Source organism: Nocardia sp. NPDC059180, from assembly GCF_042754945.1.
Classification (GTDB): domain Bacteria; phylum Actinomycetota; class Actinomycetes; order Mycobacteriales; family Mycobacteriaceae; genus Nocardia.
On sequence record NZ_JBHZBU010000003.1, the window covers coordinates 306,849 to 768,221 of the forward strand.

General features: G+C 67.4%; 421 protein-coding genes, 6 tRNA genes, 1 other RNA gene and 2 riboswitches (2 of these 430 running past the window's edge). Of the genes, 277 read left to right on the top strand and 151 right to left on the bottom strand.

Annotated features, from left to right (window positions below):
- Both ilvN and ilvC read left to right on the top strand, forming a co-directional pair.
- Window positions 1–183, top strand: the 3' portion of a protein-coding gene (gene ilvN, locus ACFXNW_RS11810) for an acetolactate synthase small subunit (protein WP_163825533.1). It extends 321 nt beyond the left edge of the window; 183 of the gene's 504 nt are visible here — the last part of the coding sequence; its start codon lies off the left edge, out of view; it ends in the stop codon at window positions 181–183.
- Window positions 184–261: 78 nt separating this feature from the next.
- Window positions 262–1,263 (top strand): ketol-acid reductoisomerase, encoded by a 1,002-nt coding sequence (ilvC, locus tag ACFXNW_RS11815; RefSeq protein WP_379418111.1) that lies wholly within the window; start codon window positions 262–264, stop codon window positions 1,261–1,263.
- 64 nt (window positions 1,264–1,327) lie between these two features.
- Here ilvC and ACFXNW_RS11820 read toward each other — a convergent pair whose 3' ends face one another.
- Window positions 1,328–1,750, bottom strand: a complete 423-nt coding sequence (locus tag ACFXNW_RS11820) for a PPOX class F420-dependent oxidoreductase (RefSeq protein WP_379417634.1) — start codon at window positions 1,748–1,750, stop codon at window positions 1,328–1,330.
- A gap of 48 nt (window positions 1,751–1,798) precedes the next feature.
- Window positions 1,799–2,161 (bottom strand): hypothetical protein, encoded by a 363-nt coding sequence (locus ACFXNW_RS11825; RefSeq protein WP_379417635.1) that lies wholly within the window; start codon window positions 2,159–2,161, stop codon window positions 1,799–1,801.
- Between the two features lie 276 nt (window positions 2,162–2,437).
- Between ACFXNW_RS11825 and ACFXNW_RS11830 the strand changes: the two genes are divergently transcribed.
- Complete coding sequence (locus tag ACFXNW_RS11830) at window positions 2,438–3,793, top strand: DUF2252 domain-containing protein (RefSeq protein ID WP_379417636.1); 1,356 nt, start codon at window positions 2,438–2,440, stop codon at window positions 3,791–3,793.
- Here ACFXNW_RS11830 and ACFXNW_RS11835 read toward each other — a convergent pair.
- Together ACFXNW_RS11835 and ACFXNW_RS11840 are read right to left on the bottom strand one after the other, a co-directional pair.
- The gene (locus ACFXNW_RS11835) at window positions 3,723–4,403 is read right to left on the bottom strand and encodes a hypothetical protein (protein ID WP_379417637.1); all 681 of its coding nucleotides are present in this window, start codon (window positions 4,401–4,403) and stop codon (window positions 3,723–3,725) included. The two genes, ACFXNW_RS11830 and ACFXNW_RS11835, sit on opposite strands and share 71 nt — an antisense overlap.
- Before the next feature lie 74 nt (window positions 4,404–4,477).
- Window positions 4,478–4,909: a VOC family protein gene (locus ACFXNW_RS11840; protein WP_379417638.1), complete on the bottom strand. Its 432-nt coding sequence runs from the start codon at window positions 4,907–4,909 to the stop codon at window positions 4,478–4,480.
- A gap of 158 nt (window positions 4,910–5,067) precedes the next feature.
- On the opposite strand from ACFXNW_RS11840, the gene ACFXNW_RS11845 reads away from it, so the two are divergent.
- From ACFXNW_RS11845 to ACFXNW_RS11855, 3 genes are all read left to right on the top strand, one after another.
- Window positions 5,068–6,042, top strand: a complete 975-nt coding sequence (locus tag ACFXNW_RS11845; RefSeq protein WP_379417639.1) for a GlxA family transcriptional regulator — start codon at window positions 5,068–5,070, stop codon at window positions 6,040–6,042.
- A 29-nt stretch (window positions 6,043–6,071) separates the two neighbouring features.
- On the top strand, window positions 6,072–6,950 hold the full coding sequence (locus ACFXNW_RS11850) for an AAA family ATPase (protein ID WP_379417640.1): 879 nt from the start codon (window positions 6,072–6,074) through the stop codon (window positions 6,948–6,950).
- A 247-nt stretch (window positions 6,951–7,197) separates the two neighbouring features.
- Complete coding sequence (locus ACFXNW_RS11855) at window positions 7,198–8,628, top strand: VWA domain-containing protein (RefSeq protein ID WP_379417641.1); 1,431 nt, start codon at window positions 7,198–7,200, stop codon at window positions 8,626–8,628.
- A gap of 48 nt (window positions 8,629–8,676) precedes the next feature.
- Here the strand turns inward: ACFXNW_RS11855 and ACFXNW_RS11860 are convergent, their stop codons facing one another.
- Entirely contained in the window at window positions 8,677–9,999 is a 1,323-nt protein-coding gene (locus ACFXNW_RS11860) for a DNA cytosine methyltransferase (RefSeq protein WP_379417642.1), read from the bottom strand.
- Window positions 10,000–10,160: 161 nt separating this feature from the next.
- Between ACFXNW_RS11860 and ACFXNW_RS11865 the strand changes: the two genes are divergently transcribed.
- Window positions 10,161–10,619 carry a very short patch repair endonuclease gene (locus ACFXNW_RS11865; RefSeq protein WP_379418112.1) on the top strand — a complete coding sequence of 153 codons (459 nt, stop codon included), beginning with the start codon at window positions 10,161–10,163 and terminating at the stop codon, window positions 10,617–10,619.
- A gap of 132 nt (window positions 10,620–10,751) precedes the next feature.
- On the opposite strand, the gene ACFXNW_RS11870 is transcribed toward ACFXNW_RS11865, so the two are convergent.
- Entirely contained in the window at window positions 10,752–11,711 is a 960-nt protein-coding gene (locus tag ACFXNW_RS11870; RefSeq protein ID WP_379417643.1) for a NaeI family type II restriction endonuclease, read from the bottom strand.
- A gap of 180 nt (window positions 11,712–11,891) precedes the next feature.
- Between ACFXNW_RS11870 and ACFXNW_RS11875 the strand changes: the two genes are divergently transcribed.
- Window positions 11,892–13,145: a restriction endonuclease gene (locus ACFXNW_RS11875; protein WP_379417644.1), complete on the top strand. Its 1,254-nt coding sequence runs from the start codon at window positions 11,892–11,894 to the stop codon at window positions 13,143–13,145.
- A gap of 266 nt (window positions 13,146–13,411) precedes the next feature.
- On the opposite strand, the gene ACFXNW_RS11880 is transcribed toward ACFXNW_RS11875, so the two are convergent.
- The gene (locus ACFXNW_RS11880; protein WP_379417645.1) at window positions 13,412–15,304 is read right to left on the bottom strand and encodes a DUF222 domain-containing protein; all 1,893 of its coding nucleotides are present in this window, start codon (window positions 15,302–15,304) and stop codon (window positions 13,412–13,414) included.
- Between the two features lie 1,243 nt (window positions 15,305–16,547).
- On the opposite strand from ACFXNW_RS11880, the gene ACFXNW_RS11885 reads away from it, so the two are divergent.
- A complete protein-coding gene (locus ACFXNW_RS11885) occupies window positions 16,548–16,751 on the top strand; it encodes a cold-shock protein (RefSeq protein ID WP_030521844.1) in 204 nt (67 codons plus the stop codon).
- 67 nt (window positions 16,752–16,818) lie between these two features.
- Here ACFXNW_RS11885 and ACFXNW_RS11890 read toward each other — a convergent pair whose 3' ends face one another.
- From ACFXNW_RS11890 to ACFXNW_RS11910, 5 genes are all read right to left on the bottom strand, one after another.
- On the bottom strand, window positions 16,819–17,370 hold the full coding sequence (locus ACFXNW_RS11890; RefSeq protein WP_379417646.1) for a nuclear transport factor 2 family protein: 552 nt from the start codon (window positions 17,368–17,370) through the stop codon (window positions 16,819–16,821).
- Window positions 17,371–17,397: 27 nt separating this feature from the next.
- On the bottom strand, window positions 17,398–17,610 hold the full coding sequence (locus ACFXNW_RS11895; protein WP_379417647.1) for a hypothetical protein: 213 nt from the start codon (window positions 17,608–17,610) through the stop codon (window positions 17,398–17,400).
- Window positions 17,589–18,437 carry an alcohol dehydrogenase catalytic domain-containing protein gene (locus tag ACFXNW_RS11900; protein WP_379417648.1) on the bottom strand — a complete coding sequence of 283 codons (849 nt, stop codon included), beginning with the start codon at window positions 18,435–18,437 and terminating at the stop codon, window positions 17,589–17,591. Before ACFXNW_RS11900 ends, ACFXNW_RS11895 begins: the two co-directional genes overlap by 22 nt.
- Window positions 18,438–18,439: 2 nt before the next feature.
- Window positions 18,440–19,621 carry an LLM class flavin-dependent oxidoreductase gene (locus ACFXNW_RS11905; RefSeq protein WP_379417649.1) on the bottom strand — a complete coding sequence of 394 codons (1,182 nt, stop codon included), beginning with the start codon at window positions 19,619–19,621 and terminating at the stop codon, window positions 18,440–18,442.
- 147 nt (window positions 19,622–19,768) lie between these two features.
- Complete coding sequence (locus ACFXNW_RS11910) at window positions 19,769–20,407, bottom strand: TetR/AcrR family transcriptional regulator (protein WP_379417650.1); 639 nt, start codon at window positions 20,405–20,407, stop codon at window positions 19,769–19,771.
- A gap of 79 nt (window positions 20,408–20,486) precedes the next feature.
- Here ACFXNW_RS11910 and ACFXNW_RS11915 point away from each other — a divergent pair, with 79 nt between their 5' ends.
- Window positions 20,487–20,984 (top strand): winged helix-turn-helix transcriptional regulator, encoded by a 498-nt coding sequence (locus ACFXNW_RS11915; RefSeq protein ID WP_379417651.1) that lies wholly within the window; start codon window positions 20,487–20,489, stop codon window positions 20,982–20,984.
- Between the two features lie 191 nt (window positions 20,985–21,175).
- Here the strand turns inward: ACFXNW_RS11915 and ACFXNW_RS11920 are convergent, their stop codons facing one another.
- Together ACFXNW_RS11920 and ACFXNW_RS11925 are read right to left on the bottom strand one after the other, a co-directional pair.
- Entirely contained in the window at window positions 21,176–21,469 is a 294-nt protein-coding gene (locus tag ACFXNW_RS11920; protein ID WP_379417652.1) for a DNA polymerase beta superfamily protein, read from the bottom strand.
- 216 nt (window positions 21,470–21,685) lie between these two features.
- Complete coding sequence (locus ACFXNW_RS11925) at window positions 21,686–22,933, bottom strand: APC family permease (RefSeq protein WP_379418113.1); 1,248 nt, start codon at window positions 22,931–22,933, stop codon at window positions 21,686–21,688.
- Window positions 22,934–23,966: 1,033 nt separating this feature from the next.
- On the opposite strand from ACFXNW_RS11925, the gene serA reads away from it, so the two are divergent.
- Window positions 23,967–25,565: a phosphoglycerate dehydrogenase gene (serA, locus tag ACFXNW_RS11930; RefSeq protein ID WP_379417653.1), complete on the top strand. Its 1,599-nt coding sequence runs from the start codon at window positions 23,967–23,969 to the stop codon at window positions 25,563–25,565.
- Between the two features lie 212 nt (window positions 25,566–25,777).
- The gene (locus ACFXNW_RS11935; RefSeq protein WP_379417654.1) at window positions 25,778–26,785 is read left to right on the top strand and encodes a 3-isopropylmalate dehydrogenase; all 1,008 of its coding nucleotides are present in this window, start codon (window positions 25,778–25,780) and stop codon (window positions 26,783–26,785) included.
- A 58-nt stretch (window positions 26,786–26,843) separates the two neighbouring features.
- Here ACFXNW_RS11935 and ACFXNW_RS11940 read toward each other — a convergent pair whose 3' ends face one another.
- Window positions 26,844–28,040, bottom strand: coding sequence for an MFS transporter (locus ACFXNW_RS11940; protein ID WP_379417655.1), 1,197 nt, complete (start codon window positions 28,038–28,040; stop codon window positions 26,844–26,846).
- Window positions 28,041–28,323: 283 nt separating this feature from the next.
- Between ACFXNW_RS11940 and ACFXNW_RS11945 the strand changes: the two genes are divergently transcribed.
- From ACFXNW_RS11945 to ACFXNW_RS11960, 4 genes are all read left to right on the top strand, one after another.
- Complete coding sequence (locus tag ACFXNW_RS11945) at window positions 28,324–29,097, top strand: fumarylacetoacetate hydrolase family protein (RefSeq protein ID WP_379417656.1); 774 nt, start codon at window positions 28,324–28,326, stop codon at window positions 29,095–29,097.
- 13 nt (window positions 29,098–29,110) lie between these two features.
- Window positions 29,111–30,583, top strand: coding sequence for a glutamate--tRNA ligase (gene gltX, locus ACFXNW_RS11950; protein WP_379417657.1), 1,473 nt, complete (start codon window positions 29,111–29,113; stop codon window positions 30,581–30,583).
- Window positions 30,584–30,743: 160 nt separating this feature from the next.
- Window positions 30,744–30,815: transfer RNA gene (locus ACFXNW_RS11955), tRNA-Gln, on the top strand.
- 201 nt (window positions 30,816–31,016) lie between these two features.
- A tRNA-Glu gene (locus ACFXNW_RS11960) sits at window positions 31,017–31,089 on the top strand.
- Between the two features lie 365 nt (window positions 31,090–31,454).
- Here ACFXNW_RS11960 and ACFXNW_RS11965 read toward each other — a convergent pair.
- The 3 genes from ACFXNW_RS11965 to ACFXNW_RS11975 form a co-directional block, all read right to left on the bottom strand.
- Window positions 31,455–31,637, bottom strand: a complete 183-nt coding sequence (locus ACFXNW_RS11965; RefSeq protein WP_379417658.1) for a DUF5302 domain-containing protein — start codon at window positions 31,635–31,637, stop codon at window positions 31,455–31,457.
- Window positions 31,638–31,790: 153 nt separating this feature from the next.
- The gene (locus ACFXNW_RS11970; RefSeq protein ID WP_379417659.1) at window positions 31,791–32,312 is read right to left on the bottom strand and encodes a pyridoxamine 5'-phosphate oxidase family protein; all 522 of its coding nucleotides are present in this window, start codon (window positions 32,310–32,312) and stop codon (window positions 31,791–31,793) included.
- Between the two features lie 72 nt (window positions 32,313–32,384).
- Window positions 32,385–33,086 (bottom strand): IclR family transcriptional regulator, encoded by a 702-nt coding sequence (locus tag ACFXNW_RS11975; protein WP_379417660.1) that lies wholly within the window; start codon window positions 33,084–33,086, stop codon window positions 32,385–32,387.
- 166 nt (window positions 33,087–33,252) lie between these two features.
- On the opposite strand from ACFXNW_RS11975, the gene leuC reads away from it, so the two are divergent.
- The 3 genes from leuC (at window position 33,253) to ACFXNW_RS11990 (ending at window position 36,167) form a co-directional block, all read left to right on the top strand.
- On the top strand, window positions 33,253–34,668 hold the full coding sequence (gene leuC, locus ACFXNW_RS11980) for a 3-isopropylmalate dehydratase large subunit (protein ID WP_379417661.1): 1,416 nt from the start codon (window positions 33,253–33,255) through the stop codon (window positions 34,666–34,668).
- Between the two features lie 50 nt (window positions 34,669–34,718).
- Window positions 34,719–35,327, top strand: coding sequence for a 3-isopropylmalate dehydratase small subunit (gene leuD / locus ACFXNW_RS11985; protein ID WP_379417662.1), 609 nt, complete (start codon window positions 34,719–34,721; stop codon window positions 35,325–35,327).
- A 156-nt stretch (window positions 35,328–35,483) separates the two neighbouring features.
- Window positions 35,484–36,167: an HU family DNA-binding protein gene (locus ACFXNW_RS11990; RefSeq protein ID WP_379417663.1), complete on the top strand. Its 684-nt coding sequence runs from the start codon at window positions 35,484–35,486 to the stop codon at window positions 36,165–36,167.
- Between the two features lie 147 nt (window positions 36,168–36,314).
- On the opposite strand, the gene ACFXNW_RS11995 is transcribed toward ACFXNW_RS11990, so the two are convergent.
- The 3 genes from ACFXNW_RS11995 to cofC all read right to left on the bottom strand — a co-directional run bounded on the left by ACFXNW_RS11995 (window position 36,315) and on the right by cofC (window position 40,240).
- Complete coding sequence (locus ACFXNW_RS11995; protein WP_379418114.1) at window positions 36,315–37,238, bottom strand: NUDIX domain-containing protein; 924 nt, start codon at window positions 37,236–37,238, stop codon at window positions 36,315–36,317.
- A gap of 50 nt (window positions 37,239–37,288) precedes the next feature.
- Window positions 37,289–39,469: an RNA degradosome polyphosphate kinase gene (locus tag ACFXNW_RS12000; RefSeq protein WP_379417664.1), complete on the bottom strand. Its 2,181-nt coding sequence runs from the start codon at window positions 39,467–39,469 to the stop codon at window positions 37,289–37,291.
- A gap of 72 nt (window positions 39,470–39,541) precedes the next feature.
- A complete protein-coding gene (gene cofC, locus ACFXNW_RS12005; RefSeq protein ID WP_379417665.1) occupies window positions 39,542–40,240 on the bottom strand; it encodes a 2-phospho-L-lactate guanylyltransferase in 699 nt (232 codons plus the stop codon).
- Between the two features lie 31 nt (window positions 40,241–40,271).
- On the opposite strand from cofC, the gene ACFXNW_RS12010 reads away from it, so the two are divergent.
- A complete protein-coding gene (locus ACFXNW_RS12010) occupies window positions 40,272–41,267 on the top strand; it encodes an NAD(P)H-dependent glycerol-3-phosphate dehydrogenase (RefSeq protein ID WP_379417666.1) in 996 nt (331 codons plus the stop codon).
- A gap of 43 nt (window positions 41,268–41,310) precedes the next feature.
- Entirely contained in the window at window positions 41,311–42,408 is a 1,098-nt protein-coding gene (locus ACFXNW_RS12015) for a D-alanine--D-alanine ligase family protein (RefSeq protein ID WP_379417667.1), read from the top strand.
- A gap of 58 nt (window positions 42,409–42,466) precedes the next feature.
- On the opposite strand, the gene ACFXNW_RS12020 is transcribed toward ACFXNW_RS12015, so the two are convergent.
- Window positions 42,467–43,222, bottom strand: a complete 756-nt coding sequence (locus ACFXNW_RS12020; RefSeq protein WP_379417668.1) for a DUF3515 family protein — start codon at window positions 43,220–43,222, stop codon at window positions 42,467–42,469.
- Window positions 43,223–43,414: 192 nt separating this feature from the next.
- Between ACFXNW_RS12020 and ACFXNW_RS12025 the strand changes: the two genes are divergently transcribed.
- The 4 genes from ACFXNW_RS12025 (at window position 43,415) to ACFXNW_RS12040 (ending at window position 46,323) form a co-directional block, all read left to right on the top strand.
- A complete protein-coding gene (locus tag ACFXNW_RS12025; protein WP_379418115.1) occupies window positions 43,415–44,422 on the top strand; it encodes a thiamine-phosphate kinase in 1,008 nt (335 codons plus the stop codon).
- An 11-nt stretch (window positions 44,423–44,433) separates the two neighbouring features.
- Window positions 44,434–45,117 (top strand): uracil-DNA glycosylase, encoded by a 684-nt coding sequence (locus tag ACFXNW_RS12030; protein ID WP_379417669.1) that lies wholly within the window; start codon window positions 44,434–44,436, stop codon window positions 45,115–45,117.
- Between the two features lie 37 nt (window positions 45,118–45,154).
- Window positions 45,155–45,394, top strand: coding sequence for a hypothetical protein (locus ACFXNW_RS12035; protein WP_163827579.1), 240 nt, complete (start codon window positions 45,155–45,157; stop codon window positions 45,392–45,394).
- Between the two features lie 65 nt (window positions 45,395–45,459).
- Window positions 45,460–46,323 (top strand): alpha/beta fold hydrolase, encoded by an 864-nt coding sequence (locus ACFXNW_RS12040; protein ID WP_379417670.1) that lies wholly within the window; start codon window positions 45,460–45,462, stop codon window positions 46,321–46,323.
- Between the two features lie 5 nt (window positions 46,324–46,328).
- Here ACFXNW_RS12040 and ACFXNW_RS12045 read toward each other — a convergent pair whose 3' ends face one another.
- Window positions 46,329–46,796 carry a MarR family winged helix-turn-helix transcriptional regulator gene (locus tag ACFXNW_RS12045; protein ID WP_379417671.1) on the bottom strand — a complete coding sequence of 156 codons (468 nt, stop codon included), beginning with the start codon at window positions 46,794–46,796 and terminating at the stop codon, window positions 46,329–46,331.
- Window positions 46,797–46,857: 61 nt separating this feature from the next.
- Between ACFXNW_RS12045 and ACFXNW_RS12050 the strand changes: the two genes are divergently transcribed.
- Window positions 46,858–47,370 carry an SgcJ/EcaC family oxidoreductase gene (locus ACFXNW_RS12050; RefSeq protein WP_379417672.1) on the top strand — a complete coding sequence of 171 codons (513 nt, stop codon included), beginning with the start codon at window positions 46,858–46,860 and terminating at the stop codon, window positions 47,368–47,370.
- Here ACFXNW_RS12050 and ACFXNW_RS12055 read toward each other — a convergent pair.
- The 3 genes from ACFXNW_RS12055 to rpmB form a co-directional block, all read right to left on the bottom strand.
- Window positions 47,352–48,140, bottom strand: coding sequence for an enoyl-CoA hydratase/isomerase family protein (locus ACFXNW_RS12055; protein ID WP_379417673.1), 789 nt, complete (start codon window positions 48,138–48,140; stop codon window positions 47,352–47,354). The genes ACFXNW_RS12050 and ACFXNW_RS12055 overlap by 19 nt on opposite strands.
- Window positions 48,110–48,655 (bottom strand): GNAT family N-acetyltransferase, encoded by a 546-nt coding sequence (locus ACFXNW_RS12060; protein ID WP_379417674.1) that lies wholly within the window; start codon window positions 48,653–48,655, stop codon window positions 48,110–48,112. Before ACFXNW_RS12060 ends, ACFXNW_RS12055 begins: the two co-directional genes overlap by 31 nt.
- Before the next feature lie 110 nt (window positions 48,656–48,765).
- Window positions 48,766–48,957: a 50S ribosomal protein L28 gene (gene rpmB, locus ACFXNW_RS12065; protein WP_011210730.1), complete on the bottom strand. Its 192-nt coding sequence runs from the start codon at window positions 48,955–48,957 to the stop codon at window positions 48,766–48,768.
- A 373-nt stretch (window positions 48,958–49,330) separates the two neighbouring features.
- Between rpmB and ACFXNW_RS12070 the strand changes: the two genes are divergently transcribed.
- Together ACFXNW_RS12070 and recG are read left to right on the top strand one after the other, a co-directional pair.
- Entirely contained in the window at window positions 49,331–51,058 is a 1,728-nt protein-coding gene (locus ACFXNW_RS12070) for a DAK2 domain-containing protein (RefSeq protein WP_379418116.1), read from the top strand.
- A gap of 46 nt (window positions 51,059–51,104) precedes the next feature.
- A complete protein-coding gene (recG, locus tag ACFXNW_RS12075) occupies window positions 51,105–53,387 on the top strand; it encodes an ATP-dependent DNA helicase RecG (protein ID WP_379417675.1) in 2,283 nt (760 codons plus the stop codon).
- Window position 53,388: 1 nt separating this feature from the next.
- On the opposite strand, the gene ACFXNW_RS12080 is transcribed toward recG, so the two are convergent.
- Window positions 53,389–54,810 carry a short-chain fatty acyl-CoA regulator family protein gene (locus tag ACFXNW_RS12080; RefSeq protein WP_379417676.1) on the bottom strand — a complete coding sequence of 474 codons (1,422 nt, stop codon included), beginning with the start codon at window positions 54,808–54,810 and terminating at the stop codon, window positions 53,389–53,391.
- A 151-nt stretch (window positions 54,811–54,961) separates the two neighbouring features.
- Here ACFXNW_RS12080 and ACFXNW_RS12085 point away from each other — a divergent pair, with 151 nt between their 5' ends.
- Genes ACFXNW_RS12085 through ACFXNW_RS12095 form a run of 3 tightly spaced genes read left to right on the top strand, consistent with a single transcriptional unit; the run spans window position 54,962 to window position 58,520 of the window.
- Entirely contained in the window at window positions 54,962–56,485 is a 1,524-nt protein-coding gene (locus tag ACFXNW_RS12085; protein ID WP_379417677.1) for an MmgE/PrpD family protein, read from the top strand.
- Window positions 56,485–57,393: a methylisocitrate lyase gene (gene prpB / locus ACFXNW_RS12090; protein ID WP_379417678.1), complete on the top strand. Its 909-nt coding sequence runs from the start codon at window positions 56,485–56,487 to the stop codon at window positions 57,391–57,393. Before ACFXNW_RS12085 ends, prpB begins: the two co-directional genes overlap by 1 nt.
- A gap of 5 nt (window positions 57,394–57,398) precedes the next feature.
- Window positions 57,399–58,520 (top strand): bifunctional 2-methylcitrate synthase/citrate synthase, encoded by a 1,122-nt coding sequence (locus ACFXNW_RS12095; RefSeq protein WP_379418117.1) that lies wholly within the window; start codon window positions 57,399–57,401, stop codon window positions 58,518–58,520.
- Window positions 58,521–58,971: 451 nt separating this feature from the next.
- On the opposite strand, the gene metE is transcribed toward ACFXNW_RS12095, so the two are convergent.
- Window positions 58,972–61,239: a 5-methyltetrahydropteroyltriglutamate--homocysteine S-methyltransferase gene (metE, locus tag ACFXNW_RS12100; protein WP_379417679.1), complete on the bottom strand. Its 2,268-nt coding sequence runs from the start codon at window positions 61,237–61,239 to the stop codon at window positions 58,972–58,974.
- Window positions 61,240–61,408: 169 nt separating this feature from the next.
- A riboswitch (cobalamin riboswitch) is annotated at window positions 61,409–61,549 on the bottom strand.
- Between the two features lie 427 nt (window positions 61,550–61,976).
- On the opposite strand from metE, the gene ACFXNW_RS12105 reads away from it, so the two are divergent.
- From ACFXNW_RS12105 to coaD, 3 genes are read left to right on the top strand one after another with little or no spacing between them, the layout of a single operon-like run.
- Window positions 61,977–65,375 (top strand): pyruvate carboxylase, encoded by a 3,399-nt coding sequence (locus ACFXNW_RS12105; protein ID WP_379417680.1) that lies wholly within the window; start codon window positions 61,977–61,979, stop codon window positions 65,373–65,375.
- On the top strand, window positions 65,372–65,965 hold the full coding sequence (gene rsmD / locus ACFXNW_RS12110; RefSeq protein WP_379417681.1) for a 16S rRNA (guanine(966)-N(2))-methyltransferase RsmD: 594 nt from the start codon (window positions 65,372–65,374) through the stop codon (window positions 65,963–65,965). The genes ACFXNW_RS12105 and rsmD overlap by 4 nt, the downstream gene beginning before the upstream one ends.
- A gap of 3 nt (window positions 65,966–65,968) precedes the next feature.
- Window positions 65,969–66,460: a pantetheine-phosphate adenylyltransferase gene (gene coaD / locus ACFXNW_RS12115; RefSeq protein ID WP_379417682.1), complete on the top strand. Its 492-nt coding sequence runs from the start codon at window positions 65,969–65,971 to the stop codon at window positions 66,458–66,460.
- Window positions 66,461–66,649: 189 nt separating this feature from the next.
- Here the strand turns inward: coaD and ACFXNW_RS12120 are convergent, their stop codons facing one another.
- Window positions 66,650–67,162 (bottom strand): GtrA family protein, encoded by a 513-nt coding sequence (locus tag ACFXNW_RS12120; protein WP_379417683.1) that lies wholly within the window; start codon window positions 67,160–67,162, stop codon window positions 66,650–66,652.
- Between the two features lie 392 nt (window positions 67,163–67,554).
- Between ACFXNW_RS12120 and ACFXNW_RS12125 the strand changes: the two genes are divergently transcribed.
- The 9 genes from ACFXNW_RS12125 to ACFXNW_RS12165 all read left to right on the top strand — a co-directional run bounded on the left by ACFXNW_RS12125 (window position 67,555) and on the right by ACFXNW_RS12165 (window position 75,416).
- The gene (locus ACFXNW_RS12125) at window positions 67,555–68,301 is read left to right on the top strand and encodes a DivIVA domain-containing protein (RefSeq protein WP_379418118.1); all 747 of its coding nucleotides are present in this window, start codon (window positions 67,555–67,557) and stop codon (window positions 68,299–68,301) included.
- A 148-nt stretch (window positions 68,302–68,449) separates the two neighbouring features.
- The gene (locus tag ACFXNW_RS12130) at window positions 68,450–69,133 is read left to right on the top strand and encodes a YceD family protein (RefSeq protein ID WP_379417684.1); all 684 of its coding nucleotides are present in this window, start codon (window positions 68,450–68,452) and stop codon (window positions 69,131–69,133) included.
- A gap of 2 nt (window positions 69,134–69,135) precedes the next feature.
- Entirely contained in the window at window positions 69,136–69,318 is a 183-nt protein-coding gene (gene rpmF / locus ACFXNW_RS12135) for a 50S ribosomal protein L32 (protein ID WP_109529679.1), read from the top strand.
- Window positions 69,308–70,054, top strand: a complete 747-nt coding sequence (gene rnc / locus ACFXNW_RS12140) for a ribonuclease III (protein WP_379418119.1) — start codon at window positions 69,308–69,310, stop codon at window positions 70,052–70,054. Before rpmF ends, rnc begins: the two co-directional genes overlap by 11 nt.
- 1 nt (window position 70,055) lies before the next feature.
- A complete protein-coding gene (mutM, locus tag ACFXNW_RS12145; RefSeq protein WP_379417685.1) occupies window positions 70,056–70,922 on the top strand; it encodes a bifunctional DNA-formamidopyrimidine glycosylase/DNA-(apurinic or apyrimidinic site) lyase in 867 nt (288 codons plus the stop codon).
- A 57-nt stretch (window positions 70,923–70,979) separates the two neighbouring features.
- Window positions 70,980–71,561 carry a dihydrofolate reductase family protein gene (locus tag ACFXNW_RS12150; protein WP_379417686.1) on the top strand — a complete coding sequence of 194 codons (582 nt, stop codon included), beginning with the start codon at window positions 70,980–70,982 and terminating at the stop codon, window positions 71,559–71,561.
- Window positions 71,562–71,566: 5 nt separating this feature from the next.
- Window positions 71,567–72,631: a PHP domain-containing protein gene (locus ACFXNW_RS12155; protein WP_379417687.1), complete on the top strand. Its 1,065-nt coding sequence runs from the start codon at window positions 71,567–71,569 to the stop codon at window positions 72,629–72,631.
- 112 nt (window positions 72,632–72,743) lie between these two features.
- Window positions 72,744–74,264: a substrate-binding domain-containing protein gene (locus ACFXNW_RS12160; RefSeq protein WP_379417688.1), complete on the top strand. Its 1,521-nt coding sequence runs from the start codon at window positions 72,744–72,746 to the stop codon at window positions 74,262–74,264.
- 48 nt (window positions 74,265–74,312) lie between these two features.
- Window positions 74,313–75,416 (top strand): winged helix DNA-binding domain-containing protein, encoded by a 1,104-nt coding sequence (locus ACFXNW_RS12165; RefSeq protein WP_379417689.1) that lies wholly within the window; start codon window positions 74,313–74,315, stop codon window positions 75,414–75,416.
- A gap of 90 nt (window positions 75,417–75,506) precedes the next feature.
- Here ACFXNW_RS12165 and ACFXNW_RS12170 read toward each other — a convergent pair whose 3' ends face one another.
- From ACFXNW_RS12170 to kdpF, 4 genes are all read right to left on the bottom strand, one after another.
- A complete protein-coding gene (locus tag ACFXNW_RS12170) occupies window positions 75,507–76,376 on the bottom strand; it encodes a potassium-transporting ATPase subunit C (RefSeq protein ID WP_379418120.1) in 870 nt (289 codons plus the stop codon).
- 16 nt (window positions 76,377–76,392) lie between these two features.
- Window positions 76,393–78,453 carry a potassium-transporting ATPase subunit KdpB gene (gene kdpB, locus ACFXNW_RS12175; protein WP_379418121.1) on the bottom strand — a complete coding sequence of 687 codons (2,061 nt, stop codon included), beginning with the start codon at window positions 78,451–78,453 and terminating at the stop codon, window positions 76,393–76,395.
- An 86-nt stretch (window positions 78,454–78,539) separates the two neighbouring features.
- Window positions 78,540–80,210, bottom strand: coding sequence for a potassium-transporting ATPase subunit KdpA (gene kdpA, locus ACFXNW_RS12180; RefSeq protein WP_379417690.1), 1,671 nt, complete (start codon window positions 80,208–80,210; stop codon window positions 78,540–78,542).
- Complete coding sequence (kdpF, locus tag ACFXNW_RS12185; RefSeq protein WP_379418122.1) at window positions 80,210–80,296, bottom strand: K(+)-transporting ATPase subunit F; 87 nt, start codon at window positions 80,294–80,296, stop codon at window positions 80,210–80,212. The genes kdpA and kdpF overlap by 1 nt, the downstream gene beginning before the upstream one ends.
- 373 nt (window positions 80,297–80,669) lie before the next feature.
- On the opposite strand from kdpF, the gene ACFXNW_RS12190 reads away from it, so the two are divergent.
- From ACFXNW_RS12190 to ACFXNW_RS12240, 11 genes are all read left to right on the top strand, one after another.
- Window positions 80,670–80,825: a hypothetical protein gene (locus ACFXNW_RS12190; RefSeq protein ID WP_379417691.1), complete on the top strand. Its 156-nt coding sequence runs from the start codon at window positions 80,670–80,672 to the stop codon at window positions 80,823–80,825.
- Window positions 80,822–83,335, top strand: coding sequence for an ATP-binding protein (locus ACFXNW_RS12195; protein ID WP_379417692.1), 2,514 nt, complete (start codon window positions 80,822–80,824; stop codon window positions 83,333–83,335). Before ACFXNW_RS12190 ends, ACFXNW_RS12195 begins: the two co-directional genes overlap by 4 nt.
- Window positions 83,335–84,042 carry a response regulator gene (locus ACFXNW_RS12200; protein ID WP_379417693.1) on the top strand — a complete coding sequence of 236 codons (708 nt, stop codon included), beginning with the start codon at window positions 83,335–83,337 and terminating at the stop codon, window positions 84,040–84,042. The genes ACFXNW_RS12195 and ACFXNW_RS12200 overlap by 1 nt, the downstream gene beginning before the upstream one ends.
- Before the next feature lie 64 nt (window positions 84,043–84,106).
- Complete coding sequence (locus ACFXNW_RS12205; RefSeq protein WP_379417694.1) at window positions 84,107–84,607, top strand: OsmC family protein; 501 nt, start codon at window positions 84,107–84,109, stop codon at window positions 84,605–84,607.
- The gene (locus ACFXNW_RS12210; protein WP_379417695.1) at window positions 84,607–84,897 is read left to right on the top strand and encodes an acylphosphatase; all 291 of its coding nucleotides are present in this window, start codon (window positions 84,607–84,609) and stop codon (window positions 84,895–84,897) included. Before ACFXNW_RS12205 ends, ACFXNW_RS12210 begins: the two co-directional genes overlap by 1 nt.
- Before the next feature lie 32 nt (window positions 84,898–84,929).
- Entirely contained in the window at window positions 84,930–85,670 is a 741-nt protein-coding gene (locus ACFXNW_RS12215; RefSeq protein WP_379417696.1) for a hypothetical protein, read from the top strand.
- Window positions 85,670–86,836: a glutathionylspermidine synthase family protein gene (locus ACFXNW_RS12220; protein ID WP_379417697.1), complete on the top strand. Its 1,167-nt coding sequence runs from the start codon at window positions 85,670–85,672 to the stop codon at window positions 86,834–86,836. Before ACFXNW_RS12215 ends, ACFXNW_RS12220 begins: the two co-directional genes overlap by 1 nt.
- A 51-nt stretch (window positions 86,837–86,887) precedes the next feature.
- Window positions 86,888–87,337 carry a DUF350 domain-containing protein gene (locus ACFXNW_RS12225; RefSeq protein WP_379417698.1) on the top strand — a complete coding sequence of 150 codons (450 nt, stop codon included), beginning with the start codon at window positions 86,888–86,890 and terminating at the stop codon, window positions 87,335–87,337.
- A 144-nt stretch (window positions 87,338–87,481) separates the two neighbouring features.
- Window positions 87,482–87,910 (top strand): DUF1707 domain-containing protein, encoded by a 429-nt coding sequence (locus ACFXNW_RS12230; RefSeq protein ID WP_379417699.1) that lies wholly within the window; start codon window positions 87,482–87,484, stop codon window positions 87,908–87,910.
- A gap of 275 nt (window positions 87,911–88,185) precedes the next feature.
- Entirely contained in the window at window positions 88,186–91,890 is a 3,705-nt protein-coding gene (gene smc / locus ACFXNW_RS12235; RefSeq protein ID WP_379417700.1) for a chromosome segregation protein SMC, read from the top strand.
- Window positions 91,891–91,958: 68 nt separating this feature from the next.
- Entirely contained in the window at window positions 91,959–92,201 is a 243-nt protein-coding gene (locus ACFXNW_RS12240; RefSeq protein WP_379417701.1) for an antitoxin, read from the top strand.
- Between the two features lie 72 nt (window positions 92,202–92,273).
- On the opposite strand, the gene ACFXNW_RS12245 is transcribed toward ACFXNW_RS12240, so the two are convergent.
- Window positions 92,274–92,663: a DUF2237 family protein gene (locus ACFXNW_RS12245; protein WP_379417702.1), complete on the bottom strand. Its 390-nt coding sequence runs from the start codon at window positions 92,661–92,663 to the stop codon at window positions 92,274–92,276.
- Between the two features lie 121 nt (window positions 92,664–92,784).
- Here ACFXNW_RS12245 and ftsY point away from each other — a divergent pair, with 121 nt between their 5' ends.
- From ftsY to ffh, 6 genes are all read left to right on the top strand, one after another.
- Entirely contained in the window at window positions 92,785–94,356 is a 1,572-nt protein-coding gene (ftsY, locus tag ACFXNW_RS12250) for a signal recognition particle-docking protein FtsY (protein WP_379417703.1), read from the top strand.
- Between the two features lie 368 nt (window positions 94,357–94,724).
- The gene (locus tag ACFXNW_RS12255) at window positions 94,725–96,023 is read left to right on the top strand and encodes an ammonium transporter (protein WP_379418123.1); all 1,299 of its coding nucleotides are present in this window, start codon (window positions 94,725–94,727) and stop codon (window positions 96,021–96,023) included.
- 4 nt (window positions 96,024–96,027) lie between these two features.
- Entirely contained in the window at window positions 96,028–96,366 is a 339-nt protein-coding gene (locus ACFXNW_RS12260) for a P-II family nitrogen regulator (RefSeq protein ID WP_014352094.1), read from the top strand.
- Window positions 96,367–96,435: 69 nt separating this feature from the next.
- Complete coding sequence (locus ACFXNW_RS12265) at window positions 96,436–98,925, top strand: [protein-PII] uridylyltransferase (protein WP_379417704.1); 2,490 nt, start codon at window positions 96,436–96,438, stop codon at window positions 98,923–98,925.
- Window positions 98,926–99,085: 160 nt separating this feature from the next.
- On the top strand, window positions 99,086–99,400 hold the full coding sequence (locus ACFXNW_RS12270; protein ID WP_379417705.1) for a hypothetical protein: 315 nt from the start codon (window positions 99,086–99,088) through the stop codon (window positions 99,398–99,400).
- 95 nt (window positions 99,401–99,495) lie between these two features.
- Window positions 99,496–101,052 (top strand): signal recognition particle protein, encoded by a 1,557-nt coding sequence (ffh, locus tag ACFXNW_RS12275; RefSeq protein ID WP_379417706.1) that lies wholly within the window; start codon window positions 99,496–99,498, stop codon window positions 101,050–101,052.
- Between the two features lie 72 nt (window positions 101,053–101,124).
- On the opposite strand, the gene ACFXNW_RS12280 is transcribed toward ffh, so the two are convergent.
- Both ACFXNW_RS12280 and ACFXNW_RS12285 read right to left on the bottom strand, forming a co-directional pair.
- On the bottom strand, window positions 101,125–101,988 hold the full coding sequence (locus tag ACFXNW_RS12280; RefSeq protein ID WP_379417707.1) for an SDR family oxidoreductase: 864 nt from the start codon (window positions 101,986–101,988) through the stop codon (window positions 101,125–101,127).
- Between the two features lie 32 nt (window positions 101,989–102,020).
- Window positions 102,021–102,638: a TetR/AcrR family transcriptional regulator gene (locus ACFXNW_RS12285; RefSeq protein ID WP_379417708.1), complete on the bottom strand. Its 618-nt coding sequence runs from the start codon at window positions 102,636–102,638 to the stop codon at window positions 102,021–102,023.
- Between the two features lie 303 nt (window positions 102,639–102,941).
- Between ACFXNW_RS12285 and rpsP the strand changes: the two genes are divergently transcribed.
- The 6 genes from rpsP to ACFXNW_RS12315 all read left to right on the top strand — a co-directional run bounded on the left by rpsP (window position 102,942) and on the right by ACFXNW_RS12315 (window position 106,501).
- Window positions 102,942–103,379: a 30S ribosomal protein S16 gene (gene rpsP / locus ACFXNW_RS12290; protein WP_379417709.1), complete on the top strand. Its 438-nt coding sequence runs from the start codon at window positions 102,942–102,944 to the stop codon at window positions 103,377–103,379.
- On the top strand, window positions 103,379–103,621 hold the full coding sequence (locus ACFXNW_RS12295) for an RNA-binding protein (protein WP_379417710.1): 243 nt from the start codon (window positions 103,379–103,381) through the stop codon (window positions 103,619–103,621). Before rpsP ends, ACFXNW_RS12295 begins: the two co-directional genes overlap by 1 nt.
- Complete coding sequence (gene rimM / locus ACFXNW_RS12300) at window positions 103,621–104,145, top strand: ribosome maturation factor RimM (protein WP_379417711.1); 525 nt, start codon at window positions 103,621–103,623, stop codon at window positions 104,143–104,145. Before ACFXNW_RS12295 ends, rimM begins: the two co-directional genes overlap by 1 nt.
- A gap of 13 nt (window positions 104,146–104,158) precedes the next feature.
- Window positions 104,159–104,845 (top strand): tRNA (guanosine(37)-N1)-methyltransferase TrmD, encoded by a 687-nt coding sequence (trmD, locus tag ACFXNW_RS12305; protein WP_379417712.1) that lies wholly within the window; start codon window positions 104,159–104,161, stop codon window positions 104,843–104,845.
- Window positions 104,846–105,201: 356 nt separating this feature from the next.
- Complete coding sequence (locus ACFXNW_RS12310) at window positions 105,202–105,618, top strand: nuclear transport factor 2 family protein (RefSeq protein WP_379417713.1); 417 nt, start codon at window positions 105,202–105,204, stop codon at window positions 105,616–105,618.
- A 79-nt stretch (window positions 105,619–105,697) separates the two neighbouring features.
- Window positions 105,698–106,501, top strand: coding sequence for an SGNH/GDSL hydrolase family protein (locus ACFXNW_RS12315; protein ID WP_379417714.1), 804 nt, complete (start codon window positions 105,698–105,700; stop codon window positions 106,499–106,501).
- Window positions 106,502–106,676: 175 nt separating this feature from the next.
- Here ACFXNW_RS12315 and ACFXNW_RS12320 read toward each other — a convergent pair whose 3' ends face one another.
- Window positions 106,677–108,299, bottom strand: a complete 1,623-nt coding sequence (locus ACFXNW_RS12320) for an AMP-binding protein (protein ID WP_379417715.1) — start codon at window positions 108,297–108,299, stop codon at window positions 106,677–106,679.
- The gene (locus ACFXNW_RS12325) at window positions 108,299–109,918 is read right to left on the bottom strand and encodes an AMP-binding protein (RefSeq protein ID WP_379417716.1); all 1,620 of its coding nucleotides are present in this window, start codon (window positions 109,916–109,918) and stop codon (window positions 108,299–108,301) included. Before ACFXNW_RS12325 ends, ACFXNW_RS12320 begins: the two co-directional genes overlap by 1 nt.
- 98 nt (window positions 109,919–110,016) lie before the next feature.
- On the opposite strand from ACFXNW_RS12325, the gene ACFXNW_RS12330 reads away from it, so the two are divergent.
- The 11 genes from ACFXNW_RS12330 (at window position 110,017) to dprA (ending at window position 120,596) form a co-directional block, all read left to right on the top strand.
- Complete coding sequence (locus ACFXNW_RS12330) at window positions 110,017–110,871, top strand: response regulator transcription factor (RefSeq protein WP_379417717.1); 855 nt, start codon at window positions 110,017–110,019, stop codon at window positions 110,869–110,871.
- Window positions 110,872–110,950: 79 nt separating this feature from the next.
- Window positions 110,951–111,322 (top strand): VOC family protein, encoded by a 372-nt coding sequence (locus ACFXNW_RS12335; RefSeq protein ID WP_379417718.1) that lies wholly within the window; start codon window positions 110,951–110,953, stop codon window positions 111,320–111,322.
- Window positions 111,323–111,485: 163 nt separating this feature from the next.
- Window positions 111,486–113,888 (top strand): Tex family protein, encoded by a 2,403-nt coding sequence (locus tag ACFXNW_RS12340; protein WP_379418124.1) that lies wholly within the window; start codon window positions 111,486–111,488, stop codon window positions 113,886–113,888.
- 27 nt (window positions 113,889–113,915) lie between these two features.
- The gene (locus ACFXNW_RS12345) at window positions 113,916–114,785 is read left to right on the top strand and encodes a hypothetical protein (RefSeq protein ID WP_379417719.1); all 870 of its coding nucleotides are present in this window, start codon (window positions 113,916–113,918) and stop codon (window positions 114,783–114,785) included.
- Window positions 114,786–114,970: 185 nt separating this feature from the next.
- Entirely contained in the window at window positions 114,971–115,312 is a 342-nt protein-coding gene (gene rplS / locus ACFXNW_RS12350) for a 50S ribosomal protein L19 (protein ID WP_011210681.1), read from the top strand.
- 114 nt (window positions 115,313–115,426) lie between these two features.
- Window positions 115,427–116,224 carry a signal peptidase I gene (gene lepB / locus ACFXNW_RS12355; RefSeq protein WP_379417720.1) on the top strand — a complete coding sequence of 266 codons (798 nt, stop codon included), beginning with the start codon at window positions 115,427–115,429 and terminating at the stop codon, window positions 116,222–116,224.
- A 76-nt stretch (window positions 116,225–116,300) separates the two neighbouring features.
- The gene (locus tag ACFXNW_RS12360; protein WP_379417721.1) at window positions 116,301–117,098 is read left to right on the top strand and encodes a ribonuclease HII; all 798 of its coding nucleotides are present in this window, start codon (window positions 116,301–116,303) and stop codon (window positions 117,096–117,098) included.
- A 43-nt stretch (window positions 117,099–117,141) separates the two neighbouring features.
- Window positions 117,142–117,447 carry a DUF2469 domain-containing protein gene (locus tag ACFXNW_RS12365; protein ID WP_011210678.1) on the top strand — a complete coding sequence of 102 codons (306 nt, stop codon included), beginning with the start codon at window positions 117,142–117,144 and terminating at the stop codon, window positions 117,445–117,447.
- Window positions 117,448–117,547: 100 nt separating this feature from the next.
- Entirely contained in the window at window positions 117,548–117,904 is a 357-nt protein-coding gene (locus tag ACFXNW_RS12370) for a YraN family protein (RefSeq protein WP_379417722.1), read from the top strand.
- Window positions 117,904–119,412: a YifB family Mg chelatase-like AAA ATPase gene (locus tag ACFXNW_RS12375; protein ID WP_379417723.1), complete on the top strand. Its 1,509-nt coding sequence runs from the start codon at window positions 117,904–117,906 to the stop codon at window positions 119,410–119,412. The genes ACFXNW_RS12370 and ACFXNW_RS12375 overlap by 1 nt, the downstream gene beginning before the upstream one ends.
- Complete coding sequence (dprA, locus tag ACFXNW_RS12380; RefSeq protein ID WP_379417724.1) at window positions 119,409–120,596, top strand: DNA-processing protein DprA; 1,188 nt, start codon at window positions 119,409–119,411, stop codon at window positions 120,594–120,596. The genes ACFXNW_RS12375 and dprA overlap by 4 nt, the downstream gene beginning before the upstream one ends.
- Window positions 120,597–120,740: 144 nt before the next feature.
- On the opposite strand, the gene ACFXNW_RS12385 is transcribed toward dprA, so the two are convergent.
- Window positions 120,741–120,893 (bottom strand): hypothetical protein, encoded by a 153-nt coding sequence (locus ACFXNW_RS12385; RefSeq protein WP_379417725.1) that lies wholly within the window; start codon window positions 120,891–120,893, stop codon window positions 120,741–120,743.
- The gene (locus ACFXNW_RS12390) at window positions 120,890–121,156 is read right to left on the bottom strand and encodes a hypothetical protein (RefSeq protein WP_379417726.1); all 267 of its coding nucleotides are present in this window, start codon (window positions 121,154–121,156) and stop codon (window positions 120,890–120,892) included. The genes ACFXNW_RS12385 and ACFXNW_RS12390 overlap by 4 nt, the downstream gene beginning before the upstream one ends.
- A gap of 129 nt (window positions 121,157–121,285) precedes the next feature.
- Here ACFXNW_RS12390 and ACFXNW_RS12395 point away from each other — a divergent pair, with 129 nt between their 5' ends.
- Genes ACFXNW_RS12395 through ACFXNW_RS12405 form a run of 3 tightly spaced genes read left to right on the top strand, consistent with a single transcriptional unit; the run spans window position 121,286 to window position 122,939 of the window.
- Window positions 121,286–122,272 (top strand): tyrosine recombinase XerC, encoded by a 987-nt coding sequence (locus tag ACFXNW_RS12395; protein ID WP_379417727.1) that lies wholly within the window; start codon window positions 121,286–121,288, stop codon window positions 122,270–122,272.
- Window positions 122,269–122,634 (top strand): YidH family protein, encoded by a 366-nt coding sequence (locus ACFXNW_RS12400; protein WP_379417728.1) that lies wholly within the window; start codon window positions 122,269–122,271, stop codon window positions 122,632–122,634. Before ACFXNW_RS12395 ends, ACFXNW_RS12400 begins: the two co-directional genes overlap by 4 nt.
- On the top strand, window positions 122,631–122,939 hold the full coding sequence (locus ACFXNW_RS12405) for a DUF202 domain-containing protein (protein WP_379417729.1): 309 nt from the start codon (window positions 122,631–122,633) through the stop codon (window positions 122,937–122,939). The genes ACFXNW_RS12400 and ACFXNW_RS12405 overlap by 4 nt, the downstream gene beginning before the upstream one ends.
- Window positions 122,940–123,185: 246 nt before the next feature.
- On the opposite strand, the gene ACFXNW_RS12410 is transcribed toward ACFXNW_RS12405, so the two are convergent.
- Genes ACFXNW_RS12410 through ACFXNW_RS12420 form a run of 3 tightly spaced genes read right to left on the bottom strand, consistent with a single transcriptional unit; the run spans window position 123,186 to window position 124,554 of the window.
- Window positions 123,186–123,704 carry a DUF1990 family protein gene (locus tag ACFXNW_RS12410; RefSeq protein WP_379417730.1) on the bottom strand — a complete coding sequence of 173 codons (519 nt, stop codon included), beginning with the start codon at window positions 123,702–123,704 and terminating at the stop codon, window positions 123,186–123,188.
- A gap of 7 nt (window positions 123,705–123,711) precedes the next feature.
- Complete coding sequence (locus ACFXNW_RS12415; protein ID WP_379417731.1) at window positions 123,712–124,269, bottom strand: M23 family metallopeptidase; 558 nt, start codon at window positions 124,267–124,269, stop codon at window positions 123,712–123,714.
- 6 nt (window positions 124,270–124,275) lie between these two features.
- Window positions 124,276–124,554, bottom strand: coding sequence for a hypothetical protein (locus ACFXNW_RS12420; RefSeq protein ID WP_379417732.1), 279 nt, complete (start codon window positions 124,552–124,554; stop codon window positions 124,276–124,278).
- Between the two features lie 568 nt (window positions 124,555–125,122).
- Between ACFXNW_RS12420 and rpsB the strand changes: the two genes are divergently transcribed.
- From rpsB to ACFXNW_RS12445, 5 genes are all read left to right on the top strand, one after another.
- On the top strand, window positions 125,123–125,968 hold the full coding sequence (rpsB, locus tag ACFXNW_RS12425) for a 30S ribosomal protein S2 (protein WP_379417733.1): 846 nt from the start codon (window positions 125,123–125,125) through the stop codon (window positions 125,966–125,968).
- A 96-nt stretch (window positions 125,969–126,064) separates the two neighbouring features.
- Window positions 126,065–126,889: a translation elongation factor Ts gene (gene tsf / locus ACFXNW_RS12430; protein WP_379417734.1), complete on the top strand. Its 825-nt coding sequence runs from the start codon at window positions 126,065–126,067 to the stop codon at window positions 126,887–126,889.
- A gap of 193 nt (window positions 126,890–127,082) precedes the next feature.
- On the top strand, window positions 127,083–127,811 hold the full coding sequence (pyrH, locus tag ACFXNW_RS12435; protein ID WP_379417735.1) for a UMP kinase: 729 nt from the start codon (window positions 127,083–127,085) through the stop codon (window positions 127,809–127,811).
- Between the two features lie 51 nt (window positions 127,812–127,862).
- Window positions 127,863–128,420 (top strand): ribosome recycling factor, encoded by a 558-nt coding sequence (gene frr / locus ACFXNW_RS12440; RefSeq protein WP_379417736.1) that lies wholly within the window; start codon window positions 127,863–127,865, stop codon window positions 128,418–128,420.
- Between the two features lie 50 nt (window positions 128,421–128,470).
- Window positions 128,471–129,448, top strand: a complete 978-nt coding sequence (locus ACFXNW_RS12445; protein WP_379417737.1) for a phosphatidate cytidylyltransferase — start codon at window positions 128,471–128,473, stop codon at window positions 129,446–129,448.
- Between the two features lie 21 nt (window positions 129,449–129,469).
- Here the strand turns inward: ACFXNW_RS12445 and ACFXNW_RS12450 are convergent, their stop codons facing one another.
- Window positions 129,470–129,811: a lipopolysaccharide assembly LapA domain-containing protein gene (locus ACFXNW_RS12450; RefSeq protein ID WP_379417738.1), complete on the bottom strand. Its 342-nt coding sequence runs from the start codon at window positions 129,809–129,811 to the stop codon at window positions 129,470–129,472.
- Window positions 129,812–129,932: 121 nt separating this feature from the next.
- Here ACFXNW_RS12450 and rlmN point away from each other — a divergent pair, with 121 nt between their 5' ends.
- Entirely contained in the window at window positions 129,933–131,042 is a 1,110-nt protein-coding gene (gene rlmN / locus ACFXNW_RS12455) for a 23S rRNA (adenine(2503)-C(2))-methyltransferase RlmN (RefSeq protein WP_379417739.1), read from the top strand.
- A 51-nt stretch (window positions 131,043–131,093) separates the two neighbouring features.
- Here rlmN and ACFXNW_RS12460 read toward each other — a convergent pair whose 3' ends face one another.
- On the bottom strand, window positions 131,094–131,378 hold the full coding sequence (locus ACFXNW_RS12460; RefSeq protein ID WP_379417740.1) for a DUF2631 domain-containing protein: 285 nt from the start codon (window positions 131,376–131,378) through the stop codon (window positions 131,094–131,096).
- Between the two features lie 97 nt (window positions 131,379–131,475).
- Here ACFXNW_RS12460 and dxr point away from each other — a divergent pair, with 97 nt between their 5' ends.
- The 5 genes from dxr to ACFXNW_RS12485 all read left to right on the top strand — a co-directional run bounded on the left by dxr (window position 131,476) and on the right by ACFXNW_RS12485 (window position 138,012).
- Entirely contained in the window at window positions 131,476–132,615 is a 1,140-nt protein-coding gene (gene dxr, locus ACFXNW_RS12465; protein WP_379417741.1) for a 1-deoxy-D-xylulose-5-phosphate reductoisomerase, read from the top strand.
- Window positions 132,616–132,741: 126 nt separating this feature from the next.
- Entirely contained in the window at window positions 132,742–133,944 is a 1,203-nt protein-coding gene (locus tag ACFXNW_RS12470; RefSeq protein ID WP_379417742.1) for a M50 family metallopeptidase, read from the top strand.
- A 125-nt stretch (window positions 133,945–134,069) separates the two neighbouring features.
- Window positions 134,070–135,227 carry a flavodoxin-dependent (E)-4-hydroxy-3-methylbut-2-enyl-diphosphate synthase gene (gene ispG / locus ACFXNW_RS12475; protein ID WP_379417743.1) on the top strand — a complete coding sequence of 386 codons (1,158 nt, stop codon included), beginning with the start codon at window positions 134,070–134,072 and terminating at the stop codon, window positions 135,225–135,227.
- A 70-nt stretch (window positions 135,228–135,297) separates the two neighbouring features.
- Window positions 135,298–136,161, top strand: coding sequence for a GNAT family N-acetyltransferase (locus ACFXNW_RS12480; protein WP_379417744.1), 864 nt, complete (start codon window positions 135,298–135,300; stop codon window positions 136,159–136,161).
- A 63-nt stretch (window positions 136,162–136,224) separates the two neighbouring features.
- Window positions 136,225–138,012 carry a penicillin-binding transpeptidase domain-containing protein gene (locus ACFXNW_RS12485; RefSeq protein WP_379417745.1) on the top strand — a complete coding sequence of 596 codons (1,788 nt, stop codon included), beginning with the start codon at window positions 136,225–136,227 and terminating at the stop codon, window positions 138,010–138,012.
- On the opposite strand, the gene ACFXNW_RS12490 is transcribed toward ACFXNW_RS12485, so the two are convergent.
- Both ACFXNW_RS12490 and ACFXNW_RS12495 read right to left on the bottom strand, forming a co-directional pair.
- Window positions 137,972–138,277 (bottom strand): hypothetical protein, encoded by a 306-nt coding sequence (locus ACFXNW_RS12490; protein WP_379417746.1) that lies wholly within the window; start codon window positions 138,275–138,277, stop codon window positions 137,972–137,974. The genes ACFXNW_RS12485 and ACFXNW_RS12490 overlap by 41 nt on opposite strands.
- Window positions 138,278–138,510: 233 nt before the next feature.
- Window positions 138,511–139,008 carry a peroxynitrite isomerase gene (locus ACFXNW_RS12495; RefSeq protein ID WP_379417747.1) on the bottom strand — a complete coding sequence of 166 codons (498 nt, stop codon included), beginning with the start codon at window positions 139,006–139,008 and terminating at the stop codon, window positions 138,511–138,513.
- Window positions 139,009–139,122: 114 nt separating this feature from the next.
- Here ACFXNW_RS12495 and ACFXNW_RS12500 point away from each other — a divergent pair, with 114 nt between their 5' ends.
- On the top strand, window positions 139,123–140,460 hold the full coding sequence (locus ACFXNW_RS12500; protein ID WP_379417748.1) for a TIGR03118 family protein: 1,338 nt from the start codon (window positions 139,123–139,125) through the stop codon (window positions 140,458–140,460).
- A 23-nt stretch (window positions 140,461–140,483) separates the two neighbouring features.
- Here the strand turns inward: ACFXNW_RS12500 and ACFXNW_RS12505 are convergent, their stop codons facing one another.
- Window positions 140,484–140,837 (bottom strand): winged helix-turn-helix transcriptional regulator, encoded by a 354-nt coding sequence (locus ACFXNW_RS12505; protein ID WP_379417749.1) that lies wholly within the window; start codon window positions 140,835–140,837, stop codon window positions 140,484–140,486.
- 66 nt (window positions 140,838–140,903) lie between these two features.
- On the opposite strand from ACFXNW_RS12505, the gene ACFXNW_RS12510 reads away from it, so the two are divergent.
- Window positions 140,904–141,695 carry an SDR family oxidoreductase gene (locus ACFXNW_RS12510; RefSeq protein ID WP_379417750.1) on the top strand — a complete coding sequence of 264 codons (792 nt, stop codon included), beginning with the start codon at window positions 140,904–140,906 and terminating at the stop codon, window positions 141,693–141,695.
- Between the two features lie 191 nt (window positions 141,696–141,886).
- On the top strand, window positions 141,887–142,312 hold the full coding sequence (locus ACFXNW_RS12515) for a DUF4254 domain-containing protein (protein ID WP_379417751.1): 426 nt from the start codon (window positions 141,887–141,889) through the stop codon (window positions 142,310–142,312).
- A gap of 16 nt (window positions 142,313–142,328) precedes the next feature.
- Here the strand turns inward: ACFXNW_RS12515 and ACFXNW_RS12520 are convergent, their stop codons facing one another.
- A complete protein-coding gene (locus ACFXNW_RS12520) occupies window positions 142,329–142,826 on the bottom strand; it encodes a hypothetical protein (RefSeq protein WP_379417752.1) in 498 nt (165 codons plus the stop codon).
- Window positions 142,827–143,119: 293 nt separating this feature from the next.
- On the opposite strand from ACFXNW_RS12520, the gene ACFXNW_RS12525 reads away from it, so the two are divergent.
- Together ACFXNW_RS12525 and ACFXNW_RS12530 are read left to right on the top strand one after the other, a co-directional pair.
- On the top strand, window positions 143,120–143,935 hold the full coding sequence (locus ACFXNW_RS12525; RefSeq protein WP_379417753.1) for an ABC transporter permease: 816 nt from the start codon (window positions 143,120–143,122) through the stop codon (window positions 143,933–143,935).
- A complete protein-coding gene (locus ACFXNW_RS12530; protein WP_379417754.1) occupies window positions 143,932–144,765 on the top strand; it encodes an ABC transporter permease in 834 nt (277 codons plus the stop codon). The genes ACFXNW_RS12525 and ACFXNW_RS12530 overlap by 4 nt, the downstream gene beginning before the upstream one ends.
- On the opposite strand, the gene ACFXNW_RS12535 is transcribed toward ACFXNW_RS12530, so the two are convergent.
- The 3 genes from ACFXNW_RS12535 to ACFXNW_RS12545 all read right to left on the bottom strand — a co-directional run bounded on the left by ACFXNW_RS12535 (window position 144,762) and on the right by ACFXNW_RS12545 (window position 147,583).
- The gene (locus tag ACFXNW_RS12535) at window positions 144,762–145,622 is read right to left on the bottom strand and encodes a helix-turn-helix transcriptional regulator (protein ID WP_379417755.1); all 861 of its coding nucleotides are present in this window, start codon (window positions 145,620–145,622) and stop codon (window positions 144,762–144,764) included. The two genes, ACFXNW_RS12530 and ACFXNW_RS12535, sit on opposite strands and share 4 nt — an antisense overlap.
- Before the next feature lie 142 nt (window positions 145,623–145,764).
- Complete coding sequence (locus ACFXNW_RS12540; RefSeq protein WP_379417756.1) at window positions 145,765–146,439, bottom strand: FMN reductase; 675 nt, start codon at window positions 146,437–146,439, stop codon at window positions 145,765–145,767.
- A 4-nt stretch (window positions 146,440–146,443) separates the two neighbouring features.
- On the bottom strand, window positions 146,444–147,583 hold the full coding sequence (locus ACFXNW_RS12545; protein WP_379417757.1) for an LLM class flavin-dependent oxidoreductase: 1,140 nt from the start codon (window positions 147,581–147,583) through the stop codon (window positions 146,444–146,446).
- Window positions 147,584–147,782: 199 nt separating this feature from the next.
- Between ACFXNW_RS12545 and ACFXNW_RS12550 the strand changes: the two genes are divergently transcribed.
- The 5 genes from ACFXNW_RS12550 to ACFXNW_RS12570 all read left to right on the top strand — a co-directional run bounded on the left by ACFXNW_RS12550 (window position 147,783) and on the right by ACFXNW_RS12570 (window position 171,897).
- Window positions 147,783–148,403, top strand: a complete 621-nt coding sequence (locus ACFXNW_RS12550) for a TIGR03085 family metal-binding protein (RefSeq protein WP_379417758.1) — start codon at window positions 147,783–147,785, stop codon at window positions 148,401–148,403.
- A gap of 347 nt (window positions 148,404–148,750) precedes the next feature.
- On the top strand, window positions 148,751–167,356 hold the full coding sequence (locus ACFXNW_RS12555) for a non-ribosomal peptide synthase/polyketide synthase (RefSeq protein WP_379417759.1): 18,606 nt from the start codon (window positions 148,751–148,753) through the stop codon (window positions 167,354–167,356).
- 562 nt (window positions 167,357–167,918) lie between these two features.
- On the top strand, window positions 167,919–169,670 hold the full coding sequence (locus ACFXNW_RS12560) for an acyl-CoA dehydrogenase (protein WP_379417760.1): 1,752 nt from the start codon (window positions 167,919–167,921) through the stop codon (window positions 169,668–169,670).
- Between the two features lie 271 nt (window positions 169,671–169,941).
- On the top strand, window positions 169,942–171,189 hold the full coding sequence (locus ACFXNW_RS12565) for a cytochrome P450 (RefSeq protein ID WP_379417761.1): 1,248 nt from the start codon (window positions 169,942–169,944) through the stop codon (window positions 171,187–171,189).
- A gap of 348 nt (window positions 171,190–171,537) precedes the next feature.
- Window positions 171,538–171,897 carry a DUF4254 domain-containing protein gene (locus ACFXNW_RS12570; protein WP_379418125.1) on the top strand — a complete coding sequence of 120 codons (360 nt, stop codon included), beginning with the start codon at window positions 171,538–171,540 and terminating at the stop codon, window positions 171,895–171,897.
- A gap of 94 nt (window positions 171,898–171,991) precedes the next feature.
- Here ACFXNW_RS12570 and ACFXNW_RS12575 read toward each other — a convergent pair whose 3' ends face one another.
- Genes ACFXNW_RS12575 through ACFXNW_RS12600 form a run of 6 tightly spaced genes read right to left on the bottom strand, consistent with a single transcriptional unit; the run spans window position 171,992 to window position 177,804 of the window.
- Window positions 171,992–172,789 (bottom strand): ABC transporter permease, encoded by a 798-nt coding sequence (locus ACFXNW_RS12575; protein ID WP_379417762.1) that lies wholly within the window; start codon window positions 172,787–172,789, stop codon window positions 171,992–171,994.
- A gap of 3 nt (window positions 172,790–172,792) precedes the next feature.
- Window positions 172,793–173,653 (bottom strand): 2-aminoethylphosphonate ABC transporter permease subunit, encoded by an 861-nt coding sequence (locus ACFXNW_RS12580; RefSeq protein ID WP_379417763.1) that lies wholly within the window; start codon window positions 173,651–173,653, stop codon window positions 172,793–172,795.
- On the bottom strand, window positions 173,650–174,831 hold the full coding sequence (locus ACFXNW_RS12585) for an ABC transporter ATP-binding protein (RefSeq protein WP_379417764.1): 1,182 nt from the start codon (window positions 174,829–174,831) through the stop codon (window positions 173,650–173,652). Before ACFXNW_RS12585 ends, ACFXNW_RS12580 begins: the two co-directional genes overlap by 4 nt.
- Window positions 174,832–174,855: 24 nt before the next feature.
- A complete protein-coding gene (locus ACFXNW_RS12590; RefSeq protein WP_379417765.1) occupies window positions 174,856–175,929 on the bottom strand; it encodes a 2-aminoethylphosphonate ABC transporter substrate-binding protein in 1,074 nt (357 codons plus the stop codon).
- A 58-nt stretch (window positions 175,930–175,987) separates the two neighbouring features.
- Window positions 175,988–176,668, bottom strand: coding sequence for a phosphonatase-like hydrolase (locus tag ACFXNW_RS12595; RefSeq protein ID WP_379417766.1), 681 nt, complete (start codon window positions 176,666–176,668; stop codon window positions 175,988–175,990).
- Window positions 176,669–176,676: 8 nt separating this feature from the next.
- Window positions 176,677–177,804, bottom strand: a complete 1,128-nt coding sequence (locus tag ACFXNW_RS12600; RefSeq protein WP_379417767.1) for a TIGR03364 family FAD-dependent oxidoreductase — start codon at window positions 177,802–177,804, stop codon at window positions 176,677–176,679.
- A gap of 156 nt (window positions 177,805–177,960) precedes the next feature.
- On the opposite strand from ACFXNW_RS12600, the gene ACFXNW_RS12605 reads away from it, so the two are divergent.
- The 7 genes from ACFXNW_RS12605 to ACFXNW_RS12635 all read left to right on the top strand — a co-directional run bounded on the left by ACFXNW_RS12605 (window position 177,961) and on the right by ACFXNW_RS12635 (window position 184,441).
- A complete protein-coding gene (locus ACFXNW_RS12605) occupies window positions 177,961–178,662 on the top strand; it encodes a GntR family transcriptional regulator (RefSeq protein ID WP_379418126.1) in 702 nt (233 codons plus the stop codon).
- A 93-nt stretch (window positions 178,663–178,755) separates the two neighbouring features.
- Window positions 178,756–179,361 (top strand): TetR/AcrR family transcriptional regulator, encoded by a 606-nt coding sequence (locus ACFXNW_RS12610; protein WP_379417768.1) that lies wholly within the window; start codon window positions 178,756–178,758, stop codon window positions 179,359–179,361.
- A gap of 81 nt (window positions 179,362–179,442) precedes the next feature.
- Window positions 179,443–180,336 carry an alpha/beta hydrolase gene (locus ACFXNW_RS12615; RefSeq protein ID WP_379417769.1) on the top strand — a complete coding sequence of 298 codons (894 nt, stop codon included), beginning with the start codon at window positions 179,443–179,445 and terminating at the stop codon, window positions 180,334–180,336.
- Between the two features lie 64 nt (window positions 180,337–180,400).
- A complete protein-coding gene (locus tag ACFXNW_RS12620) occupies window positions 180,401–180,889 on the top strand; it encodes a hypothetical protein (RefSeq protein WP_379417770.1) in 489 nt (162 codons plus the stop codon).
- A gap of 96 nt (window positions 180,890–180,985) precedes the next feature.
- Window positions 180,986–181,849 (top strand): type I methionyl aminopeptidase, encoded by an 864-nt coding sequence (gene map / locus ACFXNW_RS12625; RefSeq protein WP_379417771.1) that lies wholly within the window; start codon window positions 180,986–180,988, stop codon window positions 181,847–181,849.
- Window positions 181,850–181,991: 142 nt separating this feature from the next.
- Window positions 181,992–183,707 (top strand): cobyric acid synthase, encoded by a 1,716-nt coding sequence (locus tag ACFXNW_RS12630; RefSeq protein WP_379417772.1) that lies wholly within the window; start codon window positions 181,992–181,994, stop codon window positions 183,705–183,707.
- A gap of 170 nt (window positions 183,708–183,877) precedes the next feature.
- Window positions 183,878–184,441: an alpha/beta hydrolase gene (locus ACFXNW_RS12635; RefSeq protein WP_379417773.1), complete on the top strand. Its 564-nt coding sequence runs from the start codon at window positions 183,878–183,880 to the stop codon at window positions 184,439–184,441.
- On the opposite strand, the gene ACFXNW_RS12640 is transcribed toward ACFXNW_RS12635, so the two are convergent.
- Window positions 184,421–185,479 (bottom strand): alpha/beta hydrolase, encoded by a 1,059-nt coding sequence (locus tag ACFXNW_RS12640; protein ID WP_379417774.1) that lies wholly within the window; start codon window positions 185,477–185,479, stop codon window positions 184,421–184,423. The two genes, ACFXNW_RS12635 and ACFXNW_RS12640, sit on opposite strands and share 21 nt — an antisense overlap.
- 285 nt (window positions 185,480–185,764) lie before the next feature.
- Between ACFXNW_RS12640 and mqo the strand changes: the two genes are divergently transcribed.
- From mqo to ACFXNW_RS12670, 6 genes are all read left to right on the top strand, one after another.
- On the top strand, window positions 185,765–187,288 hold the full coding sequence (mqo, locus tag ACFXNW_RS12645) for a malate dehydrogenase (quinone) (RefSeq protein ID WP_379417775.1): 1,524 nt from the start codon (window positions 185,765–185,767) through the stop codon (window positions 187,286–187,288).
- Window positions 187,289–187,306: 18 nt separating this feature from the next.
- Window positions 187,307–187,756, top strand: coding sequence for a GNAT family N-acetyltransferase (locus ACFXNW_RS12650; RefSeq protein ID WP_379417776.1), 450 nt, complete (start codon window positions 187,307–187,309; stop codon window positions 187,754–187,756).
- Window positions 187,757–187,910: 154 nt separating this feature from the next.
- Window positions 187,911–189,842 carry a magnesium chelatase subunit D family protein gene (locus ACFXNW_RS12655; protein WP_379418127.1) on the top strand — a complete coding sequence of 644 codons (1,932 nt, stop codon included), beginning with the start codon at window positions 187,911–187,913 and terminating at the stop codon, window positions 189,840–189,842.
- A 256-nt stretch (window positions 189,843–190,098) separates the two neighbouring features.
- Window positions 190,099–190,713 (top strand): cob(I)yrinic acid a,c-diamide adenosyltransferase, encoded by a 615-nt coding sequence (gene cobO / locus ACFXNW_RS12660; RefSeq protein WP_379417777.1) that lies wholly within the window; start codon window positions 190,099–190,101, stop codon window positions 190,711–190,713.
- Between the two features lie 49 nt (window positions 190,714–190,762).
- Window positions 190,763–192,376, top strand: a complete 1,614-nt coding sequence (locus tag ACFXNW_RS12665; protein WP_379418128.1) for a cobyrinate a,c-diamide synthase — start codon at window positions 190,763–190,765, stop codon at window positions 192,374–192,376.
- Window positions 192,363–192,812, top strand: coding sequence for a cobalamin biosynthesis protein (locus tag ACFXNW_RS12670; protein ID WP_379417778.1), 450 nt, complete (start codon window positions 192,363–192,365; stop codon window positions 192,810–192,812). Before ACFXNW_RS12665 ends, ACFXNW_RS12670 begins: the two co-directional genes overlap by 14 nt.
- A gap of 40 nt (window positions 192,813–192,852) precedes the next feature.
- Here the strand turns inward: ACFXNW_RS12670 and ACFXNW_RS12675 are convergent, their stop codons facing one another.
- Both ACFXNW_RS12675 and ACFXNW_RS12680 read right to left on the bottom strand, forming a co-directional pair.
- Window positions 192,853–194,232, bottom strand: coding sequence for a DoxX family protein (locus ACFXNW_RS12675; RefSeq protein WP_379417779.1), 1,380 nt, complete (start codon window positions 194,230–194,232; stop codon window positions 192,853–192,855).
- A gap of 130 nt (window positions 194,233–194,362) precedes the next feature.
- Complete coding sequence (locus tag ACFXNW_RS12680; protein WP_379417780.1) at window positions 194,363–195,727, bottom strand: DoxX family protein; 1,365 nt, start codon at window positions 195,725–195,727, stop codon at window positions 194,363–194,365.
- 322 nt (window positions 195,728–196,049) lie between these two features.
- Here ACFXNW_RS12680 and ACFXNW_RS12685 point away from each other — a divergent pair, with 322 nt between their 5' ends.
- Entirely contained in the window at window positions 196,050–197,180 is a 1,131-nt protein-coding gene (locus ACFXNW_RS12685; protein ID WP_379418129.1) for a phosphotransferase family protein, read from the top strand.
- Window positions 197,171–198,319, top strand: coding sequence for a hypothetical protein (locus ACFXNW_RS12690; RefSeq protein WP_379417781.1), 1,149 nt, complete (start codon window positions 197,171–197,173; stop codon window positions 198,317–198,319). Before ACFXNW_RS12685 ends, ACFXNW_RS12690 begins: the two co-directional genes overlap by 10 nt.
- A 52-nt stretch (window positions 198,320–198,371) precedes the next feature.
- Here the strand turns inward: ACFXNW_RS12690 and ACFXNW_RS12695 are convergent, their stop codons facing one another.
- Entirely contained in the window at window positions 198,372–198,932 is a 561-nt protein-coding gene (locus ACFXNW_RS12695) for a nitroreductase/quinone reductase family protein (protein ID WP_379417782.1), read from the bottom strand.
- 239 nt (window positions 198,933–199,171) lie between these two features.
- On the opposite strand from ACFXNW_RS12695, the gene ACFXNW_RS12700 reads away from it, so the two are divergent.
- The 3 genes from ACFXNW_RS12700 (at window position 199,172) to ACFXNW_RS12710 (ending at window position 202,983) form a co-directional block, all read left to right on the top strand.
- Entirely contained in the window at window positions 199,172–199,963 is a 792-nt protein-coding gene (locus tag ACFXNW_RS12700) for a hypothetical protein (protein ID WP_379417783.1), read from the top strand.
- 155 nt (window positions 199,964–200,118) lie between these two features.
- Window positions 200,119–201,381 carry a uroporphyrinogen-III C-methyltransferase gene (gene cobA, locus ACFXNW_RS12705; RefSeq protein ID WP_379417784.1) on the top strand — a complete coding sequence of 421 codons (1,263 nt, stop codon included), beginning with the start codon at window positions 200,119–200,121 and terminating at the stop codon, window positions 201,379–201,381.
- Window positions 201,382–201,522: 141 nt separating this feature from the next.
- On the top strand, window positions 201,523–202,983 hold the full coding sequence (locus ACFXNW_RS12710; RefSeq protein WP_379418130.1) for an MFS transporter: 1,461 nt from the start codon (window positions 201,523–201,525) through the stop codon (window positions 202,981–202,983).
- Between the two features lie 7 nt (window positions 202,984–202,990).
- Here the strand turns inward: ACFXNW_RS12710 and ACFXNW_RS12715 are convergent, their stop codons facing one another.
- Window positions 202,991–203,407 carry a PPOX class F420-dependent oxidoreductase gene (locus ACFXNW_RS12715; RefSeq protein ID WP_379417785.1) on the bottom strand — a complete coding sequence of 139 codons (417 nt, stop codon included), beginning with the start codon at window positions 203,405–203,407 and terminating at the stop codon, window positions 202,991–202,993.
- A gap of 62 nt (window positions 203,408–203,469) precedes the next feature.
- Entirely contained in the window at window positions 203,470–204,723 is a 1,254-nt protein-coding gene (locus tag ACFXNW_RS12720) for a GAF domain-containing protein (RefSeq protein WP_379417786.1), read from the bottom strand.
- 145 nt (window positions 204,724–204,868) lie between these two features.
- Between ACFXNW_RS12720 and ACFXNW_RS12725 the strand changes: the two genes are divergently transcribed.
- Window positions 204,869–205,672 (top strand): alpha/beta fold hydrolase, encoded by an 804-nt coding sequence (locus ACFXNW_RS12725; RefSeq protein WP_379417787.1) that lies wholly within the window; start codon window positions 204,869–204,871, stop codon window positions 205,670–205,672.
- Between the two features lie 43 nt (window positions 205,673–205,715).
- Here ACFXNW_RS12725 and yaaA read toward each other — a convergent pair whose 3' ends face one another.
- The 5 genes from yaaA to ehuB form a co-directional block, all read right to left on the bottom strand.
- A complete protein-coding gene (yaaA, locus tag ACFXNW_RS12730) occupies window positions 205,716–206,462 on the bottom strand; it encodes a peroxide stress protein YaaA (RefSeq protein ID WP_379417788.1) in 747 nt (248 codons plus the stop codon).
- Between the two features lie 125 nt (window positions 206,463–206,587).
- Window positions 206,588–207,343, bottom strand: a complete 756-nt coding sequence (gene ehuA / locus ACFXNW_RS12735; RefSeq protein WP_379418131.1) for an ectoine/hydroxyectoine ABC transporter ATP-binding protein EhuA — start codon at window positions 207,341–207,343, stop codon at window positions 206,588–206,590.
- Between the two features lie 28 nt (window positions 207,344–207,371).
- Entirely contained in the window at window positions 207,372–208,019 is a 648-nt protein-coding gene (gene ehuD, locus ACFXNW_RS12740; RefSeq protein WP_379417789.1) for an ectoine/hydroxyectoine ABC transporter permease subunit EhuD, read from the bottom strand.
- The gene (ehuC, locus tag ACFXNW_RS12745) at window positions 208,016–208,738 is read right to left on the bottom strand and encodes an ectoine/hydroxyectoine ABC transporter permease subunit EhuC (RefSeq protein WP_379417790.1); all 723 of its coding nucleotides are present in this window, start codon (window positions 208,736–208,738) and stop codon (window positions 208,016–208,018) included. Before ehuC ends, ehuD begins: the two co-directional genes overlap by 4 nt.
- Before the next feature lie 16 nt (window positions 208,739–208,754).
- Entirely contained in the window at window positions 208,755–209,642 is an 888-nt protein-coding gene (ehuB, locus tag ACFXNW_RS12750; protein WP_379417791.1) for an ectoine/hydroxyectoine ABC transporter substrate-binding protein EhuB, read from the bottom strand.
- Between the two features lie 337 nt (window positions 209,643–209,979).
- Here ehuB and ACFXNW_RS12755 point away from each other — a divergent pair, with 337 nt between their 5' ends.
- The 6 genes from ACFXNW_RS12755 (at window position 209,980) to ACFXNW_RS12780 (ending at window position 217,090) form a co-directional block, all read left to right on the top strand.
- Window positions 209,980–211,737 carry a proline--tRNA ligase gene (locus tag ACFXNW_RS12755; protein WP_379417792.1) on the top strand — a complete coding sequence of 586 codons (1,758 nt, stop codon included), beginning with the start codon at window positions 209,980–209,982 and terminating at the stop codon, window positions 211,735–211,737.
- A 99-nt stretch (window positions 211,738–211,836) separates the two neighbouring features.
- Entirely contained in the window at window positions 211,837–212,130 is a 294-nt protein-coding gene (locus ACFXNW_RS12760) for a hypothetical protein (protein WP_379417793.1), read from the top strand.
- 82 nt (window positions 212,131–212,212) lie between these two features.
- Entirely contained in the window at window positions 212,213–212,626 is a 414-nt protein-coding gene (locus ACFXNW_RS12765) for a DUF6188 family protein (protein ID WP_379417794.1), read from the top strand.
- Window positions 212,627–212,789: 163 nt separating this feature from the next.
- Window positions 212,790–214,268, top strand: coding sequence for an FAD-dependent oxidoreductase (locus ACFXNW_RS12770; protein WP_379417795.1), 1,479 nt, complete (start codon window positions 212,790–212,792; stop codon window positions 214,266–214,268).
- 56 nt (window positions 214,269–214,324) lie between these two features.
- Complete coding sequence (locus tag ACFXNW_RS12775) at window positions 214,325–216,076, top strand: acyl-CoA dehydrogenase family protein (RefSeq protein WP_379417796.1); 1,752 nt, start codon at window positions 214,325–214,327, stop codon at window positions 216,074–216,076.
- A 201-nt stretch (window positions 216,077–216,277) separates the two neighbouring features.
- Window positions 216,278–217,090, top strand: coding sequence for an SDR family oxidoreductase (locus ACFXNW_RS12780; RefSeq protein WP_379417797.1), 813 nt, complete (start codon window positions 216,278–216,280; stop codon window positions 217,088–217,090).
- Between the two features lie 103 nt (window positions 217,091–217,193).
- Here ACFXNW_RS12780 and ACFXNW_RS12785 read toward each other — a convergent pair whose 3' ends face one another.
- Together ACFXNW_RS12785 and ACFXNW_RS12790 are read right to left on the bottom strand one after the other, a co-directional pair.
- Window positions 217,194–217,628 (bottom strand): ferritin-like domain-containing protein, encoded by a 435-nt coding sequence (locus ACFXNW_RS12785; RefSeq protein WP_379417798.1) that lies wholly within the window; start codon window positions 217,626–217,628, stop codon window positions 217,194–217,196.
- A gap of 34 nt (window positions 217,629–217,662) precedes the next feature.
- Window positions 217,663–218,139: a hypothetical protein gene (locus tag ACFXNW_RS12790; protein ID WP_379418132.1), complete on the bottom strand. Its 477-nt coding sequence runs from the start codon at window positions 218,137–218,139 to the stop codon at window positions 217,663–217,665.
- 303 nt (window positions 218,140–218,442) lie between these two features.
- On the opposite strand from ACFXNW_RS12790, the gene rimP reads away from it, so the two are divergent.
- The 11 genes from rimP (at window position 218,443) to truB (ending at window position 229,906) form a co-directional block, all read left to right on the top strand.
- Window positions 218,443–219,123: a ribosome maturation factor RimP gene (rimP, locus tag ACFXNW_RS12795; RefSeq protein ID WP_379417799.1), complete on the top strand. Its 681-nt coding sequence runs from the start codon at window positions 218,443–218,445 to the stop codon at window positions 219,121–219,123.
- Window positions 219,120–220,148, top strand: a complete 1,029-nt coding sequence (gene nusA, locus ACFXNW_RS12800; protein WP_379417800.1) for a transcription termination factor NusA — start codon at window positions 219,120–219,122, stop codon at window positions 220,146–220,148. Before rimP ends, nusA begins: the two co-directional genes overlap by 4 nt.
- Window positions 220,149–220,351: 203 nt before the next feature.
- Complete coding sequence (locus ACFXNW_RS12805) at window positions 220,352–220,621, top strand: YlxR family protein (protein ID WP_379418133.1); 270 nt, start codon at window positions 220,352–220,354, stop codon at window positions 220,619–220,621.
- A gap of 108 nt (window positions 220,622–220,729) precedes the next feature.
- Window positions 220,730–223,684 carry a translation initiation factor IF-2 gene (gene infB, locus ACFXNW_RS12810; RefSeq protein ID WP_379417801.1) on the top strand — a complete coding sequence of 985 codons (2,955 nt, stop codon included), beginning with the start codon at window positions 220,730–220,732 and terminating at the stop codon, window positions 223,682–223,684.
- Between the two features lie 77 nt (window positions 223,685–223,761).
- On the top strand, window positions 223,762–224,052 hold the full coding sequence (locus tag ACFXNW_RS12815) for a DUF503 domain-containing protein (protein ID WP_163822941.1): 291 nt from the start codon (window positions 223,762–223,764) through the stop codon (window positions 224,050–224,052).
- 28 nt (window positions 224,053–224,080) lie between these two features.
- Window positions 224,081–224,521 carry a 30S ribosome-binding factor RbfA gene (gene rbfA, locus ACFXNW_RS12820; protein WP_379417802.1) on the top strand — a complete coding sequence of 147 codons (441 nt, stop codon included), beginning with the start codon at window positions 224,081–224,083 and terminating at the stop codon, window positions 224,519–224,521.
- Window positions 224,522–224,634: 113 nt separating this feature from the next.
- Complete coding sequence (locus ACFXNW_RS12825; RefSeq protein ID WP_379417803.1) at window positions 224,635–225,645, top strand: bifunctional oligoribonuclease/PAP phosphatase NrnA; 1,011 nt, start codon at window positions 224,635–224,637, stop codon at window positions 225,643–225,645.
- Window positions 225,646–225,710: 65 nt separating this feature from the next.
- A complete protein-coding gene (locus ACFXNW_RS12830) occupies window positions 225,711–227,033 on the top strand; it encodes an MATE family efflux transporter (RefSeq protein ID WP_379418134.1) in 1,323 nt (440 codons plus the stop codon).
- Between the two features lie 240 nt (window positions 227,034–227,273).
- Window positions 227,274–228,230: a metallophosphoesterase family protein gene (locus ACFXNW_RS12835; protein WP_379417804.1), complete on the top strand. Its 957-nt coding sequence runs from the start codon at window positions 227,274–227,276 to the stop codon at window positions 228,228–228,230.
- Window positions 228,231–228,326: 96 nt separating this feature from the next.
- Complete coding sequence (gene npt / locus ACFXNW_RS12840; protein ID WP_379417805.1) at window positions 228,327–228,992, top strand: 4'-phosphopantetheinyl transferase Npt; 666 nt, start codon at window positions 228,327–228,329, stop codon at window positions 228,990–228,992.
- A complete protein-coding gene (gene truB, locus ACFXNW_RS12845) occupies window positions 228,992–229,906 on the top strand; it encodes a tRNA pseudouridine(55) synthase TruB (RefSeq protein ID WP_379417806.1) in 915 nt (304 codons plus the stop codon). The genes npt and truB overlap by 1 nt, the downstream gene beginning before the upstream one ends.
- Before the next feature lie 6 nt (window positions 229,907–229,912).
- Here truB and ACFXNW_RS12850 read toward each other — a convergent pair whose 3' ends face one another.
- A complete protein-coding gene (locus ACFXNW_RS12850; protein ID WP_379417807.1) occupies window positions 229,913–230,515 on the bottom strand; it encodes a TetR/AcrR family transcriptional regulator in 603 nt (200 codons plus the stop codon).
- Between the two features lie 139 nt (window positions 230,516–230,654).
- Between ACFXNW_RS12850 and ACFXNW_RS12855 the strand changes: the two genes are divergently transcribed.
- The gene (locus tag ACFXNW_RS12855; protein WP_379417808.1) at window positions 230,655–231,056 is read left to right on the top strand and encodes a DUF4345 domain-containing protein; all 402 of its coding nucleotides are present in this window, start codon (window positions 230,655–230,657) and stop codon (window positions 231,054–231,056) included.
- An 81-nt stretch (window positions 231,057–231,137) separates the two neighbouring features.
- A complete protein-coding gene (locus tag ACFXNW_RS12860) occupies window positions 231,138–232,010 on the top strand; it encodes a hypothetical protein (protein ID WP_379417809.1) in 873 nt (290 codons plus the stop codon).
- On the opposite strand, the gene ACFXNW_RS12865 is transcribed toward ACFXNW_RS12860, so the two are convergent.
- Together ACFXNW_RS12865 and ACFXNW_RS12870 are read right to left on the bottom strand one after the other, a co-directional pair.
- Entirely contained in the window at window positions 232,007–232,354 is a 348-nt protein-coding gene (locus tag ACFXNW_RS12865) for a DUF397 domain-containing protein (RefSeq protein ID WP_379417810.1), read from the bottom strand. The two genes, ACFXNW_RS12860 and ACFXNW_RS12865, sit on opposite strands and share 4 nt — an antisense overlap.
- Window positions 232,344–233,237, bottom strand: a complete 894-nt coding sequence (locus tag ACFXNW_RS12870) for a helix-turn-helix domain-containing protein (protein ID WP_379417811.1) — start codon at window positions 233,235–233,237, stop codon at window positions 232,344–232,346. The genes ACFXNW_RS12865 and ACFXNW_RS12870 overlap by 11 nt, the downstream gene beginning before the upstream one ends.
- A gap of 221 nt (window positions 233,238–233,458) precedes the next feature.
- Between ACFXNW_RS12870 and ACFXNW_RS12875 the strand changes: the two genes are divergently transcribed.
- From ACFXNW_RS12875 to ACFXNW_RS12890, 4 genes are all read left to right on the top strand, one after another.
- On the top strand, window positions 233,459–233,962 hold the full coding sequence (locus tag ACFXNW_RS12875; RefSeq protein WP_379417812.1) for a DNA-directed RNA polymerase subunit beta: 504 nt from the start codon (window positions 233,459–233,461) through the stop codon (window positions 233,960–233,962).
- Window positions 233,959–234,174, top strand: coding sequence for a hypothetical protein (locus tag ACFXNW_RS12880; RefSeq protein ID WP_379417813.1), 216 nt, complete (start codon window positions 233,959–233,961; stop codon window positions 234,172–234,174). Before ACFXNW_RS12875 ends, ACFXNW_RS12880 begins: the two co-directional genes overlap by 4 nt.
- A 134-nt stretch (window positions 234,175–234,308) precedes the next feature.
- Window positions 234,309–234,638: a type VII secretion target gene (locus ACFXNW_RS12885; RefSeq protein WP_379417814.1), complete on the top strand. Its 330-nt coding sequence runs from the start codon at window positions 234,309–234,311 to the stop codon at window positions 234,636–234,638.
- A gap of 172 nt (window positions 234,639–234,810) precedes the next feature.
- The gene (locus ACFXNW_RS12890; protein WP_379417815.1) at window positions 234,811–239,688 is read left to right on the top strand and encodes a DUF6531 domain-containing protein; all 4,878 of its coding nucleotides are present in this window, start codon (window positions 234,811–234,813) and stop codon (window positions 239,686–239,688) included.
- A gap of 920 nt (window positions 239,689–240,608) precedes the next feature.
- On the opposite strand, the gene ACFXNW_RS12895 is transcribed toward ACFXNW_RS12890, so the two are convergent.
- From ACFXNW_RS12895 to ACFXNW_RS12905, 3 genes are read right to left on the bottom strand one after another with little or no spacing between them, the layout of a single operon-like run.
- Window positions 240,609–241,274 (bottom strand): GntR family transcriptional regulator, encoded by a 666-nt coding sequence (locus ACFXNW_RS12895; RefSeq protein WP_379417816.1) that lies wholly within the window; start codon window positions 241,272–241,274, stop codon window positions 240,609–240,611.
- Between the two features lie 50 nt (window positions 241,275–241,324).
- A complete protein-coding gene (locus ACFXNW_RS12900; RefSeq protein WP_379417817.1) occupies window positions 241,325–242,068 on the bottom strand; it encodes a maleate cis-trans isomerase in 744 nt (247 codons plus the stop codon).
- A 31-nt stretch (window positions 242,069–242,099) separates the two neighbouring features.
- Complete coding sequence (locus ACFXNW_RS12905) at window positions 242,100–242,840, bottom strand: Asp/Glu/hydantoin racemase (protein ID WP_379417818.1); 741 nt, start codon at window positions 242,838–242,840, stop codon at window positions 242,100–242,102.
- Window positions 242,841–242,926: 86 nt separating this feature from the next.
- Between ACFXNW_RS12905 and ACFXNW_RS12910 the strand changes: the two genes are divergently transcribed.
- The gene (locus ACFXNW_RS12910; protein ID WP_379417819.1) at window positions 242,927–243,892 is read left to right on the top strand and encodes a D-2-hydroxyacid dehydrogenase; all 966 of its coding nucleotides are present in this window, start codon (window positions 242,927–242,929) and stop codon (window positions 243,890–243,892) included.
- Window positions 243,893–243,921: 29 nt separating this feature from the next.
- Window positions 243,922–245,307, top strand: a complete 1,386-nt coding sequence (locus ACFXNW_RS12915) for an amidase (protein ID WP_379418135.1) — start codon at window positions 243,922–243,924, stop codon at window positions 245,305–245,307.
- 229 nt (window positions 245,308–245,536) lie between these two features.
- On the opposite strand, the gene ACFXNW_RS12920 is transcribed toward ACFXNW_RS12915, so the two are convergent.
- A complete protein-coding gene (locus ACFXNW_RS12920) occupies window positions 245,537–246,037 on the bottom strand; it encodes a DUF3830 family protein (protein ID WP_379417820.1) in 501 nt (166 codons plus the stop codon).
- Window positions 246,038–246,055: 18 nt separating this feature from the next.
- Window positions 246,056–247,315, bottom strand: coding sequence for an aspartate aminotransferase family protein (locus ACFXNW_RS12925; RefSeq protein WP_379417821.1), 1,260 nt, complete (start codon window positions 247,313–247,315; stop codon window positions 246,056–246,058).
- 161 nt (window positions 247,316–247,476) lie between these two features.
- Between ACFXNW_RS12925 and ACFXNW_RS12930 the strand changes: the two genes are divergently transcribed.
- Entirely contained in the window at window positions 247,477–248,949 is a 1,473-nt protein-coding gene (locus tag ACFXNW_RS12930) for an NAD-dependent succinate-semialdehyde dehydrogenase (RefSeq protein WP_379417822.1), read from the top strand.
- The gene (locus tag ACFXNW_RS12935; protein WP_379417823.1) at window positions 248,946–250,007 is read left to right on the top strand and encodes a tartrate dehydrogenase; all 1,062 of its coding nucleotides are present in this window, start codon (window positions 248,946–248,948) and stop codon (window positions 250,005–250,007) included. The genes ACFXNW_RS12930 and ACFXNW_RS12935 overlap by 4 nt, the downstream gene beginning before the upstream one ends.
- 52 nt (window positions 250,008–250,059) lie before the next feature.
- Here the strand turns inward: ACFXNW_RS12935 and ACFXNW_RS12940 are convergent, their stop codons facing one another.
- The gene (locus tag ACFXNW_RS12940; protein WP_379417824.1) at window positions 250,060–250,839 is read right to left on the bottom strand and encodes a metal-dependent transcriptional regulator; all 780 of its coding nucleotides are present in this window, start codon (window positions 250,837–250,839) and stop codon (window positions 250,060–250,062) included.
- A gap of 135 nt (window positions 250,840–250,974) precedes the next feature.
- Here ACFXNW_RS12940 and ACFXNW_RS12945 point away from each other — a divergent pair, with 135 nt between their 5' ends.
- The 4 genes from ACFXNW_RS12945 (at window position 250,975) to ACFXNW_RS12960 (ending at window position 256,393) form a co-directional block, all read left to right on the top strand.
- Complete coding sequence (locus tag ACFXNW_RS12945; RefSeq protein WP_379417825.1) at window positions 250,975–251,943, top strand: bifunctional riboflavin kinase/FAD synthetase; 969 nt, start codon at window positions 250,975–250,977, stop codon at window positions 251,941–251,943.
- A 136-nt stretch (window positions 251,944–252,079) separates the two neighbouring features.
- Window positions 252,080–252,349, top strand: coding sequence for a 30S ribosomal protein S15 (gene rpsO, locus ACFXNW_RS12950; protein WP_379417826.1), 270 nt, complete (start codon window positions 252,080–252,082; stop codon window positions 252,347–252,349).
- Between the two features lie 379 nt (window positions 252,350–252,728).
- Entirely contained in the window at window positions 252,729–254,999 is a 2,271-nt protein-coding gene (locus tag ACFXNW_RS12955; RefSeq protein ID WP_379417827.1) for a polyribonucleotide nucleotidyltransferase, read from the top strand.
- 80 nt (window positions 255,000–255,079) lie between these two features.
- Window positions 255,080–256,393, top strand: coding sequence for a M16 family metallopeptidase (locus tag ACFXNW_RS12960; RefSeq protein ID WP_379417828.1), 1,314 nt, complete (start codon window positions 255,080–255,082; stop codon window positions 256,391–256,393).
- A gap of 180 nt (window positions 256,394–256,573) precedes the next feature.
- On the opposite strand, the gene ACFXNW_RS12965 is transcribed toward ACFXNW_RS12960, so the two are convergent.
- Window positions 256,574–257,182: a helix-turn-helix domain-containing protein gene (locus tag ACFXNW_RS12965; RefSeq protein WP_379417829.1), complete on the bottom strand. Its 609-nt coding sequence runs from the start codon at window positions 257,180–257,182 to the stop codon at window positions 256,574–256,576.
- Between the two features lie 112 nt (window positions 257,183–257,294).
- On the opposite strand from ACFXNW_RS12965, the gene ACFXNW_RS12970 reads away from it, so the two are divergent.
- Window positions 257,295–258,113 (top strand): MBL fold metallo-hydrolase, encoded by an 819-nt coding sequence (locus tag ACFXNW_RS12970; protein ID WP_379417830.1) that lies wholly within the window; start codon window positions 257,295–257,297, stop codon window positions 258,111–258,113.
- Window positions 258,114–258,189: 76 nt separating this feature from the next.
- On the opposite strand, the gene ACFXNW_RS12975 is transcribed toward ACFXNW_RS12970, so the two are convergent.
- Complete coding sequence (locus tag ACFXNW_RS12975) at window positions 258,190–258,522, bottom strand: ArsR/SmtB family transcription factor (RefSeq protein WP_379417831.1); 333 nt, start codon at window positions 258,520–258,522, stop codon at window positions 258,190–258,192.
- 95 nt (window positions 258,523–258,617) lie between these two features.
- Here ACFXNW_RS12975 and ACFXNW_RS12980 point away from each other — a divergent pair, with 95 nt between their 5' ends.
- Entirely contained in the window at window positions 258,618–259,829 is a 1,212-nt protein-coding gene (locus ACFXNW_RS12980; RefSeq protein WP_379417832.1) for an MFS transporter, read from the top strand.
- Between the two features lie 151 nt (window positions 259,830–259,980).
- Here the strand turns inward: ACFXNW_RS12980 and ACFXNW_RS12985 are convergent, their stop codons facing one another.
- Together ACFXNW_RS12985 and ACFXNW_RS12990 are read right to left on the bottom strand one after the other, a co-directional pair.
- Complete coding sequence (locus tag ACFXNW_RS12985) at window positions 259,981–260,376, bottom strand: hypothetical protein (RefSeq protein WP_379417833.1); 396 nt, start codon at window positions 260,374–260,376, stop codon at window positions 259,981–259,983.
- A gap of 105 nt (window positions 260,377–260,481) precedes the next feature.
- The gene (locus ACFXNW_RS12990) at window positions 260,482–260,877 is read right to left on the bottom strand and encodes a VOC family protein (protein WP_379418136.1); all 396 of its coding nucleotides are present in this window, start codon (window positions 260,875–260,877) and stop codon (window positions 260,482–260,484) included.
- Window positions 260,878–261,120: 243 nt separating this feature from the next.
- Between ACFXNW_RS12990 and dapB the strand changes: the two genes are divergently transcribed.
- The 7 genes from dapB to ACFXNW_RS13025 all read left to right on the top strand — a co-directional run bounded on the left by dapB (window position 261,121) and on the right by ACFXNW_RS13025 (window position 267,208).
- Window positions 261,121–261,873, top strand: a complete 753-nt coding sequence (gene dapB, locus ACFXNW_RS12995) for a 4-hydroxy-tetrahydrodipicolinate reductase (protein ID WP_379417834.1) — start codon at window positions 261,121–261,123, stop codon at window positions 261,871–261,873.
- 65 nt (window positions 261,874–261,938) lie between these two features.
- Window positions 261,939–262,382, top strand: coding sequence for a hypothetical protein (locus ACFXNW_RS13000; RefSeq protein ID WP_379418137.1), 444 nt, complete (start codon window positions 261,939–261,941; stop codon window positions 262,380–262,382).
- 27 nt (window positions 262,383–262,409) lie between these two features.
- On the top strand, window positions 262,410–262,862 hold the full coding sequence (locus tag ACFXNW_RS13005; protein WP_379417835.1) for a flavodoxin family protein: 453 nt from the start codon (window positions 262,410–262,412) through the stop codon (window positions 262,860–262,862).
- A 98-nt stretch (window positions 262,863–262,960) separates the two neighbouring features.
- Window positions 262,961–263,662, top strand: a complete 702-nt coding sequence (locus ACFXNW_RS13010; RefSeq protein WP_379417836.1) for a response regulator — start codon at window positions 262,961–262,963, stop codon at window positions 263,660–263,662.
- On the top strand, window positions 263,626–264,948 hold the full coding sequence (locus tag ACFXNW_RS13015; RefSeq protein WP_379417837.1) for an ATP-binding protein: 1,323 nt from the start codon (window positions 263,626–263,628) through the stop codon (window positions 264,946–264,948). The genes ACFXNW_RS13010 and ACFXNW_RS13015 overlap by 37 nt, the downstream gene beginning before the upstream one ends.
- Entirely contained in the window at window positions 264,941–265,960 is a 1,020-nt protein-coding gene (locus ACFXNW_RS13020) for a hypothetical protein (protein ID WP_379417838.1), read from the top strand. Before ACFXNW_RS13015 ends, ACFXNW_RS13020 begins: the two co-directional genes overlap by 8 nt.
- 36 nt (window positions 265,961–265,996) lie before the next feature.
- Entirely contained in the window at window positions 265,997–267,208 is a 1,212-nt protein-coding gene (locus ACFXNW_RS13025) for a winged helix-turn-helix domain-containing protein (protein WP_379417839.1), read from the top strand.
- Between the two features lie 160 nt (window positions 267,209–267,368).
- Here ACFXNW_RS13025 and ACFXNW_RS13030 read toward each other — a convergent pair whose 3' ends face one another.
- Window positions 267,369–267,875 (bottom strand): hypothetical protein, encoded by a 507-nt coding sequence (locus tag ACFXNW_RS13030; RefSeq protein WP_379417840.1) that lies wholly within the window; start codon window positions 267,873–267,875, stop codon window positions 267,369–267,371.
- Between the two features lie 208 nt (window positions 267,876–268,083).
- On the opposite strand from ACFXNW_RS13030, the gene dapA reads away from it, so the two are divergent.
- From dapA to ACFXNW_RS13045, 3 genes are all read left to right on the top strand, one after another.
- Window positions 268,084–269,007 carry a 4-hydroxy-tetrahydrodipicolinate synthase gene (dapA, locus tag ACFXNW_RS13035; RefSeq protein ID WP_379417841.1) on the top strand — a complete coding sequence of 308 codons (924 nt, stop codon included), beginning with the start codon at window positions 268,084–268,086 and terminating at the stop codon, window positions 269,005–269,007.
- Window positions 269,004–271,037 (top strand): ribonuclease J, encoded by a 2,034-nt coding sequence (locus tag ACFXNW_RS13040; protein ID WP_379417842.1) that lies wholly within the window; start codon window positions 269,004–269,006, stop codon window positions 271,035–271,037. The genes dapA and ACFXNW_RS13040 overlap by 4 nt, the downstream gene beginning before the upstream one ends.
- A gap of 226 nt (window positions 271,038–271,263) precedes the next feature.
- Window positions 271,264–273,888: a DNA translocase FtsK gene (locus ACFXNW_RS13045; RefSeq protein WP_379417843.1), complete on the top strand. Its 2,625-nt coding sequence runs from the start codon at window positions 271,264–271,266 to the stop codon at window positions 273,886–273,888.
- A 185-nt stretch (window positions 273,889–274,073) separates the two neighbouring features.
- On the opposite strand, the gene ACFXNW_RS13050 is transcribed toward ACFXNW_RS13045, so the two are convergent.
- The 4 genes from ACFXNW_RS13050 to ACFXNW_RS13065 all read right to left on the bottom strand — a co-directional run bounded on the left by ACFXNW_RS13050 (window position 274,074) and on the right by ACFXNW_RS13065 (window position 274,454).
- Window positions 274,074–274,146, bottom strand: a tRNA-Arg gene (locus ACFXNW_RS13050).
- 20 nt (window positions 274,147–274,166) lie between these two features.
- Window positions 274,167–274,243: transfer RNA gene (locus tag ACFXNW_RS13055), tRNA-Leu, on the bottom strand.
- Between the two features lie 28 nt (window positions 274,244–274,271).
- Window positions 274,272–274,344: transfer RNA gene (locus ACFXNW_RS13060), tRNA-Arg, on the bottom strand.
- Window positions 274,345–274,368: 24 nt separating this feature from the next.
- Window positions 274,369–274,454, bottom strand: a tRNA-Tyr gene (locus ACFXNW_RS13065).
- A 683-nt stretch (window positions 274,455–275,137) separates the two neighbouring features.
- Here ACFXNW_RS13065 and ACFXNW_RS13070 point away from each other — a divergent pair.
- Window positions 275,138–276,115: a TerC family protein gene (locus ACFXNW_RS13070; RefSeq protein ID WP_379417844.1), complete on the top strand. Its 978-nt coding sequence runs from the start codon at window positions 275,138–275,140 to the stop codon at window positions 276,113–276,115.
- A gap of 48 nt (window positions 276,116–276,163) precedes the next feature.
- Here ACFXNW_RS13070 and ACFXNW_RS13075 read toward each other — a convergent pair whose 3' ends face one another.
- Window positions 276,164–276,451 (bottom strand): YciI family protein, encoded by a 288-nt coding sequence (locus ACFXNW_RS13075; protein WP_379417845.1) that lies wholly within the window; start codon window positions 276,449–276,451, stop codon window positions 276,164–276,166.
- A gap of 37 nt (window positions 276,452–276,488) precedes the next feature.
- Window positions 276,489–276,971, bottom strand: a complete 483-nt coding sequence (locus tag ACFXNW_RS13080) for an amino-acid N-acetyltransferase (RefSeq protein WP_379418138.1) — start codon at window positions 276,969–276,971, stop codon at window positions 276,489–276,491.
- 242 nt (window positions 276,972–277,213) lie between these two features.
- On the opposite strand from ACFXNW_RS13080, the gene pgsA reads away from it, so the two are divergent.
- The 5 genes from pgsA to ACFXNW_RS13105 all read left to right on the top strand — a co-directional run bounded on the left by pgsA (window position 277,214) and on the right by ACFXNW_RS13105 (window position 280,997).
- Window positions 277,214–277,870, top strand: a complete 657-nt coding sequence (gene pgsA, locus ACFXNW_RS13085; RefSeq protein WP_379417846.1) for a CDP-diacylglycerol--glycerol-3-phosphate 3-phosphatidyltransferase — start codon at window positions 277,214–277,216, stop codon at window positions 277,868–277,870.
- Window positions 277,867–278,370: a CinA family protein gene (locus ACFXNW_RS13090; protein WP_379417847.1), complete on the top strand. Its 504-nt coding sequence runs from the start codon at window positions 277,867–277,869 to the stop codon at window positions 278,368–278,370. The genes pgsA and ACFXNW_RS13090 overlap by 4 nt, the downstream gene beginning before the upstream one ends.
- A gap of 113 nt (window positions 278,371–278,483) precedes the next feature.
- A complete protein-coding gene (locus ACFXNW_RS13095; protein ID WP_379417848.1) occupies window positions 278,484–278,942 on the top strand; it encodes a helix-turn-helix domain-containing protein in 459 nt (152 codons plus the stop codon).
- Between the two features lie 217 nt (window positions 278,943–279,159).
- Complete coding sequence (gene pspA, locus ACFXNW_RS13100) at window positions 279,160–279,993, top strand: phage shock protein PspA (RefSeq protein ID WP_379417849.1); 834 nt, start codon at window positions 279,160–279,162, stop codon at window positions 279,991–279,993.
- A gap of 128 nt (window positions 279,994–280,121) precedes the next feature.
- Window positions 280,122–280,997 (top strand): hypothetical protein, encoded by an 876-nt coding sequence (locus tag ACFXNW_RS13105; protein ID WP_379417850.1) that lies wholly within the window; start codon window positions 280,122–280,124, stop codon window positions 280,995–280,997.
- 225 nt (window positions 280,998–281,222) lie between these two features.
- Here the strand turns inward: ACFXNW_RS13105 and ACFXNW_RS13110 are convergent, their stop codons facing one another.
- On the bottom strand, window positions 281,223–282,368 hold the full coding sequence (locus ACFXNW_RS13110) for an acyl-CoA dehydrogenase family protein (protein ID WP_379417851.1): 1,146 nt from the start codon (window positions 282,366–282,368) through the stop codon (window positions 281,223–281,225).
- A gap of 135 nt (window positions 282,369–282,503) precedes the next feature.
- On the opposite strand from ACFXNW_RS13110, the gene ACFXNW_RS13115 reads away from it, so the two are divergent.
- The 5 genes from ACFXNW_RS13115 to ACFXNW_RS13135 all read left to right on the top strand — a co-directional run bounded on the left by ACFXNW_RS13115 (window position 282,504) and on the right by ACFXNW_RS13135 (window position 285,837).
- Complete coding sequence (locus ACFXNW_RS13115; RefSeq protein WP_379417852.1) at window positions 282,504–283,187, top strand: TetR/AcrR family transcriptional regulator; 684 nt, start codon at window positions 282,504–282,506, stop codon at window positions 283,185–283,187.
- Between the two features lie 154 nt (window positions 283,188–283,341).
- Window positions 283,342–283,515, top strand: a complete 174-nt coding sequence (locus ACFXNW_RS13120; RefSeq protein WP_036538118.1) for a hypothetical protein — start codon at window positions 283,342–283,344, stop codon at window positions 283,513–283,515.
- Window positions 283,516–283,603: 88 nt separating this feature from the next.
- On the top strand, window positions 283,604–284,314 hold the full coding sequence (locus tag ACFXNW_RS13125) for a PIG-L deacetylase family protein (protein ID WP_379417853.1): 711 nt from the start codon (window positions 283,604–283,606) through the stop codon (window positions 284,312–284,314).
- Window positions 284,315–284,369: 55 nt separating this feature from the next.
- Window positions 284,370–285,527: a glycosyltransferase gene (locus ACFXNW_RS13130; RefSeq protein ID WP_379417854.1), complete on the top strand. Its 1,158-nt coding sequence runs from the start codon at window positions 284,370–284,372 to the stop codon at window positions 285,525–285,527.
- Window positions 285,528–285,645: 118 nt separating this feature from the next.
- The gene (locus tag ACFXNW_RS13135) at window positions 285,646–285,837 is read left to right on the top strand and encodes a DUF3046 domain-containing protein (protein ID WP_379417855.1); all 192 of its coding nucleotides are present in this window, start codon (window positions 285,646–285,648) and stop codon (window positions 285,835–285,837) included.
- Window positions 285,838–285,862: 25 nt separating this feature from the next.
- On the opposite strand, the gene ACFXNW_RS13140 is transcribed toward ACFXNW_RS13135, so the two are convergent.
- Window positions 285,863–286,378, bottom strand: coding sequence for a CGNR zinc finger domain-containing protein (locus ACFXNW_RS13140; protein ID WP_379417856.1), 516 nt, complete (start codon window positions 286,376–286,378; stop codon window positions 285,863–285,865).
- Between the two features lie 154 nt (window positions 286,379–286,532).
- Between ACFXNW_RS13140 and ACFXNW_RS13145 the strand changes: the two genes are divergently transcribed.
- The 5 genes from ACFXNW_RS13145 to recX all read left to right on the top strand — a co-directional run bounded on the left by ACFXNW_RS13145 (window position 286,533) and on the right by recX (window position 290,391).
- Window positions 286,533–286,985: a VOC family protein gene (locus tag ACFXNW_RS13145; RefSeq protein ID WP_379417857.1), complete on the top strand. Its 453-nt coding sequence runs from the start codon at window positions 286,533–286,535 to the stop codon at window positions 286,983–286,985.
- 43 nt (window positions 286,986–287,028) lie between these two features.
- A complete protein-coding gene (locus tag ACFXNW_RS13150) occupies window positions 287,029–287,913 on the top strand; it encodes a pyridoxamine 5'-phosphate oxidase family protein (RefSeq protein WP_379417858.1) in 885 nt (294 codons plus the stop codon).
- A gap of 24 nt (window positions 287,914–287,937) precedes the next feature.
- Complete coding sequence (locus ACFXNW_RS13155; protein ID WP_379417859.1) at window positions 287,938–288,387, top strand: nuclear transport factor 2 family protein; 450 nt, start codon at window positions 287,938–287,940, stop codon at window positions 288,385–288,387.
- 131 nt (window positions 288,388–288,518) lie between these two features.
- Complete coding sequence (gene recA / locus ACFXNW_RS13160; protein WP_379417860.1) at window positions 288,519–289,556, top strand: recombinase RecA; 1,038 nt, start codon at window positions 288,519–288,521, stop codon at window positions 289,554–289,556.
- Between the two features lie 193 nt (window positions 289,557–289,749).
- Complete coding sequence (gene recX, locus ACFXNW_RS13165) at window positions 289,750–290,391, top strand: recombination regulator RecX (RefSeq protein WP_379418139.1); 642 nt, start codon at window positions 289,750–289,752, stop codon at window positions 290,389–290,391.
- A 176-nt stretch (window positions 290,392–290,567) separates the two neighbouring features.
- Here recX and ACFXNW_RS13170 read toward each other — a convergent pair whose 3' ends face one another.
- The 4 genes from ACFXNW_RS13170 to ACFXNW_RS13185 form a co-directional block, all read right to left on the bottom strand.
- A complete protein-coding gene (locus ACFXNW_RS13170; protein WP_379417861.1) occupies window positions 290,568–291,152 on the bottom strand; it encodes a TetR/AcrR family transcriptional regulator in 585 nt (194 codons plus the stop codon).
- Window positions 291,149–292,693, bottom strand: a complete 1,545-nt coding sequence (locus ACFXNW_RS13175; RefSeq protein WP_379417862.1) for an MFS transporter — start codon at window positions 292,691–292,693, stop codon at window positions 291,149–291,151. Before ACFXNW_RS13175 ends, ACFXNW_RS13170 begins: the two co-directional genes overlap by 4 nt.
- A gap of 374 nt (window positions 292,694–293,067) precedes the next feature.
- A complete protein-coding gene (locus tag ACFXNW_RS13180; RefSeq protein ID WP_379417863.1) occupies window positions 293,068–293,499 on the bottom strand; it encodes a DUF3040 domain-containing protein in 432 nt (143 codons plus the stop codon).
- A 111-nt stretch (window positions 293,500–293,610) separates the two neighbouring features.
- Window positions 293,611–294,066, bottom strand: a complete 456-nt coding sequence (locus ACFXNW_RS13185; protein WP_379417864.1) for an SAV_6107 family HEPN domain-containing protein — start codon at window positions 294,064–294,066, stop codon at window positions 293,611–293,613.
- 173 nt (window positions 294,067–294,239) lie between these two features.
- Here ACFXNW_RS13185 and ACFXNW_RS13190 point away from each other — a divergent pair, with 173 nt between their 5' ends.
- From ACFXNW_RS13190 to ACFXNW_RS13245, 12 genes are all read left to right on the top strand, one after another.
- Window positions 294,240–294,851, top strand: coding sequence for a GNAT family N-acetyltransferase (locus ACFXNW_RS13190; RefSeq protein ID WP_379417865.1), 612 nt, complete (start codon window positions 294,240–294,242; stop codon window positions 294,849–294,851).
- A 7-nt stretch (window positions 294,852–294,858) separates the two neighbouring features.
- Window positions 294,859–296,421 (top strand): phytoene desaturase family protein, encoded by a 1,563-nt coding sequence (locus tag ACFXNW_RS13195; RefSeq protein WP_379417866.1) that lies wholly within the window; start codon window positions 294,859–294,861, stop codon window positions 296,419–296,421.
- Window positions 296,418–297,296, top strand: a complete 879-nt coding sequence (locus ACFXNW_RS13200; RefSeq protein WP_379417867.1) for a carotenoid biosynthesis protein — start codon at window positions 296,418–296,420, stop codon at window positions 297,294–297,296. The genes ACFXNW_RS13195 and ACFXNW_RS13200 overlap by 4 nt, the downstream gene beginning before the upstream one ends.
- A gap of 176 nt (window positions 297,297–297,472) precedes the next feature.
- Window positions 297,473–298,666 (top strand): TerC family protein, encoded by a 1,194-nt coding sequence (locus tag ACFXNW_RS13205; RefSeq protein ID WP_379417868.1) that lies wholly within the window; start codon window positions 297,473–297,475, stop codon window positions 298,664–298,666.
- Window positions 298,667–298,768: 102 nt separating this feature from the next.
- Window positions 298,769–299,512, top strand: a complete 744-nt coding sequence (locus ACFXNW_RS13210) for an LppM family (lipo)protein (protein ID WP_379418140.1) — start codon at window positions 298,769–298,771, stop codon at window positions 299,510–299,512.
- Between the two features lie 77 nt (window positions 299,513–299,589).
- Window positions 299,590–300,651, top strand: a complete 1,062-nt coding sequence (locus ACFXNW_RS13215) for a glycosyltransferase (protein ID WP_379417869.1) — start codon at window positions 299,590–299,592, stop codon at window positions 300,649–300,651.
- A gap of 344 nt (window positions 300,652–300,995) precedes the next feature.
- A riboswitch (SAM riboswitch) is annotated at window positions 300,996–301,089 on the top strand.
- Between the two features lie 49 nt (window positions 301,090–301,138).
- Window positions 301,139–302,764 (top strand): ABC transporter substrate-binding protein, encoded by a 1,626-nt coding sequence (locus tag ACFXNW_RS13220; protein WP_379417870.1) that lies wholly within the window; start codon window positions 301,139–301,141, stop codon window positions 302,762–302,764.
- 2 nt (window positions 302,765–302,766) lie between these two features.
- On the top strand, window positions 302,767–303,777 hold the full coding sequence (locus ACFXNW_RS13225) for an ABC transporter permease (protein WP_379417871.1): 1,011 nt from the start codon (window positions 302,767–302,769) through the stop codon (window positions 303,775–303,777).
- A complete protein-coding gene (locus ACFXNW_RS13230) occupies window positions 303,752–304,645 on the top strand; it encodes an ABC transporter permease (protein WP_379417872.1) in 894 nt (297 codons plus the stop codon). The genes ACFXNW_RS13225 and ACFXNW_RS13230 overlap by 26 nt, the downstream gene beginning before the upstream one ends.
- An 8-nt stretch (window positions 304,646–304,653) precedes the next feature.
- Entirely contained in the window at window positions 304,654–306,354 is a 1,701-nt protein-coding gene (locus tag ACFXNW_RS13235; protein WP_379418141.1) for a dipeptide ABC transporter ATP-binding protein, read from the top strand.
- 73 nt (window positions 306,355–306,427) lie between these two features.
- Window positions 306,428–307,243: a DUF1684 domain-containing protein gene (locus tag ACFXNW_RS13240; RefSeq protein ID WP_379417873.1), complete on the top strand. Its 816-nt coding sequence runs from the start codon at window positions 306,428–306,430 to the stop codon at window positions 307,241–307,243.
- Window positions 307,240–308,412: an LLM class flavin-dependent oxidoreductase gene (locus ACFXNW_RS13245; protein WP_379417874.1), complete on the top strand. Its 1,173-nt coding sequence runs from the start codon at window positions 307,240–307,242 to the stop codon at window positions 308,410–308,412. Before ACFXNW_RS13240 ends, ACFXNW_RS13245 begins: the two co-directional genes overlap by 4 nt.
- Here ACFXNW_RS13245 and ACFXNW_RS13250 read toward each other — a convergent pair.
- Window positions 308,379–309,380 carry a methylenetetrahydrofolate reductase gene (locus ACFXNW_RS13250; RefSeq protein WP_379417875.1) on the bottom strand — a complete coding sequence of 334 codons (1,002 nt, stop codon included), beginning with the start codon at window positions 309,378–309,380 and terminating at the stop codon, window positions 308,379–308,381. The two genes, ACFXNW_RS13245 and ACFXNW_RS13250, sit on opposite strands and share 34 nt — an antisense overlap.
- A 149-nt stretch (window positions 309,381–309,529) precedes the next feature.
- On the opposite strand from ACFXNW_RS13250, the gene ACFXNW_RS13255 reads away from it, so the two are divergent.
- Genes ACFXNW_RS13255 through ACFXNW_RS13270 form a run of 4 tightly spaced genes read left to right on the top strand, consistent with a single transcriptional unit; the run spans window position 309,530 to window position 315,009 of the window.
- A complete protein-coding gene (locus ACFXNW_RS13255) occupies window positions 309,530–310,666 on the top strand; it encodes a polyprenyl synthetase family protein (RefSeq protein ID WP_379417876.1) in 1,137 nt (378 codons plus the stop codon).
- A 25-nt stretch (window positions 310,667–310,691) separates the two neighbouring features.
- Window positions 310,692–312,278 carry a phytoene desaturase family protein gene (gene crtI / locus ACFXNW_RS13260; protein WP_379417877.1) on the top strand — a complete coding sequence of 529 codons (1,587 nt, stop codon included), beginning with the start codon at window positions 310,692–310,694 and terminating at the stop codon, window positions 312,276–312,278.
- Between the two features lie 60 nt (window positions 312,279–312,338).
- Window positions 312,339–314,012 carry an alpha-(1->6)-mannopyranosyltransferase A gene (locus ACFXNW_RS13265; RefSeq protein ID WP_379417878.1) on the top strand — a complete coding sequence of 558 codons (1,674 nt, stop codon included), beginning with the start codon at window positions 312,339–312,341 and terminating at the stop codon, window positions 314,010–314,012.
- A 43-nt stretch (window positions 314,013–314,055) separates the two neighbouring features.
- The gene (locus tag ACFXNW_RS13270) at window positions 314,056–315,009 is read left to right on the top strand and encodes a phytoene/squalene synthase family protein (RefSeq protein WP_379418142.1); all 954 of its coding nucleotides are present in this window, start codon (window positions 314,056–314,058) and stop codon (window positions 315,007–315,009) included.
- 6 nt (window positions 315,010–315,015) lie between these two features.
- Here ACFXNW_RS13270 and ACFXNW_RS13275 read toward each other — a convergent pair whose 3' ends face one another.
- Both ACFXNW_RS13275 and pknB read right to left on the bottom strand, forming a co-directional pair.
- A complete protein-coding gene (locus tag ACFXNW_RS13275; protein ID WP_379417879.1) occupies window positions 315,016–315,216 on the bottom strand; it encodes a cold-shock protein in 201 nt (66 codons plus the stop codon).
- A 132-nt stretch (window positions 315,217–315,348) separates the two neighbouring features.
- Window positions 315,349–317,286 carry a Stk1 family PASTA domain-containing Ser/Thr kinase gene (pknB, locus tag ACFXNW_RS13280; RefSeq protein WP_379418143.1) on the bottom strand — a complete coding sequence of 646 codons (1,938 nt, stop codon included), beginning with the start codon at window positions 317,284–317,286 and terminating at the stop codon, window positions 315,349–315,351.
- Between the two features lie 159 nt (window positions 317,287–317,445).
- Between pknB and ACFXNW_RS13285 the strand changes: the two genes are divergently transcribed.
- Window positions 317,446–317,814: an Rv2175c family DNA-binding protein gene (locus ACFXNW_RS13285; RefSeq protein WP_379417880.1), complete on the top strand. Its 369-nt coding sequence runs from the start codon at window positions 317,446–317,448 to the stop codon at window positions 317,812–317,814.
- Window positions 317,815–317,911: 97 nt separating this feature from the next.
- Here the strand turns inward: ACFXNW_RS13285 and ACFXNW_RS13290 are convergent, their stop codons facing one another.
- Window positions 317,912–319,300 (bottom strand): class II 3-deoxy-7-phosphoheptulonate synthase, encoded by a 1,389-nt coding sequence (locus ACFXNW_RS13290; RefSeq protein WP_379417881.1) that lies wholly within the window; start codon window positions 319,298–319,300, stop codon window positions 317,912–317,914.
- A gap of 169 nt (window positions 319,301–319,469) precedes the next feature.
- On the opposite strand from ACFXNW_RS13290, the gene ACFXNW_RS13295 reads away from it, so the two are divergent.
- Complete coding sequence (locus tag ACFXNW_RS13295; protein ID WP_379417882.1) at window positions 319,470–319,958, top strand: polyadenylate-specific 3'-exoribonuclease AS; 489 nt, start codon at window positions 319,470–319,472, stop codon at window positions 319,956–319,958.
- A 72-nt stretch (window positions 319,959–320,030) separates the two neighbouring features.
- On the opposite strand, the gene ACFXNW_RS13300 is transcribed toward ACFXNW_RS13295, so the two are convergent.
- The 4 genes from ACFXNW_RS13300 to ACFXNW_RS13315 are packed head-to-tail and all read right to left on the bottom strand — an operon-like array spanning window position 320,031 to window position 324,406.
- Entirely contained in the window at window positions 320,031–321,674 is a 1,644-nt protein-coding gene (locus ACFXNW_RS13300; RefSeq protein ID WP_379417883.1) for a cytochrome bc complex cytochrome b subunit, read from the bottom strand.
- A complete protein-coding gene (locus ACFXNW_RS13305; RefSeq protein WP_379417884.1) occupies window positions 321,671–322,879 on the bottom strand; it encodes a ubiquinol-cytochrome c reductase iron-sulfur subunit in 1,209 nt (402 codons plus the stop codon). The genes ACFXNW_RS13300 and ACFXNW_RS13305 overlap by 4 nt, the downstream gene beginning before the upstream one ends.
- Window positions 322,876–323,739, bottom strand: a complete 864-nt coding sequence (locus ACFXNW_RS13310; protein WP_379417885.1) for a c-type cytochrome — start codon at window positions 323,737–323,739, stop codon at window positions 322,876–322,878. Before ACFXNW_RS13310 ends, ACFXNW_RS13305 begins: the two co-directional genes overlap by 4 nt.
- A 58-nt stretch (window positions 323,740–323,797) precedes the next feature.
- Window positions 323,798–324,406, bottom strand: a complete 609-nt coding sequence (locus ACFXNW_RS13315) for a heme-copper oxidase subunit III (RefSeq protein WP_379417886.1) — start codon at window positions 324,404–324,406, stop codon at window positions 323,798–323,800.
- 238 nt (window positions 324,407–324,644) lie between these two features.
- Between ACFXNW_RS13315 and trpD the strand changes: the two genes are divergently transcribed.
- Complete coding sequence (gene trpD / locus ACFXNW_RS13320) at window positions 324,645–325,706, top strand: anthranilate phosphoribosyltransferase (protein WP_379417887.1); 1,062 nt, start codon at window positions 324,645–324,647, stop codon at window positions 325,704–325,706.
- Between the two features lie 73 nt (window positions 325,707–325,779).
- Entirely contained in the window at window positions 325,780–326,079 is a 300-nt protein-coding gene (locus ACFXNW_RS13325; RefSeq protein WP_379417888.1) for a hypothetical protein, read from the top strand.
- Between the two features lie 19 nt (window positions 326,080–326,098).
- On the opposite strand, the gene ACFXNW_RS13330 is transcribed toward ACFXNW_RS13325, so the two are convergent.
- Complete coding sequence (locus ACFXNW_RS13330) at window positions 326,099–326,374, bottom strand: Lrp/AsnC family transcriptional regulator (RefSeq protein WP_163825225.1); 276 nt, start codon at window positions 326,372–326,374, stop codon at window positions 326,099–326,101.
- 40 nt (window positions 326,375–326,414) lie between these two features.
- Window positions 326,415–328,166 carry a DEDD exonuclease domain-containing protein gene (locus ACFXNW_RS13335; RefSeq protein ID WP_379417889.1) on the bottom strand — a complete coding sequence of 584 codons (1,752 nt, stop codon included), beginning with the start codon at window positions 328,164–328,166 and terminating at the stop codon, window positions 326,415–326,417.
- A gap of 594 nt (window positions 328,167–328,760) precedes the next feature.
- On the opposite strand from ACFXNW_RS13335, the gene ACFXNW_RS13340 reads away from it, so the two are divergent.
- From ACFXNW_RS13340 to ACFXNW_RS13400, 13 genes are all read left to right on the top strand, one after another.
- Window positions 328,761–329,348, top strand: a complete 588-nt coding sequence (locus ACFXNW_RS13340) for a C40 family peptidase (RefSeq protein WP_379417890.1) — start codon at window positions 328,761–328,763, stop codon at window positions 329,346–329,348.
- A 159-nt stretch (window positions 329,349–329,507) separates the two neighbouring features.
- Entirely contained in the window at window positions 329,508–330,572 is a 1,065-nt protein-coding gene (locus tag ACFXNW_RS13345) for an NlpC/P60 family protein (RefSeq protein ID WP_379417891.1), read from the top strand.
- Window positions 330,573–330,578: 6 nt separating this feature from the next.
- Window positions 330,579–331,586: a peptidase MA family metallohydrolase gene (locus tag ACFXNW_RS13350; RefSeq protein ID WP_379417892.1), complete on the top strand. Its 1,008-nt coding sequence runs from the start codon at window positions 330,579–330,581 to the stop codon at window positions 331,584–331,586.
- A gap of 255 nt (window positions 331,587–331,841) precedes the next feature.
- Window positions 331,842–332,969: a glycosyltransferase family 4 protein gene (locus ACFXNW_RS13355; RefSeq protein WP_379417893.1), complete on the top strand. Its 1,128-nt coding sequence runs from the start codon at window positions 331,842–331,844 to the stop codon at window positions 332,967–332,969.
- A gap of 61 nt (window positions 332,970–333,030) precedes the next feature.
- A complete protein-coding gene (locus tag ACFXNW_RS13360) occupies window positions 333,031–333,402 on the top strand; it encodes a polyketide cyclase / dehydrase and lipid transport (RefSeq protein WP_379417894.1) in 372 nt (123 codons plus the stop codon).
- Window positions 333,403–333,459: 57 nt separating this feature from the next.
- Entirely contained in the window at window positions 333,460–333,897 is a 438-nt protein-coding gene (locus ACFXNW_RS13365; protein ID WP_379417895.1) for an SRPBCC family protein, read from the top strand.
- Between the two features lie 272 nt (window positions 333,898–334,169).
- Window positions 334,170–335,474, top strand: a complete 1,305-nt coding sequence (locus tag ACFXNW_RS13370) for an ArsA family ATPase (RefSeq protein ID WP_379417896.1) — start codon at window positions 334,170–334,172, stop codon at window positions 335,472–335,474.
- Entirely contained in the window at window positions 335,471–336,301 is an 831-nt protein-coding gene (locus tag ACFXNW_RS13375) for a hypothetical protein (protein ID WP_379417897.1), read from the top strand. Before ACFXNW_RS13370 ends, ACFXNW_RS13375 begins: the two co-directional genes overlap by 4 nt.
- Window positions 336,298–337,308, top strand: a complete 1,011-nt coding sequence (locus tag ACFXNW_RS13380) for an ROK family protein (RefSeq protein WP_379417898.1) — start codon at window positions 336,298–336,300, stop codon at window positions 337,306–337,308. The genes ACFXNW_RS13375 and ACFXNW_RS13380 overlap by 4 nt, the downstream gene beginning before the upstream one ends.
- Window positions 337,309–337,549: 241 nt before the next feature.
- The gene (locus ACFXNW_RS13385) at window positions 337,550–338,275 is read left to right on the top strand and encodes a lysophospholipid acyltransferase family protein (protein ID WP_379417899.1); all 726 of its coding nucleotides are present in this window, start codon (window positions 337,550–337,552) and stop codon (window positions 338,273–338,275) included.
- A gap of 271 nt (window positions 338,276–338,546) precedes the next feature.
- Window positions 338,547–339,314: a sporulation protein gene (locus ACFXNW_RS13390; protein ID WP_379417900.1), complete on the top strand. Its 768-nt coding sequence runs from the start codon at window positions 338,547–338,549 to the stop codon at window positions 339,312–339,314.
- Window positions 339,315–339,400: 86 nt separating this feature from the next.
- Entirely contained in the window at window positions 339,401–340,963 is a 1,563-nt protein-coding gene (locus ACFXNW_RS13395; protein ID WP_379417901.1) for an alkaline phosphatase D family protein, read from the top strand.
- A 53-nt stretch (window positions 340,964–341,016) separates the two neighbouring features.
- A complete protein-coding gene (locus ACFXNW_RS13400; RefSeq protein ID WP_379417902.1) occupies window positions 341,017–342,294 on the top strand; it encodes an FAD-binding oxidoreductase in 1,278 nt (425 codons plus the stop codon).
- A 410-nt stretch (window positions 342,295–342,704) separates the two neighbouring features.
- Here the strand turns inward: ACFXNW_RS13400 and ACFXNW_RS13405 are convergent, their stop codons facing one another.
- Together ACFXNW_RS13405 and ACFXNW_RS13410 are read right to left on the bottom strand one after the other, a co-directional pair.
- A complete protein-coding gene (locus ACFXNW_RS13405) occupies window positions 342,705–343,121 on the bottom strand; it encodes a cytochrome c oxidase subunit 4 (protein WP_379417903.1) in 417 nt (138 codons plus the stop codon).
- Window positions 343,122–343,134: 13 nt separating this feature from the next.
- Window positions 343,135–344,121 carry a cytochrome c oxidase subunit II gene (locus tag ACFXNW_RS13410; protein ID WP_379418144.1) on the bottom strand — a complete coding sequence of 329 codons (987 nt, stop codon included), beginning with the start codon at window positions 344,119–344,121 and terminating at the stop codon, window positions 343,135–343,137.
- Between the two features lie 627 nt (window positions 344,122–344,748).
- On the opposite strand from ACFXNW_RS13410, the gene asnB reads away from it, so the two are divergent.
- The gene (gene asnB / locus ACFXNW_RS13415; RefSeq protein WP_379418145.1) at window positions 344,749–346,692 is read left to right on the top strand and encodes an asparagine synthase (glutamine-hydrolyzing); all 1,944 of its coding nucleotides are present in this window, start codon (window positions 344,749–344,751) and stop codon (window positions 346,690–346,692) included.
- A 186-nt stretch (window positions 346,693–346,878) separates the two neighbouring features.
- Here the strand turns inward: asnB and ACFXNW_RS13420 are convergent, their stop codons facing one another.
- Window positions 346,879–347,850: a carbohydrate kinase family protein gene (locus ACFXNW_RS13420; RefSeq protein WP_379417904.1), complete on the bottom strand. Its 972-nt coding sequence runs from the start codon at window positions 347,848–347,850 to the stop codon at window positions 346,879–346,881.
- A gap of 102 nt (window positions 347,851–347,952) precedes the next feature.
- On the bottom strand, window positions 347,953–348,303 hold the full coding sequence (locus ACFXNW_RS13425; protein ID WP_379417905.1) for a HesB/IscA family protein: 351 nt from the start codon (window positions 348,301–348,303) through the stop codon (window positions 347,953–347,955).
- 194 nt (window positions 348,304–348,497) lie between these two features.
- Between ACFXNW_RS13425 and ACFXNW_RS13430 the strand changes: the two genes are divergently transcribed.
- Window positions 348,498–349,166: a DUF3043 domain-containing protein gene (locus ACFXNW_RS13430; protein ID WP_379417906.1), complete on the top strand. Its 669-nt coding sequence runs from the start codon at window positions 348,498–348,500 to the stop codon at window positions 349,164–349,166.
- Window positions 349,167–349,370: 204 nt separating this feature from the next.
- Here ACFXNW_RS13430 and ACFXNW_RS13435 read toward each other — a convergent pair whose 3' ends face one another.
- On the bottom strand, window positions 349,371–349,532 hold the full coding sequence (locus ACFXNW_RS13435; protein ID WP_379417907.1) for a hypothetical protein: 162 nt from the start codon (window positions 349,530–349,532) through the stop codon (window positions 349,371–349,373).
- Window positions 349,533–349,618: 86 nt separating this feature from the next.
- Here ACFXNW_RS13435 and ACFXNW_RS13440 point away from each other — a divergent pair, with 86 nt between their 5' ends.
- Both ACFXNW_RS13440 and ACFXNW_RS13445 read left to right on the top strand, forming a co-directional pair.
- On the top strand, window positions 349,619–350,578 hold the full coding sequence (locus tag ACFXNW_RS13440) for a helix-turn-helix domain-containing protein (RefSeq protein WP_379417908.1): 960 nt from the start codon (window positions 349,619–349,621) through the stop codon (window positions 350,576–350,578).
- A gap of 81 nt (window positions 350,579–350,659) precedes the next feature.
- The gene (locus ACFXNW_RS13445) at window positions 350,660–351,205 is read left to right on the top strand and encodes a bifunctional adenosylcobinamide kinase/adenosylcobinamide-phosphate guanylyltransferase (protein ID WP_379417909.1); all 546 of its coding nucleotides are present in this window, start codon (window positions 350,660–350,662) and stop codon (window positions 351,203–351,205) included.
- 121 nt (window positions 351,206–351,326) lie between these two features.
- Here ACFXNW_RS13445 and ACFXNW_RS13450 read toward each other — a convergent pair whose 3' ends face one another.
- The gene (locus tag ACFXNW_RS13450; protein ID WP_379417910.1) at window positions 351,327–351,977 is read right to left on the bottom strand and encodes a 2-oxoglutarate/malate transporter; all 651 of its coding nucleotides are present in this window, start codon (window positions 351,975–351,977) and stop codon (window positions 351,327–351,329) included.
- 109 nt (window positions 351,978–352,086) lie between these two features.
- Here ACFXNW_RS13450 and ACFXNW_RS13455 point away from each other — a divergent pair, with 109 nt between their 5' ends.
- From ACFXNW_RS13455 to ACFXNW_RS13470, 4 genes are all read left to right on the top strand, one after another.
- On the top strand, window positions 352,087–352,713 hold the full coding sequence (locus ACFXNW_RS13455; RefSeq protein ID WP_379417911.1) for a TetR/AcrR family transcriptional regulator: 627 nt from the start codon (window positions 352,087–352,089) through the stop codon (window positions 352,711–352,713).
- A 95-nt stretch (window positions 352,714–352,808) separates the two neighbouring features.
- Complete coding sequence (cobT, locus tag ACFXNW_RS13460) at window positions 352,809–353,909, top strand: nicotinate-nucleotide--dimethylbenzimidazole phosphoribosyltransferase (protein ID WP_379418146.1); 1,101 nt, start codon at window positions 352,809–352,811, stop codon at window positions 353,907–353,909.
- Window positions 353,906–354,655 carry an adenosylcobinamide-GDP ribazoletransferase gene (locus tag ACFXNW_RS13465; RefSeq protein WP_379417912.1) on the top strand — a complete coding sequence of 250 codons (750 nt, stop codon included), beginning with the start codon at window positions 353,906–353,908 and terminating at the stop codon, window positions 354,653–354,655. The genes cobT and ACFXNW_RS13465 overlap by 4 nt, the downstream gene beginning before the upstream one ends.
- A gap of 625 nt (window positions 354,656–355,280) precedes the next feature.
- Window positions 355,281–355,997, top strand: coding sequence for an MBL fold metallo-hydrolase (locus tag ACFXNW_RS13470; RefSeq protein ID WP_379417913.1), 717 nt, complete (start codon window positions 355,281–355,283; stop codon window positions 355,995–355,997).
- Window positions 355,998–356,081: 84 nt separating this feature from the next.
- Here the strand turns inward: ACFXNW_RS13470 and ACFXNW_RS13475 are convergent, their stop codons facing one another.
- The 3 genes from ACFXNW_RS13475 to ACFXNW_RS13485 all read right to left on the bottom strand — a co-directional run bounded on the left by ACFXNW_RS13475 (window position 356,082) and on the right by ACFXNW_RS13485 (window position 359,192).
- Complete coding sequence (locus ACFXNW_RS13475; protein ID WP_379417914.1) at window positions 356,082–357,182, bottom strand: branched-chain amino acid aminotransferase; 1,101 nt, start codon at window positions 357,180–357,182, stop codon at window positions 356,082–356,084.
- A 206-nt stretch (window positions 357,183–357,388) separates the two neighbouring features.
- Complete coding sequence (gene gcvT, locus ACFXNW_RS13480) at window positions 357,389–358,489, bottom strand: glycine cleavage system aminomethyltransferase GcvT (protein ID WP_379417915.1); 1,101 nt, start codon at window positions 358,487–358,489, stop codon at window positions 357,389–357,391.
- 94 nt (window positions 358,490–358,583) lie between these two features.
- Entirely contained in the window at window positions 358,584–359,192 is a 609-nt protein-coding gene (locus ACFXNW_RS13485; RefSeq protein ID WP_379417916.1) for a GNAT family N-acetyltransferase, read from the bottom strand.
- Between the two features lie 97 nt (window positions 359,193–359,289).
- On the opposite strand from ACFXNW_RS13485, the gene ACFXNW_RS13490 reads away from it, so the two are divergent.
- Window positions 359,290–360,156: a TetR/AcrR family transcriptional regulator gene (locus ACFXNW_RS13490; protein WP_379417917.1), complete on the top strand. Its 867-nt coding sequence runs from the start codon at window positions 359,290–359,292 to the stop codon at window positions 360,154–360,156.
- A gap of 110 nt (window positions 360,157–360,266) precedes the next feature.
- The gene (locus ACFXNW_RS13495) at window positions 360,267–361,778 is read left to right on the top strand and encodes a leucyl aminopeptidase (RefSeq protein WP_379417918.1); all 1,512 of its coding nucleotides are present in this window, start codon (window positions 360,267–360,269) and stop codon (window positions 361,776–361,778) included.
- A 59-nt stretch (window positions 361,779–361,837) separates the two neighbouring features.
- Here the strand turns inward: ACFXNW_RS13495 and ACFXNW_RS13500 are convergent, their stop codons facing one another.
- Window positions 361,838–362,191, bottom strand: coding sequence for an oxidoreductase (locus tag ACFXNW_RS13500; protein WP_379417919.1), 354 nt, complete (start codon window positions 362,189–362,191; stop codon window positions 361,838–361,840).
- 296 nt (window positions 362,192–362,487) lie between these two features.
- Here ACFXNW_RS13500 and sucB point away from each other — a divergent pair, with 296 nt between their 5' ends.
- From sucB to ACFXNW_RS13530, 6 genes are all read left to right on the top strand, one after another.
- Window positions 362,488–364,260, top strand: a complete 1,773-nt coding sequence (sucB, locus tag ACFXNW_RS13505; protein ID WP_379417920.1) for a 2-oxoglutarate dehydrogenase, E2 component, dihydrolipoamide succinyltransferase — start codon at window positions 362,488–362,490, stop codon at window positions 364,258–364,260.
- Window positions 364,261–364,275: 15 nt separating this feature from the next.
- Entirely contained in the window at window positions 364,276–365,178 is a 903-nt protein-coding gene (locus tag ACFXNW_RS13510; RefSeq protein WP_379417921.1) for a TIGR01777 family oxidoreductase, read from the top strand.
- The gene (locus ACFXNW_RS13515) at window positions 365,175–365,750 is read left to right on the top strand and encodes a GNAT family N-acetyltransferase (protein WP_379417922.1); all 576 of its coding nucleotides are present in this window, start codon (window positions 365,175–365,177) and stop codon (window positions 365,748–365,750) included. Before ACFXNW_RS13510 ends, ACFXNW_RS13515 begins: the two co-directional genes overlap by 4 nt.
- A 16-nt stretch (window positions 365,751–365,766) precedes the next feature.
- Entirely contained in the window at window positions 365,767–366,537 is a 771-nt protein-coding gene (lipB, locus tag ACFXNW_RS13520; protein ID WP_379417923.1) for a lipoyl(octanoyl) transferase LipB, read from the top strand.
- A complete protein-coding gene (gene lipA, locus ACFXNW_RS13525; RefSeq protein WP_379417924.1) occupies window positions 366,534–367,553 on the top strand; it encodes a lipoyl synthase in 1,020 nt (339 codons plus the stop codon). Before lipB ends, lipA begins: the two co-directional genes overlap by 4 nt.
- 522 nt (window positions 367,554–368,075) lie before the next feature.
- Entirely contained in the window at window positions 368,076–368,900 is an 825-nt protein-coding gene (locus tag ACFXNW_RS13530; RefSeq protein ID WP_379417925.1) for an SMP-30/gluconolactonase/LRE family protein, read from the top strand.
- A gap of 63 nt (window positions 368,901–368,963) precedes the next feature.
- On the opposite strand, the gene ACFXNW_RS13535 is transcribed toward ACFXNW_RS13530, so the two are convergent.
- Window positions 368,964–369,440 carry a hypothetical protein gene (locus ACFXNW_RS13535; protein ID WP_379417926.1) on the bottom strand — a complete coding sequence of 159 codons (477 nt, stop codon included), beginning with the start codon at window positions 369,438–369,440 and terminating at the stop codon, window positions 368,964–368,966.
- An 864-nt stretch (window positions 369,441–370,304) separates the two neighbouring features.
- On the opposite strand from ACFXNW_RS13535, the gene ACFXNW_RS13540 reads away from it, so the two are divergent.
- The 11 genes from ACFXNW_RS13540 (at window position 370,305) to ACFXNW_RS13590 (ending at window position 383,864) form a co-directional block, all read left to right on the top strand.
- The gene (locus ACFXNW_RS13540) at window positions 370,305–371,465 is read left to right on the top strand and encodes a hypothetical protein (protein ID WP_379417927.1); all 1,161 of its coding nucleotides are present in this window, start codon (window positions 370,305–370,307) and stop codon (window positions 371,463–371,465) included.
- An 87-nt stretch (window positions 371,466–371,552) separates the two neighbouring features.
- Window positions 371,553–373,583, top strand: a complete 2,031-nt coding sequence (locus tag ACFXNW_RS13545; RefSeq protein ID WP_379417928.1) for an NB-ARC domain-containing protein — start codon at window positions 371,553–371,555, stop codon at window positions 373,581–373,583.
- A gap of 177 nt (window positions 373,584–373,760) precedes the next feature.
- A complete protein-coding gene (locus ACFXNW_RS13550) occupies window positions 373,761–374,639 on the top strand; it encodes an ABC transporter ATP-binding protein (protein WP_379417929.1) in 879 nt (292 codons plus the stop codon).
- The gene (locus tag ACFXNW_RS13555) at window positions 374,636–375,814 is read left to right on the top strand and encodes an ABC transporter permease (RefSeq protein ID WP_379417930.1); all 1,179 of its coding nucleotides are present in this window, start codon (window positions 374,636–374,638) and stop codon (window positions 375,812–375,814) included. The genes ACFXNW_RS13550 and ACFXNW_RS13555 overlap by 4 nt, the downstream gene beginning before the upstream one ends.
- Window positions 375,815–376,041: 227 nt before the next feature.
- Window positions 376,042–376,164 (top strand): hypothetical protein, encoded by a 123-nt coding sequence (locus ACFXNW_RS13560; protein ID WP_256668652.1) that lies wholly within the window; start codon window positions 376,042–376,044, stop codon window positions 376,162–376,164.
- Between the two features lie 270 nt (window positions 376,165–376,434).
- Window positions 376,435–377,463 (top strand): alpha/beta hydrolase, encoded by a 1,029-nt coding sequence (locus ACFXNW_RS13565; RefSeq protein WP_379417931.1) that lies wholly within the window; start codon window positions 376,435–376,437, stop codon window positions 377,461–377,463.
- The gene (locus ACFXNW_RS13570) at window positions 377,463–378,881 is read left to right on the top strand and encodes a wax ester/triacylglycerol synthase family O-acyltransferase (protein WP_379418147.1); all 1,419 of its coding nucleotides are present in this window, start codon (window positions 377,463–377,465) and stop codon (window positions 378,879–378,881) included. The genes ACFXNW_RS13565 and ACFXNW_RS13570 overlap by 1 nt, the downstream gene beginning before the upstream one ends.
- Before the next feature lie 73 nt (window positions 378,882–378,954).
- Complete coding sequence (locus tag ACFXNW_RS13575; protein WP_379417932.1) at window positions 378,955–379,743, top strand: hypothetical protein; 789 nt, start codon at window positions 378,955–378,957, stop codon at window positions 379,741–379,743.
- Window positions 379,740–380,825, top strand: coding sequence for a hypothetical protein (locus ACFXNW_RS13580; RefSeq protein WP_379417933.1), 1,086 nt, complete (start codon window positions 379,740–379,742; stop codon window positions 380,823–380,825). Before ACFXNW_RS13575 ends, ACFXNW_RS13580 begins: the two co-directional genes overlap by 4 nt.
- Window positions 380,822–382,354, top strand: a complete 1,533-nt coding sequence (locus ACFXNW_RS13585) for a hypothetical protein (protein ID WP_379417934.1) — start codon at window positions 380,822–380,824, stop codon at window positions 382,352–382,354. Before ACFXNW_RS13580 ends, ACFXNW_RS13585 begins: the two co-directional genes overlap by 4 nt.
- A gap of 205 nt (window positions 382,355–382,559) precedes the next feature.
- Window positions 382,560–383,864: an AAA domain-containing protein gene (locus ACFXNW_RS13590; RefSeq protein ID WP_379417935.1), complete on the top strand. Its 1,305-nt coding sequence runs from the start codon at window positions 382,560–382,562 to the stop codon at window positions 383,862–383,864.
- 291 nt (window positions 383,865–384,155) lie between these two features.
- Here ACFXNW_RS13590 and ACFXNW_RS13595 read toward each other — a convergent pair whose 3' ends face one another.
- Together ACFXNW_RS13595 and ACFXNW_RS13600 are read right to left on the bottom strand one after the other, a co-directional pair.
- Window positions 384,156–384,362 carry a DUF397 domain-containing protein gene (locus ACFXNW_RS13595; RefSeq protein WP_379417936.1) on the bottom strand — a complete coding sequence of 69 codons (207 nt, stop codon included), beginning with the start codon at window positions 384,360–384,362 and terminating at the stop codon, window positions 384,156–384,158.
- Window positions 384,352–385,236, bottom strand: a complete 885-nt coding sequence (locus ACFXNW_RS13600) for a helix-turn-helix domain-containing protein (RefSeq protein WP_379417937.1) — start codon at window positions 385,234–385,236, stop codon at window positions 384,352–384,354. Before ACFXNW_RS13600 ends, ACFXNW_RS13595 begins: the two co-directional genes overlap by 11 nt.
- 391 nt (window positions 385,237–385,627) lie before the next feature.
- Between ACFXNW_RS13600 and ACFXNW_RS13605 the strand changes: the two genes are divergently transcribed.
- From ACFXNW_RS13605 to ACFXNW_RS13640, 8 genes are all read left to right on the top strand, one after another.
- Entirely contained in the window at window positions 385,628–385,999 is a 372-nt protein-coding gene (locus ACFXNW_RS13605; RefSeq protein WP_379417938.1) for a DNA-directed RNA polymerase subunit beta, read from the top strand.
- A 373-nt stretch (window positions 386,000–386,372) separates the two neighbouring features.
- Window positions 386,373–386,567 carry a hypothetical protein gene (locus ACFXNW_RS13610; protein ID WP_379417939.1) on the top strand — a complete coding sequence of 65 codons (195 nt, stop codon included), beginning with the start codon at window positions 386,373–386,375 and terminating at the stop codon, window positions 386,565–386,567.
- Window positions 386,568–386,978: 411 nt separating this feature from the next.
- Complete coding sequence (locus tag ACFXNW_RS13615) at window positions 386,979–387,374, top strand: hypothetical protein (RefSeq protein ID WP_379417940.1); 396 nt, start codon at window positions 386,979–386,981, stop codon at window positions 387,372–387,374.
- Window positions 387,371–391,018 carry an AAA domain-containing protein gene (locus ACFXNW_RS13620; protein WP_379417941.1) on the top strand — a complete coding sequence of 1,216 codons (3,648 nt, stop codon included), beginning with the start codon at window positions 387,371–387,373 and terminating at the stop codon, window positions 391,016–391,018. The genes ACFXNW_RS13615 and ACFXNW_RS13620 overlap by 4 nt, the downstream gene beginning before the upstream one ends.
- Window positions 391,019–391,645: 627 nt before the next feature.
- Entirely contained in the window at window positions 391,646–392,128 is a 483-nt protein-coding gene (locus ACFXNW_RS13625) for a hypothetical protein (RefSeq protein WP_379417942.1), read from the top strand.
- Entirely contained in the window at window positions 392,125–392,526 is a 402-nt protein-coding gene (locus ACFXNW_RS13630; RefSeq protein WP_379417943.1) for a hypothetical protein, read from the top strand. The genes ACFXNW_RS13625 and ACFXNW_RS13630 overlap by 4 nt, the downstream gene beginning before the upstream one ends.
- A gap of 480 nt (window positions 392,527–393,006) precedes the next feature.
- Complete coding sequence (locus ACFXNW_RS13635; protein ID WP_280234476.1) at window positions 393,007–393,261, top strand: hypothetical protein; 255 nt, start codon at window positions 393,007–393,009, stop codon at window positions 393,259–393,261.
- 112 nt (window positions 393,262–393,373) lie between these two features.
- Window positions 393,374–393,901, top strand: coding sequence for a hypothetical protein (locus tag ACFXNW_RS13640; RefSeq protein ID WP_379417944.1), 528 nt, complete (start codon window positions 393,374–393,376; stop codon window positions 393,899–393,901).
- Window positions 393,902–394,048: 147 nt separating this feature from the next.
- On the opposite strand, the gene ACFXNW_RS13645 is transcribed toward ACFXNW_RS13640, so the two are convergent.
- On the bottom strand, window positions 394,049–394,747 hold the full coding sequence (locus ACFXNW_RS13645) for a histidine phosphatase family protein (protein ID WP_379417945.1): 699 nt from the start codon (window positions 394,745–394,747) through the stop codon (window positions 394,049–394,051).
- 244 nt (window positions 394,748–394,991) lie between these two features.
- Here ACFXNW_RS13645 and ACFXNW_RS13650 point away from each other — a divergent pair, with 244 nt between their 5' ends.
- Window positions 394,992–396,554: a bifunctional metallophosphatase/5'-nucleotidase gene (locus ACFXNW_RS13650; RefSeq protein ID WP_379417946.1), complete on the top strand. Its 1,563-nt coding sequence runs from the start codon at window positions 394,992–394,994 to the stop codon at window positions 396,552–396,554.
- Window positions 396,555–396,769: 215 nt separating this feature from the next.
- Here ACFXNW_RS13650 and ACFXNW_RS13655 read toward each other — a convergent pair whose 3' ends face one another.
- Window positions 396,770–398,725 (bottom strand): UvrD-helicase domain-containing protein, encoded by a 1,956-nt coding sequence (locus ACFXNW_RS13655; RefSeq protein WP_379417947.1) that lies wholly within the window; start codon window positions 398,723–398,725, stop codon window positions 396,770–396,772.
- Window positions 398,726–399,605: 880 nt separating this feature from the next.
- Between ACFXNW_RS13655 and ACFXNW_RS13660 the strand changes: the two genes are divergently transcribed.
- A complete protein-coding gene (locus ACFXNW_RS13660) occupies window positions 399,606–399,929 on the top strand; it encodes an Rv3235 family protein (protein ID WP_379417948.1) in 324 nt (107 codons plus the stop codon).
- A gap of 390 nt (window positions 399,930–400,319) precedes the next feature.
- Window positions 400,320–402,266 carry a UvrD-helicase domain-containing protein gene (locus ACFXNW_RS13665; protein ID WP_379417949.1) on the top strand — a complete coding sequence of 649 codons (1,947 nt, stop codon included), beginning with the start codon at window positions 400,320–400,322 and terminating at the stop codon, window positions 402,264–402,266.
- On the opposite strand, the gene ACFXNW_RS13670 is transcribed toward ACFXNW_RS13665, so the two are convergent.
- On the bottom strand, window positions 402,253–402,780 hold the full coding sequence (locus ACFXNW_RS13670) for an LLM class flavin-dependent oxidoreductase (RefSeq protein ID WP_379417950.1): 528 nt from the start codon (window positions 402,778–402,780) through the stop codon (window positions 402,253–402,255). The two genes, ACFXNW_RS13665 and ACFXNW_RS13670, sit on opposite strands and share 14 nt — an antisense overlap.
- 156 nt (window positions 402,781–402,936) lie before the next feature.
- On the opposite strand from ACFXNW_RS13670, the gene ACFXNW_RS13675 reads away from it, so the two are divergent.
- Both ACFXNW_RS13675 and ACFXNW_RS13680 read left to right on the top strand, forming a co-directional pair.
- Window positions 402,937–405,099 carry an elongation factor G-like protein EF-G2 gene (locus tag ACFXNW_RS13675; protein WP_379417951.1) on the top strand — a complete coding sequence of 721 codons (2,163 nt, stop codon included), beginning with the start codon at window positions 402,937–402,939 and terminating at the stop codon, window positions 405,097–405,099.
- Window positions 405,100–405,159: 60 nt separating this feature from the next.
- On the top strand, window positions 405,160–405,912 hold the full coding sequence (locus tag ACFXNW_RS13680; protein ID WP_379417952.1) for an SDR family NAD(P)-dependent oxidoreductase: 753 nt from the start codon (window positions 405,160–405,162) through the stop codon (window positions 405,910–405,912).
- A gap of 30 nt (window positions 405,913–405,942) precedes the next feature.
- On the opposite strand, the gene ACFXNW_RS13685 is transcribed toward ACFXNW_RS13680, so the two are convergent.
- The 3 genes from ACFXNW_RS13685 to ACFXNW_RS13695 are packed head-to-tail and all read right to left on the bottom strand — an operon-like array spanning window position 405,943 to window position 407,911.
- Complete coding sequence (locus ACFXNW_RS13685) at window positions 405,943–406,635, bottom strand: ABC transporter permease (RefSeq protein WP_379417953.1); 693 nt, start codon at window positions 406,633–406,635, stop codon at window positions 405,943–405,945.
- On the bottom strand, window positions 406,635–407,552 hold the full coding sequence (locus ACFXNW_RS13690; protein ID WP_379417954.1) for an ABC transporter ATP-binding protein: 918 nt from the start codon (window positions 407,550–407,552) through the stop codon (window positions 406,635–406,637). Before ACFXNW_RS13690 ends, ACFXNW_RS13685 begins: the two co-directional genes overlap by 1 nt.
- Window positions 407,549–407,911 carry a GntR family transcriptional regulator gene (locus tag ACFXNW_RS13695; protein ID WP_379418148.1) on the bottom strand — a complete coding sequence of 121 codons (363 nt, stop codon included), beginning with the start codon at window positions 407,909–407,911 and terminating at the stop codon, window positions 407,549–407,551. Before ACFXNW_RS13695 ends, ACFXNW_RS13690 begins: the two co-directional genes overlap by 4 nt.
- A gap of 141 nt (window positions 407,912–408,052) precedes the next feature.
- On the opposite strand from ACFXNW_RS13695, the gene ACFXNW_RS13700 reads away from it, so the two are divergent.
- Window positions 408,053–408,820: a hypothetical protein gene (locus tag ACFXNW_RS13700; RefSeq protein WP_379417955.1), complete on the top strand. Its 768-nt coding sequence runs from the start codon at window positions 408,053–408,055 to the stop codon at window positions 408,818–408,820.
- A gap of 384 nt (window positions 408,821–409,204) precedes the next feature.
- Here the strand turns inward: ACFXNW_RS13700 and ACFXNW_RS13705 are convergent, their stop codons facing one another.
- Window positions 409,205–409,882 (bottom strand): class I SAM-dependent methyltransferase, encoded by a 678-nt coding sequence (locus tag ACFXNW_RS13705; RefSeq protein ID WP_379417956.1) that lies wholly within the window; start codon window positions 409,880–409,882, stop codon window positions 409,205–409,207.
- A gap of 106 nt (window positions 409,883–409,988) precedes the next feature.
- On the opposite strand from ACFXNW_RS13705, the gene ACFXNW_RS13710 reads away from it, so the two are divergent.
- Window positions 409,989–410,561 carry a TetR/AcrR family transcriptional regulator gene (locus ACFXNW_RS13710; protein WP_379417957.1) on the top strand — a complete coding sequence of 191 codons (573 nt, stop codon included), beginning with the start codon at window positions 409,989–409,991 and terminating at the stop codon, window positions 410,559–410,561.
- A 138-nt stretch (window positions 410,562–410,699) separates the two neighbouring features.
- Here ACFXNW_RS13710 and ACFXNW_RS13715 read toward each other — a convergent pair whose 3' ends face one another.
- The gene (locus tag ACFXNW_RS13715) at window positions 410,700–411,143 is read right to left on the bottom strand and encodes a DNA-binding protein (RefSeq protein ID WP_379417958.1); all 444 of its coding nucleotides are present in this window, start codon (window positions 411,141–411,143) and stop codon (window positions 410,700–410,702) included.
- A complete protein-coding gene (locus ACFXNW_RS13720; RefSeq protein WP_379417959.1) occupies window positions 411,125–411,409 on the bottom strand; it encodes a hypothetical protein in 285 nt (94 codons plus the stop codon). Before ACFXNW_RS13720 ends, ACFXNW_RS13715 begins: the two co-directional genes overlap by 19 nt.
- Before the next feature lie 120 nt (window positions 411,410–411,529).
- Between ACFXNW_RS13720 and ACFXNW_RS13725 the strand changes: the two genes are divergently transcribed.
- Complete coding sequence (locus tag ACFXNW_RS13725) at window positions 411,530–411,790, top strand: hypothetical protein (protein WP_379417960.1); 261 nt, start codon at window positions 411,530–411,532, stop codon at window positions 411,788–411,790.
- A gap of 13 nt (window positions 411,791–411,803) precedes the next feature.
- Here ACFXNW_RS13725 and ACFXNW_RS13730 read toward each other — a convergent pair whose 3' ends face one another.
- Both ACFXNW_RS13730 and glnA (ACFXNW_RS13735) read right to left on the bottom strand, forming a co-directional pair.
- Window positions 411,804–412,277 (bottom strand): nitroreductase family deazaflavin-dependent oxidoreductase, encoded by a 474-nt coding sequence (locus ACFXNW_RS13730; RefSeq protein WP_379417961.1) that lies wholly within the window; start codon window positions 412,275–412,277, stop codon window positions 411,804–411,806.
- Window positions 412,278–412,488: 211 nt separating this feature from the next.
- Window positions 412,489–413,925, bottom strand: coding sequence for a type I glutamate--ammonia ligase (gene glnA / locus ACFXNW_RS13735; RefSeq protein WP_379417962.1), 1,437 nt, complete (start codon window positions 413,923–413,925; stop codon window positions 412,489–412,491).
- A 252-nt stretch (window positions 413,926–414,177) separates the two neighbouring features.
- On the opposite strand from glnA (ACFXNW_RS13735), the gene ACFXNW_RS13740 reads away from it, so the two are divergent.
- Window positions 414,178–414,708, top strand: a complete 531-nt coding sequence (locus tag ACFXNW_RS13740; protein ID WP_379417963.1) for an RDD family protein — start codon at window positions 414,178–414,180, stop codon at window positions 414,706–414,708.
- Between the two features lie 47 nt (window positions 414,709–414,755).
- Entirely contained in the window at window positions 414,756–415,124 is a 369-nt protein-coding gene (locus ACFXNW_RS13745) for a YrdB family protein (protein ID WP_379417964.1), read from the top strand.
- A 139-nt stretch (window positions 415,125–415,263) separates the two neighbouring features.
- Here the strand turns inward: ACFXNW_RS13745 and ACFXNW_RS13750 are convergent, their stop codons facing one another.
- Window positions 415,264–415,998, bottom strand: a complete 735-nt coding sequence (locus ACFXNW_RS13750) for a DUF4191 domain-containing protein (RefSeq protein ID WP_379417965.1) — start codon at window positions 415,996–415,998, stop codon at window positions 415,264–415,266.
- A 54-nt stretch (window positions 415,999–416,052) separates the two neighbouring features.
- Window positions 416,053–416,919, bottom strand: coding sequence for a sigma-70 family RNA polymerase sigma factor (locus ACFXNW_RS13755; RefSeq protein WP_379417966.1), 867 nt, complete (start codon window positions 416,917–416,919; stop codon window positions 416,053–416,055).
- 113 nt (window positions 416,920–417,032) lie between these two features.
- Between ACFXNW_RS13755 and ACFXNW_RS13760 the strand changes: the two genes are divergently transcribed.
- The 4 genes from ACFXNW_RS13760 to ACFXNW_RS13775 all read left to right on the top strand — a co-directional run bounded on the left by ACFXNW_RS13760 (window position 417,033) and on the right by ACFXNW_RS13775 (window position 422,750).
- Window positions 417,033–417,374, top strand: coding sequence for a VOC family protein (locus ACFXNW_RS13760; RefSeq protein WP_379417967.1), 342 nt, complete (start codon window positions 417,033–417,035; stop codon window positions 417,372–417,374).
- A 128-nt stretch (window positions 417,375–417,502) separates the two neighbouring features.
- Window positions 417,503–419,170: a CocE/NonD family hydrolase gene (locus ACFXNW_RS13765; RefSeq protein WP_379417968.1), complete on the top strand. Its 1,668-nt coding sequence runs from the start codon at window positions 417,503–417,505 to the stop codon at window positions 419,168–419,170.
- A complete protein-coding gene (locus ACFXNW_RS13770; RefSeq protein ID WP_379417969.1) occupies window positions 419,167–420,801 on the top strand; it encodes a M20 family peptidase in 1,635 nt (544 codons plus the stop codon). The genes ACFXNW_RS13765 and ACFXNW_RS13770 overlap by 4 nt, the downstream gene beginning before the upstream one ends.
- Window positions 420,798–422,750 carry an alpha/beta hydrolase gene (locus tag ACFXNW_RS13775; RefSeq protein ID WP_379417970.1) on the top strand — a complete coding sequence of 651 codons (1,953 nt, stop codon included), beginning with the start codon at window positions 420,798–420,800 and terminating at the stop codon, window positions 422,748–422,750. The genes ACFXNW_RS13770 and ACFXNW_RS13775 overlap by 4 nt, the downstream gene beginning before the upstream one ends.
- Before the next feature lie 64 nt (window positions 422,751–422,814).
- On the opposite strand, the gene ACFXNW_RS13780 is transcribed toward ACFXNW_RS13775, so the two are convergent.
- Both ACFXNW_RS13780 and ACFXNW_RS13785 read right to left on the bottom strand, forming a co-directional pair.
- Window positions 422,815–424,254 carry a metallopeptidase gene (locus tag ACFXNW_RS13780; RefSeq protein WP_379417971.1) on the bottom strand — a complete coding sequence of 480 codons (1,440 nt, stop codon included), beginning with the start codon at window positions 424,252–424,254 and terminating at the stop codon, window positions 422,815–422,817.
- Window positions 424,255–424,406: 152 nt separating this feature from the next.
- Window positions 424,407–425,351, bottom strand: coding sequence for an endonuclease/exonuclease/phosphatase family protein (locus tag ACFXNW_RS13785; RefSeq protein WP_379417972.1), 945 nt, complete (start codon window positions 425,349–425,351; stop codon window positions 424,407–424,409).
- A 65-nt stretch (window positions 425,352–425,416) separates the two neighbouring features.
- Here ACFXNW_RS13785 and ACFXNW_RS13790 point away from each other — a divergent pair, with 65 nt between their 5' ends.
- Entirely contained in the window at window positions 425,417–425,743 is a 327-nt protein-coding gene (locus tag ACFXNW_RS13790) for a hypothetical protein (RefSeq protein ID WP_379417973.1), read from the top strand.
- A 211-nt stretch (window positions 425,744–425,954) separates the two neighbouring features.
- Here the strand turns inward: ACFXNW_RS13790 and ACFXNW_RS13795 are convergent, their stop codons facing one another.
- From ACFXNW_RS13795 to ACFXNW_RS13805, 3 genes are all read right to left on the bottom strand, one after another.
- Window positions 425,955–428,966 (bottom strand): bifunctional [glutamine synthetase] adenylyltransferase/[glutamine synthetase]-adenylyl-L-tyrosine phosphorylase, encoded by a 3,012-nt coding sequence (locus ACFXNW_RS13795; RefSeq protein WP_379417974.1) that lies wholly within the window; start codon window positions 428,964–428,966, stop codon window positions 425,955–425,957.
- A 56-nt stretch (window positions 428,967–429,022) separates the two neighbouring features.
- On the bottom strand, window positions 429,023–430,360 hold the full coding sequence (gene glnA / locus ACFXNW_RS13800; protein ID WP_379417975.1) for a type I glutamate--ammonia ligase: 1,338 nt from the start codon (window positions 430,358–430,360) through the stop codon (window positions 429,023–429,025).
- Between the two features lie 85 nt (window positions 430,361–430,445).
- Window positions 430,446–431,987, bottom strand: coding sequence for an alpha/beta hydrolase (locus tag ACFXNW_RS13805; protein WP_379417976.1), 1,542 nt, complete (start codon window positions 431,985–431,987; stop codon window positions 430,446–430,448).
- Between the two features lie 256 nt (window positions 431,988–432,243).
- Here ACFXNW_RS13805 and panB point away from each other — a divergent pair, with 256 nt between their 5' ends.
- The 4 genes from panB (at window position 432,244) to ACFXNW_RS13825 (ending at window position 435,719) form a co-directional block, all read left to right on the top strand.
- On the top strand, window positions 432,244–433,098 hold the full coding sequence (panB, locus tag ACFXNW_RS13810) for a 3-methyl-2-oxobutanoate hydroxymethyltransferase (protein WP_379418149.1): 855 nt from the start codon (window positions 432,244–432,246) through the stop codon (window positions 433,096–433,098).
- A 315-nt stretch (window positions 433,099–433,413) separates the two neighbouring features.
- Window positions 433,414–433,875, top strand: a complete 462-nt coding sequence (locus ACFXNW_RS13815) for a hypothetical protein (RefSeq protein WP_379417977.1) — start codon at window positions 433,414–433,416, stop codon at window positions 433,873–433,875.
- Window positions 433,875–434,837: a prolyl aminopeptidase gene (gene pip, locus ACFXNW_RS13820; RefSeq protein WP_379417978.1), complete on the top strand. Its 963-nt coding sequence runs from the start codon at window positions 433,875–433,877 to the stop codon at window positions 434,835–434,837. The genes ACFXNW_RS13815 and pip (ACFXNW_RS13820) overlap by 1 nt, the downstream gene beginning before the upstream one ends.
- A gap of 3 nt (window positions 434,838–434,840) precedes the next feature.
- The gene (locus tag ACFXNW_RS13825) at window positions 434,841–435,719 is read left to right on the top strand and encodes a CHAD domain-containing protein (protein ID WP_379417979.1); all 879 of its coding nucleotides are present in this window, start codon (window positions 434,841–434,843) and stop codon (window positions 435,717–435,719) included.
- Window positions 435,720–435,757: 38 nt separating this feature from the next.
- Here the strand turns inward: ACFXNW_RS13825 and ACFXNW_RS13830 are convergent, their stop codons facing one another.
- The 3 genes from ACFXNW_RS13830 to ACFXNW_RS13840 form a co-directional block, all read right to left on the bottom strand.
- On the bottom strand, window positions 435,758–436,108 hold the full coding sequence (locus ACFXNW_RS13830; RefSeq protein ID WP_379417980.1) for a DUF4377 domain-containing protein: 351 nt from the start codon (window positions 436,106–436,108) through the stop codon (window positions 435,758–435,760).
- Window positions 436,109–436,236: 128 nt separating this feature from the next.
- Window positions 436,237–437,691: an RNB domain-containing ribonuclease gene (locus tag ACFXNW_RS13835; RefSeq protein ID WP_379417981.1), complete on the bottom strand. Its 1,455-nt coding sequence runs from the start codon at window positions 437,689–437,691 to the stop codon at window positions 436,237–436,239.
- Window positions 437,692–437,709: 18 nt separating this feature from the next.
- On the bottom strand, window positions 437,710–438,042 hold the full coding sequence (locus ACFXNW_RS13840) for a hypothetical protein (protein ID WP_379417982.1): 333 nt from the start codon (window positions 438,040–438,042) through the stop codon (window positions 437,710–437,712).
- 397 nt (window positions 438,043–438,439) lie between these two features.
- On the opposite strand from ACFXNW_RS13840, the gene ACFXNW_RS13845 reads away from it, so the two are divergent.
- Window positions 438,440–438,877, top strand: a complete 438-nt coding sequence (locus ACFXNW_RS13845) for a hypothetical protein (RefSeq protein WP_379417983.1) — start codon at window positions 438,440–438,442, stop codon at window positions 438,875–438,877.
- Window positions 438,878–438,942: 65 nt separating this feature from the next.
- Here ACFXNW_RS13845 and rnpB read toward each other — a convergent pair.
- An RNA gene (gene rnpB / locus ACFXNW_RS13850) (RNase P RNA component class A) lies at window positions 438,943–439,358 on the bottom strand.
- 36 nt (window positions 439,359–439,394) lie between these two features.
- On the opposite strand from rnpB, the gene ACFXNW_RS13855 reads away from it, so the two are divergent.
- Both ACFXNW_RS13855 and ACFXNW_RS13860 read left to right on the top strand, forming a co-directional pair.
- Entirely contained in the window at window positions 439,395–440,282 is an 888-nt protein-coding gene (locus tag ACFXNW_RS13855; protein WP_379417984.1) for an alpha/beta hydrolase, read from the top strand.
- Between the two features lie 207 nt (window positions 440,283–440,489).
- Window positions 440,490–440,891 (top strand): nuclear transport factor 2 family protein, encoded by a 402-nt coding sequence (locus tag ACFXNW_RS13860; RefSeq protein ID WP_379418150.1) that lies wholly within the window; start codon window positions 440,490–440,492, stop codon window positions 440,889–440,891.
- An 87-nt stretch (window positions 440,892–440,978) separates the two neighbouring features.
- Here ACFXNW_RS13860 and ACFXNW_RS13865 read toward each other — a convergent pair whose 3' ends face one another.
- On the bottom strand, window positions 440,979–441,812 hold the full coding sequence (locus ACFXNW_RS13865; protein ID WP_379417985.1) for a class I SAM-dependent methyltransferase: 834 nt from the start codon (window positions 441,810–441,812) through the stop codon (window positions 440,979–440,981).
- A gap of 136 nt (window positions 441,813–441,948) precedes the next feature.
- Window positions 441,949–442,911 (bottom strand): NAD(P)-dependent oxidoreductase, encoded by a 963-nt coding sequence (locus tag ACFXNW_RS13870; RefSeq protein ID WP_379417986.1) that lies wholly within the window; start codon window positions 442,909–442,911, stop codon window positions 441,949–441,951.
- Between ACFXNW_RS13870 and ACFXNW_RS13875 the strand changes: the two genes are divergently transcribed.
- Window positions 442,874–443,284 (top strand): MerR family transcriptional regulator, encoded by a 411-nt coding sequence (locus ACFXNW_RS13875; protein WP_379417987.1) that lies wholly within the window; start codon window positions 442,874–442,876, stop codon window positions 443,282–443,284. The two genes, ACFXNW_RS13870 and ACFXNW_RS13875, sit on opposite strands and share 38 nt — an antisense overlap.
- Before the next feature lie 11 nt (window positions 443,285–443,295).
- On the opposite strand, the gene ACFXNW_RS13880 is transcribed toward ACFXNW_RS13875, so the two are convergent.
- A complete protein-coding gene (locus ACFXNW_RS13880; protein ID WP_379417988.1) occupies window positions 443,296–443,922 on the bottom strand; it encodes a class I SAM-dependent methyltransferase in 627 nt (208 codons plus the stop codon).
- 38 nt (window positions 443,923–443,960) lie between these two features.
- Window positions 443,961–444,908, bottom strand: coding sequence for an NAD(P)/FAD-dependent oxidoreductase (locus tag ACFXNW_RS13885; RefSeq protein ID WP_379418151.1), 948 nt, complete (start codon window positions 444,906–444,908; stop codon window positions 443,961–443,963).
- Window positions 444,909–445,216: 308 nt separating this feature from the next.
- Here ACFXNW_RS13885 and fabG point away from each other — a divergent pair, with 308 nt between their 5' ends.
- Entirely contained in the window at window positions 445,217–445,969 is a 753-nt protein-coding gene (gene fabG / locus ACFXNW_RS13890) for a 3-oxoacyl-ACP reductase FabG (protein ID WP_379417989.1), read from the top strand.
- 217 nt (window positions 445,970–446,186) lie between these two features.
- Here the strand turns inward: fabG and pip (ACFXNW_RS13895) are convergent, their stop codons facing one another.
- Entirely contained in the window at window positions 446,187–447,164 is a 978-nt protein-coding gene (gene pip, locus ACFXNW_RS13895) for a prolyl aminopeptidase (protein WP_379417990.1), read from the bottom strand.
- 118 nt (window positions 447,165–447,282) lie between these two features.
- Here pip (ACFXNW_RS13895) and ACFXNW_RS13900 point away from each other — a divergent pair, with 118 nt between their 5' ends.
- The 4 genes from ACFXNW_RS13900 (at window position 447,283) to ACFXNW_RS13915 (ending at window position 450,383) form a co-directional block, all read left to right on the top strand.
- Entirely contained in the window at window positions 447,283–447,681 is a 399-nt protein-coding gene (locus ACFXNW_RS13900; protein ID WP_379417991.1) for a molybdopterin-binding protein, read from the top strand.
- Window positions 447,682–447,685: 4 nt separating this feature from the next.
- Window positions 447,686–448,471 (top strand): molybdate ABC transporter substrate-binding protein, encoded by a 786-nt coding sequence (gene modA, locus ACFXNW_RS13905; RefSeq protein WP_379417992.1) that lies wholly within the window; start codon window positions 447,686–447,688, stop codon window positions 448,469–448,471.
- A gap of 97 nt (window positions 448,472–448,568) precedes the next feature.
- Complete coding sequence (modB, locus tag ACFXNW_RS13910) at window positions 448,569–449,327, top strand: molybdate ABC transporter permease subunit (protein WP_379417993.1); 759 nt, start codon at window positions 448,569–448,571, stop codon at window positions 449,325–449,327.
- A gap of 6 nt (window positions 449,328–449,333) precedes the next feature.
- Window positions 449,334–450,383, top strand: a complete 1,050-nt coding sequence (locus ACFXNW_RS13915) for an ABC transporter ATP-binding protein (protein ID WP_379417994.1) — start codon at window positions 449,334–449,336, stop codon at window positions 450,381–450,383.
- Window positions 450,384–450,427: 44 nt separating this feature from the next.
- On the opposite strand, the gene ACFXNW_RS13920 is transcribed toward ACFXNW_RS13915, so the two are convergent.
- Window positions 450,428–452,134: an ABC transporter ATP-binding protein gene (locus ACFXNW_RS13920; RefSeq protein WP_379417995.1), complete on the bottom strand. Its 1,707-nt coding sequence runs from the start codon at window positions 452,132–452,134 to the stop codon at window positions 450,428–450,430.
- A complete protein-coding gene (locus ACFXNW_RS13925; protein WP_379417996.1) occupies window positions 452,131–453,924 on the bottom strand; it encodes an ABC transporter ATP-binding protein in 1,794 nt (597 codons plus the stop codon). Before ACFXNW_RS13925 ends, ACFXNW_RS13920 begins: the two co-directional genes overlap by 4 nt.
- 189 nt (window positions 453,925–454,113) lie before the next feature.
- On the opposite strand from ACFXNW_RS13925, the gene ACFXNW_RS13930 reads away from it, so the two are divergent.
- Window positions 454,114–454,740: a TetR/AcrR family transcriptional regulator gene (locus tag ACFXNW_RS13930; protein WP_379417997.1), complete on the top strand. Its 627-nt coding sequence runs from the start codon at window positions 454,114–454,116 to the stop codon at window positions 454,738–454,740.
- Between the two features lie 4 nt (window positions 454,741–454,744).
- On the opposite strand, the gene ACFXNW_RS13935 is transcribed toward ACFXNW_RS13930, so the two are convergent.
- Entirely contained in the window at window positions 454,745–455,170 is a 426-nt protein-coding gene (locus tag ACFXNW_RS13935; protein WP_379417998.1) for a hypothetical protein, read from the bottom strand.
- 224 nt (window positions 455,171–455,394) lie between these two features.
- On the opposite strand from ACFXNW_RS13935, the gene ACFXNW_RS13940 reads away from it, so the two are divergent.
- Window positions 455,395–456,216: a helix-turn-helix domain-containing protein gene (locus ACFXNW_RS13940; RefSeq protein WP_379417999.1), complete on the top strand. Its 822-nt coding sequence runs from the start codon at window positions 455,395–455,397 to the stop codon at window positions 456,214–456,216.
- Between the two features lie 159 nt (window positions 456,217–456,375).
- Here ACFXNW_RS13940 and ACFXNW_RS13945 read toward each other — a convergent pair whose 3' ends face one another.
- A protein-coding gene (locus ACFXNW_RS13945; RefSeq protein WP_379418000.1) for an amino acid adenylation domain-containing protein crosses the window boundary here: on the bottom strand, window positions 456,376–461,373 show its 3' portion. 2,217 nt of this gene lie beyond the right edge of the window; 4,998 of the gene's 7,215 nt are visible here — the last part of the coding sequence; the start codon falls outside the window, past its right edge; its stop codon occupies window positions 456,376–456,378.

The following is a 461,373-nucleotide window of genomic DNA, read 5'->3' on the forward strand; positions in this document are numbered from 1 at the left end:
ACCCTGTTCCGGGCGAAGGTCATCGACGTGTCCCCGGACGCGCTCACCGTCGAGGCGACCGGGACCCGGTCCAAGCTCGACGCGCTGTTGCGGATGCTGGAACCGTATGGCATCCGTGAGATCGTGCAATCCGGTGTCGTTGCGGTCGGCCGCGGGCCGAAATCGATCACGGCGACCCGCTAACTCTTTATTTCACATACTGTTCTCCGCCGCATGCGGGGACGATCCGTCAGAAGGGAACCCATCAAAGTGGCAGTCGAGATGTTCTACGACGACGATGCCGATCTGTCGATCATCCAGGGCCGCAAGGTCGCGGTGATCGGTTACGGCAGCCAGGGCCACGCGCACTCGCTGAGCCTGCGCGACTCCGGCGTCGAGGTCCGTGTCGGCCTCGCCGAGGGCTCGAAGTCGCGGCCGAAGGCCGAGGAAGCCGGACTGACCGTCGGCACTCCCGCCGAGGTTTCCGCGTGGGCCGACGTCATCATGGTGCTCGCCCCCGACACCGCGCAGGCGTCGATCTTCACCAACGACATCGAGCCGAACCTGAAGGACGGCGACGCGCTGTTCTTCGGCCACGGCCTCAACATCCACTTCGGCCTGATCAAGCCGCCTGCCGAGGTCACCATCGGCATGGTCGCGCCGAAGGGCCCCGGCCACCTGGTGCGTCGCCAGTTCGTCGACGGCAAGGGTGTTCCGGCCCTGATCGCGGTCGACCAGGACCCGAAGGGTGAGGGCCAGGCGCTGGCGCTGTCCTACGCCAAGGGCATCGGCGGCACCCGCGCCGGCGTCATCAAGACCACCTTCAAGGAAGAGACCGAGACCGACCTGTTCGGTGAGCAGGCCGTGCTCTGCGGTGGCACCGAGGAACTGGTCAAGACCGGTTTCGAGGTCATGGTCGAGGCCGGTTACGCGCCGGAGATGGCCTACTTCGAGGTGCTGCACGAGCTGAAGCTGATCGTCGACCTCATGTACGAGGGCGGCATCGCCCGGATGAACTACTCGGTCTCCGACACCGCCGAGTTCGGTGGCTACCTGTCGGGCCCGCGGGTCATCGACGCCGACACCAAGAAGCGGATGCAGGACATCCTCAAGGACATCCAGGACGGCACCTTCGTCAAGCGCCTGGTCGCCAACGTCGAGGGCGGCAACAAGGAGCTCGAGGGTCTGCGCAAGCAGAACGCCGAGCACCCGATCGAGGTCACCGGCGCCAAGCTGCGTGGTCTGATGAGCTGGGTCGATCGCCCGATCACCGAAACCGCATAAGGTCGCTGTGACGTGAAAGGGCCCGTTCGCCAAGGCGAACGGGCCCTTTCGGTTGTGCTGAGGTTCAGGCGACGGAGCGAGCGCGGCCCTTGGGATCGGCCGGATCGATATGCCAGCTGTGCACTCTGCGCGGATGGATCCGGATGATGTCGTGGGAGAACCACTCGGGCACCACTGGCGGCACGTCGACGGTGAGCGTTTCGGCGATGCCCCGGATCTCGATGCCCCGGCCCTTGCCCGGCACGAGCTCCCCGGGCCGGTCCGGTGTCAGATCATCGAACAGCAGACTGACCTTCGGGTTGGCGAGCACATTCCGGAAGCGTTTGGTGCTCGCGTGATTCGGTCCGCCGAGATCGATCGTGTCGTCATCGTTGAGCCGGAAACCGAGCGGGACCGTCATCGGCTGCCCGTCCGGCGTGACGGTGGACAACCGGCACAGCCGGACGGTGTGTAGATAGTCGCGTTCGACGTCGGTGAGAAGTGCCATGACCTCGAACGTAGAACCTCGACCGTTGTTCAGGTCAAGTGTGTGCGATCACCTGCCGAATGAACCACTCGGGAAGAGCTGCTGCAGCAGTCGCCACAGCGGGTCCTGCCCGCGGCCCCAATCACCCTTGCGGTCATGGTCCCACTTGCGGTCGTGATCCCAGTTCTTGTCGTGGTCCCACTTGCGGTCATGATCCCACTTGCGGTCGTGGTCCCATTTACGGTCGTGGTCCCAATCGTTGCGATGGTCCCAGTCCCGCCCCGGCCGATCGACCTGGGTGATGCCGGGGTTGCCCGCCGACGAGTCGGCTGAGGCCGGAACCGCTACCGCCGCCAGCGGAAACACGGTGATCGCGCCGGCGATGGCGACGCGTGCCGCCGTCCGGCGAAGCGGTGTCGATGTGATGTTCAACTTCGTATCCTTTCCAGCTCGCTGCGCACCGTCGGCCGCGGTCCCCGGCCGTCATCGAAGCGTCTGGGCGGGGAAGTCGGTCGAGCAGCGTATACGTCCACTCTTGCGCACTTCGGGGCAAAGGTCACGGGTGCGGGCACGTTTGCGTCAGAGGATCATTCGAACGTATGAGGTATACCGGCATACCGGCATACCGGGCGGCTCGGGGGCAATGGGGGACACCCCGGAGATTCGTGGATGGTTGTGCGTCCGCGGTGGCGGGACAACACTGTGTGGATGACGAACACCGACGTCGTGGCCGCCCCGTCGGGGACCGATGGTCGTGCGATCCGCCGCGAGGTGCCGCGGTCCGCGCTGGGGGAGTTGAAGCTCGCGCCGGACCGGGATCCGATCGCCATCCTGGAACGGCAGGCGGCCACCCGGGTTCCGGAGTTGGTGCCGATCCGCTACGGGCGAATGGTGTCGGGCCAGTTCCCTTTCCTGCGCGGCGCGCCGGCCGTCATGGCAGCCGACCTGGCCGAGACCCCCGACACCGGTCTGACGGTGCAGCTGTGCGGTGACGCGCACCTGTCCAACTTCGGGATTTTCGCCTCGCCGGAACGGTCGCTGGTGTTCGATCTGAACGATTTCGACGAGACTTTGCCCGGCCCGTTCGAATGGGATGTCAAGCGGCTGGCGGCGAGCATCGCTGTGGCCGCGCGCAGTAACGGTTTCACCGACGACGAGTCGAGCGAGGCCGTGCACACCGCCGCATCGTCTTATCGGGAATGCATGCGGCGCCTGGCCGACCTCGATTCCCTCGACGTCTGGTACGAGCAGGTGAACACCGATTCCCTCGCCGGGCTGGTGATCACACCCAAGCGCCGCAGGAATGTCGAGAAGACGCTCGACGCCGCCCGCAAACGCACCAGCCTGCAGGCGTTGCGCAAGCTCACCGAGACCGGCGCGGATGGTGTCCCGCGGATCCGGCATCAGCCACCACTGCTGGTGCCGATCGAACCGGATGACGCCGCCGCCGTCGAAGAGGTCTTCGGGGCATATCGCAAGACGCTGCCGGAGGAACGCCGAATCCTGGTCGACCGCTACCGGATGGTGGATTTCGCGCTCAAGGTGGTCGGTGTCGGCAGCGTCGGTACCCGGTGTTTCGTCGCGCTGCTCATCGACCGCGACAGCGGAGGACCACTGTTCCTCCAAGTCAAAGAGGCCGAGGAATCGGTGCTCGCGCCGCATTTGCGCGCGAGTGTGTTCCGCCATCACGGCCACCGAGTAGTGCACGGTCAGCGCCTGATGCAGACCTCCAGCGATATCTTCCTCGGCTGGGTCACCGGTCCCGGCGGCCGCCACTTCTACCTGCGGCAGCTGCGAGATATGAAGGGCTCGGCCGATATCGACAATATGACGCGCTCCGGCCTGCGCGACTACTCAGCCCTGTGCGGCCATACGCTCGCCCGCGCCCATGCTCGCTCGGGCGACCGCATCGCCATCGCCGACTATCTCGGTTCCGGCGACGCGTTCGACCGAGCCATGTCCGCGTTCGCCCTCGCCTACGCCGATCAGACCGTCATCGATCATCGAGCGCTGGTCGAGGCCATCGAATCCGGACGCGTCGAAGCTGCGGAGAACCCGTACTGAACCGCGGGGTGGCCGGGCCGCGCAGACATTGCGTGGCGGCGCGGGTCGCGGTCTGGTGTGCGGTGAGGCCGGCCATCTCGAACTGATCCATGGCGGCGTCGAGGTCGAACAACTCGTTGTCGCCGAAGACATTCGCCACGATCTCGTGGGTGACGGCACCGATCTCGGCAGCACAGATCAGCGTGACCGCGTCGGCGCGCTGCTCGTCGTTGGGGCGGCCGGTGGCCAGGCAGGTGAGCATTTCGGCGACCGCGTCCGTCGTCCACACACCGGGCAGCGCAGCTGCCGACTGCGCCACCGGCGGTGAGCCTGCCGCCCGGTACCACCGTCCCGCATCCCACCAGTAGCAGAAGGTGGTGAGTCCGGTATCGGCGTGCGGGTTGAGCATCGGATCGACGGCCCAGTCCGGTGGTTCGGGGTGCACGGGCGGCGGTCCGTCGGTCACGCCGAGCGGCGATGGTGCGATCCACACCCCGCCCGAGAGCACCGCGCGGCCGCCGGGCAGTGCGTACAGCGTCGATCCACTCTTCCCGGAGCTCTCGAACCAGGCCAGTGACGGCAACATCCGCGGGCCCCACTGCGATCCGGACGCGGCGAATGCGGCGGACATGGCCGCCCATCGGGCCCATAGCTGCGGAAATGGTGGTAGTTCGGTGTCGGTACAGAGCTGTGTCCGGACGGCCATCAGATCGCCGCGGTGAGCTCGAGATGGATACCGTCGGGGTCGTTGAAGCCGAGGATCGCGATACCGAACTGATCCATTTCGACGATGTCGCCGTGTTCGACGCCTGCTTCGTCGAAGCGGGCGATGGCCTTCATCAGGTCCTCGCGTGAGTCGACGGTGAAGCTGAGGTGGTCGAGTCCGACGCGTTCGGAATCGAAGTGGTCGTTCGGGTCGGCGACCGGGCGCAGTCCGAGCAGCATGCCGCCGGGCGTCTGGAAGACGACTCCGCCGTAGAGCTGGAACCGATCGGCGCGAACCAGTGGATCGGCCGGGTTGCCCGGGGATTCGGCGGCGACCTCGAAGCCGAGCACGTCCTCGTAGAACTCACGCGAGCGATGAAGATCGGTGACCGTCAAACGAATGTGATGGACGATGCTGGTGGCGAGCGACATGCGAGACTCCGATGGGTGGGTCGGTCGGCGGACGACGGCTCGGGGCTGCCGAGGCGGGCGGGCCGAACAACTGTGCGAGCCGCCACAAGAAGTGAGAATATGTTGCGGGACGACCATTACCGAGTGTCGGAAACGACATCTTCAGTACCATTCCCGACATGGATGTCGGAGTGTTCGTGATGGATGGTGTTGCGGACTTCGGTTTCGCGGCATTACTGGAGACGTTCAATACCGCCAACGCCGCTCGCGAACAGCTCGAGACTCCGCCCGAGCCGTGGCGGGTGCGGACCTTGTCGTTCGGTGACAGCGTGACCTCAGGCCACGGGCACACCATCCCGACGACGCCCCTGGTCGATGTCGGGGCCCAACCCGACATGATGATCGTGCCGGCCGTGCAGGTCCTCGACCCCGAACCGCTGGTCGAGCTGGTGACCTCGTCGCGCAGCAGGCCCGTGCTCGACCGGATCCGGCAGGTCTACGACAGCGGCACTCACGTCGCAGGCGCCTGCTCCGGGACGTTTTTCCTGGCCGAGGCGGGTGTGCTCGACGGATCGGCTGCGACCACCAGCTGGTGGCTCGGGCCTACCTTCCGCCGCCGCTACCCGCTGGTCGCGCTGGACGAGAGCCGGATCCTGTGCCGCGGTGCGCGCGTCAGCACCGCGGGAGCCGCACTGTCGCATATGGATCTGGCGTTGGCACTTGTGCATTCGGCGAGCCCGGCGCTGGCCGAACTCACCAGCCGGTATCTCGTCGCCGGTAACAGGCGACAGCAGCGCGATGTCGTGGTCCCCGAGGTCATCGCCCGCGGCAATTCGGTGACCGCCGCATTCGAACGCTGGGTGCGCGACCATCTGGACGAACAGTTCCTGATCTCCGCCGCCGCCCACGCGCTCGGCGTCACCGAACGCAGCCTGCAACGTGCCACCCACGCGGAGCTGGGCATGTCGCCGCGCGACTTCGTCAACGACATCCGCTTGGAACGAGCCGCGCATCTGCTGCGGACGACCGATCTGACGTTGGACGCGGTCGCGGCGCGGGTGGGATATCTGAACGCGGGGACGCTACGTGGGCTGGTGAAACGGCGCCGAGGCATGAGCATCGCCGAGATGCGCGCGTCGCCGCTCGCATGGTGATCTGACGCCGCGACCTACACTGTCTACCGATGAGTAACTTCTTTGCCTCGGTGGATGAGGTGACCCGGCGGTTGACCGATGCCGGCTACCTGCCGTCCACCGATATCGCCACCGCCGTTTTCCTCGCAGGACATCTGGGCAAACCGCTGCTCATCGAGGGGCCTGCCGGTGTCGGCAAGACCGAACTGGCCAAGGCCATCGCCGCTACCGGTGCCGCCGAGCTGATCCGATTGCAGTGCTATGAGGGCATCGACGAGGCCCGCGCGCTGTACGAGTGGAACCACGCCAAGCAGCTGCTGCGCATCACCGCCACCGAGGGCGAGGGGTGGGACAGCACCCGCGAACACGTCTTCACCGAAGAGTTCCTGCTCTCACGGCCCCTGCTGGCCGCCATCCGTAATCCCGATCCCACCGTGCTGCTCATCGATGAACTCGACAAGGCGGATGTAGAACTCGAGGGGTTGCTCCTCGAAGTCCTCGGCGACTACCAGGTCAGCATTCCCGAACTCGGCACCATCACCGCCGTCCGCAAGCCGTTCGTCATCCTGACCTCCAATGCCAACCGAGAACTCTCGGAGGCGTTGAAGCGGCGCTGCCTGTATCTGCATATCGACTATCCGACGGCCGAGTTGGAACGCGCCATCGTGCGGTTGCGGGTGCCGGAATTGGACGCAGCCTTGGCTGAACCCGTCGTGCGCACTGTCGGCGCGCTCCGCCAACTGCAGCTGCGCAAGGCGCCGTCGGTCGCCGAAACCGTCGACTGGGCGCGGACTCTCGTCGCGTTGGGGGCTCGGCAGCTCACCGGCGGGGTGGTGCGATCGACGCTGGGTGTGCTGTTGAAGCATCAGTCGGATCATCGCGTCGCCGTGGAGAAGCTCGAGCTCGGTGGGACGGAGTCGGCGAGATGACCCGCGAGCGCCTGGGTGGGCAGCGCTGGGCGCGCTCGCCACGTTCGAACAGTGACATCCGCTGCTCATCATCGGCAAACGCGTCACTGCCAGGTGGTTCGGTTGCCTCTGGATGGTCCCAGGAGCGCGCGGGGATTTCGGTTCGGTGCGATCACTGGGCTTCGCCTGTTGGCGCGGCGGTGGTTTCCGCCGTCGCGCTCGGCAGAGGAACGCGGAGGCGGGCAGTGCGGCGTGGGAGCGGTGGCTGATGACAATCTCGTCGCTACCCGGTGGGCGGGTGATCAGCTCGCGTACCGAATCCATGACCGACCGCCTGGTCGACTTCGTCACTCTGCTCCGTGAACACGGCATCAACGCGGGCCCCAGCGAAACCATCGACGCCGCCGCAGCCATCGTCGCCCTCGGCACCGACAACCCCGACCGCCTCCGCTCCGGCCTGGCCGCAACTTTGCTGCGCCGCAACGGTCAACGCTCGGTGTTCGACCAGCTCTTCGACCTCTACTTCCTCGGCCGCGGCGGGTTCGGCGAAGTGCGCGAACCGAATACCGACGCCATCGACTCGCTGCGCGACGACCTCGTCACCACCCTCGCCGCCGACAACCCGGACGCGACAACCGAACTCGCGCGACGCGCCCTCACCGAACTGGGCGGCTACGGAAGCGGGGGACAGGGCGCGGGCGCGTCCGGAGTCGTCACCACCGCTTCCGGCGCGGGCTGGTCCTCGTATCTGACGCTGAAGGCTTTACAACCCGACGACCTCGCCGAACGCATCGTCTCCCGAATGGGTGCCCCCACCGGCGAATTCGATACCGCCGTGCACACCATCGAAGCCGACCGCCGCCTGCGCGCGTTCCGCACCGCCCTGCAAACCGAGGCCCGCATCCGCTCCGCCGAACTGCGCGGCACCGACTACATCGCCCGCCGCGGCGTCGAATCCAGCACCGACCGTATAGATTTCCTCGGCGCCCGCGAACAAGACCTCGCCGAAATGCGCCGCCTCGTCCACCCCCTTGCCCGCAAACTCGCCACCCGCCTGGCCGCCCGCCGCCGCACATCCGTCCGCGGCCAGATCGACCTGCGCCGCACCCTGCGCACCTCCATGTCCACCGGCGGCGTCCCCATCACCCCGGTCCTGCGCGCCCGCAAACACGGCCGCCCCGACCTGGTCGTCATCGCCGACCTCTCCGGCTCCGTCACAGGCTTCGCCGAATTCACCCTCCACCTCGTCCAAGCCCTCCAAGACCAATTCAGCCGCGTCCGCAGCTTCGGCTTCATCGACACCTGCGCCGAAATCACCCCCTGGTTCACCCCCGGAGCACCACCCACCCCAGAACTGACCGCCCGCATCATCCGAGAATCCGGCGTCACCCGCTTCGGCAGCAGCGACTACGGCGAAGCGTTCGCGGGTTTCGTAACCAACCACCTGGACGCCCTCGGCCCCCGCACCTCCCTCCTCATCCTCGGCGACGCCCGAACCAACCGCACCGACCCCAACCTCGACGCTCTACACCTCATGCTCGACAAGGCGAAACATGCCTACTGGCTCAATCCCGAACCCGCCCGCTCCTGGTCCACGGGCGACTCCGCGGCGCAGGTGTATGCCGAGCACATCACGATGCACGAGTGCAGGAACGTGGTGCAGTTGGCGGAAGTCGTCACGCGCCTGCTGCCTTCGTAACCGTCAGGGGGAGCGTGCGGCTGGCTCCCCGCTGCGATGCATGGACACTCAACTAACGCGCGAAAGGTTCTTTCGGTAGTACTCGTGGCGGGCATGGTCGTCTTGGCCGGTGAACGCACGAAACGCACCGAGTTTATAGCTGAGCCCCGAACTGTGTTCTTCCTTGATGATCTCGAAGTCACGGCTCAGCAAGCTGATTCTGCGATCGATCTCAGGGTCATCCAGTTCCAATCCGGACTTCTTCGCGATCTGGCTGGATGACATGAAAGAGCCGCTTTCCCGAAGCGCGATATAGATCGGGTCGGTGGCACTCTCGATGTCCCGTTCGCGTCGGGGTGCCTCATGGCGGAGTGCGGCCGCGATAGCACAGCCGATGGCTTTGGCAACAGGGGGCGGGAAAGCATTTCCGATCTGCCGGTACTGTGCTGTCTTTCCGCCGGTGAATCGCCAGGCGAACTCGTGATCTAAACGTTCGGTGCCGCTATCCACATCGGTGTCCCTTACATACTCCCAGCCCTGCAACCGGGCGACCATCTCGACGGTCAGTTTTGGTCCGTAAACAGTCATCGGCCGCTTGTCATACGGGGGAGCTGTGTCATGTACACCGTATGCGTCGACGCCGAGTTCAGCCCATGCACGCTTTGCCCGTGTCGGCCCGAGGTCGGCGCCCCCATGTTTCTTCGAGCCGCCGACTATGGTTGGGGCGATCTTGTCTGCGCGCTTCGCCCAAGCCGCTGCCCCGTCCCACCCGTGCTCCTCCATCAGATCGAGTAGCGTTTCGCCGACCGTCCTTACTTCGTTGGTCGGCTCCGGCCAGTGAAAATAGCTGAAATCTTCTGTCCGCATGGCAACAAGCACAAACCTCGGGCGTAATTGTGGCACCCCGAAATCTGATGCCTGGATTAGGCGCCATTCAGCCGAGTAGCCGAACTCCCGAAGCCGATCGAGCACGTGCTGGCGGTATCCTGCGAATCGGGGCATGCTCAGTCCGCGGACATTCTCCAGCAGCAGCGCCCGGGGTTTTATAACAGCCACCTGCTCGACTGCCCAAGCGAACAGGTCTCTCTCGTCATTGGCGCCGAGCTGTTTCCCTGCAATGGAGAAAGGGGGGCAGGGGACACCGCCTGCAAAGAGGTCGATCGGACGGCCACCGAGACCTTCGGTGTCGGGCGCGAAGGCTGCTGGATTGAACACGCTGAGATCAGCAACGTCTCCCACCTCGACCTTCCATCCCGGCCTGTTGAGACGAATCGTTGCGGCCGCGGTGGAGTCGAGCTCGACAGCTAGTTTGTGCTCGAAGCCAGCGCGCTCCAGGCCGAGCGCCTGCCCACCCGCGCCGGCGCAGATCTCGATTATGCTGAGTTCCGTCATTCGTTGGCCTTTCGAGGAGTTGGCTGGTGGGAGTGGGCGATATCCGGCGCAGTATCGTCCTCTAGGTTCGATACCTGCAACAACCCTGTACGGGAGCGGTGGTGACGGGATCGGGAGCCGCTCGCAAGAGCGCGCATGGGCGCGGCACCTACCCTGCGCCGCTGAGCGATGGTCGTTCGCGGAATATGCGTGCAAACCGCCGAACGGATACGAAGCCGGAAGTAGCCCTCCGCCAGGCTCTCCACCGGATGGGATACCGCTATCGCAAGGACCTCCGTTTCGAGGCATGCGGCGTCAAGGTCCGGCCAGACGTCGTCTTTACTGCGCGGAAGGTCGCAGTGTTCGTCGATGGCTGCTTCTGGCATGTATGTCCCGAACATGGTCGGCAGCCGACCCGGAACGAGTGGTACTGGACCCCAAAACTTAGGCGAAACGTCGAGCGTGACCGAGCTGCCGACGCTGCTCTGGCGGAGGCAGGCTGGCGAGTTGTCCGGGTCTGGGAGCATGTGGAGCCCTCCGCGGCGGTCGCTGCAGTGGTCGCAGTTCTGGAGGGTGCATCCGAACATGTGAGCGATAATATTGCATCGCGGAGGCGGCGGCGCGACCGACGCTCCGAATGATCAAGGCCCGTGTGAAGCGGTCGCTACCAGCTGCCGGGGGGCCCTTCGAGCACGGTGTTCAAGATCGGGGATTGGCGAAGTGGCGACTGGGTCGCGGTGTGTGGCTCATGCAGTCCTGGTCGAGAAATGTCGCTACATTCTGATCGTAGGTGCTGGCTGGTGGGGGTCATCGGGCTTCGCGATCGCGTAGTAGCGGCCCTCAATCAACGCGGCCGGGCGCTCCTGTGTCGGGGCTGCAACCTCTGCGAGCCGAACCGCGATATATGTCCCTTTCTCGATCCTGGGGAGACCCAACTGGCTGGCAATCTTTGGGCCCTCGTTCTGATGCCCTAACAACACAATGCCGTCGCCCCTTAGGTGGTTCCGGGCATCGCGGCACCGTTTCATTCCATCGTGTTGCCTGGCGACCGTGACGGCAGTATTCCGGTCGATTATGGTGCCCTGCACCCTGCGCATCAGCTCGTTGATCCGCTGCTGCCCGGATTTCTTGGCCATTATCGCATCGACGTTGAAGCTATTTTGCCCGTGTAGAGCTAATAGCAGATTGCGTGGCAACTCTGCCTTCTGGCAGAGCCATTTTATATTCTCTCGGCCATCACGGCTGATGGTGGCTTTCCCGTCTTGATTCCGCCCACTGTTCAGGATCGTTGGATTGATTCGGACCAGTCCGACGTCAAATGTTCCCTTGTGGTCGTCTGCCGCCATTACCAGACATATATGACCGATTGCCTCTCGTGGAATGGTCCACTGCCCCTTGAGTGAGAACTTGGAGTCGACGGCATAACCGTCGATCTTGTAATCCATCTCCTTGCTTGCGCCGCGTTCAAGCTCGAATTCAGCTCTCACGACAATTTCAACTTTGGTTCCCAGATATGTCTTTTCCGTCTTCTCGAGAGTGTTGATGTCGTAGCGGCCCGTCCGCTGCCCATCCAAGACTTCGTCGATGGATTGCCGAAGCGCGATTCCGAACCGGGCTTCCATTGCCCTTTGGGCTTTGAACCAGTCCCACACGTACTGCAAGCCGACATCGGCTTCGCTGGGTTGCTCAATGGGGCGCGGATCCGGCGGAAACAGCTGAAGGCTCTCGGTCACGTGATCGACCGTACCGGCTCGACAGAGTGACGCCCGGATACTGGGCGACAGGACTGGCTGTGACGCACCAAGTTTGGTTGGTTGACTTGCCGATCCCGGTACGTGTGCCTGGATCGAGACAGCAACCGGCTATCGAGGGCGCTTGCATCCGACGAAATATGGGTTGTCAGATTACGATCGATGTTCATGGTGGGTATTGATGCGGACGTGGCTTTCCGTGATCTACACGGGGTCGATCTGCAGGTAGAGCGGCGCTACATGGGCGGCACACAGGGGACGAGTGGAGACGATGCGCTGGCACGGTTGTTGCCTGTCGGCAACCAGGGTGGCTTTCGTTGCAAGGGATCGGTCAAGCAGAAGGCAGTTCAGTTGGCGGTGCTCTATACCAGCGGGGCGGAGCCCAACTGGCCGGATCACCTTGATCCGGAGACCGGGATCTTCACCTACTTCGGTGACAATCGAAAGCCTGGATCCGCTCTGCATGACACGGCCCGTGGCGGAAATCTGTTGCTGCGTGATGTGTTCGAGGCAGCCCACGGCACGCCACAAGACCGGCTGACGGTGCCGCCATTCCTTTACTTTGAGAAGGCAGCGCCGGGCCGCTCGGTTCGGTTCCGTGGGCTGCTGGTGCCTGGAGCCGCAACGGTAACCTCGGATGGCGACCTTTCGGCTGTTTGGCGCAACACATCAGGGTTGAGGTTCCAGAACTATAGGGCAATCTTCACGGTGCTCGACGTCGGAATCGTGCCCCGCGAGTGGCTGACCGGAGTGCTCGCAGGTGCTCCCACCACATGTGACGGATGCCCGGAGCCATGGCGTGAATGGGTTGAGGGTCGGGTATATCGACCGTTGGTCGCGCCTCCGACTCTGACTATTCGTTCGAAGTCAGATCAACTTCCTCAGGACATTGTCGGCAAGGAGATCTTACGGACGATTCGACAGCACTTCGCCTATCGGGAAACGGCTTTCGAGGAATGTGCCGTTGCGATCTGGCGGTTCATTGCGCCGGCTACGGGTGAGTGTACGGTGACACCGCCATCTCGCGACGGTGGTCGTGACGCGATCGGCCAATATCTTCTCGGGCCGACCGCAGACCGGGTTTCGGTCGTATTTGGACTCGAGGCGAAGTGCTATCAAGAGGAAAATGGCGTAGGCGTCAAGGAGATGAGCCGTTTGATATCGCGGATACGTCACCGCCAATTCGGGGTCTTCGTCACGCTGTCGTACTTCGGCGCTCAGGTCTACAAGGAAGTGCGTGACGATGGCCATCCGATTGCGATGATCTGTGGGAGAGATGTAGTTGACGCCTTGCGCCAGAACGGCCACGGCGATGTGCATCAGGTAAAGGCCTGGCTGGAGAACCAGTTCCCGACTACGGTGAAGCCCCCTGTGGATGTGGCAGTCACCTTCCACCAGCATGTCGGGGATGGATAGCGGTATCGTCAAGATCGCCGTGTGTGATCGGTTCCACAGGCCAGCTGTCTCCGCCCAATGCTGCCCATGTTACGGCCCCGGTTCGATGTAGTGGTCAGGTCTGCTGCCATCCGGCCTTTCTTTTGGAGTCCCGTCAATAGTGCAGCTACCGCAGCAGGAACTCGCATCGTTGGCCAATTCTCCGCTGAGCCACAGCTATCCGTGTCAGGGAGCGCAGCGTTGCTCGCCGCGTTCGTTCCGAAGCCGCGAAAATTTCGTTGCTAGAGTCATATTGGCCTAGCGGGGTATTCGCAATGAGCCGAGTACGTGTGCCGTTGAAGCGCTTCGTAGTGTCCAGACCGCGACACACCGGCCGGCATGCCCGCTACCGAAAGTTCATGCTGCGGTAAACCATGCCTTGCTTCGCGTCGCCATCCTCGGTGTTGTTCGCGGGCGTGTTCGTTGCGCAGGTGGATGCGCGAGAGTGCTTGGGCGAGTAGTTCGTTGGCGTGATGCCGATGATTGATGCGCGGTTTCTGCTGCGGGTCGATATGAGGTGGGGCAATCCACGCCGTGCGCCCGGCATACGGGGAGCGGGGGCCTTCGATACGGGTTTTCCAGCCGCCGGGCCCGTCGTGGATCAGCGCGTGGCACGCATCGCAGGCCAGGGTGAGATTCTCGATGTCGGTGCTGCCGTTCTTGCGGTAGTCGAGGACGTGGTGGACCGCGCACAGGCTCGCCGGAGCATTGCAGCCCGGCCGCGAGCAGCCCTTCAGCGCGGCGATCAACGCCAACCGCTGATCCCGCGAGGCGAGGCGTTTGGTTCGGCCGAGGTGTAGTGGGAGTCCAGCATGGTCGAAGACCGCCAGCCATGGTTGTGACCGTTCAGCCATGGCCAGGGCGTCGCGGAGTGGGACGGTGCCGCCGGTGGCGGTTGTCGCTACTCCGGCACCGTGTTCGACGTCGTCGATGCTCATGGTGAGGATCGTCGCTACTGGTACTCCGCGGTGGGTGCCGAGTTGGTCGGCGATGACACCGGATTCAAGTAGGGCCTTGAGCGCGTCGTGGTTGCGTTGTGCGGGTGAGCGGTGGTCGCGGGCGGCGGCCTCGGCTATCACCGCCGGGTCTATCGCGGCCGGACCGGCCGCGGGGTGCTCGGGCCAGGTCGCCGCAGCGGTATCGGGCCCTCGATGAGCTCCGACCGCCGGGCTGTCGGCGCCGCTACCCGAGTCGGCGGCGTTGAACGCTGGAAAGCGGAGCCCGGTCGCGGGGCCCGTGGAGTTGATCGCCGTGCTCGACCCGATCGCCGCGGCGGGCGTTGAGTTTCCGGCGAACGGACTGGCGGGCCCAGCCGCCGCGCGACAGTTTGATAGATCGGTCGGAGTGCCTGTGGCGAGGCCGGTCGCCGGGTTCGCGGTGTCTGACGCCAGACCGGTAGCACTGATGGTGGGGCTGGCTGGGTCGTCAGGGTTGCACATGCCGGGGCGGGCGTATTTGGCCAGCAGCGGATCCAAGAGTGCGCGCAGCACCGGGTCGATGTCTCCGCGGATGGGGCTCATGCCGTCGGGGCGTTGGCGGCCGATGGTGATGCCGCGCATGCGGGCGCGGTCGTGGTCGGTGGTGAGGTGGCCGTCGGGGTCGAGGTAGGCCAGGATTTTGTCGCCGACCTTGCCGATATCGTCCGGTGAACCGGAGCGGGCGAACTCGGTCAGGACATCCTCGGCCGCCGCGCGGTCATCGGCCGAAGCGCCGCGGGGGACGCGGTTCATCACGGTGGCGATACCGCGGGCATGGTCGGCGGAGATGTCCCCGGCCGTCAATGCTTGTGCGGTGTGGGGCAGTAGCGGGTCGACGGGTTCTCCGGCCATGTCGTGGAACGTTGCGACGGTGTGGGCTTGATGCACCCGCGCGCCTGCGTCCGCGCCGGCGAGGTTGAGGGTTTCCATCAGGAACCGCTTCAATGATTTCGATCCGTGCCGGGCGGGCAGGGATCGTTCACCGGCTTCGACGAGCAGGCGGTGGCGCACCATGGTCAGCATTCGGGTGCAGCGTTCCACGTCTCGCATCAGGTCGATGACGCCGTCGTCGGTCAGCGGGGTCAACGGTTCGTCGAGCAGGTCGGCGATGGCGGCATGCAGCCGGGCCGCTGCGCCTTCTCCGATTCCCCCACTCGAACCCATGTTCGAATTCTATCCCAAGCTACGCCCCAGCAACAGCGAAAACCCCATCTGATCTCCACATCTTCACACTGGACAAACGCCCGAAAATCCGTGCGGTACAACTCGGTTCGAATACCCAGCGTGCGATTGTCGGCCGCGACCGCCGGTGCGTTGCAGGCTCATGTCAGGTGGTGAGAGTGTCGAGTGAGACGCCTTCGGCGCACGGCTGTGCCTGATGGGGCGAAGCTTGGGTGGTGCCGATGTAGCGACGCGGGGGCGGACTGGGCCAGTCGGTTCGCCTCCTGCGCCGGGAGGCGTGGCGGCGAGCCTGATGCTCGTTGTCCTCGCGGCGTTCCTGCCGGGCCCGTCATCCACTCACGCTGCCTTTCGTGCCGTTGCGCCGCGATGCCCGGCGAGCGGCGGTGACGCATACCGGGCTGGGGGCCTTCACAAGATCAGTGCCCGTGCGTTCGGCAACCAGGCACGCGTGGACGAATCGTCGGATGGGCGAGCCGATCGGCGCGTACTGGGGAATCCACGCGGCGGGTGCTGTCGGGGCCGACTGAGTCCGCAAATCATTCGGGCTCGCGTGACGTAGCGCTGGGTCGGTCCGGCGAACGATGTGCGGAGTCGGGCTGGACAAACGAGCGCGTGAGCCGGGTGGAGGTCGAGCCCGGCGCGCCAGGCGGTGGGCCATCGAGGTGGTTGGCGCGCGGTAATCGGCGCGCCTCCGAGATCTCCCGCGAGCGGGGTCGGTGGCGGTGCAGCGGGTGTTGTTGCCGATGCACGTTCTCGAGGGCATCGTGTTCGGCGGTGGTTCTGCCGTCGCGACGAGTCTGTTTCCGCGTTGTGCGCCCATTGTCGTCGCCGGTGCGGCGGCCGAGGTGCCATCGGGGTGAAATCCTGGTGGCGTACCTCGGCAAATCAGCCCCGGGCTCGACTCTGATCGACGTGCTGTGCGTAAGCTCTGGTCCGCAGCGACCGAAAGTTGGCGCAACCACCCTGCCGCAGCCGACCGCTTGCTGGGGACGCCGGTCAGCCGGCTCTGTAACGCGTGGGCACACCGTGACGGATGCCGCCCCGCTGTGACACCCCCGTAACCTGGGCAATTGTCCACACTCCATAGTGGAATGCCCTGAGGGATAGTTACCTCACAGTCACATGGGTTGGATGTGGAGGAATAGCCGAAACCATGGCATCGTTGTAGGCGAGACCGGGCTTGACATTTGCTCGGCTCATCTACAGGAAGTATGAAGTACAGAACATGGCTCAAGGCAGCGTGAAGTGGTTCAACAGCGAAAAGGGCTTCGGCTTTATCGCGCAAGACGGAGGCGGCCCTGACGTCTTCGTGCATTACTCGGCAGTTTCCGGGTCGGGTTTCCGGACCCTCGAAGAGGGCCAGCGTGTGGAGTTCGAGATCGGGCAGGGCCAGAAGGGTCCGCAGGCTCAGGACGTCCGCGCTATCTGAACGGCGTGACTTTCGCAAGCCCCGCACCGTACGGTGCGGGGCTTGCCCCTTTTCTGGACGTCGCGGCTCAGCTCGCGGCGCGCATGAGTTCGACGTACTGCCGCGGCAGCTCATCGGCCCGCAACTTGGTGACCTCGGCAGGGCCGGACTGATAGGAATCCTCGCCGACGATCCGGCCGTCCTCGTCGACCGGCCAGAGGATGAGCTGGCGGTTGACGACGAGGTAGTCGGCTGATTCGTCGTCCACCGGGATGCCGAGGCGAGCGGCATACGATCCGGGGTAGATCTGCTTCAAGAAACCCTCGGTCACCAGACAGTGGTCATCGACGACGAGCCGATCGATATCGAACTCGAGCACATTGGAGCGCGTCGCCAGGAAATCGGTGTAGTACTGGCGGACGCCGTCGGTGCCCTTCGGTCCGCGGTCGCTGCCGCTGTTCCAGAAGTGATAGTCGGGCTCGTCGGACAGTGTCGCCATCAACGCGTCCAGGTCGGGCGCGGCTTCGGCCCGCATATGTTCGATGACGGCGCCGAGCACGATGCGGTGCCGCCGGTCGGTGGTGTCGGCGAGGCGTTGTTCCAGCGGCTCCCAGGTGCGGCTGGGATCGATGACGGGCATCGTGGCCTTCCTTTCCGGGGCAATGATTCACGCGTTCGGCAGGACGAGGATCTTGATGTGCTCGCCGGGATCGCGCAGCGCCTGGAACGCGTCTGCGACACCGTCGAGGCCGACGCGGCCGGTGATGATCGCTTCGGCATCGATCTCGCCGTCGGCCAGCCGCCGCAACACTGTGTCGTAGGCGCGGTCGTAGCTGCCATGGCCGAAGTTGATCGCGATCATCCGAAACTGGCCGACCACAGGGACAATGGTTTCCTCCGCGAAGCCTGCCGCGAGGACCTGGATTCTGGATCCGAACGGCATGGTGTGCAGTAGCGAGTCGAGAATGCCTGCACGGCCGCTGCATTCGTAGGCGATGAGGATCCCCTCGCCGGGTGCGGCCATCTCGTTCCATACGGCGGGTCCTGCTCGTTGGGGTCGACGACGACGTCGGCGCCCAAGGCGCGGGCGAGCGCACGGCGGGCCGGTGACGGCTCGGAGGCGATGACCGTCCGGGCGCCGTGTGCCTTCGCCGCCAGGATCGCGCCGAGACCGATCGGGCCGCAGCCGATGACAAGGGCCGAGTCGGCGTCGGTGAGGCCAGACTGCTGCACATGCATCTCACCGACGTGCAGCGGCTCGGCCAGGGTGGCGTGTTCCAGTGACAGCCCATCCGGAACGTGGCGCACCCAGAAGGCGTCGACGACGATGAATTCGCCGAAGCCGCCATGATATTCGTTGGAGTATCCGATGATCGTCGGAACGCCGGTGCCGGTATCGGTGCTGACACCGATCCCCGCCACACGGTCACCGATGGCGAAATCTGTGACATCCGCACCGGTGTCGACCACCGTGCCCGCATACTCGTGGCCGAGCACCACCGGCCGCTGATGATCGAACACGGCAAGTGGGTAGCCGGCCTTCTCGGCGACGGCGACGAATCGGCACGGATCCTTGGACATGCTCAGGTCGCTACCGCAGATTCCGCACGCGGCCACCGCGATACGCAGCTGACCCGGACCGAGCGCGGGGGGATCGGCGACCTCGGTCACCCGGAACTCGCCGTCGGCGAACTGTGCTGCACGCATGGTCACGCCCCCTTCTGCTGCTCGCCGTAATAATCGGTATGTGCCTTGGTGATGGCGCTGACCAGTCCACCGATTAGATAGTCGCGGTTGTCCTCGGCGAACTGCAGACTCGCCTCTCTGCCGATATTGCGCCGCTTGAAGTACGGGACTACCTCGGCGGCGAACAGTTCGTAGCTGCGCAGAGTGTCTTCCCAATTCGCCATATCGACGTGCAGCAGCAACAGGGTGCCGAAGCCGCCGGTCTTCTCGATCAGCCGCTCGATCTGCGCAATCGCCTCATCGGGGGTGCCGATGATGGCTTGGCCGAACTCGCCGAGAGTGTCGTTGCGCCACTGATCGATGATGCCGCGCGGTGAATCCGCCCATGCGGGACGGACGCCGGTCTGCCGGTTGACGTAAGCGGCCATGGCGCCGATCCGGCGGCTCACCGCACGTTCGGCGTCCGCGCGCGACTCCGCCAGGAACATGGGATTGACCAGCCGCCAGGTGGAGCGGTCGGCGACGTGTCCATGGTCGGCGCACACCTTCTCGTAGACACCCCAGTTACGGTCGAGTGCGTCGAATCCGGTAGGTGACCCGGCCGCCAGCGACAGCAGCGAGAGTCCGTGAGTCCCGGCCAGTACCGAACCGTTGGGTGAGATGGTGGACGCTGCCGCCACTTCGATACCCGCAGGGTCATAGGTCGGCAGTTGGGCGCGGGCGTCACGCAGGGTGAACCAGTCGGTCTTCATGTTCACGACCTCGCCGCGCAGCAGCGCCAGGATCGCCTCCAGCGCCTCGCCCTGCCGTTGCCGCTGATCGGACGGGTCGATGCCCATCATGTGCGCGTCGAGCGGGATCTTGCCGGGACCGGTCCCGACGATCAGCCTGCCGCGGGTCTGCAGATCGAGCTGGGTGATCCGGTCGGCGGTGATCAGCGGGTGGTGATACGGCAGCGACATGACTCCGGTACCGAACCGGATGCGCTGGGTGCGCTCGGCTGCCGCGGCGATGAACATGTCCGGTGCGGGCACGATCTCGGCGCCGGTGGAGTGGTGCTCACCCATCCAGGCTTCGTCGAATCCCAGGTGGTCGAGGTGCTCCATGAGGTCTATATCGCGGCGTAGCTGTAGTGCCGGATCGGCGTCGAGCGGGTGATACGGGGCGAGGAATGCGCCGAATCGCAGTGATCGGGAGGTCCACACGGGCGTCGTCTCCTGACGTGATCGGGACGAGAGAAGTGAGTGGCGTCACAGCCGCTCACCGCTGTTGTCTACCAGAGGGTTGGATCAAGTGATCCAGAAATCTCCCGCTGAGTGGAACAACTTCACACCCGCGGCCCCGACGGGCTATCAGGAGCCGAGGAGCCGTTCGACACCGCCCACCACGAACGTCACGACATCCTCGTAGAAGGTGACGAGTTCGTCGGGCGAGAGCATGCTGCCCTCGCGGCTCCACTCGTCGGCCTGGCTCAATGCCTGCACGAACCCCATGACCGACACTGCCCAGCGTGCCGCCAGTCGCTGCGGGTCGGCCGCAGGGAACGCACGCCGGACTTGTTCGAAGAGGATCTCCGGTAGATGTTGATCGGTGGCCGCCAGTGCGGGATGTCCCTGCGGCGCGATCTGGGCGATGATCTTGACCCAACGCATCCCGCGAGTCCGATGACGTTGCAACAGTTCGAGATACGGCGTGGACACCGCTCGTACGAGGGATTCGGCATCCGGCGAGTCGGGTGAATCGGCCAGCCGGTCGGCGTTGGCCCGTATACGGTCGCGGACCGATGCGCCGAGTTCGACCAGGACCGCGGCGAGCAGGTCGTCTTTGGTGCCGAAGTGATAGTTGACCGAGGCGGCGCCCAGCCCGGCGGCCGCATTGACCGCGCGCACCGATACCGCGTCGACGCCGTGGGCGGCGAAGAGCCGCTCGGCGGTCTCGAGCAGGCGCAACCGGGTGGCGTCGCCTTGACGGTTGCGGGCGGGGGAGGTCATGGGGTCAGCATGGCACGGAACTCCAACCTAGACTGGTTGTATATTGCAAGCGGTAGTTTTCGGATCGGAGGAGGACGGCATGCGTGAGGACGGACGCTCGGGCTGCCCGATAAACGCGACCATCGAGGTGATCGGCGACCGCTGGACGTTGCTGGTGCTGCGTGACGTGATGTTCGGCAACCGTCGCTACTTTCGTGAGCTACTGGCCGGGTCCGAGGAGGGTATCGCGTCCAATATTCTGTCCGACCGGCTGAAGCGGCTGGTGGCGGCCGGATTGCTCAGCCGCGAAGACGCCGGGCCTGGCCGCAAGGCCGAGTACCGGCTGACCGAAGCCGCCATCGAGCTGGTGCCGATCATGGCGCATCTCGGGTCCTGGGGGCTGCGTCATCGCGAGACCACCCATCGTCTGCGGGTTCGGGCGCAGCTGCTGGAGGAAGGGGGCCCGCAGCTGTGGGAAGAGTTCATGGACGAGCTGCGGGAGCTGCATCTCGGGACGCCGCGGCCCGATCCGGCGGCACCGCGGGCCAGTGAACGGTTGGCTGCTGCTTACGCCGCCGCGGCAGGGACGAACGGCTGAGCTGTCGACCCGGCGACGGCGCCGATGACCGCGTGTGCGGCACCGGCGCGGCAGCGGATTTCGCCTCGCCGCCGCATCCGCCGGGCCCGCTAGATCGGCGGCCGGGCGTCTTCGGGAACGCGCCGTCAGCGCGATCGAACTCGGCCGATATGAAGGCAGCGATCGGCTCCGGTGCTGTGCTGCTACCCATTTCACGTGTCCGCGATTTCAGCTCGGTGAGGTCCGCGATCGCCGCGATAGACGATCGGCGACTGCAGCCACTCGATCAGCACGGCGTTGCCCTTCACCAACAGCCGCAACGCTTTACCGAGGTCCCAGCCGTTGACATCCAGCAGCCCGACCAAGGGTGTCTCGATCACATCCCGCGTGCGCCACGGCGACAGGTACGTGTCGAGACTCGCGACGTAGAGGAACCGGCAGTCGTAATCGGAGTCCGGCGAAGGGAATCCCCATGCTCGGCTTCCGCTTTCGATCGCGAGCCGCACCCGGGAATCATGCTCGCGCTCGATTCGATCCAGCGTCGAGTCGATGGACGCGACGACTGCCGGGTCCATCGATGCGGGAACAGTGCGCAGAGACATGGGGGATGTTAGGCATCCAACAGGCGCGGCGGCCAGGCATTTTCGCGTCTGAACCCGGCGTCCGGCCTGCGGTCGGTCGGCCCCAACGACGGTCCAGGTGGATGTCGCGGTAGCAGGCAATCAGGATCGTGCGCCGCTGCGGCCCGATAGGGGTCTGCGCCGAAGCAAGTACACGATCGCCCCGACAGCCGTCACGGCCGCGCCCGCGAGGGCGGCTTCCGCAGGCAAGGTGCATGCCAGGACCAGGCAGCCGATCAGGCCGAGGGCAGGGATGACGCGCAGTGGGCGTCCTTCGTCCGCACGCAGGGTCAAGGCAGCGGCGTTGGCGATGGCGTAGTAGAGCAACACGCCGAAGGCGGAGAAGCCGATGGCGGCGCGGAGGTCGGCGGTGGCCGCGGCGACGGCAACGACTGCGCCCACGGCGATTTCGGCATGGTGGGGCACGGCGGTGCGCGGGTGTACAGCGGCGAGAGTGCTCGGAAGGTGGTGGTCGCGGGCCATGGCGAGGGTGGTGCGGGAAACGCCGAGGATCAGGGCGAGTAGGGAGCCCAGCGCGGCGACGGCGGCGCCCGCGCGGACGATGGGCGACAGCCAGTCGATGCCCGCTGCCTGGACGGCGGCCGACAAAGGCGCGGTGGATTCGGCCAGGCGCTGCGGGCCGAGCACCAGCAGGACGGCGACCGCCACCGCGGCGTATACGACGAGGGTGATAGCGAGCGCGAGCGGGATGGCGCGGGGAATGGTGCGGGCGGGGTCGCGCACCTCCTCGCCGAGGGTGGCGATGCGGGCGTAGCCGGCGAAGGCGAAGAACAGCAGCCCCGCAGCCTGGAGGATGCCGACGACGGTGATGTCGGCATCGAGTTCGAGTCGTTGCGGATTCGCCTCGGCGGACGTGGCAGCAGCGATGACCACCGCAGCCAGCACCGCGAGGACACTCGCGACGATCACTCTGGTCAGCAGCGCGGACTTCTGGACGCCGAGGTAGTTCACCGTCGTCAACGCCACCACCGCGGCGACCGCCACCGCGTGCGCATGGCCGGGCCACACATACACGCCCACCGTCAGCGCCATCGCCGCGCAGGACGCTGTTTTGCCGACCACGAAACTCCAGCCGGCCAGATAACCCCAGAACGCGCCGAGCCGTTCGCGGCCGTAGATATAGGTACCACCGGATTCGGGATAGCGGGCGGCCAGCCGCGCCGAAGAAGTGGCGTTGCAATAGGCGACAACCGCCGCGGCGGCGAGGCTGAGCAGCAATCCGCTACCTGCGGCTTTCGCCGCCGGTGCCAACGCGGCGAAGATGCCTGCGCCGATCATCGCGCCGAGACCGATCATGACCGCATCGCCGACACCCAATCGTCTGCGCAGTCGCTGTCGGTGCGGCTGGTTCGGGGACGCGGAGGTGGGCACAGCGGCTCCTGGCAGAGGTCCGAATTCGTCGCTCACCCTAGCGGCGGCTGTGCTTCAGCGCCGTGCGAGCTGAGGCGCCCCGGGCCTTCGTTCGCCCGTTGCCTCCGAGGGGTCGTGGAGTGCGCGGCCACCGATGACGCTCAATTGCGCCGTTGGCGACCGCGCTGCTGGTGTCGGCGTCGGCTGCGGTGATGAACCGGCGGTCGACCCGGGTCCGCTCGATCGTTCGGCCGCAATGACCGCCCCGGCCCCGGCGGGGGCAGCAGCAGCGGGCCGTGTCCGGTGGGTGGGTGCGGCCCGCATCCAAATTCGAGGAATATTAATGCGGCTAATTGTTTTTGCGGTCGAGATGCCGGGTATCCGCATTCGACCGGCTGATCTCCGCGTATTGCCCGCGAAATAATGACCAGCGCTCTAAGTAAATTCTCAGGTTAACCCTCTGTGCGCCCCGTGGTTGCGCCGTAACCGGCCCGTGACCTGGCGAAATGACTGTTTCCGCTGATAGGAGCCCTGCATGGCAGCTACTTGGCTCACATGAACACGACATTTGTGGCCTGTGTCACTAATTGGTGATTTCTCGTAACCGATGCAGATCGCGCCTCGATGAGTCATGTGTCAGCCAGTTCCACTGGATTTGATTTCGACGAGAGGTATTTCATGATCCCCGTTATCATCGACACCGGTAGCGCCGCCGCGAACGGTCTTTTCGACACCCTGGGTGCGGCCCTGCACGGCCTGGTGAACACCCTGTGGACGGGCTCGTTCGGCGGCTGATCAGACGCTGCGGTCGCGGATGCGACCAGACTCCTGCCCCGGTCTTCCTCGTAGAGACCGGGGCAGGTCCGTCTCCGGACGAAACAGCGCCCAGACCCGGCCACCCACCCGACTGAGGACGGCCGCCTACCAGGCGGTAGGGGGCGCGCAAATCCGGCCAACTAAGCTTGGCCCCGGTAACTGCCGACCCCCTTTTCTTCCCCAGGAGTAACCCACAGTGAGCCAAGCAGGCCGTCCTGTAGTTCTGATCGCCGACAAGCTCGCCCAGTCGACCGTCGACGCACTCGGTGACGGTGTCGAGGTCCGCTGGGTCGACGGTCCCGACCGTCCGGCGCTGCTGGCCGCGGTTCCCGAGGCCGACGCGCTGCTGGTTCGTTCGGCAACCACGGTCGACGCCGAGGTGCTGGAAGCCGGTAAGAACCTGAAGATCGTCGCCCGCGCCGGCGTCGGCCTCGACAATGTCGATGTGCCCGCCGCCACCGAGCGCGGCGTCATGGTCGTCAACGCGCCGACCTCCAACATCCACACCGCCGCAGAGCACGCCGTCACCCTGATGCTTTCCGCGGCCCGTCAGGTGCCCGCCGCCGACGCCACCCTGCGTGAGCGCACCTGGCAGCGCAGCAAGTTCAACGGTGTCGAGATCTTCGGCAAGACCGTCGGCGTCGTCGGCCTCGGCCGCATCGGCCAGCTGTTCGCCGCGCGCCTGGCTGCCTTCGAGACCCACGTCATCGCCTACGACCCCTACGTGTCGCCGGCCCGCGCCGCCCAGCTCGGCATCGAACTGGTGACGCTGGAGGAGCTGCTCGGCCGCGCCGACCTCATCTCGGTGCACCTGCCCAAGACTCCGGAGACCAAGGGTCTGCTGAGCAAGGAGAAGCTCGCGCTGACCAAGCCGGGCGTCATCATCGTCAACGCCGCCCGCGGTGGCCTGATCGACGAGCAGGCGCTGGCCGACGCCATCAAGTCCGGCCATGTGCGCGCCGCCGGTCTCGACGTCTACGAGACCGAGCCCTGCACCGACAGCCCGCTGTTCGAGCTGCCGCAGGTCGTGGTGACCCCGCACCTGGGCGCCTCCACCTCCGAGGCCCAGGATCGCGCGGGCACCGATGTCGCCAAGTCGGTGCTGCTGGCCCTGGCCGGTGAGTTCGTGCCGGGTGCGGTGAACGTCACCGGTGGCGTAGTCGGCGACGAGGTCTCGCCGTGGCTGGACATCGTCCGCAAGCAGGGTTCGCTGCTCGGTGCCCTCGCCGACGAGCTGCCGGTGAGCCTGGAGATCCAGGTGCGCGGCGAGCTGGCCGCCAGCGAGGTCGGTGTGCTGGAACTGTCCGCGCTGCGCGGCATCTTCTCGGCGCACGTCGAGGACCAGGTCACCTTCGTCAACGCCCCGGCACTGGCCAAGGAGCGTGGCATCACCGCCGAGGTCACCAAGGCCTCGGAGAGCCCGAGCCACCGCAGCGTCGTCGACCTGCGCGCCGTGTTCGGCGACGGTCGCACCCTGAACGTGGCGGGCACGCTGACCGAGCCCGCCCAGGTGGAGAAGATCGTCAATATCAACGGCCGCAACTACGACATGCGCGCCGAGGGCCTGAACCTGGCCGTGCTCAACTACGAGGACAAGCCGGGCGCACTGGGCAAGATCGGCATGAAGCTCGGTGAGGCCGAGGTCGACATCCTGGCGGCGCAGCTGACCCAGGATGTGGACAAGGAAGGCGCGACCGTCATGCTGCGTGTAGGCAAGGAGGTCTCCGCCGAGGTGCAGACCGCGATCCGCGAATCCGTCGGCGCCACCAAGGTCGTTCAGGTCGACCTGTTCTGAGCCATCGGGTTCGCATCACCCGAACTCGCCGACCGAGCCCCGCTCCGTATGGAGCGGGGCTCGGTTGCTCTCGTCGGTGCCTGCCCCGTGCTACCCATGGCGCCGCTATCCCACTGTTCGGGAGAGTTCGCCCTGGTCGCGGCCGGGTTCGGAGCACCGGCTATCGTTGCGATGTTCACGGGCGCCATCATCGGAAACGGAGCATTGCTTTCATGAAACTCGCTGTCATCCCGGGCGACGGTATCGGTCCCGAAGTCATCGCCGAGGCCCTCAAGGTGCTCGATGTGGTGTCGCCCGGTGTCGAGAAGACCGAATACGACCTGGGTGCCAAGCGGTACCACCGCACCGGCGAGATCCTGCCCGAGTCGGTACTGCCCGAGCTGAAGCAGCACGATGCGATTCTGCTCGGCGCGATCGGTGATCCGTCGGTGCCCAGCGGTGTGCTCGAGCGCGGCCTGCTGCTGCACACCCGGTTCGCACTGGACCATCACGTGAACCTGCGGCCGTCCAAGCTGTTCCCCGGCGTCACCAGCCCGCTCGCGGGTAATCCCGACATCGACTTCGTCGTCGTGCGTGAGGGCACCGAAGGTCCCTACACCGGCACCGGCGGCGCCATCCGCGTCGAAACCCCGCACGAGGTCGCCACCGAGGTCAGCACCAACACCCGCTTCGGCATCGAGCGGGTCGTGCGCTACGCCTTCGCCAAGGCGCGGCAGCGTCGCAAGCACTTGACGCTGGTGCACAAGACGAACGTGCTGAGTTTCGCCGGATCGCTGTGGCAGCGCACCGTCGACGAGGTCGGCGCCGAATTCGGTGACGTCGAGGTCGCCTACCAGCACATCGACGCCGCGACCATCCACATGGTCAACGATCCGGGCCGCTTCGACGTCATCGTCACCGACAACCTGTTCGGCGACATCATCACCGACCTCGCGGCCGCGGTCAGCGGTGGCATCGGTCTGGCGGCCAGCGGCAATATCGACGCCTCCGGCACCAACCCGAGCATGTTCGAGCCGGTCCACGGCAGCGCCCCGGATATCGCGGGCCAGTCCAAGGCCGACCCGACCGCCGCGATCCTGTCGTTGTCGCTGCTGCTGAACCACCTCGGCAACACCGAAGCGGCTGCCCGGGTCGAGGCCGCGGTGGCCAAGGACCTGGCCTCGCGTACCGGAACGGCCTCGACCGTCGAGGTCGGCGACCGGATCGCCGCCTCGGTCTGAGTCATACGGATGTGGAAGGCCCCGCGCTCTTTTGAGCGCGGGGCCCTTTCGTATCGGCTCAGCGCGAAGACTCGTCCTTGGGCACCAAGGGAATTGCGATGACTGCGAGCGCCGCGGCGGCCAGGTAGGTTGCGGGGAATCCGGAGTAGGTGATCAGAGCGCCGAACATCGGGGGGATCACCGCCAGGACCATGTTCTGCCCGGTGTTCTGGATGCCCAACCCGCGCCCGCTCCAGTACGGCCCCGCGATCTCGGCGACGGCGGTGAACGCCAGGCCGTTATCGGACACCGTGACGACCGAGGCGATCACCAGCAAGGGGATGGCCAGCCACCACCACTGCGCGCACGCCGCCAACCCGAGCGCCGCCATAGTCGCCACCGCGGCGATCGCAACCGACCGCAGCGGGCCCAGACGACTACCCACCCGGTCCGACCATGCCCCTGCACCGATCCGGCCGGCCGCGCCCAGCAGTTGGGTCGCGGTGACCAGCGCGCCGGCCACCGGCAGTGACCAGCCGATATCGCGATGCAGCCACAGCAGTGCGAATGTCCATACCGTGGCCTGTGGGAACACCAGCAGCACCGAGACCGCGTGGATACGCAGCAGTGTCGTGCTACCGCGATAGGGATTCGCCCGGTCGGCGGCCGAGCCCGCCGGGCGGGGTGGATCGACGATCCCCGCCAGGCAGCCCACCACGGCGACCGCTGCCATGATCGCGGGCACCAGAATCGCCACCGCAACACCCTGTGCGCCGGCCACCAGGGGAATTGCCACCGCGCCGACGCCGACGCCGAGCGGCTGCGCGGTCTGCCGGATGCCCATGGCCAGCCCGCGGCGATGCGGCGGGAACCATCCGACGATCACTCGCCCGCTGGCACCATTGGTGCTTGCCGCGCCGACGCCGCCGAGGAACAGCAGTACACCCAATGCCGGATAGCTCGAGGTCGTGGCCGCGGCAGCGCCTGCGACGAACATCAGCAGCGGCCCGGCGACCAATACTTTGCGCTCGCCGATCCGGTCGACCACATAGCCCCAGGCGATCAGCGTGCAGACCAGCCCCACGGTGGGCATCGCCACCAGCAGCCCGGCCGTGGCCAACGGCATGCCTTGCGCGGTCAGTTCGGGAAGCAGAAACGGGACGCCGTGGACGAACACCGCGCTGGAGGCTTGGGCGAAGACGCCGAGACCGAGCATCGACCACCGTCGAAACGCGTCGACCTGCGGTGTGGTCGCTGCGGGAGCGTTCACGGCCATCGGTTGCCCACCTCTCTAATCTCAATATGTGGAACACTGGTCTCACAAAGTGAACAGCTGCGGGTTACCGTACACCCGGTGACCGGGACGGCCGAAGCGACGGCGATGTCTGACGGCTCACATTTCGTGGTGCCAACGACGGTGCTCCTGGATGTGGATGCCGACCCCCGATGCTCGGATTGGGTTGTGCTCGAGGGCTAAGTGACACACCCGGTGCCGACCGGCCATGTGCAGGGCATGCTCCGCGTTCGGGCAGGTGGAAGCGGGTGGATAGACTCCGACTATGCGTCTAGGTCGAGTTGCCAGTCCGGATGGAGTCGCTTTCGTCAGCATCGAGGGTGACGGTGGCGACAGCGTCGCCAAAGAGATCGCCGAACACCCCTTCGGTACCCCGACGTTCACCGGGCGTAGCTGGCCGCTGGCCGATGTGCGCCTGCTCGCGCCGATCCTGGCCAGCAAGGTGATCTGCATCGGTAAGAACTACGCCGCGCACGCCGCCGAAATGGGTGGCCCCGCGCCCGCCGACCCGGTCATCTTCATGAAGCCGAGCACTTCGATCGTCGGGCCGAATGCGTCGATCATCCTGCCGCCCAGCTCCTCTCAGGTCGACTACGAGGGCGAACTCGCCATCGTCATCGGCCGCCCGTGCAAAGACGTGCCCGCCGCCCGCGCCAACGATGTGATCCTCGGCTACACCGTCGCCAACGACGTGACCGCGCGCGACCAGCAGCGCCACGACGGTCAATGGACTCGCGCCAAAGGCTACGACAGCTTCTGCCCGCTGGGCCCGTGGATCGAAACCCAGCTCGACCCCTCGGATCTGGAGATCGTCACCGAACTCGACGGTGAGGTGCGCCAGCGCAGCCGCACTTCGCTTCTGCTGCACGATATTCCGAAGCTCATCGAATGGGTCACCACCGTGATGACGCTGCTGCCAGGCGATGTCATCCTCACCGGAACCCCCGAGGGTGTCGGCCCGATGACCGCGGGGCAGAACGTCTCCGTCACTGTGTCGGGTATCGGCACGTTGACCAATCCTGTTGCCGCCAAACGCTGATCGAAAGAGAGCCATGACTGAAGTACGGGTCCGTTTCTGCCCGTCACCCACCGGGACGCCACATGTCGGCCTGATCCGGACGGCGCTGTTCAACTGGGCGTACGCCCGCCATCACGGTGGCAGCTTCGTCTTCCGTATCGAAGACACCGACGCGGCACGCGATTCCGAAGAGTCCTACCGTGCGATCATCGACGCCCTGCGCTGGCTCGGACTGACCTGGGACGAAGGCCCCGAGGTCGGTGGGCCGTACGAGCCCTACCGTCAGTCCCAGCGACGCGATCTGCACTTGGACGTGGTGCGGCGGCTGGTGGAGGCGGGGGAGGCCTACGAGTCCTTCTCCACGCCCGAGGAAGTCGAGGAACGCCATCGCGCCGCCGGCCGCGACCCCAAGCTCGGCTACGACAACTTCGACCGTGATCTGAGCCCCGAGCAGATCGAGGCCTACCGCGCCGAGGGCCGCCCCCCGGTCGTACGGCTGCGTATGCCCGGCACCGACCTCACCTGGAACGACCTGGTGCGCGGGGAAACCACCTTCAAAGCGGGCACCGTCCCGGACTTCGCGCTGACCCGTGGCTCCGGTGCCCCGCTCTACACCTTGGTCAACCCGGTCGACGACGCGATGATGCGGATCACCCATGTACTGCGCGGCGAGGACCTGCTTTCCTCGACGCCACGGCAGCTCGCGCTCTATGCGGCGCTGCAGCGCATCGGTGTCGCGGAATTCACTCCTGAGTTCGGTCACCTGCCATTCGTGATGGGACCGGGAAACAAGAAGCTGTCCAAACGCGATCCCGAGTCGGACCTGTTCGCCCACCGGGACCGCGGTTTCATCCCCGAGGGTTTGCTGAATTACCTGGCATTACTCGGTTGGAGCATCGCCGACGATCACGACGTGTTCTCCATGTCGGAGATGGTCGCGGCCTTCGATATTTCGACAGTGAATTCGAATCCGGCCCGTTTCGACCAGAAGAAGGCCGACGCGCTCAACGCCGAGCACATCCGTTTGCTGGAAGTGGGCGATTTCACGCACCGTTTGCGTGAGTACCTCACCGAACACGGGCATATCGGCGCCGAAATCGACGAGAAGATGTTTGCCGCGGCCGCCGAACTCGTGCAGACCAGGATTGTCGTGCTGGCCGATGCCTGGGATCTGCTGCGTTTCCTGTTCGCTGCCGACGAACAGTTCTCTATCGACCCGGCTGCGGCCGCGAAGAATCTCGGTGCGGACGCGGCGCCGGTATTGGACGCCACCATTGCCACGCTGGACTCGCTGACGGCCTGGACCACCTCCGCTATCGAGGAGGCCCTGAAAACCGCGCTGATCGACGATATGGGCCTCAAGCCGCGCAAGGCTTTCGCGCCGGTGCGGGTCGCGGTGACCGGCTCGCACATCAGCCCGCCGCTCTACGAATCGCTCGAACTGCTCGGCCGCGACCGCACCATGGCCCGGCTGCGCGCCGCGCGGGCGCAGACCCCCGCCGACTGACCCGAGGAGTGGGCGGCTGCCGTGAAACGGCCGCCCACTGCCCGAAAATAGGGCTTTGACCAGGCGATTTGTAGTTTACCGTCAGTGGTTTGGTACTCTTCTTCTCGGCCGGAGCACGGCCTCGGAGTCACCCAGACACGAGGTCGAATGTGCTGGTCATTGGGGTATGGTGTAATTGGCAACACAGCTGATTCTGGTTCAGCCATTCTAGGTTCGAGTCCTGGTACCCCAGCGGAGAAAGCTCCGGCTTCGACTCATGCCCGAAGGGGCCTGAGGAGAATCCTTCTCGTGACGGCGAGCGGGATCGCCGGACTCTCATCCAGGCGATTTGGTCGCCGAGCTTCGGCCGGTTAAGCTTGCCGAGCCTGATCGAGAGATCAGAACGATCGAAAGATCACCGGATACACCTCAGCCAGAGGTTGATCCAAGTCCTGGCCCCGTCGTCTAGCGGCCTAGGACGCCGCCCTCTCAAGGCGGTAGCGCGGGTTCGAATCCCGTCGGGGCTACGCAGATGGAAGGCTCATGCTCACGAAGAGCGTGGGCCTTTTCTGCTTCGCATTGTCTTTTGGGGGTGCACCCCCAAACCCCGCCCGGAGGGCTTCGCCCCCGGACCCCCGCCCGGGTGGCTTCGCGCCGGGATCCGGCGGTGTGGGTTGGCAGGGGATGTCGCTCAGCGGGTGCACCGCCGTTCGTGTCGCCACGTATTCAGGTGCTCGTATGCGCGTTCTGTCGCGCCTCAAACGGCAAGGTTCTCGTATGGCTTGTTCGATCGAGCCGGATGCTCACCGAGCCCACAGCTGTGAAACGCTCTCGGGCTCGGCGGTTGCCGGCCTGGGCTGATTGCTCAGGGCCCAGGCCGACTGATGTGCTTCTACCCGCTCTTGCGGCGGAACTCTCGCTTGTGGCTGGCGTTGGCGTGGGGGCCGGTTGCCTTGGAGTGGCCGTCCATGTGGTCGGCCGAGCGGGCGTGGTGCTCGTTCTTGCGTTCCAGTGCCTCCCGGAACTTGCGCTTCACTTCATCGGCGCTGTTGTGGGAACCACCCGATTCCGACATGGTCTGCTCCTTGTGGTCGGGCCGAGGCCGCACCCGGCGAGCGGGGGCGGGCGCCGGCCGAAACGTGTCGAACACCTCGACGCTAGCCCGCCGGGCGGGTCCTGTCAGGTGGAATTCGGGTTGCCGCGACCGTGTCGGGCAGTGGACGAGCAATCAGTCGTCGAGGGCGTGGGCGGTGGTGCCGCCCAGTGGCATCGCGGGCATGCCCAGCTTGCGGTGATCCCAGCTGCGGATGCGGTCGGCCACCACACGCACCGCCACCCGCTTGTGCAGCATGGTCTCCACGAACGGGCGCATCTCGTCGCTGTAGGGGCCCGTATAGCGCTCCCAGACACTCACACCGACCGCGAAGAGCTTCTCCGGGTCATCGATGATCTCCGCGTGGCCTTCGATCGACACACCGCGCAGCGTGTCGTAGGTCTGGCCGGACTCCAGCATGCACGTCACCCGTGGATCGCGGCGCATGTTCACCGCCTTCTGTGACTTGGCCTTGGTCTCGAACCACAGCTCGGGCAGGCCGCCGTCGGGGCCGTCGATCAGCGCGTACCACATGGCGGTCAGATGCGGTGCGCCGCTCGCACCGAGGGTGGCCAGCGTGGCGACGCGGCTGCGCACCAAGAAATCGGTGATCTCGGTGTCGGACATGACGATCTGCGACCGTTGGTTAACTCCCATGGGCCAACTGTAGTGAGGGCGGGTGCCCTCGGGTAGGGCGCACGGTGCCGGGCGGCCGGTGCGCAGCGGTGCCTAGAGCCGTTTGTGCAGTGCGTCGGCCGCGGCCACCAGATCGGCTGCCCAGCGCGCACCCGGCCTACGGCCCATACGATCGATGGGCCCGGACACCGACACCGCCGCGACCACCGAACCGCCCGGATCCCGGACCGGCGCCGAAACACTTGCCACTCCGCTGGCCCGTTCGGCCGCGCTCTGCGCCCAGCCGCGCTTGCGGACCTCGGCGAGCGCGCGTTCGCCGTACACGGCATCGGCCAGAATCATTCGCTGCAATTCCGGATCTGCCCAGGCGACCAAGACCTTGGCGGCCGAACCTGCGGTGAGTGGCAGCCGTGCGCCGATCGGGACGGTGTCGCGCAGGCCCGCGGGCGGCTCGAGCGCGAGGACGCAGACCCGCGCGTGGCCGTCGCGGCAGTACAACTGAACACTCTCGCCGGTGATTTCCCGCAGCCGGGGCAGAATGGCCGAGGCGGCGTCGTGTAGCGGATCGCTGGCACCAGCGGCCAGCTCGGACAGTGCTGGACCGGCACGCCAGGAACCGTTGTTATCCCTGCTCAACAGCCGGTGCACCTCCAGGCCGACGGCCAACCGGTGCGCGGTGGCGCGGGGCAGGCCGGTGCGCTCGCACAGTTCGTTGAGGCCGCACGGTTGCTCGGCGACCGCATACAACACGGCCACCGCTTTGTCCAGGACGCCGATACCGCTATGCTGTCTCATAGAACGATATTAGCGTCTCGCATGCTGAGATTCCTAGCCTCGGGTTCCAGGTACCCGGATTTCGGGGCCGCGGGATCGCTGAATGCGAAGTTCCCCTCATGTCGCGCATCCGCCGTCGACAGCCCAGAGCGGCGCACCGGATGCCAGCCCGAAAGGTGATCGATACATGGCTCGCACGCTGGCCGAGAAGGTATGGGAACAGCACGTCGTTGCCCGTGGCGAAGGTGAAGGCGCCGCGCGTGAACCCGACCTGATCTACATCGACCTGCATCTGGTGCACGAAGTGACCAGTCCGCAGGCATTCGACGGACTGCGCGCGGCCGGACGGCCGGTGCGCCGCACCGACCTCACCATCGCCACCGAAGACCACAACGTCCCCACTATCGATATCGATAAGCCGATCGCTGATCCTGTGTCGCGGACCCAGGTGGAAACGCTGCGGCGTAATTGCGAGGAATTCGGGGTACGCCTGCACCCGATGGGCGATCTCGATCAGGGCATCGTGCACGTGGTCGGCCCGCAGCTGGGTCTGACCCAGCCGGGAATGACGGTGGTGTGCGGCGACAGCCATACCTCCACCCACGGTGCGTTCGGCGCGCTGGCCATGGGAATCGGCACCAGTGAGGTCGAGCATGTGCTGGCCACCCAGACGTTGTCGCTGCGTCCGTTCAAGACGATGGCCATCACCGTCGACGGCACGCTGGCTCCCGGCGTCACGAGCAAGGACCTGATCCTGGCCGTGATCGCCCAGATCGGCACCGGCGGCGGCCAGGGCTATGTGCTGGAGTATCGCGGCGAGGCCATCAGGAAGCTGTCGATGGAAGCGCGGATGACCATCTGCAACATGTCGATCGAAGCGGGCGCACGGGCGGGCATGATCGCGCCGGACGAAACGACCTATGAATTCCTCAAAGGTCGCCCGCACGCGCCGCAGGGGGTCGACTGGGACGCCGCAGTGGCCGCCTGGGAGGCGCTGAAGACCGACGAGGGCGCGGTTTTCGACGCCGAGGTGCACATCGACGCCGATCAGCTGACCCCGTTCGTCACCTGGGGCACCAACCCCGGTCAGGGCGCGCCGCTGGGTGATCGGGTCCCCGATCCCGCCCAGATCGCCGACGAAACGGCCCGCGAGTCCGCGGAGAAAGCTCTGCGATACATGGATTTGGCGCCGGGTACCCCGCTGCGTGAAGTCGCGGTCGACACCGTATTCGTCGGATCGTGCACGAACGGCAGGATCGAGGATTTGCGTGCGGTCGCCGATGTTTTGAAGGGCCGCCGAGTTGCCGACGGCGTCCGAATGATGGTTGTACCGGGTTCTATGCGAGTGCGAGCACAGGCGGAAAAAGAAGGACTCGGCGAGATTTTCACCGCCGCGGGCGCGGAATGGCGTCAGGCCGGGTGTTCGATGTGCCTGGGAATGAATCCCGATCAGCTGTCGCCCGGCCAGCGTTGCGCGTCCACCTCGAATCGCAACTTCGAAGGCAGGCAGGGCAAGGGCGGACGGACCCACCTGGTGTCGCCGCTGGTAGCGGCCGCGACCGCAGTGCGCGGAACGCTGTCCTCGCCTGCGGATCTGGACTGACCCGCGAGTAAGTCGCCCCGTCGAAGCCGAATCAGACTCAGGAGAATCAGATGCAAGCCTTCACCGTGCACAAGGGGATCGGGGTTCCGCTGCGCCGATCCAATGTCGATACCGATCAGATCATCCCGGCGGTCTATCTGAAGCGCGTCAGCCGAACCGGATTCGAGGACGGGCTCTTCGCGGCCTGGCGAACGGATCCGGACTTCATTCTGAACACTGAACCCTTCAATCAGGGCAGTGTGCTGGTGGCCGGTCCGGATTTCGGTACCGGATCCTCCCGTGAGCACGCGGTATGGGCACTGTCGGACTACGGCTTTCGAGTGGTCATCTCGTCGCGTTTCGCCGACATCTTCCGTGGCAATGCGGGGAAGGGCGGTCTGTTGGCCGCTCAGATGTCACAGAACGATGTCGAAATGCTCTGGAAGTTGATCGAGGAACAGCCCGGGCTGGAATTAGTGGTGGATCTCGAGACGCGCACCGTGACGGCAGGAACCATCGTGTTGCCGTTCGATATTGATGACTACACCAGGTGGCGTCTGCTGGAAGGTTTGGACGACATCGGGCTGACGCTGCGGCGCAGCGAGCAGATCGACGAGTTCGAAAAGGTAAGGCCAAGTTGGAAACCCACAACCCTTCCGGCGCATATTTCGCAGACGTAATCACCTGCGGCGGTTAGCTGGGCGCCGACCGGGGCGGTAGCTGTACGTGTGCTAAACCACATGAATTTTGGCGTGGCACATAGACTCTTGCCCAAAGTGGGTTTACCGTGGTACCTAGTCGGTCCGACGACGGGCCATTAGTCTGCGGAGGATTCAATGAACAAGGCGGAACTGATCGACGTTCTGACCGAAAAGTTGGGTACTGACAGGCGCACGGCCACCGCGGCAGTCGAGCATGTGGTCGACACCATCGTGCGCGCGGTGCACAAAGGTCAAAGCGTCACCATCACCGGATTCGGAGTATTCGAACAGCGCAAGCGCGCGGCTCGCGTCGCGCGGAACCCGCGCACCGGCGAAACCGTCAAGGTGAAGCCCACTTCGGTGCCTGCGTTCCGTCCCGGCGCCCAGTTCAAGGCCGTCATCGCCGGTAAGCAAAAGCTCGCCGCCACCGGCCCTGCGGTCAAACGCGGCGTGAATGCGCCGGTCGCGGCCAAGAAAGCGGCTGCGAAGAAGACGGCGGCAAAACGTACCGCCGCCAAGAAGGCGACCGCCACCAAGGCGCCCGCCAAGACCACTGCACGTAAGGCAGCGACAAAGGCGCCGGCGAAGACCACCGCGCGCAAGACGACCGCCACCAAGACGGCCGCGAAGAAGGCGCCCGCCAAGAAGGTAACGGCGGCAGCCAAGAAGACCGTCGCGAAGAAGACAACGGTCGCCAAGAAGACCGCCACCAAGGCGGCAGCCAAGAAGGCCCCCGCCAAGAAGACAACGGCGGCAGCCAAGAAGACCACCGCCAAGAAGACCGCGGCGAAGAAGGCTCCGGCCCGTCGCTCGCGCTGATCCGGCGTCAGGCGCGTAACCCAGCCCGTCGCGCGCGGACGCCCGGCACGCAGGGTGGACACACCTCCACCCGCGATACCGAACGGGAAACGGCCCCGGGAGATCCCCGGGGCCGTTCGTCGTCTCCACGGCGGTGTCGCCGGGGCCTCACTCGGTGACGGTCGGCCCCACATCGATCGACAGCGAGCGATCCAGATGGTCGGCCGCCACCAGTCGGCCCGCGACCAACGACAGCACCCACACACTTCCCTTGCGATTACGGGCCGGTGGCAGCGTGATGCCGTCGCGCTCGGCCCACCATCGCATCAGATCTGGGATCACCTCGCCCTGGCTGCACAGCACCCGCACGGCGGTATCGGAGACCAAGGACCGTGCCCGCTCGCGTGCCTGCTCCGGGGCAGCGGCATAGCCGGATTCCGACAGCAGCGGCTCGATTCCGATCTCCACGCCCAATTCCTCGGCCAGCGGCGCCACCGTCTGCACACAGCGCAGCGGATCGGCGGAATAGATCTCACCGGCGCCGAAAGCACGCAGATTCGGCACCAGAGCCGCCGATTGCCTGCGTCCGGCACGCTCGAGCGGCCGCTGATCGTCCGGGCCGCTGTAACGGTCGCGGCGCCCGGCTTTCGCGTGCCGGACCAGCAGCAGGGTGCTCGTTTCCGCGGGCAAGCGGGTGAATGCGCGTACGACCTGCCGGTCCATCGGATACGACAGTTCATCCATCACTTGATCCAGCCGCAGCCAGATCAGCTCGTCGACCTCGGTATTGGCGGCGAACGCGCCGTCGATCACCTCGGCGGCCCAGTAATAGACGCGCTTGAGCTTGCGATGCCCTGGCACCGGGTAGGTGACGTGGCCGAGATAGCGCCCGAGCCGACAGTGCAGGCCCGTCTCCTCGGCGACCTCACGGACCGCGGCGAGCACCGGCGTCTCGCCGGGGTCGAGTTTGCCTTTGGGCAGCGACCAATCCTCGTATTTGGGGCGGTGGATCACCGCGATCTCGATGGCGCCGGAACCATCCGCCGCGTACCGCCACACCACCGCACCGGCGGCGTGGATATTGGCCTGCATCCGGGAATCCCGGAACACTCCACCATTGGTGGCGAAACCGGTCGTGGCGCTCACTGCTGATCCGGCCGCCGCAATCGCATCAGGTACGCCTGATGGTCGCGGACCTGCGCGCCGTCCTCGGTGCCGGTGCGCTCGGGCCAGGCCTGCCAACTGCTGTCCGGCTGCAGCACCCAGCACCGCGTCATCGGGTCGAGCGCGGAATCGAAGACCGAACCGAGCTGGTCGCGCAGCTTCGGATCCTTCACCTGGGCCATGACTTCCACCCGGCGGTCCAGATTGCGATGCATCATGTCGGCGCTGCCGATCCAGTACTCGTCCTGCGCTTGGAAATGCATAATCCGCGAATGTTCGAGGAATCGGCCGAGAATGGAACGCACCTCGATGTTGTCGCTCATCCCCGGCACTCCTGGCCGCAATCCGCAGATGCCACGCACCACGACCTGAACCGGGACTCCCGCCTGGGAGGCCCGATACAGCGCGTCGATGACCTGTTCGTCGACGATCGCATTGGCCTTCAGCCGGATTCGTCCCGGCTGACCGTTGCGGGCCAGTTCGATCTCACGCTGGATTCGCTCGATGATTCCGGCGCGCACACCGGTGGGCGCAACGAGGATATTGCGGTAATCGGACTTACGGGAATAACCGGTCAGCGAGTTGAACAGATCGGTCAGGTCGGCGCCGATTTCCGGTGCGGCAGTGAGTAATCCGACGTCTTCGTATAGCCGCGCCGTCTTCGGGTTGTAGTTGCCGGTGCCGATATGGCAATAGCGACGGATGGTGGCGCCTTCACGCCGGACCACCAGGCAGGTCTTGCAATGGGTTTTGAGTCCGATCAAGCCGTACACCACATGCACGCCCGCCTGCTCCAGTGTTCTGGCCCATTTGATGTTGGCCTGCTCGTCGAAGCGCGCTTTGATCTCCACCAGTGCGACGACCTGCTTGCCCGCCTCGGCGGCGTCGATGAGCGCATTGACGATCGGCGAATCACCGGAGGTGCGATACAGGGTCTGTTTGATCGCCAGCACCTGTGGGTCGGCGGCGGCCTGTTCGATGAACCGCTGCACGCTGGTGGAGAACGAATCGTAGGGATGGTGCACCAGCACATCGCCTTCGCGTAGTGCGGCGAAGACGTTGCGCGGGGTCTCCCGCTCGCCGAACGCGGGCGGGGTGGCAGGCACGTAGGGCGCGTCCTTGAGCAGCGGACGGTCCACGCCGTAGACCTGCCACAGGCAGGACAGGTCGAGCAGGCCCGGTACCTGGATGACGTCACCCGGATCGACTTCCAGCTCGCGCAGCAGCAGTTCGAGCATGTGCTCGGTCATATCGTCGGAGACCTCGAGCCGCACCGGTGAGCCGAACCGGCGCCGGGCGAGTTCACGTTCGAGCGCCTGCAGCAGATCCTCGTCGCGATCCTCGTCGACCTCGAAGTCGGCGTTGCGGGTGATCCGGAACGAATGGTGTTCGACCACCGACATCCCGGGGAACAGCTGATCGAGGTGTGCGGCGATGAGCGCCTCCATCGGCAGGAACGCCGCGACCGCGCCGGAACCCGAATCGGTGCGCCGCACCCGGACGAACCTGTCGACGTTGTCGGGGACCTTGACGCGAGCGAAGTGCTCGCCGCCGGTGGTCGCGTCCTGCACCGTCACCGCGAGGTTGAGGCTGAGGCCGCTGATGTAGGGGAACGGATGCGCCGGATCCACCGCGAGCGGGGTGAGGACGGGGAACACCTGGTCCTGGAAGTGCGCGGAGAGCCGCCTGCGTTCGGGCTCGTCGAGGTCGGACCAGTCGATGATCGCGATGCCTTCGGCGGTGAGCGCGGGAAGGACGTCGCCGAGGAAGACCCTGGCGTGGCGGTCGGCGATCTCCTGGGCCCGCGCGGCGATCAGCTCGAGCTGTTCACTGGGGGAGCGGCCGTCGGCCGAGCGCACCGAAAGACCGGTCTCGGCACGGCGTTTGAGGCCCGCGACGCGGACCATATAGAACTCGTCGAGATTGGAGGCGAAGATAGCCAGGAATTTGGCACGCTCCAGCAACGGCAGCGACGCGTCTTCGGCGAGGGCCAGCACCCTGGCGTTGAAGTCGAGCCAACTCAATTCGCGATTGAGGTAGCGATCGGCTGGCAAACGCTGTGTTGTCGAGCCTGGCTGCAAAGGCGCCGCCGCAGGCGGTGGGGTGGGAAGCACCTGCTGCTGCTTGACGGTTTCCGTATCGCTCACGCCAACGATCATCCCTTACAAACCGGGCGGTGTGCAGCCTGACACCGGGATTGCCACGCGAATCACCCTGGGCGTGGCGACCGGCTAGCACACGTGCGGGACCGGCTCGTGAACACGGCCATGCCAGCCGATGTCGCGCAGGACCGCGCGGGTCGCGGCACCGGCGCCGAGGGCGATCGCGCGATCGAGATCGGCGGCGGTGTCGACGTCCAGGCGCAGGCCCGGCCAGTCACCGTCGAGGTCCACCGCCCCCGCGGCGATATGCCTGCGGGCCGAATCGGGACCGAACCGCGGATCCAATGCAGGGGACGCGGCGCGGGCCAGCAGCGCGGCCGTACCGCGGCCCGCGTGATCGACCACGACCGAACTGGCGTCGGCGGGCGCGGTGGCGAGCATGTCGGCGAGCTCGTCCGGGCGCAGGGCGGGCAGATCCGCCTGCAGGGCCAGCACATCGGCCGGCCCGTGCCGGTGACGCAGCTCGTCGGCGGCGGCGCGCAATGCGGTGTTGAGGCCGTCGGGATCACCGGCTTCACCCGGAGCAGGCATCGGTTCCGGATGCACCGCGGCGCCCAGACGAACCGCGACATCGGCGACCGCGGGATCCGGAGTGACCACGGTGACCGAAGCGACCTGCGGTACCGCCGACGCCGCACGCACGGTATCGGTGAGCATGGCGAGCACAAGGCGCGCGCGCTCACGCGGCGGCAGGCGATCGGCCAGGCGGGACTTGGCTCGGTCGAGACTCTTCACCGCGATCACGGCGTGCACGGTGTGCGAACGCATGGCACCGATCTTTCCATGGCATATTGGGCTGATGGCGAGGGTGGCAGTGCTGGGCGCGGGATCGTGGGGAACCGCGTTCGCGAAGGTGTTGGCGGATGCGGGATCGGATGTCACCATCTGGGCGCGGCGGCCCGAGGTGGCCGCGGCGCTGAATACTCAGCATCGCAACCCCGACTACCTGCCCGGTGTGCAGTTGCCGCCGGTGTCGGGCACACACGATTTCCGGCTCGCGCTCGACGGTGCCGAACTGATCGTGCTCGCCGTGCCTTCGCAGTCGCTGCGCGCGAATCTCGAGGTGTTCAAGCCGGCGATCGGGCCGGACGCCACGCTGTTGAGCCTGGCCAAGGGCATCGAGACCGGGACGCTGCTGCGGATGAGTCAGGTGATCTCCGAGGTCACCGGCGCGGAGCCGAGCCGGGTCGCGGTGCTGTCGGGGCCGAACCTGGCCAAGGAGATCGCGGCAGGTCAGCCCGCGGCGACCGTCGTGGCCTGCACCGACGCCGACCGGGCCGTCGCGGTCCAGCAGGCCTGCGCCACCGGATACTTCCGGCCCTACACCAATACCGACGTCATCGGCTGTGAGGTCGGCGGTGCCTGCAAGAACGTCATCGCCCTCGCCTGCGGTATCGCCGCCGGGATGGGTTTGGGCGATAACTCCATCGCCAGCCTGATCACCCGCGGGCTTGCCGAGATCATCCGGCTCGGTGTCGCGCTCGGCGCGGAACCCGCCACACTGGCCGGTCTGGCCGGTGTCGGCGATCTGGTGGCAACCTGCGCCTCGCCGCTGTCGCGCAACCGGTCCTTCGGTGCGGTGCTCGGCACCGGCGGATCAATGCAGGCCGCCCAGGACGCGACTCATGGCCAGGTCGCGGAGGGTGTGAAGTCGTGCACATCGGTGCGGGCGCTGGCCGCCGCGCACGATGTGGAGATGCCGCTGACCAACGCCGTGCACCAGGTCTGTCACGAGGGAATGCCAGTGCCGGAGGCAGTGGGCAAATTGCTCGGCCGGCGGATCAAACCGGAGTAGTCCGACGCGTGTATCCGGCCCGGTAACGGGTACGGTTCCGTGCATGACGAACCGGATCAGGGTGGCTGTGGTGTTCGGCGGGCGCAGCAACGAGCACGCCGTCTCGTGTGTGTCGGCCGGCGCCGTAATGCGCAACCTCGATCCGCAGCGTTACGAAGCCGTCCCGATCGGCATCACCCCTGCGGGCACCTGGATGCTCAGCGGTGCTGATGTCTCCGCGCTCGCGTTCCAGGATCACAGCCTGCCCGAGGTGGACGGCACCGGCACCGAGCTGCTGCTGGCCACCGACCCGAGCCGATCCGGCAATCTCATTCCGGTCGAGGATCCAGGCACCGCGCTCGGTGCGGTGGATGTGGTGTTCCCGGTGCTGCACGGTCCCTTCGGTGAGGACGGCACAGTGCAGGGCATGCTGGAGCTCGCGGGTATCCCGTACGTCGGGCCCGGTGTACTGGCCAGTGCGGCCGGTATGGACAAGGAATTCACCAAGAAACTGCTGGCGGCCGAAGGTCTGCCGATCGGAACCCAAGTGGTGCTGCGGCCGCGTGATGTCACCGTGAGCGAGGCCGACCGGGGACGGCTCGGGCTGCCGGTGTTCGTCAAACCCGCGCGCGGCGGATCGTCCATCGGCATCACCAAGGTCACCGACTGGGCCGATCTGGACGCGGCCATCGCGGCCGCACGCGCCCATGACCCGAAGGTGATCGTGGAAGCAGGCATCGTCGGGCGCGAAGTCGAATGCGGTGTGCTGGAATTCCCCGACGGCCGCGTGGAAGCCAGCGTGGTCGCCGAGATCCGGATGCCCGAGGTCGACACCGCGGCACCCGAGTTCTACGACTTCGAGACCAAATACCTCGACGACGTCTGCGAATTCGATGTCCCCGCCAAACTGGACGACGCCGTCAGCGACGAGATCCGGGCGCTGGCCGTGCGGGCGTTCCGCGCGCTGGACTGCCAGGGACTGGCCCGCGTCGACTTCTTCGTCACCGCCGATGGCCCGGTGATCAATGAGATCAACACCATGCCCGGATTCACCGCCATCTCGATGTACCCGCGCATGTGGGAAGCGACCGGAATCGACTACCAGGCGCTGGTATCCACCCTGATCGAGACGGCCGTGGCGCGCGGCACCGGGCTGCGCTGAATCTGCGTACCGCACGACTCGTGCTGATGGCGATGAGCAGTTCTGCGCGGGGACCGAGCTAATTCGGCAGCGGACCCGGATCCATGGGCTGCTCGGGCAGATTCGCGGTGATCGCGTCGGAGACCGCCTGAAGCGGGGTGGGGCCGTCCGAGCTGCCCGGAATGGTCAGCGCGATGTAGGTGGCGCGGTCGACGACGAACCAGGTGCTGGCATCGGCGGCGGGATCGGCGATCTCGAACCACGCCACCTTGTTCACCATCTGAATGGGGGAGGCGCGGTTGAACTCCAGCGGGCGGTCGAGTCCGCAGCGCAGCACGATCGGCTCGCCACCGTCGGGAAGCTGCCAGGCGCGGGTGGCCTTGGGTGCGGGTTCGACCAGCGTCGACTTGGTGAATTCACCGAGTTCGGCGGGTAGTGCGGGCAACAGCGTCGTGCAGGCCTCGCTGTCGATGGCGGGTGCGGGGACCGAGCCGAGGGCAAGCGGCTCGCGGTCTACGGGCATGCGGCTGGCCAGGATCGCGGCGACCAGGACCGCGATGACCAGGGCCACCGGGAGGGCTACCGCGGTGGCGATCAATGCGGGTGGGTAGCCGGCACGCTCTTGTTGGGCGTCGGGCTCGGCGTCGTCGCTGTCGGACTCGGCAGCGTCGGCATCTGTGTGCGGTGCGCCCGAGGGCTCGGCCTCGGCGGACCCTGCGCCCGAGTCGCCGTCCGCGCTCGACTTTCCGGCGTTCGCCGTCAGCTCGCCGTCGTCCGCCGAAGCATCCGATCCGTCGGTGCCCTCGGGGGAACTGTGGTCCGGCGTGCTCGCCATGCGCAGCGATCCTTCCTTGGTCTCATGTGCGGTCGTCGGGGCCGGGTCGTCGCTTGCCGTGCGGCATACCCAGGGTCGCCGCGGCGCCGGGCGGTCACCCGATTGCCCGTGCACAGGGTACCGTCGGGGCGAATCCGGCTCCGCAGCGCGCCCGCGCCGGGCCGCACGGGTCGTGATCTCGGGAAAGGGTCGATCATCAGCAGCAGCACGCCGCCGCGGACAGTGGGCGAGCTCGGCGAGTTCGCGCTGATCGAGCGCATCAACGCCGGGCGCACCCAGGCGCCCGGGGTGCTGCTCGGTCCCGGCGACGATGCCGCGGTGCTGGCTGCGCCACGCGGCCGATTCGTGGTGACCACCGACATGCTGGTGCAGGACCGCCATTTTCGCCTGGACTGGTCGAGCCCCTATGACATCGGCCGCAAGGCCATCGCCCAGAACGCCGCCGATGTGGTCGCCATGGGCGCCGTGCCGACCGGGTTCGTCGTCGCGCTCGGCTGTCCGGCCGATACTCCGGTGCAGGTGATCGACGGACTGGCCGACGGGCTGTGGGCCGAGGCGGCGGTCAGTGGTGGATCGATCGCGGGCGGAGATCTGGTGCGCGATGCGCATCTGGTCGTCTCGGTCACCGCATTCGGCGACCCGATCGGCCCGGAACCGATACTGCGCAGCGGTGCCCGGCCCGGCGACATGATCGCGGTGGCCGGTCGGCTCGGCTGGTCGGCTGCGGGACTGGCCGCGTTGAGTGCGGGTGTGGGGGAGCGGGGCGAGTTCGCCGAAGTAGCTGCCGCGCACCGGGTTCCACGACCGCCGTACCGGACCGTGCTCGATGTGGTGACCGCGGGCATGGTCCCGAACGCGCTCACCGACGTCTCCGACGGTCTGCTCGCCGATCTCGGCCACCTGGCCACCGCCTCAGCAGTCGCGATCGACCTCGACTCGGCCACGCTTGCCGACGCCGGCCTCGTCGCACTCGCTACCGCACTGGATGCCGATGCGGCCCAATGGGTTCTGACCGGCGGCGAGGATCATGCCTTCGCGGCGGCCTGGCCGGCCGACACCGAACTGCCGTCCGGTTGGACCAGGATAGGTATGGTCAGCGCTGGTCAGGGCGTCACCGTGGACGGTGTTCGCCCGGCGGGTCGCGGGGGTTGGGAATCGTTCGCCGGGGCGGACTCGGCGCAGCGGCCCGGATCACGATAGGTTGTCCGGTCATGGGCGCGAAACCACTGTCGGAAGTCGTGGATCCGGGTTGGGCGAAAGCACTGGAGCCGGTGTCGGATCAGATCACCGCCATGGGCGAATTCCTGCGCACGGAGAACACGGCCGGACGCGGCTATCTGCCCGCGGGGGAGAACGTACTGCGCGCCTTTCAACGTCCGTTCGACGCGGTGCGCGTGCTCATCGTCGGCCAGGACCCCTATCCCACACCCGGGCATCCGATGGGATTGAGTTTCTCGGTCGCTCCCGATGTAGCACCGGTGCCGCGCAGCCTGGCGAACATCTTCGCCGAATACAGCAAGGACCTCGGTCATCCCACACCGTCCTGCGGTGACCTGAGCCCCTGGTCCGATCAGGGTGTATTGCTGCTGAACCGTGTGCTGACGGTTTCGCCCGGGCAGCCCGCTTCGCACCGAGGTAAGGGGTGGGAAGTGGTCACCGAGCAGGCGATCCGCGCGCTCGTCGCGCGGGACGAGCCACTGGTGGCGATCCTGTGGGGCCGCGATGCCCAAACCCTGAAGCCGGCACTGGCCGAAGCCGAGGTGCCCTATATCGAATCCGTGCACCCCTCGCCGCTCTCGGCGTCGCGCGGATTCTTCGGTTCCCGCCCGTTCTCGCGGGTGAACGAGCTGCTCGACGAGCTGGGAGCCGAACCGGTGGATTGGCGTCTGCCCTGATCGGGCGCCGATAAGAAACAAGTGAGGAGCTAGAGACATGCAGACCAGAACCGTCCGCGGCGTAGTGCGCGGCACCACCGCCACGCTGGCCGTGTGCGCCGCGATCGCCGGCGGCGCGGCGAGCGCGGGTGCGGCGCCGTTGGCGCTCGAACCGGCCACCGAGACCAGCTCCACGCAGGTCTCCGAGCAGTACACCTCGTCGGGATCGTCCACGATTTCGGCGACGGTGCACGCGAAGTTCGCCTGCGTGCTCTTCACCGGAACATTGGGCTGCTGAAACCTGTTCCAGAAACTCTGGGGGCTCGTTCCGGCGCCGCCGGATGACTGTGCGATCCTCAGATCGTGAGTAGTGCGAACAATCTCGTCGATCCCGTCCGGCTGCGCGTGCGCGGTTCGGGCGGGATCGAGCTCGTTGCCGACCAGTACGGGCCCGCTGACGGCCCGCTGGTGGTCTTCCTGCACGGCGGCGGGCAGACCCGTCATTCGTGGAAGCAGACCGGCGCCAAGCTGGCTGCCACCGGGATGCGGGTCGTCACTCTCGATGCGCGCGGGCACGGCGACAGTCAGTGGTCGGCCGAGCGTGACTACCGGCGCGAATCCATGGTGGAGGACCTGATCGAGGTGCTCGGGCAGCTCGGCGGCCCGGCCGTGGTGGTCGGGGCGAGCATGGGCGGAATCACCGGCCTGCTCGCCACCGCGGTGCCCGGTGGTGAACAGATCAGCGCGCTGGTGCTGGTCGACATCGTCACCAGGCCCGAACCCGAGGGCGTGGCCCGGGTACTGGATTTCCTCGGTAAGCACCGCGACGGCTTCGACAGCCTCGATGCGGTGGCCGACGCGGTCGCGGACTATATGCCGCACCGCCCCCGCCCGGACAACACCGACGGCCTGCGCCGCAATCTGCGCGAGCGTGACGGCCGCTGGTACTGGCATTGGGATCCCGATATGCTCGCCGATCGCGCCGAGGATCCGTCCGAGATCACCGGCCGGATGGAAGAGGTCGCCCGCACGCTCACCATTCCGGTGCTGCTGGTGCGCGGTCTGCAGTCGGATGTGGTCAGCGCCGAGGGAGCTGCGGCCTTCCAGGAACTCGTACCGCACGCGTCGATGGTCGAGATCGGTGGCGCGGCACACACCGCCGCGGGCGACGACAACGACGCCTTCACCGACGCGGTGGCCGAGTTCATCCTCGGACTCGGGGACTGAGCGGTTCAGTCGCCGGAACTGCGCTCGGCCAACAGCCGGGTCTGTTCCTGGTGGACGTCGAAGGCCGTCTGCAGGAAGTCGAGAATCAGCGCGAGGGAAGCCTCGTCGTAGCGGGTCAGCGCCTGCCCGCCCGCTTCCGCGACCGGTAGGAAAAGCTCTGCGTCCACCGCGCGGGCTGCGTCTGTGGCGGTGACGAGCACACGTCTGCGGTTGTCCGGATCCTGTGCACGGGTGGCGAATCCCGCGCGGACCAGTCGATCGATGACTGTTGTCGTCGCGGCCGGGCTCAGTCGTAGCGCCGCGCTCAATTCCCCCGCGGCACTCGGGCCACGGCCGAGCAGGATGTCCAGGCAGCGCATATCGGTGCGATTGAGGCCGAGGTGTGCGGCTGCCGTCTCGTCGAAGGTATCGAAGCTCTGTTGAAGCAAGCGCAGTTGCTGACCGATCGCGCCGATCTGTTCTTCTTTCGACATTCGAATCTTTCTGTTATCGTATGTTTCGATCGTAGAAACGATAGCAGATGGGATACCCGCAATGAACGAGACACTCACCCATGCCGCCGACGACACCGCCATCTCGGCCCTGTTCGGCGAGTTCAAGCAGGCCTGGACCGACAATGACGCCGCCGCGTTCGGCGCACTTTTCACTGAGGATTCCGACTACGTCTCCTACGACGGCACCCGGGCGAGCGGACGGGCCCAGCACCAGGACAACCACGACAAACTCTTCCGCGGTGTGCTGGCCGGCTCCGCGTTGGTGGGTGAGGTCGAGTCGATCCGCTACCTCACCCCGGATGTGGCGATCCTGTACGGCACGGGATCGGTGCTGATGCCGTGGCGTTCGCAGCTGCCCAAGCGCAGATTGTCGCGCCAGACGGTGGTGCTGGTGCGCACATCGGAGGGCTGGCGGATCAGCGCGATCCACAACGGGCGTGTGCGTCCGGTGACCGTCCCGGAGCCGGACGCGTTCCCGTCGAGGATGGCGCAGTTGATGGGCCGGTGGGCTCGGCGACTCGGATTCGGTCGCGCTCAGGCGAGCCCGCGATAGTCGGGTGCGCGTTTGCCGACGAAGGCATCGACGCCCTCGCGTCCTGCCGGGGTACCCGCGGCCGCGGCGATGGCGTCGCGCTCGTCATCGAGCTGATCGCTCAGCGTCGCGGTGGTCGAGCGGTTCAGCAGGGTCTTGATGCTCGCGTAGGTGCTGCGCGGGCCGTTCGCCAGGGAAGTGGCCAGGGTCAGTGCTTCGTCGCGCACGGCCTCGTCGGCGACGAGCCTGCTGAGGATGCCGAGCCGGACGGCCTCCTCGGCACTCAGGATCGCGTCGGTGAGCAGGATTTCCCTGGCCCGGCTACTGCCGACGATGCGCGGCAGCGTCCACGACATCCCGCCGTCCGGGCTGAGGCCGACGCCGGGATAGGCGGGCCGCAGTTTCGTGGACGGCCCACCGAGGGCGATATCGGTGGCGCACACCAGGCTCATGCCCGCGCCGGCCGCCCAGCCCTGTACACCTGCCACCACCGGGACGGTGACCGCGTCGAGCGCGCGGACGAAGGCGTGCAGTTGGTCGGCGAGGTCGTAGAGGTGAGCGGAGCGATCCTCGGCGGCGGCGAAACCACGGACATTGCCGCCGGCGCAGAAGTTGGTGCCGGTGCCCGTCAACAGGACGGCCCCCACCTGGGGATCGAGGTCGCGCAAGGCCGCGGTGCCCGCGGCGACGCCGATGAAGTCCAACGAGGTGCCGTTGGCGGCGGTGGCGATGGTGATCTGCAGGACGCCGTCGACGGTGGTTACATACTCGGCTTGTTCGGTGGTGGCCATGGCCACGACCCTATCGCGCCCTCCGGACGCACCATTCTGACCTCGGTGACGTTGGCGAAGTACTCGGCGCGGCTGGCGCCGTCGGGGGTGAATCCGTATTTGCGGTAGAAGGCGATCGCGCGCGGATTCTGTTCGAAGACCCAGAGCGAGCAGGGAGTTTCGGGGTTCAAGGTGGTCTGCACCAGATCGTCGGCGACGCCGGATCCATACCATTCGGCGCGGACATAGAGGGCGTTGAGCTCGAGGTCGGTCACTGCCGGGTGGTACAGGGCGGGCCCGAGGGTGATGAAGCCGATCACGGTGTCGTCCGCTGCGGCCACGGTGGTGCGGCCGGGGTTATCGCGCAGTCTGCGGGTCCAGATCTCGGTCCGGTGTTCGATATCGAAGGCGTCGAGTACATGGTCGGGGACCAGTCCGCGGTAGGCCTCGCGCCAGCACACGATATGGCATTCGGCGAGACCGCGGGCATGCTCGTCGGCCGCAGGTGCGATGCGGTAGGGGCGCGGGGCGGTCATGCCCTCATTGTGGCGCGCGGACCCGGCCGAGTGCGGACACGACCGCGCCCCGGATCACCGAGAGGTGCCGGGGCGCGGTTGCTGTATTTATCGGTGGTGCGTCGGGCGAATCAGCCGCGAACGACCTTGCCCGCCTTCAGGCAGGAGGTGCACACGTTCATCCGGCGGGTGTTGCCCGGCGCGACCTGCGCACGCACGGTCTGGATGTTCGGGTTCCAACGACGGTTGGTGCGCCGGTGCGAGTGCGAGACCGACTTCCCGAAGCCGGGGCCCTTGGCGCAGACGTCGCAGACGGCAGCCATAGTCGCGAACTCCTTCATGTCATAGGAGGACCGCTGCATCACACACAGCATGTCCGGAAACAATGTCGTAGTGCCTTGCCGACGTGAATCGGCGAGCGCAAGCCGAAGCGGCCGCGCGAGGCAACCCTGCAAGATTAACCGCCCGCCCCGCGATCCGCCAAACCGGCGTCCTGTTCGGGGCCGGAGCGGTTGCTGTGTGTCATGTCGGCGTGCGTCGCCCGCGGCAGCAGCGCTGTCGGAGGATCCGGCTAACCTGGCCAGCAGTGATGTCGGGTGCCGAGGTGGTGAGAGGAGGAGCCGCGTGCCGGAATCGTGGGAGGTGAGCGGCGCATACGCGGTCCCGAGGGCCGGCGCGCTCGACGGCACGGCGCTGATGCGGTGGGGCAGGCTCTGCCTCGACGAGCTGACCAACCGGCGCGAGGAGATCAACGCCCTCAACGTCTTCCCGGTCGCCGACTCCGATACCGGCACCAACCTGCTTGCCACCATGCGTGCCGCGGTGTCGTGTGCCGAGGTAGCGGTGCTGTCCGCGCACGGCGGAGCCTTTCCCGGTGGATCGCCGAGCGGGGACGGTGCGCCCGCGGCCCTGGTCGCGGCCGCGATGGCGCGCGGCGCGACCTCGGGCGCAAGGGGCAACTCCGGGATCATCCTGTCGCAGGTTCTGCGCGGGATTTCCGAGGCGACGCGCGGCGCCCCGCTCAGCGCGCAGACGCTGCGGCTGGCGCTCGACCGGGCAGCGGTACTGGTGCGGGAGGCGTTGAGCGTCCCGGTGGAAGGCACCATTCTCACGGTGCTCGAGTGCGCGGCGGGCGAGGCCGCGACATGCGCCGACTCCGAACTGGCAGAGGTCGCGCTGGCGGCGGCCGACGGTGCGGCCAAGGCACTCGGCGAAACCCCGTCACAATTGACCGTGCTGCGGGCCGCCGGTGTGGTCGATGCGGGCGCGCGGGGGCTGGTGGTGCTGCTGGACTGCCTGGTCGAGGTGGTGATCGGCGAGCGGCCCGCTCGGCCGGTCTACCTGCCCTCAGCTAACGCCTACGACCCGGTGCCGGTCGCTGTTGCCGCGGCTCCGCCCCGGTACGAGGTGATGTACCGGCTCACCGACTCCGACCCGCACCGGATCGCGGCCCTGCGGCACCGGCTGACCGAACTCGGCGATTCGGTGGTCGTCGTCGGTGACGGTGAACGCAGCTGGTCGGCGCATGTCCACTGCGTCGATGCGGGTGCCGCGGTCGAGGCCGGGCTGGCGGCCGGAACACTGAGCGGGGTGCGTGTCGAAGCGTTCGCTGCCGACGCCGCCGCCGAGTCGGATCCGAACCGGCCCGGCCCTCGCGACGGCGATGGGCACTGCGTCGTCGGGGAGACCGCCGCCTCCGGTCGACCGGCCACCCGCGGCCCCGACGCCGCCGGCCAGGCGGGCATGACATCTCTCGACGATTCAGCCGCCGACCGCGGCATCGTGGCCGTCGCCGCGGGTGACGGCTCGATCGCGCTGTTCGAGGCAGCGGGCGCGATCGTCATCCCTGGCGAGCCGTTCGTCACCTCGGCCGCGCTGCTCGCGGCGATCCGGCGAATGCCCCACCGCGAAGTGCTTGTACTGCCCAACGGTGCCCTGGCCGCGCAGGAACTGGTCGCCGTGGGTGTCGCGGCGCGTGAGCGCCACCGCGACGTACTGCTGCTGCCCAGCGGTTCGATGGTGCAGGGTCTGGCCGCTCTCGCGGTGCACGATCGCGGCCGGATCGCGGTAGACGACGCGTTCGCCATGTCCGAGGCCGCCGCCGCCACCCGCTGGGGATCGTTGCGGGCGGCCACCGAGCGCGCGCTGACCATGGTCGGCACCTGCGAACCCGGCGACGGACTCGGGCTGGTCGGGCACGACGTCATCGTCATCGACCGTGACGTGCGCGCCGCCGGGCAGACGTTACTGAACCGGATGCTCGGCCTCGGTGGTGAACTGGTCACATTGCTGGTCGGTGCCGCGGCGCCGGAGGAGCTGGCCGAGGAACTGGCCGCACATATCGCCGAGGGTTTTCCCGGGGTGGAGGTCATCGTGTATTCCGGTGGCCAGCATGCCGATCTGATACAGATCGGAGTCGAATGACGGTGCGCGGCGCGATGGCGCGGACGAAGGCGGCGGGAACGAGGTCATGGCAAAACTGAGCGATCGGCTCGACCATCTACTCGGCGCGAAAGCGGCTGCCTCGCTGGCCGACGCGTTCGATATGCAGACCGTCGAGGATCTGCTGCGGCACTATCCACTGCGCTACGCCACGCAGGGCCAGCCGCTCACCGAGGAAGCGCCAGAGGACGGTTCGCACATCACCGTCATCGGCCGGATCACCAAGGCCGAACTCAAGCCGATGCGTCAGCGTCGCGGGTCGTTGCTCAAGGTGGTGCTCGACACCGGCACGGGCAAGGGCGTCGATGTCACCTTCTTCAATGGCGACAAGGTGAAGTACGTGGTCCGCGAGGGCGCAAGGGCGATGATGTCGGGCACCGTCAATTATTGGCGGCCCGGTCAATGGAATCTGAGCCATCCCGGCTATCTGATCCTGCCCGAGAACCCCGATGACGACGCGACCCCCACGCTCACCACCGTGCGCGGTGGCGGTGACCTGCGCGGAATCGCCCAGAGTGCGAAAGACGCGGGCGGGGTGGATATGTCGTTCTTCGAGCGCGAGTTCATCCCGGTCTACCCCGCGACCGCGAAGGTGCAGAGCTGGGAGATCCTCGCGTGTGTGCGGCAGGTACTCGATCAGCTCGATCCGATCGATGACCCACTGCCGCAACGGATCCGCGACGACCGGGAACTGATGGCCGTCTCGGATGCGCTGCGCCTGATCCATCTGCCCGATCACAAGCTCGATATCGAACAGGCGAAGCAGCGGCTTCGGTTCGACGAGGCGCTGGCGCTGCAGCTGGTGCTGGCCGAACGTCGCCATGAGGTGTCCGGCCGGACCGCGCGGCCGTGCCCACCACGCACCGACGGCATTGCCGCCGCGTTCGACGAGCGGTTGCCGTTCGAGCTCACCGCCGGTCAGCGGCAGGTGATCGGGGAGATCTCCGCGGATCTGTCGCGTGAGCAGCCGATGCACCGCCTGCTCCAGGGTGAGGTCGGCTCCGGTAAGACCATCGTCGCGTTGCACGCGATGCTGCAGGTGGTCGATGCCGGACAACAGTGCGCGCTGCTGGCCCCCACCGAAGTGCTCGCCGCCCAGCACTATCGGTCGCTGCGCGCCATGCTCGGCGAACTCGGCCGGGCCGGCGAACTCGGCGCCGCCGACACCGCCACCCAGGTGAGGTTGGTGACCGGTTCGATGTCGGTCGCTACGAAACGTGCGGCGCTGCTCGCCGCGGTCACCGGCGAAGCGGGCATCGTGATCGGCACCCACGCACTGATCCAGGACGCGGTGGAGTTCTTCGATCTGGGCATGGTCGTGGTCGACGAACAGCACCGCTTCGGCGTGGAGCAGCGAGATGCGCTGCGCGCCAAGGCGAAAGCCGGTTCTACACCGCATCTGCTGGTGATGACCGCGACGCCGATTCCGCGCACCATAGCCATGACCACCCTCGGCGATCTGGAGACCTCGACCCTCACCGAACTTCCGCGCGGTCGTTCACCGATCGCGTCGAAGGTGGTGCCGCGCAGGGTGCATCCGAACTGGGTGGAGCGCGCCTGGGAGCGCATCACCGAGGAGGTGCGCGAGGGCAGGCAGGCCTATGTGGTGTGCTCACGCATCGGCGACGACGAGGACGGTGCGAACGGCGGCAAGTCCCGTGGCGGTAAGTCCAAGGCCGCTGACGGCAAGGAGGGCCCGACCACCCAGGCCGTGCTGGATGTCTTCGATCAGCTGCGCACCGGGCCCCTGTCGGAGCTTCGTGTCGGGTTGCTGCACGGGCGCTTGCCGTCGGATGACAAAGACCAGGTGATGCGTGAATTCAACGATGGCGGTATCGATGTGCTGGTCTGCACGACGGTCGTCGAGGTCGGCGTAGACGTGCCCAATGCCACAGTGATGGTGATCATGGACGCGGACCGGTTCGGCGTCAGCCAATTGCACCAATTGCGCGGCCGCATCGGCCGAGGCAAACATCCCGGGCTGTGCCTGCTGGTCACCGATACAGCCCCCGGTGGCCCCGCGATGACGCGGCTGGAAGCGGTCGCCGCGACCACCGACGGTTTCGAACTGGCGGTGCTCGATCTGCGGCAGCGTCGTGAAGGTGACGTGCTCGGTTCCGCGCAGTCGGGTACCGCACGCTCGCTGCGGCTGCTCTCGCTGCTCGATGACCTCGAAGTCATCACCGCGGCACAGGAGCTCGCACGTGAGCTGGTGGAACAGGATCCGGGTCTGTCCCGGCATCCAGGGCTGGCGGCGATGATGCACGCCGCGGTCGACTCCGAACGCCTGGAGTACCTGGCCAAATCCTGACTCACGCCCGCACGCGCGGGTACGGCAGATCCACCGACACCTCCTCGGTGACGGCCAGCGGACTGCCGATCTGCGGGAACGCACGCTGCGGGCAGGAAGGTCGATCGCAGACCTTGCATCCGGCGCCGATCGGCACCGCGGTCGCCGGATCGTCGAGCTGAATGCCCTTGGAATACACCAGCCGGTCGGCGTATTCGATATCGCAGCCGAGTCCGATGGCGAAGTTCTTGGCCATGGTGCCGAAGCCCTGCGGCGCCATCATGGCGGTGCGCGCGATCCAGAAGTACCGTCGGCCGTCGGGCATTTCGGAGACCTGGGTGAGGACGCGGCCGGGATGGGCGAACGCCTCGTGCACCACCCACAGCGGGCAACTGCCGCCGACGCGGGAGAAGTGAAAGGCGGTGGCGGACTGCCGCTTCGAAATATTGCCCGCCCGATCGGTGCGCACGAAGAAGAACGGCACGCCGCGCTGGCCCTGCCGTTGCAGAGTGCTCAGTCGATGGCAGATGGTTTCGAAACCGACCTCGAAACGCAGACCGAGCAGATCGATGTCGTAGCGCAGTTCCTCGGCCGACCGCAGGAAACGTCCGTACGGCAACACCAGCGCACCGGCGAAATAGTTGGCCAGTCCGATCCGCGCCAGATTGCGGGATTCGCCGACCAGTGACGGTGCTTCGCTCAGGACGGCGTCGAGCTCGTTGCCGTAGAGCAGGAACGCCAGCGTGGTGGCGATCTGGAATGCCCGCTGCCCGGGCCGCAGCCGCCTGGCCAGGGTGAGGGTGCGGCTGTCGGGGTCGTAACGGCGTTTGGGTACCGAGGAGTCGGCGCCGTCGCCACGCACCAGCACCGTCACACCGGCGCGCTCCTCGGCTACCCGCGCCAGCTGCCGGTCCAGCGAACCGATCGACAGACCGCATTCGTCGAACAGCCGTTCCGCGGCCAGATCGAGGCGGCCGATGTGATTGTGATGGTCGTAGAAGAAATCGCGCACGTCCTCATACGGCATTGGTACCCCGGCCGCGCCTACCGGCGCGGCGACCCGCGCCGAGAGTAGATCGAGCTGATCGGTCGCGGTACGCAACCGGCGATGCATCGCCACCACCAGGCGCGCGATCTCCGGTTGCCGCGTCGCCAGCTCCTCGATCTCGGTGAGTGGCGCGCTGTCCCCGCCGGCGGCGTCGACGAGGACTTCGTGCAGATCCGACACCAGTCGGGCATCGGAGTCCGCGGCGAAGAACTGCACGTCCAGGTCGAAGGTCGAGTTCAGTTTGAGCAGGACCGGGATGGTCAGCGGACGCTGGTCGCGCTCGAGCTGATTGAGATAGCTCGGCGACAGGTCCAGCGATTTCGCGAGCGCGGCCTGGGTCATTCGCCGTTCCTCACGCAGCCGTCGCAGCCGGGCCCCGGCGTACATCTTTCGCACGGCGAGCGATCGTACTCCCATATCTTCGCAAACATCGCAAAAATGCCGGTTGTTACCCACAAAAATCCACCTGTGCAAGGTGTTTTGCCGAAGGCTACGTCTGCGTAGCGTGCGAAGTATCGGAAGAGATCGCCCACAGTGCGGAGGACGCATGAAGACCAACATCGTACGCGCTCGCGGATCCGCGGAAGACTTCCCGCGCGCGGAGCATCTGGCCACCAAGATCGCCGAGGTCGCCACCGATCCGGTCGAGGTGACCGATGCGGTGCGGGAGATGATCGTCAACCGGATCATCGACAACGCCGCGGTGGCAGCCGCCTCGCTGGTGCGTCGCCCGGTGTCCTCGGCGCGGGTCCAAGCCTTGGCGGCGGGGTATCAGCCGCGAGCCGGTCGTGCGGGCGCGACGGTGTTCGGTCTGCCCTCCGATCGCGTGGTGTCGCCGGAGTGGGCGGCGTGGGCCAACGGCGTCGCGGTGCGCGAACTGGATTTCCACGACACCTTCCTGGCTGCCGAGTACTCCCATCCGGGCGACAACATCCCGGCGATTTTGGCCGTCGCCCAGCACACCGGCCGCAGTGGCGCGGATCTGATCCGCGGGCTGGCCACCGGCTACGAGATCCAGATGGATCTGGTGCGCGGAATCTGCCTGCACGAGCACAAGATCGACCATGTCGCCCATCTCGGCCCGTCTGTCGCGGCCGGTCTCGGCACCCTGCTCGGACTGGATGCCGAGACGATCTACCAGGCCATCGGCCAGGCGCTGCACACCACCACCGCGACCCGGCAGTCGCGCAAGGGCGAGATCTCGAGCTGGAAGGCCTACGCGCCTGCCTTCGCCGGGAAGATGGGTGTGGAGGCCGTCGATCGCGCGATGCGCGGTGAGGGTGCGCCCTCGCCGATCTGGGAGGGCGCCGACGGCGTCATCGCCTGGCTGCTCGGCGGACCCGATGCCGAATACCAGCTGCCGCTGCCCGGCCCCGGCGAGCCGAAGCTGGCCATCCTCGACAGCTACACCAAGGAGCACTCGGCCGAATATCAGAGTCAGGCGCCGATCGATCTGGCCCGCCGGATGCGCTCGCAGATCGGTGATCTCGATCAGATCGCCTCGATCGTGCTGCACACCAGCCACCACACCCACGTGGTGATCGGCACCGGTTCCGGTGACCCGCAGAAGTTCGATCCGCAGGCCAGCCGGGAAACCCTCGATCACTCCGTGCCCTATATCTTCGCGGTCGCGCTGCAGGACGGCACCTGGCACCACGAGCGCTCCTACGCGCCCGAACGCGCGCAGCGGCCCGACACCGTCGAACTGTGGCACAAGATCTCGACCGTCGAGGATCCGGAATGGACCCGTCGCTACCACTCCACCGACCCGAACGAGAAGGCCTTCGGTGCACGCGCGGTGGTGACCTTGAAGAGCGGTGAGACCATCACCGACGAGCTGGCCGTGGCGGATGCGCATCCGTTGGGCGCGCGGCCGTTCGTCCGCGAGCAGTACATCGAGAAGTTCACCGTGCTGGCCGAGGGCGTACTCGACGCCGCGGAGCAGCGCAGGTTCCTCGAGGTGGCGCAGCGGGCGCCGGAACTGGCCGCCGGTGAGCTGGACCAGCTGACCTTCACCGTGTCCGACCAGGTGCTCGCCGGTGGTCCTGCCATCCCCGAGGGTGTGTTCTGATGAGCGGGCTCATCGCGGCGGCGACCAGCGCGGCCGGCAAGCGGATCGCCTTGCGGGCCGGTCTGTCCTCGAACCGGATTCAGCGGATGCCCGGCGCGTTCAATCCGCTGGTCGCCAAGCTGATTCAAGAGGTCGGCTTCGAAGGCGTCTACGTGTCGGGCGCGGTCGTCTCCGCCGAGCTCGCGCTGCCCGATATCGGGCTGACCACCCTGACGGAGGTGGCCGGGCGGGGACAGCAGATCGCCCGCGTCACCGATCTGCCGGTGCTGATCGACGCCGATACCGGGTTCGGTGAGCCGATGAACGCCGCCCGCACGGTGACCCTGCTCGAGGACGCGGGCCTGGCCGCCTGCCATATCGAGGACCAGGTGAATCCGAAACGGTGCGGCCATCTCGACGGTAAGGCGGTGGTCGAGCGCGACGAGATGGTGCGCAGACTGCGGGCGGCGGTGTCGGCGCGGCGCGATCCGAACTTCGTCATCTGCGCGCGCACCGATGCCCGTGGCATCGAGGGGCTGGACGCGGCCATCGATCGCGCCAAAGCCTACGCCGACGCGGGCGCCGACCTGATCTTCACCGAAGCACTGGCAGACGAAGGTGAGTTCGCGAAGTTCCGTGCGGCGGTGGATGTTCCGTTGCTGGCGAATATGACCGAATTCGGCAAATCCGAACTGATTTCGGCAGGCACGCTCGAAGAGATCGGCTTCAACGCCGTCATCTATCCGGTGACGACGTTGCGGCTGGCAATGTTCGCCGCCGAACGTGGATTGCGTGAGATCGCTGCCACCGGAACGCAGTCGGGGCTGATCGACAGCATGCAGCACCGCTCGCGGCTCTACGAACTGCTGGACTACCAGCGCTACAACGATTTCGATGCCGGAATTTTCAACTTCACCGTGAGTGAGTGATCGATATGACCGAGATCAAGAAGGGGCTGGCGGGTGTGGTTGTGGATACCACCAGCATCTCGAAGGTGGTGCCCGAGACCAATTCGCTGACCTATCGCGGCTATGCCGTTCAGGATCTGTCGCGGCTGTGCTCGTTCGAGGAGGTCGCCTATCTGCTCTGGTACGGCGAGCTTCCGAACGCAGGGCAGCTCGAACTGCTGTGCCAGCGCGAGCGCGCGCAGCGGCGCGCCGATCGGTCGATCCTGTCGCTGGTGCAGAAAATGCCCGACAGCTGCCATCCGATGGATGTGGTGCGTACGGTGGTCAGCTACCTCGGGTCCGAAGATCCGGTCGAGGACCTCGCCGGTGCCGCGGACGAGAAGGTGTTGCTGGTCAAGGCGTTGCGGCTGACCGCTGTGCTACCGACGGTGATCGCGGCCGATATGCGTCGCAGGCGTGGCCTGGAACCGATTGCGCCGCATTCGCATATGGGGTTCGCGGAGAACTTCCTCAACATGTGCTTCGGGAAGGTGCCCGATCAGCGGATCGTCAAAGCCTTCGAGATCTCACTGATCCTCTACGCCGAGCACAGCTTCAATGCCTCGACCTTCGCGGCGAGGGTGGTCACCTCCACCCAGTCCGATATCTACAGCGCCGTGACCGCCGCGATCGGCGCGTTGAAGGGTCCACTGCACGGCGGCGCCAACGAGGCCGTCATGCACGCCATGCTCGAGATCGGTGATCCCGAACTGGCCGCGGAATGGTTGCACACCAAACTTGCGAACAAACAGAAGGTGATGGGCTTCGGCCACCGCGTCTACAAAAACGGCGACTCCCGCGTCCCCACCATGAAGGCCGCGCTCGATGAGGTGGCCGAGGTGACCGGAGATAGCCGATGGCTGCGCATGTACTCCGAACTCGAACGCACCATGGCCGAATCCACCGGCATCAAACCCAACCTGGATTTCCCGGCAGGCCCTGCCTACCACCTGATGGGCTTCGACATCGAGATGTTCACCCCCATCTTCGTCATGAGCCGCATTACCGGATGGACGGCGCACATCATCGAGCAGGCGCAGTCGAACGCTCTCATCCGTCCGCTGTCGGAGTACGTCGGCGTCGAGCAACGCGAACTCGTCGTCGCCTGATTCCGCGCACCCGGACCGGCCGTCACGCTGCCTGTGCAGCGGGACGGCCGGTCCTGCTCATATGGGGGTGATTCTCGACGATTTCGACATTCCGCGGCGTGTCGTGCGGTGTGTTGAAAGTTCTTGGAATAAGGGGGAACCGAATCCTTGCCCGGGTCGTCCAACCTGGCGAAACGATGACTGTGATGTGTGAGGAGGGGTAGGCGCATGGAGCGGAATCAGGGGTGCCGGGCGGTGTGGCGTGGGGTGGTGGCGCCGGAGTCGCGGGATCGGCCGGTGTTGCGGGTGGCGCGGCGATGTCAGGGGTGTGTGGAGAAGCGCGGGAGGAGACGGGAGCCGGGGGCTGCGGGAGAGACGGAGGGTTGAGAGGTGTGCAGTTGATGGGTGGGGAAAGCGGAGCTGGGCCGCACCTGTGAGGTGCGGCCCAGCTTCGTTCATCCGGTCGTGCTGATCAGCGCACGGCGCGGGCCGCGGCGACCATATTGCGTAGCGACGCCTCCACCTCGACTGGGCCGCGGGTCTTCAGGCCACAGTCGGGGTTGACCCACAGGCGCTCGGCGGGAACGGCTTTCAGCGCCGCACGCAGGGCGGTGGTGATCTCCTCGACACCGGGCACCCGGGGCGAGTGGATGTCGTAGACACCCGGCCCGACACCGAGATCGAATCCGGCGGCATTCAGATCATCGAGCACCTCCATATGCGAGCGCGCCGCTTCGATCGAGGTCACGTCGGCATCCAGGCCGGCGATCGCGTCGATCACCTCACCGAACTCCGAGTAGCACAGATGGGTGTGGATCTGGGTGGAGTCGGCGACACCGGAGGTCGCCAATCGGAACGCCTGCACCGACCAGTCCAGATAGGCCTGCTGATCGGAGGCCCGCAGCGGCAGCAGCTCGCGCAGCGCGGGCTCGTCCACCTGCACGATCCTGATGCCCGCGTCCTGCAGATCCACCGTCTCGTCCCGGATGGCAAGCGCCACCTGCCGCGCGGAATCTCCCAGCGGCTGGTCGTCACGGACGAACGACCAGGCCAGAATGGTGACCGGACCGGTAAGCATGCCCTTGACCGGCTTCTCGGTCAGCGACTGGGCGAAGCTGATCCAGTCGACGGTCATCGGCGCCGGACGGCTGACGTCACCGAACAGGATCGGCGGGCGCACGCACCGGGTGCCGTAGGACTGCACCCAGCCCAGATCGGTCGCCGCGAACCCGTCGAGCTGCTCGGCGAAGTACTGCACCATGTCGTTGCGTTCGGGCTCGCCGTGCACCAGCACGTCCAGCTCCAGCTTCTCCTGCAACGCCACGACATCGGCGATCTCATCACGCATCCGGCGCTCGTATTCGCTCTGGTCGATCTCACCCGAGCGCAGTGCCGCGCGCGCCAGCCGGATCGCCGAAGTCTGCGGGTACGAGCCGATAGTGGTGGTCGGCAGCGGGGGCAACTGCAGCCGCTCCTGCTGCAGGGTGCGCCGCTGTTCGGCCGGAGTGCGCCGGATGGCGTCGGGACCGAGTGCGTCGAGGCGGGCGCGGACCTGGGCGTTGCTGATCCGCGGGTCGGCCTTGCGGCTCGCCGATGCCGCACGCGCGGCGGCCAACTCGTCGGCGATCGCCTCCGTGCCTGTGCTCAGACCGGTCGCGAGCAGCCGCACCTCGGCGACCTTCTCGGCGCCGAATGCCAGCCACGAGCGCAGTGCGTCGTCCAGGCGGGTCTCGACCGCCAGCGAGTACGGCACATGCAGCAGCGAGCACGACGTGGACACCGCGAGCGAACCCGCGGACCCGAGCAGGGTGCCGAGAGTGGTCAGGGCGGCGTCCAGATCTGTGCGCCACACATTGCGTCCGTCGACCACACCGGCGACGAGCAGCTTGTTCGCCAGCGCGGGCACCGCCGCCACCTCGGCGACATCGGTACCCGAGGTCAGGTCGACGGCGATGCCTTCGATATCGGTGCCTGCCAATGTCGCCAGCGCACCGGCGGGCGTGCCGAAGTAGGTGGCGACCAGCACGGCCGGACGGCGCTGGGCCGCCGACAACTCGGTGTACACCTGCCGCACCACCGCGAGCTCGTCCTCGGTCAGATCGGTGACCAGGGCAGGCTCATCGATCTGTACCCAGCTCGCGCCTGCGTCGGCGAGCAGCCCCAGCAGTTCCCGGTACAGCGGAATCAGCTCGCCGACGCGGTCGAGTGCGGCCGCACCGCTGGTCTTGGCCAGCTTCAGGAAGGTGATCGGCCCGACGACGACCGGCCGGGCGGGCACCCCGAGTTCGATTGCCTCGCGCAGCTGGTCGAGCAGCGCCTTGGGGTGCAACGAGAACGTCGTCTCGGCACCGATTTCGGGAACGAGGTAGTGGTAGTTGGTGTCGAACCACTTGGTCATTTCCAGCGGTTCGACCGAGTCGTTGCCCCGCGCCGCGGCGAAATAGCGATCCAGCGGGTTCTCGATCCCAGCGACCCGCGGCGGCAGCGCGCCGAGCAGTACCGCGGTGTCGAGCACCTGGTCGTAGTAGGAGAAGGTGCCGACCGGAATCGAATCCAGTCCGGCGGCGAGCAATTCGGCGTACTGGGCGCGGCGCAGCTCGCGGGCGGTGTCATGCAATTGGTCCGCGTCGATGCGACCGGCCCAGTAGGACTCGGTGGCGCGTTTGAGTTCCCGGCGCGGCCCCACCCGGGGAAGTCCGAGAACCGTTGCGGTGAACGGGCTTGGCGAAAGTGCAGTCACGGTGTTCTCCAGTGCTGAAGTTCGACAGCCAATGCCGTTTTCGGGTGCGCGGACACCGATGAGACCCCGATGAACCCGGCCACCCGGCCGGGTCGAATGTCAACACTGGTGGCGGCGCCCGATCCACGAGGCGATGGCCGCCGGATACGGCGTATCCGGCACAACGGGCAGGTCTTCGGACTCGCGGGCACCGGCCGATTCGGCCGACCTACTGGCCGTCGCTTCCCAGGCTGTGTGCCCAGTGCTGATGACGGCGGTCGTTCCTGCTCACCGCTGCGGGACAGTCCCGGATTTCCACCGGGTTCCCTCTCGCCCGCCTGGTGGCGGGCTTCGACGCCGGGGCGGACGTTCGGGGCTCCTTGTCGTCCGGCCGGCGAACCAGCTGCAGTGCCCACGATAGTCCGGGCGGCATTCGAGTGGTGAGCCGACCGCCCGAGACCCTGATTCGCCTCGCCCGGCCGGCCGAATGTCCCGGGGGCTGACCGGCGAAGAGCGCGGGCTGCTGATGGGCGCCTCGGCTGGGCAACTGCGCGGGGGCCGGCGGCACCGTACCCGGGGTGGTGGTAACCCGCCAGTAACTACGGCGGTCAGCTTTGCGCACGGTTCGGCGCGCAGGCCGGTGAGATGTGACGGCCCGATGAACGCAACTTCGCAACCGTGCCATACCTAGTTGTGAAGATTCCTGCGAAGTGGACTTCGGTGTCGAACCACGCGGTGGCGGCGGGTACGTTAAGCCAATGTTCTCGAAAGTCTTGGTTGCCAACCGCGGCGAAATCGCCATCCGCGCCTTCCGCGCGGCCTACGAACTCGGCATCGGGACCGTGGCCGTCTTCCCGCATGAGGATCGCAACTCGGTCCACCGCCTGAAGGCGGACGAGGCCTATCAGATCGGCGAGGAAGGCCACCCCGTCCGGGCGTATCTGTCCATCGAGGCCATCATCGAGGCGGCCAAGACGGCCGGCGCGGACGCCATCTACCCCGGGTACGGCTTTCTGTCGGAGAACCCCGACCTCGCCGCCGCCTGCGCTCGCGAGGGCATCACCTTCATCGGCCCCTCCGCCGAGGTGCTCGAGCTGGCGGGTAACAAGGCGCGCGCCATCGCCGCGGCCAAGGCGGCCGGACTTCCGGTGCTGAACTCCAGCGAACCATCGGCAAACGTCGAGGAGTTGCTGGCGGCAGCCGAATCGATGGACTTCCCGGTCTTCGTCAAGGCCGTCGCCGGTGGCGGTGGTCGCGGTATGCGCCGGGTCGCCGCGCCCGCGCAGCTGCGCGAATCCATCGAGGCCGCCTCCCGCGAAGCCGAGTCGGCCTTCGGCGATCCCACCGTGTTCCTCGAACAGGCGGTGGTGAATCCGCGCCACATCGAGGTGCAGATCCTGGCCGACACCCAGGGCAATGTCATGCACCTGTTCGAGCGCGACTGCTCGGTGCAGCGGCGCCACCAGAAGGTGATCGAGCTCGCGCCCGCCCCGAACCTCGATCCCGAACTGCGGGAACGGATCTGCGCCGACGCGGTGGCCTTCGCCCGTCAGATCGGCTACAGCTGCGCCGGCACCGTGGAGTTCCTGCTCGACGAGCGCGGCAAGCACGTCTTCATCGAGATGAACCCGCGGATCCAGGTCGAGCACACGGTGACCGAGGAGATCACCGATGTCGACCTCGTGCAGTCGCAGCTGCGCATCGCCGCCGGTGAATCCCTCACCGATCTGGGCCTGAGTCAGGACACCGTCGCCATTCGCGGCGCGGCCATGCAGTGCCGGATCACCACCGAGGACCCGGCCAACGGGTTCCGCCCCGACACCGGCCGGATCACCGCCTACCGCACCCCGGGCGGCGCCGGTATCCGTCTCGACGGTGGCGCAAATCTGGGCGCCGAGATCGGCGCCTACTTCGACTCCATGCTGGTCAAGCTCACCTGCCGTGGACGCGACTTCCCGACCGCGGTCGCGCGGGCCCGCCGCGCGCTGGCCGAGTTCCGCATCCGCGGCGTCACGACCAATATCCCGTTCCTGCTCGCGGTGCTCGACGATCCGGACTTCCGGGCGGGCCGAGTTACCACGTCGTTCATCGACGAGCGTCCGCAGCTGCTGGATCTGCGCCGGTCTGCCGACCGTGGCACCAAGATCCTGGAGTACCTGGCCGACGTCACCGTCAACAAGCCGCACGGTGAACGCCCGACCGCGGTCTACCCGCACGACAAGCTGCCCGCCATCGATTTGTCGGTGCCGCCGCCGGACGGCTCGCGGCAGCGGCTGCTGACGCTTGGCCCCGAGGGTTTCGCGCGGGCGCTGCGTGAACAGGACGCGGTCGGGGTTACCGACACCACCTTCCGTGACGCGCATCAGTCCCTGCTGGCCACCCGAGTGCGTACCGGCGGGCTGCTCGCGGTCGCCGGGCATGTCGCCCGGTTGACGCCGGAACTGCTGTCGATCGAGGCATGGGGTGGTGCCACCTACGATGTGGCGCTGCGCTTCCTGCACGAGGATCCGTGGGAGCGGCTGGCGGCGCTGCGCGAGGCCGTCCCCAATATCTGTCTGCAGATGCTGTTGCGCGGGCGCAACACCGTCGGGTACACGCCGTATCCGGAGAAGGTGACCCGGGCCTTCGTCGCCGAAGCCACCACGACCGGTATCGATATCTTCCGCATCTTCGACGCGCTCAACAACGTCGATCAGATGCGTCCCGCCATCGATGCGGTGCGCGAGACCGGAACTGCGGTCGCCGAGGTCGCGATGAGCTACACCGGCGATCTGTCCAACCCGGACGAGAACATCTACACCCTCGACTACTACCTCAAGCTGGCCGAGCAGATCGTGGACGCCGGTGCGCACGTGCTGGCGATCAAGGACATGGCCGGTCTACTGCGCGCACCGGCCGCGGCCACCCTGGTGTCGGCGTTGCGCAGCAACTTCGACCTGCCGGTGCATGTGCACACCCACGACACCCCTGGCGGTCAGCTCGCGACCTACCTGGCGGCCTGGCAGGCAGGCGCGGACGCCGTCGACGGCGCGAGTGCCGCGATGGCGGGCACCACGAGTCAACCCGCGCTGTCGGCGATCGTCGCGGCCGCGGCGAACAGTCCCCGCGACACGGGCCTCGACCTGCGCAACGTCTGCGATCTGGAGCCGTACTGGGAGGCACTGCGCAAGGTGTACGCGCCCTTCGAATCCGGGCTGCCCGCCCCGACCGGACGCGTCTACACCCATGAGATCCCCGGTGGTCAGCTGTCGAACCTGCGTCAGCAGGCCATCGCGCTCGGCCTCGGCGATCGCTTCGAGGAGGTCGAGGCGAAGTACGCGGCTGCCGACCGCCTGCTCGGCCGGTTGGTGAAGGTGACCCCGTCGTCGAAGGTGGTAGGTGATTTGGCGCTGGCTCTCGTCGGCACCGGCGTCGACATTGCCGATTTCGCTTCCGACCCCGGTCGCTACGACATCCCGGATTCGGTGATCGGGTTCCTGCGCGGTGAACTCGGCACCCCTGCCGGTGGCTGGCCCGAACCGTTCCGCACCAAGGCGCTGGCCGGGCGCGGAGCCGCCAAGCCGGAAACCCCGCTCACCGCCGAGGACGAGGCAGGGCTGGCCGGAAGCTCGGCGCAACGCCGGGCGACGTTGAACCGGCTGCTGTTCCCCGCACCCACCGCCGAGTTCTTGGCGCATCGGGAGAAGTACGGCGACACCACCGGCCTGTCGGCCAACCAGTTCTTCTACGGTCTGCGCCGCGGCGAGGAACATCGGGTGCAGCTGGAGAAGGGTGTCACCCTGCTCATCGGCCTGGAAGCGATCTCCGAGCCCGACGAGCGCGGTATGCGCACGGTCATGTGCATCCTCAACGGCCAGTTGCGGCCGGTGTCGGTGCGCGACCGCTCGGTGGCCAGCGAGATCCCGGCCGCCGAGAAGGCCGACAAGAACAACGCGGGCCATATCGCCGCGCCGTTCGCCGGTGTGGTGACCCTCGCGGTCTCCGAGGGCGACACCGTCGCCGCCGGTGACACCATCGGCACCATCGAGGCCATGAAGATGGAGGCCGCCATCACCGCGCCGCGCGCCGGCCTGGTCGGTCGGGTCGCGATCGGCAAGGTGCAGCAGGTAGAGGGTGGTGACCTGCTGATCGAGCTGGCCGTGCGCGAATCCGAATGACGCGCATCGTTGCTGGGACCGCGGGCGGGCGACGCCTGCGTGTCCCGCCCGCGGGCACCCGGCCGACCTCGGACCGGGTGCGCGAGGCGCTGTTCAGCGCGATCGACGCCCGTCTGGAGCTGGATGGCGCCCGGGTGCTCGACCTGTACGCCGGGTCCGGTGCGCTCGGGCTCGAGGCGCTCTCGCGCGGCGCGGTGCGGGCGCTGCTGGTCGAATCCGATCGCAAGGCCGCGGCGGTGGTGCGCGGCAATATCGCCGATCTCGGCCTGCCCGGTGCCGAGCTGCGCGTCGGAGCTGTGTCGACCGTGCTGGCGCAGCCTGCGCCTGCCGAGTTCGACCTGGTGTTCTCCGATCCGCCCTACGACCTCGACACCGCCGTCGTCATCGCCGATCTGACAGCGCTGGCCGGACACGGCTGGCTCGCGCCCGGCGCGCTCGTGGTGGTGGAACGGTCCAGTCGCTCACCCGAGATCGACTGGCCCGCAGGATATCTGGGGGAGAAGTCGCGTCGCTACGGTGAGACCAGGATCGAGCTCGCCGAGTTCGACAGCGCACCGGGCGAACCCGCCGATCGGCCTGCTAGCGTCTGACTCATGGCAGGAGCGCTGTGCCCGGGTTCGTTCGACCCGGTGACCAATGGACATATCGACGTGTTCAACCGAGTGGCGGCCCAGTTCGACGAGGTCGTCGTCACGGTGATGATCAACAAGAACAAGCAGGGCATGTTCAGCGTCGACGAGCGCATCGACATGCTGCGTGAGGCGACCGCGCATCTGCCGAATATCCGGGTCGAATCCTGGTACGGGCTGCTGGTGGATTTCGCGCGCGAACAGGGCATCACCGCGATCGTCAAGGGTCTGCGCGATGCAGGCGACTTCGGCTACGAACTGCAAATGGCGCAGATGAACAAGAAGCTGTCCGGCGTGGACACCTTCTTCGTTGCTACCAATCCCGCCTTCAGCTACCTGTCCAGCTCGCTGGTCAAGGAGGTGGCGACCTTCGGCGGTGACGTCACCGACATGTTGCCGCCGGCCGTGCACAAGCGGCTGCTGGAGCGCATCGCCGAACGGGCAAGCTCTGTTTGATTTGCGGCGCCTTCGGCACCGCGTGTTCGCGGCCCCTGGTGGCTCGCGTTTCCGCTACCGCTGCTTGCCTTCGGCGTGCGCAGCGGCAGCGGAAACGCGAGCCGGGCCACGAACCGGGCTCCTCTGGGTCGCCCGTCTCGCCGTGTGCATGTAGCGCGATTTGTGTTTGTAGCTGCGGCCGACGTCCCTTCAGAAAACAAGGCCGCGCAGCGCGAGGAATCGCAGTCCGCCGACGGCGGCGGTGATGGCCAGGACGGCGGCGGCCTGGAAGGCACTATCGAGGCCGGGAGCCCAGAAGTCGAGTGCGGCCAGTCCTGCGGTGGAGATGCCGAGGCCGGCCAGTGCGAGTCCGCCGCCTTCCCACTGGGCGGTGAACCAGCCGACGCGGTCGGCGGCGTGGAAGGTGAGCTGGCGATGCAGTTCGTTGGCGATCACCGTGCTGACGATGGAACCCGCCACGTTGGCCACCAGCGGCCCGATGCCGAGCATGCCGAAGAAGAGCAGGACGTAGGCCACATTGCTCAATCCACCGACCAGCGCGAACCGAATCAGCTGGGGGAACGCCCGATCACCGCGCAGGTAGCCGAGCGCGAGGCCCAGGCGCGCAGTCGAGACTTCCCGCATATCCGGGTACGGCCCGGCCAGCGGGGTGAGAACGCGCGCGGTGGGCAGTGCCGGTCGCGGTAGTTCCAGGACGGTCATGGTCAATCCGATCGAACGTGAGCCCAACAGGTAAGACAACTGCGAGGGTGTTCGCATTCCCGTCTGCCGGCGTGACTCCAAAGTTTCGAGTGCAGCATGTTCAGTCTGTACTGAACTAGCGAAACATGTCAACGTCGATGTCGAGGTGTCCTGCTCGTCGGCCCTTCTTCAGTGCACGGTCGCAGTAGGTGCCTGCGGTCCGCTTATGAAGATCTTGTGGCTTCCGGATGAATCTAGCACGAAGTGGAGGCACCTACTCCACTTGATTTCTGTGGTCTGCGAGACACTCACACGACACACCGGAACAGGACTCGGCAGCAGCCGTGGCGAAGGGCACACTGGGCGACGACGGAAGTTCACCGTCGATCTGCAGGAGAGTGGGGTAAGTGAGCATGTATCGCGTATTCGAGGCACTCGACGAGCTGGTCGCGATCGTCGAAGAGGCGCGCGGGATCCCCCCGACGCGCAATTGCATCGTGCCGCGCGGTGATGTGCTGGAACTGCTCGACGACGTCAGAGATGCGCTGCCGGGTGAGCTGGACGACGCCCAGGACGTCCTCGATCACCGCGACAAGATCGTCACCGATGCCCGCAATGCCGCCGAAACGGCCGTGACCGGCGCCAACGAGCAGGCCGCCGACACCATCGACTCCGCGCGGGCCGAGGCCGACCGCATCCTCGCCGACGCCAAGGCGCACGCCGACCGCATGGTCGCCGAGGCCACCGCGCACGCCGACCGTCTGGTGGACACCGCCGAGGCGGAGGCCGGGCGCGTGGTCGCCGACGGTAACGCCGAATACGAGGCCGTCACCGGACGGGCACGCGCGGAGTCCGAGCGGATGATCGAGGCCGGAAAAGCCTCCTACGACCGTTCGGTCGCCGACGGCAAGGCCGAGCAGGACCGGCTGGTGGCGCAGACCGAGGTGGTGCGTGCCGCGCACGCCGAATCGGCCCGGCTCATCGACGGTGCGCAGGCCGATTCGGACCGGATGCGCGAGGAGTGCGATCACTATGTCGACTCCAAGCTCGCCGAGTTCGAGGAGACGCTCAACGGCACTCTGCGCATCGTCGGGCGTGGTCGTCAGCAGTTGCGGACCGGCATGGGGATGCCGGACTACGCCTCGGACTACCGGCGCTAGGGGTCATTCCTCTCGATCGGGTGCGCTGAGGCACCGGCGTCGGTCGTGCCCATGCGCGGGCGCGGTCGGCTCGACTTTGGTCCGGCGTACCGCTTCGCGTACTGTGGAGTGGTTGCCCATTCCCCCTGATCATGAAGGTGAGTTCGTGATGTCCGCCGGTTCCGGTTCTGCCTCGCGCTCGCGTACCGGCTCGCACCCGGTGCCCGACACGGGTTTCGTCCTGGACGTCCGCAACCTCGGCCGCGGCGCCGGGTCGATGCGCGAACTGCATCGCACGGTGACCACGACCGACCGGCTCGGACTCGACCTGGTCGCCATCCCCGTCGGGGCCGAAGTCGAGCTCGACCTGCGTCTGCAGTCGGTGTCGGAGGGTGTGCTGATCACCGGCACGGTGTCCGCGCCCCTCACCGGCGAATGCTCGCGCTGCCTCGAATCGTTCGACGACGAGATCGAGCTGTCGCTGACCGAGCTGTTCGCCTACCCCGACAGCGCCACCGAGCAGACCACCTCCGAGGACGAGATGTACCGGATGGTCGACGATCTCATCGACCTCGAACCCGTCATCGTGGACGCGCTGGGCCTGGCGCTTCCGCTGCAGCCGCTGTGCACGCCCGACTGTGCCGGACTGTGCCCGGAATGCGGAGTGCGGATGGCGATTGCGGGTTCTGATCATGGACATGAGATACTTGACCCCCGCTGGGCCGGGCTGGCGAATTTCGCCGCCGATTCGCCCGGCGATGGCAGCCCCGACGAGGGTGCCGCCGCCCCAGACCGTTCCGCCGACCAGGCAGACACTGCCGACCGGGCAGATACACAGACAGAGGAGAAGTAGTCGTGGCCGTTCCCAAGCGCCGGATGTCCCGTTCCAACACCAGGTCGCGGCGCAGCCAGTGGAAGGCCACCGCGCCTACCCTGATCACCTGCCCGAACCGGGCCTGCGGTGAGAAGACCCTCCCGCACATCGCCTGCCCGTCCTGCGGCACCTACAAGGGCCGCCAGGTCACCTCTGCGGTCTGATATCAGATCAACCGTGACCGCCGGTAAGGACGAACTCGGCCCCTCCGGTGACCATGCGGGCCTGCTCGCCGCCCTCGGTGTCGAGTTGGGGCCGGAGCTGCTGACGCTCGCGCTCACCCATCGCTCATACGCGTACGAGAACGGTGGGCTCCCGACCAACGAGCGCCTGGAATTCCTGGGCGACTCGGTGCTCGGGCTGAGCATCACCGAACGGCTCTACCATGAGCACCCGGACAAGTCCGAGGGTGAACTCGCCAAGCTGCGCGCCAGCGTGGTGAACATGCACGCGCTCGCCGAGGTCGCCCGCGGGCTCGGCGAGGGCGGGCTCGGCGCGCACCTGCTGCTCGGCAAGGGTGAGGAACTCACCGGCGGCCGGGACAAGCCGAGCATCCTCGCCGACGGCATGGAATCGCTGCTGGGTGCCGTGCATCTCGAGCACGGCATCGAGGTCGCCCGCGGCGTGGTGCTGCGGTTGTTCGCCGAACTGCTCGAGCGCGGCCCCCGCATGGGTGCCGGGCTCGACTGGAAGACCAGCCTGCAGGAGCTCACCGCCGAACGCGGTCTCGGCGTGCCCAGCTACGAAATCACCTCGACCGGGCCCGACCACGACAAGGAATTCACCGCCACCACGGTGATCGCGGGCCGGGCCTACGGTCAGGGCGTCGGCCGTTCCAAGAAGGAAGCCGAGCAGAAGGCCGCGGGCGCCGCCTATCAGGCGCTGACCGCCGAATCCTGACGTGCCCGAACTTCCCGAAGTCGAGGTTGTCCGGCGCGGTCTCGCCGGTCATGTGGTCGGCCACATCATCGAATCGGTGGCCGTCACCCATCCGCGCTCGGTGCGCCGCCACCTCGAAGGGGCCGCCGACCTGGCCGCCCGGCTGTCCGGGCAGCGGGTGGCCGACGCCGAGCGGCGCGGCAAATACCTGTGGCTGACCTTCGACGACCCTGATCTCGCGTTGGTCGTGCACCTCGGTATGAGCGGGCAGATGCTGGTGCGGCAGGCTGATTCTCCGGTGGAGAAACACGCGCATATCCGTGCCACCCTCGACGACGGCACCGAGCTGCGCTTCGTCGACCAGCGCACCTTCGGCGGCTGGGCACTGGCCGACCTGGTCGAGGTAGACGGCACCCTGGTCCCCGAGCCGGTCGCCCACATCGCCCGCGACCCGCTGGACCCGAAATTCGACGCCGAGGCCGTGGTGGCCGCGATACGCGCCAAACGGACCGAGATCAAACGCGTCCTGCTCGACCAGACCGTCATTTCCGGTGTCGGCAATATCTACGCCGACGAGGCGCTGTGGCGGGCGAAGATCCACGGCTGCCGGACCGCCGCCGGACTCACCAAGCCCGCGCTGCGCACACTGCTCACCGAGGTCGAGGCCGTGATGGGCGACGCGCTTGCGGCCGGCGGAACCTCCTTCGACGCGCTGTACGTCGACGTCAACGGTGAGTCGGGCTATTTCGAGCGTTCTCTCGCCGTCTATGGCCGCGCCGACCGGCCGTGCCCACGCTGCGGTGCGCCCATCGTGCGGGAGAAGTTCATGAACCGCTCCTCGTATTCGTGCCCGCGATGCCAGAAGAACGCTCGCCCCGGCACCCGATAGCGAGCTACCGTTTCTGCAGACGGCCCGACTGTGACACCGGCCGTGCAGGAAGGACACATGCGCAAGCTCACCTACTACGTCGCATCCACCATCGACGGGTTCATCGCCACCGAGGAAGGGTCGGTCGACTTCTTCCCGGTCGGTGGTGATCACGGTCCGGCGATCACGGCGCAGTACCCGGAAACGCTGCCGGCCAAAGTTCGCGAAGCGCTCGGTATCGATAAGCGCAATGCCAACTTCGACACCGTGCTGATGGGTCGCAAAACCCATGACTTCGGGGTGCGCACCGGTACGTCGAGCCCGTACGCGCATCTGCGCCAGTTCGTGGTCTCCTCGACATTGCCGGAGAGCCCGGACCCGGCCGTCGAGCTGATCTCCGCCGACCCGCTGGCCAAGGTCCGTGAGCTCAAACGTGACAAAGGGCTCGGCATCTGGCTGTGTGGTGGCGGCGAGCTGGCCCAGGTGCTGCTGCCGGAGATCGATCAGATCTTCCTCAAGCTCTACCCGATCGTGCTCGGCCGCGGCCGGTCCCTGTTCGGAGACGGCCCGAAGCTGCCCGAACCGACGCGGTTCCGTGTCATCACCAGCCAGGTCTTCGAGGACGGGGTGGCGTTCGTGAAGTACGGCAGGATTCGATAGCCGAGGTGGCCGAGGACGATTCGACCGCGACCCCGGACCCGGCCACTGTGCCGGGGCCGGTGCAGGCACTGCGGGAGATCGGTTTCTGGCTGGAGCGGGAACGCGCGAAAACCCATCGGGTGCAGGCCTATCGCAAGGCCGCCGATATTGTGGTGGGCCTGACCGACGACGAGCGTGCGGCGCGGCGAGCCGCCAACAGCTGGCAGGAATTGCCGGGCATCGGGCCGAAGACCGCGGCCGTTATCGAGCAAGCGTACTCCGGTGTCGTTCCGCCGTATCTGGCCGAACTGCGCGCCGCCGCCGAGTCGATCGGCATCGAAGGCAAGGCGCTGCGTGAGTTGTTGCGCGGGGACTTGCACACTCACTCCAATTGGTCCGACGGCGGCAGCCCGATCGCGGAGATGATGCGCACCGCCGCTGCGCTCGGACACGAATACTGTGCGCTGACCGACCATTCACCGCGGCTGACGGTGGCCAACGGGCTCTCGGCCGAACGGTTGCGCCGCCAGCTCGACGTGGTCGCGGCACTCAATGCCGAACTCGCGCCGTTCCGGATTCTCACCGGCATCGAGGTCGACATCCTCGACGACGGCGGCCTCGATCAGGATCCGGAGCTGCTGGACGAACTGGATATCGTTGTGGCGAGCGTGCATTCGAGGCTGCGCGACGATAGCGAGACGATGACCAAGCGCATGGTCTATGCCGTCGCCAACCCGCTGGTCGACGTGTTGGGTCATTGCACCGGGCGGCTCGTGATGGGCGGACGCGGGACCAGACCGGAATCGGATTTCGATGCCGAGCTGGTGTTCGAGGCGTGCAGGCGTTTCGGTACCGCGGTAGAAATCAACAGCCGGCCCGAACGGCAGGACCCGCCGAGCAGGCTGATGCGGCTGGCCGTCGATATCGGCTGCGAATTCGCCGTCGACACCGACGCCCATGCGCCAGGCCAGCTGGATTGGCAGGGGTACGGATGTGCCAGAGCTGTCGCCAACGAAGTGCCGCCAGAGCGGGTGATCAACACCAAACCGTTGGACGAATTGCTCGCGTGGACGCGGCAATCCGGCGCCTGATCGTGCGGCCGTTTGGTTAACTGTTCGCGAACAATTCGATTGTTGCTGGGGAATTCACCCGGTTGCGGCCGAAAATGGTTGCCACGCATTTCGGTTGGGGAGGGACAGATCAGTGGGCGGCTTTCCGCTAGAGATCGTGCTCGCGCTCATCGGTATCGCGGTGCCGGTCGGGGCCTTCCTGTGGGAGTTCGTCTTCGTCGGGCGTAAACAACTCGGCTACCGCGTGCAGATGGATACGCCCGTCACCGGTGAGATCGAGTCGGTGTTTCCCGGTGTGCTGCCGCAGCTGCGGCCGCAGGCCGACGGTGCGAGCCCGGATCTGAAGGACCTGTCGGTGGTCCTGATGCGGATCGAGAACAGCGGCGCCACCTCCCTCGACACCATCGACTACGGCACCCCCGACAACGGCCGCGCCGGCCTGCACCTGCGATTCCCGCAGCGCCGCGTCATCGGTATGGCCGTCACCGAACTCAGCGATCCCGCCCTCGGTGACCTGCTCGAGCCCGACTCCGGAATCGCGGTGCGCGAATCCACCGACAACGTCGGCATCATCGACCTGCCCAGGGTGCCGCTCAACCGTGCCGACCACTACAAGATCCTTGCCATCCTCCAGCGCTCGACGGGAACGGGGGAGTATCCGCCGCCGCGACTGCAGGGCATGATCAAGGGCGGACGGGTCACCGAAACCCGCAGCCAGACCGGTATCCCGCTGTTCATGATCGCGCTGATCGCGTTCCTGGTGGTGGTGATCGTCGCCCAGTTCATCGTCGCGGCCGTGGAGCGCGGTAAGGCGCCGCTCGGGTGCGCGGACGGGAAGCTGACCGTCGTCGGGTCTACGGCATTCGAGCAGGTCATCCGCGAGGCCGCCGACGTCTACAAGCACAGCTGCCGAGGCGCGAAGTTCGAGTTCGCGTTCGAAGGCAGTGAGCCGGGGATGAACCGGCTGGAATCGGAGGGCAACGAGAATTCCGGGCTGCTGGCGATCGCGGACGGGCCGATGGGTCTGGACTATCCGACCCTGGTGGAGCGGCCACTGGCCCTGTCACTGTTCAGCATGATCGTGCATCCCGGTACCCGAGTGCGGCACCTGACCGTCGAGCAGATCCGGGACCTGTACTCCGGGCGAGTGGAGAACTGGAGTCAGCTGGGTGGTGCCGATCTGCCGGTGCGCCTGATCAACCGTCATCCGGGGTCGGGGACGCGCAGCACCTTCGAATCCAGGCTGCTCGATGCCGAGCAGCCTGCCGCGCGCGACGCCACCTGCCGTGAGATCCGCCGCGAGCCGGGTCCGGGGCGCTGCGATGTGGCGATGACCAAGGACATGCTGGCCGCCGTGGCCGAGACACCCGGTGCGGTGGGGTATGCCGAGCACGCCGACGCCGCGGAGTCCACGCAGGTGGCGACGGTGACCATCAACGGTCAGCAAGCCACCCGGGAAGCGACGGCCAACCGTATCTACCCGTTCTGGGGGATCGAGTACGCCTACAGCTACGGCGATTTCGCGCCCGAATCGCTCGGCGCAAGCTTCCTGCGATTCCTCACCGAAGCCGGCGGCGAGGACGTTATCCGGGCGGCCGGGAACATGCCGTGCCGGGATCTGGCGTATCCGTCGATGTGCCGGCCGTTCCCTTGAGTTCGAGCGGACTGAATCTGTCGGTGGTGTCGGCCATAATCGACGATCATGCGGGAGTTGTCGTTAGGTGAGTTGAATCGGACGCTGCTGGTGCGCCAGCGCCTGACCGAACGCGTCGACGACACCCCACTGGAGTTGATCCGGCATCTGGTGGCGATGCAGGGGCAGGAACCGAACTGGCCGTATGTCGGGCTGTGGGCGCGACTGGCCGGGTTCCGGCACGACGATCTCGCCGCACTCTTGCGGGAGCAGAAGCTGGTGCGTTCCACCATGATCCGCCGCACCATGCATCTGGCCACCGCCGATGACTACCGCTGGCTGCGTCCCACCGTGCAGCCGTGGGTGGAATCGTTGCTGAAGGCGGCCTACTACCGCGACGAGATCGAGGGCGTCGACCTCACCGACCTCGCCGCTCACGGCAGGAGCCTGCTCACCGGCCGCACGATGGCACGCGGTGACCTGGGCAAATTACTCGCCGAACACTTCCCGGACCGGCACACCCGCCGCCTCGCCGATACCGTGGAGGTGCTGGTGCCGCTGGCGCACGACGCCGATACCGGTGCGTGGGGCCGCTGGCGCAACCGCTACGTCACCGTCGGCCTCGCCGAGGAATGGATCGGCGCACCCCTTTCCGACCCAGACCCCGACGCGCTCGTTCTGCGCTACCTCGCCGCCTTCGGCCCCGCCACCGTGGCCGATATCCAAGCCTGGTCGGGCATCACCCGCCTGGCCGCCGTCATCACCCGCCTCCGCCCCGACCTGCGCATCTTCCGCGACGAAGACGGCCGCGAACTCTACGACCTCCCCGACGCACCCCTCGCCCCCGCCGACCTCCCGACCCCCGTCCGTTTCCTCCCCGCCTTCGACAACGCCCTCCTCGGCCACAAGGACCGCCGCCGCATCATCGCCGAACACGACCGCCAACGCACCGCCAAGGAAGCGTCGGCAGGCATCCCGACGTACTTGGTAGACGGATTCGCCCACGGCCGCTGGGCTCTCGACGGGACCACGATTCGCATCCTGCCGTGGTATCCGTTCACCTCGCGGACGGAGCAGGCAGTGCTGGCTGAGGCCGAGATCCTGCTTCCGTTCATCCTGCCGGACGAGCTCGGCGAGATCGTCATCGACAAGTCCGAGCTGAACGGTGCGTGATTTCGAGGAACTCGCGGTCCCGCCGCAAGACCATGTGATCGTCTCGGAGAGGTGGCTCGGTCGCGGAGGGCGGCCGAGCCACCTGCGGGCTCACGTCTGGAACGGGTAGTCGCGGTCCAGGGCGAGGTTGAGTTCGACGACGTTGACGCGGGGTTCGCCGAGGAAGCCGAGGGTTCGGCCGTCGGTGTGGGCGTCGATGAGGGTGCGGACCTGGGCTTCGGTGATGTGGCGGGTTGTGGCGATTCGGGTGATCTGGATGTCCGCATAGGCGGGGGAGATGTGGGGGTCGAGGCCGCTGCCGCCGGCGGTGACGGCGTCTGCCGGGACCTCCGGGTCATCAGGCGCGTTGCCGCGGATAGGGACGATGCGGCCGATGGAGTAGTCGGCTCCGGGTTCGGCGCATTCCACGGTGACGCCCAGGTAGGTGGTCACGAACGGTTCGGCGGGGCACAGTTCGTTGACGCTGACCACGCGAACGGGTGCACTCACCTCGCCGTCGGCATTGCGTGGGCCGATCACCGAGACCACCGCGCCTATCCCGTCTTTCGTGCAGAACGGGCGGGAACCATCGACCCCCTCACGGTCGGCGATCTCCTTGCTGCGGGTGCAGACGGCGCTCAGCAGACTGGTGCGGGACTCGGTGTCCACGATGTCTTCGGGCCCGAGGTTGCTCGCGGAGGTGGACATCGGGTCATAGCCGTCACCGGCAGCCGAGGGACGGCTCTGGAAGTACTGCGGGAGGGCGTTACCGTCGGCGTCGGTGAATGATTGGCCGATCAGGCTGCTGCCGACGACCTTTCCGTCGGCGTGCAGCAGCGAGCCGTCGGACTTGTCGTTCAATCCCGGGAACTGGCCGGCCGCGAAGACGGCGAGGGGGTAGGCGATCCCGGTGATGGCGGTCAGCACGAGCAAGGCTCGTAGCGCCGCCAGGTGCTGGCGGATCCAGGTGGTTTTCCGCATCGAGAACACAGACATATCAGGACATCCCGGGGAAGAGTTGGACCACGAGGTCGATGAGCTTGATGCCGACGAACGGCGTGAGGATGCCGCCGAGGCCGTAGACAAGCAGGTTGCGGCTCAGCAGCGACGAAGCGTTACTGGGGCGGTACTTCACCCCGCGCAACGCCAGCGGAATCAACGCGACGATCACCAGGGCGTTGAAGATCACCGCCGACAGGATCGCCGACTGTGGGCTGGCCAGGCGCATGATGTTCAGTGCCTCGAGGCCGGGGAACAGCGAAACGAACAGCGCGGGGATGATCGCGAAATACTTGGCGATGTCGTTGGAGATCGAGAACGTCGTCAACGCCCCACGGGTGATGAGCAGCTGTTTACCGATCTCGACGATCTCGATCAGCTTGGTCGGATCCGAATCCAGATCGACCATATTGCCGGCTTCCTTGGCCGCCGAGGTGCCGGTGTTCATGGCGACACCCACATCGGCTTGCGCCAGCGCCGGTGCGTCGTTCGTGCCGTCACCGGTCATGGCGACGAGCCTGCCGCCGTCCTGCTCCTTCTTGATCAGCGCGAGCTTGTCCTCGGGGGTGGCTTCGGCGAGGAAATCGTCCACTCCCGCTTCGTCGGCGATCGCCTTGGCGGTCAGCGGGTTGTCGCCGGTGATCATGACGGTGCGGATGCCCATCCGGCGCATCTCGTCGAAACGTTCCCGCATGCCGTGCTTGACGACGTCCTTCAGATGAACCACGCCGAGCAGCCGGGCCCGTCCGTCGACGGTCTCGCCCACTACCAGCGGCGTTCCCCCGGACGCTGAGATGCCGTCCACGATCGCACCGACCTCTGCGAGCACCGAACCACCCTGCGCCCGAACCCATTCGGTGACCGCCGACGCGGCGCCCTTACGCAGGCTGCGACCGTCGGCGAGATCCACACCCGACATGCGAGTCTGTGCGGTGAACTCCACCCAGGTGGCGTCGGTCAGCTCACCGGGGGTGCGCTCCCGCTTGCCGTAGGCCTGTTTCGCATAAACGACGATGGAGCGCCCCTCGGGCGTCTCGTCGGCCAGACTGGACAGCTGCGCCGCATCGGCCAGCGCCTCGGCGGAGATGCCGGGTACCGGAACGAATTCCGAGGCCTGCCGGTTACCGAGGGTGATGGTGCCGGTCTTGTCCAGCAGCAGCGTGTTCACATCACCCGCCGCCTCCACCGCTCGTCCGGACATGGCCAGCACATTGCGTTGCACAAGCCGGTCCATGCCCGCGATGCCGATGGCCGACAGCAGAGCCCCGATGGTGGTCGGGATCAGGCAGACCAGCAGCGACACCAGCACGATCCCGGTGACGCCGTGCGCATCCAGTGCCGAACTGTCCGGCACACCAGGGTTGTTCGATTTGGCGAAGATCGCCATCGGCTGGAGTGTCACCACCGCGAAGACGAAAATGATCGTCAGGGCGGCGAGCAGGATATTGAGCGCGATCTCGTTCGGCGTCTTCTGCCTGCTCGCGCCCTCGACCAGCGCGATCATCTTGTCGATAAAGCTCGCACCCGGTTCCTGGGTGATCTCGACGACGATCCGATCCGAGAGCACGGTGGTGCCGCCGGTGACCGCCGAACGGTCGCCGCCGGATTCCCGGATGACGGGCGCCGATTCGCCGGTGATGGCCGATTCGTCGACCGAGGCGATGCCTTCGACGACGTCGCCGTCGCCGGGAATCACCTCGCCGGCCTCGACCACGACGTAGTCGCCGCGCCGCAATTCCGGTGCTCCGACCCGCTCTTCGGTGACCCGCGCACCGGGGGCCCAATCGGGCAGTCGGCGCGCGACGGTATCGGTCTTGGCCTTGCGCAATGTGTCGGCCTGCGCCTTGCCGCGCCCCTCGGCCACAGCTTCGGCGAGATTGGCGAACAGCACGGTGAGCCACAACCACACCACGATCGCCCAGCCGAAGAAGCTGGGATCGGCCAGCGCGAGCACGGTCGACCAGACCGCGCCTACCTCGACGATCAGCATCACCGGATTGCGCCACAGGGTGCGCGGATCGAGTTTGCGCAGCGCGTCGGGAAGCGAGGACAGCAGCATCGCCGGATCGAGCACTCCGCGGGGCACCGAGCGCGGTGCGGTCGATGAGCCCGAGGAGCGGGGTGTTTCGGTGACAGAGGTCGTCATCAGTGGATTCCTTCGGCGAGCGGCCCGAGCGCGAGCGCGGGCAGGAAGGTGAGCGCGACCAGGATCACCGTCACCCCGACGACCATGCCGACGAACTGCGGCCGGTGCGTCGGCAACGTGCCGATCGACGCGGGGGTGGTGCCCTGGCGGGCCAGTGAACCGGCGAGCGCGAGCACCAGGATGATCGGGAGGAACCGCCCGAACAGCATGGCCAGACCGAGCGCGGTGTTGTACCAGTCGGTATTGCCGGTGAGGCCGGCGAAGGCGGAGCCGTTGTTGTTGGCCGCCGAGGTGAAGGCGTACAGCACTTCCGAGAACCCGTGTGGGCCGGAGTTCAGCATGCTCGCGCGTTGGCCCGGCATCGCCATCGCGATCGCGGTGCCCACCAAGACGATCAGCGGACTGACCAGGAAATATGCTGCCGCGAGCTTGATTTCGCGTGGCGTGATCTTCTTGCCGAGATACTCCGGTGTGCGTCCGACCATCAGACCGGCGACGAAGACGGTTATCACCGCGAGGATGAGCATGCCGTACAGCCCTGCGCCCACACCGCCGGGCGCGACCTCGCCGAGCTGCATATTGAACATCGTCATCAGCCCGCCGAGGCTGGTGTAGGAATCGTGGAACGAGTTCACCGCACCGGTCGAGGTCAACGTGGTCGAGGCGGCGAAGGTGGCCGAATTCGCCACGCCGAAGCGCTGTTCCACACCCTCCATCGACGCGCCGATCGCGGTCGGGACGGTGCCGTGGTGCTGGAGCTGGAACAGGTTGGTGAGCGTTACGCTCGCCAACGCGATCGTGCCCATCACCGCCACGATCGCGTAGCCCTGCTTGCGGCTACCGACCATGCGACCGAAGGTCCGCGGCAGCGAGAAGCTGATCAGCAGGATCAGGAAGATCTCCAGCCAGTTGGTCCAGGTCGCCGGGTTCTCGAACGGGTGCGCGGAGTTGGCGTTGTAGAAGCCGCCGCCATTGGTGCCGAGTTCCTTGATGACTTCCTGGCTCGCCACCGGGCCACCGGGGATGGTCTGCGAGGTGCCGTTGAGGGTCTGCGCCACCTGGTCGTGCAGGTGGAAATTCTGGATCGCGCCACCGGCGATCAGCACGATTGCCGCGACGAAAGCGATGGGAAGCAGGATGCGAATGGTGCCGCGCACCAGATCGACCCAGAAGTTGCCGAGGTCCCCGGTGCGCCTGCGCGCGAACCCGCGCACCAGCGCGACCGCCACCGCCATGCCGACGGCCGCGGAGACGAAGTTCTGCACCGCGAGCCCGGCCATCTGTACGAGATGGCCCTGGGTGGATTCACCGGAATAGTTCTGCCAGTTGGTGTTGGTGACGAAGCTGACCGCCGTATTCCAAGCCAGCGGGGCGGTCATCTCGGTGCCCGGATCGGTCAGATGCCACGGCAGCACACTCTGGATCAGCTGGAAGCCGAACAGGAACAGGATGCCGACCGCGGAGAACGCGAGCACGCTGCGCGCGTACACCGGCCAGGTCTGTTCCACCCCTGGCTGCACGCCGACGAGGCGGTAGAGCACGCGCTCGACCCGGGAGTGCCGGGTGCCGTTGTAGACCCGGTACATGTAGTCGCCCAGCGGGACGTGCACCACGGCCAGTGCGACGATCAGGGAGAGGACGAAGATGATCCCTGCGGTAGTGGTGCTCACTAGAACCTCTCCGGGAACAGCAACGCGGCCACCATGAACCCGGCGATCGCGACAGCGAGCGCCAGGCCGACGATATTGGCGATCACAGCCGCTCCACCCCCCGCTGGATCAGGCCGAGCACCGCGAACAACGCGATCGTCAGCACGACGTACAGCACGACAGACATGACTTTCCAGACCTCCTTCGCGCTTCGGACATGAAGCGCGCCGGAGATCGAGTCAAGCGCCGAAATGACCTCTCTAGACGCCTCCTTACGACTTCTTGGCGCCCCAGGGCACGGCATTTGCGTTTCGTTGACACCTCATCTGTTCACCCGGAAGGAAGCTGTCAAGGAGAACGGAAAGGCCGTAAGGAGTCCGTAAAGACGCGGTCCGCCCCCGAAACCGGCGGTAAAAAGTGGGACACCGGCCGATCGGAAACCCCATGCGACCGGTGCACAGGTGGTGGAAGGAGCTCGTTGTGTCGGCTGTGACCGTTGTGGTCGTTCTCGGCTTTGTCTGTTGCGCGCTGGCCATCCGCGTGATCGGCATGCGACAGGATCGGCAGCGCTCGCGAGTGGTGCGCGTGCACCCCTACCGGGCATCGGCCCCTACTCGCGCGATGATGGACGAGTGAAGCGCGGGCGTCTGCGGATCTACCTCGGTGCCGCACCGGGAGTCGGCAAGACCTACGCCATGCTCGGCGAGGCCCACCGGCGGCTGGAACGCGGCCGGGATGTGGTGGCCGCCGTGGTGGAGACCCATGGTCGCGCCAAGACCGCCGCACTGCTGGACGGCCTCGAGAAGGTTGCGCCGAAGATCATCGAATACCGGGGCACCGCGCGGCCCGAACTCGATGTGGACGCGGTGCTGCGGCGCGGCCCCGCGGTGGTGCTGGTGGACGAACTCGCCCACACCAACACACCCGGTAGCAAGAACGAGAAACGCTGGCAGGACATCGCCGAACTGCTCGACGCGGGCATCGACGTGATCTCCACGGTCAACGTGCAGCATCTGGAAAGCCTCAATGATGTGGTCGAGCAGATCACCGGCATCCAGCAGCGCGAAACCGTCCCTGATGCCGTGGTGCGCAGCGCCGAACAGATCGAGTTGGTCGACATCACTCCGGAAGCGCTGCGGCGCAGGATGTCCCACGGCAACGTCTACGCCGCCGAGAAGGTCGACGCGGCACTGCGCAACTACTTCCGTCCCGGCAACCTCACCGCCCTGCGTGAGCTGGCGTTGCTGTGGCTGGCCGACCAAGTCGACGCCGCGCTCGCCAAGTATCGGGCCGACCACCGGATCACCGAGCTGTGGGAGGCGCGTGAGCGGGTCGTGGTCGCGGTGACCGGCGGACCGGAGTCGGAGACGATCGTGCGCCGCGCGAGCCGCATCGCGACCAAATCCAGCGCCGATCTCGTTGTCGTGCATGTGGTGCGCGGTGATGGCCTCGCCGGTGTCTCCACCGCCCGGCTGGCCCGGCTACGCGAGCTCGCGGCCAGCCTCGACGCCTCACTGCACACCGTGACCGGCGAGGACGTGCCCGCGGCGCTGCTGGAATTCGCCCGCGAGGTGAACGCCACCCAGCTCGTGCTCGGCACCTCGCGGCGCTCGCGGTGGGCGCGGATGTTCGACGAGGGCATCGGATCCTCGGTGGTGCAGGAGTCCGGCAAGATCGACGTCCACATGGTCACCCATGAGGAAGCCAATCGGGGGCTACGCAGGCACTGGCCGGCATTCCGCCGACCGGTGTGGGCGTGGGTGGCGGCGCTGGTGGTGCCGGTGCTGGTGTGCGCGATCGGGGTCTGGTTCCTCGACAGTGCCCTCGAATTGGGCGGGCTCAGCGCGATGTTCTTCGTCGCGGTGGTACTGGTCTCGCTGCTCGGTGGCGTGCTGCCCGCCGCGATATCGGCGCTGCTGTCGGGTGTGCTGCTGAACTGGTTCTTCGCCGAGCCCCGCTACAGCCTCACCGTCGCCGAACCCGACAGTGTGATCACCATTGCCGTGCTGCTCATCGTCGCGGTAGCCATGGCCGCGCTGGTGGACCGGGCGACCGCGCGAACCAGACAGGCGCGCAAGGCGTCCCGGCAGGCGGAGCTGCTGACCGTGTTCGCCGGCGCCGTACTGCACGGTGCGGATCTACCGAAGCTGCTCGAACAGGTCAGGGAGACCTACGGCATGCGGGCAGTGGCGCTGGTGGCGGGGGAGACGGTTCTAGCCGCCGTCGGTGTCGAGCCACCGGTTCGTCCGGCCGAGGCCGACACCACGATCGAAGCCGGCGATACCGTGCACCGGCTGCTGTTGTCGGGGCGCCCGCTGGCCGCCGGTGATCGCCCGGTGCTGACGGCTGTCGCGAACCAGGCCGTCGGGCTGGTGCGGCAGGCGCGATTGGCCGAGGAGGCGGGCGCGGCGGCGGCGCTGCTGGAGGCCGACCGCCTGCGGCGGGCGCTGCTGTCGGCGGTCAGCCATGATCTGCGCACCCCGCTGGCCGGGGCGAAGGCGGCGGTATCGAGCTTGCGCAGCGATGACGTCGAGTTCTCGCCCGAGGACACCGCCGAACTGCTCGAGACGGTCGAGGAATCGGTGGACCAGCTCACCGCGCTGGTGGGCAATCTGCTGGATTCGTCGCGACTGGCCGTCGGTGTGGTGTCACCGCAGCTGCGGCAGGTCTACCTGGACGAGGTGGTGCACCGTGCGCTGGTCGGGGTCGGGATGGGGGCGCGTGGCCTGCGTCGCGCCGCGATGGACCGGGTGGAGGTCACGGTGGATTCGCTGTCGGTCCGCGCGGACGGTGGCCTGCTCGAACGAGTGCTGGCCAACCTCATCGACAATGCGTTGCGCCATTCCACCCCCGCCACCCCGATCCGGATCACCGCCGAACGCGACGGGGACAAGGTCGCCATCGCGGTGGTCGATATCGGACCCGGTATTCCGGCCGGTGCCGAGGAGCAGCTGTTCGAGCCGTTCCAGCGACTCGGGGACCGCGACAACACCACCGGGGTCGGTCTCGGGCTGTCGGTCGTGCGCGGCTTCGTCGAGGCGATGGGCGGGAGCGTGCACGCCGAGCCCACGCCGGGAGGAGGATTGACCATGCTGGTCGAGCTGCCCGCAGGAGATGGTCGCGACCACAGAACCGGGAAGGCGTGATGACCGAGAACAAGCCCGACGCGATCGCAACCAAGGTGCTGGTGATCGACGACGAACCGCAGATCGTGCGCGCGTTGCGCATCAACCTGTCGGTGCGCGGGTACGAGGTGTTCACCGCCGGAAACGGCGCCGCGGCGCTGCGGGTGGCGGCGGACAGGCATCCGGACGTGGTGATCCTGGACCTCGGGCTGCCCGATATCGACGGCATCGATGTGCTGGCCGGGCTGCGTGGCTGGACCTCGGCGCCGGTGATCGTGCTGTCGGCGCGGACCGATTCGGCCGACAAGGTGGAGGCGCTCGACGCGGGCGCCGACGACTACGTCACCAAACCGTTCGGCATGGATGAGCTGCTGGCCCGGCTGCGCGCGGCCGTCAGGCGTGGCGCCACCGACGGCGAATCCGGCGATCCGGTGGTGGTGACCTCGTCGTTCACCGTCGACCTCGCCGCCAAGAAGGTCACCAAGAACGGCGCGAACGTGCATCTGACGCCCACCGAATGGGGCATGCTCGAGATGCTGGTGCGCCACCGCGGCAAGCTCGTCGGACGCCGTGAGCTGCTGCGCGAGGTGTGGGGTCCGTCCTATGCCACCGAGACCCACTATCTGCGCGTCTACCTGGCCCAGCTGCGCCGCAAGCTCGAAGACGACCCGTCGCAGCCCAAGCATCTGCTCACCGAGGCGGGCATGGGTTACCGGTTCCAGGAATGAGCGCACGGGGCGTCGGTGTTGGCAGGCGTGAATCGCCTCCGAGACAGATGGCAGGATCGAGCCCATGGCTGAACAGACCGCCGCACCCGTGACCGACGCCGCCGCACCGGCGAACAGCACCGCATCCGCGAACACCGCCGCACCCGGATCCACGGCCCTGTGGGTCGAGCGCACCGGCACCCGGCGCTACACCGGACGCAGCTCCCGCGGTGCCGAGGTACTGATCGGGTCGGAGAGCGTGCCCGGCGTGTTCACCCCCGGCGAGCTGCTGAAGATCGCGCTCGCCGCCTGCTCCGGGCTCAGCTCGGATTTCCCGCTCTCGCGCCGCCTCGGCGACAACTACGACGCCACCATCCGGGTCTCCGGCGCCGCCGACCGTGAGAACGAGGTGTATCCGCAGCTCGACGAGGTCTTCGAACTCGACCTCAGCGAACTGGACCCGGAGGCCCGGGAGCGACTACTGGTCACGGTGCAGCGCGCCATCGACAAGGTGTGCACCGTCGGCCGCACACTGAAGGCGGGCACCAACGTCACCCTGTCCTTCGATGTCGACACCGCCGACTGATGCCTGCGGGCCCGCAGGAGCCGGTCCGGCTCAGCGCCTGGGTGCACGGGATGGTGCAGGGTGTCGGGTTCCGCTGGTGGACTCGTTCGCGCGCACTGGAACTCGGCCTCACCGGGCATGCGACCAACGCGCGCGACGGGCGGGTACACGTCGTCGCGGAAGGCTCCCGGGTGAATTGTGACCGGCTGCTCGAGTTGCTTCGCTCCGGTGAAACGCCCGGTCGTGTCACCCTGGTGGTGGACAATTGGGAGCCCACGCGCGGTGATCTGAGCGGATTCGAGGAGCGGTAGATTGACCGACCGGGCGAGCGGGGAGGGTAGGCATGAGTGACACTCCGAACGGCGAGAACCGTCCCGAGGACGGGTCGGCAGAACCCGGCGCCGGGAACGGCCCGCCACGGGAGCCCGGTCGATCCGACACCGGTCGGCCCGAACCGGACCGTCCAGAGCCCGGCCCGGCCGAATCGCCCGACCAGCCGCCATCGCTGTCGAAGCCGCCGACCCCGCAGCCTGCGCAAACACCCGCGCCCACACCGCGCCCCGGCAGCATCCAACGCCAGGAACCCGGCAGCACCCAGCCGCGTCCGCCGACGGTGGCCGAATCGCGGGCCAGGGACAAGGCACGCAGGAAGGCCGAAGCCGAGGCGCAGGCCGCTGCCGCCCGAGAGGAGGCCTCCCGGCGTACTCGCAAGCGCGTGATGATCGGCGGCGCGGCCGTCGTCGGTGTGGCGGCGCTGGTCGGTGGCGGCTACCTCGCCTACCGGGCGGTGGCTGCGCCGGATCAGGTCACCGCCTACTGCACCGTCATCGACGAGAACGGCAACGAAACCGTCGTCGAGGACGATCGGTGCAGCCGCGCCAGCTCCGCCGGCCACGCCGGGATCGGTGGCATCTTCATCTACAACGGCATGCAGTACCGGTATTACTACGGCGGTAACAACACCGTCGGCACACCGCCCGTCGGTGGGACGACGGTCAAACCCAAGGGCGCCGAGATCACCACCAAGAGCGGCACGGTCATCCAGCGGGGTGGGCTCGGCAGCAAATCCGGTGGAGGTTCCTGATGCGGCGAGTCCGCGACATACCGCGCGCCGGCTGGCAGGCGATCACCGAGGATCAGGGGCTCGTCTACGGGGCTCCCGGCCGTGACGCCAGCGGTAATCCGCGGCCGTACTGGGACGAATCGGTGCACTACGAATTCGAGATGGACGAGATCCTCGCTCTCGAAGCCGATGTCGAACTTCTGCATTCGATGTGCCTCAATGCCGTGGAACACGTGGTGCTCACCGAGCGTTTCGGTGATTTCGGCCTGCCCGAATGGAGTTGGGGGCCGATCGCCGAATCCTGGCGTCGCGGTGACCCGTACGTGTACGGCCGGTTCGATCTGCGCTACGACGCGCGCCGCCCGGCGAAGTTACTCGAATACAACGCCGACACCCCGACCTCGCTGCTGGAAGCGGCGATCGTGCAATGGCATTGGCTCACCGACCGCTATCCCGGTGGTGACCAATGGAATTCGCTGCACGAAAAGCTGGTCGAACGCTGGTCGCAATTGCGTACATCCCTTCCCGGCGGTCATCTGCACTTCACCTGGTCCGGTGCCGATGCGACCGGCGAGGACAATGTCACCACCGCCTACATGCAGGAAACCGCCGCCGAGGCCGGATTCGACACCATCGCCCTGCCCATCGAGGAAGTCGGCTACGACACCGAACTGGATCGGTTCGTCGATCTGGCCGAGGCGCCGATCGAGGCGATCTTCAAGCTGTACCCGTGGGAATGGGTGCTCGACGACGAATTCGGTAAGCGGGTCGTCGACAGCCTGCCCGAAACCGCGTGGATAGAGCCGCTGTGGAAGACCCTGCTCAGCAACAAAGCAATCCTGGCCGTGCTGTGGGAGATGTATCCGGGGCACCCGAACCTGCTGCCCGCCTATCTCGATCAGCCCAACGAGCTGACCGAATACATTCGCAAACCCAAGCTGGGCCGCGAAGGCGCCAATATGACCATCGTCGGCGCCGGACTCGAAACCGCCACCGGCGGCGTATACGGCGAGGAAGGCTACGTCTACCAGCTGCTCGACCCGCTGCCGATCTTCGATGACATGCGTCCGGTCCTCGGGACCTGGCTCGTCGGCGACGAAGCGGCCGGGCTCGGTATCCGGGAGACCGCGGGTTTGATCACCGACGACGGCGCTGCCTTCGTGCCACATCGGATCATCACCGAATAGATTGCGTGGGCGAGCACCCCGCCGCGCTTCCCGTCCCTCGGAAGGATCACGATGACCGATCTCGCCCTCGATTCGAGCTACTGGAGTTCGCTGGGCGACGGTGTGGGGGCCATCCTCCTCTACGCCATCGTCGGGTTGGTGCTGATGGTGATCGGCTTCTACGGCATCGACCTGACCACACCGGGCAAGTTGCGCACGCTGGTGGTCGAGGGCAGGCCGAACGCCATCGTGGTGACCGCCGCGGGCATGATCAGCATGGCGTTCATCGTGGTGCTCGCGATCTTCGCCGCGGCAGGCAAGCTGGTGGAGGGGTTGATCGCGGCGCTGGTCTTCGGGCTGGTCGGCATCATCGCGCAGATCATCTCGGTGCGCGTGCTGGAGAAGGCGATCGGGATCGATATCGGTGCGGTGCTGCACGCCGACCAGTTCGCAATCGAGGCGCTGATCGTCGCGGCGGCGCACTTCGCGCTGGGCCTGGTCGTCGCCTTCGCCATTCTCTGAGGTCCTCGGCCATTCACTGACGTTCCCGCGTCCTGTTCGCATCGCGGCGACTCTTGACATTCCACAGTGGAAGTCGCATCCTGGATGCGTATTCCACTGTGGAATGTGGCTCGATCGCACGAGCCCCTGTCGTTAGGAACTGCTATGGAGATCTCGCCGGGTACCCGAGCTTCCGATGCCGAACGCGCCCAGACCGTTGAGCTGCTGAACAGGCACCTCGCCGATGGCAGGCTCGACCTCGCCGAATACGACCAGCGGGTCGCGCAGGTCTACGCGACCACCACGCGCGACGATCTCGGCCTCGTGCTGTCGGACCTGCCGAAACTGCCCAAGGTGCCGGGCGAGAAGGCAGTGCGGTCGCGGGCGTCGCGTATCCCCATCTGGCAGCGCATCGAGGCGGCATCCTGGGTGTCGGTCAGCGTGCTGGTGCTCATTATCTGGGGCACCATCTCCCTCGCGGCCGGCGAATTCACCTACCCGTGGCCGATTTGGGTGATCGGCCCGTGGGGCGCGGTGCTGGCGTTCCGGGCACTCACCGGCTTCGAATCCGGGCGGTCCTGTCGACCGGTGTGATCGCACCGATCGCGGGTTCGGTCGCGTTACCCGGATCCCGGACCAGGCGCAATCAGGTTTTGGCCGCGCGGGGCAGTCGCGCGAAAGCTCGCGGTGTGCTGTGCTTGGCGCACACCGCTCGGCGGAGCCGGTGAAATGCCGGACTTTCGGCGGCGGGTCGTTAGCCTGGGGAGGGCCGTGCTCGCAAGGTGGTGGACAGTCAGCCGCTACGATGCCTGGTCGCCGGAGTATGACCGGGCGGTGGTCCCCATGGCAGTACAGAAAGGTCGCCGGATTTGCATCTGAAGAGCTTGACGTTGAAGGGTTTCAAATCCTTCGCGTCCGCGACGACGCTGCGGTTCGAGCCGGGGATCACCTGCGTGGTCGGTCCGAACGGATCCGGGAAATCCAACGTCGTCGACGCGCTCACCTGGGTGATGGGCGAACAGGGCGCCAAGGCGCTGCGCGGCGGAAAGATGCAGGACGTCATCTTCGCGGGCACCGCGGGACGAGCCGCGCTCGGCCGCGCCGAGGTCACGCTCACCATCGACAATTCCGACGGCGCCCTGCCCATCGACTACGCCGAGGTCTCCATCACCCGGCGCATGTTTCGCGACGGCGCGGGCGAGTACGAGATCAACGGGAGCTCCTGCCGGCTGATGGACGTGCAGGAACTGCTCAGCGACTCCGGTATCGGCCGGGAAATGCACGTCATCGTGGGGCAGGGTCAGCTCTCGGCCATCCTGGAGTCCAGGCCAGAGGACCGCCGCGCCTTCATCGAAGAGGCCGCGGGCGTGCTCAAACACCGCAAACGCAAGGAGAAGGCGGTCCGGAAGCTGGAGGCCATGCAGGCCAATCTGGCCCGGCTCACCGACCTCACCACCGAACTGCGCCGCCAGCTCAAACCGCTCGGCAGGCAGGCCGAAGTCGCCCGGCGCGCGCAGACCGTGCAGTCCGATCTGCGCGATGCCCGCCTGCGGCTGGCCGCCGACGATCTGGTGACCCGGCGTCGCGAACTGGAGAGCCAGCAGAGCAAAGAGGCCTACGCCCGCGAACAGCAGATCACGGTGCAGACCGAGCTCGACGCTGCCAACGCCGCACTCGCCCAACAGGAGTTCCAGCTCAGCAAGCTCACCCCGAGCGCCGAAGCCGCGGCTCAGCTGTGGTTCCAGCTCTCGGCACTGGCCGAACGAGTCAACGCGACCATCCGGATCGCCGGCGATCGCGCCCGTCATCTGGACACCAGCGCGCCCGCGGGCACCGGACGCGACCCCGACCAGCTCGAAGCCGAGGCCGACCGGGTGGAGGCCGAGGAGGCCGAACTGCGCGAAGCGGTGGAGATGGCCACCGAAACCCTGGATGCCGCGCGCGACGCGCTGGCCGAACGCGAACACGCCGCGAAGGCGGCCGAGCAGGCGCACCTCGCCGCGGTACGCGCCATCGCCGATCGGCGGGAAGGCCTGGCACGGCTGTCCGGCCAGGTCGATACGTTGCGGACCCGGGCACAATCGGTCGACGCCGAGATCTCCCGGCTGTCGATATCGATCGCCGAGGCCAGGCAGCGCGGCGAGGCCGCGCAGGACGAATTCGACACGGTGCAGACCGAACTCGGTGACCTCGATGCGGGTGAGGCGGGTCTCGACGCCCAGCACGAGCACGCCGTCCAGGCATTGAAACTGGCCGATCAGCGCGTCGACGAACTGCGCGAACAGGATCGCGACGCCGGAAAGCGGGTCGCGTCGCTGACGGCAAGGATCGAAGCGCTCGGTATGAACCTCGCCCGCCGCGATGGTGCGGGCTGGCTCACCGAACATCACGGTCACGACCTGGTCGGTCCGCTGTCGACGCTGATCCGGGTGCATCCGGGATTCGAGGCGGCCGTGGCGGCCGTACTCGGTCCACTCGCCGACGCGGTCGCCGCCGCATCGGGGAGCAGCGCCTACGCCGCGGTGCAGGCGTTGAAGGCTGCCGATGGTGGCCGGGCGGCGCTGGTGTTCGGTGCCGAGGGCGCGCAGTCGGCCGATCGCGCGCCGGCAGGCCCATCGACCACCGACGCACAACCCGGTGACCGCGCGCTCGTCCGAAACGCGGCCTCCGCCGCGGATACCGGCGCATTGCCCGATGACGCGCGCTGGCTGGGAGCGGTGGTCGATTGCGCGGAGGCCGTGCATGGTGCCGTCGCCGCGCTCACCACCGATGTCGTCGTAGTCGACGACCTCGCCGCAGCCGCAGAACTGCTCGCGACCCTCCCGCAGCTGCGCGCGGTGACCAAAGACGGCGATCTGGCGGGCACCGGCTGGCTGCTCGGCGGATCAGACCGCGCGCCGAGCCAACTCGAGATCCAAGCCGATGTCGATGCCGCCGAGGCCGAACTGATCGCCGCGCGTCGTCGCGCCGAGGAACTCGAAGCCGCACTGGCCGGCGCCCTCGCCGAACAGACCGACCGCAAGGACGCCGTCGATCACGCCCTGCTTGCGCTGCACGAATCCGATCAGGCGCTGGTCGCGATCTACGAGCGGCTCGGCAGGCTCGGCCACACCGCGCGTGGCGCGCACGCCGATATCGACCGGCTCACCGCCCAACGTGGCGAAGCCGAAGCCGGACGTGAACAAGCCCTCGCCTCGCTCGCCGAGCTCGAAGACCGGCTCCGTCACGCCGAACTCGAACACTCCGACATCGACGACGACGGTATGGGCGCCGCGGGCACCGAAGCCGCGGGCCGAGCCCGCGAGGAGGCTGCCGCCGCGCTCGCCGAGGCCCGCTCGATGGAGGTCGAGTCGCGCCTGGCTGTGCGCACGGCCGAGGAGCGCGCCGAATCGGTGCGTGGTAAGGCGGATTCGTTGCGTCGTGCCGCCCGCGCCGAACGTGAAACGCGTGCGCGTGCCGAACAGGCCCAGGCCGCGCGCAAGCAGGCGGCCGCGGTCGCTGCCGCCGTCGCCGAGTCCGGTGCGAAGGTGGCAGGAGAACTCGAAGGTGTGGTCGCCGAAGCGGCCGCCCGCCGCGACCAGTTGGTGCGCCGCCGCACCGAATGCGCCGCGCAGGTGGACCAGATCAAAGAGCGGACCCGCGCCCTGACCGCCCAGCTGTCCCAGCTCACCGACGCCGTCCACCGTGATGAGGTGGCAAAGGCGCAGGCGGCGTTGCGGATCGAGCAGCTGGAGGCAACGATCGCCGAACAGTTCGGTATCGCGCTCGGCGACCTCATCGCCGAATATGGTCCGGATACTCCGCTGCCGCCGTCGGCGCTGGAGTGGCACGAATACGAGCAGGCCAAGGAACGCGGTGAGGACGTCACCGCACCGGTGCCCATGCCGTTCGATCGCGCCAGTCAAGAGCGAAGGGCCAAACGGGCGGAGAAGGACCTGGCCACCCTCGGCAAGGTGAATCCGCTTGCGCTGGAAGAGTTCGCCGCGCTCGAGGAACGCTACAACTTCCTCGCCACCCAGCTCGAAGACGTCAAGAACGCGCGCAAAGACCTGCTGGACGTGGTCGCCGAGGTCGACGCCCGTATCCTGCAGGTCTTCACCGAGGCCTACGCCGACGTGGAGCGCGAGTTCGTCGGTGTCTTCTCCAAGCTGTTCCCCGGCGGTGAGGGCAGGCTGCTGCTCACCGATCCCTCCGACATGCTGACCACCGGCATCGAGGTGGAGGCCCGTCCGCCCGGTAAGAAGGTCAAGCGGCTGTCGCTGCTGTCCGGTGGCGAGAAGTCGCTGACAGCGGTGGCGCTGCTGGTATCGATCTTCCGTGCTCGCCCCTCGCCGTTCTACGTCATGGACGAGGTGGAAGCCGCCCTCGACGACACCAACCTGCGCCGCCTGATCGGGCTGTTCGAACAGCTGCGGGAGAAGAGCCAGCTGATCGTCATCACCCACCAGAAGCCGACCATGGAAATCGCCGACGCCCTCTATGGCGTCAGCATGCGCGGCGACGGCATCACCCAGGTGATCTCACAGCGGATGCGCGGGCAGAACTTGGCGCCGGTGGGTGCCGCGTCCGGCTGAGGGGCGAACCGATTCTGCGCCGGAAACAAGATCGGCGCGCCCGTGAATACGCCACTATCGTCGTCGGCATGGTCACCATCGAAGTGCGCGACATTCCCGACGACGATGCCGAGGTACTACGTCAGCGGGCGGCAGCTGCCGGGCTGTCGTTGGAGGAACACGTTCGCGAGCAGTTGATCGCCTCGGCGCGCAGGCAGTACCGGGTCGAAGCGTTGGAAGACATCCGCAAGGCGCTGGCCGCCAGCCCGTTGCCCGGCGAGAATCCGGACAAGGTCGTCGAAGACCTGCGGCGCGAATTCGAGGACTGCTGAGCACTCCGGCTCGAACCATCGGCACACCGGCGACCCGCATCGGGCGGGTTGCCGGAACAGCCGCTCACCCGTTCACAACAGATCGCTGACGTCGTCGGGCACATCGACGGCGTATTTGCGCAAGATGTCCATCGAGATCACTTCCAGAGCGTTCTCATGGGTGGCCGCCAGCACCACCGGCGCGGCGACACCGTCCTCATGCGCGTGTAACCAGCGCACCGCCACCACACACCACCGGTCCCCGGGCTGCAATCCGGGGAAATTGTTCTCCGGGCGCGGGGTGCTCAGGTCGTTGCCGATCGAACCCTGGTGTTCCAGAAACTCGGTCGTGACGACCGTGCACACGGTGTGACTACCCAGGTCCTCTGGGCCGGTGCTGCAGCAGCCGTCCCGATAGAAGCCGGTCAGCGGATCGGTACCGCACTCTTCGAGCGGACCCCCAAGCACGTTTCGATCTGTCACGTCGCCGATCCTATGGGCACGCCGCGAGAAGTTCCGCAGGACAAGAAATCTCACGGGCTGTGTCTGGACGTCTTTCCTGGTCCGGGCGGGTCGATGACCGGCGCGAATCGGTTCTGCAAGGATGGTCGGCGTGAGTTCCGAAGCCTGGATTCTGATCGCGGCGATCGCCGCCGTCCTGCTCGTCGCGCTCGTTGTCGGATTCGTCCGGTATCGCAGCGGGCGGGTTTCGCTGACGGCGCCGACCGAAGACAAGGAGCTGACCGACAAGTCCGGTGGGTACAAGGCCTCCGGCGGATTCAACTTCAGTCAGGGTGGCACGGCCACCGCCACCCCGCCCGAACCGCTGGCGGCCGAACGGACCGACACCGAGGGGCAGCCGCATATCGGCGACGATGCCGCCATTCCGCGGGACGCACCGCGGCGCGGCATCACCAATGTTCCGCTGCCCGAACCGACCGACCTGGCCGAGGCGCCCGGCGGCGCCGCCACCGCTGAGGCGCCCGCCGAGACCACGGCCCCCGAGGCGGCGCCCGAAACGGCACCCACCGAGGCGGCTGCGACCGATACCGAGGCCGTGACCTCGGCGCCCACTGATGAGACCACGGTGCCGGACTCTGTTGCCCCGGACACCGAGACCGCGCCCGCGAAGACCGAGGCCGTCGACACCACGCCGACGGCAGACACAGCCCTTTCGGTCGAAACCGCGCCCGAGGCGCCGCTTGTCCCCGACACTGCCGCCGAGGCCGAGCCCGCCCCCACGCTCGAGGAGATCGAGCCCACCGAGGGCCGCCTGGTGCGGCTGCGTGGGCGCCTGTCGCGCTCGCAGACCGCGGTCGGTAAGAGCCTGCTCGGCCTGCTCGGTGGCGGCGACCTGGACGAGGACTCCTGGGAAGAGGTCGAAGACACGCTCGTCCTCGCCGATCTCGGCACCGCGAGCACTGCGGCCGTCGTGGAACGGCTGCGCGAGGAGATGGCCGCGCGCAGCGTCCGCACCACCGACCAAGCCCGTGCGGTGCTGCGTGACGTCCTGGTCGAGGCGCTGCGCCCCGAACTGGATCGCTCCGTGCGTGCCCTGCCGCACGATGACCACCCGTCGATCCTGTTGGTCGTCGGCGTGAACGGCACCGGCAAGACCACCACCACCGGCAAACTGGCCCGCGTGCTCGTCGCAGACGGTCGCCGGGTGCTGCTCGGCGCCGCCGATACCTTCCGCGCCGCCGCCGCCGATCAGCTGCAGACCTGGGGTGAACGGGTCGGTGCCGATACCGTGCGCGGTAAAGAGGGCGCGGACCCGGCAGCGGTCGCCTTCGACGCCGTCGCCGCGGGTATCGATCGCGGCGTGGACGTCGTGCTCATCGACACCGCGGGTCGCCTGCACACCAAGACCGGCCTGATGGACGAACTCGGCAAGGTCAAGCGGGTCGTGGAGAAGAAGGCCGAGGTCGACGAGGTGCTGCTGGTGCTCGACTCGACCGTCGGTCAGAACGGCCTCATGCAGGCGCGGGTGTTCTCCGAGGTCGTCGACATCACCGGCGTCGTGCTCACCAAGCTCGACGGCACCGCCAAGGGCGGCATCGTCTTCCAGGTGCAGCACGAACTCGGCGTCCCCGTGAAGCTCGTCGGTCTCGGTGAGGGCGCCGACGATCTCGCCCCGTTCGAACCCGGCGCGTTCGTCGACGCACTGCTCGGCTGAGCATCCGGTCCGGATCGAGCATCGCCTGCTCGATCCGGACCGGCTCCGCGATCTCGCGGGCCCCGCCTTGCCGAGCCCGCCATCTCCGCCGATTCCCGCCGAAACCGTCGATCAGCTGCGGGTTCGCTGCCGCGACACGCCGCTCACACGCGGCAGGAAACCTCCTGTGCACAGTTGGAAACGTGGTAGCAACACGGGGGCACCATCCGTTCACGTAGGTGAAACACGGGGGCGCCACGGATGAAACACCGAATGAGCAACCTTCTGTGCAGGTCCATTTCGCCGGAATCGGCGGGGCCCGAGATGAGGAGGACATTAAGGTGGCATTTCCCGTAATCGGCGCGCCGGACGCCGGTGACACCGCATGGATGCTGACCAGTTCAGCGCTCGTGCTGCTGATGACACCCGGACTCGCGTTCTTCTACGGCGGCATGGTCCGCGGCAAGAACGTGCTGAACATGATCATGATGAGCATCAGTGCCATGGGCCTGGTCGCCGTGCTGTGGGTGCTCTACGGCTTCTCGGTCACCTTCGGTGACGACACAGCCAACCTCATCGGTGATCCGGGTCAGTACTTCGGGCTGAAGCAGATCTTCGGTGGCGCGTACCTGGCCGACGCCGATACCGGCGCCGAGGCCGCGATCCCGCTGGCGGGCACCATCCCGCTGACGGTGTTCGTCGCCTTCCAGGCCATGTTCGCGATCATCACCGTCGCCCTCATCTCGGGTGCGGTCGCCGACCGCATGAAGTTCAGCGCCTGGCTGATCTTCGCCGGCATCTGGGCCACCGTCGTCTACTTCCCGGTGGCGCACTGGGTCTTCGCCTTCGACGGCGTCACCGCCGAGGCGGGCGGCTGGATCGCCAACAACCTCAAAGCGATCGACTTCGCCGGTGGTACCGCGGTCCACATCAACGCCGGTGCGGCGGGCCTGGTGCTCGCGATCGTGCTCGGTAAGCGCAAGGGCTGGCCCAAGACGCCGTTCCGTCCGCACAACCTGCCGTTCGTCATGCTCGGTGCCGGTCTGCTGTGGTTCGGCTGGTTCGGCTTCAACGCCGGTTCCGCGGTGGGCTCCAACGGCATCGCCGGTGCCGCCTTCCTGACCACCGTCGTCGCCACCGGTGCGGCGCTGCTGGCCTGGCTCGTGGTGGAAAAGATCCGCGACGGCAAGCCCACCTCGCTGGGCGCCGCCTCGGGCATCGTGGCCGGTCTGGTCGCCATCACCCCGGCGTGTCACTCGGTCAACGTCGTCGGCGCCCTCGCCATCGGTATCACCGCGGGTGCGCTGTGTGCCCTCGCCGTCGGCCTGAAGTTCCGCTTCGGGTTCGACGACTCGCTCGACGTGGTGGGTGTGCACCTGGTCGGTGGTCTACTCGGCACCCTGATGGTCGGCCTGGTCGCGGCGCCGGAAGCGCCCGCGGCGGTGAAGGGCTTGTTCTACGGTGGTGGCATCGAGCAGTTGAAGCTGCAGGCAGTCGGTGCGTTCACGGTGCTGGCCTACTCGCTGGTCGCCACGGCCGTCATCGCCTACCTGATCAAGTTCACGATCGGCCTGCGCGCCGACGAAGAAGGCGAATTCGTCGGCATGGACGAGTCCGAGCACGCGGAAACCGCATACGATTTCGCTGCTGTGGGTGGCACGGCACGTTCGGGCGTCAAGGAGGCATGACGACATGAAACTGATCACCGCAATCGTGAAACCGTTCACGTTGGAGGACGTGAAGACCGGTCTCGAGCAGGCGGGCGTGCTGGGCATGACCGTGAGCGAGGTGCAGGGCTACGGCCGGCAGAAGGGGCACACCGAGGTCTACCGAGGTGCCGAGTACTCGGTGGATTTCGTGCCGAAGGTCCGGGTCGAGGTCGTCGTCGACGACGCCTCCGTAGACAAGGTCGTCGAGGTGATCGTCGAGGCCTCGCGCACCGGCAAGATCGGCGACGGCAAGGTCTGGGTGACCCCGGTCGAGACGATCATCCGGGTGCGCACCGGCGAGCGCGGCACCGACGCGCTGTAGCGGTATTTCGAGTCGAGCGGCGGCCCCGCTCCCGCCGGACCTCCGGCCGGGGCGGGGCCGCACGCGTGAATGGGTGGTGGGCTAGTGGGTAGCAGTCGGCGACAGCACAGCAGTGACGGCCGTGCGGGCGGGGGCGAGGACGCGGTGGTGTCCAACGGCGCGGCCGATCTGGTCAAGGCCAGGCGCCGCCTGCTCGAGGGCGGGCAGCCACGCAATCCGCGCCTGGATGCGGAATCGCTGCGGTCGGCGCTGGTCGATCTGTACGAGCTGTGGCTCACCAGCAAAGGTGCCGAACTCGGCATCACCGCCGACAGCGGGCTCGCCGTCGTCGCGGTCGGCGGTCTCGGCCGCAAGGAGATGCTGCCCTATTCGGATCTGGATCTGGTGCTGTTGCACGACGATGTCGACGCTGCCCGCGTCGCCGAAGTCGCCGATCAGCTCTGGTATCCGCTCTGGGACGCCCACATCAAGCTCGACCACAGTGTGCGCACCGTCCCGCAGGCGTTGCGGGTCGCCAACGATGACATGATCGCCGCCCTCGGCATGCTCGAGGCCAGGCATATCGTCGGCGACGCCGATCTGAGCAGCCTGCTCATCGGCGGCGTGCGCCGGGAATGGCGGACCGGGATCCGATCCCGGTTCGACGAACTGATCGCCCAGGCCAAGGCTCGCTGGGAGCGCAGCGGCGAGATCGCCCACCGCGCCGAACCCGATCTGAAGAACGGCCGCGGCGGCCTGCGTGACATCCAACTACTCGATGCGCTTTCCATCGCCCAGCTGACCGACGCCATGCCCGGCCTCGGCCCGGATGTGCCCGGCGGTGGCGTCCGGCACGCACACCGCCGCCTGCTCGACGTACGCACCGAACTGCACCGGGTCGCCGGTCGCTCGCGTGATCAGCTGAGGGCCCAGGATGCCGACGAGATCGGTGCGGCGCTGCGCATCGGTGACCGCTTCGATCTGGCCCGCACGCTCAGCGATTCGGCACGCACGGTGAGCTACTCGGTCGACGTCGGGCTGCGGACCGCGGCAAACGCTCTGCCTCGTCGCGGCCTGGCCAGGCTGCGACGCATGCCGGTGCGCCGACCACTCGATGAGGGGGTGGTCGAGCACGCCGGTGAGGTGGTGCTGGCGCGGGACGCACGGCCGCAACGCGATCCGGGCCTGATCCTGCGGGTGGCGGCGGCTTCGGCGCAAACCGGCCTGCCGATGTCGGCGAACACGCTCAACCGGTTGTCGGAGGATGCGCCCGAGCTGCGCGAACCCTGGCCGAAGGACGCGCTCAACGATCTGCTGGTGCTGCTCGGAGCAGGCCGCGGCACCATCGACGCGATCGAGGCGCTGGACCGCACCGGGCTGTGGGGCAGGCTGCTGCCGGAATGGGGTGCGGTGCGGGATCTGCCGCCGCGCGATGTGCTGCACACCTGGACCGTCGACCGGCACCTGATGGAAACGGTGGCCTACGCGAGCGCGCTGAGCACCCGGGTGGCGCGGCCGGATCTGCTGGCGCTCGGTGCGCTGCTGCACGACATCGGTAAAGGCCGGGCGGGTGACCACAGTGTGGTCGGCGCCGAACTGGCCACCCATATCGGGCGCAGGCTCGGATTGTGGCCGTCGGATGTGCGGACCCTGAGCGCGATCGTGCGCCATCATCTGCTGCTACCCGATACCGCGACCCGCCGTGACCTGGACGATCCGGCGACGGTGCGGTTCGTGGTCGACGCCCTCGACGGCGATCCACAACTGCTGGAACTGCTGCACACCCTCGCCGAGGCGGACTCCTTGGCCACCGGCCCCGGCGTCTGGGGCGAGTGGAAGGCCTCGCTGATCGGCGAGCTGGTCCGCCGCTGCCGGATGGTCATGGCCGGTGAGGCGCTGCCTCGACCCGAGCCGATCGCGCCCGAGCTGCTCGCCAAGGCCGCTGCGGGCGGGGTGCACGTGACATTGGCGCCGGGCGAGGGCAAACACACCTACACCGTCACCGTCATCGCGCCCGACACGCCCGGCCTGCTCTCCGAGGCCGCCGGTGTGCTGGCCTTGCATTCGTTGCGAGTGCTGTCGGCGGCGCTCGGCGGTGTGGGGGAGTCGGCGATCAACACTTTCGTGGTCTCGCCGAAGTTCGGTGACCCGCCCGATCCCGGGCTGCTGCGTCAAGAACTGATCCGCGCCATCGCAGGCGATCTGGATCTGTCCGGACAGCTGGCCAGACGCGAACGGGAAGCCGTCGGCGCGCAGCTGAGCCCGTACGCGAAGGCACAGCCCCGGCTGATGTGGGCCGAGACGGGGACTGCGGGTCACGTCATCCTGCAGTTGCGTGCCGAGGACCGGATCGGGCTGCTGACCAGGCTCGCCGCAGCGCTGGCCGCCTCCGGTGCGGATGTGCGCTGGGCCAAGGTGGTCACCATGGGTAGCGCGGTCGTCGACGCGTTCTGTCTCGATCTGGGCGCGGATTCCGGACCTGCCCGCCGGGCGGCGATCGAGGAGACGATCATGGCGGTCGTGCCGAAGCCCGCACCCAAGAAATCCGTGGGCGACAACGGTACGCACGAAGGTTCCTGAGCCACTGTAACTTTCACGCTCCGATCGTCGAACTATGCTGTGACCTCGTCGTTATCCGAAAATCGGTCCTTTGCACATGATTTGCTGGAAATCCCTACGACATGGTCATCGGCCCTTAGGATCGGTGAGTCGGGCTGTCGCATACGAGGGGAGCAGGTCGGTGGCAATCGAAGTCGTCGCCTCGTCGATCATGACCAGTGATGTGACCCCGCATGTTGCCCGCTGCGTCGGCGGGGATCTCTGGGTGGTGTCCTGGCTACCCGGCCGTACCCTGAACAGCAAGCAGGCGGTCACCGCGATGACCATCGCGGCGTCGGTCGCCACCTCCGGCCTGCCGGTGGAAGGTGATTGGACCGCGCTCGACGGTCTCGCCCTCGAACTCGGCCTGACCGGACGTGAGGCCGCGTTCATGGTGGCCAGGGAAAACCACGACTATCGGCGCACTCGCATCCCGCGCGGCCGCGCGCCGGAGTAACTTCGCGCACCCAGCACACACCGGCTGCGTGCGCAGTCCGGTGATCCCATTACGCTGGGATGCAGTGACGTCACTCGAGATCAGGAGCGCGATCGGTGTTCGAATCCCTTTCCGACCGGCTTACCGGTGCCCTCAAGGACCTACGCGGTAAGGGACGTCTGTCGCCGGCTGACATCGACGCCACCTGCCGCGAGATCCGCCTCGCGCTGCTGGAAGCCGACGTCGCGCTGCCGGTGGTGCGCGGTTTCATCGCCAAGATCAAGGAGCGCGCCAAGGGCGCCGAGGTCTCCGCGGCGCTGAACCCGGCCCAGCAGGTCGTCAAGATCGTCAACGAGGAACTCGTCGGCATCCTCGGCGGCGAGACCCGCCGCATCACCTTGGCCAAGACCCCGCCGACGGTCGTCATGCTGGCCGGTCTGCAGGGCGCCGGTAAAACCACCTTGGCGGGCAAGCTCGCCAAATGGCTCAAGGGTCAGGGGCATCAGCCGTTGCTGGTGGCCTGTGACCTGCAGCGCCCTGGCGCCGTCACCCAGCTGCAGGTGGTCGGTGAGCGCGCCGGTGTGCCGGTGTTCGCGCCGCATCCCGGCACCTCGGTCGGCGGCGGTCAGAACGCGCTCGGCGTCTCGGCCGCGGATCCGGTTGCGGTCGCCCAGGCCGGTGTGGACGAAGCGAAGCAGAAGCAGTACGACGTGGTGATCGTCGACACCGCCGGTCGCCTCGGCATCGACGCCGAGCTGATGGCCCAGGCCGCCGGTATCCGCGATGCCGTGCAGCCGGACGAGACGCTGTTCGTGCTCGACGCCATGATCGGCCAGGACGCCGTCACCACCGCCGAGGCGTTCCGCGACGGTGTCGGCTTCACCGGCGTGGTGCTCACCAAGCTCGACGGCGACGCCCGCGGTGGTGCCGCGCTCAGCGTCCGCAATGTCACGGGCGCACCGATCATGTTCGCCTCCACCGGTGAGAAGCTCGAAGACTTCGACGTCTTCCACCCGGACCGCATGGCCAGCCGCATCCTCGGCATGGGTGACGTGCTCACCCTGATCGAGCAGGCCGAGCAGGTCTACGACCAGCAGCAGGCCGAGGAAGCCGCACGCAAGATCGGCAGCGGCGAGCTGACCCTCGAGGACTTCCTCGACCAGATGCTCGCCATCCGCAAGATGGGCCCCATCGGCAACCTGCTCGGCATGCTGCCCGGCGCCGGTCAGATGAAGGACGTGCTCGCCCAGGTCGATGACAAGCAGCTCGACCGGGTGCAGGCCATCATCCGCGGCATGACCCCGGCCGAACGCGATAACCCCAAGATCATCAACGCCTCCCGCCGCCTGCGCATCGCCAACGGCTCGGGCGTGCAGGTCTCCGAGGTGAACCAGCTCGTCGACCGCTTCTTCGAGGCCAAAAAGATGATGGCCGCGATGGGTCGCCAGATGGGCATGCCCGGCGCGAACCGGCGCAGCAACAAGAAGGGGAAGAAGGGCAAGAAGGGCGGACGCGGCCCCACCCCGCCGAAGGTGCGCGGCGGTTTCCCGGGCGGCATGCCCGGTATGCCCGCAGGCATGCCCGACCTGTCCGGGATGCCCGCCGGTCTGGATCAGCTCCCGCCGGGGCTCGAGGGCTTCGATCTGTCGAAGCTGAAGTTCCCGAACAAGTAAGCCCGCACAGCACACCGGCTCGGTCGCACGTTTGGCGTGGGACCGAGCCGGTGGCGTTCGGGCTGGTGACTCCTATGCGGACGCCTGCATATCGGCGACTATCGCGGCGACTCGATCACTGGCCTGCGTCGCCAGGTTCGGGTGAGTGGTGACGTAGAGGCGATCGGCCTCGACGGCCGCGAGGATGATCTCGGCGGCTCGAGCGGCAGGCATCATCTCGCTCGCCATCAGAGAGATGACGCCGAGGCCGGGGGCGAGACGTTCCCACTGCTCAGGGGTGAGCGTGCCGAACCACCCTTCGGTGGGCTGTGTGGGCACGCCGTCGCCGAGCAATGATCCGAAGCCGTCGGTGACAACGCGCAGCATCTGAGTGTCGACCGGGCCCGGGCACACCACGGTGGCGCCGATACCGGGTGCCAGGACGGCCAGTTCGCCGTGCAGTGACTCGGTCAACGAGACGACCGCGTGCTTGCTGGCGGTGTACGGCCCGTTGAACAGGCCTGTGGTCACACCGGCCAGCGACGACGTGTTGATGATGTGTCCGCGGCCCGCCGCGATCATGTGCGGAACGAACGCGCGCATCCCGTTGATGACACCCTGGACGTTGACCGCCCAGACCCGTTGCCAGTCATCGGGTTCCACCGCCCAGACCGGCCCGCCTGCGCCCATCCCGGCATTGTTGAACACCAGGTCGACCCGGCCGAAGAGCCGCAGGGTGGTCTCGGCCAGCCGCTGGACCTGTTCGAAATCGGCGACATCGGTCGGTACCGCGGGGGTGTCGTGGCCGATTTCCTCGGCGGCCTTCGCCAGGGCGTCACCGTCGATATCGGCGATCACCACGCGGATTCCACGGGCGTGCAGGGCCTCGGCGACCGCCCGTCCGATGCCATTGGCGGCGCCGGTCAGCACGGCGACCTGTCCGGATTCCAGTTTCATTGTGTTCCTTTCGGTAGGACTTCTCTGATGAATCACTCGGCGGCGGTGGCGCGGTCGAACAACGTGACCAGTTCGGAGGCGAAGAGTTCGACGTCGGCGGCCTGGTCCTCGGCGTATCCGATCGCGATGGTGTCGATGGCCGCACGCAGCGCCACCGCCATCACGTGGGGATCGAAGTCGCGGAAAGCGCCTGCGGCCTGCCCCTCGCGCAGGGCCTGTTCGAGAGCGTCGAGCGGTGACCCGACGGCCGCGTCGTCGACGAACTGGTCCCCGAGCGCCGCCCTGGCATTGCTGTTGAGCTCGATCAACGCCCGCAACACGGCGGTGCGCTCGCGCATGAACTCCATGTTCGCGGTGAGGTAGGCGGCCAGCCAGGCTCGGTGATCGACGGTGGCCGCGATCCGGGGCCCGATGAATTCCACGGCGGCGTCCTTGGCCGCCACCAGCACGTCGCGCATCAACTCGTCTTTGCCGCTGAAGTGGTACGAGATCAGCCGCGTGCTGCTGAGCCCGGCGTGCTCGGCGATCTTCGTGAACGAGGTTTTGGCATAGCCGACCTCGGCCAGAACCTGCATCGTCGCGGCCACGATCTGCCTGCGTCGCTCTGCGGCGGCGGGGGAGAGGGCGGTCGATCCGTCTGTTACTTGCACGAGTAAATTGTTACTCGGCTGAGTAATTCTTGGCAAGCCCGCCGTGTATCGGCAGCGTGGATAGGCTGACGGCCGCGTCATAGACATCCGGAGCGGCCGAGGTGGAGGCGACTGCGGCGATGGAGGCGATTTCAGGCGTGGCCCGAGCGTCTGGCACAATGGTCGATCGTCCGTATGGACAGTGTCAGCCCGTCTCCGGTTACGTACCGCGCGGCGGTCACACACTTCAACCGCAAAACCGGGCTCGCAGACCATGTGGGTCGCCGAATTGCGCCGTGACCAACCTTGAAAGGTAGATCAGCAATGGCTGTTCGCATCAAGCTCACCCGCTTGGGCAAGATCCGTAACCCGCAGTACCGCGTGGTCGTCGCCGACGCGCGCACCCGTCGTGACGGCCGGGCCATCGAGTCCATCGGCAAGTACCACCCGAAGGAAGAGCCCTCGCTGATCGAGATCGATTCCGAGCGCGTGCAGTACTGGCTCGGCGTCGGCGCGCAGCCGACCGAGCCCGTGCAGCGTCTGCTGGAGATCACCGGCGACTGGCAGAAGTTCAAGGGCCTGCCGGGCACCGAAGGCACCCTGAAGGTCAAGGAAGCCAAGACCTCCAAGCTCGACCTGTTCAACGCCGCACTCGCCGCCGCCGACAACGCGCCGGTCGCCGAGGCCGTCACCCCCAAGAAGAAGGCCGCCAAGAAGGACGAGGCCGCCGAGGGCGCCGAGTCGGCTGAGGCTGCCGAGTAATGAGCACTGTCGTCGCCGATGCCGTCGAACATCTGGTTCGCGGCATCGTCGCCAACCCCGATGACGTCCGCGTCGAGCTGATCACCGGCCGCCGCGGACGGACGGTCGAGGTGCACGTCCATCCCGAGGATCTGGGCAAGGTGATCGGCCGCGGTGGACGTACCGCGACCGCACTGCGCACCCTCGTCGCCGGTATCGGCGGCCGGGGCATCCGGGTCGACGTGGTGGACACCGACGCGTAATGGAACTCGTCGTAGGTCGTGTCGCCAAGTCGCACGGCGTGCGCGGTGAACTGGTCGTCGAAGTACGCACCGACGAGCCGGAGGCGCGTTTCGCGCCCGGTTCCACCTTGCGTGGGCGGTTGGCTCGGTCGAAGGAAGTCCGTGACTTCACCGTGGAGTCGGCCCGGGAACACTCGGGCCGGCTCCTCGTGCACTTGACCGGCGTCTCCGACCGCACCGCCGCCGACGAGCTGCGCGGCACGCTGTTCCTGGTGAACAGCGAGGATCTCGGACCGTCGCAGGATCCCGACGAGTACTACGACCACGAGCTCGAGGGTCTGCGCGTCGAACTCGCCGACGGCACCGCGATCGGTACCGTCACCGAGGTTTTGCATTCCGCCGCAGGCGAATTGTTGTCGGTGCGCGCTGCTGACGACGGTCGCGAGATCCTGATCCCGTTCGTCATGGCCATCGTGCCCACGGTGTCGATGACCGACGGGCTGGTCGTTATCGATCCGCCCGAGGGCCTGCTGGATCCCGAATGAGACGGTCGGCGTCATGAAGATCGACGTGGTCACCATCTTTCCCGAGTATCTGGAGCCGCTGCGCACGGCCCTGCTCGGTAAGGCCATCGATAAGGGCCTTATCTCCGTCGACGTCCACGACCTCCGGCGCTGGACCCACGACGTGCACAAATCCGTCGACGATTCCCCCTATGGCGGCGGACCGGGCATGGTGATGAAACCCACCGTCTGGGGTGACGCTCTCGACGAAGTCTGCCCGGATGACGCCGTACTCGTCGTCCCCACTCCCGCCGGGGTTCCGTTCACCCAGGCCACTGCCGAGCGCTGGGCCACCGAGGAACACCTGGTCTTCGCGTGCGGCCGTTACGAAGGCATCGATCAGCGCGTCTTCGACGATGCCGGCCGCCGAGTCCGCGTCGAAGAGGTCAGCATCGGCGATTACGTGCTGATCGGCGGCGAGGCGGCGGTACTGGTCATGACCGAGGCGATGGTGCGCTTGATCCCCGGCGTTCTCGGCAATCAGCAGTCCCATCAAGAGGATTCGTTCTCGGATGGACTACTCGAAGGCCCCAGCTACACCCGTCCGGTGAGCTGGCGCGGCCTCGACGTGCCGCCGATTCTGCTGTCCGGTGATCACGCCAAGGTTGCGGCGTGGCGGCGCGAGCAGTCGTTGATGCGGACCCGTGCGCGGCGCCCGGATCTGCTGCCCGACACCGACTGAATAGTCGCGCACCCGCACTCCGCCCGGTGGTCCGCTGACCTATCACTTTCCAGCGCGAAGTGGCGCGGTCCAGATTTCGACGTCCGCACCCACGTGCCGAGGGCGCGGCCGGTCGCCTTTCCGCCCAGCGAATGTTCTTCCGCTATAAGGAGATTCCGCGGAGCGGCGTGCTGTAGGGGCCAGCCGCTCCAACCTCGAACAGGCGGTCGACGCCGCGTGGCATAGATGCTGTTCGGCCCACGCTACCAGCCGGAGTGAGTAATCAAATATGTGTATGAGCTCCGGTGGACATTATCGGCCGACAGGTCTAGCGTTCACCTTTGCATAGGCAATTAATTGACCATGAGAGGTGGGCGATGCATCCTTTCCGAGCAGCTGTCGAGGCGCGTGATGACGCCGCTATCGAGGCATTGCTGGCCGATGATGTGGTGTTCACCAGTCCGGTGGCGTTCAAGCCCTATCCGGGCAAGGCGATCACCGCCGCGATCCTGCGTGCGGTCATCCGCGTGTTCGAAGACTTCCGTTACGTCCGCGAGATCGGCGACGTGAACGGTCGCGATCATGCCTTAGTGTTCGAGGCCACCGTCGACGGCAAGCGACTGACCGGCTGCGACTTCCTGCACGTCGACGAGAACGGCACGATCGACGACCTCATGGTCATGGTGCGCCCGCTGTCGGCTGCCCAGGCCCTTGCCGCGCGGATGGGTGAGCAGTTCGAGCGCATCACGGCCGAAGCCACCGCGCAGCTCGAGCGAGAGGCGACCGGGGCGTGAGCGACTGCGGCTCGATCGTCATCGGTGCCGGCACCGCCGGACTGGTGGCTGCCGCGATCTCCGATGCGAGGCCCGGCCTGTGAGCGACACGGTCGGCTACTCGCGTTACGTCGCGCTCGGCGACAGCCAGACCGAGGGCGTCGGGGACGGTGACGACCAAGTCGGAGTGCGCGGCCTGGCAGACCGGCTCGCCGAACGGCTCGTGACGATCAACCCCGACCTGCGCTACGCCAACCTCGCTGTCCGGGGCAAGCTCGCAGGTCAGGTGCGCGCCGAACAGCTCGACGCCGCACTGGCCCTGCGGCCCGACCTGGCGACCGTCGTCGCCGGTGTCAACGACGCGCTGCGCCCGGGGTTCGACGCCGACGAAGTGGCCGAGCACTTGGACGCGATGTTCGCAGCACTCACCACGCAGGGCACTGCCGTGGCTACGCTGACCTTCCCCGACGTCGCGCGCATCACCCCACTCGCGCGCCCGATCAGCGGCCGCATCACCGCGCTCAACGATCGCATTCGTGCCAGCGCCGAACGCCACGGCGTTGTCGTCGCCGATACGGCCCGCCACCCCGTCGTCACCGACCCCCGCCTGTGGAGTACGGACCGGCTCCACGCAAGCTCACTCGGGCATCAGCGCATCGCCGATGCCCTCGCCCACGCCCTCGAGCTTCCCGGCGCCGACGACCACTGGACCGCACCCCTGCAACCACCACTGCCCGCCCGAAGCCCACTTACCACCGCGGCAGACGAACTGCGTTGGGTGGCCACTTTTCTCGGGCCGTGGCTACGCCGCCGACTGACCGGACGGTCATCGGGTGACGGCCGCACAGCCAAACGCCCCGAGCTGATGCCGGTCCGCGACCACGCCGACACCAGAGCACGGTGATCCTGCTCGCCGAACGGGGTGCGCCCTACAGCGAGGCAGATCGAGGAGTACCGGCTCGACTGGTCGGGTCGTCGTTACCATGCCCACGCTGTCCACCGGCGGTACTGCCACTCGACGAACCGGTTGAGGTGACGATTCCATTCGCGGTATTGGAGCGGGCCTGACGTCTGAGTTCTCAGTCGCCGAGCCCGAGCAGTGTCCGCGCCATCTCCCGCATTTCCGCCTTGCGTACCTTCCCGGTCACCGTCATCGGGAATTCCTCCACGACATGCACGTACCGCGGCACCTTGAAATGCGCCAGCTTCCCGGCACAGAACACGCGTACTGCGTCGGCGTCCAAGGGCGCGGCGCCTTCGCGCATGCGAACCCATGCCATGAGTTCTTCGCCGTATTTCGGGTCGGGGACGCCGATGACCTGGGCGTCGAGGACGTCGGGGTGGGTGTAGAGGAATTCTTCGATTTCGCGGGGGTAGATGTTCTCGCCGCCGCGGATGACCATGTCTTTGATCCGGCCGGTGATGGCGAGATAGCCGGCTTCGTCCATGACGCCGATGTCGCCGGTGTGCATCCAGCGGGCGGAGTCGATGGCTTCGGCGCTGCGTTCGGCGTCGTTCCAGTAGCCGAGCATCACCGAATAGCCGCGGGTGCACAGTTCGCCGGGTTCACCGCGCCCGACGGTGCGGCCGGTCACGGGATCGACGATCTTGATCTCGAGGTGCGGGCCGACTCGGCCGACGGTGGCGGTGCGGCGATCGATGCTGTCGTCGCGGCGGGTCTGGGTGGAGACGGGTGAGGTTTCGGTCATCCCGTAGCAGATGGACACCTCGCTCATGCCCATCCGATTGATGACACGCTTCATCACCTCTACCGGGCACGGCGAGCCTGCCATGATGCCGGTGCGCAGTGTGGACAGGTCCGCATCGGATTCCTCCAGCTGAGCCAGCATGTCGATGAACATGGTGGGGACGCCGTAGAGCGAAGTGCACCGTTCGGCCGCCACGGCCTCGAGGGTGGCGGCGGGCTGGAACGACGGCGCCGGAATCACGATCGCCGCACCGTGACTCGTGGCTGCCAAGTTGCCCATTACCATGCCGAAGCAGTGATAGAACGGCACGGGAACGCAGATCCGGTCCTGCTCGGTGTAACCGCACAGTTCCCCGACGAAATAGCCGTTGTTGAGAATGTTGTGGTGGCTGAGTGTGGCGCCCTTCGGGAACCCCGTTGTCCCGGAGGTGTACTGGATATTGATCGGATCGTCCATGGACAGCTCGGACGCACGTGCCGCCAGCAGATCCTGATCGGCTGCGGTGCGAGCAAGCTCATCCCACGGTGCGGTACCAAGCACCAGCACTTGTTCCAGGCCCGGGCAATTCGGTCGCACCTGCTCGATCATCGCCACATAGTTCGAGGATTTGAACTCCGGTGCCGAGACCAGCATTCGCACGCCCGCCTGTCCGAGCACATACTCCAATTCGCTGGTGCGGTAGGCAGGATTGATATTGACCAGGATCGCGCCGATCTTCGCGGTCGCGTACTGGACGAGGAACCATTCGGGGCAGTTCGGTGCCCAGATCCCGACCCGATCGCCCGCGACGATGCCACGCGCGGTAAGGCCGGTGGCGAGAGAGTCGACGGCACTACGGAGTTCACGGTAGGTCCAGCGACGCCCGGAGGGGTAGTCCACCAGGGCTTCCCGGTCGCCGAACGCGGCGGCGGTCCGGTCGAGGTTGGCACCGATGGTGTCGCCGAGTAGGGGAGTGTCCGAGATTCCAGAGGTATAGCTCAGCAGTACATTCATCACCGAACCCCCTGCTGCCGCAGCAGGAACCGCTGCACCTTGCCGCTGGGTGTCTTGGGCAGGCTCGGCACGAAATGCACCCGGCGCGGATAGGCGTGCGCGGCGAATTTCCTTTTGACCAGTGTCTGTAGATCGGCTTCCAGTTCCTCGCCGCCGGTGACGCCTTCGCGCACCACGACGAACGCTTCGAGCACCTCACCGCGCAATTCGTCGGGCATGCCGACGACGGCCGCTTCCGCGACATCCTCGTGCAGCACCAGCACACTCTCCACCTCGAACGGGCCGATCCGGTAGCCCGCCATGATGATGACGTCGTCGTCGCGGGCGGAGAAGTGGAAGAACCCGTCGGCGTCCTGGGAACCCGCGTCGCCGGTCAGGTACCAGCGGCCGTCCGGGGTGTAGCGCTGTGCGGTCCGCTCGGGTGCGTCGAGATAGCCGAGGAACCACAGCAGCGGACTGCTCTCGGTGTCGATGGCGATGCGGCCCAGCTCGCCGGTGGGCGCTTCGGTGTCGGCGTCATCGGCGAGCACGGCACAGGACCAGCCGGGCAGCGACCGGCCCATCGAGCCCGCGGGCGCCTCGGTGTTCAGCTCGTCATGCCAGGCATTGCAGATCACCATGCCGTGTTCGGTCTGCCCGTAGTGGTCGCGCACCGCCACGCCGAGGGTATCGGCAGACCAGGCCACGACCTCCGGCGTCAGCGGCTCACCCGCCGACGACGCCCGACGCAACCCCACGTCGGGCATGGCGGAGGTGTCGGCCCGAAGGGCGCGATAGACGGTCGGCGCGGCGGCGAAATTGGTGACGCCGAACTTCTGCATGACCTGCCAGGTCAATGCGGGGGAGAAGCCGGCGTGCAGCAGCAGACTGCGAACACCGCTGGCCAGCGGCCCGAGGATCGCGTAGTAGAGGCCGTACGCCCAGCCGGGGTCGGCGGCATTCCAGAACACATCGTCCGGGCGGACATCCAGCGCGAACTCTTGGTAAGCGTGGAACGAGGCGAGCGCGCGCACCGGAATGGGCACACCCTTGGGGGTTCCGGTCGTTCCGCTGGTGAACAGCTGGACCAGAAGACCGTCGCCGCCGACCGCCACCGGCTCCACCACAGCGTCAGTCGTCAACAGATCTTTCATCCGCAGCACATCGGTCGCCGGACCGTCGCCGGTGACGATGGTGCGCCACGGCGGATCGGCAGGAATATCCTCGCCGGGCGCCAGTTTGCCCGCTTGATCCGGATCGACGACCACGATCGACGCACCGCTGGCCGCCAACCGGAACGCGATCGCCGGCGGCGCGAACGCGGTGAACAGCGGCACATGGACCGCACCGCGTCGCCAGATACCGAGCAGCGCAACCACCAGGTCTTCTGACTTCGCCATCAGTGTGGCGACCCGGTCACCCGGTTCGACGCCGAGCCCCGCCAGTGCCGCTGCGAAGCGCTCGGACTTCGCGCGCAGTTCGCCGTAGGTCAGATCGGTGGACGACAGATCGCTGTCGATGACGGTGAAGGCGATGGCGTCGGCCGGATGCCGGTCACACAGCAGCTCAGCGGCGCTCGCATCGGCGCGGTCGTAGCACTCCAGCAGCTCGCGCACCCGCGCGTTCGGGTCCATGCCCATCTCGCATCTCCTCGGTCGTGATCCAGCTCACCCGGCTGTTGCCATAGGATGTAGCTCACACCTGGTTCGGCACTACCCCCGAAAAGGGGTGACACTCCATGACCAACCCGTCACCGCTGCTCCGTCCGCGCGACGGCGACGCCGTACGCGCCGAGATCCGCCACGTGGCGGGCACGACCGGGGTTCCGTTGCTGTTCGGCGGCGAGGTGCACACCGATACGCTGCTGCTGACCGAGTTCTTCGGCGTGCGGACCAACGGGTTGCGCGGGCTATCGGTATTGCGCACGTCGGGTCTGGGTGGCCAGGTCATGGATTCGGGGCGCCCGGGACTGGTCTCCGACTACCGCAACGCACCGACGATCACCCACCATTACGACGGCCCCGTCGTCGGCGAAGGCATCCGTTCGGTCGTGGCGGTACCGGTCGTGGTAGACGACCATCCACGCGCGGTGCTGTACGCGGCCACCCGCGGCAACGGCGCCGTCGGCGACCGCACCGCGGACGCGCTGCTGCAGGCCGGGCGCAGGCTCGCCACCGAGATCATCGTCCGCGATGAAGTGGACCGGCGCCTACGACTGTTGGAGGTCGCCGCGCCGTCTCCGGCCACCGCCGGTGTGGTGGTCGAGGAACTGCGCGATATTCACGCCGAGCTGCGCGACATCGCCCATTCGGCGGCCGACGCGAAGTTGCGGGACCGGCTGCATGCCGTGGGTGCCCGCTTGACCAGGGCGCTGTCGGGTGCGCCCGCACCCGACGCCCCGCGGTTGTCGCGCCGTGAACTCGACGTGCTGGCCCAGGTCGCGCTCGGCTGTTCCAACCATGAGGTCGCCCAACGTCTCTGCGTCGGATCCGAGACCGTCAAGAGTTATCTGCGCAGCGCCATGAACAAGTTCGACGCCCATTCCCGGCACGAGGCCGTCGTCACCGCTCGCCGTCTCGGTCTGATCCCCTGAGACTCCGTCGATTTCGCGCTCTCGGCTCCGCGTGGCCCGAGGTCTGGCCACGCTTCCTCGCGCCTCTATACTCACCGCCGTGCCGCCGTTGCGAGTAGTCGGACTGTCCCTCGACAGTGCCGACCCCGAAACTCTTGCCCAGTTCTACGTGGATCTGCTCGGCGGAAAGTCGCTGTGGCACAAGGAGAGCAGTGTGGGGGTGCGTATCTCGTCGGGTCTGGCGCTCATCGCCCACCGCGTCGCCGACTATCAACGGCCGATCTGGCCGGGGTCCTCGATCGTGCACCTGGATCTGGCTGCCGACGACGACCGTGATCTCGACGAATGTGTCGACCGCGCCGTCGAATTGGGCGCCACCGTGGCGCCGATGCAGCCGGGCGATCGCTGGCGGGTGCTGCTCGATCCGGCGGGCCACCCGTTCTGCATCACCACGGTGACGCCGCCGGAGTAGCGCCCGGCCGCCGCCTGCGACTTCGCGGGCCGACCCGAGGGCCACGGGCGCCGGTCACCTGTCACCGGGCGACGGTAGTGTGCGGGTCGTGACGACAGCGCCTGAGACCTCGAGTCCCGAGACGACCCGCACCGACCAGACCACGGCCACCGGCACAGCCCCGGTGGTGTCCGGCACCGTCAGCCGTCGCATCGCCGACGAGCTGGCGGTGCGGGAGAATCAGGTCCGTGCCGCCGTCGACATGCTCGACGCCGGCTCGACCGTCCCGTTCATCGCGCGCTACCGCAAAGAGGTCACCGGCGGCCTGGACGACGCCCAGCTCCGCACCCTCGAGGAACGGCTCTACTACCTGCGCGAACTCGACGAGCGCCGGGCCTCGATCGTGGAATCCATTCGCGGCCAGGGCAAACTCGACGACGAACTGCACCGCCAGATCATGCTGGCCGAAACCAAGGCCCGCCTCGAAGACATCTACCTGCCGTACAAGCCCAAGCGGCGCACCAAGGCCCAGATCGCCCGTGAAGCCGGCCATGAGCCCGTTGCCGACGCGCTGATCGGCGACCCGGCTACCGATCCGGCGCAGTACACCGGCGAACAGCTCGACGGCGCCCGTGCCATCCTGGTCGAACGGTTCGCCGAAGATGCCGATCTGGTGGGTGAACTGCGTGAACTCATGTGGCAGCGTGGCCAGGTCAGCTCCACCGTGCGGGCAGGCAAAGAAGAGGCGGGCGCGAAGTTCGCCGACTACTTCGAATTCAGCGAGCCGTTCAGCAAGCTGCCCTCGCATCGCATTCTCGCGCTGCTGCGTGGCGAGAAGGAAGAGGTGCTGACCCTGCACCTGCAGCCCGACACCGAAGAACCGGAGCCGGGTGAGCGCACGATCTACGAAGGCCGCATCGCGGTGCGCTTCGACATCGCCGAGCAGGGCCGTCCGGCCGACAGCTGGCTGCTGGACACCGTGCGCTGGGCCTGGCGCACCAAGCTCCAGGTGAGCCTCGGCATCGACACCAGGATGCGGTTGCGGCAGGCGGCCGAGAAGGACGCCGTCGACGTCTTCGCCGCCAACCTGCGAGACCTGCTTCTGGCCGCACCCGGCGGCACCCGCACCACCATGGGTCTGGACCCGGGCTACCGCACCGGCGTCAAGGTTGCCGTTGTCGACGGCACCGGCAAGGTGGTCGCCACCGAGGTCATCTACCCGCACAAACCGCAGGGCCAGACCGAGAAATCCCTCGCGGTGCTCGCCGCGTTGGTCGCGCGATTCGGTGTGGAACTGATCGCCATCGGCAACGGCACCGCCTCCCGCGAAACCGATGCCCTTGCCGCCGAGCTCATCTCCCGCATTCCGGAGAACAAGCCCACCAAGATCGTGGTCTCCGAGGCGGGCGCCTCGGTGTATTCCGCCTCGGCCTACGCCTCCCAGGAACTGCCCGATATGGACGTCTCGCTGCGCGGCGCGGTGTCCATCGCACGCCGACTGCAGGATCCGCTGGCCGAACTGGTGAAGATCGACCCGAAATCCATCGGCGTCGGCCAGTACCAGCACGACGTCTCCGAGACCCTGCTGGCCCGCTCGCTCGGCGCCGTCGTCGAGGACGCGGTAAACGCGGTCGGCGTCGATGTGAACACCGCGTCGGTGCCGCTGCTGTCGCGGGTATCCGGGATCGCCGGATCGCTGGCCGAAAGCATTGTGTCGCACCGCGATCAGCACGGACCGTTCCAAAGCCGCACCGCGCTGCTGGACGTGGCGCGACTGGGGCCCAAGGCGTTCGAGCAGTGCGCGGGCTTCCTGCGCATCCGCGGCGGCGACGACCCGCTCGATACCTCCGCGGTGCATCCGGAGGCGTACCCGGTGGTGCGGCGCATCTTGGAATCGACCGGACGCGGCGTCGCCGAGATCATCGGCAACACCAGTGCCCTGCGGGCGCTGAGCCCCGCCGAGTTCACCGACGAGCGATTCGGTGTCCCCACCGTCACCGACATCATCAGCGAGTTGGAGAAGCCGGGACGCGACCCCCGCCCCGAGTTCAAGACCGCCGAATTCGCCGCTGGTGTGGAGAAGGTCGCCGACCTCGAACCGGGCATGGTGCTCGAGGGCGTGGTCACCAATGTGGCGGCCTTCGGCGCGTTCGTCGACGTGGGTGTGCATCAGGACGGTCTTGTGCACGTCTCGGCCATGTCGCACAACTTCGTCAAGGACCCCCGCGAGGTCGTGAAATCGGGGGACGTGGTCAAGGTGAAGGTGCTCGAGGTCGACGTGGCACGCCAGCGCATCGGGCTGTCGCTGCGGCTGGACGACGAGCCGGGTGCGGCGAAGCCGGAGCGGGGTCGCGGGCCGGGTGAGCGTGGTCGGGGCGGTGCTGAAGGGCAGGCGAAACAGGGGCGTGGCCAGGGTCAGGGCCGCAACCAGGGCCAGAACCGTCAAAGCCAGGGCCAGGGTCAGAACCGTGGTCAGGGCCAGGGGCAGGGCCGAGGCCAGGGTCAGGGCCGGAATCCGCGCAGGGATGCCGCACCGGCGAACGGGGCGATGGCCGACGCGCTGCGCCGCGCCGGTTTCGGAAAGTAGCGACCGGACTCGGGAGCGGGGGCAGGCATGCGGCGGTGGATCGACGACGATGTGATCGCGCAGGGCAGGCTCCCGCTGCTGTGCTTCCTGCTCGGCTTCATCCTCGGCTTCCTGGTGATCCGGGTCAGCGTCCGGCTGATCCGGGCCAAGGTGCGCTGGTGGCCGGGCAATGTGCGCGCCGGTGACACCCACATCCACCACATGGTGTTCGGAGTGATCCTGGTGCTGCTGTGTGGTATCGGGATGATCAGCACCTTCGACGACGGAAGCGACGCCACCGGGGCATTGCTCGCGGCGGGATTCGGCGTCGGTGCGGCGCTGGTGCTCGACGAGTTCGCGCTGATCTACTACCTGCGCGACGTGTACTGGGAGGAACAGGGCCGCACCTCGGTCGACGCGGTCTTCGTGGCCGTGGCCGTGACCGGACTGCTCCTGCTCGGTCTGCATCCGCTGTGGATGCTCGACATCAACGATTTCCGCCAGGATCCCAGCCTCCCGGCCCGGGTACTGGTCGTCGTGTTCGCGGTGGTGAACCTGATCCTGGCCGCCATCGTGATCGCCAAGGGCAAAATCTGGACCGGGCTGTTCGGGATGTTCTTCCTGCCGCTGCTTGTCGTCGGTGCGCTGCGGTTGAGCAGGCCGGGCGCGCCATGGGCCCGCTGGCGCTACGGCGACAACCGCAGGCTGATGTACCGGTCGATCGTCCGGGAGCGGCGCTACCGTCGCCCGGTGATCCGCGCCAAGATCTTCGTCCAGGACCTGGTGGCGGGCAAACCCGACGTCGCCCACGTGCGCTCGGCCGCCGAAGCCGAACTGCAACGCACAGTGGTCGCCGCGCCACCGGCCCCGCATCGGCACCATCCCCTCTGGTTGCACGACCATGGTGCGTCGAGCTGAGCGGGGGCGGTACCGTTCACGGAAGCCAGGGAACCGGCCGATTTCCGACCCACCGGGCCCGTCTGGCACAATGCACAGGTTGCCCTGGGTGATATCGGCCCCGGCGCACCCCTTATTCGGAGCATGAACCGGTAGAGCACGTGCCGCCAGGTTCCTCTGTTCGCGCGAACTCCAGAAGGATGAAAATGAACACCCTTGACTTCGTCGACGAGAAGTCGCTGCGCAGCGATGTCCCCGACTTCCGGCCCGGTGACACCCTCAATGTGCACGTGAAGGTCATCGAAGGCTCGAAGGAGCGCATCCAGGTCTTCAAGGGCGTCGTCATCCGGCGCCAGGGCGGCGGTATCCGCGAGACCTTCACCGTCCGCAAGGTGTCGTTCGGTGTCGGCGTGGAGCGCACCTTCCCGGTGCACAGCCCCAACATCGACCACATCGATGTCGTGACTCGTGGCGATGTTCGCCGCGCCAAGCTGTACTACCTGCGCGATCTGCGCGGCAAGGCCGCCAAGATCAAGGAAAAGCGCTGAGCTGCTGTTCCGCGCCGCTACCCCGGTTCCTCTCCGAGCAGCGGTAGCGCACAGAAATTCCCGGATAGCCCGGCACCGCACGCTTTCTCGCGGTGCCGGGCTAATCTGTTCGGCGTGGCAGACGAAAGTGGGTCGGTGACCGTTCCCGGTGCAGACGACGGGCAACCGCAGGGACGTCGCGCACGGCGCGGCCGACGCGGGCGCAAGGACAAGAAACAGCGGCCCTTCTGGCAGGAACTGCCGATTCTGCTGGTCATCGCGGCCGTCATCGCCGCACTGATGGTGACCTTTGTCGGACGCCCGTACGTCATTCCGTCGCAGTCGATGGAACCCACCCTGCACGGCTGCGCCGGCTGCACCGGTGACCGCATCTATGTGCAGAAACTCAGCTACTACTGGGGCGACCCGAAACCCGGTGACGTGGTCGTATTCGTCGGCCCGGACTCCTGGAACACCCACTACCGCTCCATCCGCTCGGACAACCCGGTGGTTCGCGGTGTGCAGAACTTCTTCTCTTTCTTCGGACTCGTCCCGCCCGATGAGAACGATCTGGTCAAGCGGGTGATCGCGGTCGGCGGTCAGACGGTCGAATGCTGCGATGAGCAGGGCCGGGTCCTGGTCGACGGCAAACCGCTGGACGAGCCATACGTCGAGGACGACTTCCCGTGGGTCCCCGGTCAGAAGAACGCCTCCTACCCCGTCGGACGGGTGTTCGGGCCGATTACCGTCCCTGAGGGCAACCTGTGGGTGATGGGCGACAACCGCAACGAATCCGCCGATTCACGCGCGCACGTCGGCGATGAACTGCAGGGCACCGTCCCGGTGGACAATGTCAGGGGCAAAGCGGTGTTCAAGATCTGGCCGCCAGGGCGCATCGGCCCCGTGCGTGCGCAAGACCCACAGACCAACTGATGGGCGTTCGCGCGATAATCGGTCTGTGGGGTGCGTTGACCGATTCGAGAACCACACCCGGCCGGCGGTGACGCCGATGCCTCGATCTCAGCGTCGCCTGCCGACCGTGGAGCGGGTGAGCTGGCCGCCGCGTGTGGTCATGCGGAAAGCGGCCGGGCTGCGCACCCTCGAAGCGGCCCTGATCCGCAGCGGCCTCGGTCCCGTCGCCGGTGTCGACGAGGCCGGTCGCGGACCGAGCGCAGGGCCACTGGTGGTCGCGGCGTGCATGCTGGCGCCCAAGGCGCACGACGCCTTGGCCGGGCTCGACGATTCGAAGAAGCTCACCGAGGCGACCCGTGAGGCGCTGTACCCGGTGATCACCAGGCTGGCGCTGGCCTGGCATGTGGTGGTGATCCCGGCCTGGGAGATCGACGCGATCGGTATCCATGTCGCCAACCTCGAAGGCATGCGCCGCGCCGTCGCCGGCCTGGGCCGTACGCCGGGCTATGTGCTCACCGACGGCTTCCGGGTGCCGGGAATCCCCTGTCCCTCGCTTCCGGTCGTTGGCGGTGACGCGACCGCCGCCTGTATCGCGGCGGCCAGCGTGCTTGCCAAGGTCACCCGCGACCGGATGATGGTCGAGCTGGATCATCGGCTGCCCGGGTACGGGTTCGCCGCGCACAAGGGGTACAACACGCCCGAGCACAATGCCGCGTTACAGCAGCTCGGACCGTGTGTCGAACATCGGCGTTCGTGGCGCAATGTGCGCGAGCACGAGCCGCAGGGGGCGGTCGGAAGGCCGGTGCGGCATGAGGTCGTCGCGACCTCCGGCACGGTAATCGTGGATCAGGTCACGTCGAACCGACTGGCTACCGACGCGTTGCATACGCGATGATGTCAGCACACGCAATGCCGCGAGAAGGAGGACGTCCCACCCGATGAGCGCCGAGGACCTCGAGAAGTACGAAACCGAGATGGAACTGTCCCTGTACCGGGAGTACAAGGACATCGTCGGCCAGTTCTCGTACGTGGTGGAGACCGAGCGCCGGTTCTACCTGGCGAATTCCGTGGAACTGCGCCCGCAGAACGCCGACGGTGAGGTGTATTTCGAGGTCAGGATGAGCGATGCCTGGGTCTGGGACATGTACCGGCCCGCCCGCTTCGTCAAGCACGTCCGGGTGATCACCTTCAAGGACGTCAATATCGAGGAGCTGGAGAAGCCGGATCTGCGGTTGCCGGAGTAGCGGCGGGCCGTAGTTATCCACAGGCCGGGTTATCCACAGGGATTCTGTTTTCCCAGGTGAGCCAACTGTGCCGAGCCTGCGTCACCCGCATGCTGACCCGGTGGCACATAACTTGGCGCTCGGCGCACACGGGGAAGACCTGGCGGCACGATTCCTGGAAGCCGCGGGCATGGACATCGTCTGCCGTAACTGGCGCTGCCGGTACGGCGAACTGGACCTGATCGGACGCGACGGCGACATCACCGCATTCGTCGAGGTCAAAACCAGAGCCGGTCTCGGCTTTGGCACGCCGGCCGAGGCGGTGACCTTCACCAAACGGCAGCGGATACGCAGGCTGGCGCTGCTGTGGTTGTCCGAACAGGACGGTCCATGGCAGCGCATCCGGTTCGACGTGGTCTCGGTGCTCGTCGCGCGGGAACGCGAACCCGTGATCGAACACCTGAAAGCGGTGTTCTGATGGCGCTCGGGCGGGCCTGCTCGGTCGCGGTGAGCGGCGTGGACGGCCAACTGGTGGAGATCGAGGCCGATATCGGCCAGGGGTTGCCGTCGGTGCATCTGGTCGGATTGCCCGATACCTCACTGTCGGAATCGCGCGACCGGGTACGCGCGGCGGTGGCAAACTCCGGGGAGAAGTGGCCGGATGGGCGCGTCATCCTCGCGTTGTCGCCGGCGACTCTGCCGAAAGTGGGCAGCGTCTACGATCTGGCCCTCGCGGCGGCAGTCATGGATGCGGCCGACGCCATCCCCTCCACCAAACTGGCGCACACCGTGCTGCTGGGGGAGTTGGCGCTGGACGGGCGAATCCGGCGTGTGCGTGGCATCCTGCCTGCGGTGCTCGCCGCCAGGAAGGCCGGTTGGGCGACCGTGGTCGTGCCGGAGGCCGCTCTGCCCGAAGCGGGACTGGTGGACGGCATCGAGGTCCTCGGTGCGGCGAGTCTGCGCGGTGCGCTGGCCTGGCTCCGCGGGGAAGCCACTCTGACCGAACCGGATCGCGAGCTGCCCGAGCAGCCACGCACCGTCGGCGATCTGAGCGAGGTCGTCGGCCAGCACGAGGCGCGCTGGGCGCTGGAAGTAGCGGCCGCAGGCGGACACCACATCCTGCTGACCGGTCCACCGGGCATCGGAAAAACCATGCTGGCCCAGCGGCTTCCCGGACTACTACCACCGCTGTCGGATGCCGAGGCGCTCGAGGTCACCGCGATCCATTCGGTCGCGGGCACACTGTCCGGCGACCATCCGCTGATCACGATGCCGCCGTTCGTCGCGCCGCACCACTCGACCTCGGCCACCGCGATGGTCGGCGGCGGGTCCGGCTCGGCCAGGCCCGGCGCGGTCAGCCGAGCGCATCGCGGGGTGCTGTTCCTCGATGAATGCGCCGAGATCGGCGCCAAAGTGCTGGAAGCCATGCGGACCCCGCTCGAGGAGGGAGAGGTGCGTATCGCCCGCCGCGATGGTGTCGCCCGGTATCCGGCGCGGTTCCAGCTGATGCTGGCGGCCAATCCCTGCCCGTGTGCGCCCGCCCGCGACGTCGATTGCATCTGTGCGCCGCTGGCCCGTCGCCGATACCTGGGCAAACTGTCGGGGCCGCTGATGGATCGGATCGATATCTGGGTGCAGATGTACGGGATGGCGGGCGGCACCTTCGGCGCCGAGGAATCCGAGAGCAGCGCCACCGTTCGTGAGCGGGTGACCGTCGCGCGCCGTGCCGCCGCGCATCGCTGGCGGGAATTCGGCTGGCTCACCAATGCGGAGGTCCCCGGACATATACTGCGGCAGCGGTTTCGGCTGCCGTCGGAGGTGACGGCCCCGGTGGAGGCCGGGCTGCGCATGGGCAGGCTCTCGGCGCGCGGAGCCGACCGAGCCATCCGGGTGGCGTGGACGATCTGTGATCTGCGTGGTGGGGATGTGCCGAATGCGAAGGACGTCATGCAGGCATTGAACTTCCGGCAGCGAGGCGCGCAATGACCGCCAAGATCTCGGCCCGGGCGGAGGGCGGCGGCGTTGCCGATGACGCCGAGGCGCGGCTACTGGCGTGGGTGTATCTGTCGAGAGTCGTGCTGGGGCCGTGCGCGGCATTGACGGCGTTGATCGATTCGGTGGGAGTGTTGGAAGCGGCACGCGCCGTGCGGGAATGCAGGTTGCCGCAGGTACTGCGAGCGGCCACGGCGACGCGACGCGGCCTCGATCAGGCCGCGGAAGATATCGAGCGCATCCGGCTACTCGGTGGACGCGTCGTCACACCCGACGACCCGGAATGGCCGGCGTGGCGGCTCCTGGGGCTGAGTCAGCTCGAGCCGGGCAGGGACGCCGATGGCGCGGTACCGCTGGTGTTGTGGGTGCGCGGCCCGCTCTCGCTCCTCGGCGCCAGCGAACGGGCGCTCGCCGTGGTCGGAGCGCGATGCAGCAGTGGTTACGGTGACCGCGCCACCGGGGAGATCGCGGGAGATCTCGCCGCCAAGGGCTGGACCATCGTCTCCGGTGCCGCCTTCGGTATCGACGCCATGGCCCACCGGGCGGCGCTGGCAGTCGGCGGGTCCACGATCGCGGTGCTGGCCTGCGGGGTCGATAGGGCGTACCCGGCTCAGCATGACCGCCTGCTGGCACAGATCGCCGAAACCGGGCTGGTGGTCAGCGAATATCCGCCAGGCACTGCCGCACGCAAGCATCATTTCCTGGCGCGCAACCGTCTGGTGGCGTCGCTGGCCGACGGTGTGCTCGTGGTCGAAGCCGGGCTTCGCAGCGGCGCGCGTAACACCGTGAAATGGGCTCGGCGCCTCGGCCGTCCGGCACTCGCCGTGCCCGGGCCCATCACTTCCGCGTCCTCCGTCGGCTGTCATCGCATGATCCGGGAGGGGGAGGCGCTGTTGGTGACCGGCGCCGAAGAGGTCATCGATGAAGCGGGGCCGCTGCGTTTGTCGCTGCCCACCGCCGTGGTGGCCGATCCGGCCGATGGACTCATAGGGGAGCAGCAGCTCGTCTACGCGGCCCTGCTGGTGGCCGGCTCGCGCGTTCCGCACGAGCTTGCGACCAAAGCCTCGCTACCGATTCCTACGGTGCGAGCTGTGCTCGCCGAGCTGGAACTCGCGGGGCTGGTCGGACTCGGGGGAGAGGGGTGGTTTCGGGTCGGATTCGATCCGCCGCCGACCTAGCGTGGTGTGGATTCGCGCTGTGTTCTGCCGACGGGGCGGCACTCCGGCCCTGACGTCGGGATGCTCGTCGCCCGCCGTCCCCGAGGGTCGCGCTGTGGCGGAGCCCGCCCTGAGCCTGGAACGAGAGAGGACGACTGGACGACCTCACGCACCCGTGCACAGCTGACGCGACGCACTCGCGCACAGATGATGGTCCGGCGCGAACCGGGAAAGGCGGGCGGCGGTGTCCCGGACTCTGTTGTCCGCGAACACCGCCGCTGCATGCTCGTCGAGATATCCGGCGAGCGCTTCGCTCACTCGATCCGGATGGAGGATCCGAATGCGTCTATGTCCGAACCGGGGACCACTGTCTCGGTGATCGGACCGGCGCAGCCGGCCTCCAAGTGCACCGTGGCGACCGAGCCGGTGTCATTCATGATCTGAAGCGGTGACGGCTGATCGGCGACGGGAAGACAGCCGCTGGGATTCTCATGGGCTGTGTCGTTGACGATGAGCACTCCCTCGGCACCGGTGGCGGTGCCTGCCGCACTGAGGATCAGTGTTCCTGCGACAGCACACACAGTTGCGATATGACGCACGGGTTGTCCCTTTCTGTGAGCATCGATGAATCGACTGATCGAACCGGGCAATCTTCGCAGTCGGGACATCGGAACCGCGGTAGGTGATGGACTGATCAGGCAAAACGGTTCATGAGCGGGGAAGCGGCGCGCCGACTTGCCAACCCGTGTGTCGCGGGTGACGGTGGAGTGGTGGATGCGCTGCCCGAGGATCTGGACGCTTTGCTGGCCGAATACGGGCGCACCCTGCGGCTCGGGAGTAACCGCTCGCCACATACCGTGCGCGCCTATGTCGGCGACGCGCGATCGTTGCTGACGCATCTGGTCGCGCGATCGTCGGATTCCTCGGTGCGGGAACTGGATCTGGCGCTGTTGCGATCCTGGCTCGCCGAACAGTCCGCTGCGGGCGCCGCGCGGACGACGATGGCGCGCCGGTCGTCCTCGGCTCGGACCTTCACCGCATGGCTCACCAGGAACGGTCATCTGAGCGCTGACCCGGGGCTTCGACTCGGCGCGCCGAAAGCCCACCGGGTGCTGCCGGCGGTGCTCGGGAAGCAGCAGGCCGCCGCGGCGATGGACGCCGCGGAATCCGGTGCAGTGCAGCGTGATCCGATGGCCCTGCGTGATCGGTTGATCGCGGAGCTGCTCTACTCGACCGGCATCCGGGTCAGCGAGTTGTGCGGTCTCGATATCGACGATGTGGACCGAGAACGCCGCTTGGTGCGGGTACTCGGCAAGGGAAACAAGGAGCGCTCGGCGCCCTTCGGTGCCCCGGCCGACGACGCGATCGGCAACTGGCTGCGTTTCGGCCGCCCCGATTTCGCCACCGCGGAATCCGGCCGCGCCTTACTGCTGGGTCGTCGCGGTCGCCGCCTCGACCCGCGCCAAGCCAGAACCGCAGTGCACGAGGTGATCTCGGCCATTCCCGGCGCGCCCGACGTGGGCCCGCACGGCCTGCGGCACACCGCCGCCACTCACTTCCTCGAAGGCGGCGCCGATCTGCGCGTCGTTCAGGAACTACTGGGCCACGCCAGCATGGCCACCACCCAGCTCTACACCCACGTCTCCGTCGAACGACTCAAGAAGGTGCACGACCAGGCGCACCCACGAGCGCTATGACTCTCCCGAATCCGGACGCCGAATCCGAGGACGGCGAAGAGGACGTCGACTACCGCTTCACCCTCGCCAATGAACGCACCTTCCTCGCCTGGATGCGTACCTCGCTGGGACTGCTTGCAGGCGGGGTCGCGGTGCACACCCTTGTCGAACCGTTCCGCCTGGCCGGTTTCCGGCGTGCCATCGTGCTGTGCTGCCTGGCCCTTGCTCTGATCTTGGCGGTCGGTGCCTACGCCCACTGGCGACGAGTCGGTGACGCCATGCGGCAGGGTCGCGCCCTGCCTGGGACCGTCCTGGTCCCGGTTCTGTCGGCAGGCATCACCGCCACTGCGCTGCTCGCGTGCCTGGCGGTGCTGCTGCGATGACGGCCACCGGCCTCGCCGCCGAACGCACCGCGCTGGCCTGGCGCCGCACCGCCCTGGCAGCGACGGTGGTCACGATGTTGTTCCTGAACGTCGCCGTCTCCGACGGCTGGCGGCTCACCGCACTGGCCCCGCTGGCCGCAGCACTCGCCACGGCGGTCCTCGCGTTCGTTGGCACGATGCGCAGTCATGGACTGCGTCATGGCCGGTATCAGCACGGGGCACGCGCAGTCCGGTTCGCGCTGGCGTCGATCGTGATGGCAGCCCTGGTCGCAGTGGTGATCGGGGTGACCCACCCGGTCATGTAATGGTCTGCGCGGATACGTCGACGGCGACGTTGCTCGCGCTGGCCGCCACTGCGGGCCAGGAGATTCGGACTCGGTGCCGGTCGCAAGCATCCCGTCGGGTCCCGGGCACGCGATGACACCGACGCACCGCAGCGATAACGGCCTCGGCCGCCGTAGCGCGGCTTCTCCGTCGGCACCGATGTTCGACCGAGTCGACTCTCCTGGACGGAACGACAGCGGCAGCGCGGTAACGCGGACTGTCGCGCACTAGCCGGAGCGCGGGAGTGTGTCGATGTACTTGCCTGCGATGAAGCGCTGGACGATGCGGGCCGCGGGCCCGCCGAGTCGCGTGTACCAGTTGGCGCTACGCGAGAACGCACTGACGAGGCCGTAGACGCTGTCGTCGGACTCGTCGTATTCGACCGCGAACAGCTCCTCACCGGACTCCGGGTGGCCGGGGAGCGTGCCGTAGGCGAAACCGCGGCGGTTCGGCTCGTCGAGGACGTAGACGACGCGGCACGGTGCGGTGATAGCCAGTGGGCCGACACCGAGACGTACCGTGAGCAGGGTGCCCGGTTCGGCGGTGGGCGTGCTCGCCGAGTCGAAGATGCCGGTGCCGCGTTGCATCCGGTAGGCGTTGATGGCGTCGGCAGCCAGGTCGAACAGGGCCCGGCCGTGGCCGATGCGGCGGCGCAGGGTGAAGTGGTGGTAGTCGGCTGGAAGCGGGCCATTCGTGGCACCGACCTCGGCGTAGGTGAACGGTGGATCCTGCGGCGCGTTCTGCATGGTTCGATCATGGTCGGCGGACGGGTTGTCGGGAAGCACCCGGCGGTTGCACCGGCTTCAATCGCAGCGGGCCGAGCTGCAGCAGCCCGAGTGGATCCAAATATTCGCGGCGCTGGCGTCCGCCCGATTCGCGTCGCAGACCCCAATGCAAACAGGCCGCGGCCGTGCAGCCCTCGTGCCCCGCCTCCAGCACGCCGATTCGGCTGCCACGCGCGACCCGCCGCCCCACCGGTACCTCGGCTGTCACCGGTTCGTAGGTGGTGCGCAAACCGCCCGCATGGTCGATCGACACCACCGGTTTGCCCGCCACTGAACCCGCGAAAACGACGATCCCGTCGCCCGCCGCGAGCACCGCCTGTCCGGCCGAACCCGCCAGATCCACCCCGCGATGCCCGGGCAGCCAGTCCTGCGCCGGCTTGTCGAACCGTCTCTCGACCGCGGGCCGCGGCCGCAACGGCCAGTCGAACCGCGTGTCCGGCGCCGCCGCCGCAACCGGCCCGCCCGCGAGTAGCGCGCAGGCCAGCACACACGACCCGAGCCGCCCGCGAACACCAGCACGTCCCATCGGCAGTCATCGGGACCCGGAAGGAGTGCGCGGCAGCGGCGCTGTCCGCACCAGCCCGCGCAGCAACGGTGCGAGCACGCAGGCCGATCCGGTGCTGCCGATCGCACACTCGCGCGGCTGCCGGTGCGCTCCCGGCGCCCCGGCCACCGCCTCGGCGGTCACGATCGACCTCGACCCGGCCACGCTGGCAGGCACGGCGGCTACATCGCCGTCCGGAACGTTCGCAACCAACAGTCCCACCAACAGCCCCAACGGCAGCAGGCCCGACACCAGCCGTCGCAGCACCCGCGCACCTGCGCGCGGCCGTTGGCCCGGCCATCCGGGGTATCGGCCGCACGCTCCGGCGGGCCGGTGCGCCTGTGTGGAACCGTGCGGATCGGTGCGATCGAGCCCGGTCCGCGAGGCAGTGTCGTCCAGCGAGCGGGTAGGCGGTCGAGCAGGGCGAGAAGACGCGGCGATCGAGCAGTGGCAGGCAGCAGGTGTCATGGCTCAACGATGACCCCGACAGTGTCGGGGAAGTACCCCCGATTCGTCGGGTGTGGACAACCCGAACAGGTGTGGATAAACCGCCTTTCACCTGTGCGATTTCAATGGTGGGAGTCCACGCCGTAGACTGTCCGGGCGGTCTGTGTCTTCCATGGACCGACTCCGCGCGCCACCGTGCTCGTTCGTATGGCGCTGATCGATCCGGCCGCACTTCGCAAGAAGTGTGCCCGGTCGCGCCAGCGCAGCAATGGACGGGGAATCGTCGGCTGGTCCCGATCGCCAGATCGGGTCCGACGGTTCGGGGCGCCAGGGCAGCAGGCCGCCGGCTTGCTGCGTCAACCGGCAACGAAAGAGAGATACGGGAGCTATGGCTGTCGTAACAATGAAGCAGCTGCTCGATAGCGGCGCGCACTTCGGGCACCAGACCCGTCGCTGGAACCCGAAGATGAAGCGGTTCATCTTCACCGACCGCAACGGCATCTACATCATCGACCTGCAGCAGACGCTGACCTACATCGACAAGGCCTACGAGTTCGTCAAGGAGACCGTCGCCCACGGTGGCACCGTTCTCTTCGTCGGCACCAAGAAGCAGGCCCAGGAGTCGATCGCGGCCGAGGCGACTCGCGTCGGGATGCCCTATGTCAACCAGCGCTGGCTGGGTGGCATGCTCACCAACTTCTCCACCGTGCACAAGCGCCTGCAGCGCCTCAAGGAGCTCGAGGCCATGGAGCAGACCGGTGGCTTCGAGGGTCGCACCAAGAAGGAAATCCTCATGCTCACGCGTGAGATGAACAAGCTGGACCGCACCCTCGGTGGTATCCGCGACATGGCCAAGGTGCCCTCGGCCATCTGGGTCGTCGACACCAACAAGGAGCACATCGCCGTCGGCGAGGCGCGCAAGCTGAACATCCCGGTCATCGCGATCCTGGACACCAACTGCGATCCCGACCTGGTCGACTACCCGATCCCGGGTAACGACGACGCGATCCGTTCGGCCGCGCTGCTGACCAAGGTCGTCGCCTCCGCCGTCGCCGAGGGTGTGCAGGCCCGTGCGGGCCGCGCCGCCGGTGACGACAAGCCCGAGGCGGGCGCAGGCGAGCCGCTGGCCGAGTGGGAGCAGGAGCTGCTGTCGCAGGCGGCCCCCGCCGTCGAGGCTCCGGCCGAGGCTCCCGCCGCCGAGGCCGCTCCGACCGAGACCCCGGCCGAGGCCTGAGTTTCGTAATCCGCTGTTCCAGTGGTGGCCACATGGCACTGCCATCGTGGCCACCACTGCCCGGTACCTACCCTTTTCGAAGGAGGCTCGCCCCAGATGGCGAACTACACCGCCGCTGACGTGAAGCGGCTCCGGGAGCTGACCGGCTCCGGGATGATGGACTGCAAGAACGCGCTGGCCGAGACCGACGGTGATTTCGACAAGGCCGTCGAGCTGCTGCGCATCAAGGGCGCCAAGGACGTCGGCAAGCGTGCCGAGCGCACCACCGCCGAAGGTCTCGTCGTCGCCAAGGACGGCGTCATGGTCGAGATCAACTCCGAGACCGACTTCGTCGCCAAGAACGCCGAGTTCCAGACGCTGGCCGACCAGATCGTGACCGCTGCCGCGGCCGCCAAGCCTGCCGACCTGGAGGCGCTGAAGGCCCTGGATCTGGGTGGCAAGACCGTCGACGCCGCGACCCAGGAACTGGCCGCCAAGATCGGCGAGAAGCTGGAGCTGCGTCGCGTCGTCTCCCTCGACGGCCCGGTCGCCACCTACCTGCACAAGCGTGCCTCGGACCTGCCGCCGGCCGTCGGCGTGCTGGTCGAGTACACCGGTTCCGGTGACGCCGCTGCTGAAGCTGCGCGCGCCGCCGCCATGCAGGTCGCTGCCCTCAAGGCCAAGTACGTGACCCGCGACGAGGTTCCCGCCGACATCGTGGACAACGAGCGCCGCATCGCCGAGCAGACCGCTCGCGAGGAAGGCAAGCCCGAGGCCGCGCTGCCGAAGATCACCGAGGGCCGCGTCAACGGCTTCTTCAAGGATGTCGTGCTGCTCGAGCAGTCGTCGGTCACCGATTCGAAGAAGACCGTCAAGGCCCTGCTGGACGAGGCCGGTGTCACCGTGACCCGCTTCGCGCGGTTCGAGGTCGGTGCGGGCTAAGCCCTCGCACAGCTAGCGAGCAGGCCCCTCGTCGCACCGATCATCCGGTCGACGGGGGGCCTTCTGCTGCCGCTCCAACCGAATAAGGCAGGATAGGGACGCTCTGAGTTGCTGAATGCCTGATGTCGCCGCGCTCGACGATCGAGCCGGCGCCAGTCGAGAACACGCCCATCGCCGAAGGAGACCCAGACCGATGACCGACCCGGGGACCGACCGCCCAGGATTTCGCCGGGTACTGCTGAAACTCGGCGGTGAGATGTTCGGCGGCGGCAAAGTGGGGCTCGATCCCGATGTGGTCCAGACGGTCGCCGAGCAGATCGCCGAGATCGTCGAAACCGGCGTGCAGGTGGCCGTCGTGATCGGTGGCGGCAACTTCTTCCGCGGCGCCGAACTCGAGGAACGCGGTATGGAGCGGGCCCGTTCGGACTACATGGGCATGCTCGGCACCGTGATGAACAGCCTTGCGCTGCAGGACTTCCTGCAGAAGCAGGGCATCGACACCCGGGTGCAGACCGCGATCACGATGGGGCAGGTCGCCGAGCCGTATCTGCCGCTGCGGGCCAAGCGTCATCTGGAGAAGGGGCGCGTGGTGATCTTCGGCGCCGGTATGGGCATGCCGTACTTCTCCACCGACACCACCGCGGCGCAGCGGGCCCTGGAGATCGGTGCCGATGTGGTGTTGATGGCCAAGGCCGTCGACGGGGTCTTCACCGCGGACCCGCGGGTCGACCCCGACGCCACGATGTACACCGAGATCACCCATAAAGCGGCGATCGAGCGCGATCTGAAGGTCGCCGATGCCACGGCCTTCAGCCTGTGCATGGACAATCAGATGCCGATGCTGGTGTTCAATTTGTTGACCAAGGGCAATATCGCCCGGGCTGTCGCCGGTGAGAAGATCGGCACATTGGTTCGTTCCTGACCCCGCGAGCCCGCGGATCATGACGATGACGACGCTGTGGAGGAAACGGTCGTGATTGAAGAAGCGCTCTTCGACGCCGAGGAGAAGATGGAGAAGGCCGTCTCGGTGGCGAAGGACGATCTCGGCACCATCCGCACCGGTCGCGCGAATCCGGGCATGTTCTCCCGGGTCGTCGTCGACTACTACGGATCGCCTACCCCCATCACCCAGATGTCGAGTATCACCGTGCCGGAACCGCGAATGGTGGTGATCAAGCCCTATGAGCAGGCGCAGCTGGGTGCGATCGAGACCGCGATCCGCAACTCCGATCTCGGCGTGAACCCGACCAACAACGGTGACATCCTGCGCATCTCGGTTCCGCAGCTCACCGAGGAACGCCGTCGCGAGATGGTCAAGCAGGCCAAGTCCAAGGGTGAGGACGCCAAGGTCGCGATTCGCAACGTGCGCCGCAAGGCCATGGATGAACTCTCGCGCATCCAGAAGGATGGCGAAGCGGGCGAGGACGAGGTCGGCCGGGCCGAGAAGGAGCTCGACAAGACCACCGCCAGGTATGTCGGCCAGGTCGATGAGCTGGTCAAGCACAAGGAAGCCGAACTGCTCGAGGTCTGACCCAGATCTTGCGGGCCCGCCCGGGCGGGGGACGAAACGGAAACGACGAGTTGAGCGACGGGACAATCGTGGCCGAGAACACCGCTGCGGCCGGTGCGGCGGGGCAGCAGGCACCGGACGACGACGGCACCATCGAAGCCGCTGCCGCCGGTACACCGGACGCGCCGGCGAGCGTGAGTGAACCGGCCGAGCAGGCGCCCGCCGCGCCCAAGTCGCGGGCCGGGCGCAACCTACCCGCGGCGTTGATCGTCGGCCTCGGTCTCGGGCTCTCGCTCATCGCGATCCTGCTGTTCGTGCCGAAGGTGTTCATCGGGGTGGCCGGTGCGGCGATCGCGGTGGCGACCTGGGAGGTCGCCAAACGGCTGCGTGAGGCCGATGTGCTCGTGCCGCGGATCCCGTTGATCGTCGGCGGTCAGGCCGTGTTCTGGCTGGGCTGGCCGTTAGGGCCCGAGGGTGTTGCGGGTGCGTTCGCGGCGACGGCGCTGGTCTGCATGGTGTGGCGGCTGTTCGATCACGGCCTGCAGACCGCACCGCGAAACTTCCTGCGCGACACCTCGATCGCGATCTTCACCCTGGCGTGGATTCCGCTGCTGGCCTCGTTCGCTGTGTTGCTGCTGCTCGAACCCGACGGCAACTTGCGGGTCCTGACCTTCATGATCTTGGTCGTCTGCTCCGATGTCGGCGGTTATGTCGCGGGCGTGTTGTTCGGCAGGCATCCGATGGTGCCCTCGATCAGTCCGAAGAAGTCGTGGGAGGGGTTCTGCGGCTCGCTGGTGTTCAGCGTGATCGGTGGTCTGCTCACCGTGACGCTGCTGCTGGATGCCAATTCCATGGTCGGCGTGGTGCTCGGCGTCGGCCTGGTGCTCGTGGCGACCATCGGCGATCTCATCGAATCCCAGATCAAGCGCGAACTCGGCATCAAGGACATGGGCGCGCTGCTGCCAGGGCACGGCGGCATCATGGACCGGCTCGATTCGATGCTGCCCTCGGCGTTCGTCTCGTGGCTGGTGCTCAGCACTCTGCTGTGAGGCCGCAGAGCGCGATCGCCGTTACGGGCGTTTGGCGGCGCGGCGCAACTGCATGATGCGCACGCCGCCGACCAGCGCCATGACCAGCGCTCCGGTGATGACCGACATCAGCACCGACACTCCGAGTGGCAGCCCGAAGCTCCAGAACAGCAGATCGACCTCGACGTGCTCCAGGTTCTGCAGGATGAAGATCAAGAGCACGACACCGAGCAGAGCGGCCACGACCAGGCCGACCCAGGTGTAACCCGTCTTCGACTTCTCCAGCGTGCGGCGGGTGCGTGGTGTGGTGACCGGTTCGGTGCCAGGTTCGGTGCGTGGAATGGGCTCCGGCTCCGGCACCTGGTCAGCGGCGTGGGTGGACATAGATCGATCATTGCCGAAAGCTATCGCGCATGCACGGATTTCCTGCTGGACGGCGGTGTCTGACGGTGTCGAGGGGATGTGATGCGGGCGACGGCCCGGGGGATGGGACACTGGAGAAACTATGACCGTCTCCCTGCCCCTGGTTTTCGATGCCCCGCGCCGTGGCATGCCGCCGCGCCACCTGGCCGATCTGGACGCCGACGGCCGGCGCGCCGCGATGGCCGAACTCGGGCTGCCCGCCTTTCGCGCCGATCAGATCGCGCGCCAGTACTACGGGCGTCTGCAGGCCGATCCGGAGCAGATGACCGACCTGCCCGCGCCGATGCGCGCGAAGGTCGCCGAGGCGTTGTTCCCGCCGCTGCTGTCACCGGTCAAGCATGTCGCCTGCGACAGCGGCGAAACCCGCAAGACGCTGTGGCGCGCAGGCGACGGCACGCTGCTCGAGAGCGTGCTCATGCGCTACCCGGATCGGGCCACCCTGTGCATTTCCAGCCAGGCGGGCTGTGGCATGGCCTGCCCGTTCTGTGCGACCGGGCAGGGCGGGTTGAACCGGAACCTGTCGACGGCCGAGATCGTCGATCAGGTGCGCGCCGCGGCCGCCGCACTGCGCGACGGTGAGGTCGCAGGCGGACCCGGCCGACTGTCGAACATCGTGTTCATGGGTATGGGCGAACCGCTGGCCAACTACAAGCGGGTATTGAACGCGGTCCGGCGCATCACCGCGCCCGCACCGGATGGTTTGGGGATCTCCCAGCGCAATGTCGTCGTCTCCACGGTGGGCCTCGCCCCTGCGATCCGCAAACTGGCCGACGAGGGCCTGTCGGTGACGCTCGCGGTATCGCTGCACACCCCCGATGACGAGCTGCGCGACACCCTGGTCCCGGTGAACAACCGCTGGCCGGTCGCCGAGGTGCTCGACGCCGCACGCTATTACGCCGATAAGACCGGCCGCCGAGTCTCGGTGGAATACGCCCTGATCCGCGATATCAACGATCAGCCGTGGCGGGCGGACATGCTGGGGGAGAAGCTGCACAAGGCGCTGGGTTCGCGCGTGCATGTGAATGTGATTCCGCTGAACCCGACTCCAGGAAGCAAATGGGATGCCAGCCCGAAGCCGGTGGAGCAGGAATTCGTGCGCCGGGTCAACGCCAAGGGCGTGCCGTGCACGGTCCGCGATACCCGCGGCCAGGAGATCGCCGCGGCCTGCGGGCAGTTGGCGGCGGAGAACTGAGCTGATGAAAAGACCGGCCCGCAGGAGTACGGGCCGGTCGTCTCGGTGGTCCTAGCGGGGCTTGCGGGCCAGGATGCTCTGCCGGATCAGGATGCCTGCCAGCAGCGCGGCGAACCCGACGAGGAACATGTAGCCGACATTGCCGGTGCCCGACGAGCTGCCCTGCGGTCCCTCGAACAGCATCGCCAGCAGGGCGAGCACGACGAACCAGCCCGCGATGCGGAAGGTGCGCTTGGACTCGCCGCTCCAACCCCATGCGGCCGACGGGACCTCGGCGGGATCCACAGTGGTGACAGCGCGCTCACTGGTGGTGGTTTCGAGTTCCGTGGCGGCCACGATCGCTCCTCAGCTCGAGAATCGGATACTGCCCGATATCGTGGCATACGACCGGCCGTCGTAGCCAGCAGGGTGCGGTGTCCGTAAGAATGTGCGGGTGTCCGATGTCGTAAGAGTTCTCCTGCTCGGCAGCACCGGTTCCATCGGAACCCAGGCGCTGGAGGTGATCGCCGCCAACCCAGACAAGTTCGAAGTCGTCGGCCTGGCCGCGCGTGGCGGCAATACCGATCTGCTCGCCGCGCAGATGGCGTCGACCGGCACCGGCAATGTCGCGGTCGCCGATCCTGCCGCGGCCCAGCGGCTCGGGGTCGCGCTGGGTGGGCCCGGTGCGGTGACCGAACTGGTGCGCCGCACAGAGGCCGATGTGGTGCTCAACGCGTTGGTCGGCTCGCTCGGCCTCGAACCGACCCTTGCCACCCTGCACTCCGGTGCGCGGTTGGCACTGGCGAACAAGGAATCCCTTGTCGCGGGCGGATCGTTGGTGACGAAGGCCGCCACGCCCGGGCAGATCGTCCCGGTGGACTCCGAGCATTCGGCGCTGGCGCAATGTCTGCGCGGCGGACGCGCCGAGGAAGTGGACCGGCTGATTCTCACCGCCTCCGGCGGCCCGTTCCGCGGCTGGAGCACCGAGATGCTGGAAGCGGTGAACCCCGCCGAGGCGAAAACCCATCCGACCTGGTCCATGGGCCCGATGAACACGCTCAACTCGGCGTCACTGGTGAACAAGGGCCTCGAACTGATCGAAACCCATCTGCTGTTCGGCATTCCGTACGACCGCATCGACGTCACCGTGCATCCGCAGTCGATCGTGCATTCGATGGTCACCTTCACCGACGGTTCGACTTTGGCGCAAGCCAGCCCGCCCGATATGAAACTGCCGATCGCGCTGGCACTCGGCTGGCCCGACCGGGTTCCCGGTGCCGCGGCGGCTTGCGACTTCTCCACCGCCTCGACCTGGGAGTTCGAGCCGGTGAACAACGACGTGTTTCCCGCGGTGGAGCTGGCAAGGCAGGCCGGGACGGCAGGCGGTTGCGTGACCGCGGTCTACAACGCGGCCAACGAGGTGGCGGTGCAGGCGTTCCTGGACGGCATCATCAAGTTCCCGGAGATCGTGCGCACGGTCGGGCTCGCGATCGCGGCCGCCGACGAATGGCGTGCCGAGCCGACGAGTCTGGACGAGGTGCTGGCCGCCGACGCGTGGGCGCGCGAATACGCCAGGAAACTGGTTGTCTCGTAGCCGCGCCGGACGCAACCGGTCGCCGCGCGCGGCTGCCGGTACTGTGAACGGGTGCTCGCGGCCGACCATGGACGCGTGCGTGCCGGGTATTGACGAGCTGCGCAACGCAGGAGGGCTGTAGAGCAAATGGTGTTCGCGTTCGGTTTCGCGCTGTTCGCCCTCGGCATCACAATTTCGATCGCGCTACACGAGTGCGGGCATATGTGGGCCGCACAGGCGACCGGGATGAAAGTGCGGCGGTATTTCATCGGCTTCGGGCCGCGTATCTTCTCCTTCCGGCGCGGCGAGACCGAGTACGGCCTGAAGGCGCTACCGCTGGGCGGTTTCTGCGATATCGCGGGCATGACCGCGCTCGACGAGCTCGAGCCCGAGGAGCTGGACCGGGCCATGTACCGGCAGGCCACCTGGAAGCGTCTTGTCGTCATGTTCGGCGGCATCGCGATGAACTTTCTGCTCGGTTTCCTTCTGGTGGTGGTACTGGCCGTCGGTTGGGGCCTGCCGAGTTTCGACCAGCCACCGGCCACCGCTCTCGGCGAGATGAGCTGTGTCGCCCAGCAGAAGCCGGACGGCACCCTGGCCGACTGCACGGGTACCGGACCCGCGCAACGGGCCGGATTGCAGCGCGGCGACGTGGTGACCGCCGTCAACGGTGTCGAGGTCGAGACCTGGCGGGAATTCCAGGCCGAGACCCAGAACCAGACCGGCCCGTTCACCTACACGGTCGAGCGCGACGGCCAGACGCTGACGATCCCGGTCACGCCCGAAACTGTTACCCGCTACCCGTCCGATGGTGGGCCCGGTCGTGAGGTGAGCGCCGTCGGCGTCGGCTCCGACTACTACGGACCGGTCAAATACAACGTGCTGACCGCCATCCCCGCCGCGGGCGCGTTCACCGGTGACATGTTCGTGCGCACCTTCGAATCGCTGGCCCAGATGCCCGCCAAGGTGGCCGACCTGTGGACCGCGGTGACCGGCGGCGAGCGCGATCCGGAAACTCCGGTGAGCGTCTACGGCGCCTCCAAGATCGGTGGAGAGACCGCCGAACGCGGCCTGTGGGGCCTGTTCATCCTGGTGCTGGCCAGCCTGAACTTCTTCCTCGGTGCGTTCAACCTGCTGCCGTTGCTCCCGCTCGACGGCGGGCATATCGCGGTGGTGCTCTACGAAAAATTCCGCAATACCGTCCGCGGATGGAAGGGGCTGGCGCCCGGCGCGCCGGTCGACTACCTGAAATTGCTGCCGGTGACCTACGTGGCGGTGGTGATCGGCGGCGCGTACATGGTGTTGACGCTGGTCGCCGATATCGTCAACCCGATCGAACTGTTCCCCTGACCAGCGCACCGAATGGTCGGGTGACGGCCGTCGCCCTGTCACGGTGGTCACAGGGGAACCTCGTATCTGCGCGACTAGACTCGCAGGCGAGAAGGCCCGAACCAGACGAAAGCAGGCAGCCGAAGGTGACCACCACAATCGGATTGGGGATGCCGCCCGCGCCCGCGGCCGTGCTGGCTCCCCGCCGCAAGACCCGTCAGCTGATGGTTGGCAACGTCGGTGTGGGTAGCGATCACCCGATCTCGGTGCAGTCGATGACGACCACCAAGACCCATGACATCAACGCGACCTTGCAGCAGATCGCGGAGCTGACCGCGTCGGGTTGTGACATCGTGCGAGTGGCCTGTCCCCGCCAGGAAGACGCCGACGCGCTGCCGGTGATCGCGAAGAAATCGCAGATCCCGGTGATCGCCGACATCCATTTCCAGCCGCGCTACATCTTCGCCGCGATCGACGCCGGATGCGCCGCGGTGCGCGTCAACCCTGGCAACATCAAGGAGTTCGACGGCCGGGTCAAGGAAGTCGCCAAGGCCGCCGGTGCCGCCGGTATCCCGATCCGCATCGGAGTGAACGCGGGCTCGCTCGACAAACGGATGCTGGAGAAGTACGGCAAGGCCACCCCGGAGGCGCTGGTCGAATCGGCGCTGTGGGAGGCGGGCCTGTTCGAGGAACACGGCTTCGGCGATATCAAGATCTCGGTCAAGCACAACGACCCGGTGATCATGGTGGAGGCCTACCGGCAGCTGGCCGCCCAGTGCGACTACCCGCTGCACCTCGGCGTGACCGAGGCGGGCCCGGCGTTCCAAGGCACCATCAAGTCGGCGGTGGCCTTCGGTGCGCTGCTGAGCGAGGGCATCGGCGACACCATTCGGGTATCGCTGTCGGCGCCGCCCGCGGAGGAGATCAAGGTCGGCGGGCAGATCCTGCAGTCGCTGAACCTGCGTCCGCGCAAGCTCGAGATCGTCTCCTGCCCCTCGTGTGGCCGTGCCCAGGTCGACGTCTACACCCTCGCCAACGAGGTGAGCGCCGGGCTGGAGGGCATGGAGGTGCCACTGCGGGTCGCCGTGATGGGTTGTGTGGTCAACGGCCCCGGTGAGGCGCGCGAAGCCGACCTCGGGGTTGCCTCCGGAAACGGGAAGGGGCAGATCTTCGTCAAGGGTGAGGTCATCAAGACCGTGCCGGAGGCGCAGATCGTGGAGACCCTGATCGAAGAGGCCATGCGCATCGCCGAGGAGATGGGCGAGGATGTCGTCGCCGGGGATCCGGTCGTCACCGTCGGTTGAACGCCCCACCGGACCAGGGGTTTCGGGATACCCGGGGCGCGCCGCCCCGGTTCATGGCAGGCTGTGAGACGTGCGGAGTCTGCTGGAGCCGACGCGACGTGCGAAGAACCTCCCCGCGCGTCAGCTCGCCAAGCGGGACCTGGCGCAGGTCCTGCGAGTGCTGGATGCCGATCCGGTGGCCTGCTGTATGGTCGCGGCCCGGTTACAGGAATTCGGCATCGATACCAGCGGCGGGCAAGGTGAGCTGTGGAGCCGTGGTGGGCCGGCCGAGTCGCTGTGCTTCTCCGGGGTGAATCTGGTCCCACTGCTCGGTGATCAGGGCTCGCTGCGCGCCTTCGCCGACCGCGCCATCCGCTGGCCACGCATCTGCTCATCGGTCGTCGGCCGTCAGGAGCTGGCGATGCCGCTGTGGGAGATGCTGGCCGAGCAGTGGGGGCCCCCGCGCGAACTGCGCGCCGACCAACCGTTGCTCGCCCTGGACGAGCCCGCCGCGGCTGCGCCCGATCCGCAGGTGCGCCGGGTGCGGGTCGACGAGATCGACCGCTACCTCCAGGCCGCGATCGCGATGTTCATCGAAGAGGTCGGTGTCGACCCTCGTGCGGGCGACGGTGGTCGCGGCTACCGCAGGCGGGTCACCGGCCTGATCGAATCCGGGCGCGCGTGGGCCAGATTCGAGGACGGCCGCGTGGTGTACAAGGCCGAAGTGGGGTCGCTCTCGCGCCGCACCGGCCAGATCCAGGGCGTATGGGTGCATCCCGACCGGCGCGGCAACGGCGTCGGCACCGCGGGCACCGCAGCGGTGGCCAATGCGGTGGTGGCCTCCGGGCGCACGGCCAGCCTCTACGTCAACGACTACAACGAGATCGCGCGTAAGGCCTATCGCCGCGTCGGTTTCCGGCAGATCGCCACCTTCACTACGGTGCTGCTGGACTGACGGCCGCCGAACTCCGGTGCGCCACAGGTGTTTGCCCGCCGATGGCCGGTTACCATCGGTCCGATGTCGATTCGCCTGTTCCTCGTGCTGTCGGTCGCCGCGCTCGCGGTCGCCGCAACGGGCTGTGCGGCGGGCCCGCAGGGGCCGATCACCGCCGCCGACGCCTTCGTCAGCGCTTTCGCCGGACATGATGTGGAATCCGCGTCCGAGCACACCAGTCAACCCGAACGGGCAAGGCCGGCACTGACTTCGGCATGGACGGGGTTGCAGGCCGAACAGTTGACCGCGCATACCGGCGCCGCCCGCGTCACCGGTGACACCGCGACTGTCGACTACACCTACGAATGGGTGCTGCCGAAGAACCGGGTGTGGACCTATTCAGGAAAACTGCAGATGGCCCGCACCGACGGACGCTGGATGGTGCGCTGGACCTCGTCGAACATCCATCCAGAACTCGGCGACACCCAGGAGATGGCGCTGCGTTCGGAACCGGCACCGCGCGCCAGAGTCAACGAACAGTCCGGCAGCGACGTGCTGATCCCCGGCAAGGTCTCGAGGGTGAGCTTCCGCGCCGCCGACGCATCCGACCCGGGCTCGGTGGCCGGTGCGCTCTCGGCCGCGCTGATCCGGTTCGACAAGGATCTGACCGCATCGGCGATTCTCGACGCGGCCCGCCGTGCGCAGGGCGCCTACACCGTCGCCAAGCTGAGCGAGTTCGAATTCGACCAGGTCAGCATTGATCTCATCGGCCTGCCCGGGGTGACGCTGACCCAGGAGTGGGATCTGGTGCCCACCGAGCGCGGCTTCGCACCCGATCTGATGACGCAGGTCAGGCAGACGGTGATCGACGAGGTCGACGGCAAGGCGGGCTGGAGTGTGGTTCTGGAGAACGCCAACGGCGTCGAGACCGGAGTACTGACCGAGGTGGCCGCGCAGCCCGCGCCGTCGTTCTCGCTCAGCGTCGACCGCAATGTGCAGAACGCCGCCCAGTACGCGGTGTCGCTGCGCAAGGAGCAGACCATGATGGTGGTGATCGAGCCGTCGACCGGCGCGATCGTCGCGGTCGCGCAGAACGAGGCCGCCGATCGCGACGGCCCGGTCGCGACCATCGGCCAGTATCCGCCTGGTTCGATTTTCAAGACCGTCACCGCGGCGGCGGCGATGACCGAGGGCCTCGCTACCCCCGACACCGTGCTGCCGTGCCCGAGCCAGACCGTGATCGGTGAGCGAACCATCCCCAACTACGACCACTTCACCGTGGGCAGCGTGCCGATGGCGACCGCCTATGAACGCTCGTGCAACACCACGTTCGCGAAGCTGGCCAGCGGGCTGTCGGCGGACGCGCTGCACGATATGGCGGCCGCGTTCGGGATCGGGCCGGTCTACACGGTGGCCGGGCTGCCGACGGCGTCGGGTTCGGTGCCATCCGCCGACGATGAGGTCCAGCGTGCCGAGGACGGAATCGGACAGGGCCGCGTCGTGGTCAGCCCGTTCGCGATGGCGCTGGTCGCCGCCACGGTCGCGCACGGCTCCGTGCCGGTGCCCTATCTGATCGCGGGGCGCGAGACCACCGTGGACGGTGACCGGCCCGCCGTCGACCCGGCCGTGATCGACGGCCTGCGGATGATGATGCGCAAGGTGGTCACCGGCGGCACCGCAGGCCGGATCGCCGACCAGGGCGAGGTGCACGGCAAGACCGGTGAGGCCGAGGTCGACGGCGGCTCACACTCATGGTTCATCGGCTATCGCGGTGATCTCGCATTCGCGACGCTGCTGGTGAAGGGCGGAAGCTCCGATCACGCCGTCGCCGTCACCCGGGATATGTTCGCGGCGCTGCCGCCGGGCTACTGAGAGGTCGGTCCGCTGCCGACAACGCCGAACGCAGCTGTACGGCAGCGGTGAGGTAGGTGGCGGAGAAGAGCTGGGCCGCGGGGCCTGCGAAGACTGTCGCGTTCGGATAACTCTCGGGGGATTCACGCACCGGTTCGGTCTCGCGGATGACGGCCGGATGAACGGCGCCACCAGAAGCCGCGGTGTCGGTGCCGATGATTTCGACGACGCCGGCGCCGCTCAAAATCATTCCGGCGGTGATGAGGACAAGGGTAGAACGCTTCATAGCCGGCTCCCTCGAATCAGGGTGTGCGGGAAGAGCTCGTGCTGCAGCCTCGTTGCGGCAAGTGAATTCGCCAGAGAATGACTGGATGTTTGCTGTTGAGGCCAACCTAAGCGCTAACTACGGGCCGAGACAAGAAGAATGTGGCCGACCGTATATCCGACCGGAAATCGTGACCCTAGCCACGACCGATTCGTGACCCTCCCGTTATCCGAGCGAGGAGGGTGCCGAGCAGGTCAGGCGCGCCGCAGCGTTGCTGCCAGATGGTGTTGCAGTGGCTCGCCAACGGCCGCCATCCGCAACGTGTAGTCGATGACGTCGCCGGATTGCCGAATCGAGCGGCCGAGTGCGGTCACCGATTTCGCGGTGCTGCTGAGCCCGATATTCGTCGACTCGAATTCGAAACGAATTTCGCCGTCGGAGACGATGAGCCCGCCCTCGCATATTTCGGTGATCCCCGTCGGATGCGCCAGGATCAGTTCGACACGATCCGGTCGCGGGCACCGCAGATACCCGGTTTCGGCATGTAGCGGGCGGTTGTCGTCGGCGGCGCGGGTGCGTTGCCGGTAGGTGAGGAATGGCCGGCCGATATGGCCGAAATGGATTTCCTCCAGGTAGTCGAACGACGCGATCGTCGGGTACTCGCCGTGTCCGGTACCGCGCCAGGTGCCGAGCAAAGGGGCCAGCGGGGCGATATCGGGATGGGGCGCGACGGGCGGCTGGGGTTCGACCACGGCGGCCAGCTTAAACCCATGGCGGAGGCGATGTTTCCCGGCTCCCTTGTTTCTTACACGCTAAGGTGAGCCACGCCTGATGGGTGAGGGGCTGTGTTGTCGGAAGGGACAAGAATGCTGTACGGACACCGGGCCGATTCCGGTAACTGGCGCTCACGCGCGCGCAAGAATCTGCTGCGCGTTTCGGCACTCGGTGCCGCGCTCGTGGTCGCCGCCGCCTGCTCGGATGCCGATTCCGGGACCGATGACTTCGCGCTGGACGACAACCGTTATGTACTCACCGCCCTTGCCGCGGGCGACGCCGACGCGCATGCCGCGGTCACGGTGTCCGAGCTGGTGAACGCGTGGGGGTTCGCCGACCGGGCGGGCGGCCACTTCCTGGTCGGTGCGGGCGGCAAGGCCTTCGGTTTCCTCGGTGACGTCCGTTCGGCGGCGAAGCCCGAACTGCGCACCCTGTCCCAGGACGGTTTCGCGGCGATGACAGTGCCCGGCGCCGATTCCGATACCTCGGACAAGAGTGCGGGCACCGTGACCGGCGTCGTGGCGAACCCGGCGCCGCCGAATTCGGACCTGTTCGTCGTGCGTGATCAGCCGGTTCCGTTCGAAGGCGTACCCCCACTGCTGCTGACCGGATCGGCCCGCAACATCATCGCCACCGATTCCGGCAGGATCTCCGCGTGGACCGATGTGGCGCCCGACGGTGCCGTCATCCGTCATGACGGTCCGGCGAACCTGGTGTTCGACGGTTCGGCGCAGAAAATGGCGTTCTTCGGTATCGCGCTGGCGCCCTCGGGTGACACACTGCTGGCCGCCGATTTCGGCGCCGAACCGCAGGTGCGCACCTTCGACAAGAACTGGCAGCCGGTGGCGACCTCCGGATTCGCCAACCCGTTCGCCACCGGCGAGGCGGTCGACGCCGATAAGCCGGAACTCGGCCGCAAGGCGGTGCCGGGCGATGCGGCGCCGTTCAACATCAGCACCGTCGGTGACCGGGTCTTCGTCTCCTACGCGGTGACCACGCCCGATTCCGATGACCCCGAAGAGTTCGCGGTCGGTGAACGCCAGGTGGCCGAGGGCGCCGACGCGGACAAGCCTGCCAAGGGCAAGGTCGCCGAGTTCGCCGCCGACGGCACCCTGGTCCGCATCCTCGATGACGGTGGCAGGCTCAACGCGCCGTGGGCGGTGACCGTCACGCCGTCTACCTTCGGTCCGCTCAGTGGCAAGCTGCTGATCGGCAATACCGGTGGCGCGGGCCGCATCCTCGCCTACGACGACACCACCGGTGAGTTCGTCGACTATGTGCGCGACACCGCGGGCGCCCCGCTGTCGGTGCCGGGTCTGCGTGGGCTGGAATTCGGCAACGGTGCTTCCCTCGGTGACTCCGACGCGCTGTATCTGACGGCGGCGCCGACGCCGAAGACGGCGCACTTCTCCAGCATTCGCCTCAAGTGATCCGGTGAACTCGCCGGGCGGCGCTATGGTTCGCCCGGCGAGTCGGTCGCCGTTGGTGTCCAGTGCTGCGACCAGGTCCACAGCGGTTCGAGCGCCTCGCCGAGATCGGTGCCCGCCGGGGTGAGTTCGTAGGTCTTATCGGCGTTCTTGGTGACCAGGCCCGCGGTCTGCAGGTGCTGTAAGCGCGTCGACAACATGCTCGACGAGCAGTTGCCCATGCGTCGGCGCAGCTCCAGGAAGCCGAGCCTGCCCGGTTCCAGTTCCCAGATCACGCGCAGCACCCAGCGCTGTCCGAGTAGATCCATGGCCGCCAGCATCGGCGCGTGGGCCGGATCGTGCTGTCCGCGCGACGGCGTCGCCTCACTTGCGCTTCTCATTTAGAACCACCATAGTGATTCTAAATCAGAAGCATTGTGCCGGGTATGGACGGGAAGGCGTGCCGGATGGGCGAATCCGAGGCGAAGGCGGCATCGGAAGCGAAGGGAGCGCAGCGCACGGTCGTGATCACGGGCGCCTCGCGCGGCATCGGCGCCGAAACGGCGCGGGTGCTCGCGGCAGGCGGCGACCATGTCGTCATCAACTACCGCGAGAAGCGCAAACGCGCCGAGACGCTGGCGACCGAGATCATCGCGACCGGCGGCGCCGCGTCCATCGCGGGCGCCGATATCTGCGACGAAGCCTCGACGCAGACCCTGATCGACGCGGTGATCGAGCGGCACGGGCAGCTGGACGTGCTGGTGCTCAACGCGTCGGGCGGGCTCGAACGCGGCGCCGCACCGGATTACGCGATGACGATCAACCGCGACGCGCAGGTGCGGTTGGTGTGGCTGGCCTTGCCGCATATGCCCGCCGGCTCCCGCATCGTCTTCGTCACCAGCCATCAGGCGCACTTTCACGGACGCAAGCCGGTGCCTGCCGACTACGAGCCCATCGCGGCTAGCAAACGCGCCGGCGAGGACGCCTTGCGCGCGATGATCCCGGAACTGGCCGAGCGCGATATCCGGGTGCTCATCGTGTCCGGCGACATGATCGACGGCACCATCATCGTGCGGCTGCTGGAACGGCGGGACCCGGATGCGGTCTCGGCGCGCCGTGATCACGCCGAGCTGCCGACGATCGGTGAATTCGCCGCCGCGGTGGCGGCTGCCGCTTCGAGTACCGCGGAGTCCGGCACCACCACCTACGTCGGCGGACCGGACTATCTCGCCGGTTCGGCCTCGCGCGTTTCGGCCTGAATCCGCTGCCGAAAACAGGCGATTCGGGCAGCTCGCCGATCGGTGACACCGAGAGTTGCGGAAAACGGTGACGGCTGCCGGGAAGTGGTGGACGCTATCGGGGTGAACGGTGCACCGAGTCCGAGGCGGCGGCGACAGTCGGAGCCTCGGTCCCTAGTGCGCCGGGGACGCGCGAGGGCGAGGTGGTACCGGTGATTCCGAGCAAGGAGCTGGTGCTCGCCGCGTGCCGCGGTCTGCCGCACGCCGATCACCCGATGCTGGACGCCGCCGGTGAGCTGACCCAGCTGCACGAGCTGCGCGAGCGCACCCCGGTCAGCGCCCTGGCGAAGGTGGATCGGCGGCGTGGGCAGCTGGTCCGCGCGATCGACCGCTGGGTGACGCTTGCGACGCCGATACCGCACGGAACGGCGCGGATGCACACCGAAACGGTCGGCAATATCGTCGACCGGATGGCGCAGCTGACCGTGCACGCCTTCGTGGCATCGGCGCATGCGCCGGACACGGTCTACTACGACGCCTGGGTGCGGTTACACGAAGTCGCCGACACCTATCAGGACCTCATCGTGGAATTGCGGGTCGGCAACCGCAGACTGCCCGACGCCGCAGGGGAGTGGTGAGCGGGCGCGGCAGGCCTCAGCGACCGCGACCGAACAGGCGGAACGAGCGTTGTTTGCGGCGCGGCAGGGTCGCGTAGACCATGGTCATCTCCGCGAAGACGCCGGCGTCGCGTTCGCGTTCGTCGCCGAAATCGTCGCGGCCGAGCACATGAGCGACCGATCCGGGCGACATCGACGACAGCACCGAGGCCAATGTGGGGGACAGTTCCGCCGCGGGTGCGTCGAGATCGCCGTGTCCGAGCAGCATATGGCCGACGGCGTGCAACACGATGTGCTCGGTGTTGCGGCCGGACGCCGCCGCGTCGTAGACGATGATGTCGTCGTATTTGCGCGCGATCCACAACCCGTTACCGCCGCAACCGATATCGGCCAGCACCGACCGGTGCACGGGCTGCAGCGACAGCGGCCTGCTCCGGTAGGCGGCCACCTGAGCGAGGTAGGCGTTCAGGTCCCACGGGTGCGGGAGCGGTACCGTCCGCGCCGCCTCACCCAACCGGGCTTCCATGCTGTTCATCGACGGATACGTTACCGATCCGAACTTGTCTCGTCACCTTCGTGAACGGGCTGGCGAAACATCCGGCATATCGAGCGCCTTCGTGGTCGAAACCGCTGGGCAGAGGTCGATTTCGTGCTGACGGCAGTTGGCTCCGGAGCTCGTTGCTCGCCCCGCGATGCCCCGCGGTCGGCCACTTGGTGTGGGCTTTCACACGCACCGCCGAGTAGCGCCCCACGCCGTGACCGCGATGTGGTGGTCTCGCGCCGCCGATCGGAGGACGATGAGCAGGTGTCGAGTTCAGGTCCGAGGTGGTGAGCGCGCCGGTCGGTCGCCGGGTCGCGGTGCACGCGGGCATCGCACGGCAGTGGTGGGTGCTCACTTGCCGGCTGGTCCGGCCGTCCTGGCGTAATGGCGAACTGCTGACCGCCGTGCTGGCCCCGACGGTGTTCACGCTGGGTTTCTACGTTCCGCTGAACATGGTGATGAGCTTCTACGGTCACGGGCTCAGTAGTTACGCGCAGTTCCTGATGCCGATGATCGTGATGCAGTCGGTGGCGTTCTGTGCGGGCTCGGCCGCCCTGCGGGCCGCCACCGACGCCCGCGACGGCTTGGACACGCGGTTCGGTTCGATGCCGATCGCCGCGACCGCGCCGCTGGCCGCACGCATGTCCGCGGCGCTGTTCCGCACCGCGGTGTCGCTGGCCGCGGCGGTGGTGTGCGGCACGGTGATCGGATTCCGGTTCTACGGCAGCTGGTGGCACACCGCGGGGTTTCTCGCGTTGTCGTTGCTGATCGCGGCCGCGTTCGCGCTGGGCGCGGACTGGTTGGGCCGGTTGACGCGCAATCCCGAGGCGACCACCCAGTTCCTGGTGCTGCCGCAACTGATCCTCGGCATGGTGTCGACCGGGTTCGCCCCGGCCGACCAATTCCCGTCCTGGATCCAGGGTTTCGCGACCTATCAGCCGATCTCCCGGTTCATCGACGCCCTGCGCGCGCTCGCAGGCGACTCGACCGGCAACGCGGGTGCGGTGGACTGGCCGATCATGGGTCCGGCGCTCGCCTGGGTATTCGGGCTGATGCTGGTGTTCGGCAGCCTGGCCGTGGCGGAATCGGTGCGCAGGCGATGACCACCGCGACACCCGAACCCGAACGAGTGCATGAGCTGCCCGCGGTCACCGGCACGACCGAGACCCTGCGCCGGGTGGTGCCGCAAACCCTCATCCAAGCCAAACGACTCTTGCTGCGCTGGTGGCGCGACCCGCTGACGCTCATGCAGTCGTTGCTGTTCCCGGCCCTGCTGCTGGTGATGCTGCAGACCGTCCTCGGCAAGCAGATCACCGCGTTCTCCGGTGCCAGCGCGCTCTACGGTTCGGTGCCGATGGTGGCGCTGGTCGGGGTGATGTCGGGTTCGCTGGCCGGTGCGATCACCCTCGGCCGGGAACGCGACGCCGGTCTGCTTGCGCGGTTCTGGGTACTTCCGGTGCATCGCGCCTCCGGGTTGGCGGCGCGGATCGTTGCCGAGGGTGTGCGCATCCTGACCTGCACGGTGGTGCTTTTCGCAGTGGGTGTGGTGCTCGGTTTCCGGTTCGAACAGGGAATCGCTGCGGCGGTGGCGCTGCTGATGGTGCCGTTGTTGTTCGGGCTGGCATTCGCGACCGCGGTGACCACGGTCGCGGTGTTCGGGGCGAGAGCAGCCGTGGTCGAGGCGATTTCATTGGGTTCGTCGATGATGATGTTCTTCAGCACCGGTTTCGTGCCCTTGGCCGCGTATCCGGGGTGGGCGCGCCCGATCGTCGAGCATCAGCCGATGAGCCATGCCATCAACGCCATGCGCGGGCTGTCGCTCGGCGGGCCGGTTCGTGAGCCGCTGCTGGCGACGCTGGCCTGGTCGGTGGGCACGATCGTGGTGTTCGCGATCCCGGCGGCCATCGGCTACCGCCGCGCCAGCAGGCGTTAGCTCAAGTTGCTCGCGGCCTCGGAAATGAGTGCGGCGGAATCGCGCGGGCTCAGCGCCATGGCGCGCAGCTGGTCGAATATGACGCCGAATCGCCGGATCTCGTTATGTCCCTCGATCAGCGCGTCGCCGGAGATGCTCTCCACGTACACCAGTTCCGGGTCGGCGGGATCATGGAAGTCCAGCAGGGTGAACGCGCCTGCCATCCCCGGATGGGCGCCCGCGTCGAACGGCAGGATCTGCAGGATCACATTCTTTTTCAGCACTTCTTCCAGCAGTCGATGCAGCTGTCCGCGCATGATCTCCGGTCCGCCGACGACGCGCCGGATCGCGGCCTCGTCCAGCACCACCCACAGTTCCAGCGGTTCGTCCTTGGTCAGCACCGCCGCGCGGTCCATCCGGGCGCGCGCCCTGCGCTCCATGATCGCGGCGTCGACCTTCGGCATCGACGTATCGATCACCGCCAGCGCGTACTGCTCGGTTTGCAGCAGACCGGGCACATACGAGGTCTGGTAGTGCCGCGCCGACAGCGCCACGGACTCGAAATTGATATACGCCGCATAGACTTCGGTGAGACTGGCCTCGTACGGCCGTGACATTCCCGGCTTCTGCGCGTCGGTCAGCAATTCCAGCGCGTCCTCGCGCCGCTGATCGTCGATGCCGTACAGGTCCAGCATCGTCAGCAGGGTGCGCCGCTGCGGCCGTGCCTGCGCGCGTTCGATCCGGTACAGCGTGGTGACGTTGATACCGGTCTTGGCGCTGACCTCCTCCTTGGTCAGATTCGCCTGCTCGCGCATCTCCGACAGCAGCACCGACAGCCGCCGCAACCCCGCGGTGAGGATCGTGCGCTTGCCCGCCATGGCAACCCCTTCGCTTCGCGTATTGCCTCGAATCTACGACGTCCGAGGCAGTTCTACGAGCGTATGGGTAGATGCGGGCTCTCGGTCGCCGCTACGCGAGGCGTCCACCGACGGTGTGGAACCGACGGTGGACGCCTATGCGTTATGCGCGGGAATGCCCGTTCCCGGTGTGTCCGGTATGGCCTGCCAGTAGCTGGGCGAAGGGTGTCGGTGTCGCGAGCGAGTTGCCGGAGTGACGCTGCCTGCGTGGTTCGTCCGGCACGAAGCCCGCGACCGCGGTCTGTTCGGCGACGATCAACGTCGCGAACTCCGCGGCGGCCCGGTGCACCCGCTCGCCGAGCCCCGGCGAACCGAAATCTTCGGTGGCGGCGAAGATTCCGGTGGGCACGACGACGGCCCGCAGATAAGTGAACAGCGGTCGCATGGCGTGCTCGAGCACGAGCGAATGCCGTGGCGTGCCCGCGGTGGCGGCGATCAGCACCGGCATCCCGTTGAGCGATTCCGGATCGAGGACGTCGATGAACATTTTGAACAGGCCGCTGTAGCTCGCGGCGAATACCGGCGTCACGGCGATGACCCCATCGGCGGCCGACACCTGCTCCCGAACCGCGGCGACCGCCGGTGTCGGCAGTCCGCCGGTGATGACGGTCGTCGCCAATTCGGTGGCCAGATCACGAAGTTCGACCACCTCGAATTCGACGGCTTCGCCGCGCGCGGTCACCGCCGCCGATACGGCATCGGCCAGCTGATCGGCCAGCAGCCTGCTCGACGACGGCTGCGACAGCCCCGCGGTGAGCACCACAACTCGACGTGTCATCGCCTCACTCCTCATTCGCTGCGGCGAGCACACGCTCACGGGCAGGTTCGACCAGGCGGTGCGGCGCCTGCGGCCCGGCCGCGACCAGGCTCGCGTGCGTGGGCGGATCGCTGGGCACATGCGCCGGACGTCGAGTCTCGAACTCCTTGCGCAGCGTCGGAACCACCTCGCGGCCCAGGATCTCGATCTGTTCGAGCACCACCTCGAGCGGAAGCCCGGCATGGTCGAGCAGGAACAGCTGACGCTGGTAATCACCCACATTGTCGGCGAACCCGAGCGTCCGCTCGATCACCTGCTCCGGCGTGCCCACGGTCAACGGGGTCAACTCGGTGAACTCCTCCATCGACGGCCCGTGCCCGTAGACGGGCGCGTTGTCGAAGTAAGGGCGGAAGAACTTCTTGGCCGCGGCCTCGGTCTCGGCCATGAACACCTGCCCGCCGAGCCCGACGATCGCCTGGTCGGCGGCGCCGTGGCCGTAATGCTCGAAGCGCTGCCGGTACAGCGCCACCATCTGGGCGGTGTGCTCCTTGTTCCAGAAGATGTTGTTGTGGAAGAAACCGTCACCGTAGTAGGCGGCCTGCTCGGCGATCTCCGGCGAACGGATCGAACCGTGCCAGACGAACGGAGGGGTCTGATCCAGTGGCGCGGGCGTCGAGGTGAAGCCCTGCAGCGGCGAACGGAACTTGCCCTGCCAATCGACCTTGGGTTCACGCCACAGCCTGCGCAACAGGTGATAGTTCTCCACGGCCAGCGGGATGCCGTCGCGGATGTCCTTGCCGAACCACGGGTACACCGGGCCGGTGTTGCCGCGGCCGAGCATCAGATCCACCCTGCCGTCGGCCAGGTGCTGCAGCATCGCGAAGTCCTCGGCGATCTTCACCGGATCATTGGTGGTGATCAGGGTCGTCGCGGTGGACAGCCGCAGATTCTGGGTGCGGGCGGCCACATAGCCGAGCATCGTCGTCGGCGATGACGGCACGAACGGCGGATTGTGATGCTCACCGGTGGCGAAGACATCCAGCCCGACCTCCTCGGCCCGCAGCGCGATCGCGACCATGGCCTTGATCCGCTCCGCTTCGCTCGGGGCGCGGCCGGTCGTTGGATCGACGGTGACGTCCCCGACGGTGAAGATTCCGAACTGCACGATGCCCTCCTCCTCTCGTCCACCCATATGGTGGACATGGCAACCAAAGGAACGCGGGGGCGTGCGGAGCTATTCCCGCAGGGTGGCGGACCGGGCCGCCGCATCGGCTGTGTGGTGGTGGTTTGCGGGGTCTGCGCCGGTGCGCCGGAGCGGTCGGTGACCGTCAGGGCGGCTGCTCGGCCGGTGTTAGGGTCGATAGATGAGCATGGCTCGACGCGAACGGCTGGCACTGGCCGACGCGATGATCGCAGCGGGGCCCGACGCGTCGACGTTGTGCGGGGAATGGACCGTCCGAGATCTGGCCGCGCATCTGGTGGTTCGGGAGCGGCGCCCCGACGCGGCGCCCGGCATCCTGATCAAACGGTTCGCCGGGTATCTCGATCGGGTGCAGGCCGACGCCGCACAACGCCCGTTTCCGGAACTGATCGACGAAGTGCGCAGCGGACCGCCCTGGTGGTCGCCGCTGCGTCCGGTCGATGCGGTGGTGAATCTGTCCGAGATGTTCATCCACCACGAGGACGTTCGCCGTGCCGCGGAGGAATGGGAGCCCCGTGAGCTGCCCGCGGCCGACCAGGACCAGCTCTGGAAGCTGGTGACCCGCACCGCGCGCATGTCCTACCGCAACTGTCCCGTGGCGGTCGTTCTCGAGGCCCCGGGCGGACGCCGTGTCAGCGCCGGCGCCGATACCGACGAAGTGGTGCTTCGCGGTGAACCCGCCGAACTGCTCCTGCACGCCTTCGGCCGCGACAACGTCCGCATCGAGGCCTCAGGCGAAACCCTGGCCATCGAAGCCGCCCTGACCTGTGATCGAAGTGTGTGAAGCACTGACGATGTGCCAGTAGGCCCCGTAGCACCGCGTGGCTCGAGTAGCCGGTCGGCGCGAACCCCGCGCAGGCCGGTCGCTGTCGGCTCGGGCGGTGAGGTGAGGTGGCGATTGCCTTCCCAGTCGTGGAAAACATGCCATGTCAAGGCGTCGATAAGGTCCGAACAAAACACGCTCGGGTGAGGCCGCGCGGCGCGAAATCGCCGTCGGCTCCGGTACCCGGCGGACCGGATCGACCCTGAGAGTGAACCGCCCCCCGTATGACTGCCACTCGCTCTTCGGGGCGCCGCCGTACCACCAATCGCCGCTCTCGTAGCCTGCTGCTGGTCCATCTGCTGACCGCAATGGTCGACACGGCAGCCGATTCGGTCGCGATTCGTGACAACCCGACCGGCGATGCCGCTGACCAGCGCACCCTGACCTACCGCGAGGTCGACGAGGCGTCCTCGCGGTTGGCTCGATATTTGATCGAACGCGGGCTCGGACCAGGCGACTTCATCGCAGTGGCCATCACTCGCTCGGTGGAGTCCGTGCTCGCGGTGTGGGCGATCGCCAAGACCGGTGCGACCTACGTTCCGGTGGACCCCGGCTACCCGACCGAGCGGATCGCCCACATGCTGGCGGACTCCGGTGCGGCGGTCGGGATCACCGCCGAGGCCCACCGTGGCGAGCTGCCGAGTGCCGGGATCGAATGGATCGCGGTCGACGACATCGCGGTCCGCACGAGCGTCGCGGCGCGCGCCGGGCACCCGGTGTCCTATCAGGATCGGGTACGGCCGCTGACCCACCAGCACGTCGCGTACGTCATCTACACCTCGGGATCCACCGGAAAACCGAAGGGTGTCGCGGTGACCCATGCCGGGCTGGCCACCCTGGCCGCATCGGAGATCTCGCTGCGCGGTGTCGACCGGGACTCGCGGGTGACGCATCTGTGTTCGCCGAGCTTCGACTTCTCGGTGATCGAGATGCTGCTCGCCTTCACCGCCGGTGCCACGCTGGTCGTGGTGCCGCCGATGGTGTTCGGCGGCACCGAACTCGCCGAGCTGCTGCTGCGCGAACGCGTCACGCATCTGTGCATCACCCCGGCCGCGCTGGAATCGGTCGATCCGACCGGCTTGGACGAACTGCGTGCCGTTCTGTGTGGCGGTGACCGGCTCCGTTCCGAACTGGTGGATCGGTGGGCGCGGGGTGGTCGTCGCGTGTTCAACGTGTACGGCCCCACCGAGACCACCATCTTCGCCAGCACCGCCGCGCTGCTGGCCGGGGATTCGGTGCATATCGGCACCACGGTGCCGGGTATGGCCGCGTACGTGCTGGATTCGCGGTTGCGCATGGTGCCCGACGGGACAGTCGGTGAGCTGTATCTGGCGGGGCCGGCGCTCGCGCAGGGGTACCTGCACCGCCGCGGGCTCAGCGCCGAGCGTTTCGTGGCCGATCCGTTCTCGATGGGGGAGGACAGCGGTACCAGGATGTACCGCACCGGAGATATGGTGCGGCGGACCGTGTCCGGGGTTCTGGAATACCACGGTCGTGTCGATTTCCAGGTGAAGATCCGCGGCCTGCGCATCGAACTGCACGAGATCGATGCCGCGCTGACCGCCCACCCGGACATCGATTACGCCGCCACACTGGGTGTGGCACTCCCGACGGGCAGCGCGCTGGCGTCCTATGTGCTGCCGCGCTCGTGCTCGCCGAGCGAACCCGGCGCGGGGCGGGTAGCCGTGGACACCGGCGAACTCGCCGAGTTCCTCGCCGAGACGTTGCCGACGTACATGATCCCCGCGGCGATCACCGTCCTCGACGAACTGCCCCTCACCCCGGTGGGCAAATTGGATCGCGCCGCATTGCCCGCCCCGGTGTTGCGCACCCGGCAGTTCCGTGCGCCCGCGACACCCGCCGAGCAGCAGGTCGCGGCGATTTTCACCGAACTGCTCATGTCAGCCGACACAGGCGATGACGTTCGCGTCGGCGCCGACGACGACTTCTTCGAACTCGGCGGCAATTCGCTGCTCGCGACACAGGCGACCGCGCGCCTGGGCACGGTGTCGGGTACTCGCGTGCCGGTCGCCTGGCTGTTCGAGGCGCCGACGGTGGCGAAGCTGGCCGCACGCGTGCAGGCCTCGGCCGACCGGTCCTACTCCGCACCGCGTCCGGTCGCCCGACCCGACCGCATACCGCTGTCGTATGCGCAGCAGCGGATGTGGTTCCTCAACCGGTTCGACCCGATGGCCGCCACCAACAATATTCCGCTGGCCGTCCGGTTGACCGGGCAGCTGGACGAGCCCGCACTGCGTGCCGCGATCACCGACCTCGTGGCGCGGCACGAGGTGTTGCGGACCAGCTATCCGGAGCACGACGGCATCGGCACCCAGCGTGTGCACAGCCCTGCCGACCCGCTGGCGACGCCAGAGCTGCTCGTTGTCGCGAGCACCGAATCCGAACTGGCCGAGCGGGTCCTGGACACCGTGCTCGCGGGATTCGATGTCACCGCGGCACCGCCGATCCGGCTGCGGTTGCTGCGGGTGGGCGAGAACGAGCATGTGCTGATCAGCGTGATGCACCACATCGCTGGTGACGGCACATCCATGGCACCGCTGGCTCGCGATCTGATGACCGCGTACTCTGCCCGCGCGCTGGGCTCGGCACCGGCCTGGCAGCCACTGCCGGTGCAGTACGCCGACTACACGCTGTGGCAGCGGGAGATGCTCGGCGACGAATCCGATCCGACCGCACTGCTCGCGCGCCAGATCGCGTTCTGGCGCGATCGGCTTGCGGGTCTGCCGCAGCATCTGGATCTGCCCGCCGACCATCCGCGTCCGGCGGTGTTCTCCGGTCGCGGCGCGACCAGCGAATTCGAGATCGACGCGACCGTGCACGCGGCGCTGGAGCGGCTGGCGCAGCGCCACGACGGCACGCTGTTCATGGTGGTGCACACGGCGTTCGCGCTACTGCTCGCCCGGTTGTCGGGTACTCGTGACATCTGCGTCGGGACACCGGTGGCCGGCCGTGCCGACGCGTCGCTGAGCGAGCTGATCGGCATGTTCGTCAACACCGTCGCCCTGCGCACCGAGGTCGACGCCGAATACACCTTCACCCAATTGCTCGAGCACGTCCGCACCCGCGACATCGAAGCCTTCGGCCACGTCGATGTGCCGTTCGAGCGACTGGTGGAACTGCTCGATCCGGTCCGGTCGGGTGCGCATCATCCGCTGTTCCAGGTGATGCTGACGTTCCAGAACTTCGCGTCCGAGGCACTGGAGCTACCCGAGCTGACCGTCTCCACCGTCGATATGGCGGTGCCGCTGGCCAAGGTCGACCTCGAACTGACCATGGTGCCGCGTGCCGACGGCCGCAGCCCCGCGGGGATCTCCGCGGCGTTCACCTACGCCACCGACCTGTTCGAGGCGGCGACGGTGGCGGGGTTCGCCCGGCGGCTCGGCGCGATACTCGCGGCCGTCGCGGAATCTGCGGACCAGGTCGTCGGCGATATCGACCTGCTCGACACCGACGAGCGCGTCGCCATTCTGGCCGACTGGAACGCCACCGACCATCCTCTGGTCACCGAACCTGTTCTCGCCGGCTACCGGCGCGCGGTCGCACGGCACCCCGGCGCGGTCGCCCTCAGGTACGCGGACACCGCCCTCACCTACGCCGAGTTCGATACCAGGGTCAACCGGCTGGCGCGTGTGCTCATCAGCCACGGCGTCGGTGCGGAGACGCTGGTCGGCCTCGCTGTCCGGCGTTCGGTCGACCTCGTGGTCGGCATGTACGCGATCCTCACCGCGGGCGGTGCCTACGTGCCCGTCGATCCCGATCATCCGATCGAGCGGATCGCGCATGTACTCGATACCGCCCGGCCCGTGTGTGTGCTCACCACCGGTGCCGATGCGCCGCGGATGCCGCAGCACGTCGCGGTGCTGCGGATGGACACCATCGGTACTGCGCTGCTGTCCGGTACGCCGATCGGTGCCGATGAGTTGTTGCGCCCGGTGTTGCCGCAGCATCCCGCGTACGTGATCTTCACCTCCGGTTCGACCGGCCGCCCCAAGGGTGTCGCGGTGTCGCACGCGGCGATCGACAACCAGATCCGTTGGATGCTCGCGCAGTATCCGATGCATCTGGGGGATGTGTACCTGCAGAAGACAGCAACCACCTTCGACGTTTCACTGTGGGGCTATCTCATGCCACTGCGGGCGGGCGCCGAACTGGTCGTCGCCGATCACGACGGGCACCGGGATCCGGAGTACCTCGCGCAGCTCATTGCCGCCCACCGTGTCACGGTGACCGATTTCGTCCCCTCGATGCTGACCGTGTTTGCCGCACATGCCCCGGCCACGGCCCTGGAGAGCTTGCGCGACATCTTCGTCATCGGCGAGGCGCTGCCCCCGGAAACCGTGCGCGCGGTCCGGGCCGTCACCGAGGCGCAGGTGCACAATCTGTACGGGCCCACCGAGGCCGCGGTATCGGTCACCTACTGGCCGGCGGGCGACGGCACGCAGGCGAGTGTCCCGATCGGGCTCCCGCAATGGAATACGCGAGTGTATGTGCTGGACTCGCGGCTGCGACCGGTACCGGCGGGTGTGCGCGGCGAACTCTATCTGGCGGGCGACCAGCTGGCACGCGGCTATCTCAGCCAGGCCGCGCAGACCGCCGGACGATTCGTCGCGAACCCCTTCGACACCGGCGCGCGGATGTATCGCACCGGCGATCTGGTGGTCTGGCGCGCGCCGAGCACAGCCGAACCGGCGCGGCTCGAGTACCTGGGGCGCACCGACTTTCAGGTGAAATTCCGTGGCCAGCGGATCGAGCTCGGTGAGATCGAGTCGGCATTGCTCGCGCAGCCGGGGGTGAGCCAGGCGGTGGCCATGGTGCGGCCGTCGGATGTCGGCGACCGGTTGGTGGCCTATGCGGTGCCGCGACCGGGGCACACGATGGAGCAGCGAGATCTGCTCGACGCCGCCGCCGAATTCTTGCCCGCGTACATGGTGCCGTCCGCAGTCGTCGTCCTCGCGGATCTGCCGTTGAACGCCAGCGGCAAATTGGATCGCCAGGCGTTGCCGGAGCCGGTGTTCGAGGTCGGTGAGTTCCGGCCGCCGACCGATCCGAAGGAGCAAGCCGTCGCGGGGGTCTTCGCGGATCTGCTCGGCGTGGAGCGTGTCGGTGCCGACGACGACTTCTTCGCACTGGGCGGAAACTCGTTGCTCGCCACGCGGGTGGTTGCCCGCCTCAACGAAGCCCTCGACACCGAGGTCTCCGTACGTGACCTCTTCGACGCACCCCGGGTGTCCGCGCTCGCCACCCGGATGAGCTCCCGGCACGGCAGCACTCGTGCACCACTGGTCCGTAGGCAACGCCCGGCGCGGGTGCCGCTGTCACTCGCGCAACAGCGAATGTGGGTACTCAACCGGATCGAACCGGAGTCCGGCGCTTACAACATGCCGTTCGCGATCCGGTTGTCCGGTCGGCTGGACCGCACCGCGCTCGGCGCCGCCGTCTGCGATGTTCTCGAGCGCCACGAGGCGCTGCGGACGCGGTTCCCCGCCGACGCCGACGGATTGCCATACCAGCAGATCCTGCCGGTGCGGGAGGTACTTCCCGACGGCCTCGTCGTCGAGGACGACGTCGCCGATGTGACCGGCACAGTCGCAGGCTTGATGGCGACGGGCTTCGACATCACCACTGCCGCGCCGGTGCGCTTGCGGCTGTTCAGTTCCGGCGACGATCACCTGCTCGCCATGGTGGTGCACCACATCGCGGCCGACGGTGCGTCGCTGGCACCGTTGGCTCGCGACCTGATGGCCGCCTATCTCGCGCGCACGAGCGGGTCCGCACCGGACTGGCCGGCGCTACCGGTGCAGTACGCGGACTACGCGATCTGGCAGCGTGCGGCCATCGGCGACTACGAGTCCACGACCTCGATCGCCGCCGAGCAGCTGAAGTATTGGCGTGAGTCACTGGCCGGACTCGCCGGAGTACCGGAACTGCCGGCCGATCGTCCACGGCCGCAGACACCGTCGGCGCGCGGCGGTTCGACGGCGATCACCGTCGAGCCCCGAGTCCACCACCAGCTGATCGGTCTCGCGCGCAAGCACAACGCGACGATGTTCATGGTCCTGCACGCGGCGCTCGCGGTGCTGCTCGCACGGCTGAGCGGTAGCGCCGATACCGTCATCGGCACACCGGTCGCCGGTCGCGGGGAGCGTGTACTCGACGACCTGGTCGGCATGTTCGTCAACACCCTCGCCCTGCGCGTCGAGGTCGCGCCGTCGGCCGGCTTCGCGACCCTGCTCGATCAGGTGCGTGAGACCGATCTGTCGGCGTTCGTCAACGCCGACGTCCCGTTCGAACGGGTCGTCGAGGAGGTCGACGCGGCGCGCAGCGCGACCGGCAACCCCTTGTTCTCGGTGGTCTTGTCGTTCGACAACCTCGAACAGCCCGCACTGGAATTGCCCGGCCTGACCGTCCGCGCGCTCGACACCGGCGAGATCACCGCGAAATTCGATCTCCAGGTGATCGTCGAGCCCACTCATGGCGACGACGGTGCTCCGGCACAGATCGCCGTGGTCTTCGCCTACGCCGCGGATCTTTTCGACGAGCCCACCGTTGCGGCCTTCGCCCGCCGATTCGTGCGTGTGCTGACCGCGGTGGCCGCCGATCCGTCTGCTCCGGTAGGCGATATCGACATCCTGGACAACAACGAAGCCCGCCTCGTCGGTGGCAGGGCCGCGCCGCGTCCGGTGGACGCCGAGCACGCCGACATCGCCCTGCTGCCGGATCTGCTCGCCGACGCCGTCGAGAACAACCCCGACGGGGTCGCGGTGATCCTCGCCGACGGCACGCAGACGCTGGATCAACTGGACTATCTCGACCTCGACGAACGATCCACCCGGCTGGCGCGGGCCCTGCTCGCACGCGGGATCGGACCGGAAGACCTTGTTGCGGTGGGAATCCCCCGATCCGCCGAATCGGTGCTCGCGGTATGGGCGATCGCGAAAACCGGTGCGGCGTTCGTGCCGGTCGACCCGGACTATCCCGCCGACCGGATCGCGCATATGGTCGCGGATTCTCGCGCGGTCCTCGGTCTCACCGTTGCCGCGGTACAAGGCTCGCTGCCAGGGCCGATCGAGTGGCTGGCGCTCGATTCGGCTGACTGCGCCGACGAACTCGCCTCGGTGAAGGCCGATCCGATCACCGACCGTGATCGGGTGCGGCCACTGCGTCCGCAGCACCCGGCTTATGTCATCTATACCTCCGGGTCCACCGGTACCCCGAAGGGTGTCGTGGTCAGCCAGGCAGGCCTGTCCGGGTTCTGCGCCGAACAGCGCGATCGCTACCGGGTGACCAGCAGTTCGCGCACACTGCATTTCGCCTCGCCCTCGTTCGACGCCTCGGTTCTGGAACTGCTGCTCGCGGTCGGCGGCGCGACCACCATGGTGGTCGTCGCACCGACGGTCTACGGCGGCGCAGAGCTGACCGAGCTACTGCGGCGGGAGCGGGTGACCCATGCGTTCATCACGCCTGCGGCGTTGACATCGATGGATCCCGCGGGCCTGGATCGACTGCGCGTGGTGATCTCCGGTGGTGAGGCCTGCCCGCCCGAGCTGGTGCGGCGCTGGGTGCTGCCGATCGCGGGCAGGCGGACCCGGGAGTTCTACAACGGCTACGGGCCCACCGAGACCACCATCATGACCAACATCAGCGAACCACTGGTTCCGGATGCCCCGGTCACGATCGGCGCACCGATCCCCGGCATGTGCTCACTGGTGCTCGACAGCAGATTGCGTCCGGTGCCCGAGGGGGTCACCGGAGAGCATTACCTCGCGGGCGCGCAGCTCGCGCGTGGCTACCACGACCGGCCCGGGCTGACCGCCGCGCGCTTCGTCGCCGACCCGTACGGCCCGCCCGGTGCGCGGCTGTATCGCAGCGGTGACCTCGTGCGCCACCGGGTCACCGACGGTGGGCCGACCGTGGAGTATGTGGGACGCAATGATTTCCAGGTGAAGGTCCGCGGGTTCCGGATCGAACTCGGCGAGATCGACGCCGTACTGGGCGACCGTCCGGAGGTGGACTTCGCCGTCACCGTCGGACGCGCCTCCGGATCCGGGGCGACCATCCTCGTGTCGTACGTGCTTCCCGCCGCAGGCGCCACAGTGGACACGGCCGCGGTCGTCACTGCGCTCGGTCGCGTCCTTCCCGCACATATGGTGCCGACCGCGATCGTCGTTCTCGATGAGATCCCGCTGACCCCGGTGGGCAAACTCGACCGCCGGGCCCTGCCCGAGCCGCAGTTGCACGCCACCGGGTTCCGGGCTCCGTCAGGAAGATTCGAACAGGCCGTCGCGTCGGTGTTCACCGAACTGCTCCATCCCACACGTCCGCTCGGCGCCGACGACGACTTCTTCCAGCTGGGCGGGAACTCGTTGATCGCCACCCAGGCCGCGACCCGGCTCGGTGCGAGGCTCGAGGTACAGGTCCCGGTCCGGCTGCTGTTCGAGGCGCCGACGGTGTCCGCGTTGGCGGCGCGCGCCGAGGAAGACACAGGCACGCAAGGCCGTGCGCCGCTGACAGCCACGTCGCGCCCCGCGCATATCCCGCTCTCGCCCGCGCAGCAGCGCATGTGGTTCCTCAATCAGTTCGACACCACGTCAACGGCCTACAACGTGCCGATCGCGATCCGTCTCACCGGGGAACTGGACGTGCCCGCGCTGCGTTCGGCGATCACCGACGTGGTGGCCAGACATGAGATCCTTCGCACGGTCTACCCGCGGACAGAGCACGGCCCCGGCCAGGTGATCCTCCCGGTGGAGCAGGCGTTGCCCCACCTCGACGAGCGAGTCGTGGCGGGTGCGGACGTCGAATCGACGGTAGCCGAGCTGATCTCGACGACCTTCGACGTCACCCGCGCCGTACCCGTCGCGATGGCGCTGTTGCGGGTGGCCGAGGCGGCTGTGGCCGAGCATGTGCTCGTCATGGTGGTGCACCACATCTGCGCCGACGGCTCGTCGTTCGGGCCACTGACCCGTGACCTGATGACCGCCTATACCGCGCGACTGGCCGCAACCACTCCCGCATGGCCGCCGCTGCCGGTGCAGTATGCCGATTACAGCCTCTGGCAGCGCGAACTGCTCGGCGACGACGCGGATCCGGCGTCGATGGCGGCCACGCAGCTCGACCATTGGCAGCGGAATCTGGCCGGACTGCCCGACCGGATCGATCTGCCGACCGACCGGCCGCGACCTGCCGTGCAGACGTATGCGGGTGGCAAGGTCGAGGTCGCCATCGATGCCGGAACGCACCGGGCTCTGGTCGATCTCGCGCGTGCGCACAACGCGACGCTGTTCATGGTGGTGCAAGCCGCCTTCTCGGTGCTACTGGCCCGGTTGTCGCGGTCTGCGGATGTCGCCATCGGCACCCCGATCGCGGGGCGCGGTGAGGCGGTGCTCGACGATCTCATCGGCATGTTCGTCAACACCCTGGTCTTCCGTACCCGGGTCGACGCAGGCGAACCGTTCGACGAGCTGCTGGTCCGGCAGCGAGAGAACGCGATCGCGGCCTTCGCGAACGCCGATATCCCGTTCGAGCGGCTGGTCGAGGTCTTGAACCCGGCCCGTTCCACCGCGCGTCACCCGCTGTTCCAGGTGGGATTGTCGTTCCAGAATCTGGCCGAAGCGACGCTGGAACTGCCCGGTCTGTCGGTCAGTCCGGTATCGGTCGACGCCGCGGTCTCACAGTTCGACCTGCACCTGATCGTGAGCGACAGCTACACCGGCGAGGGCGCCCCGGCGGGTATCGGAGGCTACCTCACCTACGCCCACGATCTGTTCGACCAGGCGTCCGCGCAGCGTATCGCCGCTCGTTTCACGCGGCTGCTGGCCGCTGTCGCGGTCGATCCAGCCGCGCCGGTCGGGGCGATCGAGATTCTGGGCGACGCCGAGCGCGCCGATATCTTCGACGGCCGCAACCGCACCGACCACGTGGTCGACCCGACGGCGACGCTGGCCTCGCTACTGGATGAAACCATCGCCGCGACACCGCATGCGGTAGCCCTGGTCGCCGATACCGCGGAGGGCACCGTCGAGGTGACCTATGGCGAACTCGATGCCAGGGTCAATCGGCTCGCGCGCTATCTCATCTCCATGGGGGTCGGCCCGGAGAACCGGGTGGCACTGGTCTTCGAGCGGTCGATCGATCTGGTCGTCGCGATGTACGCGGTGACCAAGTCGGGTGCCGCGTATGTGCCGGTGGATCCGAGTCACCCCGTGCGGCGCGTCCAGCACATCCTGGCCACCACCGCGCCGGTCTGTGTGCTCGCGGGCACCGACATCGACACCGATATCGCGCCCGTGGTGCGGCCTGTGGACCTCGATCTCTCCGCGTTCGCGGCGACACCCATCCGCGACGTGGACCGGGTGACGGAACTGCGGCCCGCGCATACCGCGTATGTCATCTTCACCTCGGGGTCCACCGGACAGCCGAAGGGTGTCGCGGTGCCGCACGCCGCGATCGTGAATCAATTGGTCTGGAAGGCCGCCGAATTCGGCCTCGATGCCGCTGACGCGGTACTGCTGAAGACCACCGCGGCTTTCGACCTGTCGGTCTGGGAGTTCTGGACGGCTGCGATCTGCGGTGGCCGGCTGGTGATCGCCGCCCCCGACGGCCACCGTGATCCGGCCTACCTCGCTGAACTGATGACGCGCGAATGGGTCACCACCCTCCATGCGGTGCCGTCCATGCTGGACGCGCTGGTCACCGCCGGGATGCCCGACTCGGTGTGGCGCATCCTCGCGATCGGGGAGGCACTGCCGGCCGGCCTCGCCCAGCGGGTGCGCCGCGCACACCCGCGCACGGAACTGTTCAATCTCTACGGTCCCACCGAGACCGCCGTCTCGGTAACCAGCTATCGGGTCCACACAGTCGACGGCGCCTCGGTGCCGATCGGTGTACCAGCCTGGAACACCCGCGTCTATGTCCTCGACGAGCTGTTGCGTCCCGTCCCCGACGGCGTCGTAGGGGAGTTGTATCTGGCCGGTGCGCAGCTCGCCCGTGGCTACCACGGGCGACCGGAGCTGACCGCGGACCGGTTCGTGGCCGATCCGTTCGGTACCGGCGGCCGCATGTACCGCACCGGCGATCTGGTCTCCTGGAACGGTGCGGGCGAGCTCGGCTATCACGGACGCGACGACTCGCAGGTGAAGGTTCACGGCTTCCGGATCGAACTCGGCGAAATCGAGGCCGCGCTGCTGGCCATGCCTGCGGTCGCGCGGGCCGCGGCGATGGTGCGATCGCACCCCCACCTCGGCGACCGCGTCGTCGCCTACGTCGTCGCGACCGATATCGGTCCGGCTCAGATTGTTTCGGCACTTCGTGAGCAGCTGCCGTCCTATCTGGTGCCCGCTGACATCGTGATACTCGAGGCACTGCCACTGACCGCGAACGGCAAACTCGACCGGTCGGCCTTGCCGGAACCCGACATCGAGACCATGCCCTCGCGTGCGCCCTCGACCCCGTTCGAAGAGATCGTCGCCGGCGTATTCGCGGATGTCCTCGGAGTCGGCCGGGTCGGCGCCGATGACGACTTCTTCGCCCGCGGTGGCAATTCCCTGCTGGCCACCCAGGTCGCCGTGCGGATCGGTACCGCGCTCGGCACCACCGTGCCCGTGCGTGCCCTGTTCGAAGCTCCCACCGTCGCGGGCCTTGCGGCGCTGGCCGCACACGGTGCCGACCACGCCCGTCCGGCACTGGTGGCGCGTCCCCGACCGGATCGCATCCCGCTGTCTTTGCCACAGCAGCGGATGTGGTTCCTCAACCAGTTCGACACCGATTCGGCCGCGTACAACGTCCCGGTCGCGGTGCGGTTGACCGGAGAGCTGGATGTCGCTGCCCTCGGGCAGGCCGTCGCGGACCTGATCACCCGGCACGAAATCCTGCGCACCGTCTATCCGAAGACCAGCAGCGGCCCGGTGCAGGTCGTGCTGCCCGCGAACTCGGTATCGCTCGACCCCGTCGACGTCGCAGGCGATGAGATCGAATCCGCGGTCGCGGCGGTGATCTCGGCCGGCTTCGACGTCACCGCGGAGGTTCCGCTGCGGATCGCGCTGTTCCGTATCGTCGACGCACTGACCGGCACGCCGGAACACGTGCTGGCCATGGTGATTCACCACATCTGCGGCGACGGCTCGTCGGTGGGGCCGATGACCCGAGATCTGATGACCGCGTACATGGCTCGGTCGGCAGGTTCGGCGCCGACCTGGACACCGCTCGCGGTGCAGTACGCCGACTACAGCATCTGGCAGCGCGAGCTGCTCGGCGCCGAGGACGACCCCGCCTCCGCCGCGGCTACCCAGCTCGCGTACTGGACCGCCGAACTCGCTGATCTACCGGACCAGCTGGATCTACCGTCGGACCGGCCGCGTCCGGCCACTCAGTCTTACGCGGGCGGAAAGGTGTCGGTGCGGATCGACGCCGCCACTCATCAGGCGCTGATCCAGCTCGCCCGCAGCGAGGGCGCGACCCTGTTCATGGTGCTGCACACCGCGTTCGCGGTTCTGCTTGCGCGCCTTTCCGGCGGCGACGACATCGCGATCGGGACCCCGACGGCGGGTCGCGGCGACGCGGTAGTGGACGAGCTGATCGGCATGTTCGTCAACACCCTGGTGTTCCGCACCAGGGTCGACCCGGCGTACACCTTCCCTGAACTGCTGGCGCGGCAACGCGAAACCGATATTCAGGCCTTCACCCACGCCGATGTGCCGTTCGAGCGTCTGGTCGAGGTGCTGAACCCGGTGCGCTCCACCGCACGTCATCCGCTGTTCCAGGTGGGTCTGTCGTTCCAGAACTTTGCCTCCGCGGCGCTGGAGCTGCCAGGCCTCACCGTCTCCGGACTGGACGTCGACACCGGAATCTCGCAGTTCGACCTGCATCTGATCGTGGCCGACGGCTACGACGATTCGGGCGCGCCCACCGGTATCGAGGGGGTCCTCACCTACGCGAGCGACCTCTTCGACGATTCGACCGCACACGGCTTCGCCGACCGGCTGATTCGAATCCTGACAATCATCACCTCCGACACCACCACGGCGATCGGTGATCTCGAGATCATGACTCCGGACGAGCGGCAGGTCGTGCTGGTGGAGCGAAACTCCACCGCGGTCCCGGTCGACAGCGTGACGACCCTGAGTTCGCTGTTCGCCGCCACTGCTGCCAGTTCGGTGGATACTGTCGCCGTCGCCGCGGATGTGCCGGACCACGGGCGGGTCGTGCTGACCTACGGTCAACTCGAGGCGAGGGTGAATCGCCTGGCCCGGTACCTGATATCGCGTGGTGTCGGTCCGGAGACGCGGGTGGCGCTGGCGCTGCGGCGTTCGGTGGATCTGGTGGTGGCCATGTACGCGGTGGCCGCCTCGGGTGGTGCCTATGTGCCGGTCGATCCCGATCAGCCCGCCGAACGTATCGGCCACATCCTGGAGACTGCCGCGCCGATCTGTGTGCTCACCACGGGCCCGGCCGAATTCAGCACCGCGGTCGCGCCGGTGGTGTCGCTGGCGGATCTACGGCTCGACCACGTCGATTCCGCGCCCGTCACCGATGCCGACCGGATCGCGCCACTGCGCCCGCAGCACACCGCCTACGTGATCTTCACTTCCGGTTCGACCGGACGGCCCAAGGGCGTTGCGGTGACCCATGCGGCGATCGTCAACCAGTTGCGGTATCAGAACGACCACTTCGGTCTGAGCGCGGCGGACACGATGCTGCTGAAGACGGCGGCCACCTTCGATCTGTCGGTGTGGGAGTTCTGGGGAGCGGCAGCCTGCGGCGGCCGCATGGTGATCGCAGCGCCCGACGGCCATCGCGATCCGTCGTACCTGAGCGGGTTGATCTCCCGTGAGCGCGTGAGCACCCTGCATGTGGTGCCATCCATGCTGGATGTCCTGCTCACGGCCGGGATTCCGGAATCGGTGCGGCGCGTGCTCGCCATCGGTGAGGAACTGCCTGCCACGCTCGCGCGACGATTCCGGCGGGAACATCCGCACGCGGAGCTGTTCAACCTCTATGGTCCGACCGAGGCCGCGGTATCGGTCACCAGCCACCTGGTCACCGACGCCGACGAACTGTCGGTGCCGATCGGTACGCCGCAGTGGAACAGCCGGGTCTATGTGCTGGACCGCCGCCTGCGACCCGTCCCGGCCGGCGTCGTCGGCGAGTTGTATCTGGCCGGTGCGCAATTGGCGCGTGCGTACTACGCCCGCCCGGATCTGACGGCCGAACGGTTCACCGCAGACCCCTTCGCTGCCGGCGATCGGATGTATCGCACCGGCGATCTGGTCGCGTGGAATCGCCGTGGCGAACTCGAATTCCGGGGTCGCAGCGATTTCCAGGTCAAGATCCGCGGCTTCCGCATCGAATTGGGAGAGATCGAGGCAGCGTTGCTCGCGGTGCCCTCGATCGCCCGGACCGCGGTGATCGCGCATACCGACGCGCGCGCCGGTGACCGGCTGGTGGCCTACCTGGTGCCATCCGGCGCGACGGGCATCGATATCGCGCAGGTCGTTTCGTCGCTGGAGGCGGCGCTGCCCTCGTATATGGTGCCCGCGGCGTTCGTGGTGCTGGACGCGCTGCCGCTGAACGTCAACGGCAAACTCGACCGAAGCGCGCTGCCCGAACCGGAGTTCGCGACCCGCGCTCACCGCGCGCCGTCGACCCCGATCGAGGAGATCGTCGCCGGCGCATACGCCGAGGTGCTCGGTCGGGAACGGGTCGGCGCCGAGGACGATTTCTTCGCACTCGGCGGGACGTCGCTGTTGGCGACCCAGGTGGTCGCGCGCGTGGCCGCCGCGCTCGACACGACGGTCGGGGTGCGGGAGCTGTTCGAGGCGCCGACGGTGGCCGAGCTCGCGGTGCGGGTCGAACGGCACGCGGGTTCCGGGAGCCGCCGTCCGCTGGTGGCGGGCCCACGACCGGAGCATATTCCGTTGTCGGCGGCCCAGCGGCGGATGTGGTTCCTCAACCAGTTCGAGCCCGCCTCGGCGGCATACAACATTCCGGTCGCGATCCGGCTGACCGGTCGCCTCGACGTCGATGCCCTCCGCAGCGCCGTGATCGATGTCGTCGACCGGCACGAATCGCTGCGCACGCTCTACCCGCAGACACCGGACGGGCCGATCCAGCGAATACTCGATACGGCCGACGCGGCGGTCGCGCTCGACGTCTCCCCGGTCGACCCCGCAGATGTCCCCGCTGTGGTCCACCGGCTGGTCACCACGGGCTTCGATGTGACCACCGAAGTACCGTTCCGCATCGCGCTGCTGCGCCCGGCGGACCACGAATTCATCCTGGTGTTCGTCGCCCACCATGTCAGCGCCGACGGCTGGTCGATGGCCCCGCTCACCCGGGACCTGATGCTCGCCTATGCCGCCCGCGCGGCGGGTATGGCGCCGGGTTGGTCTGCGCCAACGATTCAGTACGCGGACTACGGCCTCTGGCAGCACGACATGCTGGGCTCCATCGACGATCCGGACAGCGTCATCGCGGGCCAGACGCGCTACTGGCGCAACGCGCTGGCGGAGCTGCCCGAGGAACTGGCCCTGCCCACCGACCGTCCGCGCCCCGCGGTGCAGACCTTCGCCGGTGACCGGATCCGGTTCGAGATCGACGCCGATGTGCATCGCACCCTGCGCAAACTCGCCCGCGACCAGAACGCGACGCTGTTCATGGTGGTGCATGCGGCGCTCGCAGTGCTGCTGGCGCGGATCTCAGGCACCGATGACATCGCCATCGGCGCTCCGGTCGCCGGGCGCGGCGAACGTGAACTCGACGATGTGATCGGCATGTTCGTCAACACCCTCGTCTTGCGCACCAGGGTGCCGGGGAAACTGTCGTTCGAGCAGCTGCTCGCCGAGACCCGCAGTACCGACCTCCAGGCCTTCGCGCATGCCGATCTGCCCTTCGAACATCTGGTGGAGCTGCTCGAACCGGAACGTTCCACCGGGCGTCATCCGCTGTTCCAAGTGGCCTTGACCTTCGACAATCTGCCCGCCAGCAGTCTCGATCTGCCCGGGTTGCAGGTCGAGGCGCTGGATTTCGAGACCGAAACCGCGAAATTCGACCTCTCACTGACAATCCGGGAAGCCGGCACCAGCGTCGACGCCGATCATGGCGAGGTGGGGATGTACGCGGAGTTCGGCTTCGCCTCGGATCTGTTCGATCCCGCTACGGTGCGCGGCTTCGCCGACCGATTCGGCCGAATCCTGGCGGCGGTGGCCTGCGATCCCACACTGCCGGTCGGCGATATCGACCTGCTCACCCCGGAGGAACGCGCCGCGCTGCTGCCCGACCGGGTGCTGCCCCATCCCGTCGCACCCGAGGCAACACTGCCCGAATTGGTCGGCGCGCAGGCCCGGCATCGTCCCGAGGCGATGGCCGTGCGCTTCGATTCGGTGGCACTGAGCTACGGGCAGTTGTACCGGCGTGCCAACCAGGTAGCGCGCGCGCTGGCGGCTGCCGGTGCGGGACCGGAAACCCTGGTGGCGGTGGCAGTCGAGCGCACCGAAGACCTTCCGGTGGCATTGCTCGGTGTGCTCACCGCCGGCGCGGCGTATCTGCCCATCGATCTCGCCTACCCGGTCCAGCGCCTGCGCTACGTGCTCGCCGACGCCGCGCCGGTCTGCGTGTTGACCACCGCCGACCGGCAGTCGGCCGTCCCGGAGATCGATGTGCCGACAGTGCTGCTGGAGCAGGCCGAGGCGTTCGAGGACGGCCCGATGACCGATCGGGACCGGACGGCGCCACTGCGGCCGGACAACCTCGCCTACGTCATCTACACCTCCGGCTCCACGGGAATGCCCAAGGGCGTCGGGGTCACCCATCGCAATGCGATCGAGCTGTTCACCAGCACCCAGCCGTTGTTCGAATTCGACTCCAGCGATGTCTGGACCCTGTTCCATTCGTTCGCCTTCGACTTCTCGGTCTGGGAGCTGTGGTGCGCACTCGTGACCGGTGGCAGCGTCGTCGTCGTCGACTACGCTGCGTCACGATCACCGGAGCTGCTGCGTGAGCTGCTGATTCGCGAGCGGGTCACCGTGCTGAACCAGACACCGTCGGCGTTCTATCAGCTGGTGGCCTTCGATCACACTGCGGCGGCGGACGACGAGTTCGCCTTGCGCTACGTGATCTTCGGCGGCGAGGCGCTGGATCTGCGGCAGCTCGGCCGCTGGTACGAACGTCACCCGGTGGACGCGCCACGCCTGGTCAACATGTACGGCATCACCGAGACCACGGTGCACGTCTCCTTCCTGACACTCGACGAACAGATGGTCGACGACCCCGCCAGCCTCATCGGCCGCGCACTGCCCGGACTGGACACCTATGTCCTCGACCGGCGTCTGCATCCGGCGCCGGTCGGCACACCGGGGGAGATCCACGTCGCGGGCGCGCAACTGTCGCGGGGGTACCGGGGCCGGCCGGGCCTGACCGCCACGCGGTTCGTCGCCGATCCGTTCGGGCCGCCCGGATCCCGGATGTATCGTTCCGGCGACCTTGCGCGCTGGGCCGGCGCCGACGCAGGCCTCGCCTACGCGGGCCGCGGCGACCAGCAGGTGCAGTTGCGGGGCTTCCGGATCGAACTCGGCGAGATCGAATCGGCCATGCTGCGTTGTGCAGGCGTGCGCCAGGCCCTCGCCGTGGTCCACGCCGACGCCACTCTCGGTGATCAGCTGGTCGGCTACGTGCTGCCCGAGGCAGGGGTGGAGCTGGATCCAGGCGAGGTGCGCACGCGAGTGGGGCAATTCCTGACCGGCTACATGGTGCCTGCCACGATCATGGTGCTCGACACATTCCCACTGACCGCGAACGGCAAGCTCGATCGTCGCGCATTGCCCGCTCCGCGGTTCCGGGCCCGTGCCTACCGTGCACCGGCCGCTCCGCTCGCGGAAACCGTGGCCGCGAGCTTCGCGGCCGTGCTCGGCGTCGAACGCTTCGGTATGGACGACAACTTCTTCGAACAGGGTGGAAACTCGCTGATCGCGGCGAAACTGACGGTGCGGCTGTCCGAGGCGCTCGGTACCCGGATTCCGGTGATGCGAGTGTTCACCGCACCGACTCCCGCGGAATTCGTCACCGACCTCGCACGACGAGCCAACGACGGTATCGATACCGAGGCGGCTTTCGACGTACTGCTGCCTTTGCGTCCGGAGGGTTCGGCCGAGCCGCTGTTCTGTATCCACCCGGTATCCGGGATTTCCTGGTCCTATGCGGGCTTGGCGGCCCATCTCGATGCGGACCGGCCCATCTACGGGCTGCAGACACCCGTTCTCGCCGGGGCCGCGGCATTGCCGGAATCGATCGAGGAGTGGGCACAGCATTACCTCGAACGGATCCGTTCGGTCCAGCCCAGCGGGCCGTACCACCTGCTGGCGTGGTCGTTCGGCGGTGTCATAGCCCATGAGATCGCCGTGCGGATGCGGCGCGAGGGCGAGCAGGTGGCCGTTCTGGCGGTGATGGACAGCTATATGTCCGATCCGCCGGGGACGGTGACAAGTGATACCGGTCAGGTGCCGGTCGCCGAACTGATCGGCGGCCTGCTCGGTGATCTGACCGGTGATCTCGGCAATGTCGCCGACTTGGATTGGGCGGCGTTGCCACAGTTGATTGCCGAGCTGCCGGAGCCGTTCGCCTCCTTCGGCGCCGAGCGGGTCGGCCGGATCCTGGATGCCGCCGTGCACTCGGTGCAGTTGCGCAGTGCCTACACTCCGCCGACCTATCACGGCGACGTCATCTATTTCACCGCAGGACTCGACGATCCGACGGGTGCCGTCGGCGCGACGATCTGGGGTGAGGTCGTCGATGGGACGGTCCACAACCACGTGGTGACGACAACGCACTGGCGCATGACCACCGCCGCAGGGCTCTCCCAGATCGCCGCTGTCCTGAAGGAGGTATGGCACGGGGGCCGATAGCCGCCCGGTGTTCATATGTCGGTAGCGCGAAGGTGAACACCGGTGAGATTTTCGAAGCCATTGGTTTGCAGGAACTCTCGGTATCTGTGCGGCTCACCGCAGTGCCGGCTTCGGCTACTGCCGAGTAGCTGAATCGGGCAAGGACGGATCCGTCCAGACCGCCCGCCGTGGGGACGGGTTTGTGGCACAATACGTTTCGTGTCTCAGCCCGGCCATAGCAACTCTGCAGCACCAGTGGTGCCGCAGGTTGCCGTGATCGTTGTGGCGGTCGAGCAGAACACACAAATCACGAAGTCGGAGGTCGAGGCCGTCGAGCCGGACCCTCCGGACGGAGCGAATTCGCGCGGTGTCGGAGTTGGGATCAGTGATGCCCGACAGTCGTCCGGTGCAGCGGCATCTGTGAGATGCCGCGCCGTGACCGCATGCGCCGACACGGCTTGGGGGTGGGCAGCGTAGCCGGCCTTATCGGTGAACTCACCTGAGGCTCGTGGTGCATTGATCTTTCGATGTGAACCCGCGCGATCGTTTCGATTTCTCAATTGTGTTTCGAAAGGGATGGACAATGGCACGCACAGCGCTGGCCGAGCTTATTCGGCATGGCAACCCGGAGATTCATGAGCAGTTGCAGGAGATTCTGAGTAACCCGGACTTCGCCGTCACGGAGCAGCAGAGCCAGGAGCAGCGACGTCTCAACGCGTATGACCAATTGCGGTACCTGGTGGGCAAGCTCGGCAGCTCCAAGACCATCGCGACCGATCTGCCCTCCCTGTTCGCGGTGTTCGACTGGTCCGCAGTGCTGGCCACCGACCTGATCCCGCTGATCTCGGGGCACTACAACCTGGCCTCGGGCAGCCTGGCCACGCTGACCGACTCCGACTCCGCGGCGCCGTATCTCCAGGACCTCGACGATGCTTCCAGTGTCGGCGTCATGCTCCTCACCGAGTACGGGTGTGGCTCCAATATCGGCTTCATGGAGACCACCGCGACCTGGGACGGCGACGGGTTCGTGCTCAACACCCCGCACCCGCGGGCGCGAAAGTTCATGCCCAGTGTCGGGATCCCGGTATCGCGAGTCTGCGTCATCGGCGCGCGCTACATCGACGGTGCGGGTGTCGACCAGGGCGTGCACCTGTTCACGGCTCGGCTGCGTGACGCCAACGGCGACCCGGCCCCCGGCGTGACGATCACCCAGCTCGACCATCAGCCGCTGGTCATCATGGACAACTCGATCATCAGCTTCGACAATCTCCGGGTCGAGCGGAGCGCCTGGCTGAGTAACGACCTGGCCACCATCGATGACAACGGTGTGCTGACCTGGCGTGACGAGAAGAGCCAGAAGCGCGCGTTCCCCTCGGCGATCAGCCAGCTGACCGTCGGCCGGATGGCGCTATCGTCCTGCCTGAACGCCACGGCCCGCTCCGCGCTCTACGTCGCGCTGAGCTACGCCAATAAGCGCGTGGTTCCGATGACGGCTGTCGACCGGCCGCTGATGCTCGACCTTCCGCACGTGCGCGACACCCTGCTCACCGATCTGGCAGGCACTGTCGCACGCACGGTCTACGGCAACGAGATCAAGACCTTCCTCGCGGGCGGCGACCTCACCGATCGCGACACCGTGGTGACGGTCATGCTGGCCAAGTACTTCATCCAGCCGCATGCTTTGCAAACGGTCACCCACTCTCGCATCAAGATGGGTGCGCAGGGCATGTTCAGCGCCAACCGCGTCGCCGACTACCTCGGCGTATGCCATGCCGCCATCACCGGTGAGGGCGACTGCCACGTCCTCGGTTCCGTCGGCGGTCGCGTGCTGGCCAAACAGCTCGGGGCCACGCCGCTGCCCGAACTCCGTCTCCACGATCCCGCCGACCCGCAGGACCGCGCGCGCTTGCTCGATGCTCGGACGCTGACGATCGCGCACGAGGCGCAGCCGCAGCTGAACAATCCCGCACTCGCTGATCGGCTGGCTGTCATTCCGGCCGCGCTCGACGTCGCCGGGGCCTATTGCGCCGCAGAGGCCTTGGGGATGCTCGACAAGCATGCCGAGCACGCCGAGATCGCCGCGGTGCGCGACGTCTTCGCACTGCACTACCTCGACGAACACGCCACGTGGTATCTCACCCATGGCCTGCTCGACATCGCCGCTGTCAAGACGGTGCAGCAGCTGCTCGGCCAGGCCATCGACGACCTCGCAGCTAATCTGCCCGCACTGCTGGACGCCTTCGGTTTCGACGACGAGATTCTCGGCGCACCGGTGTTGTCCGATGATCTGGTCGCCGCGTGGGACTCCCACGTCGAGCAAGTGCGCCGCCGCTGAGTCGGTAAGGCAGCTCCGCGCCCAGCGCGCCCCGTCGGTCGGACGGGGCGCGCTGGGCGCTGTTGTGGCCGAGGGCAGCCGAAGGTGAGATAACACCCTGCCGCAACACCGCCGGTCGGAGTACGGTACACAAGGCCCGGCGATGTGGGTGGTTGAAGCACCAACCTGGCTGACAGAATCTTGTTGGCAGGGAACGGCATAGCAACCTGATGGCCTCGCTCGGTCCTCGCCTCGAAAGCTATGCTGCCGGAACCGATGTCAAGGAGACTACGTGCATTCGCAGCCCACGCAGGGTGCCAGCGCCGACGCATTTTCGCCGATCGAGGGCATAGGTCCTCGAATCCCGATCTACAGCGAGGAATTCGCGGCCGACCCGCACGGGGCGTACCGGCAGATGCGTCGGGACTACGGTCCGCTGGTACCGATCGAGATGTGGCCGGGAGTGCCCGCGACCCTGGTGACCAAATATCGCACCGCTGTGCGCATTCTCAACGACCCCGAGCATTTCCCGGCCGATCCGCGGGCCTGGCAGAAGACCGCACCGGCCGATATACCGATCATGCCGATGGTCGAGTACCGACCCAACGCGCTGCGTACCAGCGGTGCGGAGCACAACCGCTACCGCGGTGCGATGAACGACGCCTTGTCCGGGATCGACCTGAACACGCTGCGAGCGATGGTGGAGAACTCCGCCATCCCGATCACCAACACGTTCTGCGAGGACGGCTCCGCCGACGTATTGAGCCAGTACGTCCTGCCGCTGGTCTTCTCGGTCCTCTGCCAGGTACTCGGGTGCCCGCAGGACATCGGTGAGGAGGTCGCGGCCGCCAGCGCGGCGATGTTCGACGGTGTGGACACCGAAACGGTCAACGCGCAGATGGGCAATGCGTTGCTCGAGCTCACCGCTATGAAGCGCTCCCACCCCGCCGATGACGTCACCACGAGGCTGGTACAGCATTACGCCGGTCTGTCCGACGAGGAGATGGTGCAACAGCTCGTCCTGTTGTTCGCCGCCGGTGTCGAGCCGCCGGTGAACCTCATCGCCAACACTCTGGTGATGATGCTGAGCGATCCCCGCTTCACCAGCGTCGATCACAGTCTGCCCTTGTCGACCAGGACCGCACTCGATGAGATGCTGGCCATCGACCCGCCGATGGCGAACTACTGCATCACCTATCCGCGTCAGCCGATCCTGATCGAAAAGGTCTGGCTGCCCGCGAATCAGCCGGTGATCATCAGCATGGCCGCGTGCAATAACGACCCCGACATCAACACGGGCGAATTCGCGGGTAACGGATGGAATCTGGCCTTCAGCTCCGGCCCGCATGCCTGCCCCGCGCACGCGCGCCCGTTCTCCTATCTGCTCGCCCAGGACGCCATTGATCAGCTGCTGGACGCTCTCCCGGAACTGCGGCTCGCGGTGCCCAAGGAGCAGCTCGTGTGGCGTCCCGGACCGTTCCACCGCGCGTTGACGGCGCTGCCGGTGGTGTTCCCGCCCTCACCTCCGTTGAATCTCTGACGGTGTAGCCCCTTCGGGTGCAGGGCAGGGCAGGGCCGGTCGGATCGGCGACCCTGCCCCGCGCCCGCATGCCATTCCACGTACCGTCCGGTACGCATAAAGTAGTTCGCAACATTGCGTTCTGAGGTCTTGTGTTCTTGCATCGGTAAGTGCAAAATCCACGTAGCCTTGTTGTGAACAAGCGATCCGATCCGGATAACCGAACAGAGAGCCAATCATGTTGGTACAAAGTGTGATGGTGTCGGGTGAGTTCGGGGTGTGGGGATGAGCGCGCCGACGGTGGGGGTTCTGCCGACCGCGCCGCAGTTGCTGTGTGCCTTCCAAGGGCGACGATTCCAAGACCGCGAGATGCTGCGCTCGGCGCATGCGCTGGTCGAGCTGCACGAACGTCGCGGTCAATTGCGTGATACGGCTTTGGTAGCCGAAATCGACTGTCGCAGGGTGGAACTCGTCGACGACATCAATGAGTGGATCACTCAGGAGGTGCCGCAGCATCGCAACGGCGCCGCACTGCACACCGAGAGCCTCGGCGCGGTGATCGACCGAATGGCGCGCAGCTGGGTCAACGCCAACCAGGCCATCGACGTCACCGGCGCCCGCAGCGACAATACGCACAAGCACTGGTACCACTTGGCCGAACTCGTCGACGGATACACCGATTTGATCGCCGATGTGACCGGCGGCCGGCGGCGTCTTCCGGAGCAGTAGCGCCCGCACGGCGGTGCGATTCTGTCGAGCCCTCTCGACATCACGCCTATCGTTCGGCAGGTGCCCGTCATCGGATGGTGACGGGCACCGTCGGTCAGCGGAGCGCGGCGCGGCCCTTGATGCGCCCCAGCAGGATGAGTGCGAGCAGGGTGACCAGGACGAGGACGGTGGTGCCCGCTGCGGCGTCGAAGACCTCGCCGCGGTCGGTGAGGGCGAAGATGCTGACGGGCAGCGTCTTCCACGTCGCCGGATAGACCATGATGGTCGCGCCGAGTTCGCCCATGGACAGTGCGATGGCCAGGCCCGCGGCGGCGCCGAGCGCGGGCAACAGCAGCGGCAGGGTGACCTGGCACAGCACCCGGACCGGGCCCGCGCCCAGCGATTCGGCGGCCTGACGGTAGGCCGGGTCGAGGCGTTCGAGTGCGGCCGACACCGCACTGAACGCATATGCCAGGACCAGCACCGAATGCGCCACGATGACAATCCATGTGGTGCCACCGAGTAGTAGCGGTTGCTCGTTGAACGCGATCAGCACCCCGAGGCCGATTGCCACCGAGGGCACCGCGACCGGCAGATGGAACACCGCATCGGTCAGCTTGCGCCACCATCGCGGCGCCTCCCGGCCCGCCAGTGCCGCCCATGTGCCGAGCACCAGCGACACCGCACCCGCCGACAGCGCGGTCTGCACGCTGACCGACAGACTGGCCAATTGTTCACCCGACAGCGATCTTTCGAGGTTGGCGGTACCGAGATTCGACGGAAAGGGCCCGGTCCAACTGTCGGCCAAAGCCGCCGCCACCACGGTGGCGATGGGAGCCGCGAAGACCACGAGCACCACGACCGCGAAGACCGCGAGCACTACCGCGCGTCCGCGTCCGGTCCACACCAGCATGGGTCAGCGCTCCTTCCTGGCCGAGCCGGTGACCTTGGCGAAGATCAGCCGGTAGCCGAGATACAAGGTCAGCGACAATGCGACCTGGACGGTGGCGAGCACGGCGGCGCCCGGCAGATCGAAGGTGACGATGCCGCGCGTGTAGATCAGCGCGGGCAGCGTGATCACCCCTTTCGCGCCGGTGAACAACACGATGCCGAACTCGTTGAGCGTCAACAGCAGAACCAGGCTGCCCCCCGCCGCGAGCGCGGGCCACGCCTCCGGAAGCACCACCTGACGCAGCACCCGCCACGGGCTCGCGCCCAGGCTCGCGGCGACGTCGAGTTGCTCGCGCGGCAGCTGTGCGAACGCGGCCAGCAGCGGACGCACCACGAACGGTGTGAAGAAGGTGATCTCGGCAAGGATGACGCCGGTCGGCGTGGTGAGGAAGTCGAGTGCGGGCCCGTCGCCTCCGGTGATCCGGCTGATCAGCGCATTGACCGCGCCCGCGGTGCCGTACAGGAAGGTGAAGGCGAGGGTGATCAGGAACGACGGCAACGTCAGGACGGTATCGATGAGGCGCCCCACCACCGTGGCACCGGGGAACGGCACGAAGGCCAGCACGATTGCCAGGAAGGTGCCGAGAATCAGGCATCCGATGGTCGAGCAGGCCGCGATAGATACCGTGCGCCACAAGGCGTCCCGGAAGGCAGCCGAACCGAGGACTTGTGACCAGGTGCCGGTGCCACGCCCATTCGGGGTGGCCGTCGATTCCGTCAGCACGCGGATGATCGGGTAGACCGCGATGACGAGTACGACCAGTACCGGCGGCAGTCCCCAGAGAATCGGTCGCCAGTTGCGTTGTGGTGCGGACTCCGCACTCATGGCCGGATCCCGTTGTCAGGGTCGAGAGAGGGCGGGATGAGGACACCTGCGGGGTCGGGGAGGTGCACCCCGACCACTGCATTGACCGCGGTCTCCGCATGCCCCGCAACGTCGGCGGTGAGCTCGCCGGGCAGCCCGTCGACGGTCAACCGTACCCTGGTGGAGGCGCCGCGCCATACCGCGCTCAGCACCGTCGCGCGCAGAGCACCTCGTTCGCTGGTCGCGCCGATGCGCACGGTGTGCGGCCGGATACACAGCAGCGCATCGGCATCCGGTGCCCATACCGGTCGCCCGACGCCGGGCTCCGGTGCTCGAGCCCGTAGCGTCCTGGTGCCCGCGGTGACCAGCGCACTGCCGCCGGACACCCGGTTGACGGTGCAGGGCACCAGATTCGCGCCACCGAGGAATGCCGCCGTGAAATCCGACGGCGGCCGCTGCCACAGGTTGGCTGCGGTGTCGATATCGACCAGGCGTGCCTCGCGCATCACCGCGATGCGATCGGCCAGCGCGAGCGCCTCGGTCTGGTCGTGGGTGACATACAGCATGGCCGTGTCCGGCAATGCCTGCCGAAGTTGTTGCAGCTCACCGAGCATGGATTGGCGCAGCTGCGCATCGAGCGCGGCGAGTGGTTCGTCCAGCAGCAGGACCGGCGGCCGGATGGCCAGCGCGCGTGCGATGGCCACCCGTTGCTGCTGGCCGCCGGACAGCTCACGCGGCAGCCGCGTGGCGTAGTCACCCATGCCGACCATCTGCAGCGCCTCGCCGACACGGGCATTGATCTCCCTTCGCGGCACCCGATGCGCTTTCAGGCCGAAGGCGACATTGCCGTGCACGGTCATATGCGGGAACAGCGCATAGGACTGGACGACGACGCCGATGCCGCGTTCGGCGGGCGAGAGCCCGGTGACCTCGCGCCCGGCCAACCGCACCGAGCCCGAGGTGGGCCGGACGAAACCGGCCAGGGCTTTGAGCGCGGTGGACTTGCCGGAGCCACTCGGCCCGAGCAGCGCGACGGTCTCGCCCGCCGCGACCCGTAGCGAGAAGTCGGCCAAGGCGACGGTTGCGGTGCGGCCGCGGCCGTAACTGACTCCCACCCGGTCGAACACGATCGCGGGTTCGGTCGCGGCGGAGCGGGTGGCGGTGGTGGCTGTGGTCGTCGGCGCGTCACCGGCGGACATATCGGCTCCTGTTGTCGCGGCGGGTCAGCTGCCGGTGGCCTGCTGGTAGGCGGCGATATCGCCGTCGAGTTCGGTCAGCACCGTGTTCCAGTTGACCGGCAGCACCTCGACGCCTGCCAGTAGGGTGCTCGGCGACGGCTCGGTACCTGTTGGCACCTCGCGCAATTCGGTGCGCGCAGGGACCGCGAACGCCTCCCGCGCCAAGGTCTGCTGCGCGGGCGTCGAGAGCAGAAACTCCATCAGTTGCTTGGCTTCGGCTTGGTGCGGTGCGGTCTTGCTCAGGCCCATGACGTACGGAACCGCGACCGTGGCGCGCTTACCGTCGGCCGATGCCGGGAAGAAGATGGAGAACTTCGAATCCTTCTCCGCGATGGTCGCCAGGTTCATCTGGATATCGCCGTTGGCGATGAGCAGTTCGGCCTTGTCGACCTTGGCTTGCAGCTTGCCGGTCGACGAGGACGGCCCGACATTGTTGGCCTGCAGCTTCGCCAGGTAGTCGAGTGCGCCCTGCTTGCCGAGCAACTGCTGCAGCAGGATCAGTACCGCGGTGCCGTCACCGGCCTGCCCGGGTGTCGAATACTGCAGCTTGCCCTTGAATTCCGGCTTCAGCAGGTCGTCCCAGGTCAGGCCCGCGGTGTCGACCGAGGGGTTGGCGATGAAGCACAGGTAGTTCTCGGCGAGGGTGACGTACTGGCCGTCCGGGTCCTTATCGCCCGCGGGCACCGCACCGGTGTCGATACCGCTGTCGGCGAGCAAGCCGGCGCTCTTCGCCTTCTGGATGAACGGCGGCAGGGTGACCAGCACGTCGGCTTGAGGGTTGTTCTGTTCCATATCGACGCGGTTGACCACCTCGCCGGAGCCTGCCTCGACCAGATTCACCGCGATACCGGTCTGCTCGGTGAACTCGGCGAAACGCTTGTCGTACCAACCGGCCATTCCGTCGGCGGAGTAGACGGTGACCGATCGACCGCCGGTGGCGTCTGCGCCGGTACCGCCACACGCCGCGGTGAACGCGACCGCGGTTGTCGCGGCGACCAGCAGGGCGGTCCTGGACAGGGTGCGTGCCAGGCCGCGGCCCGGTGTCTTCGAAGTACGCACGGTGACTGCAACTTTCGTTCTGGGAGCGAGTGAGGAGTCGAAGGGACGGGGGAGGGAATCAGTTCAGGACGAGGTCGGCGAATTCGCTGACCGACGGCACGATGTGGGTCGCGCCCGCCGCGCGCAATGCGTCCGCGTCATGGGCGCCGGTCAGCGTGCCCGCGACGATCCGGGCACCCGCGGCGAGACCGGTGGCGATATCGCTGGTGGTATCGCCGAGTACCGCGACCCGGTCGACGGCGTCGGCCCCGAGGTGCAGCAGCGCGGTGAGCACCAGGTCGGGGTAGGGGCGGCCGCGACCGGCGTCCGAGGGCGCCAGGGTCAGATCGGCGATATCGGTCCAGCCCAGCGCATTGAGCAGACGGTCCTGGGTGCCGCGGCTGAACCCGGTGGTGAGCGCGACCTTGACCCCGGCCGAGCGCAGCGACCGAATGGCGTCGGCGGCACCGGGAATGGGGGCGATATCGGAGTCGTCGATCAGGGCGTCGTAGGCGGTTTCGAAGGCGCGGTTGGCTTGTTGCGCCTTGTCCTCGTCGCCGAGCAGGGCGCGGAAAACGGCGATCTTCGACTGGCCCATGGTGTCGAGGACGTAGGTACGCGCGTGGTCGCGCTGCGGGCCGTCGGCGGGGATGCCTGCGGCGGTCGCGGCCTCCTCGAAGGCACGCAAAACCAGTCCGCCGTCGGCGACGGTGGTGCCGGCCATATCGAGGACGGCGAGCTGAATGGTGGTGTCGGGCATGGTCGTCCTCACAGGTTCAGCAGGTCGGCGGTTTCTTCGCCGAGCGCGGGTCCGAGGGTCATGCCGCGCCCACCAGGGCCGGTCACCACCCAGATGTGGTCGTCGGCACGGGCGCGGGTGACCAGCGCGTCGGGGTCGATGCTCTGGCTGTACACCCCGGCCCAGCGGCGCACGATCGGCGGCAGCTTGCGGCCGAGCAGTTCCTCGGTGACGGCGGTGAGGTGCTCATACGGTGCCTCGTCGACGTCGAAAGGGAACGGTTCGGTGTACTCGTGGGTGTCGCCGATGGTGAGGCCGCCGTGCAGGCGTTGTACGCACAGCAGCTGCATCTTGTGCTCGGCGGCAGTGGCGGTCTGGGACTGCTCGCGTGCGAGTGCCTCGACCTGTGGGCCGGCGAAGCCGGGGTAGTAGCGGAAGCTGTCGCCGTCGGCGATGGCCGTAGTGAGCGGTTCGCCCAGCGGGGCAGTCTGCATCATCTGCAAACGCACCCGGCGCACCGGCAGCTCGCCGACGAGATCGCGGGTGAGGCCGGTGTGCGCGGCGCCCGCGCACACCAGCACCAGATCGGCCTCGAACCGGCGGCCCTGGTCGTCGCGTACGACCGCGCCGCTGCCGGTGTTCTCGACCGCCCTGGCCTCGGTGCCCGCGTGGAAGGTGTATCGACCCGAACCCGCCATGTAGGCGCGCAGTGCGGGCAGCGCCTGACGGGACTCCACCGCGGCGTCGGTCGAACAATGCAGTCCCGCAAGGAACTTGCCGCGCAGGGCGGGCTCGAGTGCCTGTACCTGCTCCGGCTCGAGTAGTTCGAAGCCACGCTGCTCGGCGGTCGGCCCTGCGGCAGCGGCCTCCGCCACGGCGAGTTCGGCGGGTGTGCGGACCAGCGTCAGCGAACCGGCCGGGCGGAATCCGACGCCGGGGACCCGTCCGCCGATCTCCTCCCACAGTTGCCGCGACCGTAACGTCAGCTCCAACTCCGGCGCCGAGCGCCCGGATACCCAGACCAGGCCGAAATTGCGTACCGTGGCGCCGCGGGCTTCGGGCTCACGCTCCAGCTGCACGACCTCGTGACCGCGTCCGATCGCGGCCAGGGCGTGTGCGGTGCCGAGGATGCCGCCGCCGATGATGACCAATCGCATGAGCCCATGGTGCACATTGGTCTAGACCGATGGGTGTGGACGGAGCGAACGCTGGGTTAACAATTGGTATAGACCAATTGCGGGTACGCTGAGGGCATGGACACGACGGATGTGGTGGGGGCGGATACCCAGTGGCCCATGGCTTTTCCGAAGACAATGCCCACGGTGGTCGGCAAGGCATATCAGGTGCGCACCGAGATCGAGCGGATCCTCGACGATCTCGGCGAAGGTGATCCGGTCCCGTCCGAACGCGAACTCGCGACCCGCTTCGAGGTCGCCCGTGAAACGGTGCGGCAGGCGTTGCGCGACCTGCTGGTGGAGGGACGTATCCGCAGGCAGGGGCGTGGGACGGTGGTGTCGCGGCCGAAGATGGTGCAGCCGCTGGCCTTGCAGTCCTATACCGAGGCCGCGCTGAGCCTCGGCCGGGTGCCCGGTCGCCTGGTGGTCGGCTGGCGTGATGTGCCCGCCGACGCCGACACCGCGCGCGAGCTCGACATCGAAGCGGGCGCGCAGGTCATGCATCTGGAAAGAGTGCTGCTCGCCGACGGCGAACGCATCGGCCTGGAGAGCACCTTTCTCCCGTTGGACCGCTTCGCCGGTTTGCGCGGCAACTATGACCCGACGACCTCGTTGTATGCCGCGATCCGTGCCGCAGGCGTGGAATTCGCCTCGGCGACCGAGCGGATCGAAACCGTCCTCGCGTCTCCGCGTGAGGCCGCCTTGCTGGAATGCAGCACCGCGCTGCCGCTGATCCTGCTGAACCGACGCAGTGTCGATGACGCGAGTACGCCTATCGAGCGGGTGCGGTCGCTGTATCGAGGTGATCGCATCGCGTTCGAGGCGCGGTTGACCAGGTGATCCAGGGGTGGGGGCTCGCGCCGGGTCCGGGCCCGCCGTGCCGACCCGCGTGAGGTTGTTCGCTCGGCGAAACATGCTCGGTACGGTGAGCACATGCCCGAAACGACGTCGCCCCGAGTGGGCCGCCCGCGCGACCGTGACGTGGACGCGGCCTTGCTCGAGGCCACGGCGCGCCTGGTCGTGGAGCGCGGATACGGTGCCCTCACGCTGCAGGCGGTCGCGGATGAGGCGGAAACGAGCAGGCCAACGATTTATCGCCGGTACGCCGACCGCGCCGAACTCGTGATGGCCGTGCTGATCGATCGATTCGGGTTGCAGCCGGGTGGGCAGGACCTTGGCGGGCTCGAAGCCGAGATGCTGGCAATTCAGCAACACCAGCGGGAACTGTTCAACGAACCCGTGATGAGCAAGGCGCTGCCGGGGCTGCTGGCCGATCTGTCGAGCAACCCCGAGGCGGCGCGCCGATTCCAAGATCGTTTCCTGACGCCTCGGCGGGACTCCACCGCCTCCATCATGGATCGTGCGGTCGCTCGCGGGGAAATCGAGCCTGGCACGGATCCGGAATGGATCTGCGATCTGATCACCGGCCCGATGGTGATGCGGGCACTGATGCCATCGCTGGGTCCGATCGATGACGAGCTGGTGCGGCTGACCGTCCGGTCCGCGCTGGACGCGCTCGGATACCGCCGCGGACGCTGAGCTGAAGATGTGGTTGACGCCACATTTCTGACCCTCTACTCTCAATTACGTTACGGAATGTAATTGAATTGGAGGCGCAGTATGCGGGTCGATACGTCATTCCTCAGCAACGGCGTGGCCTTACGCGGCTGGCTGTACCGGCCCGAGACCAGCGCGCCAACCGGTGCGCCGCTGGTGGTCATGACGCACGGGTTCGCCGGGGTCAAGGAATGGGTGGCGCCATTCGCCGAGGTGCTCAGCGCCGCAGGCCTTGCCTGTCTGGTGTACGACCACCCCGGCTTCGGGACCTCCGACGGCGCGCCCCGTTACGAGGTGGACCCGAACGCCCAGATCGCGGGCTACCGCGATGCCATCACCTTCGCGCAGACCTTGGAAGGGATCGACCCGGATCGGATCGGGATCTGGGGTACCAGCTACGCCGGCGCGCATGTGCTGGTCGTCGCCGCCACCGACCGGCGGGTACGCGCCGTCGTTTCCCAGGTGCCGCTGACCGACGGCTGGTCCACCTTCAGTCGACTGGTTCCGCCGACCATGATGTCGACCATGCATGAGGCCATCGCCGCAGATCGGCTCGCCGTCGCGGCAGGCAAACCGCATCAGATGATCAAGGCAGCCTCCGACGACCCCACCGACATGGTCGCCATGCCGGGCCTCGAGGTCTACCAGTGGCTGATGGAGAACGGTCCGCAGGTCGCCACCTGGCGCAACGAGGTCACTCTGTCCAGTGTCGACAAATTCCAGTCCTATGCGCCGGAAGCGTTCGTGCGACGGGTGTCGCCGACCCCCTTGCTGATGATCGTCGCCGATCACGACACGCTCACCCCGACCGACATCGCCCTGACCAGCTATCACGAGGCGCTCGAGCCCAAACAGCTGGAACTCGTTCCCGGCGGACACTTCTCGGTGTACGGCGAACAGTTCGATCGGGCGGTCGGTGCGGCGCGTGCCTTCCTGTGTGCCCACCTGATCGGATGACCATGCCGACATCGGTGATCACCCGCCGTGGCCCGGCGGCCGAGCGTGCGATGGAGGTCGATCGATGACAGTACTGGCGTTGGCGATCGGTTCGGAGGTCCTCACGGCGGGCCGGGTGCGCTCCAGCGGCACCCACGCGATCCGGTACAAACGGCTGCCCGCCACGGCGGTGTGGTGGTCGTGCCGTGATCTGTTGCTCGATGTCGCCGGTGACGACGAGATCACCGCGGTCGGTATCGCCTGCGCCGGGCGGATCGGAGGCCCGGCCGGGACGGTCGTTTGGGCGGGAATCCCCGGGCGCTGCGGCGGATTCGGGATGGTCGCGGCGGTGCGGAAGATGTTTCCCGCCGCCGTGGTGCGGATGGGCACCGATGGGCTGTGTGAGGCGCTCGCGGCACAGCAGTCGCGCACCGGATGCGGCGAGGATCCGGTGCTCGCCGGAGCCGAGCTGCTCGCCCTGATCGCCGAGGAACGCTCGATCCTCAGCTGGCCACCCGAGCAGGATGACGGCCGCCGCGCGCTGCCTCGCGGGTTGTGCGGTCGGTACCGGTGATCGCGCGGGCGCAGAGCCGGCGCGTGGGCGTGACGACGAGCGCGGACACCGGTGGTGGCAGGCCCGCCGACGGGGTGGGCCGCTAGGGTGGACCCCATGTCCGTGCGCACCCGTCAGCCCCTTGTTCCCGGTACGCAATCGCCGATCCGGGAGGTTCCGCGCGCCATCGAGCGCCCGGAATACGCGTGGAAGAAGACCGTCGACGAGGGGCACGAGCCCTGGGTTCAGACGCCGGAGACGATCGAGAAGATGCGCGTCGCGGGGCGGATCGCGGCACAGGCGCTCGCGGAAGCGGGCAAGGCTGTCGCGCCCGGTGTGACCACCGATGAGCTGGACCGGATCGCGCACGAATATCTGTGCGACCACGGCGCCTACCCGTCGACGCTGGGCTACAAGGGGTTCCCGAAGTCGTGCTGCACCTCGCTGAACGAGGTCATCTGCCACGGCATCCCGGATTCGACCGTCATCGAAGACGGTGACATCGTCAATATCGACGTCACCGCCTACATCGACGGCGTCCACGGCGACACCAACAAAACCTACCTCGCCGGTGATGTCGACGAGGAGGTGCGGTTGCTGGTCGAGCGCACCGAAGAAGCCACCATGCGCGCCATCAAGGCGGTGCGGCCCGGACGCGCGCTCAATGTCATCGGGCGCGTCATCGAGTCCTACGCCAACCGGTTCGGCTACGGCGTCGTCCGCGATTTCACCGGTCACGGTGTCGGCCCGACCTTCCACAGCGGCTTGGTGATCCTGCATTACGACCAGCCGTCGGTGGATTCGGTGATCGAGCCGGGCATGACCTTCACCATCGAGCCGATGATCAACCTCGGCGGTATCGATTACGAGATCTGGGACGACGGCTGGACCGTGGTCACCAAGGACCGCAAGTGGACGGCCCAGTTCGAGCACACCCTGGTCGTCACCGACACCGGCGCGGAAATCCTGACGCTGCCGTGAACACGGCGGTCGGCACCCGGCCCGCGGCGCGCGGGTTGCGCTCTGCCGGCCGAGTCACGCGCCTCGCTCGTGAGCAGCATCGACGCGGTCTCCCTGCCATTGCTGCTCAGGGCAGGGTCCGCGGATCTTCTGCGGGCCGGGCATGAACGGCGCGCTGCTGGTCGCAGGCACGACCTCGGATGCGGGCAAGAGCGTCCTGGTGGCCGGGATCTGCCGGATGCTGGCCCGGCGTGGTGTGCGGGTGGCGCCGTTCAAAGCGCAGAACATGTCGAACAACTCGGTCGTCACCCTCGACGGCGGGGAGATCGGGCGTGCACAAGCCTTGCAGGCGCGGGCTTGCGGGCTCGAGCCCAGCGTGCGGTTCAATCCGGTGCTGCTCAAACCGGGCAGCGATCGGCGCTCCCAGCTCGTGGTGCGCGGACGGGCCGTCGATACCGTGGGGGCGGGCGACTATTTCCGGCATCGGCAATGGCTGCGCGGGGTCGTCGCCGACGAACTCGCCGCGCTGCGCACCGATTTCGATGTGGTGATCTGTGAAGGCGCCGGATCACCCGCCGAGATCAATCTGCGCGCCACCGATCTGGCGAATATGGGCCTGGCTCGCGCGGCCGGGCTTCCCGTGCTTGTCGTCGGCGATATCGATCGCGGTGGGGTGCTGGCCCATCTGTTCGGCACCCTGGCCATCCTGGAACCGGAAGACCAGCAACTGATCTCCGGATTCGTGATCAACAAATTCCGCGGTGATGTCGAACTGCTGCGCCCTGGACTCGATCAGCTCGACGCTCTCACCGGCCGCCCGACACTCGGCGTCATCCCCTACAGCGACGAGCTGTGGATCGACGCCGAGGATTCTCTCGGAACCGTCGCCGATGCTCCGGTCGGGCGCCCGCTTCCGCCGGTGGGCACCGAATGGCTGACCGTCGCCGCCATCCGGCTGCCCCGCATCTCCAACTCCACCGACGTGGAGGCGCTGGCCTGCGAACCCGGCGTCTCGGTGCGCTGGGTGACCGAGCCGTCGCGACTGACCGGCGCCGATCTGGTGGTGCTGCCCGGCAGTAAAGCAACCGTCGACGACCTGGGCTGGTTGCGGCGCACCGGATTGGCCGATGCGCTGATCGCCCGCGCGGCGGCGGGCGGGCCGATCCTGGGGATCTGCGGGGGGTATCAGATGCTGGGCGCCCACATTGCCGACGAGGTGGAATCGGCGGCGGGATCCGTCGCCGGTCTCGGCCTGCTCGACCTCGACGTCGAATTCGCCGAACCCAAGGTCTTGCGGCGCGTCGTCGGCGCCGACGGGGCAGGGATCGCGTTGCACGGGTACGAAATCCATCACGGCCGAGTGCGGCGCACCGGCGACCGGCACTGGCTTCGCCTCATGCCCGAGGACCGTCCAAGCCACGCCGCCGCGTCGCCCGAAGGTGTCAACGGCCCGTTGCCCGCTCACCATGGCGTTGCTGCGCCGGAAGGCTCAGCGGCGCCGGAGGCCCGCGCCACTGGCGCAGGATTCGGTTCCGGTACCGGGCCGAGCGCCCGCGACGGTGACCCCGAGCCGGGCGTACCGGAGGGCAGCAGGCGAGGGCCGGTCTGGGGTACCCATGTGCATGGACTGATGGAAGCCGACGAGTTCCGCCGGGCCTGGCTCACCGAGGTAGCTGCGGCGGCGGGGCGCACCGGATTCCGCGCCGCGTCCGGCACCTCGGTCGCAGCCGTTCGCCTCGCCCAACTCGATCTGCTCGCCGACCTCGTCGAGAACCACCTCGACGTGGACGCACTCGAAGCCTTGATCGCCACCGGAGCACCGGCGGGTCTGCCGATGGTCACGGCCGCCAGGATCGACGCGGTCGGCACCACTGGTTGATATACGCAAGTGCGCGGACGCACGGTGGGTGTGTATCGCCGAGCACCGCTGAGGCCGCCCGCCTCCCGACTGCGATCGGCATGCCGCGCTCATGCCCGAAATCAGCCCAGACCAGCGGTTTCGGCTGACAAGTCCCTACTGTTCGCGCCCGCGGTGTAGCGTCCTTCGGCATGAAGTCTCGGCGGATTGCGGTCGGCGACCGGGAATGGACGGTACGGGTCGACGGCCCGGAAACTCAGCACAGCGTATTGCTGCTACCCGATGCGGGGGACCCGCCCGACGTCTTCGATCGGGTGTGCGCGCGGCTGCACAATTCCGATCTGCGCACCATCGCGGTGGAGACGATCGATCGACTCGACACCACCGGCGTCTACGCCATCCTGGACGAGCTCGGGGTGCCCTGGGTGAACGTGGCGGGCCGCGGTGCCGGAGCGAGCGTCGCCTGGCAGGTGTGCGCCACCGGATTCGGGCGCTTCATCAGCTTGGTCGTCGCCGACCGCGGCCATCCCGCAGTACCGGATGCCGAGGGCGCGGTGCTCGACCCGGACTGCCGGGCCGTGGAGCTGCCGACCACGGTGCTGGTCACCAAGGCGCTGCCGCGCTCGGTGGCCGATACCTCCGGCCGCTACGTCTATGGGGAGTTCCGGGTGGTCGGCGTCGATGTCGACAATGTCGCGCTCGAGGCCGACCACGAATTGGCCACCGAGATCGTGCTACGCACCAGCCTCTGGTGAGGCGGCCAGGCTGCGGCGGTAGCTCACCAGCCAGTCCAGCCAGGCATCCAGTTCCGCGAACGCCTCGGCCAGCGGCTGCGGCGAGGACAGGAACACGTCGTGGCGCGCGCCATCGATCGGCACGATCGAGGTGCGATCACCCAGGCAGCCCGCCCAGCGCTGGATCTGCCTGACGTCGAGCACCGCGTCCGCCACGTCGACGGCGGGGCCGTATTTGCGGGCGAACTTCGTCAGCCGCGAACGCAACAGCAGCGACGGCACCCCGATATCGAGACCGGCGTGCAACTGCGCATGCCCGCGCCGGATCGCGCGCAGCCAGCCGAAGCGCACCGGGAAACCCTGCAGCGGTTTCCAGTCCAGGTTGTAATCCCATTCGCCGGACGCGGTGTGATGCAGGCTCGCGCCGTAGGCGTCGGTCTTGGCCAGCGGCAGCTCGTCCCTGGACCGGAAACGGCCGAGCGCGTGGATGAGCGGGGTGCCGACGGTGCGGTAGTAGGACGGGCCCTGCAGATCGAACCAGGGGCTGTTGAGCACCAGTCCGGTGATGCCAGCGGCCGCGGTGCCGCCGGCCCGGTTCAACCGGTCCAGCCACAGCGGCAGCACCAGACCACCCGTGGAATGCGCGACCAGCAGCACGTCGTTGCCGGATTCGGCGCGGACGATGCGCAGCGCCTCGTTCAGCTCGTCGTCGTAGAGCGCCAGATCGCTGACGTAGTGCGGTGTCTGCCCCTCACGCAGCGAACGACCGCATTTACGAAGGTCGAGGGCGTAGAAGCGGTGGCCGCGGGCGGCGAAATGCTCGGCCAGATGCTCCTGGAAGAAGTAGTCGGTGAAACCGTGGACGTAGAGCACCGCGCTCTCGGTGGTCGCCGTGCCGGTGGGGACGTGGCGCACCAGCGTGGCCACCGCCTCGCCTTCGCCGTCGGGATCCGGTCCGAAGTCGAGGGTGCGCTGCTCGTAGTCGGCGCCGAGGATATCGGGCTGCCAGTCGGCGGTCCGGGTCGTGGTGGCGGAGCCGACCGAGGTCTCGTGTGTCACCACCTCAATCTAAGCGACGCCCACCCGGCAGGCGAAGACCCGCCCATCGAGCGGGCGTAGCGACGCGCCGGGAGGAATCTTTGTCACATTCGGCAGGTTCGTTGCTGGTCTGTGCGGTGGCGAGGTGCACAATTGGCGATAGGTGAACGGCGGGTAACCTACATCCCGCCGACGCCCGTGTCGGTGACGATGCGGGATTTGGTTACAACCGCATAGTGCCCGTGCCCAGGCGGAGCCACCGCAGCCGGTGAAACCGCGCACAAGGACAAGGAAGTCGATCTACCCGTGCCGAACGCTGACCTGACTGAAAAGACCGATGTAGTACTCATCGGTGCCGGCATCATGAGCGCCACCCTGGGTGCGCTGCTTCGTCAGCTGCAGCCGGATTGGTCGATCTCGGTGTTCGAGCGCCTCGACGCCGCCGCGGCCGAGAGCAGCGACCCGTGGAACAACGCGGGCACCGGCCACTCGGCGCTGTGTGAGCTCAATTACAGCCCGCAGAAGCCCGACGGCTCGGTCGACGTGAGCAAGGCCGTCGACATCAACGAGCGCTTCCAGGTCTCGCGGCAGTTCTGGGCCTACGCCGTGGAGAACGGTGTGCTCGATGATCCGTCCCGGTTCATCAACCCCATCCCGCACGTCAGCTTCACCCACGGCGCCGACGGCGCGCAGTACCTGCGCAAGCGCTACGAGGCGCTGGCACCGCACCCGCTGTTCGCCGGCATGGAGTTCATCGACAGCCCCGACGAGTTCTCCCGCAGGCTGCCGCTGATGGCGCGCGGGCGCGACTTCTCCGAACCCGTCGCGCTGAACTGGACCGACGCGGGCACCGATATCGACTTCGGCTCGCTGACCAAGCAGCTGCTCGCCTACATCGGCTCGACCGGCGCCGACATCGCCTTCGGCCATGAGGTGCGCGATCTCAGCAAGCAGTCCGACGGCACCTGGCGGGTCAAGGTTCGCAACCTGCGCACCGGCAAGTCCCGCACCCTGATCAGCAAGTTCGTCTTCGTCGGCGCGGGTGGTGGCGCGCTGCCGCTGCTGCAGAAGTCGGGCATCAAGGAGATCAAGGGCTTCGCCGGGTTCCCGGTCAGCGGCCAGTTCCTGCGCTGCACCAACCCGGAGCTCATCGCCAGCCACGACGCCAAGGTCTACGGCAAGGCCGCGGTCGGCGCTCCGCCGATGTCGGTGCCGCATCTGGACACCCGCGTCATCAACGGCAAGCCCGGCCTGCTGTTCGGCCCGTACGCGGGTTGGACCCCGATGTTCCTCAAGGACGGCAAGTACACCGACCTGTTCAAGTCGATCCGGCCCGGCAATATCGCGCCCATGCTCGGCGTCGGCGTCACCGAACTGGGTCTGGTCAAGTATCTGGTGTCCGAGCTCGCCAAGTCGCAGGCGGGCAAGGTGTACACGATGGAGGAGTTCATCCCGCGCGCCGACGGCGGCGACTGGGAGATCATCACCGCCGGTCAGCGCGTGCAGATCATCCGCCGTAAGGGCATCGGTGGTGTGCTCGAGCTCGGCACCGCCGTCATCGCGGCGCAGGACGGCACCATCGCCGGTCTGCTCGGGGCCTCGCCCGGTGCCTCTACCTGCGTCACCGCCATGCTCGATGTCCTGCAGCGCTGCTTCCCGCGCGAGTACGCCGACTGGACCCCGAAGCTGAAGGAAATGGTGCCCTCGCTCGGGGTGAAGCTCTCGGAGAACCAGGCGCTGTTCCAGGAGGTCTGGGACTGGACGTCCAAGGCCCTGCAGCTCGATTCCGTCGCCACGCCGAACACCGTGGGGGTCGCGCCGACGGCGTAGGTGTGATAGCAAGACTCGATGATGTCAACGGTTGCACTCAAACGGTCATGGGCGCAGGATCTCGATACCGCCACCCTGTACCAGCTGTTGAAACTTCGCGTCGAAGTGTTTGTCGTAGAACAGAAATGCGCGTACCCGGAGTTGGACGGACTCGATCTCCTACCGGAGACGCGTCACCTGTGGCTCGACGATGAAGGTGAGGTCATCGCGACCCTGCGGCTGCTCGAAGAGCACCACGAGGGCGTGAAGACCTTCCGCATCGGACGCCTGTGCACCGCGGTTCCGGCCCGCGGGCACGGGTACACCACCCGCCTGCTGCAAGCCGCACTGGCCGAAGCGGGTTCGGTGACCGTGCGCATCAACGCACAGACCTACCTGATCGACCTCTACCGCAAGCACGGGTTCGAGGTCGACGGCGAGGAGTTCGTCGACGACGGGGTCGCGCACGTCCCGATGCGCAAGGGGTAGATATCCCGGCGTCGGACCGGTCGGCCGAGCGGCCTAGAGTCGATGTGTGTCCGTGTCGCATGTCGAAACCGCAGGGTCGTCCTCCGCGCCTGGTACAGGCCGTCCGCACCGCGGAACCGGTGTCGGTGACGAGGCCGGTTTCCCGTTCTCCGCGGTGGTCGGGCAGGAGCGGCTGCAACTGGCGCTGATCCTGTGTGCGGTGCACCCCGGTATCGGCGGTGTGCTGGTGCGCGGTGAAAAAGGCACCGCCAAGTCGACGGTGGTGCGCGCACTGGCGCAGCTGCTGCCGCCGGTAGTGGACGAGACCGGGGCGCGGCCGGCTCGGCTGGTGGAGCTGCCGGTCGGCGCCACCGAAGACCGCGTGGTCGGCTCCTTGGACCTGGAGCGCGTCCTGCGCGACGGCGAGCAGGCGTTCCGGCCCGGTCTGCTGGCGGCCGCCCATCACGGCGTGCTCTACGTCGACGAGGTGAACCTGCTGCACGACCACCTGGTGGACGTGCTGCTCGACGCCGCCGCGATGGGCCGGGTGCACATCGAGCGTGATGGCGTCTCGCATTCGCATCCCGCGCGCTTCGTGCTGGTCGGCACCATGAACCCGGAAGAGGGCGAACTGCGGCCGCAGCTGCTGGACCGCTTCGGCTTGACCGTCGATGTCGCCGCCTCGCGCGAGGTCGACGTGCGCATGGCGGTGGTGCGTCGCCGCCTCGACTACGAGGCCGACCCGGCCGGATTCGCCGCCCGCTACACCGCTGCCGACCGCGAGGTCGCCGAACGCATCCTCACCGCCCGCGACCGGCTGCCCGAAGTCGCGCTCGATGATGTGGAGCTGCGCCGGATCGCGGCGCTGTGCGCCGCTTTCGACGTCGACGGGATGCGCGCGGACCTGGTCGTCGCCCGCACCGCCACCGCGCATGCCGCCTGGCGTGGCAGCGACACCGTCACCGAGGACGACGTGCGGGTCGCCGCCGAACTCGCCCTGCCGCATCGGCGTAGGCGCGATCCTTTCGACGAGCCGGGCATCAGCGAGGACCAGCTCGACGAGGCCATGCGTGACGCCGCCGAAGAAGCCGAGCGGACACCCGAGCCGGAATCCGGTGAGAGCCAAGGGCAGCCCGACGATGCCGGCGGGGAGCAGCCCAGCTATTCCGCCGAACCGCAGGACGGCCCCGACGACGACCCCGACGGTGGACCGGATTCGCCTGGCGGCGGGCAGGATTCACCGGAAGGCCAGGGCAGTGCGGGCCGCACCGGAGCGCCTGCGCCGTCGTCGGTGACGCCGCCGCGCTGGGAAGTCCCCGGTGTCGGCGAAGGTGCGCCCGGCCGTCGCTCCCGGGCGCAGACCCGGCAGGGCCGAATGGTGCGCCCGGATACCGAAACGACGGGCGGACTGCATCTGCTCGGCACCGTGTTCGCCGCCGCGCCGCATCAGCGTGCGCGCGGCCGGGCGAACGGGCCGCTGCGGTTGGAGTCCGACGATCTGCGCGGGGCCTATCGCGAAGGGCGCGAAGGCAATCTGGTGGTGTTCGTAGTCGACGCCTCCGGTTCGATGGCGGCGCGGGATCGCCTATCAGCCGTGACCGGCGCGGTGGTCACGCTGCTGCGCGACGCCTATCAGCGCCGGGACAAGGTCGCGGTGATCACAGTGCGCGGAGCCGAGGCGGAGCTGGTGTTGCCGCCCACCTCATCGGTCGATATCGCCGTGCGACGGCTGTCCGGCATGCGCACCGGCGGAAAGACCCCCCTGGCGGCTGGCCTGTTGAAGACGCGCGAGGTCGTGCAGCGCGAACGCGTCCGTGACCCGCGCCGCCGCCCGATGCTGGTGCTGCTCACCGACGGCCGCGCGACCGGCGGCACCGATCCGGTGATCCGCGCCCGCACCGCCGCCCGGCTGCTGGCCATGGATTCGGTTACCGCGATGGTCGTCGATTGCGAGCGCGGGATGATCCGATTGGGTCTGGCTGCCGAACTGGCCCGCGAATTGCGCGGTGAGTGCGTGCGATTGGGTGAGCTGACCGGTGACGCCGTTGCCGGAGTCGTCCGGGAATCGGCTCGGACAATCGGAGCGGGGTCGATCCGAGCGGCGTGAATCCGTGGCGCCGGACGTCGGTTCGACAGGTGGCCGCCGCACCGGCCAGTGGGACCGATTTCGAGGCTGCACATGCAGCTGACACGATGCCCTCGGCGGGCCGTGCCGACGGGCGGTCCGGTGACCGGGCAATCGGTCGCGTCGCCAGCCGGGATGCAGCTCGGCTGCGGGCCCATCGTCATGTGTCCGACCGATGCAGTGCAGGCGGCCGCGCAGGCAGCGCGCACGTGACAGCAGAACACAGTGAGGAGATTCGATGCCCAAGGGAGTGCCGGAGACCGTTCCGGACGACGGTCTGACGACGCGGCAGCGCCGCAACCAGCCGGTGCTCGCCGTGCACACCGGACCGGGCAAGGGCAAGTCCACCGCCGCGTTCGGGATGGCGTTGCGGGCCTGGAATCAGGGCTTCGACATCGCCGTGTTCCAGTTCGTGAAAAGTGCCAAATGGAAAGTCGGCGAGGAAGCGGCCTTCCGGACCCTCGGCACCCTGCACGACGAGACCGGTGCAGGCGGCGCGGTCGAATGGCACAAGATGGGCGAAGGCTGGTCCTGGACCCGTAAGCACGGCACCGAAGAAGACCACGCTGCCGCAGCGCTGGCCGGATGGCAGGAGATCGCCCGTCGGCTCGCGGCCGAACAGCACCGCTTCTACGTGCTGGACGAGTTCACCTACCCGCTGAAATGGGGCTGGGTGGATGTGGACGAAGTCGTCGACACGCTGCGCAACCGTCCGGGCAACCAGCATGTCGTCATCACCGGCCGCGATGCCCCCGCCGCCCTGATCGACGCCGCCGACCTGGTCACCGAAATGACCAAGATCAAGCACCCGATGGATGCCGGGCGCAAGGGCCAGCGCGGGATCGAATGGTGAGCGCCGCGGCGTGCGCCGGGCCGCGGAGCCTGCGGTGAGCGCACCCGCGGTGGTGATCGCCGCGCCTGCGTCGGGCAGCGGGAAGACGACCGTGGCGACCGGCCTGGTCGGTGCGTTGCGGCGAGCCGGACATCGAGTGGCGCCGTTCAAGGTGGGGCCGGACTACATCGATCCCGGATATCACGGCTTGGCGGCCGGTCGGCCGGGGCGCAATCTGGACCCTGTGCTGGTCGGCATCGACCGAGTGGTGCCGCTCTACCGGCACGGGGCCGCGGGCTGCGATCTGGCGGTGGTCGAGGGCGTGATGGGCTTGTTCGACGGCCGAATCGACGCCGACGATGCCCGTCCGGTTGCGGAGGGCTCGACCGCGCAGGTGGCCGGGCTGCTCGGCGCGCCCGTCGTGCTGGTGGTCGATGCCCGTGGCCACAGCCAGAGCCTGGCGGCCCTGCTGCACGGGTTCGCCACCTATGACAGTTCGATCCGACTGGGCGGGGTGATTCTCAACCGAGTCGGCAGCGAACGCCATGAGCAGGTCCTGCGCGCCGCATGTGACCGTGTCGGCCTACCAGTGCTCGGCTCCCTGCCGCGCATGCCCGAACTCGAGGTCCCGTCCCGGCACCTCGGCCTGATCCCGGCCGTCGAACACGGCACCGCCGCCACCGCCGCCGTCGCGGCAATGACCGACCTCGTCGCCGCCCACGTCGACCTGCGCAGCATCGCTGCACTAGCCGCTTCCTCGATTACCGGCCCGGCCTGGGACCCCGAAACCGCACTTCGCGGCGGGGCAGCCGCTGCCCATGATTCTGCCGGCGTGGGCGAGCTCGAGCGTCGAGCCGAAGGTGCCGGCGTCAGTAGGCGCCGGACGGTGGCCGACTTCAACGGCGAAGAGACCGAAGGAGCCCCGGCTCGTCGGAGGACAGTGCCCGACGCGGACGCGGTCGGCTCAGGTACCGACCGCTGTGGGGCTGCCTTGGCGCCGTCGGCGGCCGACAGTGGCGATTCAGCCCGTTTCGAGCAAGCGCCCCCGGCGCCAGGTGGTACACCAGTGATCGCGATGGCTGGGGGAGCGGCGTTCACATTCGGGTATGCCGAGCACCGGGAACTACTCGTCGCGGCCGGGGCAACGGTTGCGGTGTTCGACCCGCTGCACGACGAATTGCCCACGGGTACCGCAGGGTTGGTGCTACCCGGGGGATTTCCGGAGGAGCACGCCGCCGACCTCGCCGCCAATACGCAGCTGCTGACGGCAGTGGCTGCCCTCGCGCGGCGCGGGATGCCGATCCACGCCGAATGCGCGGGCCTGCTGTATCTGACTCGCTCACTCGACGGGCACACGATGGCCGGAGTCATCGACGCGACAGCCGAATTCGGCCCCCGACTCACTCTCGGCTACCGCGATGCGGTCGCGCTGGTCGATTCACCGCTGTGGCGGGCAGGGGAACGGGTCCGCGGCCACGAATTCCACCGCACCCGGTTGCTGACCACCGGCACCAACCCACCTGCCTGGGGTTGGCACACTGCCGGTGAACGCATCCGCGAGGGTTCCGCCGTGCACCGCGTCCACGCCTCCTACCTGCACACCCACCCGGCCGGAAACCCCGAATCGGTTCACCGCTTCGTCACCGCCGCCGCAGATTTCGCCCGCACCGATGCCGCCGACTGATCCGCTCGGCCACGTCGGCGACGTGCCCGCCCCGGCCCAGCTGGCAGTCGGGCTCGGCCTGCGCCCAGGAACATCGGCCGAGCGGATCGTTGCTGCGGTGCGCGCCGTGGTCGGCGCACACCCGATCGCATGCCTCGCCACCATCGACCGTCGCGCGGCGGAACCAGGCCTTCGGTCCGCCGCCGATGAGCTCGGCGTTCCGGTTTACCCGTTCACCACCACAGAGCTCGCCTCCGTGCATGTGCCGAATCCGTCGGCACATGTCACGACCGCCCTCGGTGTTCCTGGCGTCGCCGAAGCGGCGGCGCTGCTGGCAGGGACTGGGGTGCTGGTGATCCCTCGACAGATTGCCGGGAGCGTGGTGGTCGCCGCAGCTGTTCACCTCCCACGAGCCTCCGGCTACGGTTCGCTCAGGTCTGGTGCCCGCGACGCGTGACCCATGTCCCACGTCCTGTTCATGGCTTGATACGGTCCGCCTACTCGAGGTGCGGCGACTGCTGGGTCCAATGGAATCCACGCTCCACCAGCGCGAACCGCTCCAGCGGAATAGATTCCAGCACCATGTGCACCTTGCGAATACCGAGCGTTCCATCCAGGATCAGCCGGTCAGGCGCGGGCTGCTCGTAGGTGAAACTGCCCAGACGCCACTTGGCGGCGGGGTCGCTGAACAGGGTGATGGTGCGCTGTTCGGGATCCACTGCGGCGGGAACCGGCGTCAGTCTGTCGTCCATGCCTTGCAGATGGATTCCGTCGACGGTATCGAAAACGATGCGGCGCAGTCGGGCCGAGGTCGGGTCGGCGAATGGGTTCGGAGCGGTGAGCAGCGGCGGCAACTCCTGGCCCGCAACCGAGTATTCGGTGACATTCCAGATGCCGTACAGCGGTGACCGCGGCCGGGCGGCGCCGTAGGCGTGCCAGGCGTCCCAACCCTCGAGCGCTGTTGTCACCAGCAGCCACAGACCGAGCAGGACCTGGGCGATCAGCGCGAACCGATTCGGCCGCGCTGTGGTGAAGAGCTCGGTGTCATCGGCGGGCGGCACGGGCCTGCCGGAGAACAGAACCGTTGCCAGGCGGCGGCTTTCGGGTGCCAGCAGCGCGATCGAGAGGACCAGCATCTGCAAACTGAAGAGCTTGACCGGCACATCGAAGGTCATGTTGAGCAGGAAGACCTGCGCCATCGCCACGGTCGAGAGCGCCGCGCCCGCGGTGACGGTGGCCGGCAGGATCAGCAGGAGTCCCGCCCCGATCTCGGCGAAGCCGAGCGCGATCTCGTAGGGCTTGGACGCCGCGGTCTGCGACCACAGCACCCCCATCGGCGTCATATCGCCGAACGGTTCGATCAGCCGGTGCAGCGCGAAAACCATCTGCGACGGCATGACTTTCACCATCCCGTACAGCAGCAGCGAGCCCGCCAGAGCGAACCGCAGCAGCACCCGCAGCCACTGATCGAGCCGACGATAGTCGGGCCGGTGCCGATCCAGCACGCTCCAGATCCCCGCCACCACCGCGGCGACGACCAGCCAGCTGAAAGCCGCCACCCAGAAGGTTGCGGTATCACCGCTACCGGTCGGGACGTAGATGAGCGGTTCCTCGATACCGAATAGGTTCGCGGCGAACCAATCGGTCAGCGGCGCCAACTTCCACCACTGAGCAACGGTTCCCACAGCGGTCTCGGGAATACCGACCGAACGGAGCAATTGGGCCAGTAGCCAGTGCGCCGCGGTGCCCACTCCCAGGTACACGAACACGAATCGGAACAGGACACGCGTAGCCGGATGCCACGGCGCCGGTAGCGCGGCCGGAGACAACACATCCGGTTCCCGCTTCGGCGCCTCCGACTCAACCAGGGTTGCCACTGTTCACCTTTCCCTACTCCACGCACGAACTGACGTTTGCCGGGACAACGCTAGGGCAGATCACAGGTTCGCCGCGTCTGGGAATATCAGTGCCCCCAAAGCTGTGTGCACCGGGTTTGGGGGCACGGCCTCAGCGGAAGTCGGGATAGTCCTGGATCCAACGGAATTCGCCGCTGCGCAACGGGAACGCATCGAGATCCATCTGGTTCAGCACGATGGCGGTCGGTGTCCCGTTCAGCTCGCCGTTCAAGCGCAGCTGCTCGGGCGTCGGGCGCTCGAAGGTGAAAGTGCCGATCGGTGCCGGTGTGGCGTTGGGCGATTGTGGTGGTGCGGTCATGGTGATGGTGTGCGCTTCGGAATCGATGGTGACCGCGGTAGGCATCAACTCACCGTCCATCCGCTGGATGAACATCACGCCCGGGTCGTCGAAAACAGCGCGCTGCCAGCGGTTCGCATCGGTCAGCAAGGGCGGTACGGGGTGCCCGGCCGCGGTGAACTCGGTGACCGACCAGATGCCGTACAGCTCCGACTTCTCCCGGCCACCACCGAAGTCGTTCCACGCCGTCAAGCCTGTGTTCACCGTGCCCACCAGCATCCACACGCCGATCAGCACCTGGACGAGAGCCGCGATCCGATTGGCCTCGGCGCTGTCGAACAGCCGCGGTTGCGTCGCCGGTTCCGACGGACGCTCCAATACCAGAACGTTGGCCAGGCGCTGCGCCTGCGGCGCCAGCAACAGCAACGACAGCAACAGCAGATGGAACGACAGGATCTTGACCGGCACACCGTAGGTCATGTTCAGCACGAACACCTGCGCCATGCTCACCACACTGAGCATCGCGCCGAGAGTGGCGGTGCGCGGCAGGAACAGCAGCAGGCCGGCGAGCATCTCCGCGACACCGAGCAGGATCTGATACACCGGCGACGAACCCACCTGTAGCCACAGCACCGACATGAGGCTGAAGTCGCCGTAGGGTTGCAGCAGCGCGTTCAGCGGGGGCGACGGCATCTGCGTCGGGATGACCTTGGCGATGCCGTAGAACAGCATCTGACCGCCGAGGCACAGCCGGATGAAGGTGAAGAACCATGCGCTCAGCTTCGGGTAGCCGGTGCGGCGCCGGTCGAGCACCGACCAGGTCAGCGTCGCGACCGCCGCGACGACGAGGATGCAGAACATCATCACCCAGATGACGGTCTGATCACCGCTGCCCGAATCCTCGTGCAGCACAGCGTCCACACCGAACACGTGACGTCCGACCCACTCCAGGACCGGCGCCAGCAACTTCATCTGCCAGATGATCGCCAGATCCGGCAGCCATCGGCCGACGATGCCGGTGAAAGCGAACATGATCTGGGCGAACAGCAGGCAGAACAGGCCGAAATAGACGACACAGAACCGGAATGCGACTCGTGTCACCGGATGCCACGGGCGAGGCCTGGACGCCTCGGCGGGAACCTCATCGTCTTGTCGTTCGAGAACGTCGACGCCGACCATGTGGCGACCCCTCACTGTGCCGATCTGATGCTGTGCGCCGAACCTATCGACGGGGCGGTGCAACCTACAACCGGATAAACCCTGAGCGAAACCCCTAATCCGAATCATTCGTAGGATGTATCTGGTGTCATCCTTCTGGCGTAGTTCGCCCAGGCCTGCCGCATGTCACGGACGTATTTCACACTTTCCCGGAAGGCAAACCTGAAACGCGTTACAGTCACGGCATCCGCGGCATGACGCCGGGGACGCGGGCCGTCCGCGGCATTCGACGCCGGACTGCGACGCCCGCGCACCACCGCTGTACGGCATCAGGAGGACGATGATGGCCGACGATCCCACACCCACCGAGCAACGCCGACTGACCACCAGTGACCGCGATCTGGACTCCTTCGCCGCGGATCTGTCGCGCTGGCTTGGCGAACGTGTCGGCGCCGACGAACCACCGACGATCACCGGGCTGTCGCGGCCGCAGGCGGGTGGGATGTCGAGTTCGTCAGTGCTGTTCGACGCCGAATGGAGCGTGGCAGGGCAGCGCGACGGTGGGTCGTTCGTGGCGCGGATGGCGCCGGAGGACGAATCGTTTCCCGTGTTCGAGACCTATGATCTGGCAACGCAATACCAGGTCATGGCCGGTGTGGCGGACGCGACCGAGCTGCCAGTCCCGCCGCTGCGCTGGCTCGAGAACGACCCGGCCGTGCTCGGGACGCCGTTCTTCGTGATGGACCGCATCGATGGCCGGGTGCCCACCGACAACCCGCCCTACGTCTTCGTCGGCTGGCTGTTCGACGCCACCGCCGAGGAGCGGGCGCGGTTGACCGATGCCACGGTCGAGGTCATCGCGAAGGTGCACGCCATCCCTGATCCGGAGCGGCGTTTCCCGATGCTGGCCGGACCCGGCGACTCGCTGCGGCGTCATGTGGATGCCCAGCGCGCGTGGTACCGCTGGGCGCTCGCCGATGACGGCTACCAGATCCCGATCATCGAACGCGGCTTCGACTGGCTCGAGGCGCATTGGCCGGCCGACCCCGGACCCGACGTGCTGACCTGGGGCGACGCCCGACCGGGCAATATCATCTACCGCGGCTTCGAACCGGCGGCGGTGCTGGACTGGGAGATGGCGGCCATCGGCCCGCGCGAACTCGATGTCGCGTGGATCATCTTCCTGCACCGGTTCTTCCAGGACATCGCCACCCGCTTCGACCAGCCCGGCCTGCCGGACTTCTTGCGCCGCGACGACGTGGTGGCGAAATACGAAGCGGCCAGCGGGCATACCGTGCGCGACCTCGACTTCTACCTGGTCTACACCGCGCTGCGGCATGCCATCGTGATGGCGCGGATCAAGCGCCGGATGATCCACTTCGGCGAGGACACCGACACCGCCGACCGCGACGACTATGTGATGCACCGAGCGAGTCTGGAAGCTCTGCTCGACGGAACCTACGAATGGGATTGAGCGACACCATGACCGATGCCTCCGGCCGGGTCCCAGGATCGTCACCGGCACCGCTGGACGAATTCCCGATCCACCAGACGCCGCTGTCGCTGGCCCGGGTGGCCAGCAGCGACCGCAACTTCTACGACCGCAGCTATTTCAACGCCCACAACCGCGACGGCGCCACCATGCTGGTTACCGGCTTCGGCGTCTACCCCAATCTCGGCGTCACCGACGCCTATGTCGCACTGCGCGACGGGGATACGGTGCGTACCGTGCGGTTCTCCGATGCGCTCGGCGACCGCAGCCTGGATATGCGGGTCGGTGGCTACCGGATCGAGGTGCTCGAACCGCTGCAGCGGCTGCGGTTGGTGTGCGAGCACGAGGAGCTCAGCGCCGACCTGACCTGGACCGGCGCGTTCCCCACGGTGCAGGAACAGCCGCACCTGATTCTGAACGGCAATCGCCCGATCATCGAGGCGTCCCGGTTCGCGCAGGTCGGGTCCTGGTCGGGGACACTGCAGCTCGATGGCCGTGAGATCGCCGTCGACCCGGAGGTGTGGACCGGTACCAGGGACAGGTCGTGGGGAATCCGGCCGGTCGGCGAGTCCGAGCCACCCGGACGGGCGGCCGCGGAACCGTCGGGCGGATTCTGGTGGCTGTACATGCCGTTGCGGTTCGACGACTTCGCGATTGTGGTCATCGTGCAGGAGGAACCCGACGGCCGCCGCACGCTCAACGACGCCACCCGCGTCTGGCCCGACGGCCGCACCGAACAGCTCGGCTGGCCGCGCATCGCCATCGACTACCGCTCCGGCACCCGGCTACCCACCGCCGCCCGCATCGAACTCACCACACCCGACGGCAAGCCGATCGAAGTGGAGATCCGCACAGTCACCGATATCCCGCTGCACGTCGGCTGCGGGTACGGCGGGGATCCCGACTGGCAGCACGGCCAGTGGAAAGGCCGCGACTGGACCTCGAGCGACCGCTATGACCTCACCGATCCCGCGGTGGCCGGGCGGATACCGTACGGCGTCATCGACCACGTGGCGCACGCGCGCTGTGGGGACGCCGAGGGATGGGGGTTGTTCGAGCACGCGAGCATCGGACGCCATGATCCCACCGGGTTCGCCGATTTCCTGTCGGTGGCGCCCTGAGCTGTGTGCCGTCGTCGGCGCTGACAGCCTCGGCGGGCACGGCAGCCGGGGACTACCTCGGCGCCAGGTCGATGACGACCGGTATCCCGTGATCGAACCAGTGCTGGTGCAGGCGCTGTATTTTGGCGCGCGTCGGCCTACCCGCCGAGTGGAAGCGGCATTCGGCGAAGTCGAACGGCTTCACCGCTGTGGTGTAGACCTGCCGGGCCCGCGCTACCTGGACCGGGTCGGTGATTTCCTCGGCGACACCGGCCCGGGTTCCACCTGGCACTCGGAGCCGCACCTTCGGGTCGGCGCGGACGTTGTGCAGCCACGCGGCGATCGACTGCTCCTTGGGTAGACCCGTCATGACCGGCCCGAGCATCACCAGGTAGGCCCGGTCTCCATCGAGCACGGCACGAACACAGCGATGGCGTGGCTTGGCGCTCTTGCGACCGGTCGTGGTGAGGATCCCGAAGTTCGCGGGCGGGCGGATCCGGAAGAACGGCTCCTGCAGTGCGCTCAGGGTACGCCCACCCCGCGGTGAATGTATGAACGGATTCCGCGCGCGTTCCGTCGGTGCCGGTAGCGCACCGGCACCGGTGCGGTCGGCGCCTGCTGATTCGTCGCTCATAGTGCTCACCTACCGACGAGGGCGTGGCTATCCCGACGAGCCCAGGATAGCCCCGGCTATCTGCATCCAGACGGCGATCAGCGTCGGTTCGAGTCCCATCGGTGTCGATCCGGCACGTGTCCTCCGGCCCCGCGATAGCGGCGGGACGGACTTTCACCCACTGCACGATGCGCCGCCGGTATGCTGCGGCTGGTATGTCGACCAGCACCACGAAAGTCTCGGGGAGGTGTTGAAATCTGTTGAACCGCAGTCAAATGTCGCAGAGTCACCACTACAGTTGGGAGATCGCGTTCACCGGTCGCGAGACTCGGGGCGAGAACGGGACGGGAGTGCTCGGCAAGCCGGATCCGCTCACCAGTCGAACCTGTTCGACTTATGCCGAAGTCGGCACGGTGGTGTTCGATCTACTATGCGATGACATCGTTGCCGATCACCGGTATGCCGTGCTCGATGCGCGGGTGGCCGGTGAGCCCGACCCGGAGCCGCCCGCCGCCACCACCACGTTCGTGGTGCGTGATCACGCCGGGGTGGAGAAGGTCGCGATGTCGGCCGAGCTGATGTATCCGCCGGTATCCGCCAAGGCTGTCGTGACCCACCGCCGAGATGCCGAGGCGAGTGCGAAATGGGAGGCGGCACGTCGTGTGCGCCGCGAGAAGGCCGAAGCGGCGGCACGCGCGCTGCCGGAATCGGATCGGGCGGTCCCGCTGGATCCGCAGGTCCGCAGGGTGGTGAGCACCCTGCGGGTCGCCGCGGCGTCGTTGCGTGAAGACGTCCCCACGCTCGAGTTCTGCCGCGAGCAGCTGACCGTCGCGCAGAACACGTTGAAGGCGGCGGCGAGGGCTCTGGTCGCGGCGGAAACCGCAGGCAACGTGCGCGAAGCCGAGCACGCTCGGCGGCATACCCGGTGGTGGCGCCGCGGGGTGGACCGGTGGACACACCTCACCGAGTTGGTGACCGAGGCCTATTTGGACGCCGAGGAGGTCGACGACTACGCCGACAGCCTCTCCGCACCGCCGACCTCGGCAAAGTAGTCGCCCAGACGCACTGGTGAGCTGCCGAGGCCGGACGATACCGGCCCCGTGGCCAGGACTGCGTCGAGCCGCGCTGTGCCATGACCTGAATCAAGCGGGTTCGATCGCCGGGTGCCTGCGCCCGGCGATCGACGCGCCCCGTAATCTCGACACTTGTGCCGAACACGTCAGCCGATACCGAGGACCAGCCAGAGGGCGACCCGAACTACCTGGTCGGGCTCGATCTGAACGGGCGAAGGGTCGTCGTCGTCGGCGGCGGTACGGTCGCCCAGCGCAGGCTCGGTCTGCTCATCGCCTCGGGCGCCGATGTGCACGTCATCAGTCGCGAGGCCACCCCGGCCGTCGAGGGCATGGCCACCTCCGGCCAACTGACGCTCACCCTGCGCGCCTACGCCGACGGCGACCTGGACCGTGCCTGGTACGCCATCGCCTGCACCGATGAACCCGATACCAACGCCGCCGTCGTCGCCGAGGCCGCGCGCCGACGCGTCTTCTGCGTGCGCGCCGACAACGCCAGACTCGGCACCGCCGTCACCCCCGCCACCGCTCGCTATGACGGCCTCACCCTCGGTGTGCTCGCCGGCGGCAGGCACAAGCGGTCGGCCGCCGTGCGCAATGCGCTGCTGGAAGCCCTGCAATCGGGTGTGGTGACCGATGATTCGACTCCGGTCGCCCCGGGTGTCGCGCTGGTCGGCGGCGGTCCCGGCGACCCTGATCTGATCACTGTGCGCGGACGCAGGCTGCTCGCACGCGCCGACCTCGTCGTCGCCGATCGGCTCGCGCCGCCGGAACTGCTGGCCGAACTCGGCCCGGAGGTCGAGGTCGTCGACGCCGCGAAGATCCCGTACGGGCGCGCCATGGCGCAGGAGGCGATCAACACCACGCTGGTAGAGGGCGCCAAGGCGGGCAAGTTCGTGGTGCGGCTCAAGGGCGGCGACCCGTACGTGTTCGGTCGCGGGTTCGAAGAAGTCGAGGCGTGCGTGGCGGCGGGTGTGCCGGTCACCGTGGTTCCGGGCATCACCAGCCCGATCGCGGTGCCCTCGGCCGCCGGAATTCCGGTCACCCATCGCGGTGTCACCCACGAGTTCGTCGTGGTCAGCGGGCACGTCGCGCCGGATCATCCGGACTCTCTCGTGGACTGGCCTGCGCTCGCGCGCCTGCGCGGCACCTTGGTGCTCATGATGGCGGTCGAGCGCATCGAGCAGTTCGCCGATGCGCTGCTCGCGGGCGGACGGCCCGCCGATTCCCCGGCCACCGTGATCCAGGAGGGCACGCTGCGTACCCAGCGGGTGCTGCGTGCGGACCTCGCGACGGTGGCCGAGCGGGTGCGGGCCGAAGGTATTCGTCCGCCCGCCATCGTGGTGATCGGTCCTACCGCAGCCTTCTCCGCGGATGCGGACTCCGCTGCGCGCGACTGATCGGATGTCAGTGGTTGCGGCCGCCGGGGCTCGGCGTGCTCCGGGGCGCAGGGGCAGAGGGTTCGGCCCGGACGTACCGAACGGTGTGCTTGTGACGGTCGATTACAGTGACTCCCTGTGCTCGACAAAGCCGCTGCGACGATGCAGTACCCCGTGACGCGGCGGGCCTTCGGGCTCGCGATCCTCGTTCTGAGCGGACTCCAGCTCATGGTGGTGCTCGACGGCACCGTGGTGATCCTGGCGCTGCCGCGGTTGCAGGAAGAGATGGGCCTGTCCAGTTCCGGCAGTGCCTGGATGGTCACCGCCTATGGTCTGCCGTTCGCCGGTCTGATGCTGCTCGGCGGCCGCATCGGTGACTCCTTCGGCCGCAGGCGCATGTTCCTGCTCGGCGTCTCCTTGTTCACGCTGGCGTCGCTGCTGTGCGGGCTGGCCCAGAACGAAGGCATGCTCATCGCGGCCCGCGCCTTCCAGGGCACCGGCGCCGCGCTGGCGGCACCGACCGCGTTCGCGCTGGTCGCCAGCACCTTCGCCCCGGGACCGGTCCGCAATCAGGCGTTCGCGATCTTCGGCTCGATGGCGGCGCTCGGTTCGGTCGGCGGATTGGTGATCGGTGGTGCGCTCACCGAGGTCAGCTGGCGGTGGATCTTCCTGATCAATGTGCCCATCGGCGCGCTGATCATCCTGGGTGCTGTCGTCGCATTGCGCGACACCACCCATCACCGGCTCACCCTGGACGTGCGCGGCGCGATCCTCGGCACGCTGGCCTGCGCGCTGATCGTCTTCGGCGCGACCGAAGGGCCGGAGTTCGGCTGGGACAGCCCGGCCGTCTACGGCTCGCTGATAGGCGGTGTGGTGCTGCTGGTGGTGTTCGTGCTGGCCGAACGCTCGGTGACCAACCCGCTGCTGCCGTGGTCGCTGTTCGACCACCGTGACCGCAACGCCACCTTCCTCATCATCCTGCTCGCCAGCGGCGTGCTCGGCGCGACGACCTACTTCGCCGGGCTGTTCGTGCAGAACGTCGTCGGCTACAGCCCGCTGATCGCGGGTGTGTCCTTCATTCCGTTCACCGTCGGTATCGGGATCGGTGGTGCGCTGTCGTCGAAGCTGGCGATGGTGGTCGCGCCGCGCTGGCTGCTCAGCAGCGCCGCCGTCATCCTGGTGGCTGGACTGGTCTTCGGGTCGACCCTCGACGGCGACGTGCAGTACGTCCCCACGCTGCTCGGCCTGTTCCTGGTGATCGGCTTCGGTATGGGCCTGGCGATCGTGCTGATCCCGTTGTGTGTGCTGGTCGGCGTGCCACAGGACGAGATCGGACCGCTCTCGGCGATCGGCCAGATGTTCCTGAGCCTCGGCACCCCGATCGCGATCGGACTGCTCACCCCGCTGGCGGCCTCGCGCACCTTGTCGGAGGGCGGGCGCACCGGCAAACCCGCGGATATGACCGCCGCCGAGCTGACCGCCCTTGGTAGCGGCTACACGCTGGTGCTGTTCGTCGCAGCGATCGGCGCCCTGCTGGTCGGCATCCTCGCACTGACCCTGCGCTACACCCCGAAGGAAGTCGCGCAGGCTCAGCACGCGCAGGAAGAGGCCCAGCAGGCCTGAGCTCGGCTCAGAACCGGCCGGCGACCTTGTGCGGCGTGACGCGCACGGTGATCCGGTCACCGTCGTGCACCGAGGCCGGGTTGAACTCGCGGTACGGCTTGCCCGTGTACTTCCGCGACAGCTTGTCCGGCAACGCCCGCTCAGGGTCAGGGGTCACAGTGCTCGAGCCGCGGATCTCGGCGTAGATGTAGGGCTTGTCCGGCGGGTTGATCATCACGGTCACCCGAGGGTCGCGCGCGAGATTGCGGCCCTGCACCCGGTCGACGGTGGTGGAGAACAGCAGATCGTCGCCCTCACGCATGATCCAGACAACGGTCAAATGCGGGTGCCCATCCTTGCCCACGGTCGCGACGGTGGCGTAGACCCGCTCTTCGTCGAGATACTTCTTCAGCTCTTCGGACAATGTGGCTGTAGTAGTGGTCACAACATCCACCAACACCCGGCGCCCGCAGCACATTCCGGTCCGAGCCATACGTGCTCCAGCGCTTACGGCGGCGGACGCAGGCGCAGACGGAGCCGCGCGATCCCGGGCGCCTGCGAATCCGGCAGCAACAGCGATTCGGGTCGGGCGGCAGGCGCATGCCGCCCGGCCGAGGTGAATTCCAGGAAATCGGCTGTGGTGTCGGTCAGGCGGTAAGGGTTGGCGGTGAGCCGATAGCCGATTAGAGAACGCAGCCGGGTGAGTTCGGCACGGATGGTGCCGGGTTTACCCGCGCTGCCGTAGATGGCGCGGGCGAGGTCGTTCGCGGTCAGCCCATTCGGGTCGGCCAGCAGCAATACCACGATCTCGCTGTGCCGCAGCCCGAGTCGCCTGCTCACCCCGTCGACACTGATCTGGGCGAAGCGCCGGCCCAGCACGGTCACCCGCGCGAGCGGGTCGCCACCGGGCACGGCGTACACCGCGAACGGTCCCGACGTACCGAGCTGTTCGATCACGACACGGCGTCCGTCCGGCAGGGTCACCGGGCCTTCCACCGGCGTACCCGGCCACAGCCGCGGCAGCCAACCCGGCGGTTCGGCATGCACGACGCGCCCGTCGGGGGTCAACAGGCCGACGTGCGCGCCCGATCGGCGTACCACCCGCTCCAGGTAGCGGGTGCGGATCTGGGCGTCACGCCGCGCAGCGAGTTCGGCCAGCCGGGCCTCGGCCAGCCGTGCCGCCGCCGTGACCAGCGGTAGCGCCAGGGGGCGTGCATCACGGCTGCGGCAGGTGACGTCCACGACGCCAACGATGGTTCCGGTGGCGGGGTCGCGGATCGGTGCCGCCGAACAGGTGTAGGAGGCTGCGATCGACAGATAGTGTTCGGCACCGCGCACCTGGAACGGTTTGCCAAGGGCCAGAGCGGTACCCACGCCGTTGGTGCCCGCCGCGTCCTCATGCCAGTCCGCACCGGCGACCAGTTGAGCACGCTCGGCGGAGCGGCGGGCGGTGCTGTCGCCGAGCACCCACAGTAGATGGCCGTCGGCGTCTCCGGCGAACAGCAGATGGCCTGGCTCGTCGGCGGCGCTGCCGAGCGTCGACAGCAGCACCGGCCATACCGCCGCCAGTCCACCCTGGGCCCGGCGGTGCGCGAGCTCGGCCTCGCCCACCGCGACTTGTGGCAGATGCCGATCCGGATGCAATCCGCGCCGTTGTGCGCGATCCCATGACGCGCGCACGTCCCCGCGCAGCTGTTGTCCCCGCCCGCCGGATCTCCGGTCGGCGCGGGGCGTGCCCCGCATGCCCTCCGTATCGTTCATCGCGGCAACCGAACCTACGAGGCCGCGCCGAGTCGTGCAACACGAAGGTTGCAACCCTTGTGCAACCCCGGGTGGCGGGATTGCCCGCGCCCGTTACGCGGGTGGAAAGTTCCACCAGAGTTGTCCGCGTTGAACTGGAGGTCGCATGCCCTATTTCGAACTGCCCGACGGTGTTCCGATGTTCTATGAGGACCAGGGTTCCGGTCGTGCAGTGGTGCTACTGCACGGATGGACGATGAACAGCACCTTCTGGCAGGCCAATGTGCCCGCGCTCGCCGAGGGGAACCGGGTCATCGCACCGGACTTCCGTGGCCACGGCTCGTCGGGCAAGACCGATGCCGGGCATACTCTCGATCAATACGCGCGCGATGTCCGGAGCCTGCTCGATCATCTCGGCCTGGACGAGGTATGCCTGGTCGGTTGGTCGATGGGCACCGCAGTGATCCTGTCCTACATCGGCCAATTCGGTTGCGCCGGACTGCGTTCAGTGGCCTTCGTCGACCAGTCTCCGCGTTTCCTGGACGGCGAGGACTGGGATTTCCCGCTCATGGGTGGTTACTCTCAGGCTGATCTTTCGGTATTCGTCCAAGCGCTCGAGCATTCCCGGCCATCGGTGATCAAACCGTTCATCGCCGCCTGTTTCGCCGACACGCCGCCGGCCGCGATCGTCGACGCGGCCTACGCCGAGACCACGAAGACACCGACCTCGATCGCCAAGGCCATCTGGTACGACCTCGCCTTCGCCGATTTCCGGGCGATACTGCCGCAAGTGCAGGTGCCTGCCCTGCTGATCTACGGCGCGCGCAGCCAGATATTCCCCGGCCCGATCGACGACTGGCTGGCCGCGCGGTTGCCCGAAGCGAAGACGGTGCGCTTCGACAACAGTGGACATGTGCCGTTCGCCGACGAGACCGAGAAATTCAACGAGGTCATGCGCGAGTTCCTCTGACGTGTCGTCCGGCGGTCCCGTGACCGGCAGGGCCGCCGGAGCGTCACTCCGTGATGATCAGAAGTTCGGTGGGGGAGGCTATTTCGGTGCGTAGGCCGGCCTTGGTCGCGATGCGGGCGACGGCGCGGATGTCGGTGGGTTCGGCGCGGGTGAGGACCAGGGCGCGGGCGAGCAGGCCCTTGTGGTGTTTGTTGAAATGGGAGACGACGGTGCGGGAACCGTCCGAGTGTTCGGTGAGCACATTGGCGGTGATGGCACCGGGTACCCGGCCGAGCTGCTGGTAGGTGCCCGAACGCAGGTCGATCACCAGCTCCTCGCCCGCCTCGGCGCGCAGGGCGGCGGGCAGATGGTCGCGCCACACCGCCGACAGGGTGGGCACGCCGGGCAGTTTGGAGCCGCCGGACAGGCGATAGGCGGGGATCGGGTCGCCGGCGCGTACTGCGCCGAACAGCGCGGAACCGATGCCGAGCCGGGCGTGGGCCTTGGCGCGCTGCACCTTGGTGAAGGATCGAGCGTCGAGGGCGTCGTAGAGGACGCCGGTGTAGCGCTCGAGTGCGGGCCGCGTGGGGGAGGTGCGCACTGCCGCGTTGCGCGCGATCTCGGCGTCGGCTCCCTTACCCAGCCCCAGCGCGATACGTGAGGCGTCCGGATCACCGGCCAACCGTGTCACTTCGCCGAGTAGCTGTTCCCGCACCTCGGTGAGCTGCGGCATCGCCAGCTCGCTGAGCTCCAACGGCGCACCCGATCCGCCGTCGGATTTGGTTTCGGAGGGAGGTAGCAGCACCAGCACGAGCGACAACGGTAATCGCCGCACCGTCGCGGCGCGGCGACCACCCCGGACGTGCCGTGCGGTTCGGTTCGGCGCACGGTGTGGGCACACCTACCGGCGTTGCGGGGATGAGGGGCAGGCCGCCCTCAGCGCACCGCCCGCAGAAAAGCCTTGGTCCGCTCGTTGTGCGGGTCCTCGAACAGTTGCTGCGGCGGCCCCTGCTCCACCACGCGACCACCGTCGAACATCATCACCCGGTCGGAGACATCGCGGGCGAAGCGCATCTCATGAGTGACGATGAGCATGGTGATATCGGTGGTCTCGGCGATATCGCGCAGGACGTCGAGCACATCGCCGACCAGTTCCGGGTCCAGCGCGGAGGTCACCTCGTCGAGCAACATGACCTTCGGGTCCATGGCGAGGCATCGGGCGATCGCGACGCGCTGCTGCTGGCCACCGGAGAGCTGGGAGGGATGCGCGTGCGCCTTGTCGGCGAGCCCGATCATCTCGAGCAGGCCGATCGCGCGTTCACGTGCCTGGTCTTTGGACTGCCCGAGGACGTGCACCGGTGCCTCGGTGATGTTGTCGAGCACATTCATGTTCGGGAACAGGTTGAACTGCTGGAACACCATGCCGATCTTCTTGCGCACCGCACGCAGGTGTTTCTCCTTGGCGGGCACCAGCTTCGCGCCGCGCTTCTCATGGGTCAGCGGCTCGCCGTCGACCCAGATCACCCCGCCGCTGACCCGCTCGAGCGTCATCAGCAGACGCAGGATCGTGGTTTTGCCCGAACCCGACGGGCCGATCAGGGTGACCTTTTCACCACGCCCGACACCGAAGTCCAGGTCGTCGAGCACCACCAGCTTGCCGAAACGCTTGACGACTTTGTCGAAGCGGATCATCGGGTCCTTGTCGAGGCGGACCGTGTCGTCAGTAGTAGGCAAGGCGCTTCTCCAGTCTTCTGATCAGCACAGACGTCGGGTAGCTCGCGATGAGGAAGAAGACGCCCGCCAGGGTCAGCGGTTCCAGGTATTGGAAGTTGCGTGCCCCGAACTGCTGGGCCGCGGTGACGAGTTCGACCACCGAAATGGCGAACAGGAACGGGGTGTCCTTGAACATCGACACCGCGTTCGTGCCGAGCGCGGGCAGGCTTGCGCGGATGGCTTGCGGCAAGATCACCGCGCGCCACGTGCGGTACGGGGGTAGCGACAGTGCCCGCGTGGCCTCCCACTGACCCTTCGGCACCGCCTCGATTCCGGCCCGGTAGACCTCGGCCAGATAACTCGAATAGTGGATGCCGAGGACGGTGATACCGATCTGTAGCGCGGTGAACTGCGGTAGCAGGCTGTAGGCGAACAGTAGTTGCACCACCAGCGGCGTCAGCCGGATGAATTCGGCCACCGCGTGCACCGGCGCCGCCACCCACCGCGGGAACGACTGGCGCACGATAGCGATCCCCAGCCCGATCACCGCCGCGATCGCGAAACCGACGAAGGTTGCCAGCAACGTGATCTTGAACCCGTCCCACAGCACGGGCAGCGACTCCCACGCGCGTTCCCAACTCCATTCGACGGTCATCGCGCCACCGCCTCGACCGGCTCGTCCGGCGCGAGCCGCAGCATTTCCTTCAGCGTCGGCCCTCGACCGAGCTTGCTCTTGGCGCGGGTCTCCACCAGGTTCATCACCACTGTCAGGAGATAGGCGAGAACGAAGTAGATCAGCAGGCCGACACCGAAGGCGAACAAGGTGTCACCGGTCGACTGGCGTAGCTTGTTGATCTCGAACGTCAAGTCCTGCAACGTGATGTAGGAGGCCACCGCCGTTCCCTTGAGTAGGTGGACCAGTAGGTTCGTCAGCGGCGGCACCATCAGCGCCCACGCCTGCGGGAACAGCACCCGATGCAACCGCTGCCACGGGCTGAAGTTCAGCGCGACCGCCGCCTCCCACTGGGTGCGCGGCACCGCGTTCAGCGCGCCGCGCACCACCTCCGCCCCGTACGCGCCGTAATTGAGGCCGAGCGCGAGGATTCCGCAGAACACCGGTTCGAGTTGATAGCCGAACAATGGCAGCACATAGAACAGCCAGAAGATCTGCACCAGCAGCGAGGTGCCGCGGAAGAACTCGATCAGCACCCGCGAGGTGCCGCGCAACGCGAGATTGCGCACCCGGACCACGGTGCCGAGAACCAGCGCGATCAGGAATGCCAGCAGGGCGCCGCCGAGGGTGAGTTGCAGTGTGACGACGATGCCATCCCAGATACCGGGCAGGGCCTCGCGCAAGGAATCCATGTTGGTCATGGCGCGGCCCGGTGGATCAGACTTCGCCCTTGCAGAGCTTTTCGGTGGTCATATTCGGGTCCGGCAGCTCACGTTCGGTGAATCCGAACGGGCCGACGATCGCCAGGTACTTCTCCTTGTCCGAGGTGATCTTCTTCAGCTCGGCGTTATAGGCCGCGAGCAGGTCTTCGTCGTTGGTGCGGAAGACGGTGCCGCCCGCACCGATCTGGGGTTTGCCGTCGATGACCGCCACGAACGACGGCGTCACCTCCACCTCGGCGCCAGGCGAGTGGTTCTTCAGCCAGTTCAGTGAGATCGCGGTCAGCGCGAACACATCGGCACGGCCGGAGGTGACCGCGTCCAGCCCGTCCTGCGGCGTGCCGACCAGGGTGGCGTCGATGCCGAGTGAGGCCGCGTAGTCGGATTCGATGGCACCGGTCATCGCGGTCATGCGGGCGCCGCTGTCCTTGACCGACTGCATATCCGTCAGGTTCATGGGGTTGCCGGACTTCACCATCAATGCGGTGGTGTACATGAATTCGGGTTCGCTGAACGCGGCTTGTTCGCAGCGTTTGGGCAGGATCGACATTCCGGCGCTCACGGCGTCGAAACGCTGGGCCTGCAGGCCGGGGATGAGCGCGCCGAATTCGGTCTGCACGCCGTCGACGGTGTCGATGCCCAGATTCCTGAAGATCTCCCGGTGCAGGGCGACGGTCGCGCCGGTCAGCTGCCCGTCCTGTTCGAAGGAGTACGGCGCCTCGCCGGCGAAGCCGACGGTGACGGTGCCGCTGTCCTGCAGCGATTGCAGGAGGTCTCCGTCAGCGGAGGTATCGGTCTTGGTGCATCCGGCCAGCGTCGCAGCGAACAGCGTCGCTCCCGCGAACGCCGCAGCGTAACGCACCAATCTCCCGTGTGTGTCGACCACTGCCTCACCTTTCGACAGGGGTGGCTGGCCATGATGTCGCGGAGGGAGATCGGGCGACCCCAATTATCGACACCCCCGCAGGTCAGCGGCCCGTTATGTGGTTGTTCGCGCCGGTAATTCGGCACTCCAACAGTATTCAGCGCGTATTCATGGCATGGGCGAAGTTATGTTCTTGTGATCTAAAGTTTGAACGGTCCGAACAGTGGGTAATTCACTTTCCTATTGTTGTGTCGAGATCAACTTCGACTCGTGCCCTGGCCCGCCGCCGACCGGCGCGCGCGGCCGAACCCCTAATCCGGTGTCATCAGTCCCGGACCAGCGACTACCCTGTGCTTCCGTGATCACCCGCCTCTCCCGCCTGTTCCTGCGCACCCTGCGAGACGATCCCGCCGACGCCGAGGTGCCGAGCCACAAGCTATTGGTGCGCGCCGGATACGTGCGCCGCGTCGCCCCTGGCGTCTACTCGTGGCTGCCGCTGGGCCTGCGGGTGCTGCGCAAGGTGGAACAGGTGGTGCGGGAGGAGATGGACGCCATCGGCGGCCAGGAGATCTCGCTGCCCGCGCTGCTGCCCCGCGACCCTTACGAGACCACCAACCGGTGGACCGAATACGGTGATGCGCTGTTCCGTCTCAAGGACCGCAAGGGCGCCGACTACCTGCTCGGCCCCACCCATGAGGAACTTTTCGCGCTCACGGTCAAGGGCGAATACAACTCCTACAAGGACCTGCCGGTCACGCTCTACCAGATCCAGGACAAGTACCGCGACGAGGAGCGGCCCCGGGCAGGCATCCTGCGTGGGCGCGAATTCGTCATGAAGGACTCCTACTCCTTCGACCTGGACGAGGACGGGCTGAAGGCGAGCTACAACGCGCACCGCGAGGCCTACCAGCGCATCTTCCAGCGGCTCGGCGTCAAGTACGTCATCGTCGCCGCCACCTCCGGCGCCATGGGCGGCAGCGCGTCCGAGGAGTTCCTCGCCGAGAGCCCCATCGGTGAGGACACCTACGTGCGCTGCCCCGAATCCGGGTACGCCGCCAATGTGGAGGCCGTGGTCACCCCCGCACCCGAACCGCTGGCGATCGAGGGGCAGCCGGAGGCCGTCGTCCACGACACCCCCGACACCCCCACCATCGCGACCCTGGTCGACTGGGCCAACGGCGCCGGTATCGCCGAGCGCTTCGGACGCCCGGTCACCGCGGCCGACACCTTGAAGAACGTCATGGTCAAGCTGCGCCACCCGGACGGCAAGACCGAGATCGTCGGCGTCGGCATCCCCGGCGACCGTGAGGTCGACGACAAGCGCCTCGGCGCCTCGGTCGAGCCTGCCGAGGTGGAGCTGCTCACCGACGCCGACTTCGCCGCCAACCCCTTCCTCGTCAAGGGCTACATCGGGCCGAAGGGCCTGCAGGCCAATGGCGTCCGCTATCTGGTCGACCCGCGCGTGGTGACCGGAACGTCGTGGATCACCGGCGCCGATGAGCAGGGCAAGCACGTCGTCGGCTTGGTCGCCGGCCGTGACTTCACCCCCGACGGCACCATCGAAGCCGCCGAGGTCCGCGACGGCGACCCCTCGCCCGACGGCCGCGGCACCCTGGTGTCGGCGCGCGGCATCGAGATCGGCCATATCTTCCAGCTCGGCTACAAGTACACCGACGCCTTCGAGGTCGATGTGCTCGGTGAGAACGGCAAGCCGGTCCGCCTGGTCATGGGCTCCTACGGTGTGGGCGTGTCCCGCATGGTCGCCGTGATCGCCGAACAGCAGCACGACGACAAGGGCTTGCGCTGGCCCGACTCCGCCGCGCCGTTCGACATCCACGTCGTCATCGCCAACAAGGATGCCGCCGCCCGCGCCGGCGCCGAAGAAGTCGTCGCAGGCCTCGACGCCAACGGCCTCGACGTGCTCTTCGACGACCGCACGGCATCGCCCGGCGTCAAGTTCAAGGACGCCGAGCTCCTCGGCATGCCCTGGGTGCTGGTCATCGGCCGCGGCTGGGCCGATGGCAAGGTCGAACTGCGCAACCGCTTCACCGGGGAATCCGAGGACATCCCCGCCGAATCCGCCGTCGACGCGGTGATCGCCAAGATCCGCGCCTGACACTCGGTTCTCCCTGCGCCCCGGTTCCGTTCTGGACCGGGGCTCAGGCGTATGCGGGTCGAATTGCCTTCGGCCCTGCCGATACGCGATTCTTCGGGCGTGGAGATTTGGACGGACGGCACCCGGCGCTTCGAGGTGAACTCCTACTACTGCCTGCCCGACAGCGCGTGGACCTGGGAACTGGTCGAGCTCTCCGACTCGTACAACGCCACCCCCCGCCTATCGGTCTCGGTCCCGGACGCCACCCCCGAGGACGGCCAGTTCGTCCCCGAAGACGTCACCCAGGTCGACGTGCTGTGCAGTAACGGCCGGGTGCCTTGGCGAATCCTGCGCCGCTTCATCGGCCTCATCGAGGAATCCGGCGACATCCGCGACGCCGCGGCGGAAAACTGAATGCCGCATCGGGCCAGGTGCTGCACAGCACTCTGGCCGCACGTGCATTGCGTTCGAGGCGGGCAGAAGGATTGGAGGGGCTGTGCCGCATCAGATCATTCGAGCGGGTGATGGCTGGGACGCGCGGTTCGCGGCCGGATTGAGCGTCACCGGGATCCGGCTGGAATTGCATTTTCAGCTGCACATCGGCCCCGGTGGCGTGGAGGTGTACTCGCCGGGCGAGCTCATGACCGATGACGACATCTATCACGTCCATGCTTGGTCCCGGGCGAACCTGGGGCGGGTCGCTGAGCTGCTCGGGCTGGTGGTGCGACAGATTTACGCGGCTGATTCCGGTGAGCTGACGATTCGGTTCACCAATGACTGGGAGCTGCTGATTCCCGTCAGCCACGAAACCCTCGGGTGGTCGGTGTACCTGTACGGCAGCAGGTTGAGATCGCTACCTGGTGGCGGCGTGCGTGCCGACCTCGGCGGCGGCCCGAGCGCGGCTGGGTGAGCCGTCCGGCAAAGGTGCGCCGGTCGGTCGCGGACGAGATCATCGGCGATCGGGTAGGCACGGATCCCACTGAGAGGGATTGTTCGGGCGGGGTGGGGTGGGTCGGCCGCCACCATGGGCGTGGGCTCCGGGATGGGACCACGGGCTGTGGAAAGGATTCGGGATGGGTGACGTGCGGGTCGATGAGGAATTCGATGTGGTCGTCGTCGGGGTGGGGGCGGCGGGTGCTGCCGCGGCGTTGAGTGCGCATGCGACGGGGGCGCGGGTCGTGGTGCTGGAGAAGGCGGATGCGGCGACCGCGGGTGGGAATACCCGGGTATCCGGGGCGGGGTGGTTCATCAACCGTGATCCGGAGCGTGCGGCGCAGTTCCTGCGCTCACTGTGCGGTGCCTACCCCGTCGCCGATGATGTCGTCGAGGCATGGGCTCGCGAAACCGCGCTGAACTCCGACTGGCTGCGCGCACTGGGAGCCGAGGTGGGGGCGAGTGCGCAGTACCACACCGAAGCCGAGTACCTGACGCTCGACGGCGCCGATTGCTACGCGGGCATGGACACCGTCGGCGCGCAGATGGGCAACTTCCTGCTCTACGACTTCCTGCTCGGCGTCCTCGACGACCGTGGCATCGAGGTGCGTTTTTCGACACCGGCCGAGGAACTGATCACCGCGGCCGGGGCGGTGATCGGAGTGCGCACCGCGGACGGGCAGCGGATCCACGCCCGCGGCGGAGTCGTCCTGGCGACAGGAGGGTTCGCCGCGAATGCCCGGATGGTTCGCGACTACCTGCGCCTGACCGACGCACCGATCTGGGGATCACCACACTCCACCGGCGACGGCCACCGCATGGCTCAGCGCATCGGCGCCGACCTGTGGCATATGAACAACATGATGACCATCACCGGCGTCCGCATCGACGACGGTCCCGGCGCGTTCCTCGCTCTGTGTGCGGCCCACCACTACCTCTTCGTCGGCCAGGACGGCCTGCGCTTCGTCGATGAAACCGCGGAGAACCGGCACGGCCACATCTACCGCAACGGCGAGCTCGAACTCTTCCCGCTGCGCCCATTCCACCTGATCTTCGATGAGCGGATGCGCGCCGCGGGCCCGTTGAGCCCCACCCGGGAGGTGCTGCCCGTGGGATGGAAGCTGCTGATGGAGAACTTCACCTGGAGCGCCGACAACAGCGAGGAGATCGCGCGCGGGCTGATCCGGCGCGCGGACACGATCGCCGAGCTCGCCGGACTCATCGGCATCGATCCGGCCACCCTCGAGCGCACGGTCGCGCGGTACAACAAGGCCTGCGAATACGGTCGCGACGACAGCTTCGGGCGAGCTCCGAGCACGATGGCCCCGGTGTCGGAGGCGCCGTTCTACGTGCTCGATGTCGCGCCCTTGCTCGGCTGGAGCAATGGCGGCCCGCGTCGCGATGGCCGGGCGCAGGTCGTGGACGTCGACGGGGCGGTGATCGCGGGCCTGTACGCCGCAGGCGAGGTGAGCTCGACCTACAGCTGGGCCAAGGACGGCGGATTCCATATCGCCGACGCCCTGGCCTTCGGCCGGGTGGCAGGGCGCGAGGCCGCAGGTCGCGCGTCCGGCCACGAGACCGCGGATCGTACCCGGCGCATGGAACCTACGGTTACGTAGGGGGAATCGCAGGTCAGGCCGGTGATTCTGTGCTACCCACTGGTAAGTTGGCGCGCATGACGAGCTCCGATGCGTTGCTGTTCAATCCGGCCTCCTACGACCCGCAGCATTTCGATGCCGAGACGCGGCGGCTGCTGCGGGCGACGATCGAGTGGTTCGAGTCGCGTGGAAAGAAGCAGCTACTCGCCGATGACGACGAGGCGGTGTTCACGGCGGAGTTCCTGGAGTTCGTGAAGCAGGAAAAGCTGTTCGCCACCTTCCTCACGCCGTCCGCCTATGCCGACGGTGACGACAACCGGCGCTGGGACGCAGCCCGCAACGCCGCACTGTCGGAGATCTTCGGTTTCTACGGCCTGGCCTACTGGTACGCCGAACAGGTCACCATCCTCGGGCTCGGGCCGATCTGGCAGAGCGACAACGAGACCGCCAAACAACGTGCGTCGCGTGACCTGGCCGCGGGTGAGGTGATGGCATTCGGGCTGTCCGAGCGTGAGCACGGCGCCGACATCTACAACACCGACCTGGTACTCACCCCGACCGAACCGGGCAGCGCCGACGCCGAGGCCGGAATCCTGTTCCGCGCCAACGGCGAGAAGTACTACATCGGCAACGGAAACGTCGCGAGCATGGTCTCGGTGTTCTCCCGCCGCGCCGACGTCGAGGGCGCCGACGGCTACGTCTGGTTCGCCGCCGACAGCAGGCACGAGAACTACCACCTGCTCGGCAATGTGGTGCATCAGCAGATGTATGTGAGCACCTTCCGCCTGGAGAACTACCCGGTGCGTGCCGAGGACATCCTGCACACCGGCCCGGAAGCCTTCAGCGCCGCGCTCAACACCGTCAATGTCGGCAAGTTCAACCTGTGCCACGGCGGCATCGGCATGGTCGAGCACTCGTTCTATGAGGCCATCACCCACGCCAACAACCGGATCCTCTACGGCAACCCGGTCACCGACTTCCCGCATGTCCGCACCAATTTCGTCGACGCCTACGCCCGCATCGTCGCGATGAAACTGTTCAGCGACCGCGCCGTCGACTACTTCCGCAGCGCGAGCCTCGACGACCGCCGCTACCTGCTGTTCAACCCGATGACCAAGTCGAAGGTGACCTCCGAGGGCGAGGTCGTGATGACGCTGCTGCTGGACGTGCTCGCGGCCAAGGGTTTCGAGAAGAACACCTACTTCGCGCAGGTCGCCCGGCTGATCAACACACTGCCCCGGCTGGAGGGCACGGTGCACGTCAACGTCGGCCAGATCCTGAAGTTCATGCCGAACTACCTGTTCAACCCGAAGGACTACCCCGAGATCGGCACCCGCCTCGATGTCGCCGACGACGAGTTCTTCTGGCAGCAGGGCCCCGCTCGTGGCGCGGGCAAGGTGCAGTTCGCGGACTGGACCCCGGTCTACGACAAGCACACCGACATCGCGAACGTCGCCCGCTTCTACGAGCAGGCCCAGGCCCTGCGCACCCTGCTCACCACCGCGGCGCCCGACGCCGACCAGCAGCGCGACCTGGACTTCATGCTGACCATCGGCCATCTGTTCTCGCTGGTCGTCTACGGGCAGCTGATCCTGGAGCAGGCCGCCATCACCGGCCTGAACCCGGACCTGCTCGCCCAGATCTTCGACTTCCAGATCCGTGACTTCAACAACTACGCCACCACCCTCTACGGCAAGCCCTCCGCCACTGAGGCCCAGCAGCAGTGGGCGCAGGGCGCCCTGCGCACCCCGATCGCCGACCGCGAGCGGTTCGACCGGGTGTGGAGCGAGGTCGTCTCCTACGACGGGGTCTACGCAATGCGCCCCTGATCGCGCGGCCGGCTTCTTGCCATGCATAAGAAGGCAGGGCGCCCGAACCGATAGACAACCGAACAAAGTCCCAGCACGCCCCCGCCGAGTGGTATTCGGCGGGGGCGTGCTGTCAGGACCCGGAAAAATTGCCATATGCGCGCGCGGGTGAACCCTGGCAAGAATGGCGGAGCAGGCACATTCGATCAGGGAGGACATACGGTGACAATCTTGGTGACCGGCGCGACGGGGAACATCGGCCGGAAGGTAGTGGATCACCTACTGGCACGCGGGGCGACGGGAGTGCGAGCCCTGACCAACGATCCGGTCAAGGCGGCGTTGCCCGCGGAAGTCGAAGTGGCCGAAGGGTATGTGCGGCGGGTGCAGACGCTGCCTGCCGCTTTCGACGGTGTGGATCGCATGTATCTCGCGCCGACACCGGACACCGTCGGCGAGGTCCTGGAGCTCGCGCGTGCGGCGGGTGTGCGGCACGTGGTCGACCTGTCCGGCGAACCGGAGAGCTGGTGGGGGAGCGTGACCGGTGCGGTCGAGGCCAGCGGTCTGGAGTGGACCCATCTGTGGCCCGGTGACTTCATGGAGAACACCCAGACCTGGGCCCAGCAGATCCGCGATACCGGCGCCGTCCGGGAACCGTTTCCCGATATCGCGAGTGCGCCGATCGCGATGGACGATATCGCAGCCGTCGCCGCGGTCGCGCTGCTGGACACCGAGGCGCACGCAGGGAAGGCCCACTGGCTCGCCGGCCCCGAAATCCTGACCAGGCGGGAGTTGGTGCGTCAGCTCGGTGCGGCACTCGGCCGTGACATCGAGTTCCTCCGCGTCTCCCGCGACGAGGCGGTGGCCGCGTTGACGCCGAGTATGGGCGAGACCACCGAATGGTATGTCGACAATGTGCTCGGCGGCGGCGAGGAAGACCCGACCGCCCCGACCGAGAGCGTCGAGAAGCTCACCGGCCGCCCTGCCACCACCTTCGCCCAGTGGGCGCGAGAAAACACCGCAGCGTTCGGCATCTAGGCGCCCGCATCGGTGGGTCGAGAATCCCCGACAGGAGCGCCTGATCCCGGTGCGGGCGTGCCTGTTCGCCCCGGCAGTGACAGCGGGCCGGTGTGCGCCGGAACTACGGCTGACCGGGGAACGGCGCGGTCGGCGGCGACACCCCGAGTATCGACTGCCATATCGCCAGGCGCACTGCGCATTCGGTGAGCGCGTCGACACCCATCCGGCGGGCGGACTCGGATTCGCCCTGTTCGACCACCGAGCGCCAGGCGACCGCGGTATCGGATTCGATCGTGGCGGCCAGTTGAGCCGCCGCGACCGGATCGGTCACCGGGAAAGGCATCGTGTAAGCGGCATCCGGCGGCGGCACGGTGATACCCGCCGACTCGACCGCGTCGATGGTTGTCTCGCGGCGCGCGCGGTGGGCAGCGGTGTGCTCGGCCACCAACTGGCCGCGTTCGGGAGAGGCGTAGGCCGCGATCAGGCCGTAGGCATAGACGGCGGCGTGCTCGGCACTGAGTGCGTCCAGCAGCGCGCGACGTTCGGACTCGGTCATGCGGCGTCCTTCGTGGCGCGGTATCTCGGCTCGGTCATGTCAGCAACACCCCGGCATGCACCGCGCAGGCGGCACTGATCGAGGCCAGCAGGCCGGCCCGGTATCCGGACTGGGTGGTCGCGAGATCGGCGGCCGCACGCTGGGAACCGGCGAGTTGGTCGCGCAAGGTGGCGACGTCGACCGGTGCGGCGGGGGCGACGGTCACCTCCGGCTGACGGCGGCTCGGTAAGGTGCCGTCGCCGTAGACGCCGACGAGACGGTCGATCTCGGTGCGCAATGCCTCGGCGTGCGCGGTGCGTTCGGCGGATACCAGTGTGAGCGCGCCGTGGCGCTGCGGATCGAGCGCGATGGCCGCGGTGGCGGCAGCGGCGTCGGTGCGCGCCAGAAGCTCTTGTGCGGTAAGCGGATCGGGCTCTGGCGCCGATTCCTCGGCACACCCGGTGACAGCGGCGAGTGCGGCGACACCGACCACGCCACCACCGGCCAGCCGCAATGCGGTGCGGCGGTTCACCGGACGGAAGCGGGGATCGTGCCGATCGATCGGTATGCCGGAAGTACACCCGGCCTCGGGCCGGATGGGAAGGCGGTTGGGCACCGCACTATCGTGCCAGACGCCCGCCCTGCACCCGCGCAAGGTCGGCGTCGCGCCGCCCTCCCGCACCCCTTCCGCCGCCACGCGGTCCGTCCGCAACGCCACGCGCTGGGGAAACTTGCTTGTTGCCGATCGTCCTTTACACTCTCCGGGCGCGTTACGCTAGACCTTCGGTACAGAAAATTTCCGCTCGCGCCACAACTGAACCAGGAGCCGCCCCACATGCCGATGCCGACCGAGGAAAGGGTGAGCCAGCTCGTTGCTGGACTCGTCGAACGCCGGGGATTCGATCTCGAGGGCGTCGAGATCTCGACGGCCGGACGGCATGCCGATGCCGAGGCTCGGGTTCGGGTGATCGTGGACAGCGACGACCCCGCCGACCTCGATGCCATCGCCGACCTCAGCCACGAGGTCTCGGCCCAGCTCGATGACGCCGGTGATTTCGGCGAGTCGCCCTACCTACTCGAGGTCTCGACCCCGGGTGTCGACCGCCCGCTGAGCACCGAACGGCAGTGGCGGCGAGCCCAGGGCCGCAAGGTGCGAGTAACGCTGCGCCCCGGCGCGGAACCCCCCGATCCCGGCGGAAAGGCGAGCTTCGACGCCCGAGTGGGCAAGCTCGCCGACGACACCGTCGCGCTTGTGCTCGGCGGCAAAGCCAAGCCGCACCGGGTGAGCCTCGCGCTGGCCGATATCGCCACCGCCGTCGTCCAGGTGGAGTTCTCCCCGCCGAGCCCCCGCGAACTCGAACTCGCGGGCGGAGTGGCGCCCGGTAGGCCTGCCCCCGGCAGCGAGCCGGACACAACTGTTCCCGCGGGAGCCGACGCCGCGGACACCCGAGGAACCACCGGGGCAGCGCCCCAGCCTGTTGCAGCGTCCGACTCGACCGAAGGGACCGTGGAATGAACATCGAAATCGAAGCCTTGCGCGCGATCGTCGCCGACAAGGGGATCTCGATCGAGACCGTGATCTCCGCGATCGAGTCCGCGCTGCTGACCGCCTATCGGCATACCGATGGCCATCAACCCAACGCGCGCATCGACATCAACCAGAAGACCGGTGTGGTGCGGGTGATGGCGCGCGAACTCGACGCCGACGGCAATGTCATCTCCGAATGGGACGACACCCCGGAGGGTTTCGGCCGTATAGCGGCCACCACCGCCCGCCAGGTCGTGCTACAGCGGCTGCGCGACGCGGAGAACGAGAAATCCTTCGGCGAATTCTCCACCCATGAGGGCGATATCGTCGGCGGCGTCGTCCAGCGCGACGCCCGCGCCAACGCCCGCGGCACCATCGTGGTGCGCATCGGCAGCGAACTGCACGGCGCCGAGGGCCTGATCCCGCCCGCCGAACAGGTGCCGGGCGAAAGCTACGAGCACGGCGACCGCATCAAGTGCTACGTCGTCGGGGTCTCGCGTGGCCCGCGCGGTCCGCAGATCACGCTGTCGCGGACGCACCCGAATCTGGTGCGGCGCCTGTTCGCGCTCGAAGTACCCGAGATCGCCGACGGGTCGGTGGAGATCGTCGCCGTCGCGCGCGAGGCGGGGCACCGGTCCAAGATCGCGGTGCGGTCCACGGTGTCGGGGGTCAACGCCAAGGGCGCGTGTATCGGCCCGATGGGCCAGCGCGTGCGCAACGTGATGAGCGAACTGGCCGGCGAGAAGATCGACATCATCGATTACGCCGAGGATCCGGCGGCCTTCGTTGGCAATGCACTGTCCCCGTCGAAGGTGGTGTCGGTCACAATTGTCGACCCGGATGCGCGGGCCGCGCGCGTCGTCGTCCCCGATTTCCAGCTCTCGCTGGCCATCGGCAAGGAGGGCCAGAACGCCCGCCTGGCCGCCCGGCTGACGGGCTGGCGCATCGATATCCGCAGCGACGCCGCACCTGACGCCGGTGGCGGGGTGCGTACGGAGGCCCGGCACAGTTGACCGACGCTCGACGATCCCGGCCCGGTTCGGCGGCGCGGGGAACAACCGGCCGGGATGACATGTTGGTAACTTCGGCAGGGGCGGGGTTCGGTGATCGGACCGTGGCAGCGGTAGAGTGGTCCAAGGTTCAGCACGAGCCGTCGGTTTCCCCGCCCGAACGCACCACCGAGCATCCCTCGGCGCCCCAGCGCCCGGCCGCTCCGGTGCGAACGTGTATCGGATGCCGAAAGCGCGAGCTGGCCGCCGAACTGTTGCGGATCGTGGCACGAGAAGAAGACGACGGCGACGTCGTCGCGATCGTCCCTGATGCGCGGCGCAGACTTCCCGGAAGGGGTGCCTGGTTGCACCCCGTTTCCGCCTGTCTGAGCACTGCGGTTCGGCGCCGAGCGATCGGCAGAGCACTACGAGTGTCCGGACATCTGGATATCTCAGCCCTGGAGCATTACCTCGAGAACAGGCACGAGCACTCATGAGCACACCGTGAAGTACCAACGATGACGTCCATCGGAGATAACCCGAGGTCGTGCGGGCCCCGTCCCTGAACAACGGCGGCGCTGCTCGACCTCTCAGTGAGGAGAGCAGTGGCAGGCAAGGCCCGCGTGCACGAGTTGGCCAAGGAACTCGGTGTCACAAGCAAGGAACTACTCGCAAAGCTCAAGGAGCAGGGCGAGTTCGTGAAGTCGGCGTCGTCGACGGTGGAAGCACCCGTCGCGCGCCGTCTGCGTGAATCGGTCGCGTCGAAGTCCGCACCCGCGGACGGCGCCAAGGCCGGAGCGAAGCCCGGTCCCGCGACCACGGCCCGTCCGGCCGCCAAACCCGCCGCGGGTGGCCCCCGTCCGGGTCCGCGTACCCCGGCACCCGCCCCGGCTGCCGCCGCCCCCGCGGCGCCGGCCACTCCGGCCCCGCGGCCCGGCCCGGCCGCGAAGCCGGCCCCGGCGCCCGCTCCCGCTCAGGAAGTGGCGCAGGCGCCGAGCCCCGCTCCGGTCGCCAAGGCTCCGCAGGCCCAGCCCGGTACCCGGCCCACGCCGGGTGCCCCGCGCCCCGGCCAGCAGCGTCCCGGTGCGCCCGCGCAGGGTGGTCCGCGTCCGGCCGGTCCCAAGCCGGGTCCGAAGACCCCGCGTGTCGGTAACAATCCGTTCTCATCCGCGCCCGAACGTGAGCGCGAGCGTCCGGCCCCGCGTCCCGGTGGCCCCGGCCAGACCGGTGGCCGTCCGGCGCCCGGCCAGGGCGGTCCGCGTCCCGGACCGGCACAGGGTGGCCCGCGTCCCGGTGGTCCGGGCCAGGGTGGCCCGCGTCCGGCCGCTGCGCAGGGCGGTGGCCCGCGTCCCGGCGGTCCGCGTCCGAGCCCGGGTTCGATGCCCCCGCGTCCCAGCCCCGGTGCCATGCCTGCGCGTTCGGCGCGTCCCGGCCCCGGTGGTGGCGCCGGTCGTCCCGGTGGCGGCGGCGGTCGCCCGGGTGGTCCCGGCGGTCGTCCCGGTGGTGGCGGCGGCGGTGGCGGCTACCGCGGTGGCGGTGGCGGTGCCCCCGGTGCCGGTGCCGGTGCACCCGCGGCCGGTGGTTTCCGTGGTCGTCCCGGTGGTGGCGGCGGTCGTCCGGGTGGTCCCGGCGGCCGTGGTGGTGCGGCCGGTGCGTTCGGTCGTCCAGGTGGCGCTCCGCGTCGTGGCCGTAAGTCGAAGCGGGCGAAGCGCGCCGAATACGAGAACATGCAGGCGCCCGCCGTCGGCGGCGTGCGGCTGCCCCGCGGCAACGGCGAGATCATCCGGCTCGCCCGCGGCGCCTCGCTGTCGGACTTCGCCGAGAAGATCGACGCGAACCCGGCCTCGCTGGTGCAGGCCCTGTTCAACCTCGGTGAGATGGTCACCGCGACCCAGTCGGTGAACGACGAGACCCTCGAGCTGCTCGGCAGCGAGATGAACTACGTCGTCCACGTGGTCAGCCCCGAGGACGAGGACCGCGAGCTGCTGGAATCGTTCGACCTCACCTACGGCGAGGACGAAGGCGGCGAGGAAGACCTCGAGCAGCGTCCGCCGGTGGTGACCGTCATGGGTCACGTCGACCACGGTAAGACCCGACTGCTGGACACCATCCGTAAGGCCAATGTCCGTGAGGGCGAGGCCGGTGGTATCACCCAGCACATCGGTGCCTACCAGGTGCTGACCAGCCTCAACGACGACGATCGCCTGATCACCTTCATCGACACCCCGGGTCACGAGGCGTTCACCGCCATGCGTGCCCGCGGTGCCAAGGCCACCGATATCGCGATCCTGGTGGTCGCCGCCGACGACGGCGTCATGCCGCAGACGGTGGAGGCGATCAACCATGCGCAGGCGGCCGACGTGCCGATCGTGGTCGCGGTCAACAAGATCGACAAGGAAGGCGCGAACCCGGAGAAGATCCGGCAGCAGCTGACCGAATACAACCTGGTGGCCGAGGAGTACGGCGGCGAAACCATGTTCGTCGACATCTCCGCCAAGCAGGGCACCAATATCGAGGCCCTGCTCGAAGCGGTGCTGCTCACCGCGGACGCGTCGCTGGACCTGCGGGCCAACCCGGATATGGACGCCCAGGGTGTTGCCATCGAAGCGCATCTGGACCGCGGTCGCGGCCCGGTCGCCACGGTGCTGATCCAGCGCGGCACGCTGCGTGTCGGCGATTCGATCGTGGCGGGCGACGCCTACGGTCGCGTGCGCCGCATGGTGGACGAGCACGGCGAGGACGTCGAGGCGGCCCTGCCGTCGCGGCCGGTCCAGGTCGTCGGTTTCACCTCGGTGCCCGGTGCCGGTGACAACCTGCTGGTCGTCGACGAGGACCGCATCGCCCGTCAGATCGCCGACCGGCGCAATGCACGCAAGCGCAACGCGCTGGCCGCACGCAGCCGCAAGCGGATCAGCCTGGAAGATCTGGATGCCGCGCTGAAGGAGACTTCGGAGCTGAACCTGATCCTCAAGGGCGACAACTCCGGTACCGTCGAGGCCCTCGAAGAGGCGCTGCTCGGTATCGAGGTCGACGACGAGGTGCGTCTGCGGGTCATCGACCGCGGTGTCGGTGGCGTCACCGAGACCAACGTCAACCTGGCGTCGGCGTCGAACGCGATCATCATCGGGTTCAACGTCCGGGCCGAGGGCAAGGCCACCGAGCTGGCCAACCGCGAGGGTGTCGACATCCGGTACTACTCGGTGATCTACCAGGCCATCGACGAGATCGAGAAGGCCCTCAAGGGCATGCTCAAGCCGATCTACGAAGAGGTCGAGCTGGGTCGGGCCGAGATCCGGGCGATCTTCCGTTCGTCGAAGGTCGGCAATATCGCCGGTTGCATGGTCACCTCGGGTTCGGTCAAGCGCAACGCCAAGGCGCGGCTGCTGCGCGACAACGTGGTTGTCGCCGAGACCGTCACCATCTCCTCGCTCAAGCGGGAGAAGGACGATGCCACCGAGGTCCGCGAGGGCTTCGAATGCGGTTTGACGCTCACCTACTCCGATATCAAGGAAGGCGACGTCATCGAGGCATACGAGTTGCGCGAGAAGCCGCGCGACTGATCGCGACCGATATCGGGTGACCGGTGGGTACGACACCCACCGGTCACCCGGTCGCGTCGCTCGGAACTGGAGGTTGTGTGTACCTCGGTGCACTCGAGTTCGACATCCTGCTCGGAGACGTGCATTCGCTGAAAGAGAAGCGCTCGGTGATCCGGCCGATCCTGGCCGAGCTGCAGCGCTTCGGAGTGAGTGCCGCCGAGGGCGGGGAACATGACCGCTACCGCCGCACGTTGCTCGGAGTGGCCATGGTCAGTGCCGGAATGGACCACCTCAGCGAGGTCCTCGACAAGTGTGAACGCCACGTCGCGGCACGTCCGGAGTTACAGTTGCTGGCGGTACGCCGCCGGGTCTTCGGACCTGAAGATTGATCTTTGGAATAGTGAGGAAGGAGCGGCCATGGCGGATCAAGCCAGGGCACGCCGACTCGCCAAGCGGATCTCGGCGATCGTCGCTACCGCGATCGAATACGAGGTGAAGGATCCGCGGCTGCGGTTCGTGACCATCACCGACGCGAAGGTGACCGGCGACCTACGGGATGCCACCGTGTACTACACGGTGATGGGCGAAACCATCGACGCGGAACCGGATTACGCGGCAGCGAAGGCGGGTCTGGACAAGGCCAAGGGCGTACTGCGCTCGAAGGTGGGTGAGGGAACCGGCGTCAAGTTCACCCCGACGCTGGCATTCATCCTCGATACCGTGCCGGATGCGGCGAAGCAGATGGAGGATCTGCTGGCCAAGGCCAGGGCCTCCGACGACGAGGTGGCGAAGGTGGCGGCCAATGCCACCCACGCCGGCGACGCCGACCCCTACAAGGCGGAAACCGATGAGGACTAGGCATCGGCGATCGTCATGGATCGATAAGCGTCAGTGCTCCCCGCGCAGGCGGGGATGATCCGGACTCGCGGTAGATGACGACAACTGGACAGACGGCAGGTGCGGCTGAACCGATGAGCGACCAGGATGCCGCCCGACCCGGCGTCGGTGACTTCACCGCGGCCGCGCAGGCCTTGTCGGCCGCCACATCGGTCACCATTCTGTGCCACGTCCAGCCCGATGCCGACACGATCGGCAGCGGGCTGGCCTTGGCTCAGGTGCTGCATCGGCGGGGGATTCCCGTGTGGGTGTCCTTCGCCGAACCCGCGGACCTGCCGGTCTCGATGGGTTCCCTGCCCGGCGCGCAGCATCTGGTGCCGCCCGCCGAGGTGCCTGACGAGGTGGACCTGCTGGTCGCCGTGGACTGCGGTAGCGCGGCACGGCTCGGCGCGCTGGCGGATCGGCTCACCGGCGCTCGTGACACGCTGGTCATCGACCATCATCGGTCCAACACCCGCTTCGGGACACTGAACCTCATCGACCCCTCGGCGGAGTCCACCACCAGCGTGCTCACCCGGCTGCTCGACGCCTGGGGCGAGCCGATCGACCGGCCCGTCGCCCACTGCCTCTACGCAGGCCTGGTGACGGATACGGGTTCGTTCCGCTGGGTGCGTCCCGGCACCCATGAACTGGCCGAACGTCTGCTGGCCACCGGCATCGACGGCGCCGAGATCGCACAGACCCTGCTCGACACCCACCCCTTCGGCTGGCTGCCGATGCTGTCTCGGGTCCTCGGCTCGGCCCGGCTGGAGCCGGACGCGCACGGCGGCGTCGGGCTCGTGTACGCCTTCGTTCGGCGTGCGGATCTGGACGGAGTGACCCAGGAAGAAGCCGAAAGCGTCGTCGATATCGTGCGCACCACGGCCGAAGCCGGTGTGGCCGCCGTGTTCAAGGAATCTCCTGACCCCGGCCGCTGGACGGTCTCGCTGCGCTCCAAGGACAGCGGTCCCGACCGCCACGATGGCCTCGACGTCTCCGCAGTCGCGACCGCACTCGGCGGCGGCGGTCACCGCTACGCAGCGGGTTACACCGCGCACGGCACACCGGAGGAGATCGTCGCCGCACTACTGGCCGGGCTCGGCTGACGATGGTGGACCAGGAGTCCGACCGGCAGACGGTCGCACCGTCTGGTGCCGGCGAGACCTCCGTGATGGACGCGGGCCCGCGACGCATTCTCGCGCTGGCGCTGCCAACACTCGGTGTGCTGGTCGCCGAACCTCTCTACCTGCTGTTCGATCTCGCCGTGGTCGGGCGGCTGGGCGCGCTGGCGCTGGCGGGGCTCGCCGTCGGCGGATTGATTCTGGCGCAGGTGAGTTCGCAACTGACCTTCCTCGCCTATGGCACCACTGCCCGCGCGGCGCGCAGGCACGGTGCCGGTGACGAACGTGGTGCCGTGGCCGAAGGGGTGCAGGCGAGCTGGCTGGCGGCGGGGATCGGGCTGGCCATCGTCGCGGTCGTGCAGATCTTCGCGCGGCCGATCATCGGGGCGGTCTCGGGCGGCGGCGACATCGCCGACGAGGCGCTGGACTGGGTGCGGATCGCGCTGTTCGGTGTGCCGCTGATCCTGCTGTCCATGGCGGGCAACGGCTGGATGCGTGGAGTGCAGCAGACGCGGCGGCCGTTGACGTATGTCGTTGCCGGACTGGCATTGTCAGCGGTGCTTTGTCCGGTCCTTGTGCACGGGTTGCTGGGTGCGCCGCGAATGGAGCTGCCCGGATCGGCGGTGGCCAACGTCATCGGTCAGGCGGTGACGGCCGCGCTGTTCGTCGCGGCGCTGGTGCGAGAACGAGTCGCGCTGGCACCACGGCCGTCGGTCATGCGGGCGCAGCTGGTGCTCGGCCGTGACCTGATCGCGCGCAGCCTCGCCTTTCAGGCATGTTTCGTGTCGGCCGCCGCGGTGGCGTCGCGATTCGGTGCGGCGTCGGTGGCGGCACATCAGCTGGTGCTGCAGTTGTGGAACTTCCTTGCGCTGACCTTGGATTCACTGGCCATTGCGGCCCAGACCCTGGTCGGTGCCGCGCTCGGCGCGGGCAATGCGCCCGGCGCGCGGGCGCTTGCCCGCCGGATCACCGGCTGGTCGGAGGTGTTCGCGCTGATCCTGGCCGCGATCTTCGCCGCCGGTGCCGCGGTGATCCCGCCGCTGTTCACCGATGACCCAGCCGTGTTGGACCGTACCGGGGTGGCCTGGTGGTTCTTCGTGGCGCTGATTCCGGTGGCAGGCATCGTATTCGCGCTCGACGGTGTGCTGCTGGGCGCGGGCGACGCCGCTTACTTGCGTACGACGACACTCGGTGCGGCTCTGGTCGGTTTCCTGCCCGCCATCTGGCTGTCGCTGGTCTTCGATTGGGGGATTGCCGGTATCTGGTCCGGGCTGGTCGCGTTCATGATGCTGCGGCTGGTGGCTGTTGTGTGGCGGGCGACGTCCGGCCGCTGGGCCACGGTCGGCGCCGAGATCCCACGCGGCGGCCAGTGAGGCACGGGTGCGTGCTCCTGAGCGCATCGTTCGGCGCGGTCGATGAGGGCAACCTCGTTTCCGGTCGGGCCACGGTGCCGGCCCCGCTGCGGTGGTTCGGCCCGTCGATGTACCGGAAGCTGTGCGCGCCACTTGTGTCGTAGGGAGGTATCCTGTGAGGGTCCGCCGGCGCGATATTCGTCATCGCCGTCGCGGGTGGTGCCCGAACCGCGCGCATGTCCTTATGCCAAGGTGGGTGTGGTGATACCCAAGTTGATGGCGGTGAGCGACATTCATGTCGGGCACCAGGGCAATCGTCCCGTCGTCGAGCAGATCCAGCCCGATTCGCCGGAGGACTGGCTGATCGTGGCCGGTGATGTCGCGGAGAAGTCCGACGACATCCGGTGGTCGCTGGAACTGCTGCGCAGCCGCTTCAAGACCGTGATCTGGGTGCCGGGCAACCATGAGCTGTGGACAACGGCCAAGGATCCGGTGCAGATGCACGGCGTCGCCCGCTACGAGTACCTGGTCTCGATCTGCCGGGACCTGGATGTGCTCACCCCGGAGGACCCGTTCCCGGTCTGGCGCGGCGCGGGTTCGGAGGCCTACGGCGGTGCGGTGACGCTCGCGCCGATGTTCCTGCTCTACGACTACTCGTTCCTGCCCGAAGGCACCAAGACCAAGGCCGAGGGCCTGGCGCTGGCCAGGGAACGCAATGTCGTGGCCACCGACGAATTCCTGCTCTCGCCCGACCCTTACCTCACCCGCGACGCCTGGTGCCACGCCCGAGTGCAGGTGACCCAACGCAAGCTCGACGCGTTGCCAGAGGGCACGCCGCTGGTGCTGATCAACCATTTCCCGCTGGTCCGCGAACCCACCGACGTCCTGTTCTACCCGGAATTCGCGCTCTGGTGCGGCACCGACCTGACCGCCGACTGGCACATCCGCTACAACGTGATCTGCTCGGTCTACGGCCACCTGCACATCCCGCGTACCACCCATTACGAAGGCGTCCGCTTCGAAGAGGTGTCGCTCGGCTATCCGCGCGAATGGCAGCGTCGTGGTCTGCCAGACAACCTGCTGCGCCAGATCCTGCCCGTCCCCGAGTACCCGCCCGGCACCCTGAACTCCTGGGGCGGCCACTTCAAGGTCACTCCGGAGATGGAGGCGGCCGCCGCCGAGATGCGCAGTAAGGCGCAACGCCGCCGCGGACAGTAGCGATCCCGGCCCGATGTCTGCCGAGTGGTCCTCGCTCTGCTCGGCATCGGGGCTGCGGGCGGTTGCGCGATAGCGCACCCATTAGGCTCGGTCGCGATGATCGAGAACATTCTGCCCGCCGGGGTCGCGTCGGCCGAGCTGTTGGCGTACCCGGAAGGGCTGCGGGCGCATCCGGCCGAGGAACATCTGATCGCGAAGTCGGTGGAGAAGCGGCGACGTGACTTCATCGGCGCGCGCCATTGCGCCCGGCTGGCGATGGCGCAGCTGGGGGAGCCCGAGGTCGCGATCGGCAAGGGGGAGCGGGGCGCGCCGGTGTGGCCGCGTGGGATCGTCGGCAGCCTTACCCATTGCGAGGGCTATCGGGCGGCGGCGCTGGCGCACAAGTTGCGCTTTCGCTCCGTTGGCATCGATGCCGAACCGCACGACACCCTGCCCGAGGGGGTGCTCGATTCGGTGAGCCTGCCTCCGGAACGGGAATGGTTGCGCGCCACCGATTCCGACCTGCATCTGGATCGGCTGCTGTTCTGCGCGAAAGAGGCCACCTACAAGGCGTGGTGGCCGCTCACCGCGCGCTGGCTCGGTTTCGAGGACGCACACATCACCTTCACCATCGATGACGCCTCCGACAAGGCCTCCGGCACCTTCCACAGCGAACTGCTGGTCCCCGGCCAGGTGAATGACGGCGGTGTGCCGCTCACCTCGTTCGACGGCCGCTGGCAGATCGCCGACGGTCTCATCCTCACCGCGATCGTGCACGCCTGATGGCCGCGGACAAGCCGGTATTGGGACCGGATGGGCTCGGCGGCCTGCTGATCGTCGACAAGGACGGCGGACTGACCAGCCACGACGTGGTCGCTCGCTGCCGCAAACTGTTGCGCACCAAGAAGGTCGGCCATGCGGGAACCCTCGACCCGATGGCGACGGGCGTGCTGGTGCTCGGTATCGAACGGGCCACCAAGCTGCTCGGGCTGCTCACTCTGACCACCAAGGCCTACACCGCTACCATCCGGCTCGGGCAGGCGACGACTACCGACGATGCCGAGGGCGAGATCATCTCGACGAACCCGGCGACCGCCGTCGCCGACGCCGATATCGCGGCCGGGATCGCCGGACTGACCGGCGAGATCCAGCAGGTCCCCGCGACGGTCAGCGCCATCAAGGTCGACGGCGAGCGCGCCTACGCCCGCCACCGCGCCGGCGAGGAGGTGCGGTTGGCCGCACGGCCGGTCACCGTGTCCCGCTTCGAGCTGCTCGCCCGCCGCGACGTCGGCGAATTCGTGGATCTGGATGTTGTGGTGGAGTGCTCGTCGGGCACCTACGTGCGCGCGCTGGCCCGCGATCTGGGCGCCGCGCTCGGCGTGGGCGGCCATCTGACCGCACTGCGCCGCACCCGAGTCGGGCCGTTCACCCTCGACCATGCCCGCACCCTCGACCAGCTCGCCGACAACCCGGATCTGAGCCTCGATATCGATGCCGCGGTCCGTACCGCATTCCCGCACCGGGTGATCGACGACGCCCAGTCGGAATCGTTGCGCGACGGGCGCTGGCTCGACCCGATCGGCATGTCCGGGGTGTACGTGGCGCTGACCGAGGACGGCACCGCCATCGCCCTGCTGGAGGAGAAGGGCAAGCGGGCCTCGCCGGTCATGGTGATCCGGCCGCGCGGTCTGGTCTGAGCTCGGTCAGCCGTTCAGCGGGTGATTGGCCAGATCCAGCAGCGGATCGAGGGCTCCCAGCAGTGCTCCGACGCTGACCTGATGCAATTGCTCCCGGGTGAGGCTGCGGTTTTCCAGCCATTCGATCGTCAGCACGCGGACGAAGGTCAGCCACGACATCAGCACCGCCGACGTGGCCGCACGCAGTTGGCCGTGCACGCCGAGGATATCGAGCAATCGTGTCCGTAATTCGCCCAGTTCGCCGGAGATGATCGCCTGGATGGTCGGGTCGGTCGCCAGCACCCGGTTGGCAGCGATCACCGAATGGGCGTTGGTCTCGAAGTAGTCGAAGTGGGCGTCCAGCCCGGCGGCCAGCTGTTCGGCGAGCGGTGTGGTGGTGTCGAACTCGGTGGCCACCAGCAGATCAGCGGAGGCGCGCTCGTAGACAGCCGCGAAGAGGTCGCGCTTGTTGGGAAAGTGCCGATAGAGCAGGGCGCGTGAGACGCCCGCCGCCGTGGCGACGTCCTCCATCAGCACCGCGTCGTACGGTCGTTCGGCGAACAGTTGCGCGCCGGCATCCAGGAGCAGTCGGCGGCGTTCCTCCGGGGCGAGTCGGCGGCGGGTACTCATTCGCTCAGCTTAGTTGACGCGTGTCTACTAACGGTCGTATGGTCTTGGTAGACGCACGTCTACTAATGCGCCGGTGGGGAGCACGCGGCGCGGCAACCGAATTCACGCCGACCGAATTCATGCTGATCGGAGGGTCCTCATGACTCGCGCACTCACCTGGCTGACCTGGACGATGGGCGTCTCCTGCGTCGCGATCGGCTTCTATCACATGGCACTGGGCATCGACTCGGTTCCCGATATGGAGTGGAACGGGGTCACGGCCGACAGTCAGAGCCGCTTCTTCGGCGCGATCTTCGTCGGCTACGGCCTGGCCTGGATCTGGGCGGTGCGGCAGACGCCGATCAATCTATCCGCAGTGCGCTGGCTCGCCGCGATCTTCGCACTCGGAGCCCTCGGCCGGTTGGTGTCGCTGGCCGTGCACGGCTGGCCGCACTGGTTCCAAATCGTGCTGACCGTCATCGAACTGGTGCTACCGCCGGTGTTCTTCGTTCTCGCAGCGGGAGCCGAACGGCGTGTCGACGCGCGGGTCGCGGTGGCATGATTACCTCGGATGAACTGGGGTAACTCTCGGCGATATCCGTGCGATAGGCGGGTAACACTGGTCTACCTCGAGGTGGCGGCCATGCGCATGCGCAAGAGTTTGCACACGGTATTCGGGGTCGTCGCGGCGCTTGCGCTGCTGACGGCCTGCGGCGACGACGGCGGTCCCGGCCCCTCGGGGTCGGGTACGACCTCGGTGATCGGCGCCAAGACGACCTACCCGGCCGTGTCGAGCGGCGTGCACGACGCCACCGGGCGGGGACCGTCCATCGCCTCACCCCCGGCACGGGGACAGCGGCCCGCCGCGCCGGAACCCGCACCAGCGCAACAACCACCGGGCGCACCGCCGGTGGCCCAGCCGCCACCGGCACAGGCCTACGGCACCGCCGTCATCCGCACCCAGACACTGTCCGGAGTAGGTGTCCCCGACGTACCGGTCAACGTGCGGCTGGTCCAGCCCTGCGATCCGGCCACCCACGACATTCCCGTCGGCGAGACCACCGAGGTACTGCGCCGCGACGGCGTCACCGACGCGACCGGCGTGACGAGCTTCCAGGTGCCGGTCGGCTGCTACTTCTTCGGCATGGACCCGCCGCCCGGAACCACACCGGTGCCGGAGGGGATGCACAGCCTGTTCATTACTCGCGCCGGTGAAACCGTGGCCGGGACATTACGTTTCGATGAACCGGGGCTTCCGTCACCCTGCGCTGCGGAGACCATCGAGCACGATCTCGAGGTCGGCCCCGAACTGGCGAACGCGTCGGCGACGGTCACTGAATGCGACGGCCAGTGGGCGATCATCGTGTGGGATACCCCTGGCGACAGCCAGCGCCTAGTCCGTCACGACGGCACGGTCTGGACCACTTATGTGTCGTTCCCGCACGAGACCTGCTGGTCCCAGGCCACGGCCGACGGCGTGCCGGCCCGCTTCCAGCGGTACTTCCCGGACTGCTAGCCCTGCGCGGAGGGGCCGAACCTGCCGTGATCAACGGCGACGAGGAACGCATCCCAGGCAACCGGCGTGAAGAGGAGTGCTGGGCCTGTGGGGTTCTTGGAATCCCGGACGCCCACCAAGGTTTGGTCTAGGTGGGCGACCTCTACGCATTCCTGCCCCCCGCCGCTGTGGCTGCTCTTGAACCATGACTGGTCGACGTGCGCGACCTCCACGCAATCCTGGGATGCACTGCTGTGGCTGCTCTTGAACCAGGCCTGATCGAGGTGCGCGACCTCGACACACTCCTGCCCGCCGCTGCTATGACTGCTCTTGAACCAGTTGGCCGTGGACAGATCAACGCGCACGATCATGCTCCTTCGCTACTTCGCGTAACAGGTCCCGGCTGGGTTGCACGCCGAGCGCGGCTCCCTCGATGACCTGGTATGCCTCACGGTACCTGGTGAGATCTGACGTCCGCTCGAGGAAGACGCCGCCCGTGAAGCTCTCGACGTACACAACGCTGGGTTCGGTGGGCTTGTTCTTCTTATCGAGTCCGAAATCGAGTACGACGAACGGGCCTGCTGACATCCCGACCGGGAGCCCCGCCCAGAAGGGCAGCACACGAATGTCGATATTGGGCTGAGTGCTGAGATCGGCAAGGTGGCGCAACTGTGCCGCAGTGATCTTCCGCGAGCCGATGACGGTACGCAGCACCGACTCATGCAGGACGGCCCGCAGCGTCGCGGGGCGGTTCCGGCGCGTGATAAGCCCCTGGCGGCGAATACGGAGCTGGACACGCTTATCGATCTCATCGGCAGAGTCGTTCGGGAAGTAGATCAGGTCGAGACTTCGCGCGTACGCGGCCGTTTGGAGTAGGCCGGGCACAACCGATGGCTGAAAGATGGTCAGCTCGCGGGCAGAGGACTCTAGGCCCATGTACACGTCGAACGCGGGAGTGATCAACGAGCCGTAGTCATGCCACCACGATGTGGCCGCGGTTTGTTCGGCGAGGGCCAGAAGATCAGCCGTTGCATCCTCGCCCAGCTGGTACTGGTCGCAGAGCGTGCGAACGTCGTGTTTGCGAATCCGCTCTGACTGCCCCTTCTCCAGCCTTTGCAGGCTGCTCTTACTCCACTCCATGAGCCCAGCCGACTCGATCAAGGTCATGCCGATTGCGTCGCGCGCTTCACGCAGATGGCGGCCGAGCTGACGGCGCGGAAGCGTACTTCCGGTGTTCTCGTCTGTCATCGCTTCCCCCTTGGGGTAGATGGACTTCCCACTCTGGGAAATGCTGGGATTTCGAGTGAGTATTTTTCGCTTGGTGTTTCGGGTTCTCCGAGGTCACAAGCAGCGGTGTGCTGGATGTGCGCTGCGCCGGGAAACACCGTCGATCCTCCGCAAACTCCGGCAGGTAGCGCTTCCCGCACTCGGCGGGGCACACCCAACCACACCGACCCGAAAGTCCAGCGATGGAACATATTCCGTTCGGCGACACCCCACACACCCGCTGCCTCTACTACCGCCGAGTATGCGATCTACCCGCGTGGATCGATCCCCCTGAGATCGGGCGCATCGTGATGCGTGCCGAGGTGGTGTGGGCGTTGATGATGCCGTCGGCGCTCGGACTGGCGGTGAACAACGACCTGCGACGGTGTCGCGATCACGACGCCGGGTCGGGCGCTGGGCCGATCATGTCGCATGTGCGGTCGGGTCGATGGACGTTTCTGGTTCGACCGGACCTGCCCGACGAAACCGCGCTGTTCGCAGAGATGTTCCGGCTCGATGTCTCCGTCGTCCGCACCGGAGCGACGATCGCCCTCCCATCTCCCTCGGATCGCGGAGAACGGTTCCGTCGCTGGATCCAACCCCCGCGCTGCCCTTTCCGTCCCTCGGGGCTTTCCGTCGTCGACTCGATTCGTGCCTGCGCCGCCCGTGGTGGGTGGTTGCGCACACCGAGCAGCGGGCAGCGATGATGACGCAGCCTTCTCCACGCCCCGAAGAGCCCGACGTGCACCTCAGCGTCCAGTTCCACGGATTGCGCCTAGATTTCGTCGCCTGTCTAACGGCCGCAGCGCTTTTCGCCCGCGAATGGCGGGCCACTCATCACGCGGATGCCGCCGAGATCGTGCCCGGCGTGACCGCTGGGCTGCCGCGCCTTCCCAATGAGCGGCTGTACCTCGAATGATCTCTACTCGTCGAACTAAAGGCGGCGGTCGTCACGCGGCAGGAGAACCGGGTGGCAAGCAGGGCTGGGTATCATTTGCATGCGCGCGGACGCTCGGCGTCGAGCGTCCGTAATGCTCGATTGGGGGGATTTCTATGACTGATGCTCAGCCGGTGCAGGTGGAGCCGGAGGATTTGCGGACTCACGCGGGGAACGTGGAGGGTTTGCAGGGGCCGATGGGTCAGGCGTTGGAGGCGGCGAAGGCGGTGTCGGCGCCGTCGGATGCGTTCGGGAAACTGTGTGCGTTTCTGCCGCCGTTGTTCGTGGATTCGGTGGAGACCGAGGGGATCACCGCGTTGGAGACGGCGTTGACAGCGTTGTCCGAGGATGCAGGGAAGCTGCGTTCAGCGGCGGATTCGTTCACCCAGGCTGACACCTCGAATGCGGCGGCGGTGCGTGCGGCGGGTAACGGAGTGTCGCAGTGACTGGCCCGCGGGCGGCGATCGCGCCTCGGTTTTCGGCCGAGTCGTGGTGTGGGCAGTCCAGCCTCGTCGGGGGTGATGGTCTCGCGCTCGACCCGATCGTCGGGGTCGGCGTGCCCGGCGGGGCCGCGTCGCCGCCGGCCGTGCCTGGCGCGGCGGGTTGTGGGGTGTCGCAGTGACCGACACGGCGTCGAATCCGTTGATCGCTGCGCGTGAGGATTCGACCGAGTGGTATTCCGGTGTCACGTTGTTCGAGTCGGTCGCCGATGTGGGTGATGCGATCTCGTCGGGGTCGTGGATCGAGGCCGGTGTCGGGATCGCGGCCGCCGGTATGGAAGTCGCGGCGATGGTGGTCGATCCGATCGGCACCTTGGCCGGGTTCGGTGTCAGCTTTCTGATCGAGCACGTGCAGCCACTCTCGGATGCCCTGGATTGGGTGGCCGGGGATCCTGATCAGATCACCGCGTATGCGAAGACGTGGGAAAACGTTGCTACGCAAATCAGTTCGGCGGTCGATACGCACAAGCAGGCCGTTTCTGCTGATATCGCGAACTGGACCGGGGCGTCGGCGTCGGCGTATCGGGCGCGGGCGGCGGAAACTTCGGATGCGTTGGCGGCGGCCTCGGCGGCGGCGACAGCGGCGTCGCAGGCGATCGAGATGGCGGGCGGGATCGTGGCCGCGGTGCGGATGACCGTCCGTGACATTGTCGCCCAAGCCGTGGGACGCCTTGCGGTGTGGGCGGCGGAGGCGGTGTTCTCGTTGGGCACCGCGACCCCGATCATCGCCGCCCAGGCAGCGACGTTCGTGGCGAAGACGATGACCACGATCTCGCGGTTGTTTGCGAAGGTGGCGTCGACGTTTTCGAAGCTGAAACCGCTGCTGGCGAAGTTGAAGGATGCGTGGAAGGCGATCGCCCGCACCCTCGGCAAGGGCGGAAAGTCCACACCATCTTCGACGAAGAAGACCTCCACCGACACCTCGACCGCCTCGACAGATACCCCGAAGAAGACAACCGATCCCGATACCCCGAGCAAGCCGGGCGACAAGTCCCCGGACACCACGACAGCATCGACCGATTCACCGTCGAAGACCGGCGACCCCGACAGCCCACAGCGCACCCCGGACCAGTCCGGGAAGCCGGAGAACCAAGCCAAGGCCGACGAAGGCGCCGGCGACAAAGCGACGGAGGGCGGCCCGAAGAACACCCAGGACGACAAGGACGTCACCGAATGCAACGACCCCGTCGACGTCGCGACCGGTGAATTCCTGCTCCCGGAAACCGACCTGACCCTGCCCGGCGTCTTACCCCTGGTACTACTGCGGCGCCATCGTTCGAGCTACCGATTCGGCCGCTGGTTCGGCCCGTCGTGGTCGGCGACGCTGGACATGCGCGTGGTGATCGAGGACGAGACGGTCACCTTCATCGGCGAACACGGCCTGCTACTGGTCTACCCACACGCCGAGGTCGGCAAGCCCGTCCGCCCCAGCAATGGCGGCCAACGCTGGACCCTGACCCGCACCGACACAGGCGGATACCGCGTCTACGACCCCGACCGCGAACTGACCTGGCATTTCGACCCCGCCCACGAACTCGGCGGCCTGGATGCTCTGCTCGGCAACTACGCGATCTCCGCGATCACCGACCGTCACCACAACCACATCCGCTTCCACTACGACCGCGACGGCGCACCCGTCGAGATCACCCACTCCGGCGGATACCGGATGCGCGTCACCACCGATGATGCTCGGATCACGAGCTTGTCGGTCGTGGGTTCCACGGCTGAAGGCACCGAAGTCTCCACACGAATCCGTGAATTCGGTTACGAGGCGGGCGAGCTGGTTTCGATCACGAACGGTGTCGGCGCGACCACCGGTTATGAGTACGACGACGAGCATCGCCTGACCGCGTGGAGCGATTCCAACGGCAACCGCATGGTCAACACCTACGACCCCGACGGCCGTGTCGTAGCCCAGCACGGCAATTCCGGCATCCTCAACGCCACTTTCGACTACTTCACCACCCCCGACAACAGCACCCACCGCACCATCCACACCGACTCGACCGGCGCGCCCACCACCTTCGTCTTCAACGCCGACCTCCGCTTGATCGAACAGATCGATCCGGCGGGTGCGCGCACCCGCACCGACTACGACGACGACCGCCGCCCCACCCAAGTGATCGCCCCCGACGGCGCGGTCACCACGTACCAGTACACCCCGGCCGGCGACCTCTACCGCATCACGCGCCCCGACGGCCTACCCATCGACATCACCTACCAGGCTCACAACCGGCCGATCACCGTCACCAATGTCGACGGCACGATCACCCGCCAGGAATGGACCATCGACGGCAACCTCACCGCCGTCATCGACCCCGCCGGAAACCGCACTACCTACACCCACCACGATTCCGGCGCGATCGCCACGGTCACCGAAGCCACCGGCGCAGTCACCACCGTCGACACCGATGCTGCCGGGCTCCCGACCCGTGTCACCGACCCTTACGGCGCAGTCACCACGATCGAACGCGACCACTTCGGCCGCCCGAAACGTGTGACCGATCCCCTCGGCTCGACCGTGCAATACATCTGGTCCGGCGAGGGCAAACTCCTTCGCCGTATCGACCCCGACGATATCGGCGAATCCTGGGTCTGGGACGGTGAACTCAACCTCACCGCCCACGTCGACCGCGCGAACGGCATCACCCGCTACGTCTACGGTGCGTTCGACCTGCTGACTGCCCGCACCGAACCCGACGGCGCCATGACCCACTACCGCTGGGACACCCAACGCCGCCTCACTGCCGTCGCCAACCCCATCGGCCACACCTGGCATTACACCTACAACCCCGCCGGCCACCTTGCCTCGGAAACCGACTACACCGGCGCCACCACCCACTACACCCACGACGCTGCAGGCCGTGTTCAGACGGTCACCCCCGCGACCGGGGTAACGCGCCACCACACCCACGACGTCCTCGGCCGCCTAGTCTCCATCACCGCCGACACCGGCGAATGGATCCATTACACCCACGACATCGCCGGCCGAGTCAAGACAGCAGTCTCCGGCACCGGCGAAACCCGAACCCACACCCTCCAATTCACCCACACCCCCACCGGCCAACTCGCCTCCCAACAGGTCGACGACCAACCAGCGATGGTCTTCACCCACGACGAGCACGGCCGCCGCACTTCACGCACCACACCCTCTGGCGGTGTCACCACCTGGTCTCACGACCGGACCGGCCGTGTCACGGAAATGACCACCGACGGCCACACGATCTCCTTCGCCCATGATCCGTTGGGCCGCACCACCGGCTGGCGCATCGGCAACATCTCCATCGACCGTGCCTTCACCCCTGTCGGGCACACCACCCATCAGATCGTCACCTCGCACCTACCCGGCGCACCCGCGAACCCTGCTGGGGGCGAAGCGAACCCGCAGCCCGGAAATGGTGAATACCCAGGCTTCGCCAGCGCGCCAGGCGCGTACCCGGCCTACGGAACACCTGCGGGCGCACCTTCGCCCGCGGCCTACCCTGGGCCGGCGGGCCCGATGGACCACACGCGCGGAGCCGGACCGCTCGACCCGGACAACTACGTCTCGCCCAGCCAGAACGCATCCCCCCACATCCTCCGCCGCGACGACTACACCTGGCGCCCCGACGGCTATCTCACCTCCCACACCGCGACCCACCCCAACGGAACCCCCGACCACCGCCAATTCACCCTCGACCCCATCGGCCGAGTCACCACCATCACCCGCAACGGCACCCTCACCGAGCAATACACCTACGACAAACTCAGCAACATCACCTCAGGCGGCGTAGTCACCCCCGACGCCACCAGCCCCGGAAACGCACCCACACTCCCAACCACTACCCCAGACCAATACAACCCACCAGGCATCCCTCCGAATCCCGCTGCCGCGCGAGGCAACTCGCCTGCCTACACCCGCCGCGAATACCACCACAATCTCCTCATCCGAGACGGCCGCAACCACTACCACTACGACCCCGCCGGCCGCCTCATCCGCAAAACCACCACCCGCCTCTCCCGCAAACCCGACACCTGGCACTACCGCTACAACGCCTTCGACCAACTTTCCGACGTATACACGCCGGATCAACAGTGGTGGCACTACACCTACGATGCATTCGGCCGCCGGATCACCAAACAGCGCCTGACTAACCAACGAGTTATCGCAGAGCAGTTGACCTATCTATGGGACGGCACCCGTCTGGTTGGGCAGATCAATCCCGCAGAAGAGGTGCGCTGGAGTTACCTCCCGGGGTCGTTTTCACCCGTGACACAGACCGTCAGACTGTCGTCGGGTGGACGCAGATTCGATGCGATCGTTACCGATCTCGTCGGCTCTCCCGTTCAGCTCGTCGACCCGACGGCTGGGAGATCCATCGCGGCTGCCTCAATCGCACTATGGGGGCGGGCTGAATGGGGCAACGATAGTGTCATGCCTCTCCGTTTTCCTGGTCAGATATACGACCCGGAATCCGGACTCCACTATAATCTGTATCGTATTTACGATCCGTCCAGCGGCCGCTTCCTTACTGGTGACCCGCTTGGCCTGAGGCCCGCACCCAATCCGAACACTTACGTCCACAACCCAACGACATGGAGCGACCCTCTCGGGCTCACTGCCGGAGACTGTCAATTCAGGGACTTTGCCCACGGCACGTCCCGCCGCTTCGCCGAAGATATCGTAAATAATGGCCTCGATGCAGATGCCGGTCGGGCTGCGACCCATGGGGGCTCTATGAGTCGGCCAGGATCGTTCTTTATGCACGCGGTGGACGGTGGCGGATCTCCGGGATTCCAGGCGGCCTATGAATGGGGCCTTAGAGTTGACCCAAATTCACCGTCGACTGTTATCGTTGGGAGGTTGCCAGAGGAAACGTATCAGCGCCTGGTTGCTGACGGCCTTGTTGAAGTGAGACAGGTTGGCGAAGGCGTTCCAGACGAAACCATCTTCCGCCCCGGAGCATTTGAAACACTGAATCGAGAGATGGAATGGATTCACATGGTGACACCATGAATAGAGGAGAACCAGAGTATTCTTCGTCCGATATTCGGAAGACTGTCTGGGGGGAGTACATCCCCCTCGCGGACGGGAGTTGGTCGACCGTGTGGCAACTGAAGTTCTCCTCGCCGCAACCCGAACAAACAATTGATATTATCGATGACCTCGCGGTCGGATTCAAGGCTGTTCTCGAAACAAGCGATGTACTGGGGAAGTTGCGTACCGTCACCCGAGAGCACGCAATGTCGGCAGTCAACTACCCGTTGACATACAAGTGCTTCCGGATCGTGAATGACACTATTGGAGAGATCCGTACGATCCAGGGCCTTCCGCGAGATTGGTATGCCCCATTTCGATAAGGGCCGAGTTTCGTGTGTCATCATATTCATCGGACGGCGGGGGCGGACACGTCGGGACCACCCCGCTCCTACTTTCCGGAGCTCGCGCTCGCCCAGGGCTGGCAGTGCGCTGGGGCCGCATGTACGAGTTTGATCCAATGACATATTTTGCAGATGGTTCGCCGTACTCCTACCAGCCGGCGTTCGAGGACGGAGCAATCAACATCGGCTGGCTGGACGGGCGAGTCGCGTATCCCCAAGGGGACGTGTCACACGATGTCATCGACAAGCTGATAGAACTTTGCCGCAACTCGGTGAACCGAATGCGGGGGTGGCACGCCTGCAACCTGTGTCCTTCAACTGAATCCATGCCGTCGCCAACCATGATGAATTCGCGGGACGGAGACGTCCCTGTGGGATTCGGCGAGATCCGCGTCGAGGGGAGCGATGGCATCTTGTAGGCGGCACCGGACATGATTGCTCATTACGTCGTCGAGCACGGCTACCGTCCGCCAGCCGAATTTATAGCGGCACTAGAAGTGGGCACAATCGCGGACGAGAGCACACCCTAGCGAATCGGTGATGCTCACCCCGACGCTATTCCGCGTAGCGGTCCCGCAGCCGACGCACCGCGTCGTCCATGTGCTCGGCGAGCATCGCACGCGCGGTGGAAGCAGGCCCCGCGCCGATTGCCTCGCGTAACTCGATATGTTCGCGGGCCTGTTCGCGCAGGTCGGGGTAGGTGGTTTGGAGGGCGCCGAGGCACATGCGTGTCTCGATCAGGAGGGTTCGGGCGGCGCGGACGAGTCGCGGGCTGCCTGCGCTGTCGACGAGAGCTTCGTGGAAGGCTTGGTCGGCGTCGGAGACCGCGGTCGCATCACCCTGTTCGGCGTGCGCGAGCATCGCAGTGACACTCGGTTCCAAGGCCTTGTAGGCGATCTCGCGGCGGCCGTCGAGGATCAGTGTGAGTGCACCGCCCTCGAGCGCGGATCTGGCGCGGTAGATATCGATGAGATCGTCGAGGGTGAGATCGATGACGAAGATCCCGCGGTTGCGGATGCTGGTGAGCAGGCCCTCCGAGACGAGCCGTTGCATCGCCTCGCGGACTGGGCCGCGCGATACGCCGAATCGGGTGGCGAGTTCGGCTTCGCCCAGCTGATCGCCGGGTGCCAGGCCGCCGCGCATGATCGCTTCGCGTAGCCGGTCAGCGATCATCTCGGCTGTCGATTGCCGGTTGACCGGCTCGAAATCAACGACGGGCATGGTGGCGACCTTTCGATACGGGATCTGGCATGACCCGGAGTCCTCGGTGATTACGCAAGTTGCCTCCGCTGATCCAGCCGAGACGTGCCGGTGAACAGTGCGCCGAACTCGGTGCAGTGGCGCGTGGTGGCGCAGAGCCGGAGCCCCTCCCAGACGGTGACCTGGTTAGCGGTGAGCACCGGTTTGCCCAGCGCCTCCTCCAGGCGGGGCAGCACGGCGAGGGTGTGCATGGCGGTGTCGGGGATCAGCAGCGCCTGTGCGTCGGGATGGTCGTTGTTGACGGCCAGCTCGAGCACCTGCTCGGAGGTGAGAGTGCCGACCTCAGCGGCGGTGTCGATGCTCGCACTCGACATCGCGACCACGGTGATGCCTGCGTCGGCGAGGAAGTCCACGAACAGGCGCGCTACCTCGTCGGGGTAGCTGGCCGCGACGGCGACCGTGCGCACCGACAATGCGCGCGCCGCCTCTACGAACGCGATGCTGGTGCTCGACGCAGGCACTCCGGCGACCGCGGACAACTGCCGGACCTGTTCGCGCGCGCCCTCGGGCCCGAACACGAAACTGCCCGAGGTACATGCCCACACCACCGCGGCTGGCCGATGCGAGGCGAGCAGCCTCGCCCCGTGGCGCAGCTTGTCCGGACTGCCCAGATCCAGCAGCTCGGGGACCGCGTGCAAGTCGGTGCCATAGATGTGCGCGACCTCGAGCCGGACCCCGAGCGCGGCGGCGGCCAAGGCGTAGTCGTCCTCGGCCGCATGGTCGGGGTAGATGAAACCTACGGTTGGCACGTCCATCGTCGACCTTTCTCGTGCAGGGGATCCCGGTTCAGAACACATCCAGCAGCCACTTCCCCGGACCCATCATCGGCAGTTTCATCCGGCCGAGACAGGCCCACATGGTGAGTTGATTCGCGGTAAGGACCGGTTTACCGAGTGCCATCTCGAGCGGCTCGATGATGTCGTAGGTGGGCAGGTTGGTGCAGCTGACGAAGATCGCCTCGGCATCGGGGTGGTCGGCGCCGAAGATGCGCTCGGCGATGGTGCGGTAGTTGACCTTCCAGATTCCGCCGCCGAGCCCGAGATGATCCGAGCGCACCACCCCGCAGCCTGCTTCGCCGAGGAACTCGTGCAGTCGGTGGGTCAGGACCTCGTCATACGGAGTGATGACCGAGATCCGGGAGATGCCGAGATGGCCGATGGCCTCCACCAGTGCGCCCGAGGTGGTGACCGCGTCCTGCGCGCCGGCTCGGCAGATGATCTCCCGCAGCGATCTTTCGTGGGCGAGGCCCTTGATGAAGCTCCCCGAAGTGCACAGGTAGGCAACGACTTCGGGTTCTACGTGCAGCACGTCGCGGGTGGCGGCGGTCAGATGCGCCGGGTTGGACACCAATTCGGCCATGGCCAGTGAGACCGGGACCGGTTCGTAGGGGGTGCGGGCCAGATGCAGGCTGACCTCGAGGGGTGCCCAGCGCCAGAGTTCGCGTTCGAGCGCGAGGTCGAACGGCGCGATGATTCCGATGCCCCGTTGCGCGACGGGGCCCTCGATATCAGGGAAACTGAGTTCCACTTCGGCCCCTCTCGCGCTCAGCCGGGAAGACCTCCGAACACGATCGGATTGTTGACAATCATACGATGTGATCTTACTGTGTCAATGTGAAAGAGGGCCCAGTTGTCGCCGTCCTGCACAGTGACAGTGTGCCCGACTCGGAACTGATGGCCCGGGTGAGTGCCCGGGCCACTGTGCGCTACACGGAGGCATCCGGGCTGGCCGAGGCGCTGCATGGGGCGGAAGCCTTGTTCGTCTACGACTTCCTGTCCCAGGCGCTACCGGACGCGTGGCATGCGGCCGACCGGCTGCGCTGGCTGCATATGGGCGCGACCGGTGTCGACCCGGTGATGTTTCCCGAGCTGAGAGCGAGCGAGGTGATGGTCACCAATACCCGTGGCGTTTTCGACGCGGCCATTGCCGAATACGTCCTCGGTCAGATCCTCGCCTTCGCCAAGGACCTGCCGGAATCGGTCCGGCTCCAGCAGCGGCACTCCTGGCAGCACCGCGAGTCCGAGCGCGTCGCCGGATCCACCGTGCTGATCGTCGGTACCGGCGCTATCGGACGGACCATCGCGCGCATGCTGCGCGCGGTCGGCATGCGGGTGCGTGGGGTGGGCAGGCGAGCGCGCGGCGACGATCCGGATTTCGGGACCATCGGCGCCGACCTGCACGCGGAACTGCCGTGGGCCGATTACGTCATCTCGATCGCGCCACTGACGGAGTTCACCCGGAAGATGTTCGACGCCAGAGCCTTCGCCGCGATGAAACCGCACGCGAGGTTTGTCAATGTCGGACGCGGGGAACTCGTGGTTACCGACGATCTGGTGGCCGCCCTCGGCGATGGAACGATCGCCGGTGCTGCTTTGGACGTGGTGGACCCGGAGCCGTTGCCGCCGGGGCACCCGCTGTGGGATATGCCGAACGTGCAGATCACTCCGCACAATTCGGGCGACGTCGTCGGCTGGCGCACCGAGGTCGTCCGGGCGTTCACCGACAACTTCGATCGGTGGATGGACGGCCGTCCGCTGGACAATGTGGTCGATAAGACGCTGGGGTATGTGCCCGGCTGAAGGAGGGCCAAGCAATGAGCTACCCCGATATCAACCGTCCCACCGACCCCGCCGCGATGACGGCGGTCGAGTTGGTCTCCGCTTACACCGCGGGCGCCTTGTCGCCGGTGGAGGCGACCGAGGCGATCCTGGCTGCTATCGCCGAGCGCGACGACAAGCTCAATGCCTACTGCCTGGTCGATCCGGATCGGGCGCTGGTGCAGGCCAAGGAATCGGAGGGCCGTTGGCAGGCGGGGCACGCCCGCGGGCTGCTCGACGGGGTGCCGATCTCGATCAAAGACGTGTTTCTGACCGAGGGCTGGCCGACCCGGCGCGGCTCGACCTCCATCGATCCGGCCGGCCCGTGGCCGGTGGACAGCCCGGTGGCGGCGAGGGTGCGCGAAGACGGGATGGTGCTGCTCGGCAAGACCACCACACCCGAGATCGCGTGGAAGGCGGTGACCGACAGCCCGCTCACAGGCGTCACCCGCAATCCCGTCGATCCCGCGCTCACCGCGGGTGGTTCGTCCGGCGGTAGTGCCGCGGCGGTAGCGGCCGGACTCGGCCCGGTGTCGGTCGGTACCGACGGTGGCGGCAGTGTCCGTATTCCGGCGTCGTTCTGCGGCATCGTCGGATTCAAGCCGACCCACGGGCGCATTCCGCTGTACCCGGCCAGCCCCTTCGGTCCGCTCGCCCATGCCGGTCCGATGGCGCGCACGGTGGAGGACGCCGCGCTGCTGATGGACATCCTGTCGCTGCCCGATCCCCGCGACCCCACCGCGCTCGCACCCACCTTGACCACCTTCCGCAGCCAGATGCAGCGCGACGTGCGTGGCATCACCGTGGCCTGGTCGCCGACGCTCGGGTTCGTCGACGTCGATCCGGAGGTGGCGGCGATCGTCGAGCGGGCGGTCACCCGGCTCGGCGAGGCCGAATTGCGGGTGGTGCCCGCCGATCCCGGCTTCGGTGATCCACGGGAGGCGTTCGAGCTGCTGTGGGCGGTGGGCGCGGCGGCCATGCTCGCGTCGTTCCCGCCCGGTGCCCGCGAACAGGTCGACCCCGGACTACGGCAGGTGTGGGATCGCGGCGAATCCATCGGTGGCGTCGACTATCTCGCCGCGCGTGATGTCGCTGCCGGGATCGGCATCGCCATGGGGCTGTTCCACACCGCATACGACGTGCTGATCACCCCGACCATGCCGATCCCCGCCTTCCCCGCGGGTCACGACGTCCCGCCGGACAGCGGCCTGACCAGCTGGCCGCAGTGGACGCCGTTCACCTACCCCTTCAACCTCAGTCAGCAGCCCGCCATCAGCATCCCGGTGGGGACCACCGCTGCCGGTCTGCCTGTTGGCTTGCAGATCGTGGGGCCGCGGCATTCCGACGATCTCGTGCTGGCCGTCGCTCGGTACGCCGAGTACGTGCTCGCTTCCTGACACCGCGTTCTCCGGGTGGCGACCCGGAAGGTCTACGCCCTACAGCGCGGGTTCTGCCGGCTCGCTGGTGCCGACCGTCGGCGCCGCACTCCATAGCGCGCAATACCTGGCCGGCGCCACCACCGACCGGCGGTAATCGACGGACTCGTCTGGGCCGGCACCTGGTCCGTGTGGCTCGGATTCGCGAGCGACCGTGTCCATGCCGACCGTCACCATCGGCTGCCGACACCTACCTGTCGACCCTACCGAACGCGAGGGATTCACCCTCGACTCCATAGCGCCACAGATCGTTACAGGCGGCCGCCATCTCGGCGAGACCGTCCTCGATGGTCGCGAAGACACTGCCTGGGACCCAGCCGAGGTCGCCGTTGATCAGCAGGTTGTTGCGCCCATAGAAGATGGCCAGATCCGTGGCCCCCTGGCCATGGTGGGCGGCAGAGCCGGGCTCGTAACCGTAGGCGGGATTGCCGATTTCCCACGGCTCGAAATCGAACAGGCAGACGTCGCCGGGAATGGGCGTGACGGTCGGATTCTCCCGATGCGGCGCGGCCGTGAGGCGCGGGACCAGGGTGTAGACCTCGTTGCGGGCGTATTTGGCGTGGTAGGCGTCGCCGATCTGAGGCAGCGCGTCCCAGACCGCGGCGCAGGTGTGTGGCGCCTCGGCGTCGAGTAGCCGGGCTCGGCAGGCCACGCCTGCTTTGGTGAGGGTGATGATGATGTAGCGGTCCATGGGCCTGCTTTCTTGGCGCTATGGCTGGGTGGGGCCGGGGAGTTCGGCGAGGACCTGCGACCAGATCGCCAGTGCGTCGTCGATCTGTGCCGCGCTCACCACCAGCGGCGGGATCATCCGCACCACGTTCATATGCGCGCCGCAGGTGAGTAGCAGCAGTCCTTTCTCGACTGCCAGCCGCTGGGCCAGGGTGGCAGTCTCCCGATCGGGTTCGCCTGCTGCCGTGGTGAATTCCGCGCCGACGAGCAGGCCGAGTCCGCGCACGTCACCGATCGCTTTGCTGTCGCAGTCGCGCAGCCCGGCCAGCAGTTGATCGCCACGTGCGGCCGCGTTCTGTACGAGGCCCTCCGATTCGATGACCTCCAGCGTCGCGATGGCGGCGGCGCAAGCCACGGCATTGCCACCGTAGGTACCGCCCTGCGATCCCGGCCAAGCCTTGGCCATCAAGTCATGCGATGCGGCGATCCCCGAGAGCGGGAATCCGCTCGCCAAGCCCTTGGCGATGGTGATGACATCGGGCCGGACGTCGAAATGCTGGTGGCCGAAGAACTTTCCGGTCCGGCCGAATCCGGTCTGAATCTCGTCGAATACGAGCAAGATGCCGTGCCGATCGGCGCGTTCGCGCAGGCCGCGGAAGAAGGCCCGGCTACCTGGGACGTACCCGCCCTCGCCGAGGACCGGCTCGACAATGAACGCGGCGGTCTCCGCAGGCGAGGTGAGAGTCGCGAGAATGTAGTCGAGTTCGCGCAGCGCGAAGGCCGTGGCCTCCTCTTCGGTCCAGCCGTAGCGGTAGGCCGTCGGGAACGGCGCCACGTGCACGCCCGCCATCAATGGGCTGAAGCCCGCGGAGAAACGCGTGCCCGAGGTCGTCATCGACGCGGCGGCGACGGTGCGGCCATGGAATCCGCCGTGGAAGACGATGACATTCGGCCGCCCGGTCGCCTGCCGGGCCAGCCGCAATGCCGCCTCGACCGCCTCACTGCCGGAGTTGGCGAAGAACAACGAATCCAGCCCGTCCGGCAGGACGGTCCCGAGCCGCTCGGTGAGCTCGAGCAGCGGGCGATGCATGACCGTCGTGTACTGGCCGTGGATGAGCCGGGCGACCTGGGCTTGTGCGGCCGCCACCACGTGCGGGTGACAGTGTCCGGTGCTGGTGACGCCGATACCGGCGGTGAAATCCAGAAAGCGGCGGCCGTCGGTGTCGTAGAGGTAGCAGCCCGCGCCGTGGTCGACGGTCACCGGAGTGGCTTGTTTGAGGATGGGCGATAACTCGGTCATGTGCTCCGCCTCCCGGGCGTGCGGGCGATCCCCGCTACCGATGATCGTCGGGTTGTAGGATTGTCAACAATATGCATAACATGGTGCCGGGGGTCGCAGCAATGCCTCCGGCGGCCTCATCCGCGCCGATTCACACCGCCCGAGCGAGGGAGTTCGCGTCGATGCTCACCGAGAACAGAACCGACCAGGCGCAACGATCCGCCATAGCCGCCGTGCCGACCGGCCTGTTGATCGGCGGACGATGGCGCGACACCGCCGCGGAACTGGCTGTCACCAATCCCGCCACCGACGAGATCCTGTGCACAGTCGCCGACGCGACACCCGCCGACGGTCTCGACGCTCTGTCCGCCGCCGCAGCCGCGCAGCCGGACTGGGCGCGCACCCCGGCTCGCGAGCGCGCCGATCTGCTCATGCGCGCCCACCGCGCCCTGCTCGACGACACCGAGCGCCTCGCCCTCGTCATGACACTGGAAATGGGCAAACCCCTCGCCGAAGCACGCGGCGAAATCGCCTATGCCGCAGAGTTCTTCCGCTGGTTCGCCGAAGAAGCCGTCCGTATCGAAGGCGGCTACCGGGCGGCGCCGCGCGGTGGTTCCCGGTTCCTGGTCACGCGTCAGCCGGTCGGCCCCAGCCTGCTCATCACGCCCTGGAATTTTCCGATGGCCATGGGTACCCGCAAGATCGGGCCCGCGCTGGCTGCCGGCTGCACCTGTGTGATCAAACCTGCCGCGCAGACACCGTTGTCGACGCTGGCCCTCGCCGAGATCCTGCGAACGGCTGGGCTGCCCGACGGCGTGGTCAATGTCGTCACCACCTCCGATTCCGGTGGGGTGATGGAGCCGATGATCCGTGACAGCCGCTCGCGCAAACTGTCGTTCACCGGGTCGACGGCCGTGGGTAAGAAGCTGCTGGAACAGTGCGCGCACACCGTCATGCGCACCTCTATGGAGCTCGGCGGCAATGCCGCGTTCCTGGTGTTCGACGATGCCGATCTCGACGCGGCGGTCGAGGGCGCCATGGCCGCGAAGATGCGCAATATCGGCCAGGCCTGCACGGCCGCGAATCGCTTTTTGGTGCACCGCGCTATCGCCGCCGAGTTCGCCGACCGGCTGGCCGCGCGGATGGCGGCGCTGCCGATTGGGCCCGGCACCGAGCCCGGCGTGGTGGTCGGACCGCTGGTCGACGCCGCCGCGGTCGCGAAGGTGCAGACACTGGTGGACGACGCCGTCACGCGCGGCGCCACCGTCCACACCGGCGGCGCGCCGATCGAAGGCCCCGGCAACTTCTATCCGGCCACCGTGTTGACCGGCGTCGGCGACGACGCCCTCCTGACCCGCACCGAGATCTTCGGCCCGGTCGCGGCGATCTCTGTTTTCGACACCGAAGACGAAGCTCTCGCCCGCGCGAACGACACACCGTACGGGCTGGTCGGCTACGTTTTCACGGAGAACCTGCGGCGTGGGCTCCGGGTGTGCGAGGCTCTGGAAACCGGCATGGTCGGGCTCAATCGTGGAGTGGTGTCGGATCCGGCCGCCCCGTTCGGCGGGGTCAAGGAATCCGGGCTCGGCCGCGAGGGCGGAACCAGCGGAATCGACGAATTCCTGGAGACCAAGTACATCGGAGTCGACCTGTGACACATCGGATCGCGACCATCCCCGGCGACGGTATCGGCGTCGACGTGACAGCCGAAGCGGTCAAGGTCGTCGACGCTGTGCTCCCCGGCGTCGCCTGGACCGAATTCGACTGGTCCTGTGAGCAATACCTGCGCACCGGCGCGATGATGCCCGCCGACGGCATCGAGCAGCTGGCGGGTTTCGACGCGATCCTGCTCGGCGCGGTGGGATTTCCCGGTGTGCCCGACCATATTTCGCTGTGGGGCCTACTGATTCCGGTGCGTCGCGCGTTCGGCCAGTACGTCAACCTGCGACCGGTGCGGCTGCTGCCGGGCACCACCTCAGCCCTGCGTGATCGCAACGCCGACGACCTGGACCTGCTCATCGTCCGGGAGAACTCCGAAGGCGAGTACTCCGAGATCGGCGGCATGCACAACAAGGGTCGTCCCGGCGAATTCGTACTCCAGGAATCGGTATTCACCCGGATCGGCTGCGAACGCATCATCCGTTACGCCTTCGACCAGGCCCGTCAGCGGCGCGGACGGCTGTGCTCGGCGACAAAATCCAACGGGCTCATCCACTCGATGCCGTATTGGGACAGCATCGTCGAACAGGTCGCCGCGGACTATCCGGAGGTGGCGCTGCGCCAGATGCACGTCGATGCCCTGGCGGCGGAGATCGTGCTGCATCCGGACCGGCTCGACGTCATCGTCGGGTCGAACCTGTTCGGCGACATCCTGTCCGATCTGGCCGCGGCGGTCACCGGAGGTCTCGGGCTCGCCCCCTCGGGCAATATCAATCCCGAAGGCACGGCACCGTCGATGTTCGAGGCCGTCCACGGCAGCGCGCCCGATATCGCCGGGCAGGGCATCGCGAACCCGGTCGCGCAGATCCTGGCGGCCGCCATGATGCTCGAGCAGTTGGGAGAAAGTGCGGCAGCGGCAGCAGTGGACCGGGCCGTGTGCGAGGTGCTCGATGGGGGAGCAGCGCTGACACCGGATCTGGGCGGAACCGCCACGACAGCCGATCTCGGCTCCGCCATAGCCGCACGAGCCGAATGGGCCATGGCACCCCGGTAGCCGGTCGGATCACCTCGGCGCTCGGGAGCTTCCGCTTATCCGGCGCCGCAGCTCAGAGCGCGGTCATCCAGATGGCCTCGGCTGCCGGTGTCCCCAGGTCTACCGGCTGATCATCGGCGCCGACCCGGATACCGATCGTGCCGGCGAAATCGCGCCGCTCCACCACCGTGATCGGGGTGTCCAGGGCGATCCCGACCTCGTCGAAGTAGCGCAGCATGGCCGGATCGGAATCGGAGATCCGCGCGACCCGGCCCGCCTCGCCGTCAGCGAAGTCGCTGAGCTGACGGGCCGGGGGAGTGGGGACCGCGCCGTCGACCGACGGAATCGGATCACCGTGCGGGTCGCGATCCGGATGACCGAGTTTCGCGTCGATACGCGCCATCAGCAGATCCGAGACCGCGTGCTCGAGCACCTCGGCCTCGTCGTGCACCTCGTCCCAGCCGTACCCGAGCTCGTTCACCAGGAATGTCTCGATCAACCGGTGCCGGCGCACCATCGCCACCGCGGCCAGCCGACCGTGTTCGGTGAGCGTGATCGCCCCGTAGCGGGCATGTTCGACCAAGCCCTGATCAGCCAGTTTGCGCACCGCCTCGGACACCGTCGACGCCGAGACCCCGATCCGCTCGGCGAGCAGTTTGGTCGACACCTTCTCCTGCGACCACTCCTGGGCGGTCCAGATGACCTTCAGGTAGTCCTGGGCGACAGAAGACAGCACCGGTGCGATCGTGGTCGCACCGGTGCCTTTCGCGTCGGGGTTGCCGGTGAGGGCGTCGGCCAGTTCCCGTCGGGTGGCGATATCTCGTTTACCGGGCACATCTCCGAGCTTAGGCATAGGACGACCGATACACACATCACGCCATGCGGGGGAAACCCGCCATTCGCCGGGCCCTCACCGGGGCGACATCGAGCAGGTGCGATCAGCATGCCGGAATACTGTTCGACACCGGATTTGCGTAGGCTGCGCACTGTGCAGAGATGGCGAAGTCTCGACGAAGTTCCCGCGGACTGGGGCCGGTGCGTGCTCACGATCGGCGTGTTCGACGGAGTCCACCGCGGGCACGCGCAGCTGATCAGTCGTGCCGTCAAGTCCGCTGCCGCACGCGGGGTTCCGGCGGTGCTGATGACCTTCGATCCGCATCCGATGGAAGTGGTCCGTCCCGGCTCGCATCCCGCGCAGCTGACCACGCTGACCCGCCGCGCCGAACTCGCCGAGGAATTGGGCGTCGACGTCTTCTGCGTTATGCCGTTCACCCACGAATTCATGAAGCTGACCCCGGGCCGCTATGTGCACGACCTGCTGGTCGAGCGCCTGCACGTGGCCGAGGTCGTGGTGGGTGACAACTTCACCTTCGGCAAGAAGGCCACCGGCACCGTCGAGACCATGCGCGAACTCGGCCACCGCTTCGGTTTCGAGGTCGACGGGGTGACGCTGCTCGGTGAGCACGCGGTCACCTTCTCCTCCACCTATATCCGTGCCTGCGTCGACGCAGGCGATATGGCCGCCGCCGCCGAGGCGCTCGGGCGCCCGCACCGGGTCGAGGGCGTCGTGGTGCACGGCGACGGCCGCGGCCGCGAACTCGGATTCCCCACCGCCAATGTCGCACCGCCCATGCACGCCGCCATACCCGCCGACGGTGTGTACGCGGGCTGGTTCACCGTGCTCGGCCCCGGACCGACCATCGGCACCGTCACCCCCGGTGAACGTGCCATGGCCGCCATCTCCGTCGGCACCAATCCCACCTTCTCCGGACGCGCCCGCACAGTCGAGGCCTACGTGCTCGACGGTGAAGCCGACCTCTACGGCCAGCATGTGGCCGTCGACTTCGTCGAGCATCTGCGCGGTATGCAGAAGTTCGATTCGATGGACGAGCTGATCGAGGCCATGGGCCGCGACGTCGCCGGGGCACGCAAGGTCCTCGGCGCCGCCGACTCCTGAGCGCCCGACCCCGCGATTCGGTCCGGCGCACCCGGTCCGGTAGGGTGGATCCTCGGGTTTGCTGCGGTCCGCGGCGGCGCCCCACCGGTTCGCCGGATCCTCGAGCGCGGAACTGAGAAACAGGAGTGGATGCCCCATGGCGTTGACCACCGAGCAGAAGAAGACGATTCTCGCCGAGTACGGCCTGCACGAGTCCGACACAGGTTCGCCGGAGGCGCAGATCGCGCTGCTGTCCAAGCGCATCGCCGACATCACCGAGCACCTCAAGAAGCACAAGCACGACCACCACACCCGCCACGGTCTGATGGCGCTGATCGGTCGTCGCAAGCGTCTGTCGAAGTACCTGGCCGACAAGGACATCGCGCGCTACCGCACCTTGATCGAGCGTCTGGGTCTGCGTCGCTGATCTTCGCGTCCTCCGCCCTGCCACCGCGGCGACACGCGGTTTCGGCAAGGCAGTAGACGACCCGGCCAACGGGGAGCTTACAATCTCCCCGTTGGCTTTTTCGTGCCCGGGGGAGAGTAATCACCCCTGCACGACAACACAGCCGTATGCACCCGTCCCCGTGGCGTCGGTCTTCGGTAGTGGCTTTTCGGCCGGTGATCCACCGCCGGAGGGCTTCGATCGATGACCGCCTCCGCGTCGCCGTATCCAAGGGGATACCGGCCGGGTGTGCGCGCCGCAGCCAGGAGGGTTGCCGCGTGCCCTGCCAGGTACGGCTGACACAGCCGGATCGCGCCGATGGGCGCCGGGTCCGGCGAGACGAGAGGTTGAGAGAAGAGAAATGTCCGAAACCACCGAACGCGCGAACACCTCGGCCGTCGAGGTCGAGCCCGGAGTCTTCGAATCCGTCGCGCTGATCGACAACGGGAGCTACGGCACCCGCACCATCCGCTTCGAAACCGGTCGCCTTGCCCGTCAGGCCGCCGGTTCGGTCGTCGCCTACCTCGACGACGAGACCATGCTGCTGTCGGCCACCACTGCCGGTAAGCACCCCAAGGATCAGTTCGACTTCTTCCCGCTGACGGTCGACGTCGAAGAGCGGATGTACGCCGCGGGCCGCATCCCGGGCTCGTTCTTCCGCCGTGAGGGCCGCCCCTCCACCGACGCGATCCTCACCTGCCGTCTGATCGACCGGCCGCTGCGCCCGTCGTTCGTCGACGGCCTGCGCAACGAGATCCAGGTCGTGGTCACGGTGATGAGCCTGGACCCGAAGGATCTCTACGACGTCGTCGCGATCAACGCGGCCTCGGCGTCCACCCAGATCGCCGGCCTGCCGTTCTCCGGCCCGGTCGGTGGCGTGCGGGTGGCCCTGATCGACGGCCAATGGGTCGCCTTCCCGACCGTGGAGCAGCTCGAGGGCGCCGTGTTCGACATGGTCGTCGCGGGCCGCGTGGTCGAGTCCGGTGACGTCGCCATCATGATGGTCGAGGCCGAGGCCACCGACAAGGTCATCGAGCTGGTCGAGGGCGGCGCGCAGGCGCCGACCGAGGCCATCGTCGCCGAGGGCCTCGAGGCCGCCAAGCCGTTCATCGCCCGCCTGTGCCGCGCGCAGGCCGACCTCGCCGAGCTGGCCGCCAAGCCGACCGGCGAGTTCCCGCTGTTCCCGCCGTACGAGGCCGATGTGTTCGAGGCCGTGGAGGGCACCTCCAAGCGTGAGCTGAACGAGGCCCTGAGCATCGCCGACAAGCAGGAGCGCGAGGCGAAGATCGACGAGATCAAGCTCGACGTGCTCTCGCGCCTCGGCGAGGACTTCGTCGGCCGCGAGAAGGAGCTCGGCGCGGCGTTCCGCTCGGTGACCAAGAAGCTGGTGCGGCAGCGCATCCTCACCGACGGTTTCCGCATCGATGGCCGCGGCCTCGCCGATATCCGCGCCCTGTCCGCGGAGGTCGCCGTGGTGCCGCGTGCACACGGTTCGGCGCTGTTCGAGCGCGGTGAGACCCAGATCCTCGGCGTCACCACCCTCGACATGGTCAAGATGGCGCAGCAGGTCGACTCGCTCGGCCCCGAGACCAGCAAGCGCTACATGCACCACTACAACTTCCCGCCGTTCTCCACCGGTGAGACCGGCCGTGTCGGTTCGCCGAAGCGGCGCGAGATCGGCCACGGCGCCCTCGCCGAGCGCGCTCTGATGCCGGTGCTGCCCAGCCAGGAAGAGTTCCCCTACGCCATCCGTCAGGTCTCGGAGGCGCTGAGCTCCAACGGCTCCACCTCGATGGGTTCGGTGTGTGCCTCGACCCTGTCGCTGCTGAACGCCGGTGTGCCGCTCAAGGCGCCGGTCGCCGGTATCGCCATGGGCCTGGTGTCGGACACCGTCACCAACGACAAGGGTGAGGACGAGGTCCGCTACGTCGCGCTGACCGACATCCTCGGTGCCGAAGACGCCTTCGGCGACATGGACTTCAAGGTCGCCGGTACCCGCGAGTTCGTGACCGCTCTGCAGCTGGACACCAAGCTCGACGGCATCCCCTCCAAGGTGCTGGCCGGCGCGCTGAGCCAGGCGCACGACGCCCGCAACACCATCCTGGACGTGATGGCCGAGGCCATCGCCACCCCGGACGAGATGAGCCCGTACGCCCCGCGCGTCACCGCGATCAAGATCCCGGTCGACAAGATCGGCGAGGTGATCGGGCCCAAGGGCAAGGTCATCAACCAGATCACCGAGGAGACCGGCGCCAACATCTCCATCGAGGACGACGGCACCGTGTTCGTCGGCGCGACCGACGGCCCGTCGGCGCAGGCCGCGATCGACCAGATCAACGCCATCGCCAACCCGCAGCTGCCCAAGGTGGGCGAGCGCTTCCTCGGCACGGTCGTCAAGACCACCGCCTTCGGCGCGTTCGTCTCGCTGCTTCCGGGCCGCGACGGTCTGGTGCACATCTCGAAGCTGGGCAACGGCAAGCGCGTGGCCAAGGTCGAAGACGTGGTCAACGTCGGCGACAAGCTGCGCGTCGAGATCGCCGATATCGACAACCGCGGCAAGATCTCGCTGATCCCGGTCGACGAGAACGCCGACGAGCCCGCCGCTGATGCGGACGCGCCCGCGGGCGAGTAGTACTTGACGGTGTGACGAAGCAGAACTCGGCAACCCCCTTGCTCTTCAACGGGCAAGGGGGTTCGTCATGGGATTGGCGGGTGAGCAAAACGGAGACGGCGACCGAGACCGGAGTCCGGCGTACGGTGCTGCCCGGAGGATTGCGGGTAGTGACCGAGCATCTTCCCGGCGTGCGTTCGGCATCGATCGGTGTGTGGGTCGGGGTCGGCTCGCGCGATGAGGGACCGACCGTCGCGGGGGCCGCGCACTTCCTCGAGCACCTGCTGTTCAAGGCCACCCCGACCCGCACCGCGCTCGATATCGCCGAGGCGATGGACGCGGTCGGCGGTGAGCTCAACGCGTTCACGGCCAAGGAGCAGACCTGCTATTACGCCCACGTGCTGGACGAGGATCTGCCGCTCGCGGTAGAGCTGGTCTCGGATGTGGTGCTCAACGGGCTGTGCCGGTCGGTCGATGTGGACGTCGAACGGCAGGTGGTGCTCGAAGAGATCGCCATGCGCGACGACGACCCCGAAGATCTGGTCGGCGATGCGTTCTTGACCGCGCTGTTCGGCGATCACCCGATCGGGCGTCCGGTGATCGGCTCGGTCGAGTCGATCGAGGGCATGCGCGCCGATCAACTGCGCTCCTTCCATCAGCGCCGCTACCGGCCGGACCGGATGGTGGTCGCGGTGGCGGGCAACGTGGAGCACGAGCACACCGTGGAGCTGGTGCATCGCGCGTTCGCCGACCGGCTCGATCCGGCGGTGGCGCCGGTGCCGCGGCGTGAGGGCCGGTTTCGAGTGCGGACCGCACCGCAATTGCAGTGGAGCCACCGCGACAGCGAACAAGCGCATCTGGTGTTCGGTGTGCGCGCCTTCGGCAGGCATGAAGGTGAGCGTCGCTGGCCGCTGTCGGTGCTCAACACCGTTGTCGGCGGTGGGCTGAGTTCGCGGCTGTTCCAACGCATCCGGGAGGAACGCGGTCTGGCGTACTCGGTGTACTCCAGCGTCGACACCTTCGCCGACACCGGCGCGTTCTCGGTGTATCTCGGCTGTCAGCCGGAGAACCTCGCCGAGGTCGCCGCCCTCGCGCGCGGTGTGCTGGAAGAGGTCGCCGAGAACGGGATCACCGACGCCGAATGCGCCCGCGCCAAGGGCTCGTTGCGCGGGGGACTGGTACTCGGGCTCGAGGACTCCGCCTCGCGGATGAACCGCATCGGCCGCAGTGAACTCAGTTACGGCAACCACCGCAGCGTCTCCGAGACCCTCGCTCGCATCGACGCCGTCACCACGGAGGAAGTCAGCGATATCGCGCGCACGCTGCTGGCCCGGCCTTTCGCCGCCTCGGTGGCGGGGCCGTACCGACGTACGCGGGATCTACCTGCGGCGGTGCGCAGGCTCGTCGCGGAGTGATGGGCGCGCCTGCTCGCTGCCTCGGTAGCGGGCCGTCCCGGCGCGCGCGTAACTACCCCGCATGGGTCGAGGAATCGGACCGAAACGCCGCGGAGTTGCTCGCAAGCCGGCTTTCCCGAATAACGCCGTGAGTTCGGCGATGCCCTGGCCGGCTGTGTCAGGCCCGCAAGCTGCCGCCGTTCAGGTTCTGCGCGAGATGACCATGATGTATTCGCAGGGAGCGTTCGTTCTGTTGGCGAAGCCGTGGTCCGCGTCGGCCTGGAAGAACAGGGAGTCGCCTGTGTTCAGGGTCTCGTCGATTCCGCCGATCAGAACGGTGAGGGCGCCTTCGAGCACCACGAGTTGTTTCTCCGTACCAGGCGGATACGCGGGCAGCAGCCCGGTAGAGACCTGCGCGGGGAGGTAGTGGGCGATCATCTCGCCTCCTCCCGCGCCCGGAGCCGCCGAGACCATGTGCCGTTCGAAGCCGGTTTCCGGATCACGGAAAATGGGGCGATCGTTCTTGCGCAGGACAACGGCCACGCCGGACGCGGCAGCAGCTGCCCCACCGATCAGGTCCGAGAGCGACGCGTCGAGCGCGTGGGCGATCCTGGACGCTACGCCGATCGTCGGGCTCTTCTCACCGCGTTCGACCTTGGACAGCATCGCCCGGCTGACCGATGACTGGGTGGACAGCTGTTCCAGCGTCAGGCCCGCCTCCTCGCGGCGTCGCCGCACGTTGGCGCCGAACGCGCCGGCCAGATCGTCACGGTGCTGTGGTTCGACCGCGTTTTCGTCTTGCTCGACCACCGTGCTCCTCGATTGATGGGTACCTCGCTGCCCACAGTGTAGGGTTCTCCGAAAGAAGAAACAGTCTTCTATCGGAGACGCGACGATATGCGCCCGACACGACGGAGGTTCCATGCGTTTGATCTCGAGTGGCCGGCACCATGCCACGTTCGAATTCGGCGATTTGCGGGTGATCTCGTTGCGAGACGGGTACATCGACATGCCGCCGACGCGGCTCCGCGACGAGTGCGGGTGTACGTTCGATGAGCTGCCGGCTGCCGTGCCGCTGGTCGACCACAACTTGCGGCTGTCGGTCAACGCCTTCTTCGTCACCGACGGCACGCGGTCGGTTCTCATCGACACCGGCGCGTCCAACGTCTGGCACGACCCCACCATGGGATTGATCTACGACGCACTCGACGAAGCGGGAATCGACCGCGCGCATGTCACCGACGTGGCCATCACCCACAACCACGAAGACCACGTGAGCGGCCTGATCGCGCCGGACGGTTCAGAGGCGTTCACCGAACTCGAGCGCGTGTGGATCGGAGCGGGCGACGCCTCGGTGTTCGCGGGGCGGCTCGAGCCGATCCGTGACCGGGTCGTACCCCTGTCGGAGAAGGTCGCGATCAATGACTGGGTCACCGCGATCCCGACACCGGGCCACACGCCCGGTCACACCGTCTACGACGTCAGGGGCGGCACCGGCCACCTTCTCGTCTGGGGCGACACCGTTCACGTTCCCACGCTCCAATTCGATCAGCCGAACGTGTCCTGGGAGCTCGACGGCAACCAGTCCCAGGCCCGCGCCGCCCGAGCGGCCCTGCTCGAACAGCTGACACAACCAGACCACTTCGTAGCCGGCGCCCACCTCGACTCACCCGGCATCGCCCGAGTAGCCCCCTCCGGCGATGGGTATGCGCTGGAATACCTCGCACCACCGATCGGCTGATCGAGCCTGCCCGCTCCGGGCCGCGCTCGCGATGGCGGCCGAGGAGGGCAAGCTCGTCTGGCCCGGCTCCGCCGTCTCAGTCGCTCTGAGCCCGGTTGGCGGCCTCGACGACCGAGCCGAGCAGTCCGGGCAGGGCGTCGTCGAGGGCGTTGGCGCGTAGCCGCTGACAGGTCTGGCCTTCGACGACCAGGCGTTCGATGACGCCTGCTTCGCGCAGGATTTTGAAATGGTGGGTGGCGGTCGACTTGTTGATCACGTCGTAGAGCGCACCGCAGCGGACCGCGCTGCCCGCATTGCTGAGTCGGCGCACCATCTCCAGGCGCACGGGATCCTGGAGCGCGCCGAGCACAACGGGGAGCGCGGCCACGGGATGGACCTCGGTGCCGGTAACCGCTGTGGTCTCCATCATGATCTACCTCACTCGGGGGTTTGATGGTCGTCGTACCGTGCGCTAGGGTAACGATTTGGTTCGATCATTATCAAACTTACCTGATCGGGGATTCGATGGCAGCGACAACGGCAGTGCCCGGCCAGGAGCGGGCATCGCAGTCGTGGGCGTACGCGCTGGTGCTGGCCGCCAGCGGCGTCGCGCTCGGAGTGTCGGGGGTGCCCGCGCCGCTGTACGGCATCTACGAGCGGGAATGGCATCTGTCGCCGCTCACCACCACCATTGTGTTCGCCGTCTACGCGGTCGCTGCGTTGGGTGCGGTGCTGGTCTCGGGGCGGATCTCCGATGTCGTCGGGCGCAAGCCGGTGCTGCTCGGTGCGTTCGCCACGATGATCGTCGGGCTGGTGGTGTTCGTGCTGGCCGATACCGTGCCGATGCTGTTGCTGGCGCGGGCCCTGCACGGCTTCGCGGTGGGTGCGACCGTGGTCGCGGGCGCTGCGGCTCTATTGGATCTGCGGCCCCATCGCGGCGCTCGGTCCGGTCAGCTCACCGGTGTCGCCTTCAATGTCGGTATGGCGGTGGCGATTCTGGGTTCGGCGCTGCTCGCGCAATACGCCCCGAATCCGCTGCGTACGCCGTATGTGGTGATCAGCGTGGTCTGCTTGATCATCGGCGTCGGTGTGCTGGCATTGCGGGAACCGCATGCCGCGCGGGTCGCCGGACGGATCCGGATCGCGAAGCCCGCTGTGCCGCAGGAGATTCGCGGCGATTTCTGGTTCTCCGCGATCGGTGTGATGGCGGCGTGGTCGGTTCTCGGAGTGCTGCTGTCGTTGTATCCGTCGCTGGCCGCACAAGAGACCGGCATCCACAATCTGGTGTTCGGCGGCGTTGTTGTCGCCTCGACCGCACTGTCGGCGGCGCTGGCGCAGCTGTTCGCCACCGGGGTCCCTGCGCGGGCAGCGGCGATCATCGGCGATATCGGGATGGCGATCACCTTGCTGCTGACGGTGCCCGCCCTCGGCACCCACAACTGGGTCGTCGTCATCGGTATCGGGCTGGCACTCGGCGCCACCTTCGGCCTCGGTTTCGGTGGGTCGCTGCGGCATCTGTCCAATGTCGTCCCCCAGCACAAGCGTGGCGAGACCATGTCGGCGTATTACCTGCTTGCTTATTCCGCCATGGCGCTGCCCACTGTCGTGGCGGGTTGGGCTGCCACGACCTGGGGTTTGAGCACGGTGTTTCCGTGGTTCGTCGGCGCTGTGGCACTGGCCTGCCTGATCGCGGCCGCTCTCGGCGTCCGCCGCGGGCGGGCCGAAGCGACGGTCTGAGCTGAGGTGAGGGGCTGAGCTGAGGTGACGGCCTGAACCGCCGTGAGCGCCGAGCCGAGGTGACGGCCTGCGGCGGATCGGGCCGAGGCCTCAGTAGCAGCTGCGGACCAAGCCGAACAAGAGCCCGATCCCAGCCGTCGGCCGCAGCAGGTCAGCCTGAGCCGACCGCAGTTTCGTGGACGGTGAGCCACTGAACGCCGGGCCGGCCTTCCTGCGAGACCAGCACCGCGCTCACCCGGCGGCGCGATATCTGCCCGGCGTGGTGGTGTGATTCCAGGAATCGCACCACCACCATTCGGGATTCTGCGGCGAGTTCTTCGAGTTCACTGATATCGATATGCAGCCCGGGTTGCGCGTTTCGCGCACCACGAAGTCCGGTCAGCAATTCGTTTCGCCGCATGATGTCGCCCGCAGTGGTCACCATCGAAAAGGACTCGTGTTGCGCGGCGGCGAATCGGTCGAACACTGCATCGGGCGCCTCGGAACCGAGCCACGTCGCCAAGTCGGCGTGCAATTCTTCGACGGCTGCCTTGATATCGGCGTTCATGCGGTATCCATTCCGTGGCAGGGAGACAGTGTTCGATGATCGAACCACTACCGCGGTGGCGCTGTCCGCGAAGGGGCCGGGTCTGCGTCCCGGCCCCGATCGCTACTACTGGGGCCAGCCGCCGTACGGGACGGTGATCAGCTCCAGGTAATGCCCACTGGGGTCGAGGAAGTAGATGCCTCGGCCACCGTCGTTGTGGTTTATCTCGCCCGCGTCCTGCTGACGCGGGTCGGCCCAGTAGTCCAGCTTGTAGGACCGGATCTTGTCGTAGGCTGTATCGAACTCGGCTTCCGAGACCAGGAACGCATAGTGCTGGGGCTGGATGTCGCCGATGTGTGGTGGGAGGTTGGCGAAATCGAACGTGACGCCGTTACCGGTGCTGGCCGGAATGAACGGACCCCATTCGGTTCCGATGTCCACACCCAGAATGTCCGCCCAGAATTCGGCGGATACCCGATTGTCCTTGCATCCGACAATGGTGTGATTGAACTGTACTGACAGGGGAATTTCTCCTCGAGTAGTGACGGTCCCGACCCCGGGCTCGGTACAAGGCGGCCAACGGGAGCACCGTCACAAGAGATCACATTAACGGCTGTTCCGCGACGCTGCCAACCCCCGATTTCGATTGCGCCACCGCAGCATCGGGCGAATGTGATCAGGCCCGCAGGTGGGCGCGCCGACCGCGCCGCGCCGAAACGTTAGGCTCGGCGGACAACAGCCGGACGAAAAGTAGGGAGACCAATCGTGACCGCACCGATTCGGGTGGGTGTGCTCGGCGCGCAGGGCAAGGTCGGACAGGCGATCTGCGCGGCGGTCGAGGCCGCCGCCGATCTGGAGCTGGTCGCGGCCGTCGACAAGGACGACGCCCTGGAGAAGTTCCTGGAGACCGGAACCCAGGTCGTGGTCGACTTCACCCACCCCGACGTGGTGATGGGCAATCTGAAGTTCCTCGTCGAACATGGCATCCACGCCGTCGTCGGCACCACCGGCTTCGACGCCGCCCGCCTCGACCAGGTGCGCGGTTGGCTTGCGGGCAAGCCGCATGTCGGAGTACTGATCGCGCCGAACTTCGCGATCGGTGCGGTGCTGTCTATGCGGTTCGCCGAGCAGGCGGCGCGCTTCTTCGAATCGGTCGAGGTCATCGAGCTGCACCACCCGAACAAGGCCGACGCGCCGTCGGGCACCGCCTACCGCACTGCCGGGCTCATCGCCGAAGCCAGGCAGAAGGCCGGAGTCGGCCGCAGCCCCGACGCCACCAGCACCGAGCTGGAGGGCGCGCGCGGCGCCGACGTCGACGGTGTGCGAGTGCATTCGGTGCGCCTGGCCGGCCTCGTCGCGCATCAGGAGGTGCTGTTCGGCACCCAGGGGGAAACGCTGACCATCCGGCACGACTCGATCGACCGGTCCTCCTTCGCCCCCGGCGTGCTGCTCGGCGTGCGCCGCATCGCCGAGCGTCCCGGACTCACCGTCGGGCTCGATCCGCTGCTCGACCTGTGAGCGCGCAGGACCCGGTCCAACCGGCAGGCGCGGGCCCGAGCCGCGACGTCGTCAAGGTCGTCGTCATGGTGGCGGTGCTGGTGCTCGTGCTGGTCTTCTACTTCCTGTTGCTCGGCCGGATCGCGATCAGCCTGATCGGTGATGGTGGCGCCGCTGCCGTCGCTATCGGGATCGGCGTGCTGATCCTGCCGTTGCTCGGAGTGTGGATGGTGTACGCCACCGTGCGCGCCGCGCTCGCGCATCAGCATCTGGCCCGGCGTATCCACGACGAAGACCTGGAACTGGATGTTTCGGAGCTGCCTCGGCGGCCGTCGGGACGAATCGAGCGCGCCGCCGCCGACGAGCTGTTTCTGAAGGTCAAGCAGGAATGGGAGGCCGACCCCGACAACTGGCGGGTCTCCTACCGGCTCGCCCGCGCCTACGACTACGCAGGCGACCGCGGCCGGGCCAGGGCCACCATGCGCCGCGCGGTGGAGCTCGAGAGACACGAACGCGAACAGCGCGGGTAACTGCCACCCCGGGATACCCTCGTCGACGTGCCGCGACTGCTGATCGTCCACCACACACCGTCACCGTTCATGCAGGCGATGTTCGAGGCGGTGGTATCGGGCGCGACCGACCCGGAGATCGAGGGCGTGGAGGTCGTGCGCCGCGCTGCGCTCGCGGTTTCGCCGACCGACGTGCTGGAAGCAGACGGTTACCTGCTCGGCACCCCGGCCAACCTCGGATATATGAGCGGCGCCCTCAAGCACGCCTTCGACCTCATCTACTACCCCTGCCTCGACTCGACGCGCGGGCGCCCGTTCGGCCTCTATCTCCACGGCAATGAGGGCACCGAAGGCGCTGAGAAGGGAGTCACGGCAATCACCACCGGGCTCGGTTGGCTGAAGGCTGCTGACTACGTGGTCGTGTTGGGCAAGCCGACCAAGGACGACCTCGAAGCGTGCTGGGAACTCGGTGCGACGGTCGCGGCCGGATTGGCGCCCTGACCCGCCCCCGATTATTGGTGGCTGACCACGCGACGGTTGGGCAGGCATACTTCTGAAAGAACCAATAGTGCGGTCCGCGGTGGACCGAGTTGCTCGGGATGGGAGTTGTCGAGGTGACGTGGGCCGAAGGGGTCGAGAACACACCACGCCGGATAGGGCTGGTCGAAGACCATGAATCGGTCGCGATCGGCTTGGCGGCGATGCTCGCACCGCACCCCGATCTCGACCTGGTCGCGACGGCGGGCACGGTGGCCGAACTGCTCGCCGATCCCGCGGTAGCCGATCCGGTGGATCTGGTGGTGCTCGATCTGCGGCTGGCCGACGGATCCACCCCCGAGGACAACGTGCGCGGGCTGCGCGAGCGCGGCATGGAGGTGCTGGTGTTCACCGGCGCGGACAATGCGTTCCTGGTGCGTTCGGCCGCACGCGCCGGTGTGCTCGGAGTGGTGCGCAAGTCCGAGGACGTGCCGACCGTTGTCGCCGCGGTGCGCCGGGCCGCCTCCGGTGAGCAGGTCGTCACCACCGACTGGGCCGCCGCCATCGATGGGGACCCGCAGTTGTCCAGCGTGGGTTTGAGCCCGCGCCAGGAAGAAGTGCTCACCCTCTACGCGTCCGGGGAGAAGGCGTCCCGGGTGGCGCGGCTGACCGGGTTGTCGGAACAGACCGTCAACGACTACCTGGGCCGGATCCGGCAAAAGTACTCCGACGCGGGACGGCCGGCACCGACCAAGACAGATCTGTACAAGCGTGCCGTGGAGGACGGATGGCTGCCGGTCCCCGAGCGGCATCTCCGCCCGTGATCGCGTCCGGCTTGCTGGACACCGCACCGACCACACCGGCCACCCCGCTCGACCGAGTTCGCGCGACCCGATGGTGGCGGGGTCTGGCCGCGGTGTCGCGTGATACGGCCGCCGACGGTGCCTCTGAACGCATCCTGCGCCGATTCGGCCTGGTCATCGGCCTGGCCGGGGTGATCGCCGGACTTGTCGAACTGCCCGAGATCGCCGATCAGAGCCGCGATATCGCACCGGGCGCGACGATCACCGCGGTGCTGCTCGCCTTCGGCATGTTCCCGGTGCTGGCGTTCGTGTCGATCGGTGCGCGGCCCCGAACCATCCGCATGGTCAGTGGCGCCGCCGCGATCAGCTTCCTGGCGGCGATGGTGGTGATCCTGCTGGCCTACTCCCAGCCCACCGACGCCATCGGCTCGGTGTGGGTCTATCGGGTACTCGCCCTCGGTGTGCTCGCGGCCGCGCTGGCCTGGACCACCGGGCCCGCGATCGGCTACCTGTTCGTCGGATCGGCGCTGTCTGCCGTGGTGAATCTCTTCGTGGTGCCGGATGTTTCGCCCTTGGCGACGGCGGGCGACTTCGCGCGTGCGGCCGGACTGTGCGCGCTGTTCCTGTGGTGCGTGGTCTACGCCAGGGACGCCGGTGCCCGGGTCGACCGGGAGTCGGAGGTCGCGAGCAGCCGGGCCGCCGCTGTGGCGGGCGCTGCGGCCCGCGACCGGGAACGTGCCCGATTCGCCGCCCTCATTCACGATGCGGTGCTCTCGACACTGCTGGACGCCTCGCGCGGCGGCACCGAATCACCGGTGCTGCGCCGTCAGGCCGAACGCACCATGGAACAGCTCGACGAATCACGCGCGACCAGCACGGATCCGGACCATCTCGACGCACAGTCGGCCATCGGCTTTCTGCGTTCGGCGGTGCACGAGGTGAACCCGGGGATCGAATTCACCGCACGGCGAACCGCCGGATTCGACGATCTGCGCCTGCCGGTGACCGCCGCGAGCACGATCGCCGCCGCGCTGGCCGAGGCCGCGCGCAACAGCCTGCGGCATGCCACGATGCCGGGCAGGGAAGTGCGTCGTGCCGTCACCGTGACGGTCAGCGCAGGCGGTATCCGCACCGAGATGCGCGATGACGGTGCGGGATTCGATCAGAACCTGGTTCCCGTGGACCGGCTCGGCATCTCGGTCAGCATCCTCGGCCGGATGCGTCAGCTCGCGGGCGGCGCCGGATTCGTGGAGGCGGCGCCGGGCCAGGGCACGACCGTGACATTGGTGTGGGGTGGCGATGGCTGAGACGAGCGCGGATTTCGGATTGCGCGATCTGCTCGGCCTGCGCGGCCCGGCGGGCTGGCTGTTCCTCACCGTTCTGGAACTGACCATCGTGCTGTACATGGTGCGCAACTTCACCCAAGCATCGATCGTGCCCGCCACGGCCGCGATGGTGCTGCTGGTGGTGTCCGGCGTGGTGGTGCTGATGATCCCGGTGGATCCGCTGCCGTGGCCCGCAACCACCTACATCGTGATCGCCGGACCACTGGCGACGGCGCTGACCACCTTCGATATCCAGGAGTACCCGTCCAGCCAGGTGTGGACGGCGTTCGCGTCGTCGTATGTGCTCGCGGTGCTGGTGCTGCGTGGCCGGATGGGCGCGGCCTGGCTCGGCGTGGCGGGGGTCGCCGTGGTGGTCGCGGTGGTCGGTGCGGTCGCCGGACTGTCGGCGGGGGTGATCGTCGGCTCGATCGTGCCGGTGGCCACCGTCGCGGGGGTGTCGGTATGCGCGCTGATCATGCGACCCACCCAGCGTTCGCTGCGGCTACTGCGCGAGGAGGCCACCATGCGCGCGGCCGCCGAAGCCACCATGGCGGCCGAGAACGGTGAGCGTGACCGTCAGCTGGCTCGGCTGGACAAGGTGGCGCGGCCGATCCTGGAACGTATCGCCGACGGTGTGGAACTCACCCCGTTCGAACGCGAACAATGCCGGCTGCTCGAGGCCGAACTGCGTGACGGCCTGCGCGCGCCCCAGCTCGCCACCGACGAACTCAACAGCGCCGCCAGGGGTGCGCGTTCGCGCGGAGTCGAGGTGGTGTTGCTCGACGACGGCGGGTTCGACGGTGTGCCGCGTTCGGTGCGCCGTCGCGTCATCGAGGCGGCGGTCAGGGAACTGGACGCGGCCAACGCGGGTTCGGTCACCGTGCGCATCCTCCCGACCGGTCGTCGCATCCTCGCCACGGTGCTCGCAAACGCGCCGGAGCAGGATCGGCGTACCGAAATCGACCTGGCCGGCCAGGTGGCGGTCTCCACCTGAGCACGACCTGTCGTACCCCCGTGGCAAGGTGGCCGTATGCGGACGATGAGCGCGGCGGCGGCGCGGCGGACGGTGCTGGCGGCGCAAGGCTTCGGTAGGCCGCGGCCGTCGAAGGCCACCCGGCGCACCGTTCTCGGTGTACTCGGCAGAACCCAGCTGCTGCAATTGGATTCGGTCTCAGCGGTGGTCCGAGCGCACTATGCGCCCGTCTTCAGCCGGATCGGCGCCTACGACCGCGCTGTGCTGGACGAGGCCGCCTGGCACGGCGGCACCCGGCGTCCGCGCGCACTGGTGGAGTACTGGGCGCATGAGGCGGCGCTGATGCCGATCGAGGACTGGCCGCTGATGCGCTGGCGCATGCAGCGGTATCGGCACGGCCGCTGGGCGGGAATGCGCGCGGTCGTCGAGCGAAACCCCACGCTGGGCAAGGACATCCTCGACGTCATCACCGAGGTCGGCGCGGCAAGCGCGGGGGAGGTGGAACGTCATCTGGAGCTGGACAAACCGCGCCCGCCAGGGTCGTGGTGGAATCTCAGCAACACCAAGATGATCTGCGAACAGCTCTTCGCCGCCGGTGAGCTCTCGGTGGGCAAGCGAGTGGGATTCACCCGGCACTACGATCTGGCCGAGCGGGTCCTGCCCGCCGAGGTGTTCGGCCGTTCGGTGCCCGAAGACGAAGCCGTGCGCGAACTGGTGCTGCGCGCGGCCACGGCGCTCGGTGTCGCCACCGAAACCGATCTCCGCGACTACTACCGGCTGGCGGGTACGCAGACCCGGCCCGCGCTGGCCGAACTCGTCGACGCGGGCGAACTGATCCCGGTGGAGGTCGCCGACTGGGGCGCACCGGCCTATCTGCGTGCCGGAGCCGTGACCCCGCGCCGGGTCGAGGGAACCGCGCTGCTGTGCCCGTTCGACCCGTTGATCTTCTTCCGCGCCCGCACCGAGCGGATCTTCGACTTCCACTACCGGATCGAGATCTACACACCGGAACACAAGCGGGTGCACGGCTACTACGTGTTCCCGTTCCTGCTCGACGGTGAACTCGTCGGCCGCGTCGATCTGCGCGCCGAACGTGGCACCGGGCGTCTGCTGGTCCCGGCCGCGTTCGCCGAGCCCGGCCGCTGCGACGCGCGGACGGCGCAGGCGTTGTCGGCGGCGCTACGGGAGATGGCCGACTGGTTGGAACTAGACGATGTCGTCCTCGGCGATCGCGGCGACCTGATGCCGATACTGCGCGCGGTGAGCTGACGCTCGACGAGCCGGTGCATCGCGAGCTGAATGTCGCCGCGCTACCGGCGACGTCGCATCGGTGGCCGTGTCACCTCCGATGGTGGGGTGCGCACTGGGCGGCGTGGGCTCGGTGGAGACGAGACTGCACGGCTGACGGCGCAGGCGTGTCAGCGTGGGCTCAGGCGGGGTTGTCGGTGTCGCGCGAGGAACCGCCGGTATCGCGGGGGTAACCACCGGTATCGCGTTTCGGGCTGCTGCCGTAGCCGCGCATCTGGTCCCGGAGCGCGCCCGAGACCACGCCCGACATCCATGAGTTCAGCGATTGCCCACTTTGTGCCGCGGCCTCCTCGGCGCGGGCCTTCACCTGCTCAACCAGACGCAGGGTGACCCGGCTGATATCGCCGGTCATGTCCTCGATGGTCGGGTGCTCGGACTCGGCGGCGGGGTTTTTGCGCACATCGACAGTGGCGTCGGTGCCGTCCATCGACACGTGCACGGTGCGGTCGCCGAGTGCGGCGCTGACCTCGGTAGCCATGTCGGACAGCGCCGACAGCAGCACCAGTCGCTGCGAACTCTCCACGGCCGCGGCCAATGCGGCGGCCGTGGCCTGGGTCTTCTCATCGCCGAGGGCCGCTGCCGCGACCAGATCCGCGCGCAAACGGGCGGTGTATTTGTCCAGATCCATGACACCAGTGTGACGTCGTCTGTGATGTCATTCAAGGACTATTTTGGCGTCAGTACGACACTATGAGATGGGTATCATGTGCCCGGCGTCTCCGAACGGCGACGAGGGTGTCGAGGGTGTGTCCCGGACCGGGTAGCCTTTCTGACCATGACGAACGGTGAATCGACGCCGACACCGCGGTGCGAGGCGCAGGCCCGGAGGCGGCATCATGCGTAACCACCCAGGGCCGGGCAGCGCTGGCGATGCGACTCGGCTCAGTGCCTCCGGCACGGTCGGCGTCGCGATGGTGACCCCCTTCAGTCCCGAGGGCAAGCTCGACGTCGACGCCGGCGTCGCGCTGGCGGCTCGCCTGGTCGACCGCGGTGTCGATCTGCTCGCGATCTCCGGTACCACCGGTGAATCGCCGACCACCACCGAGTCGGAGAAGGCCGATCTGCTGCGCGCCGTCGTCGACGCCGTCGGCTCCCGCGCCACCGTGATCGCCGGTGCGGGCACCTACGACACCGCGCATTCGGTAGAGCTCGCGCGCAACGCGCAGCGGGCGGGTGCTCACGGTTTGCTGGTCGTCACGCCGTACTACTCGCGGCCCACCCAAGAAGGGCTGATCGCGCATTTCACCGCGGTCGCCGATGCCACCGATCTGCCGGTGACCCTCTACGACATTCCGCCGCGCTCGATCGTGCCGATCGCCTCCGACACCATTCGCCGCCTGGCCGAGCATCCGCGCATCGTCGCGGTCAAGGACGCCAAGGGTGATCTCAACGCAGGCGCCGAACTCATCGCGACCACCGGCCTGGACTTCTACTCCGGCGACGACACGCTCAACCTGCCGTGGCTGTCGATCGGCGCGACCGGATTCATCAGCGTCATCGGCCATCTGGTGCCGGAACGGCTGCGCGAGCTCGTGCAGGCCTACACCTCCGGTGACGTGGTGCGCGCCCGCGAGATCAACGCGGGCCTGGTGCCGTTGAATGCCGCGATGGCGCGCCTGGGCGGTGTCGCGATGTCCAAGGCGGGTCTGCGCCTGCTCGGTATCGAGGTGGGTGAGCCGCGATTGCCGCAGCTCATGCCCGGCCCCGACCAGCTCGACCTGCTCAATGCCGACCTCCGGGCCGCCGGAGTGCTCGGATGACGGCCCCGCTAGGCCGTCGTCCCCGCCGCACCGCCAGCCGCGGTGCCGGTCCGGCCGAACCGCGCCCGCCGCAGCCGCCCGCACCCGCGCCGGAAAAGTCTGCCGACACAACACCTTCCGCGCCGAGCGAATCCGAACAGCCCACCGCCGCGGCACCAGCGAAGAAGGCTGCCGCGAAAGCTGCTGCCCCGGCGAAGGCCACCGCGCCCGCGAAGTCGGCCGCGCCGGCCGAGTCCCGCGGTGGCCAGTCCGACCGCCCGCGCAGGCAGGGCGGGCGCTCCCGCCAGGGCGGCGGCCGTGGCCGCGGCGATCAGTCCGCCCCGCAACCGGATCCGCGCGCTGCCGTCGCGCCGCAGGACCGTCTCGGTACGCCGCCGAAGGCGCCGCGCAACGGCCTTCGGGTCTTCGCGCTCGGCGGCATCGGCGAGATCGGTCGCAATATGACCGTTTTCGAATACGGCGGCAAACTGCTCATCGTCGACTGCGGCGTGCTGTTCCCCGAGGATCAGCAGCCCGGTGTCGACTTGATCCTGCCCGACTTCCGCCCGATCGAGGATCGGATGGACGACGTGGTCGCGGTCGTGCTCACCCACGGTCACGAGGACCACATCGGTGCCGTGCCGTTCCTGCTGCGGCTGCGCCCCGACATCCCGGTCGTCGGTTCGAAGTTCACCCTCGCGCTGGTCGCGGCGAAATGCCGTGAACACCGCCAGCATCCGAAGCTGGTGGAGGTCACCGAGGGCCAGCACACCACGCACGGGCCGTTCGGCTGCGAATACTTCGCGGTCAACCACTCGATTCCGGACGCCATCGCCGTCGCCATCCGCACCCCCGCGGGTGTTGTGCTGCACACCGGCGACATCAAACTGGACCAGCTGCCGCTCGACGGCAGGCTCACCGACCTGGCCGGGTTCTCCCGCCTCGGAGACGAGGGCGTCGACCTGTTCCTGGTCGACTCCACCAATGCCGAAGTTCCCGGCTTCGTCACCCCCGAACGAGAGATCGGCGGAGTGCTCGACACGGTGATCGGCAAGGCCAAGGGCCGGGTGATCGTGGCCTCCTTCGCCAGCCACGTGCACCGCATCCAGCAGGTCGTCGACGTCGCCCAGAAGTACGGCCGCCGGATCTGTTTCGTCGGCCGGTCCATGGTCCGCAATATGCAGATCGCTCAAGACCTCGGCTATCTGACGGTGCCCGACGGCCTCGTCGTCGAGCTGGATCAGGCCGCGACCCTGCCCAGCGACAAGCTGGTGCTCATCTCGACGGGCTCACAGGGCGAACCGCTGTCGGCGCTGTCGCGGATGGCGCGCGGCGACCACCGCCAGATCAACATCAGGGCCGACGATCTCGTGGTGCTGGCCTCCTCGCTGATCCCCGGCAACGAGAACTCGGTCTTCGCCGTCGTCAACGGCCTGGCCCGGCTCGGTGCCTCGGTGATCACCCAGCAGAGCGCGAAGGTGCACGTCTCCGGCCATGCGTCCGCGGGCGAGCTGCTCTACCTGTACAACGCGGTGCGGCCGACCAATGCCATGCCCGTGCACGGCGAATGGCGGCACCTGCGCGCCAACGCCGCGCTCGCAGTGGCCACCGGCGTCCCGGAGGACCGTGTGGTTCTCGCCGAGGACGGCGTGGTGGTCGATCTGGTCGACGGCATCGCCTCGATCGTGGGCCGGGTGCCGGTCGGTCACGTCTACGTCGACGGCCTGTCGGTCGGCGACGTCGGCGAATCGACCCTGTCGGATCGTCTCGTCCTGGGTGAGGGCGGCTTCATCGCCATCACCGTCGCGATCGACGAGACCACCGGTAAGGCGGTGAGCCCGCCGGAGGTGAGCGGTCGCGGGTTCTCCGACGATCCCACCGCACTCTCGGACGCCGCGCAGCTGGTCGAGTCCGAGCTGCTGCGCCTGGCCGGTGAGGGCATCACCGACACCCACCGCATCGCCCAAGGCGTGCGCCGGGTGGTCGGGCGCTGGGTAGCCGATACCTATCGGCGTCGGCCGATGATCGTGCCGACCGTCATCGGGGTCTGACAACCGCACGCAATCGCGAGTGAAACCCGCCGGATGCCTCGTCATCCGGCGGGTTTTCTGCTGTCGGCGCGGTGGCAGGCGCGGTGTGTCGGCGTGTCCCGCGCCGCAGTCCGGTGCATGATGAAACCTCATCACCTGGGCATTCGCCCCGCTCATCAGCATTAGTTACAGGCGATACCAGTGTTGCGGATGGTCCTGATGGTGCGTTTACGGCTAGCCTGAGTTCATGGCAGGTAAGTCCCGCAGCACCACGACGACACGTGCGCGGGCGGGATCGGCACGGGGGCGGACAACTGCGGCCTCCTCGCGTTCGGCTACGAACCCATCTCGTTCGGCGACTCGCACCGGTTCCGCCGCACGCGGCCGCACCACGGCGGCCCGCGGCCGCGCGTCGGCCGGACGGGTCCGGGCCACCGGCCGCCGCCCGGCCCGGCGCCGATCCGATACCGCACCGCTGGCCGTCATCGGGCGCGGGATCAGCGGCGGCTGGACCATGATTGCGCGTGGTCTCGGCGCCACCACCCGCACTTTGAGCCGGGCCGGTGAGATCGAGCACGGCCACCGCCGCGACGGCATCGCCCTCGGCCTGATCGCCCTCAGCGGCGTCATCGCCGCCGCCGTCTGGCTCTCGGCAGGCGGGCCGATCGGCCACTTCGTCGAAGACGCGATCCGCGCGGTGTCCGGCTCTGCCTCGGCCGCCTTGCCGTTCGTGGCAGCAGGCATCGCGCTGGTGCTGATGCGCACCGAACCACATCCGGAGATCCGGCCGCGCCTGGTGCTCGGCGGTCTGCTCATCGGACTGCCGTTGCTGGGGCTCTGGCATATCGCCGCGGGCGCCCCGACCGACGCGCATGGGCGTTCGCGCGCCGCCGGTTTCGTGGGATTCGTCGTCGGCGGCCCGCTCACCGACGGGCTGACGGCTTGGTTGTCGGTGCCGATCCTGTTGCTTGCCATCGTCTTCGGCTTGCTGCTCGTCACCGGAATCACCGTCCGTGAATTGCCGGAACTGTTCCGGCACTACTTCGGCACCGCCAGCGGTGGCGACGAATACGACGACTACGACCCCGAATTCGCCGGCGGAGGCTATGACGCCGACGGCTTCCCGCTCTCGCGCAGTGGCTCCCGCCGCCGTGGCCGGACTCCGGCGGAGAACTATCCGACCGACGAGTTCGCCGGCTCCGACGCCGTCACCGAGGCGCTGGGCGAACCGCCGCTGCGCGATGCCAAACCGATCGCCGAGCAGGCGCCGGCCGAGCCGCCGAAGCCCAAACCCAAGCCGAAACCGGCGAAGGCGGTGGACCAGACACCGCCGCCGCCGAAGGAGCAGGAGTTCATCACCGACCGGGTCATCGAGGGCGACTACACGCTGCCGCCGATGAATCTGCTCACCGACGGCGACCCGCCGAAGAAGCGCAGCGCCGCCAACGAATCGATGATCGAGGCGATCACCGAGGTGCTGGTGCAGTTCAAGATCGACGCCGCGGTCACCGGCTTCGTGCGTGGACCGACGGTCACCCGCTACGAGGTCGAACTCGGCCCCGGGGTGAAGGTCGAGAAGATCACCGCACTTGCCCGCAATATCGCCTATGCGGTCGCCACTGAGAACGTGCGCCTGCTCGCGCCGATTCCGGGCAAATCGGCGGTGGGTATCGAGGTACCCAACTCCGATCGCGAACTGGTGCGGCTGGCCGATGTGCTCAAGGCGCCCTCCACGCGCAATGACCACCATCCGCTGGTGATCGGCCTCGGCAAGAACATCGAGGGCGAGTTCCTCTCGGCGAACCTGGCCAAGATGCCGCATCTGCTGGTGGCGGGCTCGACCGGTTCCGGTAAGTCGAGTTTCGTGAACTCGATGCTGGTGTCGCTGCTGCAGCGGGCCACCCCGGATGAGGTCAGGATGATCCTGATCGACCCGAAGATGGTGGAACTGACCCCCTACGAGGGCATTCCGCATCTGATCACGCCCATCATCACCCAGCCGAAGAAGGCGGCTGCGGCGCTGGCCTGGCTGGTGGAGGAGATGGAGCAGCGTTATCAGGACATGCAGGCCAACAAGGTCCGCCATATCGACGACTTCAACAAGAAGGTGAAGTCGGGCGCGATCACCGCACCGCTTGGCAGCGAACGCGTCTACCGCCCGTACCCGTACATCCTGGCCATCGTCGACGAGCTCGCCGACCTGATGATGACCGCGCCGCGTGATGTCGAGGACGCCATCGTGCGGATCACTCAGAAGGCGCGCGCCGCGGGAATCCATTTGGTGCTGGCGACTCAGCGTCCGTCGGTCGACGTGGTGACCGGCCTGATCAAGACGAATGTGCCGTCGCGGCTGGCGTTCGCGACCTCATCGCTCACCGATTCGCGCGTCATCCTCGACCAGCCGGGGGCGGAGAAGCTCATCGGTATGGGTGACGGCCTGTTCCTGCCCATGGGTGCGGGCAAGCCGACCCGTCTGCAGGGCGCCTATATCAGCGACGAAGAGATCCACGCCGTCGTCGAGTTCAGCAAGAACCAGGCCGAACCCGAGTACACCGAGGGCGTGACCGCGGCGAAGGCGGGGGAGAAGAAGGACGTCGACGCCGATATCGGCGATGACCTGGACCTGTTCGTGCAAGCCGTGGAGCTGGTGGTCACCTCACAGTTCGGGTCCACGTCGATGCTGCAACGTAAGCTGCGCGTCGGTTTCGCCAAGGCGGGACGGCTCATGGACCTGATGGAGACTCGCAACGTGGTGGGACCGAGCGAAGGGTCCAAGGCGCGCGATGTGCTCGTCAAGCCGGATGAGCTGGACGGGCTGCTGTGGTCGATTCGCGGGGGTGGGGACGAGGCGCCCGAGGAGTCCGAGGACTGATTCCCCGGTCGTATCCGGAAGGTTTGCTCTGGCCGATCCGCAAGGCCGCTATGGCATGCGGGATCGGACGAGGAGTGACCTCCGCCGTAGCTCACCGTGGAGTCGAACCACGCGACCGGGCCTTATGAGAGCCCGGCGGCAACCTGCGTGAGCCTTGGCCGAGTACGTCGCGGTACTCGGCTGCGTGCGCTCGGGAGGATTCGAACCTCCAGCCTTCTGATTCGTAGTCAGACGCTCTGTCCGTTGAGCTACGAGCGCTTCACCCGCTGGTGGCGGGCTGGTTCCCTCGGCGAGAGTCGAACTCGCAACCTCCGGTACCTGAGACCGGCGCCTCTGCCAGTTGGGCTACGAGGGATCGTCTATTCAGTTGTGCGTGGTGCGCGTGCCCGTGGGTGGGGTCGAACCACCGGCCTGCGCCGTCGGAGGACGCCGCTCTTTCCGCTGAGCTACACGGGCAGGAGTTATCGGGAATTCAGGAATTGGTGGCAGCAGGAGGATTCGAACCTCCGGTGGCGTAATGCACCTGATTTACAGTCAGGTCCTTTCGTCCGCTCGGGCATACTGCCGTTCTATTTCCATGCGCAAATTTATGCGCACACGAAAAAGGGGCCATTCCTGGCTTTTCGCCCTGGAATGGCCCCGTGCTGGATCGTGAAGATCGAGCTAGGGGCCGCTCCGGGCGCGAGCGAGGCGGTCGGTATACAGCCCGGCCTCGGGCATGACGAATCCGCTGAGCCGGCGCGCGACGCCGAGTCGGCACAACTGCCGCTCATGAATGCGCTGCACGCTCATGGCTCTAACCTTTCGTCTGAAGTGTTGGTATGCGGGTGGTTTCGATGACGGGTCCTACGGTAGCACCCGAATAATGTTCGGGAAAAGCCTTTTTCGGCTCGGAATAATTGACATTTGCGCGCCAAAAGTGGTGGAGCGGGCCACTACGTGTTCAGCGAACGTCGGTCGCCGCTGAATCGCGCGCGGCCTTCGGCACGTCGGCGGGGTGAATTGCGGTGATGGGACAGACGTCACAGGGGCGGTTTCATGTGCCTCGCTGCGACTGGCGACAGGGTGCCCCATGTACCGATGCCGCCCGGTCATCGGCGAGAACCCAGGAGGCGAGTCGGCCGTCATGTAGTGGAAGCGATGCCCGACAGATGTGAAATCATGGTGAGCAACCAACCCGCAAGCCGAGCGAATCGGGCAAATCGGGCATGATTGACGCCATGATCCTTACTGCCGATAGGGGCGCACCATGCAGGTGACCGCGCTGGAGTGGGGGATCACCATCGCGGTGATCCTCGGCTTGTTCGTCTTCGACTTCTTCGCCCATGTCCGTACGCCGCATGAGCCGACCTTCCGGGAGTCCGCCTTCTGGTCGACCGTCTACATCGGCCTTGCGCTGGCCTTCGGCGGTTTCATCGCCTGGAAGTGGGGCGGGACGTTCGCGGGCGAGTACTACGCCGGCTTCGTCACCGAGAAGGCGCTCTCGGTGGACAACCTGTTCATCTTCCTGATCATCATGTCGACCTTCGCGGTGCCGCGGATCTACCAGCAGAAGGTGCTGCTGATCGGCATCGTGGTCGCGCTGGTGATGCGGGGCATCTTCATCGCCGTCGGCGCCGCCGCGATCAGTGCGTTCAGCTGGGTGTTCTACCTGTTCGGTCTTTTCTTGGTCTACACCGCGGTCAAACTGCTGCGCGAGAGCGGTCATGAGGTCGAGGAGGAGGAGAAACGCGACAGCCGCATCGTCGCGCTGACCAAACGCCTGGTACCGACCACCGATGAATACGACGGCGACAAGCTGCTCACCAAGGTGAACGGCCGCCGGGTGGTCACCCCGATGCTGCTGGCCCTGCTGGCGATCGGGTTCGCCGACCTGCTCTTCGCCCTCGACTCGATCCCGGCCATCTACGGTCTGACCGAACAGCCCTACATCGTCTTCGTGGCGAACGCGTTCGCGCTGATGGGCCTGCGTCAGCTGTACTTCCTGATCGGTGGCCTGCTCGACCGGCTGGTGTACCTGTCCTACGGTTTGTCGGCGATCCTGGCGTTCATCGGTGTGAAGCTGGTGCTGCACGCCCTGCACGAGAACACGCTGCCGTTCATCAACGGCGGTGAACACGTCTCGGTGCCGGAGATCTCCACCGCGTTCTCGTTGTCGGTGATCATCGGGATCCTGGTGGTCGCGACCGTGGCCAGCCTGCTGCGGACCAGACAGACGGCAAAGTAGCGGCAACTCGGTGGCGCCGGCCCGGTTCGCGGGCGGGCGCCACCGAGTTCACGCCTCGCTCATGGCTCCGAAAATGGGCAGCCACTCGTTCACCCGGACGTCGGTGATCAGGTTCTGCCTGGCGAACGGGTCCTCGGCCAGTAGCTCATGCAGCGCGGCCGCGTCCTCGGCCCGGAACACCAGCAGCGCACCCGAACCATCCGGGTAGGGCCCGCTGGTCAGCAGAGTGCCCTCCGCGAGCCGGTCAGTCAGCCAGCCGCGGTGCACGGGGCGATGCTCGTCGCGGCCGGGGACGGTGTCGGCGGTGTAGGTGTAGTGGACGGCGAACAGCGGCACGATCGATCGCTTTCTGTCGAGGGGAGGGCGGGATCGCTCAGAGGGTGAGCAGCATCCGGGTGTTGCCGAGGGTGTTCGGCTTGACGTAGCTGAGATCGAGGAATTCGGCGACACCGGTGTCGTAGGAGCGGCACATCTCGGCGTACACCTCGGCGGTCACCGGCGTCCCGTCGATCTCGACGAACCCGTGCCTCGAGAAGAAGTCGACCTCGAAGGTCAGCACGAACACCCGGCTCAGTTCCAGCTCCTCGGCCACCTCGATCAGCCGCCGCACGATGAGCTTGCCCACACCGTGGCCCTTGACATCCGGATGCACCGCGACCGTGCGCACCTCGCCGAGATCGGCCCACAGCACGTGCAGTGCGCCGCAGCCGACCACCCGGCCGTCGAATTCGGCCACCCAGAATTCCTGTACCGCCTCGTACAGGTTGACCAGATTCTTCTCCAGCAGGATCCGGCCCGCATAGACGTCCACCAGGGCTTTGATCGCGGGGACGTCGGAGGTTCGGGCGCGGCGCATCGTCGGAACACGATCATGGGCGCCGGCCGATCCGGTGGCGGGCGCGTCCAACGGTGCCGCGTCTGCCGGATCGGCGGGCACCGCGGCGGGTGCGTCGCTGGTCGAACCACTCAGTGGTCCCCGTGAGGTCATGGGGTGCACAGTAGTCGGCCCCGCTACCGATAGTCTGGAGATGTGCCGCACACCCAGTCGTACCGCTCAACGCATCGCGCCGGGCAGCGCGACTGGGTCGAGAGGCGGCCATGAGCGCGCAACCCGAGGAAATGGACCGCGGTTGGTCCGGTCCCGCGCCGCTGCGCCCCGGCCTGGTACCTCCGCCCGCCGAGCCCGCCGTTCCGCTGCTGAACATCGCGAATGTGCTGACCATGGCCAGGATCGCCCTGGTCCCGCTGTTCGTGCTCGCGCTGTTCGCCGGAGGTGGTCACGACACCGCGTGGCGGGTCACCGCAGCCGCACTGTTCGGGCTCGCCGCCATCACCGACCGGTTCGACGGGCAACTGGCCCGCAAATACGGTCTGGTCACCGACTTCGGCAAACTGGCCGACCCCATCGCGGACAAGGCGCTGATCGGCTCCGCGCTGATCGGGCTGTCCGTTCTCGGTGATCTGGCCTGGTGGATGACGATCGTCATCTGCGGCCGTGAACTGGGCGTGACGCTGTTGCGGTTGATCGTGGTGCGCCGTGGCGTCATCCCCGCCGGGCGCGGCGGCAAGCTGAAGACCCTGGTGCAATCGCTGGCGATCGCGGTGCTGGTGCTGCCGCTCGCAGGTGGATTCGCCACCGCAGGGATGGCGCTGATGTGGGCGGCGCTGGTGCTGACCGTGGCCACCGGACTCGACTACGTCGGCGAAGCGGCGCGCGTCTGGTTCGCCGGATCCGCCCGCAACCGCGCCGCATGAGGGATCCCCTCACCGCCGGTGTGCCCGCCGCCGAGTTGGTGGCCGCGCTCACGGCAGCGGATCAGACCCTCGCCACGGCCGAATCGCTGACAGCGGGGCTGCTCAGCGCCACCATCGCGGGTGTTCCCGGTGCCAGCGTGGTGCTGCGCGGTGGGCTGGTCGTATACGCCACCGACCTCAAACACAGCCTGGCCGGTGTCGGCGCCGAAGTGCTCGCGACCGAAGGTCCGGTCGCCGCCAGCACCGCCGAACAGCTCGCTGTCGGCGCCCGCACCCGCTGCGGCGCCGACTGGGGAGTCGGGCTGACCGGCGTCGCGGGACCTGATGAGCAGGGTGGATACCCGGTCGGAACCGTGTTCCTGGGGCTGGCAGGTCCGGGGCATACCGAGGTGATGCGGTTGAAACTGTCCGGCGACCGGTGGAACATCAGACTCGGTGCGGCTCGGACCGCCGTCGCCGAACTCCTGCGTTGTGTGCGGGGGCCGGCGCTACCGGACTGAGTTCGCGGGCGAGATACCTCGTTCGGGAACCAACCGGGCGCGCCGGGACGTTGTGCCAGAAAGAACGGCGCATGCGCGCCGACGGCCTGGAAACAGGAAGTTAGGAGACCGAGATGACGCTGCTGCGAGAAGCGATCGGTGACAGTCTGCGGCGTGCGCGTCTCGCCCAGCAGCGAACCCTGCGCGAGGTGTCCACGTCCGCGCGGGTGAGCCTCGGCTACCTGTCGGAGGTCGAGCGGGGCCGCAAAGAGGCCTCCAGCGAGTTGCTCGCCGCGATCTGCGAGGCACTCGACGTCCCGCTGTCGCGGGTGTTGTGGGACGTGAGCACGATCATGGCCGGTAGGGACGATGTACGCGAGGCCGCCGTCGCGGTGCCCGCCGAACCGGGTGCGGCCGAGGCCGTACCGGCCGGCGGTGGGGCCGAGCATGAGCCCGCACCCGCCGAAGCCGCGGCCGAGCACGAACCGGCGGCTGCCACGATGTCGGTGGCTCGCCCGCACATCGACGACGACACCAGGATCGTCATCCCCGCTCCGCGCTCGGACACGCTGGTTCTGGTGCGCAGCGCATGAGCCCGAATTCGGGGGCGAGCCGTGGCAACGCTGCGGCCCACCCGCAAAAGCGGATAGATTCGTCATAGGTGCCCGAACGGGCCGAGTCGGCCCCGACCCTCGCGGGGTTGGCCCGGACCGGGCGCCACATGGTGGAGGATAGGCATATACCGGGTGCGTGACGGTCGCGCACTGGAGTCGCGCACAGCGGCGCAGCAGATGGAGGCGGGATCAATCGATGGCTAATCCGTTCGTCAAGGCCTGGAAGTACATGATGGCCCTCTTCGATTCGAAGATCGAAGAGCACGCGGATCCGAAGGTCCAGATTCAGCAGGCTATCGAGGAAGCGCAGCGCCAGCATCAGGCCCTCTCGCAGCAGGCCGCGTCGGTCATCGGCAACCAGCGTCAGCTGGAGATGAAGCTCAACCGGCAGCTCGACGAGGTCGAAAAGCTCAACGCCAATGCCCGTCAGGCCGTGATGCTGGCCGATCAGGCCACCGCGGCGGGCGACACCGAGAAGGCGATCCAGTACACCAACGCCGCCGAGGCGTTCGCGGCGCAGCTGGTCACCGCCGAGCAGTCGGTCGAAGATCTGAAGGTGCTCCACGATCAGTCGCTGCAGGCCGCCGCGCAGGCCAAGAAGGCGGTCGAGCAGAACGCCATGCTGCTGCAGCAGAAGGTCGCCGAGCGCACCAAGCTGCTCAGCCAGCTCGAGCAGGCCAAAATGCAGGAGCAGGTCAGCGCCTCGCTGCAGCAGATGGACTCCACGCTCTCGGCGCCCGGCTCCACCCCGAGCCTGGACGCGGTGCGCGAGAAGATCGAACGCCGCTACGCCACCGCCCTCGGTTCGGCCGAACTCGCGCAGAACACGGTGCAGGGGCGCATGCTCGAGGTGCAGCAGGCCAGCATCCAGATGGCCGGGCACAGCAAGCTCGAGCAGATCCGCGCCTCGATGCGCGGCGACGCACTGCCCTCGGGCGGTGCCACGCCCGCGATCAACCAGGGGCAGGCGCAGGCCGATCCGGCGCAGCCGCAGCCGCAGATGAACAAGGGCCAGACCGCGCAGCAGTAGCGGTAGACGCGAGGAAGATCGATGGTGGCGAGTGTGCGGGCGTCCGGTAGACCGGTGGGCGCCCGTACCCGCCCCGAATGCCGGCCGTCCGATGGGATGGTCGTGGTGGTGTCGGCGGAAGGACGGACATGAGCCGCAAGGGATCACGCGGCCGCGTCGACGGCACGAACATCGTGGGAGCGCCCTCCTTCGGAGCCACCCACAGCGCCAATCTGCCCGATACCTTGCGCGAAGTGGGCGAGCACGCACTCGTCGCGGTGCGCCGCTGGTCCGATCCTCGCGAGCGCGAGCTACGCAAGCGCCGCCGCGCCCGCAGGCGCAGCATGCAACTCGGTACCGTCTCCGGCCTCACCACGGTGGGAACTGTTGGGCTGGTAGTGATCTCGGCGCCCGCCTGGGCGGTTGTCGTCGTCGGTGGTGGTGCGGTGGCCTTGGTGACCGGCACCGCCCTCAGCGCTCGTCGCTATCTGCGATTGCGCGGAAAGCCCTTACCCCAGGCGGCATTCGTCGCACGCAAAGCCCCCGGTGTGCGGTCCGCGGCGCGTGCGCCGATCGTGCGATTGGTGCGAGCCGAGCGCGCGATGCACGATCTCGCCACGCAGATCGCCCGCTCGCACCGGCTACCACCCGACGAACTCGACGACCTCCTCGACACTGCTCGCTCCGGCGCCGCCGCACTCCATGCTCTCGCCGCCGATATCGCCGCGATGGAACGTGCCGCGGCCACGGTCGGCCGTACCAACCCGCAGGCCGCCGCCGCCCTCACCGGTAACGCCCGCGCTGCGATCGATCGCCTCGAATCGGGTGTCGTCGAATACGAGCAACTCGTCGCCGCCGCGGGTCGCGTCCTCGCGGTGCCGGACAGCGCTGTCGTGGCCTACCAGTTCAACGGCATCGTCGCCGAACTCCAGCACGCCGCCGACCGCCTGGACGGCTGGGCTCAGGCCCTCGCCGAAATCGCCGACCGGCAGGCTCCCGCCCCACTACCCCCACACGGCCACTAGCCGTCTCCGAGCTGTTCCCGGCGGCTCTGCTTCGTCGTCGTGGACCATCGTGCCGAGGACGTGCGCCCAGGACGGATTCTGCGGTTCGCCGGTCATCGGTCCTCCTCGGTCGGCGTCCGGTCATCAGAGCCGGAATCGGCGGCCTGAGCGATCCGACACGTGCAACGATCGAACGCCGGAGCACCAGGCTCCGGCGTTCGACGTGGGGACCGCTCAACGCTGCACTCAGAGGGAGCGGGCGATGATTTCCTTCATGATCTCGTTGGTGCCCGCGTAGATCATCTGCACGCGGTTGTCGACCCACATGCGCGAGATCGGGTACTCGCTCATGTAGCCGTAGCCGCCGTGCAGCTGCAGACATTCGCTGGCCACCGACATGGCGCGGTCGGTGGTCCACCACTTGGCCATCGCGACGGTGGGGATGTCGAGTTCGCCCACGATGTGCTTGGCGATGCAGTCGTCGGTGAACACGCGGGCGATCTTGGCCTCGGTGGCGACCTCGGCGAGCTTGAACTTGGTGTTCTGGAAGCCGAACACCGTGCGTCCGAACGCCTCGCGCTCCTTGGTGTAGCGCAGCGTGTGCTCGAGCGCGACCTCCATGCCCGCTACCGAGCCGACGGCGATGATGAGCCGTTCCTGCGGCAGCTGCTGCATCAGCTGGATGAAGCCCTGGCCCTCGGCGGTGCCGAGCAGGTTGCTCACCGGGATGCGTACGTCCTCGAAGAACAGCTCGGAGGTGTCCTGGCCCTTCTGGCCGATCTTGTCCAGCACGCGCCCGCGCCGGAAGCCGGGCCGGTCGGCCTCGACCAGCACCAGGCTGATTCCGGAGGCGCCCTGGCTGGTGTCGGTCTTGACCACCACGATGATCAGGTCGGCCTGCGCGCCATTGGTGATGAATGTCTTGGACCCGTTGACGATGTACTCGTCGCCGTCGCGCACGGCCTTGGCCTTGACGCTCTGCAGGTCCGACCCGGTGCCGGGCTCGGTCATCGCGATCGCGCCGACGACCTCACCGCTGGCCATCTTCGGCAGCCACTGCTGCTTCTGCTCCTCGGTGCCGTAGGCCAGCAGATAGTGCGCGACGATGCCGTTGTGCAGGCTCTGCCCCCAGGCGGTGTCGACGACGCGGGCCTGCTCCTCGATCAGCACGGCCTCGTGGGCGAAGGTGCCGCCACCGCCGCCGTACTCCTCCGGGATCGACAGGCACAGCAGGCCGAGCTCACCGGCCTTGTTCCACAGGTCGCGGTCGACATGGTGCTGCTCGATGTACTTGTCGACGTTGGGCGCCACTTCCTTCTCGAAGAAGGCCCGCGCGAGCTCGCGCAGCGCGTCGAGATCCTCGTTCATCCAACACGACCGGTAGGTGGTCATCGGGTGTCCTCCGTTCAGCGGTCCCCGGGGCAGTATTCGTAACCGGGAATAACGGGTACAGTGTGTCCCACACCCGCCGGTGTGACAAGCCCCACCGTCGAAAGACGGCCTCGACCTCGGATAGCGTGACGCGACGTGGAACGACAGCGATGGATCGATACCGCCGAGTCCCGGCGGTCGGGATCGGACACCTCGGCCCGTGACGAGCGCCGCGCCGCGATCGTCGACGCCGCCCTCGCCGCGATCGCCGAACACGGGCCCGATGCGCTGACCGGCCAGATCGCCGACCGTGCAGGCCTCAACCGCACTCACTTCTATCGGCATTTCGCGAGCAAGGCAGAACTCGACTGGGCGGTGGCCAAGCGGGCCCATCTGGAGATCACCGAGCGGATCCGCGCCGCGCTCGTCGTCGACGGCACCCCACTCGACGCCATTCGGGCACCGATCGTGGCCCACGTCGGCTGGGCCAGTGACCACCCGAACCTGTACCGCTTCCTGCTGGGCCGCAACTACTACCGGGGCAAGGATCTGCCGCGGATCGGCGGCAGCGCGTTCGCGGCCGAAATCTCCGCCGCCGCGGTCCGCTATATCCCGCGCTTCGACGCCGACCCGGTCGCCGCGGATCGGCTGGTCGTCGCGCTGCTCGGGCTCATCGACGCCACGGTGCAGTGGTGGCTGACCTACCGCGGGACCTCGCGTGCGGAGCTGGTCGAGCTGTTGACCACGCAGGCCTGGTTGCTGATCGACCACCATCTGCGCGGTGTCGGCGTCGTCCTCGATCCGAACGCACCCCTCGATCGGGCGAGTGCACCGGACTGAGTGCTCAGCGCGCGACCTCGAGGGTCGAGTGCCCCGGGATACCCGGGCTAGGGGTGAACCCTGAACTTCACCCCGATATCGGTTCTCACCTGGTGATTTATCGCCGACCCGGTGTCATGCTCGAAGGGAGGAACGAACTGCTGGGAGGCACGAAATGCTGTGGAAGATCATCGGCGTGGTCGCCGTCGTCTGGATCGCACTGGCCGTCATCGGCGCGTTGATCAAGGGCCTGTTCCCGATCCTGGTGATCAGCGCCGTGGTGTTCGGCCTCTACCTGCTCTACAAGGCGGTGTCGGGTTCGGACAACAACACCGTGAGCAAGCTCTGACGTCTAGGCGCCGACCGGGCCGCGCGTCATCCGAGACGGATGGCGCACGGCCCGTTGTCATCTCGCCGCACGTGTTTGAATGGCGGGTATGGAGCAGCTACCGGAGGACTGGCAGCGCGGCTTGGTGATCGTCGCGCATCCCGACGACATCGAATACGGGGCCGCCGCGGCCGTGGCGCGCTGGACCGGCCAGGGCAAGGACATCCGCTACGTACTGGCCACCTCGGGTGAGGCGGGTATCGCCGGTATGGCGCCCGCGGATGCGGGCCCGATGCGCGAAGGTGAAGAGATCGCCTCGGCGGCCGTGGTCGGGGTGAGTGAGGTCGAGTTCCTCGGCTACCCCGACGGCCGGGTCGAGGAGAGCCTGGCGCTGCGCCGCGATCTCGCAGGGGCGATCCGGCGACATCGCCCGGAGATGGTGGTGCTGTTCAACTTCGGCGATATCTGGGGGCCCGGATACGTCAACAGTGCCGATCACCGTGCCGTCGGGCGGGCCGCGCTGGACGCGGTCTCCGACGCGGGCAACGAGTGGATCTTCCGTGAGCTGGCCGAGCTGCAACCGTGGACGCCGCGCTGGGCGGCCGTGGTCGGACCGACGATGACCCACGCCGTCGACGTCACCGATTCCGTCGGCAAGGCCGAGGCCTCGCTCGCCGAACACAGCCGCTACCTGGCGGCATTGAGTGACGAACCCGTCGCCGACCAGGCGCGCGCCGTGATCGAGATGACCACCGGCCCCAAGGACGGCTTCCCCGCCGAGCGCGCGGTGGGGTTCGAGCTGTTCCACTTTCGCGGCTGAGCAGCGCCGTGGCAGGCGCCGTCGCGGTCGATAACCGGTGTGGCAGGGTGGGTGGATGCGAGTAGCTGTCATCGCGGGCCCGGACCCGGGGCACGCGTTCCCCGCTATCGCGCTGTGTCTGCGCTTCGCCGCCGCCGGTGACGAGCCGGTGCTGTTCACCGGGCCGCGCTGGTTCGATGCCGCCCGTGCGGCAGGCATCGGGGTACGCAGGCTCAAGGGACTGGCGCCGCGTGCCACCGACGACGATGGTGACGCCGGGCAGCGCATCCATGCACGCGCCGCGCATATCTCGACCGAGATCCTGCCCGAGCTCAGCGCCATGCTGCCGGAACTGGTGGTCTCCGATGTGCTGACCGCGGGCGGCGGGATGGCGGCCGAACGGCTCGGCGTGCCTTGGGTCGAACTTTCCCCGCATCCGCTGTATCTGCCCTCGAAAGCGCTGCCGCCCATCGGAAGCGGGCTCGCCCCCGGTGTCGGGCTGCGTGGACGGATGCGTGATGGCGTATTGCGGACGATGACCGCGCGCGCCATCGAACAGGGACGGCGCCAGCGGGCGCGGGCGCGCGAGAGCGTCGGGCTGCCGGGGGAGGATCCGGGGCCGGTCGCCCGCCTGATCGCGACCTTGCCCGCATTGGAGGTGCCGCGGCCGGACTGGCCGGAGATCGCGCATCTGATCGGGCCGCTGCTGTGGGAGCCGACCGACGCGATACTGGAGCCGCCGCCGGGTGCGGGTCCGCTGGTGGTGGTGGCGCCGTCCACCGCGCATACCGGAGTCACCGGCATGGTGGAGACGGTGCTCGCGGGACTGGATGGCACCGGTGTCCGGGTGGCGGTGTCGATGCTGGACGAGCCGCCCGCCGACCTGCCGTCGTGGGCTACGGCGGGTTTGGGTCGCCAGGACGAACTGCTCCGGCACGCCTCGGTCGTCATCGGCGGTGGCGGACACGGATTGCTCGCGAAAGCGCTGTCGGCCGGTGTGCCCGTGGTGACGGTGCCCGGCGGTGGTGACCAATGGGAGCTGGCCAATCGCGCGGTGCGGCAGGGGAGTTCGCTGCTGGTGCGTCCGCTGACCACCGACGCCGTACGCGAGGCCGTACAGCGGATCTTGTCCGAGTCGGAGTTCGCTGCGGCCGCCGCCGAGGCGGCGTCGGGCCTGACCGTGGTGAGCGATCCGGTCGAGGTGTGCCACACCGTCCTCGCCACCGCCCGCTAGGCGGACCTGCGTGTTCGCCGCGGCCATGCGCGAATCGAGTGCGCCCGCCCTGCGGCACTCATCACGCAGACCGCGGTCCCGACTGCCCACCTCCACCCGCACGGGTATCTTCGGCACGGTGCGATTGACCGAATTCCAGGAGCTGTTGCACACCGAGTTCGGTGTGTCCCGCGGCGACACCTTGCTCACCGACCACGTGATCCCCTCCCTCGGCCGGACCGGCGCCGCCGCCATCGAAGCCGGTACCGATCCCCGTGACGTCTGGCGCGCCCTCTGCGCCGAATTCGACGTCCCCCAGGCCCGCTGGTGACCGGCCCCCTTCCGCTCGGTCCCGGTCAGGACTTCTTGGCGTAGTGCCGCGCCGCCTTGGTGCGATTACCGCAGGACGCCATGGAGTGCCAGCGTCTGGTGCCGTTCTTGGACGTGTCGTAGAAGAACAGCACGCACTGCGAATGCGCGCATTGGCGGATGCGGTCGGGGGCTTTGGACAGCAGGCGCAGGAGATCGTCGGCGGCCAGCCAGCCGGGCAGCCACGCCGGATCGGTGACCTCGGGTGCGTCCTCGGGGCCGGTCTCCATGAGCGTGCGCCGGATTCGGCCGTGATCGAGTACCTCGTTGAGTGCGTTTCGTGTGCCGTGGCAGACGGTCTCGTAGATCGCGGCACGGGCGGTGCGCACGGCGTCCAGCGTGGCGGCGTCGGCGGGGGCGTGATCGGCCAGCCCGGCCGACTCCAGCCAGATCTGTAACCCCGCCGCATCGGTGAGCAAGTCCTGCGGCCCGTCGGCAATCCACCGGGTGTTCAACAGATCCAGGGCCAGGGGTTCACCGAGGTGAGGGCGTGGATCGAGCATGCCTGAGGGTAACGGTTCGCGATGCTTCGGCACGATAACCACCTCCTCTTAACCCTTAAAAGCCATTTAACCGGTTGACACCGGAACGTGTCTGCCCTTAAGTTCTAACCCGTCAAACAAATTATGACGGTTTGACCATTCCCGAGGAGGAACCATGACCACGCCCAAGCTCGCCACCGGCCACATCGGGCTCAATGTCTCCGATCTGACCCGATCGGTCGACTTCTACCGCCACGCTCTCGGCTTCGAACAGCTCGCGGCCAGCGCTGATGACGATCGGAAGTGGGCCTTCCTCGGTGCCGACGGCACTCTTGTGCTGACCCTGTGGCAGCAGAGTGAGGGCGCCTTCGCCACCGCAACCCCCGGTCTGCACCATCTGTCGTTCCAGGTCGACACCATCGAGCAGGTGCGGACGGTCGAGACGACACTGCGGGAGCAGTCGGTGGAATTCGCCTACGACGGTGTGGTGGCGCATGGCGAGGGGGCGGCCTCCGGCGGCATCTTCTTCACCGACCCCGATGGCATCCGGCTCGAGGTCTACGCGCCCAGTGGCGCCGAATCCGCGCCCGCGCCTACCGGTGCCGCGCCCACCTGCGGCTTCTTCTGAGTCACACACCATCGACCGTTCGGCACCGAGGCAGGTAACCGTGATGACGCCCTTCCACGTCGGTGAGCGCACCGTCCAGGAACGGATGGGACAAGCCGATATCGCAGGCAGAGTGAGCCGGATGATCCGCCGCGACATTCCCGCCGTCGCCGCGTCTTTCCTGGCCGAACAGTCGATGGTGGTGCTCGGCGCCGACGATGGCACAGGCCGGATGTGGGCGAGCCAACTGTCCGGGCCTCCCGGATTCCTGCGGGCGGCCGGTGCGGAGACCGTGCTGATCTATGCGCGGCCGCAGGTCGGCGACCCCCTGCGCGAGTCGCTCGGCCACACGGCCGGAGTCGGCCTGATCGCGCTACAACCGCAGCGGCGCAGGCGCATGCGCATCAATGGCACCACGACCCCTGAGGGCGACGGCCTGCGGATCGTCACCGATCAGGTGTATTCGAATTGCCCGAAATACATCTCGCGCAGGCAGATCCGCTCCTACGACCCGCAGGTGGTCGCCGAACCGCGACGCGCATCTGTGTTGGACGCGCAGCAGCGTTCGGCCATCGCCGCGGCCGACACGTTCTTCCTCGCCACCGCCGACACCGAGGGCAACGCCGACGCCTCTCACCGCGGCGGCAATCCCGGATTCCTGCAGGTGCTCTCACCTACGCGATTGCGCTGGCCGGACTACCGCGGCAACTCGATGTTCATGACGCTCGGCAATATCGCGGTGAATCCACGCTGCGGCATCCTCGTCCCGAACTGGGCCACCGGCGGCAGCCTGCAGCTCACCGGTACCGCGGAGCTGGTCTGGGCCCCGCAGACCGATGATGCGGGCGTCCAGTGCTCGATCGAATTCACCGTCACCGAGGTGGTCGACACCTCGGCGGCAGGTCCGCTCCGGTGGGGACCCGCCGAACTCTCGCCCGTCAATCCCTGACCCGAACCCTCGAAGGAGAGGTCCATGCGCCCCCCGCTGCCCCCGTTCGATCGCACCACCGCCGAGGCGAAGGTGCGTGCCGCCGAGGATGCCTGGAATACCCGCGATCCAGAACGCGTCGCGGCCGCCTATACGCCGGACTCGGTGTGGCGGAACCGGGAGAAGTATTTCGCCGGACGTGCGGCCATCGTCGAATTCCTGACCCGGAAGTGGGCGAAGGAAAACGGCTACGCACTTCGTAAGGACCTGTGGGCGTTCGACGGCAACCGGATCGCCGTGCGGTTCCAGTACGAATGGCACGACGGCACCGGCCAGTGGTGGCGCAGTTATGGCAACGAACAGTGGGAGTTCGCCGCGGACGGATTGATGGCGCGCCGGGAGGCGAGCATCAACGATGTCCGCATCGACGAATCCGACCGGCGCATCTTCGGCCCGCGCGCGGCGGGGGACCGGACACCATTGCCGCAGTGGTAGCCGCCTCCGGGCGCGTCGCTTGACTCGAACATCTGTTCGTCTAATCTGGTCGCCAGAACTTGTCGGTGCCGCCCTCTAATGTGGGCGCCAACCACAGAACGAGACTCACCCGTCGAAAAGGGGATCAGGACATGGCACCACAGGCGTACGACCGCGACAAGGCGCTCGAGCTCGCCCTGGCTCAGGTGGAGAAGAGCTTCGGCAAGGGTGCGGTGATGCGGCTCGGCGAGGAGGCCCGTCAGCCGATATCGGTGATTCCCACCGGCTCGATCGCGCTGGATGTGGCTCTGGGTATCGGCGGCCTGCCGCGCGGTCGCGTCGTGGAGATCTACGGCCCGGAAGCCTCGGGTAAGACCACCGTCGCCCTGCACGCGGTGGCCAACGCCCAGGCCGCCGGCGGTGTCGCGGCGTTCATCGACGCCGAGCACGCGCTCGACCCGGACTACGCCCGCAAGCTCGGTGTCGACACCGACGCGCTGTTGGTCTCCCAGCCCGACACCGGTGAGCAGGCCCTGGAAATCGCCGACATGCTGGTCCGCTCCGGTGCCATCGACATCATCGTCATCGACTCCGTCGCCGCGCTGGTGCCGCGTGCCGAGATCGAGGGCGAGATGGGCGACAGCCACGTCGGCCTGCAGGCCCGGCTGATGAGCCAGGCGCTGCGCAAGATGACCAGCGCACTGAACAATTCCGGCACCACCGCCATCTTCATCAACCAGCTGCGCGAGAAGATCGGCGTCATGTTCGGCTCCCCGGAGACCACCACCGGTGGTAAGGCGCTGAAGTTCTACGCTTCGGTGCGTCTGGACGTGCGGCGTATCGAGACCCTCAAGGACGGCAGCGACGCGGTCGGCAACCGTACCCGGGTGAAGGTTGTCAAGAACAAGGTGTCGCCGCCGTTCAAGCAGGCCGAGTTCGACATCCTTTACGGCCACGGCATCTCCAAGGAGGGCTCGCTCATCGATATGGGTGTCGAGCACGGCTTCATCCGTAAGTCCGGCTCCTGGTACACCTACGAAGGCGACCAGCTGGGCCAGGGTAAGGAGAACGCCCGCAAATTCCTGCTGGAGAACCTCGACGTCCGCGACGAGATCGAGAAGAAGATCAAGGAGAAGCTCGGCATCGGCGCCGATGTGACGGAGAGCGAAGAGGTCCCCGCCGATTTCTGATCCGCGGCGCACCCGCGTCACCTCGCGGGCAGATGCGGCGCCCGAGCGGGCGTCGGCTGATCCGGTCGCAGATATGCGACGGCAGCTGGCGCGCCTCGGCGTCGACATCGCTGAGACCACCGGTCTCCGGCCGGACGGCCAGGAACCGGACAGGACCCGCTCGGCCGATGGTGGTTCGGCCGATGCGGGTGTACTGGGAACTCGGTCGGGCAGGTCCGATCCGCAGCGGACAGGCTCGACCGAGTTCTCCAGGCGGGGTGGTGGACGGAGCGCAGCCGGCAGGGCTTCCGCATCGAGCGATGAAACTCCGGAAGCCTCTGGCTCCGGCGGCACAGTCGAACAGGCGAAAGACGCCTGCCTGCGACTGCTCGCCGTCCGCGCCCGCAGCCGCGCCGAACTGACACAGCGTTTGGCCGCCAAGGGATACACCGCCGAGGTCAGCGAGTACGCCCTCGACCGGCTCGCCGAGGTCGGCCTCATCGACGATGCCGCCTTCGCCCAGCAGTGGGTGCAGTCCCGGCACACCTACTCAGGCAAAGGCCGCCAAGCTCTCGCCCAGGAACTACGCCGAAAAGGCGTGTCCAAGGACGACGCCGAATCGGCCCTCGCCGCCGTCACCACCGACGACGAACACGACCGCGCCACCGAACTCGTCCGCCGCAAACTGCGCACCATGCCCGCGAACCTCGACCGCGACAAAGCGATCCGCCGCCTCGTCGGCATGCTCGCCCGCCGCGGCTACAACCCACCCACCGCTTACGCCGTCGTCAAGGCCGAACTCGATGCGGCGGGCTCGGATCCGTTCGCGCCGGACGATGACCAGCCACTCGACTGACCGCCGGAGACGCGGGCCGGTTCGCAAGTCCGTCGCTCCAAGGGGGCCGGAAACCACAGGGCACCGGGTCCGAACCCTCTGGACAGGCGTCGAACTCGTCGCAGTTCTGGGTCTGGGTGTTGTGGGGCGGGACGTTGGTGACGTCGATCGGACATTCACTGGTCCGGCCCGTAGGGCTAGGAACGGGTTGCCGATAGAGCCTTGCTGAGGACTGCCCGGATGTGGTCTGGGTCGCCCTCGTGGTCGTCGAGAAGGATTGCTGTGCACAGGCCGTCGGTCAGGGCAACGAAGGCTACTATCGCGTCCTGATCGTCGGTCTGTGTTCGGGCGAGCTCTGCGACGTTGTCGCGCCAGCGTCGCGCTACCGGCCGTAGGGTGGGTCGGCGCGCCGCCAGGGTCGACAGCTCGCGTTCGGCGAGCGCGCGCTCACGGCCTGGGCCGCCCGATTCTGCGATGAGGTGGGCAAGACCGTCGAGCGGGTCGTCCTCGGAATCGATGAGCTGACGGATGCGGTGGGTGTACGCATCTGTGACACTCGTCAGAGCGGCTATCAGCAGGTCGTCCAAGGTGGCGAAGTAGTAGAGAGTCAGGCTGGTGGTGATCCCGGCTTCCTTGGCGACGGTCCGGTGCGTCACACCGCTGGCACCCTCGCGCAGGACGATCGTGAGCGTTGCCTCGATGATCTGAGCCCGGCGGCGTCGACCGCGCAGTGTGCGCCCATCGACCGGGTCTTGTTCAGCTGCCGTCGTCTCATCAGTCATTGCGCCTCCCGCGAGACGAGGCTATCGGCTACCTCAGCGTTTGCCTCGCCGAGGGGACGGATGTGTCGCAGCGTCGTGAAGCACACCATGGCGGCTGCGGCGACTGCGATGCCTGCCACGACGGCGGCGGTGTTGAGCCCGCCGGTGAACGCGGCTCGTGCTGATTCCAGAGCCGAGGCCGGCAACTGGGCGGCCACCGACGATGCTCCGGACAGACTGTCCCCGTAGGCCTCGGCCGCGAAGGGGGACAGCCCTGATGGTGCCTCGATCTTGTTGCGATAGATCGCAGTCGTCAGGCTCCCCAGGATCGCCACCCCGGCCGCGATACCGAGCTCTTGAACCGTCTCCGATAGTGCGGCGGCTGAGCCGGATCGCTCCGATGGTGCCGTGCCCACGACGATATCGGTACCCAGCGCTGCGATCACCCCGAGTCCGAGGTACACGAACGTGAACCCACCGACCACGCTCAGCGTGCTATCGGTCTCGGCGACGGCAAGCAGCGCGTATCCGGACACCGACAACGCCAAGGTCGCCGACATGACGACGCCCGGTGATACGCGCCCGGCCACCAGGGGTGCACCGATAGCCCCGATGAGCATCGCCGATGCGGGCGGCCCCATCCACAGCCCTGCCGTCGTAGGTGAGAGATCCGCAACGAGCTGGAGGTATTGGGTGACCAACAACATCACCCCGCCGAAGCCGACCAGGCCGATCAGCAAGACGGTCAGCGCTGCGGAGAAGGTCCGGTGGGTGAACAGCTTCATATCCAGCAGCGGTTGTGTCAGGCGCAGCTGGCGACGGACGAAGGCGACTGCCGAACTACCACCGAGAAGGGCAGCGACCGATGCCTGGATGTCGATGCCATGGGCGGCCGCATGCTTGATCGCGTAGATGATGGGCAGCATCGCCGCCAGGGACAAACCAACGCTCAACAGGTCGAGTCGACCGGCAGGGGTCCGGAACTCGGGCAGTAGCACTGGCGCACCAGCCAGCACAAGGGCAGCGACCGGCACGGCAATGAGGAAGACCGCGCCCCACCAGAGGTGGGCCACCAGCACGCCGCCCACGACCGGACCTACCGCCATGCCGAGCGCAAACATCGTGGCCCACACGCCGATCGCCAGTGCCCGCTGCCGGGCGTCGGTGAACATGGTGCTGATCAACGACAGCGTCGAGGGCATCATTGTCGCTCCGGCCACTCCGAGCAGCGCCCGCGCCACGATCAGCCACAGGGTGCTGGGGGCGAACGCCGCGAACACCGAGGCCGCGCCGAACGCAGCCACTCCGATCATCAGTAGGCGGCGTCGTCCTATTCGGTCACCCAACGTCCCCATCGTGATCAGGAACCCCGCGATGAAGAAGCCGTAGGCATCCATGATCCACAACGTCTCTGTTGCGGTGGGATTCAGTTCCGTGGTCAGACTCGGAACGACGAGGTACAGCGCCGTCACGTCGAGTCCCAACAGCATGGTCGGCAACGCCAACAGCGCAAGACCGCCCCATTCTCGCCATCCAGCACGTGCGGACCGCCCAGCGCTCACTGCGTCTCCCAAATAGTTGAACTTACGTACAATTTGTACCATAGTTCAATTATTGGGCGAAGCGATGCCAGAGTCGAGACCCGCAGGAAAGTGCCTGGCCTCAGCGGAAGATGGCGATGGTCCGACAACAGAAACGGCGCGTAGGTCGCGGGATGCGACCTACGCGCCCGAACCACAAACCGCGACGGGGGGTTGGTTGTGTGCCCCCCGGGCGCAGCGGGGGGGGGGACCCAAAGGGGGGGGGCCCCGGCCCCCCCTCGCGCAACCCCCGCCGCCGGGCTACTTGGTGTTTCAAACCCCCCACGACGGGGGGTGCGGCACCGGGAATCCGATGCCGCACCGCCGTTCGTCGAAAACCTCGGGCGACCGAGTGGCTACTCTTGCTCGAACCTTCTGCGGAAGCGATCTTCCATGCGCTCGGAGAAGCCGCCGGACTTGCGCTGGCGCCCGCGCCCACCGGAGCTGCCGCCACCGGACGGACCACTTGGCGGCGAATCGCCGCTGCGGTCGTTGCTGCCGCCGGCCTTCTTGGAGCCGCCGATCAGCAGGAGCACTCCGGCGCCGAACATGACGATGAATCCGATCAGGCTGATGATCGGGAAGCCGCCGGGCTTCACCGGTGCGGCGATGCCGGCGACGAGTAGGAACAGGCCGAGGACGAACAAAGCGGCGGCCTGGAGTCTGCGTCTACTCGAGGTCGTACGAAGGCGTCCGCCGCGGACGGACGAGGCGAACTTCGGATCCTCAGCATAGAGAGCGCTCTCGATCTGTTCGAGCATGCGCTGCTCGTGCTCGGAGAGTGGCACGGTACCTCCCCCGGCACTAGGACGTGGCTGTCGCCTCCGGGTAGGCGACAGATAGCCGACCTTGGCGGCTATCTGTCCCTAATGATACGAGTTCGATCAGGGCCGTACCACCTACTCGCCGATAACTCGCGGGCCGATCCGCATCTGCGGCTCCCCCGGACCACGTAAACGAGCCTCCGGCGCGATCAAATCCTCCACATCGTGCAGGAACGCACCCACCCGCGAGTAGAACTCGTCGGCCTGGGTGTGTTCTATCTCGCGTGGCAAGCCCGCCTCCAGCGCCGCCCGCATCTCGGAATGGGAGCTGAAGTAGTCGGCCCACATCACGAACTCCGGCGCGGCGCGCTGCAACATCACCCAGGCATTACGCGAGCGCGCCCGCGGCGCGGCATCGGCTCCGGTGGCCGCGAGGACCGCTCCTGCCCCACGCAACGCGGCCAGGTAGGCGGTGCGGAATCGTTCCCGCGGATCGTGCTCCCCCGCCGCTTCCATCAGCAGCCCGTCGGCGCGCCGTAGCAGCATGCCCGCACGCCCGGGCCGGGCAGGATGAACGTTTCGACCAGACATCAGCCGTCCCTCCACCAGTCGCACACCCCGGCCCGAGACCGATGGCCGACCGGACAGTCGGCACCGCACGCGAACCGAACAGGTATTCGAACGTTTGAATTGAGCTTCAATATAGAGACGACCACCGACAAGTTGTCCGCACGCGCGCACAGCGTCCCCACCACACGAGAGCCATGACCGCCGTCAAGCCACATCACACCCCCGCCCCAGTCGTCGTCGACCTCTCCGTCACGGCGCTGCGCGCCCGGTTGCACGACGCGCTCGCGGTATATGTCGCGGCGATGGACTATCCGCGCGGCACCGAACACCATCGCGCACCCATGTGGACCGAACACACCACCCGTCCGGGCTGGCAGGCCGTCGCCGCGGTGATCCCCGACGACTCCGGATACTTCGACGTGCGCACCGCACCGATCGTGGCGATCGGCTACGGGTATCGCGGCGCACCGCATCAGTGGTGGCAGCAGCAGGTATATACGGGAATGCGTCGCTCGGGCTGGCCGGAACATTCGGCGCGCGAGCTGCTGGCGGACTATTTCGAGCTCACCGAACTGCATGTGCATCCCGCGGCGCAGGGCCGCGGCATCGGTTCGACGCTGCTGACCCGCCTGGTGGGCGAGCGGACCGAACGTGCCGTGCTGCTGTCGACCCCCGAGGTCGACGCCGAGGACAACCGGGCCTGGCGGCTGTATCGCAGGGCCGGGTTCGGCGATGTGGTCAGGCATTTCGTCTTCGCCGGCGACAACAGAGAGTTCGCGATCCTCGGCAGGCGGCTGCCGCTGTGAGGTCGCGATGACGGCCGTTGTCGTCGGTTCCGGCCACAACGCGCTGGTCGCGGCGTGTTATCTGGCGCGGGCCGGGCAGCGGGTCGAGGTACTCGAACGCGACGAAGTGCTCGGCGGCGCGGTCTCGACGGTGGAGCGCTTCCCCGGACACCTCGTCGATCGTGGATCTTCTGCGCACATCATGATCCGGCACACCGGGATCGTCGAGGAGCTGGAGCTGGCGCGCTTCGGCCTGCGCTATATCGACTGCGATCCATGGGGTTTCACCCCCGCGAGTCCGGACGGCGGCACGCCGATCGTCTTCCATCGCGATCTCGATCGCACCTGCGCGTCGATCGCCGCGGCCTGCGGTGAGCGTGATGCCGATGCCTACCGGCGCTTCGTGCGGGAGTGGGGCCCGCGCAGCGCACGGGTGATGCGAGCTTTCGGCGGTGGCCCGACGCCGGGGCATCTGCTGCGCTCGTTCTGGGGGCTGGACGCGAGTGCGGGGGGCAGCGCGCTCTCCCACGAGTTCCTGCAATCCGGCGACGCGCTGCTGGACAGCCTGTTCGACGACGAGCGGCTCAAGGCATCGCTCGCGTGGTTCGGCGCGCAGTCCGGTCCACCGATGTCGGAACCGGGTACCGCGCCGATGGTGGGGTTCGCGGCGCTTATGCACACCCTGCCGCCGGGCCGGGCGGTCGGTGGCAGCGGGGCGTTGACCACGGCACTGGTGGGGCGGCTGCGTTCCGACGGCGGTGTGGTGAGCGCCGGTGACGCCGTGACCACCCTGCGCCGCGACGGTGACGGCTGGCGGGTGCGCACCGCGTCCGGGCGTGAGCTCGCCGCGCGCACCGTCGTCGCGGGCACCCATATCCTGACCACGCTGGATCTGCTGGGCGCGGGCGGATTCGAGGCCGCCACCCTCGACGACTGGCGCAGGCGGATCCGGGTCGGGCCGGGCATCGGGATGGTCGTGCGGGCCGCGACGAACGCGCTGCCCGTCTATCCGGGCAGTACCGCCGACGAATCCGCCAACGGGTTGCAATTCCTGGTCTCCGAGCGCAGGCAGCTGCGGGCCGCGCACGGGGCCGCACTGGCCGGTGAGCTGCCGCCGCGTCCGGTGGTACTGGCGATGAGTTTCAGCGCCCTCGATCCGAGCATTGCCGCGCCGGGCGAGCACCAACTGTCGCTGTGGTCGCAGTGGCATCCGTACCGGCTGGCCGACGGCGGCGATTGGGCCACACACGCCGACGCGGAGGCAGACCGGATCATCGGTGAAGTCGATTCCTACGCGCCCGGGTTCGCCGCGTCGGTGCTGCGCCGGTTCGTGCAGACACCGGCCGATCTGGAGCGGGAGCTGGGGCTGCTCGGCGGCAACGTCATGCATGTGGAGATGTCGCTGGATCAGATGATGCTGTGGCGGCCGCTGCCCGAGCTGTCGGGTCAACGGGTACCCGGTGCGCCGGGGCTGTATCTGACAGGGGCGTCGACGCATCCGGGCGGCGGTGTCTCCGGCGCCAGCGGCCGCACCGCCGCCCGTCTGGTGCTGCGTGATCGGGGTCGGTTCGCGCGGCTGCGCGGACGATGAACAGCGGTGCGCCGGACCGTCACCCGGCCACGGAGGCAGGCCGGGACGGTTTGGCGACGACGGCTTCGCGCGCGATCCAGCAGATCCGCCGAGCCGGATTCGCGGCACTGATACCCGGCGTGCTCGCCACAGTGTGGCTGCTCGCCCAGATCGCGTATCCGCTGACCAGCGGCGCCGCCCGGGATCGGGTGACGGTGGCGGTGGTGCTGTTGTCCGCCGCAACCGCCCTTGCGCACGCCACCTACACCCGGGGCCCGCGCTATGCGCTCGGCTTCCTCGTGATCGTCTCCGGCCTCGGACTGCTCGCCGAGATCATCGGCACCGCCACCGGAATGCCGTTCGGCTGCTACGACTACGCGACCGACCGGCTCGGACTCGCGGTCGCCGGGGTGCCGCTGGTTGTCCCGCTGGCCTGGACCGGCGGGGTGTATCCGATCTGGGTGGTGGCGGGCCTGCTGACCGAACGGGCATGGGCACGAATAGCGCTGACGGCCGTCGGCGCGGTCGGCTGGGATCTGTTTCTCGACCCGCAAATGGTCGCCGACGGTCAATGGCAGTGGTGCGTCACCGATGCGGGACTGCCGGGCGTCGAGCACATACCGCTCACCAACTATCTGGGCTGGTTGATCGTGGCGCTGGTGATGGCGGTATTGCTCACCGGATGGGAGCGGACGGCGCCGCAGCGGCACGGTGGTGTCGCGGTGCCGGTCGCCGTCTTCCTGTGGACCTGGCTCGGGTCGGCGCTGGCCCATGCGGTGTTCCTGGATCTGCCCGCCTCGGCCTGGTACGGCGCCGCGGGCATGGCGCTGCTCGGAGTTCCGCTGCTGGTCCGGCTGGTTCGCGGGGTCAGCACGGTGCGGTCGAACACCGCATGACGTCGAGCGGTTCCGGTCGGGTTCGCCCACGTCGCGGCCAGGATCGAGTAGGTTCGGACCCGTCGGCTGTATGAACGGCCAGGCCCGGCCGCGCCATCGCGCGCAGGGCCCGATCGTGACGGACACGCGCAGCCCCGACGCCCGATCGGCTTCGTCGTCAACGATCCGGAGGGAAGATGCAGGTATCCGCCGCGGTATGGATCCCCACCGTCGCCGTCATCATCGCGCTGTTGCTGTTCGACTATTTCTTCCATGTGCGCCGGGCGCACACCCCCACACTGCGGGAAGCGGCGATCTGGTCGGCGCTGTATGTGGGGATCGCGGTGCTGTTCGGTCTCGGCGTGCTGATTTTCGGCGGAGTGTCCATGGGCACCGAGTATTTCGCCGGCTATGTCACCGAAAAAGCGTTGTCGGTGGACAACCTGTTCGTATTCCTCGTCATCATCGGTAGTTTCCGGGTGCCGCGGGAGTATCAGCAGAAGGTGCTGCTGGTCGGGATCGTGTTCTCGCTGCTGGCGCGGACCGGATTCATTTTCCTCGGCGCCTCCCTGATCAATGCCTTCGCCTGGGTCTTCTATATCTTCGGTGTCCTGCTGCTCGTCACCGCGGGGAATATGCTCGCGCCGTCGGAAACCGAGGGCCGGTCGGCGGACAACATCGTGATCCGGGTGGCCAAGGCATGGTTCCGGACCACCCCCGACTACGACGGCGACAAACTGTTCACCGTGCGCGATGGCAAACGCATGCTGACCCCGATGCTGCTGGTGATGGTGGCGATCGGCGGCACCGATGTGATGTTCGCGCTCGACTCCATTCCCGCTATCTTCGGCCTCACCCAGAACGTGTACGTGGTGTTCACCGTGACCGCGTTCTCCCTGATGGGGTTGCGGCAGCTGTATTTCTTGATCGACGGGCTGCTCGATCGGCTCATCTACCTGTCGTACGGGCTGGCCGCCATTCTCGGCTTCATCGGCGTCAAGCTGATCCTGCACGCCCTGCACGAGAACAATCTGCCGTTCATCAACAATGGCGACCCGGTGCACGTCGGCGAGATCAGCACGGGCGCGTCGCTGCTGGTGATCCTCGGCGTTCTGGTGGTCACGGTCGTCGCATCGGTGGTCAGCCCGCGCGGGCGCGCCCAGCAGGCCGTGGCCAACGCACGCAGGCACGCCACCGAATACCTCGACCTCGGCTACACCACCGACCAGGCCGAACGTGATCGCGTGTTCGGGCTGCTGCGCAGTGAAGAGCAGCGGCTACGGGCGCTGCCGGAGAAGTATCGCCGCCGGATCCGGCAGGAGGACGAGCTGATGGACTTGCTGCGACGGGCTCATCGCAGCCACGACGAAGCCGTGGCGTCGCGCCGCTAGTTGCTGCCACCAGCGACTACGGTGCCGATCCGCGGTGTCGCGTGCATCGCGGACCGCGCGCCTGGCACGATGTCACCCGTGCAGCCGAGTCCCGACACCACGATGCCCGACACTCCGGTCACCGCGCCACGTTCGCCCCGCCCCGGGATCCGGGTGACGGCGGCCGTGCTGCTGGCGGCCCTGCTGGTGCCGGTGCTGGCCGGATGCCTGCGGGTGCAGGCGTCGATGGGTGTGTCGTCCAACGACCGGGTGTCCGGACGCATCGTGGCCGCGGTGATCCCGGCCAACCCCGAGGACAAGGGCCCGCAGTTGAAGGCGCCCGATTCGCTGGCCACGAAGATGCGGGTCGAGCCCTACAGCCAGGACGGCTACACCGGCAGCCAGGTTTTCTTCGACGACCTGTCCTTCGGTGAGGTGCAGCAGCTCGGTCAGCTGTCCGAACAGACTCAGGGCATGTTCCAGTTGCAGTTCCAGCGCACCGGTGACCTGGTCAGCCTCAACGGCAGGGTGGATTTGAAATCGGTGCCGCCGCACGGCTCGGACGTGCAGTTCAGCATCGCGTTCCCGGCCAGGATCGCCAAGACCAACGGCACCCGCGAAGGCGATTCGGTGGTGTCGTGGAAGCTGCCGCCGGGTGATGTGACGAATATGCGCGCCGAGGTCAGCTACGCCGACCCCAACACCCGGTCCTTCGCGGGCTGGGCGGGCATCGTCGGTGGTATCACCCTCGCCGTCGCTGCCGTCGTCGCAGCCCTCGCCTACGTCAACCGCAACCCGGCCCCACCGAATGCCCCGGCCCCCAACTTCGATATCGGGCGTTGGTGGCGCGAAGTTCGCAGTAGGTGAGATCGGGGACGACGACCGCGGTTCGCGCGGGTTCGGGAATCGCGGTGGCCGGATGCGCTGTCGCGGTATGGAACCTGATGACGATGCGCCGCCTGATTCCGGGTCCGTCTGTGGACGAGTCCGTTGCAGTCTGTGTCCCGGCCCGGAACGAGGCGCGGCAGCTGCCTGAGCTGATCGCCGATCTGCGTGAGCAGACGGGGGTGCCCGGGCTGCGGGTGCTGATTCTGGACGACGGTTCTACGGATGGCACCTACCAAGCGGCAAAACGGGCTGCCGGTGACGATCCGCGAATCACGGTGCTGCGCTGCGCCGACGAACCCGAACCGGGCTGGACTGGTAAAGCGGCCGCGTGTGCCCGGCTGGCAGCTGCGGCCGATGCTGCGGTGTTGGTGTTCGTGGATGCAGATGTGCGGCTGGCCCCCGCCGCGATCGCTGCGGCAGTGAATGAACTGCGGGCGGGTCAGGCGGCTCTGGTGTCGCCCTGGCCGCGACAGCTCGCGGCCTCGCCCGCCGAACACCTGGTGCAGCCGCTGCTGTGCTGGTCATGGGCCACGACGTTGCCGGTGTCGGTGGCCGACCGGGGAACCCGGCCGTCGATGGCGGTGGCATGCGGGCAGTTCCTGGTCTTCGACGCCGAGTCCTACCGGACCATCGGCGGTCACACGGCGGTGTCGGGCAGTGTCACCGAGGACCTCGATATCGCCAGGACGTTGCGCCGAAAGGGCATGCGGACCGCCGTGGTGGCGGCCGGACCATTGGCGAGCACCCGCATGTACCACGACGCCGCCGAGCTCGAGGCCGGCTACACACGGTGGCTCTGGTCCGCATACGGCGGGTCGGCAGCCGGCGGGCTCACGGTGGGAGCCATTGCCGCCCTGGTCTATTGGCTGCCGCCGCTGGCTGCCATTGCCGGACGTGGAGACATCCGACGCGCGGGCCTGCTCGGCTATGCCGCGGCCGTCGCTGGACGCCTCGCGGCTCGCGCCCTCGAAACCGGTGCGGCACCGCACCGCGACGACATCACCGCAGCACTGGCACATCCGTGCTCGGTGGCTATGTACCTGTACCTATGGGCCAGGTCCCGCCGCGCCCTACGTCGCGGTGCGCTCGCGTGGAAGGGTCGGCGGATCGCGCCGTAATGCGATACGCCCGGGAGCCGGCTTTCGGTCGCACCGACCCCGGTTCGCTCACGGCACCTCGGTAATTCCACTGTCGGCAGAGACAGGAGCGGTCGCCGCTCCGAATGGTGCCGAAGACGGCGGCGAGGACACGCAGGTCAGGCCGTCGACACAGGCGGACATTCACGATATTCCCGTGACCGCGTCCGGCACGTTACCTCGGATCCGACCGTGTCACTTGCGGCGCGCGCCGGGTGCGCGGGACAAGAGCTGAACTCACCCTGATTACTACCATTGTGCTGCGGTTTCCCTGCGACGCATGATGATTCGGCCCGATCGGATACCGCACCGCGTCCGGTCCGGCGAGACCATCCAGAGCGACCGAGAGACCTGGCTCGTCGACGTCGCAGCAACCCCCCGGTCACCGGGTGCGGGTGCTTCCGCCGGGACCGATGGAGGCACAGATGAAAGACGCCGACAAGGCCGCAACTACGAACGGAGCGCACAGGTGACCCGATCTCGACCCCGGGTCGCCGCGTTGACCGGCGCGCTGCTCGCCGCCACCACACTCGCCGGCTGCGGATCCGGTACTTCGGCACCGGACGCCGCGGCCGGGCCGCCACAACCGGGCGGAATTCTGCGCTACGGGCTTTCGGTGGCGCCGACCTGCGCGGATCCGGCGCAGGCGAGCACCAATCAGACGATTTACGTGGCCCGGCAGGTGGTTGATTCGCTGACCGATCAGGATCCGGAAACCGGTGAGCTGAAGCCATGGCTGGCCACCGGCTGGGAGGTGAGCCCGGATGCGAAGGTGTTCACCTTCCACCTCGCCGACGGGGTGAGTTTCAGCGACGGGACGCCACTGACCGCGGACTCGGTGCGCAAGACCTTCGACTCGATCGTGCGGACGCTCGGCGCGGCCAAGGCACCGCTCGGCACCAGCTACCTGACCGGCTACGTCGGTACGACCGCGGTCGACCCGTTGACGGCGCGAGTGGAGTTCAGCGCCCCGAACGCCCAGTTCCTGCAGGCGTCCTCGACCCCGCAGCTGGGCATCCTCGCCGACGCCACGACCGCGCGGTCCGCGGAGGATCGGTGCGCCGGCGCGGCCACGGTCGGGTCGGGGCCGTTCAGCTATGCCGACTACCGCCAGGACGTGTCCGCCACGCTGGTGAAGCGCCCCGGCTACGGGTGGGGCTCGGCGGTGTTCGGCCATCAGGGCGAGGCGTATCTGGACCGCATCGAGTTCACCGTTGTCCCCGAGTCGGGTGTGCGGACGGGTTCGTTGTCTTCGGATCAGCTCGACGCGACCAGCGACGCACTGCCGCAGGACGCACCACAGATCGAGGCGACCGGCGGCCGGGTGCTCAGCACCGCCAATCCGGGGATTCCGTTCGGATTCCAGCCGAATGTGACCCGCGGCCCGCTGCGCGATCCCGCGGTGCGGCAAGCACTGCTGACCGCGATCGATCGACAGGAGCTGGTCGATACCGTGCTCGGACCGCAGTTCCGGCCTGCGACCAGCGCACTGGCGTCCAGAACGCCCGGCTATCTGGATCTTTCACAGCGCATCGGTTTCGATCCCGACGCCACGCGCGCGGCCCTCGACCGTGCGGGCTGGGTGCGCGGTGACGACGGTATCCGGGTGAAGGACGGGCAGCGCCTGGGTTTCGCAGTGACGTTCAGCCAGGTGTTCGCCGGTAATCAGGCGATCCTCGAGCTGATCCAGCAGCAGCTGCGCACGGTGGGCATCGATCTGACGCTCGATCTGGTGTCCAACGCGGAATACACCGCACGCCAGAGCAGCAAGGATTTCGACGCGCTCTACTACAACAGCACCCGCGCCGACGGCGATATCCTGCGCACCGGCTTCGGTCTCGACGGCCGCAACCTCAATGCCCGCGCACCGATCCCGGCACTCGACGATGTGCTCACCGCGCAGCTGGGCGCGGTCGACTCAGAAACACGAAAGGCATTGATCCAGCAAGCCCAGCAGCAGGTACTCGATGCAGGTCTGTGGATCCCGACTGTCGAGCTGTCGCAGGCAATCGGCGCCGGTGCGGCGGTGCAGGACCTGAAGTTCGAAGCGTCGGCGCGGCTGCAGTTCTACGACGCCTGGCTGAGTGGACGCTGATCATGGCCAGATATGTACTGCTGCGGGCGGTTTCCGCGGTGTGGGTGCTGTGGGCGGCGTTCACCATCTCCTTCGTCGTGCTGTACCTGTTGCCCGCCGATCCGGTGGCCATCGCGGCCGACGGCGGCGGTGGAGGTACTCCGGTCGACGCGGCCGCCCTCGCCGGCATGCGGGCCAGATACGGGCTGGATCAACCGCTGTGGGAGCAGTACCTGAGCTCGCTGTCGCATGCGGTGCGCGGCGATTTCGGCCGATCCATCGCCACCGGACAGCCGGTGAGCGAGGCGATCGTGGACGCGCTGCCGTCGACCCTCGCTCTGACCGGACTGGCCCTGCTGTTCGCGGCTGTCGGCGGAACCGCGCTGGCGTTCGCCGCGACCTATACCCGCACGCCCTGGCTGCGCGGGGTATTGGCCGCGCTGCCGCCGATCGGGGTGTCGATGCCGACGTTCTGGACCGCACTGATCCTGTTGCAGCTGTTCTCCTTCCGCTGGCAGCTGGTGCCTGCGTTCGGCGGGATCGCGCTACCCGCGGTGACGCTCGCGATTCCGATCGGCGCGGTGATCGCGCAGGTGCTCGCCGCGGGGCTGGAATCGACGTGGCGGCAACCATTCACCGAGGTCGCACTGGCCAAGGGCGCCTCGCGCTGGTGGGTGCAGCGGCGGCATGTGGCGCGGTTGGCGAGCGTGCCCGCCTTCACCATCGCCGGTGTGCTGGTGGGCAATATGCTCGCCGGTTCGGTGGTCGTGGAGACGGTATTCGCACGGCCGGGGCTCGGCAGGCTCACCCAGACCTCGGTACTGGCCCAGGACATTCCGGTGGTGCAGGGCATCGTGCTGGTCAGTGCGCTGGCGTTCGTCACGGTCAACCTGGTCGTCGATCTGCTGTATCCGGTGCTGGACCCGCGGATCGAGGGCCGGTCGCGCGCAACGGCGGCAACCACTGATCGGCGCGGAATCCTCGCGTACTGGCGCCGGGAGGTGACCGATGGCGCTCGAACTGCTCGAACGTGAACCGGCGATAAGTACTCCCGTCGACGACCAGTCGGCACAGGTGCGTAGGCGCTCGCGGGCATGGACCTGGCTGCGCCGCAATATCGCACTGATCCCCGCCGTTGCGGTGATCGCGCTGGCGATCGGCTGGGCGCTGGCACCCTCGGTCTTCGCCGGCGGTGACCCGCTGGCCGGTGTTCCGGCGCAGAAGTTCCAGCCGCCGAGCTCCGAGCACTGGTTCGGCACCGACAATATCGGCCGCGACCTGTACACGCGGATGGTGCACGGCGCCGGGCTCTCACTCACCGCGACCCTGTCGGCGGTCGCGATCGCGCTGATCGCCGGCACTCTGCTCGGGCTGCTCGCGGGCGCGCTCGGCGGTGTCGTCGACACGGTCACCATGCGGATCGTCGATGTGCTGCTGTCGATTCCGGCGCTGCTGCTGTCGCTGGCGTTGGTGACCGCGCTCGGCTTCGGCACCCGCAATGTGGCCATCGCCGTGGGGGTGTCGCTCATCGCGAATTTCGCCAGGGTGATGCGCTCGGAGGTGCTGCGGGTGCGCCGGGCGGCCTACGTGGAGGCCGCGCGCGCATCGGGGGTGCGGTGGTACACGGTGCTGGTTCGGCATATCCTGCCCAACTCCTATCCCCCGGTGCTCGCGCTGGCCGCGGTCGAATTCGGGATGGCGGTGCTGGCGGTGTCGGCGTTGAGTTTCCTCGGCTACGGCACCGCACCACCCACCCCCGAGTGGGGGTCGCTGATCTCGGAGGGCCGCAACTACCTCGCCACCGCCTGGTGGCTGACGACGCTGCCCGGCCTGGTGATCATCGCCGTGGTCCTATCCGCCCAGCGCGTGGGTCGCGCCGTCACGAGGAGTGAACACCGTTGAGCGAGAACGTGTCCATCGATGTCCTGTCCCCCGCCGACGAGCCGGAATCCGACCCCGGCACCGACGAACTCCTGCGCGTGGACCGGCTGCGCATCCGCTACCGAGCCGGCGACGGGCCGGTGACCGCGCTCGACGGCGCCTCGCTCACGGTGCGGCGCGGTGAGGTTGTCGCGCTGGTCGGCGAATCCGGGTCCGGCAAGTCGACGCTGGCGCATGCGATGATCGGTTTGCTCGGCGATACCGGCGACATCACCGGCGGCACCATTACTTTCGCCGGGCGACGCGTCGATACCGGTTCCGAGCGGGCGCTGCGCCGCCTGCGCGGTCTGCAGGTCGGCTTCGTTCCGCAGGACCCCGGGCTCTCGCTGAATCCGGTGCGCCGCATCGGCGACCAGGTGGCCGAGGCGCTACGGGTGCATCGGCTCGACGACCGCCATGGCGCGCTGGCACGGGCGACGGAACTGCTGTCGGAGGTCGGCCTGGACCGGCCTGAACTGCGGGCCACCCAATATCCGCACGAGCTGTCGGGCGGACAACGTCAGCGGGTGCTGATCGCCATCGCACTGGCCTGTGGACCGGATCTGATCATCGCCGACGAACCGACCAGCGCACTGGACGCCACCGTCGCGCGCCGGGTACTCGACCGGCTGGCCGAACGCACCGCCGCACGTGGGACGGCCGTCCTGTTGATCACCCACGATCTCGCGATGGCCGCCGAACGCGCCGACCGGCTGGTGGTGCTGCGTGCGGGATCGGTGGTCGAAACGGGCCGCACCGCCGAAGTTCTCGGCAAGCCCCGCCACCCGTACACCCGGCAGTTGCTCGGTGCCGCACCCGCGTTGACCTCGCCCGACGTGGCGCGACGAGCAGCTGTTCTCGACGGCAGCCCACTGCTCACCGTCCGCGATGTGCACAAACTGTTCCGGACCGGTTCCGGCTCAACGGTCACCGCAGTGGACGGTGTGGATTTCGAACTCGGTCGCGGCGAAACCCTGTCGCTGGTCGGCGAATCGGGGTCCGGCAAGTCCACGACGGCGCGGATCGTCATGCGGTTGACCGATCCGGATCGCGGGGAGGTGGTCTTCGACGGCCAGGAGCTCACCCGCGCCCGCGCCGGGCGATTGCGGGCGCTGCGGCGCCGGTTCCAGGTCGTCTATCAGAACCCGTACTCGTCATTGGATCCGCGATTGCGGGTGGGTTCGGTCATCGAGGAACCGTTGCGTGCCTATGGCATCGGCAATCGGAAGGCCCGCCAGGAGCGGGTGGCCGAGCTGCTCGAACAGGTCGCGCTGCCTGCCACCTACGCGCGGCGCCGTCCGGCTGAGCTGTCGGGAGGGCAACGCCAGCGCGTGGCCATCGCGCGGGCGTTGGCGCTGCGGCCGGAGCTGCTGGTGCTCGACGAACCGGTCTCCGCGCTCGACGCGTCGGTGCAGGCCCAGATTCTCGAACTGCTCGACGAGCTGCAAACCGAGCTGCGGTTGAGTTACCTGTTCATCTCCCATGATCTGGCCGTGGTGCGCCGCATCAGCGACCGGGTGGCGGTGATGCGGTACGGCCGCATCGTCGAATCCGGCACCACCGCCGAGATATTCGGCAATCCGCGCCACGACTACACGCGGGAGCTGCTTGCCGCCATCCCGAAGCCCGCGTTCACCGTCCATATCCCGCCGGAAACCACGTCCGGACCCGATACGGCAGGACTGTCGTGAGGCCGCCGCGTTCGCCGTGTCACGGCTCGATCCGGCACTACATCCATCGCACCGCCCACGAAGGAGTCACCCGATGACCACCAGCATCACCACCGCGTTCGCCACCGACTGGACCACCTGGCAGGCCGAACGCGCGAACGGACTGCGCGACCCACTCGGCTTCCTCAGCCTGACCGCCCTGCACTGGCTCACGGACCAGCCGGAGCAGCTGCCCGACGTCCCCGGGACCTGGTGGGTCATCGAGGACCGGGTGTTCGTCACCGCCAAGCCCGCCTACCGGCTCGACCATGACGGTGAGCGGATCGCCGGAGTCCACATCGTCGTCGCGGACGAAGGAGCGCCGGGCGTACTCATCCGCCACGAGGAACGGGTACTCGAGGTGATCCGGCGCAGTGGGCGGTCCGCGGTGCGGGTGCACGATCCGGCCGCACCCGCACTGGCTGCCTTCGACGGCATCCCCGCCTACGCACCCGACGAGCGTTGGGTGGTGCGCGGGCGGTTCGAGGCGTTCGACGAAGCGATCACCGTCACCACGGGTGCGGTCGTGGATGGCCTCGAACACCAGCACAGCGCGGCGGGCGTCATCGAATTCGTGATCGGTGCGGCGACCGAACGGGTTGTCGCCTTCGGCACACCCGATGCGCTGCGAGTGCTGTTCACCGACGCCACCAGCGGCATCACCACCTATCCCGCGGCCAGGGCGCTGACCGTCGGCGCGGTCGGCGACGACGGCACCGTGCTGCTCGACTTCAATCGGTCCGCCAACCTGCCGTGCGCTTTCACCGACTACGCGACCTGCCCGGTGGCGCCCGCACAGAATCGACTGCGGGTGGCGATCGAGGCGGGCGAACAGGATCCAAGGCTTGGCGCGCCGGAGCGCACGGCATGACCGTCCCGCTATCGATCCTCGATCTGGCGCCGGTCAGCGCCGGATCGAGCCCGCAGCAGGCGCTGCGCAACAGCATCGAGCTGGCCCGGCGCGCCGAGGAGTGGGGCTATCACCGGTTCTGGCTGGCCGAGCATCACTTCGCGCAGGTGGCCAGTTCGGCCTCGATCACGCTGATCGGGCAGGTCGCGGCCGCGACCGCACGCATCCGTGTCGGGTCGGCGGCGGTGCAGGTCGGCTACCACACCTCGATCTCGATCGTCGAGGCGTTCGGCACCGTCGACGCGTTGCATCCGGGACGGCTGGACCTCGGTCTGGGCCGGTCCGCGCACCGCGCCAGGCAGTTCGGCGCCGAATCCGTGCGGGCCCGCAACAGCCGACCGCTCGATGACATCGTGCGCGGCCGCACCGAGGTGCGCGACGGTGTGGTGATCCCGCCGCCGTTCGATCCGCTGCGCATCACCGATCCATCGACATTCCTTGCCGGGCAACGGGCTCTGTTCCAGCAGGGTGCGCAGCCCGCGGAGTTCGAGGATCAGGTGGCCGAGATCCGGGCCCTGCTCGACGGCACCTATGTCGACCCCGAGGGTGTCCCCCTGCACGCGGTGCCGGGCGAGGGCGCGCAGGTGCAGCTGTGGTTGTTCGGCAGTAGCGCGGGGGCGAGCGCGGAACTGGCCGGGCGACTCGGATTGCCGTTCGCGGCGGCCTATCACGTTTCCCCCGGCACGGCGCTGGACGCGGTGGCGGCCTATCGCGCCGCGTTCCAGCCCTCCGCGCTGCTGGCCGAGCCGTATGTGATCGTGTCCGCGGATGTGGTGGTCGCCGCCGACGACGCCACCGCCGAGCGCCTGGCCGCGCCGTACGGGCATTGGGTGCACAGCATCCGCAGCGGTGCCGGGGCCGCCGAATTCGCCGACCCCGACACGCTCACGCCGTTGACGCCCGATCAGCGGCGATTGGTCGCGGATCGGCTGGCCACCCAGCTGGTCGGCGCACCGGACACAGTGGCCGAACGGCTCGCAGCGCTGCAGCGGGTGAGTGATGCGGACGAACTGCTGATCACCGGTATCACCCACGACCACCGCGACCGGCTGGAATCGCACCGGCTGCTCGCCGAGGCCTGGGGGCTGCGCCGGCCTCAGGCGCTGATGGGCGCGGCGGTGACCCCGTAGCCGAGGTTGGTGAGCACCTCGCCGGTCGCCTTGGCGAAGTTCAGGGTGATGAAGTGCAGGCACGGTGCGCCCTCGTCGATGAGACGCTGCCCCATCTCGGTGGCGATCTCGATGCCCGCGGCGCGTACCGCTGCCGCGTCTTCCTCCGGACCGCTGCCCGCCGCACGTTCCAGCCGCTCGACCACCGAGCGCGGCAGCTCTCGGCCGCAGAGTTCCTCGGCGCGCTTGACCGTGCGCAACGAGGTGATCGGCATCAGTTCGGGAATGATCGGCTTGGCGCCCTCGACCGGATCGAGGGCGGCGATCCGGTCGCGCAACCGCAGATAGTGCTCCACGTCGAAGAACATCTGCGTGATCGAATACTCCGCGCCCGCACGCAGTTTCGCCGCCAGGAACTCGGTGTCGTGGTCCAGATCGGGCGAGCGGTGATGGCCCTGCGGGAACGAGGCGACGCCGACATGGAAATCGCCGAGATCGCGCACGATACGCACCAGCTCCTCGGCATAGGCGACGCCATCGGGGTGCTTATGCCATTCGCCGAGCGGATCGCCGGGCGGGTCGCCGCGCAGCACGAGGATATTGCGAATTCCGGAGTCGGCATAGGCGCCGACGAGCGAGCGCAGCTCGGCCACGCTGTGCCCGACGGCCGTGAGGTGCGCCACGGGCAGCAGGGTGGTCTCACCGGCCAGTTCACCGGTCACTCGCACGGTGCGGTCCTTGGTGGAACCGCCCGCACCATAGGTCATCGACACGAACGCCGGATGCATACGTTCGAAGGTGCGCACCGCACGCCAGAGCCTGGCCTCCCCGGCGGCGTCACGGGGCGGGTTGAATTCGACGGAGAACGGCACCGCCCGGCTCGAGTGCAGCCGCAAACTCTGCACGACCGACGGCGTCCCCGAGACGATCGGTGGTGTCGAGGACGGCCGGCCAGGGGTCGAACGTCCCCGCACGTTGTCGAAAGTCACCGGTTCAGTGTAGAGGTGAGCGGCCTCCGGCCCGGAGCGTCATCGGGCCGGACGCGTATTGTTCGACCCATGAGCGGGTGCACCGCCGTCCGCGCCGCCACCGGCGCGCGGACCGTCATCCGCCGAGCCGACCCCTTTCCCGGACATCCTTGGAGGCCACCCTGTCCGCCGGACCCGGTACCCCGACCCGGCCGAGCCCGACCTCGGCAACCCCAGGGACGCCCGCCTTCGCCGCCGCCGTGGAACAGGCGCTGACCGCCTTCTTCGCCACCCGGCGCGACACGGTCGGTGAGCTGGGACCGATCTTCGTCGACGCCGCCGAGGCGCTGGAATCGTTCGTGCTGCGCGGCGGCAAACGCACCAGACCCGGTTTCGCGTGGACCGGCTGGCTCGGTGCGGGCGGCGACCCCGAAGGCCCCGAAGCGCCCGCCGTACTCAACGCGTGCGCGGCGCTGGAGCTGGTGCAGGCCTGCGCGCTCATCCACGACGACATCATCGATGCCTCGCGCACCCGGCGCCGCTTTCCCACCGTGCATGTCGACTTCGAGCAGCGTCATCGCGATCGCGGCTGGGCGGGCGACGCGCCCCGCTTCGGCACCGGGGTGGCGATCCTCATCGGCGATCTGGCCCTGGCCTGGGCCGATGACATGGTGCACGCCTCCGGACTCGCCCCGCAGGCCGTCGCCCGATTCGCGACCGTATGGGCGAAGATGCGCACCGAGGTGCTCGGCGGGCAATTGCTCGACATCCACGGCGAGGCCAGCGGTGACGAATCGGTGGCGGCGGCGCTGCGGATCAATCGGTACAAGACCGCCGCCTACACCGTCGAGCGGCCGCTGCACCTGGGTGCGGCGCTGGCCGACGCCGGCCCCGAACTGATCCGGTCCTACCGTGACTTCGGCACCGACATCGGGATCGCCTTCCAGCTGCGTGACGACCTGCTCGGCGTCTTCGGCGATCCGTCGGTGACCGGTAAACCCTCCGGTGACGATCTGCGCGAGGGAAAGCGCACGGTACTGATCGCCGAGGCCTTGCAGCGCGGTGACAAGTCCGATCCGGCGGCAGCGGAATTGTTGCGCACCAGCGTCGGCACGGACCTCAGCGCGGCCCAGGTCGACCGGCTGCGCGAGGCGCTCACCGAGCTCGGTGCCGTCGAGGCCGTCGAGGCCCGGATCGCCGAGCTGACCGAGCGCGCGCTGGCTGCCATCGACTCCAGTTCGGCCGTCCCGTCAGCCAAGGAGCATCTGCACGCCATGGCACTGGCCGCCACCCGCCGCCTCGCATGAGCGGTCCCGAATTCGCCGGTGCAGTATGCGGACCGTGACGGCCCCGACCGATCGGGTCGTGGTGGTAGGCGCCGGACTGGCCGGGCTGGCGGCCGCACTGTATCTGCAAGGCTCCGGGCGCAGCGTCACCGTGCTGGAGCGAGCCGATCACGTCGGCGGCCGGGTCGGCCGCTATCGCTTCGACGATTACGAGATCGATTCCGGTGCAACGGTCTTGACGCTGCCCGAACTGATCGACGACGCACTGGCCGCCGTCGGACACGACCGCGATTCGGCAGGCACACCGCTGCGTATCCACCAGCTCGCGCCGTCGTACCACGCTCGCTTCGCCGACGGCTCCGATATCCGCGTCTATGCCGACCCGGACGATATGGCAGCCGAGGTCGCGCGGACCTGCGGCCCCGACGAGGCCGGGCGCTACCGGCGCTTGCGCGAGTGGCTCGCCAAGATCTACCGCGCCGAGTTCGGCGAGTTCATGGACACCAACTTCGACTCGCCGCTGGATATGGTGCGGCTGCCGGACAAGCGCGCCGCACTGCTGGACCTGGTGCGGCTGGGCGGATTCGGCCGGCTCGGGCCACGGGTGCGCCATTTCCTCCGCGATCCCCGGCTCACCAGGCTGTTCACCTTCCAGGCCCTCTATGCGGGCATGCCGCCGAATCAGGCGCTGGCCGTCTACGGGGCCATCCCGCATATGGACACCTCGCTCGGGGTCTATTTCCCCGAGGGCGGGATGCGCGCGGTCGCCGAGACGATGGCCGCGGCGCTGGTCGCCGCCGGTGGGCGGCTGGAACTCGGCGCGGAAGTCACCGGTATCGATTACGCGGGCCGGCGAGCCCGCCGGGTCCGGCTCGCCGACGGGACGGCCCGCGACTGTGATGCGGTGGTCGTCACCGCCGATCTCGGCGATATCGAGCGCTTCGGGCTGCGCCGCAGGCGTGGTCTGCGGGCCTCGCCGTCCGCAGTGGTCGCCCACGGCACCATCCCGGCCGCCGTCGCCGCGACCTGGCCGATCCAGGCCCATCACACCATCGACTTCGGCGACGCCTGGAAACGCACCTTCGCCGAGATCGCCGCACCCCGCGGCGGCCGGTTGATGAGCGATCCCTCGCTGCTGCTGACCAGGCCCGCACTGTCGGACCCCGGCCTGTACCTCGACCGCGCCGACGGCCGCTACGAGCCGTTCTCGCTGCTGGCCCCCTGCCCGAACCTGGATTCGGCGCCGCTGGACTGGCCCGCACTCGGCCCGGCCTACCTGCGCGAGCTGCTCGCAGTACTGGAGCACCGCGGCTATCACGGCATCGCCGAGCACTTCCGGCTCGACCACCTCGACACACCCCAGACCTGGCTCGATCAGGGCATGCTGAGCGGCACGCCGTTCTCCGCGGCCCACCTTTTCCGCCAGACCGGCCCGTTCCGGCCACGCAATCTGCCGCGCGGCAGCGACAACGTGGTTATCGCAGGTTGTGGCACCACGCCAGGCGTCGGTGTACCGACCGCGCTGCTGTCCGGAAAACTCGCGGCAAACCGCATCATCGGCACCGAGAAACCCCGCCGAAACGAAACCCCGCGCACCATCGGGACAGCCCCGCGCGAACAAGCCGTAAACTAAGCGCCGACCTATCAGCTCGCGGTTGCGACCGCCGACCACAACCGGGGGGAACGACACCACATGCCACCCCCGGAAACGACTGCCCAAGTGACTACCCCGGTACCGGCCACCGTGTCCCCGAAGCCCGCGACACGACCCACCACAACCACCGCGCCGATCGCGGGCAGCCCGCAGACACTGCGGTCCTGGCTGCGCACCACGGCCGACTTCGCCCGCAGTCCCGAGGGACATGCGGCGCTGCTCGGCCTCGTCGGCGCGATCATGATCACCTTCGGCGGTTTCGGCGCGGGCGCCGTCCGCAAACGCGATCCGCTGCTGGAAGCGATGCACCTGTCCTGGTTGCGCTTCGGGCACGGCTACGCGCTGTCGACGATCTTCATCTGGATCGGCGTGCTGATGATGATCACCGCCTGGGTGCGCCTGGGCCGGGCCACGCTCGGCCGCGGCAACTACTCCGGTGCGGGCGTCACGTTGAACGAGCTGCGCGCGATCGTCGGCATCTGGGTCTTCCCGATGCTGTTCGCCGTGCCGATGTTCAGCCAGGACGCCTACTCGTACCTGGCACAGGGCGCGCTGCTGCGTGACGGTTTCGATCCGTACAAGGTCGGGCCGGTCGCCAATCCCGGTGTACTGCTCGACAATGTCAGCACCGTCTGGACCACGACCACCGCCCCGTACGGCCCGATCTTCCTGCTGATCGGCCGGGCGATCACCTCGATCACCGACGACAATGTCGTGGCAGGGACCATCGCGCTGCGGCTGGTCATGCTGCCGGGCCTGGCGTTGATGATGTGGGCCATCCCGTACCTGACCAAACATCTCGGCGGTAAGCCCACCGTCGCGCTGTGGCTGGCGGTGCTCAACCCGCTGGTGCTGATCCACCTCATCGGCGGCGTGCACAACGAACTGCTGATGGTCGGTCTGATGTGCGCCGGTATCGCGCTGGTCCTCGAACGCAGGCATGTGCTCGGCATCGTCGTCGTCGCGGTCGCTGTAGCCATCAAGGCCACTGCCGGTATCGCCCTGCCGTTCCTGGTGTGGATCTGGATGCTGCACGAACGCGAACGGCGTGCGGAGCAGGCGCCGAAGGAATCCGGCGCGACGCTGCCCCATCCCACCCTGCTGTTCGCCAAGATCGCAGGCCTCGGCCTGTGCGTGTTCGCCGCGGTCTTCGTACTCGCGTCCGCGGCCGCCGGTGTCGGCATCGGCTGGCTGACGGCCCTGTCCGGCTCGAAGAAGATCATCAACTGGCTGTCGCTGCCGACCATCATGGCGCACGGCATGACCTGGATCGGCCCGCTGCCGTTCGATCCGGTACTCGTGGTGACGCGCGCATTGTGTGCGGTGGCGCTGGTGGCGACGCTGGCGTGGACCTGGTGGCGTTTCCGGCACAGCGAGCGGGAGGCCGTGCTCGGCATCCTCATCGCCTTTGTCGCGATCGTCATCCTGTCCCCCGCCGCGCTGCCCTGGTACTACTCGTGGCCGCTGGCGCTGGCCGCCGCGTTCGCGCTGTCCACCAGGACGCTCATGGTGCTGGTGGGCTTGTGCACCTGGTTGATGCTGGTGTTCCAGCCCGGCGGCGCGATCGGGTTGTACAACTTCTGGCATGTGGCGGCCGCGACGTTCGCTGCGGTGGTGGCGGCGCTGTCGCTGCGTACGGTCGATCCGCTGCACCTGCGCAAAACCCGCACGGTCGCGGCACCGGCCGAGCCCGTTACCCATGACCGGTACTGAGACGGCCCGAGGGCCCGACCGCACCGCCGCGCCCTCGGCGCTCATGACCGATCACCTGCGGTATTGCGGTCCTGTCGAGCTTGCCGACGCCTACCGGCTGTGCCGCCGCATCGCCGCCGAACACGGCCGCACCTATTTCCTGGCCACCCGCCTGCTCTCGACCGAACGGCGACCGGCCGTGCACGCGCTGTACGCCTTCGCCCGCATGGTGGACGACATCGTCGACGACGGTGCGGCGCAGGCCCGCCTGCTCGCCGCGCAGATCGACTCGATCGAGGCCCGATTGCGCGCGGCCATCGCCTCGGCTGATCCGATCACCGCCGCTCCCGTCCAGACCGCCGAACACCACCGGCACAGCGCGATACTGCTCGCGCTCACCGACACCATCCGGCAGTATCACATTGCTCCCGAACACTTCTGGACGTTCCTGGATTCCATGCGCATGGATATCCCCGGCATGCCGCAGTTCCGCGACCGGTACGCCGATATGGCCGAACTCAACCGGTATATGCGTGGTTCGGCCGCGGCGATCGGGCTGCAACTGCTTCCGGTGCTCGGTACGGTCGTTCCGGTCGCCGAGGCCGAGCCCGCGGCGGCCGCACTCGGCAATGCCTTTCAGCTCACGAATTTCCTGCGCGATGTCGGCGAGGATCTCGATCGCGGCCGGATCTATCTGCCCGCCGACGCACTCGCCGCGTTCGGAGTCGACGCCGAGCTACTGCGCCACTGCCGCCGCACCGGCTCCACCGACCGGCGGGTCCGCCGTGCGCTCGCCCATCTCATCGCCGTCAACCGGGCCCTCTACCGCACCGCGACACCCGGTATCGACCTGCTGCAACCGCGGGTGCGGCCCGCCATTCGTACCGCAGCCAACCTGTACGCCGCGATTCTCGACCGCATCGAGGACTGCGATTTCGCCGTCTTCGAACAGCGCGCCATCGTGCCGGTCCATCGCAGGCTGCGCGTCGCCGCAGGCGCCTACCTGATCGGCCGCTGAGGGCCCTCAGACCGGACGCACCGCCCTGGCCTCCGGCCCGCGCCGGGCCTCCTCCACGTCGAACTCCACCTGTTGTCCTGCCTCGAGCGACCGGAACCCCTCACCCAGGATCACCGAGTACTCGACGAACACGTCATCCCCGCCGGTCCGGGCTATGAACCCGAACCCCTTCTCACGGTCGAACCATCGCACGGTGCCTCGCACCATCAGCCATTTCCTCCTCGAACACCGTCCCCAGCCCTACCCGGTACATCACAATCCACCCGCGCGGCGTTTCGGACAAGGCCGGGACGGCGGAGGTTCGTCGCCACCAGGACCAGGCCCCGGGGGTTCGGCCGATCAGGGCAGCGCGACGATGGTGACCGTCGCGCCGGCCTGGACGTTCGCGTTCATGGCCGGAGTCTGCGAGACCACCACCGAGGAGTCCAACGGAGCCAGCTGACGGACCTGAACCGTCAGACCCAGACCTTCGAGAACCTCGCGGGCTTCGGCGACCGACTTGCCGAGCACCTCGGGCATCTTGACGGCGTCGGAGATCAGCAGCACCACCGAGGTGCCCGCGTCGACCGTGGTGCCCGCCTCGGGATCGGTGCCGACGACCTGGCCCGCGGCGACGCTGCGGTCGAACTGGGGGCGGTGCTCGCCGACGGTGATGCCGAGTTCGGTGAGCATCTGCTCGGCTTCGGCAGTGGTCTTGCCGCGCAGGTCGGGCAATTCCACCGGCTGCGAACCCTTGCTGCTGTACACCTTCACCTGCGCGCCCATCGGCAGCACCGTGCCAGGCGCGGGATCGGTCTTGGCGAAGGTGCCCTCCGGCGCGGCGCTCGACGCCGCACCGGCGTTCACCGGCTGCAACCCCTGGTCCCGGATCAGCTGGTTCACCTCGGAGATATCGGCGCCGGGCGTCAGCTCGGGAACCCGTGGTTTACCGCTGGAGATCAGCACCGCGACCGTCGAGCCCTTGGTGACCCGTGAACCCGCCGACGGATCACTACCGACCACACCGCCCACCGGGATGGTGTCGGACGCCTTCTCCCGGGTCGTGGTCTCGAATCCGGCACTACTGAGCACCGAGGTGGCGCGGTCGACGTCCATGCCCGCGATGCTCGGCACAGCCTCGTACCGTCCGACACCGAGCCACCAGCCGCCGAGACCGACCAGCAGCGTCAGCACCGCGACGATGGCGATCCACACGGCGGCGGTGCGCCGGGAGCGCTGCCGTTCGTCGACATAGGCCGCAGGCGCTGGCTGAGGGTGCGGCCGCAGCTGCTGCGGCGGCGGTGGCGGTGCGCCGAACTCGGTGCGCGGGCGCTGTGCGGTCACCACCTTGGTGTGCTGCGGTGGGGCGGGCGCAGGATGCGGGCGCGGCTCGGGCGGCCGGGCGCCGTCCGGCGGCGGGATCGCCCGGTAGGAGGAGCTGAGATGTTCGGCCGACTCCCGCGGCGCGGGCACCCGGTAGTCGGGCAACTCCAGCGCCGCGCTGATCGCGCGCAGCTCGGCGACCATCTCGTTGGCGTCGGCGAACCGGTGCGAGGGCTCGCGGGCGGTGGCCCGGGCGATGAGTGCGTCGAATTCCGGCGGGACACCGGCGATGAACTGGCTCGGGCTCGGCACATCCTTCTCGATGCGCTGATAGGCCACCGACAGGGAGGTGTCGCCGGTGAACGGGACCTGCCCGGTGAGCAGCTCGAAGATCAGGGTGCCGAAGGAGTACACGTCACTGCGGGCGTCCGCGGTACCGGAGGTGACCTGTTCCGGCGACAGATAGGCGGCAGTGCCGAGGATGACGCTCGCCGAAGTGGTATTGGCCGCAGCCACCGCACGCACCAGCCCGAAGTCGGCGATCTTGACCTCGCCGGAATCGGAGATCAGCACGTTCTCCGGTTTGACGTCTCGGTGCACCAGTCCGGCCGCGTGCGCGACGCCGATCGCGGCCAGCACCGGTTCGGCCACCGCGCGCACCGCATGCGGCGGCATGGGACCGCGTTCGCGCAGCAGCTCACGCAGGGTGCCGCCCTCGACCAACTCCATGATCAGGAACGGATGATCGCCGTCGACGCCCTGGTCGTACACCGCGACCAGCGACGGGTGCTTGAGCTTGGCGACCGCGCGGGCCTCGAACTCGAAACGGGACAGGAACTGCGGATCTCCGGCGAATTTGGGATCCATCACCTTGATGGCGACCGGGCGATCCAGACGGGTGTCCTCGCCGCGGAACACCATGGACATCCCACCCCGAGCGATCGGCGCATCGATGCGGTAGCGCCCTTCCAGCATGTGGCCGATCAATTGATGTCCTCCGGCTTTCACAAACCCTCTCCACCCCTCGCTGCGCGCGACAAGAGCAGCCGCGCCCTGCGGCCCCCACGATGGTATCGACCGATCGCCCCCGGGTGTCTCACGACGTGGTGAGTGGCAGCGTCTACCGTTATCCGGGTGAGCGCATTTCCCTGCAGTGACGATGTTCTGCCCGCCTCGGTGACCCTGTTGCCACTACCCGATGTGGCAGAACGGCTCGGCATCGTGGTGACCAGGGTGCATCAGATGCTGCGCGACCATCAACTCCTTGCCGTCCGCCGCGACGGTGTCGCCGGTGTTCCGGAGCTGTTCTTCGACGAGAACGGCGAGGTGACCAGGTTCCTTCCCGGGCTGATCACCGTCATGCGTGATGCCAAATACACCGACGAGGAGATCCTGGAATGGATCTTCACCGACGACGATTCGCTGCCGGGTAAGCCGGTCGAGGCACTGCACGGCCCACTGGCCCGCGAGGTCCTGCGCCGCGCGGCGGCCGAACCGTTCTGATCGACTCGGCAGAGATCGGTCTGCCGAACGGACACTGTCTGCCCTGCGGCAGCGCTGGTGCGCCTCGCACAATGGCGAGGCGCACCGGCGCCCGGGCTCAGCGCAGCATTTCCGCGACCAGGAACGCCAGCTCCAGCGACTGCTGGGTGTTCAGGCGCGGGTCGCACGCGGTCTCATATCGTCCGGACAGATCCAGGTCGGAGATGTCCTGGGCGCCGCCGAGGCATTCGGTGACGTCCTCGCCGGTCAGCTCGATATGCAGGCCCCCGGGGTGGGTGCCGAGGGCGTGGTGCACCTCGAAGAAGCCCTGCACCTCGTCGACAATGCGGTCGAAGTGGCGGGTCTTGAAACCGGTGGACGATTCGTGGGTGTTGCCGTGCATCGGATCGCACTGCCAGATCACCTGGTGACCGGTGGCCTGGACCTTCTCGATGATCGGCGGCAGGGCCTCGCGGACCTTGCCGTTGCCCATCCGCGACACGATGGTCAACCGGCCGGGCTCATTGTTCGGATCGAGCCGCTCGACGTACTCCACGGCCTGATCTGGCGTGGTGGTGGGCCCGATCTTGAGGCCGATCGGGTTCGCCAGCAGTTCCGCGAACGCGATGTGCGCGCCTTCGAGCTGACGGGTGCGCTCCCCGATCCACAGGAAGTGCGCCGACAGGTCGTAGAGCACCGGCTCACCGGTCGCGGGGCTCTCCCCCAGGCGCAGCATGGCGCGCTCGTAGTCGAGTACCAGGGCCTCGTGGCTGGCGTAGATGCGCGCGGACTGCAGGCTCGGATCGTTGACCCGGCAGGCGGTCATGAACCGCAGGCCGCGGTCGATCTCGCCGGCCAGCGCCTCATAGCGGGCGCCTGCCGGGGACTGGGCGACGAAATCGCGGTTCCAGTCGTGCACCCGGTGCAGGTCGGCCATGCCCGCGCCGGTCAGCGCGCGCACCAGGTTCATCGCGGCGCTGGCATTGGCGTAGGCGCGCACCAGCCGTGAGGGGTCGTGCTCGCGCAGCGCCGCGTCGGCGGCAAGTGAATTGACCATATCGCCGCGGTAGGACCGCAGGCCGAGCGAATCGGTGTCGGAGGAGCGCGGCTTCGCGTACTGGCCCGCGATCCGCGCCACCTTCACCACCGGCAGGCTCGCGCCGTAGGTGAGCACCACCGCCATTTGCAGCAGGGTGCGGATATTTCCGCGGATATGCGGCTCGGTGTTGTCGGCGAAGGTCTCCGCGCAGTCACCGCCCTGGAGCAGGAACGCCTCGCCGCGCGCCACCTCGGCGAGCCGCTCACGCAGCTCCTCCACCTCGGCGGGCACGCAGATCGGCGGGACGCTCTCCAGTACGGTCCGCATCTTCGCCGCCTGTCCGGCATCCCAGGACGGCTGCTGCAGAGCGGGCCGGGCCAGCGCGTCGTCCAGCCGTCTGCGCAGCTGCTCCGGCAGCGGCGGCAGCTCGGGCAAACGATCGATGGGTACGTCGACGGTCCAGTTCACCCGTTCAGAATACGGACCCGCTCCCGGCGACGGGCATCCGCGCAGCCAACTTCTCGCTCCGGCCGCGGTCCCGGTGACCGCGTCCGGTGTTCGGGCAGGCCGTCGTTCGGTCGGCATACCACCAGGCCGTACCCTCGGGCGGACCAAGTTTCGGGAGGAGACCGGCTTTGTGAAGTACTTCTATGACGCGGAATTCATCGAGGACGGAAAGGTGATCGACCTCGTATCGATCGCGGTGGTCAGCGAGGACGGCCGCGAATACTATGCCGTATCCACCGAATTCGATGCCGATCGCGCCGGGCCGTGGGTGCGTAAGAACGTGTTGCCCAAGCTGCCGTCCCCGGCGTCGCCACTGTGGCGCAGCCGCAGGCAGATCCGCGACGAGCTCTACAAGTTCCTGGTGCCGCGCCCGACGGTGCGACCGGAGCTGTGGGCCTGGGTGGGGGCCTACGACCACGTGGTGCTGTGCCAGCTGTGGGGGTCGATGGTGGACCTGCCGCCCGCACTGCCGCGCTACACCAACGAGCTCCGTCAGCACTGGGACGCGCACGGGCGGCCGGATCTGCCGCCGGTACCCACCGACGCCCATGATGCGCTGGCCGACGCCCGCCACAACCTGGCCAAATACGAGGCCATCGAGGCATCGCGCCGCCGCTGAGAACCACTCGGCCCATAACCGAAAGCAGGCCCCGAGTCGCATCCGACTCGGGGCCTGCTTCGCGATCAGCGATCAGTGACTGTGCTTGCCACCATTGCCGTTGGCGTCGTCCTGTGCCTTCTGCAGGACGGCGAGCTGCTTGTGCTCTTCGGCCAGCTCGGTGGCGAAGTGCTGCTCGCTTTCCTGCCAGGGGTCGGCCCGCAGGAAGCTGCCGGTGCCGGGCTGGCCGGCCGAACCGAGCTGGTTCATCTTCTTGGGCACCACGGCACCCTGATACTCCAGCGGGATCGGGTGGCCGTGCTCGTCGACCGGACCCAGCGGCTGGTGCACCTCGATGTACTCACCGTGCGGCAGCCGCTTGATCACACCGGTCTCGATGCCGTGCTCGAGCACCTCCCGGTCACTGCGCTGCAAGCCCAGGCAGAACCGGTAGGTCAGGAAGTACGCGATCGGCGGCCCGAGCAGCAGACCGATACGACCGACCCAGGTGGTCGCGTTCAGCGAGATGTTGAACTTCAGCGCGATGATGTCGTTGACGCAGGCCAGGGTCAAGATCACGTAGAAGGTGATCGCCATGGCACCGATCGCGGTACGCACCGGAACGTCACGCGGACGCTGCAGCAGGTTGTGGTTGGCGGTGTCCTTGGTCAGCCGCTTCTCGATCCACGGGTAGGCGATCAGCAGTGTGAACACCAGACCCATGATCAACGCGACCCAGAACACTGCTGGGATCGTGTAGCGACCCAGGTAGAGCTCCCACGGCGGCATCAGACGCGCCAAACCGTCGGTCCACATCATGTAGAAGTCGGGCTGTGAACCGGCCGAGACCTGCGACGGGTTGTAGGGCCCGATATTCCAGATCGGGTTGATCTGCAGGACACCACCCATGATGCCGACGAAGCCGAGGGTGAAGGCGAAGAACGCGCCCTGATCCGCGGCGAACACCGGCACGATGCGGGCACCGACGACGTTGTTCTCGGTCCGGCCGGGGCCGGGGTACTGGGTGTGCTTCTGGTACCAGACGATGGCCACGTGTGCCGCGATCAGCGCAAGCATGATGCCGGGGAACAGCAGCACGTGCGCGATGTAGAGGCGCGGGATGATGATCTCGCCGGGGAAGTCGCCGCCGAACATCAACCAGTGCAACCAGGTACCCACCACCGGCACACCGATGGTGATACCGGAGAACGCGGCCCGCAGACCGGTACCCGAGAGCAGGTCGTCGGGCAGCGAGTAACCGAAGAAGCCTTCGAACATCGCCATGATCAGCAGCAGCGAACCGATCACCCAGTTCGCCTCACGCGGCTTGCGGAACGCACCGGTGAAGAAGATGCGCAGCAGGTGCACGATGATCGAGGCCGCGAACAGCAGCGCCGCCCAGTGATGCACCTGACGCACGAACAGGCCACCGCGCACCTCGAAGGAGATGTTCAGCGCCGTCTCATAGGCCCGCGACATACCGACACCGCGCAGCGGCTGGTACGAGCCGTCATAGACGACGTGGCTCATCGACGGGTCGAAGTACAGCGTCAGGTACACACCCGACAGCAGCAGGATGATGAACGCATACAGCGCGATCTCACCGAGCAGGAACGACCAGTGGGTCGGGAAGACCTTGTTGATCGACCGGCGCATGAACGCGGCGGCGCGGTACCGCTCGTCCACGGCGTCGGCTTGGGCACCGACCTTCCGGCCGATTGCTGTTCCAGAACTCATGAACGACGCTCCCAGAAGGCCGGGCCGAGCGGCTCGATGAAGTCGCTCGCGGCGACCAGGAAGCCCTCGGAGTTGACGGTGATCGGCAGCTGCGGCAGCGCGCGCGCGGCAGGACCGAAGACTGGCTTACCCCACTCGGTCGCCGAGAACTGCGACTGGTGGCAGGGGCACAGGATCCGGTTGGTCTGCTGCTCGTAGAGCGAGGTCGGGCAGCCGAGGTGGGTGCAGATCTTCGAGTAGGCGAAGTAGTCGCCGAAGTTGAAGCTCTCCTGGCCCTTACGCTTGATGGCCTTCTGCGCGTCTTCGGTGCGCAGCCGGATCAGCATGACGGCGTTGCGAATACCGCGCAGCGACTGCAGGGTCTCGTGCTCATCCCCACGCCAGGCTTCCTTCCACGGGAACACCGTCTCCATGGCACCCGCGTCCAGATCCTCCGGGCGCACCAGCACGATGTCCTGGGGACGGCCGGTGTCGCGGCGCAGGTAGATGGTCTGGCCCTCCCAGTCCGGGGTCCAGCCCGAGACCCACAGCGGCGACTTGTCGCCCTTGGCCCACGGGTTCTTGATCATGCCGCCGACGAACAGCGCGGCCGATCCGAGACCGACGACGCCGAGACCGGCCCCCGCGGTGCGGGTGATCAGCTTGCGACGACCCAGCGTTGAGGTTTCCCCCGCATCGGACAGCTGGGCGACCAGCGTCCGGCGGTCGACCTCGCTGGAGCGACCGTCGTGGCGCTCCTGGATGGACAGTTCGGCCGGGATGAACTTCTTGCGGATCAGCACGACCGCGATGCCGATCGCGAGGATCGAGACACCGAAGGTGATGCCGTAGAGCGGCGTGGCCAGCGAGTACAGGCCGTGTCCTTCGGACTCCTTGCCCTTGTACTCCCACGGCCAGAACAGGTAGACACCGACCAGTGCGGCCGCGGCCAGACCGGAGATGGCGAACCACAGCGCCACCTGACGCTCGGCGCGCTTCTCGGCGCGGGTACCCGGAACCGGGAACCGCTCACGCCGGTAGGCGACGTCGACGCCGTCCATCTTGGTGCCGAGTTCGACCAGCTCGTCCCGCGTCATCGCGTCCAGCTCGGCCTCGGTGGGCTCCGCGGCGGCGTGACCGGTGGGCTTCACCGTCTTCTTCGACAGCTCGGCACTGGATCCCTCATCCGGGCGCCCCATGTCGTCTCGCTCCTTGTCGTCTGTCATGACCTCGATCCGATCCACATCGCGGCGCCGACGGTCAGCACGATGCCGACCACCCAGATGGCCAGGCCTTCGGTCGCGGGGCCGAAGCCGCCGAGGCCGTAGCCGCCGGGCGAGTTGGCCTCCACCGAGTCCTTGACGTAGGCGACGATGTCGCGCTTCTCTTCCGGGCTCAGCTGCCGGTCGGAGAACTTCGGCATGTTCTGCGGGCCGGTCAGCATCGCGGCGTAGATCTGCTGCTCGGAGGCGGGCTCGAGCGGCGGCGCGTACTTACCCGACGACAGCGCACCGCCACGACCGGTGAAGTTGTGGCAGGAGGCGCAGTTCATGCGGAACAGCTCACTACCGCGGGCGATATCCGCGCCACGCAGCGATTCCTGGGCGATCGAACCGTCGGCATCGCGGATCACCGACGGACCGCCACCGTTGGCGGCCACGTAGGCGCCGATGGCGTCGGTCTGGTGGGCGTCGAACTTGGCGGGCTTGCGCTCGGCCTGGGCCTCGTTGCGCGTCATCGGCATACGACCGGAGGACACCTGGAAGTACACCGCGGCCTCGCCGACGCCGATCAGGCTCGGGCCACGATCCTGCACACCCTGCAGGTTCGCGCCGTGGCAGGTGATGCACGAGGTGTCATACAGCTGCTGACCTTCGCGGATCAGTGCCGACTTGTCCTCGTTCGCGGTCGCGATCTGCGGCTCGGGGGTGAGGGCCGAGGCGAGGAAGCCGGCTCCGACGAGACCCACCAGAAGCGCGAGCCCGCCCGCGATGCGGCGGCGGACGCGGCGCTGCCTGCGCGTCTTGCTGGCCTGGCCGTGCCCGGGGCTGGCGGGCTCTGGCGCTGATGGGGGAGATGAACTCATCTGTGTCCCTTTGGAGTAGACGGAACCGACTTGTGCAAAAGCTTCCACTGAGCCCGGGTCAGCGGACGAAGTAGATCGTGGCGAACAGCCCGATCCAGACGATGTCGACGAAGTGCCAGTAATAGGACACGACGATCGCGGCGGTGGCCTGCGCCGGGGTGAACTTGCTCAGCTTGGTGCGCACCAGCAGGAACACGAACGCGATCAGACCACCGATGACGTGCAGACCGTGGAACCCGGTGGTGATGAAGAACACCGAACCGTAGGAGCTGCTCGAGATCGTGGTGCCCTCTTGGGCGAGGCTGTAGTACTCATAACCCTGGCCGAGCACGAAGAACGTGCCCATCGCGAGGGTGAGCGCGTACCAGCGCCGCAGGCCGAAGACGTCACCGCGCTCCGCGGCGAAGACACCCAGCTGGCAGGTGAACGACGAGGCGATCAGCACGGCGGTCACCGGCACGGCCAGCTTCATGTTCAGCTCGGTCGGCTCCGGCGGCCACTCGGTGGACTGCGCACGCGCGACGAAGTACATCGCGAACAGGCCGGCGAAGAACATCAGCTCGCTGGACAGCCAGATGATGGTGCCGACACTGACCATGTTGGGCCGGTTCAGCGAATGCACACGCTGAGTAATGGCCGATCCTGGGGTGCCTACTGCGGTCGTCACGGGGGTAAGTATGACTCGTCGTAGTACGACAGGAGTACCCGGGTACGAAACTTGCCCGTGCGTGTCGGATTTGGTGGTACCGCTTCCTGGGAGAACGCCGGGAAATCGGCCAGGAAGATCAAGTACACGCGCCGTGCGCCGGGCTCGCGAACAGATATCGAAAGACCGCGTCGGGGTGGGCGCATTAGGGTTGTTGCCTACGAGACTGGTGGGCGTACCAGTGTGATGGGAGATGTTGATGAGCGTGCGCAGCTGGCCCCAGGTGCTCGGCACCCTCGCCGACGGTGGCGACCTGACCGCGGACGACACCGAATGGGTGATCAACGAGATCTTCTCCGACAATGCGACGCCGGCGCAGATCGCCGCGTTCGGCGTCGCGATCAAGATCAAGGGCCCGACCTCGGCGGAGTTGACCGGGCTCGCCACCGGCATGCTCGGGCACGCCAGGCTCGTGCACATCGACGGCGACGCGGTCGACATCGTCGGCACCGGCGGCGACCGTTCCGGCTCGGTGAACATCTCCACCATGTCCTCGATCGTGGTCGCTGCCGCGGGGGTGCCGGTCATCAAGCACGGCAATCGGGCCGCCAGCTCCAAGAGCGGTGGCGCCGACGTGCTGGAAGCGCTCGGCGTGCGGCTGGCCCTCGGCCCGGAATCGGTGGCGCGCTGTGTGCGCGAGGTCGGCATCGGGTTCTGTTTCGCACCGCTGTTCCATCCCGCACTGCGCTTCGCGGGGCCCGCGCGCAAAGAGATCGGCATTCCGACCGTGTTCAACGTGCTCGGACCGCTCACCAATCCGGCACAGCCGCGCGCAGGCCTGGTCGGCTGCGCGTTCGCGGATCTGCTGCCCAAGATCGCGGGCGTCTTTACCGAACGCGGCAGCAGCGCGCTGGTGGTGCGCGGCAACGACGGACTCGACGAGATCACCACCTCCGACACCACCGACGTCTGGGTCGTCTCGAACGGCCGGATGCGTGAGGCGACCATAGATCCGACCCGCTTCGGGTTCCCGCGCGTCGATCTCGACGCGCTGCGCGGCGGAGACGCGCAGGTCAACGCCGGCGTGGCGCGTGATGTGCTGGCCGGGACGCCCGGCGCGGTACGCGATGCGGTGCTGGTCAACTCCGGCGCGGCCATCGTGGCCTACGACCTGTCCCAGGGGGCGGGGAATCCGGAGGCCGAGCTGGACGATCAGCTCGCCGCCGGGATCGAGCGGGCCGCCGCAGCGATCGACAGTGGGCAGGCGGCCGCACTGCTGGATCGGTGGGCGAAGCTGACCAACACGCTCGGCGACTCCTGATCGTCGGCCTGTCCAGCAAACTTTCGGCCGGGGCTATACAGTTGCGCGGTCCGATCGTGGTCTGGAGGTAGGCATGAGTCGCGGTGTGCCCGTGGTATCCGGCACTCTGCTCGCCGCACTCGCGGTGGCAACCGTCCTCGGCGCCGGGCCCGCCGGGGCCGCGCGCGGCGGGCTGGTGGTCGACGGCACCGTGCATCACAATCCGTCGGGCTGCGTCGAGGTCGGCGGTGGTGCCCGCACGCTGAAGCTGGAGAACCACACCGACGTCCCGGTGACCGTGTTCTATGGGCGCGGCTGCCGCGGCGAGGTGACCGCGACCCTGGCCTCGCGTGAGGTCCGCACGGTCACCGGCGCATCGATCCAGGTCCCCTGAGCCTCGAGTCGGCTCGGCCTCATTCCCCCAGCGAGAACCCCGCCTCGACATCGGCGCGCGAATAGGACTTGAACGCGATGTGGGTGGTCGTGCGCACGACACCATCGGTCTTGTCGATGCGGCCGGTCACCACCTCGGCGATCTGCTCATGGTCGCGTACCCGGACCACCGCGATGAGGTCGACATCGCCCGCGCAGGAGTAAACCTCGCTGACGCCCTCGATATCGGCGACCGCCTGCGCGGTTTCCGGGATGCGGGCGTTGGCGGCGTGGATCATGACGATGGCGGTAATCATGGGACCAACCCTATGCGTTGGGGTCGCGGCGCAGTCGCGGTCAGCCGGAGACTCGCGCATAGTCCTCGGCCTCCGATTCCGACGCTGCCGCCGCCTCGGCCGCTGCCGCCCAGGCGAGCCGACGGCCCGCACCGTGTCGCGGCTCGCAGTAGCCCTCACTGGTCCGCACGATGCGCACACCCGGCCGGGCCAGCCAGCGCGTCACCAGGCCTGCCTCTTCCGGTGAGCCGCCGCGCAACGGCGACAGATCGTCGTCGTCGCAGACGACGGTTTCCGCGGCCGCGACAATCCGTTCCACCACCGGCATCGGCGCCACTCCCCTGATCGCCGTTCCCGCACCCGCCAGGCGGCCGTAGCGGATCACCGCGAACTCCCAGCCGCCGCCACCATCGGGGTGGGCTGCGACGAGTTCGGCGATACGGGAGATCGCGGCCAGCCGCTGGGTGCGATGCAAGGCACGGATCACTGTCACCGCACGGTCGCGCAACCGCGCGGCTGCCTCGAAATGCTCTGCGCCGGAGTGAGTTCGGAGACGTTCGAGCATCGCGCACACACCTTCGTCATCGGTGCCCGCGAACAGCGCGCGCACCGATTCCGGCACCCGCGCGTATTCCTTACTATTAAGGGGCATTCCACCGGCCGCTGCCGAGCAGCCACCGATCACCGCGGGTGGGCAGTCGTGAATTGCCGTGCGCGACAAGCGAGTTGTGCAGGTACGCAGCCCGCTGAACTCGGCGATGGTCGCCGCCACATCGGCGGCGTCGGTCCTGCCGCCGAACGGGCCGATCGCATCGACGGTGGGATTGCGGACGATGGCGAAGCGCGGGAACGGTTCGTCGGTGAGGGTGATCCACCAGCCGCGCTTGGGAAATTTGGAGCGCCGGTTGTAGGGCGGCGCATGCGCGAGCAGCAACCGCAGTTCCCGTACCCCTGCCTCCAGTCCGTGCGCGCATTCGACATGGTCGATGCGGGTGGCCAGCGAGACCATCTCCTTCATCCGCCCGCGGGTCTCCGAGCCAGTGAAGTAGGTGCGCACGCGACGGCGCAGATTCACCGCCGTCCCTATATAGAGGACTTCATCGGACGGGCCGCGGAACAGATAGACACCGGGCCGCGCGGGCAGGTCCGCGGCCAGTCCGCGTTTGGCGCGCTGGCCCGAGGTGACGTCGGGCAGGTAGTCGATCAGCTCGGTGAGGCTGTGGACCCCCTGATTGCCCACGCGCGCCATCAGGGCGTGCAGCACGTCGACGGTGGCCCTGGCGTCGGCGAGAGCGCGATGGTTCGGCTGGGTACTCGCACCGAGCAGCCGGGCCAATGCGCTCAACCGCACCGACGGAGCCTCGTCGCGGGCCAGCACCCGCCGGGCGAGCTTGACGGTGCACACCACCTGAGCTCCGGGCCATGGCGTCTCGCTCCGGGCCGCCGCGGCGCGCAGGAACGCCATATCGAATCTCGCATTGTGGGCAACCAGCACCGCACCCTTGGCGAACTCCAGGAACCCTGGCAGCACCGCCTCGATCGGCGGTGCGGCGCACACCATGGCGGTGGTGATGCCGGTGATGTGCACGACCGCGGGCGGGATGGCACGGCCGGGATCGACCAGCGTCGCGAATTCGCCGAGCACTTCACCACCGCGGACCTTGACCGCACCGATCTCGGTGATGGCGTCCGATTCCGGGCTGGTACCGGTGGTCTCCAGGTCGACGACGACGAAGACGGTGTCGTAGAGCGGAGTGTCGAGTTCGTCGAAGGCCAGTTGCACGGCGGCGCGGCGCGGGACGGAGTCGGACACGGCGTGCAGCGTACGACCGGGGTCCGACACGTTCGGCGCCGGCGACGGGCCGAGGTCACCTCCGCGGCAAGCGCGCAGAATCGGCGCGGAATGTCCGAATTACACGCGTGAGGTTTTCGTTTTGGTACCCGCTAAATGATCTCCAATGCACAAAAGCGGCGTAGCTCACAGATTATGTGCGCGGGTATCAATCATCGGGCGTGTCGGATTCCAGCCAGACCGCCGTAGGTCGCCCCATGCCCCTTCACCCGCCATTCCGGCCATCTACCATCTCGCGACCGGGCCGCTCAGCCGCAAAGATGTCCTGTGAACTGCGGATAATGCCCGGTCGACGATCGGCAGCAAGGTTTCCTGTTACTTCGAGTAACGCCTGTTCGTCATCCGCGTTCGCCGACAAAACAACGCGTCGTTATCGTTTCGTGATTATTGTGACGCATATCGCAGGCCGCCCGCGCCGAATTGTTGACCATTGTCGTTTCGCTTGTTCGCGGCTTTACAAACCACCGTGATCGGTTCGTAACCTCATCGAGACCTCGCGGAGTCCGACCCACCACCCCGGTGCGGCGTCGTGAGGCAGATTGGGAGTACCGCATCATGGCGTCCACCACCGTCAAACGACAGGCCAAGCGTGCCGTTGCGGCCGGAGCCGTCGGCGCTGCCACCATCGGCGCGTTCCTGCTTCCCGCCGCTCCCGCGGCGGCCGCACCGGTCACCGTCCCCGGCGTCGGTACCTTCGACGTCCCGGACCAGATCGTGAACCAGATCCCCGGCGGCCTGCCCGCCGTGCCGGGTCTGCAGATCCCCGCCCCCGCGCCGCTGCCCTTCACCGCTCCGACCAAGACCCTCGGCCAGTCGGCGCTCGACGCCGCCATGTCCAAGGTCGGCTCGCCGTACGTCTACGGCGCCGCGGGCCCGAACGCCTTCGACTGCTCCGGCCTCGTGCAGTGGTCCTACCGCCAGGCCGGCCGTGACGTGCCGCGCACCAGTGGCGCCCAGCTGGCTTCGGGCGCACCGGTGTCGATGGACCAGCTGCAGGCCGGCGATGTCGTGTCCTTCTACGGCGGCGGCCACTCCGGCATCTACGCCGGTGACGGCAACGTCGTGCACGCCTCCACCGCGGGCACCCCGGTGCAGGTCGCACCGATCTCCTCCATGCCGGTCGCCGGCGCGGTTCGTTTCTGACCCGCACCCCTCGGGGCCCGCACCGTTGCCTACGGTGCGGGCCCCGGCCGGTCCGGTGGCTGTGATCGGTTCGTGCTGGACTGGACACCGACGGTCGCCGTTCCGTAACCTAATCGAGACCTTTCCGCGGCTTCACACGAGAACGGGGCACGGCAGGCAGTGGCAGCACAACTCCGCAGTCGAGGTAGGAAACGCCTGGCAGGGGCGACGATCACAGCAGGACTACTCACCGTGGCGCTCTATGGCGGCGGTCCTGCCGGTGCCGATCCGGCCACGCTGCCCACCACAGCAAGCGATGCCGTGCAGCGGATGATCGACCTGTCCCGCGAGTCCGAGCAGCTCAACCAGCAGGCCCTCGGCGCGCAGGCCGACTTCGACGCCAAGTTCGCCATCCAGCGCGACGCCGAAGCCACGCTCGCCACGGCCACCGACGCCGTCAACGCCGCACGTGCCGAGGTCCGCAAGTATCAGCCGGTCATCGACCGCACCGCGATCGCCGCCTATCAGGGCGCGCGCACCAACCGGCTGTTCTCCGTCCTCGTCAGCGATTCGCCGCAGCAGCTGCTCGACCAGATGTCCACCCTCGACGTGGTGGCCACCCAGACCTCGAACCAGCTGAAGCAGTACAAGAAGGCCACCGACGCCGCGACCGCTGCCGAAACCACCGCGCGCACCGCCGCCGACGATGCCCGCACCGCCGCCGACAAGGCCAACAGCGTGCGCGGCGATATGGAACGCAAACGCGCCGATCTCCAAGGCGCGATCGTGCAGGTCATCGAGGCATGGGGCACCCTGTCGGCCAAGGACAAGTCGGCGCTGGCCGGTTCACCGTTCCCGCCCGGATTCGATCGTGACACGCTGCTGAGCGGGCTGGTCCCCGGTAGCGGCACCAGTGCACTGGCCGCCGGACTCACCCGCGTCGGCGATCCCTACGTCTGGGGCGCCACCGGCCCCGACCAGTTCGACTGCTCCGGCCTGGTCCAGTGGGCGTTCAAGCAGGTCGGCAAGGATGTGCCGCGCACCAGCTCCGCTCAGGCCTCCTACGGCACGCCGGTCGCCAAGGGCGATCTTCGCCCCGGCGACGTCGTGTTCTTCTACCCCGATATCACTCACGTCGGCATCTACGCGGGCAACGGCCTGATGCTGCACGCCTCCACGTTCGGCGTTCCGGTCGCTGTCGCGCCGATGGGTTCCACGCCTTATCACTCGGCCAGGCGATACTGAGCACCGATGAACGGTGTGCGGCGCGTCCGTAACTGGCTGTCGGAGCGACGGCGCTTCGAGTTCTGTCTCACCACCGTCATGGTGGTTCTGCTGACCGGTACCTGTGCCGCGCTATTACTGCTGCCCGACTCGGTGATGGCCCCGTTGCGGGCGGCAAGGCCGGGCAGCACCACCGCTCCCGTCGCCGGGCAGCTTCCCCTCGCCGACGCGCGGCTGACCGAGATCCGGCGCATCGCGGAGCCGTTCGGTCCGCTCGTGACCAGGCAGGTGGCCACCGGCGGCACACAACCGGCGCTGGTCATCGGCCATCCGCGGCAACAGCGTGAGGTCGATATCCTCGCCGACGAGCTCGCCGCGGCGACCACGGCCGTCACCGATCTGTGGGGCCAGGACTGGTCGCGTGCCGCCGTGGTCGTGGTGTCCACCGCCCCCGCCGAGTTCGCCGCCCTGGTCCGGGCGAGCACCGACCTGCCCGGCGAGATCGCCGCCGCGACGGTGTCGGATCCGTTCACCCCCGGCGCCGAGCCGACCGGCCAGCGCGTGGTCTTCGGCCCCGACGCCGGGCGCCGCCTTGACCCCGAGGGCATGCGTGCTCTGCTGCGTCACGAACTCACCCATGTCGCCACCAGGGCATCAACGGTCGACGGCTCCCCGCAGTGGCTGTTGGAAGGCTTCGCCGAATACGCCGCCCACCGCGGCCGCGATCGATCCTTCACCGATATCGCCCCCACCCTGGCCACCAAGCTGGCCACCGGCACCGTCCCCGCCGACCTGCCCGCCGACACCGAATTCACCGGCGCCGACGCCGCCACCGCCTACGAGCTGGCGTGGTCGATCTGCGCCTACCTCGCCGACACCTACAACGACGACCACCTGGTCGCCCTCTACCGCCGCCTAGCTTCCGGCCCCCAGTCCCCCGCCACCGAAGATGCGGCCCTTCGCGAAGTCCTCGGCACCAGCCGCACCGACCTGATCCCCGCCTGGCAGAGCTGGTTGCGCGTCCGCCCTGCGTGATCCCCGTAGCTCGCGTCCACACCGCGTGATTCCCGTTGCTGCGGTACCGCGGGGTGCAACCACATACAGCGGCCGGCAAAACCACAATCTTCCGAGCGAAGCGAGACCGAGCAACAAAGTTCGCGGCCCGTCTCGCGTCTCCGCTGCCGCTGCGCAAGCCGAAGGCAAGCAGCGGTAGCGGAGACGCGAGACACCCAGGGGCCGCGAACACGCGGTGCCGCAGGCACCGCAAATGGGACACAGTAGGTTGGTGGCATGGCTCGAACTCTGCTGGTTACCAATGATTTCCCGCCGCGTCCCGGGGGTATCCAGTCCTATCTGCAAGCAATGGCCGGACAGCTGCCGCCCGACGACCTCGTCGTCTACGCACCGCGGTGGCGGGGCGACAGTCATGTGAAGTTCGATGCCGAGCAGAAGTTCCAGGTGGTGCGCCATCCCACGACGTTGATGCTGCCGACCCCGCTGGTGATGCGGCGGGCGGCGAAGTTGTTGCGCAGCGAGAATTGCGACACCGTCTGGTTCGGGGCGGCCGCTCCGCTGGCGGTGATGTCGCCGGTGCTGCGCCGCGCGGGTGCCGAACACATCCTGGCCAGTACGCATGGTCACGAGGTGGGGTGGTCGATGCTGCCGGGGGCCCGGCAGGCGCTGCGGGTCATCGGCGAGCACACCGATGTGGTCACCTATGTCAGCAAATACACCAGGGCGCGGTTCTCGTCGGCGTTCGGGCCGAACGCCGCACTCGAATACCTGCCGCCCGGCGTCGATCCGGACGTGTTCCGTCCCGACCCCGCCGCGCGTGCCGAGCTGCGGCAACGCTACGGGCTCGGTGACCGGCCGACCATCCTGTGCCTGTCGCGGCTGGTGCCGCGCAAGGGCCAGGACGCGCTGATCGTGGCGATGCGCGAGATCCGTGAGCGTGTCGACGGCGCGGTGCTGGTCATCGCGGGTGGCGGGCCGTACGAGGAGAAGTTGCGCGGGCTGGCCGAGGCGCTTGGCGTCACCGATGATGTCGTGTTCACCGGACGGGTGCGCTCGGACGAACTGGCCGCCCACCACACCCTCGCCGATGTCTTCGCGATGCCGTCGCGCACCCGCGGCGCGGGCCTGGACGTCGAGGGTCTCGGCATCGTCTATCTCGAGGCCTCCGCCTCCGGCGTTCCCGTCGTCGCCGGACGGTCCGGCGGCGCACCGGAAACCGTGATCGAGGGCAAGACCGGGCGCGTGGTCGACGGCCGCAAGATCGACCAGATCGTCGACGCCCTCGTCGACATCCTCGCCGATCCCGAAGCCGCCGCCCGCATGGGCGCGGCCGGCCGCGACTGGGTCGAACAGCAGTGGCGCTGGGACACCCTCGGCGCCCGCCTGCGTCAGCTGCTGCGCTGAACGCTCGCGTTGCCCTGGAGGGTTCGCGGCGGCGACCGGCGCGGAAGGTAGTGTCAGCGGCGTGAGCAGTATCCAGGTCGCAGATCAGACGTTCGTCGCCGCCTCGGGCGCGGCGGTCGGTGAAGTGCTCTCCGCGCCGGGCAAGTGGCGGCGCTGGTGGCCCGATCTGACCTTGGACGTGCGAGAAGACCGCGGCGACAAAGGAATCCGCTGGACCATCAGCGGCGCGCTGACCGGCACCATGGAGGTGTGGCTGGAACCCTCGCTGGACGGGGTGATCCTGCATTACTTCCTGCACGCCGAGCCGACGCGCCCGATCGAGCCGCGCAGGCTGGCCGAGGCCAACCGGGCGCGCCGCGTCGCGGGTAAGAAGATGGCGTTCGAGGTGAAGTCCCGGCTGGAGGCCGACCGCCCGGCCGGTGTCGCACCGTAGCTCACGACCCGACGTTTCACCGCCAGCATCGTCGCCGGAAAGGAACCGTTCACCGTCATGGCCGACCGGACCCAGAGATCGATCGTCATCGCGGCCCCGTCGCAGCAGGTGATGTCCGTTATCGCCGATCTGGCGTCCTACCCGGAGTGGGTATCGTCGGCCAAATCGGTGGAGGTGCTCGAATCCGGCCCGGACGGCCGTGCCAGGACCGCGCGTTTCGTGCTCGACGCCGGCGTCGTCAAGGACACCTACGTCCTCGCCTACAACTGGCGCCCGGACGGTAAGGCCGTCACCTGGACACTGCTCAGCGGTGACCTGCAGAAAGCGCAGAACGGCAGCTACGAGTTGGTCGACCAGTCCGACGGCGGCACCGAGGTGATCTACGAGCTCACCGTGGATCTCAACATCCCGATGATCGGCATGTTCAAACGCAAAGCCGAGAAGGTGATCACCGATACCGCGCTGAAGGAGCTGAAGAAACGGGTCGAAGGCTGACCGCGCACAGCTCCGGCGGTGGGGGGTTCGGCGCCGGGCACAGCGCAGGCGGCGGACCCGATGCCGACGCCGACAGGCACGGCGAAAGCGCAGCCATCTCCAGCAGCAGCCTCAGCGGGCCCGGTTCCGGCGGTGGGGGCTTCGGCCCGGGCGGCGGATCCAGCGCCGGCGCCGACCCACACAGCGCCGCAGACAATCGGCCCCGCACCAGCGCAGCTATGCCCGGCACCAGCGATGGACCCAGGACGAGCGAGAACACGCACCGCACTCGCGTGGAGCTGTTCATCGGAAAAGGCGGGGTCGGCAAGACGACGCTCGCGTGTGCGACCGCGATGTCGTACGCGCGGGCCGGTTCCCGGGTCCTGGTCGCCTCCCTCGATCAAGCCCATTCCCTCGGTGACGCGCTCGGCTTCCGGTTCCCGCACGATCCGGGCACCGTCGCCGGGATCGCCGCGGTGGTACCGGGACTCGAGGTGATCGAGATCGACTCCCTCGCTTTACTCGAGGACCGCTTCCGCGAGGTGGCGCGGCTCCTTGCCAATGACACCGGCCACGATCACGGCATCGATCTCGGCGCGCTGGACCCGGCGGAGCTCACTGGTCTACCCGGTGTGCAGGAACTGCTGATGCTGGTGGAGATCACCGAGTACGCAAACGAGGACGACTGGGATGTGATCGTCGTGGACTGCCCGCCGTCGGCGGACATGCTGCGCATCGTCACCGCCCCCGACACGCTGCTCGGCTACCTCGACCGGGTGTGGCCGCCGCACGCGCGCGCCATGAGCAGTATCGGCACCGATCTGCGCCGGGTAGTGCTGGCGGCGACCGTGCAGCGCATCGTCCGCGCGGTCACCGAGGTGCGCGATCTGCTGGCCGACCATGAGCGCACCAGTGCACGGCTGATCACCGTCGCCGAACGGGTCGCGGTCGCCGAATCGGCACGGGTGCGTTCGGCTGCGGCACTGCTGGGGCTGCGGCTGGACGCCGTAGTGATCAACAAGGTGCTGCCCGCGGTTCCCGAACCGACCGGGCCCGCCGACGCCGCCCATCCCGCGGTGCACTGGTACCAGAATCGGCGCGCCGAACAGCACGATGTGATCGCCGGTCTGCGCCGCGCCATGCCGGAGGTCCACGTGCTTGTCGCCGCGCATACCGGCCCGGAACCGGTGGGTGTCGGCTCGCTGGCGGCGCTGTCGTACGCCGTGGACGAGGTCGTTTCGGTCGCCGCACACGCGGACGGCGCGCGCCGCGGCCGCGGCGCGGAACTCGACACGGACCCGGTCCTGGGCAACAATCCCGCGGAGGGCGGCGCACGTTCCGGCGAACCGGTGGTTCGATGGGAGTCGGGCGCCGGGCTGCATTCGGTGTATGCGATGCGGATGCATTTGCCGGTCGCCGATCCGGCAACGCTGCGGCTGGGACGAGTGGAGGACGATTTGATCGTGGGAGCGGACGGGGTCAGGCGCCGGGTGCGGTTGGCGCCGGTGTTACGGCGGTGCACGGTCGCCGCCGCCGAACTCGACGGCGGCTATCTCATCGTCCGTTTCCAGCCGAACCCGGAGGTGTGGCCGCTGTGACCGCCACCGCCGAACCCGACGGCCTCGCCGAATTCGCCATCGAACTCAAACTGCTCGCCGAAGCCGTGCTCGAACGCGTCGAACCGGTGCTGCGGCGGGCAGCGGCGGACGGCAGCCCGGAATGGGACAACTGCAGCTGGTGCCCCGTCTGCGCGGCCGCCGCGCTGGTCCGCGGTGAACAACACGATGTGCTCTCGGCGATCGCCGACCACGGCACCGCGATTGTCACGGTGCTGCGTGAGGCGCTGGCCGGTGTGCCGGTCGAGCCGGTGATGCCGGAGGACGGTGCGGAACACGGTGTGCGGCACCGTCATCACGCCGGGGCTGGCCCCGCCACCGCATCACGTGAGGAGTCCGCCTCGGCGCACAGCCCCAGATCACAGGGCGCCGCTGCCACATCCGAGGATGCGACCGGATCCTTCGAGCCCCCCGGTGATCCCACCCCCAGTGCCGACAGCCGAGGCGCGCGTTCCGAACGCGGCCGTAGCCGGCTTCGCCGCACCACCGGCGAAGGTCGCCGCAGCTCCACACGCAAGGCCACGGCCGCCGACGCTGTCCGCGCCGATATCCGCAGCGGCGGAACCCCGGCGGAGCCCGCGGGGGTCACCCCGGAACCCGATGCGGGAAACCCGCCCGGCCGCGGCGGTACTTCGCGATCCGGCACAGGCGGGACAGCCGATCCTGGTGCCGGCAACGCACCCCGATCCCGCGCGGCCAACCCAGCCGGTGCGGGCGATTCCGGCTCTCGCGCGGGCGGTACCTCCGAATCCGGTGCGAGCACCACCCGCGCCCGCTACGTCGGCATCCCCGTGACGATCAAGCCATGACCGCAGCGGCGGCGGGTTCGCACCCACTGACCGTCGGAATCGACGTCGGCGGCACCAATATCCGTGCCTCCGTCGTCGACGGTGCGGGTGACGTGCTCGACACCGTGCAGGCGCCGACCCCGCATTCGGCGCGCGCCCTCGACGACGCCATCGACCGCGCCGTGCGTGAACTGGCCGGCCGCCACACCATCGACGCGGTGGGCCTTGCGGTGGCCGGTTTCGTCAACGGCGACCACACCACCGTCCGCTTCGCTCCGCATCTGCCCTGGCAGGACGCACCCATCGCGCAGCGGCTCACCGACCGCCTCGGCCTGCCGGTGCTACTGGAACACGACGCCAATGCCGCCATGTGGGCCGAATACCGGTTCGGCGCGGCGGCGGGCGGACACAACGTGGTGCTCGTCGCGATCGGCACCGGCATCGGCGCCGCGCTGCTCATCGACGGCAAGCTCTACCGCGGCTCCCACGGCATCGCACCCGAACTCGGGCATCTGCAGGTGGTGCCGGAGGGCCGCGCCTGCGCCTGCGGTAAACGGGGCTGCTGGGAGCGCTATTGCAGCGGAACCGCGCTCGCTGAAACCGCGATCGAACTGCTCGCCACCGATTCGGCGCCGTCGGTGCTGGCCAGGGAGGTTTTCCGGGACCCTGGCTCGCTCACCGGCCGCCGCGTCGCGGGCGCGGCACAGGACGGTGACCCGCTCGCCCTGCGCGCGATGGCCGATTTCGCCCGGTGGCTCGGCCTCGGCCTTGCCTTCGTCGCCGATATTTTCGATCCCGACTTGGTCGTCATCGCGGGCGGTGTCAGCAGTTCGGCACCGTTGTTCCTCGACGAGGCCCGCGAGGAGTACGCCGCCGCCCTCACCGGGCGCGGCCATCGTCCGCTGGCCCGCATCCGCACCACCCAACTCGGGGAGGCAGCGGGCATGATCGGCGTCGCCGATATGGCTCGGGCCGCGCTCGCCTCACCGGGTGGGGATATCTCATCGGTCGCGCACACGACTCGATGAGGGCGCGCCGGTGGGCAGCACCGGCATACTCACGGCAACCGCCTGCCGTTGCGGTCGCACGCACCGGCGAACTACCTGCGGTCTCCGAAACTCGCGCCCGTACCCAGCGCAACGGTGCACCCACACCACGCGAGTGTGGTGAGATTCGCCTCTGCGATTGGATGTGATCTGCGACCAGCGGTAAAGTCGGCAACCGAGAGGTGCCCGCCTACGATCCCGGTCCTCCGGGGGTAAGGACGTCATGTTCTACTGGCTGCTGAAGTACGTGTTTCCGGGCCCGTTTATGCACGTGTACAACCGGCCGACAGTCGAAGGCGTCGAACACATTCCCGCCGACGGCGCCGCCATCTTGGCAGGCAACCATCTCTCGTTCGCGGACTGGTTGTTCGCGCCCCTGCTGAGCCCGCGCCGGATCAGCTACCTGGCCAAAGCCGAATACTTCACCACCCCCGGGGTCAAAGGCCGACTGCAGAAGTTCTTCTTCAGCGGCACCGGCCAGTACCCGATCGACCGTAGCGGCGCCGGCGCCGCCGAGGACGCGCTCAACGCAGCCCGCAAGCTCATCGATAAAGGCCACCTCGTCGGCCTGTACCCCGAGGGCACCCGCTCCCCCGATGGTCGGCTCTACAAGGGCAAAACCGGCATTGCGCGCTTGGCGCTGGAAACCGGCGTCCCCGTCATCCCCGTCGCGGTCATCGGCACCGACGAGGTCAGCCCGCCGGGACCCTTCCGCTGGCGCCGCCGCAAGGTGACTCTCAAGTTCGGCGCCCCGCTCGACTTCTCCCGCTACGAGGGCATGGGCGGCAACCGCTTCGTCGAACGCGCCGTCACCGACGAGGTCATGTACGAACTCATGCAGCTCACCGGCCAGGAATACGTCGACGTCTACGCCGCGAGCCTCAAGAAGGGCGTTCCCTCCGGCTCCGCGCCCGAGGCCACCCGCATCCCCGAATCCGCCGCCAGCTGACTCGCGGCGGGCCACGGTTTCGGCCATGCGACGGCACCCCGGCCCCGTCGGTCATATTGGCCACGACACTGATACCTGAGCCTGCACGCCGGTACCTCGCAGCGCGCGACACTGCCCGCGATTGCGACCGTCCACTCCGCCTGTGAACTCGCAGAGCTCTGCCGGCGGCACGAAAATACTGCCGCCCGTGAACATTTCGCCCACATGACCTCGATCACAGCGCAACCGATCAGTAATGGCACGCCGAGTTCGGGGTGGCAGAGTCGCGGGCATGTTCAAGAAGTTGCTTGCGTCGGTCGGGGTGGGTTCGGCCGAAGTGGAGACCGAGTTGTTCGGTACCGGGGTGCAACCCGGCGGGGTGGTACAGGGCGTCGTGCGGTTGCGGGGTGGGCAGACGCGGCAGCGGGTGTCGCGAGTCGGCGTGGAGCTGGTCACCCGCGTCGAGGTGGAGTACGGGGACGGCGAAGCGATCGGTGAAGCGTCCTTCGCGCAGCTCCCGCTGAACGGCGGCTTCGAGGTGGGTCCCGGTGCGCTGCTGGAATTCCCGTTCGCGTTGCGAGTGCCGATGGAAACACCCATCACCTTCTACAACGGACGCTACCTACCGGGCGCGGCCATTGCCGTGCGTACCGTCGTCGACCTCGACGGCGGAGTCGATGCCACCGACACCGACCCGATCGGCGTCGGCGCGCTACCGGCTCAGCAGGCTGTCCTCGACGCCATCCTGCGCTGGGGTTTCGCATTGCGCAGCACCGACGTCGAATCGGGGCGCATCGTAGGCACGGCCCAGCAGCTGCCGTTCTATCAGGAGATCGAGTTCGGTCCCTCCGCACGCTTCCCACGCATCAACCAACTCGAACTCACCTTCCTTGCCTCCGACAACGGCATGAACGTCGTGCTCGAGGCCGATAAGCGCGGCAGCATGCTCGCCGCGGGCCGCGACGCCATCGGCACGATGTGGATCGACTACGCGACCGTCGGCCAGGTCGACTGGACCGCCGCGATCGGCCAGCGACTGGGCACCCTCGAATCTCGCTGAACGTCATCGCGCGCCGGGGAAGCCGTTGACCCACCCGACGAACCACGTTCACATTGCGTTGAGTTCGCTGCGCCATGGTCGACGCCATGGTTGTGTTTCGCCCCGTCAACGGCTTCTCCCGGCGCGCCCTGCTGCGCACCTCCGCACTCGGTCTTGTAGCCGCACCCGCGCTCGCGGCGTGCGCGAACGATTCGGGGCCGGGACTGGTCCGGCAGCGGCCCGCTCTCACCCACGGCGTCGCGGTCGGTGACCCGCGCAGCGACGGCGCGCTGATCTGGGCGCGTTCGGATCGACCGGCGACGTTGATCGTGGAGACCGCGGCCACCGAATCGTTCACCGACGCCAAGCGATTCACCGGGCCACTGCTGACCCCGGACTCCGACGGGACCGGCCGCGTCCGCATCTCCGGACTGCCCGCAGGACAGCAGGTGCACTATCGGGTCACCCTCGAGGGCGAAGACGGCGCTGCCTCCGAGCCACTCACCGGCGTCTTCCGCACCGCGCCGCTGGCACCCGCCGATATCCGGCTGCACTGGTCCGGTGACGTCGCGGGTCAGGGCTACGGCATCAACCCCGACATCGGTGGCATGAAAATCTTCTCCACCATGGCCGCCCGCGACCCGCACCTGTTCCTGCACTCCGGCGATGTCGTCTACGCCGACGGACCGCTGGAAGAAACGGTGACGCTGCCCGACGGCCGGATCTGGAAGAACATCGTCACCGAGGCCAAGAGCGCCGTCGCCGAGACCCTCGACCAGTATCGCGGTCAGTACGCCTACAACCTGACCGACGACAACGTGCGCCGCTTCAATGCCTCGGTCGCACAACTGGTCCAGTGGGACGACCACGAAACCACCAACAACTGGTCACCGGGCGGCATCGTCGCCGCCGACAAGGGTTACGCCGAACGCGATATGAACACCCTCGCCACCCGCGCCTGGCAGGCCTTCCACGAATGGAATCCGCTGGACCCTGCCGAGACCGCCGACGGCAGGCTCTACCGCAAGATCTCCTACGGCCCCTTGCTCGATGTATTCGTGCTCGATATGCGCACCTACAAGGACACCAACGGCGCCAACACCTCCCCCGACGGCCGCATCTTCGGCCCGCAGCAGACCCGCTGGCTCATCGACGGGCTGCGCGCCTCCACCGCCACCTGGAAGATCGTCGCCAACGATCTTCCGCTCGGTCTGGTCGTCCCGGATGGCAAGGCGGCGTTCGAGGGTCCCGCCAACGGTGATCCAGGCGCACCCTCGGGGCGGGAATCCGAGATCGCCCAGGTGCTCTCGGGGATCAAGGCCGACCGGGTGCAGGGCGTGGTGTGGCTGACCGCCGACGTCCACTACACCGCCGCCCACCACTACTCCCCCGAACGCGCGGCGTTCACCGACTTCGACGAGTTCTGGGAGTTCGTCTCCGGACCCCTCAACGCGGGCGCGTTCGGACCCAATACCCTCGACGGGACCTTCGGACCGGAAGCGGTGTTCGTGCATGCTCCACCGGAGCCCGGCACCTCCCCGCTCGACGGTGCCTACCAGCATTTCGGCGAGGTTTCGATCGACGGCAGGTCAAGGGAACTGACGGTCAATTTATGCGATGCGAGCGGATCGGTGCTGTTCAGCCAACGGCTCGCCGCACCGGGTCGATAATGGCGGTGGATCGGGCGCGCACGAGCGGGCGCGCTGTGGTTAGCTTGCGTGCCATGAGCACGCCGCAGTCTGTCGCCGCCGAAGAACATCTCCCTCGTGACACCGCGGATGTCGTTCGCACCGTGCGCGATTCGCGTGAGCGGGCCGAGCCGCTGACCATTTGCGGTGGTGAGCTGGTCGACGACGGCATTTCGGTGCCCGATCAGCGCGCGGTGGTGTCGATGCGGCGGATGAACTCGGTGCTCGATATCAACCTCGGCCGCGGCACGGTCCGTGTGCAGGCTGGTGCCAGGCTCTCGGAGATCGACCGCCGGCTGGGCGCACACGGGCTCGGCCTACCCATCGTGGGCGATCACCGAGATATCACCGCGGGCGGGTTCGCCTCCGTCGGCGGGGTGAGCACCGCGTCGCACAAGTACGGCATGTTCATCGACCGCATCGTCGACCTCGAGTACGTCGACCCGGACGGCCGGATCGGCACCTGCGGGCGCGACCATCACACCGAGCGCTTCCACCGCATCCTCGGCGCGGGTGGCCGGGCGGGCATCATCACCGCGCTGACCCTCGACACCGTCGAGGTGGACAAGGACCACAGCTGGCTCAGCACCAACGCCCACCGCTTCCTGGACTTCGATTCGTTCGTCGAGTACGCGCACAGGCAGGTCACCCGGCCCGGTGAGGCGGTGCTGCAGGTGGGGCGCTGGGTCGATACGGCGCCGCTGAAGGTGTCGCGGCCGGTCGGCACCGGCCACGTTCAGCTGGGCACGGTGCGGTTCGGCCAGTGGTCGAGCCTCTACCCCACCGCGCCGACGCGTTCGCTGCGCGCGCGTCGTGAAGTCGGTTCGCGGGCCCGCAAATCGCTGGGCGTGATCGCCTCGGCGGCAGGCGGACGCGCGGGCATGCCAGTGCGTAACGCGGCCGCGGGTGCGGTCATGCTCACCCCGAAGGTGCTGACCCTGCGCGACGCCGAATACCTCGCCGACACCGTCATCAGCTCCTCCGAACGCGGCCCCGCCTACCGGGTCGGCGTGTTCGCGCCGCTGTCGAGCTACACCTCGGTGTTCTACCGCCTGCACGACCTGTTCGCCGGCCACCGCGAACGCACCGGCTGCTTCACCGTCATCTCGGCCATGACCTACGGCGTGCGCTCGAAGTTCCTGCGCGACGAATCCGCCACTCGCGGCCTGTCCACCGAAGACCACGGCCTCATCACCTTCACCTGCCGCCTGCGCCCCTCGGCCCTCCCGTCGGAGCAACTGCGCGACATCATGACCACCATCGACGAAATCTGCCGCTCCGAACACGCCCTCCGCTACGAATCCGCCGACTGATCCCCGCCGAGTGGTACATGGCTGCGGCATCGCACGAGAAGGGGCCGCAGTCAGGTACCACTGGCGAGGGTTCTAGTTCACTCGTGGCGGCCGAATACCGCTTGCCGCGGTTCAGGTCCCCGGCATACGGGCTCAGGCTCAGTCGGGGCCGGCGGTCAGTGCGCGCGAGCGGTGCGCCGAGCTCCCCCCCGGCGCGACATCCACAGTTCTGACACCGAACGAGCATATCGATGCGGGCACGTTCTCGCCGATCAGGGCGTGCCCGGCTTCCCGAAACCCTCAGCGCCCCACCAGGCACAACTGTCGCTTGACGGGCGCTCAGCAGAATCCCCGATTGCTCAGCAGAATCCCCGTCACACAGCGAACGCCCCACCGGTAGGAACCGGTGGGGCGTTCGTCGTGAGGTTGTGTCAGTGCTTCTCGGGACCCATGTGGTACTCGAATACCAGCCCGCCTGCGGCGACCAGGATCAGCACGACGCCGATACCGATCAGCCAGAACTGGAAGAAGGCCAGGCCGAGGGCGGTGACCGAACCGGCGGCCGCGAGGGTGATCGGCCAGAAGCTGCCGGGCGAGAAGAAGCCCAGGTCACCGGCACCGTCGACGATCTCGGCGTCCTCGTAGTCCTCCGGGCGCAGGTCCAGGCGCCGGGCGACGAAGCGGAAGTAGGTGCCGATGATCAGCGACAGACCCGCGGTCAGCACGATGGCGGTGGTGCCCGCCCATTCGACGCCGGTGCGCGACTGTGCCGTGAAGAAGCCGTAGACGATACCGACGATGACGAAGAACAACGTCAGCAGTTCGAAAATCCGCGCTTCGATCTTCATGTCAGATCAGTCCTCAGTTGCTCTCGGCCGCGCTCTTGACGGTGCGGTCGGTGTTGAACGGCCGGGTGGAGGTGGCCACCGGCGATTCACCGATGGACTCGAGCGCCTGGGCGTTGGTCATGCCCTTGTCGCGCGCTTCGATGTAGGCCTGGAACTTCTCCGGCGAGACGGCGCGGACCTCGAAGTTCATCATCGAGTGGTAAGTGCCGCACATCTCGGCGCAACGACCGACGAACGCGCCTTCCCGCTCGATATTCGTGATCTGGAAGACGTTGTCGGAGTGGTTTTCCTTCGGGTTCGGCATCACGTCGCGCTTGAACAGGAACTCCGGCACCCAGAAGGCGTGGATGACGTCCGCGGCGGCGAGCTGGAACTCGATGGTCTTACCGGTCGGCAGGACCAGCACCGGGATCTCGTTGCTGGAGCCGATGGTCTCGATCTTGTCGTAGTGCAGGTAGGACAGGATGTCGTTTGCCGGCTTGCCGTGCAACGGACCCGGCTGCGGGTGGCCGTGCTCGGGGTCGATGCGCTCTTCGTAGGCCTTGAGCTGCTCTTCGTTGAGGTTCTCGCGCTCGGTGTCGATGCCCGCGTAGGTGAAGCCGTTCTTCAGATCGACATTGCGGTAGCCGAATTTCCAGTTCCACTGGAAGGCGGTCACGTCCACGACGACGTCGGGGTTGTCGACCTTCTCGTGCACGTAGTTCTGCACGACGACGGTGAAGTAGAACAGCACCGCGATGATGACGAACGGGGCCGCGGTGTACGACAGCTCCAGCGGCACGTTGTAGCCGGTCTGACGCGGGAACTCCGGCGAGTCCTTCTTCTTGCGATGGAACGCGATGGTCCAGAAGGTCAGACCCCAGACCAGCACACCCATCACCAGCGCGGCGATGACCGACCAGGTCCACAGCTCGCGCATGCGGGTGGCCTGATCCGTGATACCGGACGGCCAGCCGAACCGCAGCCAGACATTGTCGATCGAGCAGCCCGAGACGAGCATCGCGGTGATCCCCAAGGACACCGCCAGCCCCGCCCGCCGCAGGATACGGCCTTGCCGACCCCGGGCGGGTCGTGCCCCGATCTCGTCGCTCGCCTTGTGCGCCACGCTCACGCCTTCCTGGTCGCCACACATTCCGACACTGCACCGTCCGCTTGGGACGGCACGTCAACAGCTTGCCGGGTCGTCGCCGCGAAGACCGGCGCTTTCGCGCAGGGAGCACCACGGGACGGCCCGAGTACTACGCAGCGTAGACCAAACCTGGTCTTGGTTCCGCGTCGGGTCGGCTTCGACACTCCGTGCGGCGCCAGGCTTCCGCGGCCATGCGTCCATCTGCCCAGCAAGCAGCGATTCGCATCGCGGGCACCCGGTGATGATTCGGAGCCCGCCGGTGGTCGACGTGCGCTCGAGGTCCAGAGTCCCACCAGCGCGATGCGCTCCGGATTCCCGCGAGGATTCGGCTGATTCTCGCCGCCGGCACCGTCGCGATCCGGTGCCAACGCCGCCCTGAAGGACGCGATCAGCGGTCGAGTGGGGCATACTCGGTCACTAGATTTCGCCTGGGATTCCCCCGCCGCGCACGACGAGAATCGGCGCGGAACCGACCACAGGAAAGAGGTTGCCGACGCCGTGTGTGGACTGCTCGGATTTCTGACGTCTGACAAAGCAGCGCCCGACACGGTGGAGCAGGTGTACGACGCCCTGCACTGCGGCCGCCATCGGGGTCCGGATGAGCGCGGCACCTGGCACGACGAGCACGTGATCTTCGGTTTCAACCGCCTGTCGATCATCGATATCGAGCATTCGCATCAGCCGCTGCGCTGGGGTCCGGCCGACAACCCGCAGCGTTATGCCCTCACCTTCAACGGTGAGATCTACAACTACCTCGAGCTGCGCGAGGAGCTGGCGCGCGAGCACGCCGCCGAATTCCCCGATGGCGCCATGTTCACCACCGAGGGTGACAGCGAGTCGATCGTCGCGGCATTCCATTACTGGGGTCCGGACGCGGTGCGCCGTCTTCGCGGCATGTTCGCCTTCGCGATCTGGGATACCGAGACCGAGCAGCTGTTCCTGGCGCGCGACCCGTTCGGCATCAAACCGCTCTTCCTGGCGACCGGCCCCGGCGGCACCGCGTTCAGCAGCGAGAAGAAGAGCCTGCTGGAGCTGCTGCCCGCGATCGGTTCGGGTGCTGAGCTGGATCCGCGCGCGCTCGAGCACTACACCGTGTTGCAGTACGTCCCGGAGCCGGAGACGTTGCACGCCGCGATCCGCAGGCTCGAATCGGGCAGCTATGCGATGGTCCAGCCCGGTGAAGAGCCGAAGATCGTCCGGTACTTCGAGCCACAGTTCCGGGTGAAGCCGTTCGCGGCGGGCTCGGAGCAGGCGCGTTACCGCGAGATCGCCGCAGCGCTCGAGGACTCGGTCGCCAAGCACATGCGCGCCGACGTCACCGTCGGTTCGTTCCTGTCCGGTGGAATCGACTCCACCGCGATCGCGGCGCTGGCCATGCGGCACAACCCGAACCTGATCACCTTCACCACCGGTTTCGAGCGTGAAGGCTATTCGGAGGTCGATGTCGCCGCCGAGAGTGCCGCCGCGATCGGGGCCAGGCACATCGTGAAGGTTGTCTCCCCCGCCGAGTTCGCCGCGGCCATCCCCGAGATCGTCTGGTACCTCGACGATCCGGTGGCCGACCCCGCGCTGGTGCCGCTGTATTTCGTGGCGAAGGAAGCCCGTAAGCACGTCAAGGTGGTGCTGTCCGGTGAAGGCGCCGACGAACTGTTCGGCGGGTACACCATCTACCGGGAGCCGTTGTCGCTGAAACCGTTCGAGCGGCTACCGCAGGGGTTGCGCAGGCTGGCGGGCAAGCTGTCGGACCGGATTCCGGAGGGCACCCGCGGCAAGAGCCTGCTGCACCGCGGTTCGCTGACCCTGGAGCAGCGCTACTACGGCAATGCCCGCAGCTTCAGCGACGCCCAATTGCGTTCGGTGCTGCGCGATTTCCGGCCGGAATGGACCCATCAGGATGTCACCGAGCCGATCTACGCGAAGTCCAGCGGCTGGGATCCGGTGGCACGCATGCAGCATCTGGATCTGTTCACCTGGTTGCGCGGCGATATCCTGGTCAAGGCCGACAAGATGACGATGGCGAACTCGCTGGAGCTGCGAGTGCCGTTCCTGGATTCGGAGGTCTTCGCTGTCGCCGAGCGGATTCCGTTCGAGCAGAAAATCACCAAGGACACCACCAAGTACGCCCTGCGCCAGGCGCTCGAAGGCATCGTGCCCCCGCATGTGCTGCACCGCGCCAAGCTGGGTTTCCCTGTCCCGCTGCGGCATTGGCTGCGCGGCACCGAACTCTACGACTGGGCCCAGCAGCAGATCGCCGAATCCCAGACCGATCACCTGCTCGACAAGGCCGCGATCACCAAGATGCTCGAGGCACACCGGGCAGGCACCTCCGACCACAGCCGCAGGCTCTGGACGTTGCTGGTGTTCATGGTGTGGCACGGGATCTTCGTCGAGGACCGGATCAAGCCGGAGATCCAGGAGCCGACGTACCCGGTGTCGCTGTAGGCCTATGAGACATACGAGTGCCCCCGCTCGATTCGAGCGGGGGCACTCGTATGTCTGGGGGCTAGATGGGCTCGAGATCTCCCCCGCTCGAACGCGGGAGGGCTCGCAGGGCCGAACGAAACGCCCACCTCGCGCTGGAAGCCGCGCACGGCTCGTGCAGCGGACGAACGCCGCACGAGTCGAACCTCAGCGCAGCAGTGACTCGAGTTCGGCGGCAGCCTCGGACCCATAAGCCTGGGTGAGGCGCTTGAGCGCGTCGTCGGGATCCAGGGTCCACTCCTGAGTGCCGACGGTTTCCAGCACCAGCACGGCCACCAGGGAACCGAGCTGCGCGGCGCGTTCCAGGCTCAGGCCCGCGGTGTGGCCGGTGAGGAAACCTGCGCGGAAGGCGTCACCGACGCCGGTCGGGTCGACCTTGGCGTTCTCCGGCACCACGCCCACGCGCACCTCGGTGCCGTCGCGGTCGACCACGAGCACGCCGTTCTTGCCGAGCGTGGTGACCCGGATGCCGACGCGCTTGGCCACTTCTTCCTCGGTCAGCCCGGACTTCTGCTTGAGCAGACCCCACTCGTATTCGTTGGTGAACAGGTAGGTGGCGCCGTCGATGAGCTGAACGGTCTGGTCGCCGTCGAGGCGGGCCAGCTGCTGGGACGGATCCGCGGCGAACGGAATGTCGAGTTCACGGCATTCGGCGGTATGGCGCAGCATCGCCTCGGGGTCGTTGGCGCCGACCAGCACGAGATCCATCTTCCGGGTTTCGACCAAGCCCGCGATCGAGATATCGCGAGCCTCGCTCATCGCGCCGGGGTAGAACGACGCGATCTGCGCCATGTCCTCGTCGGTGGTGCAGACGAAACGCGCGGTATGCGCGGAATCGGAGATGTGCACGGCCGAGCAGTCGACACCGTGGGATTCGAGCCACTGCCGGTACTCGGCGAAATCGGCGCCGACGGCACCGAGCAGCAGCGGGGTGCGGCCGAGCAGACCCATGGCATAGGCGATGTTGCCACCGACGCCTCCGCGACGGATCACCAGATCGTCGACGAGGAAGCTCAGTGAGACATGGTCGAGCTGGTCGGCCAGCAGAGCGTCGGCGAACCGCCCGGGAAAACGCATGAGATGGTCGGTCGCAATGGACGCGGATACGGCAATGGACACGTAGCTGAACCCCTCTGGAGAAGGCGGCAAAAGGCGAAGACCTGGACCGAAGTCCGGGTCTTCACCGTATCAACTACGTGTCCGTTGAAGGAACAACTGAGATCAGTTGAACGAATCGCCGCAGGCGCAGGAGCCGGTGGCGTTGGGGTTGTCGATGGTGAACCCCTGCTTCTCGATGGTGTCGACGAAGTCGATCGAGGCACCCTGCACGTACGGCGCGCTCATCCGGTCGACCGCGAGCTTCACGCCGCCGAAGTCGACGGTCAGGTCGCCGTCGAGCGAACGGTCGTCGAAGAACAGCTGGTAGCGCAGGCCCGCACAACCACCCGGCTGCACGGCGATCCGCAGCGCCAGGTCCTCACGGCCTTCCTGGTCCAGCAGAGCCTTCGCCTTCGAGGCGGCTGCGTCGGTGAGCGTCACACCATGGACTTCGGTCTCGTTCTGCACTGTCATGAACTCTCCTAAGGACAGCTGTGGTCATCCCGTGAACAGCGCACGGCTCGTCGGGAGTCAACACCACCGGGCGGGCTGCTATTCCCATCTTGCCACCTTCCTCGCCTGAGATGGACGCGACCCGGGTGAGCCCGCCCACCATGTCGGGTAGACCGCATTTCCGGCCGTGGCATATATCGAATAGCCTGGTTGCTGTGAAATTGTTCCGCCGCGGCGACTCCAGCACCACCGACGAGCCCGCCGACCGCACGACCGCGGACGGCGATCCCGACGCGAGTTCCGCGCGGCAGGCGGCCACCGCCACCGCGGGCAAAGGCCGGCCGACGCCGAAACGTCGTGACGCCGAAGGCAAGCGCCGCGGTCCGGTCGCTCCAGCTCCGCTCACCGCGAAAGAGGCCCGCGCCCGGCGCAAGGCCAACCGAGGCGACAAGGCCGAGCGCAAGACGGCCGCCTCCGAGCGCCGCGCCGCCGCCCAGGACCGTCGCGCCCGCATGCTCGCCGGCGAGGACAAGTACCTGCTGCCCCGCGATCAGGGCCCGGTGCGCGCGTTCGTCCGTGACATCGTCGATGCCCGGCGCAACCTGGTCGGCCTGTTCATGCCGATGGCGCTGGTACTGATCGTGTCGATGTTCGCCGCGCCCGCCCTGCAGTCGGTGGTGACGCTCGCCATGCTGGTCATGATGCTGTTCATGGCCATCGAGGGCGTCATGCTCGGCCGCATCATCAACAACCGGGTCCGCGAGCGGTTCCCCGATTCCACCGACACCGGGTTCCGCCTGGGCTGGTACGCGTTCGTGCGCGCCTCGCAGATCCGCAAGATGAGGGCGCCGAAGCCGCGCGTCGGGCCCGGCGACGCGGTCTGAGTCCGATCGGCGGTCCCTGCGCCGCTCGGTCTGCCGTCGGCCTATCCGACGCCATCCGCGCCGGTGATTCGGCGATCCGCTGTAATCGTCGGCCCCGCATAGCGCGCTGCTCGTCCGGCAGGGCGTTGACCACGGGGACCATTGCGGCAGCCATATCACCCCGGCATCGCCCCGGTGCAGCGATTCCGAATCGCACACGACCGCTCAGCGATGAGGCGCCCGCGAACGCATTGCCAGCAGTTCGGCGCGTGCCCGTTCGACGTCGCGATCGACGACATCCGTCGACCCGACTCGGCCGAATCCGAGCCATCCGATCGTCGCCGCGAACGCCGCCAATGCCATGAGGGTTATCACCAATCCAGCCATGGCAGTAATTGTCCTTTCGCCGATATCCAGCCGAAAGTGGCAGTACTGACATAGTTCATCAATATTCAGCCAGATAGACTGGCGGCATGCTGTCGAGAGTCGCTGTGGTGTTGTCCGAGCGGCTGGCCATGTTCGAGTTCGGAGTGGTCTGCGAGGTGTTCGGCCTCGATCGCACCGCCGACGGGCTGCCCGGATTCGACTTCCGGGTGTGCGGGGTCGAGCCCGGCAAGCCGCTGCCCGCCACCTCGCCGGGTGTCACCGTCACCCCCGAGTACGGGCTCGACGAACTCGCCGCCGCGGATCTGGTCGCGATCCCCGCCTTCCCGGCTTCCACTGGCCACGACCCCGTTGTCGTCGACGCCGTGCGCGCGGCCGCCGATGCCGGCGCCATCGTGCTCACCGTCTGCTCCGGTGCGTTCCTGGCGGGTGCCGCGGGGTTGCTGGACGGCCGCAAATGCACCACCCATTGGCGCTATGTGGACCAGCTGGCCGCGCAATTCCCCGCGGCGACCGTCGACCCGGACGTGCTTTTCGTCGACGAAGGCAACCTCATCACCAGCGCGGGCACCGCCGCGGGCATCGACGCCTGCCTGCATCTGGTGCGGCGCGAGATCGGCAGCGCCGCCGCCAACGGCATCGCCCGCCGCATGGTGGTCCCACCCCAGCGCGACGGCGGACAGCGCCAGTTCATCGAACGTCCGGTCGCCGAATGCGGCTCCGACAGCCTCGGCACGACCCTGCAGTGGATGACGGAAAACCTCGAACTCCCGCACACCGTCGAAGCCCTCGCCGCCCGCTCCACGATGTCCACCCGCACCTTCGCCCGTCGCTTCGCCGCCGAAACCGGCACCACCCCGGTCAAATGGCTCACCACCCAGCGCGTCCTGCTCGCCGAACACCTCCTGGAAGACACCGACCTCGGGCTGGAGCAGATCGCCTCCCGCGCCGGGTTCGGCTCCGCGGCGCTGCTTCGGCACCACTTCCAGCGCGTGGTCGGTATCGCGCCGACGGAATACCGGCGCCGGTTCGGGGCAGGGACGCAATAGCCCTGCGTACCGGCACGTGATCGGCTTCGCGATGGCCCGTTCGCCCGGCCGCACCGGATCGGCGATTGATAGCGTGCCAGGGTGCCACAGCCCCGCTTGTCCTCGTCCGTACGGCGCACGCTCGTCCTCGGCGGCGCGCGGTCGGGCAAGTCGGCGTATGCGGAGTCACTGGTCGCGGATGGTCCGGTGCGGTATCTCGCGACGGCGGTCCCGGACCCCGCCGACGCGGATTTCGCCGAGCGCATCGCCCGGCACCGGGACCGTCGGCCCGACGACTGGGTCGTGGTCGAGAATGCCGATACCGCAACAGTTCTGGCCGAGCCGTTCTCGGGCGCGACGCTGATCGACGACATCGGCACCTGGCTCACCGCACGCATCGACGCCCGCGCGGCCTGGGAGTCCCCCCGCGGCACCATCACCCCCGACGCAGATGCCCTCGTCGCTGCGGTCACCGCCTACGAACATCGCCTCATCATCGTCAGCCCGGAGGTCGGCATGGGCATCATCCCCGCCACCCGCTCCGGCCGCCTGTTCCGCGATGAAATCGGCACCCTCAACCAGCGCCTCGCCCAGGCGTGCGACGAAGCGTTTCTCATCGTCGCGGGGCTGCCGCTGCGACTGGGCTGAGTTCCCGGCGATCAGACCCCGCGCCCCGGCGCGCTTGAACAGACCCGGCGCGCCGGCACGTGGGCAGCGCCTGCGCGCTCGCGGCCGCCTCCACAGCCACCCGCCCAGGGCGCCCACTCGCTCACAACCGCAGCAGCGCGATGCTGCAACCTACGATCCACATCGCCCAGCCCAGCCAGCCGATCAGCCCGACCGGGCCGAGACGGTTGGTGCCGTCGACATTGAACGGCGCGGCCGAGGACGACACGAAAAGCAATGCCGCGCTGGCATACCCGAGCCAGGTCAACCATGCCGACATGAATTCGGTCTCGGCGCCCGCGATGCTGAACCCCAGCAGCGCCGTCGCCAGGAAGACCTGATTGAAGCCGAACAGCACATTCGTGAGCCCCCAGAGGCCGGCGTTCACCCCACGTGCGGCGGCAGCACCGGCCGCCATGCCGAATCGCAGCGCCTCGACAACGACAAACGTCGCGTTCTGCATCAGCACACCCGCGAATCCCATGAGCGCCCAAGCCGTCTGGCCGTCATCTCCGCGCCACAGCACTGATAGCAGTCCGGCCGCGAAGACCGTGGTGAACAGCCACGTCGCCGGCGCGATCACCGACGACCGCTTCAACGCGACAGCGCCCGCCGCAAAGGAGCTTTCGACCTGGTCCAGGTTCACCGCTGATCCCGGCAGCGGGAGCCGGGCGCGCAGATAGAAGTAGTTGACGACGAACGCCGCCGAGACGAATCCGAGTCCACCGATACCGGCCGCCGTGCTGAGTTCCATCGAAGGTGCCCTCTCCGGCACATGGTTGCCGTCGGCACACCCACGTCGAACCAATTCGTTTTACATGACCTATATTGAATATAGCCATAGGAAAATCGGAGGGTCAACAGTGCAGCCAGAGTCCGGACGTCGGCGCTACGACTCCCTGCGCCGCCAGGCACAGGCACACCGCACCCGCGCCGAGATCGCCGAGGCCGCGGGCCGGCTGTTCATTGCCAAGGGCTGGGCGGCGACCAGCGTGCGCGATGTGGCGCAGGCTGCGGGCGTGTCGGTGCCCACGGTGTATTCGGCGTATGGAACCAAAACGGGCCTGGTGTGGGCGCTGGTGGACGCTGCGGATCTGGCGGCAGGCTTGCCGCAGCAGCTCGCCGAATTGGAGCAGCGCGGTGACCCCGCAGGACAGCTCGCCGCCATGGCCGGATACGACCGCAGACTGTTCGAACGCGCCGGTGACCTCATCGAGTTGGTGCGCGAGGCCGGCCGCACCGAACCCGATCTCGCCGACGTCTACCACCGCGCCAGGAAGCTGGGCGATCGCACGCGCACCGAGGTGTTCGCGTCCTGGCCCGACGGCACCCTCCGGCCCGGTCTCGATATCGCGACAGCCACCGACATCTACGCCGCGCTGTGCACCATCGACGTCTACACCACATTCACCGTCGATCGCGGCTGGCCACCCGAACGCGTGGAACGCTGGTGGGGCGAGGCGCTGACCCGCGAACTGCTGGCGCGTTGACGACGACTGCCGGCGCGTTGAAGACATCGACAGCCGTGACCGTGGCGGGTGGTGGGCGGTAGATGATCATCGCCGGGCAAGATGGTGCGCAGGTGATGGATGCCCGACCGGAGGAGCTCGGCACAGTGACAGACGGATTCGGGGCGGTTGCGGCGCCGGACGCGCAGGTTCGGGCGGCGGCGCAGCTGCGGCAGACCCGACTGACCAAACCCGGTGGTGCGCTGGGGCGGCTGGAAACCCTCGGTAACTGGGTCGCCGCATGTCAGGGTGTATGCCCGCCGAAGCAGTTCGAGCGGGCGCGGGTGGTCGTGTTCGCTGGCGATCACGGGGTGGCCAGGCACGGGGTCTCGGCTTATCCGAGCGAGGTGACCGCGCAGATGGTCGCGAACTTCCTCGGCGGCGGGGCCGCGGTGAACGCAGTGGCACGGGTTGCGGACGCGACCGTGCGGGTGGTCGATATCGCAGTGGACGCCGACACCGATCCGGGAATCTCACAGCACAAGGTGCGCAGGTCCAGCGGTTCCATCGACCGCGAGGACGCCCTCACCGCCGACGAGGTCGCCGCCGCACTGGCCGCGGGCCGCGCCATCGCGGACGAGGAGATCGATGCGGGCGCCGACCTGCTCATCGCGGGCGATATGGGGATCGGCAACACCACCCCGGCGACGGTACTGATCGCCACTCTCACCAGCACCGAGCCGGTAGCGGCTGTCGGTCGCGGCACCGGTGTCGACGATGCGGGCTGGATCCGCAAGGTCGCCGCCATCCGCGATGCCATGCGCCGCGCCCGACCGGTGGCCAAGGAGCCCGTCGACCTTTTGCGCGTCGCGGCGGGCGCCGATATCGCCGCCATGGCCGGCTTCCTCGCCCAGGCCGCCGTCCGCCGCACTCCCGTCATCCTGGACGGGCTCGTCGTCACCGCCGCAGCCCTCGTCGCCGAGGACCTCGCCGCGGGCGCCCGCGACTGGTGGCTGGCCGGCCACCGCTCCACCGAACCCGCCCACGCACTGGCCCTGACCAACCTGCGCCTGGACCCGCTGATCGATCTCGAAATGCGACTCGGCGAAGGTTCCGGCGCCCTCACCGCCCTCCCGATCCTGCGGGCTGCCGTCGCCACGCTCACCGAGATGGCCACCTTCGACGAGGCCGGCGTCAGCACCGCCGAAGACGTTCCGGCTGTCGACCTGCACAAATGAGCGGCGCGCGGCTGGCGTTCTCCTGGCTGACGGTCCTGCCGGTGCGCGGGCCCGCCGCGGTGGACCGCGAAGGCGCCAAGCACGCCATCGCCTGGGCGCCGGTGGTCGGGGCCGCGCTCGGTGCATTGGCGTGCGGGGTGCTGTGGCTGCTCACGGTGGCCGGGGCGAGCTCGGCGGTGGCCGGACTGATTGCCGTCGGGGTGCTCGCGCTGAGCACCCGGGGCATGCACCTGGACGGGCTCGCCGATACCGCCGACGGACTCGGCAGCTACGGCCCGCCCGAACGGGCGCGCGAGATCATGAAGAGCGGTAGCGCCGGGCCGTTCGGGGTGGCGGCCATTGTGTTCGCCGTTGGCGTGCAAGCGTTCTCGTTCGCGGCACTGGCCGAGGCGGACCGGTGGTTCGCGGTGGCGCTGGCGGTAGCGGTGGCCCGGGTTGCTGTTGTTGCCGCGTGCCGGCGTGGCACGGTGGCAGCTCCGGGCACCGGGTTCGGCACGCTGGTCGCGGGCACGCAATCGCTGGTCACAGTAGGTGCATGGGGGCTCGTCGCCGTGGCGGTCGCGGTCTTCGCGGTGCCGGAGTATCGCTGGCTGGGGCCGAGCGTCATCGTCGTCGCCACGGTCCTCTCGCTAGTCATGACGCGGCATTGCGTGCAAAGGTTCGGCGGGTTGTCCGGAGACGTCCTCGGCGCCATCGTCGAGTCCACCACCGCCATCACTGCCCTCGGCCTTTCGCTGGGAAACTGATCGGTATCACTAAGAGACTGATCCGCTCGAGAAGCAACCGCGCGCATCCGGCGCACGCGGTCGCGGATTCGGGCGGCGGTCTGCCGAGGCATGCTGCCCGGCCCGTACAGCCCACGTCCACGGCGGATAACCCGCCCGCGCCGCATTTCCCACCGCAACGCGTCCGACACTGTCTTCGACGATCGCCCTCGAACTCCAAACCCCGCACGTGCTAACCCGTTCGTCAGTTCGGCGACCGAAACCGGTCGCATGGCCTCGAACATGACCCAGGTCAGCACGTATCGCAGCTCGATGCCTGAAATCGTGCAGAATTCCGCCCCGCCCATACTGCCCAGTGTGCACGCGGTGTACGACATGTTTCGTCGCCGCGCTGCCGGGATAGTGCTGTTCGCCCACCTCTGAGCGACAACAGATCGCGTTGTCGCTCAGAGGTGGGCGAAAGGTATTCCCTTCGACCCGCTCGCCAAGGGGACGCAGACCAACTCACCGAGTCGAGTTCGGTAGCAACCGTCCCAGTCACCCGCGGGCGCCCCACCTGCGCGGATCTCGGCTTCGGGGCTCGAACGTTGTCGAATTGGCCAGCTGACCCCACACCGCCGATACCCATGGCCCTACAGTGGCGGGTATGTCAGCCGAGCGCCTCTATTTTCGTCAGCTGTTGTCTGGGCGGGATTTCGCCGTCGGTGATCCCATCGCGACACAGATGCGCAATTTCGCCTACCTGATCGGCGACCGAGATACCGGTGAGTGTGTGGTGGTCGATCCGGCGTATGCCGCGGGTGAGCTGGCCGATATCGCCGAGAACGACGGGCTGCGGCTGACCGGGGTGCTTGCCACCCATCACCATCCCGATCATGTCGGTGGCACCATGCTCGGATTCACGCTGCGCGGAGTGCGGGAATTACTCGAAAAGACAAGCGTCGCAGTGCATGTCAACCACGAGGAACTATCCTGGGTCGCCAATGTCACCGGCATCGCGCCCAGCGAGTTGACAGGCCACGATCACGGCGACAAGGTCTCGGTCGGCGCGTTCGACATCGAGTTGCTGCACACCCCCGGACACACCCCGGGCAGTCAGTGCTTCCTGTTCGACAACCGCCTGATCGCGGGCGACACCCTGTTCGTCGACGGGTGCGGCCGCACCGATTTCCCCGGCGGCGATTCCGAGGCCATGTTCCGCAGCCTGCGCTACCTGTCCGAACTGGACGGCAACCCAACCGTCTACCCCGGCCACTGGTACAGCCAGGACCCGAACGCCTCGCTGGACGACATCCGCACCAACAATTACGTGCTGCGCCCGACGTCGCTGGACGAATGGCACGCGATCATGATGCTCGGCTGACCGATCCGAACAGCTATCCGGCAGGTGCCGGGCACCGCGCGGCGGCGGATATCAACAGCCCGGCGGCCGGATATCTGGGAACCGTCACAGACGGCGCATCCACTGATGGATATCGGCGAAGGTGCCGCGCTGGATTCCGGTGAGGGTCTCACGCAGCGCCATGGTCACCTCGCCGGGCTCACCGCCGCCGATGGCGAACTCCTCGTCGCCGGAGCGCACCCACCCGACGGGGGTGATGACGGCGGCGGTGCCACAGGCGAAAACCTCGGTGATCTCACCGGATTCGGCGCCCTTACGCCATTCCTCCACCGAGATCTTGCGCTCTTCGACCTGGTAGCCGGAGTCGGCGGCCAGGGTGAGCAACGAGTCACGAGTAATACCGGGCAGCAGCGAACCCGACAGCGCCGGGGTGACCAGGCGGGCGTCGGAGCCGGATCCGAAGACGAAGAACAGGTTGTTGGTGCCCATCTCCTCGACATAGCGGCGCTCGCAGGCGTCCAGCCACACCACCTGGTCGCAGCCCTTCTCGGTGGCTTCGGCCTGGGCCAGCAGCGAGGCCGCGTAATTGCCCGCCACCTTCGCCTCGCCGGTGCCGCCGGGGGCGGCGCGCACGTACTCGGTGGACAGCCACACCCGCACCGGCTTCACACCGCGCGGGAAATAGGCACCGGCGGGCGAGCCGAGCAGCAAGTACTTGTAGGCCGAGGCGGGCTTCACGCCGAGACCGGATTCGGTGGCGAACATGAACGGCCGCAGATAGAGCGACTCCTCGCCGCCTGCGGCGGGCACCCAGCGCTCGTCGACCTCGAGCAGCTGCCGGACCGACTCGATGAACAGTTCCTCCGGCAGTTCCGCCATCGCCATCCGGCGCGAGGACTTGCGGAAGCGGGTGGCGTTGGCGTCGATCCGGAAGCAGGAAACGCCGCCGTCGGGCTGCCGGTAGGCCTTCAAACCCTCGAAGATGGCTTGACCGTAGTGGAACACCATGGTCGCCGGGTCCATCGAAAGCGGGCCGTAGGGCTCCACGCGGGCGTTGGACCATCCATCGGCGTCGGTGTAGTCGATGGAGACCATGTGGTCGGTGAAGTACCGGCCGAAGCCCGGCCCCGTCAGAATCTCCTGTACCCGCTGCTCCGGAAGTGGCGCCGGATGCGGAATACGGGTGAACTGTGCGGCAGCGGTCATGCCGCCGATCTTATCGGGCGAGGTTTTCCAGGTTTTCGGCGCGTTTACCTTCGGATACCGGGCGGTCGCGTGATAGCGCGTCACATCCACGCGCCATGGGCGGGTCTGACTCCGGCCTGGCCCGACGACGACGACGGCGGCAGGCCGGGGCGGCAGCGATCGCCGATTCAGGGCCGCCGGTTGCCCGCCCGCGGGCCGAGGTGGGGCTACTTCGCCTTGACCTCGACGAACGGCGGGCGCACGACCTCGCACCGCAGCCGCCGCCCACGGACGTCGACCTCGACTTCGGCGCCCGGTTCGATCGCCGCGTCGGTATCGAGCAGAGCGAGCGCGATGCCCTGCTTCAGCGACGGTGAGAAGGTTCCCGACGTGGTCTCACCCACGACCTGATCGCCACGCAGCACCTGCTGACCCTGACGCAAAACTCCACGATCGAGCGCTTTGAGCCCCAACAGGATTCGCCGCGGCCCGGCCGCCTTCTCCTGCTCGAGCACCGTCTTGCCCCAGAACTGCGGCTTCTTCCAGCCCACCGCCCAGCCGACCCGCGCCTGCACCGGCGTGATCTCGGGGGACAGTTCGTGACCGTGCAGCGGATAGCCCATCTCGGTGCGCAGGGTGTCGCGTGCGCCGAGCCCGGCGACCTGGCCGCCGGCTGCCCGCACCTCGCGCACCAGGGCACTGAACAGCGGTGCGGCATCGTCCCAGCGTGGCAGCAGTTCGTAGCCGTGTTCGCCGGTGTAGCCGGTCCGGCAGACACGCACCGGACGCCCGTCCCATTCGGCGTCGGCGTAGGCCATGTACTCGAGTTCGGTCGGCAGGCCGAGCGCGGTCAGGACCTCGGTGGAGTTCGGGCCCTGCACCGCGAACACCGCGTAGGCACGGTGCTCGTCGGTCACGGTGACGCCGTCGGGCGCCACTTTCTGCATTTCGGCGACCACCGTCGCGGTGTTGGCGGCATTGGGGACGAGGAAGATCTCGTCGTCGCTGACGTAGTAGGCGATCAGATCGTCGATGACGCCGCCGTCCTCGGTGCAGCACAGGGTGTACTGCGCCTTGCCCGGACGGATCCGCCCCAGGTCGTTGGTCAGCGTCGCGTTCACGAATTCGGCGGCACCCGGTCCCCGCACGGTCGCCTTGCCGAGATGGCTGACGTCGAACAGGCCGACCGCGGTCCGCACGGCCTGATGCTCGGCAACGGTCCCCGCGTACGACACCGGCATCTCCCAGCCGCCGAACGGCGCGAAACTCGCACCGAGTTCGACGTGGAGATCATGGATCGGGCCTTGCAGCAGGTCAGCGTTGCTCACCCGGCGAGCTTAACCCGCCGGGTAGGCCGCCAAGACCTGCCACGTCCGGGCGTGTGCTCGAGGCCGCACCCACGCAATACGCAGAGATGTCTGCTCAGGGGCGGAACCACATCGGTCGCAAGGTCGGCCCGTTCTCCGGCAGCGCATGAGTCTTACCGGTCCCCTCGAATCCATGCCGCGCGTACAACCGCGACGAGCGTTCGGTGCTGGCCTCGAGGAACGCCGGAACCTGCTCGTCGGTGTACACCTTCAGCCGATCGGCGAGGATCGCGGCGCCCGCGCCCTTACTGCGATGTTCGGGAACGGTGACGATCACCTGGAGGTACTCGTGCGGAAACTCGCGCGGATGCTCCTCGGCGAGCAGCGCGGTCAGCACGGTCAACCGGCGCATCAGGCTCAGGTCCGGTACCTGTTCCAGCAACGCTCGCGTCTGCTCGGCCTCGGCCACGAACCGATCCGCCGAGGTGACGTGCTGCCAGATCGACACCGCCCAGATCTCCTCGCCGACCCCGGCGAGCCAGATCTCGTCCTCCTTCAGCCCGCGATCGATGAGCTCCGGCACGTGTTCGTCACGGAACGGCTCGACCGGATGCCCCTCGAGAATCCACGCGGTCACCACCTCGTCCGTGCACCGGCCGAAGGCCTCGATCGCCGAATCCCGATCCGCCTCTGTCGCCCGCCGGACCGTCAGCGTGTCGCCCATAACCGTTTCCTCCCAAGTGAACAGCGTCTGTCCCAGCCAACGTAAAGCGGCAACAACGGCATTGCCATAATTTCGTCACACTGCTTACTGTGTCGAAATGAGCGAATCGCGCGCCCGTGGCGTCGGCCCGGCCGACCGACCGGATACGAGCGCGTGCCCAATCTGTGGACAACCACTCGCCCACCCCGTGCGTGGACGCCGGCGCCGCTACTGCTCCCGTTCATGTCAGGCCCGCGCCTACCGGGCTCGCCGCGACGCCCTCACCCCCGCGCACCGCGCCGCACCCACCCGCCGCCCCACCGGCGGCCCGCTCACCGCCGTCGGCATTGCAGGCACCGCCGTGGAGCTGGCCGACCGACTCGGCATCGACGGCCTGTCCACCCGGCGGCTGGCGAGCGAACTCGGTGTGGCCACCGCTGCCCTCTATCGCCATTACCCCGACCGGGAAGCACTGTTGGCCGCCATGGCCGAACTGGCGCTCGCCGAGGTGCCACCGCCACCACCGGAACTGGCGGGCTGGCGCGAGCAGGTGGCTTACGAAGCCCGCCAGGAATGGCAGCTCTACCAGCGTCATCCGTGGGTGCTGCCGGTGCTTGCCCGCACCAGACCACCGGTCGGGCCCGCGCTGTTCGACATTCTGGAGCGCATCTTCAGCGCCCTGGACCAGCCCGGTATGACCGCGCAAGACATCCTGTCGACCTATCTCGCCGTCTCCGGCCTGGTCCAGGGCATGGGTCTGCTGTGGAGCGCCGAGCATGTCGAACGAGCCATCGATCCGCAGACCCATCCCGAACAGGAGGTGCACGCCGAGCTGGCCGAACTACTCGATCCGACCTCACGTCCGGTGATGGACAAGCTGTTCGGCGCGAGCGGTCCACCCGAGATCGATTTCGACGGGGTCCTCGAGGCCGGCATCGAGCTGCTTCTCGACGGTGTGGCGGCGCGCTTCGCCCGACTCCCCTGACGGTCGTCGCCGGGCCACCTGCCATCGTCCACGCACACGGCCGCAACGCGCGGTGACAGTTCGGCCGAGGTAGCGATCGGCGATCGGTACGCCGCGGCTAGCCTGAGCCCATGACCGCTGTCGCTGATCGCCCACTCGGCCCCGAACTCCACCGCACCGAAGCCATCGGCCCCGACACCGACGTGCTCGTCATCGGACTGACCTCCTCCGAGAACGGCCCCGCGATCGTGCCCGAGGACCTGTTCGGTGATGTGCTCGACGCCGACGTACGCGCGGAACTGCTGGATCAGCTCGGTGCCGTCGGCGCGAAGGGCAAGGCCGAGGAGCTGACCCGGTTCCCGGCGCCTGCCTCGCTCGAGGGCGTCACCAGTGTGCTCGCCGTCGGCCTGGGCAGTGCCGAGAAGCTCGACGCCGAGCAGATCCGCCGCTCCGCGGGCGTCGCCGGACGCTCGCTGTCGGGCACCGAGCTCGTATCGACCACGCTGTCGGGTCTCGACCTCACCGCCGCGGCGGAAGGCTTCTATCTCGGCGCCTACTCCTTCACTCCGTTCCGGTCGAGTAAGTCGGCACCCAAGTCCGACGAACGTCCGGTGGTGCGGATCGAATTACTGGTACCCGAGCCGAGTTTCGGCATCGTGGAACTGCTGCGCGCGCAGTTGGTGGCCGAGGCCGTCGCCACCGCACGCGATTTCGTCAACACCCCGCCAAGCCATCTCTACCCGGCCGAGTTCGCCGCGCGCGCCGAGGCGCTGGCCGAGGCCGCCGGGCTCGAGGTCGAGGTGCTGGACGAGAACGCCCTGGAGGCAGGCGGTTACGGCGGTATCGTCGGCGTCGGCAAGGGTTCCTCGCGCCCGCCGCGGCTGGTGCGGCTCACCTATGCGGGCGGCCCGAAGAAGGTCGCGCTGGTCGGCAAGGGCATCACCTTCGACACCGGCGGCATCTCCATCAAGCCCGCGGCGAACATGGAGAACATGACCTCGGATATGGCCGGCGCCGCCGCGGTCGTCGCGACCGCGCTGCTGGCCGCGCGGCTGAGCCTGCCGATCACCGTCACCGCGACCGTGCCGATGGCCGAGAACATGCCCTCGGCCACCGCGCAGCGTCCCGGCGACGTGCTCACCCAGTACGGCGGCACCACCGTCGAGGTGATCAACACCGACGCCGAAGGGCGGCTCATCCTGGCCGACGCCATCGTCCGCGCCGGCGAAGACGAGCCCGACTACCTCATCGACGTCGCCACCCTGACCGGCGCGCAGATGGTCGCGCTCGGCACCCGCACTCCCGGTGTGATGGGCACCGACGACTTCCGCGATCGCGTCGCCCGCATCTCGCGCGAGGTCGGCGAGAACGGCTGGGCCATGCCGCTGCCCGCCGAGCTGCGCTCGGATCTCAACTCCAAGGTCGCCGATCTGGCCAACGTCACCCCGCACCGCTGGGGCGGCATGCTCGCGGCCGGGCTGTACCTGAAGGAGTTCGTGCCCGAGGGCGTGCAGTGGGCACACGTCGATATCGCGGGCCCGGCCTACAACACCGGTGGCCCGTTCGGCTACATCGGTAAGGGCGGCACCGGCGTCCCGGTCCGCACCCTCATCGCGGTGCTGGAGGACATCGCCGCCGAGTAGCGGCTGTGTGCGAAAGAGCCGTCTCGGACACTGTCGGGGACGGCTCACTCGTTTCTGCGCTACAGATCGTCGAGATCGCGTTCGATCTGACGCTGCCGCTCGATCCGGCGGCGCGCGTCGTAATCGCGCATCCGCTGCGGATAGCCGGTCTTGTGCACGTCGTAGACGGGGATCCGCAGGTCGCGTGCGAGATTCTGGGCGCCGCGCTCACCGATGGCCCGGCGCGTCCATTCCCCGTCGGCGGCCACGAGCACCACGGTCACATCGGTGAGTGTGGTCTTCGGTTCGATGAACCCTTCGACACCGGTATGCGTGCGCACCCACTCGGCGAGATAGCGGGCGTCGCTACCGTACCCGCGAGTAGCTTTTCCGGACCCCCGCGCGCCCCGGCGGAAACGATCGAGCAAACCCACGCGCGCTGACCTCCTCGTCCCCCGCCGGGCCGGTCTTTGTTACCGGTAAGTCCATAGTGCCAGTTCCCGTCTGAGGGACGCCCTCTGCCACGTCGCGAGGCCATAAGTGCAAGGATGGTTCCCGGTACAAGAACCACACGGATCCCCGGAGCCATGCACCGATCGGCTGTGCGACGCACAATGCCTGTGTCACACACAATGATCGGCGGCCCGGTAACTCACCACGACCCGCGGTGAGCTACCACCGGGGAACGAACTGTTGTAGACCCGTCTAGCAGTCAGAGGAGTCAACTGACATGGCCTTCTCCGTCCAGATGCCCGCTCTTGGTGAGAGCGTCACCGAGGGAACGGTGACCAGGTGGCTGAAGCAGGAAGGAGACACGGTCGAGGTCGACGAGCCGCTGCTCGAAGTCTCCACCGATAAGGTCGACACCGAGATCCCGTCTCCCACGGCGGGTGTGCTGTCGAAGATCGTCGCCCAGGAAGATGATGTCGTCGAGGTCGGTGGCGAACTCGGCATCATCAGCGATGCGGGCGAAGCCGCCGCCCCCGCGCCGGCCGAGGCTCCCGAGCCCGCCGCCGCGCCGGAGCCCGAACCCGCGCCCGCCGCACAGGCTCCCGCGCCCGCCGAAGCTGCTCCCGCAGCCGCGGCACCGGCCCAGGCCGCGTCCGGAACCCCGGTCAACATGCCGGAGCTGGGCGAATCGGTTACCGAAGGCACCGTCACCCGCTGGCTGAAGGCCGTCGGTGACGAGGTCGCTGTGGACGAGCCGCTGCTCGAGGTCTCCACCGACAAGGTCGACACCGAGATCCCGTCCCCGGTCGCGGGCACGTTGCTGGAGATCACCGCGCAGGAAGACGACACCGTCAACGTTGGCGGGCAGCTGGGCGTCATCGGTAGCGGCTCGCCCGCCGCCGCTGCCCCGGCACCCGCACCTGCCCCTGCCCCGGCACCGGCACCTGAGCCCGCGCCGGCTGCCGCTGCACCCGCGCCTGCCCCGGCTCCGGCCCCTGCTCCGGCTCCCGCACCGGCTCCGGCTCCGGCCCCCGCACCGGCTCCGGCTCCGGCCCCTGCCCCGGCTGCTACCGCACCGGCTCCGGCCGCCGCGGCCACCGGTAACGGCGCCACGCCGTACGTCACCCCGCTGGTGCGCAAGCTGGCCGACGAGAACGGCGTCGACCTGTCCTCCCTCACCGGTTCCGGTGTCGGCGGCCGCATCCGCAAGCAGGACGTCCTCGCCGCCGCGGAGGCCAAGAAGGCTCCGGCCCCTGCCGCCGCCGCTGCTCCCGCCAAGGCCGCTCCGGCCGCGAAGGCACCCGCCGCCGCCAAGCCGGAACTGGCGCATCTGCGTGGCACCACGCAGAAGGCCAACCGCATTCGCCAGATCACCGCGACCAAGACGCGGGAATCGCTGCAGACCACCGCGCAGCTGACCCAGGTCCACGAGGCCGACGTCACCAAGATCGCGGCGCTGCGGGCACAGGCCAAGGCCGGCTTCAAGGAGCGTGAGGGCGTCAACCTGACGTTCCTGCCGTTCTTCGCCAAGGCCGTCGTCGAGGCGCTCGGCGTGCACCCGAACGTCAACGCCAGCTACAACGAGGGCTCCAAGGAGATCACCTACCACGCCGCGGTGCACCTCGGTATCGCCGTGGACACCCCGCAGGGCCTGCTGTCCCCGGTGATCCACAACGCCAGCGACCTGTCGCTGGCCGGGCTGGCGCGCGCCATCGCCGATATCGCCGATCGCGCCCGCAACGGTGGCCTCAAGCCCGATGAGTTGGCCGGTGGCACCTTCACCATCACCAATATCGGCAGCCAGGGCGCGCTGTTCGACACCCCGATCCTGCTTCCGCAGCAGGCGGGCATGCTCGGCACGGGTGCGATCGTCAAGCGTCCGGTCGTGGTCGTCGACGAGACCGGAAACGAGTCGATCGGCGTGCGGTCCATGTGCTACCTGCCGCTGACCTACGATCACCGCCTCGTCGACGGTGCCGACGCCGGTCGTTTCCTCACCACGATCCGGCATCGGCTCGAAGAGGCGGCGTTCGAGGCTGACCTCGGCCTGTAACCGGGAAGGTCACGAATGAAGGTCGTGATCGCCGGCTCGTCCGGACTGATCGGGACGGCGCTCGTCGCGGCACTGCGCCGCGACGAGCACCAGGTCGTCCGCTTGGTGCGCCGTCCCGCCGCCGCGGCGGACGAGTACGTGTGGGATCCAGCCCGCGCCGATCTGGACGAGCAGGCGCTGCGCGGTGCCGACGCCGTGGTCAACCTGTGTGGCGCGGGCATCGGCAGCCGCCGCTGGACCGGCAGCTACAAACAGGAGCTGCGCGACAGCCGGATCACCCCGACCGACGTGCTGGCAGGTGCCATCGCGGCCGCCGGGGTTCCGGTGCTGATCAATGCCAGCGGCGTGCACATCTACGGCGGCGATACCGGCGACCGGGTGGTCGAGGAATCCAGTCCTGCGGGAACGGGATTCCTGGCCACCCTGTGCCGGGACTGGGAAGCGGCCACCCTGCCTGCCAGTGCGGCGGGCACGCGCACCGTGCTGTTGCGCAGCGCGGTGGTGCTCGCCCGCAACGGCGGCATGCTCGGCATGTTGAAGCCGCTGTATCAGCTCGGGCTCGGCGGGCGACTCGGTAACGGACGCCAGTACACGCCGTGGATCTCACTCGACGACGAGATCGGCGCGATCTTGTTCGCGCTCACCAACGACGCGATCTCCGGGCCGATCAACTCGGTCGGCCCCGCACCGGTCACCAATGCCGAGTTCAATCGCGCATTCGGTCGCGCGGTGCACCGTCCCGCGCCGATGATCGTCCCGTCCTTCGCGCTGCGCGCGCTCATCGGCGAGTTCGCCCAAGAGGGGATCCTGCACGGTCCGCGCGCGATTCCCACCGTCCTCGAAGCGGCGGGCTACCAGTTCCAGCACCCGACCATCGGCGCGGCGCTCGCGGCGGCGGTGGGCGGAAATCACCGATGACGACCGAAACCCGCTCCGACACCGTCATCCGGGACGCCACCGACGGTGACCTGCTCGCGATCCTGGATATCCACAATCGCGCCATCGCCGAAACCACCGCCATCTGGGATGAGGAACTCGTCGGCCTCGACGAGCGACGCGCCTGGCTGCGGGAGCGCACCGGCGCCGGACGTCCCGTGCTGATCGCCGAGGTCGACGGCGAGCTCGCCGGTTACGCCAGCTACGGCTCGTGGCGCCCGAAATCCGGATACCGGCTCACGGTGGAGAATTCGGTCTACGTCGCCGACCGCTTTCATCGCCGCGGGATTGCGTCGGCGCTGCTCACCGCACTGATCGACCGGGCTCGCGCCACCGGCGACGTGCACGCGATGGTCGCGGCCATCGAATCCGGTAACACCGGCTCGGTCGCGCTGCACGAACGGTTCGGCTTTCGGACTGTCGGCGTGCTGCCCCAGGTCGGGGTCAAGTTCGGGCGCTGGTTGGACCTGACCCTCATGCAGCTCACGATCGGTCGCGGCGATCCCGCGTCGTGGCCCGCCGGGACCGGCGACAGGCCCGCGTCCGGCCGATAGCGGCTGGCGTAACGTCATGATGGTGAACCACACGCGCTCCATCACCCGGTCCGCTCGCTTCGACACCACACCCGTCGTCGTCGAGGACCTGGGGCTCATCGACTATCACCAGGCCTGGGACCGCCAGCGCGAGATCGCCGCACAGCGCGCCGAGGGCACCGGCTCCGATCATCTGCTGCTGCTGGAACATCCGTCGGTGTTCACCGCGGGCCGCCGCACCGAGGCCGAGGACCTGCCGATCGACGGCAGCCCGGTCGTCGAGGTCGACCGCGGCGGTAAGATCACCTGGCACGGTCCGGGGCAGCTCGTCGGGTATCCGATCATCCGGCTCGCCGAGCCGGTCGACGTTGTCGACTACGTGCGCCGCCTCGAAGAAGCACTGATCACCGTGTGCACCGGACTCGGTGTCACCTGCGGTCGCGTCGAGGGCCGCTCCGGTGTGTGGCTGCCCGCAGCGGGCCCGCTGGCCGAACGCAAGATCGCCGCCATCGGTGTGCGCGTGCAGCGCGGTGTCGCCCTGCACGGCATCTCGCTCAACTGTAATTCCGGCATGGACGGATGGACCGCGATCGTCCCGTGCGGTATCCGCGACGCCGGCGTCACCACCCTCTCGCGTGAGCTCGGCCGCGACGTCACCGTCGCCGAGGTCCGCCCGCTCGTCGCCGCGGCGATTGTTGCCGCGTTGAACGGGGAAATTCCCGTTTCGGCGCACGCTATCGAACATCTCACACCCGGGGATACGGCAGGCACGTCGGCCGATGCGACCAGCGTAAGGTCGAACTCGTGACCTCACGAGCACAAGCACCGGCAGGCCGAAAGCTGCTGCGCATCGAGGCGCGCAACGCGGAGACCCCGATCGAGCGCAAGCCCAAATGGATCCGCACCCGCGCCACCATGGGCCCCGAATACTCCGAACTCAAAGGCCTGGTGAAACGCGAAGGCCTGCACACCGTCTGTGAGGAGGCAGGCTGCCCCAACATTTTCGAATGCTGGGAAGACCGCGAAGCCACCTTCCTCATCGGCGGCGAACAGTGCACCCGCCGCTGCGATTTCTGCCAGATCGACACCGGCAAGCCCGCCGCTCTCGACCGGGACGAGCCCCGCCGCGTCGCCGAAAGCGTTCAGGCCATGGGCCTTCGCTACTCCACCATCACCGGCGTCGCCCGCGACGACCTGGACGACGGCGGCGCCTGGCTCTACGCCGAAACCGTGCGCGCCATCAAGGCGCTGAACCCCAGCACCGGCGTCGAACTGCTGATCCCGGATTTCAACGCCATCCCCGACCAGCTCGCCGAGGTCTTCTCCTCGCGCCCCGAGGTCCTGGCGCACAACCTGGAGACCGTCCCCCGCGTCTTCAAGCGCATCCGTCCGGCGTTCCGCTACGAGCGCTCGCTGGCCGTCCTCACCGCCGCCCGCGAAGCCGGCCTGGTCACCAAGTCCAACCTGATCCTCGGCATGGGCGAAACCCCTGAAGAGGTCACCCAAGCCATGCGCGACCTGCACGAAGCAGGTTGCGACATCCTCACCATCACCCAGTACCTGCGCCCCTCTCCGCGCCACCACCCGGTGGATCGCTGGGTGAAGCCCGAGGAGTTCGTGGAGCATTCGAAGGTGGCCGAGGAGATCGGTTTCGCCGGCGTGATGGCCGGGCCTCTGGTGCGTTCGTCGTACCGCGCTGGGCGTCTGTACGCGCAGGCGATGGCTCATCACGGGCGGGAAATCGCGCCTGCGATGGCACATCTCGCGCAGGAGGGCACGGCGTCTCAGGAAGCCAGCTCGGTGCTGGCGCGATTCGGTAGCTGAGGGTTCGGCGCGGCTGATCAGTTGGTTGGCCGCATGAGTGGGCCGGTCGCGGATCCGGGCTGACGCCACCACTAGCAGGATTCGCCAAACCGTCGGCGGCCGCCAGCCCGTCGTTTGTACCGGCTACGTCGAAAAGCACCGCAGCGAGGACAGTTCGCACCCAAGTCGCTGCCGCATGACGGGCTAGTGGTGGTGTTTCGTCGATCTACATCGACCATCGGTGCCGACCGGCTCAGGTCGGCGCCGATTCGTCATCCAGCACCTGCGGTTTGGTGGACGACGCAGCCCAACGGGCGCAGGCATACCAGACTCGCCGTCATTCTGCGCCGGGAGCCCCGACGATGCCATCTCGGCCCCTGCTGCGAAACGGCGCCCGGGCGTGCAACCCGTGTGGTGGGATAGTCCACTATGAAGCCGTTCGCAGTGGGTATGGCAGTGATATCGGCCGCGATGTTCTCGACCTTCGCGACAGGCACAGCTCATGCGGCGCCGGTCTGTCCGGGCGCCGGACAGCCGACGTCCGTGGCTGCGACCGTCAGCGGCGCCCTGGAGGGCTTGACCGTCGACGACCGCGGCCGAGCCTTCACCACCGACGCAACCACCGGGCGCGTGTTCCGCATCGACGCACCCGGCGCGCCGGCCGTCCCGATCGCCACCGTCCCCAGCGGCGGCGCCGGAGGATTGACGTGGACTCCGCGCGGCACCCTGCTGGTCGGCTATGGCGCCGACGCCCGCTCCTTCGTCGGCGATACGCTGCGGCACGCAGGCATGATCGAGATGGATCCGAATACCGGCGCATGGACGCCCTACGCGGCGGGCCTGAGCGCGGTCAACGGTGTGACCACCGCCCACGACGGCACCGTCTACGCGACCAACGATTTCGGGTCCCTCATCGGCCGAGTGAATCCCGACCGCACCGTCCAGGCCGACTGGGCATCGTTTCCCAGCGCCAACGGTGCAGTCCTCGGCCGCAACGACGAATACCTCTACGTGGCCCGCACTTTCACCAACCCAGGGGTGAGCCGGATCCCCATTGCCAACCCGGCAGCCCCACAGTCCCTGCTTGACCTCACCGGCGGCGATGCACTCTCCGCCCCCGACGGATTGACACTGGATTCGGCGGATCGCCCAGTGGTCCCGCTGAATACCGCAGGCCAGGTAATCCGCATCGACGCCCCGAACCAGTACTGCATCCTGAGCAGCGGCAACCCGCTGACCAGCGTCGTGAGCTACGGCCGTGGCAGCAAGGGCTTCTCAGCCGGCCGGTTGTTCGCCGCCACCTTCACCGGCGTGATCTACGAAGTCCCGGGCGGATTCGACCCGAACGCCCGCACCGCAGCACCGTAGTCGCGCCGGAGGTGGTATTGCTCCGAGGGTGCTGAACACCGCGCTGACCCGCGATCCACGCAGCTAGGCGCGGGAAACCGCCGCCACGGCGTGCCCGCCGATCTCGACAGCCAACGCGCCCCGCGCATCCGTCAGCGCGGCATCACAGTCCGCCTCCGCAGCGGCGAGCGAATCCGACCACGATCCGCTGGAACGTGCCGCCGCGAGCTTCTCGAGCACCGTCAACGCCGCCACCACCTTGTCCTGCGCCGGCCCCGACCCATACATCTCGATCCGCGCCACCGCCGACCGCAGCTCCGACAACCCCGAGTACTTCTCTTCAGCTCGCAGGCCCGCAACGGGCGAACGCACCTGCCGAGCAGCGACGAGGAACTGGTGGCACGCGTCCTCGAGTTTCGCGGTCCGCGCGGACTGCAGTGAGATCAGTTGATTCCGGTGCGCGAGCTTCGTGGCATTGCGGCTGGTCAGGATCACGTTGGCGACGAGCGTCAGATTGCCGACGATCGCCACCACCGCGGTCAACCACAGTTGGCTGGTCATGTGCGACATCTACCACCGATGGATGTCGACCGCCACGCGCACCGTTTCGCTGCCACACGCCACTCTCGGCGCAAAAGCTTCCCTGCCGCACGCACAGCCGCCCCGGCCGACCGCTCTCAGCCCGTCAACCCGAGCACGCCCCCGCCAACACAGCCGCGCCGACCTGCGGCGCCGAGGCTCACCACGCCGGGTTACGGTGGTCGCGCTAGTGCAGATTGAGGAGAACACCGTGTCACGTTCGGCGGACCGCTTCGACCCCGCGGGGCCGAGACATCCGCACTGGATCACCATCCAGTCCTCGCGCACGGTCCTCGTCATCGTCCACACCATGACCGCCTGGAACCGCCTCGCCGATATCCTCACGGTCTTCGATTCCGACCGCCGAGTCCAACTCGTCTTCACCTTCCCGGATGTCTCGAACGTCACCGGCGACGTAGAACGCCAACTCGCCGATGAGGGCGCACTCGTCATCCCCTGGACCGACGCTCTCACCAGCACGTTCGACGCCGCCCTCGCCGTCCACCACAGCGGCGAATTACACCGCATTTCAGCACCTCTCGCGGTCTTGTCCCACGGGATCGGATTCTCTAAGATCGTCCGCCCGAGCGACGAGCGACGAGCGACGAGCGACGAGCGACGAGCGACGAGCGACGAGCGACGAGCGACGAGCGACGAGCGACGAGCGACGAGCGACGAGCCACGAGCCACGAGCCACGAGCCACGAGCCACGAGCCACGAGCCACGAGCCACGATATCTACGGTCTCGGCCGCCGCTGGCTCTACCGGGACGGCTCGGTTCCCGCCGCTGTCGTCCTCGCCCACGACCGCGACCGCACCACGCTGGCCGACACCACCCCCGAGGCCGTGCCGAACGCCGTCGTCGCCGGAGATCCGTGTTTCGACCGCCTCACCGCGAGCATCCCACTGCGGCAACGGTATCGGCAGGCGCTCGGCGCCGCACCGGACACCACGATCGTCACGCTGACCTCCACGTGGGGCCCGAACTCACTGCTGGGGCGTAACCCCGGCCTCATCGACTCGGCGCTCGCGGAACTCACCCTCGGCGACCACATCGTCACCGCCATCATCCACCCGAATGTGTGGTTCGCCCACGGGCCGTGGCAGATCCGGCGCTGGCTGGCCGATGCGCTCCGCTCGGGCCTGCGGCTGATTCCCCCACTGCACGGCTGGCAGGCGGCGCTTATTGCCTCCGATGTCGTGATCGGCGACCACGGTGCGGTCACCGGTTACGCTGCCGCCCTGTCGATCCCGACCATCCTGGCCGCCTTCCCGGAACATGAGGTCGCTGCGGGGTCGGCGGCCGAACTCGTCGGCCGGACAGCGCCCCGTCTCGACCGCAGACGCCCGCTGGCCGAGCAGATGTCGCAGGCTCGATCACGACACGACCCCGCGATCTCGGCACGTATCGCACAGCGGGTCAGTTCCCGGCCCGGGCAATGCGCCGATGTCCTCCGCTCCACGTTCTACCGAATGATCGGCCTCGAGCGACCACCGACGAGCGCACCGGTCCCGCCCTATTCAGTGGCCGGGCTGAATACGGATCGGGCACCCATCCGCTCATGCCGGATCTCCTGCCGCGCCGACGGCTCGGAGCTCCACGTCCACAGCTGGCCCGACGATGTCAATGCCGCACCACAGCGCGGCCATCGGGTAACCGAAACCTATGCCGCAGTCGATATCACGCATTCCCGGCGGGATCTATGCGCCAATGCCGACATCCTGGTCCATAGCGCCGAATACGCCGCTACCGACGCCGAGTTACTCCGCGCCCATCCGGCCGCCATCATGGTTGTCACTGTCGTGCAGCCCGAACGGCTGATGATCCTGCACCGCCGACACGGCAGGTTCGAGCTCGAATTGTCCGATCCGGTCGATGTTCCGATGTGGCCGGCGGGACTCGCCGCAGCCGCACACCATGTCCGTCGTCCGGCTTCGACCGACGGAAACGGTGGTGTAGCCCGGTTCGGGAAACAGCGAGTATCGTTCCGTTTCAAGGAGATCTGACCTCGGCTGCGGTCTTTCGCGTCGTCGGCCGAAGGGGTATCCGGTAGAGTCGTCTGGCGGGGATGATCGACTACAGGGGAGGCCGTTGTGTGTAGTGACTGGGTACCGCCGTGGGCCGATCCCTTCTTCGACCGCGACGGCTTCCTGAACGCCATGGCCGACTATGTCGAGTCCTGCCGCAGGCGCGGACGGCCGGCACTCATGCATGTCTGCGGTCTCGAAGGACTCGGAGTGTCCAGCGCGGTGGCCAGATTCGGCAAGGACAAACGGGATCTCTTCGACGATACGTTCATCTGGTTGCGCGGCCGGGACGCCGACGGTACCCCCGTCGCGTCAGGTGAACTGCTGAACCGGGTGCTGCGCAAGCTCGGCGTTTCCGATGCAGATCAAGCGGGCTCCGATGACGCGAAGCTCGACCAATACCACGCGGTCGCACGCAATAAGCGTTTCGTCCTGGTACTCGACGACATGGACAGCAGAGCCCAGGCCCGGCTGTTGCTTCCGTTCGATTCTCCCGGTGCGGTCGTCATCACCACCTCGCCGTTCGCGCAGTTCGATCTGGAAGCCGAGCAGGGCTTCAAGCCGTTCCAGCCGGAACTGCTGAGTGCCGAATCTGCGGCCGAACTGTTCCGGCACGATCTGGGCGATGCGGCGGACGCGATCGATCCCGCCGTGGCCGCGGAACTGGTCGCCATGTGCGGTGGGCTTCCGCTGGCGATCAAACTGCTTGCCGCCCAGGTGCGCTGGATGCCCGAGGCGGCCGTGGACCTGCTCGCCGAGCTCCGGGACGCCGGCCTGTCGATTCTCGATATCGGCGACGACAAGCGCATCGCTCGATTCCTCGACAGCACCTATCAGAGCCTCGAGCCCGAACTCGCCACGGCCTACCGGCTCCTCGGTGTCCTGCCCGCCACCGATTTCGACGCAACAACCGTCGCCGCAGCATTGGATATCGCGAAGACTCGGGCGGCACTGGTACTCACGCGACTCGCCGCATACCATCTGCTCACCAAGTCCGGTACCGGCCGGTACGCATTCCATCCGCTGCTTCGCGGCGATGCGAGCCTGCGGGCCGAAACTACCGATTCACCATCGGATCGCGCGGCGGTGCTCGAACGATGGATCGACCAGGTACTGCGCGACGCGATACCCCGCGGCCTGGCGCTGTCCAATCGCTGGGTTGTCAAGCCGGTTACCGACCGAGCGATGCGGTACTACGCTGCCGAGCTGCCCGCCCCGAGCCGCGCGGAATGCCTGGCCTGGTTCGACACGGAATATCCGAACCTAGTCGCCGCTGTCCGTGCCGCACATCGTGCGGGTCTGCACGACCACGCCTGGCAGCTGTGTGTCTTGGTGTGGAAGTACCAGCACCTCTACGGATTCCATGACACCTGGATCGACACTCACGTCCTCGGCCTGGCTTCCGCCCGGGCCGCCGCGGACGACGCCGGCATCATGCAGCTCGCCTCCCAGCTCGGCGCCGCCTACCTGGCCACCGGTCAACTCGGCGCCGCGGAACAGTGCTTCGACGAATCGCTCACCTACGCCCGGCGGCTCGGCCACGCCATTGGCGAGCAGAGTGCACTGGAGTGGCTCGGCAAAACCGCGGCCCGTGCCGGTGATCACGGGCGCGCCGAACACTTCTATGAACGGTCCTGGGGCGTCACGCTCGCCGCATCCGACGACGCGATCGGCCCGGCAGACAAGGAGCGCATCCTCGCGCTGCTCCGCCTGCAACGCAACCGCGCCCGCGCCGACGACGGCCGATGGGCGGGCATGGACGACGACATTCGCCCGGCGCTCGACTACTTCAAGCGGCAGGATAACGAGACCGACAACGTCGCCAAGACCCGGCTGGTCCTCGGCCGCGCCCTCCTGGCCAGTGCCGACGCCGCCGGTGCGGAAGCTGAGTTCGCAGCGGCCGCCGAGTTTTTCGAACAGGAGCGAGCGACCCGAGGACAGGCCGGTGCACTGTTCTGGCGCGCCAAGGCGCTGGACGCCGCGCACCGGCGAGCGGAGGCGCTGTCCATCCTCGATCTCGCGGAGGAACTGTACCGGGATCTGGGCGACAGCCGCGCGCGTGAGGTCGCGGCCTTCCGCGCCGGACTATCCGGTTGACCCGGTAGCCGCTGGACGGACCCGGCTTCCGGCCTCGCCGGTCGGCGGCACGCTGCCTACCTATCCTCGTTCCCGCTCATGGACTCACGGCTCCATAGCGATAACAGAACCAGACAGTACGGTGGATGTCGGCGTTCTCGGCTCACACCATCACCGGACGACGAAGTGGGGATCCCAATGCTGGAAGTCGCACACCTGGTGCGCAAATTCGGCGATAACGTCGCCGTCGACGACGTCTCATTCACCGTCGCCCCCGCAACGATGACCGGCTTCGTCGGCGCCAACGGTGCGGGCAAAACCACCACCATGCGCATGATCATGGGCGTCCTCGCCGCGCACGGCGGCGAGATCAAGTGGAACGGTCATGAGGCCACGGCGGCGGATCGGCGGTCGTTCGGCTACATGCCCGAAGAGCGCGGCCTCTACCCCAAACAGCCCGTCCGCGATCAGCTGATCTACCTCGCCCGTCTGCGCGGCCTCTCGACCACCGAGGCCAAGCGCCAAGCCTCCGACCTGCTGGAGCGGTTCGCACTCCAGGATCGCGGCAGCGACAAACTCGAATCGCTCTCCCTCGGTAACCAGCAACGCGTGCAGATCGCTGCCGCACTCATCGCGCAGCCGTCGGCGCTGATCCTCGACGAACCGTTTTCCGGCTTGGATCCGGTTGCCGTGGACGCGATGGCCGACTTGCTGGGACAGTATGCGGCCCAGGGTGTCCCGGTGCTGTTCTCCTCCCATCAGCTCGATCTGGTGGAACGGTTGTGCGACCACCTGGTGATCCTCGCGAAAGGCCGCGTGGTCGCCGACGGTTCCGCCGATCAGCTGCGCGCCTCAGGTCCGGTGCGTCATCGCCTACGGATCGGCGGCGACGCCGGCTGGCTGCGCGAATTCACCGGCGTGCACGTAGTCGAGAGCAACGGGCAGGGCGTCCTGCTCGAGCTGAACGGCGTGAGTACCGACGCCCTGCTCACCGAGGCACTCGCGCGTGGTTCGGTGCACGAGCTGGCCGAAGTCCGACCGTCTGTCGCCGAGATCTTCCGCGAGGTGACCGCATGAGCACAGCACCCCGTCGAGCCTGGCTGATCGTCGCCGAGCGCGAGATCGCGGTCAAACTGCACGATCGGAACTTCCTGATCTCCACCGTCGTCACGATCGTTGCCATCATCGCCTCGCTCGCCATCAGCGGTTTCGTCACCGGCCGCACCGAACAGATCGATGTGGCGATCACCGATCCGGCCGCCGGCCAGGTCATCACTACCGCCAACGCGATCGCCGATCATGCGGACGCCGACGTCACCTTCACCGCGCGCCGAGTGGCCGATGTGGGCGCACTCGAACAACAGGTCCGCGACGGCGACGTCGAAGCAGGTCTGCTCGCCGAATCCGGCGGTTGGCGGCTGATCGGCGACACCACCGAAAACGACAACGTCAAGACTTACATCACCGCCGCAGCCCAGCAGATCGCATTGGAGCACAACGCCACCGCCGCCGAGATTTCGCTGGAGGAATTAGCCCGCGGCAGCGCCGTCACCTACGACCTCCTCGACGAAGCAGCGGTCGATGCCGGACTCGCCACCATCGTCGCGATAGTGTTCGCGTTCCTGTTCTACCTGTCGTCAATCCTGTTCGGCATGTCCATCGCGCAGAGCGTGGTCGAGGAGAAGCAGAACCGCATCGTCGAGATTCTGGCCAGCGCGATCCCGGTGCGCCAGTTGCTGATCGGCAAGGTCGCGGGCAATACCGTGATGGCGTTCGCCCAGCTCACCCTGTTCGTGGTGGCCGGTCTGATCGGTCTAGCGGCCACCGGCAGAGGCGGCCAGGTCGCTCAGATCGCGGGCGCGGCAGGGTGGTTCATCGTCTTTTTCGTCGTCGGATTCCTCGCGCTGGCTGGCCTGTGGGCGGTCGCGGGATCGCTCGCCACCCGCAGCGAGGACCTCCAGTCCACGGCCACCCCGATGTCGCTGCTCATCATGATCGTGCTGTTTGCTGGAATTTTCCTGTCTGGTACAGCGCGCGTCGTCGCGTCGTATGTCCCGATCGTGTCGATCGTCGCCATGCCCGGCCGGCTCGCCGAAGGCAGCGCCGCCTGGTGGGAGCCGATCGTCGCATTGGCCCTGATGGCGGCCGCCACCTACGGCATCGTGATCGTCGCCGAGAAGGTCTACCGCCGCTCATTGATGCAGACCCAGCGTCGGCTGACCTTCCGTCAGGCACTCGCCACCGAAGACTGAAACGCGCTTCATGCCCCTAATTCAAGGGGCGTGACCTGCGTTTTAGCCCCTTGACCTGCCAGCACATCCCATGACCCGACAAAATGTGAAACAACCTCTTGTCAACACAAACAGTCGCTTGGTATGTTGCCCACGTCACAGTAGAGACACTTACGTGACCTACCTCTCGGTGTAGTCCCCGACATCCGGGAGGGATTCGCAACAAGTCTCGTAGAAGGAGATTCGCTATGGGTTCGCTCAGCGACCTGCTCGGTGCCATGATTCCGGCCCTCGGTTCTGCCGTGGCGGGCGATGGCCTCTTGGATGTCTTCCTCGGTTCGCTCGAGGGCCTCAAGACCTTCATCGCCTGATATCCGGGCAATCAGACTTCCGATCCACCGGGCCCGGCCTTCCGGACTCGATTTTCAGAAACGCTAGGAGAAAACAATGGGATCTCTCATCGACATTCTGGGCATGGGAACCGCCAGCCTCGGCGAGAACGGCACCAACATCGTCAACGCGCTGATCACCTTGAGCGGCGGCACTCCTGCCCCCGGCAAGTAAACCCTCAGGCAATGATTCGGGGGCGCCCGCATACGCGGGTGCCCCCGATCTCCATGTGATCGGTAGTTGATGTGCAGATGAATCTCGGTATGTTGCGCGGAATTACGTCGACCGCTTGCGCAGTCGCGTTAGTGCTGACCCCCGTTGTCGTCAGCGGAACAACAGCGTCCGCAGCCCCCGGCGCAGTCCTGGTGAGCCAATCCACCGGCGTCGGACAACTCGTCGAGATCAAAGTCTTCTCACCATCGATGCAACGTTCGATCGCATTGAAAGTGCTGCGCCCCACAGACACTCAGGCTCCGGCGCCCACCCTGTACCTGCTGAACGGCGCAGGCGGCGGCGAGGACGCCGCGAACTGGTTCGGCCAGACCGACGCCGTCGAATTCTTCGCCGACAAACACGTCAACGTCGTCATCCCCATGGAAGGCGCGTTCAGCTACTACACCGATTGGCAGAACCCCGACGAGGGCCTGGCCGAAACCCTCGAGAACAACGGCCGCAATATGTGGGCCACCTTCCTCACCGAAGAGCTTCCACCCGTTATCGATTCGACTTTCGGCACCACCGGCGTCAACGCACTCGCCGGCATCTCCATGGCAGGCACCTCGGTCCTCGACCTCACCATCCAGGCCCCCGACCTCTACCGCAGCGCCTCGGCCTACAGCGGTTGCGCGATGACCAGCGACCCCATCGGCCAGGCGTTCGTCAAAACGGTGATCAATATGGGCGGCGGCGACGCGAAAAACATGTGGGGCCCGCTCGACAGTGAGGCCTGGCGCCAACACGACCCCTACCTGCAAGCTCACCGTCTGCCCAACATCCCCATGTACATCTCCAGCGGCAGCGGCTTCCCCGGCATCCACGACACCCTCGCCAACGCCCGCCTGGACAACGACACCCGCAAACTCCTCAACCAAACCCTCGTCGGCGGCACCATCGAAGCGGCAGCAAATTTCTGCACCACCCGCCTCGCCCAGCGCACCGCCGAACTCGGCCGCACCAACATCACCTACAACATTCGGCCGATGGGCACGCACTCCTGGGGGTATTGGGAGGACGATTTGCACAGCTCGTGGCCGATGATCGCCCAGTCGATCGGCGCGTGATGAAAACCGGTGCCCCACTGCGCGTATCCGCGGAACGTTTGCACCCACGCGACGCCGTCTTCGTCTACGACGAAACCGACCGGCACCTGTCGAACATTGTGGCGGTCTACGCCTTCGACTCCTCCGACACGAAGCCTCTGACGACGGATCAGGTAATCGATTGGGTGCAAGCGCGCCTCGGTCACTCGAAACTCTTTCACCGCCGGATCCAGCGCGTCCCGCTCGAGCTCGACCTCCCCTACTGGGTCCCCGACCCGATACTCGACATCCGCGACCACGTCTTCCTCACCACACCAGGCACATGGTCGGATGTCCGCGGCACGATCGCCGAAATAACCTCCACGCGAATGGATCTCTCCCGTCCGCCCTGGGAGATCCACGTCATGGACCAAGTCCGCGAGGTGCCGAATTTTCCCGGCGACGCCACCTTCGTCGTCCTGAAATTCCATCACAGCGTCGGTGACGGCGTGGCTACTCGCGAGCTGGAACTCAAACTCTTCGGCGACGGCCCCGTGCCCCCGCCTGCCCAGATCGACCCTCGCTGGCCGACCCCCACCACCGCCCTCCGCACCGCCGACGCCCTCACCCTTGGGACCCTCCGGTTCGCAAACGGGATACGTCGCACGCGCTCGGCCGACGTCGAATCCCGCACCGACTCCGGCGACCTCCACCAACCTCTCCCCCACCGCCCCGCGACCCGCTTCAACCGCAGCGTCCAGCACCCACTGACCTTCGACCTGGTAACAATCCCCCTGGCCGAAGTCCTGAAAGCCAAAGCCAACAGCCCCACCCGCATCACCCTCAACGACTTGATGCTGGCCACCATCGCGGGCGCCTTGACGACCTACCTGACGGAACGCGACGAGCTCCCCACCGGCTCACTCGCCGCCATGGTCCCAATGTCCATGCGCCCCATCACCACCTGGACGTCCGCGAATCAACTGGTCCAGATGTACGTCGACCTCCACACCGACATCCGTGACCCCCTCGAACGACTCCAGGCGATCCGGAAATCCGCCATCTCGGAAAAGCAACGGAACTCCGATGTCTCAGTCCTCCGCACCGAATCCCGAGTGGAAACATCCCCATCCTGGCTTCTCCGGCTAGCGGGCTGGGCACGCTCCCAACGCAGCTTCGAGGCAGCCGAAACCGTCCCGTTGGTCAACACCACCATCAGCAACGTGCCCCCGGTCGCCACAGCACTCGAATTCTGCGACAGGCCCATTGCCAGGATCTTCGGCGTACTCCCCACAATGGACGGCGACGGGCTACGTCATCTGATTACGTCACAGGGAAACGAGATCGTCATCTCCTTCAGCTCGGACGACGCGATGATGCCGGATCCGGAACGCTACGGCTCGCTCATCCTGGACGCTTTCCGCGACCTCGCCGGCTCGCTCGTCCCGATCCGGCAGTAGGAGCACGCGACACGCGCCCACGAATACTGGCAATTACTGGACTTCACTGGAACCTCTGGATAAGTTCTCACCCGTGACGCACTCAGCAGAAGAGCTGGAGGCACAGATCGCAGAGCTGCGAGCCGAGGTCCGACGCGCTGCGGCCGGTGGAGATCGCGCCACCGCGCGACGACTCCGTGCCGAGCTACGACGAGCCGAAGAATCATGGGACGCGGTCGTCCTCGGCACCGCACCGGAAGAGCTTGCGCCCCCAGCGACCTCCACCGTCCCGGTCCGCGAGCACGTCCACCGCGCCCTCACCCTCCTCTCCGTCCCATCCGCACCAAAGCTGGTGCTGGCAGTGCACACCGGCTTCTTCTCCGGCGAACTCGTCCCCGCCCGACTGACGAGCCTGCGCCGCGACGAGGAGCGCTCCTTCCGAGCTTCCCACTTCGCCCGCCCGTACTACATATGCTCAGCACTGACCACCGACCTGCTGGCCCAGGCCCGCGGATTGCTCGCGGTGAGCACCTGGCCACTCGCACAACGCATGGTCGGCCCACTGAGCCCGCGGGTCGATCTACTGAAGGTCGCGATCCGCCTCGCCGAGCACGTCAGCGCCAACCAGCACGCCGAACCGTCCGGCAGACGGGTGCTGTGGCAGCTGTCCACGTCGATTCCCGGAATCAACGGCACCCCGAACCGGCTCGATCCCGCCGCAGTGATCGAGGCCGCACGCGGGGAACTCGCGGTACATATCGACGAAGACACCCACCAGCGCGAACAGGCCGCCCAGCGGGCAACCCGCCAGCTCGACGACCCAGCCGCCCAACTATTCGGAACTCGGCTCGGCGTAGCCGCCCGGCGAAGCGAGGTCGGATGAGCACTCTCACAGCACAACTCGATCAACTGCGCGGCGATGCGCCGACCTCCCGCCACAACGCGCGCACCATCGCCGCGCTCACCGCCAACCCCGGCTGTGCCCGCCGAGCCCTCCTCGATGCCGCCGCCGTCGACAAAGCAGCGATCGCACAAGCCCTCGGCCATCCACCCCAGTTCGGCCAGTCCCAATTCGCGATCACCCGCGGCAACGCCTTCGAGGCGATGGTGAAGGCCACCGGGTGCGCCGAGCTGCTGGCCCTGCTGCGCGACAAGCTCGAGCTCACCATCCCCGAGGTCGCCTACCACGACCTCGGCACGGTCGGCGAGAACGCCGGAAATGCCGTGCGATACCAACGTACCCGTCAACTCCTCGCCCACGCAGTCCAGTCGGGCGAGGGCACGATGTTCGACCATCCGATGCTGCGACTGGATATCGCCGGCGTCGCCGCCTACCTGGAACCCGACGTGGTGGCGCTCCAGATCGACGGCCAGTTCCACGTCGTCGAAATCAAGTCGTTCCCCGTCGTGGACGGTAGGGCCGATCCGGTACAGGTTGCCTCCGCAGCAAGGCAATCCGCGGTGTACGTCCTCGCACTCCGCGAGCTGATGACCGACATCGGCGAGTCACCGGAGCTGGTCTCGCACAACGCGATCCTGGTCTGCACCGAGAACTTCACCAACCGCCCCACCGCCGAACTGGTGGACCTGCGCAAACAACTCGCGGTCATCTACCGCCAGCTCTCCCGGCTCACCTCGATCCCAGCCCTCGCGGAAACCCTGCCGCCGGACGCCACCTTCGAGCCCGGCGACAAGCTGGCCGCCACCATCGCCGCCATCCCGTCCCGCTACGCGCCTGAATGCATGTCCACCTGCGACCTGGCCTTCGCCTGCCGCGCCGAAGCCAAGGCGTGTGGTTCGATCGACGTACTCGGCCGCGGCGTCTGCGACGACGTCGGCGGAATCGACCAGATGGATACCGTGCTCGGCCTGGCGAACGGAACCCTCACACCCGGACCCGAACACGCCGACATCGCCGAAAAGCTGCGAATCGCCCACCGATTGCGCCTGGAGATCGCCGGATGAGCGTCCTCACCGCTCTCGCGAGAATCGAAGCGGCCCAGGCCGGGCGGGCACAGCCGATCGCGGATGTGCGCCACCACCACCTCTCGGACCGGCCACTGGTCATCGTCCCGCTGCGCCTGGCAGGCGAAGCCGCCGCACCACTGGCCCTGCTGGCAGGCACCGCACCCGATGACGTCGAGTTCCTCATCGTCCCCCAGCCCCGCGACCGCGTGCTGCGCCTGCAACTCATCGCCGACCTCGCCGACCGGGTACTGCCCTACGTCTCGTCCTTCGCCGACGAGTCCGGCGACTTCGAACTGGTGCCGATCAAATCCCGGCCCGCATCGACCAATCCCGACGACGAACAAGACGACGCACCACAGGATTGGAAGCGCTACAACGACGCACCCCAACTGCTCGTCCCCAACACCGGCGGCGTCGATTTCCTGCGCCTACTCGGCCGCTCGGTCCGCTTCCACCCCACCGAAGGCCCCACCGCAGTCCCCGAGTCGGTACCGCTGCTGGGCCGCTGGCTCACCTGGTTCGCCGACCGCGCCGAACACCCCGGCTCGAACGCACTACTGCCGCTGACCACCGTCCTCACCATGCACTGGGCAACCGGCCAATCCGCCCTCGAAGACGCCAACCTCGCCGCCCTCCTCGGCTGGATCGCCCCACCCGACGGCCTCACCGGCCCCCAAGCCGCCGCCCGCGCCGAAGACCCACTCCAGTCCCCTCCCGCCGGCCCCGCCACCGACCCCGGCTTCGACAACGAAGAGCTCGCCCCGTTGATCGCGGCATACGACAACGCGATCGGTGACGAAGCGAAAACCGTTGCCGTGCATCGACTGGAGAGCGCTCTGCGATCCCAACTCGAACCCACCTGGCACCTGATGTGGCAAGGCATCGAACTACTGCGCACCCTCCCCGAAGCCGCCAGCGTGCCCCGCCGCTGGCTCAACGACCGCTCCGCCTTCTCCCGCTTCACCGCCGACCTCCCCGAAGGCGTCCCCCAGGCCCGCCGCGACTCCGCCGTCCCCGCCGTCCGCCGCCTGCTCGACCGCGAACGCTCCCTCGATATCTTCGAAGCCGAACGCGCCTTCGACGACCCGCGCGTGATGATCGAACGTCGACTCGCCGGGGAAGCTTTTCGTGCCGAGGTGCTCGACAGCGAACCGGACCGGATCGACACCAGCGGTTCGCGCCGCAAACTGCGTCCCCACATCCGGGTCGCCACCGACGACCCGTACCGCGCGAATCTCGACGAGACGCTGTTCAGCATCGACCGGGTGAAACAGAAGGGGAAGGTCGTCGAGATCGAGGAGGACAGCATCGTGCTCGAACTCGAAGGCGGGATGGGGCGAGCCCTAACCGCGCCACCCGGATCGGTGCCCGAGGTCGGTGATGTCGTGGGCTTCGCGCGGTTCTCGCCGGCAAGTTTCAATGCACCGGCCAAACTGCCTGCACGCGAAGAGACTCCGTGGACGCACGGCGGCCCGCCACCGGAATATGCGCCCAGCGCGGATGAACCAGCCGAGGAGTGGTCGTGAGGTTCTCCACCACATTGTTCGTTGCGCGGCGGACCACAGTCGACAGCTGCGTCGACCTCGCCTCAGCGCGCCGACGACTGACACCGAGCCCTCGCCAGGCACTACGCCGCCGCCATGTCGCGACCGCCGATCTCGATACCGAGTTTCGCGTCGTCACGACTGGGCGCACGGCTCCATCACTAGCTCACCGTCAGGAGGCACGACCATGACCGCCCCTGACCAGGTCGTCACCAACATCCTCGACGACCTCCGCGACCCACCCCACCGAGCCCTGGTCGTCGACTCCCCACCCGGCGCAGGCAAATCCACCCTCGTCGTCCGCGCAGCCCGCCAGCTAGCCGAAGACGACACCCAGAAAATGATCGTCGCCCAAACCAACGAACAGGTCGACGACCTCATAGACCGCCTGGCCACCGCCGACCCCACCCTCCGCATCGGCCGCCTCTCCGCCGCCACCTACACCGAATCCGAACGCGTCCAACGCCCCAACGTCCACATAGCCCAAAAACACACCGACCTCACCGACCGCGCCATCGTCATCGGCACCGCCGCCAAATGGGCCACCATCGACGACGGCACCTGGTCGTGGGCGATCGTCGACGAGGCGTACCAAATGCGCTCGGACATGCTGTTGCGCATCGCCAACCGGTTCGACCGAGCGTTGTTCGTGGGCGATCCTGGGCAGCTGGACCCTTTCGCGACCGTCGACGTCGACCGGTGGGCCGGTCTGTCATGGGACCCTACGATGAGCGCTGTCAGCGTAATGCTCGCCAACAACCCTGACCTTCCTGAACCACACCGACTCCCGGTCTCATGGCGTCTACCGGCTTCCGCGGCTTCCGTAGTCTCGGCAGCCTTCTACCCGTTCACCCCATTCCGCGCAGGAACCGACCCCGACCAACGCCGCCTCGAATACGCGACCCGCGGACTCCGCAGCCCCCTCGACGAAGCCCTGGACCTGGCCGCCGAAACCGGCTGGTCCTGGTACGAACTCCCCGCCCGCCACACCTTGCGCACCGACCGCGAAGCCGTCTCCGCCATAGGCGCCCTCGCCTGCCGACTCCTCGAACGCGGGGCGACCGCGCACTCAGAGCAGGGCAGCCAGCCGGTCACAACTGAACGCATCGCCATCGGAACGGCACATCGAGACCAGGCCGATGCGGTCCGGGCGGCGTTGCGCGGGACGCCGGGTGAACCGATCACCGTCGATACCGCGAACCGACTGCAAGGGCGCGAGTACGACGTCACCATCGTGCTGCACCCGCTGTCGGGCCGCCGCGACGCCAGCGCCTTCCACCTTGAAGCCGGTCGATTGTGCGTGCTGACCTCGAGGCACAGGCACGCGTGCATCGTCGTGGGGCGCGCAGGGATTCCCGAACTACTGGACGCGCACCCGTCAGCGGAACCAGTGCATCTGGGAGTGCCGGTGAAGTTCCCGGATGGCTGGGAGGCGAACCAATCCGTGCTGAACCACCTGGCTGAGCACCGCATTCCCGCAGCCGTCAGTTAGTCGACCGCACAATGTCGGATTTACGAAACCATGGAAGGTTCGGCCGTATGCGACAACCCACTGCTGGATTGGTTGGCGCACTTCGTGTTTGTGCCTGTTCTCCGCACCGGTGACTCCAGATTGGATAGCCGCTTTCGGTGCGGAGTCGATGCGCCCACATCCCGACTCGAGGATCGCCGCCCGGATATCCGGCCCTGCGGGCGCGCTGGCGGTCTTGGCGAGAAAGGTTGCGGTCCATTCCTCCGCGTGGCCGAAAGCAAACCCGCGGTCACGTCGAGCTGCTGCCGAGGGTCAGGCGGACTCGAATTCGCCGCGCCGGACAGCAGCCGTGAAACCTTCCCATTCCTCCGGGGTGAAGACGAGGGCGGGGCCGGTGGGGTTCTTCGAGTCACGGACCCCAATATCCGCCGAACCCAAGAACGCGACCTCCACGCAGTCTTTCGTCGGCGCGCTCCGGCTGCTCTTGAACCAATTCGCATGGGATAACTCAGCGGACACGGTCGAACTCCTCTGCAAGCTCGAGGCATAGCGCACGGCTTTCGGCCTCGTCAAGTGCCAGACGCCTCAGGTCTGTGCAGACCTCACGATACCGTTCGATCTCTTCCGGTCGATCGAGGTACAGGTCACCAGTGAACCCCTGGACGAAGACAACCGGCGGTTCTGTCAAGTAGGCAGTCGGATGCTGCGGGAACTCCAATAGCACGAATGGCCCGGCAATCAGGCCCCGATAGCTTCCGACCTGTGAAGGGATGATGCGGATCGAAACGTTCGGCAGTCGGGATGTCTTTTCGAGGTGCCGAAGCTGATCCGCCATCACCGCGCGGCTCCCCGTGACTCGGCGCAGGATCGCCTCGTCGATGAACACATCGAAGGTCAGCGGGTGACTCGTGTTGGTCAACCGGAGCTGGCGGCGTACGCCGATCGACACGCCAGTCTCAATCTGTTCTGTAGGGCTGTTCGGTGCATCGATCCAGGAGAGTGCCCGGCGATACTCGGTCGTTTGCAGCAGTCCCGGGATCAACGTCGTCTGAAAGGACACAATGTGATGCGCCGCGTCCTCCAATCCGACGAAGAGGCCGAAGCTCTGGGGAATCGAGTCGTCGAAGGCGTGCCACCAGCCCTTTGTCTTTGCTTCCTCTGCAAGAGCCAGGAGCGCTGTCGTCAACTCCTCCGACGCACCATAGATCTCACATAGCCGCCGCACGAAGAGTGGGTTGAGCTTGACCGGTAGGCCGTTCTCCATACGCCATAGGGTCTGCTTGCTCACTCCGATCTCGCTGCGAGCGGTTTCAGCGCTCACGCCGGCTTTGTCGCGAAGCGTGCGGAGCTGTCGAGCCAGTATCCGGCGCGGGAGGGTCGAACCAGTCGTCATCGGCGTATCTCCGAAGGGTCGCTAACGATGTTGGTCAGTTCTGGAACCCAAGTGTGGCAGCAATTCTGGAACTTTGCGAGTTCTTCGGCACCTGGACACTTCGGAACGTTCCCGTCGCGAGCCGTGTGTGGTCAACTGGATCTGCGCCCGGTAGGGAGACGCCTCAAAACCCGTTCCGCAACTCCCGCTCCGGTGTCCCGTCATCACACCGGGCCGGGCGCTCCCAAACAATCCTCGAACCCCGAAGGTCCTTGCAATGGAGCATGTTCCATTCGGCGATACGCCACGTACTCGATGCCGGTACTACCGCCACGTCTGCGGCCTCCCGGCATGGATTCACCCGCCTGAACTCGGCCACATCGTTCTGCCTGCGGAGGACGTTTGGGCGCTGATGATGCCCTCAGCTCTCGGGCTGGCCGTCAAAACCGATCTGCAACGCTGCCGCAACCACGACGCCGGCCCCGGTGTCGGACCGATCATCTCCCACGTCCGATCCGGCCGCTGGAGTTTCCTCGTCGAACCCAACATCCCCGACGACACTGCACTGTTCGCCGAAATGTTCCGCCTGAACGTATCCATCGTCCGCACCGGCGCGACCATCGCACTCCCCTCTCCCAGCGACCGCGGCGAACTATTCCGCCGCTGGATTCACCTCCCACCCTGCGACTTCCGGCCCTCCGGACTCACTGTCATCGATTCGATCCGTGCCTGCGCCGCACGCACCACCTGGCGCAGCATCCCGATGTCCGCGCCAGGCCTATGACATCTCCTGGCACGTTCGGTTTGCCGATCACCGAACACCGATCCGTGCCGATCATGACGAGCTCGCCCACGCGGTGATGCAGCGGCACATCGAATGCTCGGTCTCGCTCTGCCCGATCAAACGACAAGCCAAATCCCGACTCGTGGCCGCCCGGCGCTTGGTGCCTGCCGACCGGCCACACATGGGCTTCTGACCAATTCGACACGGAGGTATGCATGCTCGACAAATTGCCGCACCGCGAGCCCGGCCGGACTCAGATCCCATCACCGAGACACCGACTGGTGTGCACGCCCATCTCTGATGTCACGGCATTGACGAGGTTCGCCGATGCGTTGCGCCGATGGCAGCCCGCCACCAATGACCGGAGGCCGCGATGACCGACGATCGCCCCAGCGATCCGAGCAACGCACGCCTGCGTTTCCTGATGGCGCGGGCTCGGCGCGCGGGGTATCAACTGATAGCCGAGCCGAAGGAGCCAAGCCGATGGACGCTTGTCGACGTCGAGGACGGCGAGCGGCTGTTCGAGTCAGCATCGCTGGTCGACGTCGAGCAGTACCTGAGTGAATAGCGCTCGCACGACAGAACGTAGGAAGTACGGCTCGGGGCGCCATCTGCCCCGGTCGCGCCCTTCTGTATCGGCGTCATCGGACTGCATCGGGACTGAATCACCGATATCAAATGGCTGCCCTCGGGCGACCAGGTGCTGACAGCATCTGTCGACGGCATGGCCCGCATCGGGCCACCGGACTTCGACCTCGATGACCTGCGAGGTGCGCAAGTGAAGCGCCTCGGAAGATCGGAGATGGCGCATTACGACGCTGTCACCGGCCGGTTGCACACCGGGGCATGAAGTGAAACCCATTGGCCTTCTGGGCAACTCGAGAACCAAACCTCCCGGAACGTTCGTGGTGTAGCCGCAGGATCCGCTTCGGTCGGGCACAATAGGCGTGCGAACTATTCGCCAGAGCAGGGGGTTTCGATGAACGAAGTCTGGGAGCTCAAGGTCCTGACAGGGACGAACAGCCCGTTAACAGAGCGGCTGACGCGTGAGTTGCGTTCCCATCTCGACTCCCACGGCGTCGAGGCGAAGTTCGCCAGCTCCGCCACGGCACCCGCGGGGCACAAGGGCGGCATCAGCCAGGAGCTGGTTCTCCTCGTAAGTGCAGGGGTTTCAGCTGGCTCCGTGCGGGTTCTGACGACCTTGATCCGGGAGTGGTGCGAGCGGGATCGACGCCGTCAGGTCGAGATGCGTTTCGGCGACGCCGAGCTAGTCCTCGGCGGCAACACCACAGATCAGCTCGCTATCGTCGACAAGTTCCTAGGGGAAGTTGCGGAACGGCGTGACATCGAGCCTGAGACGGAGCCGGGCAGATGAGCCGGATGGCCCGGCGTCGCGCGCTGCTTATCGGCAACCAGACCTATGACGACGCGAGCTTCGATGATCTGCCATCTGTCCGTGCGGACCTCGCCTTCGTCGGGCAAGTCCTCGATGACCGGCGAATTGGTGGCTTCACCGAGATCAGGACGCTGCTTGATCTCACCGCGAACCAGATGAGTGAGGCGATTTACGAATTCCTCCAGGACAGCCGTGAGAACGAACTCGCCGTGCTCTACTTCTCTGGGCATGGGACCCGGGCGATTGATACCGACGGCGAGTTCCATTTCATCGCCACGGACACCGACCCGCGCCGGCTCGGGCATACCGCGGTCCGTGCTCACTACATCAATGACCAGCTCGAGCAGTGCCCGGCCGCGCAGAAGGTCGTCATCATCGATAGCTGCCTCAGCGGAGGCTTCGCGACGGGATTCCGCACGTCGGACCCCACGCCGAAGGGCGCATTGAGTGGTGGCGAGCCGGTCAAGCAGGTCTCCGCGCTGGAAAGCCGCGGTGTCTATGTGGTTTCGTCGTCTAGAGCCGGAGAGCTGTCGTTCGCCGGCCGCGACGAGTCGGAACCCTCCGTATTCACCAACGCCCTCGTCGAAGCCCTACGCACCGGCGAGGCGGCCCGCGGCAGGACCGACGTGTCGGTGAAGGACCTGTTCGAGTACGTGAACACCAAGCTGCGCAGCAGCGGTGCGGGACAGACTCCCGTTATCTCTGCCGCCGGTGTCGACGACCGAATCGTTCTGGCCGCCTGCCCACAGACTCCGATCGAACTCATCGCCGGGCCGGCGCCGATCACGGGGGCGGATCTGCCGGCTGTGTCCAGCAAAGCTGGGCAACCGTCGTGGGATCAACTCCTGGAGTACTACAGCAATTGCTTGCGCGCGGAGTCGGACTCATGGCTCTCGGCCGACGACGACGGTGAAACCTACGTCGTGCTACAGGGCAGCGAGCGGATCCTTGTCGGCGACATGGATTCAGACCACTCGATCGCGGTACCCACCGAGGCCGGTGATCTGGTATCCGAATCCGTCGCCGGACACCAGCAGCTCTGGGCAGGGTACCCGGCCGTCGTCGTGCAGCACCACATACAGCGCAAGCGGCGCAATATACGGGCCAAGAAGCAGTTCGCGCCACTGCTGATCCGTCGCGTAGAGGTTGTCGAGTCCGCTGGTTCCCGCCGACTCAGTCCCATCGGTCCCCCGATCGTGCACCCCGCGATACTCAGTGAGTTCATGAAGGCCGATGAGGCGACGGTCTTCGTGCAGGCCTACCATCCGCACTGGCATGCCGGCGGTCGAGCGGAAATGGCCAACGACATCAGACAGATACTGCGCAACGACTTCGAAATTCCGCAGGTCCAGGAACTCGAACCGGAGTTTTTGGAATCAACGCTCGATGTCGATACGCCGACTGATGGAGCGCGCAATGCCGCGGTCTTGTTTCGCATGCCCGATGTCGACTCCGGCCCCAACAAGAAGCTTCTCGCCGACCTCCAGGACCTGAGCACAAAGGTGGCTGAAATACCGCGGACGGCACTCGGCGCGATCGCGCCTGGTACAGGTCTGCAGCGACGTATCGAACCTGAAAACTCGGTCCGGGTGGTCACACCGCTGCACTGCAACGAAACTCAAGAATCGGTGATCCGTTCGGCTATGACACAGCCGCTCACGGTCGCGACCGGCCCGCCGGGAACCGGTAAAAGCCAGTTGGTGGTCAACCTGGTATCGACGGCGGTTTCCAACGGGCACACCGTGCTGGTTGCCTCGACCAACAACCGAGCTGTCGACGAGGTGTGGGAGCGGTGCGAAGATCTGCTTCCGGGCACAGTCATCCGCTCCGGAAACTTGGCGAATCAAGGCAACGAACAAGCCGGCCTTACCAGCCTCACTCGGCTGAATCCGCCCGATACCACTATCCAGACCGCGGTGCTGGAGGTGGATTACACAAGCGAAGAGCTCAACCGTCATCGCGAATCGCTCGGTGAGACCGCCCTTGCGGAACAGCGCCTGCTCGACATCGCTCGCCACCGCGACAAATTGATCGAGAAGCTGGAACTCGACGACGGTCAACGCCGGACTCTGTTCGAAGTCCACGACCCCAAAACGGTGGCAAGCAAGAGCAGAAAGGCACTGCGTTTCGCGCTGATTGCTAATTGGCGCTGCAAACGTCTGATGCGCCGTCTTGATATCGACGATGAAACACGTGATCCGCGCCGAACCGTCGAACTCTTGGCCGAACTCGCCCGCGCTGAGGCTGCCTGGACAAAGGCGATCGAAGGACAAGCGGTACGACCTGCAGACAGTGATCTGCTGTCTCATTTACATCAGGTGGCGGAGGCCACCCGTTCGGCATCGCGAACCTTGCTCGAATCAACTGTCCGCGCCATCGCATTTTCGAATCGACGCTATATCGCGGCCCTCTTGAATCACAGGTCTGGTAGCGATTGGGCCGCCAAGACCGCCGCGATGCGCGGGGCACCGGCCTGGGCGGTGACAGCCCAATCGGCACGTAGCTTTCCTCCGAACCCCGGCCTGTTCGACCTCGTCGTGATCGATGAGGCGAGCCAGTGCTCTATTCCTGCTGTGCTCCCGCTGCTGTTCCGTGCGAAGCGGGCGCTGGTGATCGGCGATCCGATGCAGCTCACTCACATTGCGACGCTCGACGTCCAAGGCGCGGCCGCTGCCGAACGCATGGCGGATGTCTCGCCGGTCTGGCTGGACCGAAACGATATGTCCTATCTTCGGCACTCGGCCTTCAATGCCGCCGAGCGCACAGCGGGAGCGAGCCTCCTGCTCGACGAGCACTTCCGCTGTCACCCCGCGATAGCCGCGACCGCCAATGACCTGTTCTACAACGGCCGCCTCACCGTGATGACCGACGTCGGGATGCTACGTGCCGCCGACGACGATGCGGTTACCTGGCACAAGACCGAGGGCGCGGCCGAGCGCGCGAAAAAGGGTTCCTGGACCAACCCATCCGAGGTACGCGCAGTCACAGATCTTGTCGCACAATTGACCCGGCCCGGCCGGTACCCCGAAGACATCACCATCGGTGTCGTCACCCCTTACCGTCAACAAGCTGAAGCCATCCGGAAACAGCTGGGCAGAGATGATATTCGCGTCGGCACGGTCCATACATTCCAAGGCGGAGAATGCGACATCATCATATTCTCCCTGGTTGCCGCACCGAATATGCCCCGAGGCTCCATCGAATGGATCGATAAGCAGCCGAATCTGTGGAACGTCGCCATCACCAGGGCCCGATCGCAACTCCACGTGATCGGCGACGAACGAGTCTGGCAGCAACGCCGCATCGGCCAAGAACTAATAGCCGCTGCGACCAGGCCCGCCTCCGAGGCACAACCGTCCAGTGATCTGACGAAGAGGCTGTACAAATGGCTCCGCGGCGCCACTGAAACCGACTTCGGCACCATCATTCTCGGCCACCACACCGATGCAGTTGCTCGAAACCGTGACGGAAGCACCTCTGCCTACGTTATCGACTCAGGATGCGCGGACACCGCGCCCGCCCGCCACCTCCGCGTCATGCTGGAGCGAACACGACTTCGAACCGACCTCGGCCAGCGGATCCTTGCCAGCCGAGTTCCAGCATGGCGGCTGTACACGGACTGACAACTCGCTATTGGTGGAAGACACACATGTGCCAGTACGACATCCGATGCTCGGTACGAAGACACCGATCTGCACAGGCTTGCCGATACCGCACCGCATACCGGCCGACATACGTTGGACCGCGCGTATCCAACTCGTATCAAGCTGCACAATCGTCATGGAATCACGACAGGATACGAGTCGCGCGTGTGTTGTGCACCGCGGTGACCGTCGCTGCGATCAGTGGCACCATCGCCGTGCTCGGCCCAGCAGATGTATACCCGCAGCCGCGGTGGCTGACGCTGGCCGCGGTTACCACGTTCGCCGCTCCCTTCGCCGCCGGCAGCTGGTTCTTTGCATGGTGTTGGGCGTGGACGGAAACCACGGGCGATCGATGTCGCAATCGCCGCCATGGGTTCATGCGCCGCTGCCAGATCCGATCGCACCGGGCTAGCATCTACGACCTGTGGGGGCTTATCTGCATGGGTACCGGCGTCCTCCTCGCGATACCGATGATCAGGCTGGTCATCGAGGGATGGCGACCTTCCGGCTAGCCCTCCTCGTGACGATTCGAGTGGACATGACCGCCGCCGGCCCGTGTGCGGATCCGATCGCGCCCTCACGACTCCGGTCGACCATGATGAACCCATGTCAGATTTGGTATGGGACGAGGTCAAGCACTTCTTCGATCCCGGTCTCATGGGTGCGCTACCGGATATCTACGTCCATGACACGACCGTCGACGACTGGCAGGCGGTGTTCGACCTGATCCAGTCGAGTGGGTGGGAGTGGGAGTTCAGGGAGGGCGACGCGGTGAAGCCGTTGCCGTCGGCGGCGGAGGCGTTGGGGCGGGGTGACGATGATGAGGTGATCAGTCTGCATGTGCGGGCGGCTCCGGAGCTGTTGGCGATCTTTCGGCCGTGGTCGGAGTCGCAGGTCGAGTTCGATGTCGACCTTCAGGAGTTGCAGGGGCAGGTGGGGGTCGATGTGCTGTGTGGGTTTCTCGGCACGATCGGGCGGTTGTTGGGGAAGGAAGTGGCGATGGAGGCCGAAGGGGATTTCGGGCATCCCGTGCTCGGGTATTCGCCGGAGGCGGACCGGGTGGTGTTGATGGCGGATCCGAAGGCGTGAGCGGCCTGCCGGTTGGGCGGCAGGCGCGGGGGTTCTGGATCTACACTGGTCGGGTGTTTGTTCGACGGCTGATCGCAGCGTCCCTCTTCGCCACTCTGACCACGTTCGGCGCGGTCGCCTGCACGATGCAGGGCGATGGGTACACCTCTGAGTGCAAGGTCGAGGGGTGCGTCATCACGTTCGATCGCGGTGTCGACGCCGAGGCGAGCGTTCTCGGGCTGAAGGTCAAGGTGGTCAAGGTGGAGGGCAACGTGGTCACCCTCTCGGTGGGTGGGCAGGAAGTCACTGTGCCGGTGGGTGAGTCGGGTTCGACCGAGGGCAACACCATCACCGTGCGCGAGGTTACCGAAGACAAGGTGGTCGTCGATATTTCCTCGGGGATTCAGACCGGGGGCTGATCCGGGCAGGGCCGATCGGGCTGCACTGCCCAACCCCGGCGATCGTTCAGCCGGGGTTGGGCAGTGAAATTCGCAGGCTCTGTGCGACCAGGCTCGCCAGCCGCTACGCCGTGAATCCGCGCTCGACCGCGCCCCGCGCCGTCGAGGTAGACCGGCGCTTAGGCGCTGATGTCCGCGCCCACGCAGGCCCGTTCACGATACGTGCGTCGGCGTCCAAGGACCGAGTTCGCCCCGATGTTGAGCCACGACGGATCCGTCGCTCAACCAGCACGCCGGGTGCCCGGCGGAGAAGGCTCCGGCGAATCAGAAATCTTTACGCCTCGGTGCCACAGAGGCGCCCCTTCCAGAATCATGCCCACACCACCCGCGTGAGATGTGCGTCACATCACGCCGAAATAGTGTCGACCGGTTACCAATTGGGTACTCAAATCAGTTTGCCCATGACAGAATCAGCAGCGTTTCACAAGTGAATGGAGCATGATGAGATTCGCAGCTGTCCTCGGGACTTCCGCTGTTGCTGTCGGGCTGGTTCTGTCGATTCCGGTGCAGGCGTCGGCCCAGCCGGGGTCCGGGTGCCATGAGTCCTACGATCCGTGTGTGCCGATCACGTCCGATGTGGACTGTGCGGGCGGGAGCGGGAATGGGCCGGAGTACACCGGGCGGGTGCGGGTGATCGGGCCGGATGAGTACGACCTCGACCGCGACGGCAACGGGATCGGCTGCGAGAACAGCTGATTCTGATGGATGAGATCCGGGCGGTCTGCCCGGATCTCGGCCAGGACAGTCGCGGGCATCATCTGGCTCATACCCACTTCACATCTTCGCCACCTGTGATTCAATCCGGGTCATGCGCAAAACCCTGCTGGTAGTCGCGGTGATCGCGGGTTGGTCGGTGGTTGGCGTCGCGCCCGCGGAGGGTACCGGGACGCAGCCGTCGTGGTCCGGGGATTACTCGGTGAAGCGCTTCGCGGCGACCAAGCATGGCACCAGTTTGGCGGCGAGGCAGTGGGAGCCGGACTTCGCCGATAGGTACAGGTTCGAGACGAGCTGCACCGGTGACGATTGCGTGGCGACCGTGATCGATGGGCCGACGCCGGCCAACCCCACGCTGCCGTTGCCGCCGCAGTACAGCTGGGACGGTGTCAGTTGGGTTCACACCTATGACTGGGAATGGGATTGCTATCAGGGCGAAGGTGTGCCGAAGGTATGGGCGCCTGCGCGTTCGGTTGCGTACTACACGCCGCAACCGGACGGGAGGCTGATCGGTTCCTGGCGGACCGATATCGACGGCGGTCCATGCGAAGGCTCGGTCATCATGGATGTCGCGGCTTACCCAGTTCAGCGGTCTCCCCTGCCGTTCGGGAGCAGTTCGTAGGTACCGTCGCCGCGATCGGCGGGGCCGACGGCGCGCGCCGGGCGAGCGCGAGGTGTAGCTGACATGGGCAGGATGCTGATATGGGCGTTCGCGCCACTCACCGAGGACTCCGCACCGCCGAGAGCGCCCGCGCCCGACGTGGCCCGTTCAGTCGATGGTTTCGCCCCAGCGAACCCGCTTCAACCGCCCTCCGTCCTGAATCCACTGGGACACCGAGGCATTCGGAACCGGCGGCAGTTCCTCGGGCAGCGTTGATCCCGGCCCGGCGAAGATGCGGCGCAGCGCGGCGATGGTCGCGTCGTGGGCGACGATCAGAATCTGGGTCCTTGCGGCAGGGCGCTCGAGGTCGTTGATGAGATCGCGAACGCGCAGAGTGACGTCGGCGAGCGACTCGCCACCAGGCGGTCGGTAGAACCAGTCCCCCAATCGCGCTCGACGTTCGGCTTCCTCGGGGGCTTGCGCGCGGATCGCGGCGGGCGACCACAGTTCCAGCGCACCCATTTCGCGATCACGCAGGCGCTCGTCGACGACCAAGACCGGACCGTTGCCGGAGCGTCGCGAGGCCTTTTTCATCGTTTCCCAGGTCTGCATGGTCCTGCGATACGGCGAGCAGAGCACCAAGCTCGGGCGATCATCGCGGCCGAGCCGGGACCACCATTCACCTAGCTTCGCGGCTTGTTCATGCCCGAGTGGGGACAGCTCGATATTCCAGTCGGGGACGCGGGGCCGGGTGTCCGCTGCCGGACCGTCTGACGCTGCGTTCACAGTGCTCTGACCGTGTCGAATGGCCAAGACACCGGCCAACTCTGTCGGTCGCGGTAGGTGGTAGGCGATGTTGTCCTGCATCGAACTTCGCGTTCCTTTCGGATTGTCGCGGCCGCGATGTCGTTGGATCGGGGTGCGCCGCCCAGGGGCGTAGCGAGAATTCACCACGCCGACGCGTAGCGGCCGACCTGTTCTGTCAGAGTCGGAACGTATGAGCGCCTGTCATCGTGCCACCGCATTATGCGCCGGACTACTCGGTCTCGTTCTTCTCGCGGGGTGCGCTTCGAACAACGAGCAGCCGCCGGCTCCCGAACCGAATCCACTTGTGTCGACCGACGACCTCCCCGAAGCGCAGCCCGACGAGGTGCACCTGTTCGGCTTCAACGATTTCCACGGCCACCTGGAACCGCCCGAGGATTCCAATGGGCAGATCGCGGGGCATCCCGCAGGCGGCGCCGCTTACCTGTCGACCCATCTGGCGCGCCTGCGGGCCGCCTACCCGGACAGCGCGGTACTGCTGACCGGGGACAATATCGGCGCGAGCCCGTTGGTGTCGTCGCTGTTCCAGGACGAGCCGACGGTGAACTTTCTGAATTCCCTGCATCCGTCGGCGTCTGCGGTGGGCAACCACGAACTCGATGACGGGGTGCTGGAGCTGGCCCGGATCCAGCAGGGCGGATGCGCTTTCGACGGGTGTTCGCCCGGGGCGCCGTTCACCGGTGCGGCGTTCCCCTACCTCGCCGCGAATGTCACCGATGGCAACGGGCAGCTGCCGCCCGGATTGCGGCCGTGGGCGATGGTCGAAGTGGGTGGGCACAAGATCGGTGTGATCGGTGCGGTGACGCCCGAGACGGCGCATATCGTTTTCCCGGAAGGGATTCGCGGATACTCGTTCGGCGACCCCGCGGATGCGATCAACAGCTACGTACCCGACATGCTCGCGGCAGGCGCGGAAGTCGTCGTCGGGCTGGTGCACAACGGCGGAAAGCAGCAGGTTACCGGCGCCGACTACAACGGCTGCGCCGACATCACGCCGAACGTCCCCGAGTTGGCCAGGCGCACCGATCCCGCGGTTCGGGTGCTGCTCACCGCGCACAGTCATCAGTCCTACGTCTGCGAGTTCGACGGGAAGGTGGTGACGCAGGCGGCGTCCTACGGTCGGCTCATCACCGATATCACGGTGCGATTCGGTGATGGCGATGTGGAAGTGCAGGCCGTCAACCGGGTGGTTACCCGGGATGTGGCGCCGGACCCGGCGACCGTCGAGTTGGTCGACTTCTTCGCCGCACAGGCAGCGCCGCGCGCCGGACGGGTCATCGGCTCAGCTGCCGAAGCGCTGCCCAAAACAGCTGCGCCGAGCGGTGAATCACCGCTGGGCAATCTGATCGCCGACGCTATGCTCGCCGCCACCGCCGAACCCGCACAGGCCGTGGCAGCGTTCGTGAATCCGGGCGGCGTGCGGGCCGATATCGGCGCAGGTCCGATCACTTTCGGCAGCATCTACGAGTCGCAGCCGTTCGGGAACCAGGTGGTCACCGTCAGCTTCACCGGCCGGCAGATCGTGGACCTGCTCGAACAGCAGTGGAGCGACCCGGACCGACCGACCGTCCTGTCGGTGGCGGGCATTGCCTACGCCTACGACGATGCGGCGCCCACCGGAAGCAAGGTTGTCGACGGTAGCATCCGAATCGGCGGCGAGCCGTTGAATGAGGTCGCGATGTATCGGATCACCACGAACAACTTCCTCGCTTCCGGCGGCGATGGGTTCAGCGTGTTCACCCTTGGCACCGGCATGGCTGTGGGGCCGATGGACCTCGACGCGTTGGAGGCTTATCTCAGTGACCGGGAGCCGGTCGAACTGCCGGTGAACCGGATCGAACGGCGTTGACCTGGATGATGGATCGGTCGGCGTTCTCGACCTGCCGGTGTCGGCGCCTACTTTCTCTGGCTCGCGCTCCCTCGGATCGCGTTGACGGTCGGTCCCGCGATGACACGACATCCGGCGGGAATTGCAGTCAGCCCGACCCCGACCTGTGATCCAGATAGTCGACCCGCGCAGTCGAACGGCCCGATGGACTGTTGACGGTCGAACCCAGCCGAGGCTCAGTCGGTCAGCAGTGCGACCCACAGGTAGTCCCTCGGCCGACTCACCGCTACCAACGTCTGCCGGGCAAGAACTTCCGCCCGGTCGCGGGCGCCGCCTGTCAGTTCTCCGATGGCAGCGGGCGGCTTTTCGGTGATGTAGAAGACCGCGGCGAAGTCCATGCCTTTGGCGCGGTGCACGGTGCCAACCTTGACCGAGTCGAGTTGGGTGCCGTCGTACTTCTCGAGGGGTATCACCGGAAAACCGGCTCGCTCCACGACTTCCTGGTACCGGGATGCGTCCTTACGGGTGTTGACGATGATGGCGATATCAGCGCTCGGAAGACCGGAGTCCTTGATGGCGCGGACCAGGGCCATGTCGATCTCGGAACGAGACACGAAGCGTTCGGTGACGCTGCCGCCGGAGAGGACGGCGGCGCTGTCGCGCAGTACGAAGCCCTGCTGGCCGTCCAGGTCGTCGACGGTGTCAGCCGCCTCGATGCGTTTCGTGTACCGCAGTACCGCTTCGCGGTTGCGGTAGTTGGTGCGCAGTTTTCGGCCGCGACCGGCCAGCGGAATGCCTGCATCGGAGATACGCCAGCCGCCGGCGTAGACCTGCTGCTGGCCGTCGCCGACCAGAAGGAGGTTGGCGTCGGACCCGCCGCCCGCGATGTGGTGGACCAGCTGGAGTTCGAGGAGGGTGAAGTCTTGGACTTCGTCGACGACGACCATGGCGAAATCTTCGGTGGCGTCGAGTGGTCTGGCTCGAAGTTCGTCGATCGCTTTGCGGATGATGTCGTTGAAGTCGTCGATGCCGCGCTCTTCCATCCGCGCCTGATAGGGGCGATAGAGGTGCTCCCACACGTAGTCTCGCCGACCGCCGTGCAGTTGGATACCTTCGCGGCCTGCACGTCTGATCGTCCGATAGGCGTCGCGGGTGGCAAGGCCACGGCCTTTGATGACTCGATTCAGCTCGTCCTTCCAGTACTGGTAGTCGGTGCCGTCGATCTTGCTCAGGACCTCGCGTGCTCGTTTCCATGCACGGGCGAAGGCATCTTCCTGGAGCCGCTCATCGAGGTAGTAGTGCACGTGGCGGCGCCTGAGGAATTCGGTGGTCCACGCGTGCAGGCCGATGAACTCGGTGCGGTCGAGGGCGTGCGGGGCGAGGTGGGCGAAGCTCTGCCGGTGGTAGTTCGGCAGTGTCCTGACGAAGCTGGTGAACAGGATCCGGCCGGGATTTCGTTTGGCGAAATGTGCCATCTTGTGAAGCGCGACGACGGATTTGCCGGTACCGGCCGGGCCGCTGAATCTGGCGGGACCGCTGAAGTTCGTGTGTACCAGTGCGAGTTGATCCGGGTCCAGGAAGGTCATCCACTCACGGAAGGGGCGGGCCAATCCGTTCGATCTCGCGTCCTCGGTCAGTGTTGATTCGCCGAACAACCCGTCGGATGAAGCAGGCTCGGCGGTGGGAGCCGACTCGGTGGATATGCGCTGATACCAGGTCAATCGATCCGAAACCGAGAGCGCGATATCGCGTGCCCGGCGCTGCGACAGCTTGGTTTCGCCAGTGATCAGAGTTGTGCGGATAGTGGATTCGTCCACTGCGATGAACTGATCGTGCGCCTCGGTGACCACGGCGGACGTCATGAGCAGCATGATGTCCAGCATGTGCGGCACGAACTGTTCGCGACCGAACAGCATGCCCGCGAACGCTTCCTCGGCATGTTTGCGAACGCGCACCAAGTGAGCGCGTGAGGGCACGATATCGGTGAATACCAAGGCGTACACGCCGGTTCGGCCGATCGCGAAACCTGACGCGCGCCCCTCGTTGTCGCCGGCACGGTCGATCAGCACATGCCAGTCACGCTCGGATAGTGGAACCGACAGAAACCTGCGTTGTGCCGCCGTGAGCCGCGGTAGGTCGGCGAGTTTGCGCTCCACCCAGCGGCGTCTGCGCTCACGAGCAATGTCGGTCACGAGGGACCCCCTGACTTCTGGATGATGTTCGCATCCGGAAGGAAGTTTACCGGAACATTGTCGCTTCAACAGTGAATTTCGGTTGTTGCCAAGGGAATTGGAAATGTTCTTGCAGATGTTGTTGCATCAGGGTCGCCTTGTTGCGCGCTGAGGGCGCCGAACTCTCTCCGGCAACTATGTCCGGCCTAGCCACCGCCGCGATTCGAAAGATTGCGAATGCCGGATTGCGTCAACCGTTGTCGCCTTGTCGAACATCTCCGGTGAAATCCGCCAACTCGGGCCGTGGGCGATATCCATCCCTGTCCGACTCAACCGTCCGTATTCCTCCGCCGCTGCGCCGTACGCCGGGAAAACGACGGCGTGCACCGCCGACAGCGCGATCGGAGCCGGGACTAAGGCTTCGGCCTGGACATGGGTTACACACCGCGGATCGTGGCCCGGGCCACGCGAGAAGGTTCGATCGCCGTCTCCGGTCCGTTGCGCGAAGCACGCCCGCACACCTGCGACCGTCCACGACGACACGCCGTTGACCCCGAAAACGCCGATACGACATCGGATATGGGACGAACTCGATGCAAAACGTGGTGGCGAGATTTCGCACGATGTCATGCTCCTGTAGCCGATCGCGTACCGGCGATCACCATCGAGGGGGATGTCAATGGATGAGTTCCGTGTTTCGCTTCGGCCGATTCCCGTGTACGAGCCGCCCGCGCAGCCGTACACACCGCGACGTTCGCAGGAACCGCTACCGGCCGACCTCGACACGATGCCGTGCCGGAGTCACGTTCGACCCCGAGCCACCGCCGGCTCCCATCGAGAATCCGTAGGTATCCGCCGGGCGGGGTGCTCGGCGACGAGGTCGAAGCACGGCGGTGAGGCGATGGAACAGGCACGGGTGGCCGCCGAACGGTCCTTGCGTGTGGCGCTGGAAGTACTCGACCATCGCCGCCCGGTGTCCCAGCTGACCGCGCTCGCCGACGCGCGCACAGTCGCAGCGGTGCGCACTCTGATCCGGGCCGACCTCATCCCCAGCCGCGAGCTCGGGTCCGCAATCCTCGCGGGCCTACATGTGGAGATGGTGGACGAGCAGACAGCCGAGGTATGCGCCAGATATCTCCGCGGCTCCCGCCGACTCGCCCTCGCCGCCCGAATCGAGCGGTCTGGGCGTCGGGACTGGCATTTGACCGCTCTACGGTTGAGCTGAGCAGGGCGGAACGGTCCCGCCAGGTCCGCTATCGACGGCATCGACGCGGCCATCGTGTGCCGGGCGACTCGCTGGGCAATTTTCAACCGGACGAGATGGCAGTCGGTGCATCGCTACACCATCGGCCTTCGTGGTTGTGGGCAGCATCGCCATCGTGGTGGTAGCGGAGTCCTCTGCGCTGGCCCTGTGGGCGATCGTGTCGGACATCCCCGAGCAGCTAAGCCGTCGTCTGAGGTGACCAGTACGTCGCGCGTCCGCTGATACGAGTTGCCACCCCGCGCACGACACAGGTTACCTAACGTTCCGGTTGCGATTGTTGAATTACTCACAGCTGCAACGGATTACCCGTACCGTTTGACGTTGGAAGTCGAGCCGCAAGGGGGTTCTGCGATGTCCAACGGCGATCCGGATTCACGGCGAAGCAGGGTGTATCAGGTCCTCCGGGAGATACCGGGGCTCACCTCGCAGCATCGCAATTTTCTGACCGTGCCCTTGACCGATCCGTCCTGGCACGTCTTCGTGCACCGTGACCTGGCTGGTCAGACAGTTGGAGAGTCGGGCGCCATTCTGGTCGGAAGCCGCGGCGTGCACTTGCTGGTTTTCGCCGAACCCGGGCAGGTGCTCCACAGCACCGACAAGATCGTCAGCAGCGCACGGTCACTCGTCGCTGGGCTGCACAATGATCAGCATTACTTCGTCGCACGACGAATGCGCGCGATCCTGCTCCTACCGGATGGTGCCGAGGCAGCAGCATCCGATCGCGGGATTCCGACGCGTCTGGTCGACTTCGCGACAACGCTGTCGTCGTTAGCTCAGGAATTCAGCCCAGCACGGGCCCGGGTGATCGCAGACGAAATCGCGTCCCGAGCGTCCAACTATCAGCGTATTCGAGTCGATAGCCCGCCACCGAGTCCTCCAAGCCCAACGTTGTTCGATCGAGCCGAACTGCTTGCCGAACAGCGAGCCGCAGCTGCCCGCGGCCCGCTCGAGGAGTGGATGACATTTCGCGACCCGGAACAGATCAAGCTGATCAAACGGAAATTTCACGGGCCGGCGCGCATCAGCGGCCCCGCCGGCACCGGTAAGTCGGTGGTCGCACTGCACCGAATGGCACAGCAGCTTCAACGGAGCGGTGGCAGGGTGCTGTACACAACCTTTGTCAAAACGCTTGCCGCCTACCAGCGAACCAACTTCCGCCGCCTCGCGCCGGAGCTCAGCGGCCGAGCCGAGTTCGTCGGACTGCATGCATGGGCGCACCGGCTGATCGAGGATCGTGGCGAGTTCATCCGGATCGAACCTACCCAAACGGACGACGTTTTCGACCTCGCCTGGAGCCACTGCCGCAGGAGTCTCACCGATATCGAGCCGCGAGCCTCCCACTGGCGTACCGAAATCGATCGGGTCATCAAGGGACGCGGCATTGCCGACCTGCCGCAGTATTGGGCTTGCGATCGTCGCGGCCGCGGCGGGGACGATCTGGATCGGGTCCAGCGCAAGCTCGTGTGGAACGAGCTCTATCTGCCGTACTGCGACATCATGCAGCGGCGCAGAATCTCCGACTTCAACGACCTGATCGCCCTCGCGCTCGAATCGCTGAATGAGAAGCCGTACGAGGTCCGGTACGGCATGGTCGTCGTGGACGAGGCCCAGGACGTCACCCTCACTGGGTTGTGCCTGGCTCATGCCATCGCCGGCGGTGGTGATGACGCGCCGCTACTCGTGGTGGGTGACGGTCAACAGCAGGTGTACGAGGGTGGTTGTAGTCCTGCCGACGCGGGGATCAACTTGCGTGGGCGCCAGGCGGTGCTGCGTGTGAACTACCGCAACAGGGAAGCGGTATACCGCCGTGCCGCGACGGTCAACGCACTGAATACCCTCGGCGACCTGGACGGTAGTCGAGGCTGCGCACTCAGCGAGGCACGATTCGTCCTGCCCGGCGGCACGACCGTCGACTGGCAGGGCCGCTCGGGCGGCATCGGATCGGCTCTCGTGGCAGCCATTCGTCGATCCCCGATTCCCTTGGCGGAACTCGCCGTCATCACGACGAGCCGTCATATTCGCGCAATCGTCCTCGATGCGCTGCGGCAGGCCGACATCGCAGCGAGCAGGCTCGAGGACTACCGCGGCGACCGCACCGACACGATCAAAGTGGGAACTGTCCAACGTGCGAAGGGGCTCGAGTTCGCCGGAATCTTCTACATTACCGAGCCACCGCGACCGCCAGAACGTGGAGCCTCGAGCGGCGATCGCGAACAAGCCGAACTCTGGGACCGACAAACGATGGTCGCCATCACCCGAGCCCGCGACTTCGCCTGGGTCGCGTTCATCGTCGCCTGACCGTAGGGCCGACTTGGTCCACCAACCGCTGAACCCACTCCAGATGTGCGTCCACCCCCGACACGACGAACTTCAGGTCGACGAACAAGTCCGAATAGCCGGTATCGGTCAAGGTCTGGATGGTTTCGGCGACCTGGTCGACCTCGCTGCCTGCTTCGACGTTGATCCGGACGTTGGTGGCGATCGCTGCTGGGTCCCGCCCTGCGGCGAGGGCGGCGGCGTCGATCATTGCGCGTTGGCGTTTCAGCGAGCCGATGTGGTGGACGCCGGCGGGTGTTTGGACGACTGCCAGCCAGCCGTCGGCTCGTTCGCCGATGCGTCGTAGCCCGCGTGGGGTGAAGGCGCCGAGGTAGATGGGTGGGCGGGGGCGCTGGACGGGTTTCAGGTCGACCCAGGATTGCGGGATCGACCAGTGCTTCCCGTGATGTTCGACCGGGTTGGTGGTCCACAGTGCGTCCAGAACGTCGAGGAGTTCGTCGAGTCTCGAGGCTAATGATCGAGCCGTGACCTTCAATATTTGCAGCCACGCTGCTCTTTTCCAGGGCCCGCACCGACCGAAACCAGACCGATATGCGACGCCACGAGCTGCGCGGACCGAATCGTGGACGTGAACACCGCACTGGTGGGAAGCTCGATATAACCGCGTGTCGATTCCCGAGGACGGTGAGTCATGGTGGACAGAGCGAATGGTGTGGGGGGGCCGGAGGCCATCCGGAATGTGGTGTTGGTCGGGGGTAGTGGGTCGGGGAAGACGACGTTGGTGGAGGCGTTGGCGCTGGCCACCGGGTCGGTGAACCGGGCGGGGCGGGTCGAGGACGGGACGTCGCTGTCGGATTACGACGAGATCGAGCAACGTCAGCACCGGTCGGTGCAGTTGTCTGTGGTGCCGGTGCAGTGGGGCGGGGTGAAGATCAATCTGATCGATACGCCCGGATACGCGGATTTCGTCGGTGAGCTGCGCGCGGGGTTGCGGGCGGCGGATGCGGCGTTGTTCGTGGTGTCGGCGGCCGAAGGGGTCGAGGGGGTTGCCGGGTCGACCAGGGCGTTGTGGGAGGAATGCGCGAGTGTCGGGATGCCGCGCGCGATCGTGCTGACGCATCTGGATACGGCGCGTGCCGACTTCGACGAGATGACGCGGACCTGTCAGGCGCTGCTGGGCGGCGGGTCGGCGGAGAATGTGCTGCCGCTGCATCTGCCGGTGTACGGGCCGGCGAGTGCGGATGGGCATCGGCCTGCGACCGGGTTGGTGGAGCTGCTGGAGCAGAAGGTCGCCGACTATTCGACCGGCGAGCGGGCCTGGAAGGAGCCCTCGCAGCAGGACCTGGATCTGATCGAGGAGGCGCGGGCACGGCTCATCGAGGGCATCATCGCCGAGAGCGAAGACGAGACCCTGATGGAGCGGTATCTGGGTGGTGAGACGATCGAGCTGAGCACACTGGTGGCCGACCTGGAGCGGGCGGTGGTGCGTGGCAGCTTCCACCCGGTGCTGTTCGCGGCGCCCGCGGCAGAGGACGGACTGCAAGGGCTGGGCACGCTCGAGATGCTCGAACTCATGACCGCCGGTTTCCCCACGCCCGCCGAACACGAAGTGTCGGCGGTGCATTTGGCGAATGGCTCGAAACCCACTCCCCTGCACTGTGATCCGACTGGCGAGCTGGCGGCGGAGGTCATCCGGACGTCGTCGGATCCGTATGTCGGCCGGGTGTCGCTGGTGCGGGTGTTCTCAGGGACACTGCACGCCGACGACACCGTCCATGTCTGCGGGCACGGTTCCGGCACCGACCACGACGTCGACGAACGTGTCGGCGGCATCACTGCGCCGTTCGGCAAACAGCAGCGCCCGCTGGGTGAGGCCGTCGCGGGTGATATCGCCTACGTGACCAAACTCGGGCATGCCGAAACCGGCGACACCCTGTCGGGTACCGGTTCACCGCTGCTGATCGAACCGTGGCAGATGCCTGAACCGTTGCTGCCCATCGCCATCCGCGCACACAGCAAGGCCGACGAGGACAAGCTGTCGCAGAGCCTTTCCCGGCTCGTCGCCGAGGACCCGGCCATCCGGGTGGAGAACAACGACCGCACCCACCAGCTGGTGCTGTGGTGCCTGGGTGAGGCGCACCGCGACGTCGCGTTGGAGCGGTTGCGCACCCGGTTCGGGGTGCAGGTCGACGTCGAGGACCACAAGGTCGCGCTGCGAGAAACCTTCGCGGGCAAAGCGAGTGGGCGCGGTCGGCATGTGAAGCAGTCCGGTGGACACGGTCAGTACGCGGTGTGTGAGGTGGAGGTGGAGCCGCTGCCGGAGGGGTCCGGGATCGAGTTCGTCGACAAGGTGGTCGGCGGGGCGGTGCCGCGGCAGTTCATCACCTCGGTCGAGAAGGGTGTGCGGGCGCAGGCCGCGCGCGGGGTAGCGACGGGATATCCGCTGGTCGATGTGCGGGTCACGCTGCTGGACGGAAAGGCGCATTCGGTCGATTCCTCCGACGCGGCCTTCCAGACCTCCGGTGCGCTCGCGCTGCGTGAGGCGGCTTCCGGAAGTCGGATCGATCTGCTGGAACCCATTGCGGAAGTTCGGGTCAAGGTGCCCGACGACTATCTCGGCGCCGCGCTCACGGACTTGTCGGTGCGTCGGGCACGCATCCTCGGCACCGAACCTGCCGAGACCGGGCGGACCTTGATCCGTGCGGAGGTTCCGGAGCTGGAGCTCACGCGATATGCGATCGATCTGCGCTCACTCACGCACGGTGTCGCGCATTTCAGCCGCGACTACCTGCGTCACGATCCGATGCCTGCCCAACTGGCCGAACGAGTTCGGCAGGAATCCGTATCGGCCTAGGACCCAGACCGAAATATGTCGGGGCGATGATTCTCCTGCCCCCAACTCGTCTGCATACGTATGCGACTCGATGGCAAGAATGCGGTGGTGTACGGAGCGGCGGGGCATATGGGCGGTGCCGTAGCGCGGGCGTTCGCCGAGGCGGGCGCGCGGGTGTATCTGGTCGGGCGGACGCGGGCGACGCTAGAGGCCGTCGCGGCGGAGATCACGGAGGGCGGTGGTCGAGCGGAGGTCGCTGTGGTCGACGTGTTCGATCAGCCGGGTGTCGAGGCGCACGCCGATGCGATGGTGGAAGAGGCTGGATCGCTGGATATTTCATTCAACGCGGTGGGAATGGACGCGGTTCAGGACGTGCCGCTGGTCGATATGCGGCTCGAGGACTTCATGGCGCCCATCGTCGGCTCCGCCCGATCGCATTTCATCACCACGACCACGGCGGCTCGGCAGATGTCGGCGCAGGGAAGCGGCGTCATCGTGCTGCTGTCGGCCACCGCGGCCGGTGAATCCCGGCACCGGATGGGCGGTTTCAATCTTGCTTGTGCCGGTATCGAAGCCCTCAACCGCAGCCTTGCGGGGGAACTGGGGCCCGAGGGGGTCCGGGTCGTCTGCATTCGCGCCAACTTCACTCCCGAAACCATGCCCGAGCTGGCGGAGGAAGATCCTGTCCTCGACCCGTTGATCGGTGACACCCGGCTCGGGCGGCTTCCTCGCTTGACCGAGGTCGCCAACACCGCGGTCTACGCCGCCTCCGACAGCGCCGGGGCGATGACGGGCGCGGTCCTCAACCTTTCGTGCGGCGCGCTCGTCGATTAGCAGCCGCCGAGCCCCGAGCTCAGCTTCCGACTAAACCGTCGACCGTCGAAGCGCCGCCCACGCTCCGGCCGTGCACACCGCCGCGATCACCCCGGGAAGCAGCACCATCGGCACCACACGCGGGCTGTCGGCGAACCAGCGACCGACCTCGGGCCACCAGCTCTGCCAGGTGATTACGATCGCCGCCAGCCCGAACCCGATCAGCAGCGCCGCGAGGAAGGAGTACACGCCGGTGACGCGCCACCGCTGGTAGAGCGCGCCCATCACCAGCCCGGCCCCGGCGATCAGCGCGAGCGCGGCCAGATAGGTACCAAGCTGGATGAGCGGGTTGCTGGTGAACTGGCCCGGGATGTCGAACATGACCATCTTCACGCCCCAGCCGTCGGTGGCTTCCTCGATCAGTCCGAGCCCCCACAGCAGCACTCCGGTGCCGACGATCTGCACCGCCGCGACCAGCAGAGTAGCGGAGAAGTAGTCGCGGCGGGTGACGCTCATGCCGAGCGCGAACGGAAAGGTCTGCGTCATCGCGCCGAGATAGAACGCCAGCATGACGCCGAGAACCGCGGTGACGCTGCCGGTGACGCTCGATTCGTCGGCATCGACCAGCATGAAGATCACCCACGGAATCAGAAACGCCACCACGAGGATGCCGGCCGGCCAGGCGATCAGCAGTGGCCAGGCGACGGTGTGGATCCGCGATACGGACATGGCACGGCGCAGCATTACTGGTCCTTTCCGCGAAGGTTGGTGGTTTCGATGATGAGCTGCTGCAGCGACACCGGCTCGACCAGCAGGCCGAGCGATTTGGCGTGGGCGATGTCGTCGGCCCGGTCCTGGATGCGCAGCATCACCCTTGCCTGGTTGCCGAGTGCTTCGCGGCGCAGTTCGGGGCGTCCGCCCAGGAACGAGTCGACGTCGGCGAGGGGGCCGGAGACGGTCATCGCGGTGTCGCGCAGATCGTCGGCGGCGGAGTCGACCACGAGGCGGCCCTTGTCGATCAGCAGCACGTGTTCGAGCAGGTCGGCGACCTCGTCGATGAGGTGGGTGGACAGGACGACGGTGCGTGGATGTTCGGCGTAGTCGGCCAGCAGCCGGTCGTAGAACAGCTGACGGGCCACGGCGTCCAGGCCCAGATACGGCTCGTCGAAGAAGGTGAGCGGGGCGCGCGAGGCGAGGCCGATGATGACGCCGAGCGCGGAGGTCATACCGCGCGACAGCTTCTTGACCTTGCGGTCGGACGGTAGATCGAAGTCGCGCAACAACTCTCGGGCGAAATCCTCATCCCAGTCGCGCAGCAGGTGGCGCGCCGCGGCCAGCACATGCTTGACCTTGTAGTCGGTCGGATACGCCTGGCTCTCCTTGATGAACGAGACCCCGCGCAGTACCTCGGTGTTCTCGTGCGGCGTGTGGCCGAACACGCGCACTTCGCCCGCGGTCTGGAACGCCTGGCCCGTCATGACCTGCATGAGGGTGGTCTTGCCCGCGCCGTTGCGGCCGAGCAGGCCGTAGATGGTGTTCTCGCGCAGGTCGAGAGTGACGTCGTCGAGCGCGGTGACGGATCCGAACCGCATGGTCAGCCCCCGCGTGGAGGCGACGACTTCGGTGCCGAGCATGGTCGGTTCGGTGGTCGCGGCGCTCATCGCGCCCCCTCTCGATGGTCGAGCATGGCTTTCAGTTCGTCGATCCCCATGCCGAGCTTGTCGGCCTCGGCGATCAGCGGGTCGATGAACTGCTCGGCGAAGCGTTCCCGTCGGCGCAGCCGCAGGGCATTGCGCGCACCGGCTGTGACGAACATTCCGATCCCTCGCTTCTTGTACAGAATCCCGTCCGCCACCAGGTGATTCAGCCCCTTGGCCGCGGTCGCCGGGTTGATCCGATGAAATGCGGCGAGCTCGTTCGACGATGGCGCCTGGGACTCTTCGGGCAGCGATCCGTCGACGATCGAGTTCTCGATCATCTCCGCGATCTGCAGAAAGAGCGGCCTGCCGTCTTCGAGCACGGTCACCTTCCTCGGTTGAGTGGTTCATTACTCATGTAATGAACCATAGAGGTAGCGCGGCCGCGGCGCAAGCAGAGTTGCGCTACCCAACCGGGCCGCAGGTGTTCCATACGGCGTACAAAACCAATAGGGTGGCACCTGATGTCAGTCCAGCGGAAGGAACCCGGCATGTCGGTCGGCGCGACGGTGAACCCCTACATTCAGCAGCTCGGTGGAGGATTCATGTTCTCCAGGGAGGCAAAGGAATACGCGGCAGAGACCGGCGTCGAGGAATTCTTCGGGCCCTATACCCGCGGTCGCGGCGGGGTACTGGGCGATACGGATGCCGATGTGGTCACCGCGGCATTCGGATTCTTCCCCGGCCATTCGATCCGCAAGGCTTGGGAGTCGGTGCCGATGCCCGCGGCGAAGGCGGCGGAACGGTACGCGCGGGTCTGTCAGGACTTCGGCCGGCGCAAGCTCGCCGGGTTCGAGGAGGCCGGACGACTCGCGGAACTGCTCGAAACCGTTGCCGCGGCGGCTGATCCAGCGGGCGTGCCGCTGTTCGCAGGGTGGCGGGCAATGCCGCTGCCCGACGACGCACCGGCCCGGGTTCTGCAACTCACGCACGTGTTGCGCGAATTGCGTGGCGGACTGCACCTGATCGCCGTGCGCGCGTCGGGCCTCGCCCCGCAGCAGGCTGTGCTGATCTCCGGCTCCCCCATCAACGACGGCCCCAACCAGGCCCGCTGGTACGGCTGGCCCGAGCCGTTCGAGGAGATCACCGATGATGTGCGTGCGCGTTGGAAGCGGGCCGAAGAGGTGACCAATGACCTCATCGATCCGGCATTCTCGGCGCTCGGCGAGGGCGATAGCGCCGAGCTCGTCACGCTGCTCACTGCCGCCCACGCGACGGTTTTCGCCCGTTAGCAACGCCACCCGAGGCGGGGTTCGATGGGCGGCTCGAGCGAGGCTCGTGCCGCTCCGAAGCTGGCCGACGGCACAGATCTGCGGTGTCGGCCGCCTGCCGAAGTATTCCGCTACTCCTCCCCCGCCGTTCGCGTGGTGAATCTTGCCGTTGCTCGGATGTTCGGGAGGACACCCGCAATGGGAGCTCTGCCGACGCTGCGAGCCTCGACCGATCCGAGCGCTACCGGAGGTGAATATTTCGGTCCCGCAGGGATGTTCGAGATTCGGGGCTACCCCACCGTCGTCGAGGCAGTCGACGGTCCCGCGATCCGGAACTCGGGGCGGCGCTCTGGGATGCGTCCGAACGCGCGACCGGGGTGCGGTATCGGTTCTGATCGCCGGTGATCACCTCCCTTCGGGTTTCCTGGCGACCAGCATTCCGGTCGCATAGCGGCTGACCAGGAACTGCGGCTCGTCGAAGCCTGCTACGCGCAGGGTGTCGGTGTAGCGGCGGATGTCGACGTCGGCGAAGGGGTCGGCGGCGGTGCCGCGGCCGGTCAGGCGCAGGATTCGGGCGAATACGGCGCGGAATCGTGGGGAGGGGTGGGCGTCGGCGAGGAGGAGCCGGCCGCCCGGGCGCAGGACGCGGAACATTTCGTCGATGGCGGTGGCGCGGCGCTGCTCGGGGATGTGGTGCATGACGAAAGTGCAGGTCGCTACGTCGAATTCGGCGTCGGGGAGGTCGAGCTGCTGGGCGGCGGACTGGATGTAGCGGTGGTTCGGGTCGTGGGCGCGGTTGTGCTCGATGGCGGTGCGGGAGGGGTCGACTCCAGTGGCCGAGCCGTTCGGGCCGACGACGGCGCCGAGGGCGCGGACGAGTTTGCCTGGGCCGCAACCGATGTCGAGTGCGTTGCCACCGGGCTGTGCGCCGCTTATCGTGGCCAGTTCGCGGATGAGGCGAGCGTGGCGGCCGAGGAAGAACACGGCGGTGAAGGCGTTGTAGCGACGCAGGTCGGCGATGACGATGCCGGTGTCCGCGTCGTCGATGAACATGGTGCTGGAGCGCTGATTGTTTCCTGACATGTGCCCATCGTCGGAATTTCCGCCGATTCCGGCCAGAATCAGCATGTGCGGATCCGTTCGTTTCCGCACAGATCCACCAGATCTGTCCGCCGACGAGAGAGCCAGCATGGTCGAATCCCCCGATCGCAGGGTGCGCAGGACCCGGGACCTGCTGCATCGCGCGCTGATCGAGTTGATGATCGAACGTGGATATGAGCGGGTGACGGTCACCGACGTCATCGACCGCGCCGACGTCGGCCGCTCCACCTTCTACGCGCACTATCGCGACAAGGACGACCTGCTGGTGGTGAGCTGCACCGAATTCCTGCGCCGGGAAATCGACCGGGTGCGCGGGACACGCGGTTCACCGCTCGGTCCGCTGCGGGTGATGTTCCATCTGGCCGCCGACTATCCGGACGTCTACCAGCCCCTGATCGGCCCGAAGAGCAGCGCGACCGTGCTGCGGGCGTACCAGCAGTCGATCACCAGCATCGTCACCGAACAGCTCGGTGGGCGGTTCGAGATGGACGAGGGTGAGTTCGCCGATACGGTCGCGTTTCTGTCGTGGGGGTTGATCGGGTTGCTCGGATCGGTCATCGATGCGAAGGACCCGACGCCGCCTGCGACGGCGTGGCGGCGGTTCGAGATGCTGTGCATGCCGGGTCTCGTGGGTCGTCTCAGGGAGGTCGATACGGGGTGAGAAAGACGTCGATGCAGCTGTCGCATTCCGTTGCCTCCGAACGCCGATCGGGTGCCGACACTCCATCGGTCCTGTCGAGACGGGTCACCTCCCGAGTAGCCTGTGGCACCGGGTGGCTGCACACTCAGCATTTCGGCTCTACAGCGGAATAATCCGGATCTCCGGCCCGCAGAGGGCGTGCATGCCCTCAGGATCGCTGGTCAGCAGGACGACCGGGGTGGGCTGGCCGTGGGCAAGTTCGGCGACGACGGAATCTATCGCGTATTTATGCCCGTGCAGGCCGGCTTCGATGAGACGTGCCGAGGCAGCCTTCGCCATCGTTTCGTCGACAGGCTCGATACGGATACCGGACAACAACCAGGCCAGGCGGGCACGGTCGACCTTTCGATGCGTTGCCTCGATGATGGTGAGTGCGCTGATCACAACCTCCATCCCGCGCGCACGCCCTTCAGCGACCAACGCGACGACCGAAGCCGAATCATCGACGAGCCGTGACAAGCCCTGGCAGTCCAGCACCATGGTGCCTTGCTGCCTGGTTTTCTGACGATTGGACGCGGGGCGGTTCAGCTTGCCGTGGGCCATTGCCCCGGCTCACCCAGCGCCTCGTCGAACGCGTCACGCGCGCGTTGCCGATCGTCGGCCGCGATCGGGCCGTTGCGACGCTCGTAGTCGGCGAGATACTCGTCGAGCAGCATGCCTCGCAACTCTCGCTCCACCGCTGAGGCGACGAACGACGAGAATTCGCGCTTGCCCACCCGTTCTCGAATCGCCTCCGCGGTGCCTTCGGGCAGCGACAGGCTGACCCGCGTAGCAGGCCCGTCGCCGATGCGGTACTCCGGCTCACCCATGCGTCGACTTTATCAAATCGAGTAGGAAACCTGTTGTTAGTCGCCGAATATGCGGGGTACGCGGTGTGTGACGCGGCGAAACCGCCGCCGAGGTCGGACGGAGCGGATCAGGAGGATGTCATGGGTGTTCAGCGGGTGATCGCGGCGGTCGGCATCGCCGCGGGGATGACGTTGGCGGGGGTCGGGGTTGCGGGGGCGCAGCCGGAGGCTCCGGAGCCGGAGTCGCCGCTGACGCAGTACATGAAGATGTTGCCGCCTGCGCCGGCGTGGTGTGCGGGGATGTGGGATCCGATCGAGGACAGGATCGAGGACATGGTGCCTCCGCAGGCGAAGGATGCGTTCGACGCCTTCGACGACTGGTGCGAAGGCGAAGCAGACTGACCGACCGGTGCGCTTACCGCACGGTGAGCCGGACCACCGGATAGATCCGCTTGGATTTGGCCTGGTACTTACCGAGGCGGGGTTGGTCGGCGACGATGCGCTTCCACGCCTGTTCGCGGTCGTCGCCGTCGAGGCGCTGCGGAGTCACCGGGACGGCGTCGTGGCCCGGCAGCTCCATCGACGCCTGGTCGGGATGAGCCATCAGGTTGACGTACCAGTCCGGGTTCAGCGTCCCGCCGCCCGAGGCGACAACCAGCTTCGCGTCGTCACCGTCGTCGAACCAGGCGATCGGCGATTCCCGCTGCTCCCCTGTTCGCCGCCCGACCGTGTGCAGGATCAGCACGTCCATCCCCATGACCTTGCCGCTGCGCTTGCGCCGCATGCGGCGGTTGGTCCTGGCGTTCATCTTGTGCTGCATCCACCGCGAGAACGGCCCGGGTGTTCCGGGTTTACGCTCCCCGCTACCGCTTGCCTGCTCGCCTGCCATAGGTGACCTCCCAATGAGTTCTCGGTCTACGCAGCCGGACCTTCACGACTCGCCGCGTTCTGGCTATCACGTTAGCGAGGGCTCACCCACGGACGCTTCTCGATTCCTGATCGGTCGCGCCGCGTGTCCGCACCGGCAACCCCCAGGAAACGGGACGAGCCCTCCCGCACCGAAATGCGGAAGGGCTCGAAACGTCTTGCGATACTTCGATTTACACGTCGAAGTAGAGTTCGAACTCGTACGGGTGCGGACGCAGGTTCACCGGGGCGATTTCCTGCTCGCGCTTGATGTTGATCCAGGTCTCGATCAGGTCCTCGGTGAAGACGTTGCCTTCGGTGAGGTAGTCGTGATCGGCCTCGAGGCGGTCGATGACCGTGTCCAGGCTGGTGGGGGCCTGCGGGATGTTCTTGGCCTCCTCCGGCGGGAGCTCGTAGAGGTCCTTGTCGACCGGGGCCAGCGGCTCGATCTTGCGCTTGATGCCGTCCAGGCCTGCCATCATCATGGCGGCGAAGGCCAGGTACGGGTTGCCCGAGGAGTCCGGCGCGCGGAACTCGATGCGCTTGGCCTTCGGGTTGTTGCCGGTGACCGGGATACGGACCGCGGCGGAGCGGTTGCGCTGCGAGTACACCAGGTTGATCGGGGCCTCGTAGCCCGGAACCAGACGGTGGTAGGAGTTCACGGTCGGGTTGGTGAACGCCAGCAGCGACGGCGCGTGGTGCAGGATGCCGCCGATGTAGTGACGGGCCAGATCCGACAGACCGCCGTAACCGGACTCGTCGTGGAACAGCGGCTTGCCGTCCTTCCACAGCGACTGGTGCACGTGCATGCCCGAGCCGTTGTCGCCGAAGAGCGGCTTCGGCATGAACGTGACGGTCTTGCCTTCCTGCCACGCGGTGTTCTTGACGATGTACTTGAACAGCTGCAGATCGTCGGCCGCGGAGAGCAGGGTGTTGAACTTGTAGTTGATCTCGGCCTGGCCGGCGGTGCCGACCTCGTGGTGGCCGCGCTCGAGCTCGAAACCGGCGTTCTGCAGGTTGGTCGAGATCTTGTCGCGCAGGTCGACGTAGTGGTCGTACGGCGCGACGGGGAAGTAGCCGCCCTTGTTGCGGACCTTGTAGCCGCGGTTGAGGGTGCCGTCCGGGTTGAACTCGGCGCCGGTGTTCCAGGAGCCGGAGATCGACTCGATCTCGTAGAACGAGCCGTTCATGGCCGAGTCGTAGCGGATGGAGTCGAAGATGTAGAACTCCGCCTCGGCGCCGAAGTACGCGGTGTCGGCGATACCGGTCGAACGCAGGTACTCCTCCGCCTTGCGCGCGATGTTGCGCGGGTCACGGGAGTAGGCCTCACGGGTGAACGGGTCGTGCACGAAGAAGTTCAGGTTCAGCGTCTTGGCCGCGCGGAACGGGTCCAGCTGCGCGGTGTTGTAGTCGGGCAGCAGCAGCATGTCCGACTCGTCGATCGACTGGAAGCCACGCACCGAGGAGCCGTCGAAGGCCAGCCCTTCCTCGGCGAGGTCGGCGGTGAACGCCTTCGCCGGGATGGAGAAGTGCTGCTGAACACCGGGCAGATCGCTGAAGCGGATGTCGACGTATTCGACGTCCTCGTCGGCGATGTATTTGATGACCTCGTCGGCCGTGCTGAACGTCACTTAGTTCTCCTTACGGATAGTTTCCCAGGCCAGTGTCGATTGCATGGGCGTCGCGACCAGACGGTATGGACGCGGTGTTTCCCGGCAGTCAAGGTTGTGTTTCGCCAGTGTTACACGTGCGACCGAACGGGTGGCATGTGCCACCCACGCTCGGGCGGTAGCGTCATTCTGCCATCCGTGACCTGGGCCGACGGCGTGAGCACCGGTTATGCGGTCGATGGTGGGCTCCCGCGTCCCCCTATCCTGGAAGCCATGGCACGTATCACCGGATCCTGGCTTTCCGGACCGACGGCGGATCCGGGTGATCCGGCAACTCCCGAGTTCCGCGGCGAACATATCGGGTTGCCGCGCTCCGGTGCGGGTTCGCTGGTCGGCCTGGGCCGCCGCATCGCCGCCCTGATGGTGGACTGGGTGATCTCGATGGGCATCGCGGCCCTGATCGTGCGCCCGAACCCGCAGCAGATCATCGCCGACCTCGACCTTCCGGCGGATAAGCAGCCGCCGACCAACTTCGAGGCCGTGGTGAGCGCGTTGAGCACACCGACCTGGATGGTCTGGGTGGTGGTCGGCATCCTGGCGGTGACGCTGTTCGGGTTCACGCCCGGTCAGTACTTCCTGCGCTTGCGGGTCATCCGCGTCGACGCGCCGGTGCGGGTGGGATTCGTGCGTGCGCTCGGCCGTCAGCTGCTGCTCATCTTCGTGGTGCCCGCGCTGTTCACCGACGCCGACGGTCGCGGTATGCACGATCGGGCGACCGGTACCGCGGTCGTTCGCTCGCGCTGATCCTCCCTCGCCGGGGAAGGCGTGCCTGCGCACAATAGGCTGCCGCCGTGTCACTGAATCCGGCCATGCTCGCCGTACGGCTCGTCCTGGAACTCGCCGCCCTCACCGCCTTCGGCGTGTTCGGCTGGCGGGCATTCGATTCGCCATGGAAATTTGCGCTGGTCGTGATCTTGCCGCTCGCGGCTGCCACGCTGTGGGGCACGTTCGCGGTGCCAGGCGACCCGAGCCGCGGCGGTGAAGCACCGATCGCGGTCTCCGGCCAGGTGCGGCTGCTGGTGGAGCTGGTGGTGCTGTTCGGCGGCGCCGCAGCGCTCTGGGCGGCCGGCCTGCCGCGGTGGGCGCTGACATTCGGCGCGATTCTGGTGGTTTACCACGTCATCGCGCACGACCGGATTCGTTGGCTGATCACCGGCTGAACACCGATCGCCCGCACGGAAGCCCGGCCGCCCTGTCGGGCCCGCTCGTCCCGACGAGGTAGCGAACGAAACCCCGGCAAGGCAAGAGCCGGCGCCCCGGGATCGGGGCACCGGCCCGTGCTGGACGATGCGGCTGAGCTCAGCGGCGCCGAATGGTGCGCTGCACGCCGCGCATCTTGGCGCCTGCGGGCATCGGACCCTTCGGCAGGGCGGGCCCGGTGCGCGAGCTGAGCGCGGCCAGGCGGCCTTCGATCAGGTCGATGCGCTTGGTGTCGATATTGCGGGGCAGCTTGGTGAGGTAGCGCTGCAGTTCCTTGAGCGGAACCTGGCCTTCGTCGTTGCCGATGACGACGTCGTAGATCGGGGTATCGCCGACGAGCCGGGCGGTGCGCTTCTTCTCCTGCGCCAGCAGCGACTTCACCCGCTGCGGGGAGCCCTCCGCCACGAAGACGACGCCGGGCAGCCCGACGACGCGGTGCACGACATCGAGCTGCGTGGTGGCGGCGACACCGCTGCTGACCCGCCATTTGCCCTGCAGGTTGTCCAGCACCCACGCCGCGGCGCCTGCCTGACCTTCGGCCTTGCTGTAGACCGAGCGCTGCACCCGTCGACCGAAGATGATGAACGCGACCAGCACACCGAGCAGGATGCCGAGCGGCAGCAGGAACCACTGCAGGCCGAAGATCAGCCCGATCAGGAAGAACACGACGGTGATGCCGACCACCGCGCCGATCATCAGCGGCAACAGCAGCTTGTCTTCCTTGCGCTGCATCTGGAACGCCTGCCACAGCTGCTGGCGACGCTCCTTCGACTGCTGTTTGCGGGCCGCTTTCGCCGCGGCCTTCGCTTCCTTGGTGGGCTTACCTGCTGGCATGCCTCTCAGGATAGTGCCAGCGGGTAACCGCTCCCGCCACGGGACGACCACCGTTCACCGGGGCTGCACCTCCAGTTCCAGCTGATCGAGCGTCTCGACGTCGGCCAGCAGGTCGATGGCGACGATCCGGCCGTCGGCGACGATGAAATCGAAGACCATCCGTGGGGTCCCACCCGCCGACCACACCAGTCCGGCGCGACCGTCGATCTCGGCGAGCACGGCAGCCTTGGCCCGGCCGGAGAAGGTCGCAGCCACCGCGTCCGCACCGACCGCGACGAACGCACCGGTGGCGAGCGCGGCCGGATCGGCGCGCAGCACTACCTCAGGGTCGAGGAGGGTGAGCAGCGCCTGGAAGTCACCACCGCGGGAGGCCGCAAGGAACGCCGAGACCACCTCACGCTGACGATCTCGGTCCGCCGTGGCTCGTGCGCCCTGCACGCGCCGTCGCGCCCGGCTCGCCAGCTGCCTGGCCGCGGCCGGACTCTTACCGACGATCGGCGCGATCTCGTCGAACGGGACGGCGAACATATCGTGCAGCACGAACGCCAGCCGCTCGGCGGGCGCGAGCGCGTCCAGCACCACCAGCAGCGCAAGGCCGACCGAATCGCCGAGCACCGCCTGCTGTTCGGGTCCGGTCGCGGGCTCCGGCTCGGCGGTGTCGAATTCGTCGAGGGGCGCTTCGCGGCGGGTGGTGCGCGCCGACAGCATGTTCAGGCAGACGCGGGCCACGGCGGTGGTCAGCCAGCCGCTCAGGTTCTCGATGGCGTCGGTGTCGGATCGGCTCAACCGCAGCCAGGTGTCCTGGACGGCGTCGTCGGCTTCACCGGTCGAGCCGAGGATCCGGTAGGCGACCGCCCGCAGCCGATCCCGGTCCTGTTCGAACCGCCGGGCCAGCACCTCCAGCTCCCGATCGTCGGTCATCGCATGCTCCCTCGCGGAAAATTTCGGCCCGTCTGTCACATTCGCCGCGCGGACCCGGTCATCGATATGACCGGCGAAATACGCCGGATGTGACCACAGAAGGGTGTCCACCCATGACCGCAGGACTGCAGACCATCATCTACCCCGTCAACGATCTCGCGCAGGCGAAAGCGCTGTTCACCGCACTGCTGGGCGTCGAGCCCGCGCAGGACGAGGCGTACTACGTCGGCTATCAGGTCGCCGGGCAGAGCTTCGGTCTCGATCCCAACGGCCACAGCAAGGGGATGACGGGTCCGGTCGGGTACGTCCACGTCGACGACATCGACAAGTCACTGGCCGCGATGGAGGCCGCGGGCGGCACCGTCAGCCAGCAACCGACCAAGGTGGGCGGCACCCGCCGGATCGCCACCGTCACCGACGCCGACGGCAACGTCATCGGGGTGTTGCAGGACTGATCGGCAACACCCCCGGTTCCATGGGCTGGACGTTCGTCCGGCAACCCGATAGTCATTAGGGGCGCTGCCGGACGTAGTCCGTCGCCGGCTCGCGCGTGAGCCGGAACGGATGCGGAGGTAGTCGAGCAGTGAGTGGACGATCTGTCCTGGTGCGCGCGCTCCTGCTCGTTCTCGGTGTCCTCGTCGTGGTGACCGGCGGTGTCCCCGTGACGGGCAGCGCGCAACCGCAAGCGCCGTACCAGTGGCGTCAGGACTATATCGACGGACCGGACGGCAACCGTCTGCACGCGGACATCCTGCGGCCGGCCGGTCTGGCCGACGACGTCCGCACACCGGTGATCCTCACCGTCAGCCCGTATCGCGCGCATTCGGCGTACCTGAGCGAACCGCGCATCGAGGGCGGGCCGTCGGTGGAGAACCTGACGGTGGAGCTGTTCCTGAATGCCGGATACACCTACGTCATCGTGGATCTGCGGGGATTCGGCGGCTCGTCCGGCTGCCCGGATTTCGGTGGGCCGGGTGAACGCGCGGATGTGTCGACCGCGGTGGAATGGGCGGCGAGCCAACCGTGGTCGACCGGCAAGGTCGGCATGTGGGGCACCTCGTACGAGGCGTGGACCGGGCTGATGGGGCTGGCGACCAAGCCGAAAGGACTCGCCGCGGTGGCGGCGTTCGAGCCGGTGGTCGACCCGTACACCTACCTCTACATGCAGGGGGTGTCGTGGAAGTTCTCCGGTAAGCCGGTCACCGAGCAGGGTGTGCGCCCGTCCGATCTCGCGGGGTTCGAGCATGTCCTGATCGCGTCCACCCCGCCGCACCCGGGCGACTCCCCCGAGTACCAGGCCAACGCCCTGCAACTGCCGATGCAGTGCTACGCCCGCTACCTCGAACAGATCACCGACCACAACGGCGACACCGCGTTCTGGCGCGACCGCGACCTGATCGCGAAGCTGGCAGGCAACACCACGCCACTGTTCCTCGGACAGGGCTTCCTCGACTACAACACCCGCGCCTACCGTTCCCTCGAACTCTGGAACAACCTCGGCCCGGGCGACCACAAGGCCTGGTTCGGACAGTGGGGCCACCAGACCTGCCACGAGAAGTGCGCGACGCCGCATTTCGATACCGAACTGCTGGCGTTCTTCGACAAGCATGTGGCCGGGCGCGACGTGCAGATACCGGGACCGCGGATCACCGTCGGACAGTTCGACGGGCGGTGGCGCGGGGAAACGCAATGGCCTGCCGCCGACACCGTGCGGGTGCCGGTCGAGCTGCGCACCGGCCGCTACACCGACCGCGGACTGCTGCCGGGGCCGGATCGGGAGATCTGGTCGGTGACCGAACCGTTCGGGCGCGAGGTGCACGTGTCGGGTATCCCGTCGGCGACGGTATCGCTGAGCGGTCCGCCGACGGCGACAGTGGCGGTGGAACTGTTCGACATCGGCCCGGATAACCGCGCCGTCGTCATCACGCGCGGTATCGCGCCGGTGAGCGAGACCGCGCACATCCAGATGCTGGCTCAGGACTGGGTAATCGCAGCCGGGCACCGGCTCGGCGTGCGCATCACCGACGTGGTGGACGACGTGTGGTCGCACTCCCCCGCGTTCGCCGACGTCACCGTCACCGCCGCCCACCTCGAGGTCCCGATCCTCACCGAACCTCGCACCGCCGACCTCCCCGGCGGCATCGGCGAAGCCATTCCGAAGTGGCACCGCAACAAGACCCGCACCCTCGACGCCGGGGTGGTGAACAATGCAGTGGTGCCCATGAACCTGCCCACTGCCACCGACCGATGAGCGACGGCGCGCGTAACGAACCCGCTGCCGGTACCCCGATCGGTTCGCCCGTCGATGCGCCGCATGCGACTGAACAGCACGAATCCGGTGATGTGCCGGACGGCGCGGAAACAGGCAGCACCGCCTCGGCGGACGACGCGGACTACCTGGTTGACGCAAGTGACACAGACGACGCGTCCGGCAAGGCCGGAGCAGCCGGTGGGGCGCCGCAGGCCGCGCGGAAGGCGGGCAGCAAGGCCGGCATCGATAGTCCGGCTGATCTGACCCATGGCGTCGACGATGCGACCGCGGAGCGCCTGGCTGCGGCGTTGCGGTGTGCGACGGTGTCGCATGAGGATCCTGCCGACACCGACGACGCGGCGTTCGTACTGCTGGCCGAACACCTGGAGCGGTCGTTCCCGCGGGTGCACGCCGAGCTCGAGCTCGAGATCTTCGGGCACAGCAGGCTCTACACCTGGCGTGGTGCCGATCCGTCTCGGACGGCGGCGATTCTGCTGGCCCATCAGGATGTGGTTCCGGCCGATGATCAGCCGCATTGGACGCATCCGCCGTTCGCGGGGGTGGTGGATGCGGAGTTCATCTGGGGGCGCGGGGCGATCGATGACAAGAGCCGGGTGATGGCCATTCTGGAGGCGGTCGAAGCGGCGTTGGGTGCCGGCGTTCGGCCTGCGCAGACGGTGTACCTGGCGTTCGGTCACGATGAAGAGGTCTTCGGCGACGACGGCGCTGTGCGCATGGCGCAGACATTGCGCGAACGTGGTGTGCGCGCCGACCTGTTGCTCGACGAGGGTGGGGTGATCACCGAGGGCGTGGCCGATGGCGTCGACCGGCCGGTGGCCTCGATCATGCTGGGTGAGAAGGGTTATGCGACCGTGCGGTTGTCGGTGTCGGATGTGGGGGGGCATTCGTCGATGCCGGGTCGCCAGACAGCGGTGGGCCGGATCGCGCGGGCGGTCGGGCGCATCCAGGATCGGCCGATGCCGCTGCGGTTGACGCCGGTGGTCGTCGACATGCTCGGCCGGCTGCGTCAGGCCATGCCCGCGGCCAGACGCAAACTGCTCGGGCTGACCGGGGTCGCGGGGCCGGTGATCACGCGCGTGCTGGCGGCACGGCCGCAGACCGAGGCGATGGTGCGGACCACGACCGCGCCGACCGTCATCCGCGGCGGGGTCAAGGCGAATGTGCTGCCGCAACACGCCGAGGCTCTGGTCAATTTTCGGATTTTGCCCGGTGATTCCGTCGAGGTGGTGCTGGAACATTGCCGTCGCGTCGTGCGCGACGACGGCGTGAACATCGAGTTGGTGGGCATGTCATCGGAACCGTCACAGGTAGCCGCACCCGGACCGGCCTTCGACCGGATCGCAGGCCTGGCCACCGAGGTCGTCCCCGGCATCGTCGTGACGACCGGCATCGTCCCCGGTGCCACCGATTCCCGCCACTACGACGACCTGGCAGGCACCCGCTGCAACTTCGCCCCGGTCGTGTTCGACCAGACCGACCTGGAGCGCATCCACGGAACCGATGAACGGATTTCCCGGGTGAACTACGCTCGCCTCATCGAATTCAACCGGCGACTGATCGACCAGCTCGTTCACCCGGAACCAAGCCCCACCCGAGGAACCGCAAAATGACCGAAGCCGCCGAGTCGGACAAGCACTCCGCCTCCAGCACAACAGATTCCGATGCTGCCTCGGGCAGTACGCCCGCCGCGGCCGTTGAAGCCAGTGCCGAGCCCGCCGCAGCATCGAGCGCGGCATCCGGTCCGGTCGACGGCGCTGCCGCGAAGTCGAGGTCGTCTACCAACACTGCTGCCAAGAAGACGGCGGCTACGAAAGCGCCGCGCACCGGCAACGGCACACGGTCGAAGGGTCCCGCCGCCGCAAAGAAGTCGACGGCAAAAGCGCCGGCCAAACGCGCCGCATCCGCGGCGAGTACCGACGCGAATGCGGAGAACTCCGCCACGGACTCTGTCTCCGCCGACACCTCGGCAGGTCTAGCAGCGAAAGATGGTGCAGCCGTGAACGCGGCCGACGAGAACACCGCCGACCTGGCTACAAGCACTGGCGCACCCGCAAAGGCCGCAGCCAAGCGAGCACCACGCGCCGCCAAGAGTGCCGCGGCCACGGCCGCAAAGAAGCCGACCGCGAAGGCCGCAGCCAAAGCCGCAACCACCGCAGCAGCCGAGGACGGGAAATCGACGAACTCAGCCGTCGACGTGGTAGCCGAAAGCGCCACCGACGTCGCTACGGACGCCGCCCCCAAGAAAGCTGCCAAAGCCGCTCCACGAGCCACCAAGAGCACCACGGCTGCGAAGAAGCCGGCGGCAAAGGCAGCAACCTCCGCAAAGAAATCGACAGCGAAGACACCGACCAAAGCCACGGCCACCGCAGCAGGCGAGGATGCGGAGGCGCCGAACCCGGCCGCGGGGGTGGCAGCCGACGACAACGCCACCGAGCTCGCCGAGGCGACCGCTGAGAAAGCGACCAAGCGGGCACCGCGCGCTGCCAAGAGCGCCGCGGCGGAGTCGGCGAGCATCGAAAAGGCCGATACAAAGCCGGACAGCGGCGCCGACACATCCGTCACCGACGAAGCGACCGGAACCGACGCCGCCGATGCGCAGCGCTCGGGCGATGACTCCAAGGCAACGGCTGCCGACGACTCAGCCAGGGACGAGTCCGACGCCGAAGCAGCCGACGACCGGCCCGGCGCCGAAGCCGACGCAACATCGGCAACCGGTGACGCCGCTCGAGGCGACACCGGTTCCTTCATCGGCCACGGTGCCCGGATCGACTGGCGGGCGTGGCTTCCCGAAGAGGGTGTGCGCGGCGTGATCGTGCTGGTGCACGGTGTGGCCGAGCATGCCGGGCGCTATGAGCATGTCGGGCAGCGGCTGGCGGGTGCCGGGTTCGCGGTGTATGCGCTGGATCATCCGGGGCACGGGACCTCCGGCGGTAGTCGCGCGAATATCGGGTCGATGGATGCGGCGGCCGACAATGTGGCTACGTTGCTCGCGATTGCGCGGCGGGAGTTTCCCGAGGTGCCCGCATTCCTGCTCGGACATTCGATGGGCAGCTTGATCGTGCTGTTCCTCGCGACGCGGGCGCCGATCGAGGTGGATGGTGTCGTGGTGTCGGCGCCGCCGCTGGATATCCCGGTGGGCAATCCGGTTCAGCGGCTGCTCGCGCCGGTGCTCACTCGGTTGACCCCGAATCTCGGTGTGCTGATGCTGGATTCCTCCGATATCAGCCGGGACCCGGAGGTTGTCGCCGCCTACGACAGCGATCCGCTGGTGTTCCGCGGCAAGCTCCCGGCGCGCACCGCCACCGAGATCCTGAACGCATCGGTCGCGGTCAAGGGTCGCCTGGACCGGCTGACGGTGCCGACGCTGGCCCTGCACGGCACCGCCGACACCATCGCGGCACCGTCGAGCACCGACCTCATCGAGAAGGGTGCGGGCACCGAGGATCTCACCGTGCAGCGCTATGACGGGCTGTACCACGAGATCTTCAACGAGCCCGAGCAGGACCAGGTGCTGTCTGATGTGGTGGATTGGCTGGAAGTGCACTCGAGCACGTCGTAGGAGATAAAGCAGAAGGCGCCGAGGTCGAATCAACGACCTCGGCGCCTCAGTTGTTCAGACTGCGTCAGTTGTACTTGTTCGCGCAGGCAGCCTCACCCTGCAGCACGCCGAGGCGGAAGGCCTCGAGTCGCAGATAACCGCTTTCCACGGTCTTGCCGTTGACGTCGCTGGCGGCCAGGCCGTCCGACAGCAGGCCGGAGATTGCCTCGTCCAGGTCGCCTGCCGAGAGCCGGACTTCGCTGCCTTCCTTACTCAGTTCGGTGGTCACCGCACCGGTGAGGCAGGAGGTCCGCAGACCGGCGGTGTCGGCGCCCTCCAGCGACAGCCCCCGCGCCTGCTGCACGGCGAGGGTGTAGCGGGAGATGAAGACGACGAAGGCGTTGTAGTCACCGCTGACGATCGCCGACAACGGCTTGCCCTCGTCCTCCAGCGCCCCACCGCGTTCGGCGAGTCCCGAGATGTCGGTGCCGATGGAATTGGTGTCCGGGCAGTAGGACACCGGCTCGGTGACGGTCACACCGGAGCAGCTGGACGCCACCCCCGCGTAGTCGTACTGCGGGGCGGACTCGGCGGGCAGTGCCTTTGCGGCGGCGTTGGCGACGCTGACCAGCGATTCCTGGTCGACGGGCAGCTGGCGGTCACCGTTGTCGTCCTCGAAGGTGATCGGCAGACCCGCGCGGCGCTGTTCGATCTCGTCCTCGTTGATGGCCTTGCAGGCTTCGGCGCCGGTGGTGTAACCCATTTGTACCGCGGTCACCCGCTCGAACGCCGAACCGTGCACGTTGTCCGGGTCGTCCGGATCACGGTCGCGCACCGCGACGGTCGCACCGAGCACGCCGTTGAGACCATCGGTGGTGTTCATCGTGAAGTACTTGGAACTGCCCTCGGCGACGTAGCGCAGATACGTACCGGCGAGGCAGTCGGCCTGCTGCTCCCGGACCAGGGCCGGCGTGCGCCGGTCGGAGATCTTGGCCTGGCCCTGCAGGGCGTGGCCGTACTCGTGGGCGAGCACCATCACCACCGACATGTCACCGAACTCTTTGACCAGTTCGGGCAGCAGCACACCGCGGTCCCAGCCGATCGAATGGTCGGTGCTGCAGTAGGCGGCATTGACCATCTGATAGGTGTCGACTGTGCAGAACTCGACCGCCTCGGACTTCGACGCCAGCGCGGACCACGAGATCAGCTCGTCGACCGGTTTGAAGGTGCCGGGAAAGGTCTTGCTGTACTCGGTCTTCCAGAATTCCTGGACGTCGTAGACCGCGTTGAGGGCGAGCTGGTCCATGGGCCCGCCGTCACCGTTCTCGGCCTGGATCGGCGCGTCCGGGGCGCCATCACGTGGTCCGCTCGGCCCGGTGCTCGACGTCGCACCCGCGATCTGCCACGGATTCTCCTGCCCCGGACCCGACTGCGCCGCCTCGGCCGATTCCGAACAGCCGGTCAGTACCAGCGCGGCAGACGCCACGATGGCGGCGGCAAAGCGCAGCCGCTTGTTCCTTGTCACTTGATTGCCTCCCCAAGGTCGACCGGGCCGGAATACAACCCGGGCTCGGACCGACGCCGCATGCGCCTGCCGTCCAAACGATCACATGGTAATCGTTCGATGCCCCCGAAACGCATCGCAGCGGACGAAATTCGTCGCGAACGATCTACGGGTCAGTGCAAGCGGGTGTTGGCGAGGACGGCGCGGTGGTCGGTGCCGGGGACGACCATGGTCCACACCTTGTCGGCGGTGGCGTCGGCGAGCAGGACGTGGTCGATGCCGATGACCGGGCCCCACCTGCGATCCTGCGGGTAGGTGCGCAGTGGGCCTGCGCCGGCCTGGTCGGCGGCGGCTTCGAAGCGGCCGCGCAGCAGGTCGCGGAAGGCGGTGTGGTCGCGGGTGGCGTTGAAGTCGGCGCCGACGATGGCCGGGCGCTGTTCGAGTTCGAGAATGTCGCGGATGGCGCGCAGTTCACGCTGCCAACGCCCGAAATCCAGGGGCGGCGGCACCGGGTGGAAGGCGTAGACGGCGATCGGCCCGCGGTCGGGGTGGTCCATGACGGCCGAGATGTTGTTGAGCAGGAATCCGTCGTAGTTCTTGGTGTCGCGCAACGGGTACCGGCTGTAGATGCCGGTACCGACTCCACCGGCCTCGGAATCTTCGAGGTAGTGATACGGCAGCAGTTTGTCGACTCCGGCGGCGGTCAGCCCGGCGACGGCCGCCGGGGTGAGTTCGTTCAGCGTCAGCACATCGACACTCTGCGCACGAACGGCGTCGACCACCGCGCCGGTATCCGCCCCGCCGAACAGCAGATTCGACTGCATCACGGTCAGTTCCGGCCCGCCGGCCGCATGACCGTCGGGGACGAAGATCGGCACCTGTGTCCATAACGCCGCCGCCACCGCGACCCCGGCAGCGATCATGCTGCGACGGCCGCGGGCAATGGCGAACAGCACCAGCGCCACGATCGTCCCCAACATCAGCAGCGACGCACCGGAAGCCAGCAGCACCATCGTCCGCCGCTGTGACCCGCTGAAATATAGCGCCAGCCCCGCGACTCCCGCCGTGAGGGCAACCCACCCCGTGCCGAGCAATGCCCGGTTCACCCAAATTCGCATGTCTGGGACCTTAGAAGGTGCCGGTGACCGATTCGTGGACCAATTGTGTGGATCCTGTGAGAATCGTGGCAGCCCTGAACTGGCCCGCACAGGAGGCGATTGCCCTGTACTTCGAAGAATTCGATTCCCCTGGCGCGTTGTCACTCGACACCGCCGAAGCCCTGCTCGAGGTGGCGGGCCGGTACTCCTCGACCATCGTCATCACCGCCAACGACCACTCCGTGCATGCACCGCTGCTGCCGTTGTGCTGGACGGACCTCGGTATCAGCGCGGGCACCACGGTCACCGTCACCGCCGACAAAGGGCATCACTCGCCGGATACCGAGGACCGGCGCGCGCTCGGTGAGTTCGTCAGCAGGTTTCGGGAACTCACCTCGCCGGGCACCAGGTAGCGGGCCGTCGCCGCTGTCCGCGCGCACCGCGCAAGCGCGAGGGGCAGAGGCTCCTGGCGCATATGTTTCGCCCACCTCTGAGCGACAATTCGAACCGTTGTCGCTCAGAGGTGGGCGAAAGACACACTCTCCCTACCGACTCTCAGCGCGGTGCTGGACCAGAGACTCGGGCCCGTCTCACTCCGGGGTCAGAGCAGTCCGTGCGTCTCGATCAGCCTCCGAACACCCGCTCCACCACGCCCTTCGCGCGCCTGGTGATCCGCATGTAGTTGTCGAGGAATTCTCCGCCGTCACCGTTGCGCCAGCCGGCCGCGTACGCGACGGCCGACAGTTGCGGTCCGGGCGCGGGCAGCTGATCGCTCGGTTTGCCTCGCACCTGGACCAGAGCATTGCGCGCCTTTGTCGCGATCAGCCAGGCCTGGCGCAGCAGGTCGACGTCCTCGGAGTCGAGCAAATCCTTCTGCTCGATGACGTCCAGTGATTGCAGTGTCGAGGTGTTGTGCAGTTCGGGTACCTCATGGGCGTGGCGCAACTGCATGAGCTGCACGGTCCATTCGATATCGGCGAGCCCGCCGCGGCCCAGTTTGGTGTGGGTGGCGGGGTCGGCGCCGCGCGGCAACCGTTCGGAGTCGACACGGGCCTTGATCCTGCGGATCTCACGCACCGATTCGGCCGACACTCCGCCCGCCGGATACCGCACCTTGTCGATGACGTGCAGGAACCGCACGCCGAGTTCCTGATCGCCTGCCACCTGATGGGCGCGCAGCAGCGCCTGCACTTCCCACGGCTGCGCCCACTGCTCGTAGTAGGCGGCATACGAGGCGAGCGTGCGTACCAGCGCGCCGTTGCGGCCCTCCGGACGCAGCGCGGCATCCACCTGAAGCGGCGGATCGGTGCTCGGTGCGCCCAGGAAGCGCTGGACCCGTTCGGCGATGCCGATGGCCCATTTGACGGCCTTGGTCTCGTCCTCGCCGGGGCGCGGATCGCAGACGAACAGCACATCGGCGTCGGAGCCGTAACCCAATTCCATTCCGCCGAGCCTGCCCATACCGATGACCGCGAAATCGGCGGGCGCCGGCGCGCCGCGTTCGGCTTCACTGGCGCGGATCACCGCACGCAGCGACGCTTCCAGCACCGCCACCCACACCGATGACAAGGCCCGGCACACATGCGGCACATCGAGCAGGCCGAGCAGATCGGCGGAGGCGACGCGGGCCAGTTCGTGCCGTCGCAGCGACCGCGCCGCAGCGACCGCGCGTTTCGGATCGTCGTAGCGTGCGGCGGCGGTGAGGATCCCGCGGGCGACGTCCTCGGGTTGCGGGCCGAGCAGCAGTGGGCCACTGGGTCCATCGGCGTACATGCGGATGGTTTCGGGCGCGTTGATCAGCAGATCCGGCAGGTACGCCGAGGAGCCGAGCACGATCATCAACCGTTGCGCGACCGCGCCTTCGTCACGCAGTTCGCGCAGGAACCAGGTCTGGTCGACCAACCCCTCCGAGACGCGCCGGTAGGCGAGCAGCCCCGCATCCGGATTGGGTGTGTCACCGAGCCATTCCAGCAGCGTCGGCAGCAGCAGCGCCTGGATGCGGCCCTTGCGCGACACCCCGCCGGTGAGGGCGCGCAGATGGCCGAGTGCGTGTTCGGGGTCGGCGTAACCGAGTGCGGCGAGCTGGCGGACGGCCGCGTCGGGACCGAGCCGCAGCGCGGCCGAATCGAGGCGGGCAACCGATTCCAGCAGCGGCCGGTAGAACAGTTTGGCGTGCAGTCGCCGCACCCGGACGGTGTTGCGGCGAATCTCGGTGCGCAGCACACCCACCGCGTCCTGACGGCCGTCGGGACGCATATGGGCGGCCCTGGCCAGCCAGCGCATGCCCTCCTCGTCGTCGTCGGCGGGCAGGGTATGGGTGCGCTTGAGCCTCTGCAATTGCAGCCGGTGTTCGAGCAGGCGCAGGAATTCGTAGGAGGCGGTGAGGTTGGCGGCGTCGTCACGGCCGACGTAGCCTTCCGCCGCCAGCGCCGTCAATGCCTCCACGGTGCCCTGCACGTGCAGCGCCTCGTCCACCCGGCCGTGCACCAATTGCAGTAGCTGAACGGCGAATTCGACGTCACGCAGGCTGCCGTGACCCAGCTTCAATTCACGTTCACGCAGGTCGGCGGGAACCAGATCCTCGACGCGGCGACGCATGGCCTGTACGTCGGGGACGAAGTCCGGGCGTTCGGAGGCCGACCACACCATGGGCATGAGCGCGGCCCGGTACTGGGCGCCGAGGGTCAGATCGCCGGTCATCGGGCGGCCCTTGAGCAGGGCTTGGAACTCCCAGGTGCGGGCCCAGCGCTGGTAGTAGGCGATATGGGAATCGAGGGTGCGAACCAGCGCGCCTGCCTTGCCCTCGGGTCGCAGCGCGGCATCGACTTCGAAGAACGCGGCACTGCCGATGCTCATCATCTCCGCGGCCAGCCGGGCGGCGGTGGAATCGGCGGGTTCGGCGACGAACACGATATCGACATCGCTGACGTAGTTGAGTTCGCGCGCACCGCATTTGCCCATGGCGATCACCGCGAGCCGCACCGGACACGGCTCATCACGGCACACCCGGGCGACGGCCACCGACAACGCCGCCGTCAAAGCCGCGTCGGCGAGGTCGGTGAGGTGGCGGCCGACCACCTGATACGGCAGCACCGGCTCGTTCTCCACCGTGGCGGCGAGGTCCTGGGCGGCCAGCAGCATCAGCTGATCTCGGTAGCGTTTACGCAGCAGCGCAACGACTTCCGGCCCCGACTCGCCCGCCCGGTACAGCATCGGCCCGGCATTCGGACCTTCCTCCGGCACCGCGTCGACGGCGTCGAGCAGATCGGCGATCAGCTCATCGCGACCGGGGAGACCGGTGCGGCGCAGCGACTTCCACGCGCCGGGATCGGCGACCAGGTGGTCGCCGAATGCCGACGAGGAGCCGACAAGCGCGAACAACCTGCCGCGCAACGCCGTATCGGTGCGCAACGCCGTATCCAGTTCCGCCCACTCGTATCCGAGCGCCTCACGCAACCGGATCAGCGTGGTCAGGGCCAGATCGGCGTCGGGTGCGCGCGAGAGCGCCCACAGCAGCGGGATGCCCTCGATGTTGTCCCATGCCAGTTCGGCCAGGGAGGTGGCGGCCGTCGGCTCGAGCAATCCGAGACGGCCGACACCGGGGACAGCGGAGCGGGCAGTCGGGGGCCGGACCATGCTTTCAAATTACATGCTCGGGCCTCGGTCTTGGTGGGCGCGACCCCACCGTGACCTCACAACCCGAGGTACTCCTTCAGTTCGAACGGCGTCACCTGGCTGCGGTAGTCGGCCCACTCGCGGCGCTTGTTGCGCAGGAAGAAGTCGAACACGTGCTCGCCGAGGGTTTCGGCGACCAGTTCCGAACGCTCCATCGCCTGCAGCGCCTCGTCGAGGGTGCCGGGCAGTTCCCGGAAGCCCATGGCGCGGCGTTCGGCGGCGGTGAGCGACCAGACGTCGTCCTCGGCCTCCGGCGGCAGCGTGTAGCCCTTCTCGATTCCGCGCAGGCCCGCGGCCAGCAGCACCGCGAAGGTCAGGTACGGATTGCAGGCGGAATCTGGGCTGCGGATCTCGACACGCCGCGACGACGACTTGTTCGGCGTGTACATCGGCACGCGCACCAGCGCCGACCGGTTGGACCGGCCCCACGAGGCCGCCGTTGGTGCCTCGCCGCCGTGGATGAGGCGCTTGTAGGAGTTCACCCACTGGTTGGTGATCGCGCTGATCTCCGGGGCGTGTTCGAGGATGCCCGCGATGAACGCCCGCGCGGTGGTAGAGAGGTTGTTCGGGTCGTCTGGATCGGAGAACGCGTTTGCTTCGCCCTCGAACAGGCTCATATGCGTATGCATGGCCGAGCCCGGGTATTGGGCGAACGGCTTGGGCATGAAGGTGGCGCGCACGCCTTCGTCGATGGCCACTTCCTTGATCAGGTAGCGGAAGGTCATCACGTTGTCGGCCATGGACAGCGCGTCGGCGTAGCGCAGGTCGATCTCCTGCTGGCCCGGCGCGCCCTCATGATGGCTGAACTCCACCGAGATGCCCATCGACTCCAGCGCGTCGATGGCGTGGCGGCGGAAGTTGGGCGCGGAATCGTGCACGGCCTGGTCGAAGAAGCCGCCGCTGTCGGCGGGCACCGGGTCCGAACCGTCGGGGGTGTTCTTCAGCAGGAAGAACTCGATCTCGGGGTGCACGTAGCAGCTGAAGCCGACGTCACCGGCCTTGTTCAGCTGACGGCGCAGCACATGCCGCGGATCGGCCCAGGACGGCGAGCCGTCGGGCATGGTGATGTCGCAGAACATGCGCGCGGAATGCTGATGGCCCTTGCTGGTCGACCACGGCAGCACCTGGAAGGTCGACGGATCGGGCCTGGCGACCATATCGGCCTCGGAGATCCTGGCGAATCCCTCGATGGCCGAACCGTCGAAGCCGATGCCTTCCTCGAAGGCGCCTTCGAGTTCGGCGGGGGCGATCGCCACGGACTTCAGATAGCCCAAGACGTCGGTGAACCAGAGCCGCACGAAGCGGATGTCCCGCTCTTCGAGCGTCCGCAGCACGAATTCCTTCTGGCGATCCATGACCGCGACTGTAGGCACCCGGCGTTAAATCTGTGTTACATAGCGACACGGAATTTGTATCCCGCAATGTGAGCCGACCTGCGCGTCAGCACCTGAGCCCGGGTTGCGGCTCGATCAACTCGGTCAGATAGGCGACGACCGCGTTGTCCACGCACGGCGAGCCCTCGTTCAACACGACCGTGTGGCTGTCGCCCTCGTAGGTGATCAGCGCGGCGCCCAGCTGCTCGGCGAGGTCGACGCCTGCCTGGTAAGGCGTGGCCGGATCGCCGGTGGTCGAGACGACGACCGTCTTGGGCAGGCCGGTCACCGTGATCTCGTGCGGCTGACTGGTGTTGGGCACCGGCCAGCTCGCACACAACTCCAGCGGCGCCGCACCGGTGCCGCGGCCGTCGTCCATGAACGGGGCGGCCTTGCGGTATTCGGTGTCCTGCCTGCTGGCCACGGCCGGGTCGGTGATACGCGGATCGTCCACACAGCGGATGGCGTTGAAGGCGTCGTTGAGGTTGTTGTAGGTGCCGTCCTCGCTGCGGCCGTTGTACAGGTCGGCGAGCTGGAGCAGCGTGTCGCCGCGGCCCTGGCTCAGCTCGGTCAGGCCGAGTGAGAGCACACGCCAGAAGCTCTCGCTGTAGAGCGTCTGCCGGACTCCGGTGAGGGCGTCGCCGTAGCTGAGGCCGCGGGCATCGGTGGTGGCGGCGGGCGTGTCCCACAGCGGGTCGACCAGCTCGCGGAACCGCTTCACCGCAGTGGACAGATCGTTACCGAGCGGACATTCTTCGCGGGTCACGCAGTCGGCGGCGTAGGCGTCGAAGGCCTGCTGGAAACCCTCGGCCTGGCGCAGTGACTCCTCCACCGGGTCTTGTGTGGGGTCGATGGCACCGTCGAGGACCAGCGCGCGCACATTGCCGGGGAACTTCTCGGCGTAGGCGGTGCCGAGACGGGTGCCGTAGGAGTAGCCGAGGTAGCTGAGCTTCGGATCGCCGAGCACCGCGCGGATGACGTCCATGTCCTGCACGACCTCACGGGTGCCGACGTGGGCGAGGAACTCCTTGCCGGTGCGCTCGACGCAGGCGTCGGCGTACTCGCGGTTGTCGGCCTCGTCGGCGGCGATGCCCTCCGGGGTGTTGGCCTGAGGTGACTCGGCGCGTTCTTCGTCGGCTTCCTGCGGGGTGAGACAGGCGACCGAGGGAGTGGAGGCGCCGACGCCGCGTGGATCGAAGCCGACACGGTCGAATCGCTCGGCCACCGCCGTGCCGCCGCCCACCGTCACGGTGGACAAACCGGACATGCCCGGTCCGCCGGGGTTGAGCAGCAGCGAACCGATACGGTCCTTGCCCTCCGCCTTGACTCGTGACAACGCGATCTGGGCGGTGGCGCCCGCCGGGTCGGCGTAGTCGACGGGGACGGTGATGCGGGTGCATTCGGCGGCGGGCGGCAGCGACTCGTCCGGTCCGGTGAATTCGGCGCAGCTACCCCACTGCGGGGTCTGGGTGTAGAACTGCGCGAGGCCGTCCGGGGGCGGGGGCGCCGGGGCTGCGGATTCCTCCCGCGGCTCCGCGCAACCGGCCGCCAAAGCCGTCACCGCCAGCACCGTCACCAGCACACCACGCCCACTCCGCACCGGCGCCATGCTAGTCGGGACGCTGGTCAGGCTGCGCGGCGCCACTGGGCCGCACTATCGCGATCACGCCCAGCCGCGCATGACCGCCCGTCTCCGCGTTCGCGGCGGCCTGCCCTGCCGACTGCGGCCCGGCTGCGACGTCAGATGTGACCAACCGCACTGGTCGCGGGCCTTAAATGGGCGGTGCGACCGGTGGCACACTGGATGGCGTCACCCAGACCCGGGGACCCGTATTCGGGCCTCGAGGACGACGAAAGGGACGATGATGTCCGTATCCGATTCGGAAACTCCCGCTTACGGCGCCGCATCCGCCGAGACGAAGCCGAGGCGTAAGACCCGCGTCCATCATCTACAGCAGATGAAGGCGACGGGCGAACGCTGGTCGATGCTCACCGCCTACGACTACTCGACGGCCCGGCTGTTCGAAGAAGCAGGCATTCCGGTGCTGCTGGTCGGCGATTCGGCGGCCAATGTGGTCTACGGCTATGACACGACGGTGCCGGTCACCGTCGACGAGCTGATCCCGCTCGTACGCGGTGTGGTGCGGGGCGCCCCGCATGCGCTCGTGGTCGCCGACCTGCCGTTCGGCACCTACGAGTCCTCGCCGCAGCAGGCGCTGGCCACCGCGATCCGGTTCATGAAGGAGGGTCAGGCGCATGCGGTGAAGCTGGAAGGCGGCGAGCGAGTCGCCGAGCAGATCGCGCTCATCACCTCCGCGGGTATCCCGGTGATGGCCCATATCGGCTTCACCCCGCAGAGCGTCAACACCCTCGGCGGTTTCCGGGTGCAGGGCCGCGGCGACGGCGCCGAACAGCTCATCGCCGACGCCATCGCGGTCCAGGAGGCGGGCGCGTTCTCCGTGGTGATGGAGATGGTCCCGGCCGAACTCGCAGGCCAGGTCACCCGCAAACTGACCATCCCCACCGTCGGCATCGGCGCGGGCGCCGACTGCGACGCCCAGGTGCTGGTCTGGCAGGACATGGCCGGCTACACCAGCGGCAAGACGGCCAAGTTCGTCAAGCGCTTCGCCAACACCGGCGACGACTTGCGAACTGCCGCCGCCACCTACGCCGACGAGGTAAGCCGCGGCACCTTCCCAGGGCCCGAACACAGCTTCTGAGCCGCGGATCCAGATCCATAGGCCCGGCCGGGCACCGTTGAATTCCCGTACGCTGCCCGGCCGATCCCATGCCCGGCTTCGTGTGGTCTGACTCAGACCACACACTCCGGCCCGATTCGACGCGAGCCACAGGGTCGTTCAGAGTCGGAGCCCTCGCGCCGTCCCGAACTCTGACCTTTGATCCTTGGCCCGAAGCCGTCCCGGCCTCTGAGTCTCCGGATGGGCTCCGCCCCGAGGGCGGGAACGCCGCGCGACCGGCGTAGCGGAAAAATGGCAGACTCGGTGGCGACAATCTCGAGTCGAGCAGAGGTACTGATGCCGGAACGCCGTTGGATTTCCCGGAGCACGCTGGTGGTCGCGGGGGTGTGTGCTGCTGTCCTATTGACCGCGTGCGGAGGTGAATCCGGGACCGGATCGAGTGAGGCGGGCGGGTCGACGACCGCCGCGCCGACGAGTATTCCGGCGACCACCCCGGGCGGTGCGACCAAGCCCGCGCCCGGCAAGCCGCTCGAGGTGTCCGATTCCGCGGCGACCGCGTTGTGCGAGATGATCCGCCCGGAGCTGTCGAATTGGCGGGTGCAGGGTCCGACACTCGGCCGCATCGGCCTGAATGCGATGGTGCACGACTGGGCCTTGCGCAACGGCGCCATCAACGCTCAGGTCCTCGCCGACAAGCCCGTCATCGACCGGATCACCCTGAAAGCCTGCGCCGATGTCCGGCAGGAGGCGATCCAGGCGCTCGAGCTGCCGGATCTGGCTTCCGGCCTGGCGTTCTGATGCGCACCCTGTACCCGCCGATCGAGCCGCACCAGCAGGGGATGCTCGACGTGGGTGCGGGCCAATCGGTGTACTGGGAAGTCAGCGGCAACCCCGACGGCAAGCCCGTGGTGTTCCTGCACGGCGGTCCCGGCGGTGGCACCGCGCCGTTCCATCGACAGTTCTTCGATCCGACTGAATACCGGATCGTGCTGTTGGATCAGCGTGGCTGCGGACGCTCCACCCCGCATATCGCCGACGGCGCAGACCTGTCGGTGAACACCACCGACCATCTGATCGCCGATATCGAGCAGCTGCGCGAAGCGCTCGGTATCGAGCAGTGGCAGGTGTTCGGCGGATCCTGGGGCTCCACGCTCGCGCTGGCGTACGCGCAGCGGTTTCCGCAGCGCATCACCGAGCTGGTGTTGCGCGGGATCTTCCTGTTGCGGCGCAAGGAAATCGACTGGTACTACAACGGCGCCGCCGGCTACGTCTATCCGGACGAGTGGGAGAAGTTCCTCGCACCGGTCCCGGAATCCGAACGCGACGGCGATCTGGTCGAGGCCTATCACCGCTTGCTGCACTCCCCCAACGATGACGTCGCCACCGCCGCCGCGGTCGCCTGGTCGACCTGGGAGGGCACGACGAGTTCGCTGCTGCCGCAACCGGATCGGGTCGCCGAAACCGGTGAGCCACGGTTCGCACTCGCCTTCGCCCGCATCGAGAATCACTATTTCCGGCACGGCGGATTCCTCGACGAGGGACAGTTGTTGCGCGATATCGACAAGATCGCCGATATCCCCGCGGTGATCGTGCAGGGTCGCCACGACATCGTCTGCCCGGCCGTCAGCGCCTGGGAACTGCATCGAGCCTGGCCGGGTTCGGTGCTGCACATCGTCGACGATGCCGGGCACGCGGCCAATGAACCCGGGATCACTCACCGTCTCGTCGAAGCCACCGACGGGTTCGCGAAAGGACGCTAGGTCATGACGGCCACCGCCGCAGACGCGCTGATCGCGGCGCTGGGTGAGGATGTCGATCGGCTGCTGGCCGCCGAACCCGAGGTACGCGCCGACGCATGGGATTCGGTGCATCAGATGCGGGTGGCGACGCGCAGGTTGCGCAGTGTGCTGAAGTCCTATCGGCGGCTGTTCCGGCGGGGGCCCGCCACCGCCATGGGTGCCGAATTGGCGTGGCTGGCCGGTCTGCTCGGTGTTGCGCGGGATGCGGAGGTGCGGGCGGAGCGGTTCGCGACGTTGCTGGATTCCGACTTGGTCGCCGGATCGGATCCGGCGGTGCTCGACGCGGTGACCCAGCGCCTGGTCGGCGCCGAACGCGCGCGATACCAGTCGGCGCATGCCGAGGTGCTCTCCGCGCTCGACAGCGACCGCTACCGTACGCTGCGGGCTCGCCTGTCGCGCTGGCGTTCGACTCCGCCGCTGCGCAAGGGTCGCGTCGACGGTCCGGCGGCCGACGCCTTCACCACGGTGATGCACCGTGATCGCGAGCGTCTGGCTCGGCTGATCCGCACCGAGGTCACCGCGACACCCGACAAGCGGATCGAGCTGCTGCACGATATCCGCAAGGGCGCCAAACGGTTACGGTATTCCTGCGAAGCCGCCGCGGCTGTTCTCGGTGAGCCGGCTCGCGAATTGGGTGCCCAGGCCAAGCGATTGCAGACCGTACTCGGCGATCACCGCGACGCCGTCGAATCCCATGAAGCCATCCTGGCCCGCGCCGCCGACGCGCAGGCCGCTGGAGAGGAGGCTGCTCTCTACATGAGTCTCGCCGATGCCGAGGACCGGACCGCCGGTCAGCATCTGGCCCGCTACCCGGCCACGGCCGCTGCGCTGTCGCCCGCCTGAGGGGCAAGCTGTCGCGCATGGGCTGATGCCGACCAAGGTCACGCCGGAGTCTTGCTCGCGATCCCGACGAGTTCGTACCGCTCGGACGAATGGTCGGCGGGCGGGTTCTCGACGGGTGTCACGCGAACCACGAGTTCGTATTCGTAGCCGGGTTCATAGGTGAAACCGTCGATGCCGTCGTAGAACAGCTGCCAGTCCTCCTCGGGAGCGTTGCGCACCTGCATACAACGCATCGGAGCGACGCCCACACAATCGACCTGCTCCGCGGCGACGTACATCCGGATGGTGTCGTCGGCCGCGGGCTGGTCCGCTTTCGTGGTCGAGCTGCATCCAACGACACCGAATGCGACGAGCAGGAATGCCAGGAAGAACGCTGATCGTCGGGCCATCGAAGGTCCTTTCCGTCGGTGCGGGCAGCTGCGGCGCGCTCGCCCGCACCGAGGGTAGCCGAGGTGTTGCTGTGTATGAGGCGCATGTGTCGCCACCGCTCCGCCACCTGGCAGCCCGCGATGTGGCGTCACTCCGATCCGGACAGGTAGGTGAACACGACCTTCCGAGTCACCGGATCCGCCGATTCCAACCGCACCCGCACCGTCGCACCCTCGGGCGGCGATCCCTCGCACGGCCCGAGCAGCGGCGGGTCGGCGATGAAGATTTCGGCGGGGCGGTTGCCGTTGCCCTCGCGCACCACGACGGCGTCGAATTCGGCGCCGATGCGCTGGGACAGCAGCGTCGACTCGGTCAGGTCGATGCATGCGCGTTCGATCTTGTTCGCGACGCCGTCGCTGCGTTTCATCGTGTCGGCGGTGGCGCTCAGACCGGCACGTACCCACTCCGGGACCGGCGTGCCCGCACAGTGGGCCAGGCAGATCTCGCTGGTGAATCTGTCGACCAGCCGCCGCAGCGGGGCGGTGACGTGCGCGTACGGTGCGCCGATCGCGCTGTGGCGCAGGTTGTCCGAGGCCTGGTCGGTGCCGTCGAGAACGGTGTAGGCGGCGCCACGCAGCAGGCCGGTGGCCTCCGACATGAGCACCAGGGTTGCGGGCGTGCTCGGGTCGAGCCCTGCCAGCATCCGGCCCACCGGCTGATCGGCGGGCCAGGCGACGCCGAGAGCGGCGGCGGTGCGGCGGATCGAGGCGATGGCCGAATCGGGCGGCGGCGGCATGGTGCGCAGCAGGCCGACGCGCTCGCCGGAACCTTCGTCGCCTCCGTTGAGCATGATGCGGGCCGCGCACATTCCGGCCAGCAGCGATACCTGCTCATTCCAGTCGTCGACGTCGGTGCGCGGTTCCAGGACCAGGCGCCAATGTCCGTCGGCGCCCTCGTCACGGATGACGCTCTGCGCGGGCAGCCGCAGCTCGATCGCGCCGCGTTCCAGCCCGGCCGCGATGCGCCGCGTGCCGAATTCCGGCAGGGCCGCGATCGAAGGGGGCAGGCGTCCGGCGTCGGCATCGGCCTGAACACCGGCGTAGTCGAGGCGGGCGCGGGAGCGCACCAGCGCGCGCTCTACCGAATACCGCACCGGTTCGGCGTCATGGTCGAGTTCGATGGTCCACAGTGCGGCAGGGCGGGTCTGGTCCGGCAGCAGGCTGGCCGAGTTCTCCGACAGCACCGGTGGATGCAGCGGCACGGTGGTGTCGGGCAGGTAGAAGGTCTGGCCGCGGGTACCGGCCTCGGCGGCGAGGGCGCCGTCCGGCACGACGACGGCACCGAGGTCGGCGATGGCGTAATGCAGCAGAAAGCCGGTGTCGGTGCGTTCCAGATGGAGCGCCTGGTCGAGGTCGAGCGCCCCTGGCGGGTCGATGGTGACGAACGGGATATCGGTGCGGTCGACCCGAGCGCCCGCGAACGCGTCGACCGCGTCGCGGGCTTCCGCGGTGGCCTCAGCCGGATACGCCGAGGTCAATCCGAATTCGGATCGAATGGCGCCGAAATCGACCGGCGCCGAGACGATCCGCTGGTGGAGTTCCACGCTGAGGATTCTTCTTCGCTACTTCAACGCCAGCATGGTGCCGCTCAGCTGGTCGAACGGCCCGAAGACGGTGAAGACGACCCGGCCCTCGGGATACTCCGAGGACAGCGCCGCGGCCCCATCGAGGGCGGCGCCGAACGAAGCCGCCGACGGGTGCGGCAGACCGGCGATGGTGCGCCCGAAACCACTCTGGTGCACCCATTTGGTGTCGCCGGGGCTGAGGTCGACCTGAACCCCGCCCGGCAGCGGGGTCACCGCGACGGCCCCGGCGGAACCGGCTCCGAGCGTGGCGAAAACCGATGCGGCCCCGGCGATCAACGCGCCGGCGACCAGAGAACGAACTACCCGCATATGAGTTGAGACCTACTTCCCGAGAGTTTCAGATTGAGGTGATGCATCGCAGCCCCGCGGGGCGTCTCGATCCACCGGCGACCACTCTATGACCTCCATCACGTTCTCGGCCAGTTCCGGACGAATCCGGCACAGATGACGCGCCAACCCGGGAGCCGGGCGGCGCGGTCGCTGCTAGGGTGGCCGAGCGTAACCATCCCGCCTCACAAAATCTTGGGAGTTCCGCACCTCATGTCCACACTTGTGTACGACTACCTGCTGCCGCTGCTCGGCCCCGAACAGGCCGCCAACTTCGCGCGGATGCTGCTGATCGGCCCCGCCTGATCCAGCGGGTAGATCGCCTCCCGCCCACGTCGCGGGAGGCGATTTCCGTCGGGTGCCGCTAGCATCCGGCAACGTGATCAGAACTTCTGCCGCGATTGCGGCATCTGCCTGCGCCCTTGCCCTGTTCGTCGCCGGTTGTGAGGACGAGACCACCTCCAGCGTCTCCCAGACCACCGCCGCGACCTCCGCTTCTGCGACGGCGACCACCTCCGGGTCCGAGACCAGCGATGCGGCCGCGCCGTCGACTGACGCGAAGGGCGAGATGAGCCTGGATTCGGTGAAGGTCAGCTCCTTCGTCATCGGCTACAAGCAGGCCTTCCCGAGCCTGGCCGATGGCCGCAGCGATGAGGAGATCGGCGAGATCTTCACCGAGACCTGCGAGGACATCCAGGAAGGCAAGGCCGAGGACGAGATCCTGACCGAGATCTCCAACCGCACCAAAAACGGCCGTGGCTCGGCGTCGCCGGAGGAGTCCAAGGCGATCTACGAAATGATCAAGGTGCTCTGCTGAGCAGCGACGAAGACTGATATCGAAGCGGCGGTGCCCTCATCGGGCACCGCCGCTCGCCGTATGGGCGGACGAGCCGGCGTATAAGCCGGATCCTGTCCCCGGTTCGCACCGGGTGGCGGCCATCCATCTGGACACACCGTTGCCGGGTGCCTCGAGCGGTCCACCCGCAGGCTCGGGCGAGCAGCCCTCGAACACCTGCGCAGCCGCACCGCACGCGATGCGACCTTCGACCTTGCTCCGGGCGGGGTTTACCGAGCCGCCCCGGTCACCCGGGGCGCTGGTGCGCTCTTACCGCACCGTTTCACCCTCACCACACGACCCCGAAGGATCGTGGGCGGTCTGTTTTCTGTGGCACTGTCCCGCGGGTCACCCCGGGTTGCCGTTAGCAACCGCCCTGCTCTGTGGAGTCCGGACTTTCCTCGGCAGCGGGCAGCGACACCGAGGTGCCCGTTCCCGTCGCCGCGGCCGCCCGACCGACTCGTCCGCCAGCACAGGATACTCGGTAAGTTAATCGACCATGGAACGTGTCGAGGTCAGCTTCCCGTCGGGGGGAGAGCAGTGCGCCGCCTGGCTCTACCGCCCGGACGGCGTGCCCAAACCGCGCCCGCTCGTGGTGATGGGACACGGCCTGGGGGCCAACAGAGAAATGGGTTTGGATAGGTACGCGCGACGGTTCGCGGCCGCGGGTATGGGGGTGCTGGTCTTCGACTACCGCCATTTCGGCGCCAGTGACGGCGCACCGCGTCAGCTGATCCATATCGCCCGTCAGCGCGAAGACTGGCATGCCGCAATCGCCTACGGGCGCACCATCCGAGGATTCGACGCCACCCGGATCGCGTTGTGGGGCACCTCGTTCAGCGGTGGACATGTGCTGTCCATCGCACCCGACGACGCCTACATCGCCGCCGTGGTGGCTCAGGTGCCGTTCACCAGCGGGTGGGCCGCGGCGAAGGCCAAGGGCCCGACCAGCCTGACCAAGGTCGCCACCATCGCCGCCACCGACCTGCTGATCGGCCCGATCCGTCGTAAACCGGTGCCGGTGCGGCTGGCCGGCCGCAAGCGTTCCGCGGCTCTCATGGCCGCATCCGATGTGCCGGAGGGCTTCGGCAGGCTCGCCGAGGAAAGCGAGAGCTACCACCCGAAAGTGTCTGCCCGCGTCGCGTTCTCGGCGCTGTTCGACGCACCGGGACGCCGCGCCAAGTCATTGAAGATGCCGGTGCTGTACGCGCTGTGCGACAACGATTCGATCACCCCGGTCAAGAACGCGCTGCGCGCCGCCGAACGCACCAAGCACGCCATCGTGAAGCGTTACGACGCCGGACATTTCGATATCTACTTCGACGACCTGTTCGAGCAGGCCGTGCACGACCAAACCGAATTCCTGGTCTCGGTACTGCGCCCCTGAGTAGTCATCTCCGGCTGGGCCGGTATCGTGGAGATACCCGGCCGGCCCTTCCGGTGGCAGGCTCTGGTCCGAACACGGCGTCAACCTCAGCACACCCGGTGGTCTGTCCTGACCGGGAGCCCGACATCGCCAGATGACGACAGGTCGTCCGAATTGCTCCATTCATCCAAGACCCACCTCCGCAACGGTGCGATCGTCGGAACCATGATGGAACAAGCAGTACCCGCAGATCTCGATACGTTTACGCAGCTCTGTCGCGATTGGGATGATGCGCTCGTCGCGAACGATGTGGACCGGATTGCCGCCTTCGCTACGCCGGGATGGATGTTCGTCTCGCAGGACGGTGTGATGGCCGGTAGTCAGTTCTTGGCGGCCGTTGCGAATGGGTCGGTGCTTCACGACACCTTCGGTAGTGAGGTGAAGTCTGTCGTCGACCTCGGTGATGTCGCGGTCGTCGTCGCTCGGGTGGTCAACACGGGTGTGTATCAAGGCGAGCGGTTCGAGAACGATGAGTGGGCCTCTGATGTCTTCGTGCGGCGAGACGGGCGTTGGCTCTGCGAGTTGACTCACCTGACGACGGCGAGGGCCGCGCCGGGGCGGGCACCGTAGTCGGCGTCATGACCGAGACCGGCAGCATTGCCTGAGGTCCTATCTGGTCGGCGGCAGGCTGGTGCCATGTACCGATCGCCGGACCGACTAGGGGCGCCGCGCGACGATGGCGAAGGTCAACGGGATTCGGGGAAGCCCGGGGCCCAACGCCCATCCTTCGGTGCAGGGGACGAGGCCAGGGAAGGCGGGCCAGTCCATGTACGGGAGTTCTTCGACGGCCTCGATTCGAAGGCCTGCCCGCAGCAGGGCGGTGGCGACTTCGCTGAGATCGTGGCGCCATTCGTGGTTGGCGGTGTGGGCGACCTGCCCTTCGGAGTTCTCGGTGTAGGTGCCGGAGTCTTCGTAGGTGCGGGCGCCGCCGCCGCTGAGGTAATCGTCGTTGATGGTCCAGGGTTCGAATTCCATGGCGCCGAGGATGGGGTGGTCGTCGCGGATGACGAAGACGCCGCCGGGTTCCAGGAGGTCGTGGATAGAGCGGGCCCAGTCGGTGAGTTCCGGGAGCCAGACGATGGTTCCGGCGCTGGTGACGATCGTGTCGAAGCGGCGGTCGATCCTCGAGGAGGCGTAGCGGGCGTCGCCTTCCACCCAGGTGATGTCGCGGCCGTCGGCTGCTGCGATGCGGGTCGCGTGACGCAGGGAGTTCGGCGAGAGGTCGAGGCCGTGCACCTCGACCGCGCCGAGCCGCGCCCAGGACACGGTGTCGGTGCCGATATGGCATTGCAGGTGCAGCAGGGAGCGCCCCTCGATTCCGGACTCCGACAGGTGCGGCGCCAGCACCGACAGGTCGTTGCGCACGACCTGGGAGATGTCGGTGGGGTCGGCCAGGAAGGCTTCTACGTCATACATTTCCGAGCGCGCGTGGACATCTGCTCGGTCGTCCCAGTTGGCGCGGTTGGCGGCGACGGCTTCTGTCTCGTGCACGGCCGGTCCTTTCGAAGGTTCAGCCCCCCTGCTGATCGTTGTACTCCCCCGCCGAGTCTTTGTAGTGGAGCCCGAATCCTGCCGCCACTGATTTTCCGAGCGAGAGCGTTGTCATCCAGACAGGACCCCGTATCGGTCATGCAGCTCCGGGCTTGCTGAATTCTTCGATCAGCACCGGATATTCCTTTCCACCGTGCCCGGCGGCGATCGAGCGATCGGCCATTGTCTTGATCAACTTCGGCAGCTCGGCATTGACACCCGCCGCTTCGCACTCCTCGATCAGGTGCGCCATCGTCCGCACGTGAGTCTCCAGAGACGCCACCTCGGCCGGGAACGATCCGCGGTCGATCTGCTCCGCATGCCCGGGCAACCATCCGGCCACATCGGAGGCGAGCCGCGCCGCGAATGGCGCAAACGTCGCGGCGTCGATGCCGGCCGTCCTGAGCAGGGCCGTGCCCTGGAGCCAGGCGTTCAGCACGCTCCACATCATGGCCAGGCCCGCGACGTCGTACAGGGACGCCAGCCCATGGTCCGCACCGAGGTAGGAGACGGTGCCGAGCGCGGCGAGTGCAGGCTCGTGCGCCTGGAAATCCGACTGCGGCCCGCTGTGCAGAATCAGCGCGTCGGCCGTTCCGATCACCGGCGGGACGGCCATGATGGCACCGTCCAGATAACGGGCGCCACGCTGCTCGGCCCATCGGGCGGCTTCGCGGGCATGAGCCGAGTCGCCGGAGGTCAGGTTGACCAAAGTCGTGCCGTCCAGCGCGCTCGCGCCGAGCAGCTCGTACATGGCTTGGTAATCGGTGACGCAGATGATCGTCAGGGATCCGGCCTCGAGCGCGTCGTCGACGGTTGGCGCCAGGCGTGCACCCTCGGCTATCAACTGATCGGCTTTGGCGGCCGTCCGGTTCCACACGGTTGTCGGATGCCCGGCTTTCAGGAACGCGTCGGCGAGCGCCTGGCCCATCAGGCCGAGTCCGATCACTGTCACGGGCGTTTCGGTGTTGGTCATGGCAGCATCATCAACGTTGATACCGGTATGAAGGTCAAGTGAGGTTTCGATGCTGATCGGGGAACTGAGTCGCCGGACGGGCGTCAATGCCCACCAGTTGCGCTACTACGAAGCCCAGGGCCTGCTCGAGGCGGACCGCGGCGCGAACGGCTACCGCGACTACGACGAGAACGCCGTACTGCGCGTGCAGCAGATCCGGCACCTGCTCGGTGCGGGCCTGTCCTCCGACGACATCGCCTATCTGCTGCCATGCGCCACCGGAGAAGCTCCCGAGCTGCCAGGATGCCCCGAACTGGTGGCCGCGATGCGGTCGCGGCTGAGCCGGTTGGACGATCAGATGGACAAACTGGCTCGATCCCGTGAAGCCCTCGCCGACTACATCGCGGCAGCCGAAGTGTCGGGCAGAGACAGCTATCCGCCGTTCGACGGATCCGACCGGGCCCCCGCCGTTCCCGCCTGAGCCACGGCCGCTCACACGCGACGAGCGCGTAGCACCGTGTCCTCGAAGGTGATCTCGGCACCATTCGGCCCGGGGGCCTGGCGGGAGCGGTCCTCGGCGACTTGGACTTCCCATCGGCCGGGCTCCAAGCGGGCCGCTATGTCCGCAGCAGTGATGTGGACGTGTGACGACGACGATCCGTGGGCGTGGCTGGACAGGTGGTCGGTCGGGTGGTGGCCGACGATGAGGAGGGTTCCGGCGGGGGCGACGGCGGTGGCGAGGCGGTCGAACAGGTCCTGCGGGGAGCCGGCGGTGTGCACGTAGTGGGTACACACCAGGTCGAAATGGGCTGTGGGCGGGATCCATTCGGTGAGGTCGGCCTGTTGCCAGTCGATGCGGGTGACGATCTCGGATCCGGCGGCGTCGGCGCGAGCGCGCGCGTGCTGGAGGGCGGTCGTGGAGATGTCCACGGCCGTCACCTGCCAGCCACGGGCGGCGAGCCATAGGGCTTCGCCGCCCGTGCCGCACCCTGCGTCGAGAGCCGTCCCTGGAGACAGCTCGGCCACCTCCGCGACGAGGTGTGGGTTCGGCTCCCGTTCGGCGGTGTGGCCGCCGTGGTAGCGCGTTTCCCAGAACTCTTTACCGAATTCTTCGGTCATGGTGATCCTTTCGGTCGTCGCGGTGGTGGCCGGTCAGGTCAGTGGTTCTGCCGCAGTGCGGCGACCGCGTGTCGCGTTTCCTCGGCGACGAGGTCGGCATTGATCTGCGCGGCCGCCATGACTCCGGCAGCCGCTGCCGCGCCCACTTGAGCTGCCAGGTCGGTGACGTTGCCGGCGGCCCACACGCCGGCAACCTCCGTGCGCCCGGTCGGATCGACGGAGATGTGCTCGCCGATGCCCGCGGCATGTTCCACCGGCTTCAACCCGAGGTCGGTCAGGAAGCTCGCGCGCGCCTCCATCCGAGACCCCACCGCGAGTGCGTCGCGGGCGACAATCGTGCCGTCGGCGAGTCGAAGCCCGACCAGCCTGTCTTGTTCGACTTCCAGTGCCGCGACCTCGCCGGTGACCACGCGGATCCCACGCGCCGCCAGCTCCTCGGCCACCTCACCGGTCGGCGGGGCCGCCGTGTGGGTGAAGAACGTGACGTCATCGCTCAGCTGCCGGAACAGCATCGCCTGGTGCACCGACATCGGGCTGCTCGACAGCACGCCGATCGCCTGGTCGCGCACCTCCCAGCCGTGGCAGTACGGGCAGTGCAGCACGTCGCGGCCCCAGCGTTCGCGCAGGCCGGGGATGTCCGGCAGCACGTCGGTCAGACCGGACGCGACCAGGAGCCTGCGTGCGCGAGTCGACCGGCCGTCGGTCAGGGTGACCTCGAATTCATCGCCGTCGCGCACCGCGGTGCTCACCTCGCCGGTGATCACCTCTCCCCCGTATCCACGGACCTCGGCCCGGCCCCGCTCGAGCAGTTCGCCCGGCGGCATTCCCTCGCGGCCGAGCAAGCCGTGCACACCCTCGGCCGGCGCGTTTCGGGGCGCACCCGCATCGATCGCCACCACCGACCGCCGCGACCGCGCCAACGTCAGCGCCCCACTCAGCCCTGCGGCTCCGCCGCCGAGTACCACCACGTCATAGCTGCTTTTCAGCTCATCGGTCACGTTGACCACCTCCGCAGACGATGATGCGGACAGCATTCAATCCTGGCAAGAAAATTTGCCAATACCGCAAAATCTGGCTCGTGACGTCGAGGACCTCGCCCGAGTACTCGACGTGTCCAAGGTCGACCGCGGACATGGTATTTCGACTCCCGCAACACAAGACGACGTATCGATGTGGCGTCGAGCGCTGTCGGCCGACGCTGCCACACGAGGCCGAACCCGACGTCCCGGCGCACGGTGCGACACCGGGTGTTAGATGGCAACGAAGACATTGCCTCGAGGAAGGACGTCCATTCATGGCCGAGAGGGTCGCAGTAGTTTCTGGTGCCGCGCGAGGAATCGGCGCGGCGATCGCCACACGTCTGGCCGCCGATGGCATGAAGGTGGGCGTGCTCGATCTGGACGAGGCCGCCTGCGCTGAGACCGTCGCCGCGATCACCGCGGCCGGTGGGCAGGCGGTGGCGCTGGGCGCCGATGTCAGCGATGAGGGATCGGTGGCGGCGGCGATCGAGAAGCTCGAAGGTGCGCTCGGTGCGCCGACGGTGGTCGTCAACAATGCCGGCATCCTGCGCGACAACCTGCTGTTCAAGATGAGCGTCGACGATTGGGACGCCGTCATGAATGTGCACCTGCGCGGCGCGTTCCTGCTGACCAAAGCGGTGCAGAAGTACATGGTCGAGCAGAAGTTCGGCCGCATCGTCAATATGTCGAGCACCTCGGCGCTCGGTAACCGCGGCCAGGCCAACTACGCCGCCGCCAAAGCAGGCATGCAGGGCTTCACCAAGACCCTCGCCTTCGAACTCGGCAAGTTCGGCGTCACCGCGAACGCCATCGCGCCGGGCTTCATCGTCACCGATATGACCGCTGCCACCGCCGCGCGGGTCGGCGCCTCGTTCGAGGACTTCCAGACCGCGGCCGCCTCCCAGATCCCCGTCGCCCGCGTCGGCTACCCCGAGGACATCGCCCACACGGCCTCCTTCCTGGCCAGCGAGGGCGCGGGGTTCGTCTCCGGGCAGGTCATCTACGTCGCAGGCGGACCGAAGGACTGATCAATTCCCTTGCGGGTGCGCGCTATCCGGCGCACGATCGCCCCATGATCGTGCGCCGGATACACCCAGAGGATTGGACCATCGCGCGTGCTGTCCGGTTGGACGCGCTCGCGGGATCGCCGCCGCGCCGGCAACCTTGCTCGCCGGAGGACCCGCGGCCGGAGAACGAGATGGTGCTGCGGTTGATCCGGTAATGACACAAGGGTGCCGATGTGCGCTATAACCGCCCGAATCGCGCCACAGCCGACATAATGGCGTCGCGCATCGCGGGACTGCCGGTGTGCCCGGAATCCTCGATGACATGCAGTTCCGCGTCCGGCCAGGCCTTGGCCAGTTCCCACGCCGTGCGCAGCGGTGCGCTGAGATCGAGTTTGCCGTGGATGAGCACACCAGGAATCCCGGCGAGCCGGTGCGCGTCACGCAGTAGTTGCCCGTCCGGCAGCCAGGCGGCATGGGCGAAGTAGTGTGCGCAGATTCGCGTCATCGCCAGCATCGCTTGCTCGGGCTTGGCGCTGTACTGTCCGGGTGACCCGGTGCTTTCATGCGCGATGACGGCGTCTTCCCACGCGCACCACCGGCGCGCGGCCGCCAACCGCACCTCGGGATCGGGGTGATCGAACAAGCGGCTGTACGCGGCCACCAGATCGCCGTCGCGTTCGGCAGCAGGAACACCATCCCGAAACTCGCCCCACTCCGTGGGCAGCAGTAGCCGCACACCCCGGTAGAGCCACTCGACTTCCGCGGGCCGCGTCATCGTGACGCCCACCAGCACGATCTCCGAGACCCGCTCCGGATACCGCTGGGCGTAGGCAAGAATCAGCGTCGCACCCCACGACCCGCCGTACAACAGCCACCGCTCGATCCCCAGATGCGCCCGCAGCCGCTCCATATCCGCGATCAGATGCTCGGTGGTGTTGTGCGCCAGACTCACCTGCGGATCGGCCGCGCTCGGCACGCTCTCCCCGCATCCGCGCTGATCGAAGAGCACGATGCGATAGACCTGCGGATCGAAGGTCTTGCGTGAGCCGCGCTTACCTCCCGATCCAGGCCCACCGTGGACGACCAGCGCGGGCTTTCCGGCGGGATTCCCGGAGGCCTCCCAGTAGATCCGGTTGCCGTCGCCGACGTCGAGTAGTCCGGACGCGTAAGGCTCGATATCAGGGAAAGGCAGCACCTGCGTCGGCGGAGAATCCACGGACGGACGCTAACACGGTATTTCCGCCTGCTCACCCGGCCGCAGGCGCCACCGGTAGGTTCCATAACGATCGCCACCACGGCTTGGACTCCGCAGATGCGGGAATATACTCACATTCGTGTCGAATTTGCGGATCAGTGAAGCTGCTGCCCTCTTGGGAGTCAGCGATGACACCGTGCGCCGGTGGGTGGATCAGGGACGGCTGCCCTCGATCCAGCTCGACAACGGGCGCAAGGGCATCAGCGGGCGCGACCTCGCCGAGTTCCTGCGCGCCACCGCGGAGGCGCCCGAACCCGGCACGACCGTCGCGGCGTCGGCGCGCAACCGCATGCGCGGCATCGTGACGCGGATCGTCAAGGACACCGTGATGGCGCAGGTGGAGATGCAGGCGGGTCCGTTCCGGCTGGTCTCGCTGATCAGCCGGGAATCGGTGGACGAGCTCGGCCTCGAGGTGGGCAGCGTCGCGGTCGCCTCGGTGAAGTCCACTCATGTCGTCGTCGAGATTCCGGAGAGCTGAGGGCATGAACCTTCTTCGTTCGATTTCCACCCTGTTCGTCGCTGCCGCTGCCGCCTCCGGGTTGAGCGGGTGCGCAGACGATCCCGGAAACGCCGATCGCGCTGATGGCGAAATCCGCGGCAAGATCACCGTTTTCGCCGCCGCCTCACTCACCGAAACCCTCTCCGCGCTGGGTGAGCAGTTCGAAGCCGCACATCCCGGAGTGGAGGTGGTGTTCAGTTTCGACGCCAGCTCGGCGCTCGCCGAGCAGATCCGGCAGGGTGCACCCGCCGATGTCTTCGCCTCGGCCGCACCGAAGAACATGCAGCAAGTCGTAGACTCCGGGGATGTGACCGCGACGCCGGTGACGTTCGTACGCAACCGCCTCGAAATCGCTGTCCCCGAAGGCAACCCGGGCCGCATCACCGGCCTTGCCGATTTCGGTCGCGACGAACCGGCGATCGCCTTGTGCGCCGAGCAGGTGCCATGCGGTGCGGCGGCCACGAAGGTGTTCGAGGCCGCACAGATCACCCCGAAGCCCGACACCAGGGAACCAGATGTCAAAGCGGTGTTGAGCAAGGTAGTGCTCGGCGAGGTCGATGCCGCGCTGGTGTATCGGACCGACGTGCGGGCAGCGGGCGACAAGGTGGCCGGAATCGACTTCCCCGAATCAGCGGACGTGGTCAACGACTATCCGATCGCGCCCGTGGCCCATGCGCCGAATGCGACTGCCGCGGCGGCGTTCGTCGAGTTCGTCGGCTCGGATTCGGCTCGCGCGGTATTTGCCGACGCAGGGTTCGAGACGCCGTGACGGGCTGGAACGTCGGGCCTGCATGAGCAGCCCGCGCGCATCACCTCTCACTTCGCAGCGCCCACGCCAGGTGCGGCGACGGCGACCGCTGGTGTTGATGGTCCCGGCAACGATCGGGTTGCTGTTCCTGGTGGTTCCACTCGTCGGACTGGTGGTGCGGGCGCCGTGGCACACGCTGCCCGAGCGACTGTTCAGCGCGGAAATCGGGGTGGCGCTACGACTTTCGCTGGTGTGCGCGAGCTCGGCGACGGTGATCTGTCTGCTGCTCGGGATACCGCTGGCATGGCTGCTGGCGCGGGCCGACCTGCCAGGGCGGGGATTGGTGCGGGCGCTGGTGACGGTGCCGCTTGTGCTGCCGCCCGTGGTCGGTGGTGTGGCGCTGCTGCTGGTGTTCGGGCGGCGCGGGCTGATCGGGCAGTACCTCTACGAATGGTTCGGCGTGTCCTTGCCGTTCACGACGGCCGGTGTGGTGGTCGCGGAGGCGTTCGTGGCGATGCCGTTCCTGGTGATCTCCGTCGAGGGTGCTTTGCGGGCGGCTGATCCTCGATATGAGGAAGCCGCCGCCACCCTCGGTGCCTCCCCCTGGCTGACCTTTCGCCGCGTGACGCTGCCCTCGGTACTGCCCGGTGTGGTGGCGGGGGCGGTGCTGTGCTGGGCGCGCGCCCTCGGCGAGTTCGGCGCCACCATCACCTTCGCCGGCAATTTTCCCGGCGAGACGACAACCATGCCCATCGCGGTATATCTGGCGCTGCAAACGGATCCCGATGCCGCGATCGTGCTGAGCTTGGTGCTGCTGACGGTGTCGATAGGTGTACTGGCCGCACTGCGGGAGCGATGGATTCGAGGGGCGATGTGAGGGAATATGACACTCGACGCGGAGATCAGGGTCGCGCGCGGCAACTTCGAGCTGGAACTGGCAGTGAAGGTTCAGCCGGGCGAAGTGGTGGCGTTGCTCGGGCCGAACGGTGCCGGTAAGACGACGGCGTTACGTGCGCTCGCCGGGCTGACACCGCTCACAGCGGGAACGATCCGGCTCGACGATCAGGTATGGGATTCGCCCCCGCAGACCTTCGTGCCCGCCGAACATCGGCAGGTCGGTGTGGTGTTCCAGGACTATCTGCTGTTCGCGCATCTGAATGCGCTCGACAATGTCGCGTTCGGGCTGCGGGCACGCGGGATGCGACGCCCGCTCGCGCGCGAGCGGGCCGACGAGTGGCTGAACAGGGTCGGGCTCAGCGAGCACCGGCACGCGAAACCACGTGCCCTATCGGGCGGTCAGGCGCAGCGGGTGGCATTGGCACGGGCCCTGGCGACCGATCCGCAGCTGCTGCTGTTGGACGAACCGCTGGCCGCGCTCGACGCGAGCACCAGGATCCGGGTGCGCAGCGAACTGGCCCACCATCTCGGCGACTACCCCGGGCACACCGTGCTGGTCACCCACGACCCACTCGACGCCATGGTGCTGGCGGACCGGCTGGTCATCATGGAGGATGGCGCCGTGATGCAGGAGGGCACGCCCGCCGAGGTGGCGCGCCGCCCGCGCTCCGACTACGTCGCGAACCTGGTGGGGCTCAACCTTTTCCGCGGCACCGCCCACGACACGACGGCCGAACTCGACCGCGGCGGCGTCCTCACCATCGCCGAACCCGCCACCGGCGCGGTTCATCTGGCTTTCGCACCCAGCGCGGTAAGCCTGCACCCCGAACGTCCGGCAGGCAGCCCACGCAACACCTGGCCGGTCACCGTCGCCGGCATCGAACAGCACGCCCACACCGTCCGCGTCCGCCTCGACGGCACTCCCCCGGCCCTCGCCGACATCACCCCGGCCACCGTCGCCGAACTCCGTCTCCGCCCCGGCACCCAGCTCTGGGCCGCCCTCAAAGCCACCGAAATCCACACCTACCCGGCGTGAGGTGCCTAGTGGGGATGATCAGCATGTGCGGGCCGCTCGCTGGTTCATTGCCGTGCCGCGGAAATGGCCCAGAACTCGGCGTAGCGCCCGCCTCGACGTAGCAGGTCATCGTGCGTGCCTTCTTCCACGATCCGACCGTCGTCGAGGAAGACGACACGGTCGGCGGTCTGCACAGTAAGCATGCGGTGGGCCACCATCACCACCGTGCGGCCTGCCATCAGGCGTTCTATGCCCTGGTGAACCGTGGCTTCGTTGATCGGGTCCAGGGCAGAGGTGACTTCGTCGAGCAGGACGATGGGCGCGTTCTTCAGCAGGGCGCGCGCAATGGAGACGCGCTGACGTTCGCCGCCGGACAACAGCGCGCCGCCTTCGCCGACGTCGGCACTCCAGCCGCCGGGCAATCGTTCGATCACCTCGTCCAGGCGCGCTGCCGTCGCCGCAGCGCGGATTTCGGCGTCGGTGGCGTCGAGGCGGCCGAAGCGGACGTTGTCCTCGATGGTGCCGTCGAAGAGGTAGACGTCCTGGAAGACGATGGCGATCTGCGACAACAATGTGCTGGTACCGATATCGCGAACGTCGACACCACCCACCCGCACCGTGCCTTCGCTCACCTCGTGGAACCTCGCGACGAGTTGGAGCAGGGTGCTCTTGCCCGCACCAGAGGGGCCGACGATCGCCAACCGCCGGCCTTGCGGCACGGTCAGCCGGAGGTCGTCGATCACCGTGCGGTCGCCGTGCTGGAAGGTGACGGCATCGAACTCCAGGTCATGGCGGTGTGGCTGGATCGGATCGGCGGGTTCCGGCAACGGCTCGGTGTGCAGGAGGGTGTCGAGTCGCGTCAGTTGAGCACGCGCGCTGCGGAGTTTTCCGCCGATATCGGCGAGCGACAGCACGGGTTCGGCGCACCGCGCCGCGAGCACCAGAATGGCCAGCACCTCGGCCGCGCCGATGCTTCCACCCAGAACGAGATAGGCGCCGAGGGCGAGCAGCACGGTGAATATCGTCTGCACCGCGAGCGTGAGACCGACGATGCCTGGCAGGGCCGACACCGCGGATCGGCGGGCAGCGCGCTGGAGGCCGCGCAGCGAGTCGTCCAGCAGATCGAAGCGTTCTGCGGTTCGGCCGCCTGCCCGCAGCACCGGCTGGGCCCGCAGGTATTCGATGACTCGGCCGGCGGCTTGCTGGTCGCGTTCGTGACGTTCGGCGTCGGCGTCGGCCATCGCGCGGCCGGTCCAGGACTGGATCGCGGCGACGAGCGGGACGGCGAACAGGGCGGCCAGCCCCAGCTTCCAGTTGAACGCCAGCATCACCGCGACGATCGTCAGCGGGGTTACCGCGGCGGTGACGAAAGGAGCGAGCAGGTGCGCGATGATGCTCATCGCTTCCAGCACGCCTCGGCTGGCGAGTACCGACACTTCGCCGACACGGTCGGGCCCGTACCAGCCGATAGGCAGCCGGGCGAGGTGGTCACCGAGCCGGTGGTAGGTGCCGTGCAACAAGGTGGTCCCTGCGCGGAAACCGGCCAGATCGCTGAGGTAGCGCAGGCCCGCGTAGACCGCGACGGCAGCGCCGAACGCAATCAGCCACGGCCACGCATCTTCGGGTGTACTGCCGAACAACTCCCGGAGCACTGGGACCAGCAGGGCGTAGGACAAGCCCTCCACGATCGCGGTGGTGATCATCAGGGCCACGGTGCGGCGCACCGGTCCGGCGTACCGATGGCCGAGCACGCGCAACAGGATTCGGATCATGACGGCACCACTCCTCGATGGGTTTGCCAGAACGCCGCGAACTTGCCGCCGCCGGCCATCAGTTGCGCAGGTGCGCCTCGCTCCACGATCACCCCGTCCTCCAGCATGACGACGGTGTCGGCGTCGGCGATGGTCTCGAGCCGGTGGGCGATGACCAGGATCGTCCGGTTGCCCTGCAAGCTCGCCAGGGCGTGGCGTACCGCCTGTTCGGTCTGCGGGTCCGCGAACGCGGTCGCCTCGTCCAGCACTAGAACAGGAGTGTCGGCCAGCAACGCGCGGGCGAGCGAAAGACGTTGAGCCTCACCACCCGACAGCCCGGCCTCAGCACCGAGCACCGTGTCGTAGCCGTGCGGCAGCGCCAGGATCCGGTCGTGGATGCCCGCGAGCCGGGCCGCGCCGACCACCTGTTCGCGGTCGGCGTGTGGGACGGCGAGCGCGATGTTGTCGGCGACGGAGGCACGCAGCAGCCGGACATCCTGGAACACGAACGACACCGCGCGGTAGAGCTCGCGACTGGCGATCGCGCGTAGGTCGACGCCGCCGAGGGTGATGGCGCCGTGGGTCGGGTCGAAGAACCGCGGAAGGAGCTGGACGAGTGTGGATTTGCCGCTCCCGGACGGCCCGACGAGGGCGGTGACGGTGCCAGGCTCCAACACCAGGTCGATCCCGCGCAACACTTCGCGACCGGCACCGTAGCCGAACCGGATCTCGCGCAACTCCACTCGGTGCCCGCTCGGCGCGACCGGGTGAGCGGGTTCGGGCAGCGGGTCGACATTCAGCACCTCCCGAATCCGGCCGAGTGCGCGTCCGGCGGCCTGCATATCGTCGAAACCGTGGCCGAGCGCCGCGACCGGCGCGGTCAACCCCAGCCCGAGCAGCAGGAACGGCAGCAGATCGGCGGGGGCGAGCTCACCACCGGTAATCAGCACGCTGCCGCCGACCAGCACGACCAGCAGCACGAACGGCGGCGACAACGCCAGCTGCATTCCGGCCGCAATCGGGGAAAGGCCACGCGCCCAGCGCAGAAAGGTGTCGGCGAAATCGTTCACCGCCGTCCGGAACGTGCTGTGGGCGCGGTCGCCGCCGCCGAACGCCTTGACCACCGCGATGCCGTGCACGAATTCCACGACCGCATCGGCGATTCGGCCCATCGCCGCATCGAAGTCGCTCTGCTCGCGCTGCCTGGCCTTGGTCATCATCAACGGAACCAGCAAGACCGCAAGGAGCACCGGAATCAGCGTGATCAGCGTCAGCCGCCAGTCGATGGAGAGCAGGTAGACCAGCGACACCAACGGCACCACGAAGGCCGACACCAGCTCGCCCGGCGCGTGCGCGATGAACGGATGCACCGCGCTGACATCCTCGCCGACCACTTTGGCAAGCTCGCCCGTGCGGCGCTGGGAGAACCAGCCGATCGGTACCCGCCCCAGATGGGCGGCCAGCTGCCGACGCAACGACAGCTGCACTCGCCCGTCGAGCAGGTGCCCGAGCCCGGAGGATGCGGCGGTGAACAGCAGCCGGACGAGCAGGCCCGCCGCGCCCACGAACACCACGATCCAGACATGACCGTGATCGATCGGATCGGGTGAGAGCAGCACGCGCCCCAGCTCGACCACCGCCAACAGCGGCGTTAGGCCTGCCACGGCACCGATGACCTGAAGGAAGACCACGGCTGCGAAACCACTCGCGTGCGGGCGTAGCAGCGCAGCGAAGCTCAGCCTCTCGGTGCGCTTGGTTTCTGGTGGTTGATCGGATTCCTGTCTTGCCTCGGCAAGGTCGGTGATAGTCATCGCTGTCCCGTCATGGATCGCTCATCTCGACGCGTGACCCGAGCCCACGAGTGCGAGAACCAGCCGAACCGCACCAATAGAGAAAGTCACTGTCTATAGAGAGTGACTGTAGGGATCCATTTTCAGACAGTCAATGTCTGCAAGACAGCGCCATGCTTCAGAGAGTGACTTTCTGATAACCTGCCCGACATGAGCGGACTTCGCGAGCGCTGGCGGCTCGAGGCCATGCACACCATCCAGGAACGCGCCCTCGATCTGTTCGACGAGAAGGGGTTCGGCGCCGTCACCATCGACGAGATCGCGGCCGCCGCCGAGGTCTCCCCGTCGACGGTCTACCGCCTGTTCGGGACGAAGGAGGGGATCATCGTCGCCGATGAATTCGACAACATGAGCGCGGAAGAGATCGAAGAAGTCGTGGACCCGCGCGATCCGATCGGCAGCCTGATCCGCTCCGTACGCGCCGACGAATCCGCACCCGAGCGCGCATCCGCCGCGGACTCCGACGACGACACTCCTCCCGACAGCGGCCCGTGGCGCAGGGTTCGCTATCACTTCACCGAACCCTCGGTACGCATGGCGGCCTGCGCCTCGGCCGACCGCACCAGCCAGCGGCTCACCCCACTCATCGCCTCGACCGGCCTGCTGAACGAAACACAGGCGCGCGTGGCCACCAACGCCCTGGTCTTCGGCTACTTCGCCGCTCTCGAACAGTGGTACCTCGACGGCGGCAACCGCCCCATCGCCGACTACGTCGAGGACGGCCTGCGCCCGCTCCGCGCCATCTGGCCCTCCACCGACCAGGAACATTCTGCGTAGTCGCTCATCCACCCATAGTCGCCCCTGCCTGCCGCAGCCCGAGGTACTCGGCCCCCGCGAAACCCGCGACGATCAGCGCACCGATCAGCAGGAAGATCACTCCCAGACCGGTGAGTTCGATCAGCCCCGAGAACGCCAGCACCGTCATCCCGACGGCCGATGCGCTGTTCACCGCGACGACCGCGGCCGCATGCCGACTGCTGATCGCCGGATATCCGGCGATCAGCAGCAACGCGAGTCCGCCGCCGATCATCGCGACCCCGAATGGGATCGACCAGGTTGTCGGCAGTCCGAGCGGATCGCGTAGCGGCATCGCGCCCGCCAGCATGATCACTCCGAATGCGCCGGTTGCCCAGCCGTCCACTCGCAGCGCGAGTCGTAGTCGATCGGGTGCGGCGAGTTCGGTGTGCTCACGGAACACAGTGCTCATGGACTTTCCTGTCTCTTGATCGGTCGTGCGGCACCAGACTTTTCATCCATCCGGCGGGCCCGGTCCGGTCCACCTGGCGGTCTGATCGGTTCTGCACGGCAGCGCCGATCGGCTGAAGAGATCCGGTCCCGGTTCCGGCACAACTGTGCAACCCACGAGGTCATCGGCTCAATAACCTCAGAGGTCATGGCCGTACCTCTATCGGGTCGGCTAGCGTGCAAGCAATGACCTCCACACAGCTCACAGCACCGTCGAGGATCGGTGGTCTACTACGTGAATGGCGGCACCGTCGTCGGCTGAGCCAGCTGGATCTGGCGCTGGCGGCCGATACCTCCGCTCGGCATCTTTCGTATCTGGAGACCGGCCGTGCCCAGCCGAGCCGCGCGATGATCCTGCGGCTGTCCGAAACCCTGGATGTGCCGCTGCGCGAACGAAATACGCTGCTGCTGGCGGCCGGATTCGCCCCCGCTTATCGGGAAAGCAGCCTCGATGACGCGGAGCTTTCCGCGGTGCGTTCCGCGCTGGACACGATGCTCACCGCGCACGAGCCGTATCCGGCCGTGGTGGTGGACCGGCTGTGGAATGTGGTCACCGGCAACCGCGCAATGGGCGTCCTCACGCTCGGCGTCCCGGAGCAGCTGTTGACGCCTGCGCCGAACGTCTACCGGCTCGTCCTGCACCCTCAGGGCTTGTCCGCACGCTTGACCAGCCCGAACCAGGTGCGCGAACTGTTCCTCGACCGGCTCGCCCGGCAGGTCGGCGCGACCGGCGACCCGCAGCTACGCGCCCTCTACGACGAGGTCGCCGCCTATCCGGTGCCGGACACCACCGATGACGACGAACCCGAACGGCCGAGTCCGTTCCAGTTTCCGATCCGCGTCCACACCCCGGCCGGAGTGCTGTCGATGTTCTCGACCATGGCGACCTTCGGCGCACCAGCTGACGTCACCCTGTCCGAGCTGGCCATCGAATTGTTCTATCCACTAGATGAATTCACCGCAGCGGCCTTCCGCTCCGCCGAGTTCCCGGACACTGCCCTGTTATGAAACCCGGCCGCGACCTCCCCCGGCGAATCGCGACCTACCTTCCGCGCATGAACCCGGCCACCACGTGCCGCGCCCGGAGATTCACCATCGCCGCACACGGTGAAAGCCGCTGCACATAGTGAAAACCACTGCGGCACATTCATACCGCAGCGGTCCTGCTCACACGTCGAGCATTCCTTCACTGAACTCCCGATCCAGATCCGGATCGGCCGCCGACACCGCCGCGTCCAACTGCATACCGACCTCACCTACATGCGGTTCGGTCATCATGTGCAGATGATCGCCGGGCACCGCGACCACCTCGAACCGGCGTCCCGCGTACTGCTCCCAGCCGTTGTTCTGGCTGTCGAACATGGTGCCGATGGTCTGGTGGGCGATATCGAAGCCGCGCGGAATGCCGTCGGTGGCCCGCAACAGGGTGATATCGCGGTCGAAGACCGACGGCTGGTACTCGATCAGCGCGGTGTAGTTGGCGTGGAACACCTCGTACAGCCGTCGAATCGACTGCGCAGGGCTACCTTCGGGCAGGATGCCGGAGCGGATCGCCTCGGCCAGCATGGCGTCGAACAATTCCGCCGAATCGTGCACGTCCGGTTCGAACTCACCGAGTGCGGTTTCGTTGCCACGGGCGTACCAGAGCAATTCGAGGAAGAACCAGCGGATCAGCTTCTCTTCGGGAATCGGCTCGCGCGACTGCTGCCGCAGCGCCATCGTGTCGAGCAACGTCACGCTGGCCACTTCGTGATCGGGCAGCCTGCGCCCCATCTCCAATGCCACATATCCGCCGAACGACCAGCCCGCCAGATGGTAAGGGCCTTCCGGGTGGACCCGCCGCACGGCGGCGATATAGGAGTCGGCCATCGCGCCGACCGAGGTCAGCGGCGTGCTTCCGGTGTCGGCGCCAGCGGCCTGCAACCCGTAGACCGGGCGGTCCGAGTCCAGGTACTTGGCGACCGCCAGATAGCAAAGCACATTGCCACCGATCGGATGCACCAGGAACAGCGGCGGTTTCGTGCCCTCCGGCTGGATCGGCACCAGCGGATCGAAGCTGGTGTGGGTATCGCCCGCGCGGATCAGCTCGGCCAACCCCGACGCGGTGGGCGCGGCGACGAACGCGCTCATCGGCAGGTCGATACCCCAGCGCCGCGACAGCCCCATCACCACACGCATGGCACCGATCGAGGTGCCACCCATGGCGTAGAAATCGTCGTCGGGGCCCATGGACGGTAATCCGGCGTATTCGGCGAGCAGCTCCGTCGCCGAGCGCTCGATATCGTCGACCGGCTCCCGATGCGGCTGCGCCTGGTCGACGACGCCGGCCACCGGCAACGCCAGCAGCGCACGGTCGTCACGTTTACCGCTGGGCGTGCGCGGCATCGCCGCCACCCACTGGAACCGGGACGGCACCATATGCGCGGGCAGGATCGACCGCAGCTCCGCGCGCAACGCGGTGAGGTCGGTCGCGTCGGCATCACCGACCAGGAATGCCACCAGCGCGCCGTCGATGCCGCCGAATCCGCGCGCCACCACAGCGGCCTCGGTGAGGCCGGGGAACTGCTCGACCAGCCCGAGGATGCTCAGTTCGACCTCGGCCGGCTCCACCCGATAGCCACGGATCTTGACCTGGCTGTCGCTGCGGCCGAGGCAGACGATTTCGCCCGACGGCAGCCGCACACCCAGATCACCGGTGCGGTAACGGATCACACCGCCCGGTGCGGCGACGAAGCGTTGCGCGGTGAGGCCCGGCATGGCCTCATACCCGCGTGCCAGGGACCGGCCACCGATGTAGAGCTCACCGATGACACCCACAGGCACCGGCCGCAACTGACGGTCCAGGACGTCGGCAATGTCGCCGTCGACGGCGCGGCCGATGGGCGGCAGCACGGGGAACGAGCTCTCCGGACCCGTGAGCGTGTAGGTGGTCGCCACATGGGTTTCGGTCGGGCCGTATTGGTTTTCCAGCAGCAGGCCGGGGATCGCAGCGCTCAACGCCCGGATCTCGTCGGTGATGCGTAGCTGCTCACCCGAGGACGCAAGCACCTTCAACGCGGTCGGATAAATCTGCCGCACCGATGCCGCCTCCGCGAACGCCTGCAATGCCACATACGGCAGGAAGACCCGTTCGATCTCCTCGTCGGCGACGGTGCTGAGCAGATCGTCCATATCGGCGCGCAGGTCGCGCTCGCTCACCCGCAGGGTCGCTCCGGCCGCCAGCGTTGTGAACAGCTCCTGGAACGCGACGTCGAAGCTCAACGGCGCCGCCTGCAATGTGCTGGACAGTCCTGAACCGGAATCGGCGCGCAGCTGCCAGTCGACCAACGCGGTCAGCCCTCGATGCGGCATGGCCACACCCTTCGGCTCACCGGTGGAGCCGGAAGTGAACAGCACATATGCCGTGGTTTCCGGATGCACGGGCGCGAAACGCGGTGCCGGGGCGTCCGACGGTCCGGCCGGGGCGGCGAGTTCGGCGGTGTCGAGCACCAGCGCGGGATCGTCGACCAGATCGAGGTGTTCGGCGTCGACGACCACCCGATGTGGTCGAGCCCGTTCGATCATCAGGTTCAGCCGGGCCCGCGGATAGCGCACGTCCAGCGGGACGCTCGCCGCGCCGATCCGGGCCACGGCCAGCACCAGCGCGACCAGCTCCGGGGTGCTGCGGCCGATGATCGCCACCTTCGACCCGGCGCGCACGCCCTGGGCGAGCAGCCGGGCCGCGATGACATCGCTGCGCGTCAGGAGTTCGTCGTAGGTCCAGACGGCATCGTCGGACGCGATGGCGATATCGGCCGGACGCACCGCCGCGACCTCGGCAACCAGCGAACCGACAGCACGACCGGAAACCCAGTCCGCGCCGGGATCGACCGCTGCGTCCGGATTGTCCACCAACGCCGCGAGCATCCGCAGTTCGGTCAGCGCGAGAGTCTCGCACTGCTGGGCACCGAACGCGCCATCACCGTCGACGCGCAACCACATCCGCCCGTCGCGCGGATCGGTGGCGGCGGTGACCAGCAGCTGGAAGTTGGTCTCCTCACGAATGTCGATGTCGTCCAACCGCACCCGGTCCGCGCCGAGGATCGCCTGGAACTGGTGGTAGTTGACGTAATTGAACGCCGTCTCGAAGACCGGCCCGCCATGGTCGGCCATGATCGAACGCAGTGGGTAGCGCCGGTGCGGGTAGGCGTCGCGGTCGCGGCGCACCACCTGATCGACGGCCTCACGCCATGTCGCCCCGGTCGCGTCCAGGCGCATCGGCAGCGTATTGAGGAACAGACCGGCCAGGCTTTCCGCGCCCGCGCGGTCGGGGCGGCCGTGGCTGATGACGCCGGTGGTCACATCGGCGCGTCCGGACAGCAGCCGCAGCGCAAGCAGATGCGCGGCCAGATAGACCGATTTCTCCGGAACCTGGTGCCGAGCGGCAAAATCCGCGATCCGCGCGCTGAGCCGCAGCGGCACCAGCGCCCGTGCCCGCGCCGGTTCGAACCGTTGCGGCTGATGCGCCGCCAAGGCCGTCAACGCAGTCGCCTCGGCACCGGCGAGCATCTCGCGCCAGTAGTTGCGCGACGAATCCCGCTGCGTGGCATTCAGTTCCGCGTGCGCGTATTCGGCGAGCGCGGCCGCCGGATGTGCGATGTCGTCGATGCCGGTACCCAGGACACCGAGTGCGTGCAGGTAGTCACCCAGCAGTTCGAGCACCGAAGTCGCCACGCTCCAGCCGTCGAGGATGGCGTGGTGGAAGCTGAGCACCAGATCGACAGCGACGGTGTCGGTGGCGGGTTCGGGGGTACGCAGGAATACGCGCAGGGCGTGCAGCGGCGCCTTATCGATGGTGTAGCGGACGTGCCTGCGTTCCTGGATGTAGTCCTCGACCTGCCGTTCAGCAGCGGCTTCCGCGACAGTGGTGAGGTCGACGACCTCGTAATCCGCGGTGATCTCCGGGTGCACGATCTGCAGCGGCACCGAGAACTTCGTCAGCTCGAACGACGACCGCAGCGCAGGCTGACGCCGCAGTAACCGATCGAAGGCCGTCCGGAACTGCCGCTGCTGCCATGGAATACGCAGCCGGTACCGGAACACGTCCTTATAGGTGACCGAATCGGCGCGTTCGAGGCTGTGGAACAGCATGCCGAGCTGCAACGCGGTGGCCGGGAATGCATCCTCGGCGCGGTGCAGTGCGGCGTGATCGACCAGCGGCACCGTCGCCAGTCGGGCGGTGATCGGCTCCGGGGCCCGCTCGACGCCGTCGGCGATCACCTCCGCGAGTTCGGCGATGGTCGGACGCTGGTAGAAGGTGTCGACGTCGAAGCGCAGTCCGGCGCGTTCGGCGGCGGTGCGCACCGACAGCGCGAGGATCGAATCACCGCCGTGGGTGAAGAAGTTGTCGTGCACCCCGATCGAGTCGACGCCGAGCGTGGCCGACCAGACCCGCACGAGCGCGGCCTCCACCTCGTTACGCGGCTCCCCCGAACCGGCGGTCGACTCGGCCTGCTGTTGCTCGGCCGCTGCCTGAGCCAATACGCGCCGATCCAGTTTGCCGTTGCGGGTGACCGGAATCCGCTCCACCCGCACCAGGCGGGTCGGCACCATGTACTTGGGCAGCCGGGTGCCGAGTTCGGCCGCCAGCCGGTCGATCGCCGGCTCGGCATCGGTGTCGCCGACGTAGTAGCCGACCAGGTATACGCCCTGCTCGGCGGACTTCTCGTCGACGACGGCTGCCGCGCGCACGCCCGCGCAGTCGAGCATCGCGTTCTGTACTTCGCCGAGCGTGACGCGGTTGCCGCGCACCTTCACCTGATCGTCGAACCGCCCCAGGTATTCGATCTGGCCGTCGGGCAGCCAGCGCACCAGGTCACCGGTGCGATAGCGGCGCCGGCCCGGCACGGTCAGGTCGTGCACGAACGATGCGGCGGTCAGCTCGTCGCGACCGCGATAACCGCGCGCCACACCCACACCGGCGATATTGAGTTCACCGGGCACACCGGGCGGCAGCCTGCGGCCGTGCTCATCGAGCACCAGCAGGTCGATGTTCTCGATGGGTCTGCCGATCGGCACCACGTCGAGCGGGTCACCGTCGGGGCAGTCGAAGTAGGAGACGTCGACCGTCGCTTCGGTCGGGCCGTACAGATTCACCAGTTGCGGGGCGTCGACCCCCGCTGCTGC

Coding starts and splice junctions, on each gene's coding strand:
- ilvC (WP_379418111.1), top strand. CDS start 262: ATGTTCTACGACGACGATGCCGATCTGTCGATCATCCAGGGCCGCAAG.
- ACFXNW_RS11820 (WP_379417634.1), bottom strand. CDS start 1,750: ATGGCACTTCTCACCGACGTCGAACGCGACTATCTACACACCGTCCGG.
- ACFXNW_RS11830 (WP_379417636.1), top strand. CDS start 2,438: ATGACGAACACCGACGTCGTGGCCGCCCCGTCGGGGACCGATGGTCGT.
- ACFXNW_RS11835 (WP_379417637.1), bottom strand. CDS start 4,403: ATGTCCGCCGCATTCGCCGCGTCCGGATCGCAGTGGGGCCCGCGGATG.
- ACFXNW_RS11840 (WP_379417638.1), bottom strand. CDS start 4,909: ATGTCGCTCGCCACCAGCATCGTCCATCACATTCGTTTGACGGTCACC.
- ACFXNW_RS11845 (WP_379417639.1), top strand. CDS start 5,068: ATGGATGTCGGAGTGTTCGTGATGGATGGTGTTGCGGACTTCGGTTTC.
- ACFXNW_RS11850 (WP_379417640.1), top strand. CDS start 6,072: ATGAGTAACTTCTTTGCCTCGGTGGATGAGGTGACCCGGCGGTTGACC.
- ACFXNW_RS11855 (WP_379417641.1), top strand. CDS start 7,198: ATGACAATCTCGTCGCTACCCGGTGGGCGGGTGATCAGCTCGCGTACC.
- ACFXNW_RS11860 (WP_379417642.1), bottom strand. CDS start 9,999: ATGACGGAACTCAGCATAATCGAGATCTGCGCCGGCGCGGGTGGGCAG.
- ACFXNW_RS11875 (WP_379417644.1), top strand. CDS start 11,892: ATGTTCATGGTGGGTATTGATGCGGACGTGGCTTTCCGTGATCTACAC.
- ACFXNW_RS11880 (WP_379417645.1), bottom strand. CDS start 15,304: ATGGGTTCGAGTGGGGGAATCGGAGAAGGCGCAGCGGCCCGGCTGCAT.
- ACFXNW_RS11885 (WP_030521844.1), top strand. CDS start 16,548: ATGGCTCAAGGCAGCGTGAAGTGGTTCAACAGCGAAAAGGGCTTCGGC.
- ACFXNW_RS11890 (WP_379417646.1), bottom strand. CDS start 17,370: ATGCCCGTCATCGATCCCAGCCGCACCTGGGAGCCGCTGGAACAACGC.
- ACFXNW_RS11900 (WP_379417648.1), bottom strand. CDS start 18,437: ATGCGTGCAGCACAGTTCGCCGACGGCGAGTTCCGGGTGACCGAGGTC.
- ACFXNW_RS11910 (WP_379417650.1), bottom strand. CDS start 20,407: ATGACCTCCCCCGCCCGCAACCGTCAAGGCGACGCCACCCGGTTGCGC.
- ACFXNW_RS11915 (WP_379417651.1), top strand. CDS start 20,487: ATGCGTGAGGACGGACGCTCGGGCTGCCCGATAAACGCGACCATCGAG.
- ACFXNW_RS11935 (WP_379417654.1), top strand. CDS start 25,778: ATGAAACTCGCTGTCATCCCGGGCGACGGTATCGGTCCCGAAGTCATC.
- ACFXNW_RS11940 (WP_379417655.1), bottom strand. CDS start 28,040: ATGGCCGTGAACGCTCCCGCAGCGACCACACCGCAGGTCGACGCGTTT.
- ACFXNW_RS11945 (WP_379417656.1), top strand. CDS start 28,324: ATGCGTCTAGGTCGAGTTGCCAGTCCGGATGGAGTCGCTTTCGTCAGC.
- gltX (WP_379417657.1), top strand. CDS start 29,111: ATGACTGAAGTACGGGTCCGTTTCTGCCCGTCACCCACCGGGACGCCA.
- ACFXNW_RS11965 (WP_379417658.1), bottom strand. CDS start 31,637: ATGTCGGAATCGGGTGGTTCCCACAACAGCGCCGATGAAGTGAAGCGC.
- ACFXNW_RS11970 (WP_379417659.1), bottom strand. CDS start 32,312: ATGGGAGTTAACCAACGGTCGCAGATCGTCATGTCCGACACCGAGATC.
- ACFXNW_RS11975 (WP_379417660.1), bottom strand. CDS start 33,086: ATGAGACAGCATAGCGGTATCGGCGTCCTGGACAAAGCGGTGGCCGTG.
- leuC (WP_379417661.1), top strand. CDS start 33,253: ATGGCTCGCACGCTGGCCGAGAAGGTATGGGAACAGCACGTCGTTGCC.
- leuD (WP_379417662.1), top strand. CDS start 34,719: ATGCAAGCCTTCACCGTGCACAAGGGGATCGGGGTTCCGCTGCGCCGA.
- ACFXNW_RS11990 (WP_379417663.1), top strand. CDS start 35,484: ATGAACAAGGCGGAACTGATCGACGTTCTGACCGAAAAGTTGGGTACT.
- ACFXNW_RS11995 (WP_379418114.1), bottom strand. CDS start 37,238: ATGCAGGCCAATATCCACGCCGCCGGTGCGGTGGTGTGGCGGTACGCG.
- ACFXNW_RS12000 (WP_379417664.1), bottom strand. CDS start 39,469: ATGATCGTTGGCGTGAGCGATACGGAAACCGTCAAGCAGCAGCAGGTG.
- cofC (WP_379417665.1), bottom strand. CDS start 40,240: ATGCGTTCGCACACCGTGCACGCCGTGATCGCGGTGAAGAGTCTCGAC.
- ACFXNW_RS12010 (WP_379417666.1), top strand. CDS start 40,272: ATGGCGAGGGTGGCAGTGCTGGGCGCGGGATCGTGGGGAACCGCGTTC.
- ACFXNW_RS12015 (WP_379417667.1), top strand. CDS start 41,311: ATGACGAACCGGATCAGGGTGGCTGTGGTGTTCGGCGGGCGCAGCAAC.
- ACFXNW_RS12020 (WP_379417668.1), bottom strand. CDS start 43,222: ATGGCGAGCACGCCGGACCACAGTTCCCCCGAGGGCACCGACGGATCG.
- ACFXNW_RS12030 (WP_379417669.1), top strand. CDS start 44,434: ATGGGCGCGAAACCACTGTCGGAAGTCGTGGATCCGGGTTGGGCGAAA.
- ACFXNW_RS12035 (WP_163827579.1), top strand. CDS start 45,155: ATGCAGACCAGAACCGTCCGCGGCGTAGTGCGCGGCACCACCGCCACG.
- ACFXNW_RS12045 (WP_379417671.1), bottom strand. CDS start 46,796: ATGTCGAAAGAAGAACAGATCGGCGCGATCGGTCAGCAACTGCGCTTG.
- ACFXNW_RS12050 (WP_379417672.1), top strand. CDS start 46,858: ATGAACGAGACACTCACCCATGCCGCCGACGACACCGCCATCTCGGCC.
- ACFXNW_RS12055 (WP_379417673.1), bottom strand. CDS start 48,140: ATGGCCACCACCGAACAAGCCGAGTATGTAACCACCGTCGACGGCGTC.
- ACFXNW_RS12060 (WP_379417674.1), bottom strand. CDS start 48,655: ATGACCGCCCCGCGCCCCTACCGCATCGCACCTGCGGCCGACGAGCAT.
- rpmB (WP_011210730.1), bottom strand. CDS start 48,957: ATGGCTGCCGTCTGCGACGTCTGCGCCAAGGGCCCCGGCTTCGGGAAG.
- ACFXNW_RS12070 (WP_379418116.1), top strand. CDS start 49,331: ATGCGGTGGGGCAGGCTCTGCCTCGACGAGCTGACCAACCGGCGCGAG.
- recG (WP_379417675.1), top strand. CDS start 51,105: ATGGCAAAACTGAGCGATCGGCTCGACCATCTACTCGGCGCGAAAGCG.
- ACFXNW_RS12085 (WP_379417677.1), top strand. CDS start 54,962: ATGAAGACCAACATCGTACGCGCTCGCGGATCCGCGGAAGACTTCCCG.
- prpB (WP_379417678.1), top strand. CDS start 56,485: ATGAGCGGGCTCATCGCGGCGGCGACCAGCGCGGCCGGCAAGCGGATC.
- ACFXNW_RS12095 (WP_379418117.1), top strand. CDS start 57,399: ATGACCGAGATCAAGAAGGGGCTGGCGGGTGTGGTTGTGGATACCACC.
- ACFXNW_RS12105 (WP_379417680.1), top strand. CDS start 61,977: ATGTTCTCGAAAGTCTTGGTTGCCAACCGCGGCGAAATCGCCATCCGC.
- rsmD (WP_379417681.1), top strand. CDS start 65,372: ATGACGCGCATCGTTGCTGGGACCGCGGGCGGGCGACGCCTGCGTGTC.
- coaD (WP_379417682.1), top strand. CDS start 65,969: ATGGCAGGAGCGCTGTGCCCGGGTTCGTTCGACCCGGTGACCAATGGA.
- ACFXNW_RS12120 (WP_379417683.1), bottom strand. CDS start 67,162: ATGACCGTCCTGGAACTACCGCGACCGGCACTGCCCACCGCGCGCGTT.
- ACFXNW_RS12125 (WP_379418118.1), top strand. CDS start 67,555: ATGTATCGCGTATTCGAGGCACTCGACGAGCTGGTCGCGATCGTCGAA.
- ACFXNW_RS12130 (WP_379417684.1), top strand. CDS start 68,450: ATGTCCGCCGGTTCCGGTTCTGCCTCGCGCTCGCGTACCGGCTCGCAC.
- ACFXNW_RS12150 (WP_379417686.1), top strand. CDS start 70,980: ATGCGCAAGCTCACCTACTACGTCGCATCCACCATCGACGGGTTCATC.
- ACFXNW_RS12165 (WP_379417689.1), top strand. CDS start 74,313: ATGCGGGAGTTGTCGTTAGGTGAGTTGAATCGGACGCTGCTGGTGCGC.
- ACFXNW_RS12170 (WP_379418120.1), bottom strand. CDS start 76,376: ATGCGGAAAACCACCTGGATCCGCCAGCACCTGGCGGCGCTACGAGCC.
- kdpB (WP_379418121.1), bottom strand. CDS start 78,453: ATGCTGCTGTCCTCGCTTCCCGACGCGCTGCGCAAACTCGATCCGCGC.
- ACFXNW_RS12200 (WP_379417693.1), top strand. CDS start 83,335: ATGACCGAGAACAAGCCCGACGCGATCGCAACCAAGGTGCTGGTGATC.
- ACFXNW_RS12205 (WP_379417694.1), top strand. CDS start 84,107: ATGGCTGAACAGACCGCCGCACCCGTGACCGACGCCGCCGCACCGGCG.
- ACFXNW_RS12210 (WP_379417695.1), top strand. CDS start 84,607: ATGCCTGCGGGCCCGCAGGAGCCGGTCCGGCTCAGCGCCTGGGTGCAC.
- ACFXNW_RS12215 (WP_379417696.1), top strand. CDS start 84,930: ATGAGTGACACTCCGAACGGCGAGAACCGTCCCGAGGACGGGTCGGCA.
- ACFXNW_RS12220 (WP_379417697.1), top strand. CDS start 85,670: ATGCGGCGAGTCCGCGACATACCGCGCGCCGGCTGGCAGGCGATCACC.
- ACFXNW_RS12225 (WP_379417698.1), top strand. CDS start 86,888: ATGACCGATCTCGCCCTCGATTCGAGCTACTGGAGTTCGCTGGGCGAC.
- ACFXNW_RS12230 (WP_379417699.1), top strand. CDS start 87,482: ATGGAGATCTCGCCGGGTACCCGAGCTTCCGATGCCGAACGCGCCCAG.
- ACFXNW_RS12240 (WP_379417701.1), top strand. CDS start 91,959: ATGGTCACCATCGAAGTGCGCGACATTCCCGACGACGATGCCGAGGTA.
- ftsY (WP_379417703.1), top strand. CDS start 92,785: ATGGTCGGCGTGAGTTCCGAAGCCTGGATTCTGATCGCGGCGATCGCC.
- ACFXNW_RS12255 (WP_379418123.1), top strand. CDS start 94,725: ATGCTGACCAGTTCAGCGCTCGTGCTGCTGATGACACCCGGACTCGCG.
- ACFXNW_RS12260 (WP_014352094.1), top strand. CDS start 96,028: ATGAAACTGATCACCGCAATCGTGAAACCGTTCACGTTGGAGGACGTG.
- ACFXNW_RS12265 (WP_379417704.1), top strand. CDS start 96,436: ATGGGTGGTGGGCTAGTGGGTAGCAGTCGGCGACAGCACAGCAGTGAC.
- ACFXNW_RS12280 (WP_379417707.1), bottom strand. CDS start 101,988: ATGAAACTGGAATCCGGACAGGTCGCCGTGCTGACCGGCGCCGCCAAT.
- rpsP (WP_379417709.1), top strand. CDS start 102,942: ATGGCTGTTCGCATCAAGCTCACCCGCTTGGGCAAGATCCGTAACCCG.
- ACFXNW_RS12295 (WP_379417710.1), top strand. CDS start 103,379: ATGAGCACTGTCGTCGCCGATGCCGTCGAACATCTGGTTCGCGGCATC.
- rimM (WP_379417711.1), top strand. CDS start 103,621: ATGGAACTCGTCGTAGGTCGTGTCGCCAAGTCGCACGGCGTGCGCGGT.
- trmD (WP_379417712.1), top strand. CDS start 104,159: ATGAAGATCGACGTGGTCACCATCTTTCCCGAGTATCTGGAGCCGCTG.
- ACFXNW_RS12310 (WP_379417713.1), top strand. CDS start 105,202: ATGCATCCTTTCCGAGCAGCTGTCGAGGCGCGTGATGACGCCGCTATC.
- ACFXNW_RS12320 (WP_379417715.1), bottom strand. CDS start 108,299: ATGAATGTACTGCTGAGCTATACCTCTGGAATCTCGGACACTCCCCTA.
- ACFXNW_RS12325 (WP_379417716.1), bottom strand. CDS start 109,918: ATGGGCATGGACCCGAACGCGCGGGTGCGCGAGCTGCTGGAGTGCTAC.
- ACFXNW_RS12330 (WP_379417717.1), top strand. CDS start 110,017: ATGACCAACCCGTCACCGCTGCTCCGTCCGCGCGACGGCGACGCCGTA.
- ACFXNW_RS12345 (WP_379417719.1), top strand. CDS start 113,916: ATGCGGCGGTGGATCGACGACGATGTGATCGCGCAGGGCAGGCTCCCG.
- rplS (WP_011210681.1), top strand. CDS start 114,971: ATGAACACCCTTGACTTCGTCGACGAGAAGTCGCTGCGCAGCGATGTC.
- ACFXNW_RS12360 (WP_379417721.1), top strand. CDS start 116,301: ATGCCTCGATCTCAGCGTCGCCTGCCGACCGTGGAGCGGGTGAGCTGG.
- ACFXNW_RS12365 (WP_011210678.1), top strand. CDS start 117,142: ATGAGCGCCGAGGACCTCGAGAAGTACGAAACCGAGATGGAACTGTCC.
- ACFXNW_RS12375 (WP_379417723.1), top strand. CDS start 117,904: ATGGCGCTCGGGCGGGCCTGCTCGGTCGCGGTGAGCGGCGTGGACGGC.
- dprA (WP_379417724.1), top strand. CDS start 119,409: ATGACCGCCAAGATCTCGGCCCGGGCGGAGGGCGGCGGCGTTGCCGAT.
- ACFXNW_RS12395 (WP_379417727.1), top strand. CDS start 121,286: ATGAGCGGGGAAGCGGCGCGCCGACTTGCCAACCCGTGTGTCGCGGGT.
- ACFXNW_RS12400 (WP_379417728.1), top strand. CDS start 122,269: ATGACTCTCCCGAATCCGGACGCCGAATCCGAGGACGGCGAAGAGGAC.
- ACFXNW_RS12405 (WP_379417729.1), top strand. CDS start 122,631: ATGACGGCCACCGGCCTCGCCGCCGAACGCACCGCGCTGGCCTGGCGC.
- ACFXNW_RS12410 (WP_379417730.1), bottom strand. CDS start 123,704: ATGCAGAACGCGCCGCAGGATCCACCGTTCACCTACGCCGAGGTCGGT.
- ACFXNW_RS12415 (WP_379417731.1), bottom strand. CDS start 124,269: ATGGGACGTGCTGGTGTTCGCGGGCGGCTCGGGTCGTGTGTGCTGGCC.
- rpsB (WP_379417733.1), top strand. CDS start 125,123: ATGGCTGTCGTAACAATGAAGCAGCTGCTCGATAGCGGCGCGCACTTC.
- tsf (WP_379417734.1), top strand. CDS start 126,065: ATGGCGAACTACACCGCCGCTGACGTGAAGCGGCTCCGGGAGCTGACC.
- pyrH (WP_379417735.1), top strand. CDS start 127,083: ATGACCGACCCGGGGACCGACCGCCCAGGATTTCGCCGGGTACTGCTG.
- ACFXNW_RS12450 (WP_379417738.1), bottom strand. CDS start 129,811: ATGTCCACCCACGCCGCTGACCAGGTGCCGGAGCCGGAGCCCATTCCA.
- rlmN (WP_379417739.1), top strand. CDS start 129,933: ATGACCGTCTCCCTGCCCCTGGTTTTCGATGCCCCGCGCCGTGGCATG.
- ACFXNW_RS12470 (WP_379417742.1), top strand. CDS start 132,742: ATGGTGTTCGCGTTCGGTTTCGCGCTGTTCGCCCTCGGCATCACAATT.
- ACFXNW_RS12485 (WP_379417745.1), top strand. CDS start 136,225: ATGTCGATTCGCCTGTTCCTCGTGCTGTCGGTCGCCGCGCTCGCGGTC.
- ACFXNW_RS12490 (WP_379417746.1), bottom strand. CDS start 138,277: ATGAAGCGTTCTACCCTTGTCCTCATCACCGCCGGAATGATTTTGAGC.
- ACFXNW_RS12500 (WP_379417748.1), top strand. CDS start 139,123: ATGCTGTACGGACACCGGGCCGATTCCGGTAACTGGCGCTCACGCGCG.
- ACFXNW_RS12505 (WP_379417749.1), bottom strand. CDS start 140,837: ATGAGAAGCGCAAGTGAGGCGACGCCGTCGCGCGGACAGCACGATCCG.
- ACFXNW_RS12510 (WP_379417750.1), top strand. CDS start 140,904: ATGGGCGAATCCGAGGCGAAGGCGGCATCGGAAGCGAAGGGAGCGCAG.
- ACFXNW_RS12520 (WP_379417752.1), bottom strand. CDS start 142,826: ATGAACAGCATGGAAGCCCGGTTGGGTGAGGCGGCGCGGACGGTACCG.
- ACFXNW_RS12530 (WP_379417754.1), top strand. CDS start 143,932: ATGACCACCGCGACACCCGAACCCGAACGAGTGCATGAGCTGCCCGCG.
- ACFXNW_RS12535 (WP_379417755.1), bottom strand. CDS start 145,622: ATGGCGGGCAAGCGCACGATCCTCACCGCGGGGTTGCGGCGGCTGTCG.
- ACFXNW_RS12540 (WP_379417756.1), bottom strand. CDS start 146,439: ATGACACGTCGAGTTGTGGTGCTCACCGCGGGGCTGTCGCAGCCGTCG.
- ACFXNW_RS12550 (WP_379417758.1), top strand. CDS start 147,783: ATGAGCATGGCTCGACGCGAACGGCTGGCACTGGCCGACGCGATGATC.
- ACFXNW_RS12555 (WP_379417759.1), top strand. CDS start 148,751: ATGGTCGACACGGCAGCCGATTCGGTCGCGATTCGTGACAACCCGACC.
- ACFXNW_RS12560 (WP_379417760.1), top strand. CDS start 167,919: ATGGCACGCACAGCGCTGGCCGAGCTTATTCGGCATGGCAACCCGGAG.
- ACFXNW_RS12570 (WP_379418125.1), top strand. CDS start 171,538: ATGCTGCGCTCGGCGCATGCGCTGGTCGAGCTGCACGAACGTCGCGGT.
- ACFXNW_RS12575 (WP_379417762.1), bottom strand. CDS start 172,789: ATGCTGGTGTGGACCGGACGCGGACGCGCGGTAGTGCTCGCGGTCTTC.
- ACFXNW_RS12580 (WP_379417763.1), bottom strand. CDS start 173,653: ATGAGTGCGGAGTCCGCACCACAACGCAACTGGCGACCGATTCTCTGG.
- ACFXNW_RS12585 (WP_379417764.1), bottom strand. CDS start 174,831: ATGTCCGCCGGTGACGCGCCGACGACCACAGCCACCACCGCCACCCGC.
- ACFXNW_RS12595 (WP_379417766.1), bottom strand. CDS start 176,668: ATGCCCGACACCACCATTCAGCTCGCCGTCCTCGATATGGCCGGCACC.
- ACFXNW_RS12600 (WP_379417767.1), bottom strand. CDS start 177,804: ATGCGATTGGTCATCATCGGCGGCGGCATCCTCGGCACCGCACACGCC.
- ACFXNW_RS12605 (WP_379418126.1), top strand. CDS start 177,961: ATGCCCACGGTGGTCGGCAAGGCATATCAGGTGCGCACCGAGATCGAG.
- ACFXNW_RS12610 (WP_379417768.1), top strand. CDS start 178,756: ATGCCCGAAACGACGTCGCCCCGAGTGGGCCGCCCGCGCGACCGTGAC.
- ACFXNW_RS12615 (WP_379417769.1), top strand. CDS start 179,443: ATGCGGGTCGATACGTCATTCCTCAGCAACGGCGTGGCCTTACGCGGC.
- ACFXNW_RS12620 (WP_379417770.1), top strand. CDS start 180,401: ATGACAGTACTGGCGTTGGCGATCGGTTCGGAGGTCCTCACGGCGGGC.
- map (WP_379417771.1), top strand. CDS start 180,986: ATGTCCGTGCGCACCCGTCAGCCCCTTGTTCCCGGTACGCAATCGCCG.
- ACFXNW_RS12630 (WP_379417772.1), top strand. CDS start 181,992: ATGAACGGCGCGCTGCTGGTCGCAGGCACGACCTCGGATGCGGGCAAG.
- ACFXNW_RS12635 (WP_379417773.1), top strand. CDS start 183,878: ATGAAGTCTCGGCGGATTGCGGTCGGCGACCGGGAATGGACGGTACGG.
- ACFXNW_RS12650 (WP_379417776.1), top strand. CDS start 187,307: ATGATGTCAACGGTTGCACTCAAACGGTCATGGGCGCAGGATCTCGAT.
- cobO (WP_379417777.1), top strand. CDS start 190,099: ATGCCCAAGGGAGTGCCGGAGACCGTTCCGGACGACGGTCTGACGACG.
- ACFXNW_RS12670 (WP_379417778.1), top strand. CDS start 192,363: ATGCCGCCGACTGATCCGCTCGGCCACGTCGGCGACGTGCCCGCCCCG.
- ACFXNW_RS12680 (WP_379417780.1), bottom strand. CDS start 195,727: ATGGTCGGCGTCGACGTTCTCGAACGACAAGACGATGAGGTTCCCGCC.
- ACFXNW_RS12685 (WP_379418129.1), top strand. CDS start 196,050: ATGGCCGACGATCCCACACCCACCGAGCAACGCCGACTGACCACCAGT.
- ACFXNW_RS12690 (WP_379417781.1), top strand. CDS start 197,171: ATGGGATTGAGCGACACCATGACCGATGCCTCCGGCCGGGTCCCAGGA.
- ACFXNW_RS12695 (WP_379417782.1), bottom strand. CDS start 198,932: ATGAGCGACGAATCAGCAGGCGCCGACCGCACCGGTGCCGGTGCGCTA.
- ACFXNW_RS12710 (WP_379418130.1), top strand. CDS start 201,523: ATGCAGTACCCCGTGACGCGGCGGGCCTTCGGGCTCGCGATCCTCGTT.
- ACFXNW_RS12720 (WP_379417786.1), bottom strand. CDS start 204,723: ATGAACGATACGGAGGGCATGCGGGGCACGCCCCGCGCCGACCGGAGA.
- ACFXNW_RS12725 (WP_379417787.1), top strand. CDS start 204,869: ATGCCCTATTTCGAACTGCCCGACGGTGTTCCGATGTTCTATGAGGAC.
- ehuA (WP_379418131.1), bottom strand. CDS start 207,343: ATGATCCGCTTCGACAAAGTCGTCAAGCGTTTCGGCAAGCTGGTGGTG.
- ehuD (WP_379417789.1), bottom strand. CDS start 208,019: ATGACCGTCGAATGGAGTTGGGAACGCGCGTGGGAGTCGCTGCCCGTG.
- ehuC (WP_379417790.1), bottom strand. CDS start 208,738: ATGACCAACATGGATTCCTTGCGCGAGGCCCTGCCCGGTATCTGGGAT.
- ACFXNW_RS12770 (WP_379417795.1), top strand. CDS start 212,790: ATGGGTGACGTGCGGGTCGATGAGGAATTCGATGTGGTCGTCGTCGGG.
- ACFXNW_RS12775 (WP_379417796.1), top strand. CDS start 214,325: ATGACGAGCTCCGATGCGTTGCTGTTCAATCCGGCCTCCTACGACCCG.
- ACFXNW_RS12785 (WP_379417798.1), bottom strand. CDS start 217,628: ATGACCGAGTCCGAACGTCGCGCGCTGCTGGACGCACTCAGTGCCGAG.
- rimP (WP_379417799.1), top strand. CDS start 218,443: ATGCCGATGCCGACCGAGGAAAGGGTGAGCCAGCTCGTTGCTGGACTC.
- nusA (WP_379417800.1), top strand. CDS start 219,120: ATGAACATCGAAATCGAAGCCTTGCGCGCGATCGTCGCCGACAAGGGG.
- rbfA (WP_379417802.1), top strand. CDS start 224,081: ATGGCGGATCAAGCCAGGGCACGCCGACTCGCCAAGCGGATCTCGGCG.
- ACFXNW_RS12825 (WP_379417803.1), top strand. CDS start 224,635: ATGAGCGACCAGGATGCCGCCCGACCCGGCGTCGGTGACTTCACCGCG.
- ACFXNW_RS12830 (WP_379418134.1), top strand. CDS start 225,711: ATGGACGCGGGCCCGCGACGCATTCTCGCGCTGGCGCTGCCAACACTC.
- npt (WP_379417805.1), top strand. CDS start 228,327: ATGATCGAGAACATTCTGCCCGCCGGGGTCGCGTCGGCCGAGCTGTTG.
- truB (WP_379417806.1), top strand. CDS start 228,992: ATGGCCGCGGACAAGCCGGTATTGGGACCGGATGGGCTCGGCGGCCTG.
- ACFXNW_RS12850 (WP_379417807.1), bottom strand. CDS start 230,515: ATGAGTACCCGCCGCCGACTCGCCCCGGAGGAACGCCGCCGACTGCTC.
- ACFXNW_RS12855 (WP_379417808.1), top strand. CDS start 230,655: ATGACTCGCGCACTCACCTGGCTGACCTGGACGATGGGCGTCTCCTGC.
- ACFXNW_RS12860 (WP_379417809.1), top strand. CDS start 231,138: ATGCGCATGCGCAAGAGTTTGCACACGGTATTCGGGGTCGTCGCGGCG.
- ACFXNW_RS12870 (WP_379417811.1), bottom strand. CDS start 233,237: ATGACAGACGAGAACACCGGAAGTACGCTTCCGCGCCGTCAGCTCGGC.
- ACFXNW_RS12875 (WP_379417812.1), top strand. CDS start 233,459: ATGGAACATATTCCGTTCGGCGACACCCCACACACCCGCTGCCTCTAC.
- ACFXNW_RS12880 (WP_379417813.1), top strand. CDS start 233,959: ATGATGACGCAGCCTTCTCCACGCCCCGAAGAGCCCGACGTGCACCTC.
- ACFXNW_RS12885 (WP_379417814.1), top strand. CDS start 234,309: ATGACTGATGCTCAGCCGGTGCAGGTGGAGCCGGAGGATTTGCGGACT.
- ACFXNW_RS12895 (WP_379417816.1), bottom strand. CDS start 241,274: ATGCCCGTCGTTGATTTCGAGCCGGTCAACCGGCAATCGACAGCCGAG.
- ACFXNW_RS12900 (WP_379417817.1), bottom strand. CDS start 242,068: ATGGACGTGCCAACCGTAGGTTTCATCTACCCCGACCATGCGGCCGAG.
- ACFXNW_RS12920 (WP_379417820.1), bottom strand. CDS start 246,037: ATGGACCGCTACATCATCATCACCCTCACCAAAGCAGGCGTGGCCTGC.
- ACFXNW_RS12925 (WP_379417821.1), bottom strand. CDS start 247,315: ATGACCGAGTTATCGCCCATCCTCAAACAAGCCACTCCGGTGACCGTC.
- ACFXNW_RS12930 (WP_379417822.1), top strand. CDS start 247,477: ATGCTCACCGAGAACAGAACCGACCAGGCGCAACGATCCGCCATAGCC.
- ACFXNW_RS12940 (WP_379417824.1), bottom strand. CDS start 250,839: ATGCCTAAGCTCGGAGATGTGCCCGGTAAACGAGATATCGCCACCCGA.
- rpsO (WP_379417826.1), top strand. CDS start 252,080: ATGGCGTTGACCACCGAGCAGAAGAAGACGATTCTCGCCGAGTACGGC.
- ACFXNW_RS12955 (WP_379417827.1), top strand. CDS start 252,729: ATGTCCGAAACCACCGAACGCGCGAACACCTCGGCCGTCGAGGTCGAG.
- ACFXNW_RS12970 (WP_379417830.1), top strand. CDS start 257,295: ATGCGTTTGATCTCGAGTGGCCGGCACCATGCCACGTTCGAATTCGGC.
- ACFXNW_RS12975 (WP_379417831.1), bottom strand. CDS start 258,522: ATGATGGAGACCACAGCGGTTACCGGCACCGAGGTCCATCCCGTGGCC.
- ACFXNW_RS12980 (WP_379417832.1), top strand. CDS start 258,618: ATGGCAGCGACAACGGCAGTGCCCGGCCAGGAGCGGGCATCGCAGTCG.
- ACFXNW_RS12985 (WP_379417833.1), bottom strand. CDS start 260,376: ATGAACGCCGATATCAAGGCAGCCGTCGAAGAATTGCACGCCGACTTG.
- ACFXNW_RS13000 (WP_379418137.1), top strand. CDS start 261,939: ATGGTGGCGGTGCTGGTGCTCGTGCTGGTCTTCTACTTCCTGTTGCTC.
- ACFXNW_RS13010 (WP_379417836.1), top strand. CDS start 262,961: ATGGGAGTTGTCGAGGTGACGTGGGCCGAAGGGGTCGAGAACACACCA.
- ACFXNW_RS13015 (WP_379417837.1), top strand. CDS start 263,626: ATGGCTGCCGGTCCCCGAGCGGCATCTCCGCCCGTGATCGCGTCCGGC.
- ACFXNW_RS13020 (WP_379417838.1), top strand. CDS start 264,941: ATGGCTGAGACGAGCGCGGATTTCGGATTGCGCGATCTGCTCGGCCTG.
- ACFXNW_RS13025 (WP_379417839.1), top strand. CDS start 265,997: ATGCGGACGATGAGCGCGGCGGCGGCGCGGCGGACGGTGCTGGCGGCG.
- ACFXNW_RS13030 (WP_379417840.1), bottom strand. CDS start 267,875: ATGGATCTGGACAAATACACCGCCCGTTTGCGCGCGGATCTGGTCGCG.
- dapA (WP_379417841.1), top strand. CDS start 268,084: ATGCGTAACCACCCAGGGCCGGGCAGCGCTGGCGATGCGACTCGGCTC.
- ACFXNW_RS13040 (WP_379417842.1), top strand. CDS start 269,004: ATGACGGCCCCGCTAGGCCGTCGTCCCCGCCGCACCGCCAGCCGCGGT.
- ACFXNW_RS13045 (WP_379417843.1), top strand. CDS start 271,264: ATGGCAGGTAAGTCCCGCAGCACCACGACGACACGTGCGCGGGCGGGA.
- ACFXNW_RS13070 (WP_379417844.1), top strand. CDS start 275,138: ATGCAGGTGACCGCGCTGGAGTGGGGGATCACCATCGCGGTGATCCTC.
- ACFXNW_RS13080 (WP_379418138.1), bottom strand. CDS start 276,971: ATGCGCCGCGCCCGAACCTCCGACGTCCCCGCGATCAAAGCCCTGGTG.
- pgsA (WP_379417846.1), top strand. CDS start 277,214: ATGAGCGCGCAACCCGAGGAAATGGACCGCGGTTGGTCCGGTCCCGCG.
- ACFXNW_RS13090 (WP_379417847.1), top strand. CDS start 277,867: ATGAGGGATCCCCTCACCGCCGGTGTGCCCGCCGCCGAGTTGGTGGCC.
- ACFXNW_RS13095 (WP_379417848.1), top strand. CDS start 278,484: ATGACGCTGCTGCGAGAAGCGATCGGTGACAGTCTGCGGCGTGCGCGT.
- pspA (WP_379417849.1), top strand. CDS start 279,160: ATGGCTAATCCGTTCGTCAAGGCCTGGAAGTACATGATGGCCCTCTTC.
- ACFXNW_RS13105 (WP_379417850.1), top strand. CDS start 280,122: ATGAGCCGCAAGGGATCACGCGGCCGCGTCGACGGCACGAACATCGTG.
- ACFXNW_RS13110 (WP_379417851.1), bottom strand. CDS start 282,368: ATGACCACCTACCGGTCGTGTTGGATGAACGAGGATCTCGACGCGCTG.
- ACFXNW_RS13120 (WP_036538118.1), top strand. CDS start 283,342: ATGCTGTGGAAGATCATCGGCGTGGTCGCCGTCGTCTGGATCGCACTG.
- ACFXNW_RS13125 (WP_379417853.1), top strand. CDS start 283,604: ATGGAGCAGCTACCGGAGGACTGGCAGCGCGGCTTGGTGATCGTCGCG.
- ACFXNW_RS13130 (WP_379417854.1), top strand. CDS start 284,370: ATGCGAGTAGCTGTCATCGCGGGCCCGGACCCGGGGCACGCGTTCCCC.
- ACFXNW_RS13140 (WP_379417856.1), bottom strand. CDS start 286,378: ATGCTCGATCCACGCCCTCACCTCGGTGAACCCCTGGCCCTGGATCTG.
- ACFXNW_RS13145 (WP_379417857.1), top strand. CDS start 286,533: ATGACCACGCCCAAGCTCGCCACCGGCCACATCGGGCTCAATGTCTCC.
- ACFXNW_RS13150 (WP_379417858.1), top strand. CDS start 287,029: ATGACGCCCTTCCACGTCGGTGAGCGCACCGTCCAGGAACGGATGGGA.
- ACFXNW_RS13155 (WP_379417859.1), top strand. CDS start 287,938: ATGCGCCCCCCGCTGCCCCCGTTCGATCGCACCACCGCCGAGGCGAAG.
- recA (WP_379417860.1), top strand. CDS start 288,519: ATGGCACCACAGGCGTACGACCGCGACAAGGCGCTCGAGCTCGCCCTG.
- ACFXNW_RS13170 (WP_379417861.1), bottom strand. CDS start 291,152: ATGACTGATGAGACGACGGCAGCTGAACAAGACCCGGTCGATGGGCGC.
- ACFXNW_RS13185 (WP_379417864.1), bottom strand. CDS start 294,066: ATGTCTGGTCGAAACGTTCATCCTGCCCGGCCCGGGCGTGCGGGCATG.
- ACFXNW_RS13190 (WP_379417865.1), top strand. CDS start 294,240: ATGACCGCCGTCAAGCCACATCACACCCCCGCCCCAGTCGTCGTCGAC.
- ACFXNW_RS13195 (WP_379417866.1), top strand. CDS start 294,859: ATGACGGCCGTTGTCGTCGGTTCCGGCCACAACGCGCTGGTCGCGGCG.
- ACFXNW_RS13200 (WP_379417867.1), top strand. CDS start 296,418: ATGAACAGCGGTGCGCCGGACCGTCACCCGGCCACGGAGGCAGGCCGG.
- ACFXNW_RS13205 (WP_379417868.1), top strand. CDS start 297,473: ATGCAGGTATCCGCCGCGGTATGGATCCCCACCGTCGCCGTCATCATC.
- ACFXNW_RS13210 (WP_379418140.1), top strand. CDS start 298,769: ATGCCCGACACTCCGGTCACCGCGCCACGTTCGCCCCGCCCCGGGATC.
- ACFXNW_RS13215 (WP_379417869.1), top strand. CDS start 299,590: ATGACGATGCGCCGCCTGATTCCGGGTCCGTCTGTGGACGAGTCCGTT.
- ACFXNW_RS13225 (WP_379417871.1), top strand. CDS start 302,767: ATGGCCAGATATGTACTGCTGCGGGCGGTTTCCGCGGTGTGGGTGCTG.
- ACFXNW_RS13230 (WP_379417872.1), top strand. CDS start 303,752: ATGGCGCTCGAACTGCTCGAACGTGAACCGGCGATAAGTACTCCCGTC.
- ACFXNW_RS13240 (WP_379417873.1), top strand. CDS start 306,428: ATGACCACCAGCATCACCACCGCGTTCGCCACCGACTGGACCACCTGG.
- ACFXNW_RS13245 (WP_379417874.1), top strand. CDS start 307,240: ATGACCGTCCCGCTATCGATCCTCGATCTGGCGCCGGTCAGCGCCGGA.
- crtI (WP_379417877.1), top strand. CDS start 310,692: ATGCGGACCGTGACGGCCCCGACCGATCGGGTCGTGGTGGTAGGCGCC.
- ACFXNW_RS13265 (WP_379417878.1), top strand. CDS start 312,339: ATGCCACCCCCGGAAACGACTGCCCAAGTGACTACCCCGGTACCGGCC.
- ACFXNW_RS13270 (WP_379418142.1), top strand. CDS start 314,056: ATGACCGATCACCTGCGGTATTGCGGTCCTGTCGAGCTTGCCGACGCC.
- ACFXNW_RS13275 (WP_379417879.1), bottom strand. CDS start 315,216: ATGGTGCGAGGCACCGTGCGATGGTTCGACCGTGAGAAGGGGTTCGGG.
- pknB (WP_379418143.1), bottom strand. CDS start 317,286: ATGCTGGAAGGGCGCTACCGCATCGATGCGCCGATCGCTCGGGGTGGG.
- ACFXNW_RS13300 (WP_379417883.1), bottom strand. CDS start 321,674: ATGAGTTCTGGAACAGCAATCGGCCGGAAGGTCGGTGCCCAAGCCGAC.
- ACFXNW_RS13305 (WP_379417884.1), bottom strand. CDS start 322,879: ATGACAGACGACAAGGAGCGAGACGACATGGGGCGCCCGGATGAGGGA.
- ACFXNW_RS13310 (WP_379417885.1), bottom strand. CDS start 323,739: ATGAGTTCATCTCCCCCATCAGCGCCAGAGCCCGCCAGCCCCGGGCAC.
- trpD (WP_379417887.1), top strand. CDS start 324,645: ATGAGCGTGCGCAGCTGGCCCCAGGTGCTCGGCACCCTCGCCGACGGT.
- ACFXNW_RS13325 (WP_379417888.1), top strand. CDS start 325,780: ATGAGTCGCGGTGTGCCCGTGGTATCCGGCACTCTGCTCGCCGCACTC.
- ACFXNW_RS13330 (WP_163825225.1), bottom strand. CDS start 326,374: ATGATTACCGCCATCGTCATGATCCACGCCGCCAACGCCCGCATCCCG.
- ACFXNW_RS13340 (WP_379417890.1), top strand. CDS start 328,761: ATGGCGTCCACCACCGTCAAACGACAGGCCAAGCGTGCCGTTGCGGCC.
- ACFXNW_RS13350 (WP_379417892.1), top strand. CDS start 330,579: ATGAACGGTGTGCGGCGCGTCCGTAACTGGCTGTCGGAGCGACGGCGC.
- ACFXNW_RS13355 (WP_379417893.1), top strand. CDS start 331,842: ATGGCTCGAACTCTGCTGGTTACCAATGATTTCCCGCCGCGTCCCGGG.
- ACFXNW_RS13365 (WP_379417895.1), top strand. CDS start 333,460: ATGGCCGACCGGACCCAGAGATCGATCGTCATCGCGGCCCCGTCGCAG.
- ACFXNW_RS13380 (WP_379417898.1), top strand. CDS start 336,298: ATGACCGCAGCGGCGGCGGGTTCGCACCCACTGACCGTCGGAATCGAC.
- ACFXNW_RS13385 (WP_379417899.1), top strand. CDS start 337,550: ATGTTCTACTGGCTGCTGAAGTACGTGTTTCCGGGCCCGTTTATGCAC.
- ACFXNW_RS13390 (WP_379417900.1), top strand. CDS start 338,547: ATGTTCAAGAAGTTGCTTGCGTCGGTCGGGGTGGGTTCGGCCGAAGTG.
- ACFXNW_RS13395 (WP_379417901.1), top strand. CDS start 339,401: ATGGTTGTGTTTCGCCCCGTCAACGGCTTCTCCCGGCGCGCCCTGCTG.
- ACFXNW_RS13400 (WP_379417902.1), top strand. CDS start 341,017: ATGAGCACGCCGCAGTCTGTCGCCGCCGAAGAACATCTCCCTCGTGAC.
- ACFXNW_RS13405 (WP_379417903.1), bottom strand. CDS start 343,121: ATGAAGATCGAAGCGCGGATTTTCGAACTGCTGACGTTGTTCTTCGTC.
- ACFXNW_RS13410 (WP_379418144.1), bottom strand. CDS start 344,121: ATGCTCGTCTCGGGCTGCTCGATCGACAATGTCTGGCTGCGGTTCGGC.
- ACFXNW_RS13425 (WP_379417905.1), bottom strand. CDS start 348,303: ATGACAGTGCAGAACGAGACCGAAGTCCATGGTGTGACGCTCACCGAC.
- ACFXNW_RS13435 (WP_379417907.1), bottom strand. CDS start 349,532: ATGGCTGGATTGGTGATAACCCTCATGGCATTGGCGGCGTTCGCGGCG.
- ACFXNW_RS13440 (WP_379417908.1), top strand. CDS start 349,619: ATGCTGTCGAGAGTCGCTGTGGTGTTGTCCGAGCGGCTGGCCATGTTC.
- ACFXNW_RS13450 (WP_379417910.1), bottom strand. CDS start 351,977: ATGGAACTCAGCACGGCGGCCGGTATCGGTGGACTCGGATTCGTCTCG.
- cobT (WP_379418146.1), top strand. CDS start 352,809: ATGGATGCCCGACCGGAGGAGCTCGGCACAGTGACAGACGGATTCGGG.
- ACFXNW_RS13465 (WP_379417912.1), top strand. CDS start 353,906: ATGAGCGGCGCGCGGCTGGCGTTCTCCTGGCTGACGGTCCTGCCGGTG.
- ACFXNW_RS13470 (WP_379417913.1), top strand. CDS start 355,281: ATGTCAGCCGAGCGCCTCTATTTTCGTCAGCTGTTGTCTGGGCGGGAT.
- ACFXNW_RS13475 (WP_379417914.1), bottom strand. CDS start 357,182: ATGACCGCTGCCGCACAGTTCACCCGTATTCCGCATCCGGCGCCACTT.
- ACFXNW_RS13485 (WP_379417916.1), bottom strand. CDS start 359,192: ATGGGCGACACGCTGACGGTCCGGCGGGCGACAGAGGCGGATCGGGAT.
- ACFXNW_RS13490 (WP_379417917.1), top strand. CDS start 359,290: ATGAGCGAATCGCGCGCCCGTGGCGTCGGCCCGGCCGACCGACCGGAT.
- ACFXNW_RS13495 (WP_379417918.1), top strand. CDS start 360,267: ATGACCGCTGTCGCTGATCGCCCACTCGGCCCCGAACTCCACCGCACC.
- sucB (WP_379417920.1), top strand. CDS start 362,488: ATGGCCTTCTCCGTCCAGATGCCCGCTCTTGGTGAGAGCGTCACCGAG.
- ACFXNW_RS13510 (WP_379417921.1), top strand. CDS start 364,276: ATGAAGGTCGTGATCGCCGGCTCGTCCGGACTGATCGGGACGGCGCTC.
- ACFXNW_RS13515 (WP_379417922.1), top strand. CDS start 365,175: ATGACGACCGAAACCCGCTCCGACACCGTCATCCGGGACGCCACCGAC.
- lipB (WP_379417923.1), top strand. CDS start 365,767: ATGATGGTGAACCACACGCGCTCCATCACCCGGTCCGCTCGCTTCGAC.
- ACFXNW_RS13535 (WP_379417926.1), bottom strand. CDS start 369,440: ATGACCAGCCAACTGTGGTTGACCGCGGTGGTGGCGATCGTCGGCAAT.
- ACFXNW_RS13550 (WP_379417929.1), top strand. CDS start 373,761: ATGCTGGAAGTCGCACACCTGGTGCGCAAATTCGGCGATAACGTCGCC.
- ACFXNW_RS13555 (WP_379417930.1), top strand. CDS start 374,636: ATGAGCACAGCACCCCGTCGAGCCTGGCTGATCGTCGCCGAGCGCGAG.
- ACFXNW_RS13560 (WP_256668652.1), top strand. CDS start 376,042: ATGGGTTCGCTCAGCGACCTGCTCGGTGCCATGATTCCGGCCCTCGGT.
- ACFXNW_RS13565 (WP_379417931.1), top strand. CDS start 376,435: ATGAATCTCGGTATGTTGCGCGGAATTACGTCGACCGCTTGCGCAGTC.
- ACFXNW_RS13570 (WP_379418147.1), top strand. CDS start 377,463: ATGAAAACCGGTGCCCCACTGCGCGTATCCGCGGAACGTTTGCACCCA.
- ACFXNW_RS13580 (WP_379417933.1), top strand. CDS start 379,740: ATGAGCACTCTCACAGCACAACTCGATCAACTGCGCGGCGATGCGCCG.
- ACFXNW_RS13585 (WP_379417934.1), top strand. CDS start 380,822: ATGAGCGTCCTCACCGCTCTCGCGAGAATCGAAGCGGCCCAGGCCGGG.
- ACFXNW_RS13590 (WP_379417935.1), top strand. CDS start 382,560: ATGACCGCCCCTGACCAGGTCGTCACCAACATCCTCGACGACCTCCGC.
- ACFXNW_RS13600 (WP_379417937.1), bottom strand. CDS start 385,236: ATGACGACTGGTTCGACCCTCCCGCGCCGGATACTGGCTCGACAGCTC.
- ACFXNW_RS13605 (WP_379417938.1), top strand. CDS start 385,628: ATGATGCCCTCAGCTCTCGGGCTGGCCGTCAAAACCGATCTGCAACGC.
- ACFXNW_RS13610 (WP_379417939.1), top strand. CDS start 386,373: ATGACCGACGATCGCCCCAGCGATCCGAGCAACGCACGCCTGCGTTTC.
- ACFXNW_RS13615 (WP_379417940.1), top strand. CDS start 386,979: ATGAACGAAGTCTGGGAGCTCAAGGTCCTGACAGGGACGAACAGCCCG.
- ACFXNW_RS13620 (WP_379417941.1), top strand. CDS start 387,371: ATGAGCCGGATGGCCCGGCGTCGCGCGCTGCTTATCGGCAACCAGACC.
- ACFXNW_RS13625 (WP_379417942.1), top strand. CDS start 391,646: ATGTCAGATTTGGTATGGGACGAGGTCAAGCACTTCTTCGATCCCGGT.
- ACFXNW_RS13635 (WP_280234476.1), top strand. CDS start 393,007: ATGAGATTCGCAGCTGTCCTCGGGACTTCCGCTGTTGCTGTCGGGCTG.
- ACFXNW_RS13640 (WP_379417944.1), top strand. CDS start 393,374: ATGCGCAAAACCCTGCTGGTAGTCGCGGTGATCGCGGGTTGGTCGGTG.
- ACFXNW_RS13645 (WP_379417945.1), bottom strand. CDS start 394,747: ATGCAGGACAACATCGCCTACCACCTACCGCGACCGACAGAGTTGGCC.
- ACFXNW_RS13660 (WP_379417948.1), top strand. CDS start 399,606: ATGGAACAGGCACGGGTGGCCGCCGAACGGTCCTTGCGTGTGGCGCTG.
- ACFXNW_RS13665 (WP_379417949.1), top strand. CDS start 400,320: ATGTCCAACGGCGATCCGGATTCACGGCGAAGCAGGGTGTATCAGGTC.
- ACFXNW_RS13675 (WP_379417951.1), top strand. CDS start 402,937: ATGGTGGACAGAGCGAATGGTGTGGGGGGGCCGGAGGCCATCCGGAAT.
- ACFXNW_RS13680 (WP_379417952.1), top strand. CDS start 405,160: ATGCGACTCGATGGCAAGAATGCGGTGGTGTACGGAGCGGCGGGGCAT.
- ACFXNW_RS13685 (WP_379417953.1), bottom strand. CDS start 406,635: ATGCTGCGCCGTGCCATGTCCGTATCGCGGATCCACACCGTCGCCTGG.
- ACFXNW_RS13690 (WP_379417954.1), bottom strand. CDS start 407,552: ATGAGCGCCGCGACCACCGAACCGACCATGCTCGGCACCGAAGTCGTC.
- ACFXNW_RS13700 (WP_379417955.1), top strand. CDS start 408,053: ATGTCAGTCCAGCGGAAGGAACCCGGCATGTCGGTCGGCGCGACGGTG.
- ACFXNW_RS13705 (WP_379417956.1), bottom strand. CDS start 409,882: ATGTCAGGAAACAATCAGCGCTCCAGCACCATGTTCATCGACGACGCG.
- ACFXNW_RS13710 (WP_379417957.1), top strand. CDS start 409,989: ATGGTCGAATCCCCCGATCGCAGGGTGCGCAGGACCCGGGACCTGCTG.
- ACFXNW_RS13715 (WP_379417958.1), bottom strand. CDS start 411,143: ATGGCCCACGGCAAGCTGAACCGCCCCGCGTCCAATCGTCAGAAAACC.
- ACFXNW_RS13720 (WP_379417959.1), bottom strand. CDS start 411,409: ATGGGTGAGCCGGAGTACCGCATCGGCGACGGGCCTGCTACGCGGGTC.
- ACFXNW_RS13725 (WP_379417960.1), top strand. CDS start 411,530: ATGGGTGTTCAGCGGGTGATCGCGGCGGTCGGCATCGCCGCGGGGATG.
- ACFXNW_RS13730 (WP_379417961.1), bottom strand. CDS start 412,277: ATGGCAGGCGAGCAGGCAAGCGGTAGCGGGGAGCGTAAACCCGGAACA.
- ACFXNW_RS13740 (WP_379417963.1), top strand. CDS start 414,178: ATGGCACGTATCACCGGATCCTGGCTTTCCGGACCGACGGCGGATCCG.
- ACFXNW_RS13750 (WP_379417965.1), bottom strand. CDS start 415,998: ATGCCAGCAGGTAAGCCCACCAAGGAAGCGAAGGCCGCGGCGAAAGCG.
- ACFXNW_RS13755 (WP_379417966.1), bottom strand. CDS start 416,919: ATGACCGACGATCGGGAGCTGGAGGTGCTGGCCCGGCGGTTCGAACAG.
- ACFXNW_RS13760 (WP_379417967.1), top strand. CDS start 417,033: ATGACCGCAGGACTGCAGACCATCATCTACCCCGTCAACGATCTCGCG.
- ACFXNW_RS13770 (WP_379417969.1), top strand. CDS start 419,167: ATGAGCGACGGCGCGCGTAACGAACCCGCTGCCGGTACCCCGATCGGT.
- ACFXNW_RS13775 (WP_379417970.1), top strand. CDS start 420,798: ATGACCGAAGCCGCCGAGTCGGACAAGCACTCCGCCTCCAGCACAACA.
- ACFXNW_RS13785 (WP_379417972.1), bottom strand. CDS start 425,351: ATGCGAATTTGGGTGAACCGGGCATTGCTCGGCACGGGGTGGGTTGCC.
- ACFXNW_RS13795 (WP_379417974.1), bottom strand. CDS start 428,966: ATGGTCCGGCCCCCGACTGCCCGCTCCGCTGTCCCCGGTGTCGGCCGT.
- glnA (WP_379417975.1), bottom strand. CDS start 430,360: ATGGATCGCCAGAAGGAATTCGTGCTGCGGACGCTCGAAGAGCGGGAC.
- ACFXNW_RS13805 (WP_379417976.1), bottom strand. CDS start 431,987: ATGGCGCCGGTGCGGAGTGGGCGTGGTGTGCTGGTGACGGTGCTGGCG.
- panB (WP_379418149.1), top strand. CDS start 432,244: ATGTCCGTATCCGATTCGGAAACTCCCGCTTACGGCGCCGCATCCGCC.
- ACFXNW_RS13815 (WP_379417977.1), top strand. CDS start 433,414: ATGCCGGAACGCCGTTGGATTTCCCGGAGCACGCTGGTGGTCGCGGGG.
- pip (WP_379417978.1), top strand. CDS start 433,875: ATGCGCACCCTGTACCCGCCGATCGAGCCGCACCAGCAGGGGATGCTC.
- ACFXNW_RS13825 (WP_379417979.1), top strand. CDS start 434,841: ATGACGGCCACCGCCGCAGACGCGCTGATCGCGGCGCTGGGTGAGGAT.
- ACFXNW_RS13830 (WP_379417980.1), bottom strand. CDS start 436,108: ATGGCCCGACGATCAGCGTTCTTCCTGGCATTCCTGCTCGTCGCATTC.
- ACFXNW_RS13840 (WP_379417982.1), bottom strand. CDS start 438,042: ATGCGGGTAGTTCGTTCTCTGGTCGCCGGCGCGTTGATCGCCGGGGCC.
- ACFXNW_RS13855 (WP_379417984.1), top strand. CDS start 439,395: ATGGAACGTGTCGAGGTCAGCTTCCCGTCGGGGGGAGAGCAGTGCGCC.
- ACFXNW_RS13860 (WP_379418150.1), top strand. CDS start 440,490: ATGGAACAAGCAGTACCCGCAGATCTCGATACGTTTACGCAGCTCTGT.
- ACFXNW_RS13875 (WP_379417987.1), top strand. CDS start 442,874: ATGCTGATCGGGGAACTGAGTCGCCGGACGGGCGTCAATGCCCACCAG.
- ACFXNW_RS13880 (WP_379417988.1), bottom strand. CDS start 443,922: ATGACCGAAGAATTCGGTAAAGAGTTCTGGGAAACGCGCTACCACGGC.
- fabG (WP_379417989.1), top strand. CDS start 445,217: ATGGCCGAGAGGGTCGCAGTAGTTTCTGGTGCCGCGCGAGGAATCGGC.
- modA (WP_379417992.1), top strand. CDS start 447,686: ATGAACCTTCTTCGTTCGATTTCCACCCTGTTCGTCGCTGCCGCTGCC.
- modB (WP_379417993.1), top strand. CDS start 448,569: ATGGTCCCGGCAACGATCGGGTTGCTGTTCCTGGTGGTTCCACTCGTC.
- ACFXNW_RS13915 (WP_379417994.1), top strand. CDS start 449,334: ATGACACTCGACGCGGAGATCAGGGTCGCGCGCGGCAACTTCGAGCTG.
- ACFXNW_RS13920 (WP_379417995.1), bottom strand. CDS start 452,134: ATGATCCGAATCCTGTTGCGCGTGCTCGGCCATCGGTACGCCGGACCG.
- ACFXNW_RS13925 (WP_379417996.1), bottom strand. CDS start 453,924: ATGACTATCACCGACCTTGCCGAGGCAAGACAGGAATCCGATCAACCA.
- ACFXNW_RS13930 (WP_379417997.1), top strand. CDS start 454,114: ATGAGCGGACTTCGCGAGCGCTGGCGGCTCGAGGCCATGCACACCATC.
- ACFXNW_RS13935 (WP_379417998.1), bottom strand. CDS start 455,170: ATGAGCACTGTGTTCCGTGAGCACACCGAACTCGCCGCACCCGATCGA.
- ACFXNW_RS13940 (WP_379417999.1), top strand. CDS start 455,395: ATGACCTCCACACAGCTCACAGCACCGTCGAGGATCGGTGGTCTACTA.